The sequence below is a fragment of the Luteimonas gilva genome (genome assembly GCF_005239095.1).
GTDB lineage: Bacteria > Pseudomonadota > Gammaproteobacteria > Xanthomonadales > Xanthomonadaceae > Luteimonas_C > Luteimonas_C gilva.
Genome location: NZ_SZUA01000001.1, coordinates 775502 through 1221741, shown reverse-complemented (window position 1 = coordinate 1221741; position 446240 = coordinate 775502). Strand labels below are relative to the sequence as shown.

Here is a 446240-nt window from a genome sequence, read left to right as displayed (position 1 = left end):
GGGTGATCAAGGTCAACGCCACCGGCGTGCGCACCTACAGCAACACCGTGCCGGTGCTGACCCGCGACGAGAACATCGTCACCGTCTCCTTCAACGTGCAGTACCGGGTCGGCGATCCGCGCCAGTTCCTGTTCGGCACGCGCGACGCCGAGGAAGTGCTGGAGCAAACGGCGCTCAGCACCGTCCGCGAGCAGATCGGCCGCTCCACATTGGATACGGCGCTCAACGCACGCGGCCCGCTGTCCAGCGCCGCGGAAAAAGCGCTGCAAGTGTCTTTGGACGCCTACCGCACCGGTTTGGTGGTCACCGAATTGAACCTGCAGGACGCGCGTCCGCCGGAAGAAGTGAAGCCGGCCTTCGACGAAGTGAACAGCGCCCAGCAGACCAACGAGCGCCTGGTCAACGAAGCGCGCGCCTATGCCGCCAAGATCGTGCCCGAAGCGCGCGGCGAAGCGGCGCGCACCCGCAGCGTGGCCGAAGGCTACAAGACCGCGGTGATCGCCCGCGCCACGGGCGATGCGACCCGCTTCTCGTTGCTGGTCGACGAATACAAAAAATCGCCCGAAGTCACCCGCAAGCGCTTGTGGCTGGATACCGTGCAACAGGTGCTGGCCGACAACCGCAAAGTCATCGGCGGCGACGGTCGCCAACTGATCTACGTGCCGATGTCCGGCGCGACGGGCTCGACCTCCAATCCGCCGCTGTTGCCGCCCGAGACCATCGCGCCGACCGTCAACGCGATCCCGATGTCCACCGAGCCGCGGCCCGAACGCGAACCGCGCCCCACCCGTGACGGAGCCACCCGATGAAGCCCGGTCTGATCGCCGCACTCCTCGCCGTCGTCCTGCTGGGGTTGCTCGGCTCGGTGTTCGTAGTCCGCGAAGGACAAGTCGCCCTGGTCCTGAATCTGGGCCGCGTATCGCGCACCGATATCGGTCCCGGCCTGCATTTCAAGGTGCCGCTGGTCGAAAGCGCGCGCATCTTCGACAAGCGTTTCAGCGCCAACGCCTTCTCGCCCGAACGCTCGCTGACGTCCGAGCGCAAGGACGTCAGCGTCGATTTCGTCGCCATCGGCTACATCGCCGACGTGCGCGCCTTCTACCGCGCCACCGGCGGCGACGAGAAGGTCACCACCGATCGGTTGGAGCCCATCGTCAAGAACTCGCTGCGCAACGAGATCAACGCGCTCACCCTGACCCAGCTGGTGTCGGGCGACCGCAACGCCTTCATCGCCAAGCAGCTGCCGGCGATCAACAAGGCGGCCGAATCGCTGGGCATCCACATCGTGGACATCCGCTTCAAGCAGATCGACCTGCCCACCGACAGCGAAGTGATCGGCCAGGTCTACAACCGCATGCGCGCCGAGCGCCAGCAGGTGGCCAGCCGTTTGCGCGCCGAGGGCGAAGAACAAGCCCGCACGGTGCGCGGCAATGCCGATCGCGACAAGAACGTGATCGACGCCGAGGCCGATCGCGACGCGCAGAAGCTGCGCGGCGAGGGCGACGCCGAAGCGGCCCGCATCTTCAGCGAGGCGGCCAACAAGGATCCGGCGTTCTTCGCCTTCCAGCGCAGCCTGGACGCGTACCGTCGCTCCTTCGCCGACGGCAATGCGGTGATCGTGCTCGACAAGAACGACCCGTTCCTGCAATACCTGCGCGACGACCGCTGAGCCGTGCGGGATCTGCTGTGCGCACTGTGCTTGGTCGCGGTGCTCGAAGGTCTGTGGCTGTTCGCGGCGCCCGGAGCGTGGAAGCGGGCGATATCGCAATTGCTGGCGATGCCGGATCGGCAATTGCGGGCGATCGGCGGGATCGTGCTGATCGTGGGACTGATCTCACTTTATCTGGTCCGGCATTAATGCTTTTTCCTCCCCCCTCGCGGGGGAGGATGCCCGAAGGGCAGGAGAGGGGCGCGAAGCACAGCGAGCGTGCTTTTGATCTTCGCTTGAGGCAATCCGCCAAAGCCGACCCTCTCCCTGGCGCTCCCTCCGCGCCTGTCCCTCTCCCGCAAGGGGAGAGGGTTAACAGGGTGGCCTTCGACCCCGAAAACCCGGATAATGCACAAAAGCCGGACGGGGTCTTCCCTCCGGCTTTTTCCGTGTTTGAAGGAGATGGCCGTGGGTCAGTCGGTAGTGGTGTTGGGCGCTCAGTGGGGCGACGAGGGCAAGGGCAAGATCGTCGACCTGCTGACCAAGGAGATCGGCGCCGTGGTGCGCTTCCAGGGCGGCCACAACGCCGGCCATACGCTGGTGATCGGCGGCAAGAAGACGGTGCTGCACCTGATTCCGTCCGGCATCCTGCGCGACGACGCGCTGTGCCTGATCGGCAACGGCGTGGTGCTGAGTCCCGCCGCGCTGCGCAAGGAAATCGACGAACTGGAAGCCAACGGCGTCGAAGTGCGCAGCCGCCTGAAGATCAGCCCGGCCACGCCGCTGATCATGCCTTACCACATCGCCCTGGATCAGGCCCGCGAAAAGGCCGCCGGCGGCAAGGCCATCGGCACCACCGGCCGCGGCATCGGTCCGGCCTACGAAGACAAAGTCGCGCGCCGCGGCATTCGCGTCGCCGACCTGCATTACCCTGACCAGCTCGGCGAATTGCTGCGCACGGCGCTGGATTACCACAACTTTGTGTTGACCAAATACCTCAACACCGATCCGGTCGATTTCCAGCAGATCTACGACGAAGCGCTGGCGTTCGGCGAATACGTCGAGCCGATGAAGTCCGACGTCGCCGGCATCCTTCACGACCTGCGCAAGCAGGGCAAAAAGGTGCTGTTCGAAGGCGCGCAGGGCTCGCTGCTGGACATCGACCACGGCACTTATCCCTACGTCACCAGCAGCAACACCACGGTCGGCGGCGCGTTGGCCGGCACCGGCGTGGGCGCGGATGCCATCGACTACGTGCTGGGCATCGCCAAGGCTTACGCGACCCGCGTCGGCGGCGGCCCGTTCCCGACTGAGCTGGACAATGAAGTCGGCCAGGCGCTGCGCGACAAGGGCCAGGAATACGGCGCCACCACCGGCCGTCCGCGTCGCTGCGGCTGGATCGACATCGTCGCGCTGAAGCGCGCGGTAGCCATCAACGGCATCACCGGCCTGTGCATCACCAAGCTCGACGTGCTCGACGGCATGGACAAGCTGAAGATGTGCATCGCCTACCGCTACCGCGGCAAGGAAACCGAATACGCACCGCTCGACGCGCAAGGTTGGGCCGAATGCGAACCGGTTTACCTGGAATTCCCGGGCTGGTCCGAGAACACGCACGGCATCACGAACTGGGACGAACTGCCGCCTGCAGCGCGCGCCTATCTGCGCGCGCTGGAAGAATTGGCGGGTTGTCCGCTGGCGATCGTATCGACAGGCCCGGATCGCGACGCGAACATCGTGCTTCAGGATCCTTTCGCCTAACGCCGGCCGGGCGCCGCACGCGGGCGGTCGCCTGAAACGTTGCGGCGATGAAACGCCGGTCACGCGACCGCATCGCCTCGCGTTGCGGTCTTCGCCGCTGGAGTACCCGCAAAACCCAGCCGGCATCACATTTCCTATACGCGGTCGCACTGCAGTTTTCGTCCCTTGGTTATCTTCCAGCGCCGACGGAAGGATTCTGATCAATGGGCGAGGATGGCCGCGTGCCGCTAGGCTCCGCGCGTACCGTGCGAGTCGTGGGATTGGCCCTGGGCCTGGCGCTCACCGCCGGCTTGCTGGTTGCGATCCTGTACGACCGCAGCGCGCGGTTGGACGCCGCCCGGCGCCAAAGCACGACCTTGGCGACCGGCACCGACCGGCTGCTCGGATACGAATTGCGCAACCTCGAGCGCGCTCTGACGGGCATCGCCGCCGACGGCGAAACTTATTTCCGTACCACGCCCGGTCAAGCTGCGGCGCTGTTGTCCGATACCGTCGCCGGTGTGGTATTCCGCCACCCGGAATTGGAGTCGGTCGTGCTGTTCGATCCGGCCGGCAAAGCCCTCAGCGTGGGCGACTCCGATCCCGAATTGCCCCTTTGGATCGCCGGTGCGCCGCGGACGCGGCAACCGCTGATCTTCGGTCCGCTGCGACGCGGATTGCACGAGGGATGGACAGTGCCGATCGCTCTTCGCACCGACAGCGGCAATTGGCTGGTGGCGCGCCTGCGTACTTCGGAATTCCAGCGGATGATCGACGGTCTCGACATCGGCCGCGAGGGCAGCGTGGTCGTGCTCGACCGCCGCGGCGTGGTGCTCGCGCGCAGCAGCGTCGCCCGCGTCTACGTCGGCCGGCGCGTGCCGTTGCCCGATGTGAGCGGCGGCACGCTCACCCGGCATATCGTGAGCGAACTCGACGGCGTGCAGCGCCTGACCAGTTTCAGCGCTAACAGCGGCTACCCCGTATTGGTGGCCGTCGGCATCGGTATGCGCGAAGCGCTGGCGCCGTGGATCGTCTATGCGACCACCGCTACGGCGCTGATCGCGCTGTATTGGTTGGGTCTATGGTTCCTGGTCAGGCGCATGGCGGGAGCGGAGGCGACCCGCGAAGCCATGCTCGAAGAAATCGGCGCGCAGGCCGACTGGCTGCGCCAGGCGCAACTGGCCGCGCGCAGCGGCGTCTGGCGGATCGAGGCCGACGAAGGCCATGTGCGCGCATCGGAACAAGCCGCTGCCCTGTTCGGTTTCGCTCCCGGCGGAGGAACGATACCCATCGAACGCTTTTTCGAACGCATGCACCCGGAAGACCGCCCGCGCGTGGAGCAGGAGTTCGCGCAGGCGCGTCAATTGCGGCAACCGTTCGCGTCCGAATACCGGATCGTGCTGCCGGGCGACCGCATACGCTGGATCAGCGCGCGCGGCGCGTTGGCCACGGACGGGCGCAATCAGGAGCGCATGACCGGCACCATCGTCGACATCACCGAGCGGCGTGAGGCGCTGGCGCGGATTCAACGGGCCGAAACGCAGTTCCGCGAACTGTTCGAACGCAATCCGTTGCCGTTCTGGGTGTTCGACGTGGAAACGTTGCGATTTCTCGCGGTCAACGAAGCCGCGGTCCAGACCTACGGCTACACCCGCGCGCAATTCCTGACGATGAGCATCCTCGATATCCGCCCCGACGAAGACGTGGAATCGGTGCGCGCATCGATGCAGGACGTGAAACCGTACGAGCACGACGGCCGCGTCTGGATCCATCTGACCCGCGACGGGCGGCGGCTTTTCGTGCGCATCCACAGCAGCGGCATCGAATTCGCCGGCCGCTCCGCGAGGCTGGTGCTGGCCGAGGACGTCAGCGAACGGGTCGCGTACGAACGCGATCTGGCCTGGCGCGCGACCCATGATGCCACCACGGGCCTGCTCAACCTGCAGGCGCTGGTCGCCCAGCTCGACGCGTTGCCGCGGCCTGCGACGGGGCCCGCTTACGCCATCGCTTACGTGAGGCTGCGCGATCTGGAGTTGGTCGCGCCGACTTTGGGCCGTTCGGCGAGCGAAGCCATCCTGCGCGCGGCCGCCGAACGCTTCGGGGACGTGGGCCAGGAATTCGGCTTGGCCGCCTACTTGCCCGCGGAAACTTTCGTGATCGCCGCGACGGATCCCGGGCGGCGGGACGCGCTCCTGGCCCGCCTGGCGATGGAAACGTCGACGCCGGTGCGAGGCGAAGGCGATTTGCATCCGATCGAAGCTTGGATCGGCATCGCCGTGGGGCCGCGGGAAGGCGACGATGCCGAACAAACCATCGGCAACGCCGCATTGGCGGCGCTGCAGGCGCGGCGGGAGGGCGTACCGAGCGTGCGCTTCGATGCGGCGATGGCGGCCCGCGCCGCCGAGCGCCTGGCCCTGGCCGCGCGCTTGCGGCTGGCCCTTGAGCGCGGCGAGTTCGAACTGCATTTCCAGCCGATCCGCGATATCGGCGACGGCCGGATCGTTTCGTTGGAAGCGCTCATCCGCTGGTCGCCGGACAACGCAGGCTACGTGCCGCCGTCGCAATTCATTCCGCTGTGCGAGGAATCGGGATTGATCGTGCCCCTCGGCGAATGGGCGCTGGCCGAAGCCGCGCGCTGCCATGGCCTGCTGGCGGAGCGAGGACGCGGCGAGGTGGCGATCGCGGTCAACGTGTCGGCGGTGCAGTTCCTCTCGGAAACGCTGCCGCAATCCCTGCGCGCGCTGCGCGAAACGCACGCGCTGCCGCGCGGCGCGCTGCAGATCGAACTGACGGAAAGCGCCGTGCTGCGCAGCCCGGAATCGGCGCGGACCACGATGAACGAATTGCGCGAGCAAGGCGTTTGCATATCGATCGACGATTTCGGCACGGGTTTCTCGAGCATGGCCTATTTGAAGGACCTGCCGCTGGATTTCCTGAAAGTCGACCGCACCTTCGTCGCCGGAGTGGATAGCGAGGAGCGCAACGCCGCGATTTGCCGGGCATTGATCGAGTTGGGCCACGGCCTGGGCCTGAAGATCATCGCCGAAGGCGTGGAATCGGCCGAACAACTGGATTGGCTGCGCAAGCACGGTTGCGACCAGGCGCAGGGCTATTACTTCGGCGCTCCCGGGCCGCTCGCCGATTTGCTGCGCGCCTGGTGACGGTGGGCCGGCCTAGCCGCGAACGGATTCGATGGCGCGGCGCACGATCAACAACCGCGATCGCGCGATGCTGCGGCTGGCGCTGACGAAGCCGAACACCAAGCCGCCGGGGCCCGTGTTGCCGTATTTGGACAGCGAATGCACTTCCACGCCGTTGCGCGCGCATTCCGCGGCGACGGCGCGATCGTCGAGTCCCGCCAACGCCGGCTTGAACATCGCGGCGACGTGCATTCCGGCGCGGGCCGGGCCGAAGTCCAGCAGATCGTGCAGCGCCTTGGCCTCTTCCAGGAAAGCCACGCGGCGCTCGTCGTAGATCGTCCGCGTCTTGCGGATGTGGCGCGCCAGGTGGCCTTCCTGGATGAACGCGGCCAGCACGCTTTGGGTCAGCAGCGAAGTGAAGCCGTCGGCGGTGTGCTTGGCGTCGACGAAAGGCGCGACCAGCGGTTCGGGAACGATGGCGTACGCGATGCGCAGGCCCGGGAACAGGATCTTGTTGAAGCTGCCCACATAGACGACGCGACCGCCGTCGTCCATGCCTTGCAGCGAGGCGATGGGGCGGCCTTCGTAGCGGTAGTCGCCGTCGTAGTCGTCTTCGATCACATACGCATCGGCTTCCTGCGCCCAGCCCAGCAGCGCGCGGCGGCGCGGCAGCGACATTTCGCAGCCCATCGGGTATTGATGCGCCGGCGTCACGTAGGCCAAGCGCGCGTCCGCGGCGAGTTCGCGTCCGGCCGCGACGTCCAAACCTTCGCCGTCCACCGGCACCGGCACCGTTTCCAAGCCGGCCGCGCGCAGGCAGTGCTGCACGGGCTGGTAGCCCGGCGATTCCACCCAGGCGCGATCGCCCGGATCGCCGACCACTTTCGCCGCCAATTCCACCGCTTGCTGGGTGCCGGTGACCACGATCACTTGCTCGGGCGAACAGCGCGTCGCGCGCATCGCCGACGCGTGCGCGGCGATCGCCTCGCGCAGCGCGGGCAAACCGTTGCTCGCGCCGTAGGCCCAGACGTCGTTGCCGGGGCGCGCGCTTTCGCGCGCCAGCAAGCGGTTCCAAACTTTGCGCGGAAACAATTCCAGCGGCGGCAACGAAGGCGTGAACGGTATCGCGGTCGCCGCGCGGTAGTGGCCTGGGTAAGCGCGCAAGGCCTGCGCGCGTTGCGACAGGCGCCGCTGTTCGGGTTCGCGCTTGGCCGGCGCGGCGCGCGGCGCGATCAGCGGCGGCTCGTCGCGCTCGGGCAGATGCGCGGCGACATAGCTGCCGGCGCCGCGGCGGCGGACGATGTAGCCGTCGGCCACCAATTGGCTGAGCGCCCAATCGACCGTGTTGCGCGCCACGCCCAGATCCTGGGCCAGCGTGCGGCTGGAAGGCAGGCGCGCGTTCGGCGCCAACGCGCCGCTGACGATGGCGGCGCGGATCCGTTCGGAAATACGTGCGTAGGCCGGCTGCCCGGCCAGCGAATCCAAGCCTTCGACATCGACGGAGAAGACGGAACCGGCATGTTTGGCCATGCGGCTATGTTAGCGGGCTTTGCTTTTGTTTTTGTGGGAGCGGCTTCAGCCGCGAGCTTTCTCTCTCAAATTGCTGCAATGCCGCGATTTGAAGGCAAGAACTCGCGGCTAAGCCGTTCCTACAAAAAAGCGGATCAGGCGTCGATGCGGGTATGGTCGACGACCCAGTTGGTTTCCCAGTTCTTCCCGTCCAGCGAAAACGCCTGCTGCCAGCGCGCCTTGCCGGGAGCGAGCCGGGTCCACTTGAACACGACCTTGATCGGCTTGCCCTCGTCGGTGTCGTCGCCGTAGAACTCGCCGTCGTCTCCGACGAAGCCGCCGACCACGGGCGGGAACAATTCGCCGGTCTTGCTGTTGATCCAGTACAGCGACCACTGCTTCTTTTCGATGTTGAACGTGCGCACCGTCATGCCTTCCCAACCCTTGGTCGGGAACACGATCTCGTCGATATTGACCACGCCGCCCATGTGGCTATGGCAATCGACCGTGTTCGGGAACACGTCCCAATCGTCGCTGCCGACCCAACGCCGCTTCAGGCGGCGGTTGACGCTGTTCCACTTGCCGACGAAGAAGTCGAAATCGCGGACGCTGCCGGTCGGCGGTTTGGCGTGGGTGGGCGGCGCGCTTTTCACCGAGTTTGGAAAGCCGTCGCCGGCGAAGGCGTTGGCGAACGGCAGCAAGGTGGCGGCGCCGGCGCCGGCCAGCGCATCGACCAGCAATTGGCGTCGGGACAGCGAAACGGGACGGTTCATAGTGCAGGCTCGCATCGGATTGGCCCCTGCAAGATGCGGTGCGAAGGATCGAATCGGAAAGGGCCATTTACTCGGCCCCATGGATGCCACTCATGGCGGAACGGATTTTTTTGTAGGAGCGGCTTTAGCCGCGAGCTCTTCAATCAGATCGTGCATCTGCCGGAAAGAGCTCGCGGCTAAAGCCGCCCCTGCAAAAGCGGGAACCGGCTAAGCGGCGCGCGCGTAGCGCATCACCCAATTCGTCTCCCAAGTCTTGCCGCCGTCGGGCGAGAACGCTTGTTCCCATTGCAGCGATTTCGGCGCGATCTTCGACCATAGCCCGCGCACTTTGATCGGCTCGTTCTCGAAGGTGTCGTCGGAAAGAAAAGTGCCGACGCCGCCGGCGAAAGTGCCGATGATCGGCACGTCGATCTTGTGCGGATTGCGGCCGTCCAGCCACCAATCCGCCCAGCTTCCGGTCTTGGCGTCGAAAGCGCGCAGGCCGATGCCGCGATAGGCGCCGCCGGGCAGGTTCACCGCGCTGTCGTCGATGTTGGCCAAGCCGCCGAGCAACGAGCGGACGTGGCAAGAACCATCGAATTCTTCCCAATCGTGGTTGTTCGCCAATCGCTTCTTCAAGCGGCGGTGTTTTACCGTCCAGCTGCCGATGAAAAAATCGAAGTCGCGAGCCGCTCCGGTGGCGGGCGCGACGAGGTCCGCGGATTGAGCGAGAAGTTTGCCGATCGGCAGCGCGGCCGAAGCGGCGGCCAGCAGGGACATCTGCATCATTAGGCGGCGATGGGGGTCGTGCGTCATCGGTACCTCGGCCTTGCTTTGTAGGGCGGAGCTTGCTCCGCTGCTTTTCGTCGGGTTACGGGTATTCGGTCGCGGCGTGCTTGCCCTCACCCAACCCTCTCCCGCAAGCGGGAGAGGGCTTCAATCCGCGAGCGGAAGAGGAGGCGCCATCTACGTGATGCGGAAGAAATCGCCCGTCCAATTGGTCTCCCAGGTCTTGCCGCCGTCGGGCGAGAAGGCCTGCTCCCAGCGCCGCGAATCGGCTTTGATGTCTTTCCACAGGAATCGCACCTTGATCGGCTTGCCGTCGAACTTGTCGTCGGCATAGAACGCGCCGCTGCCGTTCTCGAAGCGGCCGATCACCGGCACGTCGATCTTGTGCGGACGATTGCCGTCCAGCCACCAGATCGCCCACGATTTCGTCTGCGGATCGAAAGCGCGCACGGTGACGCCGCGATAGGGTCCGTCCGGCAGCTGGAACAGGTTGTCGGTCATGTTGCCGGCGCCGCCCAGCAACAGGCGGAAATCCTGGACGCCTTCGAATTCGATCCAATCGGTGCTGCCGACGAGTCGCTCTTTGAGGCGCCGCTGTTGCGTGCGCCAGCGGCCGACGAAGATGTCGAAGTCGTGCACGTCGCCGGTCGGCAGCCGGATGCCGTCGCTGCCCGCAGGCGAGGCGAAGGCATCGGCGATCGGGAGCAGGGTCAATGCGCTGGCGCCGGCCAGCGCATCGCGCAGAATCTGGCGGCGCAGAGGCGAAACGGGTGCGTCCATAGTGTTCGTCGGATTCCGGATTCGGTTCGCGGGATGTTTCAAGCGGTGCGGGTGTAATTCATCACCCAATTCGTTTCCCAAGTGCCGCCGCCGTCGGTGGAGAAGGCCTGCTCCCATTGCGCGGAAGCCGGCGCGATCTTGGAGAACATGCCGCGCACCTTGACCGGGGTGCCTTCGTGGGTGTCGTCGGAAAGGAAAGTGCCCACGCCGTTCTCGAAGCGGCCGATGATCGGCACGTCGATCTTGTGCGGCTCCTTCGAACTCAGATTCCAATCGGCCCAGGTGCCGCTTTTCGCGTCGAAGGCGCGCAGGCCCAAGCCGTGCGAAGTGCCGTCGGGCCGGTAGGCGATGCGTTCGTTGACGTTGGCCAAGCCGCCGAGCAGCGACCAGCAGCGGCAAGTGCCGTCGAATTCCTGCCATTCGTGGCTGCCGACCAGGCGCTGTTTCAAGCGCCGGTGCTTGACCGACCAACTGCCGACGAAGAAATCGAAATCGTGCGCATTTCCGGCGGGCGCAGCCGCTTCCGGAACCGCGGCGAGGGCATCGCCGAGCGGCAGCAAGCCGGCGGCCGTGGCCAGCAGCGATAGGTGCATGACCTTGCGGCGTTCTGGGTCGTGTCGCATCGCGTGTTCCCGAAGTTCGCGGTTCAAGAGGTCTTCTCGAACTCGGTGGTCCAGTTCGTTTCCCAGGTCTTGCCGCCGTCGGGCGAGAAGGCCTGTTCCCAATAGCGCGAACGGGCGGTGATCTTCGACCACAGGAAGCGCATCTTGATCGGCTTGCCTTCGAAGGTATCGTCGGCGAGGAAGGTGCCGACGCCGTTTTCGAAACGGCCGATCACCGGCACGTCGATCTTGTGCGGATCGCGTCCGTCGAGCCACCAAATCGCCCAAGTCCGCGTCTTCGGATCGAACGAGCGCAGGCTGACGCCGCGGTAAGGCGCGCCGGGCACGTCGAACACGTTGTCGTCCATATTGCCGGCGCCGCCGAGCATGGGCAGGAACCATTGCGTGCCTTCGAATTCGGACCAGTCGTTACTGCCGGCCAGCCGCTTTTTCAGCTTGCGATGGCGCGCGCGCCAAGTGCCGGGGAACAGGTCGAAATCGTGAAGGCCGTCCGGTTCGGCCGCAGCGGCGGCCGTATTCGCGGCGGTCAAAAGGCTCGCGACGCCGGCGCCGGCGAGCGCGTCGGTCCATAGGCGCCGGCGTGCGAGCGAAAAGGGTGGCTTCATGCGTAACGGCCCGATCGAAGACGGAGCCAAAATGCGCCGGATGCGGAGGACGGCCAAGAGCCATTTACCCGCAGGACGCAAGGCCACCGGCACGCACGCATCGCTTAACGGTTCATGCGTCGGACCGTATGCGTCGCCGCCCGGTCGCAAACAACGAGACGCGCGCAGCGAAAATGGCGCCATGACCCGACGATCCGGAAGCGCCGATCTCCCCTTGCACGGGGGCCGCGTGCCGCGCTGGCTGGCCGACCGCATGACGCGGCTGGGAGCGGTGATCTGCGAGGCGATCGTCCACGAGTATGGCCGCGACGAATTGCTGCGGCGCTTGGCGCACCCGTTCTGGTTCCAATCTTTTGGCGCCGTGATGGGCATGGATTGGCATTCCTCGGGCATCACCACCAGCGTGATAGGCGCTTTGAAACGCGGACTGGCTCCGCTATCGGGCGAACTCGGCCTGCACGTTTGCGGCGGTCGCGGCAGGCATTCGCGAGCCACTCCCGGCGAACTGATCGCGATCGGGCAACGGGTGGGCTTCGACGGCGACGCCTTGGCCCGCGCGAGCAAAATGGTCGCCAAAGTGGACAGTGCCGCGGTGCAGGACGGATTCGAGCTGTACCTGCACGGATTCATCGTCGCCGACGACGGACGCTGGGTCGTGGTGCAGCAGGGCATGAACGAAAGCAACCGCCAAGCGCGGCGCTACCACTGGCTTTCCGAAGGGCTGAAGAGTTTCGTCGACGCGCCGCATGCGGCGATCGAAGGCCGGCAGCGGGGCGAGATCGTCAATCTTGCCGACCGCCGCGCGGAAGCGTCGCGCACGGCGCAAGCCGCGCTTCTGCGCGACATCGGCGCGGAGGGCGTGGCGCGCGAATGGAGCAAGCTGGCCGAACATGCGTCCGCCCGCCGAACGCGCGCACGCCAGCCCGAGGAGCCTTGGCAACCCGGATTGCTGCCGCATTTGATGCTGCCCGACCACCACGACGTCCGTGCGAAAGACGTGGTGACGCGGCGTTTGCACGGCAATCTGGCGGCGGCGGAGGCGTGCGGACCGCGCGATTTCGCCGAGTTGCTGCAGGTGCCCGGCGTGGGCGCGCGCACCGTGCGCGCTTTGGCGTTGGTGGCCGAAGTGCTGCACGGCGCGCCTTGCCGCTTCAACGATCCGGCGCGCTTTTCGCTGGCCCACGGCGGCAAGGACCGGCATCCCTTTCCGGTGCCGACGCGGGTCTACGATCGGACCATCGGCGTGCTGAAGTCGGCGGTGCGCAATGCGAAGTTAGGGCGACAGGAAGAATTGGGCGCGCTGAAGCGCCTGGACGATCAGGCGCGCAGGTTGGAACGCAGCGCCGGAGGTCCTTCCGTGGAAGCGCTGATCGCCGAGGAGTTCGAAAAATCGCACGGCTATGGCGGGCGCAGCGTGTTCGGTTGGGAACCCGAGCATGGGCGTTCCGTCGCGCCTCGCGAAGCCAAGCGCGGTGCGTCGGGATGATCTGGATTATGGAGGTACGGCCGCTTCGCTGACGATCAACAGGACCCGGCTGTCCGCATTCAACGCGTGCGATTCCGCCGATGCCGGATCGGCGGCGACCTGCAGCAAGCCGGCCAAGCCGGCCGTGCCGGAAGGCGTGCTGTCCAAGCCGCCGAAATCGCGCAGGGCGCTGGTGGCGCTGCGCAAGCGCTGGTCGTCGACGCGGATCGCCATGGCTTCGTGGCGCTGCAGGATGTCCACGGCCGAAGCGGAGGCCAAGCCGCAGGCGAGCATTTCCGCCGCGGTGTGCAAGTCGCCCGGCAAGCGCTCGGGACGGCCGGCGTCGAGGGCGCGGGCCACGCAGGCCGCCGTTGCGGGTTCGACCACGACGATGCGCCGCGGTTCGCGCATCGCGTCGCGCAAGCCTTCGGCCATGGCCGCGGCCAAGGTGCCGACGCCGGCCTGGACGAAAAGATGGCTGGGGCGCTCGCGCAACTCGTCGCGAAGCTGCGCGCGGATTTCGCGCGCCATCAATGCATATCCCGCCATCACGTCGGCGACGGCGACGTCGTCGGGATCCGGGCTAGTGTCGGGCACCAGCAAGCCTTCTCCGCGTGCCGCGGCGGCCGCGGCTTCCTCGACCGCTTCGTCGTAGGTGCCGTCGATCCGGACGATCCCGCCGCCGACCGCTTCGATGCGATCTGCGCGCGCGCGGTTGACGCTGGCGGGCAAGTAAATCGAGGCTTGCGCGCCCGCACGTCGCGCCGCGGCGGCGACGGCCAAGCCGTGGTTGCCGTCGCTGGCGGTGATCAACCGCGGCGGTTTCGCGGCGGATGCGCAAGCGGCCTGCAATTCGTCCATCGAAGCCGCGCCGGTCGCGCGCGCGAGCATCCGCAAGCCCGCGAACATGCCGCCGAGGGACTTGAAATTGCCCAATGGCCGCACGCCTTCCCATTTGGCGAAGACGCGGGCTACGCCGGCTAGGCGGCCGAGCGCGGGCAAATCGAGCAGCGGGGTGGGGCGGTAGTCGCTCCACAGCATGGACGGATCGGACAAGAAGTCGTTGTTCATGGCTGCAGTGTGCGCATTCCTGCGTCGTTTTTTGCCGCGTTTGTAGTCTGCGGATCGCGGAAATTACGCTGAAAAGCCGTCATCCCGGCTTTCGCCGGGACGACGGCAGAAAAATCATTCCTCTTCTAGCAAAGGAATCGGCACGCTCAATCCGCGCTTGACCACGCCCAATGCGACGTTGGTGACGAACTTCGACACGTTCGGATTCTCGGCCACCAGCCGGCCCATCAGTGCATCGTAGGTTTCGGTATCCGGCGCGGAAACGACCAGGACGAAATCGGCTTCGCCGGTCACGTAGAAGGCCTGTTGCACGTGCTCCTGCGCCGCCAGCCATTTGCGCAATTGGGTGAGCAGCTCCGGACGCTCGCGTTCCACTTGCAAGGACACGATGAAGAAGGTCGGGCGGCCGATGCGTTGCGGGTCGACGATCGCGGTGTGGCGCACGATCACGCCTTCCTCGCGCATCCGCCGCAGCCGGCGCTGGATGGCCGAAGGCGACAATGCGACGTGCTCGGCCAGTTGCTCGGCGGTGCGGCCGGCGTCTTCCTGGACCAGGTTCAGCAATTGGCGGTCGAAGCGGTCCAGGTTCATGGCTGGGATTCTAAGCCGCCTCGGCGCCGAAAAAACGCGCGATCGCGGCCCGGATCGCGGCCGAACCGCGCCGCCGCGCCGCTAGGATTCGTCCATCCCATTTCGGTGCTCGCAATCCCATGCAACTTCTCTACCAAACCCATTCGCCCTATGCGCGCAAGGCCCTGGTGTTCGCTCACGAAGCGGGTCTGGCCGACCGCGTCGAGGTCGTGCATCACGAAACGAGCCCTACGCTGCGCAACGAAAGCGTCTTCGCCCAGAATCCGCTCGGCAAAGTGCCGGTGCTGATCCGTCCCGGCCAGGCGCCGTTGTTCGATTCGGACGTGATTTGCGCCTATTTCGACACGCTGCACAGCGGCCGTCCGCGGGTCCCGCGCGAAGGCGAGGCGCGTTGGCAGGCCTTGCGCGTGCAGGCCGTCGCGCAGGGACTCGCCGACGCCGGCATCGCGGTGCGATGGGAGACGGTGCGCAGGCCCGAAGCGCTCCGCTATCCGCCCTTGCGCGACGGCTACACCGAAAAACTGGTCGCCGCGTACGATTGGCTGGAACGGGAGCTGGACGTCGATGCGTCCGTCCATGTGGGACACATCGCCGTGGCGACCGCCTTGAGCTGGTTGGCGTTCCGCGAGCTGCCGGACTTCCGCGCAGGCCGTCCGCGTTTGACGGCCTGGTTCGACGCTTTCGAAACGCGCCCTTCGATGCGGGCGACGCCGTTGTCGGGCGAAACCCGCGACACGTAGGGTGGGCCAAGGCCCACCCTACGCCTCGTAGCAACGCACTTCGATGTTGTGCCCGTCGGGGTCGTCGAAGTATAGCGACTCGGCCATGCCTTGCGCGCCGAACGTCTGGCCGGGGCCGTGGCGGCTGCGATCGAACGGGCCGCCGCCGAAGGCCATGCCGGAATCGCACAAGAAACGGTAGACGCGGTCGAACTCCGCGCGCGCCAGGCGGAAGGCCAAGTGCATGCGGTCGTGCGGCGTTTGCCGCATCAAATCCAACGTGAGGGCGGGGCCGACGCGCAGGATCTCGAACGGGCCGGCGCGGCCCTCGTGGGCGAAACCGAGCACGCGGCGGTAGAACGCCGCCGATTCTGCGGGGTCGCGGGTCGGGACGATGAGGTGGTCCAGTTCGGCGGTCATCGGGCTATTGTCCTCGCCTTCGGTTAGCGACGTGTGCTTTTCGGATCGCCGACCGTCCGCTGTCCGCGTCCGCGCATGCGGACACTGGAAAACCAGGCTTTTCGTCCTTCCATCCATGACTTCCGGGGGTGTCTGCGGACCGAAACGGCGCCGCACTATGCCGCTTTATCCTCCGAGGGCAGGCCATGCGCCGCATCCTGGTTTCCGCTATCGCGCTGGCGCTCGCCGCCGCTTCCGCCACCGCCGTCGCCGCAGACGCCCCGCCGGCTTCGGCCGCGCGCCAGGCGACCACCCAGTTGCCGCGCGACGTGCGCCCCACCCATTACGAACTCGCCTTCGTTCCGCATGCGGAATCGCTGAGCTTCGATGGCCAAGCGACCATCACGCTGGATGTGCTGCAGGCGACCGACAAGATCGTGCTGAACGCGGTCGACATGACCTTCAAGTCGGCGAAGCTGACGCCCGCTTCCGGCGCCGCGCTCGAGCCGAAAGTGAGCGTCGACGCGCAGGCGCAAACCGCGACCTTCGCCTTCGCGCAAGCGCTGAAGCCCGGCAGCTACAAATTGGCGCTGGACTACAGCGGCAAGATCGGCACCCAGGCCAACGGCCTGTTCGCGATCGATTACGAGAACAAGGAAGGCAAGAAGCGCGCGCTCTACACCCAGTTCGAGAATTCGGATGCGCGCAAATTCATCCCGTCCTGGGACGAACCCAATTACAAGGCCACCTTCGACCTGACCGCCACCGTGCCGTCCGCGCAGATGGCGGTCAGCAACATGCCCGCCGCGCAGACTTCCGACGCCGGCAACGGCCTGAAACGCGTGCGTTTCGAGCGTTCGCCGAAGATGTCGACGTATCTGCTGTTCTTCGGCCTGGGCGAATTCGACCGCACCACCGACAAGGCCGGCGCGACCGAAGTGGGCGTGGTGACCCAGAAGGGCTTGTCGTCGCAAGCGCAGTTCGCGCTGGAAGCGTCGAAAGTCGTGCTGAACGAATACAACGACTATTTCGGCACGCCGTACCCGCTGCCCAAGCTGGACAACGTCGCTTCGCCCGGACGCAGCCAGTTCTTCGGCGCGATGGAGAACTGGGGCGCGATCTACACCTTCGAATACGCGATGCTGCTCGACCCGTCGATTTCGACCTCGGCCGACAAGCAGTCGGTGTTCTCGATCGCCGCGCACGAAATCGCCCACCAATGGTTCGGCGATCTGGTGACGATGAGCTGGTGGGACGACCTGTGGCTCAACGAAGGCTTCGCCTCGTGGATGGCCGCGCGGACGATGGAGAAGCTGCATCCGGAATGGAACACCAAGCTGTACTCGGTCGGAGCGCGCGAGGCGGCGATGAGCCGCGACGCGGTCGAGACCACGCATCCGGTGGTGCAGCACGTGGAGACGGTGGAGCAGGCCAGCCAAGCTTTCGACGCGATCACGTATTCGAAGGGCGAAGCGGTGATCCGCATGCTGGAAGGCTACGTCGGTCCCGACGCTTGGCGCGAAGGCGTGCGTCGCTATATGAAAGCGCACGCTTACGGCAACACGGTCTCCGACGATCTGTGGCGCGAGATCCAGGCCGCGGCCGGCAAGCCGATCCTCGACATCGCCCACGATTTCACCCTGCAGCCGGGCGTGCCGCTGATCAAGGTCGATTCGGCGCAGTGCGCCGGCGGCAAAACCACGCTCAAGCTGAGCCAGGGCGAATTCACCAAGGACCGCCCGAACAAGCAACCGTTGTCGTGGCGCGTGCCGGTGATCGCGCAGGCCGCCGGCGGCGAGCCGGTGCGCGCGATGGTGACCGGCGGCAAAGCCGAGATGACGGTGCCGGGTTGCGGCGCGGTCGTCGTCAACGCGGGGCAGAGCGGCTACTACCGCACGCTGTACGCGCCGGAGCAGTTCGTCGCGATCCGCGACGGCTTCGCCAAGCTGGCGCCGATCGACCAGCTCGGTTTGATCAACGACACCTGGGCGCTGGGCATGGCCGGCTTGCAGCCCGCGTCCAATTTCCTGGACCTGGCCAAAGCGACGCCGGCCGACGCCGATCCGCAGCTGTGGGCCGACATCGCCGATAGCCTCGGCAGCCTGGACAACTACTATCGCGGCGACAAAGCGCGGCAGGCCGCGTTCCGCAAGTTCGCCATCGCCACGCTGGCGCCGGCGTTCGAGCGGATCGGTTGGGAAGCGCGTCCGAACGAAGGCGACCCGACCACGATCCTGCGCAGCCAACTGATCGGCACGCTCGGCGCGTTGGGCGACGAGAAGGTGCTCGCCGAAGCGCGGCGCCGTTACGCTTCGCTCGAGAAGGATCCGAACGCGGTGCCGGCCGAGCTGAAGAAGACCGTGCTGGGCGTGGTCGCTTCGCACGCCGACGCCGCGACCTGGGACAAGCTGCACGCCGCCGCCAAGGCCGAGAAGACGCCGTTGATCAAGGATCAGCTGTACTCGCTGCTGTCGGCGAGCGACGACGAGGCCTTGGCCAAGCGCGCGCTGGATTTGGCCTTGACCGACGAGCCGGGCGCGACCAACAGCGCCGGCATGATCGCGATCGTGGCTTTCCGCCATCCGGATCAGGCTTTCGATTACGCCGTGGCGCACTTGCCGCAAGTGGACAAGCTGGTCGATTCGACTTCGCGCGCCGGCTGGTATCCGGCTTTGGGCAACTCTTCGTTCGATCCGGCGATGATCGGCAAACTGCGGTCTTTCGCCGACGCCCACATCGCCGCCGGCTCGCGCCGCGCCACCGAAACCTCGATCGCCAACATCCAATACCGGACCAAGGTGCGCGAGCAGCGGTTGCCCGAAATCGACGCCTGGTTGAAGAAGAACGGCGCGTAACGGCCTCTCGAAAGGCGACGCCGATCCGTTGGGGCCGACGGTATTGCCGGCGTCAGGTGGTTCGGCTAGCGTAGCCGCGCTAGGAACGGCAGGGGGGCCGCCTGGATGGGGATGGGGGTCGCGTTGTGGGCCGCGCTGGCGTTCGCCGGCGCGCCCGCGCAAACCGCCGCTGCAGAAGCGGCGCAAACGTCTTCGAGCGTTTCGGCGGATCCGCAAGGCCTGCGCATTCCAGCCGAAACCGTGCTCGTGATCGAAACGCTCGAACCTCTAAGCTCGTCCGCGCTCAAGCGCGGCGACAAGTTCGCATTCCGGCTGGCCGAGCCTTGGCCCGTCGAAGGCGCGCCGGCGCTCGCCGCCGGCACGCAGGGCGTGGGCGAGGTGGTCCATGCGCAAGCCGCGCACGGCGGCGGCGCGCCGGGCGAGCTATTGCTGGCGGCGCGCTATCTCGAAATCGGCGGCCAGCGGATCCCATTGCGCGGGTACAAGCTCGGCGCCACCGGCAAAAGCAATGCAGGACTGGCCTTAGGCGCATCGTTCGCGACCGGGCCGTTCGCGTTGTTCATCCGCGGCCGCGAAATCGAAATTCCCGCGCACACCCGCGGCGAAGCGCGCGTCGCTCAAGACACCGCTTTGGCGTCCGTACCGATCGCCCCGAATTCCCCTGCGTCGACCGACCACGCAACCGCCACCGTCACCTCACCGGAAGAGAGTCCATGAACCGTTCGATTCGCCATGCCGTTTTCGTTTTAAGCCTATTGCCCGCCTTCGCTTTCGCCGGCGATGGGAGCCTGTCCTGGCGCAAGGACAAGGGCGAACTCGATCCCTCCAAGCGCGTCCAAGTCGCCGCCGCGCAGACCGCGTCGCCGCAGTCCGCCGAGGCTCCGGCGCAGCAAGCGCAGCCCGCTCCGGCCGCCGCGTCGGCGCAAGAAGCGCAAGCGGCCGCCGCTGCCGAGCCGTCCGCCGCTCCCGCGTCTGCCGCCGCCAATGGCTTGATCGGCGCGCCGCCGTCGGGCAAGGGGCAGATCGTCTTCTTCCGTCCGTCGAAATTCGCCGGCGCCGCGGTCGGTTTCAAAGTGCGCGAAGGGCAGACCGAACTGGGCAAGCTGCGCAGCGGGAAGTATTTCGTCGCCGCGGTCGACCCTGGCCAGCACCAGTACACGGTGCATTCCGAAGCCGAGGACGTGCTGACGATGGAAATCGAAGCTGGCGAAACCTATTACGTGCAGGGCACGATCAACATGGGCTTCCTGGTCGGCCGGCCGAATTTGTCGCCCTCCGATGCGGCCACCTTCAACGGCATGGCGGCCAAGCTCGAAAAAGCGCAATAAATCCGCAGCTCATGAATAAAAAAAGCCCCGCATTTCGCGGGGCTTTTTTCTTACATCACGTTCGGTTCGCTGAACGCTTCGATCTCGCCGGCGAAGGCTTCGATCGGCACGCAACTGCAGAACACGTTCTTGTCGCCGTAGACGTTGTCCACGCGCGCCACCGGCGGCCAGTACTTCTGCTGCTTGAGCACCGGTAGCGGGAACGCGGCCAGTTCGCGCGGATAGGCGTGGGTCCATTCGCTGGCGGCAACCATAGTCGCGGTATGCGGGGCGTGCTTGAGCGGGTTGTCTTCGCGGTCCAGCTTGCCTTCTTCGACGGCGCGGATCTCGTCGCGGATCTGGATCATCGCGTCGATGAAGCGGTCCAGTTCGTGCAGCGATTCGCTTTCGGTCGGCTCCACCATCAGCGTGCCGGCGACCGGGAAACTCAGGGTCGGGGCGTGGAAGCCGAAATCGATCAGGCGCTTGGCGACGTCCTCGGCGCTGATGCCGGTGGCGTCCTTGATCGGGCGCAGGTCCAAGATGCACTCGTGCGCCACCAAGCCGTTGCGGCCGGTGTACAGCGTCTCGTAATGCGGCGCCAGGCGCTTGGCGATGTAGTTGGCGTTGAGCAGCGCCACCTGCGTCGCCTTGCGCAGGCCGGTGTTGCCCATCATGGCGATGTACATCCAGCTGATCGGCAGGATGCTGGCCGAACCGAAGCTCGCGGCGGACACCATGCCGACATCGCCTTCGCCGCCGAGCGTGCGAGGCAGGAACGGGGCGAGGTGCGATTTCACCGCGCACGGGCCGACGCCCGGACCGCCGCCGCCGTGAGGAATGCAGAAGGTCTTGTGCAGGTTCAGATGCGAGACGTCCGAGCCCCATTTGCCGGGCTTGGCCACGCCGACCAGCGCGTTCATGTTGGCGCCGTCGGTGTACACCTGGCCGCCGTGCTTGTGCACGATTTCGCAGATCTCGACCACGTCCTCTTCGAACACGCCGTGGGTGGACGGGTAGGTCATCATGATCGCGGCCAGGCGATCGCTGTATTTCTCCGCCGCGCGGCGGATGTCGTCCACGTCGACGTTGCCGTTGGCGTCGCACTTGGTGACCACGACCTGCATGCCGCACATCTGCGCCGAAGCCGGATTGGTGCCGTGCGCCGATTCGGGGATGAGGCAGATATCGCGATGGCCTTCGTTGCGCGAACGATGGTAAGCGCGGATCGCCAGCAGGCCGGCGAATTCGCCCTGCGCGCCGGAGTTGGGCTGCAGGCTGACCGCGTCGTAGCCGGTGCATTCCACCAGCATCGCTTCCAGCTCGTCGATCAGCTGCTTGTAGCCGACGGTCTGCTCGGCCGGCGCCAGCGGATGGATGTTGCCGAACTCCGGCCAGGTGACCGGGATCATCTCGGCCGTAGCGTTGAGCTTCATCGTGCACGAACCCAGCGGGATCATGGTGCGATCCATCGCCAGGTCCTTGTCGGCCAGCGAGCGCATGTAACGCAGCAGTTCGTGTTCGCTGTGGTGGGTGTTGAACACCGGGTGCTGCAGGAACGCGGACTTGCGCTGCAATCCGGCGGGCAGGGCGTCGCCGGTGGCCTTGTCGAGCGCGTCGACGTCCGCTTGGGCGCCGAACAGGCCGGCCAGGGCGACGATATCCTCGCGCGTGGCGGTTTCGTCCAGGCTGATGCCGACGCTGCCCGCGTCGATCGCGCGCAGGTTGATCCGCGCCGCCTTCGCTTTGGCGTGCACGGCCGCGGCATCGATGCCGGTGACGTGCAGCGTGTCGAAGAAATCCGGACCGACGTTGACGCCGGCCTTGCCCAGCGCGGCGGCCAGGATCGCAGCCAAGCGATGGGTTCGGCGCGCGATCCGGACCAGGCCTTCGGGGCCGTGGTAGACCGCGTACATGCTGGCCATCACCGCCAACAGCACCTGCGCGGTGCAGATGTTGCTGGTCGCCTTCTCGCGGCGAATGTGCTGTTCGCGCGTCTGCAGCGTGAGGCGGTACGCCTTCTTGCCCTCGGCGTCGATCGACACGCCGATCAGGCGGCCCGGCATCGAACGCTTGAACGCATCGCGGCAGGCCATGAAGCCCGCGTGCGGACCGCCGAAACCGAACGGCACGCCGAAACGCTGCGAATTGCCGACCACCATGTCCGCGCCCCATTCGCCGGGCGAGGCGATCAGGGTCAGCGCCAACAGGTCGCTGGCCACCGCGACCAGCGCGCCGCGCGCGTGGACTTTTTCGGCCAGCGCCTTGTAGTCGTGGATCTGGCCGAAGGTGTCCGGATACTGCAGCAGCACGCCGAAGCTGTCGGCGTCGGCCGCTTCTTCGTCGCCGCCGATCTTCAGTTCGATGTCCAGGCCGTCGGCGCGGGTGCGCAGCACTTCAAGCGTCTGCGGGTGCACGCCGTTGGAAACGAAGAACACGTTCGACTTCGATTTCGCCGAACGCTTGGCCAGGGTCATCGCTTCGGCCGCGGCGGTGGCTTCGTCCAGCAGCGACGCGTTGGCGATTTCCATGCCCGTCAGATCGGCGCACATCGTCTGGAAGTTGATCAGCGCTTCCATGCGGCCTTGCGAGATTTCCGCCTGGTAGGGCGTGTAGGCCGTGTACCAAGCCGGGTTCTCGAGGATGTTGCGCAGGATCACGTTCGGCGTGTGGGTGCCGTAATAGCCCTGGCCGATGAAGCTGCGGAAGACTTGGTTCTTGTCGGCGACGGCGCGGATCTTGGCCAGCGCTTCGACTTCGGTGATCGGATCGGGCAAGGCCAGCGCGGCGGGCGATTTGATCTTGGCGGGAACGATGGCATCGGTCATCGCGTCCAGCGAGGCATGGCCGACCGTGCGCAGCATCTGCGCGATCTCGGCGTCGTTGGGGCCGATGTGGCGTTCGATGAAGGCGGAATGGTGTTCGAGATCGCGAAGCGAAGGCTGGGTCATGTCGGGGCGCCGTGTTGGTCGCATATGCGACGGAACATGTGGGTGAAAGGCGCCCCTCTGTCCTTTTGCCTGAGAGTTTGGCAACGCGGGGGGAGGATCGCGTTGCTTGCCCCTTCGGCGCCGGATTGAACCGGTCTCTCCAGAGTGTGTGCACGCGGCGGTTACGGGGCCTGAGCGATTACGGGCGTTGCGCCTTCGGCAGCGGCCTTGCCGGTGCCGGCCGGCCGCTTCTCCCACCACGTGCTGCGGCGCCATTGTAGCCCGGGTGGAGGCCGCAGGCCGATACCCGGGGCTCTTTCTCCCGGAGATACGCCCTTTTCCGAGGCATGCGGCCCGTTTCGAGGCATGGCGCCCCCCGGGGTATCGGCCTGCGGCCTCCACCCGGGCTACGCATGCGGGCCGGTTAAGATCGCTCGATCGCCTCGTGGAGTCTCCAATGTCCGCCGTGCCCTTCGAAGTCCAGCAGATCGACCACATCGTCTTGCGGGTCAGCGACAGCGCCGCGATGGAGGCGTTCTATCGCGACGTACTGGGCTGCGGCGTCGAGCGCCGCCAGGAGGCGATCGGCATGGTCCAGTTGCGCGCCGGCCGTTCGCTGATCGACCTGGTGGATGTGGACGGCAAGCTCGGCCGCATGGGCGGCGCGGCGCCCGGTGCGGAGGGACGCAACGTCGATCATCTGTGCTTGCGCGTGGAACCGTTCGACCGCGACGCGATCGTCGCCCACCTGCAGACGCACGGCGTCCGCATCGGCGATTTCGGTTCGCGCTACGGCGCGGAGGGGCAGGGACCATCGCAATACCTGTTCGATCCGGAAGGCAATATGGTCGAGTTGAAAGGTCCGCCGGATTAATCGCAGCGCCGATGCCCTTGCTGTTTCCCCTTTGAAAAAGGGGGAGGAACAGCAAAAAGCCGCTATCGCCGTAAGCGGCATGGCTTTATGCTGATGCGGTGAACGACCCGAAACCTCCGCACGACACGGCCTCGGCGACGACGATTTCCCTGCGCGTGCTGGCCTTGCTGCTCGGCGGCCTGGCGATGTTCGGCCCGTTCTCGATCGACACCATCTTCCCGGCGTTCGAGCACATCGGCGCCGAGCTCGGCGCCGACAAGGTGGCGATGCAGCAGACGATCAGCGTCTACCTGCTCGCGTATGCGGCGATGAGCGTGGTGCACGGCCCGCTGTCGGACGCGATCGGCCGGCGCAAGGTGATCCTGGGCGGCCTGGTCGTGTTCGCGTTCGCTTCGGCCGGTTGCGCGCTGGCGCGCGATTTGCCGACTTTGCTCGCCTTCCGCGCGTTGCAGGGCTTGTCGGCGGGCGTCGGCTTGATCGTCGGGCGCGCATTGATCCGCGACGTGCTGCACGGCCACGACGCGCAGCGCTTGATGAGCCAGGTGTCGATGATCTTCGGCATCGCGCCGGCGATCGCGCCGATCATCGGCGGCTGGATCCTCGGCTGGAGCCATTGGTCGGGCATCTTTTGGTTCTTGGTCGGCTTCGCCGTGCTGCTGTTGCTGGCGGTGTGGTTCGCGTTGCCGGAAACGCATCCGCCCGAGGCGCGTTTGTCGCTGGCGCCGCGGCGTTTGCTGCGCGACTACTGGGCGATCTTCGTCAATCCGCGTTTCCAGCGCTTGGCCGCGTCGGGTGCGTTCAATTTCGGCGCGTTGTTCCTCTACATCGCCTCGGCGCCGGCGTTCGTAATGGACCTGCTGAAACTCAACGAGCGCCAGTTCGCCTGGTTCTTCGTGCCGATGATCGGCGGCATGATGCTCGGCGCGTACACCTCCGGGCGCAGCGCCGGCAAGATCAGCGGCGCGCGCCTGGCCAATACGGGCTTCCTGTTCTGCGGGCTCGGCGCTTTGGCGAACGTGCTCTACAACCTGTTCGTGCCGACGCCATCGGTGCCGTGGGCGGTGTTGCCGATGGCGATCGGCTCGTTCGGCATCGCGCTCGTGTTCCCGATCCTGACCCTGGCCGTGCTCGACATGTATCCGCGCCAGCGCGGTTCGGCTTCGTCGTTGCAGGCGTTCACTAGCTTGGTGATGAACGCGATCGTGGCCGGCGTGCTGTCGCCGTTGTTGAGCCATCGCGGCATCCACCTGGCCTTGGGCGGGGCGGCGTTCAGCCTGATCGCATGGTTGTTCTGGCGCTGGGAAAACCGGCCCGGACGCCGCTTGCCAGGCGCGCAGCCCGAAGCGGCCGCGTTGGAGCCCACGCAACTGTAGCCCGGGTAAGCAGCGCACCCGGGAGCCGCCGCGACGTGACCCCGGGGTGCGCTGCGCTTACCCGGGCTACTAATTTCTGAGGAAGCCGAAAAGCAGTCGAGCAAGCTCGACTCTACGGAGCGGCAGCGCGCGCGCGTTGCCGCCAAAGATGCATGATCCAACCGGCGGCCAGCAGCCCGGCGCCCCAGATCAAGGCTTCGCGGCCGGTGCCGACCAGCGCATAGGCCGCGTACAGCAAGGCGAGCGCCGCTACGATCTTGCCGCCTTCGCCGCGCCGCAACCATGCGGCGCTGCTGACCACGAACGGCAGCAACGAGGCGGCGGTCGACAACAGGATCGAGAAGGTGAACAGCTGCACTAAGGAACGCGTGTAGTTCGACACCACCAGCACGCTGGCCAGCAGACTGCTGATCACCACGCCGAACGCCGGCGTGCCGCCGGCGTCCAATTGCGCGAAGCGCGCTGGCAGCACGCCGTCGCGCGCGGCGGCTAGCGGGATCTGGCCGGACAGCAACACCCAGCCGTTCAGCGCGCCGAAGCACGACACCATCGCGACGATCGCCACGCCGATCGCCGCGCCGGACCCCCACAACGCGTGCGCGGCTTCGGCCATCGGCGCGGCCGAATCCTTCAAGCGTTCGGCCGGCAGCAGGCCGAGCACGGCGGTGCAGGTCAGGATCGTGGCGACGCCGGCCAGCAGCGTGCCGATCACGGTCGCGCGCGGGATCGTGCGCTTGGCGTCTTCGATCGATCCCGCCGGGATCGTGGCCGCTTCCAAGCCGAGGAAAGCCCATAGGGTCAAGGCCACGGTCGCCTGGATCGCGCCGGGCAGCGTTTCGTCGGACGCGAGTCGCGGCATCGACAAATGCTGCGCGTCCACGTACCAGATCGCGACGCCGCCGAACAACAGCAGCGGCAGCAATTTGAGCAAAGTGGTTACGATTTGGGTGCGTCCGGCTTCGCGGATGCCGGCCAGGTTGATCGCCGTGCAGGCCCACAGCGCCGCCAGCGCGCAAGCCGCGCCGCGCAGCGGCGTCGAGACCAGCTTCGGGAAGATCGCGCCCAGGCTGCCGGCGAACGCCACCGCGATGGCCGCGGTCGCGCACCAGATCGAAATCCAATAGCTCCAGGCGATCAGGAAGCCGGTGGTTTCGCCGAACGCGTTGCGCGCGAAGGCATACGGGCCGCCGGTTTGCGGCCAATGCGCCGACAGCCGCGCGAAGGTCAGCGCCAGCAACAAGGCGCCGGCCAGGGTGATGCCCCATCCGATCAAACTGATGGCGCCGTACGGCGCCAGCGAGGCGGGCAGCAGGAACACGCCCGAGCCGATCATATTGCCGACGACCAGTGCGGTCGCGGCCAACAGCCCGAGCGGCTTGGCCGGGTTCATGCGCTCGCTTGCGCCTGCCGGTAAGCCCGCCGCAACAGTTCCTGGAAGTGGTGCACCGCGTTTTCGCGCAGCGGGTTCAGCCTTCCCGGCACATACGAGCCGGACGCCAAACCGCGTTGCACGTCTTCGCAGATGCCCAGGTCCTCGTGCTGCACTTCGTCGCTGAATTCCAGGTCGGCCTCGCGCTTGGCGCGCGCTTCGCCGGAATCGTCCTGTGGGTAGTAGAAATCGAATTCCACTCGGCAGCGGTCGACGCCCTTAGGCACCACCCGGTTGGTTTGCAGCCGGCCGGGTAGGATGTTGAGCGTGGTGTTCGGCCACAGCCAGTAGTACAGCGCGTCGCCGTTGCCGTACAAGCCGTCGCTGCTTTCCAGCGGGCTCCATTGCAGCGAATGCCACTGCGCGGTTTCGGTCACGTAGCTGCGGTAGTCGAGCATCCGGTTCAACTTCGGATGCACGTGCGGCACGTGGTAGCCCTCGAGGTAATTGTCGATGTAGACCTTCCAATTGCAGGCCACGTCGTAGCCGACGCGCTGGTGGTGCCCGTAATTTTCCAGTCCGCGTTCGCCGCCGATGCGGGCGTCGATGCCGGCGACCAAGTCGTCGAACGGCATCGGATCCGCGCCGGTGCAGGCGAACAGCAATCCTTGCCAGAGCCGCGTGCGCAACTGCGGCAGGCGCACGTCGGAAACTTCGAAGTTTTCGACGTTGCGCATTTCCGGCGCCGACTTCAGCACGCCGTCCAAGCCGTAGGTCCAGCCGTGGTAGCGGCAGCGCAGCGATTTGGCGGCCAGACCGTCGCATTGCGCGATCGGACCGGCGCGGTGGCGGCACACATTGTGGAAGACGCGGATGCCGCCGTCGGCGCCGCGCACGGCGATCACCGGCAAGCCGGCGAGATCGGCCACCACGTGGTCGCCCGCGTTCTGCAATTGGCAGACGTGCGCGATCAATTGCCAGCTGCGGTCGAAGATCGCATCGCGATCGGCGGCGGCCATCGCCGGATCGGCGTAGAAGCGCGCGGGCAGGGCGGTGGCGGTCGCCAGCGGCTGCGGCGCGGTTTCGGCGTGGGCCCAGGGCGGGTTCATGGCAAAAGTATGCCGCTTTTGCCCAACCCCGTCGCGCGAAAGAAAAGGCCGGCGATGCCGGCCTTTGGGATGCGCGGGCCGCAAACGCCCGTTACTGCACGCGCGCCGCCCCGCCGGGTTTGACGACTACCGACTTGGACGGCTCTTCGGTGCCGTCGGCATGCTTGATCGACACGTCGTAGTACCCCGTCGGCACCCGGCGGACCTGGAATTTGCCGTCTTCATCGATCTTGAGTTCGCGTTTGAAGCCGTTGTCGGTGCCGTAGATGGTTATGGTGTCGCCGATCTTGGCTTCGCCGATGATGGCGCCCGAACTGGACTGCGCGACCGCGCCGGCGGAAAAAAACAAGCCGACGGCCAATGCCGCGGCGGTGGATTTGATGGTCTTGCCCAATGCTCCCCTGTCCATGCGTCCGTCTCTCGTGGTTGACTGAATGCGCAGCGAAAACCGAGTGTAGGCCAGGCCTAAAACCCGGTTATACGTGCCGGAAGTCACGGTGCGACGTTGCCGCCCAAACGGGCCCGGACGGCGGGACGAATCGTAGGAAACGCAGGACGAACGAAGGCTCAGTTTCCCCCACCCGCAGGCTTGTTTTCCGCGGCAACCGTGGACGGCGCGCGCCAGCCGCATTGCTGGCCTTCGTTCTGCTGCTTCAGCCACGTTTGCAGCGGGGCGAAGTATTCGAGCATTGGCGCGGCGTCCATCTTCTGGCTGCCGGAAAGCTCTTGCAGGGTCTTCTGCCAAGGCTGGCCGGCGCCCTTGCCGAGCATGGCCCAGAACTTTTCGCCCGCGGCTTTGTTGCCGTAGAAGCTGCATTCGTACAGCGGGCCCTTGTAGCCCGACGCATCGCACAGCGCCTTGTAGAACTGGAACTGCAGCACATGCGACAAAAAGTAACGCGTGTACGGCGTGTTGCCCGGCACATGGTACTTGGCGCCCGGATCGAAGAACTCTTCGCCGCGCGCAGTCGCCGGCGCCACGCCCTGGTATTTGGCCTTCAGGTCCCACCAGGCCTTGTTGTACTGGTCGGGTTTGATCGATCCATCGAACACGCCCCAGCGCCAGCGGTCGATCATCAGCCCGAACGGGAGGAAGGCCACCTTCGCCAGCGCCATCCGCATCTGAGAATTGATCAGCGCTTCCTGGCTCTGCTGCTGGACGCCGACCAGGCCGATCGAGTTCAGGTATTTCGGCGTCATCGACAGCACGATGGTGTCGCCGATCGCTTCGTGGAAACCGTCGTTGGCGCCGGTCTGGAACAGCGGCGGCAGCTTGTTGTAGGCCAGGTAGTAATAGACGTGGCCCAGCTCGTGGTAGATGGTGGTGAAATCTTCCTCGTTGGGCTTGGTGCACATCTTGGTGCGCACGTCGCCGGCCATGTTCATGTCCCAGGCGCTGGCGTGGCAGACCACGTCGCGGTCGCGCGGTTTGATGAACTGGGTCTTCTGCCAATAGCTTTCCGGCAGCTTGGGCATGCCCAACGAGACGTAGAAGTCCTGGGCGCGTTCGGTCATCTGCTTGGCGATGTCCAGTTGCGCGCCGTGTTCGAGCTCGACTTGCTCTTCCGGTTCGGGTTCGTTCGGGAACTGGCGCTGCCGCTCGCGATAGTCTTCCAGATACTGATTTTGCAGCGCGCCGGTGATGTCCAGGCTGCCCGCTTGCGCTTCGCCGTAGGGCGCCAGCAGATCCCACAGATTGCCCCAGTCCTGCTGCCACAAATTGCCCATCAGATGCGCGGGCAGCAGGCCGCCGGCGACCTCGCCCTTGTCCTTGCCGTATTTCGCATCGAGCTTGGTGCGGGCATAGCAATGCAGCTGTTCGTACAACGGTTTGACCTGGCTCCACAGCCGATCGGTTTCCGCGGCGATCTCGGCCGGCGCCATGTCGTAGCCCGAGCGCCACATCTCGCCGGCGTCGGCGTAGCCCATGTCGCGCGCGCCTTCGTTGGCCAGCTCGGCGAAACGCACGTAATCCTTGCGCATCGGCGCAGCGATCGAATGCCAACCCTGCCAGGCATCGAGTTGTTCGTCGTAGTCGCGGCTCTTGCGCAGCACTTCCTCCAAGTCGCCGATCTGGCGGCAGTTCTTCTCGCCGCCTTCGCCTTTGCAATACGTGCCGGCGCCGTACATGCCTTCCAGCTTCGTGGCGATCTTGGTCAGCTCTTCCAGCTTGGCCGGATCGCGCGGCGGCGGCATCGAAGTCTGCTGTTTCAGCAGCTGGATGGCGCGCGCGGTCTCGGGCGACATCTTCTGGCCTTCGAAGCGCTTGGCTTGCTCGATCCAGCTATTCAGCTGGCTCAACCAGCGTTCGTTGGATTTCGACGCCAGCAGTTGGCTGTCGTCGTTGATATAGGTGTTGGAAAGCCACTGCGCCGCGCTCAATTCCGGGTACGACTTGCGGTACTCGTCGTTGACCCGGGCGATGAACTGGTCGGCCGTCTCGCCTTCCTGTGCGGCTTGCGCGGGCGACGTGCCCGCATCCGTCGCGGGCGACGGCGATTTCTTGCAGGCGGCGAGCGGCAACAGGCAAGCGGCGACGGCCAGCGCGAGCAGGGCTTGGCGATGGTTCACGGCGGTTTTCCCCATGTGACGTGAACGCGCAGGCTAGTGCGCGCGGGGCGGGGCCGCAAGTTTCACCGTGCCGCCACGCGTTGCGAGCGATATTCGGGGCGAAGTCTTCGTCCGCGGCGAAAGCCGATCGGCCGATCGGCGGGGGAGGTCGGCGCGGACGCAGCCATGGCCATCCGCAGAGGAGTCCCCGATGCCCAGCAAGACGACCCGAAAACGCGCTGCGAAAGACAAACGCGAAGGCAAGTCGCCCAGCACCCAAGCGGGCGAATACGTCCATGAGGAAATCGAGCATGTGCGCGAAGGCAAGCACGGCGCGCGCTCGGCCAAGCAGGCGATCGCGATCGGCCTGTCGAAGGCCCGCCGCGCCGGCGTGAAGGTGCCGGCCAAGAAAGGCGCGAAGAAAGCCACCCGCAAGAAAGCGGCGCAGGACAGCGCCGCGGCGAAGAAGCGCAAGGCGCCATCGAAGAAACGCTCGACCGCCACCAAGAAAGCCCTGAAGCGCGAAGGCCGCAGCGCGGCTTCGAAGACGGCGTTGTCGCGGCAGGCGCGCGCCGCGGCGAAAAAGCGCCCGGCCGCCAGCCGTTCGGCCGCCGCCAAGAAAGCCGCACGGACCAAGGGCGCGAAGGCGCGGTCGGCGGCCGCGAAGAAGGCGGCACGCACGCGCAAGCGCAATAGCTGACGGTTGGGCTTTGTGGAGCGAGGCTTGCTCCGCTGCTCTCGCGCATCGGTTTTCGCAACCAGGGGCAGCGGAGCAAGCTCCGCTCTACACAAGCAACGGCCAAAGCAGCGGGGCAAGCCCCGCTCTACAAAGATAAAGCCGCTTCAACGAGGCGCCAGGCGGCGGTCGGCAGTAGCCAAGCCGCGCGCGATCAGCCAGGACCAGGCGGTTTCGGCGTCTTGGCGAACATAAGCGCTGGCGCTGCCGAGGCGGAAGGTGTAACCCCAGACATCCATATCGGCGAGCACGCGTTCGCCGCCGACGCCGGGCAAAGCGTCGCCGAGCAGCGATTGCAATACGCAGACCGCGTCTTCTTCTTCGATCGAATCGGTGGCGTCGGTGTGCACCTGCTCGCGGCGTTCGGGCGGCAGCACGATCAGGTGCGCGGCTTCGTGCAGCAGCGAATGCACCGGCGTGTCGCCGCGGGCGTAGACGGTCGCTCCGATCAGGCCAGCTTCCGGTTCGCCCCAATAGCTGCCGGGGATCGGCGCGCCGTCGGCGACGCGTTCGAGTTTCAGGCCGTAGCGGGCGAGCAGGGCGGCGGCATCGGCGAACGCGATGTCTTGCAGGCGCATGACATCTGTTGCGGGTGCGGCTTTTGTGGGAGCGGCTTCGGCCGCGAGCTTTTCCATGACGACGATGTGCGGACAAGAGCTCGCGGCTGAAGCCGCTCCCACAAGAAAGATCAAGCAGCCGAAGCGCGTTCGTCCGGCAGCGCCACCGAGATGTCGAGGATGTCGTGATCGCCTTCCTTGACCACGTCTACCTTGACCGCTTCGGCGTCGATGCTGACGTATTTGCGGATCACTTCCAACAGCTCCTGGCGCAGCAGCGGCAGGTAGTCGCGGCCGCCGAGCGTGCTGCGTTCCTGCGCGATGATGATGCGCAGGCGGTCCTTGGCGATGGAGGCGGTGTTCTTCTTGGCTTTCAGGAAATCGAAGAGTCCCATGCTCAGCCTCCGAAGAGCTTGCTGAAGAAGCCCTTCTTCTCGAACTGGGTGAAGCGCATGGGTCTGCTTTCGCCCATCAGCCGCGCGACCGCGTCGTCGTAGGCCTGGCCGGCCGGCGATTCCATGTCGAGGATCACCGGTTCGCCCTTGTTGGAGGCGTTGAGCACGTCGGGCGATTCGGGGATCACGCCGACCGTCTTCAGTCCCAGGACTTCCTCGACGTCGGTCACCGACAGCATTTCGCCGCCTTCCACGCGCGCCGGGCTGTAGCGGGTGAGCAGCAGGTGTTCCTTGACGCGCTCGCCGGCTTCGGCGCGGCGGGTCTTGCTCGCCAGCAGGCCGAGGATGCGATCGGAATCGCGCACCGAGGACACTTCGGGATTCACCACGACCACCGCCTGGTCGGCGAAATACATCGCCAGGAACGCGCCCTTTTCGATGCCGGCCGGCGAATCGCAGACGATGTATTCGAAGCCGTCGGCCGCCAAATCGTCGAGCACCTTCTGCACGCCTTCCTTGGTCAGCGCGTCCTTGTCGCGGGTCTGCGACGCGGCCAGCACGTGCAGGTTGTCGAAGCGCTTGTCCTTGATCAGCGCCTGCTTCAGCGTCGCCTCGCCTTGGATCACGTTGACGAAGTCGTACACCACGCGCCGCTCGCAGCCCATGATCAGGTCCAGGTTGCGCAAACCGACGTCGAAGTCGATCACGGCGACCCGCTTGCCGTGCCGCGCCAGGCCGCAGGCCAGGCTGGCGCTGGTCGTGGTCTTGCCGACGCCGCCCTTGCCCGATGTGACTACGATGATTTCGGCCAAAATGATTTCTCCTTTGATGCGCTAGTCGAGCGCGGCGATGTTGAGCTGCTCGTTCTCGAGCCAGATCTGCGCGGGCTTGCCGCGCAATTCCTTGGGAATGTCTTCCAACACCTTGTAGTGGCCGGCGACGGCGACCAGTTCGGCGTGGAATTCGCGGCAGAAAATGCGCGCCTTCTCGTTGCCTTGCGCGCCGGCGAGCGCGCGCCCGCGCAAGGCGCCGTAGATGTGGATCGAACCGTCGGCCAGCACTTCGGCGCCGGCGCCGACGGTGGACAGGACGGTCAGGTCGCGGTTGTCGGCGTAGATCTGCTGGCCCGAGCGCACCGGCGCGGTCTGGATGAGGCCCGGCTGGCCGCCGTGGGCGACGGGCGCTGCGGGAGCCGCTTTTGTGGGAGGGGGGGCTTCAGCCCCGACGACAGGCTCGCTGCGTGCTGTCGGGGCTGAAGCCCCTCCCACAACAGTCGAGCCACCCGCAGGTTCGTACTGGGCGCGGAACTTGGCCAACAGCGGCAATCCGATCTCGACGGCGAGCTTTTCGTTGTCGCTGCTGCCGTAAGCCAAGGCCACGGGAATGACGCCGGCTTCGCGCAGCGCATCGATCAGCGCGCGCGCGGTGGCCGCGTCCGGGGTCTGGGCCAGGCCGCCGAAATCGACGATGACCGCGGCGCGTTCGAACAGTTTGGGCGCGCGCTGCACGCGTTCGCGCATTTCCTGCGCGAGCTGCGCGACGTCGAGCGTGCGCACGCGCAGGTTGGCGATGCCGACCTGGCCGATCTTCAGTTCGCCGGCCTGGGAGTAGTCGATCTGCGCGACCGCCATGTCAGGTGCCCGTCGGCCGTTGTTCGGTGCGGGCGGCGCGGCGCGCGTGGCCGGCCCAGGGCAAGTCGGGCAGGGCGTCGCCGTAGGTGTCGCGCACCCAAGCGTAGCTGCAAAGTTCTTTCATCAGCATGCTGGCGCGCACGTCGACGCCGGGCATGACGTGCTGGCCGACTTCGCGGAAGCCGAAGCTGCCGTGGAAGAGCAGGGCCGGATCGGCGCCGTGGTCCAGGAACACCTCGCAAGCCAATTGCGGGCAACGCAGCTCGGCGTAGCTCTGCACGTCGGCGTACAGCGCGCGGCCGACGCCGCCGCCGCGGCGGCGGCTGGCGACCACGATGCGGTCGATGTAGAAAAACTTCGGAAAACGTTCGCGGAACCAGGCGAAGTTGCTGCTGTCGTGGTCCGCTTCGGAGCCGAAGCCGACCAGGAAACCGGCCAGGTTGCCGTCGCGTTCGGCGACGCGGAAATATTCGGCGGAGTCGTAGAACTGCCGCAGCTTGGCCGCATCGAGCGGCAGGATGGCGGGGCCGGCGGCGTTGTTGAGGGCAAGGACGGAATCCAGCTCGTGCTCGCGCACGTCGCGGACAGCAATCGACATTCCTGACTCCGTTGGTTCTTCGTTCGCGGCCGTCGGACGCAGCCTTGGGCGGATTATCGCATGGGACGCCCCGGCCCGGGGCCTTTCCCCGGTCGCCGGACATGACTTTCGGTGCGTACGGCCGGCATGGCTTGAGCCTAAGATGACGCCATGTTCGGCCGACTCAGCCATACCCGCCTGTTGCGCTACGCCGGCCTATTCACCTGGGCTTTGGTGGGCGTGCCGCTGGCTTACACCTCGTTCGTGCTGGACGGTCGCCCGGACCTCAGCCAGCCGCCCGGCATGACCTGGCAAGGCTGGCTGGCCTACGGCCTGTTCGGCCTGCTGTATTGGTGGCTTACCCGCGCGATGGACGGCCGCCGCATCCGTTCGGCGGACTACCTGCTGCTGGTGCTGCTCACGGGCTCGGCGATCGCGGTGAGCTACTACAGCTTGAGCGGCCTGGGCAGCATCCTGCTGATGGTGGTGGCCTGCGTGCTGCCGTGGCTGCTGCCGCTGTCGCTGGGCATCGCGGCGCTGCTCCTGAGCCAGTTCGCGATCGCGCCGGTGTACGTGATGGGCCAGGATTTCGACCTGGCCGCGGCGCTGATGCAATCGGTGCTCTACGCCGGCTTCTGCGGCTTCATCTTCGTCACCAGCCTGGTCGCGCGCCAGCAGGCGCAGGCCCGCGACGACCAGCGCCGCTTGAACTCCGAATTGCGCGCGACCCGGGCCCTGTTGGCCGAAAGCGCCCGGGTCAACGAGCGCACCCGCATTTCGCGCGAGCTGCACGACCTGCTGGGGCATCACCTGACCGCGCTCAGCCTGAATCTGGAAGTGGCCAGCCACCTGTCCGAAGGCAAGGCCCAGGAACACGTCCGCCAGGCGCATACGCTGGCCCGCTTGCTGCTGACCGACGTGCGCGAAGCGGTCAGCCAGTTGCGCGAGGGCGGATCCATCGACGTCGGCGCCGCGCTGCGGCCGCTGGCCGAGAACGTGCCGGCGCTGGACATCGAGATGCAGATCGACGAGCCGCTGACGATGGACGACCCGGAGCGCGCCCACGTGCTGTTGCGCTGCACCCAGGAAATCATCACCAATACCGTGCGCCACGCCAATGCCGGCAAGCTGTGGATCGGCATCCGCCGCGAGCAGGGGCGGATCTCGATCGAGGCGCGCGACGACGGCGACGGCGTCGAGACCATCCTGCCCGGCAACGGCCTGCGCGGCATGCGCGAGCGCTTGCAGCAGTATCAGGGCACGCTGCAGGTCGAATCGCGCCCGGGCCAGGGCTTCAAACTGCGTCTGTCGTTGCCCGCAAATTCCGTACAGACCATTGCCGAACAAGGAGTTGCCGCATGATCCGTGTCTGCCTGGTCGACGACCAGACCCTGGTGCGCCAGGGCATCCGTTCACTGCTGGCGCTGGCCGACGGCATCGAAGTCGTGGCCGAAGCCGCCGACGGCAAGCAGGCGGTCGAGATGATTCCGCAAATCAAGCCCGACGTCGTGCTGATGGACATGCGCATGCCGACCATGTCCGGCCTGGAAGCGCTGCAAGCCCTGTCGCGCCTCAACGCGCTGCCGCCGACCATCATCCTGACCACGTTCGACGACGATCAGCTGGTGCTGGCGGGGCTCAAGGCCGGCGCCAAGGGCTATCTGCTGAAGGACGTGTCGCTCGAGCAACTGGTCGGCGCGATCCAGACCGTGTCCGAAGGCGGCTCGCTGGTGCAGCCCGCGGTCACCCAGCGCCTGCTATCGGGGCTGGAGCACATGCGCAACGAATTCGTCAGCCTGGACCGCCCGGACCCGCTGACCGACCGCGAGACCGAGATCCTGCGGCTGATGGCCAGCGGCTTCTCCAACAAAGAGATCGCCAATTCGTTGGGCGTGGCCGAAGGCACGATCAAGAACCACGTTTCGAACATCTTGTCGAAACTCGGCGTCCGCGACCGCACCCGTGCCGTGCTCAAGGCTTTCGAGCTGCAGCTGGTCTGATCGCGCCCTGGCCAGGCTTTTTATAGGAGCGGCTTCAGCCGCGAGCTCTTTCCCACATGTCGCGGCGATCTGATGGGAGAGCTCGCGGCTGAAGCCGCTCCTATAGAAAAGCCGAAGCCGGCTGTCGCACAAGTTAAAAATTCGAAAAGCGCAGGGGCCAATCGGCCCCCTTGCGGCACAGGTATGCCGCCGGACCGCTCCGCATCTCGCCGGATCGCGGGTCTGTTTGTTAGGATGCGAAATTCTCGACCCGACCCGCGCCTGGCGCCAGCCAGCTCTGGAGAACCCTGAATGACCCGTGTTATCGAGTTGCTGATTTCGCTGGCGATCGTCGCCGTACTGTTCCTGGTGGTCGGCATCGCGCTGCCGTCCTCGCGCCATTTGGTCGAAAAAGCCGAAACCAACCGCAAGCTGACGATCGTGTTCGACACGATCAACAGCCTGCGCCGCTTCGACGATTGGAACCCGCTGCCGCTGCGCGATCCGCGCGTGCAGCTGAAGCTGTCCGGCCCCGAATCGGGCGTCGGCGCGCGCCTGGATTACGTTTCGCAAGAGAAGGGCATCGGCGAAGGCAGCTGGACCATCACCAAGAGCGTGCCCAAGAAGCTGGTCGAATACGCGGTGACCAATCCGGACCGCGGCGACAACAAGCGCTACACCTTCAAGCTCGACCCCACCGGCCGCAACAACCGCAACGTCGAAATCACCCAGTACTACGACGTCGAATACGGCTGGAACATCCTCGGCCGCTATTTCGGCCTGTACGTCAGCCGCTACATCGGCGACGACATGAAGCTCGGCCTGGGCCGCCTGACCAATATGCTGGCCACCGTGCCCAACGTCGACTACGCCGTGTCGGGCAGCAAGATGGCCGATTTGGGCGTGGTCGAACTGCCGGCGGAAGACATCCTGTTCGTGAACTCGGGCGCGATCGAGCGCAACAACGATGCGATCCAGGGTTCCATGAACGCCAACATGGAGTGGATCAAGCGCACCATGGCGGCGAACGGCCTGCAGCCGGTCGGCCCGATGCGGATCATCACCAACGAGCTGGGCCGCACCACCTACAACTTCGACATCGCCCAGGTCGTGCGCAAGGGCGGTCCGGCGCCGGCCGCCGCCGATGCGGACAAGCCCGATGCCGACGCCGCCGCTGCGGCGCCCGCCCAGCCGGAGGTCGTCGACGCCAGTGGCCAGCCCGAGCTGAAGGTCGCCCTGCAGGGACCGGTGAAGTACGTGCGTACGCCTCCGGGCCGTTTCGCCCACGCCACCTACACCGGCTACATGGCCGAGCTGGAGACGGTGCGCAACGCGATGCGCGCCTGGGCCGTGACCCAAGGCTACGAAATCACCGATCGCGCTTTCGAAAGCTACAAGAGCGGCGTGACCAATTCGTTCACCGAAAACGGCCAGTTCGACGTCTACTGGCGTTTGAAGTAAGCCGTTCCGCCGACGTTTTTCCCGCACGCGCCGCGCTACCGCGGCGCGTTGCGTTTGCGGCCTCCGAAAATATCCGCAGCGATGACCGACCCGAACTCCGCCGTTCGCCCCCGACGTTCTTGGCTCGCCGCCGGCGGCGCCTTGCTCGCCGCCTGCGCGGTCGCGCTGTCCGCTTACGCCGCGCACGGCGCGCAAGGCGAAGACCAGGCGCGATTGCACACCGCCGCCTTCTTCGCCTTCGGACACGGCGTCGCTTTGGCGGCGCTGGCGCCGGCGGCTGCGCGCGGATTGGCCCGTTCCGGATTGGCCCTGCTGCTGCTCGGCGTGCTGTTGTTTTCCGGCAGCCTGGTGTTCAAAGTGCTGGCGCAATGGCCGACGACCTTGGCGCCGTTGGGCGGCACGCTGCTGATCGCCGGTTGGGTGCTGTACGCCATCGATGCGATGAGGAAATGACATGCCGCGCCACGTCCGGGGATTCGATCCGCAAGCCGCGTTCGAGCATCTGAGCAAGCGCGACCGCAAGCTCGGCGCCTGGATGAAGCGGCTGGGTCCGATCGAAGCCGATCCGCGCTGGCGCAAGCGCTTCGATCCGGTCGATGCGCTGGCGCGCGCGATCCTGTACCAACAGCTGAGCGGCAAGGCCGCAGCGACGATCGTCGGCCGGGTCGAAACGGCGATCGGCAGCGACCGTTTCCATTGCGACACGTTGGCGCGCATCGACGACGCAGGGCTGCGCGCTTGCGGCGTGTCCGGCAACAAAACGCTCGCTCTGCGCGACCTGGCGCTGCGCGAATCGCGCGGCGAAATCCCGGATCTGAAGCGGATGTCGACGATGGCCGAGGACGACATCGTCGCCGCCCTGGTGCCGATCCGCGGCATCGGCCGCTGGACGGTGGAAATGATGCTGATGTTCCGGCTGGGCCGGCCGGACGTGCTGCCGGTCGACGATCTGGGCATCCGCAAAGGCGCGCAGAAAGTCGACAAGCTCGACGAGATGCCGACGCCGAAGGAACTGATCGAACGCGGTGAACGCTGGGGACCGTACCGCACCTACGCCAGTATGTATTTGTGGCGGATCGCGGATGCGGCGGTGCAGGCCAAAACGCCGACGAAACGTTCGCAGGATTGATCCTGTTCGATATCGGTTCGCCGCTCGAGCTGCGTCACAGGCTCGACGCGACGGCAGCCAATACGAAGAATCCGGCGATCGCAACCAAGCCCAATGCCAGCCACAACAGTTTGTTGAAATAGGCCAGCGCGAACGCCGGCGCCATCAGCAACAAGGCGGCCGCCACGCCGATGGCGACGTAGGCATAACCCAAGCCTTGTCCGGCCAGATCGCTTCTGGCGCCGCCCAGCTTCAGCCTCGCCACCCCGAGTACCAGCAGCACGGCTTCGATAGCCACCAGCACCATCACCGCATGTCTCATGTGTCCACCTTGCGCCGCATAGCGACGCTCATCTCTTTTTTTCGTGGCCCGATCCGAGCGGCTTAACGGGGCTATCGCCGTCGCCGCCGTCCGGAAACGAAGGTTTGCCGGCAAGCCGCCTCGGCAGGCCGATCAGCGCGTCTCGGCATACTTCGCAGTAGAGTCCGCGCTCTCGATCGTCCAGCCGCGCGCAATCGTGGACGCATGCCGGCAACGGAAAAACTTTTCGTATGCGCGCGATATCCAGATAGGCATTGAAATACACCCATTCGCGGCTGCGTTTCGACCAGGATCGCCCGCGAAAGGTCACGCCGATGCCGCGTTGGACCAGCGCGGTCTCCACGCCGGACAGGTGTTCGCAGACCATGGCAGCGTCCTGCGTTCGAGTTACGAACATAGACGGAAAGCCGGCTGCGCTACGGCCAGGCTTCTCCGGCTTCCGGCGAGGGCTGTCGATCCCTCACGCTTCCGCTGCCTCTGGCATGGCGGCGCCTTCGGCTTCCTCGGCAAGATCGGCCGGCGCCATCTCGAATTTCAGGTCGAAGGCGCCACTGACCTTCGTTCCGTCGACGGCGAATCGAGCCATAACCCGTTTTTCGCATTCGTTCCGCCGGTTCGCCACGGCCGACAAATCGATCCGCAAACACAATTTCGCCTGGCATGGCAAGTTTTCAGGCATATCGAGCCTGAGGTTGCACCCCCAAATCGGGAAGCGCTTTTCGTCCTGCGCCAACGCGATCAGACCGGCGATGATGCTGGCGTCCCCCGCGATGCGGACCAGCAAAGGCATGGTGACGAACGGAATTCCGGAATCGACGTCCACTTCGAACGCGAAGGACGACTCGCTCAGCCGGGCCGCCGACGAGAATTCGTAGCGATCGTCTTTCATCCCCGTTCTCAAGGCCGCGCTGCTCAGGCGGTCGACGCGAGCCAGGTCGATGGATTCCGGAGCCTTCCAATCTTTTTTCGATGCTCCCCACACGTGGGTCGAGAGCGGGGCTTGGGTGACCTCTTTCTCCGCGTTGGCGGCCGCCACGATTTCGCCGTCGCATCGGCGCAAAGCCATGCCTCCGTAGCTGCGGCCGTTGAAACCGTTGCCGAGCGCGGCGCAATACGCGCCGGTGTGTTGTATGAAGATCGGATCCCCGACCTCAAGCGAGGAAACATCCGTATGGGGCAGCAAGATGTCGCCAGAAAAGCACAATGGCCCTCCTAGCGAGCCGTCGCCTTCCATCGGCAACGGCGCGCCGTTGGGTCCGCGCACCTGGTGCCACCATTTGAGCAGCGTGATTTTGGCGAGTTGGTCCGTGCCGACATCCGCGATCGCCCAACGGCGCCCGCGCACGCACTTCTTGGCAACGATGCCCGCCAGCAGTCCGACGGCGTCGCCGATCAGCGCGTGCCCGGGTTCGACCCAATAGCTCGTACCGTGCGCGAAACCGGGCCGGATGGCGCGGCCCAGTGCTTCGATACTCGGGAACCGGTCGTGCGGCGTGAAAGGAATGCCCAGCCCTCCGCCCAGATCCAGGATCTCGACGCGGTGCCGAGTGCGGCGGCCGATGTCTTCCGCTAGTTCCGTTAGCCGCGACATCGTCGCGACGTACGGCTCCACATGGTCCATTTGCGTGCCCACGTGCGTATGCAACCCCGAGACGCGAATGCGTCTGCAGAGTGAAAGCGCTTCGACCACCTCTTCGGCGGGCACGCCGAATTTGCCTGTTTGCTCGGCGTGGGCGGTCAAGTCCTGCCAATCCTTTTTATCCTGGTATGCGATCGGCTTGGAAGGGTTGACGCGAAGCAGCACTCGGCCTCTTTCGGAGCGCGGGCCGCAAGGCAAATGCTCGTCGAGTTTGCGCAGGAACTCGATGGAGTCCGCGATGACGGTTCCGCCCTGCGCGAACAGTTCGCAGGCTGCGACGAGGTCCGGGGCGGGAGTGCCGTAGAGAATCTTGTCCGATGGGAAGCCCGCCAGACGCGCGAGCCGGATCTCGGCGCCGGACGCGCATTCGGCGCGGGCTCCCCAACCGGCGAGCAGTTCCAGCACGACCGGCGAAGGGTTGGCTTTCACCGGATAGCACACGTTCCCGGCGTCGCCCACGACGCCGGCCCAAGCGTTCAAATTGTCGCGGAGCCGGCGCTCGTCTAGCACGTAGGTAGGCGCCGGAAACCGGCGACGCAGGGCGCGCAAATCGATGGCGCCCGACCAGGATTCCAAGCTGGCTGATTCTTTCATGTCCGCACCCCGCCGATGAGTGCTGGAAAGGACGTGAGGCGACGAAAAAGGTGGCCAGCTACGGATTCCCGCAGCTAGCGGTCGCAGCTCAGGGCGGTCGCTACAAGATGCAGCGCCAATGCCACGGCTCGTAAACGATGCCGTGCGGATTGTTGCGGGGATAGCTCATCGCGAAGCCGTGTGTGCCCGCGCGGGCGGCGAGCCAGGCGAACGCGGCGGTGTTTTCGAACGATTCTTCGGCCGGCGGCTCGTCCGGCGCGCCGATGTCCAAGGCGAGGCCGGAATGGTGCTCGGAATAGCCGGGGGCGGCATTGACGCGGATGATTTCGTCGACGGTCTGTCCGCGCGCGAGCTTGCGCTCGAAGATGCCGAGTTGGTAATCGTGGCTGCGATAACCGGAGATCGCTTCCAGCACGATGCCGTCGCGGCTCGCCGCTTCGCACATCGCGTTCCAGCGGCGTGCGGCCAGCGGGCGCAGCCACAAAGGTCTGCGGTAGCGATCGAATCCCGCCAACGCCAGCTGGTCCGGTTCCGCAACCAAGGGCAGGCCGGTGCGTTCGCCGTAGCTTTCGTCCAGACCCAGCGATTCGAGGCGTTCGATCAGCCGCGCTAACGGCAATTCGCCGATCACGTCCAAGCCGGAGCGGCGGCGTTCGGCGATCGCGTCGAGCGCATCCAATGCCTCGTCGATGCCGGGCTCGCGCATCAAGCCCTGCACCAGCGGCAGCAGGCCTTCGGGCAAATCCGCCGCCAGGTAGCGGCCGTCGCGTTTGCGCCGCAGCACGTGCTCGGCGCGGGCGAGGGCGCGCGCGTCGCGATTGGCGCGCGCGCGCAGCAGGCCTGCGGGCCAGATTTCGATGTCCGGCGTATTGATCAGCGATCGGCGGGCGGTGCGCATCCGCGCAGATTAGCGGGCGGGGCGCCGTTCCGCCACGCGTTGCAGCGCATCCAGCAAGGCTTGCGGCCGTTCCAGGCTCAACAGGAGCTTGGCGCCGTTTTTCTCCGGCAACACCAGCACCCGCGAACGACTGCTGAGCAAGAGGAAGGCTTTGCTGCGATCGCGCAGACGGAAATGGCCGGCGTTGTAGCCAGGCAGGCTGCTGCCCATCACCTTGAGTGCGGGTTTCAGGCTTGTGTGTTCGGCCAGATCCACGATGCGGGCGCCGTCCACGTCGATTTCGCCGATGCCGACCCTGCGGGTATTGAAACCGGCGGCGACGGTCAACACGCCGTCTTCCAAGCTCACGCGCCTGCGCCGCAAGATGGAGGTGATCAAGCCCGCGGACAGCAGCATGATGGGGAACACCCAGGCTACTTTCGGATCGCCGCGGTACATGACGACGATCACGCCGGCCGCCGCCGCGACTAGCGCTAAGCCCGGCAGCGCAAACGCATAAGGGCTCACCGGGCGGATCGCGAATTCCTGGCTCATGCGACGGCTCCCGAATGGACCAGCGGCGCCAGCACGTGCAGGATGATATCGGCGCTGAAATGCGCCAGCACCGCCATCTCCAAGCCGCGCTTCCAATACACCCAGCCGAACGCCAGGCCGGCGAGGGCGTTCAATACGACGGTGCGGAACACCACGATGGCGTCCAGGCCCCAAACTTGGTGCGCAGCGGGCAGATGCCCGGCGCCGAACAAGAGCGCGGCGGCGACGATCGCGGCCCAATAGACCGGGTCGGACGGCGCCGTCTTGCGCAATTTCGCGACAAGCCACACCAGCAGCGTCATCAAGAACAAACGCAACTGCAATTCCTCGGCGATACCGCCGTAGAACGAGGCCAGGAAGCCGTTCAGCGCGGACGCCGCGGCGCCGGCTTTCGCTGGAGGATGCAGCATCTTCGGCAGCATCGGATCGAGGAACGCGGACGCGGCGACCACGAGGACGGCCGCGGCCACGCCGATCAGGATCGCCTGCAGCGGCCGCAGCGCGCGCCAGTTGGGCTTGCGCCGAAGATTGATCCAGCCGTGGAGGAGAGGACTGCCGAGTCCGACGCGATGGCCCATGCGCAAGCCGAGCAAGGCCATCAAGCCGATCAGCACCAGCGCTTGCGCGCCTTGAGCGATGGCTACCACCGGTAGCGATACCGGCAAGCGGGCGAATTTTTCCGGCATCAATTGCGCGACGTAAGGAATCAACGCCGCAGCGGCGATGCCCGCAGCCGTGCCCCAGATCGCGGCGAGCTTCATATCCGGCTTGAGCGGGATAAGGGGCGCCGCGGATCCGGCTTTGTCGGCAGGGACAACGCGGCTGTTCACGCCAGGCGCAGCCCCGCGCCGACGAGCAGAGCGAGCAGCGACAACACCATGAACAGCGGCGCGACGCGTCCGGCATGTTGCGGGAAGCGGCGTTCGACCAAACGGACGATGTGCAGCATGGCGATCTCCTCCGGAGTGGGTTTCAGATTTCTTTCTTGAACACCAGTACCGCGGGGTGACCGGTCGAAACGACGATGTTGACCAGTTCCCAGCCCTGCGCGCCGTGTTTGTCCAATTCTTCCTGCATCTTTTGCGGCTTCAGCGCGCCGGTCCAGGAAGCGCTTACCTCCACGGTCAAATATTTCCAGCGTCGGCTCATGGTTCGCTCTCCGGATTTTCGTCGCTTTGCGCCTTCGGCAGGCGGCCCGCCTTGCGCAACGACTCGCGCAGCACGTATTCGATCTGCGCGTTCAAGCTGCGCAATTCATCGTCGGCCCAGCGCTGCGCCGCGGCCAGCACGTCGGCGTTGATGCGCAGCGGATAGGCTTTCTTGTCGGCCACGTCGCGCTTAATACAACGTGCCGGCGTTGACGATGGGTTGCGTGGCGCGTTCGCCGCACAGCACCACCAGCAAGTTGCTGACCATCTGCGCTTTGCGCTCTTCGTCCAGATGCACCACGCCGTTCTTTTGCAGCTCGGCCAGTGCCATCTCGACCATGCCGACCGCGCCGGCCACGATCCGGGTGCGCGCGGCGATGATCGCGTTCGCCTGCTGGCGCTGCAGCATCGCCTGCGCGATTTCGGGCGCGTAGGCGAGGTGGCTGATGCGCGCATCCAGGACCTGCACGCCGGCGTCGGCCAGGCGCTCGGCCAGTTCGTTCTTCAGATGCAGCGAAATCTCGGCCGCGTGGCTGCGCAGGGCGATTTGGCCTTCCTCGTGCTGGTCGTAGGGATAGCTGGTCGCCATCGTGCGCAGCGCGGATTCGGATTGGATGTGGACGAAGCTTTCGTAGTCGTCGACGTTGTACACGGCTTCGGCCGAATCGACGACCTGCCAGACGATGACCGCGGCGATCTCGATGGGACTGCCGTCCAGTTCGTTGACCTTGAGCTTGCCGCTTTCGAAGTTGCGCACGCGCTGGCTGACCTTCTTCTTGCCGTAGAAGGGGTTGTTCCAGCGCAGGCCGTTTTCCTTGACCGTGCCGATGTACTTGCCGAACAGGCTCAGCACCGCGGCCTGATTGGGCTCGACCATGTACAGGCCGAATTGGCAGAACACGGCGACGATGCCGAGGGCGATGCCGAGCACGGCGAACAGCGGCTGCTGCGTCGACGCGCCATGGAATATCAGCCAACCGCAGAACAGGATGACGGCGAGCAGGCCCAGCAGGACCGGGATGCCAGCGGAGGAGCGGATCGGGTTCTCTTTCATGACGCGTTCTCGGCGGTGCGGCCGGATGGCCGTGAGATATTGATATCAAATTGATATCAGACGCGCAAGATGTCTATAAATATCCAATTAAATCAATTAATTGAGCGCAATTGAGTTGCCTTCCGCACGCGTGGCGGCGCGCTGAGTAGCTTGGGGATGCATATCTCGGCGGCGCGGTAGCGCTTCGCTCGACCCGGGCTACGGGCTGAGATAGAGCAGCGGGGCAGGCGAGAACTCGCCGGTGGCGAACAGGTTGCGCCCGTTCTGGGCCCAGTCCAGGGCTTCGGCCTGCGGCAACCAGGGCAGCTCGTGACGGCGCGGGCGCCGAGCGACGCTGCGCGCCCAGGTTTCATCGCCGCGATGCGAATAAAGCAGCAGGTCGTTGTAGGTCATCACCGCCAAGGTCTTGCCGTCGGGCGATAGCGCGGCTGCGGTGACTTGGTTGCGCCGACGCGCCAGCGTTTCGTTCTCGCGCAACTCTTCTGCGCTGGCTTGCGGCACGCCCGCCAGATGGCCGAGCAGGGCGGCGGTCTGCATTTTTTCCGGTCCGGGCCGCAATCGCAGCGCGAACAATTCCGGCGGTTGCCTTTTCTTGCTGATCAGCAGCACTTGGTTGCGGGCCGCATCCACCGCCACCGCCTCGCAATCGCGCGGGCCGTCCGGCCAGCGGAACGCGATGGACCAGGCCGGCCGCACCGCGCCGTCGGCGATCCGCTCGGGCTCTTCGACCACATGCAACTGCAGCGTTTTGCGCAAGCCGCCGTTGTCGCCCGTATCGGCGATCAGCAGGTAGCGGCGGCCGTCCAATTCGAATGCCGCCAAGTCTTCCCAATCGGTCTTGACCACGCCTTCCACCGATAGCGTCGCCAGCTTGCGCCCGCGCTTGCTGACCGCGAACAGGCGGGCCGGATTGCCGCCGTCGTCCAGCAGCCACAACGCGTCGCCGTGGCGGCGCGACGCGGCCAGGCCGCTGACCTCGTCGAGCTGGGAATCGAGCAATAGTCCGGACAGCTGCGCGAACGGCTGCTGCGGGCGCGAGCAGGCGCCCAGCGCGAGCAGCGCTGCGAGCGTCGTGGCCAACGGCAGGGGGCGCAGTCGCGGCTTCACGCTTTCAGGATGGCATGGCGGGCCGAAACGCGACAGTCCGGCGTTGCGTGCGCTTTTGTGGGAGGGGCTTCAGCCCCGACATGGCGGTCGGGGCTGAAGCCCCTCCCACAAGAGCTTAGAATTGGCGCGACTCATTATGGAATCGAAGATGCTTTCCCTCGGCACGCCGCTGTCCCCGCAAGCCACCCGCGTGCTGCTGCTCGGTTCGGGAGAATTGGGCAAGGAAGTGGCGATCGAACTGCAGCGCTTCGGCGTGGAGGTGATCGCCGCCGACCGCTACGCGAACGCGCCGGCCATGCAAGTGGCGCACCGCAGCCACGTCCTGGACATGCTCGACGGCGCCGCGATCCGCGCCCTGATCGAACTGGAAAAGCCGCACTTGATCGTGCCCGAGATCGAAGCGATCCACACCGAGACGCTGGTGCAACTGGAACGCGAATTCGCCGAACAAGGCAGCGCGCCGCGGGTGATCCCGACCGCGCGCGCCGCGCGCTTGACCATGGATCGCGAAGGCATCCGCCGCCTGGTCGCCGAAACGCTGCAATTGCCGACCTCCCCCTACCGTTTCGTCGATACGCACGAGGAATACCGCGCCGCGGTCGCCGAGCTCGGCCTGCCTTGCGTGGTCAAGCCGGTGATGTCGTCCTCGGGCAAGGGCCAGAGTTTGGTGCGCACCCAAGACGATGTCGATGCCGCTTGGGACTACGCGCAGAAGGGCGGCCGCGCGGGTGCGGGGCGCGCCATCGTCGAAGGCTTCATCGATTTCGATTACGAGATCACCTTGTTGACCGTGCGCCACCACGACGGCACCAGTTTCTGCGAGCCGATCGGGCATCTGCAGCGCGACGGCGACTATCGCGAGAGCTGGCAACCGCAACCGATGTCGACGCGCGCGCTGGCGCTGGCACAGGGCATCGCCCGCCAGGTGAGCGACGAGCTCGGCGGTTGGGGCGTGTTCGGCATGGAATTCTTCATCAAGGGCGACGAAGTCTGGTTCAGCGAGGTGTCGCCGCGGCCGCACGACACCGGCCTGGTCACGCTGGTGTCGCAGGACCTGAGCGAATTCGCGCTGCATGCGCGCGCGATCCTGGGCTTGCCGATTCCGCGGATCCACCAGCTCGGCGCATCGGCGTCGTGCGCATTGCTGGCGCACGGCCACGGCGTGCCGGTGTTCGCCGGGCTGGAAGCGGCTTTGCACGCGCCGGACACCGCCTTGCGTCTGTTCGGCAAGCCGCGGGTTGAAGGCCATCGCCGGGTCGGCGTGACCTTGGCCAAGGCCGACGACGTCGAGCAGGCGCGCGCGATCGCGCGCGAAGCCGCGGCCGCGATCTCCATCGAACTGCGCGACTGAACCGGCGCGCAGTACAACTTCCACTGCCAGGATCGGATGCATGAACGGTACCCAGGGCTACGCTGTCTTTTTCTTTCCGCAAGCGTTGGAAGCGTTGGGCGAGGCGATCAAGCCTTATCTGATGCCCGGCGCGGAGCCGTGGGTGCTGTGCAACGAAATCGACACCGGCGGCGCCTTGATCGAGATGACTTTGCGCGGCAAGAACGCGGAAGGCCATCCGGTCGATATCGAATTGATGGTGCCCAGCGGCATGGTCCGGATGATCGTGTCCGCGCACAGCGACGGTTCGTTCGGCTTCGCGCCGCAGACGAACGCCAAGCCGGCGATGCCGCCGATGGAAGCGCCATCGAGCGACAAGCCGAAACCGTGATCTTTTGTGGGAGCGGCTTCAGCCGCGAAGTCTTACGGTTAGCTTGTCGCGAGCTGTAAAAAAGAGCTCGCGGCTGAAGCCGCTCCCACAAGAACAGCAAGCCTCAGCGGGCCACGTCCACCCACACCAAATGATGATCGCTGCCATCGGCGATGGCCGCATCCGTATCGCTTTCTGCGGGCCAGAACACGCCGCTGTCCTGCAGCGCGAAACCGACCGACGGCAGCACGTAATCCAGCCGTAACGTCCCCGCCTTCGGCCCGAAATCGCCGGTAGCGTGCGCGGACGAGCCGCGATGATGGACGCCGGTCGCGGCATAAGCGGCGGCGACCGCCGCGGCGCCTTCGCTGCGGGGCGTGGCGTAGCGCAGCACGCGCGGATGCTCCAGCAGTTCGACGATTGCTTCGTGGCGGCCGTCGCCGTCGACCGGATCGTTGTTCAGATCGCCTGCGATCGCGAACAAGGCATCTCCCGCTAAGCCGCCGCAGCGGCCGCGGTCGTCGCAGAGCCAGGGTTTGTCGCCGGGCGAGACGTATTCGCGCCACAGACGGATCTCGTCCGCGTTGCGCGCGCCGTTGCGATCCTCGGGCCCGTCGAACACGGGCGGAGTAGGGTGCGACGCCAGGAAATGCACGGTGCCCAGCGGCGTGCGCACCGGCACGTCCCAATGCGATTTCGAAGACAGGCGCAGCCGCTTCCAGACCGCATCGGAATAGTGGAAGCGGCGCGACGCCGGGTCGACCGGGCGCGCCGCATCCGGCAGCGCGCTCCACGGCAGTTTTTGGAAAGTGCGCACGGCCTGCGCATCGATGGGATAGCGCGACAGCACCAGCATGCCGTATTGGCCCGGATGCAGCCCGTAGCCCCAGGCGTCGTTGCCGCGCTCGCGTCCCGCGCCGCCGATCTTGCCGTTGCCGTCCAGGTCCAATCCGCTCGGCACGCCGGTATTGACCGGAGCGAGGTAACGATAGGGATATCGCAAAGCTTCGCCGCCGCCGGGTTGCGCGGCTTCGAGATAACGGCGTTGGAACAGATCGGCCGCGCGATGCGCGTCGTCGTAGTCGAATTCGTTCAACAGCACCAGGTCGGGCCGCACTTTTTGCAGCACGGCGGCGATCTTGCGCGCGGCCGGATCGTCGCCGTGCAATCGCCGGATCAGCCCGCCGTCCTCGTCGCTGTACAGCGACGTGTTGTAGGTGGCGATGCGCAAGGAATGCCCGCCTTCAGCGGCCACGGCGGCGGGATCGCCGTGCACGACGACTCGCACGCAGCCCGCGCAAGCCAGCAACGCGGCCACTGCGGCCGCGATCGGGAACTTCATGCATCCTCTCCGGGCTCCATCCGCCGCCATTGGCGGCCGTCGAACGCTTCCAGCGGCTGGAAGCGGCGCTTGTAGTCCATCTTGCGGTGGCCTTCGATCCAATAGCCCAAATACAGATGGCGCAGCCGCTCGCGCTTGGCCCAAGCGATCTGCTGCAGCACGGCCAGCGTGCCTAGGCTGCGCGCGGTTTCTTCCGGATCGTAGAAGGTGTAGACCGCCGACAACGCGTTCTCGACGCGGTCGGTGACCGCGACCGCCAACAACCGTCCGTCCGCACGGAATTCGAGGAAGCGGCCGGTGGCCCAGGCGCCGACCAGGAATTGGTCGTATTCCGCCGCGCCGTGGCCGTCCATGCCGCCGGCCGGATGCCGCATCGCCAGATAGCGCTGATAGAGAGCCAACTGCTCGTCGGTGCGGATCGTCGCGACCACGCGCATTTCGACGTCGGCGTTGCGGCGCAAGCAGCGGCGCTGGCTGCGGTTCGGCGCGAAATCGTTCACCGGCACCCGCACCGCCACGCAGGCGTGGCACGCGCCGCAGTGCGGGCGATAGACGATGTCGCCCGAGCGGCGGAAGCCCCAGCTCAGCGCCAGCGGATAAAGCTGGGCCAAGCGCGGATCGCGCGGGTCCAGCACCAGATCGCGGGCGGTGCGCTCGGGCCAGTAGCCGCAGGGATGCGCACCGGTGTCGAACAGGCGCAGGCCTTCGGTGTCGTGTTGGGGGTCGGTTCCCATCGCTCAAGCATAGCGCCTGCCCATCGCAGCCTTCGCGACTGTCCGCAGCCTGAATACGGCCGCCGGCGTGTCATCCGGACGCCGGGCCGTGCGTTGAACCACGCATGGCGGCGCCGCGCCGCCGGAACCGGAGATACCGATGAACCGCAAGATCCTGTACGCCGCTTTGACCTTGGCGGTGGCCGCCGCCGGCACCGCCTTCGCGCAGCAGAGCGCCGCCCCGGCCGCGCAGGGCGCGCCGCGCGTCAAGCTCGATGCCAACGGCGACGGCGCGATCGACCGCAGCGAAGCAGCCCAATCCGAGCGCTTCGCCGCCCGCTTCGACCAATTGGACAAGAACAAGGACGGCAGGCTCACCGCCGACGAACGCCCGCAGTGGCGCGGCCGCCACGGCAGCCATCGCGGCGGCCGGATGATGCAGGCCGACCAGGACGGCGACGGCCGGATCAGCAAGGCCGAGGCCGCCGCCGATCCGAAATTCGCCGAACGCTTCGACAAGATGGACGTCAACAAGGACGGCTTCGTCGACCGCAGCGACCGCGAGCAGATGGGCCGCGAACGCCGCGAGAAATGGTTCGCCGAGGCCGACGCCAACAGGGACGGCAAGTTGTCCAAGGCCGAAATGGACGCCGCCGACGCCAAGCGCCGCGCCGAATTCCAGAAGAAATGGCAGGCGCGCGGCGCCGAGCGTTTCCAGCGCATGGACAAGAACGGCGACGGCAGCATCAGCCGCGACGAAATGCAGGCGCCGCGCCCGCCGCGGAACTGAAACGACCGCATCCCCTTTCGCCTACGCTAGTTCGTGGGAAGCCCGGCCCCCAAGACCGGGCTTTTTTTTGGCTGCTCCTCCCCCTTCAAAGGGGAAGCAAAGCTTCGCAGCCGTCCTGGGCCGTTCCATCGGCCGATCCCCGGTTTCGTCGTTCGCCGGGCGACGCCGCGCAAGGGCCCGGCTATGCTCCGCGGCAATCTCCGAATGCCGGTGCCGCCGTGATCGCCAGTCTGTTCTTCGTCTTCCGCATCGCCGCGGCCTGGTTCTTCGGCTTCTTCCTGGCGACGCTGCTGATCACCGGATTGTTCGGCGGCATGCAGAACGGCCCGCCTTGGCCTTTCGTGCTGCTGTTCGTGGTCACCATGGCTTTGGTGATCACCGGCGCTTTTTCGCACGTGCGGCGAGTGCGGCTGATCGCCGGCAAGGTCGATGCGACCACGTTGGCCAACCGGCAGCGGCGCCAAGTCGAGATTCCGTTCGAGGCCGGCGAGGCTTTCGATCTGGTCGACGCCGCGGTCCGCGAACTGCCGCGCACCGAGGAAGTCGAAAGCGCGCGCGACAGTTTGCAGATCCGCGCCAAGGTGGGACGCATCGATCCGTACAGCAACAAATCGCCGAGCCGCTACAACCCGCTGGCTTGGCTGGGCAACAAGCGCAACCAGATCCTGGCCACGGTGACGCCGGGCCAAGACGCCGGCAGCTTGCTGCTGATCTGCGAACCGGAAAGTCCGGCTTGGAGCGATTGGTTCAAGGTCGACGACGGCACCAATCTGGAGAACGCCGAAGCGATCACCCGCGCCATCACCCGTCGCGTGGCCGAGCGCCGCCGCAGCGAACAGGCCAAGGCCGAGCAGACCGTCACCGAGAAGGAGCTCACCGTCGCCAAGTTGAGTCTGCTGCATGCGCAGGTCGAGCCGCACTTCCTCTACAACACCTTGGCCAGCGCCCAGTACCTGACCCGCAACGATCCGCAGCGCGCCGACGAGATGCTCGGCAACCTCATCGCCTATCTGCGCCACTCGCTGCCAAGCGCGGAGAATTCGGCGTCCACGCTCGGCGAAGAATTGGAGCGGGCCCGCGCCTATCTCGAAATCCTGAAGATCCGGATGGGCGCGCGCCTCAACACGCAGATCGACGTGCCCGAACGCCTGCAGTCGGTGCCGTTTCCCGCGATGATGCTGCAGACGCTGGTGGAGAACGCGATCAAGCACGGCCTGGAGCCCAAATCCGGCGGCGGCACGGTCTGGATCTTGGCGCGCGACCACGAGCAAGGCGTAGCGGTGACCGTGGCCGACGACGGGCAAGGGTTCAACGTCCAGAGCAGCGGCACCGGCATCGGCTTGAAGAACGTGCGCGAACGTTTGCGCCTGGCTTACGGTTCGTCGGCTTCGTTCGCGATCGTGTCCAATTTCCCCAGCGGCGTCGCGGCGACCATCGTCGTGCCGACCGCGATCGGCGAGGGCCAGGCCCATGCCTAAATGCGTAATCGCCGAAGACGAAGCCTTGCTGCGCCATGCGCTGGTGGCGATGCTGCGCGAAGCCTGGCCGCAGTTGGAAATCGTCGCCGAATGCGAAGACGGCGGCGAAGCGCTGGAAGCCATCGCCGAGCACCGGCCTGACGTGGCCTTCCTCGACATCCGCATGCCCGGCCTGACCGGCCTGGAAGTGGCCGCGGCGATGGCCGAAATCAGCCCGGCGACGCAGGTGGTGTTCGTCACCGCTTACGACCAGTACGCGATCGACGCCTTCGAAACCGGCGCAGTCGACTATCTGCTCAAGCCGGTCGCGCGCGAGCGCCTGGCCGCCGCCGTGCAGCGCCTGCAGACGCGCGCCGTCGCCGGGCAGAACGATGCCGGCGTGATCGCCGCGCTGATCGAAAAATTGGGGCTGCAGCGCAAGAGCGCCGAGCCCCTGGTCTGGATCACCGCCAGCGCCGGCCGCGAAACGCGCCTGATCATGGTCGACGACGTCGCTTATTTCCGCGCCGACAACAAATACACGGTGGTGATGACCGCCGAGGGCGAATCGCTGCTGCGCAAGCCGATTCGCGAACTGCTGGACGCTTTGGACCCGGTTACGTTCAAGCAAATCCACCGTTCCACCATCGTCAATCTGAAGGCGGTCGCATCGGTCTCGCGCGACGACAGCGGCAGGGGCACGCTGCGTTTGAAGAACCGGCCCGAAACCCTGACCGTCAGCCAGCCGTTCATGACCCTGTTCCGCAACATGTGAGGACGCCATGCGCTCGTTTATGCAAGGAAGGTTCGTGCGCCTGCTCATCGGCGTGTTGTCCGTCACCCTGAGCATGCTGGGTTGCGACGGGCGCGAGAAGACCGTAGTGACCACGATGTCGTCGAAAGGGCCGGCCGGATCGAACGCGGTCCGCGTCACCGCCCGCAAAGCCTTGGCGAAATTCCAATGCCTCGAAAGCGTCGCAGGCAGCTGCGAATTCGCCGTATTCCTCGCCGATTGCGATGCGGGCAGCGGCAAGGGCGCTTGCAAGCCGATCCCGGTGACCGATTTCGCGCTGAAGGCCGGCGCGTCTCGGGAGATCGCCGATTTGCCGGAAGGCTTCAAGTTCTGCGCCGGTTACGGCAAGAAGCCCATCGCGCCGGGTTGCCTCAAATAGCCCGGAACCCTCTCCCGCTTGCGGGAGAGGGTTGGGTGAGGGCACGCGCAACCGGAAGATAGCGGCGAACGAACGTTTCTCGCGCTACGAACGAATATCGCATCGTTGTAAGCAAGGGTTTGACGCGGCCTGACAGTCTGCGCGCCCTCACCCCAGCCCTCTCCCGCAAGCGGGAGAGGGAGCGAAACGATACAAGCGTTTCGAGCCTTGGCATGTTGGCCGAAAAACGCTCGATTCCCGGATTAGATCCGCCCCGAAGTGATCAATCCGCCGATCAAGCCGCCGAGTCCGCCGGCGACGCCGAAAAACACGCCGATCCAGCATTTGATCTTTTCGCTGCGGCGATCGCGGGCGGCCTTGGCCGGGTCGCGCGCCGCTTCCAACGCGTGCCGGCGCGCCAGTACGCGCGGCTGCACGACCAGGCTCTGGTAGAAGATGATCCCCATGAACCCGACGGTCGCCAGCACAGCCGGCATCCAGCCCGTGGTGGCGTAAGCGATGACCAGCAACGCGATCACGAAACCGATCGAAGCCAGCGCATTGATCGCGGCGCTGCGGATCAAGCCGCGCCGCTCTTCTTCGTCGATCGCGCCGCGCAATTGGCTGCGCAGGCCCAAGTAGATCGCCGCGAACGAGGCGACGACGGCGAAACCGATGCTGCCCGCCGCGCCGAGCAGGATCTTGCCGAACGTCTTCGCGCCGACCGCCGCGCCGGCGGACAGGATGCCCGCGGCCGCGGCGGGCGGGCTGGCGACGGTCAAGGCGGTGGCGACGATCGCGGTGAAGGCCGCTCCGGGCGCGGTGCTGCGCGCGAGTTCGCCGAAGCGTTTCAGCAGATCCTCGCGCAGGTCCTGGCGCGCGCGCGACAGGCGCTTGCGCACGGCCGCGTCGGACAAGCCGAGCAGCGCGGCGACTTGCTGCGAACTTTGGCCTTCGCGATAGAACAGCAGCAGGATTTCGCGGCTGTCCTCGGGCAGAGCCGAGATCAATTCCGCGGCGGCCCGCTCGCGTTCGTCTTCGATGATCTTCTGTGCGGGCGTCGGCGCCGGATCGGCGGCCAGGGCGATGGCCAATTCGGCGGTTTCGCCGTCCAGCGGCCGCTGGCGGTTGGCGCGCAGATGGTCGCGGGCCAGATTGCGGGTGATCTGGCGCAGCCAGGGCAGGAAACTGGCCGGATTCTGCAGCCGCTTGAGGTGCTGCCAGGCCGACAGGAAGGCTTCCTGGGCGATGTCCTCGCTGGTCGGCACGTCGTGGGTGATCGCCAGCGCGACCGCGGTCACCGTGTTCTGGCAAGCGGCGACGATCCGGCCGTAGGCGTCGCGGTCGCCGCCCGCCGCGGCGGGCAATTCGTGGCGGATCAGCAGATCGATGTTTTCGGCGTTCATGGGGTCCGGCTCGCGGGATCTAGATACCAGGACGCGGCGGGACGGACAATGTGACTGCCGGTTCTTGGTTTTGCAGGCAGGGCTGGCTCAACCCTCTTTACTCGAATTCCTGCCGAAGAAAAAGAAAAGGCTGCCGGCGAATATCGATAACGCAAAGTGACTGAGAAGATTCTTCCCGACATCCTGCCAAGAGGCCACCGAGCCCAGCCGGAGAGGGCGGAACCCTAGTCCGAATTTATCGGCGAGAACCAATATCGCGAAGATCGCCGCGGTGGCGACGAGCCAGCGCTGGAGCTTGACGGCCGTGACGTGATCCATTCAGGCGCGATCCGCGTTCGGTCACGCGGAGACGTGTTTAAGCGTACGCACGATCCGCCACTGCCCGCCGACTTGCTGCACTTCCAGCGTCTTGTAGGTCGCACGCAACCGATGCCGGTACGCGCTGTAGCGGATCTCGGCGGTGTCGGCGGAAGTGCGGCGGAAACCGTCGATGTCGACCAGCACGGCCGGGCTGCGGTTGCTGCGCGAATAGCTGCCGCTGCCTTCGGCGGCCACGCGCACGCAGCTGGATCCCGGCGCGACCGCCAAGTTCGGCCGCGTCAACGCGGGCATCAGCGATTCCGGCGCGTCGCGGCCGTCGATGGTCAAGCACGCGACCTTGGCGTCGCCGGGCTGTATTTCGGCCGCGAAAACGGCCTGCGCCAATGCGACCGGCGTCGCTGCGGGACCGATCGGGCCGCCAACGGAGGCGGGCGCCGACGGTTTGTGCAAGGTCTGGAACATGATCAGGCCGAGGATCGCGACGATCGCCAGCAATATCCCCACCTTCAGCTTGAACACCTTGTTCTGCGGCGTCCGCATCGCCTTCGCGGGTTCGACATCGATGAAGGTCGGCGCCAGATAGCTCTCGCCGGGGCTGCGGGTGCTGTCGATCAAGCCGGCTTCGCGCAGTATCTGGCGCGCGCGCGGCTGGTCTTCGGATTTGACGATCCACACCGCCGGCTGCGGACCGTCGTTGCCGCCGTCGCGGTAGCTGAAATTGCGCCGCACCTTGCCCTTGTACGAGCGGCCATTGGTGATCCGCACCTCGATGCCGTCTTCCTCGAGCATCTGCGCGACTTTTTCCACGTTTTCCAGGCGCGCGCTGCTGAATACCTGTCTCATCGGATCATTCCTTCGCCGGCACCTGGGCCGCTGCCGCCGCATCGCCGACCACGCGGATCAAGCCCTCTTGCGCGGTGCTGGCCACCAGCCGCCCTTGCTGGTCGTAGATCATGCCCCGCGCCAGGCCGCGCGAATTCTGCGCGCTGGGGCTGTCGATCGAATACAGCAGCCAATCGTCGGCGCGGAACGGGCGGTGGAACCACAGCGCATGATCGAGCGAAGCCATCTGCACGTTCGGCTGGTAGTAGCTGATGCCGTGCGGGAAAGTCGCGGTGCCGAGCAGATGGAAGTCGGAAGCGTAAGCGAGCAGGGCGCGATGCAGCTCCGGCGCATCGCCGACCTTTTCCGCCAGCCGGAACCAGACTTGCTGGAACGGCGGGCGCTTGGGCGGATTCAGTTCGTCGCGCGGGTAGACGTGGCGGAATTCGAACGGCCCCATCCGGCTCAGCCAGCGCTGCACCTTGGTCGGCAGCTTGGCCAGCACTTCCGGCGGCACCGCGTGCGCGGGTTCGATGTCGTGCGGCTTGGGCACTTCCGGCATCGACAACTGATGCTCGGCGCCGGGTTCGTTTTCCTGGAACGAGGCCGCGCAGAAGAAAATGACCTTGCCGTGCTGGATCGCGCTGACCCGGCGCACCGAGAAACTGCCGCCGTCTCGCGTGCGGTCGACGTCGTACACGATCGGATGGTCGATGTCGCCGGCGCGCAAAAAATAGGCGTGCAGCGAATGCGCCTCGCGCGGCTGCTGCATCGTCGCCTGCGCCGCCGACAAGGCCTGCCCCAGCACCTGGCCGCCGAACACGTATTTGGTGCCGATGTCGCGGCTCTGCCCGCGGAAGAGGTCGTCCTCCAGGCGCTCGAGCGAGAGCAATTCGATCAGTTCGGAGACGGCGGAGGTCATGGGCGGTCTGGCCTACGGCTGGCCCTCGATTATACGGGCCCGCTCGCTGCGCTTTTGTAGAGTCGAGCCTGCTCGACTGCTCTTGATTTACGGGCCGACCGACAAAAGCAGTCGAGCAGGCTCGACTCTACAAGGGCCGCAAACGCTCCAGCGGGACCGCATCCAAGACGCGCTTCCACGGGAACATCGGCCCCGGATCGCGTTTGCGCCGCACCTTGCGGGTCGGATCGTCGCTGGCTTCGACTTCGGCCGTATCCAAATCTTCGTGGCCCGCGATCGTCGTCAAGCTCGGAATAGCGGCGCGCAGCGAATTCAGCAGGCCGATCAGCGCTTCGATCTGCGCCGGCGCATAGGCCTCGTCCATCGCTTGGTGGCGCGAATCCAGCCAATGCGGATAGCGGCCGGTGTTGACCAATTCGATGCCCACCGAACGCGGGTTGTAGCCGCGCGTGTGGTGCGCGACGCGCTCCGGCGTCACGTAGCGGTGCACGCTGCCGTCGCGGTCGATGTAGAAATGGCCGCTGTTGCCGGTGCCGCCGGCCGCGTCGGGCGCGGGGTACAGCACGCGTTCGCCGTATCGCCGCGCCGTGGCCAAATCCGGCAATTCGGTGCAGTGGATCACCACCAGATCGATCGCCGACAACGGGCGTTCGTCCAGCCTGGATTCGTAGGGCAAAGGGTCGATCGGCACGGGTCGGGCAGGGCGGGAAGCCAGGCGCGATGCTAGCATTCGCGCATGGCCACGCTTTCGCCCGATTCCGAGCTGTACCGGTTGATGTCGCAGTTCCCGCGCGGCGGGCGGGTCGACTGGATCGGCCTGCGGCCGGCCCGCGACGTGGCCATGGAGAGCGTCGCCTCGGTCGAAGCCGTCGCCGGCCAGGGCCTGGTCGGCGACCGCTATATGAAGGCCAGCGGCAGCGGCAAGCGCGGCATCACCTTGATCCAGGCCGAACATTTGCCGGCGATCGCCGCGCTGGCCGGCCGCGACGCCGTGCCGCCCGCATTGCTCCGGCGCAACGTTGTGGTGGCCGGCATTCCGCTGATCGCATTGAAGGGCCGCAAATTCCGCATCGGCGACGTGCTGGTCGAAGGCACCGACAGTTGCGACCCTTGTTCGCGGATGGAAGCCGCGCTGGGCCCCGGCGGCTACAACGCGATGCGCGGCCATGGCGGCCTGTGCGCGCGCATCCTCGAAAGCGGTTCGCTGCGCGTCGGCGACGGGGTGGTGGCGGTTGACGACTGATTCCGCCGCCGGCACGGAGACCCGCTGAACATGCGCGGCCACTGCATACTTTCCCACGGTTTCGAAAGCGGTCCGGACGCGACCAAGGTCGCCGCCTTGGCCGAAGCCGCGCAAGCGCTCGGCTGGACCCACGAGCGGCCCGATTACACCGACTTGGACGCCAAGCGCGAAGTCACCGAACTTGGCGACGTGCCCGCGCGCTTGCGGCGTTTATTGGATTTGGCGCAAGCGGCCGCCGCGCGGGGTCCGCTGGTCTTGGCCGGCTCCAGCCTCGGCGCCTATGTTTCGGGCCTGGTCTCGCTGCAGGTACCGGTCGCCGGCCTGTTCCTGGTGGCGCCGCCGATCCGCATGGGCGAAGCGCCCGAACTCGATGCGGCCATCGTCCCGACAAGCATTCTGCACGGCTGGAACGACGAACTGATTCCCGCGCGACAAGTCGTCGACTGGGCGCATCGCCGCCGCGCGCGGCTGTTGATGGTCGACGATTCGCACCGGCTGTCGGCGAACGTCGAAACTTCGGCGCGGGCCTTCGCCGAACTGCTGCGTTCGCTGTAGCCGATGAAATTCTTCGCCAGCTGCGCCAAAGGCCTGGAATACCTGCTCGCCGACGAGCTGCTCGCGCTCGGCGCCGCGAAGGCGACCGCGGCCGCGGCCGGCGTCAACGCGGAAGGCGAACAAGCCGATGCGTTGCGCGCAGTGTTGTGGTCGCGCTTGGCGAGCCGCGTATTGTGGCCGCTGGCCGAGTTCGATTGCGCGGACGAACACGCGCTCTACGCCGGCGTCGCCGCGATCGATTGGACGCGGCATCTGACGCCGGAGATGACGCTCGCGGTCGACGCGCACGTTTCCGGCACGGCGGTCACCCACGCCCGTTACGCCGCGCAGCGGACCAAGGACGCGGTGGTCGACGTGCTGCGCAGCGCCAGCGGCGCGCGGCCGTCGGTGGATGTCGAAGCGCCGGATTTGCGCTTGAATCTGGTGCTGCGCAAGGGCAGGGCGATCCTGTCGGTCGATCTCGGCGGCGGGCCGCTGCACCGCCGCGGTTGGCGCCAGACGCAGGGCGAAGCGCCGTTGAAAGAAACCTTGGCGGCGGCCGTGTTGATGCGCGGCGGTTGGCCGAAGGCGTATGCGGAAGGCGGCGCGCTGCTGGATCCGATGTGCGGCAGCGGCACGCTGGTCATTGAAGGCGCGCTGATGGCGGCCGACGTCGCGCCGGGGTTGCTGCGGCACGGCGACATCGCGCCGAGTCGGTGGTTAGGTTTCGACGGGGCAGCCTGGAAGAAGCTCGTCGAAGAAGCGCGGCAACGTGAAGCCGACGGCCGCGCGAAGTTGCGTCCGGGGTTTTTCGGCAGCGACTCGGACGCCAAAGCGATCCGCTCCGCAGAACAGAATGCGTGGATGGCGGGCGTATCCGAGTTGGTTCATTGGCAAGCGTCTTCGGTCGATCAGCTCGCCACTCCTGCTTTAGCCGAGGAAACCAACCGCGGCCTGGTCGTCTGCAATCCTCCCTACGACGCCCGCCTCGCGGCGGACGCCGCCTTGTATCGCCGACTCGGCGACGCCTTGAAACGTGCCGTGCCGCATTGGCGCGCAAGCCTTTTATGCGGCGACGCAGAGCTCGCCCACGCCACCGGCCTGCGCGCGCAGAAGAAATACCAAGTGTTCAACGGCGCCTTGGAATGCGCGTTGATCGTCTGCGACCCGATCGCACCGCCCGTGCGCGAAGCCGCGCAACCGCGCGAACTGTCCGAAGGCGCGCAGATGGTGGCCAACCGCTTGCGCAAGAACCTCAGGAATACGAAAAGCTGGCGCGAGCGCGAAGGCGTGAGCTGTTACAGGATCTACGACGCCGACTTGCCCGAATACGCCGCCGCTATCGACGTCTACGCCGAAGCCGACGATCCCGAACGGCGCTGGCTGCACGTGCAGGAATACGCGGCCCCGGCCGAAATCCCGGAAGAAGCCGCGCGCCGGCGTTTCCGCGAACTGCTGGCGGCGGCGCAGGAGGCGTTCGCGTTGCCGCGCGAGCGGATCGCGACCAAGACCCGCGAGCGGGGCAAAGGCGGCAGCAAATACGGCCGTTTCGACCGCCGCGACGAGTGGATCGTCGTGCGCGAAGGCGGCGTGCGCCTGCGTGCGAACCTGTTCGATTATCTCGATACGGGCTTGTTCCTCGATCACCGTCCGCTGCGCCTGCGGATCGCCGAAGAAGCCGAAGACGCGCGCTTCCTCAATCTGTTCGGCTATACCGGCGCGGCCACGGTGCATGCCGCCGCGGGCCGTGCGCGCCAGACGACAACTGTGGACCTGTCGGCGACTTATCTGCAATGGTGCGCGGACAACCTGCGCGAGAACGGCTTCGGCGGCGGCGCCCATCGCCTGGCGCAAGCGGATGCGCTGGCCTGGCTGGAAGCCGATCGCGGCCAATACGATCTGATCTTCTGCGACCCGCCCACGTTCTCGAATTCGGCGCGTGCCGACGATTTCGACATGCAGCGCGAGCACGTGCGCCTATTGCGCGCCGCGGTCGCGCGGCTGGCGCCCGGCGGCGCGCTGTATTTCTCGAACAATTTCCGCCGGTTCCGGCTGGACGCGCAGGCCGTGTCGCAATTCGCCGATTGCGCCGACATCACGGCGCAGACCATTCCGCCGGACTTCGCGCGCAATCCGCGGATCCATCAAGCTTGGCGCATTACCGCTCTTTTGTAGGAGCGGCTTTAGCCGCGAGCTTTTCCGATCGGGTCGCAGCGACTTTGTGGAAAAAGCTCGCGCTAAAGCCGCTCCTACAAAAGCGGGTCAGCGCGAGACCGCGCGCGGATTCACCGTCGGCGCCGAATCGAGCAACGCGTTCGCCGAACGCGAATCGCGGCCGAACACGCTTTCGAAGGTGTTTTCGTCGATGCGGCGGATATTGCCGATGCGGCACGGGATTTCCAGACCGTTGCGCACGCCGCTGACCGGGATCACCGCATCGCCGAGGTCGCCGCAGATGCGGCCGTCGGAGGTGACCGGATCGCTGCCGGTGCCGCGGCGATAGCCCAGGCCCGAGCCCAACCGCGTCGGCCGCAGGCCGTCGCGGAAAGTCAGATAGGGGCGGCGGTTCAAATCGCGGCAACTGTGCGCGAGCTGGATGTCGTAATAGCGCTTGCCCAGGCTTTTGACCACCAGGCGACGGTCGTCGACCACGCCCCAGTCCAATACTTGCCGGGCGACCAGGCAATCGCCGGTGGGCCGGATCGGGGTCCGCGGCGTCGGGCCGGCGGCCGTAGAAACACCGGCACCCAATGCCAGTGCCGAAGCGAGCAAGGCGAGAAGAGGCGTTTTCATGGCGATCACCGCGGCGGCCGGACGGCTGGGTTACGATCCGCCTGCGGCGCTTAACGCAGCCGGAATATCCCAGGCGCCATGATGCAGGTATGAATACCCACCTTAGCGATGTCCTGCCCCCCTGGATGCTGATGCTGCGGCAATGGCTGAAGCATCCGCGCCGCACCGCGGCGATCGCGCCGTCCAGTCCCGAACTGGCCACCGCGATCGTCGCGGAACTGCCGGCGGACGCGCGCCGGGTGATCGAGCTCGGCGGCGGCACCGGCGCCCTGACCAAGGCGCTGCTGGCGCACGGCATCGCGCCGCAGGATCTGCTGGTGCTGGAATTGAACGACGCCATGCACGCGCGCCTGCGCAGGCGCTTCCCGCAAACGCACGTCGTGCACGGCGACGCGCGGCGCCTGCGCGAAATCGCCGCGGCCGAGGGCTTCGCCGGCGAGGGCGCGGCCGACGCCATCGTTTCCGGCTTGGGCGTGCTGTCGATGGAGCGCTGGCTGCAGCGCGATATCTACGCGGCCGCCTTCGATTGCCTGCGTCCGGACGGCCGCTTGATCCAATTCACCTACGGCCCGCAGCCGCCTTTGGCCGATTCGGTGGCGCGCGAACTGCGCCTGGAAGCCGAGCGCGGCGGTTTCGTGCTGCGCAACGTGCCGCCGGCGACGGTCTACGTCTACCGCAAGGCGAGCGGAACCGCGTAACCCTGCGTTCCACCGGCGGCGCTGTTGGCGCGGCCCTGCGGCCGCATTTATCCGGCATTCCGCAACAGGAGCCGCCATGACCGCCGCCACCCAACACCCCGCCCGCATCGCCCGCGTCGTACGCGGCCAGGCCGCTTCCGACGGCGCCGGCGTGAAACTGACCCGCGTGATCGGCGGGCACGTGCTGCCCGATCTGGATCCGTTCCTGCTGCTCGACGAATTCGGCACCGACCGCGCCGAGGACTACATCGCCGGCTTCCCGGAGCATCCGCATCGCGGCTTCGAAACCGTCACCTACATGCTCGACGGCCGCATGCGCCACCGCGACAACCACGGCAACGAAGGCCTGCTGGTGCCGGGCAGCGTGCAGTGGATGACCGCCGGCCGCGGCCTGGTGCACTCGGAAATGCCCGAGCAACAGGAAGGCCGCATGCGCGGCTTCCAGTTGTGGGTGAACTTGCCCGCCAAGGACAAGATGACCGAGCCGCGCTATCAGGAATTCGCGCCTGAGCGCATTCCCGTCGCGACGCCGGCTGCCGGCGTCGCGGTCAAGGTCATCGCCGGCGAAGTCGGCGACGTGCGCGGGCCGATCGAACAGCCGGCGACATCGCCGGTGTACCTCGACATCGGTTTGGCGCCGAACGCGGCGTGGGAGTATGGATTGCCCTCGGGCCACAACGCTTTCGCCTACGTGTTCGAAGGCGCCGCGACGCTGGGGCAGGGCGAAGAAGCGCGTCCGCTCGCCACGCACGAACTCGGCATCCTCGGCGGCGGCGATGCGCTCAGGGTCGAAGCCGGCAGCGAAGGCGCGCGGCTGATTCTCGTCGCCGGCCGGCCGCTGCGCGAGCCGGTGGCGCGTCACGGCCCGTTCGTGATGAACACCCGCCAGGAATTGATGCAGGCCTTCGTCGATTTCCAAGAAGGCCGCTTCTAAGCTCTTGTAGAGTCGAGCCTGCTCGACTGCTTTTTCCGCGCGCGAAGACGTGGCAAGAGCAGTCGGGCAGGCCCGACTCTACGCAGCAAGAGCGAAAGCAGTCGAGCAAGCTCGGCTCTACAAACGGATCAAGCGCGCGGCATCCGCTCGCGCAAGAACTCGACGAAGCGTCTCACCCGCAAAGGCACGTCGCGTCCCGGCGGAAAAACCGCGTGGATCGCGCCGTCGGGCAATTTCCATTCCGGCAGCAAGCGCAGCAATCGGCCTTGGGCCACGTCTTCGGCGATCACCGTGTCCAACAGGATGGTGACGCCGGCGCCGCTGCGCACCAAGGCTTGAAGGGCCTGCGCCGAATTGCAGCGCATCGTTTCGCGCACGCGCACCGTTTGCTGCTGGCCGCCGCGGCGGAAAATCCAGGTCAGCGGCGAGGACAGCAGGCTGATTGCGACCCAGCGATGCTCCGCCAGCGCTGCCGGATCCTTTGGCGCACCGTAACGCGCGACGTAGTCCGGCGCAGCGATCACCCATTGCTCGAAACCGCCCAGACGCGCCGCGCGCAATCGCGAATCGCGCAAGCGGCCGAAGCGGATCGCCAGATCCATGCCCTCGGCGACCAGATCCAATTGTTCTTCGCTGCTGTCCAGATCGAAGCGGATGCCGGGATGTCGCTGCGCGAACTCGGCCACCAGCGGTGCCAGCGTACGCGTGGCGAAATCCGGCGGTGCGGTCAGGCGCAACAATCCGTCCAACCGCTCGCGTTCGCCGCCGAAGCGTTCCAGCGCCGAACCCAAGTCGCGCAGCAGCGGCGCGCATTCGTCGAGCAGGCGCCGTCCTGCCGCGGTGAGCCGCACTTGCCGCGTGGTGCGGGTGAACAAGGCGCCGCCGAGTTCTTCTTCCAGTTTCCGCACTTGTTGGCTGACCAGCGATTTGGTCACCCCCAAGCGCTCGGCGGCGGCGGTGAAACCGCCGGCTTCGGCGACCGCGGCCACGTAGGCGAGGCGATCCACTTTGCTCGGGACGATGCCGGCCATCGATCCATTGTCCATAAAAACTGGACAGTAAATCTAGCATTGGGCGGTTTATGAATCCAATCGCGGAGCGCATGCTGGCGTCATCCATCGAACGGATCAGGAGAACTCCATGAAAATCGCATTGATCGGCGCCAGCGGTTTCGTCGGCGCGCAATTGCTGGAGGAAGCGCTGCGGCGCGGCCACCAGGTCACCGCCATCGTCCGTCATCCTGACAAGCTGCCGCAGCACGCAGCGCTGACGGCAAAAGCCGCGGACGCGTACGAGGCGGGCGAAGTCGCCGACGCGGTCGCGGGCCACGACGTCGTGCTCAGCGCTTTCAACGGCGGCTACGCCGGGCCGGAAGCGCAAGCGCAGCACGTGCGCGGTTCGCGCGCGATCGTCGAGGGCGTGAAGCGGGCGGGCGTGCCGCGCCTGGTCGTCATCGGCGGCGCCGGCAGCTTGTTCGTGGCGCCGGGCGTGCAGTTGGTCGACACGCCGCAGTTTCCGGCCGAATGGAAAGAAGGCGCGCTCGGCGCGCGCCAGGCGCTGCGCGATCTGCAGACCGAACCGGCGCTGGATTGGACGGTCGTATCGCCGTCCGCTTTCCTGGAACCGGGCGAACGCACCGGCAAATACCGCTTAGGCGCGGACGAATTGCTGATGGACGGCGACCATCCGGCGAAGATTTCGGTCGGGGATTTGGCCGTGGCGGTGCTCGACGAGATCGAACGTCCGCAGCATTCGCGGCGGCGGTTCACGGCGGCATCGGCGAATTGACGGGCTCTTGTGGGAGCGGCTTCAGCCGCGAGCTCTTCAACCAGATTACTGCGATCTGAGGGAAAGAGCTCGCGGCTGAAGCCGCTCCCACATTGTTACCGAAGGCTCAGCCCTTTTCGCTGCCGAGCCATTTGTAGACCACGCCGCCGAGCAAGCCGCCGGCGATCGGCGCCAGCCAGAACAGCCACAACTGGCCGAGCGCGCCGCTGCCGGCGAACAAGGCCACGCCGGTCGAACGCGCCGGATTCACCGAGGTGTTGGTGACCGGAATGCTGATCAGATGGATCAGGGTCAGCGCCAGGCCGATCGCGATCGGCGCGAAGCCGGCCGGCGCGCGCGGATGGGTCGCGCCCATGATCACCACCAGGAACATCGCGGTCAGCACCACTTCGCACAGGAACGCGGCCGCGACGGTATACCCGCCCGGCGACAGCGCGCCGTAGCCGTTGCTGGCGAAAGCGCCGGCGGCGTTCGGGTCGATCGCGAATCCGGGGCTGCCGCTGGCGATCTGGAACAGGATCCAGCCGGCCAAGATCGCGCCCAGCACTTGGGCGACGACGTAAGGCACCAGGTCCTTCAGCGGAAAGCGGCCGCCGGCCCAAAGTCCGAAGCTCACCGCCGGATTGAAATGCCCGCCCGAAATGTGCCCGAATGCATAAGCGCCGGTGAGCACCGTCAAGCCGAACGCGAGAGAGACGCCGAGCAGCCCGATGCCGAGCGGATTGCCGTCGCCGCCGAACTTCGCCGCCAACACCGCGCTGCCGCAACCGCCCAACACCAACCAGAACGTGCCGAGAAATTCGGCGCCGAGTCGTTTCAGCATAGTTTCCCTCCGATGGTCGGCCGGCTCCCCCGGCCGTGGGCCACGCTAGAGCAAAGCGGTTAAGCCGATGTGATCATGCGGCCGTCGCCGGCCGCAGGTCACTTGCTGCTGAGTTGGGCGTTGTCGAAGCGCAGGCCCTGGATGACGCCCATGTCCTGGGTCAGCTGGGCTTCCGAATCGGATTGGATCCAGACGTGCGCATTGCTGCCGTTGCTCAGTTCGAACATGGTTTCGCGCACCAGCGCGCCGGGCTTGGTGGCCAATTGGCCTTCGTACCAGTAGACGCTTTGGCCGCCGACCGAGCCGGTATTGCGGCGGTTCGCGCGTTTCAGATCGTAGGGCGCTTCGGGCGTGATCGAGAGGCCGAAGGCCTCGCTGCCGTCCGCGCGCAGGGCGCGGCAGAGCAGGGTGTTGCCGTAGGCGCGTTGTTGCCAGGCAAACTCGGCAGTGGGCAGTTGCGGGCAACCGCCTTTGTCCTGGGCATGCGCGAAGCCCGCCAGGCCGAGCAGGATCGGCAGTGCGATCAGCTGTTTCATGGCTTTTCCCCCGGTTCGCGGTCCCCACCGCTGGCCCGACCATAGAACAGCCGGGCCGCGACCGCAAATCGCGTCTCAGCGCTCCGGGAGAGGAATGAACTCGGCGTCGTCGCCCGGAATCTTGCCGAAACGGCCGTCCAGCCAGTCCTGCTTGGCTTGCTCGATCCGCTCGCGCGAGGACGACACGAAGTTCCACCACACGTGCCGGTGCGCGTCCAGCGGCTCGCCGCCCAGCAGCATGGCCTTGAGCGGCGTCTTGGCGCGCAAACGCGGCCGCGTGCCGCGATCCAGCAGCACCAGGTGCTGCTTCGGGATGTCGGCGCCGTCGAGCTGCGCTTCGCCGTCGAGCACGTACAAGGCGCGTTCGACGTGGCCGTCGTCGATATCGGTCTCAGCGTCGGCTTGCAGATCGAGCGCGACGTTGAAGGTGTCGGCGAACACGCGCACCGGCGATTCCAGGCCGAAGCCGCGTCCGGCGATGATCCGATGCAGCGCGCCGCCGCGCTCGAACTGCGGCAAGGTGGCGCCCGGATGATGGTGGAATTCCGGTGCGGCCTCTTCGTCGGGCTTGGGCAGGGCGACCCATGTCTGCATGCCGTGCGCTTCCGCGCCGCGTTCGCGCGCGGCCTGCGGCGTGCGTTCCGAATGGGCGATGCCGCGTCCGGCGGTCATCCAATTGACGTCGCCGGGATTGATGTCCTGCAGCGAACCGAGCGTGTCGCGATGAGTGATGCTGCCGGCCCACAAAAAGGTGACGGTGGCCAGGCCGATGTGCGGATGCGGACGCACGTCGATGCCGCGGCCGGGTTCGAACACGGCCGGCCCCATGTGGTCGACGAACACGAACGGGCCGACCGAGCGCGCTTGCAAGGTCGGCACCGCGCGGCGGACTTGAAAACCGCCCAGATCGTGGACGCGCGGGGCGATGATCGTGGTCATGGTCGGCTCCTTCGGATTCGCATCGCGGAAGGATGACATCGCCCGCGGCGCGCCGCCATTCGGCTTGCGGAACGCTGCGTCCGCGCATTCCGGCTTGGGATGCGCCATCGCCGCCCGCAAGATCGTTTCGGGCTTACCGGGTTACATGCGGGTAAGCCGGTGCGGCGCCGGATGTGAGACATTGGCGCCGCACAGGACTCGGGGACGACCCCGATGCGCCTTCCCGAACAGGGGACGACCCCGTCAGGTTAAGGAGAAAGGACCATGTCCTGGACCATCCTCGTGCTCGCCGGTTTGCTGGAAATCGGCTGGGCGATCGGCTTGAAATACACCGAAGGCTTCACCCGTTTGTGGCCCACGTTGGGCACCGTCGCGGCGATGGTGAGCAGCATCGTTCTGCTTGGCGTGGCGATGAAATCCTTGCCGGTCGGCACGGCCTACGCGGTTTGGGTCGGCGTCGGCGCGGTCGGCACCGCGATCCTCGGCATGGTGCTGTTGGGCGAGCCTTCCAATCCTGGGCGCTTGATCAGCCTAGGCTTGATCGTCGCCGGCATCATCGGCCTGAAGCTCGCTTCGCATTGAATGCCGCATCAATAATCGGCGGCTGAAACGGTTTCCGCGGCTGCGGTCGCGTACCGTTGCGGCCACGCGTTCGCGATCCTGCAGAACAGCTGCGCCGTGCGTTCGGCGTCGTACACCGCCGAGTGCGCGTATTCCGAATTCCATTCCAGGCCCGCGGCGTGCACGGCGCGGGCCAGTACGGTTTGGCCGTACGCGACGCCGGCCAGCGTGACCGTGTCGAACACGCTGAAAGGATGGAACGGATTGCGCTTGTGGCCGCAGCGCGCCACGGCGGCGTTGAGGAAGTTCAGATCGAAATGCGCGTTGTGGCCGACCAGGATCGCGCGCTGGCAGTTGTGCTTGCGCAGGGCCTCGCGCACGGGCGCGAACACCGCGTCCAAAGCTTCGCGCTCGGATTTGGCGTCGCGGAAAGGATGGTCGATGTCGATGCCGGTCACTTCCAGCGACTTCGGGTCGATTTCGGTGCCGGGCGCGGGCATCACGTGGGCGCTGATGCCGGGTCCGCAGACGTAGCGGCCTTGCTCGTCCAGATCGATCGGCACCGCCGCGATTTCCAGCAAGGCGTGCTTGTTCCAGTCGAAACCGCCGGTCTCCACGTCCACCACCACCGGCAGGAAGCCGCGGAAGCGTTCGATCATCTTGCGGAAAACGGGCGGGGAGGGAAGAACGGCGGATTCGGCTTGGGTCATGCGTCAAGCCTAGCAGACGCGGCCGATCAGGAGCTCTGCGTACCGAGCAAAGAGCCTTCCTCGCGCATCCGCCGGAGCATCGTGGCGCCTTCTACGATGAAAGCATCGATGTCGGACGCGCCGGCTTCTTTCGCGAGCAAGCCCAGGGATTCCCGTCCGGTGCGCGGCGTTTCGCCGCCCAGCAATTCCAAGAGGCGATAGACCAGCGGCGAAATTTCGGCGAAGCGCACGTCGCCGCCGGCATCGCGCCGCACCAGCAGCAAGGTGGGCGCATCCGGCGCTTCGTTGGGCCGGTATTCCGGGCCGATGCGCTGCACCGGCCAGCGATAGGCCAGCGCCCACGCCTGCGGCGAAACCAGCGGACGGCCTTGCAGCAGATCGCCGCCGGGGTCGTGCGCGGGCGCCGGTTCGTCGGAGATCTGCAGCGCCAGTTCGACCCATTCGTAGTGCGCCAACTCCGCCAGCCAGGGCGGATCGTCGGCGCCGGCTTCCTGGCGCGCGTCGAGGAAACGGATGAACTCGCGGCCGATCTCGGTGAACAAGGGCGTGCGGCAGCGGTGTTCGGCGAAGAACGCGCGTACCCGCGCATGCCAATCGGCATCCGAAAGCGTTTTTCGGATGACCGGGAAATTGCCGGCCAGCAGGCTGTCGACGTTGTTGTAGAACAATTCGCGATAGACCGCCAAACGCCGGTCTTCGATGTCCGGCGGCGGAAGGTTCGCTGCCGGGTCGCGCACATGGCGCGCGAGCGCGAATTGCTGCTCGCGTAACGCGATCGGCGCCTCAGCCATGGCTCGCCGCATCCAGGGCCGGTTGCGCCGTGCGTTGCGATTCGCGGATCCGCGCGACTTCGGCGAGCAAAGTTTCCAGCGGCGGGAAATTGAAATCGCGTTCCAGCAGGGTCGGGCGCACCCCGTGCACGCGGTAGGCCTCGGCGAGCAGCGCCCAGACATCGTTCTTGACCGGCGCGCCGTGGGTATCGACTTTCAGGTCGTCGGCTTCGTCGTAATGGCCGGCGATGTGATAGCTGGCGATCCGCGCGCCCGGCATCCGCGCCAGGAATTCGAAAGCGTCGTAGCCGTGGTTGATGCTGTTGACGTAGATGTTGTTCACGTCCAGCAGCAAGTCGCAGTCCGCTTCCTGCAGCACCGCGCCGACGAAATCGGCTTCGGCCATCGCCTGGAAAGGCGCGGCGTAGTAGGAGACGTTCTCGACCGCGATCCGGCGGCCTAGCGCATCCTGCACGCGACGGATGCGCGCCGCGACGTGGCCCACCGCTTCTTCGGTGAACGGAATCGGCAACAGATCGTACAGATGGCCGTCGTCGGCGCTATAGCTGAGGTGTTCGCTGTACAGAGCGACGGCATTGCGGTCGAGGAAGCGGCGCAAGCGTTGCAGGAAAGTCTCGTCCAGCGGTTCGGTGCCGCCGAGCGAGAGCGACAGGCCGTGGCAGGTGAGCGGGCGGCGCGAAGCGAGCTCGGCGAACGCGTCGCCGAGGCGGCCGCCGACGCCGATCCAGTTTTCCGGCGCGCATTCCAGGAAATCGACCGCGTCGGCGTCCGCAGACCGCAACGCGCCCATCAGGGCGCGCCGCAGTCCGAGGCCTGCGCTGGCTTCGGCCAACTTCATGATGAGCGGAGAAGCGAATGCGTCAGACGCTGCCGCCGCACTTGCCCTCGCCGCACTTGCCTTCGCCGGCCTTCTTGTCGCCGCCGCAGCTGCCTTCCTTGTGCGCCTTGCTTTCGGTCGCGTCGATGAAGCCGTCCTTGTTGGCGTCGGCTTTGTCGAACTTGGCTTGCTCGGCCTTGTCGGCGTGCTTGGCGTTGAATTCGGCGCGCGACACCTTGCCGTCCTTGTCGGTGTCCATCACGTCCATGCCGCACTTGCCTTCTTTCGCCTTGTCTTCTTTCATCGCCGCCTTGCCGGCGTCCTGTGCGCTGAGCAGATAGCCTTGCGCCAGCGGCTGCATCGCGAACGCCGAACCGGATAGGACCAGGCCGCCGGCGAGCGCGGTGCCGAGAGCGATGGCGACGGGTTTCTTGTTGGACATGGTATTGCCTCCCTAAATGCGGCTAGGCCGCGTAGATGTATTCGATGGGCTGGCCGGTGGCGGGCACGCTAGCCAGGAAGGGGTTAAGCCGGCATGAGCGGCGCCTCCGGAACCGACAACAATTGCCGGGCCAAGCCGCGGGCGCGGTGCAGACGCGCCTTGGCGGCTTCCAAATGCAGGCCCAGGCGGGCGGCGATCTCGGCCATGCTCAAGCCTTCGTAATCGCGCAGCAGCACGATCTCGCGGTAGTGCGCGGGCATGGCCTGCAAAGTGCGCGCCAGATCGCGGAGCAGGCCGTCCGGAGGCGGATAGTGCGGGCCGTCGATCTCTTCCAGGCTAGGCTGCAGCACCATGCGCCGCAGGCCGCGTTTGAGCCGGTTGCACTCGCGTTTGACGATCCGGAACAGCCACGAGGCATAGGCCTCGATCGCGCGCAGGTGGCCGATCTTGCGCGCTACCAGGAACAGGCTTTCCTGCACCGCGTCTTCGACGTCGTTGATCGAGCAGTGGTATTCGGCGTAGCGGCGCAGGTCTTGGCGCGAATGCGCCAACAGGCTTTCCAACGCGGCGCGATCGCCGCGCTGCGCCGCTTGGAATTCCTCGGGACTCGGGTTGGCCGCCATGGGTTGACCTCGATGCGGAGAATATCCGGATCGTCGGTGGCCGGACCCCTTACCAGAGTCATGGATGGCACCGCGCGGGTGCGCGCGGATTGGCCCTTTTTCGGGCTGTCTTCAGCTGGCGTTTAGCTATCTCGCAGGTCTGGCCTTAGTCCAGACTTTGTAGGAGCGGCTTCAGCCGCGAGTTCTTCCTTCAAATCGCGGCGATGTGCGGGAAAGAGCTCGCGGCCGAAGCCGCTTCTAAGCCCGTTCCATTGCGAAAGGGCTTGGTATCTGCAGCGGATCAGGTCGCGGTGTTGGTGTCGTCGCGCTTCTCGCGCGGCGGCAGCGCGCGATTCTCGCCGTGCACGCGGAACCAGATGTTCTCGGCGATGTTGGTGGCGTGGTCGCCGATCCGCTCCAGGTTCTTGGCCATGAACAGCAGGTGCGTGCACGGGGTGATCGCGCGCGCGTCTTCCATCATGTAGGTCAGCAGTTCGCGGAACAGGCTGGTGTACTGGGTGTCGAGCTCGGCGTCGCGGGCGCGCACGCGCTGGGCGGCGTCCACGTCCAAGTCGCGGTAGGCGGCCAGCACGTCGCGCAACTGCTGCACGGCGAGGCCGCCGAGCGCGCGCAGGCCGTTGGTGTGCGGAATCGGCGGCGCCATGTTCAGCGCCATCGAACGCTTGGCGACGTTGGCCGCGTAGTCGCCTACGCGTTCGATGTCGGCGGCGATGCGCAGCGCGGCGAGGATCACGCGCAGGTCGCTGGCCATCGGTCCGCGCAGCGCCAGGCGCATCACGTCGTGGCTGATCTCCTGCTCGAGGCTGTCGATCGCCTCGTCGTTGGCGATGATCCGCTCGGCGGCTTTGTCGTCGCGGCGCTCGACCACGTCCAGCGCGGCCTCCAGCTGCGCGACCGACATCTCGCCCATGCGCAGGATTTCGTTGTGCAGCCGCTGCTGCTCTTCGTCGTAGCTCTTGACGATGTGGTCGTGGGGCTGGGCCGTGTTCATAGGTTTGATCCCGATACTTGGAGATATTCCGGATTCCCGTCGCTTTTTTCGTTGCCTTCCATGGCGCTGCGGGTTCGGCTTCGGATGCCCCGGCCCGTCCATCCATGGACGAGCGTTCGGTCCGCCTCACGCGCCCTGTGGCGCGCGAAAGCGGCGGCCCTCACCCGAAACGACCGGTGATGTAGTCCTCGGTCTGCTGCTTCGAGGGGTTGGAGAAGATCGTTTCCGTCGTATCGTGCTCGATCAGGTCGCCCAGATACATGAAGGCGGTGAAGTCGGACACGCGCGCGGCCTGCTGCATGTTGTGGGTCACGATCGCGATCGTATAGTTCTGCTTCAGCTCTTCCACCAGCTGCTCGATGCGGCTGGTGGAGATCGGGTCCAGCGCCGAGGTCGGCTCGTCCAGCAACAGGACGTCAGGCTTCAGCGCCACGGCGCGGGCGATGCACAGGCGCTGCTGCTGGCCGCCGGACAGGCCCAGCGCGCTCTGGCCCAGCTTGTCCTTCACCTCGTCCCACAGCGCGCCTTGGCGCAGCGCGTGCTCGACGCGGTCGTTCATGTCGGACTTGGAGAGCTTTTCGTGATGGCGGATGGCGTAGGCGATGTTTTCGTAGATCGTCATCGGGAACGGCACCGGCTTCTGGAACACCATGCCGACTTTGCTGCGCAGCCGGTTCATCGGGTATTTCGGCGAGAGGATGTTCTCCCCGTCCAGCGACACTTCGCCGGTGGCGGTCATCTTCGGGTACAGCGCGTAGATGCGGTTGAAGATGCGCAGCAGGGTGGATTTGCCGCAGCCGGAAGGACCGATCAGCGCGGTCACGCGCTTCTCCGGGATCTCCAGGTTGATGCCCTTCAGCGCGTGGAACTTGTCGTAGTAGAAATCGAGCCCACGCGCGGCGAGCTTGACCGGCGATGCGGCGCTGGCCTCGCGTTGCGGCGTAGCGATGCGGTGCGTGGCCTCGGCGGTGCGGACGTCGTTCATGGCGCTGCCTTTAGAAGATGTGTTCCGGTCGGAATTCGTAAGCATGTCAATCGTTGGCCACGCGGTTGCGCAGCAGGATGGCGCGAGCGCCGAGGCTGACCAGCAGCACGAACAGCGTCAGCACCAGCGCGCCGGCCCAGGCCAGGGTCTGCCAGGTTTCGTAGGGGCTGCCGGCGAACTGGTACATCACCACCGGCACGCTGGCCATCGGCTGCAGCACGTTGCCGTTCCAGTACTGGTTGCCGAAAGCGGTGAACAGCAGCGGCGCGGTCTCGCCGCTGATGCGCGCCAGCGCCAGCAGCACGCCGGTGACGATGCCGGCCGAGGCGCTGCGGTACAGCACCTGCACGATCACCTTCCACTGCGGCACGCCCAGCGACAGCGCGGCTTCGCGCATCTGCGCCGGCACCAGCCGCAGCATCTCGTCGGTGGTGCGCACCACCACCGGCAGCACGATGAAGGCGAGGGCGAAGGAGCCCGCGAGCGCGGAGAAGCCCATCTGCGGGTCGCCTTGCGACACCCACATCGCGTAGATGAACAGGCCCAGCACGATCGACGGCGCCGAAAGCAGGATGTCGTTGACGAAGCGGACTACGGTGCCCGCTTTGCGCGCGTTGCCGTACTCGGCCAGCCAAGTGCCGGCGGCGATGCCGAGCGGGGTGCCGATCAGGATCGCCAAGCCGCACATCACCGCGCTGCCGAAGAAAGCGTTCAGCAATCCGCCTTCTTCCATCGGCGGCGGCGTCATTTGCGAGAATAGCGGCCAATTGACGCCTCGGATGCCCTTGGAGACCAAGGTCCACAGGATCCAGGCCAGGAACAACAGGCCGAACAGCGCCGCTGCGCACGAGAGCAGCAGGGCGAAAGCGTTGAAGACTTTGCGGCGGCGGTACAGGCCGTCGGCGACGGCATGGGCCTTGGCTTGTGCGGCGATCGCGCTCATCAGGTGCCCTCCTTCCTGGCCAACTGCATCAGCATGAAGCGGGCCACCGCCAGCACGCAGAAGGTGACGATGAACAGGACGAAGCCGAGCAGCAGCAGCGCCGAGCGGTAGGTTTCGGTCGCTTCGCCGAAGTCGTTGGCGATCAGCGCCGCGATCGTGGTGCCCGGCTCGAGCAGCGACGCCGACAGCGACACCGAGTTGCCGATCACGAAGGCCACCGCCATGGTTTCGCCGAGCGCGCGGCCCAGGCCCAGGAAGATGCCGCCGACCACCGCCGAACGGGTGTAGGGCAGGACGATGTCCCAGCTCACTTCCCACTTGGTCGAACCCAGCGCGTAGGCCGATTCCTTCAGCCGCGTCGGCACGGTCAGGAACACTTCGCGCATCACCGAGGAGATGAAGGGGATCACCATGATCGCCAGCACGAAGCCGGCGGTGAGCACGCCGATGCCCAGCGGCGGGCCTTGGAACAAGCGGCCGATCAGCGGCAGCGTGCCCAGGTGGTCGTTGATCCAGGGCGTGACGTATTCGGTCATCATCGGCACCAGCACGAACAGGCCCCACATGCCGTAGATGATCGACGGGATCGCGGCCAGCAATTCGATCGCGGTGCCGATCGGCCCGCGCAGCCAGCGCGGCGCGACTTCGGTCAGGAACAGGGCGATGCCGAAGCTGATCGGCACGGCGATCAGCATGGCGATGATGGCGGTGACGATGGTGCCGTAGATCGGCGCGAGCGCGCCGTACTTGTTCTCCACCGGATTCCACTCGGTGGAGAAGAAGAAGTTGATGCCTTCGTGGGCCAGCACTTGGCGGCCGCCCCAGAGCATGGACAGCGCCGCGGTGGCCAGCGCGATCAACACGAAGACCACCGTCGCGACCAAGGCGTAGCGGAACCAGCGGTCGGCGCGGGCGTCGCGCACGTCGCGGCCGGTGGGAGCTACGATGGCTTCGGGAATCGTGGTTGCGTTCATCAGTTTTTACTCGTTCCCGCCCACAGGCAGGATCCCCCGGTTCCCGTCATCCCGGCGAAGCCGGGATCCAGGGCCTGCGTCGTAGTTCTGGATCCCGGCTTGCGCCGGGATGATGTTCCGGCAAAGCCGCGCGCTTCGCGCGCGGGCCGGAACCTCACTTGAACTCCGCCGCCCAATACGCTTCGACTTGCTTCACCAGCTCCGCCGGCAGAGGCACGTAATCCAGCGCCTGCGCCTGCGGCTGTCCGTTTTCGAACGCCCACTTGAAGAAGGCCATCGCATCCTTCGAGCGCTGCGCGTCCTTCGGCTGCTTGTACATCAGGATGAAATTGGTGGCGGTGATCGGCCACGCGTCCGCGCCGGAAGCGTTGGTGATGACCAGGTTGAAATCCTTGGCGTTCGCCCAGTCGGCGGTCGCCGCGGCGGCCTGGAACGATTCGGCGCTGGGTTGCACCCAATTCCCGGAGGCGTTCTGCAGCGAGATGTAGGTCATCTTGTTCTGCAGCGCGTAGGCCAGTTCGACGTAGCCGATCGAGCCCTTGATCTGCTTCACGTACGAAGCCACGCCTTCGTTGCCCTTGCCGCCGACGCCGCCCGGCCACTGCACCGAAGTGCCTTCGCCGACTTTCGACTTCCACTCCGCATTCACCTTCGACAGGTAGTTGGAGAAGTTGAAGGTGGTGCCCGAACCGTCGGAGCGGTGGACGATGTTGATCTTGGTCGAAGGCAGCTTGGCGCCGGGATTGGCGGCGGCGATCGCCGCATCGTTCCAGGCGGTGATCTTGCCGAGGAAGATGTCGCCCAGCAGCGCGCCGGTCAGGCGCAGCTTGCCGGCTTCGACGCCCTCCAGATTGACCACCGGCACCACGCCGCCGATCGCGGACGGGAACTGGCCCAGGCCCGCGGCGGCGAGTTCTTCGCTGGACAGCGGCTTGTCGCTGGAGCCGAAATCTACCGTGCCGGCCTTGATCTGGGCGATGCCGCCGCCGGAGCCGATCGATTGGTAATTCACTTTGTTGCCGGTCTGCTGGTTGTAGTCCGCGGACCAGCGCGACAGCAGCGGATAGATGAAGGTCGCGCCGGCGCCGGTGATCTCGGCGACTTTCTTGTCGCCGGCCGGGGCCGCGGCGGCGTTCGGAGCCTGGTTGCCGGTGCCGGGAGCCGCCGCGTTGTCGCCGCCCTTGCACGCGGCCAGGAGCAGGGTCACTGAACAGGCCAGGACGGCCAGGCGAAGGGGGGTGGCGTTCATGCGGCGCTCCATACGGCGTGTCGGCATAGCCTGCCGACGAGATGCCGCTATGAAATGATGTTTTTGTTACATCCGGATGACATGGACTGTGGGAGCGGCTTTAGCCGCGGGCTTTTGCATCAGATCGCAGCGAGGTGCGGGAAGAGCTCGCGGCTAAAGCCGCTCCCACAAAAGCCCCGGCAAAAAAAGCGCGGGCCGAAGCCCGCGCAAAAGGGGTGTGCTTGGGATCGAGGAAAATCAGTAGCCCATGTTCTGCGCCCAGTAGGCGTCGATCTGCTTGACCAGAGCGTCCGGCAGCGGCACGTAGTCGAGCGCCTTGGCCTGCGCGTCGCCGTTGGCGTAGACCCACTTGAAGAATTCCTTGGCGTTCTTGGCGCCGTCGGCGTTCTTGGGCTGCTTGTACATCAGGATGAAGTTGGTGGCGGTGATCGGCCAGGAGTTCTCGCCCGGCGCGTTGGTCATCACCAGGTAGAAATCCTTGGCGTTGGCCCAGTCGGCGCTGGCGGCCGCGGCGCCGAAGGTTTCGTCGGTCGGCAGCACGTAGTTGCCGGCGGCGTTCTTCATGCGCGAATAGGCCATCTTGTTCTGCAGCGCGTAGGACAGTTCGACGTAGCCGATGCCGCCCTGGATCTGCTTGACGTACGCGGCCACGCCTTCGTTGCCCTTGCCGCCGATGCCGGTCGGCCACTTCACCGACGTGCCTTCGCCGACCTTGGTCTTCCACTCGGCGTTGACCTTGGACAAGTAGTTGACGAAGTTGAAGGTGGTGCCCGAACCGTCCGAGCGGTGCACGACGGTGATCTTCTTGTCGGGCAGGTTGACGCCGCCGTTCATGGCGACGATGGCCGGATCGTTCCACTTGGTGATCTTGCCCAGGAAGATGTTGCCCAGGGTTTCGCCGTCCAGCTTCATCGCGCCGGAAGGCACGCCCGGGACGTTGATCACCGGCACCACGCCGCCGATCACCGAGGGGAATTGGGCCAGGCCGAACTTAGCCAGTTCGTCGGGCTTCATCGGGGCGTCGGAGGAGCCGAAATCGACCGTGCCGGCCTTGATCTGGGCGATGCCGCCGCCGGAACCGATCGACTGATAGTTGACCTTCTTGCCGGTGGCCTTGCTGTAGTCGGCCGACCACTTGGACATGACCGGGTAGATGAAAGAGGCGCCGGCGCCGGTGACGTCGGCGGCGAAGGCGTTGCCTGCGAAGGCGGTCGCGAGCGCGATGGCCGCGACGCGGTAATGGGTCTTGAACACGGGTGCGACTCCTTGGAGGAAAAGTACGGGCCCCAGCCCGTCCGCGCGCATTTCATAACGGTCCCGTGACAATGCGATGACAAGCTCGGCAAAAACGTCATCGAGGGCGCAGCGGGGCGGGCGAGGCGTTCAGGACGGCCGCTCGGGCGGGGCGTGCGGTTCGCGGGCCCGGGTTCTCTGCGCCAAAAAAGAAGGCGCGGCTTTCGCCGCGCCTTCCTGCCCTATCCACGACGGGGGTTGTGGATGCTTGCTTACCAGTAGAACTGCGCGCGCGCTTCGATGATGTTCGGATCGTCGTGCACGTCGCGGCGGAAGCCCACGGCGTTGTTGTACTTCTCTTGCTTCACGGCCACGTAGTTCAGCATGAACTTGAAGTTGGAGCGCCAGTACCAGTTCACGCCCAAGGTCCAGGAGTCCATCTTGCCGCCCAGGACGCCGTTGACGATCGGCGCGCCGGTCGGAGTGAGGGGCGGGGCGATGTTGCCGTCGTTCAGATCGATGGTGTCGTAGCGCAGGCCCAGCTGCCACAGGCCGATGCCGGGTTCTTCCGGCAGGTTGGTGACCGGCGTGCCGGACTTGTAGCCCCAGGTTTCGCCGGTGATGTTCCACAGGCCGGAAACGTAGTAGCCGTCGCCGCTGAAGTTCTTCAGGTTGCCGTAGCGGTCCACGTCGATGTTCATGTACTCGGCCTGCAGCTTGAACGGGCCGGTGACCCACAAGGCTTCCGCGCCGAACAGGCTGACGCGGTCGGTGCGGTTGTTCAGGCTGTTGGCGCTGGTCAGGCTGCTGCCGGTGTCGATGTAGCGCAAGCTGACCATGTCGGCCATCGGACGCGCGCGCAGGCGGATGCCGTCGGCGTCGGTGTCCTTGCTGGTGTAGGAAGCGCCGATGTGGAAGATGCTGCCGGCATCGTTCACCGGCGCCCAATAGCCGCGCAGGCCGTAGCCGCTGCCGTGTTCGCGGTTGCGGGTCAGTTCGCGGCCGAAGTAGCTGGCGGTGAGGCCCCAGTTGACGTCGCCGTAGTTGTACTGCACGCCGAGACGGCGCGCGGTGCCCAGGCTGTTGGTGATCGACGACTTGGAGACGAAGTCGTTGTTCTTGGTCGACGACAGCTCTTCCATCGTCGCGCCCGGCTGCTTGTACTGGCCGACCTGGATGAAGTGGTTCGCGTTGTTGCCGAACTTGTACTTGATGTTGGCGTCGAGGAACTTGTCGTCCTTGGCGTCGTAGCCCAGCACCCATTCGATATTGCCCGGGCCCTTGCCCTTCAGCACCAGCTCGGCGCGGCGCAGTTCCTGCAGGTAATCCTTACCGTCGCAGTCGGTCGAGGTGGAGCAGGGCGGAGCCGAGTCGGCGCCGTAATCGTTCAGATCGGTGTCGAAGCTGTAGAAATCCGCCTGGACCAGGCCTTCGAAGCTGACTTCGGAATTGCCGATCACGTCGATGGCGATTTCGGCGTGCGCGGCCGGTGCGGCCAGCGCCGCAAGCAGCGCGAGGGAAAGGGTGCTCGGGGTGAGTTTCATCGTAGGGCCCTTCGGGCGAGAGGAAAGACGCCGCGCAGGGTAGGGCGTGAATATTTCGTTGCGATGACAGCCTGTCTTAATTCCGGGCTTCGCGGTCTTCCGAGCGGCGCGGCGGAGGATCGCAGGCCGTTTTGTCCGGGTAATGACCGGAATATGACGGTTTAAGGCGCCGGCGTCTTGTCAGGGAACCGACACAAATCGCGGATTACGCATTCGGGGCAGGCCGGCTTGCGCGCCTTGCAGACGTAACGGCCGTGCAGGATCAGCCAGTGGTGCGCGTCCAGGCGGAATTCGGCCGGCACCACTTTCAGCAAACGGTCCTCGACCTCGCGCACGTTGCGCCCGGGCGCGAGGCCGGTGCGGTTGGCGACGCGGAAGATATGCGTGTCGACCGCGATGGTCGGTTCGCCGAAGGCCGTGTTGAGCACCACGTTGGCGGTTTTGCGGCCGACGCCAGGCAAGGCTTCCAAAGCTTCGCGGTCGCGCGGCACCTCGCCGCGATGGCGTTCGATCAGCAAGCGGCTCGTCGCGATCACGTTCGCGGCCTTGGCGTTGTACAGGCCGATGGTCGAGATGTATTTCTTGAGCCCCTCTTCGCCGAGCGCGAGCATCGCCTGCGGCGTGTTCGCCACCGGGAACAAGCGGCGCGTGGCTTTGTTGACGCCGACATCGGTCGCCTGGGCCGAGAGGGTCACCGCCACCAGCAGTTCGTAGGGCGTGCTGTAGACCAGTTCCGTGGTCGGCTTGGGGTTCAATTCCGACAGCCGCACGAACAACTCGCGGATTTCGGCCGGCGACAAGGTTTTGCTGCGCCGCGCGGGCTTGGCGGGAGGCGAAATCGGCTTTTTCGCGGCGCGGGCCGGGGTCTTGGCGGCGGCCTTCTTCATTTCGGTTCGCTTCCAGCGGCTTTAGCCTTCGCCCGCGCCAGCGCAGCCGCGGCGGCGGCGGGCAAAGCGGGCGCCTTGGTTCCGATGTCGACCGCCGGCGTCGCGGCGCGTTTGGCTCGCAACTCTTCGGCGCGGCGTTGCAGGCGCGCGCCGCGGGCGCGATAGCGTTCGCGCGCTTCGAGCGCGCGCCGTCGCGCATCGCGCGCGTCCGTCAGCGCGGCTGCGCATGAGGCGTCGCAAGCCGGGCAAGGTTCCGTTTCGAGCAAGCCCAGATCCATCGCGCGGTCCAGGTCGTCTTCGCGCAAGGCCGCGACGACGGCGTGCGCGGACGCGCCGCGCGCGTCGCGGCATGCGCAGGCCGGGCAGGCTATGGGTGGCATCGGGCTTTCTTCCATCGCGACGAACCGACCGCGCGCGTCAAACGCCCTTGAACGCAGGCTTGCGCTTCTCGAGGAAGGCGCGGGTGCCTTCGCGCATGTCTTCGCTGGAGAAGATCAGGCCGAACTGCGCCGATTCGTATTCCAGGCCTTCTTCCAGGCCGCATTCGGCGCCGACGTTGACGCAGTCGATCATCCCGCGCAGCGCCAGCGGCGCGGCGTTGGCCAATTGCTCGGCCAGCTTCATCGTTTCGGCTTCCAACTCCGCAGCCGGCACGACGCGGTTGACGACGCTCAATTGCAAAGCGCGCGCCGCGTCGATCGGCGCGCCGGTCAAGCACAACTCCAACGCCGCCGCGCGTCCGGCCAAGCGGATCAAGCGCTGCGTTCCGCCGAAGCCCGGGATCAAGCCCAAATTGATTTCCGGCTGCCCTACCTTGGCGGTGTCCGCGGCGATGCGCAGATGGCAGCACATCGCCAGCTCCAAACCGCCGCCGAGGGCGAAACCGTTGACCATCGCGATCACGGGCTTGGGCATCTTCTCCACGCGCCGCATCATGCGCTGGCCGCGCAGCGAAAAATCGCGGCCTTCGACCGCGCTCAAACCGGACATCTGCGCGATGTCGGCGCCGGCGACGAAGGCTTTCGGCCCGGTGCCCGTGAGCACCACCACACGCACGTTCGGATCCTGCGCCGCCTGGTCGAAGGCGGCGTGCAGCGCGTCCAAGGTGGCCGCGTCCAGCGCGTTCAATTTGTCGGGGCGGTTGACCGCGATCGTGCGGACGGCGCCGCGGTCGGTCAGGAGCAGCGGGGATTCGGTCATCGGGGGCTCGCAGTAGGGCGTAAAAACCGTGAAATGGCGCACTCTGAGGAACTTCGCCGGCTCGGGCCGGTCACAGGGCTGCCCCTCAGTGGCAGTTAAGCTGCCGCCCGGGTATCCTACCGCGTTCCAATCGGGGCGGTTTTACCGCCCCGCGCCATTTAAGGCCCAATTCTGGAGGTATCGCTGCATGAAGTTGCGTTTGTTAGCTGCCGCTTTCACGGCCCTGATCCTGACGGCCGGTACCGCCAGCGCCCAGGACACGACGTCCGAAAAAGGCAAATTGAGCTATTACTTCGGTTACGACTTCGGTCGCAGCTTGGCCGAGTCGGGCGAGCAAATCGATGCCGCGACCCTGACCAAGGCGGTCCAGGACGGTCTGGCCAAGAAGCAGCCGGCGATCGCGGTGGATCAGCTGCGTCCGGCGGTCGAGGCCTTCCAGAAGCGCCAGCAGGCCAAGGCCCAGGCGGCCAAGGCCGCGTTCGATAAGGACGCCGCCGCGAACAAGACCAAGAGCGACCAGTTTCTGGCCCAGTACAAGGCCCAGGCCGGCGTGAAGGCGCTGCCCAACGGCACCCAGTACAAGGTGATCGAGAACGGCACCGGCGCCAAGCCGACCACAGCCAGCACGGTCGCGTTGGAAGTCGCCGGCCCGTTCCCGTTCGGCCAGCGTCCGACCGATCCGAACCAAGGCAAGGCCCAGTCGGTGCCCAGCGTGAAGCTGAGCGAAGTCGACATGCAGGCGATGCGCGAAGTGCTGCAGCAGATGCCGGCCGGTTCGAAGTGGGAAGTGGTGCTGCCGCCGGAAAAGGCCTTCGGCGCCGACCCGCGCAGCGGTTTCCCGCCGAACGTGGCGGTCGCTTTCGAGGTCAAGCTCGTCAGCGTGAAGTGATCTTCGGCTAAAGCCGGAATCCGAAGTTGTTCCCCATTACGCCGGCATATGCCGGCGTAATGCTTTCGGCGACCCCGCTTTTTGTGGGAGCGGCTTTAGCCGCGAGCTTTCCCCTCAAATCCTTGCGATATCGCGATTGGGGGAAAGAGCTCGCGGCTAAAGCCGCTCCTACAAAAGCCGAATCGCGAATCGGCGATAATCCGCATTCCATGACGTTCGCATCCACGCCCCCCGTCTACCGCGCCGTGCTCAGTCCCTGCACGGGCGTGTGCACGATCGACACGCGGGGCTTGTGCGGCGGCTGCCATCGCACCCTCGACGAAATCGCGCGCTGGAGCACGATGGGCGACGACGAAAGATTGCGCCTGATGGAAACCGTATTGCCCGAGCGCGAACGCAACGGGCGCAGCGGCGCATGAAATTCCCGCTCGACGAAGCCCGCTTGCGCAAAGCGCTGCATCCGCTCGCGGAAGCGCCGACCGGGCAGGGCTGGAACGCCGCAGAGTTGCGCGATCTGCTGCCGCAAGACGCCGCCACCGTCGAAGCGGCGGTGCTGGTGGGCCTGGTGCCCCGCCCGGAGGCGTTGACGGTGCTGCTGACCCGCCGCACCGACGCGTTGCGCCAGCATGCGGGCCAGGTCAGTTTTCCCGGTGGGCGCATCGAAGCCGGCGACGCGGATCCGGTCGCCGCCGCGTTGCGCGAAGCGCACGAGGAAATCGGATTGCCGCCTTCGTCGGCCTCGCCCTGGGGCTATTTGGACCCGCTGACCACGATCACCGGCTATCGCGTGCTGCCGGTCGTCGCTTGCGTCGATCCTGGTTTCGTCGCCGCGCCCGATCCGAACGAAGTGGCGGCGGTGTTCGAAGTGCCGCTGGATTACTTGATGACGCCTGACAATCTGTTGCGCGTCGACATCGAATACTGCGGCCGCGCCCGCCATGTGCTCGAATACCGCAACTACGAGCACGCTTCCGAACACCGCATCTGGGGCGCGACGGCTTCGATCCTGTTCAACCTGCGGCAAAGGCTGGAGAACGCGGCATGACCGGATGGGACACGCTGGTGCAGGCGGAAGATTTGGCTCGGGCGTTGGGGCGCGACGACGTGGCCGTCGTCGATTGCCGCTTCTCGCTCGCGGACCCGCAGGCGGGCGAACGCGCGTACGCGCAAGCGCACGTGCCCGGCGCCGTGTACGCGCATCTGGATCGCGATCTGTCCGATCACTCGAAGCAAGGTCAGGGCCGCCACCCTTGGCCGGAGGCGGCCGATTTCACCGCGAAATTGGGCGCCTGGGGCATCGGCCCGCAGACCCAGGTCGTAGCCTACGACGATGCCGACGGCGCTTACGCGGCGCGGTTTTGGTTCTTGCTGCAAGCGCTGGGCCATCGGCGCGCCGCCGTGCTCGACGGCGGCTGGGCGCGCTGGAACGCGCTCGGCTTGCCGGTGGAGACGGACATCCGCACGCCGGTGCGCACGGACTACGAAGCCGAATTCGACGCGGACCGGTTGCTGGACGCCGTTCGGGTGCAAGCGCATCTCGATGCCGGCGGTCTGCTCGTCGATGCCCGCGCCGCCGAACGCTTCCGCGGCGAGACCGAGCCGCTGGATCGCGTCGCGGGCCACGTTCTCGGCGCGCGCAATCGGCCTTATGCCTTGAACCTGGCCGACGGTCGCTTCAAGCCCCGCGAACGGTTGGCGCAGGAGTTCCGCGAATTGCTCCGCGATAGCGATCCGCGCGAGATGGTCGCGATGTGCGGCTCGGGCGTCACCGCCTGCCATCATCTATTGGCGATGGCGTATGCGGCCTTGCCCGGCGCGAAGCTGTTCACAGGATCGTGGAGCGGATGGATCAGCGATCCGAAGCGGCCGGTGGCGACGGGGCCTGAATAGTCGCCCCTAGCCGTCATCCCGGCGGAAGCCGGGATCCAGGGCTTCCGACGCATCCGCACATTCGACGGAATTCCTGGATCCCGGCTTGACTCGCGCTGTGCACTCGCCCTTCGGGCCAGCTTCGCTGTTAACTCGCTTCGCTCGTTTCGCCGGGATGACGATCCATTTCAGGCGCATCGATAAGTTTCTTGCGTCAACGGATCAATTTTCAGCGGAAGACTTCTTTTCGAGCCGTTCGATCTGCTGCGTCGCGTGTGTATTGGCAGGATCGAGGGCTAGCGAGCGTCGGTAATGGACGATGCTCTGGCGGATATCGCCGTTGATCGCATAAGCCTCGCCCAAACTATCCTCCGCGTTGCCGCTGCGGGGAAAGAGCGCGACGACGAGCTTCATGATCTCCAGGCCGTCGCGCGGGCGGCCGCTGTGCAGCAATCGGTAACCCCAATCGTTGAGTTCGGCTTCGTTCCAACGCTGCGCGGGATCTTTTTTGGCGATGTTGCCGGCGACCTGCACGGCGCGGTCGTAGCCGGCGTCGTCGAGCGCGATCCGCAGCGCCGGCACGCCCGTGATTCGCAAACCGGGCGCCCAATAGGTGGCGATCCGGTCGATCTCGTCTTCTGGGTAGCTGCCGACGAGATTGGTGAGAATGACGACCGCGACATCATCTTCGGGATACAGGTAAAAGGCCGAACGCGCGCCGCCGGTCATGCCTACCGCACGATGCCCGGCGCCGCGCGGCAGGATCGTCCAGCCCATGCCCCATTGGCCCGGCTTGCCGTCGTTGAACGCGGCCGGAGTCCACATCGTCTCGATCTGCTTGGGCTCGAGCAGCTTCCCTTGTTCGAGCGCGATGATCCAACGCGCCACGTCCTCAGCGGTGCTCGCCAAACCGTTCGACGCACGATGGAAAGGCAGGGACACGGGATAGCGTTGCTCGAGCACGCCTGACGCGGCGGGCGTCGAACGCACGAACTGATAATCGGGTCCCTTGCCGACGATCAGATCGCGCGCGTCGCCGTAGCGCGTGCGGACCATGCCGGCGGCGGCGATCTGCGCCTCGCCGACCATCGCGTCCTCGCTTCTGCCGTAGAGCCGGTTCAGTACGCGCTGGATGAGCGTGTAGTTGGTCTGGCAATAGTGGAAACGCTCGCCCGGCGCGAAGTACACCGGTTGCGCTAGCGTCCAGCGCCAGGCTTCTTCGGCATTGCTGTCGACGGTCGGCGCGCGATTGGTGTCGGGCAGGCCCGACATATGGCTGAGCAATTGACGGATGGTGACGGCGCGCCATGCCTCGGGCAGGCCGTCCAGATAGCGCGAAACCGGCGCGGACAAATCGAGCTTGCCGGCCTCGACCGCCTGCATCGCGGCCAGTCCGGTGAAAGCCTTGGTGATCGAAGCGAGCGTGAACACGTTCTGCTTGGTGGCGGGAACGTCGAGCGCCACGTTCGCCTTGCCGTAAGCGCGAGAGAAGACGATGGCGCCGTCCTTGACTACCGCGACCTGCGCGCCCGGCACCCGGTATTGGGTCACGAAGGCTTGCACGGCACGGTCGGTGCGTTCGGCCGGGGTCTCGGCCTTTTGCGCGAAGGCCGAAAAAGGCAGCAGGGCGGCAAGCAGCAGCGAGATCGGAAAGATTCGGTTCCGGCGGGCGATGCGCATCTCAAAAAACATGGCGGTACCCCTGTTCCACCGGCGGCGATGCCGGTGCGATGCGGGGTGAACGCTCGAGCCTGCGCCGGGTTGACGCAAAAAAAGCTATGGACAGCCGCCAGGCTTGACGACGCACTCGTTGGAAGCGGGGTGGCGCGCCAACGCATCGCCGATGCGGGTCGGGCGCGGCCGCAGTTCGCCGCCGCAATTCGGGCAACGCCCATGCAGCGTGCGCGCATCGCAATCCGCGCAGAACGTGCATTCGAACGAGCAGATCAGCGCGCCGGCGGTATCGGCCGGCAAGTCGCGGCCGCAGCATTCGCAGCACGGGCGCATTTGCAGCATCGTCACTTGCCCAGTTTGGCGACCAGGGCGCGCAGGCCGGCTTGCGTATCGGGTTCGTTCCATGCATCGATGAAGCGGTCGAGCTGGATGAAGTCGGGATGCAGAGCGGCGATCAGATCGGCGCGGGCGAAACCGCGCGTGGTCAGCATCGGCTTGCGCGGCAACTTCAGCAGTTCTTCCAGCCATGCGCGGGCGCGGACGGGGACGTGATCGATGTCGGCGAGTTCGTCGACCAAGCCGATCGCCAGCGCGCGTTCGGCTTCCACCATCTCGCCGGCGACCAGCAAGCGTTCGGCGCGATAAGGGCCGACCACGCGCGCCATCAGCCTCCGGATGCCTTCCGGCGCGGCCAGGCCGACCTGGGTTTCGTTCAGGCCGATCCGGAACGGACCCGAGGCCATGATCCGGTAGTCGCAGCACAAAGCCAGCACGCAACCGCCGGCCGGCGCATGGCCGGCGATGGCCGCCACGACCGGCACCGGGCACGCCGCCAATGCGCGCGCGGCGGCGAAGAAGGTTTCCCAGGCCGCTTTCAAAGCGCCGCGGTCGTCGATCGTCAGCAGATGCGGCACGTCCAGCCCGGCCGAGAACACCTTGGGGCCGCCGCTCAGCACCAGGCCTTGCGCGCCTTGCGCGGCGGCATCGGCGATCGCCGATGCCAGTTCGGCGCACAAGGCCGGATTCAGGGCGTTGACCGGCGCGCGCGCCAGCCGCAATTCCCGGATGCTGCCGTGGTCTTCGATAGCGATGAGCGAGGTCATGGGTTCGGTCGGAAAGGCGGTTGGCCGTTATCATAGGCTCATGAACAGAATTTCCGCCGCCCTGTCGTTTTCGTTGCTGGCCGCGCTGAGCAGCCCGTCCTTCGCCCGCGATTGCTCGCCGCAAGTGCGCGACGCCTGGATCCGCTTGGTTCCCGGCGGCATGCCGATGCAGGCCGGCTTCGGCCGCATCGAAAACCGCTGTCCGGCGCCGGCTACGGTCGTGGCCGCGAGCAGCCCGGCTTACGGCAGCGTCGAGCTCCACGAAACCCGCATCGTCGACGGCGTCAGCAAGATGCGCGCGGTGCCCGAACTGCGCATCGCGCCGGACGGCGCGGCGACGCTGAAGCCGGGCGGATTGCATCTGATGCTGATGCAGCCGCGTTCGGCGTTGAAAGCGGGCAGCAAGGTGGTGGTGGAATTCGAATTGGCCGACGGACGCAAGGTGCTGGGCGAATTCGAAGTGCGCAATCCTTCTGCGCTCTGATTCTCGCTTTGTGGAGCGGCTTTAGCCGCGAGCTCTTGCGCGAAGATCCCAGCGACGTGCAGGAAAGAGCTCGCGGCTAAAGCCGCTCCCACAAAGCCAGAGCAATCGAGCAGGCTCGACTCTACAAAGCCGATGCGCGGCGCACGGGATCGGGCAGGGGCGTGGGCCGGCCGCTGGCGCGCTCGATCCACACCATCACCACATGGCCGTCCGCGTACAGGATCGCTCCGTCCTCGCTAACGATGCGATGGCCCAAGGTCACGCTGGTGTTGCCGACGCGCTCGGCGAACAGTTCGACGGTCACTTCCGAGGGATACGGGATCGGCTGACGGTAGTTCATCTGCACCGCCGCCAGCAGCGGAGCGACTTGGTCGGTCACCCACTCCTCGCCCAGCGAATCGAACCAGCGGATCCGCGCTTCCTCCAGATAGGTGAGGAAGTTGGAATTGTTGACGTGGTTGAACGCGTCCAGATCGCGCCAGCGCAGCGCGATGGGCATGCGGAACAGGGTTTTTTCGTTGTCCAAACCCATAAGCTTAGTAACTAGTGAAATAGGAACGAGAAACGAGTGGCCTGGCGATCTTACTAGTTCCTAATTCCTGTTCACTAGTTCCTGATCTCAAGCCGCGCTCTTGCGCCGCGCCGGCTTCTCCAGCCCCAACGTCTTAGCTAGGAACTGCCCGGTATAAGACTTCGGCATCGCCGCCAATTCTTCCGGCGTGCCGGCGGCGATGATCTCGCCGCCGCGATGGCCGCCTTCCGGACCCAGGTCGATGACCCAGTCGGCGGTCTTGATCACGTCCAGATTGTGTTCGATCACCACGATGGTGTTGCCGTCGTCGCGCAGCTTGTGCAGCACGGTGAGCAGGTGCTCGATGTCGTGGAAGTGCAGGCCCGTGGTCGGCTCGTCCAGGATGTAGAGCGTGCGGCCGGTGTCGCGCCGCGACAGTTCCTTGGACAGCTTCACGCGCTGCGCTTCGCCGCCGGACAGCGTGGTCGCCGGTTGGCCGAGCTTGATATAGCTCAGGCCCACATCCATCAGCGTCTCGAGCTTGCGCGCCAACGCCGGCACCGGCTCGAACAGCTTCAGCGCGTCCTCGACCGTCATCTCCAACACGTCGTGGATGCTGAAGCCCTTGTACAGGATCTCCAGCGTTTCGCGGTTGTAGCGCTTGCCGTGGCAGACATCGCAAGGCACGTACACGTCGGGCAGGAAGTGCATCTCGACCTTGATCAGTCCGTCGCCTTGGCAGGCTTCGCAACGGCCGCCGCGCACGTTGAAGCTGAAGCGGCCCGGCGAATAGCCGCGCGCGCGCGATTCCGGCACCTGCGCGAACAGTTCGCGCAGCGGCGTGAACAGGCCGGTGTAGGTGGCCGGATTCGAACGCGGCGTGCGGCCGATCGGCGACTGGTCTATGTCGACGACTTTGTCGAACAAATCCAGGCCCTTGACGTCGCGGTACGGGGCCGGCTTGTGCGAAGCGCCGTTGATCTCGTTCGCCGCCAGGGCGTACAGGGTGTCGTTGATCAGGGTCGACTTGCCCGAACCGGACACGCCGGTGATGGCGGTGAACAGGCCCGACGGGATTTCCAGGTCCACGTCCTTCAGATTGTTGCCGCTGGCGCCTTGCAGCCTCAGCGTCATCTTCTTGTTCGGCTTGTTGCGCAGCTTGGGGATTTCGATCCGCTTCTTGCCGCTGAGGTATTGGCCGGTGAGCGAACGCGGCGCCTTCAAGACTTGTTCGAACGTGCCCTGGGCGACGATCTCGCCGCCGTGCACGCCCGCGCCCGGGCCGATGTCGACGATATGGTCGGCCAGGCGGATCGCGTCCTCGTCGTGTTCGACCACGATCACCGTGTTGCCCAGATCGCGCAGCCGGGTGAGCGTGCCGAGCAGGCGCTCGTTGTCGCGCTGGTGCAAGCCGATCGACGGCTCGTCCAGCACGTACATCACGCCGACCAGGCCGGCGCCGATCTGCGAAGCCAGGCGGATGCGTTGCGCTTCGCCGCCCGAGAGCGTGTCGGCTTTGCGTTCCAGGGTGAGGTAATCCAGGCCGACGTCGACCAGGAAGCTCAAGCGCTCGCGGATTTCCTTGACGATCTTGGCCGCGATCTCGCCGCGCCAGCCGGGCAATTCCATCTGGCCGAAGAACGACAGCGCCTGGTCGATCGGCAGCACCACGATGTCCTGCATCGGCTTGTCTGCGACGAACACGTTGCGCGCCGAGCGGTTCAGGCGCGCGCCGCCGCATTGCAGGCAGGGCCGGTCGCTGATGTATTTCGCCAATTCCTCGCGCACCGCGGAGGATTCGGTCTCGCGGTAGCGGCGCTCCAGGTTCGGCACGATGCCTTCGAACTTGTGCTTGCGCTGTGTGCGGCCGCCCGAGTCGGTGATGTAGCTGAAGGTGATCACTTCTTTGCCGCTGCCGTACAGCACCGCCTGGCGCGACGCTTCGTCCAATTCCTGCCACGGCGTGTCGACGCTGAACTTGAAGTGCTTGGCCAGCGACTGGATCAGCTGGAAGTAATAGGCGTTGCGCCGGTCCCAGCCGCGCACCGCGCCGGCCGCCAGCGACAGTTCCGGATGCACGACCACGCGCGCCGGATCGAAGAACTGGCTTACGCCCAGGCCGTCGCATTCGGGGCAGGCGCCGACCGGCGAGTTGAACGAGAACAGGCGCGGTTCCAGTTCCGGCAGCGAGTAATCGCACACCGGGCAGCTGTATTTCGACGAGAACAGCAGTTGCGGCGCATTCTCGTCGTCGAGCGACATCACTTGCGCCATGCCGTCGCCGAGCTTAAGCGCGGTCTCGAACGATTCGGCCAAACGCTGCTTGAGGTCTTCGCGCACCTTGAAACGGTCGATGACGGCTTCGATGGTGTGCTTCTGGCGCAGCGCGAGCGTGGGCAGCGCGTCCATTTCGTACAACTGGCCGTCCACGCGCACGCGCACGTAGCCCTGCGCGCGCAGCTGCTCGAAAATCTGCGCATGCTCGCCTTTGCGTTCGCGCACCACGGGCGCGAGCAGCATCCAGCGCTGTTCGGCGGTCTTGGGATCCTTGGCCAGCGCCAACACCTGGTCGACCATCTGGCTGACGGTCTGCGCTTCCAACGGATAGCCGTGGTCAGGGCAGCGCGGCAGGCCGACGCGGGCGTAGAGCAGGCGCAGGTAGTCGTAGATCTCGGTGATGGTGCCGACGGTCGAACGCGGGTTGTGCGAGGTCGATTTCTGTTCGATCGAGATCGCCGGGCTCAGGCCCTCGATATGGTCGACGTCCGGCTTCTCCATCACGCTCAGGAACTGGCGCGCATAGGCCGACAGCGACTCCACGTAGCGGCGCTGGCCTTCCGCGTAGATGGTGTCGAAGGCCAGGGACGACTTGCCCGAGCCCGACAGGCCGGTGATCACGATCAGCCGGTCGCGGGGCAGGTCCAGGTCCAGGTTCTTCAGATTGTGGGTACGGGCTCCGCGGATGCGGATGGTGTCCATCGCCATCGATGAGGGGTCCAGCAACGGGTTGAAGCCCCGGGCGGGGCTTGCGCGGATGCGCGGCCAACAGGGGAGCGTAGCGAGCCGACGATTTGGGGGCAAATCGGCGGAATGCCAGCCTGGCATGGACAGGTCTCAGGAGATGCGACTGAGCGGTTAAGCCCTGGATTTAGCCCCTCTCCCATCGGGAGAGGGGTTGGGGTGAGGGTTCGGCGGAGCTGGGATGGTCCAGATCGCGGGTTTCCGACCGGTCTCCCGATCGGATCCTTCCGCCGCTACGCCGAACCCTCATCCGCCCTCCGGGTACCTTCTCCCGGTGGGAGAAGGGGAAGCTCCGAAGTCGCTCATCCAGTTGACCCTAACTCCCTGAATCCCCTACAATTCCGCTTCTGTCCGCCCTCGATGGCGGCCAGGCTATGAAAATTACAGAAGAACTACAGAAAGGAATATCGATCATGTACGCAGTTCTGGTCACCGGCGGTAAGCAATACCGCGTGATGAAGGGCGAAACGATCCGCGTCGAACTTCTCGACGTCGAAGCCGGCAAAGAGATCAAGTTCGAGCAGATCCTGATGCTGGGCGACGGCGAAGGCGTGAAGCTCGGCGACGCGCTGAAAGGCGCCACCGTTTCCGCCACCGTGAAGGGCCACGGCCGCGCCGACAAGGTGCGCATCGTGAAGTTCCGCCGCCGCAAGCACCATCGCAAGCAGATGGGCCACCGGCAGCATTACACCGAAATCGAGATCACCGGCATCGCCGGTGGCGACAGCAAGTAAGGAGAAGCCGCCATGGCACATAAAAAGGGCGTAGGTTCCACCCGCAACGGCCGCGACTCCAACCCGAAGTACCTGGGCGTGAAGATCTACGGCGGCCAGGCCATCGAGGCCGGCAACATCATCATCCGTCAGCGCGGCACCCAGTTCCATCCGGGCACCGGCGTCGGCTTGGGCCGCGATCACACCTTGTTCGCGCTGGTCGACGGCACGGTCGAGTTCTCGACCAAGGGCCCGAAGAAGCGCCGCACGGTCAGCGTGGTCGCCGGCGAGTAATCCTCGCTTGCGATGCGATTAAGCCCCGCCGCGTGCGGGGCTTTTCGTTTCTTCAAGCCGTCATTCCGCGAAGGCGGGAATCCAGTGACTTAAGCTTCTCCAGAGAAGGGCGCGGCGATCTGACATTCCGCGCGCCCTCACCCAACCCTCTCCCGCAGGCGGGAGAGGGTTAGAGCGCGGCTCCGCCGAACTCCTTCTTCACTTCACCCATCGCTGTCACAATTCCCCTATGAAACTCGTCGACGAAGCCGAAATCCAAGTCATCGCCGGCAACGGCGGCAACGGCTGCATCGGCTTCCGCCGCGAGAAGTTCATCCCGCTCGGCGGGCCGGACGGCGGCGACGGCGGCGACGGCGGCAGCGTATGGCTGGTCGCCGACGAAAACCTCAACACCCTGGTCGATTTCCGCCACCAGAAAGTCTTCCGCGCCCAGCGCGGCGAGAACGGCATGGGCCGGCAGATGTACGGCAAGGCCGGCGAGGACATCGAAATCCGCGTGCCGGTCGGCACCGCGATCACCAACGTCGACACCGACGAAGTGATCGGCGATCTGACCGCGCACGGCGACCGTTTGCTGGTCGCCAAGGGCGGCAAGGGCGGCCTGGGCAATATGCATTTCAAGAGTTCGGTGAACCGCTCGCCGCGCAAGGCGACGCCAGGGGAAGAAGGCGAAGAGCGCACGCTGATGCTGGAGCTGAAGCTGCTGGCCGACGTAGGCCTGCTCGGCTTCCCGAACGCGGGCAAGAGCACCCTGATCCGCGCCGTGTCCGCGGCCACGCCGAAGGTAGCCGACTATCCGTTCACCACGCTGTATCCGAACCTGGGCGTGGTGAGCGTGGAGCCGGGGCGCAGTTTCGTGATCGCCGACATCCCGGGTTTGATCGAAGGCGCGGCGGAAGGCGCCGGTTTGGGCGCGTTGTTCCTGCGCCACATCCAGCGCACGCGGCTGTTGCTGCATCTGGTCGAAGTCGAACCGTTGGACGGCGGCGACGCGGTCGAGCAAGTGCGCACCATCGAAGGCGAACTCGCGCGTTTCGATGCGGCGCTGATGGACAAGCCGCGTTGGCTGCTGCTCAACAAGGCCGACTTGCTGCCGACCGAGGATGCCAAGGCGCTGGCCGAGGACATCGTCGAACGGCTCGGCTGGAAAGCGCCGTGGTTCGTCATCTCCGGCCTCGCCCACGACGGCACGCGCGAGGTGATGCTGAAGGTGCAGTCCTTCCTAGACGAATTGAATTTGGCCGAAGCGGAGCAGCGGGAAGCCGATGGCGTCTGAGTCGCGACGCGGAGCCGGCATTTTTGTAGGTGCGAATTCATTCGCACGCTCTTTCATCGGAACCGAAATGCGTGCGAATGAATTCGCGCCCACGAAAGCCGGGGCAACAAAAAACCCGGCCGAAGCCGGGTTTTTCGGAACGCTCGCTAAGCCGATATCAGGCGGCCAGCGCCTTGATGCGGGCCGACAGGCGGCTCTTATGGCGAGCGGCCTTGTTCTTGTGGATCAGGCCGCGCGCGGCGAAGCGATCGAGGATCGGCTGCGCGGTGGCGAAAGCGGCCTGGGCGCCGGCGGCGTCGTTGGCGTCGAGCGCCTTGAGGACTTTCTTGACGGCGGTGCGCAGCATCGAACGCTGGCTGGCGTTGCGCAGATTGCGCACGACGGCCTGCTTGGCGCGCTTCTTGGCGGACTTGATATTGGCCACGATGGGATCCTGGAAACTGGGGTGAAAAAAGCGGTGTCTGGGACAAACGAGCCGGAAATTATGGGGGATTCAGGTACTTGCGTCAACCTCAGGGCCGGTTTCGGGCGCGGCTTTTGTGGGAGGGGCTTCAGCCCCGACAACTCGTCGGGGCTGAAGCCCCTCCCACAAGGGCAAACGCTCGCGGCTGAAGCCGCTCCCACAAAGAGCCAGGTTGCCCGATGAACGCCCCGGACCCTGCAGCGGCCGTCCCGCCGCCCACCCCCCGCAAGTCCGGCCTGCTGCGCTCCACGGCCGTGTTCAGCGCCATGACCTTCCTGTCCCGGATCTCGGGCCTGGTCCGGGACCAGGTCTACGCGGCCGTGTTCGGGGCCAGCCCGGCCATGGACGCCTTCGTGGTGGCGTTCCGGATCCCCAATTTCATGCGCCGGCTGTCGGCCGAGGGCTCGTTCTCGATGGCCTTCGTCCCGGTCCTGGCCGAGTACAAGGAACGCGGCGACCACGCCGCGGTGAAGGAACTGGTCGACCGGGTCGCCGGCACCTTGACCGCGTTCCTGCTGGTGCTGACCGCAGGCGCGGTGCTGGCCGCGCCCTGGATCATGCCGATCTTCGCCCCCGGTTTCGGCGCCGACACCGAACAGGGCCGGCTGGCCGCGGAGATGCTGCGGATCACCTTCCCGTACGCCTTGTTCATTTCGCTAGCCTCGCTGGCCGGCGGCATCCTCAACAGCTACCAGCGCTTCGCGATTCCCGCCTTGTCGCCGGTGTTGCTGAACTTGGCCATGATCGCCGCGGCGCTGTGCGTGGCGCCCTTCATGCGCGAACCGGTGCTGGCGCTGGCCTGGGGCGTGTTCGCGGCCGGCGTGCTGCAACTGGTGTTCCAACTGCCGTCGTTGGCGAAGATCGGTCTGCTGCCGCGGCCGCGCTGGGGCGTGGCCCATGCCGGCGTGCGCAAGATCATGAAGCTGATGGTGCCGACGTTGTTCGGCTCATCGGTGGCGCAGGTGAACCTGCTGCTCAACACGATCATGGCCTCGTTCCTGATCGGCGGCAGCGTGACTTGGCTGTACTACACCGATCGCCTGCTGGAATTCCCGCTGGGCATGTTCGGCGTGGCGATCGGCACGGTGATCCTGCCGCACCTGTCCAGCCGCCACGCCGCCACCGATCCGCATGGATTTTCGAAGGCGTTGGATTGGGGTTTCAGGCTTTGCCTGCTGATCGGCGTGCCGGCTTGCCTAGGGCTGATCCTGTGCGCGCAGCCGTTGATGGCGGCCTTGTTCCAGCACGGCAATTTCACCGCCGAGGACACCCGGATGAGCGGTCTGAGCCTGATGGCCCAGGCGACGGCCGTCCCGGCGTTCCTGCTGGTCAAAGTATTGGCGCCGGCGTTCTATTCGCGGCAGGACACCAAGACGCCGGTGAAGTCGGCGGTGGTGTCGGTGATCGCGAACGCGGTATTCACGGTGTCGCTCGTGCTGGGCTTGCTGTACTTGACCGATGCCGGGCGCGCCGCGCTGACCGCGACGGGCGGCCGCGTGTTCGAAGCGTTGGGCCGCGTTCCCGGCGCGCACGCCTGCTTGGCTTTGGCGATCGCGTTGGCCGGTTGGCTCAACGCCGTGCAGCTGTGGTGGTATCTGCGCCGTGCCGGCGTCTACGAAAGCCAAGCCGGGTGGGCCCGCTTCCTGCGTCAATTGGCGGTGGCGGCGATCGGCATGACCGCGGTCGTAGTCGCCTTCTTGGCGTACTGGCAGGGCTGGACGGTCTGGCCGTGGTGGGAGCGGATCTGGAAGCTGGCGGTGCTGGTGGGCAGCGGCGCGACGGCCTATGCCGGGCTGTTGTGGCTGCAGGGCATCCGGCCGCGCGATCTGAGGCATTGAGCCGGCCGGTTTGCTGCACCGCAGCTATACTCCGGAATCTACCCGTATGCGGGTAATCGGTATCGCTCTTGTGGGAGGGGCTTCAGCCCCGACATGGTTGTCGGGGCTGAAGCCTCTCCCACAAAGTCCACAACCAGAGAACTGATGAGCAGGCTGTTTCGCGACGTCGATGGCGGATCCCTATATCCGCAGGGAAGCGTGGTCTGCATCGGCGCCTTCGACGGCCTGCATCTGGGCCATCGCGCGCTGGTGCGGCATGCGGCTTCGCGTGCGCGCGCCTTAGGCGTGGCTGCGGTCGCGTTGAGCTTCGAACCGTTGCCGCGCGAGTTCTTCGCCGCCGGCGCTGCGCCGCCGCGGCTCACTCTGCCGCGCGCCAGGATCGAAGGCCTGCGCGATCTCGGCGCCGACGGCATCGGTCTGCTGCGTTTCGACGTGCGCTTGGCGTCGATGAGCGCCGAGAATTTCGTGCGCGACGTGCTCGTCGGCAGGCTGTCCGCACGCGAGGTCTGGGTTGGGCCGGAGTTCCGTTTCGGCCGTAAGCGCGGCGGCGATATGGCCACGTTGCGCCGGTTGGGAACGCACCTGGATTTCGAAGCCGGCGAAATCGAGCCGGTGGCGCTCGACGGCGAGCGTGTCTCCAGCACCCGCATCCGCAACGCGCTCGGCGACGGCGATTTCCGTCTCGCTTCGCGTCTGCTCGGACGCCCGTACGCGATCGCCGGGCACGTCGTGCGCGGCGCGCAGCTCGGCCGCACGCTCGGCTTTCCCACCGCCAATCTGCGTTTCGGCGGCAAGACGCCGGCCTTCACCGGCATCCACGCCGCTTGGGTGCACGGCGTGGGCAAGACGCCGATCGCCGCGGTGACCAGCTTCGGCACGCGGCCGACGGTGGACGGCGTCGAACCTTTGCTCGAAGCGCATCTGTTCGATTTCGACGGCGACCTCTACGGCCGCCGCATCGAAGTGGAATTCGTGGCCAAGCTGCGCGACGAAGAGAAATTCCCCGACCTGCAAAGTCTGGTCGCGCAAATGCACAAGGATGCCGCACAGGCACGTGCCATCCTCCAACAAGCACCCAAACAGGCGTACGCGTGAGCGAGAACGACACCCACCGCTACAAGGCCACGATCCACCTTCCGGCCACCGATTTCCCGATGCGCGGCGACCTGCCCAAGCGCGAGCCGCAGACGCTCGCGCGTTGGGAATCCGAAGGCCTGTACCACCGCATCCGCGAAAAGGTGCAAGGCCGCGAGCGCAAGTTCGTGCTGCACGACGGTCCGCCTTACGCGAACGGCGCGATCCACATTGGCCATGCGGTCAATAAAGTGCTGAAGGACATGGTAGTCAAGTCGAAGTTGATGGCCGGCTTCGACGCGCCCTACGTGCCGGGCTGGGATTGCCACGGCCTGCCGATCGAGCACGCCATCGAGAAGAAGTACGGCAAGGTTGGTGACAAGCTCGACGCCGCCGCGTTCCGGGTCAAATGCCGCGAATACGCCGCCGAGCAGATCGACAGCCAGCGCCGCGATTTCAAGCGACTGGGCGTGATCGGCGATTGGGAAAACCCGTACCGCACCATGGATTTCCGCTACGAGGCGGACATGCTGCGCGCGCTCGCCAAGATCGTCGAGCGCGGCCACGTCGCGCGCGGCTTCAAGCCGGTGCATTGGTGCTTCGATTGCCAGTCGGCGCTGGCCGAGGCAGAGATCGAATATCAGGACAAGCAGTCGCCGGCGGTGGACATCGCTTACGCGGCCAAGCAGCCGCAGGCGCTGGCGTCCGCGTTCGGCGTGCCGCTCGACGGCGACGTCGAATTAGCGCTGCCGATCTGGACCACCACGCCATGGACGATTCCGGCGAGCTTGGCGATCAGCCTCGGCGCCGATCTCGACTACGTGCTGGTCGAAGGCCCGGCCCGCAACGGCCGTCGGCGTTGGCTGGTGCTGGCCGAAGCGTTGGCCGAAAAGGCGCTGAAGCGTTACGGCGTCGAAGAATACGTCGTGCACGGCCGCGCGAAAGGCGTAGAACTCGAAGGCCAGCTGTTCAAGCATCCGTTCTACGCCGAACGCGATATTCCCGTGCTGCTGGGCGACCACGTGTCGGCGGAAGAGGGCACCGGCGCCGTGCACACCGCGCCGGGCCACGGCCAGGAAGACTTCGCGGTCGGCCAACGCTATGGCTTGATCGACCAATATTCGGCCGCCGAACTGAATCCGGTCGACGGCCGCGGCGTCTATCTGCCGACTACGCCGCCCGCGGGCGACGTCGTGCTCGCCGGCTTGCATATCTGGAAAGCGAACGACGCCATCGTCGCCAAGCTGCGCGAAGACGGTTCGCTGCTCGCCCATTTCGTTCTCAACCACAGTTATCCGCACTGCTGGCGGCACAAGACGCCGGTGGCGTTCCGCGCCACGCCGCAATGGTTCATTTCGATGGAGCAGGCCGGACTGCGCCGCGACGCGCTGGCCGCGATCGGCCAAGTGAAGTGGGTGCCGGAATGGGGCGAGGCCCGCATCTACGGCATGGTCGAAGGCCGCCCGGATTGGACCATTTCGCGCCAGCGTTATTGGGGCGTGCCGATCGCGCTTTTCTACGATCGCGAAACCGGCGAGCCGCATCCGGATTCGGCCGCGCTGATGCGCAAAGTGGCCGAACGCGTCGAAACCGAAGGCGTCGACGCTTGGTACGCGCTGCAGCCTGAAGAATTGCTCGCCGCCGATGCGTCGCGTTACGAAAAAGTCACCGACATCCTGGACGTCTGGTTCGATTCCGGCGCCAGCCACGAATGCGTGCTCGCCCAGCGCCCGCAAGACGGCTTGCACAAGCCGGCCGAGCTGTATCTGGAAGGCTCGGACCAGCACCGCGGCTGGTTCCAGTCGGCGTTGCTCACCGGCGTGGCGATGGACGGCGCCGCGCCTTACCGGCAAGTGTTGACCCATGGATTCGCCGTCGACGCCGACGGCCGCAAGATGTCCAAGTCGCTCGGCAACGTCGTCGAGCCGCAAAAGGTGATCGATGCGATGGGCGCGGACGTGCTGCGCCTGTGGATCGCTGCGACCGACTACCGCAACGAAATGTCGGTCTCCGATGAGATCCTCAAACGCAGCGGCGACGCCTACCGCCGTATCCGCAATACCGCGCGCTTCCTGCTGGGCAACCTGCAGGGCTTCGATCCGGCGGCGCACCTGCGTCCGCTCGGCGACATGGTCGCGCTGGACCGCTGGATCGTGCACCGCGCTTTCGAATTGCAGGAAAAGATCGCCGACGCTTACGCCCGATACGACTTCGCCGAAGTGGTGCAATCGCTGTCGAACTTCTGCAGCGTCGACCTCGGCTCGCTGTACCTGGACGTCACCAAGGACCGCCTGTACACGATGGCCGAGGACTCGCGCGGCCGCCGTTCGGCTCAGAGCGCGATGTACCGCATCGCCGAGGCTTTCGTGCGCTGGATCGCGCCGATCCTGGCGTACACCGCCGAAGAGATGTGGGGCTATCTGCCGGGCGAGCGCGAGGAGAACGTGCTGTTCGCCACTTGGTACGACGGCTTGGCGCCGTTGGAAGCCGACGCGCCGCTGTCCGCGCACGATTTCGAGCGTTTGCTGGAACTGCGCGAACAAGTGGCCAAGGTGCTGGAGCCGATGCGCGCCGAAGGCAAGATCGGCGCGGCGCTGGAAGCCGAGATCGCGCTGCGTTGCGGCGTCGCCGACCAGAACGCGCTGGCGCCGCTGTCCGACGAGTTGCGTTTCCTGTTCATCAGCGGCGACGTGTCGGTGGTGGCCGACGACGCGGCCAAGGAACTCGTGGTCGAAGCCGCGCCCACCGAGAAGCGGAAGTGCGTGCGCTGCTGGCAATATCGCGGCGACATCGGCCTGGCCGAAGCGCATCCGCAACTGTGCGGACGCTGCGTGTCCAACATCGAAGGCCCGGGCGAGGATCGCCAGTGGTTCTGATTTCCCGATCGGCCTTTTGTGGGAGCGGCTTCAGCCGCGAGTTCTCCCCGCAGATCGCCGCGACCTGAAATGAAAAAGCTCGCGGCTGAAGCCGCTCCCACATGACCGAATCGCACCCCAAACCCAATGCCCTGATCTGGCTGCTGCTGTCGGTGGCGATCGTCGCCCTCGACCAGCTGACCAAGTACTGGGTGCTCACCAGCCTGCCCGAATACACCGCGATCCCGGTGATCGACGGTTTCTGGAACTGGTACCGCACCTACAACACCGGCGCCGCATTCAGCTTCCTCAGCGATGCCGGCGGCTGGCAGCAGTATCTGTTCGCCGCTTTCGCCATCGTGATCACTTTGGTGCTGTCGTTCTGGCTCAGTCGCACCCGCCGCGGCGACTGGAAGACGGCGCTGCCGTTCGCGCTGGTGATCGGCGGCGCGCTGGGCAACGTGATCGACCGCCTGCAGCACGGCCACGTGGTCGATTTCGTGCAGTGGTACTGGCGCGACCATTATTGGCCGGCCTTCAACCTGGCCGATTCGGCCATCGTCTGCGGTGCGGTGGGCATCGCCTTGTTCGGCCTGATCGGCGGCAGCGACCGCGGCCGGAAAGCGCGATAATAGGCCCTATGAACGTCGTCCTGGCCAATCCCCGCGGTTTCTGCGCCGGCGTCGATCGCGCGATCGAGATCGTCAAGCGCGCGCTGGAGACGCTGGGCGCGCCGATCTACGTTCGCCACGAGGTGGTGCACAACCGTTTCGTGGTCGAAGACTTGAAGCATCGCGGCGCGGTCTTCGTCGAAGAGTTAGACGAAGTGCCCGACGGCGCCACGGTGATCTTCAGCGCGCACGGCGTGTCGCAAGCGGTGCGCAGCGAAGCCGATCGCCGCGGGCTGAAAGTGTTCGACGCCACCTGTCCGCTGGTGACCAAGGTGCATTTGGAAGTCGCCCGGCAATGCCGCGCGGGCCGCGACATGGTGCTGATCGGCCACGCCGGGCATCCGGAAGTGGAGGGCACGATGGGGCAGTGGAGCGCGCAGGCCGGCGTCGGGCGCATTTATCTGGTCGAGGACATCGGCGACGTGGCGACGCTGCAGGTCGACCAGCCGGACAACCTGTCCTACACCACTCAGACCACGCTGTCGGTGGACGACACGCGCGGCATCATCGAGGCGTTGAAGGCGCGCTTCCCCTTGATCCAAGGGCCCAAGAACGACGACATCTGCTACGCCACGCAAAATCGACAGGATGCGGTGCGCGAGCTGGCCCAGCATTGCGATCTGGTGCTGGTGGTGGGCTCGCCGAACAGCTCCAACTCCAACCGTTTGCGCGAACTGGCCGAGCGCGAGGGCGTCGAGGCCCATCTGATCGACGGCGCGGTCGAAATCGACCCGCATTGGGTCCACGGCCGCCAGCACATCGGCGTCACCGCCGGCGCCTCAGCCCCGGAGATCCTGGTGCAGGGCGTGCTGGAGCGCCTGCACGAACTGGGCGCCCATTCGGTCCGCGAACTGCACGGCGAACCCGAGGACATGGTCTTCGCCCTGCCCAAGGAGCTGCGGCTGCGCCTGGTCGATTGACCCTAAAGCCCGTAGAAACAAGCGCGGGCTTTTGTATTTTCGGGGTTCCATCCGATACGGACGGTTCCGCTTCTAGGCGCCTATTCGCGATGCTGAGAGGATGGTGGCTTATCGATGGCTTCAGCCGGGCTGCTTTCGACCCGAAGCGGACATTGCGCGTCGTGCAGTAGTAGCGGTAGAGATTATGCCGACCGGCTAGACGCATTGGAGGGGCCGGTATAGCTTTCCTTGCTGATGAATTGGGAGGAGTCGATGCAAAACGGCTCGCACTACGGGCCGCGACTCTCGCTAATTACCACATCTTCACAATCCATCTACGTATTCCAATGCCAGCTGAAGGCGAGTCATGACTCCGGCAAAAAGGCCGCTATATTCCATTTCCGACACACCAGACGAGGAGGATTGGAATGCTTATGACCAAGCAACATCTGGCGAAGCTCGGCGTGGCGATCGTCGTCACCTTGGGCCTTGGCGCCTGCGCCACCTATAAAGAAGAATTTGCGGGGATCAACTCGCGCCTCGATCAACTCGACACGAAGGTGCAGGGCGCGGCCCAGAGCGCGGAATCCGCCAATCAGTCCGCGCAGCAGGCCAACCAACGGCTGGATCAAATAGAAAGCCGCGTTCAGAAGCTCGAAGCGGCGCCGCGCCGCGCGCCGCGCGGTTAGTCGCTCTTGCACCATTCGCGAGAACGGCCTGAACCGGGACCGGTGGCCTTCTGGCCACCGGTCTCTTTAGCTTCACCCGAGTCTTCGTTCTAAGGAACCGTCTCATCCGTACGTACACATACCCTGCGATCCGGGCCGTTTTGGGTGCGCTGGCGCTGGCGTTCGCGAGCTTCGGCGTGGCCAACGCCGCGCAACCGGTCGCCGGCGTCGACCAGCTTCCGCGAGGCCAAGATGTCTCCGGCACGGTGATCGAGCTTGCGGGCTGGGTTGTCGCAACCAAGGATAGCCAAGGCTATCCGTTCGCGGTCATAGACAAGGCCGCCGCACAGATCTTGGTATTCGGCGGCGACGGCCGGCTTCGCGGCGCCGCACCTGGGCTCTTTGGCTCGGCGATCGGCGATCACACGGCACCCGGCATCGCCGGTCTCGCGCTGCGCGAGATTCCGGGCCGGGATCGCACGACGCCTGCGGGTCGCTTTGTGGGCGGTTTCGGTCCGTCCATCGACGCTGGGCGCGTGCTGTGGGTGGACTACGATTCCTCGGTCTCCATCCACCCTACGGCTACTGGCGTCCCGGCCGAGAGACGCGTCGAACGACTGGCATCGCCTTCGCCGGACGACAACCGCGTCACTCATGGCTGCATCAACGTCTCGCCCGAGTTTTACGAGCGGATCATCCGTCCGACGTTCGAGCGGGGCGGGGTGTTCTACATCTTGCCGGATGCGGCGCCGATGGCGGAGACCTTCCCGGAGTTCGCGCAAAGTCGCCAGACTACGCAACGCAACGATGGACGACGCGCACGGCACGCCCGCCGGTGAGGGGCCCCATTCGGTCCGGAATTGCATGGCGAGCCCGAGGACATGGTCTTCGCCCCCAAGGAACTGCGGCTGCGCCCGGTCGATTGACCCTAAAGCCCTGAGAAACCTACAATTGCCGGCCCGGAACGGCCGGTTCGGCCGGATCCCGAGAAAAACACGCCGGAATAGCTCAGTCGGTAGAGCGGCGCATTCGTAATGCGTAGGTCGTAGGTTCGATTCCTATTTCCGGCACCATCTCCATAAAGACTTTTAGAATCAAAGAATTAAAAGTAATTCTCTGGATTCCAGGTCGCCGTATCCACTTTGCCGGGCCGTCGAAGCGTACTTGGGACGCCCGCCGAACGAAGAGATACCCTCCAGTGCGCCGCTAGCCACAATGGATCCAGGCCGCCGCTTGCGCGACCTGAACAGATGAGGCGTATGGTGCCGCGATGATGCACGAATTCCTTACGTCGCATCGGGACGAGTTGATCACCCGTTGCAGGATAAAGGTCGCCCAACGGGCGCCGCCGGGCGTGCCGGAGAAAGAATTGGAGCATGGGATCACCGTGTTCCTCGAACAGCTCATCAAGACGCTCAAGGTTGAGCAGACGTCCGACCCGATGCAGAGCCGCAAGATTTCCGGCGCGTCGGGCGGCGGCCAGTCGGCTTTGTCGGAGATCAGCGAATCGGCCGCGCTTCACGGCCGGGAACTGTTGCAGCATGGATTTACGGTCGATGAAGTCGTCCACGACTACGGCGATCTTTGCCAAGCCATCACCGACTTGGCTTTCGAAGAAGGGGTCGTCATCGACATCGATGAGTTCAGGACCCTCAACCGTTGCCTAGACAATGCCATCGCGACCGCCGTCACCGAATTCGGCTATCAGCACGATTTCGTCGTAGCCGGCCAGCAGGCCGACGCGTTGAACGAACGCTTGGGGTTCTTCGCCCATGAATTGCGGAACCTGCTCTGTACCGCCACGCTCGCGCTTTCGATCATCAAGGAAGGCAATGTCGGTTTGACCGGCGCCACGGGCGGCGTGCTCGACCGCGCCTTGGTCGGCTTGGGCAACCTGATAGACCGCTCCTTGGCCGAGGTTCGGATGACGGCCGGGATGCCCATCCAGCATCGGCTGTTCTCTCTTGCCGACTTCATCGCCGAGATCAAGCTTTCGGCAACGCTCGAAGCGCAGGTCAAGGGTTGCATGTTGACCGTTTCGAACGTCGATCCACTGCTGGGCGTGGATGCGGATCGGGATCTGCTCTTGTCCGCCGTGGGAAACCTGCTGCAGAACGCTTTCAAGTACACGCACGCCCACAGCGAGGTCAGCCTCAACGCTTATGCCGTGGCCGACCGTATTTTGATCGATGTCGAGGACCGCTGCGGCGGCCTGCGGGCGGGCGACGCCGAAAGAATGTTCCTTCCGTTCACGCAGGTAGGCGTGGACTCCAGCGGCCTGGGGCTCGGCCTGTCCATTTCCCGGCGCAGCGTCAAAGCGAACGGGGGCATTCTCAGCGTCCGCAATCTTCCCGGCACCGGATGCGTTTTCACCGTCGACTTGCCTCGCCATTCGTTGCCCGAGGCGAGCGTCGTCGCTAGCGCTCCCGTCTTGGTCGGCTGATTCGAAACGGGCATCCTGCGCGATTCGATCGGATAGCGAAAACTGCACGGATCCGCGGGCAACCGGAGTGCGGTGGTGGTCTGTCGGATTTACCCGACCATGGATCTCATCGCGCCCTTGGCGCCGTTCTTGGCTTGCGCCGCTCGGACGGCGGTCAGGCCGGCAGGCGATTCCTTCCACGCTTCGTAGGCCGCGTCCATCTCCGCGCGCTCGGCGGGAGTGAACATCTTCCGCGCCATCTTGAACATGGTCTTCTCTTCTTCGTCGGCGTGGTGCTCGATCATTTCGCCGAAGACCTTCACGCGTCCGGCGAATTCCGGCGACTCGATGTCCGCGGCACGCACGTCCGGCATCACCGTATCTTCGACGGCCTTGTGCTCTTCCACCGCTTCGGCGTGCGTCTGCAAGCCGTCGCGGTCTGCGCGTTCCTTGAAGGCCGGGTAGAAGACGGTCTCTTCCCATTTTGCGTGTGGAAGGAGATTGTTTTCGATCTTAGCGAGCAGATCGCCGCGTTTCTTCTTCGCGCGATCCGTGGTGCCCTTGATCTCGTCGAAAAGCGAACGCACGAGATCGTGCTCTTCTTGCAGCGTTTTCAGTATGTCGCGAGGCATTTCCGATCCTTTGGCGATGGCGCTATGGCTAGCGGTTGGGTCTTAAACAATGGCCCCGCGCTACCGGGGCCGCTGCTTCGCATCGGATTAGCGGTTCTGGCCGCCGCTCGTCTGCTTCTTGTCGTCGCCCTGACCCGGCTGACGGCCTTCCTGGCCGCCCTGATCCTTGCGGTTCGGATCCTGGCCCTTGTCGTCCTGGCCGGGGTTGGGCTTGGTGTCGTTTTGGTTCGTCATGATGTTATTGCTCCTGATAAGGACGTGGAGAATCCACTTCCTGCATGCAGGCTGCGCTCTACTCATGTACGGGAGCGTGAACTCAGACAACCCACGATGAACGCTTCAGTTCGAACGCAACAAAGCAACCGAAAGTTATCGCATCGTGTTCAAGAGAGACGCGATCGATCGAGAGAGGGTTGCATGATTTTTCGTTCGTGCGCAGATCGCCATCGATCAATTTCGCGACGGGTCGGCGGCTTGCTCGACGCGCATGTAGGGGTCCCAGTAGCCCGGAGCGGATTCGGTTTGCTGCACTACATCCACCCACAATCCCGACGGATCGACCACACCGAACCGACGCTGGCCCCAGGGCTCGTCCGCGACCGGATAAGCGACGGCGACGCCGGCTTTGCGCAGCCTTTCGAATTCCTTCGCGGCATCGTCGACCTGCAGGGTCAGGAACAATCCCTTGCCGTCGAATTTTTCCGGTCCCGGCGGACGCGAAGGGTGATCGGGCGTCATGAACGCGATCGCGTACGGCTGCCCGCCGCCGGCGCTCAGGTACACGAACCAGCTGGCTTCGAACGCGACTTCGAAACCGAAGTGGCGCACGTAGAAGTCGCGGCATTCGGCCATCTTGTCGGTGACGACCACGGGGTAGGCGGATTGCAATCGCATCGTCGGGGTATTCCTGGTCGGTGCGTCGTTGGCGACGGCGGGAGCGGCAGCGAAAGAGGCGGCGATCATGACGGCGAAGGCCATCTTCATGCTCGATCCTCGCGCAGCGGCACGCAGATCGCGGTACGCCATTGCGAAGGGGGCAGCGCGCGCGGATCGTTGAGGTATTCCTCGACGACGGGCGCGTCCGCGGCCTCTTCGCCGCTGTTGGGCAGCCATTCGCCGTATAGCCAGCGGTACGGCCGTTCCAGTTCCGCGTAAGGTCCGGTGTGGATCAGCACGGCGTAGCGGCCGCCGGCGATGGTGAGGCGTTGCGGTCCGCCGCTCTCCAGCGCCAAGGCCTCGGGAATTTCGATGCAAGCGTCGGCGTTCAGCTCGTCCGCCGGTTTGCTTTCCGGATCGTCGTAATACACGCCGAACGAACGGTTTTCCGCCAGTCCACGGCCGCCGGCCCAGGCGCCGAGACGTTCGAAAGCGGTGCCGATCTCGTGATAGGCGCCGCGATGGCGCAGAGCCGCGACGACGACCGGATCGCGTTGGATGATGTCGACCGAATACATGGTGGGGTCCTCGTTCGTATCTTGCGTGGGGCGCGGCGCGAGGATCGCGTCCGCACCGCGGCGGCGACGGAATTCGCCCGGCGGGCAGCCGTAGGTCTGGGCGAAGGCGCGGTTGAAGGCGGCGGTGCTGCCGTAGCCGCACAGACGTGCGATCGCGGCCAGCGTTCGCGTGCCGTGGATCAGTTCCACCGCCGCCCGGTGCAAGCGCATGCGCCGCAAAGAGTCGGCCACGGTTTCGCCCATCATTCCGCGGTAGATCCGGTGGAAGTGGTAGGGCGAGAAATGGCCGACGGCCGCCAACGCTTCCAAGGTCAGGGGCTGGTCCAGGCGTTCGCCGAGATGGGCGACGACCTTTTCGATCCGGCGGCCGTAGTTGCGTTGGGTATCCGTGCGAAGCATCGGGCTCTCCGTCGTTTCCGCCAGGCCATGTTGGGGCGGAGCGATTGATCCAGGTTGCGGATTTTGCGACGGCGGCAGGTTCCACGATGCGGCGGCCATGGGCAACCGTCTGTGCGCGCCATGACCATGGACACCCGGGCGACAGGCACATGAGCGCTTCATGGGGCGGCGGCATGATTCGCACGGACGGGGGTCGGTCGTTCCGGCGCACGCCGCGATTTTCGGCGAGGATAAACTCGCATCCGAACCGGTATGGGCGAGGGGAAAGATATGGCGGCAGCGAAAAAAGCGGCCTTGGCCGATACCCGGATCGATGTGAAGCTCAAGCTCGCGGCCGCATGGGCGAGCCTAATGTTTTGCTACGTCTACGGGGATTATTTCGGCTTCTACAGGCCCGGCAAGCTCGACGACATGCTGCACGGACGAATGGGGCCGCTGGGCGAAGTCACCCAAGGCGTGCTGTTGGGGACGTCGATCATGATGGCGATCCCGGCGCTCATGGTTTTTCTGTGCGTGGTCGTGAAGCCGGCCGTGAGCCGCTGGCTGAATATTTTCCTGGGGCTGGCTTACGCGGCGATCATGGTGCTCACGATGCGCGGCGGTGCGTGGAATTTCTATCTGTTCTTCGGCGTCGTCGAAATCGCCTTGTGCCTGCTCATCGCCTGGCAGGCGTGGAAGTGGCCGAGGATCGCGGCATGAACGCGAATGCGAAGCTCGCCCGCACCGCGGGCCTGCTGTATCTGATCGTCGTCGCGGCCGGCATCTTCAGCCTGGCCTACGTGCCCGCGCATACGGTCGTGCCGGGCGATGCGGCGGCGACCTGGGCCAAGATCGCATCGTCGGAAACCTTGTTCCGGCTCGGCATCGTCGCGAGCTGCGTCTGCTACGTCGCCTTCCTGCTGTTGCCGCTGGCCTTGCACCGGCTGCTGAGTCCGGTGAACAGAAATGCCGCGGCTTTGATGGTCGCCTTCGTGGCGGTCAGCGTGCCGCTCTCGTTCGCCAACTTGTCCCACAAGTTCGAAGTGCTTTCGCTGCTGAGCGGCGCGGATTATTTGCGCGCGTTCGGCGCCGAGCAGTTGCAAGCGCAGGCGATGCTGTCGCTGGATGCGTACAACAAGGGCATTTTGGTTTCCAAGATCTTCTGGGGCCTATGGCTGCTGCCGTTCGGCTATCTGGTCTTCAAATCCGGAATCCTGCCCAGAATCCTCGGCGTCCTGCTGATGGCGGGCTGCTTCGGCTACCTGATCGATTTCCTCGGTCGCGCCTTGTTTGCGGATTATCCGGAGATGGCGATCGCCCGATTCGTCGTTTTGCCCGCTACCGTCGGCGAAATCGGCACCTGCTTGTGGCTGCTGATCATGGGAGCCCGGGAATCGAAGCGAATCGCCGCCTCGGTTTGATGCGATTCCCGCCGCGGCCGAGTCGTGCCATGCTGGCGACAGGAGGCAGGCATGCGGCGCATACGGAAACGCGACATCGGCGCAATCGGTTTGTTGGCGGCGTTCGCGCTGACCGCTTCGGCCGCGCCGCCGGCACGGGATGCCTACGCCGCCCCGCAAGGCACCTGCGACGGCTATCCGCGCTTGAATATCGGCATGGCGAAGGGTTTTTGCGCCGGGCTGGTGCTCGGTCCCACGGCGGGCGATAGGACGCGCAAGCTGCTGTTGCCGCGATCGCTGGCGCAGTTGGACGAAACGACTTGGCTGGTCACCGATCTGGGCGGATGGGGCACGAAGCGCGGCGCGGTTTGGAAACTGCGCAGCCGTCCCGGCGCGCCGGCCGAACTGACGCGGCTGCTCGGCGGCCTGAATCTGCCACACGCATTGGCGATCGGCCCGGACGGCTTGGCCTACCTCGGCGAGATGAGCAAGATCTTCCGCTTCGATCCGCGCGCCGCCGATCCGGCCAAGACCGTCGAAACGGTGATCGCGGACCTACCCGACAATCGCCTGCACGAAAACCGACACCCCTTGTCCAAATTCGCGTTCGCCGCCGACGGCGCCTTGCTGGTGAACATCGGCGCGCCTTCCGATCAATGCCTGGACGCGAACGGCAAGCCGCTCGGCAAGGCTTGTCCGCAATCCGACACCGGCGAGCGAGCCGCCGGCATCCGCCGATACGCCTTGCTCGCGCCCGGGCGCTGGAGCGGCGAATACACGGTCTATGCGAAGGGCTTGCGCAATTCCGTCGCGCTCGCGGTGCATCCGTCGGGCACCGTGCTGCAAGGCGAAAACAGCTACGACTTCGCCGCGCGCTGGTCGCCGTTCGACGAAATCAATCGGATCGAAGCGGGCAAGCATTACGGCTGGCCTTATTGCGCCGACGCCGCAACGCCGACGCCCGGCTGGAAATCGGTCAGGGCGATGGCCTGCGGCTCGTCGGCGCACACCGCGCCGGCGCTGCTGTTGCCGCCGCACGCGGCGCCGCTGGACATGCTGTGGTACGACGGCGCGATGTTCCCTCAGCTGCAAGGCAAGCTGCTGATGACTTGGCACGGATATCGTTCGGTCGGCGGGCGCATCGCCGCCTTCGCCACGGATGCGAAAGGAGTGCCGATCGCGGACAAGGACGCTCGGTATCCGAGTTACGGCGGTGCGCCACGGGCTTACGGCATTGGGCCGGCGGCGAACGCGCAGATCCTGACGCCGGGTTGGGATCGCGTCGCCGGAAAACGGCCGCAAGGTTCGCCGGTCGGATTGGCGGTGGCGAAGGACGGCGCGATTTGGACCACCGACGACCGCGCGGGGCTGGTTATCCGCATCGCCGCGGATCGTCCCTAACCGGCGCGTCTCGCACCAAGAGACGGCGGGCGGCTACAGTAGCGCCTGATCGGCATCGAGCGCATCCGTGGCCAAACTGCAAGGCAAATCCCGCACCGCTTACGTTTGCGCCGAATGCGGCGCCGAACACAACAAATGGCAGGGCCAATGCGCTGAATGCGGCGCTTGGAATTCCTTGAGCGAATTCGTGGTCGAATCCGCCGCGGCCGCGAAATCGCCGGCGGCGCGGCGTTCGGGCTGGGCGGGCAAGGTCGACGCGCCCAGGGTCACCGCGCTGAAGGACGTGCGCCATAGCGAAGATGCGCGGGTGTCCACCGGCATCGGCGAATTCGACCGCGTGCTCGGCGGAGGCCTGGTCGAAGGCGCGGTGGTGCTGGTCGGCGGCGATCCGGGCATCGGCAAATCGACCTTGCTGCTGCAGGCGCTGGCGCAGATGGCGCCGTCGCTGCCGGGCCTGTACGTGACCGGCGAGGAATCGCTGGGCCAAGTCGCCGGCCGCGCATCGCGGCTGGGCTTGCCGCTGGACGGGTTGAACGCGCTGGCCGAAACCGGCGTGGAGCGCATCCTCGAACACGCCGTCGCGCTGCAACCCAAACTGATCGTCGCCGATTCGGTGCAGACCTTGTGGACCGAGCAGCTCACCGCTGCGCCCGGTTCGGTCAGCCAAGTGCGCGAAAGCGCCGCAAGGCTGGTGCGTTATGCGAAGGAGACCGGTGCGGCCGTCTTCCTGGTCGGCCACGTCACCAAGGAAGGCGGCATCGCCGGCCCGCGCGTGCTCGAGCACATGGTCGACGCGGTGCTGTATTTCGAAGGCGATTCCGGCTCGCGCTTCCGCGTGCTGCGCGCGTTCAAGAACCGCTTCGGCGCGGTGAACGAACTGGGCGTGTTCGCGATGGGCGATAAAGGCCTGCGCGAAGTGCCGAATCCGTCGGCGATCTTCCTCTCCGGCGGCAGCGCGCAGCAGCCCGGCAGCTGTGTGATGGTCACTCGCGAAGGCACCCGGCCGCTGCTGGTGGAAGTGCAGGCGCTGGTCGATTCCTCGCCGTTGTCCAATCCGCGCCGCGTCGCCGTCGGTTTGGAGCAGAACCGCTTGGCGATGCTGCTCGCGGTGCTGCACCGGCACGGCGGCGTCGTGGTCGGCGACCAGGACGTGTTCGTCAACGTCGTCGGCGGCATCCGCGTGCAGGAAACCGCGGCCGACTTGCCGGTGCTGCTGGCCGTGCTGTCGTCGTTGCGTGACAAGCCGCTGCCGGAAAAGACCGTGGCTTTCGGCGAAGTCGGGTTGTCCGGCGAAATCCGGCCGGTGCCCAATGGCGAAGAGCGTTTGAAGGAAGCGGCCACGCACGGTTTCAAACGCGCGATCGTGGCCAAGGCGAATGCGCCGAAAGCCGGCAGCTACAAGGGGATGGAAGTCGTCGCCGTCGAGCGCCTTTCCGACGCGCTGTCCGCCGCCGAATAACCGCTTGTGTAGAGTCGAGCCTTGCTCGACTGCTTCTCGCTCCCAGCCGACAGAAAAGCATTCGAGCAGGCTCGACTCTACGTAAAGCGGTACGCCGTCAGCGGACGCTACCCCCGCACTGGTGCAAGCAGGTGTTGTAGATCTGCTGGCATTTGTACAGCGGCAAAGTACCGCTTTCGATGCAGTTCACGTACTGCGTGTGGCATTGCTGCTGGCAGGTGTAGGCGTATGCGCTCAGCGACAGCGCCGCGCCGACGACGAGCAGGCCGATCGCCGCGAACGCGCTGGGTTTATTCTTTTTGGCAGACATCGTTGTCCTCCTTGCGCCCACCATGGGCGGGACAACCTATATCGCCGGAACGGGGCGGTTGCCGTGATGGGCCTCACGCATCGGATGTAGCCCGGGTGGAGCGCAGCGATACCCGGGAAACACGCCGCGACTCGGCCCCGGGTATCGCGCTGCGCTCCACCCGGGCTACGGATCAATGCCCGCCGGAAGCGGCCGGACCGACCTTGGCGGTGAACGGCGGCTTGGCCATCCATACGAACAGGATCACCACCAGGAAGATGATGCCCAGCAGGTGGAAAATCTCGTTGAAGCCGATTTGCGCGGCTTGGTTGGAGATCAGGCGCTCCAGCATCGCCGCGCCGCGCTGCAAGTCGCCGCCGCCCATCTGGGTGACCGTGGCCACCGTGTTCGGATCGTAGGCCGACAGCTTTTCGGTCATGTGGGCGTGATGCACCGCGCCGCGCTCGGTCCAGGCGTAAGTGGTGAGCGATGCGGCGAAACTGCCGCCCAGGGTGCGCATGAACGTCGCCAGGCCAGAGCCGGCCGCGATCTCGTGCGGCTGCAGATCGGACAGCAATATCTGCAGCACCGGCATGAAGAACAGCGCCACGCCGAAGCCCTGGAACAACTGCACCATCGCGATGTGGTTGAAGTCCACGTCCAGATTGAAGCCGGCGCGGGCGAAACTGGTGAGCGACATCGCGATGAACGCCAGCGTGGCCAGCCATCGCAAATCGAACTTGTGCGCGTAGCGGCCCACGAAGGGCGTCAGCAGCACCGGCAATATGCCGATCGGCGCGGTGGCGAAACCGGCCCAGATCGCAGTGAAGCCCAGATTGCGTTGCAGCCACAGCGGCACCAGGATGCCGACGCTGAAGAACGCCGCGTAGGCCACCACCATCGCCGCGGTGCCGGCGCTGAAATTGCGGTGCCGGAACAGGCGCAGGTTGACGATCGGATCCTTGTCCGTCAGCTCCCAGATCACGAACACCGCCAGCGCGATCGCCGAAATTATCGACAGCGCGACGATCAAATTCGAACGGAACCAATCTTCGTCGTTGCCCAGGTCGAGCAGGATCTGCAGCGCGCCGACGCCGATCACCAGCGTGATCAGGCCGACGTAGTCCATCTTCGGCTTTTCCAGCTTCTCCGGCCGGCCGCGCAATTGGCTGCCGACCACCAGGCTGGCGAAGATGCCGATCGGCACGTTGATGAAGAAGATCCACTCCCAGCTGTAGTTGTCGGTGATCCAGCCGCCCAGGATCGGGCCGGCGATCGGCGCGACCACCGTCACCATCGCCAACAAGGCGATGGCTTGGCCGCGTTTTTGCGGCGGATAGATCGAAATCAGCAGCGCTTGGGTGATCGGATACATCGGCCCGGCAACGAAACCCTGCAAAGCGCGAGCGGCGACCAGCAAGCCCATGCTGTTGGCCAAGCCGCAGAGCAGCGAGGCGATCACGAACAAGAACGTCGCCCAGACGAACAATTTGCGCTCGCCGAAATGGCGCGTGAGCCAGCCGGTGAGCGGCAACGCGATCGCGTTGCTCACCGCGAACGAAGTGATGACCCAGGTGGCCTGGTTCGCGCTGCCGCCCAAGTTGCCGGAGATCGTCGGCAGCGAGACGTTGGCGATGGTCAGGTCCAACACCTGCATGAACGACGCCAGCGCCAAGCCGAGCGTCGTCAGCGGGATGTTGCGCGGTCGGAAGCCGGCCTGGGGCGCCGGCGCGGCGCCGGCAGTGGCGGTTGCGGACATGGGCGATGCCTAAAAGTGAGGCGTGCGATGAGTTGCGCGCATCGGAAGAGTTGTCCGGACGCGGTGCGGGGCCCGCGTCCGGACGGGGGATCAGCTGCGGCGGGCCAGGTTTTCGCGGATCACTTTCTGGATCAGCGCTTCGGCGTCGGCCAATTGCTTGGCATAAGCCTCGGTCGTCAGCACCGGCTTGGTGGGCGGCACGGCGGCGAGCACCGGACCGTTCTGGTCGCGCAGACCGACATCGACGCTCATGCTCAAGCCCAGGCGCAAGGGATGCTCGGCCACTTGCTTGGGATCGAGTTCGATGCGCACCGGCACGCGCTGCACAATCTTGATCCAGTTGCCGCTGGCATTCTGCGCCGGCAACAGGGCGAACGCGCTGCCGGTGCCCAGGCCCAGGCTGGCGATCTTGCCGGTGTAGGTCACGTCCTTGCCGTACAAGTCCGAATGCAGTTCGACCGGCTGGCCGATGCGCATCTTGTGCAGCTGCGTCTCTTTGAAGTTCGCGTCCACCCAGACTTGTTCCAACGGCACGATCGTCATCAGCGCCGTGCCCGGCTGCACGCGCTGGCCGAGCTGCACGTTGCGCTTGGCGACGTAACCGGAGACCGGCGCGACGATGGCCGCGCGCTGCAGGTTCAAATAAGCCTGGCGCAACTGCGCGGCGGCGGCTTGCACTTGCGGCTGGTCGGCGACCGTGGTCGCATCGACCAGGGCGCGGTTGCGCGACAACTGGCCGCTCGACGAGGACAGCGAAGCTTCGGCGGCGGCGAGCATGTCGCGGGCGTGCGCCAGTTCTTCGGCCGACACCGCGCCAGAGGCGACCAAGCCTTCGCGGCGCTTCACGTCGGCGCGCGCTTGCTTCACGGCCACTTGCCGGGCAGCGAGGTCCGCTTGGCCGGCATCGACCGCGCTGTACAAGCCGCGCACTTGGCGCACCGTGCTGGCGAGGTTGGCGACGGCCTGTTCGTAAGCGACTTTGGCGTCGTTCGGATCCAGTTGCACCAGCACCTGTCCGGCGTTCACCTTCATACCGTCGTCGGCGCCGATGCTGACCACGGTGCCGATGGTCTGCGGCGTGATGCTGACCACGTTGCCTTGGACGTAGGCGTCGTCGGTATCTTCGTGCCAGCGCGCGACCAGGAAGTAGTAGAACGTCCAGGCGATCGCGGCGACGACGACGACGGCCGCCAGAATGATCAATGCCTTACGGCGCTTGCCGTTCTTGGGCGCGACGGCCGGAGCGGCCGCGGCTTGCGGGTTGATTTCGGTGGTCATGGCGTGGGGGCCTTCGAAACGTTGTTATCGGAAAGGTTTTGCGCGGAAGGGGAGGCGAGGGTCAGCCCGCCGCCGAGTGCGCGGTCCAGGTCGACCGTCGCGGCCAAGCGTTGCGCGCGCAGCGCGGCGACTTGCTGTTCCAGTTGCAGCAGCGGGCGCTGCGCGGACAGCACGTCGAGCTGCGTGCCCAGGCCGGCGCGGTAGCGCGTATCGGCGAGTTTCAGCGCGGCCTGCGCGGCGTCGCGGGCTTGCGTCGCCGACGCGACCTGCGCATCCAGCGAGCGCGCGGCCTGCAGCGCGTCGGTGACCTCGTGCAATGCGGTCACCAGCGTCTGGTTGTAGTTGGCGACGGCCAGGTCGTAATCGGCGTCGCTTTTTTCCAGATTGCTGCGCAAGCGGCTGCCGTTGAAGATCGGCAAGCTCAACGCCGGACCGCCGAAGCCGAGCAGGGCGTCGTTGCTGAAAAGATCGGACAGGCCGGACGAGGCCAAGCCGACCAGCGCGCTCAAGTTGACACTGGGCTTGAACGCGGCTTTGCTCGCGTCGATGCCGCGGCTCGCGGCTTCCACGCGCCAGCGTGCGGCGACCACGTCGGCGCGATGGCCCAGCAACTCGCTCGGCAGCACGTCCGGAACGCCCGGCGCGGGCGCGGCCAGCAGTCGCGGCGGAGCGATGTCCAAACCGCGGTCCGGGCCTTTGCCCATCAGTGCGGCGAGCGCATTGCGCAGCGCCTCGATCTGCTGCTGCGCGGCCTGCGCTTGCTGCTTCGCGCTGGCGATGGCGCTTTCCGACTGCCGCAGTTGCAATTGGTTGTCCAAGCCTGCCTTCACCCGCTGTGCGCTGAGTTGGGACAAGTGGGACGAACGTTTCTGTTCGTTGTTGGCGACATCGAGCGACGCATACGCTTGCGAGAGCGACACGTAGGCGCGGGCTATGTTGGCCGACAAGGTCAGGCGCGCGGCCTGCGCGTCGACTTCCGCCGCGCGGGCTTGGCCCACGGCGGCTTCGTACTTGGCGCGCTGTCCGCCCCACAGGTCGGGCGTCCATTTGAAGTTGAGCATCAGCACCGTGCTGGCCTGCAGATCGCCGCCGATCGGCGGCGGCACCAGCGTTTCCGGCAACTGCACGCCGGTGTATTGCGCGCTGAGGCTGGTTTCCGGCTTGCGCGCGTCGTTGGCCATGTTCGCCTGGGCTTGCGCCTGGCGCAGGCGCGCGTCGGCGGCCGCGAGCGAGGGGTTGCCTTGCAGCGCTTCGCGGATCAGCGCGTCGAGTTGCGGATCGCCGAGCGCGTTCCACCAATCCTGTTTCGGAAAGGCGGCGTCGCTGAGCTTGTAGTCGCCGAAGCTGCGCGCGGTCTGCAGCGTATCGGCGTCGGTCGCGCGGCCTTCGGGTGCGAGGCCGTGCGTGCTGGCGCAGCCGGCCAGGGCCAGTGCGGAAGCGAGCAGGGCCATCGCGGGATAGCTGCGACGGGAAAGGGAAGAGGACATGGTTCAGTCTTCCGTCAAAGTGAGGTTGTCGCGGACGCGTTCGAGCAAGCGCGTCAGGAATTCGCGTTCGGAATCGCTCATGCCCGACATCGCGCGCTCGCGCACGCGGGCGCCGCATTGGTCGACGTCGCGCCAGATCGCCATACCCGCCTCGGTCAGGTGGATGTGCAAGGCGCGGCGGTCGCTGGGATCGGCGACGCGGGCCACCAGGCCTCTGGCTTCCAGCTTATCCAGCAATCGGGTCATCGCGCCGGGGTTCAGTTCGGCGGCGCGGGCCAGATCGGTCACGCTGGCGGTGCCGCCGGCGAGCTTCTTGATGGCGATGTACTGGCTGAAGGTGAGGTCGTGGCCGACCTGGGCGAGCTCGCGCTCCATCTGGGCCCAAATGCCGTCACGGACCTGGCGGATCAGCAGGCCGAGCGTGGAACCGCTGCAGGCTGCGAGGGGCGGGGTCGTTTTCATGGCGCGGAATATTGGTACCGCGCGCAATATTTGTCAATGCAAATATTGTTTTAGCAATAGAACACCGAGTTTTGGCGAGCTGAATGGGTGCGGAGGCCGTGTAAGGCGTCTATTCGTGCGATTAACCCTTCCGCCGGGTGCGTCCATACTCTTGCGAGAGAAGCTCCCCAACAGCTTGTCGCGCCCAACCCTCCCACAAAGCACGCCATCAAGCCGGGGAGCCGAACCAAGCGGTCAGTGCATCGACGAGCCCCGCATCGGTGCCCGTTCCTATCCAGGCCACGTATCCGTCGGGGCGGATCAACACGGCGGCGGGAGCAGGGACGATTCCGATGACCGGCAACTCCCACTCACGGCCGTACTCGGCGTCGATCGAGCGCAACTGGTCCGCCCAGCGCCCGATGGCCGGGTTGTGCGGCACACTGAGATTAAGGAACACCGGCCGAGCCTCATGAAGCAGTGAGAAGACGCGCAGCGGAACGCCATCGGCGATCAAGTCGAGATCCGGCATGCGGCGTCCGAGCAACGGGTGCCCGTCGCCGAGTTCGTAATGGACATCCAGTCCGGACAGCTCCGCGGCGATGCGTTGGCGCGGTTCGTCCATCGCGAGGAATTCGGAAAGCACGTCACCCAGCGCCTTGGTGCGATCGTCGGTGCGGCGCATGGCGGAACCTGCCATCGTATTGCGCAGCACGCGGGCGCCGATCGGATGGCGTTCGGCGTGATAGGTATCGAGCAATCCGTCCGGCGAGATGCGTTTGATCACCTGCGCCAGCTTCCATCCCAGGTTCGCGGCATCCTGCACGCCGATGTTGAGGCCCTGTCCGCCGAGCGGGGGATGCACATGGGCGGCGTCGCCGGCCAACAGTACGCGTCGGTCGCGGTACGCGGCGGCCTGGCGCGTCATGTCGGTGAATCGCGAGATCCAGGTGGGGTTGCGCACGCCGAAATCGGTGCCGTACGCGGCGATCAGCGCTTCGCTGACGTCTTCCAGCGTAGGCTCGGTAGCGGCTCCGACCTGACGTTCGGTCAACACGATCCGCGCCTGCCCGGGATTGTCGCCGCGGCCTATCGCATGCTTGCCGGACGCGTCTTCGTGGAATCCCCACTTCGGCTCCTGGACCGTTTCGACTTCCGCGATCAGCCAACTGGTGGTGGCGTCCGATCCTGGGAATCCGATGCCGGCGGCTTTGCGGATCAGACTGCGGCCGCCGTCGCAGCCGACCAGATATTCCGCGCGCAGCGATCGGCCATCGGAAAGCGCGACATCGACGCCTGCGTCGTCCTGCACGAAGCCCGTCGCTTCGAGTCCTCGATAGATCGGCACCCCCAACTCGCCGACCCATTCGGCCAGGATGCGTTCGGTGTGGCCCTGCCACAGTCCGAGCACGTAGTTGTGCCGGGTGGGGAGATCGCCGATGTCCAGCGGCACGTGGAAATGCACGGCCGGATGCAACTGCCCTTGCGACAGGAAGCGATCGACGACGCCGCGCTGGTCGAGCGTTTCCAGGGTGCGCGATTGCAGGCCGCCCGCGCGCGAGCCGTCGAGTTTCTGGCTCGCGCGCCGCTCGACGATGGCGACGTCGACTCCGGCCAACGCCAATTCCGCGGCCAGCATCAATCCGGTGGGGCCGCCGCCCGCGATCAGCACGGCATGCGCGTCCGCAGCCGCGTTGCGATGGGAATCCGCTTGCGATTCGCGCGTCGATGACGACATAGGCATGGTTCGGCTCCGTTCTTGCGATAAGGCGGGCCGGCGATGCTGCAATACGCCGAGGGGCTTGCCGCAAGCCCTATGGAGTTATATAAATTGTGAGTGGGAAGGAGCGTGTAGCCTCCTTTTTTCATCTTCGTCTGCGTCCCCACGGATGATCCTCGCGAAAAACAGCGGCCTGCGGCATGGCGAACGTCGTCGCCCGCCTCTGCGAGTTGGCGCTCGGACTTAATGGGCGGCTAGCGCGGCCGCCAGCGCTTTGGCTTTCGCGGCGGGCTCGACGTTCGTCATGAGCAACGGAACGTCCGGAGCGATGCCGTCTATCTCGTTGGTGCCGTCATCGAGGAACCGCGCGCAATTGGGCATCCAGATATCGACGGGCGCTACGCTCAGGCGGGTCGGCTTGCCGCCATCGACATAGCCGCAGCCTGCGCCTGCGGTTTTTTCGCCGATCACGATCGCTATTCCGTTCTGTTGCAGCCAGGCGACGAAGTCTTCGGCCGCCGAACCGGTGCCGCTATCCGCGAGGATCAAAAGCGGGCCGCGCCATTCGCCCGTACCCTGCAACGAGATCCGATCCGCGCTCGTCCCGGCGAATACGGAGCAGGGCGCGCGAGCGCCGCGCCAAACGTCGCTGCGGTCGCAGGCCGGGCCGACGCGCAGCGCGCCTCGGCGCCCGAGCTCGTGATCGGTCATCAAGGCGACGACCTCGTTCACCCATTCGGTGCCGCCGCCGTTGCCGGACACGTCCACCAGCAAGCGGCGCGCGCCGTTCTTGCGCAGTTCGGCGATAGCGGCGCGCAGTTGCGCTTGCTGGCGCGCGCGCACGGCCAGCTTCAGCGCGTATCGGCCGATGCCGGTTTCGAACACGGCCTGGCAGGCGGACAAATACTGATCCTCGCCGAATTGCGCGATGCGCAGCACGCCCGTGCCGCCGATCGTGCCGCTCGGGAAGTCGCCCTTGCGCAACGGTTTCCAGCCCTGGATCCGTTCGAACGGAAAGCGGAAACCATGATCGCCTTCTTCGTAGCCCGCCGCGGCGCAATCCTTGCCGGCGGGCGGGTCGATGTCCTGGGTGCCGTGCGCATCGGCGCCCGCTTGCGCACGCGCCGGACGCTCGCCGGCCTTCATCCGCAGATGCGGATCGCCGAAGCCGCGTACGAAACCGCGCAAAGCCACGAACGCGCGCACGTTCGAATGCGCATTGCGCAAGGCCGCGGTTGTGCGGCGATCGAGCGCGGGCAGATCGGCGCCGCGTTTTTCGACCATCCAGTCCAGGTTCGCGTATCCCTGCGCCATGTCCCGCTTCAAGCGGCCGTAATCTTCCAGCCAAGCGTCGGCGTCGTAACTGGCGACGTCCCAGCCGACGGCCAGGACAAGCAGCGCCAGAACGGTCAGCGAAGCGTATTTGAAGTATCTCTTGGCGCGCTCGAAGCGCGTGCCGGGATCGATGCGTTTCACGTCGCTGCGCTCCAAGGGAGTGCGTGGACGGTAACGGGCTTCAGCGGCGGCCGGGCCGGAGTTGCGATGAAACCGGGAATGGGCCGACGAACCGGCTTCTGGCGACCGTAGAGTCGAGCCTGCTCGACTGCTTTTCGTCCAGTCGCGAGAAGATCAAGAACAGTCGAGCAGGCTCGACTCTACAAAAGCGATCAGGAACGTTCGAAAACGGTCAGACGCGCTTGAGCAGCAGTTCCAGCACGAACTTGCTGCCGAAGAAAGCCAACACCAGCAGCGCCATCGCCGCCAACGTCCAGCGCACCGCAATCGCGCCGCGCCAGCCGTAGCGCCAGCGGCCCAGCAGCAGCGCGCCGAAGGCCAGCCAAGACAGCACGCTGAGCACGGTCTTGTGGATCAAGTGCTGCGCGAACAGGTTTTCGACGAACAGCGCGCCGGTCAGCAGGGTTGCGGTCAGCAGCACGAAACCGACCGCGATGGTGCGGAACAGCAGCGATTCCAATTCGGTCAGCGGCGGCAGCGCGCGCAGCCAGCCGCGGAATTCGCGCCGGCGCAGCGCGCGCTCCTGTGCCCACAGCATGATCGCCAGCAGCGCGGCGATCGCCAGCGTCGCGTACGCGAGCAGGGCGCACCAGGCGTGCAATTGCAGGCGCCAATCCAAGGCTTCGCCCGCGACGTGGCCGTAGAGCGCGTAGCCGAGCAGCATCGCCGCCGCCACCGGAAATACGACCACGCCCAGAGCCGCCATCCTGCCGCCGGCGCCGAACAGCGTCGTCAAAGCCGCCATGCCCAGCCCGACCAGCGACAGCGCGGCGAAGAAATGCATGTCCGCGCCGCCGCTCTGGCGCCAGCCCAGCACGTGATCGGCGGCGTGCAGCGCGACGGCCGCCAGTGCCGGCCACAGCCAGGCTTTGGACGCCGTTGCATCGTCGCGCGCCAGCCCGCGCACCAGCAGCCCGGCGGCGGCCAGATAGAGCAAGACGGCGATGAGAACGATTGTCATCGGCGCAGTGTCGCACAAGCTCGGATTTTGGGAAGGCCCCGCAAACCGGGAGCCGAGGGCCGGATCGGTATAATTCGCGTTCCTTTACGCCATTTCCCTCACTCATGTTCGAATCGCTCACCCAACGCTTGTCCGGCACCATCGAACGCCTGCGCGGACGCGGCCGGCTGACCGAGGAGAACATCCGCGAAGCGACCCGCGAAGTGCGCATCGCCTTACTGGAGGCCGACGTCGCCCTGCCGGTGGTGCAAGCGCTGATCGAGCGGATCAAGGTGCGCGCGGTCGGCCAGGAAGTGCTGAAGAGCCTCACCCCCGGCCAAGCGCTGATCAAGGTCGTGCGCGACGAGCTGACCGTGGTGATGGGATCGGCCGCCAGCGATCTGAACCTCAATGTGCCGGCGCCGGCGGTGATCCTGATGGCCGGCCTGCAGGGCGCGGGCAAGACCACCACCGTCGCCAAGCTCGCCAAGCACCTGAAGGAAAAGCGCAAGAAGAAGGTGATGGTGGTGTCGGCCGACGTGTACCGTCCGGCCGCGATCGAACAGTTGAAGACGCTGGCGCAGCAGGTGGACGTGCTGTTCTTCCCGTCCGAGGCCTCGCAGAAGCCCGAAGCCATCGTCCGTGCCGCGATCGACGATGCGCGCAAATCCTTCGCCGACGTGCTGATCGTCGACACCGCCGGCCGCCTGGCGATCGACGAAGCGATGATGGCCGAGATCAAGGTCTTGCATGCAGCGGTAAATCCGGTCGAAACCCTGTTCGTGGTCGATTCGATGACCGGCCAGGACGCCGCCAACACCGCCAAGGCTTTCAGCGAAGCGCTGCCGCTGACCGGCGTGGTGCTGACCAAGACCGATGGCGACGCGCGCGGCGGCGCGGCCTTGTCGGTGCGTTACGTCACCGGCCGGCCGATCAAATTCATCGGCGTGGGCGAAAAGCCCGATGGCTTGGACGTATTCCATCCCGACCGCGTCGCCGGCCGCATCCTGGACATGGGCGACGTGCTGTCGCTGGTAGAACAGGTCGAACAGCAAGTCGACAAGGACAAGGCCGCGAAACTCGCGGAGAAGGTCGCCAAAGGCAAGAAGTTCGATTTGAACGACATGCGCGACCAATTGGAGCAGATGCAGAACATGGGCGGCCTGTCCGGGCTGATGGACAAGCTGCCCGGCATCGGTCAGGTGCCCGATACGGTGAAGGCCCAGGTCACCGGCAAGGAAATGCCGCGGATGATCGCCATCATCAACTCGATGACCAAGAAGGAGCGGCGCAACCCGCACTTGCTCAACGGCTCGCGCCGCGCGCGCGTCGCGAAGGGTTCGGGCACCACGCCGGCCGACGTGAACCGTCTGCTGAAGCAATACCAGCAGATGGAAAAGATGATGGGTAAGCTGGGTCGCGGCGGCCTGAAGGGCATGATGCGCGGCATGCGCGGGATGATGGGCGGCGGCGGGATGCCGTTCCGCTGATCCGACCGCAGGGCGGGCGGCGCTGCTTTTGTGGGAGGGGCTTCAGCCCCGACTGCTTCGCAGCGATCCCGTCGGGGCTGAAGCCCCTCCCACAAGAGCGGGATCAAGGAGGCGGAGATTGATGGTCCGCGAACGCGCCGAAACCTTCTGCACGAAATACGGCCTGCGCTTGCCGATCCTGCTCGCGCCGATGGCCGGCGCTTGTCCGGTCGGACTCTCGATCGAAGTCGGCAAAGCCGGCGGCATGGGCGCACTGGGCGCGCTGATGTCCACGCCCGACGAAATCGGCGCTTGGATGTCCGATTACCGCGCGCAGACCGATGCGCCGGTGCAGATCAATCTGTGGATTCCCGAACCTTCGCCGCCGCAACGCGATGCCGAACGCGAAGGCCGCATGCGCGAATTCCTGTCCGCGTGGGGACCCGCCGTCGACGCGGCCGCGGGCGACGCGAGACCCTACGACTTCGAATCCCAATTCGATGCGCTGATCCGGGCGCGTCCGCAGGCCGCATCGTCGATCATGGGACTGTTCTCCGCCGCTCACGTCGCGCGCTTGCGCGAAGCCGGCATCGCATGGTTCGCGACCGCGACCACCTTACGCGAAGCGCGCGCCGCGCAGGCCGCGGGCGCGGATGCGATCCTCGCGCAAAGCTTCGAAGCCGGCGGCCATCGCGGCGCGTTCGAGCGCGATTCGGCCGAACGCCAATCGGTAGGTTTGTTCGCCTTGCTGCCGAGACTGGCCGACCAGCTCGAGATCCCCATCGTCGCCTGCGGCGCCATCGCGGACGGCCGCGGCATCGCCGCTGCGCTGACGCTCGGCGCCAGCGCGGTGCAGATCGGCACCGCGTTCCTGCGCTGCCCCGAGGCCGGCATCGCACCGAGCTGGGCGCGGGCGCTGGCCGGGGCCGAACCGGAAGACACCCAACCGACCCGGGCTTTTTCGGGCCGGCTGGGCCGATCGCTGGCTACCGATTTCGTCCGCGCCATGGCCGAGCCCGGCGCGCCCAGCCCGGCGGACTACCCCGTGCAGCGCGGGCTGACTGCGGCGATGCGCAAGCGGGGCGGGCAGGGCGACGATCTGGCCCGGATCCAGGCCTGGGCCGGCCAATCGGCCTGGCTGGCGCCTGCCGAACCGGCCGCCGACTGCGTCGCGAGGTGGTGGGGACAGGCTCGGGCCCTGATCTGAGCTTTCAAGCCGTCATCCGGCGCCGAACCGGCTCGGCGGCCCGCGCGGAGTTTCCTCGGCCGCTTCAATGGCTTACAATCGCCGGCTTACCTCGCCGCTCCCTGGCGACTGGGCAACACAGGAAATACCGTTCATGGTCAAGATCCGCCTCACCCGTGGCGGCGCGAAGAAGCGCCCCTTCTACCACATCATCGTCACCGACCAGCGCGCCGCGCGCGATGGCCGCAACATCGAGCGCCTGGGTTATTTCAACCCGATCGCCTCCGGCAACGAGAAGCGCGTCGAGCTCGACACCGCTCGCGTCGAACACTGGATCGGCAAGGGCGCGCAGATGACCGACAAGGTCCGCAACCTGTACAAGGAAGCGGCCAAGGTCCAGGCTTCGGCCTGATCCTCGCGGCCGTGCTTCGCGCGGCCGACGCCTCATGAGCGAAACCGAGCGCCGCGTCCTGTTGGGCAGGATCGTCGGCGCTTTCGGCGTGCGCGGCGAGCTCAAGCTCGAATCGTTCACCGAGCCGAAAGCGGCGATCTTCCGATACCAGCCGTGGACCTTGCGCGATGCGCAGGGCCGCGAACGCGCGCTGCAGGGCGCGCGCGGCCGCGAGACGCCGAAGGGCGTAGTGATGACGCTGCCCGAGGTCGCCGATCGCGACGTCGCCGAGGCGCTGCGCGGCACCGAAGTCTGGGTGCCGCGCTCGGCGCTGCCGCCGCCGAAGGACGGCGAGTACTACTGGATCGACTTGGAAGGCCTGCGCGTGGTCAACGCCGACGGCATCGAGTTCGGCCGCGTTTCGCATTTGTTTTCCACCGGCGCGAACGACGTGTTGGTGGTGCAGGGCGAACGCGAGCGGATGATCCCTTTCTTGATGCCCGATTACGTCGTCTCGATCGATTTCGATGCCGGCCTGGTCGTCGTCGATTGGGACCCCGATTTCTGACCGCTTGTGTGGGAGCGGCTTCCGCCGCGAGCTCTTCCCGCAGATCGCCGCGATATACCGGAAGAGCTCGCGGCTGAAGCCGCTCCCACAAGAGCAAACCCATGCGCATCGACATCGTCAGCCTGTTCCCCGAATTCGTGGCCCAGATCGCCGGCCACGGCGTCGTCGGCCGCGCCCAGGAGCGCGGGCTGATCGCGCTGCAAGGCTGGAACCCGCGCGATTACGCCGAGGGCAACTATCGTCGCGTCGACGACCGCCCGTTCGGCGGCGGTCCCGGCATGGTGATGCTGATCGACCCGCTGCGCGCCTGTATCGCCGCCGCGCGCGCGGCCGATCCGGCATCGGCCAAAGTCGTCTACCTCAGCCCGCAAGGCGCGCCCTTGAACCAGGCCAAGGTCCGCGCGCTCGCCGACGAGCCGCGCTTGATCCTGCTGTGCGGCCGCTACGAGGGCGTCGACGAGCGCCTGATCGCGGCCGAAGTGGACGAGGAGCTCTCGATCGGCGACTACGTCTTGTCCGGCGGCGAACTGGCGGCGGCGGTGGTGATTGACGCCGTCGCCCGGCTCCAGGACGGCGCCCTTAACGACGCCGAATCGGCCGCTCAGGACAGCTTCGATGCCGACGGCGGCCTGCTCGATTGCCCGCACTACACCCGGCCGGTCGAACACGAACTGGGGACCGTCCCGGAGGTGCTGATGTCCGGCAACCACGCCGAAATCGCCCGCTGGCGCCGGCAGCAGGCCCTGGGCCGGACCTGGCTGCGGCGTCCGGACTTGCTGGATGAGGCCGGATTGTCCAAAGCCGATCGGGAGCTGCTAGAGGCCTTCAAGGCCGAAAACCCGAAGGCCTGAGCCTGGTTGTGGGAGCGGCTTCAGCCGCGAGCTCTTCAGGCGGGGCCAAAGCTCGCGGCTGAAGCCGCCCACAAAAGCCCTCCAGGCGGGAACGGACTGCATAAACCCTAGCCACATAAGGAAAAAGCCCGCTATAATGCGCGGCTTCGCTCCACCGCCAGGCCTCCGGGCCGGGCAACCACAATAACGACAGAACCCCAAGATCAAGCAGGCCGCGCCATGAACAAGCCCTCGTTGAACACGCTGTTGCAGGAATTCGAAGCCGCCCAGACGCAGCGCAAGCTGCCCGACTTCGGCCCGGGCGACACCGTCGTCGTCAACGTCAAAGTGAAGGAAGGCAACCGCGAGCGCGTCCAGGCCTACGAAGGCGTGGTCATCGGCAAGAAGAACGCCGGCCTCAATTCCGCTTTCACCGTGCGCAAGATCTCGCACGGCTACGGCGTCGAGCGCGTGTTCCAGACCCACAGCGCCAGCATCGATTCGGTGCAAGTCAAGCGCCGCGGCGACGTGCGTTCGGGCAAGCTGTACTACTTGCGCGGCCTGGAAGGCAAGAAGGCGCGCATCAAGGAAGACCTGGCCGCCCACGCCAAGGCCAAGAACGCGGCGACTGCCGAATAAGCCTTCGCATCATTCGAATACGAACGGCCGCCTTCGGGCGGCCGTTTGCTTTTCCCTTCTCCCGGTGGGAGAAGGAAGGCGGGATTATGCGCGATTGGCCGAAAACACCGGCCGAAAGAACGACCGCTCCCAGCTCACGATGCAGCGCGTGCGCTCGGCCAACGCCCAGGCTTCCTGGCATTCGGCATCGTGCATGCTCGCTTCGCGGTAGCGCTCGTATTCGGCGAAGCTCGGAAAGGTGAACATCGCCAGCGCCACGTTGTTGGTGCCTTCGGACGGCATGAAATAGCCGTGATGGTCGCCGCCGAACTTCTTCACTAACCGGATCCACATCCGGCCGTAGGTTTCGAAATCGTCCAGCTTGTAGGGATCGACGACGTAACGCAGGAAGCAGGTGACGATCATGGCGGCTCCGGTGCGAATCGCAGGGTGGCCCGCAACATATCACCGCGGTACGCTGGTGGGAGCGGCTTCAGCCGCGAGCTTTTTGCGGCCTCAGCCCTGATTCCATTTAAGGCTTTTCGTAGGAGCGGCTTTAGCCGCGAGCTTTTCTCTCAAAATCGCCGCAATGTCGCGATTTGAAGGAAAAAGCTCGCGGCTAAAGCCGCTCCCACGAAAAGCAAATATCGCTAGATGCCGAACCAGCCTCGCTGCCGAGCTTCCTGCAACCGCGCATCGATATGCCGCCACAGAGCGGGGCACCCCGCTTCGATCGGCGCGCGCACCCGCGCGACCACGCGTTCGTAACCGATGCCGTTCTCGCGCCAGCTCTGGCCGTCGTTCGCCAAATTGAGCAGCACCGGCATGGCGCGGTCGACGGCGTTGGCGAAGCGCGCTTCGGCGGTCGTTCCATCTTCGAATTCCCGCCACAAGGCCAGCAACTCCGCGGCCTGCGCTTGCGGCAACAAACCGAAGATCCGCTTCACGGCGGCCTGCTCAGCGGCTTTGCGTTCTTCCCAGCCGCCTTCGACGAAAGCCATCGTGTCGCCGGTGTCGATTTCGCCGATGTCGTGCACCAGCAGCATCTTGATCGTACGGTCGAGATCGATGCCAGAATCCGCATGCGGCGCCAGCGAAAACGCCAGCAACGCCAGTTGCCAGCTGTGTTCGGCGGAATTCTCGTAGCGTTCCAAGCCGAGCGGCTTGATCTTGCGGGTCACGCCTTTGAGCTTGTCGAGCTCCAGAACGAAATCGATGACGGTCTGCATCGCTTCAGAGCGCGTGCGCGGCGGCGACCAGCAAACCGCCGACGATGGCCATGTTCGACTGCCAGCCCTTGATGGCGTTGCCGCGGGCTTCGCCTTGCAAACCCCAGAAATTGAGGAAGATCGCCGAGGCGATCAAGGTGAATACAACGAGCCCGATCGCGGCCCAGAACGCCTGATAGCCGACGATCAGCGCCAGCCCTGCGAGCGCCTGGAAAACGCTGCCCACGATCAGCACGAACTTCGCCGCGGGCACGCCGCGCGAGGCCATGAATTGCGTCAGCCCGCCCAAGCCGAAGAAATGATGGATGCCGCCCACTACGAACAAACCGCCGAGCAAAAAGCGGCCGACGAGCCAAAGAACGGATTCGAGATCGGTGGCCATGCGGATTCCCTGTCCGGTTCGAAGAGCGAAAGCCTAGGTCAAGCGCGAACGGATGTCACCGTGACGTCCGGCACCCACACCTGCCGCCAGCGTGCGACCTTCTCTTCGGCGCTCAAGCGTTGCGGCGAAGCGGGCACGGACTCGCCGAATCCGGGGTGGCCCTCCAAGCAGCGCGCGTTGACGGCGCCGTAACGACGGCCTTCGTGCTCGAATACGACGGCGATCAACACGCCGCAGTGCCCGCAAACCTGAAAACGCGCGGTTTCCGAGCCCTGCCGGTATTCGCGGCGGCTATCCGCTGCGTTTTCGCGGATGGACAAGCGGCCCTCCGGATCGGAGACGTAAGCCGCGCCGTGTTTGCAGCAGAACGAACAATCGCAAGCGCGCGGATGGAAATCCGCCGCGGGCATGCGCGTGGAGAATTCCAGGCTTAGCCGTCCGCAATGGCAGCTGCCGCGGAAGGTTTCGGTTTCGGTCATGGCGCGCGACGGTACTGGAGATGAAGTTGCAAGAAGAAATAGTGGATCGCGATGTTGGCGAAATGCGCGGGGGCCATGTCCTGTTCGCCTCGGGCTATTGAGCGGCTTTGTTGCGGCGCTTGACGGGAGGCTTGCGGCCGTCGCCGCCGCCTTCGCGCTTGTTCTCTTTGACTTCGTCCGCGATTCCGGCCGCGGCGCCCAGCAAGGAGCCGACGACGAGTCCCGCGCCGGTGATCGCGCCCACCGCGCCGAACACCGGCAGCGCCGTCACCACGGCGACCCCGGCGGCCGCGCCGGCGGCGACTTTGGCCAAGCCTCTGACGAAACCCATCGTGGATCCTATCGTTCGTTGCCTCGCCCGGATTCTATCCGGAGGTCAACCCGGCGAAGGCGGTTTCGGTCGATCCCATCGCGCGCTCGGGGCGGTTCCCGGGATTCGTACAGGCCGAAGACATCGTCGCCGTCCACGCCGGGATCGCCGAGGGCGTAGAGCGTGCCGAACACGGCTTCGTAGGCGGTCGAGCTATTGATCAGGCGCAAGTCCTCCGGCGCGATGCCGGCCGCCAGATGCGCTCGATCGCCGGGCCCACCTCCGCGAAGGAGGTGTCGGGGAAGCGCTTGCAGTGCTCGAAGATGCGGGCGAGCGTGACCGGATCGCGCAGCGGGTTGATGAGGGTTTGCCAGAGGTGGTCTGCGAATTCTTCTCTAGTCGGAATAAACGCTTGCAATATGGGACAAGCTTATGGCACCGAGGTCCGCCTAGGAATTCTGCCTCGTCGATTGTTGTCGAAAATATGAGGGCAAGAAGCGTCCAGAAGCAAAGACGGAACCGGCGATAAGTAGCAATGCAATAACCGAGAGCATGTCCGTGCCCGGGAAAAGCACGGCGAGGCTCGGGTCAGGCGGATAATAGGCGACGGTCATGCCACTACGGTCGAAGTTAGACGAGGGGGCGCCGAGAGGTAAGCAGAAGCACACCCGAGTGCCGGAGAAAGTAGCGCCGTCGACGGTGTGCTGATAATTCGCGACCTCGACATTCAGCGGCGTGTTGCGAGCGTGACGAGTTCCATAGCTTTGCATGACGACCGATTCTGTTCGGTGGGAGGCAACGATGGCCATTGCACGAGGCCACGTCGTAGATGCAACTCCTAGAATCAGCAAAACGACTGCAGCAGTGGCGAACAGGCCAGAAACAAAATCCGTCGCTAACGACAATTTCATCGCAAGATTCCGATTCTGCTGAAAGGCTAGGAAATACAGCTCCGGCTTCAGACTTTCGTCCCCTGATCCGCCACCGGCGACGGCGGCTGCGCCGGCACTTCGGCCGGTATGGCCACTTCTTCCGCATGCGGGGCCAGCATGCGCGCTTTCCGCCAGCCGCCCCACTTGTAATACGCCAGCGACATCAGCATGGCGCAGACCGAGCTGACGGGGAAGCTCCACCAGATCGCATCCGCGCCCAAGGACGGTTGCAGGAATTCGGCGAACGGGATGCGGATGCCCCATAAGGCCATGGCCAAGATCAGCAACGGCGGCAGCACCGCGCCGGTGGCGCGGACCACGCCGGAGATCACGAAGGTCACGCCGAAGAACAGGAACGACCACACCGCGATGTGGTTCAGGTGCCGCGCGTGTTCCAGCGCCGCGCTGCCCTCGGGCAGGAACAGCGACAGCGTGCTGCGATCGAACGCGATGGTCGGCAGGATCAGCACGCCGGTCAGCAGGAAATTGAACAGGATGCCGGTGCGTGCGGCGGCGCTCACCCGGTCCCAGCGTTTCGCGCCGACGTTCTGCGCAGCCATCGACGAACAGGCCGCGCCGATCGCCATCGCCGGCATTTGGATGTAGGCCCATAGCTGCATCGCGGCGCCGTAGGCCGAGGTCGTGTCCACGCCGTAACCGTTGACCATGCTGATCATCATGATCATGGCCAGGGAGATCACGATCATCTGCAAGCCCATCGGCACGCCCTTGACGATCAGCGCGCGCAGGATGCCCCAGTCCGGTTTGTACACTCGGTTCTCATGACGGCTGATCCACAGCGGATGACGCTTGTGCCGCAGCCACAGGATCATCGCGGCCAAGCTAACGGAGTTGGCGATGAGCATGGCGGTCGCCGAACCGGCGATGCCCATCTCCGGGAACGGGCCGATGCCGAAGATGAACAACGGATTGAACGCGATATCCAACCCGACGCCCATCAACAGAAAGACGAAAGGCGTGCGCGTGTCGCCCGCGCCACGCAAGGTCGCTTGCAGCATCGCGAACACGTAGATGAAGGGCACCGCCATGAACACGATGCGCAAATAGGCCTCGGCCAGAGGCAGCGCTTCGGCAGGCGTGCTCATCCAGACCAGGATGCGGTGCGACAACAACATGCCGACCAAGGCGATCGTCAGCGATATCGCCACGAAGAAAGTGAAGCTGGTGCCGATCACCCGCTTGGCCTGGACCATGTCCTTTGCGCCGATCGATTGGCCGACCAGGATCGTCGACGCCATGCCGATGCCGAACACCGCGCCGACGAGGAAGAACATGATGTTGTTGGCGTTGGCCGTGGCGGTCAGCGCTTGCTCGCCGAGGAAGCGGCCGACCCAGACGGCATTGACCGAGCCGTTGAGCGATTGCAATACGCCGCCGGCCAGGATCGGCAAAAGAAAGGCGAGCAGGGTGGGGCCGATGGGGCCCTGGGTGAGGTCGCGGGATGTCTTCATGCGCGGCATCTTGCCAGGGCCTAGTCGCGGCTAGGGTGCGACGGCCCTGGTATATAATGTGCGCAAAGGGACAGTGCTTTTTTCGTTTCGGCAAGAAACCAGCGCCGATCTCAAGCCACTTCTTCGCGCCGCAAGATAGCCCGCCCGGATGCGTGATCGACCGGCGCCGAGGTGTGTTCGTGGAACACCTTCCACGCATCGCCGGTCCGCTTCAGCCCCAGGGTAATCCGATTGTCCAGCGAGCGAATGGCTTTTCCGTCGGGCGAGTAGGCGGTGTAGGTCAGGATCGCGCGACCGACGACCAAATCTTCCGAGCGGGTGGAACGCGCTTCGTCGATATCGACCACGACGTATTCGTCCCCGAGCGAGCCGAACCATTCTTCGGCCATCTCCCGCCGGGCCGCCAGCCCCTGCTGAGACCATTCGCTCCATAGATCGAAAACCTCCAAGCTTTCGTCGTAGATCGCCAGGAAGGCGTCGACGTCCTTGGCGCGAACCGCCGCGCGGTAGGCGTCGAGCGCGTGCAGGAAAGGATCGGCAATTTCGCTCATTCAAGCCTCTTGGGTCGGCAAGGTCGTACGGCTCGCATCGTTGCGGTGCGATGATGCCAGAGCTTCACCGCGACTCGGCTAAAATAGTGCCGATGGCCCACCTGCACGGCGAAACCCCTCCACCCGAAGCCCTACCGGCCGTCCGCCTGGATCTTTGGCTCTGGGCCGCCCGCTTTTTCAAGACCCGCAGCCTGGCCAAACAGGCCATCGAAACCGGCAAAGTCGAAATCGGCGGACAGCGCGCCAAGCCTTCGCGCAGCGTACATGCGGGCGACGCGCTGGCGATCGTGCGCGGCGAGGAAATATTCCGCATCGAAGTCCTGGGCCTGAGCCATACGCGCGGGCCGGCCAAAATCGCGCAGGCGCTTTATCGCGAATCCGAAGCGTCGAAGATCGCGCGCGAAGCCAAGCGCGCCGAGGCGAGCGCGGCGCGGGCCGGTTACCAACCGCCGGAAACCAAGCCCGATAAACGCGCGCGCCGCTTGATCCGCGCTTTAGGGGACATCGATGCCACCTGAGCGGGCGGCAGCATGAAATCCGGCCGCCTGCTGCCGCTGATCGTGGCCTGCGCCTTGTTCATCGAGAACATGGATTCGACCGTGATCTCGACCTCGCTGCCGGCCATCGCCAACGATCTGCAGACCGATCCCATCGCGCTGAAGCTGGCGCTGACCACCTACATGCTGGCGCTGGCGGTATTCATTCCGATCAGCGGCTGGGTCGCCGACCGCTTCGGCGCGCGGCCCACCTTCATGAGCGCGATCGGCGTGTTCTTGCTCGGCTCGGTCGCGTGCGCGGCCAGCGTGTCGCTGGAAACCATGGTCGCCGCGCGCTTCCTGCAGGGCATGGGCGGCGCATTGATGGTGCCGGTCGGCCGTCTGGTGTTGCTGCGCACCGTGCCGAAAAGCGAGCTGGTGCAAGCCTTGAGCTGGCTGACGATTCCGGCGCTGATCGGGCCCGTGGTCGGGCCGCCGCTGGGCGGTTTCATCACCACTTATTTCGACTGGCGCTGGATCTTCCTGATCAATCTGCCGATCGGTTTGCTCGGCATCGCGCTGGCCAAGCGATTCATTCCCGACATACGCGAAACCGCAGTGCCGCTGGATTGGCTAGGCTTTCTGCTCACCGGCCTGGGCCTGGCGCTGGCGATGTTCGGCTTTTCGACGATGGGCCGGCACCTGGTGTCCGCGCCGTTATCGCTGGGCGCATTGATCTTCGGCGTCGCGGCATTGATCGCTTATGCATGGCATGCGCGCCGGCATCCGCATCCGCTGCTCGACCTGGGCCTGTTCCGCTTGGCGACCTATCGCGCCGGCGTGCTCGGCGGCTCGCTGTTCCGGATCGGCGTCGGCGCTACGCCCTTCCTGCTGCCGCTGATGCTGCAGTTGGGATTCGGATTGACGCCGGTGGAGTCGGGCATGCTGACTTTCGTGTCGGCGGTCGGCGCGATGTTCATGAAGACCCTCGCGGCCAACGTGCTGAAGCGTTTCGGCTTCCGCAACGTGCTGGTGTTCAACGCTCTGCTCGCGTCGGCGATGCTGTGCGGCTTCGGCCTGTTCCGGCCGACGACGCCGCATGTCTTCATCGTCTGCACGCTGCTGGTCAGCGGCTGCTTCCGCTCGCTGCAGTTCACCAGCTTGAACGCGATCAGCTATGCGGAAGTCGACACGCCGAAGATGGGGCAGGCCAGCAGTTTGGCCGGCATGATGCAGCAGCTGTCGCTCAGCATGGGCGTGGCGGTGGCCGGTTACGTGCTGGAGCTCGTTGGCTTGATCGCGCATCGGCCTTCGACCGACGTGCACAATTTCTATATCGCCTTCGTCGTCGTAGGCCTGTTGTCGGCCAGTTCGGCCTGGATGATGTGGCGGTTGCCGCGCAATGCCGGCGCGGAGATGGCCGGGCATGCGGAAACCGGTAAAGAGATCGCCGAGCCCAAGGTCGAGCAGCGCCCCGCGACTTGATCGGCTTTGTAGAGCGGGGCTTGCCCCGCTGTTTGGCTTGTGTAGAGCGGAGCTTGCTCCGCTGCTTTTCTTGCGTGGGCACGAAGGTAAATCAGCGAGGCAAGCCTCGCTCTACAAAGAAAGGAGCAAAAGCAGCGGAGCAAGCTCCGCTCTACACAAGCCAAAAAAGACGCCGGCATGGCCGGCGTCTTGCTTTGCATCGATACGAACAGGTCATTTCTTCAAATCGAAGCGATCCAGCTCCATCACCTTGTTCCAGGCCTTCACGAAATCCTTCACGAATTTCTCCTTCGCGTCCGAGGCGGCGTACACCTCGGCCAGCGCGCGCAGCTGCGAATGCGAGCCGAAGATCAGGTCCGCGCGAGTGGCGGTCCACTTCGTCTTGTCCGTCTTGCGGTCGCGGCCTTCGAACACGCCTTCGCGGCCGTCCACGCCTCTCCACTTCGTGCCCATGTCGAGCAGGTTGACGAAGTAGTCGTTGGTGAGTTTGCCGGGTTGCGAGGTGAGCACGCCGTGCTCGGGCTGGCCTACGCCCAGCACGCGCAAGCCGCCGACCAGGACGGTCATTTCCGGCGCCGAAAGCGTGAGCAGTTGCGCGCGGTCCACCAGCCTTTCCTCGGGCGTCGCCCGCTTTGCCGCTTTCGCGCTCAGGTAGTTGCGGAAACCATCGGCTTGCGGCTCGAGGTAATCGAACGACTCGATTTCGGTTTGCTCCTGCGAAGCATCCATGCGGCCCGGGTTGAACGGCACCTGGATGTCGTGGCCGGCGTCCTTCGCTGCTTTTTCGACTGCGGCCGCGCCGCCGAGCACGATCAGATCGGCTAGCGACACTTTCTTGCCGCCCTTGGCCGAGGCGTTGAACTCCTTTTGGATTCCTTCGAGCTTGGCCAGCACCTTCGCCAGTTCGGCCGGGTTGTTGGCTTCCCAGTTCTTCTGCGGCTCGAGACGGATGCGCGCACCGTTGGCGCCGCCGCGCTTGTCGGAGCCGCGGAACGTTGAAGCCGAAGCCCAGGCCGTGGAGGCGAGCTGCGATACGCTCAGGCCGGAGGCGAGGATTTTCTGCTTCAGTTCGGCGATGTCGCCGGTGTCGATCAGCGGATGATCGACCGCGGGAATCGGATCCTGCCAGATCAAGGGTTCCTTGGGCGACAGCTTGCCGCGATGGAGCGACAACGGGCCCATGTCGCGATGCAGTAGCTTGTACCAGGCTTTGGCGAAGGCCTCGGCGAACTTATCGAAGTTCTGGTGGTAATCGCGCGAAATCTTCTCGTAGATCGGGTCGACGCGCAGCGCGAGGTCGGTGGTGAGCATCATCGGCGCGTGCCGCTTCGACGGATCGTGCGCGTCGGGCACCGTATCGGTGCCGGCGCCGCCTTTCGGTTTCCACTGGTGGGCGCCGGCGGGGCTCTTGGTCAACTCCCACTCGAACCCGAATAGGGTGTCGAAGAAATCGTTGTCCCACGTGGTCGGCGTCGGCGTCCACGCGCCTTCCAGGCCGCTGGTGATGGTGTGGCCGGCCATGCCGGTTTCGAAGCTGCTCGCCCAACCCAGGCCTTGATGTTCGATGTCGGCGCCTTCGGGTTCTTTGCCCACATGGCTGGCCGGGCCGGCGCCATGCGCTTTGCCGAAGGTGTGGCCGCCGGCGATCAGCGCGACGGTCTCTTCGTCGTTCATGGCCATGCGCGCGAAGGTGTGGCGGATGTCGATCGCGGCTTTGGCCGGATCGGGATTGCCGTTCGGGCCTTCCGGATTGACGTAGATCAAGCCCATCTGCACGGCGGCGAGGTGGCCGTCGAGTTCGCGATTGTCGTTGGCGTAACGTTCGTCGCCCAGCCAGGTTTTTTCCTGGCCCCAATCGATATGGTTCTCCGGCTCCCACGAATCTTCGCGGCCGCCGCCGAAGCCCCACGTCTTGAAGCCCATCGATTCGAGCGCGACGTTGCCGGTGAGGACCAGCAAGTCGGCCCAAGAAATCTTGCGGCCGTACTTCTGTTTGATCGGCCACAGCAAACGGCGCGCTTTGTCCAGATTGCCGTTGTCCGGCCAGCTGTTGAGCGGCGCGAAACGCTGCTGGCCGGTGCCGCCGCCGCCGCGGCCGTCGCCGACGCGGTAGGTGCCCGCGGCGTGCCAGGTCATGCGGATGAAGAACGGGCCGTAGTGGCCGAAGTCGGCGGGCCACCATTCCTGCGAATCGGTCATCAGCGCGCGCAAGTCGGCGACGACCGCATCGAGGTCGAGGCTGTCGAATTCCTTCGCGTAGTCGAAATCCGCGCCCATCGGATTGGCTTCGGGCGTGTTCTGGTGCAGCACGCTGATGTCGACCTGGTTGGGCCACCACTCGCGATTGGACGTGCGCCCGGCATGGAAGGGGCACTTCGGTTGTGCAGTCTCTGGCTTGTTCATGGCTGGCGGCTCTGCGGGGTGGGAGGGATGGAGGGAGGGTACGTCCCGGCCGGATGTTTATGAAATTGAATGAAGCGAAGTTATCGATAGGCAGGGGCTATTGAGGGATGCGCAAGAGACACATATCGACGAGTCGGCGTCCCTGTAGGCTGGGTTGAGCGTAGCGAACCCAGCATCGCGCGCTCGCTTACGCGGGGCGCTCAGGGCATGCGAATCGGTGATTCGCAAGCAATGCCCCTTCACCCCATAAAGGGAGAGGGGCAAAGCGGGTCAGGCGCGGGGCAGGCCGCCGAGGACGGATTGGCCGACTTTCATCAGGTCGGACAGATCGACGTCGCCGTCGCCGTCCTTATCGAGCACGGCGCCCAGCACGCCGCCGCCCAGGCCGCCGGCTTGTTGGCCGATCTGTTGGCGTTCTTGGCCGAGGATCTGTCCCAGCACATCCGGTGAGGCATCGTTGCCGCTGGATGCGGCGCCGGCTTGGCGGTTATCGAACATGCGCTTGGCGAGGTAGGCCATCACGATCGGCGCAAGCCAACGCAGCAGCATATTGACCTTGTCGTTGCCCAGGCCGGTCGCCTGGCTCACGGCCTGTTGCGCGCGCGGTTCGCTGGCGCCGAGGACATGGCCGAGGATCTGCTGGCCCTGTCCGCCGCCGCCGAGCACCGAACCCAGCACGCTGCCGATATCCAGGCCGGAATGGTCGCGCTGCAGCGCGCCGAACAAAGCTTCGGCGCCCTGCGGCTGGCTGGCGTTGCGGCCCAGCGCGCCCATCAGCAACGGCAGCGCCGCGCCGATGGCGTTGTTGGCCTGGGATGGGTCGACGCCCAGCTGCTGGGCGATCTGCTGCAGCGGCGGGCCTTGCAACTGCGAAGCGAGGTCCTGGGTGAGGGAAGTCTGGGCGTTCATCGTGCGGTCCTCGCTGGCGTGGTCGAAACCGACACGTTAGGCGGGGAATTGTTACGAAACCGCCAAGGCCGGCCCCTTGTCCACGGCCGCCGCGCGTTTGAACAACCACGCGACGAGCAAGCCGTTGATCAGGAACACCAGGACCAGGTACAGGGTGAAGTTGTCTAGAAAATCGAACCAGTCCAGGCCGGTGTAATTGCCCAGCAGCCGACCCAAAGTGCGCACCGCATTGATGGTGAAGGCGATCGAGGCCAAGCGCATCCAACCGGAGCCGGCTTTCCAGGTGGCGATCGCGAAGCAGGTCCAGGCGATCAGTCCCGACAACATCAGCGGGAAATAGATCGCGCTGGTGAACGCGCCCCAGAACTCGTGCCGCTCGGCGAGGACGCCGCGCAGCGCCGGCTCGGCCGCGTACGCATTGGCCCATTGCTGGCTGACCATCACGAAATCCAGGCCGCGGTGCAGGAATTCGAAGACGACGAAAAACATGCAGAAAGTGAAAGCGAGCAGCGAAGCCAGCGGCGCCTTGGCGAAGCGATCCAGCGCGAACACCGCATAGGTGACCGCCAGTCCGGCGATGCCGAACAGTACGGCCAGTGCGCGCGTGCGGTCGAGCCAGCCGGCGCGCACGGCGAAATCTTCCGCTGCCGCCTGGGTTTCGGGAAACCAGAAGATGAAGCACAGGGCTTGGAAGATCTGCACGGCGACGAATAGGCACAGGCAGGCGCCGGCCACGCGGAAATGTTTGGCGGTCAGTGGCATCGATTGCTTCTCCCGTCGTATGCAGATGGATGGACGGGAGAGGTCTTGCGGATGGTTTATCCGCGAAAAGCCGAACCCTCTCCCTGGCGCTGCGCGCCTTTCCCTCTCCCGTAAAAGGAGAGGGCAAGCTAGCCGACGCAAAGTCTGCGGCCCGGCGACGCGATAAGAACACGATCCGTCTTCGGATGTTCTTCGCTTCGTCGCGCATAGGGAACGTTTGGGCGCGCGAGGATATCGGGATGGCGTGGATCAGGAGCGGGACAGCGCCTTCAACCGATACATCGCTTCCAAAGCCTGCTTGGGCGACAGATCGTCGGGTTCGATCGCGGTCAACGCGTCGAGCGCGGCGGAAGCCGGCGCGAACAGCCCGATCTGCTGCGGCGCGTCGAGCGCGGCCGGCGCCATCGACGGTTGCGGCGTATCGCCGCGCCGTTCCAGTTCGGCCAAGCGGCCGCGCGCTTGCTGCACTACCGATTTGGGCAAGCCGGCGAGCGCGGCCACCTGCAGGCCGAAGCTGCGGTCGGCGGGGCCGTCTTTCACTGCGTGCATGAACACCAGCGTGTCGCCGCCGTGCTTGTCGTGGTGCTCGACGGCATCCAGGTGCACGTTGGCGATGCCGCTGCCCGGTTCGGCCAAGGCGGTCAATTCGAAATAGTGCGTGGCGAACAAGGTGTAGCAGCGGTTGACCGAGGCCAGATGCCGCGCCACCGCGTCGGCCAGGGCCAAGCCGTCGTAAGTCGACGTGCCGCGGCCGATCTCGTCCATCAGCACCAGCGACTGCGCAGTGGCGTGATGCAGGATGTAGCTGGTCTCGGCCATTTCCACCATGAAGGTGGATTGGCCGCGGGCGAGGTCGTCGCCGGCGCCGATGCGGGTCAGGATGCGGTCGATGGGCCCGATCGTCGCGCTCGCCGCCGGCACGAAGCTGCCGATGTGCGCGAGCAGCACGATCAGCGCGTTCTGGCGCATGTAAGTCGATTTGCCGCCCATGTTCGGGCCGGTGATCACCAGCATCCGGCGCTCGCCGTCGAAGCTGAGATCGTTGGGCGTGAACGGTTCTTCGCGCACCGCTTCCACCACGGGATGGCGGCCGTTTTCGATGCGCAGGCCGGGTTCGTCGACCAGTCGCGGCGCGGACCAGTCCAAGGCTTGCGCGCGTTCGGCGAAGCAGGCCAGCGCGTCGAGTTCGCTCAAGGCCGCGGCGCAGCGCTTGAGCGGTTCCAGGCGTTCGTTCAAGGCGTCGAGCAGGCCGTCGTACAGCAATTTCTCGCGCGCCAGCGAACGTTCGCGCGCGGACAGCACCTTGTCTTCGAAGGCCTTCAATTCTTCGGTGATGTAGCGTTCGGCGCCGGTCAGCGTCTGCCGCCGCGTGTAGTGCGTCGGCGCGCGCGCCGCCTGGCCTTTGCTGATTTCGATGTAATAGCCGTGGACGCGGTTGTAGCCGACCTTCAACGTCGGGATGCCGCTGGTCTCGCGTTCGCGCTGCTCCAAGTCCACGAGGAATTGGTCGGCGTTCGTCGATAGTTCGCGCAATTCGTCCAGCTCGGCGTCGTAGCCTTTGGCGAACACGCCGCCGTCGCGGGCCAACACCGGCGGCTGTTCGACCAAGGCCTGCGCGAGCAGGGCGGCTTCGGCCGCGTGTTCGCCGAGTTCGTCCGACAACGCGCGCAGCCGGGGCGAATCGAGCGGGCCGAGCAGGACGCGCAGATCCGGCAGCATCGCCAGGCCGTCGCGCAGCGTGCTCAGGTCGCGCGGCCGCGCCGAACGCAGCGCGATGCGCGAGAGGATGCGCTCCAGGTCGCCGAGCCCGCGGAAGCGTTCGCGCAGCGGCCGTTCGATGCCTTGTTCGATCAGCGTCGCCACCGCCTGGTGGCGCTCGCCGAGCGTGCGGCGGTCGCGCAGCGGCCGGTGCAGCCAGCGCCGCAGCAGGCGTCCGCCCATCGGCGTGATCGTGGCGTCGAGCACGCCGAGCAAGGTGTTGCGGGTGTCGCCGTCGACGCGCGTGTCGAGTTCCAGGTGCCGGCGCGTGGCGGCGTTCATCGCGATCGCGCCGTCGCTGGCTTCGATCGCGATCGACGTCAGATGCGGCAGACGCTGCTTCTGCGTTTCCTCGACATAGCCGAGCAAGGCGTTGGCGGCGGCGACCGCGAGCGGCTTGTCCTCGAGCCCGAAGCCGCTCAGATCGTGCAGGCCGAAGAATTGCAGCAATTGGCGGCGGCCGGTGTCGGCGTCGAACAGCCACGGCGCGCGCCGGCGCAGGCCGCTGCGCGCGGCCACGAAATCCGGCCAGCCTTCTTCGTCGGGCAGCAGCAGCTCGGCCGGTTCCAGCCGCGACAGTTCGGCTTCCAGCGCGTCGTCGCTGAAGACTTCGTTGGCGAGGAAGCGGCCGCCGGCCAAGTCGGCCCACGCCAAACCGTAGCCTTGCTTGCTGCGCGACAAGGCCAGCAGCAGGGTGTCGCGGCGTTCGCTGAGCAACGCTTCGTCGGTGACCGTGCCCGGCGTGACGATCCGTACCACCTTGCGTTCGACCAAGCCTTTGCTCGCGGCCGGGTCGCCGATCTGTTCGCAGATCGCCACCGATTCGCCCAGCGCCACCAGCCGCGCCAGATAGCCTTCGGCCGAATGGTGCGGCACGCCGGCCATCGGGATCGGTTGGCCGGCGGAATTGCCGCGCTGGGTCAGAGTGATGTCGAGCAGCTTCGCCGCTTTGCGCGCGTCGTCGTAGAACAGCTCGTAGAAATCGCCCATGCGGAAGAACAGCAGCACGTCCGGATGCTCCGCCTTCGCGGCGAAGAACTGCTTCATCAGGGGCGTGTGCTGGTCGGCGGTCTTGGGGCCGGTCGCGTTCTTGGAATCGGCGGACATTCGATCGACGGGAATTCTGACGGCTCGCCCGCGAGAGGGCAGTCCGAAGCCAGTGCTGCGGGGAAGAAGGTATGTTCCCACAGAATCGGCGCGCCCCAGCCGAATTCGGGGGGGATACCCGGTTTCGGGGATTGACGTAAGGCTTGGTCGAAGAGATCCTCCCGGTGGGGCGCGCAGCGATGCGCGGAAGCAGGGATATGGCGGGCGCGGCGATGCGTCGGTCGGGGGGTCCAGATGAATCGTTTCGCTGAGAAGGCGGCGCTTTCGCGCGCGGCTGGTTCTGTAACGGCCGTGCCGGCCAAATCTTCGTCCCGCGCAGCGTGGCTCCTGACCGGAGCGCTGCTGGTCCTGCCTGGCTTAGCCTGGATGGGGCCGGCGCAAGCGCAGAGCTGCGCGGTCGGCGAAACGCCAGTGGCGTTCGGTTTCACCGGCGGCGACCAGACGCTGGTGGTGCCGGCAGGCACCTTTTCGGCAACGGTTTATCTGAGCGGCGCGCAGGGCGGCGCGGGCCGCAGCGGCGCAGGCACGATCGGCGGCAGCCCGATGTCGCCGGGCGGCGCCGGCGGTCTCGGCGGACGGGTCCGCGGCACGTTGGCGGTGACGCCGGGCGCGGTCCTGACGATCGGCGTAGGCGGGCAAGGCTCGCAAGCGGTCAATCCCGGCGGCGTCGGCCAAGGCGTCGACGGCATCGGCGGCGGCGGCACCGATCTGCGCCTGGGCGCAACGCGGGTCGGCATCGCCGGCGGCGGCGGGGGCGGCGGCAACGCCGGTTGGAGCACGACGAGCGTGATCGCGGGCGGCGCCGGCGGCGTAGGCGGCGGCGGAACAGGTAGCGCGGGCACGGATGTTCCCGGCGGGCCGGGTCCCTATGGCGGCGGCGGCGGTGCGGTCGGCACGGGCGGTGCGGGCGGCGGCGGTTGCGGCTCTTTCCCGGCGACGGCGGGCAATGCGGCCAACGGCGACGGCGGCGATTCCTTCAATTTCAGTGGATCCTTCAGCGGCGCCGGCTACGGCGGCGGCGGCGGCGGCGGTGCGACCGTCGGCGCGGGCGGCGGCGGCGCAGGCGTGGGCACGACCTCTTGCCAACAAAACTGGAACGGCGGCGGTGGCGGCGGCGCAGGCGGCTCGTCCGGCGCGACCGGCCTGAGCGCGGTAACGATCAACAACGGCGTGCAAGCCGGCAACGGCGCCGCGCTGATCTGCCTAGCGACGCCGCAGTATTCGGTCGGCGGCGGCGCGAGCGGCCAAACCGGCGCGGTGACGCTGCAACTCACTAGCACCAATCCGGCCGGCTCGCAGCAAGTGACGGTGGCCGCGGCCGCGGCCAGCTTCGTGTTTCCGACGCGTCTGCCCGGCGGCGCGAATTGGAACGTCAGCGTGCTTACGCCCCCCAGCGGCCAGATTTGCAGCGTCAATCCGGCCAGCGGCACGGTGGTGAGCAGCGACGTGACGAACTTAGCGCTGACGTGCGAGACCGTAATCGTCGATGTCGCGCCCGCCACGCTTCCCAACGCGACCTACAACGCGACCTACAGTACGACGATCACCGCCAGCAGCGGCAACGGCGGTGTGGCGCCGTACACGTTCGCCATCGATGCCGGTGCGCTGCCGGCGGGCATGGCCTTGGCCGGCAATGGCGCGTTGACGGGTACGCCGACGGCTGCGGGAACCTACAACTTCACCGTCGGCGCGACGTCCAACAACGGATTTTCCGGCAGCCGGCCCTATACGCTGGTGGTCGCGCAAGCGGCGCAGAGCATCACTGCGTTCGCGGCGAATCCGGCCGCGCCGGTGTATGCGCCGGGAGGCAGTTTCAGCGTTTCGGCCACGGGCGGCGCATCGGGCAATCCGGTCGTGTTCGGCAGCGCATCGCCGGCCGTGTGTACGGTCAGCGGCAGCACGGTGAGCATGCTGGGCGCGGGCAACTGCGCGTTGACCGCGGATCAGGCGGGCAATAGCAACTACACGCCCGCACCGCAGGCGACGCTCAATGTCGCGATCGGCGCCGGCACGCAGGCGATCACGAATTTCGCGGCCAATCCGGCGTCGCCCACCTATGCGCCGGGCGGCACGTTCGCGGTTTCGGCCACGCCCGGTCCTTCGACGAGTCCTGTCGTGTTCGGCAGCGCATCGCCGAGCGTGTGCACGGTGAGCGGCAGTACCGTTTCGATGCTGACCTCGGGCGCCTGTTCGCTGACCGCCGATCAGGCGGGCGACGCCAATTACCAAGCTGCGGCGCAGGTCGCACTGAACGTGACTATTCAGTCCGCGACGCAGGCCATCACCGGGTTCAGCGCCAATCCGGCAGCGCCCGTCTACGCGCCGAACGGCACCTTCGCCGTTTCGGCGAGCGGCGGCGCTTCGGGCAACCCGGTGGTGTTCGCCAGCACGACGGCTTCGGTCTGCACAGTCGCCGGCGCCACGGTGACGATGCATGCCGCCGGCAATTGCGGGCTCACGGCCAATCAGGCGGGGGGTAACGGTTATCTGGCCGCCCCCGAAGTCGCGCTGGATGTCGAAATCGGTTTGGCGACGCCGCATTTGAATTGGATCGCGCCGCTGGTGAAGACCGTCGGTGAAGGCAGCTTCGATCTGCCCGATCCGACCAGCCCCAGCAGCGGCGGCTACACCTTCACCAGCAGCAACGCCTCGGTCGCTACCGTCAGCGGAAGGCGCGTGGCCCTGGTCGGCAGCGGCGTCGCCACGCTCGTCGCCACTCAAGCCGCCGCAGGCAACTACACGCAAGCGACGGTGAGTACGACGCTCACGGTGGACGCGCGTCCGGATCCGACCCGCGATCCGAGCGTGGTCGGCGGCATCCAGGCGCAAGTCGATGCCAGCGTGCGCTTCGCCGCCGCGCAACAGGCGAACATCCGCGATCGCCTGCGCCAGCAGCGCCATGCGCAGGACAACCGTTCGAGCAACGGCCTGAGTCTGAACGTCGGCGGTGGTTCGGGCGCATCGTTCTCGCTGCCCGCGAATCAGTTCATGTCCGACGATGCGCTCGTCATGCCTAAGGGCTGGGGATGGTGGACGGGCGGTACGGTGACTACCGGCGAACGCGCGTTCCGCGGCGCCAGCCAAGGGTTCGGTTACCGCAGCGACGGCATCACCGCGGGCGTCGACTGGTGGCTGGGCGGCCGCGTGCTGGTCGGCGTGGCCGGCGGTTGGGGTTGGAACGACACCGACTTCGACCGTTCCCGCTCGCGTTTGGATGCCGAGCAGCGCTCGCTGTCCGTCTACGGCTTGTGGCGCCATGGCGATCACGTCTTCGTCGACGGCACGTTCGGCTGGGGCCGTTTGGATTTCGACATCCGCCGTGCGAGCGACATCGCCGGCGCGACCGCGCTCGCCAAGCGCGAGGGCGATCAGAACTTCGCATCGCTCACCGTCGGCTACGAGCGCGGCGGCGCCGGCATGAACCTCACGGGCTACGGCCGCCTGGATGCCAGCCGCACCCGCTTGGACCCGTATCGCGAACGGGGGCTCGGCATCTACGACTTGGCTTACGGCAAGCAGACCGTCGAAAGCAGCGGCCTGGCGGTGGGGTTGGAGGGCAGCTATTCGATGGCGCAGTCGAAGGTGCGGCCGTACTGGATGCTGGAGTACCGCGAAGCCTTCGAAAACCGCAGCGACGTGGCGTTGAACTACGTGGTCTCGCCCGTGTCGACCGATTACAAGCTCGCGCTGCGCAGCTACGGCGACAATATGCTGTCCTACGGTGCGGGATTGGATTGGAGCATCGCACCGGCCTGGAACTTGTCGCTGCTGTTCCGCCGCGAGCATGCCAGCGATCAGCAGACCGCTTCGAGCTTCGGCTTGATGTTGTCCTTCAGTCCGCAGGCTCAAGTGGCTGCGCCTGCTTCGCTGGCCGCTGCGAATGCGGATGCTTTGCCGCCCGCGGACACGGCTACGACAGCGACCGGCCGCTAAACCGGCGCGAGCGTCTTCGGCCCGTCCCGCAGGAGGGGCGGGCCTGCCGCGGAACCTTCCGATGGGCGCTCGCGCATCTCGCACGATGCGCGGCGCGCCGGTTCTCTTGCGGCTCGGGCTCGATTCGTGCAGCGCCGAGACGCGCCCTCCACCGTGCATCGAATGTGCTAACGTTTGCGCCGCCGCAGTTCCGCTGAAGAACCACGCCGGGCGCCCCCACCGACCGACGGGTTTCGAGCTGCGATTGGCGCCGGCCGTTGGTCGGCGCGTTTGTCGTCTTACGTGCGAGCCAAACCAAACCTCGAGGGGGCGATTCCATGACAGCGTCGAGTAAGCAGCGGAACCTGTTGTCGCTTGCGGTCGTTGCCGTACTGGTTCAATTCCCGTCGTTCGCGTTCGCGCAGGAAGCGCAACAGGCCCCTGGTCAGGCGACCGGCAACGCCGACGAAGACCAGCCCAAGACGTTGGGCGCGATCACGGTCACCGCGCAAAAGCGCGAAGAGCAATTGCAGGACGTGCCGATCGCGATCACCACGCTGTCGCAGCAGCAGCTGCAGGACACCGGCGTGCGCGACGTCAAGGACATGCAGATGCTGGTGCCGGGCCTGACCGTGACCAGCACCCAGAGCGAGGCGCAGACCACCGCGCGCATCCGCGGCATCGGCACGGTCGGCGACAATGCCGGCCTGGAATCGTCGGTGGGCGTGGTGATCGACGGCGTGTACCGGCCGCGCAACGGCGTCGGCTTCGGCGACCTAGGCGAGATCGAGCGCATCGAAGTGCTGAAAGGCCCGCAGGGCACCGTGTTCGGCAAGAACACCTCGGCCGGCGTCATCAATGTGATTACCCGTCGCCCGAACCACGAGACCAGCGCCGAGGCCGAGCTTACGGTCGGCAACTACGGCGCGATAGGCGTGAGCGGCGCGTTCAACTCGCCGCTCGGCGAGAAGGCCGCTTTCCGCATCTTCGGCACCCAGCGCAAGCGCGACGGCTTCATCGACGTCCACACCGGCGCCGGCCCGCGCCGCGAGACCGACGATTTCGACCAGAACTACCACTCGCTGCGCGGCCAGTTGCTGATCGAGCCGACCGACGATCTGAACATCAACTTCATCGCCGACTACACCAGCCGCGAAGAGAACTGCTGCGTCGGCGTGACCACCACGCGCGGCCGCACCGGCGACATCGTCAATGTGCTGTCGCCCGACGAGGGCGTCGCGCCGATGGCGCGTCCGTTCCGGCGCGAAGCCTGGAGCAACCGCAGCACCGAGCAGGACATCAAGGACAAAGGCCTGTCGGCCGAAGTGAACTGGAATACGCCGTGGTTCGGCGGCGCCACGCTGACTTCGATCACCGCCTGGCGCGATTGGGGTTCGATCAACGGCCTGGACTTCGATTTCAGCAGCGCCGACATCCTGTACCGGAATGCGCAGAAGGACGAATCCTTCACCGGCTTCAAGACTTTCACCCAGGAATTCCGCCTGACCGGCGCGACCGACAAGGTCGACTGGATGTTCGGCGCGTTCTATTCGGACGAGGACTTGACGCGCAACGAGACCTACCGGATCGGCAACGCCTACGAGCCTTATCTGTCGATCGCGCTGCTGTCGCTGATCAATCCGGCGCTCGGCGGTTCGCCGACCGCGCCGCGCTTCCTGGCCGACGTCACCGGCCGCCCGCAGGGCACGGTGTTCGCCGGGCTCGGCGCGCTGGACCGTTACAAGCAGAATTCGAAGAGCTTCGCGTTGTTCACCAACAACACTTGGCACGCCACCGAAGCCTTCGACCTGACCGTCGGCCTGCGCTACACCGCCGAGGACAAGGAACTGGATTCGCGCTACAGCAATCCGAACGGCAGCCCCGGCTGCGCCAGCTATTTCGGCGCGAACGGGCAGATCAGCCCGGCGGCGATCGGCCGCATCGGCGCGGCGCTGACTTCGCGCGGCGTGCCGTTCGCGTCGTTGCCGGCGGCCCAGCAGCAGACTCTGATTCGCCAGATCGTCGGCTACAGCTGCCTGCCGTGGGCCAACTTCGCCCACAACGGCCGCGCGACCCATCAGGAACGCGACGAGAAAGAATGGTCCGGCACGATCAAGGCCGCCTACCGTTGGAACGACAACGTGATGGGCTACGCCTCGGTCGCACGCGGCTACAAGGCCGGCGGCTTCAACCTCGACCGCGTGCAATCGAATAACGGCTTGTCCGGCGGCACCGACGGCATGATTCCGGTCAACGACACCTCGTTCCCGGGCGAGTTCGTCGACAGCTACGAGTTGGGAACCAAGACGACCTGGCTCGGCGGCAACCTGCTGTTGAACGGTTCGCTGTTCTACCAAAAGTACGAGGACTTCCAGCTCAACAGCTTCCTCGGCACCAGCTTCGTCGTGCGCTCGATCCCGGAAGTGATCTCCAAGGGCGTGGACACCGAAATCCTGTGGCAACCCACCAAGGGCCTGCTGTTGCAGGGCGGCCTGATGTACGCCGACACGCGCTACGGCGACGAAAGGCCGACGGCCGATTTCGTGGCGCCGGCCGGCAACCTGTACAAGCTGCCGGGCAGCCAAGTCAGCTTCGCGCCGTACTGGTCGGGCACCGCGGCGGTCACCTACGAGCATCCGTTCGGCAATAACTTGGTCGCACGCTTCAACATCGGCGCCAAGTACATGTCCGAGTACAACACCGGCTCGGACCTGGATCCGGAGAAGCGGCAGGGCGACTACACCGTAGTCAACGCCCGGATCGGTTTCGGCCGCGCCGACAAGCGCTGGATGGTGGAGCTGTGGGCGTTGAACGCGACCGATGCCGAATACGCCCAGGTCGGTTTCGACGCGCCGCTGCAGAACGTCTCGCCGGCGCCGGGCAATCCGTTCAATTCCTACAACGCGTTCCTCGGTGCGCCGCGCACTTACGGCGTCACCTTCCGCTTCGGCTACTGAGTTTCGACGCTTCGAAAGGGCGGCCCGCTTCGGCGGGCCGTCTTTTTTGCTTTTGTAGGAGCGGCTTTAGCCGCGAGCTCTTTCCTTGCGAGGATTTTGAGAGAAAGAGTTCGCGGCCAAAGCCGCTCCTACGGAGAGCGAACCCGCCCGTTGGCGACAGACGACGGTTTCCGTAGCAAAATCCGCGTTCCTCCGCCGGAACGCGCCCGTGACGAATTACTCCGACGCCGACTTGCGCGCGCTGGCCGAATCGCTCGGCCAGCGCCTGCGCGCGAACCACGATCATCTGGTCACCGCCGAAAGCTGCACCGGCGGTTGGATCGCCAAAACCGTTACCGACATCGCCGGCAGTTCCGATTGGTTCGACTGCGGCATGGCCGCCTACAGCTACGAAGCCAAGCAGGCGCTGCTCGGCGTACGTCCGCAGACGCTGGAAACCCATGGCGCGGTGAGCCGCGAAACCGCCATCGAAATGGTCTCAGGCGCTTTGGTGAACTCGGGCGCCAGCGTGGCCGTAGCGGTCACGGGCATCGCCGGGCCGGGCGGCGGTACCGAAGACAAGCCGGTCGGTACGGTGTGGATCGCCTGGAAGCGCCGAGGCGGCTACCCGAAGGCGGAGCTGTTCCATTTCGACGGCGACCGCGAGGCTGTGCGGCGGCAGACAGTCGCGGCGTCCCTGCAGGGCCTGATGACCGCGTAGCCCGGGTGGAGCGAAGCGGTACCCGGGGCTTTGCTTCGTTCCACCGGATTGAGCTTATTGCCGAGCGATGGCGTCCCGGGATCGCTTCGCTTCATCCGGGCAACGGTTGACGGGTTCGATTATTAGTAGTATTACTACTAACATGGACCTGACCGACACCCAGCAAGCCATCCTCGCGCTGATCGCCGAACGTATCGAAGCCGGCGAAGGCCCGCCCTCGCAGACGGAAATCGCTAAGGCCTTCGGCTTCAAGGGCGTGCGCGCGGCCCAGTATCACTTGGACGCATTGGAGCAGGCTGGAGTAATCAAGCGGATCCCCGGCCAGGCCCGCAGCATTCGGCTGGTTAAGCCGGAAATGGGGTCCAATGACGACCTGATCGCCGATAATGCCGTCCGTTTGCCTATCCTGGGTCAGGTCGCTGCAGGCGCGCCCATCGGCGCCGACATCGGCTCGGACGACTATGCGTTGCTGGATCGCAACTTTTTCTCGCCCTCGCCTGACTACCTGCTCCGGGTCAAGGGCGACTCGATGCGCGATGAGGGCATCTTCCATGGCGATCTGATCGGCGTGCACCGCACTCGCGACGCCCGTTCCGGCCAGATCGTGGTGGCCCGCATCGACGACGAGATCACGGTCAAGCTGCTGAAGATCGGCAAGGACAAGATCCGCCTGCTGCCGCGCAATCCCGATTACGAACCGATCGAGGTCCTGCCGGACCAGGACTTCGCCATCGAAGGCCTGTACTGCGGCCTGGTGAGGCCTAACCGGTGACGCTTCGTTGCCGCGCAACCCCTCGCGGCGCCCGCGCCGGATTTCTTCGCCTCGCGACGGCGGCGTTTTCCGACTCCGCTTTGCGTCAACCGTCGATGCTCGCTCCGAGCCTCGGAGAATATTTTTTCGATAGCGGCCGCGAGGTCTCAGCCTCTGCGACCGCGGCCGCTTAGATTGCCTTCAACCCGATTCGACACCTCCGAGGACACCACGATGGACGAGAACAAAAAGCGCGCCCTTTCCGCCGCCTTGACCCAGATCGAAAAGCAGTTCGGCAAAGGCTCGGTGATGCGCATGGGCGACCGCGTGGTCGAAGCCACCGAGGTGATCGGCACCGGCTCGCTCATGCTCGACATCGCGCTCGGCATCGGCGGCTTGCCTAAGGGGCGCGTCGTCGAAATCTACGGTCCGGAGTCTTCGGGCAAGACCACCTTGACGCTGCAGGCCATCGCCGAATGCCAGAAGACCGGCGGCACCGCGGCCTTCATCGACGCCGAGCACGCGCTGGATCCGATCTACGCCGCCAAGCTCGGCGTCAACGTCGACGAACTGCTGTTGTCGCAGCCGGACACCGGCGAGCAGGCCTTGGAAATCGCCGACATGCTGGTCCGCTCCGGCTCGGTCGACATCGTGGTCATCGACTCGGTCGCGGCGCTGACGCCCAAGGCCGAAATCGAAGGCGAGATGGGCGACCAGCTGCCCGGCCTGCAGGCCCGTCTGATGAGCCAGGCGCTGCGCAAGCTGACCGGCAACATCAAGCGCTCCAACACCCTGGTGGTGTTCATCAACCAGCTGCGCATGAAGATCGGCGTGATGATGCCGGGCCAGAGCCCGGAAACCACCACCGGCGGCAACGCGTTGAAGTTCTACGCCTCGGTGCGCCTGGATATCCGCCGCATCGGCGCGATCAAGAAGGGCGAGGAAATCATCGGCAACCAAACCAAGATCAAGGTGGTCAAGAACAAGATGGCGCCGCCCTTCAAGCAGGTCGTCACCGAGATCCTGTACGGCGAAGGCATCAGCCGCGAAGGCGAATTGATCGAGATGGGCGTGGAAGCCCGCTTGGTCGATAAGGCCGGTTCGTGGTTCAGCTACGACGACGAGCGGATCGGGCAGGGCAAGGAAAACGCCCGCCAGTTCCTGAAGGACAACCCGCAGATCGCCACCAAGCTGGAAGCCGCATTGCGCGAAAAGCTGAAGCCGACGGTGGTCGTTTCCGGCGGCGCCGAGGCTGTCGAGGAAGAAGCCGAAGATTGAAACGCGTCAGTGGACTTTGCCTCCCCCAGGGACGGGAGAGGCGGGTCCTTCTCTTGAACTCTCCCGCTTGCGGAGAGGATCGGGATGAGCGAGGAAGTATTGTTTTGCCGCAATTCCGCGAGCATACCCATGCTCGCCTTATTCGGAACCATCGCCCTTGACGGAATCCGCCGACAACTCGAGGAAGCCGCAACGCCCTCGTCGTCCGCGACCCGAGCCCACGCCGCTCCAGCGCGCATTGGGCCTGCTGACCCGCCGCGAGCATTCGCGCAAAGAACTCACCCGCAAGTTGGCGGTACGCGGCGTGGATCGCGCTGAAGCCGAGGCCGCTATTTCCCGTCTCACCGCGGAAGGCTGGCAGGACGACGTCCGTTTCGCCGAAAGCCTGGTGCGCAGCCGCGCCGGTAGCGGCTATGGTCCGATCCGGATCCGCGCCGAACTCGGCACCCATGGGCTGGACCGGGAAGCCGTCGCGGCCGCGCTGGATACGTTCGACGGCGATTGGGCCGAGCTGGCCCGCGACATGATTCGCCGCCGTTTCGGCGCGGCGGCAGCCGAGGATCGCGGCATGCAGCGCAAGGCGGCCGATTTCCTGTTCCGCCGCGGCTTCGCCGCCGACCACATCCGCACCGCCACCCGCTTCGATCCGGACGATCCGTTCTGAACTGCCGGTTTTTGGTGGGAGCGGCTTTAGCCGCGGGATCTTTCCGTCAGGTCATAGCCGCATGCGAAAAAAGCTCGCGGCTAAAGCCGCTCCCACAAACCCCGCTCGCGCTAAAGCCGCTGCCATAAGCCGCTTCCGCAATGCGGGTCGGCCGCTTTGGGAGGTTTCGACGCCTCTGTGCAGCGCAGAGGGGCTAAAGACGGCCGCCGGCCTGCTAACCTAGCCCGATTGGGTTGTCTGCTCGACCCCGCGCCCGCATCTTGAGGGCATCGCGGGGCCGGCACGGCGCCCGCCCGCCATCCGTAAGCCTTATGAAGACCACTTCCGAAATCCGCCGCGATTTCCTCGATTTCTTTCGCGAGAAAGGCCACACCGTCGTCCCGTCGGCGCCGCTGGTGCCGGGCAATGATCCGACCCTGCTGTTCACCAACTCCGGCATGGTCCAGTTCAAGGACGTATTCCTGGGCGCGGAGAAGCGCAGCTACGTGCGCGCGGCCGACGTGCAGCGCTGCCTGCGCGCGGGCGGCAAGCACAACGACCTGGATTCGGTCGGCTACACCGCGCGCCACCACACCTTCTTCGAGATGCTGGGCAACTGGTCGTTCGGCGATTACTTCAAGAAGGAAGCGATCGCCTGGGCCTGGGAGCTGCTGACCGAAGTTTGGAGGCTGCCGAAAGAGCGGCTGTTGGTCACCGTCTACCACACCGACGACGAAGCCTTCGATCTCTGGCACAAGGTCATCGGCCTGCCGGTCGACCGCATCGTCCGCATCGGCGACAACAAGGGCGCGCCCTACGCCTCGGACAATTTTTGGCAGATGGCCGACACCGGCCCCTGCGGCCCGTGCACGGAAATCTTCTACGACCACGGCGACCACATCGCCGGCGGTCCGCCGGGCTCGCCGGACGAGGACGGCGACCGCTTCATCGAAATCTGGAACCTAGTGTTCATGCAGTTCGACCGCCAGGCCGACGGTTCGCTGCAGCCGCTGCCCGCGCCTTGCGTCGATACCGGCATGGGCCTGGAGCGGCTTACCGCCGTGCTGCAGCACGTGCACAGCAACTACGAAATCGACCTGTTCCAAACCTTGATCAAGAAGGCCGCCGAACTCTCCGGCACCGCCGATCTGGAAAACAAGTCGCTGCGCGTGATCGCCGACCACATCCGCGCCTGTTCGTTCCTGATCGTCGACGGCGTACTGCCGTCCAACGAAGGCCGCGGCTACGTGCTGCGCCGGATCATCCGCCGCGCGCTGCGCCACGGCTGGATGCTCGGTGTGCGCGAACCGTTCTTCCATAAGCTGGTCCGGACGCTCGATGCGACGATGGGCGAGGCGTATCCGGAACTCACCGCCAAGCGCGAGCTGGTCGAGAGGGCCTTGAAGGCCGAGGAAGAACGCTTCGCCGAAACCCTGGATTCGGGCATGCGCATCTTCGAGGACGTCGCCGCGCGCAACGCCGCCGGCAAGGCGATCCCCGGCGCCGACGCCTTCCGCCTGTACGACACCTACGGCTTCCCGGTCGACCTCACTGCCGACATGGCCCGCGAACGCGGCCTCACCGTCGACATGGCCGGCTTCGACGCGGCGATGGCGCAGCAGCGCGAAACCGCGCGCGCGGCCGGCAAGTTCGGCGGCGGCACCCAACTGCCGGCCGAGCTGGTCGCGCAGTTGCAGCCCACCCAGTTCCTCGGCTACGACGGCTTGACCGCCGGCGGCCTGGAAGTGGTCGCGCTGTTGAAGAACGGCCGTGCGGTCGATGCGATCGAAGCGGGCGACGAAGCCATCGTCATCCTCGACCGCACCCCGTTCTACGCCGAAAGCGGCGGCCAGGTCGGCGACACCGGCGAACTGGACGAGAAAGGCGTGCGTTTCGTCGTCGCCGACACGCTGAAGCTGGCGGGCCAGTTCCACGGCCACGTCGGCCGGCTCGAAGCCGGCACTTTGCGTCGCGGCGACCATTTGCTCGGCTCGGTCGACGCCGCGCGTCGCGCTGCGACGGTGTTGAACCATTCGGCCACGCATCTGCTGCACGCCGCACTGCGCGGTGTGCTGGGCACCCACGTGACTCAGAAAGGCTCGCTGGTGGCGCCGGATAGGCTGCGCTTCGACTTCTCGCACTTCCAGCCGGTGACCGCGCAGGAACTGGCCGAGATCGAACGCCGCGTCAACGCCGAAGTCCGCGCCAACCACGAAGGCGAGGTGCGCCACATGGCCATGCAGGAGGCGCTGGATTTCGGCGCGATGGCGCTGTTCGGCGAAAAATACGGCGAACGCGTGCGCGTGCTGCGCTTCGGCCCCACCTCGACCGAACTGTGCGGCGGCACCCACGTTGGCCGCACCGGCGACATCGGTCTGTTCAAGATCGTGTCCGAGGGCGGCGTCTCCGCGGGCGTACGGCGTATCGAAGCGGTGACGGGGCAGGGCGCGCTGGACTACGTCGACGACGAAGAACGCCGTTTGGACGAAGCCGCGCGGCTTTTGGGCGGCAGCGCCCAAGACGTGGTCGACAAGATCCGCCAGATCACCGAGCGCCAAAAGAAATTGGAGCGCGAGCTGGAGGCGCTGAAGGCGAAAGCCGCTTCCGGCGCGACTTCGGACTTGGCCGGATCGGCCGTGGATGTCGACGGCGTAAGCGTCCTGGCCACGCGCCTGGAGGGTTTCGACGCCAAGGCCTTGCGCGACACGGTCGATCGCCTCAAACAGCAGCTGGGCGACGCGGTGATCGTGCTGGCCGGCGCTAGCGACGGCAAGGCGGCGCTGGTGGCCGGCGTCAGCGGCAGCGCGGCCGGCAAGGTCAAGGCGGGGGAACTCCTATCGCACGTCGCCGGTCAGATCGGCGGCAAAGGCGGCGGCCGCCCGGACCTCGCCCAAGGCGGCGGAGACGACGTTCCCGCCCTGCTGCCCGCCCTGGCGGGGGTGCGCGAATGGGTCGCCCAGCGCCTGCGCTGAATCGCCCATGACTTTAGCCCTTGTTGCACGTGAAGGCCGGTTTGTATGATGCTTCACGTTTTTAAACGGTTGTAAGCGTTTTCGACCAGTTCAAATAATTAAGCGAAAACGTCCGCCTGCGGACTTGGCTGCAGGCTTACGGAGATTTCCTCTTATGTTGATTTTGACCCGCCGTGTTGGCGAAACCCTGATGATCGGCGATTCGGTGACCGTCACCGTCCTCGGCGTCAAGGGCAATCAGGTGCGCATCGGGATCACTGCGCCCAAGGACGTCGCGGTCCACCGCGAAGAGATCTACCAGCGTATCCAGCGCGGCGAAGAAGCCGGCAAACCCGACCAGGGCAACGAACCGCAATCCCTGCAAGGTTTACCGCAGGCGGGCTGACCGGTATCCTTGCGCCCTTCGCGAACCGGGCGCAATCCGGTTCGCGCGATACCCGGAGACTTGCCCGAGAGGCCGAAGGGGCTCCCCTGCTAAGGGAGTATGGGGTCAAAAGCTCCATCGAGGGTTCGAATCCCTCAGTCTCCGCCAGTTTTACCGCGCCCGGCGCTTGGCGGAAGCACAAGCTTGCGGATTGCGAGCATTCCCGCCTTGCCCCTCAGCCTCCGCCGGTTCTCCCGATCTCTTGATTTTCATGGATCGCAGGGGAAGCGAATAGCCGGATGGCGTTGGACGCCCCATGCGCCTGTCGCATCGTCTCGTCCACCATGCCGCGGCCATCATCCCACCTCAGCCCGATACTCCTCGCGGCTCCGCGAGCAGCTGCGGCGCCTGGCCATCAAGCGCTCCGTCACTTGCGACCCGCATGGCCGTGTCGGCTGCGCTCGCGTTGTCTGCTCCCCGAGGACACCGGCCCAAACCGCAAGATCGGTCGAGCGCATTGCCGCCCTCGGCACCAAGATGGCGTGGCCACAAAGGAACGACCGATGAAGCCGGCGCTTGAAAATTATCATGCCCGGATGCTGAGGGTGCTGGACCATATCGATCGGCATCTAGGCGACGATTTGGATCTGGAAACGGTGAGCCGGATCGCCGCCTTCTCGAAGTTTCATTTCCACCGGCAGTTTACGGCGACCTTCGGGTTGTCCGTCCACCGTTATGTGCAGCTTGCTCGTATGAAGCGCGCTTCGCACCGGCTGGCCTCGAACGACGCCCAAAGCGTCACGGACATAGCGATGGATGCCGGTTACGACGCACCGGATGCCTTCGCCCGCGCCTTTCGGCAAAGGTTCGGGCAATCGCCTTCGTTGTTCCGAAAGTCTCCCGACTGGGGAGCGTGGCTTGCGGCCTTTGGGCCTCTCGACAACGCGAGGAATAAGCTCATGCGAATAACTTTTAGCAACGACGACGTAACGATCCGCGATGTGTCTCCCACGCCTGTGGCGATCATCGAGCATCGCGGCGACCGGAAAACCATCGGCGATACTCGCCAGCGGCTGATGGATTGGCGTAACGCTGCCGGCCTGCCGCCCGAAATAAGCCCCACCTTCATGGTCTTTCGATCCGAGCGAAACCCCGCCAATCCGGCGGAATATCGCATGGACCTGTGCGTGGCGACCGACCGGCCGATCGAAGCCAACGACATGCAGGTGAAAGCGGGGGTGATTCCGGGCGGGCGCCGCGCGGTGTTGCGCTACCCAGGCAATACCACCAATCTCGAACCCGCCGCGCTCTACCTCTATCGCGACTGGCTTCCGGCGAGCGGTGAAGAAGCCGGCGAGTTTCCGATCTACTGCCAACGCCGGCTCTCCCTCATTCCGGAATCGCCGGCGCATGAAGTCGTCTTGGAACTGTTTCTCCCGCTGAAATAAGGCGCGATACGCGTCGGCCTGGTCGCGATGGGCGCGCGTGCGCCCATCGCCTTCGACATCGATCAGCAGCCATGCTTGGGCGTGCATCTATCTTCCGACCATACCGCGAAGGAATTTCAGTCCCGCGCCAAAGCGACGACAGGATCGAGCCGGGCGGCGCTGCGCGCCGGGAGGAATCCGAACAGAATGCCGATCGCCGTCGAACAGGCGAAGGCGAGAAAGAACGAAGGCAGACTGAAGATCATCTGAAATTCTGTCGAGAGAAGAGCGACGACAAGGCCCAGCGCAAGCGCGAGGGCCAAGCCGATGATCCCCCCGGTCAGGCAGACCAGCACGGCCTCGATCATGAATTGCTGGAGGATATCGCTCTGACGGGCGCCGGCCGCCATGCGAATGCCGATCTCACGGGTGCGCTCGTTGACCGACACCATCATGATGTTCATGACGCCGATGCCGCCCACCACCAGTGCGATCACCGCGATCGCCGACCCCAAAAGCGTCAGCGTCGCGTTGGCTTGGGTCATCGCGCGACGGAACTGGTCGGGATTGTGGATGTAAAAGTCCTTGATTCGATGGCGCTGAACGAGAAGCCGCTCCACTGCCTGTTCCGCAGCGGCGCTCGGAACGTCGGCGGCGACGCGCACGATGATGTTTTCCAGGTGGCTCTTGCCGACCAAACGCGTGGCGGCGGTCCGATAAGGCAGATAAATACCCGGGGTGGGGCCGCTGAAACCCCCGGTTTCCGGCTGCAGGACACCGACCACCCGCACCGGCACCGCGCCCAGCAGGATGGTTTCACCGATCGGGCTTCTTTCGTCGGGGAATAGGGCCTTTCTCGCCTTCTCGTCCAATACGGCCGCCTGCCTCATCTCTCTATCGGCGGATTCGTCGAACAGCGCCCCCTGTGCGACACGCAGGCCACGTGCGCGGAAGTACCCAGGTCCCACGCCTCTTGCCTGCGCGTCGGCGGTTCGGTTGCGATAGCGTGCCGTTAGGTCGGTCGAGAGATTGGCCGAGACGCTGTCGACATAGGCTTGACCGGCCAGCGCGCGGGCGTCGGCTTCGACCAGCGTTTGTATCTGCGCGGCGCGCGAGTCCCCGAACCACGAGCCGGGAAAAACATCCATGGTGATGGTGCCCAGCTCGCCGATTTGCGCCATCACCCGCGCCTGGGCGCCCTTGCCGAGCGCCACGACGGACACGACCGACGAAATGCCGATAATGATGCCGAGCATGGTCAGGAAGGTTCTGAGCCGATGCGCCGCCATCGCCAGGAGCGCCATGCGTAGGGCCTCGCCGAAACGCGCGACCGACGCACGCAGGCGCGAATGGGCGACTTGCGGCGAAGCAGGCTGATGCGATGAAGCGCGCCGGCTCCGGCTGCTGTTCCGGCGATCGGCGACGATTGCGCCGTCGCTGATCTCGACGATTCGCTGCGCATGGGCGGCAACGCTCATATCGTGGGTCACGATAATGACCGTGTGGCCTTCCGCGTTGAGCTCCCGAAGGATGCGCATCACCTCCTCGCCGCTCGCTGCGTCGAGCGCGCCGGTCGGCTCGTCCGCGAGAATGACCCCACCGCCGTTCATCAACGCCCGCGCGATGGCCACGCGCTGCTGCTGGCCGCCCGAGAGCTGGCTGGGACGATGGTGCAGACGGTCGGCGAGGCCCAGGCGTTCGAGCAAAGCGCGGGCGCGTTTATGGCGTGCCGTCGGCGCATGGCCCGAATAGATGGCGGGCAGGCTCGTGTTTTCGATCGCGGTGAGATCGGCAAGCAGGTGGTAGCGCTGAAAGACGAACCCGAAATGTTCGCGACGCAACGCCGCGAGGTCGTTCGCTTCCAGCGCGCCGACATCGCGTCCGGCGAATAGGTATCGCCCCTCGGTCGGCCGGTCGAGGCAGCCGAGGATGTTCATGAGCGTCGACTTGCCCGAGCCGGAAGCCCCGACGATCGCTACGAGTTCGCCGGCATCGATCCGAAGATCGATGTTGCGGAGGGCCGCTATCGTTCCCTCTCCGGCCGGAAATTCACGGCGCAGGTCCGTCAGTTGCAGCAGCGGCGAGTCCATGGTCAGCCGCCTACGTTCGCGCCGCTGTCGCCGTCGGTATCCGGCGCCGCTTGGGCGATCACCACTTTTTCGCCGAGCCTCAGTCCCGAAAGCACGACGATGTTGCTGTCGTCGGATGCGCCGGTCCTGATTCGGCGTTCGACAGGCCGGCCATGCGCATCGAGCACGCGCACCTTGCCGCGGTCCGGGCCATCGCCTCGCTGAAGCGCGGCTACCGGAATGATCAATGCATCGTGCACTTGGGCGAGCAGGACCGATACCTGAGCGGTCATCGAAGGCCGGAGGCGGCCGTCGGCATTGGGAACGTCGAACAGGGCGTTGTAGTAGACCGCCTTCGGCGTGCTCGCGCTCGCTGCCGATGCGGTGGAGTCGGTGTCCGCAACGATCGATTCCGGAGCGGGCTCTATCCAATCGAGTCGCGCTTGACGGCGCTGATCCGGCGCGCCGAGGGTCGTGAACCAAACCGTCTGGCCAGGCTTGATCTTCTCGACATCGGCTTCGGAAATTTCGGCGCGGATGGTCATGACGTCCAATCGCGCGAGCATGACGATGGTAGGCGTGTCCTGCAGCGCGTTGACGGTTTGGCCCTGTTTGGTCACGACCGCGACGACCACGCCGTCCATCGGCGCGACGATCCGCGTATAACCGAGATTGATGCGAGCCGTGTCGACCTGTGCCTGCGCTTGGACGATTTGCGCGTCGAACGAGCGCAACTCGCTTTTGAGCGATGTCAAGGAGGCGCGTGCCGCTTCGTAGTCGACGCGCGCCGTCACGCCTTTGGCCAGCATGAGCCGTTGGCGCTCGAAGGCGAGTGCGGCTTGTTCCTGGACCGCCGCCCGCGCTGCGCGCTGCGCGCGCAGGGTCTCGACAGCGGCCTGCGCATCGCGCAACGCCAGTTCTTGGGGCCTGGGATCGATTTCGGCGATCTGCTGTCCGGCGCGCACCTGCTGGCCTAGCGATACGTCGATGCGTCTGACCTGGCCCGAAACCTGCGCGCCCACGCTGACCAGTTCCTTGGGGCGGATCTTCCCGGTCGCTACCACCGTCTGCTCGATATCGCCGATCCTGACTTCCGTGGTGGCCACCGTCGGGGCGGGCGGGGGCTGCAGAAGGAAGTAGCCGCCGATCGCGAGCGCCAATCCGGCGACGGCGGTCGCGAGTATGGCCGCCTTCCGCCGCCTCGACGGCTCCCTGCGTCCTGGCGCCGCGTTTTGCCGGTGCGTATCGGAGATCATGCCGCCATTAAGACCGCCCCGATGTTGCCGGGCCGTATGCTTTTTTCGATACGGAAACGATATGTTGGTCTCGTACAATGACGGTGTATGCGCGTATTGATCGTCGAGGACGAGCCTTATCTTGCGGAGGCCATTCGCGACGGCCTGCGGCTGGAAGCGATCAGTGCGGACATCGCCGGCGACGGGCATGCCGCCTTGGAACTGCTGAGCATCAATACCTACGATGTCGCCGTCCTCGACCGCGATATTCCCGGCCCTTCGGGCGACGAGATCGCCAAGACCATCGTCGCCTCGAACCGCGGGATGCCGATCCTGATGCTGACCGCCGCCGACCGGCTCGACGACAAGGCATCGGGATTCGAACTGGGCGCCGACGACTATCTCACCAAGCCCTTTGCGCTTCGAGAACTCGTGCTCCGGCTCAGAGCGCTCGACCGGCGACGCGCACGCGCGAGGCCGCCGGTGCGTGAGATCGCGGGTCTTCGCTTAGATCCGTTTCGCCGGCAGGTTTATCGTGACGGCCGTTATGTGGCGCTGACCCGGAAGCAGTTCGCTGTGCTGGAAGTGCTCGTCGCCGCCGAAGGCGGCGTCGTCAGCGCCGAAGAGCTTTTGGAGCGCGCATGGGACGAAAACGCGGACCCGTTCACCAATGCCGTGCGCATCACGCTCTCGGCCCTGCGCAAACGCCTGGGCCATCCCTGGCTCATCGCCACGGTGCCCGGTGTCGGCTACCGCATCGACACGAAAGGCGAGAGCGCGGATGAATAGAGCGCCCGGTTTAAGCGTTCGCCTCAAACTCGCCCTCAGCTATGCCGGCTTTTTGATGCTCGCAGGCGCCTTGCTGCTCACCGCGGTGTGGGTGTTCCTGCTGCGAGATCGCCCGATAAGCAGTCTCGTGCCCAGACTCGACAACGTCCTGCGCGTATTCGATCCGACCAACTTCGGGCCGAGCGTCTTCGGCACAGCGGCAGCCGTGGTGCTCGGGTTTCTATTGGCATTCGGACTGGTGGGAGGGTGGTTCCTCGCTGGCCGGATGCTCGCCCCTTTGACCCGCATCACGGACGCCACCCGGATGGCCGCCAATGGCTTGCTCTCCCACCAGATCCGCATGGAAGGGCGCAACGACGAGTTCCGCGAACTCGCCGATGCCTTCGACGGCATGTTGACGCGGCTGGCCGCGCACGTCGCCGAACAGAAGAGGTTCGCAGCCAACGCTTCCCACGAGCTTCGCACGCCGCTGGCGATCACGCAGGCGCTTCTCGATGTCGCGGACAGCGATCCGGACCACGAACGTGTCCAGCTGATCGAACGCTTGCGCATCGTCAATGCCCGAGCCATCGCCCTTACCGAAGCATTGCTCCTGCTTAGCCGCTCGGATCAGCGTTCTTTCGCCAGAGAGCGGGTCGACCTCTCTCTTCTGGCGGAAGAGGCCGCCGAAACGCTCCTGCCTCTCGCGGAAAAGCATGGCATCGGCCTCGAGGTCTCCTGCGAGGCGGCCCTGGCCATCGGCTCGCCTACGCTGCTGTTGCAGTTGGCCACGAACCTCGTTCACAACGCGATCGTTCACAACTTGCCTGAGCGAGGGTCGGTCTGGATCACCACTCAATCGGGCCCGACGAGCGTGGCGCTCAGCGTGGAAAATACCGGCGAGAAGCTCGGTCCGGAGCTCGTCTCCACGCTCGTCGAGCCGTTTCAGCGGGGCACCGAACGGACACGCGACGGCCACGCAGGCGTCGGCCTTGGCCTAGCCATCGCCGAAAGCATCGCTCGCGCGCATGAAGGTACGCTCACCCTCGTACCCCGTTCCGCCGGTGGGCTTCGCGTCACCGTAGAACTGCCCCGAGCTATTGGACCCCAAGGAGTCCCGCGCCCAATGCCTAGCCCGGGGTTTGGCAGCAAATGACCCTCCACGGTCTGCCCGCCCGGCCGGAATCCTCTGGGCGGCACTTTCGCAAAGGGTAATCGGTCTAGGGGTGCAAGGGCTTCCGCGGAGGGCGTGGCAAACGGTATGATTGCGCTTGGATATCCCTTGGACGACTGTGCCAAGCGGTCCAGCAGCATCAAAGGCTTACGAGGCCGAGGGCTAGGTTAGACGACGTAACTCCCTCTGTTTCCGTCAGTTCGAAGTCGCGGAAATTCCGCCTTCCGAACGAGCGGCCGGCCGGCCGATCCGGCAAAAAAGATGCAAATCGAATTGACCGATGCTGGTCATATTCGGCACAATTCCGCTTCTGCGCCCGTAGCTCAGCTGGATAGAGCACCAGGCTACGAACTTGGGGGTCGGGAGTTCGAATCTCTCCGGGCGCGCCATCCAAAGAAAAAAGCCAGCGAGCGATCGCTGGCTTTTTTCTTTCCCGCTTTTGTAGAGGCGGCTGAGGCCGCTCCTACAAAGCGAAAGGCGCACTTGTAGAGTCGAGCCTGCTCGACTGCTTTTCGCAACGAGACCTAACGCTTCGTTTCGTGGACGAAGAGCAGTCGAGCAGGCTCGGCTCCACGAAAGCCGACCGCTAGCGGTTGCGGGTCAGCGGCAGCACATCCCGCACTAGCGCCAGCATGAAGCGCCCCGGTTCCTCTTCGAAGACCATGTGGCCCGAATAGTCGAACCACACCATTTTCTTCGAAGGCGCCTGGATCCTTTCGAACCAGCGTCCGGCCAGTTCGGCGGAAGTATTCAGATCGTGGCGGCCGTGGAAGAGCACGAGCGGGCAATCGAATCGCGTCGCGGCTTGGAAATTCAGCGCTACGATTTCCGGCCAGAGGGTTTCCAGGCTGAAACCCAAGCCCTTGGCCCATGCGGTCTTGTCCTCGGGCGAATACTCGGGGCTGAGGCCGACGATGTCGCCATAGTGGTCGTCCGTGCGTCGCCACAGGTAGCCGCCGGCCTGGGTCAGCCATTTGCGCTGCAGGTCGAGGATCTCGAGTTGCCGCGCCACCGACATCTTCGTGGGATCGGGCGGGTAAGGCGCGATGCTTTCCAGCTCGCGCACGGCCTGCGCATTGCCTTGCGACCGTGCCCAACGCAGCACCGCTTCGTAACCGAGCCGTTCGTTCTCCTGCACATCGACCGCTTGGCCGACGCCCACGTAGGCGTAGAACCAATCCGGATGCTTCTGCGCGAGCCGGGTGCCGAGCACCGTGCCCCAGGAATGGCCCAGCAGCACGATCTTGTCCTTGCGATAGCGCTTGCGCAGATAGGCGGCGAGTTCCTCGGCATCGGCCGCCATCCGCTCCACGCTCATCGTCGGCCCGATTTTTTCGGGATCGTTCGCCGCATAAGTCTTGCCGGCGCCGCGCTGGTCCCATTGCACGACCGTGAAGAATTCCTCCAGCGGCCGCAGGTATTGGTGGGCGACGGGCATCATCGGCAAGCCGGGGCCGCCGTGCAGCACCAGCAAGAGGGGATTGTCGCGATGGCGCCCGCGTACGTTGATCGTCTGCGGAATGCCGCCCAGTTCGACCTGTTCGGTCGTCTCGATGCCGTCCTCGCCGAGGATTTTCTGGGCCTCGCCGACGATCCGCGCCGCTTCGCGCAAGCCGTCGTCGTTCGCGGCCGCCGCTGCGCCGCCCCATGTCAGCGCCGCGGCGAGTGCCGCCGCGCGGATCCATTCGACCATCGTTCATCTCCTCGGGTTCGTCTCCGACAGGAGATACGTCCTACGTCGATGCGGTTGCGCGGATCTGCGGCGTCCTTCGTTTATTCCGGAACCCAGACGAATCCGCCGCCGCGGCGCTCGATCTTGCCCACGCCCGGGAACGGGAAATGCACGGCATAGATGCGCTGCCCGCTGTCGGCGCTGCGAGCGAGCAACTCCTCGCGGCTGGCTTGCGCAGCGGGGGCGTCGGAATCGAATGCGATGGTCCAGTCCGGTTTCTGCACCGACACGATGGCGTGGTGCATCGCATCGCCGATGTAGAGCAGCGAATCCTGGTTCGAAACGATCAGGTAGCCGGAATGCCCCGGCGTGTGGCCCTTGATCTGGACGGCCTTGATGACGCCGGGAATGATGTCCGCGCCGGGTGCGAACGCGGCGACCTTGGGCTTCATCGCGGCCACCAAGGCGGGATGCGCGGCGATCGCCACATGCGACGCCGTTTCCGCGTCCATCCCGGCGAGGAAGGCCCACTCCGGCGAAGAGATGTGGATCGTGGCGTTGGGGAAAGCCAGCGCGCCGTCGGCGCCGACCAGGCCGCCGACGTGATCGCCGTGGGCGTGCGAAATGAAAACGTCGGTGACGCTGGCGGGATCGACGCCCGCGGCCGCCAGAGAGGCGGGCAGCTTGCCGCCGCTCGCGCCCATGTTCGTGCCGGCGCCGGTATCGAACAGCAGCACTTTGTCCGCGGTTTTCACCAGCAGCGGTTGCAGGCTCAAGTCCAATTTATCCGTCGGCAGGCCGGCGCCGGTCAGAAGCGCGGCGACTTCCTCGGGCTTATGGCCGACGCCGAAGGTTTTGCCGTCGTTGGCGAATTCCAACGCGCCGTCGCGCAGGGCGATGGCCGAATAAGCGCCGAGGGCGAAAGTCTTCGCATCGCTGTTATCGGAAACGGGGGCCGATGCGGCGGGCGCCGTCGCCGGAGGCGTTTCGGGCGCGGGCGCTTCCGCTTGGCGCGAACAGGCGGTCAACGCCGATGCGATGGTGAGGGCAGCGAGCAAGACGAGGGTTTTCATCGATCTCTCCGGTAGGTATCGCCAGTCATCGCGATGAGTAGGCGGCGAATATCGTTGTAACTGCGAAACAACGTTGAACTACCGCCTTATGCGACCGCATTACCCGGCGAATTTCGCCGCCAGGACATCCGGCTTCTTCATCCAGGCGAAATGATCGGCCCGCGCGGCCAGCGCGGACGCGTCGACGATCTCGACCTCGGCTTGCGACTCCGGCAGCTTGGACAGCAGGAAGCGCAGCGAAGCGGCCGGGCCCAGCCAATCGTCCGCCATGACCAAGGCGTGCACCGGAAGCCGGATCTGCGACATGCCCGCTTCCATGTCGGCGGCGATGCCTTCCGCGCGATAGATCCCGCTCAAGCCGCTGCGCGCCCAATCGCGGATGACGCCGCGCGCCTCGTTGCCGCCGAAACCGATCAGGCGTCCCGGCAGCGCGCCGCGCCATCGCGCCAGCCAAGGCAGGAAGCGATAGGCCAGCGGCAACCAAAGCCGGTTCGGAGCAGGGAACGTGCGCCAATACGGCGAGCCGCTGGCCACCAGCCACAGGCCTTGCGCGATGCCCGGCGCCAATCCCAAGCGGCAGCAAGCCAGCTGCCCGCCCAAGCTGTGGCCGCCGATGAGGCGGGGATTGCCGGCCGCCGCCTGCGCGACGGCGGCTTCGCTGGCCGGCAAATCCTGCAGCAGCAATTCGCGATAGCCCCAATCGTGCGCGCGATCCGCGCGCACATCGCTCGAACCGTTGCCGCGCCATTCGTGCAGGAACACCGCGACGCCCCGTTGCGCCAAGGATTCGGCGAAGGGAATGTAGTGTTTCGCCGCCACGCCGAGCGCCGGCAGCCACAGCAGCGATGCGCGCGATCGTTCGGGAATGCGCGCAAGCAGCGTCCAGCGATGGCCGTCGTCGGCGACGACGGGGTATTCGTGGGCTCGAGTCGTCATTGCGTCCGTGCGGCGCCGAAATGATCGAGCACGACTATATCGCTTCGGCCGGGCCGATAGCCCTGCCGCAAGGCGCGATGCACGTAATCGGTCGCGGCTGCGCAGGCGTCGGCGACGGACAGGCCCAAGCAGAGATTCGCGGCGATCGCCGAAGCGAGCGTGCAGCCGGTGCCGTGGGCTTCGATGCGCAGGCGCGGGTGGGCGATCTCGCGCAGCCCACCGGCGTCGGCGTAGATGTCGACGACGTCGCCTTCGTCGATCAGATGCCCGCCCTTCAGCAACACGGCGCGGGCGCCGAGATCGAGCAATTCGGAAGCCGCCGTGCGCATCCCGTCGCGGTCGGCGATCGGATGCCCGAGCAGCAGTTCGGCTTCGGGCAGGTTCGGCGTGGCGACCGAAGCCGACGGCAGCAGCCGCTCGCGCAATGCCTGCAGCGCTTCAGGTTCGAGCAGGCGTGCGCCGGAGGTGGCCACCATCACCGGATCGAGCACCACGAACGGCGGTTCATGCGCGCGCAGCGCATCGGCCACGGCGCCGATCACGCTGGCATTGGCCAGCATGCCCAGTTTGACCGCACCGATCTCGAAATCCTCGAAGCAGGCGTCTATCTGAGCGAGCAGGAAATCGATCGGCGGCACGTGCACCGCGGTCACGCCGCGGGTGTGCTGCGCGGTCAGCGCGGCGATCGCGCTCAAGCCGTGCACGCCGTGCGCGGCGAAGGTCTTGAGATCGGCTTGGATGCCGGCGCCGCCGCCGGAATCGGAGCCGGCGACGGTGAGGGCAGAAGGCGGGAGGCGGTCGGTCATGCGCTCATTTTGCGGCAGCTGATTCCTGTTGGATCAGCCGCCCGAATTCGCGCACGGCGGGCGTCGGTTCGTCCTCGCCATAGATCAGGAGCGTGTCGAGGTCCGGCAAGGGCGGAAGGCCGTAGTTCCCGTCGAGGATCTTCATTCCGGGTTGCATGTTCTGCGGCGAAAGCGCCGCGATGGCCAGGCCGGTCAGCGCCGCGGCGCGCAGGTCGGCCAAGCTGGGCGAGGTGAACACGGAATGCCAGTGCAGCGTGGTGGCGTTCAAGGCTTCCAGGGTCAGCAGGCGGCAGATGCAGGGCGGTGCGGAAAAGGCGATCGGCAGCGAGGCCTCGCGCGGCAATTCGAAGTTCTCGGTCGCGACCCAGTGCAGCGGCGCGCGCTGCAGCAGGATGCCCTCCATCGCGCCGGCCACCACCGGTACGACCGCGAGATCGAGTTCTCCCGTCTGCACCATGCGATGCAGATCCAGGTTCACCGCCACGCTCGCTTCCAGCCGTACATCGGGGAAGGCGCGACGGAACTGGCAGAGCACCTGCGGCAGGCGCTCGCCCATGTAGCTTTCCGGCACGCCGAAGCGCACGGAGCCGGAGATCGGCGAGGTGCGGAAGCGCTGGGCGAGGGCGTCGAAGGAATGCAGGATCTGTTCGGCGTGGCGCAGGAATTCCTCGCCGTCCTCGGTCAGGGCCAGGCGCCGCGTCGTGCGGTGGAGCAGGGGGCGGCCGACCTGTTCCTCCAGACGGCGGATCTGGTGGCTGACCGCCGATTGGGTAAGGTGCAACCGCGCCGCCGCCTTGGTGAATCCCTTGGATTCCTGTACCGCGACGAAGGTGCGCAGCAGGGTGGGATCGAAGTTCATGGCGGCATATTAATTAATATTATCGATTAATAAAATGAAATTTATTCGTTTGAATCATGTTGCGGGGCTACCGAGAATGGGCCGCAACCTCCCGTTGGCCCTGATCGATGCCCGCCGCGCCTTCCAGCCGCTCAAACACCATCGCCCTGATCGCCATCTGCCTGGCCGGTTTGATGTTCGGCCTGGAGATCTCCAGCGTGCCGATCATCCTGCCGGACCTGGAGAAGGTCCTCGGCGCCGATTTCAAGGCGCTGCAGTGGATCATGAATGCCTACACCATCGCCTGCACCACGGTGCTGATGGCCACCGGGACGCTGGCCGATCGCTTCGGCCGCAGGCGTGTGTTCGTCGTCAGCACCGTCGCGTTCGGCCTCACCTCGCTGCTGTGCGGGCTGGCGCCCGACACGCATTGGCTGATCGTCGGCCGTTTCCTGCAGGGCATGGCGGGCGGCGCGATCTTGATCTGCTCGATCGCCGTGCTGTCGCACCAATTTCCGGAGGGAAAGGCCCGCGGCCATGCGTTCGCGATCTGGGGCGTCGTTTCCGGCATCGGCCTGGGCTTCGGTCCGGCGATCGGTGGCGCCATGCTCGCCGTGCTCGACTGGCGCTGGATTTTCCTGGCGCACGTGCCGTTGGCGGCGCTCGGCATCGTGCTGACCTATGGCGCCGTGCAGGAGTCGCGGGATCCGCATGCAGGGAAGCTGGACTTGCTCGGCATCCTGACGCTGACCGCGGCGGTGCTCGGCCTCACTTACGCCATCACGCAGGGCGCGGATCTCGGTTTCTCCAATTGGATCATCCTCGGCGTCGCCGCCGCGACGCTGGTGAGTCTCGTCGCCTTCGTGCTGGTGGAGAAATTCCACCCGCATCCGATGTTCGATTTCTCGGTGTTCAAGATCCGCGATTTCTCCGGCGCGATCCTCGGCTGCGTGGGCATGAATTTGAGCTACTGGCCTTTCATGATCTATCTGCCGCTGTATTTCTCCGCGGCGCTCGGCTACGACAACACTGCGACGGGTTTGTTGTTGCTCGCTTACACACTGCCGTATCTGGTGATGCCGCCGATCGCGCAATACCTGCTCATGCGTTATCAGGCGAGCATTGTGATTCCCGCCGGATTGTTAGCGATCGGCCTGGGCTTCCTGCTGATGAAGCTCGGAAGCGGTTTCGGGCAGGGCAGCGGATTGGCCGTGCTGCCGGGCGCGCTCGTGGCGGGCATCGGCCTGGGTCTGACCACCACGCCGGCGACCAACATGACCACGGGCTCGGTGCCGGCGAATCGCGCCGGCATGGCGTCCGGCATGGACATCAGCGCCAGGCTGATCACGCTGGCGATCAACATCGCCGTAATGGGCGCGATCCTGGTGGCGGGAATCCATGCCTCCCTGCGCGGAGCCTTCGGCGCCGCGTTCGACGCGACGCAGTTGCGCGCCATCGCCGAACGGCTCGCGGGCGGAAACCTCGTGGCCGTGCGGCAGGAATTTCCGCAACTGGCGGCGCTGGATGCTTCCGGCGACGTCGTCCGCGCCGCGCTCACCGACGGGTTCGGCAATGTGATGCTCTACGGCGGCATCGGCGTCTGGGCTATCGCCGCGCTCAGCGCCGCGATTTTTTCGCGCGGGCGGGCCGTTGTCGAAGCACCGGCTTGCGCTTCGGAAGGCGGCGGATGAAAACTTCTCCCACAAGCGGGAGAGCGGCCGTCGATCAATCGCGTCCTAATCTGCGACGATGGACTCCGCCAATTGCAGCGCCCGTGGATAATCGGGGACGAAGTGCAGGCCCTCGCGTTCGTCCAGATGCATGTCCGCGATCACCCGGCGCGGCTGCGGCTGCAGCCCCGAAATGATGAGGACGATGCCGCGACGCCGGCAACGCTCCGCGAGCGTCTTCAGCGCATGCACGCCGCTGGCGTCGACGATCGGCACCAACCGCATGCGCAAGATGAAGGCCTTGGGCGGCGAGATGAACTGGTCGAGCAGATTGTCCAGCCGGTTGGATGCGCCGAAGAACAGGGGCCCGTTGATCTGGAATACCTCCACACCCCTGGGCAGCGACGCGCGTTGGTCGTCGTCGGCGGCTTGGGGATCTTCTTCCGCGCCGTTCTCGTCCAGCAGGCGTACGCCCGAACTCACTTCGACCGCTTCGGCCATGCGGAACATGAAGACGAAAGCGGCGACGACCATGCCGGCTTCGATCGCCACGGTCAGGTCGAAGAACACCGTCAAGAAGAAGGTCAGCAGCAGCACCAGCCGATCGCCTTTCGGCGCCGACATCGTGTGGCGGAAATGCTGGTATTCGCTCATGTTCCAGGCCACGACCAGCAGCACGGCGGCCAGAGCCGCCAACGGCACGTAGCGCATCAGCGGCGCGAGCAAGAGCATGAACAGCAGCAAGAATGCGGCGTGCAACATGCCCGCGACCGGCGAACGCGCGCCGGCGCGCACGTTGGTCGCAGTGCGCGCGATCGCGCCGGTCGCCGGCAGGCCGCCGAACAGCGCCGAGCCGACGTTGGCCACGCCTTGCGCGACCAACTCGCCGTTCGAACGATGCCGTCCGCCGATCATGCCGTCCGCGACCACCGCCGACAGCAGCGATTCGACTCCGGCGAGGAAGGCGATGGTGAAGGAACTGGGCAGCAGTTCGAAGGTCCGCTCGAATGGAATGCGCGGAAAATCGAAATCCGGCAAGGCCGTAGGCAGCGCGCCAAAGCGGCTGCCGATGGTTTCGGCCGGCATCGCGAATGCGACGCAGACCGCCGTGCAGGCCAGCAGCGCGATCAGAAAAGCCGGCCAACCCGGCCTCCAGCGGCGCAAGGCCAGGATCGCGGCCATACCGAGCGCAGCCAACGCGATCGCCGCCGGCTGCGCGGTGCCCAGATGCTTCGCGTATGCGCTCCAGCGCGCGATGAATTCGGCCGGCACGGCGTCCATGCGCAAGCCGAGCAGATCCTTCACCTGGCTGGAGAAGATGCTGACCGCGATGCCGGCGGTGAAGCCGGTGATCACCGGTTGCGGCATGTACTTCATCAGCGTGCCCAGGCCCATCAATCCGGCTGCGATGAGCATCAAGCCGGCCAGCAAGGTGCACAAGACCAAGCCGCCGAAGCCGAACTTCTGGATCACCACGAACACTACCGGAATGAAGGCTGCGGTCGGTCCGCCTATCTGCACGCGCGAGCCACCGAGCGCAGAGATCAAGAAGCCGGCGACGATGGCCGTGTACAGACCTTTCTCCGGGGTGGTGCCGCTGGCGATCGCCAAAGCCATCGCCAAAGGCAGCGCGACGACAGCGACGGTGAATCCGGCGACGGCGTCCGCGCGCAGATCGCTCCAACCGTAGCCCTGGCGCAGCACGGTATATAGCTTGGGCACGAACATGCCCGCGTACCGGGAAAATTTCACAGGCGTCACGACGGTTCCTTGAACCGCACGCCGCGGCCGCGGGCTTGGCTGGGCTGTTCATTGCCGATCAACTCGATGCCCGCGGCATCCAAGGCTTCGACGATTTTGGTCAGCGTCTCGACCGTGCCGCGCACGTTGCCGCGGCTGGCTTCCATGCGTTGGATGGTGGGCAAGGAAACGCCGGCCACCTGCGCCAGCGTACGCTGGTCGATGCCGAGCAAGGCGCGTGCGGCGCGCATCTGGGCTGCAGAGATCATGGGCATGCCTCCGAAGCCGATTATTGGGCTTCAGATATGCCTATGCAAATTCAAAGCATGCATTGTGATGCAAAAAACATCACCGCATAACAGCCCGTGTCAGGATTTCGTTTCGCTTCCAGACTGCCGCTGCGAACCGCGCAACGCTTCGCGCATCAATCGCTTGGCGCTGTCGCCGATCTGATCGGCCGGGAGACCGGTGTTGTTGAGGATGACGACGCAGGCGCCGGTTACCGGTTCGTAGGCGATGACGGCCCGGTAGGCGCCGGTTTCCCCGGGTTCCCACAGGATCTTCGTGGCTTCGCCCTCGGTGAGGTCGATCACGCGACCGCCCAACGCGTAGGCTTGGTCCGGGACCGCCACGGTGGCCAATTCGCGCAAAGAAGCAGGCGACAGGTAACCGTCGCGGTAAACGCCGTCCATCAGCGCGCGCAGGTCGTCGACGGTGCTGTAGACCGTGCCAGATGCCGCGGCATAGGGCGGTATTCGATTCGTCTTGCGGACCGGCGCCGGTTGCAGCGCGGCATAGCCCGCCGCGGCGTCCTCGAGTTCGAAGGCCATCCCGGGTATTCCGCTGTGGGCGATGCCCAACGGAGCGAACACTTCTTCGTGCATGACCTGTTCGAAAGGCAGGCCCGAGGCTTGCTCCGCGATCGCCCTCACCAGGACCCAATTGGTGAGCGAATAATCCCATTGCGTTCCCGGCTCGGACGTCAGCGCATCGCTTCCGAACAATCGCGAGGCCTCCGCTGCGGGGATGTCCCGCTCCACCTTGCTCCGATCGGTCTTGTAGACGGCCATCACCCCGTTGGGGATGCCGCTTCTATTGGTGAGCAGGTGCCGAAGCGTCACCGAAGTTTTGGTTTTGTACGGCAAGTCTTTCAGCCAGGTGCCGATCGGCGCGTCCAGCGCGATTTTTCCCTTGTCCGCGAGCCGGAGCATCGTCACGGCGGTCAGGAATTTGGACGCCGATCCGATCTGGTACTTGGTCGTCCTGGAAGCGCTGCGGCCGGCTTCCGCATCGGCGATGCCGTAAGTCATCACCTGCGGCGCTTCGCCTCTGCCTCTGGCGACGAGAACGACGCCGTTGAAACCTTCGGGAGGCGAGAAGCCGATCGCCGGGGCCGATTCGCGCCTGGCATGGGAACAAGCTGCGCTGGCGGCGATGCAGGCTGCCGCGAATACCGCCACGACCGATTTGATGCGCGACATGGATTGTTCCCGTATTCGAAAAGGGCCAAGAAAATACAAGGCGCTGCGAACCGGCTTACAGCACTTCCGAAGCGTAATCCGCCAAGCGCGAACGCTCGCCGCGGCGCAAGGTGACGTGTGCGCTGTGCGCCCAGCCCTTGAAGCGGTCGACGGCGTAGGTGAGGCCGGAAGTGGTTTCGGTCAGGTAAGGCGTGTCGATCTGTTCGACGTTGCCCAGGCAGACGATCTTGGTGCCCGGACCGGCGCGGGTGATCAGCGTCTTCATCTGCTTGGGCGTGAGGTTCTGCGCCTCGTCCAGGATCAGCCAGCGATTGAGAAAAGTGCGGCCGCGCATGAAGTTCAGCGAGCGGATCTTGATGCGGGACGCGAGCAGATCGTTGGTGGCCGCGCGGCCCCAACTGCCGCCTTCCTGGTTGTGGGTCAGCACTTCCAGGTTGTCGGTCAGCGCGCCCATCCACGGCGTCATCTTTTCCTCTTCGGTGCCGGGCAGGAAGCCGATGTCCTCGCCGACGCTGACCGTGGCGCGGGTCATGATGATCTCGCGGTAGCGCTGCTGGTCCATCGTCTGCGCGAGCCCTGCGGCCAAAGCGAGCAAGGTCTTGCCGGTGCCGGCGGTGCCGAGCAGGGTAACGAAGTCGATTTCCGGGTCCATCAGCGCGTTCAGCGCGAAGTTCTGCTCGCGGTTGCGCGCGGTGATGCCCCACACCGCATGCTGGTTGCCGCGGTAGTCGTCGACGATCTGCAGCGTGGCCTTGCTCTCGTCGACCTTGACGACGCGCATTTCCGCTTCGTCGTCGCCGGGCAGGTACAGGTACTGGTTCGGGAACCAGTCGTCGTTCTCGTCCGGCTTCACTTCGTAATAGGTGCGGCCCTTCTCGGTCCAGGACTTCAGGTCCTTGCCGTGGCGCTGCCAGAAATCCTCCGGCAGCGCGTTGGCGCCGGTGTAGAGCAGGCTGAAATCGTCGAGCGCGCGGTCGTTCTCGTAATCTTCCGAAGCGATGCCGGCGATCGCCGCCTTGATGCGCAGGTTGATGTCCTTCGAAACGAACACCACCGGCACGCCCGGATCGGCGTGCTTGAGCGCGACGATGGCGCTGAGGATGTCGTTGTCGGGAATCTTGTCGTCGCCGCGCTTTCGCGTTTCCAGCGCGCCGGTCTGGAATTGCAGGCGGCCGATGCTTTCGGCGGCGCGCAATTGCAGACCGTTCGGGCGAGACAAGGTCAGGCCGGAGGAGATCTTGTCGGTGCCCTGGGTTTCGATCAGCTCGTTGATGAAGCGGCTGACCTGGCGCGCGTTGCGGCTGGCTTCGGAGGTGCCTTTCTTGCCGTTGTCCAACTCCTCGATGACCTGCATCGGCAGGAACACGTCGTGCTCCTCGAATTTGAACAGCGCGGTCGGGTCGTGCATCAGTACGTTGGTGTCGAGCACGTAGATGCGCTTGCCTTTGGTCATCGGGCTTTCCTGCGGAGTGGAAACGGTTTTGTCGATTTTGTGGGAGGGCCTTCAGGCCCGACTGTCGGGCCTGAAGGCCCTCCCACAAGAGCGGTGCGGAGCGAGCGGCCGCTGCTCACTGGTCTTGGGCCGCCTTCAGCGCGTCGAGCACGGCGAAAGCGTGGCCGGGCACCTTGACGTTGCGCCAGGCCTGGGCGATGCGGCCTTTCGGATCGATCAGGAAAGTGCTGCGCACCACGCCGATGTACTTGCGGCCGTACAGCTGCTTTTCCTGGATGACGCCGAACGCGTTGCATAAAGTTTCGTCGGGATCGCTGACCAGGTCGAACTTGAAGCCCTGCTTGGCGCAGAAGTTGGCGTGCGACTTCAGCGAATCGCGCGACACGCCCAGCACGGTCGCGTCCAGCTTCTTGAACTTCGGCAGCAGCGCGTTGAACTCCAGGCCCTCGGTGGTGCAGCCGGGCGTGGAATCCTTGGGGTAGAAGTACAGCACCAGCCAGTGGCCGGCGTGATCGGAGATCTTGGTCGTCAGGCCGCTGGACAGCGCGAGGGGCGGAAGCTTGGGGACCTTGTCGCCTACATCGATCATCGCGCTGGCCATCGTGGCGTTCCTGTCGTTGCGGATGAAGCGGGAGCCTGCACGCGTTCCTCAGAACTTCATCGGGTCCATGATCGCGTCCAGGTTCAGATGGTCGCAGAACTCGAGGAAATCGTCGCGCAGCGCGGCGATGTGCATGTCGGCCGGCACGCCGATGGTCAGCTGCGCCGAGAACATGTCCGCGCCGGTCTGCATCGCGCGGTAGCGCGAGCAGTGCAGGCTTTCGATGGTGATGCCCTGGCGGTCGAAGAAATCGGCCAGCTGGAACAGGATGCCGGGCTTGTCCGAGGCCACCACTTCGACCACGTAAGGCAACAAATTGGACTGCACCGGCTTGGGCCCGGTGCGGTACCAGACCAGTTTCAGGCCTTCCTCGCGCTCGAGCCGGGTCAGCATGGCTTCGAGCTTGGCCACCGAATCCCAGGAGCCCACCGCCAGCGCCGTGACCGAAACGTCCCGCCCGACCGTGCTCAGGCGCGTGTCGACGAGATTGCAGCCGCTGTCGGCGATGCGCCGCGTCACGCCCAGCAAGGGGGACTGCGGGTGCGTCGTATAGGCGTTGATCAGCAGGTAATTCTCGTTCGGCGAGGGCCGGGGAGCGGTATCGGAATCGGTCAAGGCGGCGTCCGCGGCAGCGTAGTGATATGAACGGCAGCCCGGGTTCGGGCCGGAGGCCGCTGCCAGCATACTTGCCCCTGCTTTCAAGCCGCAAGTAACATGTGAAAAACCTCGGTCACCACGCCTGCGCGGCCTTGCGCGGGCCACCACGAAGAGCATTCCGCTTGCGACTTTCGGGCAGCATCACCGCGCTGGCGACGCCTTTCACCGCGTCGGGCGAAATCGACCTGGACGCCTGGCGCCGCCTGCTGCAGGCGCAGCTGGACGGCGGCACCCAGGCCGTCGTGGTCGCCGGTTCCACCGGCGAAGCCGCTGCGCTCTACGATGCGGAATACGACGCGTTGCTGCGGGCGGCGGTGGAGCAGATCGCCGGACGCATCCCGGTGCTGGCCGGCACCGGCCACTCCAATACCGCCAAGACGATCGAGCAAACCCGCCGCGCCGCCGCTTCCGGCGCGGACTTCGCGCTGGTGGTGACGCCGCCGTACGTGCGTCCCACCCAGGCCGGATTGGAAGCCCACTTCCGCGCGATCGCCGACGACGGCGCGCTGCCGGTGGTGATGTACAACGTGCCCGGCCGCACCGGCTGCGATCTGCAGCCGCAAAGCGTCGCCGGCCTGCTGGCGCACGAACGCATCGTCGGCATCAAGGAAGCGCGCGGCGAACCCGAGCGCATGGCCGAATGGCTGGCGCTGCGCGAAGAAGGTTTCGCCGTGCTCAGCGGCGACGACCCGACCGCTTGCCGCGCGATCCTGGCCGGCGCCGACGGCGTGATCTCGGTGGCCTCGAACGTGCTGCCGCGCGCTTTCCGGCGCCTGTGCGACTTGGCCCGCGCCGGCGACGCCGCCGCGCAGGACTGGGATGCGCGGATGCGCGCCGTCTACGACTTCCTCGGCGTGGAGCCGAATCCGATTCCGCTGAAAGCACTGCTGCAGCGGCTGGGCATCGGCCATGGCCTGCGCCTGCCGCTGTTGCCCTTGTCCGCAACGCACACGGCAGCCGCCGAGCGCTGCGCCGCCGCCGTCCTCGAACTAGAAAACGCCTGCCGCGATCCGCTCGCGGCCTGACCTGGAGAAAGTCCGAATGCGCTACACCACCGCTTCATTCCGTTACCTCGCCGTGGCTTTGCTCGCGGTGGCGGTCGTCGGCGCTTCCGGTTGCCGTTGGTTCCGCAAGGACAACGAAGCCTACAAGCTCAGCGCCGAAGAACGTCCGCTGGAGATTCCGCCGGGCCTGGACCGCCCTAGCAGCGAAACCGCGATGAACTTGCCGGCCAGCGTGACCGCTTCGCAGGTGGCCGCGCAGCGCGGCAATCCGAACGCGCCGTCGCCGGTCGGCTTCAGCACCACCGGCGCCCGCGACGACGTCTTCGCCAAGGTCGGCGAAGTGCTCGCCGCGACCAGCGGCGTCACCGTCGCCAGCAAAGCGCAGATCCTGGGCACTTACGACGTCGACTACGAAGGCAGCAAGTTTCTGGTGCGCATCACCCAGGTCAGCGGCGGCACCTACGTTTCCGCGGTCGATCCGCGCGGCCTTCCGGCCACGGGCGAAGCGCCGGCTAAGCTGATGGCGGCGCTCAAGAACGGTTTGGGCAACTGAGCGGACCGAGCCAAGCCCCATGACGCACGTCCCCGGCAAGCGCGAAGCGCGCGCGACCCGGGGCGGCGCGTGGTCGGCCGCGATCGCGGCGGCTTTTCTGCTGGCCGCTTGCAACGGCCCGCGCAAGGAAACGCCGCCGCCGGCCGTCGTGCCGCCGCCCGTGCCGGCCGAATTCGTCGTCGCCGACAACGCCAACGACACCTGGAACACGGTCGGCCAGATCCTGGTCCGCACGCCCGGCGTGGAATACGAAAGCCGCGCGCAGATGATGGGCCTGTACACGGTCCGCTACCGCGGCCAAGCGCTACTGATCCGCGCTCAGCCGGTCGTGCTGGAGAAGCCCGGCGATGTCGTCCGCACCCGCGTTTTCGCGCTATTGCCTGACGGCAAGCCGGATACCGGCGCGCCCGCGCACGAATTGCTGGCGATGCTCGAGCAGCGCGTGCCGTTGGAGATCGAAAAATACCGGGTGCCGGTGAAGCTGAAGCCGGAGAAGAAGGCCAAACCCAAGGCCAAAAAGAAGCCGAAGAAGCGTTAGCGCTCCAGCAGCGGCAGCTTGTCCGGCTTGCCTTCCCAATCCTTGGCGTCGGGCAATCCGTCCTTGCGCGTGGTGATCACCGGCCAGGCTTTCGACAGCTCCGCATTCAAGGCCACGAACTGTTCTTGCCCCGCCGGCACGTCGTCCTCGGGATAGATCGCGTTGATCGGGCACTCCGGCTCGCACAGCGTGCAGTCGATGCACTCGTCCGGATCGATCACCAGGAAATTCGGCCCCTCGTGGAAACAATCGACCGGACACACCTCCACGCAGTCGGTGTATTTGCACTTGATGCAGTTTTCGGTGACGACGAAGGGCATGGCGGGATCGTTCTGCTAGCCGGAACGCTTAGTTTAGCCTCCACCGCCGAGCTGTCATCCCAAGTCCAACAAAAAAGCCCAAGCATCGCTGCCTAGGCTTTTTTAGATCCGACCGAGCCGGGCTCTTCCCGCGGAAGGGTCCGCGTAGTGGCGCTCCCTACGGGATTCGAACCCGTGTTTTAGCCTTGAGAGGGCCACGTCCTAGGCCTCTAGACGAAGGGAGCGGAGGAATCACCGGCTGGACGGCCGGCGCGCCCGGGAATGCAGCGCAGCTTGCTAGTATAGCAAGCTAACGGATGCCGACCAGGGCAGCCGGCCGGATCGAAACCCCAGCGCCTGATGCCCAATTCCGCCGACACCGTCCCCACTTCCTTGCGGATCATCCCCCGCGATCAGCACGCCATTTCGCGCAAGGACATCAGTCCCAACGCCCTGCGCGTGCTGTACCGCCTGCGCGACGCCGGCTTCCAGGCGTATCTGGTCGGCGGCGCGGTCCGCGATCTGCTGGTCGGCGGCCATCCCAAGGATTTCGACGTGGCCACCGACGCCACGCCCGAGCAGGTCAAGCAGCAGTTCCGCAATTGCCGCCTGATCGGCCGGCGCTTCCGCCTGGCCCACGTCGTGTTCGGCCGCGAGATCATCGAAGTGGCGACCTTCCGCGCCAACAGCGACGACGGCAGCGGCGACCGCCAAATGGACGACGGCCGCCTGGTGCGCGACAACGTCTACGGCAGCATCGAAGACGATGCGGTCCGCCGCGACTTCACCGCCAACGCCTTGTACTACGCCATCGAGGATTTCTCGGTGCGAGATTACGTCGGCGGCTACCAGGACGTCGAAGCGCGCGTGCTGAAGCTGATCGGCGACCCGGAAGAACGCTATCGCGAGGATCCGGTGCGGATGCTGCGGGCGATCCGCCTGGTGGCGAAACTCGATTTCAGCATCGACGTGGCCACGGCTGCGCCGATTCCCGAGCTGGCTCCGTTGCTGGGGCAGGCCGCGCCGGCGCGCTTGTTCGAGGAATGCCTGAAATTGTTCCTGTCCGGCCACGCCGCCGCCGGCTTCGAAGGCTTGGAGCGGCACGGCCTGCTGCCGTCGTTGCTGCCGGAAACCGCCGCGGCGTTGGCCGCCAACCGCAGCGGCGCGTTGCGGCGGATGCTGCTGCAAGGCTTGCGCGCGACCGATGCGCGCGTCGCCAACGACGAGCCGGTGTCGCCGGCCTTCCTGTTCGCGGTGCTGCTGTGGCCGGCCTATTGCCGCGCGCTGATCGCGCTGCAGAACCAAGGCGTGCACCCGGCCGAAGCGCAGCGCCGCGCCGCCGACCGCGTCACCTTGCACCAGGCGACCACGATCGCGTTGCCGCGCCGCTTCTCGCAGCCGATGCAGGAAATCTGGCTGCTGCAGTCGCGCTTCTCGCAACGCAAGCGCGTGGCGCGATTGCTGGGCCATCCGCAGTTCCGCGCCGCCTACGATTTCCTGGTGCTGCGCCTGAGCGCTTCGGAAGAGCACGCCGATGACGTGGCGTTCTGGCGCGACGCGCAACTCCAGTCCGGCGAGAACGAATCCGGCTCGTCCGACGAGCATTTGTTCGAAGGGGAAGGCGAAGCGACGCCGCGCCGCCGCCGCCGCAGGCGCCGGCGCAGCCCGTCCGCGAACGCGTGAATCCGGTCGTCGCTTTCGTCGGCCTCGGCGGCAACGTCGGCGACGCCGCCGCGACGCTGCGCGCCGCGTTCGGCGAACTCGAGGCCTTGCCGAGCACCCGCTTGTTGCGCGCCTCGCGGCTGTACCGCACGCCGGCCTGGGGCCTGGAAGACCAGCCCGATTTCGTGAATGCAGCGGCGATGCTGGAGACGGCGCTGCCCGCGCGGGAGTTGCTCGCGCACCTGCTGGCGATCGAGCGCGCGCACGGACGCGAACGCGACGCGGACCGGCGCTGGGGCCCGCGCACGCTGGATCTGGATTTGCTGCTGTACGGCGACGCCGTGCTCGACGAAGCCGGCCTGCATCTGCCGCATCCGCGTTTGCATGAACGCGCGTTCGCATTGATGCCGTTGGCCGAGATCGCGCCGAAAGCGACTATTCCCGGCGTCGGGCCCGTCGCGGAGGCTTTGGCGAAATTGCCGACCGACAGCATCTCCGTCTTGGACTGACCCGGCTTCGCTCTTTGTAGGAGCGGCTTTAGCCGCGAGCTTTTCCCCCGAACTCGCTGCGCTGTCGCGATTTGAAGGAAAAAGCTCGCGGCTAAAGCCGCTCCTACAAAAACCCGCACCCTCGTTCGGTGCCGATGAGCGCCGCTAGCGGGGCCAAGGCGCTATGCTTCGCGCATCCCCACCGCATTCGCCGACATGGCCATCCACGACGACAAACCCTGGACCATCCCGGATCTGGCCGCGGCCAAGCGCGCCGGGCACAAGCTGGCGATGCTCACCGCCTACGACGCCGGCTTCGCGCGCGTGTTCGACGCCGCGGGCGCGGATTTGATCCTGGTCGGCGATTCGCTGGGCATGGTCGCGCAAGGCCACAACTCGACTTTGCCGGTGACGGTCGACGACATCGCTTATCACACCGCCAGCGTCGCGCGCGGGCTAAAGCGGGCGCTGCTGGTCGCAGATCTGCCGTTCCAGTCCGACGCGACGCCCGAGCGTGCGCTCGAAGCGTCCACGCGCCTGCTGCAAGCCGGCGCGCAAATGGTCAAGTTGGAAGGCGCGGGGCATAAATTGGAGACGATCCGCTTCCTGGTCGAACGCGAGATTCCGGTCTGCGGACATCTCGGCTTGACCCCGCAATCGGTGCTGCGCTTCGGTGGTTACAAAGTGCAGGGTAGGGAAGAAGCCGCGGCCAAGAAATTGCGGGCGGACGCCGCCGCCATCGCCGACGCCGGCGCGCAATTGCTCGTCTTCGAATGCGTGCCTTCGGCGCTGGCCGAAACGATCACGCGGGAAATTCCCGTCCCCACCATCGGCATCGGCGCCGGCCCCGGCTGCGACGGCCAAGTGCTGGTGCTGCACGATTTCCTGGGCCTGGACAGCGGCCACCGGCGCCCGCGCTTCGTCAAGGATTTCCTGGCGCAGGGCGGTTCCATCGACGGCGCCGTCCGCGCTTATGTCGCCGCGGTGCGCGACGGCAGTTTTCCCGATGCCGAGCATTCCTACGCTTGAGGCTCTTGTGGGAGGGGCTTCAGCCCCGACATGCTTAGCCGGATTCCTGTCGGGGCTGAAGCCCCTCCCACAAAGGCCGCAAGTCCATGATCGCCACACTCAGCCGGCTCGATGAATTGCGCGCGCGGATCGGCGAATGGAAGCGCGCCGGCCTGCGCGTCGGTTTCGTGCCGACCATGGGCAATCTGCACGCCGGCCACCATTCGCTGGTGAAGCTCGCCCGCGAACACGCCGACCGCGTCGTCGCCAGCGTGTTCGTCAATCCGACCCAGTTCGGCCCCAGCGAGGACTTTTCGCGCTATCCGCGCACGCCGGAGGCCGACGCCGCTGGACTGGAAGCCAGCGGTTGCGACGCACTGTGGCTGCCGTCGGTGGAAACGATGTATCCGTTCGGCGCCGCGAACGCGGTGTCGATGCATGTTCCCGGCGTGACCGACACTTTGGAAGGCGCGCATCGCCCAGGCCATTTCGACGGCGTCGCGACCGTGGTCGCGCGGCTGTTCAACCAGGCGCAACCGGACGTCGCGGTGTTCGGCCGCAAGGACTACCAGCAATTGGCGGTGGTCCGCTACATGGTCCGCGATCTGGCGTTTCCGATCGAGTTGATCGCCGCGCCGACGTTGCGCGAAGCCGACGGCTTGGCGATGAGTTCGCGCAACCAGTATTTGTCGGCGGAAGAACGGCCGGTGGCGGCGACGATCCATCGCACGCTGCTGGCGATGCGGGAGGGCCTGCGCAGCGGACGTTCGCGCGATGCCGTCGAGCAGGAGGCTGCGTCCCAGTTGCGCGATGCGGGGTTCGCGGTGGACTACGCCGTCGTGCGGACGCTTGAGCTCGGTGCGCCGAAAGACGAATCGGCGGGTCCGCTCGTAGCGTTGATTGCGGCCAAGTTAGGCCGAACAAGGTTGATCGATAATTTGGAATTCGAAATCTAGCCGTTCCGGTAGCGCGCGCGAAAGTTTGCCCTTTCCTCTCCCCTGTGGGTTGAAGACGCATGCATGCGAAGCATTGCTTCGCATGCCTCTGAACGCCTCGCACAAGCGAGGCCGGGGCGCGTAGCGGATGCCGGGGGGCAGGAGAGGGCGCGAGCGAAGCGCTTTGTAGTTGCCCGAAAAGCAGAACCCTCCCTGGCGCTTCGCGCCGGTCCCTCTCCCGTAAAGGGAGAGGCAAGAGGGACCGCGCTGGCCTGGGCTGAATCCGGGGCAAATGCTATGTTGCAGTGCGGAAATTCGCCCCTATACTCCGCGCATCGGGCTGACCGCCCGGCCGACCACGGCCCAGACGCCATGCAACTGACCCTGCTGAAAGCCAAGATCCACCGCGCCACCGTCACCCACGCCGAGCTGCATTACGAAGGCTCCTGCGCCATCGACGGCCGCTTGCTCGACATCGCCGGCATCCGCGAATACGAGCGCGTGGAGATCTACAACATCAACAACGGCGAGCGCTTCGCCACCTACGCCATCCGCGGCGAGGAAGGCAGCGGCATGATCTCGGTGAACGGCGCCGCCGCGCACAAGGCGCGTCCCGGCGATCTGGTCATCATCTGCGCGTACGGCGCTTGCGACGAAGCCGAAGCGGCCAAGTTCAAGCCGACCCTGGTCTACGTCGACCGCGACAACCGGCTGACGCATACCAACACCTCCATCCCCGCGCAGGCGGCCTGAGGCGTGGTCGGCGGCGATTTCGACCGTCTCCGCGCGCATGCCGCGCGCGTGCAGGCCAAGCCGCTGCCGCAATTGATCGCCGAGGATCCGGCGCGCGCGCGCGACTTCGCGCTGCGCACCGGGCCCCTGTACGCCAACTTCGCCCGCCAGCGCTACGACCGCGAAGCTTTGGACGCGCTGTTCGCGTTGGCGGACGCGGCCGGCGTCGAATCCGCACTGAAGCGATTGTTCGCCGGCGAGGCGGTCAATCCGACCGAAGGCCGCGCCGCGCTGCATACCGCCTTGCGCGGCGACTTGGCGGACAGCGCCGTCGCGCACGACGCCTACGCGCAAGCGGCGGCCGTGCGTACGCGCATGCGCGGACTGATCGCCAGCCTGGAAGCTTCCGAAGTCACCGACATCGTCAGCGTCGGCATCGGCGGTTCGGATCTCGGCCCGCGCCTCGTGGTCGACGCCCTGTCCGGTCCGGCGCCGGGCCGCTTCCGCGTCCATTTCCTGTCCAACGTCGACGGCAGCGCCGCGCAGCGCGCGCTGGCCGGGCTGGATCCGGCGCGCACTGCGGCGATCCTGATCTCGAAGACCTTCGGCACCCAGGAAACGCTGCTCAACGGCCGGATCCTGCGCGATTGGCTCGGCAACGACGAACGCGTCTACGCGGTCAGCGCCAACGTCCAGCGCGCGGGCGAGTTCGGCATCGCGCCGGAACGGATCCTACCGATGTGGGATTGGGTCGGCGGCCGCTATTCGCTGTGGTCGGCGGTCGGCTTCCCGATCGCATTGGCGATCGGCATGGATGCGTTCGAAGCGCTTCTGGGCGGCGCCGCGGCGATGGACGCGCATGCGCTGTCCTCGCCTTCCAAACAGAACATCGCGGTCTGGCACGCGCTCACCGCAGTTTGGAACCGCAATGCGCTCGGCGCCGCCACGCAAGCGGTGCTGCCTTACGACGAACGCCTGAAATTGCTGCCGAACTATCTGCAGCAGTTGGTGATGGAAAGCCTGGGCAAGAGCGCGCGCCTGGACGGCGCACCATTGAGCGACCCAACCGTGCCGGTGTGGTGGGGCGGCGCCGGCACCGACACCCAGCACAGCTTCTTCCAGGCCCTGCACCAGGGCACCCAGATCGTGCCGGCCGATTTCGTGGGCGTCGTCCACGGCGACGATCCGTACGCGGACAACCGCCAAGCTTTGCTCGCCAATCTGCTGGCGCAAACCGAAGCGCTGGCCAACGGCTCGCGCAACGACGACCCCCATCGCGCCTACGCAGGCAACCGGCCGAGTACCCTGATCCTGCTGGACGCGCTGACGCCGCATTCGCTGGGCATGCTGATCGCGATGTACGAGCACAGCGTGTACGTGCAGTCGGTGCTGTGGGGCATCAACGCCTTCGACCAGTTCGGCGTCGAATTGGGCAAGCAGGTCGCCAATCGCTTGCTGCCGGCCTTGAAGGGCGAGGCCGAGGCGGACGATCCGGTCACCCGGGAACTGTTGGGGCAGATCAAAAGCGTTTAGACGCGGATAAGATCCGATAGATCGGATAAGGCTTTCCATTGGGATCGCTTCATCCGTGTCCATCGGACTTAATCCGTGTCTAAAAAATAATCTCCGACCGCGCCATGCCTGGCCAATGCCCAGGCGACGTGCTCGCGCACGACCGGCGAAGGATGCTCGCTGCGCGAACGCAGCGCCGCCACGGTTTCCGGCGTAGTCGGCGCATTGCCCAGCGCCACCGCGATATTGCGCAACCAGCGTTCGTGGCCGCTGCGGCGGATCGCCGAGCCTTCGGTGCGGCGCAGGAATTCGTCTTCGTCCCAGGCGAACAGCTGCGCCAGCGTCGCCTTGTCCAGATCGTTGCGGGCGCGGAAATCCGGCTCGTCGGTGCGCTGGGCGAATTTGTTCCAGGGACAGACCAGCTGGCAGTCGTCGCAGCCGAAGATGCGGTTGCCGATCGGAGCGCGCAGTTCTTCCGGAATCGAGCCTTCGTGCTCGATGGTGAGATAAGCGATGCAGCGCCGCGCGTCCAGCCGATGCGGCGCGACGATCGCCTGCGTCGGGCACACGTCGATGCAGCGCACGCAGGTGCCGCAGTGCGCGCTCGCCGCTTCGTCGACGGGCAAGGGCAGGTCGACGTAGATCTCGCCGAGGAAGAACCAGGAGCCGCCGTCCTTGTCGATCAGGCAGGTGTTCTTGCCGATCCAGCCCAGGCCCGCGTTGCGCGCCAGCGCGCGCTCCAGCACCGGCGCCGAATCGACGAACACGCGATGCCCGAAAGGTCCGACTTCTTCCGCGATGCGGTCCGCCAGCGCTTGCAGCCGGTTGCGCATCAGCTTGTGGTAGTCGCGTCCCAGCGCGTAGCGGGCGACGTAAGCGCGTTCGCCTTCGGCCAGGTTGCGCCATGCCGCTTCGTCGTCGCCGCGGCCGTAGTCCAGGCCCACCGATACCACGCGCAGGGTGCCGGGGATCAGTTCGTCCGGGCGCGAACGCTTGTCGCCGTGCCGGGCCATCCAATCCATCGAGCCGTACAGGCCGTTGGCCAGCCACTCGCGCAGATAGGCTTCGTCGGCGCCGAGGTCGATGTCGCTGATGCCGCAGCGCTGGAAGCCGAGTTCGCGCGACAGCCGCTTGATGCGCTGCGCGAGCAGGATGTAATCGGGTCGGGCGGGCGCGGTTTCCACGGCGCCAAGTATAGAATCCGGGCATGAACTACGGCCTCGCGCTCTACGGTATCGACGCTTTGCGCCAAGCGGAGGCGCAGGCGATCGCCGCGCAAGGCGGCGACGGCTTCGGCCTGATGCGCCGCGCCGGGGAGGCCGCTTGGCGCTATTTGCTGGAACATTGGCCGCAGGCGCAGCGGATCCTGGTGGTTTGCGGGCCGGGCAACAACGGCGGCGACGGCTATGTGCTGGCCCGGCACGCGCTGCTGTCCGGTCGCGACGTGCGCGTGCTGCATCTGGACGCGCACGCGCCTCACAGCGCGCTATGCCGGCGCGCCAGCGACGAATACGCGGGTGCCGGCGGGCAAGCGGCGGTGTTCGCGCGCGCTTTGCCCGCATGCGATCTGATCGTCGATGCGATGTTCGGCATCGGTTTGTCGCGGGAACCGGATCCGGATGCCGCGGCTTTGATCGCGGCGATCGCCCATCGTGGCGCGCCTGTGTTGGCGTTGGACGCGCCGAGCGGCGTCGATGCCGACCGCGGCAGCGCGCCGGGCGCGACCGTCGTCGCGACGCGCACGCTGCAGTTCATCGCCGCGCATGCCGGCTTGTATACCGGCGCCGCGCTGGACGTCGGGGGCGAAATCGACCTCGACGATCTCGACGTCGATGCGCGTGCCTTCGCCGACGCCGAACCGAAAGCGCGCTTGGTATCGCGCGAGGATTTGCGGCATTGGCTGCCGCCGCGCCCGCGCGACAGTCACAAGGGTCGCCACGGGCACGTATTGTGCATTGGCGGCGACGAGGGCATGGGCGGTGCGATCGCGTTGTGCGCGGAAGGCGCTTTGCGCTGCGGCGCCGGCTTGGTCAGCGTGGCGACGCGCGCGGCGAACGCCGACGCGCTGCGTGCGCGCAGGCCCGAAGCGATGGCGCATGGAATCGCATCCGCGCAAGCGCTTGCAGCGTTATTGGACCGCGCGAGCGTCGTCGCGCTCGGTCCCGGCCTCGGCACGGGCGAGTGGGGCGCAGGCTTGTATGCAGCGGCGATCGGCGACGCGAAGCCGTGCGTCATCGATGCGGACGCCTTGAATCTGCTCGCGTCAGCGCCGCGCGCATTGCCGCAGGCGGTACTCACGCCGCATCCGGGCGAGGCCGCGCGTTTGCTCGGCGCTACGACGCAAGCGGTGCAACAAGATCGTTTCGCGGCTGCCGAAGCCTTGGCGAAAAAATACGATTGCAGCGTCGTGCTCAAGGGCGCGGGCAGCATCGTCGCCGCGCCAGGGAAGACGACGCACGTCGTCGGCGCGGGCAATCCGGGTATGGCTTCGGGCGGGATGGGCGATGTGCTGACCGGTGCGATCGCCGCGCTGCTCGCGCAAGGCCTGTCCGCTTTCGATGCCGCCGTCTGCGGCGCATTGCTGCATGCCGCCGCCGGCGACGAAGCCGCGCGCGACGGCCAACGCGGCTTGCTGGCTTCCGATCTGTTCGCGCACTTGCGTAAGCTGGCCAATCCTTGAGCGAGCGCGACGCGATGCAACTGTTCCTGGCCGATGCCGATGCGACCGAAATGCTGGGCCGCGCCTTGGCGGCGACGCAGCCCGGCGACGCCGTCGTGCATCTGCACGGCGATCTCGGCGCCGGCAAATCCACGCTGGCGCGGGCGTTGCTGCGCGGCCTCGGCGTGGAAGGCGCGATCCGCAGTCCGACCTACACCCTGGTCGAACGCTATCCGCTGGCCGACGGCCGCGAAGCCCTGCATCTAGACCTGTACCGCATCGCCGATGCGGGCGAGCTCGAATTCCTGGGCCTGGACGGCGCCGGCATCGGCCTTTGGCTGATCGAATGGCCGGAACGGGGCGCAGGCGGGCTGCCGAAAGCCGATTTGCGGGTCGATCTGGACATCGCCGGTACCGGCCGCAACGTCTCTCTGACTCCGGAGACCGAGATGGGCGGCCGCTGGCTCGAGGGTCTCGCGTTTATGGCCCAGTTGCGGTTGATAGTTGCCGCAAGCTGACAGGAAGGTAACCCAGGTGCCGGATTTGTAAGGGAAATCCTATTGCATTCCGGCGGTCTTGGTGCTTGAATCGCGGCCATGAGGGTCAGGGGAATCACACTCCAGCAAGTCCTACTCGGCGCAGCCTTGCTGGCGGCGTTGTGCTGGAACTTGGCCCAAGCCAGCGAAATCAAAGGCTTACAGCTGGATACCGGCGCCACCGGCACCCGTGCCGAGCTCGAGCTCGCCGGCCAGGCCGAGTACAAGGTGATCTCGCTGGCCAACCCGGACCGGTTGGTCCTGGACGTCGCCGACTCGGATCTCGCCCGCGGCTTCCGCCTGCCGGCGGCGGTCGGCATCGTCAAAGCCGTGCGCACCGGCCATCCGCAGCCCGGCACCACGCGCATCGTATTCGACCTGGCCGCGCCGGTCGTGGTCTTGAAGCCGCGTCTGGAAGCGGCGGGCAAGGGCGCGCGGCTGGTGTTGGAATGGCCCGGCGACGCGAGCGAACCTGCGGCGGTCGCGAATTCCGGCGCGGACGATGCTCCGACTGCACCCCCGGCTGACGCGGTCCCCGCCAAACCCGAAGTCGATCCCGCCGTCGCTTCGGCGGCGGCCACTGCGCGTCTGATCGCGGATTTGCCTGCGTCGCAACCGGCGCCTCCCGCGCCGCCGCCGGCCGAACAAGTCAAAACCACGGTCGCGACCGGCGTGCCGACCCGCATCGCTACCGGTGTGCCGGCGCCTGCGCCGGGCGCGTCGCCGTTGGATGCGATGACCGCGCCGCAGGCGCCGGCTGCGGATCAGCCGCCGGTGAAGACTTTGCAGCAGGTGATGCGCGGCCGCGGCATGCGTCCGCTGATCGTCGCGATCGATCCCGGCCACGGCGGCCAGGATCCGGGCGCGATCGGCATGAACGGCAAGCGCGAAAAGGACGTGACCTTGGCGATCGGGCGCGAACTCGCGCGCCAGATCAACGCCACGCCCGGTTTGAAGGCCTACATGACGCGCGACAGCGACGTCTTCATTCCCTTGAACCGGCGCGCGCAGCTGGCGCGCTCGAACAAGGCCGACATCTTCGTTTCGATCCACGCCGACGCCGCCGAAAACCGCAGTGCGGCCGGGGCGTCGGTGTACGTGCTGTCGCTGAAGGGCGCTTCCTCGCAACGCGCGCGCTGGCTCGCCGACAAGGAAAACGCCTCCGATCTGATCGGCGGCGTGCGCGTGAGCAACAACAACATGCTCGCTTCGGTGCTGCTCGATTTGACCCAGAGCGGGCATATGAAGGCTTCCGAAGACGCGGCCGGACACGTGCTCGACAGCCTCGGCCGGGTAGGCAGCGCGCGCCGCGTCGAGCGCGCCAACTTCGCCGTGCTGCGCACGTCCGACATGCCGGCGATGCTGGTCGAAACGGCCTACATCTCCAATCCGGAAGAAGAGCGCCGGCTCACCGACCCGGGCTATCAGCGCAAGGTGGCCGGAGCGGTGCTGGACGGCATCAACGCCTACTTCACCCGGCAGCCGCCGCCGGGCACGTTGTACGCCGCGCGCGCGGCCGCCGCTTCGTCCGGCGGCGCTGCCGTCGGCGGCGGCAGCCCGTAAAGTCTCGAGAAGGCTTTCCAAGGGCCTGCGAACGCCGCGGCCTGCGAAACGGATCGCAAAAAACGGGAAGCGGCCCTCCAGGCTACCGGCTATGATCACGGCTGTTCCTCGTCAACCTCGCCGCGAACGGCGAGGAGCCGCCCTCAGTGCCGATTCGCCCGCTTCCCGACACTCTCGTCAATCAGATCGCCGCAGGCGAGGTGGTGGAGCGGCCGGCGTCGGTGGTCAAGGAATTGGTGGAGAACGCGCTCGACGCCGGCGCCACCCGCATCGATATCGATCTGGAAGAAGGCGGCGTGCGCCTGATCCGGATCCGCGACGACGGCGGCGGCATCGCGCCGGAAGAATTGCCGCTGGCGGTGGCGCGGCACGCGACCAGCAAAATCGCTTCGCTCGACGACTTGGAAGGCGTGACCACGCTCGGTTTCCGCGGCGAGGCCTTGCCGTCGATCGCTTCGGTCAGCCGCTTCGCGCTGACTTCGCGCCGCAACGGCGACGAGCGCGGCGCCACTTTGCCGGTGGACGGCGGCCGGCTGGGCGACGTCGCGCCGAAAGCGCATCCGCAAGGCACCACGGTCGAAGTGCGCGACCTGTTCTACAACGTGCCGGCGCGGCGCAAATTCCTGCGCGCCGAACGCACCGAACTGGGCCACATCGAAGAATGGCTGCGCACGCTGGCGTTGGCGCGGCCGGACGTGGAATTGCGCCTATCCCACAACGGCAAGGCTTCGCGCCGTTACCGCGGCGACGCCGGCGCGGAAACCGCCGAACGCATCGCCGAAACTTTGGGCGACGAATTCTCCAAGCACGCGCTGCGGATCGAACACGCCGCGGCCGGCTTGGCCTTGCATGGCTGGATCGCGCAGCCCGCGTATTCGCGCGCCAGCGCCGACCAGCAGTACCTGTACGTCAACGGCCGTTCGGTGCGCGATCGCAGCGTCGCGCACGCGGTCAAGCAGGCGTACGCGGACGTGCTGTTCCACGGCCGTCAGCCGGCTTACGTGCTGTTCCTGGAATTGGATCCGCGCCGGGTCGACGTGAACGTGCATCCGGCCAAGCACGAAGTCCGCTTCCGCGACGCGCGCCTGATCCACGATTTCGTCTACCGCACCCTGCACGATGCGTTGGCGCAGACCCGCGCCGGCGGGGCGCCGGATGCGCTGCCGTCGCAGGCCGCCGCTTCCGCATCGGCCAATTCCGATTACGCAGCGCAGGCCTGGCCTTCGCAGCAGCGACAATCGCCGTTGGCGTTCCGCGTGGACGAAGCGCGCGCGGATTACGCCGCACTGTACGGTCAGCCCGCGCCGGTCGCCCAATTCCAAGCCCTGCCGCAGGCCAACGACGGCGAGACGCCGCCGCTGGGCTACGCGATCGCGCAGCTGCACGGCATCTTCATCCTCAGCGAGACCGCCGACGGACTGATCGTGGTCGACATGCACGCCGCGCACGAGCGGATCGGCTACGAAAAACTCAAAGCCGCGCACGACGGCTCCGGACTCAGCACGCAGCCGCTGCTGGTGCCGCAATCGGTGGCCGTGTCCGAGCGCGAAGCCGACGTGGCCGAACGCGAAACCGCGACCTTGGCCGAGTTGGGCTTCGAAATCACCCGCAGCGGCCCCCAGACGCTGACTTTGCGCAGCGTGCCGGCCTTGCTCGCGCACGGCGACACCGAAGCGCTGCTGCGCGACGTGCTGGCCGATTTGCGCGAGCACGGCGAGAGCCGGCGCATCGCCGCGGCGCGCGACGAACTGCTGTCGACGATGGCCTGCCACGGCGCCGTGCGCGCGCATCGGCGCTTGAGCATTCCGGAAATGAACGCTTTGCTGCGCGAGATGGAAGCCACCGAACGTTCCGGCCAATGCAACCATGGCCGGCCGACGTGGGCGCGCTTCTCGCTGGCCGAGATCGATCGCTGGTTCCTGCGGGGACGTTGACGTAAGGGGAAAGTGGCATGGGGAAGATCGCTATCCGTTGCATCGCGCTGTCGCTGACGGCCTGCTTGTTCGCTTGCCAGGACGAGGCGCCGCATGCGGATGCCGCGGGCCTGTCCGCGGCGCAAACGCCGGCGGCGCCGGCCGATCCCGCGTTCGCGCAAGCGCAGCAAGCCTGGCGCGATCAGCGCCGCGAGAACCTGCTCAAGCCCGACGGCTGGACCAGCCTGATCGGCCTGCATTGGATCGAACCCGGCCCGCACTATTTCGGCAGCGCGGCCGACAACGGCATCCGCTTGGCGATGGGTCCGGGCCATTTCGGCATGCTCGATCTGCGCCCGGGCGGCAAGATCCGCTTCGTGCCCGAACGCGGCGTGGCTTTGACGGTGGACGACCAGCCGCTGAAAGGCGCGGTCGCGCTGGTCAGCGATGCGGAAGCCGGCGAAGGCGCCGGCCCCAGCCGCTTGGGTTTCGACGACGGCAAAGGTTTGGCGACGGTGATCAAGCGCGGCGACCGCTACGCGCTGCGCGTCAAGCACGCCGACGCGCCGACGCGCACCGGATTCGCCGGCCTGCAGTATTGGCCGGCCGATCCTTCGTGGAAGATCGAAGGCAAATTCGTGCCGCATCCGCCGGGCAAGACCATCGAGATCGCCGACATCATCGGCACGCTCAACGCGGTGCCCAATCCCGGCGCGGTCGAATTCCAGCGCGACGGCAGGACCTATCGTCTGGAAGCCTTGGACGAGGGCGAAGAGGAGTTGTTCCTGGTGTTCGCCGACCGCACCAACGGCCACGACAGCTACGGCGCCGGCCGCTTCCTGTACGCGCCGAAACCGGACGCGCAGAACCGCGTCGTGCTGGATTTCAACCGCAGCTACAATCCGCCGTGCGCATTCACGCCGTTCGCCACGTGCCCGTTGCCGCCGCCGGAGAACCGGCTGGATCTGGCGGTGCTGTCCGGCGAGAAGGCCTACGCCAAGTCCGCCCACCGGTAATCTCCGCATGAAGACCTTCAAGCCGCTGTTGCTCTCGCTGTGCTGCGCCGCGATCGCATCGATCGCTCTGGCGCGCGCCGACGGCGGCGCGAAAACCCCGCCGGCGTCGCCGGCGAAGGCGCAGATCCCGCTGCTGTGGAAAGTGTCCGATGCGGACAACGCGGTGTATCTGCTCGGCTCGTTCCATCTGTTGAAGCCCGACGACTATCCCTTGTCCAAGGACATCGACACGGCCTTCGACGACGCCAAGACGGTGGTTTTCGAAGTCGAACCCGCCAGCCTGGGCGCGCCGGAAACCGCGGAGAAATTCAGGCAGGCGGCCGGCTATGCGGACGGCCGCACGCTGAGCCAAGTCTTGCCGAAAGCCACGCTGGAGCGGTTGCAAAAGCTGTTGGCCGTGAGCGGCGGCTCCGTGGCCCAGGTCGAGCAAGTCGAACCTTGGGCGGTGAATCTGTCCTTGATCCTGGGCATGACGCAGGCGATGGGCTTCCGTCAGGATCAAGGCCTGGACGCGAACCTGATGCAGCGCGCCGCGGCGGCGCAGAAAACGGTCGCCGGCCTGGAGACGGTCGACGATCAGATCGGCGCCCTCGATGCCATGCCGATGGACGAGCAAGTGTCCAGCCTGGACGAGCTGCTGCAGGACCCGCAGGAAACTCTGGGCGAAATGCTGGAGATGCACGATTGGTGGAAGCGCGGCGACATCAAGAACCTGGACCAGAAGCTGCGGGTCGAGATGCAGCAGAAGACGCCGGTGTCGTACCGCATGATCAACGTCCAGCGCAACGATCAATGGGTGCCCAAGATCGAGCAGCGCCTGGCCGAGCCGGGCACCGACAACACCTTGGTGGTCGTCGGCGCGATGCATTTGCTCGGCAAGGACGGCTTGGTCGACAAGCTGCGCGCCAAGGGCTACGCCGTCGAGCGGATCTGCACGGCCTGCAAATAAGCAGGGTTTTTCGTAGGAGCGGCTTAGCCGCGAGCTCTCTCCTTAAAATCGCGACATTGTCGCGATTTCAGAGAGAAAGCTCGCGGCTAAAGCCGCTCTACAAAAACGGGTCACTCGCGGACGGGCAGCATCACGATGCAATCGACCGGGCAGGCCGGCACGCACAGCTCGCAGCCGGTGCACAGCGGTTCGATCACGGCATGCATGTATTTCGAGGCGCCGACGATGGCGTCGACCGGGCAAGCCTGGATGCATTTGGTGCAGCCGATGCAGTCGGCTTCGACGACGACCGCGACTTCGGCGGATTTGTGCGCGCCGCGGCTGCGGTCGTAAGGCTTCGGCGCAACCCCCAGCAGTTTGGCCAAAACGCGCGCGCCCGCATCGCCGCCGGGCGGGCAGCGGTCGATGTCCGCACCGCCGCGGGCCATCGCTTCGGCGTACGGCCGGCAGCCGTCGTAACCGCACTGGCCGCATTGGGTTTGCGGGAGGAGGCGGTCGAGGCGTTCGACGAGGTCGGAAGCGGGGAGCATCGCTCCGCAGTCACTTCACCGGCATGCCCGGCTCGGCGCCGTCGTCGACGTCCAGCAACGACAAACCGCCGCCGTCGAACCCGGCCGACAGGATCATGCCTTCGCTCACGCCGAAGCGCATTTTGCGCGGCGCCAGGTTGGCGATGAACACGACCTTGCGGCCGACCAGCTTTTCCGGCTCGGCGTAGCTGCCGCGAATGCCGGAGAAGATCTGGCGCTTGCCCAATTCGCCCGCGTCCAGCTCGAAGCGCAGCAGCTTGTCCGAGCCTTCGACGAATCCGCAGGCGATCACTCGGCCGATGCGCAGGTCGAGTTTGGCGAAGTCGTCGATGCCGATGTAGCCGTCGGCGTCAGCGGCGGCCCCTTTTGTGGGAGCGGCTTTAGCCGCGACGCTTTCTTGCGCTTTGCTGCGATCTTGTGTCGGGGCTGAAGCCTCTCCCACAGGCGCGGGCGCGAGCGTGTCCTTGCTGGCTTCGGTCATCGCTTCGATCTGTTTCGGGTCGATACGGGTGAATAGCGCGGCATAGGGTTTGATGTCGCGGCCGAGCAGGGGAGCGTCCAGATCGCCCCAAGCGTCGATCGGCGCGTCCAGAAACACCTCCACTTGGCCGACGGTCTGCGGCAACACCGGCTTCAACGCGGCGGCGATCGTACGGAACAGGTTCAAGCCCTGCGTGCACACCGCCTGCAGTTCGGCGTCGGCGCCTTCCTGCTTGGCGATCACCCAAGGCTTGCGCTCGTCGATGTAGCGGTTGGCTTCGTCGGCCAACGCCATCGCCTGGCGCAGCACGCTGGCCGGGTCGTTGCGTTCGTAGGCTTCGCGGATCGGCGCCAACGCGGCGACGAAGCGCGCATAGGTTTCCGCGTCCGGCAAACGCTCCGCCAAACGTCCGTCGAAGCGTTTTTCGATGAAGCCGGCGCAGCGGCTGGCCAGGTTGACGAACTTGCCGACCAGGTCCGCGTTCACGCGGGCGATGAAATCGGACAGGTTGAGGTCGAGGTCGTCGACGCCGCCGGAGGATTTCGCCGCGAAGTAGTAGCGCAACGCTTCCGGATTCAAGCCGGCGTCGATATAAGTCCGCGCCATCACGAAGGTGCCGCGCGATTTCGACATCTTGGCGCCGTCCACCGTCAGATAGCCGTTCACGTGCAAGCGCGTCGGCGCGCGCATGCCCGCGCCGTGCAGCACCGCCGGCCAGAACAGGCCGTGGAAATTGACGATGTCCTTGCCGATGAAATGGTGCAGCTCGGCCGTGCTGTCGTGGGCGAGATAGTCGAACAGGCTGAAGCCTTCGCGCTCGCCCAATTCCTGCAGCGCGGCCAGGTAGCCGATCGGCGCATCCAGCCAAACGTAGAGGTATTTGCCCGGATGGCCCGGGATCTGGAATCCGAAGTAGGGCGCGTCGCGCGAAATGTCCCAAGCGCGCAGGCCGCCTTCGCCGTCCAGCCATTCCTGCAGCTTGGCTTTGACGCCGGGCACGGCGACGTCGCCGGCCAGCCATTCGCGCAGGAACGCGTCGAAATGGCCGACTTCGAAGAAGAAATGCTCCGACTCGCGCAGCTCGGGCGTGGCGCCGCTCAGCACCGATCGCGGCTCCTTCAAATCGGTCGGCGCGTAGGTCGCGCCGCAATTCTCGCAGTTGTCGCCGTATTGGTCGGGCGTGCCGCAGTTCGGGCAGATGCCCTTGATGTAGCGGTCGGGCAAGAACATGCCCTTGGCCGGATCGTAGAACTGCGCCACCGAACGCCGGGCGATGTGGCCGCTGTTGTCGAGCTTGGCGTAGATCGCTTCGGTCAGCGCGCGGTTGTGCGAGGAATGGGTCGAGCCGTAATGGTCGAAATCCACGCCGAAGGCCGCGAAGTCGCGTTCGTGGTCGGCTTGGATGCCGGCGATGAAGGCTTCCGGCGTGGAGCCGGCCTTCTCCGCGGCCAGCATGATCGGGGTGCCGTGGGTGTCGTCCGCGCAGACGAAGCGGACCGTGTCGCCCGCCATTCGCCGTGCGCGCGTCCAGATGTCGCCTTGGATGTAGCCGACGAGGTGGCCGAGATGGAGCTGCCCGTTGGCATAGGGCAAGGCGCAGGAGACGGCGATATTGCGGGGCATGGCGGGGTCGCGGGAAACGGGCCGCGATTATCGCATGCGTGCGAGGTCTGCTTTTTCCCTTCTCCCGCTGGGAGAAGGTGCCCGAAGGGCGGATGAGGGTTCGGCGAAGGGATGATGCTCGAACTTGCGAGAGTGATTTTGCTCCGAGCGTTCGGCTTCGTCGTTATGCCGAACCCTCACCCAACCCCTCTCCCGGCGGGAGAGGGGCTTTAAACGGTTATTCGCGCACCCACACCTGCTCGCGGCAGATGAAGGCGATGCAGCCGGACATGCCGAGCTTCTTGCCGCCGTCGATCAGCTTGACCTTGGACTTGTAGGTCTTGCCCTTGGCCGGATCGAGCACGGTGCCGCCGCTCCACTGGTTGCCGTCCTTCTTCAGGCCCCAGAGGATGGTCATGCCTTTCACCGGCTTGTTCTTGTTGGCGCCCTCGCACTTGTCGCAGACCGGATTCGGGCCGCGGTCGGAGTGCAGGATCTCGACGACCTTGCCCTGCAGCGTGCCGTTGACCTCGGTGACCTCCACGATCGACTTCACCTTGCCAGTCTCGTCGTCGATGGTTTTCCAGCGGCCCACGGGCGAGTTTTGCGCGAAGGCGGCCACGGGCAGCAGCGCCAGAGCCAGAGCGAACAGTCGGATACGCATGGTTTCCCCTCCAGGAATTCCGTTGCCGGGCGGCGGATGCCTTCCGGATGCGTCGATTTATACCCGATCCGCCGGCGTATGGAAGCAAGCCCGTTGCGGGGATTCAGCTTGCGTCGAAGCCACCCCGGACGCGGCCCGGGCCCGGAGCGTAAACTGTGCGCATGCAGCAAAATCCATCGAAACCCCGCATCCATGCGCATGCGGTGCAGCCCAACGTGTCCCCTTCGCCCCGCATCCGCAACGTGATCGCCGTGGCCTCCGGCAAAGGCGGGGTCGGCAAGTCGACCACCGCGGTCAATCTGGCCCTGGCCTTACAGTTGGAGGGCGCCCGCGTCGGCATCCTGGATGCCGACATCTACGGCCCCAGCGTCCCGGCCATGCTCGGCCTGTCCGGGCGGCCCGACAGCCCGGACGGCAAGTCGATCGAGCCGATGCGCGCCCATGGCGTCGAAGCGATGTCGATCGGCCTGCTGGTCGACCAGGACACGCCGATGATCTGGCGCGGACCGATGGCGACTTCGGCCCTGACGCAGTTGTTCGGCGAGACCTTGTGGGGCGATCTGGACTATCTGATCGTCGATCTGCCGCCGGGCACCGGCGACATCCAGTTGACCTTGTCGCAGAAGATTCCGGTGGCCGGCGCGGTGATCGTGACCACGCCCCAGGACATCGCCACCCTCGACGCCAAGAAGGCGCTGAAGATGTTCGAGAAGGTGCAGGTGCCGGTGTTGGGCCTGATCGAGAACATGGCCGTGCATGTGTGTTCGAACTGCGGCCATGCCGAGCACATCTTCGGTTCCGGCGGCGGCGAGAAGATGGCCGCGCAGTACGGCGTGCCGCTGCTGGGTTCGTTGCCGCTGGAAATCGCGATCCGCGAACAGGGCGACGCCGGGACCCCGATCGTGGTCGCGGCGCCGGATTCGGCGGCGGCCCAGGCCTACCGGCAAACCGCGCGGCGGTTGGCCGAAGTATTGGAAGCCAGGCCGCGGGCGCCGATGCCGATTTCGGCGTCGCTGCTTTAAAGCCCTCTCCCGCTTGCGGGAGAGGGTTGGGTGAGGGCGCGCAGACGCGAAGGTCGCGACGAACAATCGCCATCCGATGCCCTAGATCCCGACTCCAGTTTTGTTCGACGCTATCGATCATGCCGCGCGCCCTCACCCCAGCCCTCTCCCGCAAGCGGGAGAGGGGGCATGAAAACCCGTCGGCCGACGTGAAGCGCCGCGATACAATGACCCGCCCACGGCCGCCCGGCCTTCAGGAACCCCGCATGAGCATCAAGAGCGACCGCTGGATACGGCGGATGGTGGAACAGCAGAGCATGATCGAGCCGTTCGAGCCCGGCCAGGTCAAGCACGCCGCCGACGGCCACCGCATCGTCAGCTACGGCACGTCCAGCTACGGCTACGACGTGCGCTGCTCGCGCGAGTTCAAGGTGTTCACCAACATCAACTCGACCATCGTCGATCCCAAGCACTTCGACAGCGGCAGCTTCGTCGACATCGAATCGGACGTGTGCATCATCCCGCCGAATTCGTTCGCGCTGGCGCGCACGGTCGAATACTTCCGCATTCCGCGCGACGTGCTGGTGGTGTGCCTGGGCAAGAGCACCTACGCCCGCTGCGGCATCATCGTCAATGTGACGCCGCTCGAGCCGGAATGGGAAGGCCACGTGACCCTGGAATTCAGCAACACCACGCCGCTGCCAGCCCGCATCTACGCCAACGAAGGCGTGGCGCAGATGCTGTTCTTCCAATCCGACGAAGTCTGCGAGACCTCGTACAAGGATCGCGGCGGCAAATACCAGGGGCAGACCGGGGTCACCTTGCCGCGCACTTGAGGCGTTCGTCCCGGTGCGGTTTCGAGCTTAGCGGAACTGTGCCAGACTCCGGCCAGGGGCGCGGCCGGTAGGGGAAAGCCGCCGCGGACCTGATCATCCACACCGAAACTCCCGGGAGGGGAAACGACGATGGAAGAGCAGAATCCGTACCGCAGTCCGAATGCGGCGATCGTAGAGACGGCGGGCGAAGAATTGGCCGGCCGTGGGGTGCGCTTGGGCGCGGCCATCATCGACGGCGTCATCATGTTGGTGATCTTGCTGCCGATCATGTATTTCGGCGGCTACTGGCAAGCGGCCACGGCGGCCGCGGCCGCGGGTCAGCAAGTGGGCTTGGGCACGACGCTGATGTGGGCCGCGATCGGCTTCATCGTGTTCCTGGTGGTGCAGGGCGTGCCGCTCAACGCGACCGGCCAGACTTGGGGCAAGCGCATCACCGGCATCAAGATCGTCGACCTGGCCGGCAACAAGCCGCCGATCGGCAAGCTGATCGGTTTGCGCTATCTGCCGGTCGGTGTCGCCAGCAACATCCCGTTCATCGGCCCGATCATTTCTATCGTCAACGTGCTGCTGATCTTCCGCGCCGATCGCCGCTGCGGCCACGATCTGATCGCGGGCACCCGGGTCGTGCAGGCGAAGTAAGCCTTCACCTTTCGCCGTTCATTCCGCGGGGCCGATTCGGCCCCGCGGTCGTTTCTGCGCTTCGTCATCCGGCGCCAACGGAATCCGGGCCGACTCAGCAGCGAGCCGTCTCAGCCCGCCAACGCTGCGCGCAATCGCTGGATGCGCTCGATCAGCGCCTCTTCGGCATAAGGCCGCGCCGCCGCCATGCCCCAAACGGGCCGCGGCCAAGCCGGGTCGTCGCGGTAGCGCGCGACCACATGCACGTGCAGCTGCGGCACCAGATTGCCCAACGCGGCGACGTTGAGCTTGTCCGGCCGGAACGCCGCGCGCAGGAGCCGGCCGGCGCGGTCGATCTCGTCGGTCAGCGCATGCCGTTGCGCGGCGTCCAGATCGATCAGTTCGACCGCGTCGACTATGCGCGGCACCAGCACCAGCCAGGGATAGTTGGCGTCGTCCATCAGCCGCAGCTCGCACAGCCCGAACGTCGCCAGCGGGTGGGTGTCCTCCGCCAGTTGCGGATGCAGTTGCCAAAGGTTTTTCACGACAGATGCTCGGCGAAGAAAGCGAGAGTGCGTTCCTGCGCCAACGCGGCGCTTTCGGCGTGGTAGGCGTGGGTGTCGACGTCGCGGTTGAAGGCATGCCCGGCGCCGGCATAGACGTAAACCGCCGCATCCGGCTGCTTTTCGCGGTGCTTGGCGATGTCTTCGGCCGGAATGGCGCCGTCCTTCTCGCCGAAATGGAACATCATCGGCGCGCGCAACGTTTCGTCGAGCAAGGCGGCGGTGCGCGCGCCGTAGTAACTCACCGCGGGCAGGCCGAGCCGGGTATTGGCGAGATAGGCGACGGTGCCGCCCCAGCAATAGCCGACGGCGCTGACCGGGCGGCCTTCGCGCTTCAGCGATTGCGCGGCCGCGGCGACGATGTCCACCGCGCGGTCCAGGCCGAGCGCGTTGACCAGCTCGCGGCCCTTGGCGAAGCCTTCCTGGCCGTAGTCCAGTTCCACGCCGGCTTCGATCGGGTCGAAGAACGCCGGCGCCAGCGCGACGTAGCCTGCGGCGGCGAAGCGGTCGACGACGCTGCGCATGTGGGCGTTGACGCCGAAGATCTCCTGGATCACCACCAGCGCGCCGCGCGCCGCGCCCTGCGGATCCGCGCGCCAGGCGCCGATATCGCCGTGCGCGGTGTCGAGGACGATGCCGTGGCCCATGGCGGCGATCCTTGCGGAAAGGGGGGCGATTCTAGCCCGGCGGGTATAATCGCGGCGTTTACGCGGCCCGCAGCGGCCAGCGCTTCTTTCCCGGATAGCCAATGTCACTCGCCAACCCCAAGGTCGGTTTCGTCAGCCTCGGCTGCCCCAAAGCGCTGGTCGATTCCGAGCGCATCCTCACCCAGCTGCGGGTCGAGGGCTACGACATCGTGCAGAGCTACGACGCGGCCGACGTGGTCGTGGTCAACACCTGCGGCTTCATCGATTCGGCGGTGGCCGAATCCTTGGAGGCCATCGGCGAGGCGCTGGCGGAAAACGGCAAGGTCATCGTCACCGGCTGCCTGGGCAAGCGTCCCGAGCAGATCCGCGAGGCGCATCCGGACGTGCTGTCGATCAGCGGTCCACAGGATTACGGCACGGTCATGGAGGCGGTGCACAAGGCGCTGCCGCCCAAGCACGATCCGTTCTTGGATTTGGTGCCCGATGCAGGCATCAAGCTCACGCCCAAGCATTACGCCTATCTGAAGATTTCCGAAGGCTGCAACCACCGCTGCAGCTTCTGCATCATCCCGTCGATGCGCGGCGATTTGGTGTCGCGCCCGGTCGACGATGTGCTGCGCGAAGCCGAAAAGCTGGTGCGCGGCGGCGTGCAGGAACTGCTGGTGATCTCGCAGGACACTTCCGCTTACGGCGTGGACGTGAAATACGCCGAACGGGAATGGCGCGGCAAGCCGTACCAGACGCGGATGAAGGCGCTGTGCGAAGGCTTGTCCGAGCTCGGCGTTTGGACGCGCCTGCATTATGTGTACCCCTATCCGCACGTCGACGACATCATCCCGCTGATGGCCGACGGCAAGCTGTTGCCGTATCTGGACATCCCGTTCCAGCACGCCAGTCCGCGCGTACTGAAGCTGATGAAGCGGCCGGGTGCGGTCGACAAAACCTTGGAGCGCATCCAGCGTTGGCGCAGGGTCTGTCCTGAGATCGCCATCCGGAGCACCTTCATCGTCGGCTTCCCGGGCGAAACCGAAGCCGAGTTCGAAGAGCTGCTCGACTTCCTGGACGAAGCGCAGCTGGACCGCGTCGGCGCGTTCGCTTATTCGCCGGTGGAAGGCGCCAAGGCCAACGATCTGCCCGATCCGGTGCCGGACGAAGTCAAGCAGGAGCGGCTGGCGCGCTTCATGGAACGGCAGGCGGACATTTCCGCCGCCAAGTTGGAAGCCAAGATCGGCACGATGCAGCGCTGCCTGGTGGACGCCATCGACGGCGACCTGGCGATCGCGCGCTCGATGGCCGACGCGCCCGAGATCGACGGCCTGGTCCAGATCCAGAACGGCCGCGAGGCTGGCCTGAAGCCGGGCGATTTCGCGTCTGTGGAGATCATGGGGAGCGACGAGCACGACCTGTACGGCGAGGCCGTCTGATCCCTCCTACCGCAGCAGGGGGCGTTATGAGGCAATGCTTGGTTTCGATCGCGTTGGCGGCCGTCGCGCTGCCGGCGTTCGCGCAGCGCGTGCCGGTGATGTCGGCCGAGGAAATGCAAGGCCTGATGCCGGACGGGGCGAAGATGGAAACGCGCGTCGACGGCGATTTCAACGGCGACGGCGAAACCGACACCGCCTTCGTCTGGCGCAGCGAAAAGGCCGGCGAAGAACAACGTGGATTGATGGTGGGCGTCGCCTACCGCAACGAGTTCGACATGGGCCATGATCCGGCCGGCGAGTTGAGTCTGGACCCGTTTCCCTTGGGCCCCGCGTCGTTGTCGGTCCGCAAAGGCGTGCTGATCGTCGAAGACCTGACCGGCGGCACCACGGCCACGCAGTCCACGCGCCGTTATCGTTACGACGCCAAGCAGAAGAAGATGCGCTTGATCGGCATCGATGCGGAACGCTACAGCCGCACCAACAGCCACGGCACGGTCAAGATCAGCTGGAACCTGCTCGACGGCACCCACATCGTGGAGCGCGGCGAGCCGAACACCGACCCGAAGAGCGACGCGGCCTTGGTCTATGCCAAGCCCGAGCGCACCGCGCGCAAATCGCTGCCGGTCTGGATGGAAGGGTCGACGGACCCGGACAGCTTGATCGACGCGGAAGTCGTGCCGGACGCCGAGGACCGCGATTAGCCTGCTTTCGTAGAGTCGGGCCTGCTCGACTGCTTTCCATCGGCCGGAACGGAAATCAGAGGCAAAAACAGTCGAGCAGGCTCGACTCTACGGTTCGCGGCGGACAATGAACCGCGTCCGGCGCAACTTTTCCGCCTCCACCTGCCTCCATACGGCACGAACGTCCGTAAAGGTAAGCTGAGACCCTGGAGGCGCCGCGATGTCGTCCGAGCCCATACCGCTGCCATCCGTCGAAAACGCCGCCTGGCGCACCGTGCTGCGCCATCGCTGGCCGCTGCGCTGGATGCACTGGATCAATCTGGCCTGCATGCTGGCTTTGGTCGGCAGCGGCCTGCAGATCTTCAACGCGCATCCGGCCCTGTACTGGGGCGAGGCTTCGCATTTCGCCACACCGGTATTCGCGGCCCAGGCGATGAAACGCGGTTCGACCGGAGAGTTGTACGGCGTCACGCAGATCGGTCCGGCGCGGTTCGAGACCACCGGCGTGCTCGGCGTGTCGGAAAACCCGCAGGGCAAGGTCACGGCGAAAGGCTTTCCGGACTGGAGTACGATCCCGGGCTCGCGCAACCTAGCGCTGGGCCGGCGTTGGCATTTCTTCTTCGCCTGGTTGTGGGTGATCAACGGCGTTTGCTACCTCGCCTGGTCGCTGGCCAGCCGCCATCTGCGCCGCGATCTGGCCATGGAGAAGCGCGATTGGCGCGGCATCCCGCGTTCGATCGCCGATCACCTGCGCTTCCGCCACCCGCACGGCGACGAAGCGCTGCGCTACAACCCGTTGCAGAAACTGGCTTATCTGGCGGTGATTTTCGTGGTCGCGCCGGTCGCGATCCTGACCGGCCTGTCGATGTCGCCGCAGATGGATACGCTGCTCGGCGGTTTCGTCGATCTGATCGGCGGCCGACAGGCGGCGCGCACGATCCATTTCGTCGCGATGTCGCTGTTCGTGCTGTTCGCGATCGTGCACGTGCTGATGGTCGTCTATGCCGGTCCGCTCAACGAGATGCGTTCGATGATCACCGGCCGCTTCCGGGTGCGTTATCCGGCGGCGAAGGAGGGCGGCCATGACTGATCTCGAACGTCCCTCGCGGCGGCGCCTGCTGCGCGCGGCGCTCGCGGGTACGGGCGTGGGCCTGCTTTCAGGCTGCGACGCCTTGTCGCGCAAGCCCGGCTTCGTCGATGCGTTGGAGCTGGCCGAACCGCTGAACCGTCGCGTCCAGCGCTTGCTGACCGGCGACCGGCTTGCGCGCGAATTCCCGGCGTCGATGATTTCGCCGGTATTCCGCCCGAACGGTTCGACCGATCCGCAGACGCCCGAATACCTGGCCTTGAAAGCCGACGGCTTCGTCGGTTACCGATTGCAACTGCGCGGCCTGGTGGACAAGCCGTTGGATTTCTCGCTGGACGCGATCCGCGCGATGCCGGCGCGCACCCAGATCACCCGCCACGATTGCGTCGAAGGCTGGAGCGTGATCGGGCAGTGGGCCGGCGTGCCGCTCGGCGCGCTGCTCGACAAGGCCGGCGTCAAACCCGGCGCGCGCTACGTGGTTTTTCACTGCTTCGACGACTACGGCAAGGACGGCAGCCGTTACTACGAAAGCATCGATCTGCTCGACGCCTATCACCCGCAAACGCTCGTGGCGCACTCGCTGAACGGTTCACCCGTGCCGATCGCCAACGGCGCGCCGCTGCGGATGCGGATCGAACGCAAGCTCGGCTACAAGCAGCCCAAATACCTGCGCATGATCGAAGTGGTCGACAGCTACGCGCACCTGCAAGGCGGCAAGGGCGGGTTCTGGGAAGACCGGGATTACGATTGGTACGGTGGGATCTGACATTCATGCCTGCTCTTGTGGGAGGGGCTTCAGCCCCGACACGCGTCGCGAAGGCCTGTCGGGGCTGAAGCCCTTCCCGCCAGAGCGGCGTCGTGACGCCGCTTTCGCACGCTCTCCGCACAATGCGGAGAATGTCGGAAGAGGTGGTGTCATGACGAACAAGAACAGCGGGTTCACCCGCATGGCGAAGGCGGCGTCGCGCTTCACCGGCCGGCCGCTGTGTTTCGGCTTGGCGGTCGCGGTGGTGCTGGTCTGGATCGTCAGCGGTCCGATCTTCAAGTTCAGCGACACCTGGCAACTGGTGATCAACACCGGCACCACCATCGTCACCTTCCTGATGGTGTTCCTGATCCAGAACACCCAGAACCGCGACACCCAGGCCCTGCAGATCAAGCTGGACGAGCTGATCCGCGCCACCCAAGGCGCGCACAACGCGTTGCTGGACCTGGAAGAACTGGAGGAGAAGGAACTGCAGGAATTCCAGGATCGCTACGAAGCCTTGGCCGAAAAGGCGCGCAACTGCGGGCCTGAGGACGAAGACGATTCCGGCACGCCCGAAGTGGACGCCGATCAGAGGCCGAAGCCGGCCCCGTAACGCACCTCGACGATCGCGAAACGCGTCGTGCCGCTAGGGAGCGACGCTTCGAATTCGTCGTCGACGCGCTTCTTCAGCATCGCCCGCGCCAGCGGCGAGTCGATGCTGATGAAGCCGCGCTTGGCGTCGGTCTCGTCGGGGCCGACGATCCGGTAACGCTGCAGCTCGCCCGTCGCCGCGTTCTCCAATTCGACCCAAGCGCCGAAGAACACCGCCTCGGGATCGGTAGGCGCGGCATCGACCACGCGCAATTGCTCCAAGCGTTTGGAGAGATAGCGCACGCGGCGGTCGATCTCGCCCAATTGCTTCTTGCGATAGGTGTATTCCGCGTTCTCGGAACGATCGCCCTCGGCCGCGGCGGCGGCGAGGGCTTTGACCACTTCCGGACGCTTGATCCGCCACAGCTCGTCCAGCTCGGCTTTGAGCCGGGCGTGCCCCTCGCGGGTGATCAGCGCGGTGCTCTTCTCCGCGGGCGGCCGCCAACGGCCCACGGCTATGGCGCGGCGACGCGCTTGAGGCCGGAGTTCTGCGCGCCTTGGAGGGGATTGCCGTCCTTGTCCATTAGCCGGATGTCGTTCCGGCCGACGACTTCGAACAGGCGGTCCTGCTCGCTCTTGCTATTGGGGTCCAGACGCAAGCGATGGCCGTTGTCTTCGGCGGTCCAAGTGCCGTCGCTCTTCACCGGCTCGGCCGATTTGCCTCGGTAGGTTTCGGCCGAAGCATAGGTGCCGTCGCCCGCCAGCGAAATTTTGGTGTCGATGCCGGCGCAATCCGCGCAGGGCAGGGTGCCGGCGAATTCGCCGGCGAAGGCGCGCATGTCGAAATCGACGACCGGATTCGCCGCGGCCGCGAGCGCGGGATCGGCGGCGGGCGCCGTTGCGGTGGGCGCTGCGGCGGGCGATGCCGGTTCGACGGCGGGTTCTTTCTTGCAGGCGGACAAGCCCAATACGGACAAGGCCACGATGGCGGCTGCGAACGATGTGCGCTTCATGCGATGTTTTCCTCGGGGGAAGGAACGAATGCGGAGCTCAGCGGCGACCGCCGCCGAAGATGCCGCCCAGTACGCCGCGCAGGATCTGACGGCCGATCTGGCTGCCGACGGTGCGCGCGGTCTGCTTGGCCATCGTTTCGACCATGCCTTGGCGGCGTTTGGTGCCGAACACCGCGTCCTTCACCGCCTGGCCGAAACCGCCTTCTTCCGCTTCGTCTTGCTCGCGCGTGCGCGCGGGCGGCGCCTTGGCCTGCGCGGAAGCGGTCTCGACTTTCTTGGCCAAGGTTTCCGCCGCCGATTCGCGGTTCACGCGCTGGTCGTATTTCTGCCCGACCGGGCTGCCGGCGCGCACCTGCGCGCGTTCGGCTTCGGTGATGGCGCCCATCCGGCAGCGCGGCGGCGCGATCAGGGTGCGTTCGACCGGCATCGGCACGCCCTTGTCCTGCAGCGTCGACACCAGCGCTTCGCCGGTGCCGAGCTTGGAGATGGTTTGGGCGACATCCAGTTTCGGATTCGGCACGAAGGTTTCTGCCGCGGTGCGCACCGCCTTCTGGTCGCGCGGCGTGAACGCGCGCAGCGCATGCTGCACGCGGTTGCCGAGCTGGCCGAGGATGTTGTCGGGCACGTCATCGGGGAACTGCGAGCAGAAGTAGACGCCCACGCCTTTCGAACGGATCAAGCGCACGACCTGTTCGACGCGCTGCTGCAGCGCCGGCGGCGAGTCGTCGAACAGCAGATGCGCCTCGTCGAACACGAACACCAGCTTGGGCTTGTCCAGATCCCCGACTTCGGGCAGGTTCTCGAACAATTCCGACAGCAGCCACAACAAAAAGCTCGAATACAGTCGCGGTTTCAGGATCAGCTGGTCGGCGGCCAGGATGTTGACCACGCCGCGTCCGTCGGTGTTCGTGCGCATCAGGTCGGCCAGTTCCAGCGCCGGTTCGCCGAAGAACTGGTCGCCGCCTTCCTGTTCCAGGCGCAGCAGCGAGCGCTGGATCGCGCCGATCGACTGCGCGCTGACCAAGCCGTACGAGGTGGAGATGTCCTTGCGCTCGTCGGCGACCAGGCCGAGCAGGGCGCGCAGGTCTTCCAGGTCGAGCAGCAGCAGGCCGCGGTCGTCGGCGAGCTTGAAGACGATGTCGAGCACGCCGCTTTGGGTGTCGTTCAGTTCCAGGATGCGCGCGAGCAGGGTCGGGCCCATTTCGCTGACCGTGGTCCGCACCGGATGGCCGAGTTTGCCGAACAGGTCCCAGAACACGACCGGATTGGCCTGCGGCGCATAGCCTGTCATGCCGATTTCGCCGATCCGCGCCTGCAATTTCTCGTTCAGCTCGCCGGCGACGGCCAGACCGGCCACGTCGCCCTTCACATCGGCCAGGAACACCGGCACGCCCAGGCGCGAGAAACCCTCGGCCAGCGTCATCAGCGTGACCGTCTTGCCGGTGCCGGTGGCACCGGCCACCAATCCGTGGCGATTGCCGTATTTAGGCTGCAGGAAGACCTGCCCGCTGTCCGGAGTGGTGACGGCTTTGCCTACGAGAATCGGGTCCATGGCGGGTCCTTGCGGGGCGTGGGCCGATTCTAATTGGTTGCTGCGTCCTTACGGCAATGCGTGGAGCACGAAACCGCCCCGGCTGTTTCTCCCCCTTTGAAAAAGGGGGATCAAGGGGGATTTGCTTTTGCAGTTTTTGGCTGTGCGCTCGAAAACAAGAGCAAAAGCAAATCCCCCTTAGTCCCCCTTTTTCAAAGGGGGAAACAGCGGGGCGTCGGTTGCCCGCGATCCGCTTCAGCGGCTACCCTTCCAAAACCTTGCCTCATTTGCAGTCCATGCCTTCCTTTGCCCTGGTTTCCTACCGTTCCTTTCCGATCGCCGCCGCGCTGGCGCTGATCTTCATCGTTCCCGACGCATCGGCCGCCTCCAAGCGCGAGGCCGTCGCCGCGCTCAACGCGCGCATGGCCGCGGCGGAGAAACGCTATCGCGACGCCTTGGTCAAGATCGGAAACAACGATCAGACCGGCGTGTCCGAAAGCAATGCCGCGCTGGAGGACATGGAGGACGTGGTCGACGCCTGCGGCAAGCAGAAAGGCTGCCAGACGACCGACTTGATGGCGGTCTACAAGCGCCTGCTGAAATCCAATGCCGACGCGCAAGGCCCGGCCGCGGACGAAGACGAGGATCCCAACGAGCCCGATCCCGATCATGCCGGGGACGTCGGCATCGCCGCCGACGTGCCCGAAGCCGCTAAAGCCGCGAGCCTGCTCGACGACAAGCGCCATCGCTTCGATCAGATGGTGCAGTACAACCCGGCCGTGCAGGCCGGCATCCGGCGCTGGCTGACCGATCTGCGCGGCCCGCTGATGGACAGCTACGAGAACTACCAGTACATGCGCCAGCAGATGTGGCCGTCGTACGAACGCGCCGGTCTGCCGGAAGCGCTGCTGTTCGGGATCATGGCCAAGGAATCCAACGGCAAGGTCCATGTCACTTCGCGCGCCGGCGCCGCCGGGCCGATGCAATTCATGTACGCCACCGGCCTGCGCTTCGGCCTGGGCCAGGACGGCACCGGCTTCGATACGCGCTACGACCCGCATGCGGTCGCCGAAGCCAGCGCCGCTTATCTCAACGAGCGCATGGGCGAGTTGAACCGCAGCATCGAAATGGCGTTGGCCGCCTATAACGGCGGCGAAGGCCGCGCGCTGCGTATCTATAACGGCAGCGAAGGGCGCGGTTTCTGGGATGCGTCGGTGTACAACCAGTTCCCGGCCGAAACCCGCGATTACGTGCCGATGGTGATCGCCGCGGCGTGGCTGTTCCTGCATCCGAAGAAATACGGCATCACTTTCCCGAAAGTGGAATCGAAGCCGGCGCCGCTGCGCCTGTCGCAGCCGACCTCGATCTACGAACTGACCATCTGCCTGGGCAACGGCGGCACCCGCGACGGCTTCATGCGCGCGCTGCGCAACCTCAACCCGCGCTACCAGCCGGAAAGCTATCTGCCGGCAGGCGCGAGCCTCAATGCGACGACGCAAATCGTCGGCCTGTACAACCGCCATTGCGCACAGGGCCCGCGCGCGGCGCTGGCCAAGCAGCTGGTGCTGAGCGATCCGAATTCGGCCATCGTGCGTACTGGACCGATGCAGACGCTGCCGCCTTCGGACGGGGTCGTCCCCGCGCCGCTCACCGGCGCTGCTGCGCCGACCGATCCGGTCGCGATCAAGCCGAAGAAGAAGCCCGGTACGCACAAGGTCGCCAAGAGCGAAACGCTGGTGTCGATCGCGCAGAAGTACCAGTGCGACACCAAATCGCTGGCCAAGGCGAACGGCTTGAAGGCGCCGCGGTATGCGCTGAAGGCCGGGCAGCGTTTGAAGCTGGAAGGCTGCCAGTAGCCGCTCGAAGCGGGCGAGCGCAGTGCGCCCGCCCGCCGTCGGCGATCAGCAATTGGGTATGACGGCGCCGTTATTGTCGCGCGCTTCGTCGTTGCCCCATCGGCTCAGGTAGTAGGCCGACACCCATGCGCCGGCCGGTCCGACATCCAGATCCGTCTTCAGCCAGTAGTGGTTGTAGCTGGTGGCGTTGCCCACGCGTTCGCCCCAGGCCTTGCAGTACACGTAATTCGTGCCCTGGTAGAGCGTGCCGACCGGGGTGAGCGTCGAAGGCCACTTGTAGCCCGTCGCGTTCGCGAACGTGTCGACCCAATACTTGATGCTTGGGTTGGGCGGATTGGGGTTGGAGCCGCCGTTGATCAGGTTGTAGTACGACGCCCACGGGAAATATTTGCCTGGATCGTAGCGGTTGCTGTTTTGGGTGAGCATGCCGTGGCCCTTCACCCGTACGCTGTCCGGCACCACGTACCAATAGTCGTAGCCCGGGCCTTGCCAGGCGGATGCGCAATTCACGCCGCGCCGCGCGCAGATGCTGGCCGTCAACCGCGCCGAAGCGTTGACCATAGCGGCGGACCAATTGCCCGGATCGGACGCGTAACCGTCGTGTTCGATGCCGATGGTGTAGTTGTTGTGGTACTTGGCGTGGTAAGCGGTGTGGTACTCGCGCACCATCTGGGTGATCTGGCCGTCCGATTTGCGGATCAGATAGTGCGCGGAGACTACGGCGTTGGGGTTCTGGAACCAGGCGATCGAGCCCGCGTACGAGCCTTCCATGGTGTGCATGATGACCGCCGTCATGGCGTTGGCGGCGGTGCTGTAGTTGCCGGAGTAGGCGGGCACCCACAGCGCTTCGCCGAAATCGACGGCGAGCGTCGCGCTCGGGGCGGCGCCCGGTATGCGAACTTCGTCCCGGACGGCATCGACGTTCAACAAGGGGGCGCGCAATTTTGCGAGTTGGGTCGGAGTGAAGGCGCGTTCCATGCCGACGGCGCGTCTGGGGATCTTCACGCCGTTCGCGTCCACGCCGCGATCCAGCGTCGAAAGCACCGCGTAGGCGAAACTTTGCCGCGCGTACGTCCGGATCTCGCCCGTGCCGTCGCCGTAGCCGGCGTAGCGCGCGAGCACCGCGCCCATCGTGCTCGGATCTTCGGCGCGGGCGTAGGGTTCGCCGCGCGCCTTATTGGTTTTAGATGCGCGATCCAACAACGCGGCGGCGGCCAAGATGTTGGTTTCGGGGTCGCGCATGACCAGCGTCGGCGACAGGCCGAGCAGTTTGGCGCCTTCCGCCACTTGGTCGGCGAAGCCTTCGCCGTGGTAAAGGCCCATCACGCCGTAGGCCGGGGGCATGTGGCGCTCGTGGTCGCCGTTCGAAGCGCTGGGTTCCACATTCCGCCAGCCGGTTTCGGAATACGCGAGCGCTTCTAGCACGCCGCGCGGCAAATCCGGATAGCGGGCGTAAGCGCGCGCGAAATACTCGGGATAGCGGACGCGCGCGGCCGCGAGCGGACGCTCGGCCAGCGCACGTTCGGCATCCGGGGTGAGAGGAGCGCGCTTGGTGCCGATGGCGGCGCACAGCGCAGGCGCGAAGAGAATGGCGGCCAGGCCGGCGGCCAGTAGCAAACGGTGTGGAATGGGCATCGGACGCTCCCTGCGGTCGAAAGGAACGGATCCCCGAGAACAAGCTAGAGGCGGCCCGGGCGCGGCGACAGCTGGTGTCGGCCCTAGGTCATCGCAACGCCGTCACAATTCGCGCAATGCGCAAGTCCGTTTATGGTGCTGGCGTTGCGCGCAGCGTCGCCAAGCGTTCGCCCAAACGGACCGCCGTCTCCGCCTGCAGCGACGAGGCCAATGCCGCCACGCCCGGCGGCAACAACACGATCACGGTCGATCCGTAATTGAATCGCGCCATCTCGGCGAAGCGTTGCAACGTAATTCCGCGGCCGCGATAGTCCTTCTTCGCGATCCGATCGCCGTAACGCGGAATTTCGACGCCGCCCCACACCGTTTCGACGCCGGAAACGAGCAGCGCGCCGACCATCACCATCGCCATCGGCCCGAAATCGGTGTCGAACAAGCAAGCCAGCCGCTCGTTGCGCGCGAACAGGCGCGGCACGTGGCGCACCGCCGCCGGGCCCACGCTGAACAGGCGGCCGGGCACGTGCACGGTTTCGCGCAGCGTCCCGGTCCAGGGCATGTGCACGCGGTGGTAGTCCTTCGGCGACAAGTAGACGGTGGCGAATACGCCGTTCGCGAACGGTTCGGCCGCTTGCGCGTCGCCGAGCAGTTCGGCCGCGGTGAAGGACTGGCCTTTGGCCTGGAAAATACGGCCGTTTTCGATGGCGCCGCATTGGCTGATGCGGCCGTCGGCCGGCATCAGCAACGCGTTCGGGTCGGGATCGGGCACGCGCGCGCCGGACTTCAGCGCGCGGGTGAAGAACGCATTGAAGGTTCCGTACGAGCGCGGATCGGGATTGGCCGCTTCGTTCAAATCGACGCCGAACTTGCGGGTAACCGTGTCGATCAGCCAGCGGCTGACGGCGCCGTTGTTCGAATAGGCGAGCGAGCGCGCCAGCGAGGACAGCAGCCGGTGCGGCAGGACGTAGGTGAGGGCGGTGACGAAATCCATACTTATTTGGACGAAGCCTGCGTCAAAGCGGCCATGTCTTCCGCGATCGCCTTCGGCTGCAACGGCGGCTGGATCACGCCGGCCATGCGGCCGTGCGGATCGAGCACCGCGATCGCCGCCGAATGGTCCACTGTGTATTGATCTGCAGGAACGCCTTCCGGCGCCGGCACCTTCATGAACACCAGCGATAGCGATTTGGCGAAGGATTCCAGCGCCGGCAGGTCGGCGGTGGCCGCCAACGTGTCGCGATGGAACGCGTGCGCGTAGCCGCCGATCTTCATCGGCGTGTCGCGCTCCGGATCGACCGAAACGAACAGCACCCGCGGCCGGCGCGCATCGGGCAGCGGCTCCCAGCGCTTCTGCGCCTGGGCGAGTTCGGCCAGCGTGGTCGGGCAGACGTCGGGGCAGTGGGTGAAGCCGAGGAAGACCAGGGTCCAATGGCCCTTCAATTCGCCCGTAATCAGCTGGGTGCCGTCCGACTGGCGCAGCGCGAAGGCGGGCAGCTCGCGCGGATGGTCGAACAAGCGCACGGTCTGCAGCTCCGGGCGCTTTTCCCCGGCGGGGCCGAAATGGCCGCGCGCGGCCCACAAGCCGAGCCCGGCGGCGAGCGCGGCGATCAGGACGATGAGCGTGGTGCGGTTGAACATACGGCGTACCGGCAGTCGTAACCGCGTCATGATACCGGGCGGCCGCTATAATTCCCGATCCTAAGCGCGCGCCGGACCTCGTGGCCATCGAACTGCAGACCATCATCGACCTGATCCGCTACGGCGCCAGCCGCTTCAACGCGGCCGGGCTGACCTATGGCCACAGCTACGACAACGCCTTGGACGAGGCCACCCAGCTGACGCTGCACGCGCTGCACCTGCCGCACGACCTGTCTCCGGTCTATGGCCAGGCGCGGATCACCGAGGCCGAGAAGGAAGAGGTGCTGGCGCTGTTCCTGCGCCGGATCGAGGAGCGCATCCCGGCCGCCTACCTGACCGGCGAGGCCTGGTTCGCCGGCCTGTCGTTCAAGTCGGACCCGCGCGCGCTGGTGCCGCGTTCGCCGATCGCCGAGTTAGTCGAAGCCGGTTTCGAACCCTGGCTGGGCGGCCGCGAAGTGCGCCGCGCGCTGGACCTGTGCACCGGTTCGGGCTGCATCGCCATCGCGATGGCGCACTACAACCCCGATTGGCACGTCGACGGCATCGATCTGAGCGACGAGGCCCTATCGCTGGCGCGCGAGAACGAAAAGCGGCTGTTGGTGAAGAATCTGCGGCTGCTGAAATCCGATTTGTTCTCTAATTTGCAGGGCGAACATTACGACCTGATCGTCACCAACCCGCCGTACGTCACCAACGACGAAACCGACGCGCTGCCGCAAGAGTATGCGCACGAGCCCGATTTGGGCCTGCGCGCCGGCGACGACGGTCTGGACCTGGCGCTGCGCATCCTGCGCGACGCGCCGTTGCATCTGACCGAAGACGGTTTGCTGATCTGCGAAGTCGGCGAGGCCGAGCAAGCGCTGGTCAAGCTGCTGCCGGAGCTGCCGCTGGCCTGGGTCGAATTCAAAGTAGGGCAGATGGGGATCTTCGTGGTCGAGCGCCACGACCTGGTCGCGCATCACGCGCGCATCCGCCAGCTCGCGGATGCGCGCGAGCCGAAGGCCGCCGCTGCGACAGGAAACCTGTTTTGACTCAGATCGCCGCGAACATGCTGTTTCCCCCTTTGAAAAAGGGGGGCAGGGGGGATTTGCTTTTGCTCTTGACGTTGCTCTACTTCAAGCAACAAAGGCAAAAGCAAATCGTTGCACGATTCCCGGCCCTCGCTCGCGCGAGGGCGCTCACGCGTCCGCAAACCTTCGGTTCGCAAACGGACGCGCTCGCCCCCCCTGCCCCCCTTTTTCAAAGGGGGGAACCGCAAAGGCGGTCGGCGTGAATACTTTCGGTCAACTATTCCGCGTCACCACCTTCGGCGAGTCGCACGGGCCGGCGATCGGCTGCGTGATCGACGGCTGCCCGCCGGGCATCGCCATCGCCGCGGAAGACTTCGCCCACGACCTGGCGCGCCGCGCCACGGGCAAGACCCGCCACACCTCGGCGCGGCGCGAAGCCGACGAGGTCGAAATCCTCAGCGGCGTATACGAAGGCAAGACCACCGGCACCCCGATCGCTCTGCTGATCCGCAATACCGACGCGCGCAGCAAGGATTACGACAAGATCGTCGAGCAGTTCCGCCCGGGGCACGCCGACTACACCTATTGGCAGAAGTACGGCATCCGCGACCCGCGCGGCGGCGGGCGTTCCTCGGCGCGCGAAACCACGATGCGGGTCGCCGCGGCCGTGATCGCCAAGAAATGGCTGGTCGAAAAATACGGCGTGAGCGTGCGCGGCCATCTCGCGCAAATCGGCGGCATCATTCCGAAGTCGTTCGACTGGAACGCGGTCGAAGCCAATCCGTTCTTCTGGCCGGACGCCGCGCAAATCGATGAGCTGGAAAGCTACATGGACGCGCTGCGCAAATCCGGCGATTCGGTCGGCGCGCTCGTCACCGTGGTCGCCGACGGCGTGCCGCCGGGCTGGGGCGAGCCGATCTACGGCAAGCTCGACGGCGAGATCGCCGCGGCGATGATGTCGATCAATGCGGTCAAAGGCGTGGAAATCGGCGACGGCTTCGCGTCGGTCGCGCAGAAGGGCAGCGAACATCGCGACGAAGCCGCCCGCGACGGTTTTTTGTCCAACCACGCCGGCGGCATCCTCGGCGGCATCAGCAGCGGCCAGCCGGTCGTCGTGTCGGTGGCGTTCAAGCCGACTTCGAGCCTGCGCTTGCCGGCGCGCAGCCTGGACGTGCACGGCAACGAAGTCGAAGTCGTCACCACCGGCCGCCACGATCCCTGCGTCGGCATCCGCGCCACGCCGATCTGCGAGGCCATGCTGGCGCTGGTGCTGATGGACCAGGCGCTGCGCCATCGCGCCCAATGCGGCGACGTCGGCGACGTTTCGCCGCGGATTCCGGGGTGAGCCTTAAAAGCTTTAGACACAGATCAGATCGGATCGAGGCGGATAAAGCCTTTCAATAAAAATGCTTTTATCCGCTTTAGTCCGATCTGATCCGTGTCTAAAAAAGCCTTAACTGAAGAAAAGCAGATGCCGATATGAGCACGAACATCGAATCGCGACCCCGCGTCTGGGTCTCGCAGCCGCTGTTCGACGACATCATCACCCGGCTGGAACCCTATTTCGAAGTCGACGCGGCCCGCGAAGTCGCCGATCACGCGCCGTCGCGCATCGCCGAAGCGCTGCGCGAGGCCGACGGCGCCCTGGTCACGCTCAACGATCCCATCGGCGCGGCGGAAGTCGCGCAGGCCCCGCGTTTGCGCGCGATCGCCAACGTCGGCGTCGGCTACAACAACCTCGACATCGCGGCGCTGCAGGCCCGGGGCATCGTCGTGACCAACACGCCCGACGTATTGACCGAGACCACCGCCGACTTCGGCTTCGCGCTGATGATGGCCGCCGCGCGCCGCATCACCGAAGCCGAACGCTGGCTGCGCGACGGCCAGTGGCAAGGCTGGGCGTTCAAGAGCCTGCTCGGCGCCGACATCCACGGCGCCACGCTCGGCATCCTGGGCATGGGGCGGATCGGGCAGGGCATCGCCAAACGCGCCGCCGGCTTCGGCATGCGCGTGCTGTACCACAACCGCCATCGCTTGCCGGAGGCGGTCGAGCGCGAGTGCCGGGCGAGCTACGTCGATTACGAAAAGTTATTTGCGCAATCCGACCATGTCGTGCTGGTATTGCCGTATTCCGCGCAGAGCCATCACCTCGTCGATGCCGCGACGCTGGCCCGCATGAAACCCACCGCCACGCTCACCAACATCGCCCGCGGCGGGCTGATCGACGAAGCCGCCTTGGCCGATGCGCTCGCCGGCGGACGCTTGGCGGCGGCGGGGTTGGATGTGTTCGAAGGCGAGCCGAGGGTCGATCCGCGTTTGCTGGCTTTGAGCAACGTGGTGCTGACGCCGCACATCGCCAGCGGCAGCCTGGCCACGCGGCGTGCGATGGTGGCGCTGGCGGTGGATAATCTGATCGCGGCGCTGGGTTTCGGCCCGGAGGCGGGTAAACCGCGGAATCCGGTGCCTGCGGCGAAACCGCTTTAGCTGTTCTCCCCCTTTGAAAAAGGAGGATTGGGGGGATTTGCTTTTCGCGGTTTCCTTCAAGGCAAGATCAAAAGCAAATCCCCCTGTGTCCCCCTTTTTCAAAGGGGGAGAAAGCAAGAGCAACCCCTAGAGAAGACAGATGAGCAAGCAGTACAAGGTAGCGGTGGTCGGCGCGACGGGCGCGGTCGGCGAGGTGATGCTGTCGATCCTGGCCGAACGCAAATTCCCGGTCGGCGAATTGGTCGCGCTGGCGAGCGAGCGTTCGGCGGGCGAGGAAGTGAAATTCGGCGGCCGCGACGTGGTGGTGCAGGATCTGGCGACCTTCGACCCCACCGGCGTCGACATCGCCCTGTTCTCGGCCGGCGGCTCCATCTCCAAGGAATACGCGCCCAAATTCGCCGCCGCCGGCGCAGTGGTGATCGACAACAGTTCCGCGTTCCGCTACGACGCCGACGTGCCGCTGGTGGTCAGCGAGGTCAATCCGGATCAGGTCGCGAACCGGCCGCGCGGCATCATCGCCAATCCGAACTGTTCGACCATGCAGATGCTGGTCGCGCTCGGCCCGATCCACCGCAAGGTCGGCATCGAGCGGATCAACGTGGCAACCTACCAGTCGGTGTCCGGCGCAGGCCGCTCGGGACTGGAGGAACTCGGCCGCCAGACCGGCGCGCTGCTCAACTTCCAGCAAGCCGAGCCGGAACGTTTCCAGGTGCAGATCGCGTTCAACCTGATCCCGCACATCGACGAGTTCATGGACAACGGCTTCACCAAGGAAGAGATGAAGCTGATCTGGGAGACGCGCAAGATCCTGGGCGACGACAGCATCCAGGTGAATCCGACCGCGGTGCGGGTGCCGGTGTTCTTCGGCCATTCCGAAGCGGTGAACGTCGAAACCAAGGTCAAGATCACGCCCGAAGAAGCGCGCGAGTTGTTGAAGACCGCGCCGGGCGTGGAAGTGGTCGACGAGCGCAAGCCCGGCGGCTATCCCACGCCGGTGACGCACGCCTCGGGCAAGGACGCGGTCTACGTCGGCCGGATCCGCGACGACTTGTCGCATCCGCGCGGGCTGAACCTGTGGATCGTGTCCGACAACATCCGCAAAGGCGCCGCGCTGAACGCGGTCCAGATCGCCGAGCTGGTGGTGGCGGAGCGTTGACCGCGTCTATAGTGGCGGCGATGGCTTAGGCCAGGAAGCCGAGGGGCGGGCGATGGCGAGAGGGATGGTCCGGTTCGTGTGCGCGTTGCTGCTGGCGCTGGCCTGCGGGCAGGCGCTGGCGTTGGGCTTGGGCCAGATCCAGGTCAAGTCCAAGCCCAATCAGCCGCTGTTGGCCGAAATCCCGATCATTTCCAACGACCCGGCCGAGCTGGAGCAGCTCCAGGCGCGGCTGGCCTCGCCGGAAACCTTCGCCCGGATCGGCCTGGATCCGCCGCAAGGCCTAGTCGCAGACCTGCACTTCGAGGTCGTCCGCGACAGCAGCGGCGGCCTGGCGGTGCGGGTCACCAGCACCAAGCCGATCGACCAGCCGATGCTGACCTTCCTGGTCGAAGTCGAGTGGGGCCAGGGCAAGCTGGTGCGCGAATACTCGGCCCTGGTCGACACGCCGCGCGATGCGCCTTCGCCGAGCGCGCCGATGATCGAAGCGCCGCAGACCGCGCAGACGGATACGGTGGTGCGTCCGCCGGCAACGCAAGCGCCGATCGAAGCGGCGCCGACCGAAGCCGCGCCGACGCCGACCGAGCCCGGCGCCATCGCTCAGCAGCCGGCCGCCGAATCGCCGCCGCCGACGGCGATCGCACCGGCGCCTGCGCCCGTGCCGGCGGCTCCGCGGGCGGACGAAGCCGCGGCTGCGGTCGCTTCGCCGAACGAATACGGACCGGTGCGCGCCGGCCAGACCTTGTCCGAGATCGCCGGCGGCGTGAAGCCGGGCGGCTACACCCTCGACCAGACCATGCTGGCGTTGTTGCGCACCAATCCGGATGCGTTCATCGGCAACGACATCAACAAGCTCAAGCGCGGCGCGGTGCTGCGCGTGCCCGGCGAGAACGAAATCGCCAGCCTCGGCGCGGCCGAGGCTGCGGTGATCGTGCGCGATCAGATCGAACAATGGCGCCGCGATAGGCGCGCCCGGGCGCAGGCCATCGCCGCGACCGCGGAAACTTCCGCCACGGCGCAAGCGACTTCGGCGGCGGCGTCCGCGAGCGGCGGCCGCGTGGCCGGCGCGAGGCTTGAAATCGTTCCGCCGTCGGCCGATCGCGCCGCACAGGCGGGCACTAGATCCGGCGCCAGCGCCGGAGGCGAGGGCGAGATGGTGCGACAGGAATTGCAAACGACCAAAGAAACCCTGGCGGCGCGCGACGCCGAAGTGCAGGAGCTGAAGTCCCGCCTGGCCGAGCTGGAAAAACTGCAGCAGCAACAGCAGCAGTTGATCACGCTGAAGGACACCGAACTGGCCGCCGCGCAGCAGCGCCTGGCGCAGTCGAACCAGCAAGCCGCGGCCAAGTCCGCGACCGCGCAGGCGCAACCGGCGGCGCCGGCCGCCGAGCAGGCCGGTTCGGGCACGGTTTTGTGGCTGGGCGGCGGTTTGGTCTTGGTGCTGCTCGGCTTGATCGGTTGGTGGCTGGCCCGCCGCAATTCGCGATCGGCCGTCGCGGCCAAGCCCGCGGCACGCCCCCGCGTCGGCACGGCCGAATTGGCGGCCAGCGTGCCGAACGCCAAGCCTGCGGAACCCGAAGTTTCCTTCGCCCATATTCCGCCGGCCAAGGCCGAAACGCGCGCCAGCGGCAACGGCGCCGCTGCGCCGACGGCCGCGCCGAGTTGGAGTGGAACCTCGGCCGTTTCCCCGACCTGGCATGCCGACGGTAGCGAGCGCAGCGATCGCGGCGAGCGCGGCGAATTGCGCGTCGGCCACGAACGCCTGGAATTGGCGCGCGCCTATCTGGACCTGGGCGACAACGACACCGCACGCGGCCTGCTGCAGGAAATCGTCCAGGTCGGCGATCCCGACGCCCGCGCCGAAGCGGTGCGCCTGCTGCAAGACTTGCCGCGATGACCGATCGCGTTCGGCGGCCGTGACCCGCTACGCGCTGGGCATCGAGTACGACGGCGGCGAATTCCTCGGCTGGCAGCGGCTCAGCAAGCCGGGGGAACCCGATCCGGGCAGCCTGCAAGCGGCGTTGGAACATGCGCTGTCCTTCGTCGCCGATGCGCCGATCGACACCGTCTGCGCCGGCCGCACCGATGCCGGCGTGCATGCCGCCTGCCAGGTCGTGCACTTCGACAGCGACGCCGCGCGCGAACCGCGCGGCTGGATGCTGGGCGTCACCAGCCGCTTGCCGCCGGCGATGTGCGTGCGCTGGTGCTTGCCGGTGGCGGACGATTTCCATGCCCGTTTTTCGGCGCGCGCCCGGCGCTATCGCTATCGGCTATTGAACCGCCCGGTGCGGCCGGCGCTGGAACGCCAATACCTGTCGTGGGAACGGCGCCCGCTGGATGCGGCGGCGATGCACCGCGCCGCGCAAGCCTTGCTCGGCGAACAGGATTTTTCCGCGTTCCGCACCGTGCATTGCCAGGCGCCGCATGCGCGCCGCGACATGCAGGCGATCGCGGTGCGCCGCGAGGGCGAGCAGGTCGTGTTCGAGCTGCAGGCCAATGCCTTCCTCCATCACATGGTCCGCAATATCGTGGGCAGCTTGCTGGAAGTGGGCGCCGGCGAACGTCCGGAAGCGTGGATCGGCGAAGTACTGCGCGGCCGCGACCGCACGCTGGCCGGGCCGACGGCCCCGCCGGAGGGTCTCACGTTCTTGGGACCCCGGTATGGGCCAGAATGGGGTTTGCCCGCCGAGGTCCTGCTATGAACAAGGTCGCGCCGTGAACAAACTGCTATTCCGCACTCGCATCAAATTCTGCGGTTTCACCCGCGCCGGCGACGTGCGCCTGGCCAGCGAACTGGGCGTGGACGCGGTCGGCTTCATCTTCTCCCCCGACAGCCCGCGCCGCGTCCACCCGACCGAAGCGCGGGCGATGCGCAACGCGATGGCGCCGCTGGTCGATGCGGTCGCCTTGTTCAGGAACAACGGCGTCGAGGAAGTGCGCGATGTGGTCAAGCAAGTGCGTCCGACCTTGCTGCAGTTCCATGGCGACGAGGACGACGCCTTCTGCCGCGGCTTCGGCGTGCCCTATATGAAAGCCATCCCGATGCGCGCCGACGCCGACCCGCTCGACGCGCGCGCCTTGCAGACCCGCTATCCCGGCGCTTCGGCCTTCCTGTTCGACAGCTACGGACCCACCGGCGGCGGGACCGGCCGTACCTTCGACTGGAGCCGGATCCCGGCCGGCCTGAACAAGCCCATCGTCGTCGCCGGCGGGCTGAACCCGGACAACGCCTTCGACGCGGTCCTGGCCACCTTGCCTTGGGGCGTGGACGCGGCCTCGGGCATCGAAAGCGAGCCCGGAATCAAGGATGGCGATAAGATGCGGCGTTTCGTTCTAGAAGTCAGACGTGCCGATTGCCACGAATCCTAGCCGGCGCCCGATGCCGCCGGCCGAAGGCGGAAATCCCATCGATTACCACGCCTTGCCCGATGCCGGCGGCCATTTCGGCCGCTACGGCGGGCGTTTCGTCGCCGAAACCCTGATCGGCCCGGTCGAGGAGCTGGCCGCGGCCTACGACGCCGCGCGGGTCGACCCGGCCTTCGTCGCCGCCTTCGAAAAGGACCTAGCGCACTACGTCGGCCGGCCCAGCCCGATTTATCACGCCGAGCGTTTGAGCGATCAGGTCGGCGGCGCGCGCATCCTGCTCAAGCGCGAAGACCTGAACCACACCGGCGCGCACAAGATCAACAACACCATCGGCCAGGCCCTGCTCGCCAGCCGCATGGGCAAGACCCGGATCATCGCCGAGACCGGCGCCGGCCAGCACGGCGTGGCCAGCGCCACCGTCGCCGCACGGCTGGGCCTGGAATGCGTGGTCTACATGGGCGCCACCGACATCGAGCGCCAGAAGATCAACGTCTACCGGATGAAGCTGCTCGGCGCGACCGTGGTGCCGGTGACCAGCGGCTCGCAGACGCTGAAGGACGCGCTGAACGAAGCGATGCGCGACTGGGTGACCAACGTCCGCGACACGTTCTACATCATCGGCACCGTCGCCGGCCCCGATCCGTATCCGCGGATGGTGCGCGATTTCAACGCCGTGGTCGGCCGCGAAGCGCGCGCGCAGATGATGGCCGAGTACGGGCGTTTGCCCGATGCGATCACCGCTTGCGTCGGCGGCGGCAGCAATGCCATCGGCTTGTTCCACGCCTTCCTCAACGATGCGGACGTGCGCATTGTCGGCGCCGAAGCGGCGGGCGAGGGCATCGCCAGCGGACATCACGCGGCGTCGCTGGCGGCCGGGCGCCCCGGCGTGCTGCACGGCAACCGCACCTACGTGTTGTGCGACGACGACGGCCAGATCATCGAAACCCATTCGGTGTCGGCCGGCCTGGACTATCCCGGCGTCGGCCCCGAGCACGCCTTCCTGAAGGACAGCGGCCGCGCCGAATACGTCGGCGTGACCGACGACGAAGCCCTGGCCGCCTTCCATTTGCTGGCCAAGACCGAAGGCATCCTGGCGGCGCTGGAATCCAGCCACGCCATCGCGCAAGCCATCAAACTGGCGTGCGAAATGCCGCAGGACGCGCTGGTGCTGTGCAATTTGTCAGGCCGCGGCGACAAGGACGTGCATACCATCGCCGCGCGCGAAGGGATTTTGTTATGAGCTTTTTAGACAAGGATCAGATCCGATAAACGCGGATAAAGCTTTTATATTGTTTCGCTTTTATCCGTGTTGATCAGATTCGATCCGCGTCTAAAAAAAGACCACACGAAACACGCAATGGAGCAAGAGCAATGAGCGATGAAAACCAGACCCAGGCCCAGAATCCGCAGCAGAACCAGCTGGATCCGGCGTTCTTCACCTGCGTCAACGAATACCTGGAGCTGACCAACAAGCAGTCCCAGCAGCAGGGCCTGAAGCGGATCAGCATGGCCAGCATGTACGCGGCTTCGCGTTTCAATGCGCACGTGTACCTGGCCAACGTCAGCGACCCGGCGGGCGAGCGCAAGGAATTCCTGGACTACATGACCACCATGTACCGGCGCATGCTCAACGAGAACCTGGACGGCCTGGGCGCCGAGCGCGGCGTCAACGTCGGCGAGTCGGAATTGGCGGCGGAGTACGCCGCGGCCGGGGTGAAGCTCGACACCGGCGTGGCGACCTTCGAGGAGCCGAGCAAGGGATGAGCCGATTGACGGCGCGTTTCGGCGCGCTGCGCGAATCGGGCCGCAAGGCGCTGGTGCCGTTCGTCACCGCCGGCGATCCGTCGCTGCAGGCCACGGTGCCGGTGCTGCACGCGCTGGCGCACGCGGGCGCGGACGCGATCGAGCTCGGCGTGCCGTTTTCCGATCCGATGGCCGAAGGCCCGACCATCCAGCGCAGCTCCGAGCGCGCGCTGGCGCGCGGCGCGGGCCTGGCGTACGTGCTCGAATGCGTGCGCGCTTTCCGCGAACGCGATCGCGACACGCCGCTGGTATTGATGGGCTATCTGAATCCCATCGAAGTCCGCGGCTACGCCCGTTTCGCCGCAGAAGCGGCCGCGGCCGGCGTGGACGGTCTGCTATTGGTCGACCTGCCGCCCGAAGAAGCGGGCGAATGCCGCGCCGCTTTGGCCGAACACGGTCTGGTGCTGATCCAGCTCGCCTCGCCGACCACGCCGGAAGCGCGCTTGCGCAAACTTTGCGCGGACGCCGAGGGCTATCTGTACTACGTCAGTTTCGCCGGCGTGACCGGCGCCGACCGGCTCGACGTCGCGGCGGCGTCAGAACGCCTGCGCACGGTGCGCGCCTTGAGCGCGGCGCCGGTGCTGGCCGGCTTCGGCATCAAGGACGCGGCCAGCGCGGCGGCGATGGCGCAGGCGGCCGACGGCGCCATCGTGGGCAGCGCCCTGGTGTCGGCTTTGGCCGAAGCCGCGGATGCCGACGATGCCGCGGCCCGCGCCCGGGCCTTCCTAGCGCCGTTGCGCGCTGCATTGGACGCGCTTTGAGGGCGCCCGCGGGCGCTGCGCTAGACTGAGCAACCGACGAGGACCCGGCCGCGGCCGGCTTCCTCGAACCGAACCCAGAAGGTGAGTGCCGCTTGAGCTGGCTGAAGAAATTGATGCCTTCCCGGATCCGCACCGACAGCGGCGCCGGCAGGAAACGCAGCGTCCCCGAAGGCCTGTGGGAGAAATGCGAGCGCTGCGGCTCGGTGCTGTACCGGCCCGAGCTGGAAGAGAACCTGGAGGTCTGCCCGAAGTGCGGCTTCCACATGCCAATCCGCGCCCGCGCGCGGCTGGCTTCGTTCTTGGACGGCGGTGCCGGCGAGGAAATCGGCGCCGCGCTCGGCCCGACCGACGTCCTCAAGTTCAAGGACCAGAAAAAATATTCCGACCGGATCAAGGCCGCGCAGAAAGCCACCGGCGAGCGCGACGCGCTGATCGCGATGCAGGGCACGCTGAAGCGGCGCCCGATCGTCGCCAGCGCTTTCGATTTCGCCTACATGGGCGGTTCGATGGGCTCGGTGGTCGGCGAACGCTTCGCGCTGGCGGCCGAACGCGCGCTGGAGATCGGCAGTCCCTACGTCAGCTTCTCCGCCAGCGGCGGTGCGCGCATGCAGGAAAGCCTGTTCTCGCTGATGCAGATGGCCAAGACTTCGGCGGCATTGGGCCGATTGCGCGCGGCGGGATTGCCTTACGTTTCGGTGATGACCCACCCGACCACCGGCGGCGTGTCGGCTTCGTTCGCGATGCTCGGCGACATCAACCTGGCCGAGCCGGAGGCGCTGATCGGCTTCGCCGGGCCGCGCGTGATCGAACAGACCGTGCGCGAGACGCTGCCCGAAGGCTTCCAGCGTTCCGAATTCCTGCTCGACCACGGCGCGATCGACCAGATCTGCGACCGCCGCGAACTGCGCGACCGCATCGCGCACCTGTTGGCCCTGCTGACGAAGCAGCCGGCGCCGGAAGACGACGCGGAGGCGGCATGAGCCGCAAGTACTTCGGTACCGACGGCATCCGCGGCCGCGTCGGCGAAGGCGCGATCTCGGCCGATTTCGTGCTGCGCCTGGGCAACGCCTACGGCCATGCGCTGAAGAAATCGGAGTGGCGCAACCCGCAGGTGATCATCGGCAAGGACACCCGCATTTCGAACTACATGTTCGAAGCCGCGCTGGAAGCCGGCCTGGTCGCCGCCGGCGTGGACGTGCAGCTGATGGGGCCGATGCCGACCCCGGCGGTGGCGCATCTCACCCGCTCGCTGCGCGCCGACGGCGGCATCGTCATATCCGCTTCGCACAATCCGCATTACGACAACGGCATCAAGTTCTTCTCGGCCGACGGCGAAAAGCTGGACGACGCGACCGAATCGGCGATCGAAGCCGCGTTGGAACAACCGTTCCGCACCGTGTCGTCGGAGCATCTGGGGCGCGCGGTGCGCACGCGCGATGCGATCGGCCGCTATGTCGAGCATTGCAAGAACTCGGTGCCCAAGGGTTTCGACCTGAGCGGCATGCGGATCGTGGTCGATTGCGCCAACGGCGCGACCTACCAGATCGGCCCGCTGGTGCTGCGCGAGCTCGGCGCGCGGGTGGAGGCGATCGGCGTCGAGCCGAACGGCTTGAACATCAACGATCGCGTCGGCTCCACCCATCCGGAGGCCCTGGCCGCGCGGGTGCTGGAAACCGGCGCGGAACTCGGCATCGCCTTCGACGGCGACGGCGACCGCGTGCTGTTCGTCGACGGCGGCGGCACGGTATGCGACGGCGACGATCTGCTGTACGCGCTGGCCTGCGACTGGCAGGACAGCGGCCGCCTGCAAGGCCCCGTGGTCGGCACGCTGATGACCAATTACGGCTTCGAGCGCGCGCTGGCCGAACGCGGCATCGGCTTCGTCCGCGCCAAGGTCGGCGACCGTTACGTGCACCAGGCCATGGTCGAGCATGGCAGCGTGCTCGGCGGCGAAGCTTCCGGCCATCTGCTGTGCCTGGACCGCGCCAGCACCGGCGACGGCATCGTCAGCGCGCTGCAGGTGCTGGAAGTGCTGCGCCGCCGCGCCGTCTCGCTGCGCGATGCGCTGAAGGGCCTGAGCAAGGTTCCACAGAAGACCGTCAACGTGCGTTACGGCAACGGCGCGAAACCGGCGGAAGCCGAGAGCGTCAAAGCCGCGCTGGCCGAAGCGCAGGCGGCAGTGCAGGGGCGCGGCCGCGCTTTCCTGCGGCCGTCGGGTACCGAACCGGTGGTCCGGGTGACGGTCGAGGCCGACGACGATGCGTTGATGCAGCGCACATTGGACAAGTTGGCGGGAGCGGTACAGTCCGCAGCGAAACACTAACTTCTACCCTCTCCCTTGTTACGGGAGAGGGATAGGCCGAAGGCCAGGGAGAGGGTTCGGCTTTTCGCGCAGGACCGCGTCACACTTACAGATCAAGAACTAAAGTCACTGGATTCCCGCTTTCGCGGGAATGACAGCTAAGGGCAAGAGCAAAGCCATGAGTTCACGCATTCCCACCCTCGACATCCGCCGCTTCGAAACGGACCGCGAAACCTTCGTCGCCGAACTCGGCGCGGCCTACCGCGAATGGGGCTTCGCCGGCATCAGCGGCCACGGCATCCCGCAAGCGCAGATCGACGCGTCCTACGACGTGTTCAAGCGCTTCTTCGCGCTGCCGGAAGACACCAAGAAGAAGTACCACGTGCCCGGCGGCGGCGGCGCGCGCGGCTACACGCCGTTCGGCGTGGAGACGGCCAAGGGCGCCAAGTACTCCGACCTGAAGGAGTTCTGGCACATCGGCCGCGAAATTCCGCGCGATTCCCAATACGCCGACGTGATGCCGCCGAACCTGTGGCCGGAGGAAGTCCCCGATTTCAAGGACGTCGGCTACGGCTTGTACCAGACCCTCGACCAGCTCGGTTCGCGCGTGCTGTCGGCGTTGGCGCTGCACATCGGCCTGCCCGAGGATTACTTCGTCGACAAGACCAATTTCGGCAATTCGATCCTGCGCCCCATCCACTATCCGCCGATCACCGCCGACGACATTCCGAACGTGCGCGCCGGTGCGCACGAGGACATCAACCTGATCACCTTGCTGGTCGGCGCCAGCGCCGCCGGCCTGGAAGTGAAGTCGCGCAAGGGCGAGTGGGTGCCGTTCACCGCCGAGGCCGACACCATCGTGGTCAACATCGGCGACATGCTGCAGCGGCTGACCAACCACGTGTATCCGTCGACCACGCACCGCGTGGTCAATCCGCCGGGCGAAGAAGCGCGCAAGCCGCGCTATTCGACGCCGTTCTTCCTGCACCCGAATCCGGATTTCCTGATCGACGTGCTGCCGTCCACGGTCACCGCCGACAATCCCAGTCGCTACCCCGAGCCGATCACCGCGCAGGGCTATCTGGAAGAGCGGCTGAAGGAAATCAAGCTCAAATAACCGCTATCCGTAGAGTCGAGCCTGCTCGACCGCTTTTTGATCGCCGCGACCGCCGGGAAAAGCAGTCGAGCAGGCTCGACTCTACGAAAAGCGTTCGCAGAGGGCAGGACATGATCCGCAAGACGGCGCTGTTGTCCTTGTTGTTGACCGCATCGGCGGTCGACGCGGCCGAAAAAAGCGGCGGAGCCGCTTATCCCTTGCTCGACGGCGCCTGCGGCGAATATCCGGCGCTGGCGCATTCCAAGCATCGCATCGCCGACGAGGTCGACCTTTACCTGTTCCAGGACCGCGATTACGTGTGGCTCTGCTACACGCTGCCGGCCGACAGCTTCGGCATGGCGGATTTGACGGTCGCCGCGCCTGGCCTGGACAGGCCGCTGAACCTGCACGTCTCCGCGCAACTGGGCGAATGGCCCGCGGATAAGCCGGACGCCGCGCCGGCCAGTCCCGATAGTCCGAAGTGGTGGAACCATCGCGGCTGGTCCGGCACCACCGTGCCCTTCAACGGCGCGACCGCGTCGCTGGACGAAGCCGGCAAGCCTAAGGCGGACTACAACTTCCGCCGCACGCGGGCGCGGGAAATGCAGTTGTCGAAAGCGCGCTTCGGCCGCGGCGAATGGCGTTGGCATATCGACATCCGCAACGTCGCCGACGGCAAGGGCGGCCAGCGCGCGTTCCGTTTTCCCGAAACGGGCGAACAAGCCCTAAAGGCAGACTGACCCGCCTTCGTAGAGTCGAGCCTGCTCGACTGCCTTTCGATCACATCGCGTGAACGTGCAATAGCAGTCGAGCGGGCTCGACTCTACAAAAACGGCGCGACGTTGGACAACAGGCTGCCCGCCATCCAGAAGAACACGGCCGCCATCCGCTTTTCCATCAGCGTCTGACCCCAATACGCGGTGGCGCTGTGGATCAGGTTGGCGCGGTACAGCAGCAGGCGGTTGTAGCGGTGCGGCACGCGCACGTCCTCGGCGAAAGCGTCCGGGGCCACGAAGCGCGTGCCCAGCGCATCGACCATGTTGTTGTGCGGCGGCATCACCGTGTTGCCGCCCAATTGCCCGCCGGGCAGGCGTTGCCGGTAGAACGCGGTGCCGCAATGGTCGGGCACGTTCGGGTTGAGATAGAGCACCGCGGCGTAGCGGCATAGATCGCGCGAATCGGTATGCGGCCGCGGCTCGCATTCGTCGATGCCGACCACCTGGATGCAATTGTGGTTGAGCCGCTTGCCGTCGGGCGCGGTTTGTTCCCAGAGTTGCTTGGCGCCGGTGACCTGTTTGACCCAGGCCTCGATGGGTTCCAGTTCTTGCGGCTGCAGGCCCGGAGTCGTGCGCAGGCCCGGCCAGCTTTCGGGCTTGTACGGATAGCCCTCGGTCCAGTCGGTCTTGGCCAGGCAGCGCGCCCGGATCGCGTCTGCGTCGGCGACGGCATCGTCCAGCAGCCAGTAATCGCGGCCCAATGTCGGCTTGCGGTACGGCAGGATGGGGAGTCGGGCAGGGCGGGGGCGATTCGGCGGCATCAGGTTCTCCTGATCTTCGAGGAGTTGCGCGCCATCAACTTCAGCGCCCAAGCGTCGGGCAGATGGCGGACCAGGCAATACAGCGTCTTGTAGAACAGCCCGGGCACGACGATCGTCTTGCCGCGCTCGACGCCGTCGATGCCGGCGCGCGCCACGTCGTCGGCCTGCAGCCACATCCGTTTCGGCAACCGGTTCATCATGTCGCGGGTGCCGGTGACGTCGTGGAATTCGGACCAGGTGAAACCGGGGCACAAGGCTGTCGCATGCACGCCGCGGTCGGCGTTCTCCAGCGACAAGGCCTCGCTGAATCTCACCAGAAAAGCCTTCACCGGCGCGTACAGCGTTTGCCCGTCCGCGGCCGGCATCAACGCGGCGAACGAGGACACGTTGAGGATGCGGCCGTCGCCTTGCGCTCGGATCGAAGGCAGCAAGCGCCAAGTCAGCTCGCTCACCGCGCCGATCATCACCTGCAGGAAATCGGCGTGCGTTTTCCAATCGTTCTTCAGATAGCGGCCCGGCACGCCGTAGCCCGCGTTGTTGACCAGGATCCGCACGGCCAATCCGCGCCGTTCGATTTCCTCGCACAGCGCCTTGGGCGCATCGGGCGAAGAGAGGTCGGCGGCGATCACGTCGACTTCGATCTGCCCACGCAGTTCCTGCGCCAGCGCTTCGAGCCGGTCGACTCGGCGCGCGCTCAGGATCAGCGGCACGCCGCGGCGCGCGTATTCGCGGGCGATGGCGGCGCCGATGCCGCTGGACGCGCCGGTGACCAGCGCGCGCCCGCTCATCCGGCGCGCTCCGCGCCGCGGAAGCGGCGGCGGGCGATGCCGCCCAGCAACCTCCGGAACGCGCCCACCCGCCATTGTTGCGCCGCCGATTTTTCGCCTGGCCGGCGCGGCGCGGGAATGCGCTGCACCGGTACGGCGGCGTTGCGCTCGGCGAGTCCTTCGGGTGCGGCCGGGCGCGCGAGGATCAGGTACTGGAAATCGAGCAGTCCGTCGTCCTTCGCCAAGCTTTCCACCGCGGCGATCGATTCGGCGGTCAGGTTCATTCCGTATTCGCGCGATGCGGTTTCGATCGGCATCAACACCGCATGCAGTTTCTCGATGCGCAATCCAGCGCCGGCCAACAAATCGAGCATGCCTTGGTACGAGAAGAAACGCAGGTGGGTGCGGTCCAGCAGGCCGTAGTCTGCGTAGTCCCAGCGCCCTTCGAGCAGCATCGCGCGGATGCTGCCGTGGGCCACGCAAGGCAACGAGATCGCGAGCGCCCCCTCCGGCGTCAGGCGCGAGGCGCAGCGCGCGAGCGTGGCGCCGGGCTCGGCCATGTGCTCGAGCACGTCGCCGAGCAGGATCGCGTCGAAGCGGCGGTCGGGATGGGCGCGGAAGAACGCGTCGGCGTCGCCGGTGAACACTTCCTGCAGCGCGGAGCGGGCCGCTTCGGCGGCTTCGGGATCCAGCTCGACGCCGGTGACCCGGTGGCCCTTGGCGACGAGGGTCGCGCCCACGTAACCGCTGGAGCAGCCGATTTCCAGCACCTCCATCGCCGGCTTGCCCGAGCTCACGGCGAGTTGGTGGATCAGGCTGTGGCCGTTGTTGGGGTCGGCGAGATCGACGTCGAATTGGTATTTGATCGTCATCGGCAAAGCTTAACGCGCTGGAGGCCCATGCTTGCTTCTCCCGATGAGAGAAGGAGAAGCAGGGGCGTCGTCGCCTCTGTTTCGAAGGCGCATTTGGGACATCGATCGCAATCGCGGCCTTTTCGCGCTTGTCTCCGCGTTGACACGGATGAAGGTCATCGTTGGACGCGAATGACCCAATGCGGCAAGTCTCGACTCGCCGAACGCCGGTTAAGGCGCCGATCGCGCATTCAGCCGGTGGCACAGGGCTTGCTTCGGATAGAGCGGGGGGAGACGGAGTGGCGCCGGCAACGGCGCCGGTCGGGGAAGGGAATAGGGATGCACGGTTCGGACAACAAACAGAAGATCTCGTACACGCAATGGGGCCTGCAGCTGCTGCTGGTCCTGGCCGTGGTGATGGCGCTCTGGAAGTGATGCGGGGGTCGCCTCGGCCCCTGTGACGGGCCGAGCGCGGATGCGGCGCTGGGGAGGCGCCGCTATCCTATCCGCCGTTTTCATGAGCGGCGGAGCCGGAATGCGACCCAGGATCGTGGCGGGCAACTGGAAACTGCACGGGGACCGCGCCTTCGCGCGCGCCCTGATCGACGAATTGGTCGCCGGCCGGCCGGCCGCGGGCGCCGAGCTCGTGGTCCTGCCGCCGATGCCTTATCTGGCCGAGTTGATCGACCTCTACGCCGCCCGCGGCATCGGTTTCGGCGCCCAGGACGTCAGCGCCAACGACAAGGGCGCCTATACCGGCGAGGTATCCGCCGCCATGCTCAAGGAAATCGGCTGCCGCTACGGCTTGGTCGGCCATTCCGAGCGCCGCCAGTACCACGGCGAGACCAGCGAGGCGGTCGCCGCCAAGTTCTTCGCCGCCAAGCGGGCCGGTCTGGCCCCGATCCTGTGCGTCGGCGAGACCCTGGAAGAACGGGAAGGGGACCGCACCGAGTGGCGGATCCGCGAACAGCTGGCCCCGGTCCTGGCCCAGGGCGGCGCGGAAGCCTTCGCCAGCGCCGTGGTGGCCTACGAGCCGGTCTGGGCGATCGGCACCGGCAAGACCGCCACGCCCGAGCAGGCGCAGGCCGTGCACGCCTTCATTCGTGGCGAGATCGCGGCACTGGATGCTAAAATCGCCGATTCGCTGCCGATCCTGTACGGAGGCAGCTGCAAGCCCGACAACGCCTCCGCGCTGTTCTCGCAGCCCGACGTCGACGGAGGGTTGGTGGGCGGCGCCTCGCTGGTCGCCCGTGATTTCCTCGCTATCGCCGCGGCGATGGCCTAAACGATAGCCAAGGTTCCTGATGCTCCTGCTCGTCCTCAACGTAATCTACGTGTTGCTCGCGATCGCCATGATCGCGCTGATCCTCATGCAGCGGGGCGCGGGTGCGCAGGCCGGTTCCGGCTTCGGCGCGGGCGCTTCGGCCACCGTGTTCGGCGCGCGCGGCGCGTCGAACTTCCTGTCCAAGAGCACCAAATGGCTGGCGATCACGTTCTTCGCGATCAGCCTGTTCATGGCCTGGTACCACACCCGCAACACCGGCGCCGTGCCCGCGCAGCAGGACCTGGGCGTGATGGCGCAGCAGCCCGCCGGCAACGGCGCGCAACCGCCGGCCGCGATCCCGTCCGCGCCGTCCAATGCGCCCGCGGCCATTCCGCAGGCGCCGGCTTCGCAAGGTGCGCAACCGCAACCTCAGCAGTCCGCGCCCGCGCAAACGCCGCAGCAGACTCCGGCGCAGCCTGCGCAAACGCCGCCAGCCACTCCGCAAGGCGGTTGATAACGCTTACAATGAGCGACTGACGCCAGCGCATCGGCGTCGCGTTTCAGCCCAGGTGGCGGAATTGGTAGACGCACTACCTTGAGGTGGTAGCGGCTTAGGTCGTGGGGGTTCGAGTCCCCCCTTGGGCACCAAACACAAGCGCTCCCCCGCGCGCGGCACGCACGAGCTGTGCGGTTTCACGCAGGAGAGCATCGCGATGTCCGGCGCGAGCCGGCGTCGAGCAACGGCCGCGGCGACGCGGCTAGTAGCCGAGAGAGATAGCGAGTGCTGGCCGAATACCTGCCGACCCTGCTGTTTTTGATCGTGGCGACCGGCATCGGCGTCGCATTGCTCATCATCGGCAATCTGCTCGGGCCCAAGCGCCCCAGCGCCGAAAAACTCTCCGCGTACGAATGCGGCTTCGTCCCGTTCGAGGACGCGCGCATGCAGTTCGACGTGCGCTATTACCTGATCGCCATCCAGTTCATCATTTTCGATCTGGAAATCATCTTCATCGTGCCGTGGACGCAGGTGTTCCACGATCTCGGCGCGCGCGGACTGGTCACCATGGGCCTGTTCGTCGGCATGTTGTTCCTGGGCTTCGTCTACGTCTGGAAGAAGGGCGCGCTGGAATGGGAGTGATCCAAACCGTTTCGGGCTTGATGCACAACCCGCTGCCGGAAGGGCGGCTGGACGACATCCTGCGGCCCGAGGGCGACAATCCGCTGCTGGAACAGGGCTTCGTCACCACCAGCTTCGACGCGTTGTGGAACTGGGCGCGGACGGGATCGATGTGGCCGATGACCTTCGGCCTGGCCTGTTGCGCGGTCGAAATGATGCACGCCGGCGCCGCGCGCCTGGACTTGGACCGCTTCGGCGTCGTGTTTCGCCCGTCGCCGCGCCAGTCCGACGTGATGATCGTGGCCGGCACCCTGGTCAACAAGATGGCCCCGGCGCTGCGCAAGGTCTACGACCAGATGCCTGACCCGAAATGGGTCATTTCGATGGGCAGCTGCGCCAACGGCGGCGGCTATTACCACTACAGCTACGCGGTGGTGCGCGGTTGCGACCGGATCGTGCCGGTCGACATCTACGTGCCCGGTTGCCCGCCGACCGCCGAGGCGCTGATCTACGGCATCCTGCAGCTGCAGAAGAAGATCCGCCGCAGCGAAGGCAATCCGTTCATGGGCAAGCGCGGCGCGCCCGCCGAAGGCGCCGTCGCATGAGCGAGACCGCGACCGCTTTCGCCGATCGCCTGCGCGCCCGCTTTCCTGAGGCCCATGTCGACGTCGCGCTGCCGCGCGGCGAGGTGACGATCGAAGTCCCGTCGGCCGGCTGGCTCGCCGCCGCGCAGGCGCTGCGCGACGAATTCGGTTTCGAGCAGTGCGTCGACGTCTGCGGCGTCGACTACCTCGGCTACGGCAGCGACGAGTGGGACACCGACGTGTCCTCCGAAGGCTTCAGCCGCGGCGTGGAAGGCCGCAACGTCGGCCGCTTCAAATTCGGCGAAACGCCGAGCCAGCAGGTGCCCGAGCCGCAGGGCGAGAGCGCGATGCCGCTGCCGAAGCAGCGCTTCGCCGCCGTCGCGCACCTGTTGTCGCTGCAGCACAACCGCCGCTTGCGCCTGCGCGCGTTCTGCGAGAACGACGATCTGCCGGTGGTGGATTCGCTGCACGGCGTGTGGGTCGGCGTCGATTGGTTCGAGCGCGAAGCCTTCGATCTGGTCGGCATCATCTTCCGCGGCCACCCCGACTTGCGCCGCATCCTGACCGACTACGGTTTCGTCGGCCATCCGTTCCGCAAGGATTTTCCGCTGATCGGCAACGTCGAAGTGCGCTACGACGCCGAGAAACAGCGCGTGGTGTACGAGCCGGTCACCTCGGTCGAACCGCGCGTCGGCGTGCCGCGCGTGATCCGCGACGACGCCCGCTACCAGACCGCGGCCGGCGAAGCTGCGGCGGAGAAAGCCAAATGAGCGCGGTAGAACTCCCCAAGCCGCGCCAAGCCAGCGAAGGCTTCGCCAGCAACGGCGCCGAAGCGAAACAAGAGATCCGCAACTACACGCTGAACTTCGGCCCGCAGCATCCGGCCGCGCACGGCGTGCTGCGCCTGATCCTGGAAATGGACGGCGAAGTGGTGCAACGCGCCGATCCGCATGTGGGCCTGCTCCACCGCGGCACCGAGAAGCTGGCCGAATCCAAGCCGTTCAACCAGTCGATCGGCTACATGGATCGCCTGGATTACGTGTCGATGATGTGCAACGAGCACGCCTACGTGCGCGCCATCGAAACCCTGATGGGGATCGAAGCGCCCGAGCGCGCCCAGTACATCCGCACGATGTTCGACGAGATCACCCGCATCCTGAACCACCTGATGTGGATCGGATCGAACGCGCTCGACCTGGGCGCGATGGCGGTGTTCCTGTACGCGTTCCGCGAGCGCGAAGAGCTGATGGACTGCTACGAAGCGGTCAGCGGCGCGCGCATGCACGCGACCTATTACCGTCCGGGCGGCGTCTACCGCGATCTGCCCGATCGCATGCCGCAGTACAAGGAATCGCCCTGGCGCAAGGGAGCGAACCTGAAGCGCTTCAATTCCTGGCGCGAAGGCTCGTTGCTGGATTACCTGGAATATTTCGCCCAGGACTTCCCCAAGCGCGTCGACGAATACGAAACCCTGCTCACCGACAACCGCATCTGGAAGCAGCGCACGGTCGGTATCGGCGTGGTGACGCCGGAGCAAGCGCTGGCCTGGGGCATGACCGGCCCGATGCTGCGCGGCTCGGGCATCGCCTGGGACCTGCGCAAGAAGCAGCCTTACGCGAAGTACGACGTTGTGGATTTCGACATCCCCGTCGGCGTGCAGGGCGACTGCTACGACCGTTACCTGGTGCGCGTGGCCGAGATGCGCCAGTCCACGCGCATCATCGAGCAATGCGTGAAGTGGCTGAAGGCCAATCCCGGCCCGGTCATGCTGCACAACTACAAAGTGTCGCCCCCGTCCCGCGAGGAGATGAAGGACGACATGGAAGCCCTGATCCACCACTTCAAGCTGTTCACCGAGGGCTATTGCGTGCCCGCCGGCGAAACCTACAGCGCGGTGGAGGCGCCGAAGGGCGAATTCGGCGTGTACCTGGTAAGCGACGGCGCCAACAAGCCGTTCCGCTGCAAGCTGCGCGCGCCGGGCTTCGCCCACCTGTCGTCGATGGACGCGATCGTCAAGGGCCACATGCTGGCCGACGTGGTGGCCATGATCGGCACCTACGACATCGTGTTCGGCGAGATCGACCGTTAAGGGCTCGCGAAGAATGAAAGCTACCGGCAATTTCGAAACCGCGCGCAACGTCGACCCGCTGGTCGTGCTGAGCGACAAGACCCGCGCCCACATCGACCACTGGTTGAGCAAGTTCCCGCCCGACCGCAAGCGTTCGGCCGTGCTGCAAGGCTTGCACGCCGCACAGGAACAGAACGGCGGCTGGCTGACCGACGACTTGATCGCCGGCGTGGCCAAGTACCTGGATCTGCCGCCGGTCTGGGCCTACGAGGTCGCGACCTTCTATTCGATGTTCGAGACGCACCAGGTGGGCCGCAACAACGTCGCCTTCTGCACCAACATCAGCTGCTGGCTCAACGGCGCCGAAGGTCTGGTCGCGCACGCCGAGAAGAAGCTCGGCTGCAAGCTGGGCGAATCCACCGCCGACGGTCGCGTCTTCCTCAAGCGCGAGGAAGAGTGCCTGGCCGCGTGCTGCGGCGCGCCGGTGATGGTGATCAACGGGCATTATCACGAGAAGCTCACCCCCGCGAAGGTGGACGAGCTGCTGGACGGGCTGGAGTAGGGCATGGCGCACCACGGCACTCACACTGGCCCCGTCGGACCGGCTCCGAAAGAGCACCAGGTCGTCTACACCACGCTGCATTTCGACAAGCCGTGGTCGTACGAGAACTATTTGAAGACCGGCGGCTACAGCGCGCTGCGCAAGATCATCGAACAGAAGATCGCGCCGGCCGACGTGGTCGAGATGGTCAAGCAGTCCGGCCTGCGCGGCCGCGGCGGCGCGGGCTTCCCCACCGGCCTGAAGTGGAGCTTCATGCCCAAGGGCGACATGCAGAAGTACATCCTCTGCAACTCGGACGAATCCGAGCCGGGCACGGCCAAGGACCGCGACATCCTGCGCTACAACCCGCATGCGGTGATCGAGGGCATGGCGATCGCCTGCTACGCCACCGGCAGCACCGTGGCCTACAACTATCTGCGCGGCGAGTTCCACCACGAGCCGTTCGAGCATCTCGAGGAAGCCACGCGCGAGGCTTACGCGAACGGCTGGCTGGGCAAGAACATCCTCGGCAGCGGCATCGACATCGACATCTACAACGCGCTCGGCGCCGGCGCCTATATTTGCGGCGAAGAGACCGCGCTGATGGAATCGCTGGAAGGCAAGAAGGGCCAGCCGCGCTTCAAGCCGCCGTTCCCGGCCAATTTCGGCCTGTACGGCAAGCCGACCACGATCAACAACACCGAGACCTACGCCTCGGTACCGGCGATCATCCGCAACGGCGCCGAGTGGTTCCTGAATCTGGGCAAGCCGAACAACGGCGGCCCGAAGATCTTCTCGGTGTCGGGCCACGTCAACAATCCGGGCAATTTCGAAATCCGCCTCGGCACGCCGTTCTCCGAATTGCTGGAAATGGCCGGCGGCGTGCGCAACGGGCATAAGTTGAAGGGCGTGATTCCCGGCGGTTCGTCGATGCCGGTGCTGCCGGCCGAGACGATGATGGGCCTGACGATGGATTACGACGCCATCCAGAAAGCCGGTTCGGGCCTGGGTTCGGGCGCGGTGATCGTGATGGACGAAACCACTTGCATGGTCCGCGCCTGCCAGCGCATCGCGCGGTTCTACTACGCAGAATCCTGCGGCCAGTGCACGCCCTGCCGCGAAGGCACGGGCTGGATGTACCGCATGCTGACGCGCATCGTCGACGGCAAGGCCACGCTCGACGACCTGAACGTTCTGAAGGCCGCTGCGGGCCAGATCGAAGGCCACACCATCTGCGCCTTCGGCGAAGCCGCCGCCTGGCCGGTGCAAGGCTTCCTGCGCCACTACTGGGACGAGTTCGAATACTTCATCCGTAACGGTCATTCGATCGTCGACGCGAAGCTGGGAGTTGCCGCATGAGCGCGCAACCCATTAATCCGAATCTGCCGCCCGACCACGTCACCGTCTTCATCGACGGCAAGGAGCTCGCCGCGCCGAAGGGCTCGATGATCATCCAGGCCGCCGACAAGGCCGGCATCCCGATTCCGCGCTTCTGCTACCACGACAAGCTGGCGATCGCGGCCAACTGCCGCATGTGCCTCGTCGAAGTCGAGAAGATGCCCAAGCCCGCGCCGGCCTGCGCCACGCCGGTGATGGACGGCATGAAGATCTCCACGCGCAGCGACAAGGCGCTGAAGTCGCAGCGCAACGTGATGGAATTCCTGCTGATCAACCATCCGCTCGACTGCCCGATCTGCGATCAGGGCGGCGAATGCGAACTGCAGGATCTGTCGCTGGGCTACGGCCGTTCGGTCAGCCGCTTCCAGGAGCGCAAGCGCGTGGTCGCCGACGAGGACCTGGGTCCGCTGGTAGCCACCGAGATGACCCGCTGCATCCAGTGCACCCGTTGCGTGCGCTTCACCGCGGACGTGGCCGGCACCTACGAGCTGGGCGGCATGCAGCGCGGCGAAAACCTGGAAATCGGCACCTACGACGGCAAGCCGCTGACCACCGAGCTGTCCGGCAACGTCATCGACGTGTGCCCGGTCGGCGCGCTGACCAACAAGGTGTTCCGCTTCCGCGCCCGGCCGTGGGAATTGATCGCCAAGGATTCGCTGGGCTTCCACGACGCGCTCGGCAGCAATTTGTTCTTCCATTCGCGCCGCGGCGACGTGATGCGCGCGGTGCCGCGCGACAACGAAGCGGTCAACGAATGCTGGTTGTCCGATCGCGACCGCTATTCGCACCAGGGCCTGTATGCCGAAGACCGCGCCAAGCGGCCGATGGTGAAGGACAACGGCGAGTGGCGCGACGTATCGTGGGATGAGGCTTTGCTGCGCGCCGCGAAGATCCTGAAAGACAACGCCGCCGACGACCTCGGCATGCTGGTCCATCCGGCGACTTCGAACGAAGAAGGCGCCTTGCTCGCGCGTCTGGCCGAAGCGCTGGGCACCGGCAATCTCGATCACCGCATCGCGCAGCACGACTTGTCCGACGGCGCCGTCGCCGAGGCGTTCGGCATGCCGGTCGCCGAGTTGGAAAAAGCTTCGGTGGTGCTGATCGTCGGCAGCAATATCCGCCACGAAGTGCCGCTGCTGCACGCGCGCCTGCGCAAGGCCTGGCGCAACGGCGCCAAGATCCATGCGGTGAATCCGGTCGATTTCGACTTCGCTTTCGATCTGGCCGGCAAGCGCATCGTGCGCCCGTCGCAGATCGCCGGCGCGCTCGGCGACGCGGGTTTGTCGAAGCTATTGTCCGAGGCGAACGGCAATGCCGCGATCCTCGTCGGCGGCGTCGCCGAGAACGGCCCGCATGCGGCCGCGATCCGCGCCGCTGCGCGCTCGCTCGCGCAGGCGACCGGCGCCAAGCTGTGCCGCATTCCGCAGGGCGCGAACGCGGTCGGCTTGGCCAAGCACGGCGTGCTACCGGTATCGCGCGACGCCAAAGCGATGTTCGAACAGCCGCGCAGCGCCTACGTCATCTACGGCATCGAGCCGGGCCTGGATTTCGCCGACCAGGCGGTCGCGATGAAGACGCTGAGCGATGCGCAAGTCGTCGCGTTCAGCCATTTCGCCTGCAAGTCCACCCGCGCGGTCGCGGACGTGATCCTGCCGATCGGCTCGCTGCCCGAAATCGACGCGACGCTGACCAATCTCGGCGGCTTCGACCAAATTGCGGTCCCTGCCGGCAAGCTGCCGGACGAGTCGCGTCCGGGCTGGCGCGTGCTGCGCGCGCTGGGCGCGCAACTGGCCGCGCCCGGCTTCGAATTCACCGATATCGCAGGCCTGCGTGCCGGCCTTGCGCCGCGTAAGGTCGATGCGGCGGCTTCGAAGGCGCCGACGCAAACGGGCGAGGGCCTCGAAATCGCCGCTTCGCAAGCGATTTACCGCATCGACGGCATCACCCGCCGCGCCGAAGCGCTGCAGGCGCATCCGTTGAACGCCGGTCCGCGCGTCACCTTGCATCCCGACGACGCCCGCGTCGCAGGATTGGAAGAGGGCGCGATGGCCAAGCTCGACAACGGTCGCGGCATCGCCACGCTGCAGGTCTTCGTCAGCGACAAGGTCGCTTCCGGCAGCGCTTGGATCGAAACCGGCTACGGCGCGACCGCGCCGCTGGCCAACGGCGCCAAGGTCAAGGTGGCTCGCGCATGATCTCGACGATGCTCATCGACCCGTTCCGCGACTGGCTGCTGTCTTTCGGCGCCATCGGCGCGCTGATCTGGATCGTTTTGAAGATCCTCGCCATTTCCGTGCCCGTGATCGTCGCGGTCGCGTTCTACGTGGTGTGGGAACGCAAGCTGATCGGCTGGATGCACGTGCGCCGCGGTCCGATGTACGTGGGCATGGGCGTGCTGCAGGCTTTCGCCGACGTGTTCAAGCTGCTGTTCAAGGAAGTGATCCAGCCCAGCAGCGCGCAGAAGGCGCTGTACGTCCTGGCGCCGCTGATCACGCTCGCGCCGGCCTTCGCCGCGTGGGCGGTGGTGCCGTTCGACGCGCAAGTGGTGCTGTCCAACGCCAACGCCGGCTTGCTGTACCTGCTGGCGATGACCTCGCTGGGCGTGTACGGCATCATTCTCGCCGGTTGGGCGTCGAACTCGAAGTACGCCTTCCTCGGCGCGATGCGTTCGGCCGCGCAAGTGGTGTCCTACGAAATCGCGATGGGCTTCGCCCTGGTCGGCGTGATGATGCTCGCCGGCAGCCTGAACCTGAGCGGCATCGTGATGGCGCAAGCCGGCGACTTGGGCTTCCTGGAGTGGTTCTGGCTGCCGCTGCTGCCGATGTTCGTCGTCTACTTCGTGTCCGGCGTGGCCGAGACCAACCGCGCGCCGTTCGACGTGGTGGAAGGCGAGTCGGAAATCGTCGCCGGCCACATGGTCGAATACTCCGGTTCGGCGTTCGCGCTGTTCTTCCTGGCCGAATACGCCAACATGATCCTGGTCAGCTTCCTGACCTCGATCTTCTTCCTCGGCGGCTGGCTGTCGCCGTTCCACGGCTGGGGCGTTCCGTTCCTGTCGGTGGACGGTTGGTGGTGGCTGTTCGCGAAGGTGTTCTTCTTCGCCAGCGCCTTCATCTGGTTCCGCGCTTCTTTCCCGCGCTACCGTTACGACCAGATCATGCGCCTGGGCTGGAAAGTGTTCATTCCCATCACCATCGCCTGGATCGCGGTAGCCGCGCTGCTGGCTTACTTCGGCGTGGTCGAGGCGGGCCGCTGACATGGGCAAGATAACCTCCTACTTCAAGAGCCTGCTGCTGATCGAACTGATCGGCGGCCTCGGCCTGACCCTGAAATACCTGTTCAAGCCGAAGTACACGCTGATGTACCCGATGGAGAAAACGCCGCAGTCGCCGCGTTTCCGCGGCGTGCACGCGCTGCGCCGCTATCCGAACGGGGAAGAGCGCTGCATCGCCTGCAAGCTGTGCGAGGCGGTGTGCCCGGCGCTGGCGATCACCATCGATTCGGAGCAGCGCGCGGACGGCACCCGCCGCACCACGCGCTACGATATCGACCTGTTCAAGTGCATCTATTGCGGGTTCTGCGAGGAAAGCTGCCCGGTCGACTCGATCGTGGAGACCCACATCCACGAATACCACTTCGACAAGCGCGGCCAGAACATCGTGAACAAGCAACAGCTGCTGGCGATCGGCGACCGGCTCGAGGCCGAGATCGCCGAACGCCGCGCCGCAGACAGCGCCTTCCGCTGAGGACGAACGAATGGACCTTGCCTCGCTCGCCTTCTACGTCTTCGCCGCCGCCACCGTGATGTCCGGCGTGGCGGTGATCAGCGTCAAGAACCCGGTACACGCCGCATTGTTCCTGGTGCTGACCTTCTTCACCGTGGCCTGCACCTGGATCCTGGCCGGCGCCGAATTCCTCGGCGTGGTCCTGATTCTGGTGTACGTCGGCGCGGTGATGGTGCTGTTCTTGTTCGTGGTGATGATGCTGGACGTGGATACTTCGCCGTTGCGGGAAGGCTTCGTCCGATATCTGCCGATCGGCTTGTTGGTGGCGATCGCGATGCTGGTCGAGATCGTCGTGCTGATCGGCGTGAGGGCGCGTTCGGTGCCGTTCAAGCCGCAGAACGCCGAAGCGGCCGATATCCCCAACACCACCTGGCTGGCGCAAAAGCTGTTCACCGAATTCATGCTGCCGTTCGAGACCGCGGCGGTGATCCTGACCGTGGCGGTGATCGCGGCGGTGATGCTGACCTTGCGCCGCCGCCAGGGCGTGCGCCACCAGAATCCGTCCGATCAGGCGCGGGTGCGCGCCGCCGACCGCTTCCGCATGGTCAGCATGCCGGCCGAGAAGCACGTCGACGAGCCGGCGGCGGGCGAGGAGAAGCAGCCATGATGGGTTTGACGATCGGTCTGGGCCATTACCTGGCGCTGGGCGCGGCGCTGTTCTGCATCAGCGTCGCGGGCATCTTCCTCAACCGCAAGAACGTGATCGTGCTGCTGATGTGCATCGAGCTGATGCTGCTGGCGGTGAACATCAACTTCGTCGCGTTCTCGCGCGAGCTGGGCGATGCGGCGGGGCAGGTGTTCGTGTTCTTCATCCTGACCGTGGCCGCGGCCGAGGCCGCGATCGGCCTGGCGATCCTGGTCACGCTGTTCCGCAACCGGCGCACGATCGACGTGGCCGAAATCGACACACTCAAGGGTTGATCCGATGACGGGTGCCGAACACGCGATCTCCAAGTCCATCCTGCTGGCCATAGTGCTGGCGCCGCTGATCGGCGCGATCCTCGCTGGCCTGTTCGGCCGCCGCATCGGCCGGGCGGGGGCGCACAGCGTCACCATCCTGGGCGTGGCGGTCAGCTGCGCGCTGTCGTGCTACGTTTTGTGGCAACTGCTGCAGGGCGCGGCGCCGTTCAACGAGAACGTCTACACCTGGTTCCAGGTCGGCAGCGTCGAGGCCCACGTCGGCTTCATGATCGACAAGCTGACCGCGATGATGATGGTGGTGGTCACCTTCGTCTCGCTGCTGGTGCATATCTACACCATCGGCTACATGGCCGACGACGACGGCTACCAGCGCTTTTTCAGCTACATCAGCCTGTTCACCTTCAGCATGCTGATGCTGGTGATGAGCAACAACTTCCTGCAGCTGTTCTTCGGCTGGGAAGCGGTGGGCCTGGTGTCGTACCTGCTGATCGGCTTCTGGTTCAAGCGGCCGACGGCGATCTTCGCCAACCTGAAGGCCTTCCTGGTCAACCGCGTCGGCGATTTCGGTTTCCTGCTCGGCATCGCCGCGCTGCTGTACTACTTCAACACGCTCGACTACGCCACGATCTTCGCCAACGCGCCGCTCATGGCGGGCGCGCAGATGACGTTGATGGACGGACATCCTTGGTCGGTGGCCACGGTGATCTGCATCTGCTTGTTCATCGGCGCGATGGGCAAGTCGGCGCAGGTACCGCTGCACGTCTGGCTGCCGGATTCGATGGAAGGCCCGACCCCGATCTCGGCGCTGATCCACGCCGCGACCATGGTGACCGCCGGCATCTTCATGGTGGCGCGCATGTCGCCGCTGTTCGAGATGAGCGAGACCGCGCTGAACTTCGTGCTGTTCATCGGCGCGACCACGGCCTTCTTCACCGGCCTGATCGGCATCGTCCAGAACGACATCAAGCGCGTGGTCGCGTACTCCACGCTGTCGCAGCTCGGCTACATGACCGTGGCGCTGGGCGTGTCCGCGTATTCGGCCGCCGTCTACCACCTGATGACCCACGCCTTCTTCAAGGCGCTGCTGTTCCTGGCGGCCGGCTCGGTGATCATCGGCATGCACCACGAGCAGGACATGCGCAAGATGGGCGGCCTGCGCAAATACATGCCGGTCACTTTCTGGACCAGCGTGATCGGCACCCTGGCCCTGGTCGGCACGCCGTTCTTCAGCGGGTTTTATTCGAAGGACACGATCATCGAAGCGGCGGCCGCGCACGCTCACGAGGCGCCTAGCTGGATCGCCACTTATGGCTATTGGGCCGTGCTGCTCGGCGCGTTCGTCACCTCGTTCTACAGCTTCCGCCTGCTGTATATGACCTTCTTCGGCAAGGAACGCTTCCGCGATGCGCATGCCGATCACGGTCATGGCCATCACGCCGATGCGCACGACGACCATGGCCATCATGGCCCGGTCGAACCGCACGAGTCGCCCTGGGTGGTGACGCTGCCGCTGATACTGTTGGCGATCCCGTCGGTCATCGTCGGCTACTTCACCGTCGGCCCGATGCTGTTCGGCACGGACTGGACCGGGCATCACGCGCAGCTGCCGTACTTCCTAGGCTCGATCGACGTGGCCGAGATCCGCGACACCGTGCTCAAGGTCAAGGAAGAGCACTGGCACGGGCCGAACACGATGGGCTGGCATGGCTTCTATGCGCCGCCGTTCCTGCTGGTGTTGGCTGGCTTCATCCTGGCGACCATCATGTATTGGTGGAAGCCCGACTTGCCTGCGAAGGCCGCGCGCATCTTCGCGCTGCCCAAGCGCATCCTCGAAGACAAGTACGGCATGGACGCGCTGTGGATCAAGGGCTTCGCCGCCGGCGGCGTCCTGCTCGGCAGGCTGTCGCGCAAGAACGACGAAAAGGTGATCGACGGCGCGTTCGTCAACGGCAGCGCAAAACTGGTCGACTTCGGCGCGAACCTGCTGCGCCGCACCCAGTCCGGCTATCTGTACCACTACGCTTTCGCGATGATCCTCGGCCTGATCGTCGCGCTGGGCGTAGTCATCAAATTCTGGCTTTGAGACAAGGACCCGCGACGTGAGCCCCGAGCCCTTGCAAACCGCCGCTATCGCAACGAGTGCGTTTCCGTTGCTGAGCGCGCTGATCTGGCTGCCGATCCTCGGCGGCGCCGCCGTGCTCGCGCTCGGCAACAACCGCGCCAACGCCGCGCGCTGGCTGGCGCTGGCCGTCGCCGTCGCCAGCGTCGCGCTGAGCGTGCCGCTGTTCACCGGTTTCGATTTCGCCAACGCCGGCATGCAGTTCGTCGAGCAGAAGGCGTGGATCCCGGCCTACGACATCCAGTACCACCTCGGCGCCGACGGCATCTCGGTCGCGCTGATCGGGCTGACCACGCTGGTGACCGCGCTGGTGCTGATCGGCGCCTGGGGTTCGATCGACAAGCGCGTCAGCCAGTACTACGCCGCGTTCCTGGTGCTCGAAGGCCTGATGATCGGCGTGTTCAGCGCGCTCGATTCGATCCTGTTCTACGTGTTCTTCGAAGGCATGCTGATTCCGATGTTCATCATCATCGGCATCTGGGGCGGCCCGCGGCGCGTGTACGCGTCGGTGAAGTTCTTTCTGTACACCTTCCTCGGCTCGGTGTTCATGCTGGTCGGGCTGATCTACCTGTACCTGAAGGGCGGCAGCTGGCAGCTGGCCGACCTGTACCAGTTGCAGCTGTCGGCGAGCGAGCAGACCTGGTTGTTCTTCGCCTTCCTCATCGCTTTCGCGGTGAAGGTGCCGATGTTCCCGGTCCACACCTGGTTGCCGGACGCGCACGTCGAGGCGCCGACCGGCGGTTCGGTGATCCTGGCCGCGATCATGCTGAAGATCGGCGGTTACGGCTTCCTGCGCTTCAGCCTGCCGATCGTGCCCGACGCCGGCCACGAATACGCCTGGGTCGTGATCGCGCTGTCGCTGATCGCGGTGGTCTACGTCGGCCTGGTGGCGCTGGTCCAGGACGACATGAAGAAGCTGATCGCCTATTCGTCGATCTCGCACATGGGCTTCGTGACCCTGGGCACCTTCATCGCCTTCGGCTTGGTGCGCGATTACGCCAACGTCGACGCCGCGCGCCTGGGCCTGCAAGGCGCGATGGTGCAGATGATTTCGCACGGCTTCATCTCGGGCGCGATGTTCTCCTGCGTCGGCGTGCTGTACGACCGCGTGCACAGCCGCATGATCAAGGACTACGGCGGCGTCGCGAATACGATGCCCTGGTTCGCCGCGTTGTTCGTGCTGTTCGGCATGGCCAACTCCGGCCTGCCGGGCACCAGCGGTTTCGTCGGCGAGTTCATGGTGATCCTGGCCAGCTTCCAGAAGCATCCGCTGATCGCCTTCGCAGCGGCGACAACGCTGATCCTCGGCGCGGCCTACACGCTGTGGCTGATCAAGCGCGTGGTGTACGGCGAAGTCGCCAATACGCACGTGGCCGAGCTGGAAGACATCAATCCGCGCGAGGCGCTGGTGTTGGGCGTGTTCGCCGTCGGCACTTTGTTCATCGGCCTGTGGCCCAAGCCGCTGACCGACCTGATGGAGCCGTCGATCGCGCAGCTCGCGACCCAGCTGGCGGCCACCAAACTCACCGGACTGTGACGATGACGCTCCCGATCCCGCCCGCCACCGAATTGCTGCCGCTGATTCCCGAATTGGCGCTGGTCGCGGCCACGTTCGCGTTGCTGATGATCGACCTGTTCGTCGACGAGACCAAGCGCGTCGTCACCCATCTGCTGGCGGTGCTGATCCTGCTGGTCACGGCTGGGTTGATCGTTGCGGGGGTAGGGGGGCACGGCGTCGTGCTCAACGGCATGTTCGTCCGCGACGGCGCGGCCGACGTGATGAAGATCGCCATTTGCGTGGTCAGCGCGGCCTCGCTGGTGTACGCGTGGTCGTACTTGCGCGAGCGCGGCCTGTACAAGGGCGAAGTGCCGGTGCTGATGCTGTTCGCGGTGGCGGGCATGATGCTGCTGGTCTCGGCCGGCAGCCTGGTCACCGTATATTTGGGCCTGGAAATGCTGGCGCTGAGTTCGTACGCGCTGGTGGCGGTGGACCGCGACAGTCCGGTCGCTTCCGAAGCGGCGATCAAGTATTTCGTGCTGGGTTCGCTGGCCTCGGGCATCCTGCTCTACGGCCTGTCGCTGATCTATGGCGCCACCGGCACGCTGGATCTGGCGCAGATCCGTTCGGTGTCCGACGTTTCGTCCAATCCCGATTTGATGCTCACCGGCCTGGTGTTCGTGGTCGCCGGCATCGCCTTCAAATTCGGCGCCGCGCCGTTCCACATGTGGCTGCCCGACGTCTACCACGGTGCGCCGACGCCGATCACGATCTTCATCGGCGCCGCGCCCAAGCTGGCGATCTTCGGCATGGCCTACCGCTTGCTCGAATCCGGTTTGGGGCCGCTGGACGGGCGCTGGCAGGTGCTGGTCGCAGGGCTGGCGGCGATTTCGCTGGTGCTCGGCAATCTGATCGCGCTGGCGCAGACCAATTTGAAGCGCATGCTGGCCTATTCGACCATTTCGCACGTCGGCTTCCTGTTTCTGGGCCTGGCCGGCGGCGGCGCGCAGGGCTATGCGGCGGCGATGTTCTACGCGATCAGCTACGCGATCATGTCGGCCGCGGCGTTCGGCGCGATCGTGGTGCTGTCGCGCGCCGGTTTCGAAGCCGACAAAATCGACGACTTCAAAGGCCTCAACGCGCGCAGTCCTTGGCTGGCCGGCTTGGTCTTGTGCGTGATGGCATCGTTGGCCGGCGTACCGCCGTTCCTCGGCTTCTGGGCCAAGCTGGCGGTGCTGCGCGCGGCTTTGCAGGGCGGCCTGATGTGGCTGGCGATCGTCGGCATCGTATGTGCGGTGATCGGCGCGTTCTACTACTTGCGCGTAATCAAGGCCATGTATTTCGACGAGCCGGCGGGCGATGCCCCGGCCCCGCGCGCGGATCGGCCTTTGCGCGTGGTTTTCGGCGTCAATGCCCTGGCCTTGTTGGCCCTGGGACTGTTCTGGAATCCGATCATGGCTTGGTGCCAGCAGGCCTTCCCGGCGTGACGAATGGTTCGATCCGCGGGATGGCCGTACCGGCCAGTAAGGGGCCAATTCGGTTTCATCCGAAACCATTGATTTTCCTGCTGTAACCCTATTGTTAAAAAAATGTGCAAGCCCTAAAGTCGACTTGCTCGGCTGGGGGCCGGGTACGTGGGTGGTCGTTTTGCCACCTTTCTTGGGGATTACTGCAGTGACTCAGAAAACTTACGCCAAGGGCCTGAAAAGGAAGGCTCTGACGGTAGCTTTGGGCGTGTGCTTCGCGGGATCGATCCACGCTCAGTCGAACATCACCGGCACCATCTTCGGTCAAGTCCCGGCGGGGGCAGGCAACACCGTACTCGTCGAAAACCTCGACACCGGCCTCAAGCGCACCATCGCCATCGACAGCTCGGGCCGCTACCAGGCCAGCTCGCTGCCGAACGGCCGCTATAAAGTGACCCTGCAGAAAGACGGCGCGCCGGTCAGCGTGCGCGACAACATCACGGTCAACATCGCCAGCGGCACCGACGTTTCGTTCGCGACGGCCGGCGGCGGCGACGCCACCAATCTCGACAGCGTGGTCGTGCGCGGCGGCATCATTCCGGTCATCGATATTTCGCAGACCGACACCCGCACCGTGCTGACCGCGGAACAGCTCCAGAAGATTTCGATCGGCCGCACCATCGCCGATGTCGCGATGCTGGCCCCGAGCGTGGTCAAGAACGACAGCTACAGCGCCAACGGCACCACCGTGCCGAGCTTCGGCGGTTCGGCGTCGTCCGAGAACGCGTACTTCATCAACGGCTACAACGTGACCAACCCGCTGACTTCGCTGGGTTACAGCACGCTGCCGTTCGACTCGATCGGCGAGCAGCAGATCCTCACCGGCGGCTACGGCGCGGAATTCGGCCGTTCCACCGGCGGCGTGATCAACCTCGTCACCAAGCGCGGCACCAACGAGTGGAAGAGCGGTGTGTACGCGATCTGGGCACCGGAGTTCAGCCGGGCTTCTCCGCGCGACATCTACTATCCCGACACCGGCTTCTATCCGGCGAACGGCACCGCGAACGGCACCGACGGGCAGATCAACATCTGGCGCCAGCAGAACAAGTCGTGGAGCTTCAATCCCGGCTTCTACTTCAGCGGTCCGTTGATCAAGGATAGGCTGTTCGTCTATTTCAACGCCGAGACGACCAAGCGCGAGGGCAGCGAAGTGCTGTCGGGCCGCTTCGATCTGCAGAACTCGGCCGCCGCGCAAACGGGCTGGCGCGAATACCGTTTCAATCAACCGCGTTGGACGACCAAGATCGACTGGAACATCACCGACGATCACCTGCTGGAGTTCACCGGCATCCAGGATCGCACCACCAGCGAAGCCGGCCGTTCGGATTTCTACTACCCGACGCTTACCCACAACACCAAGCCGCGTACCATCACCACGACGGACGACAACGCGCGTCTGTACGTGGCCAAGTACACGGGTTATCTCACCGACGCTCTGACGGTGTCCGCGCTCTACGGCCGTCAGAAGATCACGCACAACAATTCGCTGCCGACCGGCTATGACCCGACCTGTCCGCGAATTTCCGTACCGAGCACGGCTTTCCACCGCGCGCCGGGCTTCGTCTACAACACCTGTCAGGTTTCGGCCAGCAACACGCTGCCCGTCACCCAGAACGAAGAGAGCACCAAGGGTTGGCGCCTGGACGTGTCTTACGTCCTCGGCGACCATGAACTGCGCATCGGTTACGAAAAGCAAACCGCAGAAGCTGCGCAACACACTCGTATCGCCGGCGGCGAGCTTTGGACCTATTCGCGTACGGGCAACGCGAATACCAACACGCCCAACCCCAATGCCAATATCAGTACGGTCGTCGGTTCTCCCGCTTCCGGCGGCGGTCTAGGTGCGCAGGGTTACTATGTGACTCGCACCGTGGTCGCAGCCAACTCCGACCCGGGCGTGGAGCAGACTTCGCAGTACATCGAAGACCGTTGGCAGGTGACCGACAACTTCCTGTTGAGCCTGGGCCTGCGCAACGAGCAGTTCACCAACTTCGATGGTCTGGGCCGTCCGTACATTTCGCAGCGCAACCAGCTGGCGCCGCGTATCGGCTTCTCTTGGGACATGAAGGGCGATGCCAGCTGGAAGCTGTTCGGCAACGTCGGCCGCTACTACCTGGCGACCCCGAACCAGGCAGCCATCCGCGGCGCATCCGCTTCGCTGAACACGACCGAGTACTTCACGTACACGGGCGTGGATCCGCGTACCGGCGCGCCGACCGGTCTGAACCGGATTCCGCTGATCAGCGCTTCGACCACGATCTGCCCGGGCACCCAGGCGATCTCGTCGAACGCCGAGTGCGGCTCCGCGCCGGATCCGAAGACCACCACGGCGAAGGACATCAAGTCGCACTACCAGGATGAGTACATCATCGGCGTCGAGAACGCGTTCTCGGATTCGTTCGCCTGGGGCGCCAAGTTCACCTACCGCGATTTGAAGAGCGCCATCGACGACATCTGCGGCGACCTGCTGCGCAGCAAGTGCTTGAACGCAAACCCGGGCGAGACCAACACCTTCGTGTTCCGCGAAGCGAACGGCACCTACACCGAGATCACGGTGACCGCCGAGCAGATGGGCTTCCCGAAGCTCAAGCGCAAGTACTACGCCCTGGACCTGTTCGCCGAACACCCCTTCAGCAACAAGTGGTACGGCAAGGTGGAATACACCTTCTCGAAGAACTGGGGTAACACGGAAGGCCAGCTGGCCTCGGATCTGGACACCGGCGCCGGCGGCCAGGCCGACGTGGGCCGTACCCAGGACTGGGACTTGTGGCAGTTGATGGTCGGTTCGAACGGTCTGTTGCCGAACCACCGCAAGCATCAGCTGAAGGCGTTCGGTTACTACGAGTGGTCGCAGCAGTGGCGCACCGGCGCGACGCTGATCGCCGCCTCGGGCCGTCCGCGCAACTGCACCAGCCACTTCCCGGTGGACAGCGCCGCTCTGTACAACGGCGCCGCTTACTGGTTCTGCGGCCGCTCGGGTTCGGGCACGGCTCCGGGTACTCCGGGCTATGTCGCTCCCTCCGCGGACTACCGCATCTCGCCTCGCGGTTCTTACGGCGAGGCGCCGTGGAGCGTGCAGTTGAACCTCAATGTGGCGTACACCCCGAACTGGGCTGACGGCAAGCTGACCTTGCAGGCGGACATCATCAACGTCCTCAATCGTCAGACCGCCGGCACGTACAACCCGCGTTACGAGAACGGCGCAGCGGCGGATCGGCGCAACACCCCGAACCGCTTCTTCGGCCAGGAGCTGCAGATTTCCGAACCGCGCTACCTGCGTTTGACCGCGCGTTACGATTTCTGATCCAAGCTTTACGTTTCAGTCGTACGAAGTCGCCGGCGCAAGCCGGCGACTTTTTTTATTGAGGCAAGGGTGGATGAAACGCAATCGAAAATTAGTTGCACTTGCTCTTATTCTGATTGCTTGTGCGGGAGGTCGTTGGGCCTAAGCGTTGGAATTCACTCCAAGCTATTGCGCTAGGCGGATGATTGATCGGATGTCGGAAGATGAGGACGAGATGGAAACTCTTAGATGCTTTTGGTTCAAATTTAGAAACCCGCCGACTCATTCGCCATTAGGGCTGGGATGCGGCATAACGGCCTACGATCATTCGGACGCCTTGTCTATTTTCGAAGAAAAAGTGCAGTCCATTTATCCGCAGTTGCAGATAACCGAAGCCATTGAGGATGTCGATATCCGATCCCTGGATGCAGGGCATGTCCTTCCGAACATGGGGCTTGTGACGAATCGGGGGATATGGTTCCCGCTGGCGTTTTGATTTGTCGCGTCGCTGACTGTCGCCGCCGGCAGCAGTGCCGTACCGCCGGTGCGGGCAAGCGGTTTTCGAACGGACGCGCGCGCCCACATTCAGGGCAGCCGAAAAAAGCGCCGATCCCATGCCCAAGCCGGTTCTCAACCCCGGCCTTGCAATCGGTCCTCCAGATCACCATAATTGCGAGTCTGCTGCGGGGTGGAGCAGTCTGGCAGCTCGTCGGGCTCATAACCCGAAGGTCGTAGGTTCAAATCCTACCCCCGCTACCAGCTTTTCGCGGTCGACGGAAAGCCTCCATGGAGGCTTTTTTTGATGGCGGGAAGTCGGGCTTTGCCGAAGCGTGCTGCTCACGCTTCGGCGCCGAAATCCAGCGGTATCGGACAAGGGGCCCATCGGGCCCCTTGTTGTTTTCCGGGTATGGAAATCCTGAGGCGATCTACGAACCACGCATGACCGATAAAGCGGCCGACATCGCCAAGCTCCTGGCCCCGACGATCCAATCGTTGGGCCTGGAACTGCTCGGCGCCGAGTACCTGCCCGCGCCGGGCAGCGCTACGCTGCGCCTGTACATCGACGTGCCGGCGGGCGCGACCGGCGCCGACGGCGAGCCGCGCGCGGTCACGATCGAGGATTGCGAAGCGGTCAGCCGCGAAGTGTCAGCCCAGCTCGACGTCGAGGATCCGATCAGCGGCCAATACACGCTGGAAGTGTCTTCGCCCGGCGTCGATCGTCCGCTGTTCGCGCCGGACCAGTTCGCGCGCTTCGCCGGCGAGAAGGCCAAGGTCGGCCTGAAGCTGCCGCAGGAAGGCCGGCGCAAGCTGCAGGGCACGATCCTGCGGGTGGAGGGCGACAGCATCGTCTTCGCCGTGGACGCCGTGGGCGAACTCGCGGTGGCCTTCGACAATATCGACAAGGCGCGACTGGTCCCGGACTGGGCCGCGCTGGGCTTCGGCCCCGCCAAGGACGCGTCCGGACGCGACGAGCGGCCGGGCAAGAAGAAAACCAACGGCAGCGGCAAGGCGCCGCGGGCCAAGAACCGAGATTAACCAACCGAGCGAGTCGCCGAAGCCAGTATTTTTTAGCCCCTTGAGTCAAGGGGCGACCAAGCCGAAGGCTTGGTGGGGTTATGGAGGTATTCCCTTCATTGGCCGAAGCGATGAACTTCAAGATTTTAGAGGCTTTCAAAATGAGTAAGGAACTGCTGCTGGTTGTGGACGCGGTCGCCAACGAAAAGGGCGTGCCGCAGGAAGTGATCCTCGAGGCCATCGAAGCCGCGCTGGCTTCGGCCGCGAAGAAGCGCTATCCCGACCAGGACGTGTCCGTGCGCGTGCAGATCGACCCGAAGGACGGCAGCTACGAAACCTTCCGCCGCTGGGAAGTGGTGGCCGACGACGTGGTGATGGAATCGCCCGACCGCCAGATCCGCCTGATGGACGCGGTCGACGAGAGCGAAGGCGCCGAAGTGGGCGACTACATCGAAGAGCAGATCGAAAATCCCGATTTCGGCCGCATCGCCGCCCAGGCCGCCAAGCAGGTGATCGTGCAGCGCGTGCGCGAAGCCGAGCGCGCGCAGGTCGTGGACGCGTGGAAGGATCGCGTCGGCGAGCTGGTCACCGGCACCGTCAAGCGCGCCGAACGCGGCAACATCTACGTGGACCTGGGCGGCAACGCCGAGGCCTTCATCCCCAAGGACAAGGGCATCCCGCGCGACGTGCTGCGCGCCGGAGACCGCGTCCGCGGCTACCTGTACGACGTGCGCAGCGAGCCGCGCGGCCCGCAGCTGTTCATCAGCCGCGCCGCGCCCGAATTCATGATGGAGCTGTTCAAGCTGGAAGTGCCCGAAGTCGGTCAGGACCTGGTCGAGATCAAGGCTTGCGCCCGCGATCCGGGCGACCGCGCCAAGATCGCCGTGCTCGCCCACGACGCGCGCACCGATCCCATCGGCGCCTGCATCGGCATGCGCGGTTCGCGCGTGCAGGCGGTGAGCAACGAGCTCAACGGCGAGCGCGTGGACATCATCCTGTGGAGCGACAACGCCGCCCAGTTCGTGATCAACGCGATGGCGCCGGCCGAAGTGCAGTCGATCATCGTCGACGAAGAAAAGCACTCGATGGATCTGGCCGTGGCCGAAGACCGCCTCGCTCAGGCGATCGGCAAGGGCGGCCAGAACGTGCGCTTGGCGAGCCGCCTGACCGGTTGGCAGCTCAACGTGATGACCCAGGACCAAGTCGCGGCGAAGTCGGAGGCCGAACAGGCCGCCGCGCGCCAGTTGTTCGTCGACAAGCTGGAAGTGGACGACGAGATCGCCGGCATCCTGGTCGCCGAAGGCTTCAGCACGGTGGAGGAAATCGCCTACGTGCCGGTCGGCGAATTGCTGGCGGTGGAAGGCTTCGACGAGGACATCGTCGAAGAGCTCCGCGCCCGTGCCCGCGACGCGCTGCTCAACGAAGCGCTGGCCGTCGAAGAACAACTCGACGAACAGCAGCCTTCCGAAGACCTGTTGACGCTGGAAGGCATGGACGAGGCGACCGCCTACGTCCTGGCTTCGCGCGGCGTGCGCACCCGCGACGACCTGGCCGATTTGGCGGTGGACGAGATCACCGACATCGAGGACATGGACGCCGAGCGCGCCGCCGCCCTGATCATGGCCGCCCGTGCGGACATGATCGCCCGGCTGGAGAAGGAAGGCTAAGAGCGGAGCGTTTGGGCACGGATCAGATCGGATCAATACGGATAAAAGCAAAAAACAGTTTTAAATCCGCGTTTTCCGGACTTTATCCGCGTCGAAAGAAGCTTTTGATTTAAAGATTTACAATCGTTCCATCACGCGCCGGCCTAGGGTCGGCGCCAAGGACACGGAAACCGAATGTCGCAGCAAACCACCATCCGCAAGCTGGCCGAACTGGTGAACACGCCGGTCGAGAAACTGCTGGAGCAGCTGGCCGAGGCCGGCATGAGCTTCAGCGGTCCCGACCAGGTCGTGACCAGCATCGAGAAAGTCAAGCTGCTCGGCTTCCTCAAGCGCGCCCACGGCAAGGCCGAAAAGCCCGCCGAAACGACGGCCGCGCCGAAGAAGATCACCCTGAACCGGCGCAAGGTGCAGGAAATCACCGTCGCCGCGGGCCGCAGCAAGACCACGGTCAACGTCGAAGTGCGGCAGAAGCGCACCTACGTGAAGGCCGGCGAAGTCGAAGTGCCGCAGAACGACGAGCGCGACGAGGCCTTGCGCAAGCTCGAGGAGTCGCGCCGCCGCAACCTCAGCGAACAGCAGCGCCTGGCCGAGGACGACAAGCGCCGCGCCGAAGAGATCGCCGCGAAGAAGCAGCAGGAAGAAGAGGCCGCCAAGCTCGCCGCCGCCGAAGCCGCGGCCGCAGCGGCCGCCGCCGCTGCCGTCGCCGAAGGCGCCACCGAAGAAGAAGTCGGCCGCGCCGCCAAGCCCTCCAGCCACCACGGCAAGTCCGCGTCGCGCAACGACGTGGCGCCGCGCAACGACGACCGCAACGCGCACAAGCACAAGACGCGCGGCTCGCACGTCATGGTCGCCGGCGTCGAGGACGACGACAATGCGGCCCGTTTCGCCGGCCAGCTGCACTTGAGCGCCAGCGAGCGCGCGCGCCGCACCACCGCGCGCGGCAAGCCCAAGGCCAAGCGCCAGGTCGAACAGGCCCGCAGCGGCAGCTCCGCGCACGGCTTCTCGCGGCCGACCGCGCCGATCGTGCGCGAAGTCGCCATCGGCGAAGCGATCACCGTGGCCGATCTGGCGCAGAAGCTGGCGCTGAAGGGCGGCGACGTGGTCAAGGCGCTGTTCAAGATGGGCGTGATGGCCACCATCACCCAGTCGATCGATCACGATACCGCAGTGCTGGTCACCGAAGAGCTCGGCCACAAGGCCGTGCGCGTCAGCGACGACACCGCCGAAGAGGCGCTGCTGGCTCACACCGAAGAAGCGCAGGGCGACAAGGCGCCGCGTCCGCCGGTGGTCACCATCATGGGCCACGTCGACCACGGCAAGACTTCGCTGCTGGACTACATCCGCCGCACCAAGGTCGCCTCGGGCGAAGCGGGCGGCATCACCCAGCACATCGGCGCTTACCACGTCGAAACGCCGAAGGGCGTGATCAGCTTCCTCGACACGCCCGGCCACGCCGCGTTCACTTCGATGCGCGCGCGCGGCGCCAAGCTCACCGACATCGTGGTGCTGGTGGTGGCCGCGGACGACGGCGTGATGCCGCAAACCAAGGAAGCCGTGCAGCACGCGAAGGCCGCCGGCGTTCCTTTGATCGTGGCGATCAACAAGATCGACAAATCCGACGCCGATCCGCTGCGGGTCAAGAACGAACTGCTGGCCGAGCAAGTGGTCGCCGAAGATTTCGGCGGCGACACGCAGATGGTGGAGCTGTCGGCCAAGACCGGGCAGGGCGTGGATACGCTGCTCGATGCGATCACGCTGCAGGCCGAAGTGCTGGAACTGAGCGCCGCGCCGGACGGCCGAGCCTCCGGCGTGGTGATCGAATCCGCGCTCGACAAGGGCCGCGGCCCGGTCGCCACGGTGCTGGTCCAGCAGGGCAAGCTCGAAAAGGGCGACTACCTGGTCTGCGGCGTGCAGTACGGCCGCGTCCGCGCGCTGTTCGACGAGAACGGCAAGCAGGTGCAGAGCGCGGGCCCGTCGATTCCGGTGCAGGTGCTGGGCTTGTCGGGCGTGCCCGACGCGGGCGACGACTTCGTGGTCGTGGCCGACGAGCGCCTGGCCAAGGACGTGGCCCAGCAGCGCGACACCAAGCGCCGCGAATCGCGCCTGGTCGCCGCTCCGGGCAACCGCATGGAAGACATCATGGCGCAGATGGGCCAGGCCGAAGGCCAGCTCAGCCTGCCGCTGATCGTCAAGGCCGACGTGCAGGGTTCGGTGCAGGCCTTGCGCGAGGCGCTGACGGCGTTGTCGACGCCGGCGATCCGGATCAACGTGATCAATGCGGGCGTGGGCGGCATCACCGAGTCCGATGCGAATTCGGCGGTCACGTCGAAAGCCACCATCATCGGCTTCAACGTCCGCGCCGACGCCTCGGCGCGCAAGGTGATCGAAGCCAACGGCGTGGATCTGCGCTACTTCTCGATCATTTACGACGTGATCGACCAGGTGAAGCAGGTCGCGTCCGGCATTTTGGGCGTGGAGATCCGCGAAGAGATCATCGGCACCGCCGAGGTCCGCGACGTGTTCCGCAGTTCGAAGTTCGGCGCGGTGGCCGGCTGCATGGTCATCGAAGGCGTGGTCAAGCGCCACAAGCCGATCCGCGTGCTGCGCGACAACACCGTGATCTTCGAGGGCGAGCTGGAATCGCTGCGCCGCTTCAAGGAGAACGTCGACGAAGTGCGCAACGGCACCGAGTGCGGCATCGGCGTGAAGCAGTACAACGACGTGCAGCCGGGCGACCAGATCGAATGCTTCGAGCGCATCGAAGTGCAGCGTACGCTGTGAGGCGGGAACGAGGGTGGAGCTAGGAACTAGTGTTCTCTCGAGTCGTCATCTCTAGTTTCTGATTCCTATTCACTAGTTTCTAAGGCGCCATGCCCCAGAAGAAGTCCTTCCACCGCACCGACCGCGTCTCCGCCCAGCTCCGCCGCGAGTTGGGCACGCTGGTGCGCACGGCCGTGGACGAGTACGGCCTGCCGTCGGTCAGCGTGTCGGACGTGGAAGTGACCCGCGACATGGCCCATGCCAAGGTGTTCGTGGTCGCGCTCCAGGCCGACCGCGCGATGGAGGCGGTGAAGGGGCTGAAGGAACACGCGAAGGAATTGCGTTACGAGCTGGCCCACATCATGAAGCTGCGCCACGTGCCGGAACTGCATTTCCACTACGACGATTCGGTGGACCGCGGCGAGCGGATCGACAACCTGCTGCGCGATCTGCCGCCGCCTTCCGAATCGGAATAAATCCGCACTCCTGCTGTTCCTCCCCCTTTGAAAAGAGGGATCGAGGGGATTTGCTTTTGCAGCGATGCGTAGGGTGGGCTTCAACCCGCCTTCCGGTCGACAGGTAAATCTTCCCATCGCCCATGACGGCGGGTTGAAACCCGCCCTACAATCCCGCCCAATGACCCACAAGCCGCGCACGCCTGCCGTGAAGGTCAAGTTCCGCAAGCTCGACGGCATCCTGCTGCTCGACAAGCCGAGCGGCCTCAGCTCCAACCAGGCGCTGCAACGCGTGCGGCATCTGTTCCGGGCCGAGAAGGGCGGCCACACCGGCAGCCTCGACCCGCTGGCCACCGGGCTGCTGCCGGTTTGCTTCGGCGAAGCGACCAAGATCGCCGGCGGCCTGCTCGGTTCGCGCAAGGCCTACGACACGGTCGCGCGATTGGGCACGACCACCGATACCGACGACGCCGAAGGCCAGCCGTTGCGCGAGCGGCCGGTGCCCGCGCTGGACATCGCCACCATCGACGCCGCGCTGCGCTCGCTCACCGGCCGCATCCGCCAGCGGCCGCCGATCTACTCCGCGCTCAAGCGCGGCGGCGAGCCGCTGTACGCCAAGGCGCGCCGCGGCGAGGACGTGGAGGTCGAGGAGCGCGAAGTCGACGTCCACGCCTTCGAACTGCAGTCCGCCGCCGATCTGCTCGACGCCGGCGCGCCGCTGCTGCGCCTGCACGTGGAATGCGGATCGGGCACCTACGTGCGCAGTCTGGTGCGCGACTTGGGCGAAGCCTTGGGTTGCGGCGCGCACGTGGCCGAATTGCGGCGTCTATGGGTGGACCCGTTCCGCGAGCCGCGGATGTGGACCCTGGAAGCCTTGCAGGCCTTGGCTGCGCGCGGCGAAAGCAGCCTGGAAGCCTGCCTACTGCCGATCGAGGCCGGGATGACGGCTTGGCCCGAAATCCGGGTCGATGCCGCCCAGGCGCGCCGCTTGGCCCAGGGGCAAAGTTTGTCCGGCGACTTCCGTCCGGCCGGCGAGGTGGCCGTTTACGGCGAGCAAGGCCGGGTCCTGGGCCTGGGCCACGTCGATCCGGAGGGCAGGCTGCGCCCGCAGCGCCTTTTCGCCTGGGCCGCGCAATCCGGCCCGCAACCGGATCCGCCGCAGTAAAGCCTTGTTTCCAAAGGGCCCGGCGGCTACAATTTCGCGGCCGTTTTTCGGCTCATCCATTACCTTAGTTCACGGCGAACCAGGCGGTGCGCCCCTCCGGCATTCCCGGCGGCGCGTTCCTGCAGGTTTCGCATCTACCCAGAGGCAAGCATGTCCATCGACACCAGCAAGATCATCGAAGACAACAAGCGCGGCGCCGCCGACACCGGTTCCCCCGAAGTCCAGGTCGCCCTGCTCACCGCACGCATCGAACAGCTCACCGGCCACTTCAAGACCCACAAGCAGGACCACCACAGCCGTCGCGGCCTGCTCAAGATGGTCAACCGCCGCCGCAGCCTGCTCGACTATCTGCACAAGAAAGACGCCGAGCGCTACAAAGCCCTGATCCAGAAGCTAGGCCTGCGTCGCTAAACAACACCGACCGCGGCGCAGCGATGCGCCGCGGTCTCTTTTTTGGACAGTCCGGGCAGGATGGCCGGGTTCTTGCGGAGGGATCCGCAAATGCGAAGGTCGCGCGATGCGGCCGCCCGGCGGGGCAAGGGTCCCGTCCGGTCCAGATGAAGATTTCCAAGGAAAACAACGTGGCAAAAATCACCAAGACGTTCCAGTACGGCAAGCACCAGGTCACGCTGGAAACCGGCGAAGTCGCCCGCCAGGCCGGCGGCGCGGTCCTCGTCAAGATCGACGGCACCGTAGTGCTGGTCAGCGCGGTCGCCGCCAAGTCGGCGCGCGAAGGCCAGGACTTCTTCCCGCTCACCGTCGACTATCAGGAAAAGTTCTACGCCGGCGGCCGCATCCCGGGCGGCTTCTTCAAGCGCGAAGGCCGTCCGACCGAGAAGGAAACCCTGATCAGCCGTCTGATCGACCGTCCGATCCGCCCGCTGTTCCCCGAGGACTACAAGAACGAAGTCCAGATCATCGCCACCCTGATGTCGTTGAATCCGGAAGTGGAAGGCGACCTTCCGGCGCTGATCGGCGCCTCCGCCGCGCTGGCGCTGTGCGGCACGCCGTTCCAGGGCCCGATCGGCGCGGCCAAGGTCGGCTACAAGAACGGCGAGTACATCCTGAATCCGTCGGTCACCGAACTTAAGGATTCCGAACTCGAACTCGTCGTCGCCGGCACCTCGAACGCCGTGCTGATGGTCGAATCCGAAGCCAAGGAATTGTCGGAAGACGTGATGCTGGGCGCGGTGATGTTCGGCCATCGCGAAATGCAGAAGGTCATCAACGCGATCAACGACCTGACCGTCGAAGCCAACGCCGCCGCTTCGTCCTGGCAGGCTCCGGAGAAGAACGCCGGCATGATCGGCGCGCTGAAGGAAGCCGTCGGCGACCGTCTGGGCCAGGCCTTCCAGGTCCGCGACAAGCTGCAGCGCCGCGACGCGATCGCCGCGATCAAGAAGGACGTGATGCAATCGCTGGCCGGCCGCGCCGAAGCCGAAGGCTGGGCCGCGGGCGACATGAGCAAGGAATTCGGCGAACTCGAATACCAGACCATGCGCGGTTCGGTGCTGTCGACCAAGATCCGCATCGACGGCCGCAAGCTGGACGACATCCGCGCCATCAACTGCCAGGTCGGCGTGCTGCCGCGCGTGCACGGCTCGGCGCTGTTCACCCGCGGCGAAACCCAGGCGCTGGTCGTGACCACGCTGGGCACCGCGCGCGACGGCCAGATCATCGACGACGTCGCCGGCGAGTGGAAGGAACACTTCCTGTTCCACTACAACTTCCCGCCGTACTCGGTGGGCGAGACCGGCCGCTTCGGCGCGCCCAAGCGCCGCGAGATCGGCCACGGCCGCCTGGCCAAGCGCGGCGTGCTGGCGATGATGCCGTCGATGGAAGCCTTCCCGTACACCGTGCGCGTGGTGTCCGAAATCACCGAGTCGAACGGTTCCTCGTCGATGGCTTCGGTCTGCGGCTCCTCGCTGGCGCTGATGGATGCGGGCGTGCCGGTGAAGTCGCCGGTCGCGGGCATCGCGATGGGCCTGGTGAAGGAAGGCAACGACTACGTCGTGCTGAGCGACATCCTGGGCGACGAAGACCACCTCGGCGACATGGACTTCAAGGTCGCCGGCAGCGAGAACGGCGTCACTGCGCTGCAGATGGACATCAAGATCCAGGGCATCACCGAAGAGATCATGAAGGTCGCGCTGGCCCAGGCCAAGCAGGGCCGCCTGCACATCCTCGGCGAGATGGCCAAGGCGCTGACCGCGCCGCGCGGCGAGCTGAGCGAGTACGCGCCGCGCCTGCTCACCATCAAGATCCATCCGGACAAGATCCGCGAAGTGATCGGCAAGGGCGGCTCGACCATCCAGGCCATCACCAAGGAAACCGGCACCCAGATCGACATCCAGGACGACGGCACCATCGTCATCGCCTCGGTCAACGCCGCCGCCGCGCAAGCCGCGAAGGCGCGCATCGAGCAGATCACGTCCGACGTCGAGCCGGGCCGCATCTACGAAGGCAAGGTCGTCAAGCTGATGGACTTCGGCGCTTTCGTGACCATCCTGCCGGGCAAGGACGGTCTGGTGCACGTTTCGCAGATCTCCAACGAGCGCGTCGAGAAGGTCAGCGACAAGCTGAAGGAAGGCGACGTGGTCAAGGTGAAGGTGCTGGAAGTCGACAAGCAGGGCCGCATCCGCCTGTCGATGAAGGCCGTGGAAGAAGGCGAAGGCGTCACCGCCGAATAAGCCGCGGTTTCATCGCAGCGAACGCGAAAAAGCGGGCTTCGGCCCGCTTTTTCGTTGCCGAGCGGCTCAAACGTCCGCTGCGGGCATGGTTTTCTTCTTGCGCGTCCGCGCGGCGGGCGTCCGCTTCTTCGGACTCGCGACGCGAACGCCCGGCGGGCGCAACCGCTGCAGCGCACGAACCGCGACTTCGGAGACCGCCACCGATTTATCGGCGCCCAGCTTGAGCAAATGCGGCAGCGCCGCGTCGCGATCGATCCGGTCCAACGCGATCGCCACCTGCCGGCGCAGCATCGCATCGGAGGCGTTGACCGCGGCGGCCAGCGATTCGATCGCCGCGGGCTCGCCGATGCGGCCCAGGGCGTTGGCGGCGTAGGTGCGGGTGATCGCGCGCTCGTCGCCGTCGGTCAGCAGCGCGCCGAGCGGCGCGATGCCGCGATTGATCGCCAGTTGCCCCACCGTGGCGATGACCCGGTGCAGCAGAGCTTCTTGCGCATGCACCACCGGATCGTCCAGCAGGTCCACCAGCATCGCCCGCGCTTCTTGGCCGAGCGATTCCCAAGCATCGCTGGGCGCGGCTTCTTTGCGCATCAGCAATTGTTCGACGCGAAGGCGCAGATCGGCCTTGCCCTCGCCCAAGCGGAAAGCGGTGCGCGGCAGGCGGTCCTGCGCGCTGCGCGGTTCGGGCTCGTTGTAGCGGGTCGGGCCCGATTCGCGGTCGGGCAGCGAAGGCAGTTTCACCGGGAGCTTGCGGCCCTTGATCGTCCTTTTCTTCATGGCGGATCCTCCTTAAGGCGTCATCGACCGGACCAGGCCGTGCTGCCGCATCTTGTTGATCTGGCCCCCGGTGATTGCGGTGCTGTCGCGCAGCGAGCTGGAGAAGATGAAATTCTCCGAGATCGTCGGCGAGGCGGGATCGGTGTCCGCCAAACCGTCGTTCTCGTCGGCGTGCTCCAGGCCCAGGTGGTGGCCGGCTTCGTGGGCGAAGGTTTGCCCCAGGTTGACCGTGTCCGAATCGCGGCGGATCACCATGCCGCTGCGGTCGCCTTGTTTGTCGACGGGCGCATTCACATAGGACGCGCCGAACGCGCCGTCCCAGCGGCCTTCGACGAAGAATACGTCGATGTACCAATTGTCCACGCTGTACTTGGCGCTGATTTCGTTCTGCTCGGCGTCGCTGTCGATGAACCGGTAGCGGTCGCGGTCGGCGTCCATCTCGCGCGTGCCTTCGATCCGGTACAGCTCGACGCCGTACACGGTCATGTCGCGCGAGCGGAAGATGCCCGACGCGACTTCCGCTGCGGCGCGGCGGTATTCGTTGCGCTCGGCGGCGGTGAAATCGCCGACCCGGATGATGTTGTAGCCGATCGTCCGCATCGTCCGCCAAACCATCGACCGGGCGGGGTTGTGGCCCGAGCCGTTCATCGAATAGCGGAACGTCAAGTCGCCCTTGGCGCTGAATTCGTCGAAGACGCCGCCGCTGCCGTGGAAGGTGTAGAGGTTGCCGTACACGGTGGACATCGCCGGAATGACGATGTCGCCGGACAGGTCGAAGGAAAAATCGGCCACTGTGCCGATCCCGGCGTCGGTCACGTGCACGTCGACCCGGCGTCCGAGATTCACGGCGCGCGGTTCCCCGTTGACCCAGCGCACGTCGGCGTAGCAATACCAGCGGTTCTCGCCGAAATTGTATTTGGGCGCGCCGGCGCTGCCGGATTGGGTGGAGAACTGCGGAGCGACGAACATCTGCACCGGGTTGCGGGTGAAGACGCCGAACATCGCACTGAGGCGCGAAACGCGGCCCGCGTCGTCGCGCAGCGTCGCCAGCACGTACAGCTCGCCGGATTCGCCCGAAGCGAAGCCGGGCAGTGCGATGCCGCCCGCGGCGATGTGCTCTTTCGCCAACCGCACGTGGAACGCGGAAGTGCGGCCGGAGGGATAGCGTATCTGCACCGACAGGATGACCGGCTTGGACATCGATGCGCCAAGCCAGTCGAAGCGCAGCGCGAAGGCTTCGTCCACGTACAAATGTTCGCCTTCGATGCCGATCGCGGTCATCAACGGCCGGATCGGCGTGGCGCCGTAGCTGCACGCCTCCAGAAAGCGCAGGCGTTTGCGGTCTATCGCGCCGGCATGGAACAGGTCCGCGGGCGTGGCGATGCGCGTGCCTTTTCGCAAGCGGGAGACCTGCGCGGCCAAAGATTTTCCGACCAGAGGATGGGCCGCCAGGGACGGCAGCCGCGTCTTGTTGAGGTCCACCGGCGGGGAGATCTGCGGACCGAAAGTCGCCCGGATCCGTTGGCGTTCGTCGTTCGAATGCATGCGGCCAGCGCCGCCCGTTGTCTTGGCCATTTCGCACCTCCTAGTGCGCAGTCCTTTGAGCCGACACCGGATACCAACGCACGAACTGCGCGCGACCAGCCACCTTTCGTCGGTTCGCGCCGCAAGCCCCGATAGGCGCACGCAACTGCGCCCAAGGCGCCGCTTGCGAATCGTTTGCGCCGGCTCGGCGCGAGCGTCGCGAAACGGTTCTATGCCGGTCGATCGATGGAAGTTTCGAGCCGGCTGGCCTGTGCGCCGAGGTAATCGCGTTCGGGGACGCTGGTCGTGCGCATCGCGGCGGCGCGATAGCGCGCGATCGCCGCCGCTTTGTCGCCCGCCATTTCCAGCAAGTGCGCGCGAACGGCGTCGAGACGGTGGTTGTTCGCCATCCGTTTGTCCTTGTCGAGCGCCTCGAGCAAGTCCAGCCCGGCGCGCGGCCCGCGCACCATCGCCGCGGCGACGGCGTGGTTCAAAGCCACCATCGGATTGTCCGACATGCGCTTGAGCAATTCGTACAGCGCCAGGATTCGCGGCCAGTCGGTGTCTTCGGCGCGATCCGCTTCGTCGTGCACGGCCGCGATGGCGGCTTGCAATTGGTAAGGACCCACGGCGCCCCTGGGCAGGACGATGCCGAGCAATGCCGTGCCTTCGGCGATCGCGAGCCTGTCCCATAACGAGCGGTCCTGGCGATCGAGCGGAATCGGTTCGCCGCCGGGTCCGGTGCGCGCCGCGCGCCGGGCATCGGTCAGCAACATCAGCGCGAGCAGGCCGGCGGCTTCGGTGTTTTCCGGCAGCAGCTGGTGGAGGATGCGTGCCAGGCGGATCGCTTCGTCGGCCAGGTCGCCGCGCTGCAGCTCCGTGCCCACGCTGCTGGCGTAGCCTTCGTTGAAGATCAGGTACAGCACGTGCAGCACCGACGGCAGGCGCTCGGCTTGTTCGGCGGGATCGGGCGTATGGAAGCGCCCGCCGGCCTCTTGCACGCTCTGCTTGGCGCGGCTGATCCGTTGCGCCATGGTCGCTTCCGGCACCAGGAAGGCGTTGGCGATTTCGGCGGTGGTCAAGCCGCCGACGGCGCGCAACGTCAGCGCGATCGCCGACGCCGGCGTCAACGCGGAATGGCAGCACAAGAACAACAGCCGCAAGGCGTCGTCGCCCGCGTTCTCCAGCGTTTCGTCCGCGGCCGGCGCGAGCAGCTCTTCGGGCGGGGTTTGTTCGAACGACTCGGTTTCGCGCCGCCGCCGCGCGATCTCGCTGCGCAGATGGTCGGTCATCCGTCGCGCGGCGACTTGGATCAGCCAGCCGCGCGGATTGTCCGGGACGCCTTGCGCCGGCCATTGCGTGGCGGCCGCCAGCAACGCTTCCTGCACGGCGTCTTCCGAAGCGGAGAAATCGCCGAAGCGGCGGATCACCGCGCCGAGCGCCTGCGGCGCGAGGTCGCGCAACAGGCGCTCGGTGGCGATTCGCGGATCGGCCGGGCTCACTTCTTGGGCGAGCCGTGCATCAGCGGCCGCACTTCCACCGGCAAGTTCAGCGGCTTGCCGCCCGGGCCGGGGCCGGCGGACCAGCGTGCGGCGATTTCATGCGCTCGCTCGGGGCTGTCCACGTCCACGATCAGCCAGCCGGCCAGGAATTCCTTGGACTCGGCGAACGGGCCGTCGGTGACCGCCGGCGTGCCGTCGTGCCGGGCATGCACGAAGACCGCAGTTTCCGGGCCGGCCAGGCCCTGCACGTCCACGCGTTCGCCGGCTTCCTGCAGGTCCTGGTTCATCCGGGTCAGGTACGCCATGTGGTTTTGCCGGTCCTGCTCCGGCCAAAGCTCCATGCGGGAGGTTTTCCAGGCGCTGTTCGGGAAGTTCATCATCAGGATGTATTTCATGTCGGTCTCCGTTGGGCCATCCACGCCCGGATGGGCGCTTCGGGAGTAAGTCGGAGCACGCCATGGATTCTCTACATGCCCGCCGAAAGATTTTAGGCGAGGGCAGGCGAGGCCCGGCCCGCCTCAACCCGCCGCTTTCTTCACCAGCGCGGCGATCTTCGCTTCCGCGGCCGAGGTCAGTTCCTTCAGCGCGAAGGCGGTCGGCCACATCGCGCCGTCGTCGAGCTTGGCCACGTCGTTGAAGCCGAAGGTCGCGTACCTCGACTTGAACTTGGCCGCGCTCTGGAAGAAGCAGAGGACCTTGCCGTCTTTGCCGGTGGTGTAGGCGGGCATGCCGTACCAGGTCTTCGGCCATAAGGCCGGCGCGCTGGCCGAAACGATCTCGTGCAGCCGCTTGGCCATGGCGCGATCCGAGGCGGGCATCGCGGCGATCGCGGCGAGCAAGGTTTTTTCGCCCTCGGCCCGGCTTGCGTTCGCCTTCGCTTCGGCCTTCAGTTCCTGGGCGCGTTCTTTCATCGCCGCTTTTTCGTCCGAGGTGAATCCTTTGGATCCCTTGTCGGCCGCGGCGCTCTTGGCGGGCTTCTGCGCGGCTTTCTTCGCCGCGGGCTTGGCGGCTTTTTTGGCGGTCTTGGCCATGTGCGTTCCTATCGTTGGATCGGTGGGTTTCGAATTTCGTGCGTGCCGCGGCCGCGCGCACGAACGCTTTGCGTCAGATTTCGCCCGCTGCACGCGCTCCGCCGCGCCACTTAAGTACGTACGGCAGCGCGAACAGATACAAGCCGGTGATCAGCAGAAGGGCGAGCGGGAACAGTGGCACGTAGGAGATCCAAACCACGGGATTTTCCTGCGCCAAAGCGATGAACGTGACGATGACCGTCAAGGTGAAGGCGATGGCGACCCAACGGTGAAACTGCCTGATCCATTTGTTCCAGTTCATGGGACCTCCTATGAAGACAGGCTGCACAGGGCCCGGCGGTTCGCCGGGTGCGGACGTACGGACGTTTAGGCGCGGGACGGCGATCGCGAGCGGCTCGCCTCACTTCGCTTCGTTGATGCGGACGTGGTTGCCGGAGGGGTCGCGGAAGGCGCAGTCGCGAATCCCGTACGGCTGTTCGGTCGGCTCGTGGATGACTTCGGCGCCGCCGGCCTCCAGCTTCGCGAAGGTGGCGTCGAGATCGGCGGTGGCCAGGATGATCATGGCGTAGGTGCCCTTGGCCATCATCTCGGCGATGGTGCGGCGCTCGTCGTCGGTGATGCCGGGCGTGGCGGCCGGCGGGTGCAGCACGATGTTCGTGTCGGGCTGGCCGGCGGGGCCGACCGTGATCCAGCGCAGGCCCTTGTAGCCGACGTCCTTGCGCACCTCGAAGCCGAGGGCGTCGCGGTAGAAGGCCAACGTGGCCTCCGGATCGTTGTGCGGGAGAAAGCTGGAGTGGATGGTGAGGTTCATGGCGGTCGTCCTGTCGGGTGGAGACGTCATGCTAGGTCCGGCTCGGTGGCCGGCGCTTCTCGATTCCTGACCGGTTTGGTGACTTGCTTGGCCACGCAGGCGGGGATGCCCTCGGTGGCGCGCGTTTGCTCGGCCTTGTAGACGCTGGGCGGCATGCCCACCAGTTCGGCGAAGCGGGTGCTGAAGGTGCCCAGGGAGGAACACCCGACCGCGAAGCAGACTTCGGTGACGCTGAGTTCGCCGTGGCGCAGCAGCGCCATCGCGCGCTCGATGCGCCGCGTCATGAGGTAGCTGTACGGCGACTCGCCGAAGGCTTGCTTGAATTCGCGGCTGAGGTGCCCCGCCGACATGTGCGCGCCGCGGGCGAGCGCCTCGACGTCCAGCGGTTGCGCGTATTCGCGGTCGATCCGGTCGCGGACGCGACGCAGCCGCACCAGGTCGCGAAGATGCTGAGCAGCGGGAGGCGGGCTGGCCATCCGGACGATCCTGCCACGCTGCGCCGGGGCGCTCAAGCGCCATTTACCGCAGGAAAGGCTCTTTGTAGGAGCGGCTTCAGCCGCGAGCTTTTTCTCAGAAATCGCCGCAATGTCGCGATTTGAAGGAAAGAGCTCGCGGCTGAAGCCACTCCTACAAGAACCAAGCCGGGCTCAGGACTTGCCGTCGAACAGTTCGCGTCCGATCAGCATCCGCCGGATCTCGTTGGTGCCGGCGCCGATCGCGTACAGCTTGGCGTCGCGCAAGAGGCGGCCGGTGGGATATTCGTTGATGTAGCCGTTGCCGCCCAGCGTCTGGATCGCCTCCAGCGCCACCTGCACGCAGGCTTCCGACGCGTGCAGCAGGCAGCTGGCCGCGTCGATCCGCGATTTGCGGCCTTCGTCGTAGTCGCGCGCCACTTGGTAGGCGTAGGCGCGCGAGGACTGCAACGCTGTGTACATGTCGGCGATCTTGCCCTGCATCAGGCCGAAGGTGCCGATCGGCGAATCGAACTGTTTGCGTTCGCGCACGTAGGGCAGGGCGGCGTCCAGCGCCGCTTGCATCAAACCCAGCGGGCCGCCGGTGATGACCAAGCGCTCGGTGTTCAGGCCGTTCATCAGCACCTTCACGCCGAGGTTCGCTTCGCCCAGCACGTTCGCGGCCGGGATCTCGCAATCCTCGAACACCAATTCGGACGTGTTCGAGCCGCGCATGCCCAGCTTGTCCAGCTTCTGCGCGGCGCGGAAACCCTTCATGCCTTTTTCGACAATGAAGGCGGTCATGCACTTCGAGCCCGCGTCCTTGCCGGCGGTGCGCATATAGACCACGGCGACATCGGCTTCCGGACCGTTGGTGATCCACATCTTACTGCCGTTGGCGACCCACGCGTCGCCGCGCTTCTCGGCGCGGCACTGCATCGAGCCGACCACGTCCGAACCGGCGCCCGGTTCGCTCATCGCCAGCGCGCCCTTCCACTCGCCGCTGCACAGCTTGGGCAGATACTTATTGCGCTGCTCTTCGTTGCCGTTGGCGTACAGGTTGGACACGCACAGATTCGAATGCGCGACGTAAGACAAGCCGACCGAGCCGGAGGCGCGCGAGATTTCCTCCATCGCCACCATATGCGCCAGGAAGCCCATGCCGCTGCCGCCGTATTCGCCCGGCACGGTCATGCCCAGCAGGCCCATCTCGCCCAGCTTGGGCCACAGGTCGGCGGGGAAGACGTTGTCGTGGTCGATCTGCGCCGCGCGCGGCGCGATCTCGGCTTCGGCGAAGCGGCGGACCGCATCGCGCAGCGCATCGATTTCTTCGCCCAACGAAAAAGCTCGCATTTCTACTCCTGAAGCGTGAGGCGGCCTCCGATGCCGGCCGAACAGCATGACGGGGCCGAAGCCCCGTCATCGATCTTACTCAGTGTCCGCGGATGCGTCCCTGGAACCGTGGCGCCGCGCGGCCCAGCGGCAGCTTGAGCTTGCCGATCGCGCTGATCCGCTCTTCGGCCAGGCGGTCGGCGGCCTGGTAGGTCGGGATGCCGTCGCGCTCGGAGATCTCGTAGATCCGCGCCAGGTTGTGGTAGATGGTGCGCATCATGCGCATCGCTCGTTCGCGGTTGTAGCCGTCCAGTTCCAGCGCCACGTTCATCACGCCGCCCGCGTTGACCGCGTAGTCCGGCGCGTACACGATGCCGCGCTTTTCCACTTCGTCGCCGATCGCGTTGTTGGCCAGCTGGTTGTTGGCCGCGCCGCAGATGATCTTGGCCTTCAAGCGGGGCAGGGTCTGCTCGTTGACGGTGCCGCCCAGCGCGCACGGCGAATAGACGTCGCAGTTGACGTCGTAGATCTCGTCCAGGCCCACCGCTTCGGCGCCGTACTCGGACACGGCCTTGTCGACCAGGCCTTTGTTGATGTCGGTTACGAAGATCTTGGCGCCGCGTTCCTTCAGCAGCTTCACGTATTCCATGCCGACGTGGCCCAGGCCCTGCACGGCGTAGGAATACTTGCCGACTTCCTCGTCGCCGTACTTCTTGTTGAGCGTGGCCATCAGGCCCTGCAGCGTGCCGTAGGCGGTGAACGGCGAGGGATCGCCCGAACCGCCGTGCACCTGGTGCACGCCGGTGACGTATTCGGTTTCGCGGTACACGTATTCCATGTCGTTGACGTCGATGCCGACGTCTTCGGCGGTGATGTAGCGCCCGCCCAGCGATTCGACGAACTGGCCGAACGCGCGGAACAGCGCTTCGGACTTGTCGGCGGCCGGATCGCCGATGATCACCGCCTTGCCGCCGCCGATGTTCAGGCCCGCCACCGCGTTCTTGTAGGTCATGCCGCGCGACAGGCGCAGCACGTCGTTCAGCGCGTCCTGCTCGGTCTTGTACGGCCACATGCGCGTGCCGCCCAGCGCGGGGCCGAGCACCGTGTTGTGGATCGCGATGATGGCCTTCAGGCCCGCGTCCTTGTTGTGGCAGAAAACGACCTGCTCGTGGCCGAAGGTGTCGAGCGTTTCGAAAATCATCGTGAACTCCAAGCGCCGACGCCGGATCTGCGCATCGTGCGGGACGTTAAGGGTGTGGATTAAGATATTGAAATGCCTGCATTTCCCGGCGTTCGTAAACGGCCGCCGGGACCTGGCAGGCGCAATATTCTAAGTCAGTTCCCGGCGCAAAGCCGCATACGCGGCCGGATGGGGAAACCCTGGTTCAGAAGCCGCGTGGTTCAGAAACTGCCGGCTTCAGAAGCTGCGGAAGCGGCGGCGCCGGAAGCGCAGGGTGGCCAGCCATTTATGCGCGCCTGCGGTCGAAGGCCTCGCCGGCGCGTCGTCGACCGGCGCTATGCCGTCCACGATCACCGCGCGCCCGGCTGCCGCGGCGATCGGCCCGCTCGCATCGAACGCGATGCCGCCGCCGCCTTCGACCGTATTCAGGAACACGTGGATCGTGCGCAAGCGTTCGTCCGGATCGTCGGGCGCCGCCTCGCCCGCGCCGGGGAGATAAGGCTGCGCGGCGCCGAAGCGCGACAGCAGCAGCGGCTCGGCCTGGGCCAGCTCCATCCGCGCCGAGCGCGCCATGCGCACTTCGATCAAGCGCACCGCCAGATCCTCGCCGGCGATGTCGATGCTGCGTTCGTTCGCATCGCCGCCGCCGGCTTGTGCGGTCGCGATCAGGAACCGGCATTCGTCCGCCGACAACAAGCCGTCGATCTGCAACACCCGCGGCGTTTCGGACAGCGTCCGCGCCGATTGCGCGTGCAGGATGTCCTCCAAGGCGATCGTGCCAGGCGGCATCTCCTTGGTTTCGCGTTCCGCGGCCGGAATGGCGATATCGGGCAGGGCGGGCACGCCCAGTTCGCTCAAGCGCCGCTGGATGCGATGCGCCGCTTCGGCGTCGACGGGGCAACCTTCGCCGCGCATCGAACGCTCGGCCAGCAATTGCGCCGCGATCGCGTCGCCGTAGTTCGCCGCGCGTTCCAGCAAACGCACGCAGGCGCTTTGGTCGACTTCGTGGCGCTTGCGTCCGAAATGGATCGCGGCCGCGCGCAACGCCAGCGGAAAATCGCCCTGCACGGCCGCCAGCACGCGTTCGTTGATGCGGCCGTCGCGCGGCATCGCCACGCCGCCGAGCGAAACGAAGGCCAAGTGGTAGCTGGCCTCGGCGTCGCCGGTCGCTTCGGCGCGGCGCAGCCAATACACCGCGGTGCGCGGATCGGGCAGGCAGCCTTCGCCGCGCAACAGCATGCGCCCCAGCGCGGTCTGCGCCGGCGCATGGCCTTCGATCGCCGCGCGCTTGCGCATGGCGAAGGCTTGTTCGGTCTCGCCGCGCTGCGCCAGCGCCGATGCCAGCCGCAGCATCGCTTCCGGATCGCCGCCGTCGATCGCGATGCGCAGCGCGGCCAAGTCGCGGTCGGCGGTCGGGCTCATCGCCGTCCGCGCCCCGGGCTCACAATTGCGATTCGATCGGCAGCCAGCCGATCGCGCGGGTGACGGCGCGCTTCATCGCGCCGGTGTCGGGTTCGTGCTCGATCATCAACGGCGGCTTCTGCGCGCGGTCCAGCCAGCGCACGTCGCCGTCGCGGTCCAGATACACCCAATAGCTGAGCTCGGGCGAAGAAAGCCGCAGGTATTCGTTGCGCAGCGCCACGGCCAGGCCGCGATCCTCGAACAGCACGCCCATTTCGGTGTTCAAGTCGACCGAACGCGGATCCAGGTTGAACGATCCGATGAAGCCGCGCGCGTCGTCCACCACGAAGGCCTTGGTGTGCAGGCTGGCGCCGCTGCTGCCGAACAGGCTGGCCGCGCCCGGCCGCGCCTGCGAACGCATTTCGTACAGGCGCACGTCGCCGCGCAGCAGGTCGGGACGGTACCGGCTGTAGCCGCTGTGCACCGCGAACACGTCGTTGGCGGCCAGCGAGTTGGTGACCACGCCCACGGCCACGCCGTCGCGCGCCAATTTGCGCAGGTGCGCGGACACGCCGTCGCCGGGCACGAAGTAGGGCGAGATCACCAGCGCCTTGCGCTTCGCATCGCCCAGCTCGCCCTGGATGCGTTGCGCCAGCCAGCCTTCGCGATCGTCGTTCTTCCATTTCAAAGGCGGATCGGCCACGACGCGGATCCGGTCGCTCCAGAACGGCTCCAACTGTTGGGCCATGTATTTGCGCACGTTCGACGAACCTTCGACGCGGCTCAGGTAACGCTTGGCCTGGTCGCTTTCGGCTTCGATCTTCACTTGATCGATCAGGAACTTCAGCTCGCGCGGATATTTCTTGGACAACGCCGACAGCGGCACCGCCGCCTCGCTGTTCCAGTACTGGTCGAAGATGCCGCTGGCGTCCTTCACCGCCGGGCCGAACAGCAGCAGGTCCAGGTCGCGGAAATTGACGTCCTTGCCCGCGCCGAAATACTCCTCGCCGATGTTGCGCCCGCCCACCACTGCGACGCGGCCGTCGGCGATCCAGGCTTTGTTGTGCATACGGTGGTTGACGCTGAAGATGCGCTGCACCATTTCCAACACGCGCCACAGGCCGCGCCGGTTGCGGAACGGGTTGTAGACGCGGATCTCGACGTTCGGATGCTGGTCCAGCGCGAGCAGCTTGGAATCCAGCCCTTCCGCGTTCATGTCGTCGATCAGCATGCGCACGCGCACGCCGCGCTCGGCCGCCCGATAGGCCTCGCGGCCGAGCAGGCGGCCGGTGAGGTCGTCGTGCCAGATGTAGTACTGCAGATCCAGGCTGCGTCCGGCGCTGCGCGCCGACATCGCGCGCGCGGCGAAGGCGTCCACGCCGTCGGTCAGCATCAATGCGCCGGTTTGGCCGGGATGGCGGGCCAGCAGCGGCACCAGTTCGCGGTCCAGCGCCGTCTGCGCCGCTCGCACCGGCAAGGCCCGGCTGGGTTCGCCGGTGGCTTGCGGGGTCAGGTAATCGGCCAGGAAATAGCCGCTGACCAGCGACAACGCCGTGGCGAGAGCGCCCCAGGCCAGGATGCGTTGGACGCGCGTCATTCGTGATTCCCCAGAGCCGTCGTACGGGCCATTCGCCGCAGTATCGGCGGGGCGGCGCAAAGCGACAAGCGGAGCGGGAGGGCAGTCGCGGTTTGGGAGACGCGGCTTTCGTACGATTCCTCATCCGCAGATGCAGCCGCTTTTGTGGGAGGGGCTTCAGCCCCGACAGCGCCAGTCGGGGCTGAAGCCCCTCCCACAAAAGCGGCGCCCATGAAGGAAGGCAGATGGCTACCCGCAAGAAAACACCCCGCAAAACGGCCCCCGCATCGCGTCTGTTCGACGCGCGCCCCGACACCGCCGATTTCCGCGACCGCATGTTCGAACCGACCCTGGTCGACGTGCCGACCTCGGTGCCGCTGTCGCGCCACCTGCGCCTGGGCGTGCCGGTGCTGGACCAAGGCGACGACGGCGCTTGCACCGCCTTCGCCCTCGCGACCGTCGCGCACACCTTGCTGCGCACCCGCAGCTCCGGCCCGGTGCGCACCCAGGTCAGCACGCGCATGCTCTACGACATGGCGCGGCGCTACGACGAATGGCGCGGCGAAAGCTATTCCGGCTCCAGTTGCCGCGGCGCGATGAAGGGCTGGCACCGCCACGGCGTGTGTTCGGAAAAACGCTGGCCGTACACGCCGGGCATGCAGATGGAGCCCTACACCGAAGAACGCGCGCGCGAGGCCTTGAACTATCCGCTCGGCGCCTATCTGCGCGTCAACCACAAGGATCTGGTGGCGATGCACGCGGCCTTCGCCGAAGTCGGCGTGCTGTACGCGTCCTGCGGCGTGCACGACGGCTGGCTCGATCCGCCCAAAAACGGCCGGCTGGTTTGGAACGAACAGCGCGAAGCGGGCTACCACGCCTTCGCCATCGTCGGCTACGACGCCGATGGCTTCTGGTTCCAGAATTCCTGGGGCCGCGATTGGGGCCGCGGCGGCTTCGGCCATGTGAGCTACGACGAATGGCTGCAGCGCGGCACCGACGTTTGGGTCGCGCGCTTGGCGGTGCCGGTGCACCTGCGCCGCGCGCAGGCGGCGGCGGTGAGCAACTCGGCCTTGGCGCCTCAGTCCACCGGTTACGCGCAGGCCGATCTGCGCCCGCACCTCGTCAGCCTGGGCAACAACGGCCAACTGCGCGACAGCGGCCGCTTCGGCACCACGGTCGAGGACGTGCGCAACCTGATCCGCAAGGACATGCGCGACGCCATGCGCACTTGGAAAAAGAAGCGCGTGATGCTGTACGCGCACGGCGGCCTGGTGCCCGAGCAGGCGGCGACCCAGCGCGTAGCCGATTACCGCGAAGCCATGCTGAAGGAGGAAATCTACCCGCTGTGCTTCGTCTGGAAGACCGACTTGTGGAGCACGCTCGGCAACGTACTGCGCGACTGCGCCAAGCCGCGCAGCGAAGGCCTGATGGACAAAGCCAAGGAACTGCTGCTCGATCGCCTGGACGACACCATCGAGCCGCTGGCGCGCGCCGCAGGCGGCAAGGCGCTGTGGGACGAAATGAAGGAGAACGCCGTCCTCGCCACCACCGCCGTGGTGCGCACCGCGGACGGTCTGCAGGAAGCCGGCGGCGCGGCCTTGGTCGCGCGGCTCCTGCACGAATGGCAACAGCAGGATCCGTCGGTGGAGATCCACGTCGCCGCGCACAGCGGCGGCAGCGTGCTGATGGCGCCGCTGGTGCAGTTGTTGACTACTTCCGGGCAGATCGTCGGCGGCCCGGCGCACGGCATGTCCGGGTTGGGCGGCAAGATCGAAAGCGTCAATCTGTGGGCGCCGGCGATGACGATGGACTCTTTCTTGATGAGCTTCGTGCCGGCCATCGAGAACAAGCGCATCGAACGCGCCGCGGTGTTCACCCTCACCGACAAAGCCGAGAACGACGACCACTGCGCCGGCGTCTACCACAAGTCGCTGCTGTACCTGATCGCGCACGCTTTCGAAAAACAGGCCCGCAGCTGGATCGACCGGCGCCTGAGCCAAGGCACGCCGCTGGCCGGCATGGCCCGCTTCATCGAAGCGAAAACGCCGGCCGACCAGGCGTACGGCTACGAACGCGTGCACCAACTGCTGCACGAGGGCCGTTTGACCTGGATCCTCTCGCCCACGCCGGCGCCGCCGCCGGACAGCGCCAACGCCACCGCGCACGGCGGCTTCGACGACGACCGCGCCACGCTCGAAGCCACCATCGCCCGCATCCTGGGCCGGCGCAGCACCAGCGAGACGGGTTTCGACATGCACCGTTCGGAAGCCGGATTGGACGATCGGCGCAGCGTGCTTTGTCGAGCCTTGGATATCTAGGCGAGGCTGCTTTGTAGAGCGGGGCTTGCCCGCTGCCTGTGCTTTTGTGGGAGCAGCTTCAGCCGCGAGCTCTCGATTGTCGCTTTGAATGGGAAGAGCTCGCGGCTGAAGCCGCTCCCGCATACCGAACCTCTAACGACGCCGCACCCAATAACCGTCGTGGAACCGCCACTGATGGCGATAAGGTTCCCAACGCGCCGGCACGTACGCATAACCGCGCCGCGCCGGCGCGTAATAGCCGCCGACCCAGACATGGCGGCGGCCGTTCCAGCGCCAATAACCCGGCGCCCAGACGTAACCCGGACGCACCACCACGCGCTCGTAACGCGGAGGCGGTGGCGCGATGCCGACATTGATGCTGACGTAGCCGCGCGCCTGTGCGGCTTCGGAATGCAAGGCCGCCAGCGGCAAGGCCGCGATCGCGGCGGCGAGGAGGAGGGGACGCAGGTTCATACGGGACTCCAGGTGGAATGACGGATCGCCGTCGCTCCCGACAACGCTCCCATGCCGGCTCCGATGACGCGCGCCGAATTCCGGTTCAGCCCCTGTCGAGCTTCGCTCTCTGTGGGAGCGGCTTTAGCCGCGAGCTTTTTCTATCAAATCGCGGCGTCCGCAACGATTTGGGGGAAAGAGCTCGCGGCTAAAGCCGCTCCCACAAAAAAGCCGGGTCAGCGCCCTTCGCAGCCCCGAAAAGCCAAGGCGCTACAATACGGACACCCCAGTTTCCGTACAGACGGCCCATGAGCACTCCCGCCGCCAGCCTCCCCCAGACCGACGCCGACCGCAGCCCGCTGCGTTTCGTCACCGCCGCCAGCCTGTTCGACGGCCACGACGCGGCGATCAACATCATGCGCCGGCTGATCCAGTCGCAAGGCGCCGAGGTCATCCACCTGGGCCACAACCGCTCGGTCGAGGACGTGGTCCGCGCCGCGCTGCAGGAAGACGCCGACGCCATCGCCCTGTCCAGCTACCAGGGCGGCCACGTCGAATACTTCAAATACATGGTCGACATGCTGAAGGAACGCGGCGCTTCGCACATCCGCGTGTTCGGCGGCGGCGGCGGGACGATCACGCCCGAAGAGATCCGCGAACTGGAAGCCTACGGCGTCGAACGCATCTACCACCCCAACGACGGCATGAAGATGGGCTTGGTGGAAATGATCGAAGACGTGGTTGTGCGCGCCAAAAAAGCCCGTGAAGACGTAGGGCGGGCTTCAGCCCGCCGTAACCCGGACGATGCTAATTCGCCAGAGGCCGCAAAAGGTGGGCTGAAGCCCACCCTACAAGACGAAATCTCGATCGGTCGAGTCATGTCCGCCATCGAAGACGGCGACTACACCGAAGCCGAACTCTCCAAGCTGCGCAAGGAATGGCAACTGGCCGGCGGCAAGACGCCGGTGGTCGGCATCACCGGCACCGGCGGCGCCGGCAAGTCGTCGGTCACCGACGAACTGCTTAACCGCTTCCTGGCCAGCTTCCCGCAGATGAAGATCGCGGTGATCTCGGTCGACCCGACCCGCCGCCGCACCGGCGGCGCGCTGCTCGGCGACCGCATCCGCATGAACTCGCTGCGCAGCCATCGCGTCTACATGCGTTCGATGGCCACCCGCCGCCAGAACGTGGCCACCAACGCCGTGCTGAAGGATTGCATCGCGTTCCTGAAGGGCCTGGGCTACGACCTGGTGATCGTGGAAACCGCCGGCATCGGCCAATCCGATTCGGAAATCGTCGACCTGGTCGATTTCCCCATGTATGTGATGACCAGCGACTACGGCGCGGCCAGCCAGCTTGAGAAGATCGACATGATCGACTACGCCGAGCTGATCGTGCTGAACAAGTACGACAAGCGCGGCGCCGAAGACGCCTTGCGCGACATCCGTAAGCAGTGGAAGCGCAACCGCACCGCGTTCAAGACCAAGGACGAAGACGTCCCGGTCTATCCGACCATCGCCAGCCAGTTCAACGACCCCGGCGTCAGCTGGATGTTCGTCAACCTGGCGCGACTGCTGCGCGAGAAATTGCATCTGCCGGCGGAAACTTGGACGCCGAAGCTCGACACCTCGCTGAAAGAACCGCGCGCCACCGTGCTGATCCCCGGCGCCCGCGTCCGCTATCTGGCCGAAATCGCCGAACAGGGCAGGGCGATCAACGCCTCCATCGAGAAGCAGGCCGAAGCCGCGGATCGCGCGCAGGCGTTCTGGCAGGCGTTGCACGAACTCGGCGACGAGCAATTGCCTAAGCAACTCGATCTTTACGGCGCCGACGCACTCCAAACCTCTCCCGCGAGCGGGAGAGGTCGCGCCGAAAGCGCGGGTGAGGGCAGCCAGGTCGCGGCGCACCCTCACCCCAACCCTCTCCCGCAGGCGGGAGAGGGGGCTCAAGCGGTCGACCGCTCGCTGCTGACTTTGCGCCAACGCTACAACGACGCCGTCCAATCCCTCACCAGCGAAAACCTGAAGCTGCTGCGCGACTGGCCGCAACGCCTGAAGTCCATCACCGACGAATTCACCGAATACGAAGTCCGCGGCAAGGCGATCAAGGTCGAAAACTACCGCGAATCGCTCAGCCACCAGAAAGTGCCGAAGATCGCCGCGCCCACCTACAAGAGCTGGGGCGAGCTGCTGACCTTCCTGGGCAAGGAAAACCTGCCGGGCAGCTATCCCTACACCGGCGGCGTGTATCCCTACCGCCGCACCGGCGAAGATCCCATCCGCATGTTCGCCGGCGAAGGCACGCCCGAGCGCACCAACCGCCGCTTCCATTACCTCAGCGTCGGCCAGCCCGCCGCGCGCCTGTCCACCGCTTTTGACAGCGTTACGCTGTACGGCGAAGACCCGGCGCCGCGCCCGGACATCTACGGCAAGATCGGCAACTCCGGCGTCAACATCCCCACGCTGGACGACATGAAGAAGCTGTACTCCGGCTTCGACCTGTGCGCGCCGACCACGTCCGTTTCGATGACCATCAACGGCCCGGCGCCGATGATCCTGGCGATGTTCATGAACACCGCCATCGACCAGCAAGTCGAAAAGTATTTGAAGGAAGATCCGCAGCGCTGGGCGGAAGCGGAGAAGAAGCTGGCGAAATTGTTCGAAGGCCGCGCGCGTCCGCAGTACCACGGCGAGTTGCCGCCCACCAACAACGGCTTGGGTTTGGGTTTGCTGGGCGTGTCCGGCGACCAGATGGTCGACGCCGACACCTACGCCAGGATCAAGGCCGAAACCCTGGCCACCGTGCGCGGCACGGTGCAGGCCGACATCCTGAAGGAAGACCAGGCGCAGAACACCTGCATCTTCAGCACCGAATTCGCGCTGCGGATGATGGGCGACATCCAGCAGTACTTCGTCGACCAGAAGGTGCGCAACTTCTATTCGGTGTCGATCTCCGGCTACCACATCGCCGAAGCGGGCGCGAACCCGATCAGCCAGCTCGCTTTCACCCTGAGTAACGGCTTCACCATCGTCGAGTACTACCTGGCGCGCGGCATGAAGATCGACGACTTCGCGCCCAACCTGTCGTTCTTCTTCAGCAACGGCATGGATCCGGAATACACGGTCATCGGCCGCGTCGCGCGACGCATCTGGGCCCGCGCCATGCGCGAGCGCTACGGCGCGAACGAGCGCTCGCAGATGATGAAGTACCACATCCAGACCAGCGGCCGCAGCCTGCACGCGCAGGAAATCCAGTTCAACGACATCCGCACCACGCTGCAGGCGCTGTACGCGCTGTTCGACAATTGCAACAGCCTGCACACCAACGCCTACGACGAGGCGATCACCACGCCCACCGAAGAATCGGTGCGCCGCGCGGTGGCGATCCAGATGATCATCAACAAGGAACTGGGCCTCAACTTCAACGAGAACCCGTGGCAGGGCAGCTTCGCGGTGGAATACCTCACCGACGTGGTGGAAGAGGCGGTGTACAAGGAATTCGAAGCGATCAGCGAACGCGGCGGCGTGCTCGGTGCGATGGACACCATGTACCAGCGCGGCAAGATCCAGGAAGAGAGCCTGTACTACGAGCACAAGAAGCACGACGGCAGCCTGCCGCTGGTGGGCGTGAATACCTTCCTGCCCAAGGAACACGGCGGCGAGATCGCTACCGAGATCGAACTGATCCGCTCGACCGAGGAAGAGAAAGGCCAGCAGATCGCCAACGTCGCCAACTGGCAGCAATCCCGCAACGCCCTGGCCCCGTCCGGCGAGACCTCACACGGTCATCTGGCCGGCTCGGACGAGGAGCAGAATTTCGTCCACGACGGCCACGGCCTGGCCTACCTGCAGAACACCGCCCGCGACCGCAAGAACGTGTTCGCGGCGTTGATGGAGGCGGTTAAGACGCATTCGTTGGGGCAGATTAGTCATGCCCTTTATGACGTGGGTGGGGAGTATCGGCGGAATATGTAACCTGCTATGTCCAAAGCCATCATCCGCTTGCGGAAGATGGGATCGGGTGAGGGCAAGACCTCGGGACTCTGCTTTTAAGAATTTTCTCAAGCCGCCTACAGGGCGGCTTGTTTGCATCCGTTCGCCTTTCGTCCTACCTTCCGGCCGGAATCTCAGAGAATTACACTGCATTCGACGGATATCGAAGGCAATTGCGGCATTGGTCGGGGGGCTGGAGCGCAATGAGTACAACTGGGGTTATAAGCGATATTGCATGGGGATGTGATCACTGCGAATTGCCTGCCTTGGCAGTCGACAATATTCGTGCCTGCAGGGTTTCCGTATCCGATGTAGGTAAGCTCGCGCATGAACTTACCCAGATTGTGGTTGACACCTCCTGGATGGCGCACCTAGACAAGGGGGCGCGACGCGCGTACGAAAAGACCGTAGCGGAGACAGCGGCGCTATTAATCGATATTTTCAAAGCTGCATCCTTGATACCGCCGAGTGACATCCAAGAAGAGTTTGGCGAACTAATGGTATCGATGGGGGCTGCTAGGGCGCTAAATCAGGTATTTAGTCACTATGAAGTTCCGTTGGCGGAATTGTGGAAACCACAAGCTAAGCAGAATGAGGGTTTCGACTTTCATACAGTTTGCCCTGCTGAACGAGTCCATTTCGGCGAAGCAAAATATTCATCGCAGAAGAGTCCTCACGGTGCGGCAATCAGTCAGATTTCCAGTTTCCTAGAAGCAGAAAAGCATTTCAGAGATCGCACGCACCTTGAAAAGCTAGTTCCATTAAAGGCGATACAAAACCTTGATAACGAAGATTTCGGGGTTGTGGCTGCATTTTCTATCAATGCTGCCAATCCGGATATTGTTATCAAGAACGCTATAACGAAAGCCAAAGCTTTGGCCGGCACCCACAAAATAAGCCAGATTTATTTGGTCGGTGTCGTCTATGACGCTTAGAGAAATTATGGCCGACAATATGCCGTCCACGACCTTGGCGGAATTGTTGGCGCGGCTTCATACGCATGGCCCAGATACGCAGCGGCTTCTGGAGACACTCAGCCTTTATAAGGTATTTCATAGTGAGGCCTTTGAGCAATTGGAGGAAAAAATCCTTGCTGCAATGGGGCTCTTTTACAAGGTCGCGTCGCCAAACAGTCTTTACGCATTTCTTATCCGCCAGATGGGTGAGGCGCACCGGTTAGAGAGTGGGGTCGTATTGACGCCAGTGCAGGCAAGCGTGCGGCGAGCTCTCGGCGAGAATCAATTTATTTCAATATCCGCCCCAACAAGCGCGGGGAAGTCCTATTCGATTCGCGACTTTATTGCCAGTGAGAATGGTGATGCCGTCGTAGTTGTGCCGTCTCGCGCGCTAATTGCCGAGTATTTGTCTGTCATGCGACTGGCATTTGCGAGCGACAAGAATGTGATGATTATGCCGTTTGTCGATCACGTTTTTACTCAGCGACCACTCCGAAGAATATTTGTTCTGACCCCGGAGCGGGCGCGAGATTTATTCGAAATGCGTGAGCAGCTTGCAGTGACGACGTTTTTCTTCGACGAAGCCCAAATATCAGAGGAGGCGGAACGGGGTGTGGTGTTCGACGTTCTGATTCGTCGCGTTAACGGCGCATTTCCTAATGCGAAGTTGGTTTTTGCGCATCCATTTGTCGATAACCCAGAAGCACAATTTTCGAAGCACCATCTGCCAGAAAACCGTGCTTTTGCAAGAACATATCCTTATGGCGCTGTCGGGAAAGTCTTCGTTTTTGGTCACTCGAACGGCAGTGATTATTACTTTTCGCCATATGAGGAGGGTGGCCATCTACTAAAAAACTGCCTTACGTTCGAGGGGGATTTTGCAGAATTTGCTTTAAGTTCGGGGCACTCAGTTCTCGTTTATGTAACAAAGAATTCGATCTATAACCAGTCCTTCTTGGAAGGGTTCAGTGAATTTATCAATCGATTTGATGAGGTCGCGCATCCAAAGGCAATCGAAATCGTTTCTGCCATAGAGCATCTCTTAGGTGCGGACCAGCGTGGGCATTATTCGAAAATGGTGGAGCTGCTTAGAAAGGGTGTTGTTATTCACCACGGCTCTGTTCCATTAGAAGTTCGTTTCCTAATCGAGGAATTTGTTCGCCAGGGGCATGCGCGAATCTGTTTTGCAACTAGTACATTAGTGCAAGGCGTCAACATGCCATTCGATGTGGTTTGGTTGGATACTTCGCGGTTATTAGGTAAGGATGATTCTGCAAAATCACTAGCGTTCAAGAATCTAATCGGCCGAGCAGGCCGGCTAACTGACGCTCAGAAATTTGATTTCGGTTATGTCTACACGAAGAATCCACAAATGCTTGCTGAAAGGTTGGAGCATAGCTTTGTTCTATCTGAAGCTTCCTTGATCGATGCTGATGAGCTTCCGGCTGACTTTGATATGAGTGAACTGCTTGAGGCGATCCGTGAAGGTACTTTCGACGAACAATTGCACATCCCGCAATCTAAAGCAGAGCGTCTCGAACGTCTAGAAGTACGCAGCGCGGCAAGCGCGGTACTCGATATTGTTTACGCAAATGGCTACGAATTATCGCGGTCTTTGAGGGGTGGTTCGAACCGGCGTGCTCGTTTGAAAGTCGAAGAGAATCTTCGGGTCATTTACGAAGCGTCGTTGGATAGGCACCTTAGGCCTGGCGAGCAGGCGATATTCCATACGGCAATAGGTCTAATGATCCAGACATTTCAAGGCCGATCGTTTAGTGAGATTGTTGGTCTTCGCTTCAGCCGAATTGCGCGTCGCGACCAGCGTCACGCCGGAGAAGCTATGTTCGCGCAGAAAGCTAATGCATTGCCAGACGCCAGTTTAGAAAATTTATTTCCGCTTTTTCCTAAGGGGACGCTCGCGAAAAACGTTAATTATGACGCGGTGGTCTTTGACACATATGATTACCTGGACCAGGTGATTTCGTTTGGATTGAACGACGTATTTACCGCGGCTTTCAAGATCTATTATGCATTTAGTAACGATATTAGAGCTTTAAAGTTAATCGAACTAATGCGGTTCGGTACAAACGATGCCATGCAGGTTTTATTAATGAGGTACGGGTTTCTGCCGGAAGACGTTGCAGAGCTCCTGCCATACATCCAAACAATCAGCGAAAAGGAAATTGTCTTTAAGCCGTCCGTCTCCGATGCCAGTCAACATATAAGAGATTTAACTGAGTGGTATCGCTAATGTGCTGGTCATGCAGGAGGAGCTGATATGAGAGGAGGTGCGCAAAGGTGGTTGTTAAATCGCTTGTTTGAGCTGGACCAGCCAGCGCCACATTTCGCATTTTACGGTACTGTGAATTGGATGAGAGCTCTCGCTCTGCTCGTTGACGATAAGAGCTTTGAGGCTGCGACATTGCATAGTTTCTACTCCAATGTTGCGCGGAGACCAGTAGATAGTGCTGCAGACACAGCCGTGTTCGAGAACGTTTTTCTTGCTTTTAATCATTTGGCGGGGCTCATAACAATAACCAACTCGGAGAATGGGTACGATGTGTGTCGGCCAGCAATTTCTACGTGGTACCACTGTATCCATTCCGCTGCCGCTGCTATGGTCGCAGCAGCGAGTGGCCGGCGCGTAGATGGGATAGAGGTGTTAGCTTATGCGTGGCAGGAAGATATTGTTGCGCACAATCTTATCTTTCCACCTTTTTCGCCGTTTATATCGACGCTTGTAAAAACCGACTCAGAGCAAGAGATCGAGCGGTATCGAAAAAATAATTTACATGATTTAAGTCGAACGCCATCTAGTGCGTCGGAGGCGTGGGGTGGGCTGGTTTCGTACTTGCACGGTACGGTTAAGTTCGAGCGGGAGCGTGCGGAACATACAGTGCGCGAAACACCTGAATTTCTTGCTTTAGGCGTTCATGATTTCAGAACTAGACGTGCGCGCGAACTTCGCGACCGCTATCTGGACACGCAGCAGGTGAATTTTTTGGTTGAGGCTGCAAGATATGTAGGTAAGGCAAGTTTTCGGGATTCTATTTTTCTATCGTACGGCGAGAGTCACCAGTCTGAGATCGATCAGTTTCTGATCGATCTAGGGGATGTCGCGACATCGTTTATATCGATGGCATGCTCATATTGTTCTAGGCGGACTGAGCAGGGTACATGGAGGGATTTTGTGGACGATGTCGAGACGAATTCTATGTTGTCGCTTGGGGTCGACGTCTTAAGAGTTTAGCTCGTAGGTTGGGGTGAAACCCCAACATCACCATCTGTCACGAGCTGCGCCATGTCCGGAGCCCTGCTTTCCTGTCGAGATCGTCGCTGATGTGAGCGTGCGACGTTGGGGTTTCACCCCGGCAGAACGGGGTCAGGGACCGTTATTAGTAATGGTCTCTGACCCCGTTTTTCACTAGCTGACATCGCTGTTAATGTGCGATAGATGTGGCCTTTTATGGGGCGCTGAAAATGACTGCTGAGAACGATCTGGCGGGAATCGAATATCACGGCCTTTCTGGTATTACTCAAGCATGTGTCATTGCGATCATCAGGCTTATTCAGTGCGACGCTTGGATTACTGGGGCTACTTTGTTGACCTGCGGGCATCAGCATTCTTTCCTGTTGCGGTTGGATGAGACCGACTACATAGCGATCAAGGACGGATTTACTTCTGGGTATTCTGGCGAGGGACCAAGGGGGCTCGCGGCTGCTCTTCTGGCTCTGCATGAATTCGGGGTCGCTGTAGAAGAGGTCGATGTTTCTAGAGGCATCCTTGACCGCCTTGGCAGGAGCGCCATGACTAATAAGGACATCCAGATCATCGAAGAGTCTAAAGCGATCAGGCCGACTCGATGGTACGACTATATATACGATGTGACAGACGCTATAGAGAAAAAATCGAGCGCTAACGAGTTCTTCCCGCCATTAATTCCATTCCGTCTTATTGACAGCAGAATTATGGATCTTGCGATTAGATTTCAGAAAGAGCCGGATGCTGCAATCATGACCGGATATCGTCGATTGGAACAAATTTTGGCTTCTAAGTGCGGACTTGTTGGAGCCGTTGGTTCGAAGCTATTTGCAAAGGCATTTCAAGTTGATGGTTCGCTGCTCTTTTGGGAGGGTGTCGATGAGGGTGAGGCGAAAGGTCGGGCTTCGCTTTTTATAGGTGCCTATTCCGCATTTAGAAATCGCAGGGCGCATGCGGAGCTATCGCATAGGTTGGAAGACGACATCAGGGAGTTCTTGTTGTTGAATCAGTTGTATGTATTGGAGGCGTCCTCTGCTGTTAGGTAAAGCCCGTAGGTTGGGTAAAACCCCAACATCACGCCCTTTCACCCGCTGCGAATGTTCCGGAGAAGCCGTCTCAGAACTCGTAGGTCGAACTTGCGACACGGCATCGGCGGAATCGCCTGCGGCGGTTCCGCCCTACGGTTAGGCGCCCGCCGCCCGATTGCTCCCGGCCGGGAGTGCCCCCCTATACTGCGCCTCCTTGCCCAACCCAACCGGACCCGTCCCATGCTCGGCATGTCCCTGATCCTGGTCGCCATCGTCGCCGCGGCCGCCATCGTCGGCGCCATTATGTTCTTCTGGGCCCTGGCCCTGCGCCGGGTCGTGCCGGTCAACGAAGTCCATATCGTCCAGACCCGCAAGAACACCGTGTCCTACGGCAAGGGCTTCGACAGCAACACCTACTACGAATGGCCGTCGCGCTTCCCGCTGATCGGCCTGACCCGCGTCACCTTGCCCGTGTCGAACTTCGCCATCGACCTGCCGGACTACGCCGCCTACGACAAGGAACGCGTCCCGTTCCTGGTCCACGTGATGGCCTTCTTCCGCATCAGCGATTCCAACACCGCCGCGCAGCGCGTGGCCTCGTTCGACGAGTTGAAGGAACAGTTGACCGCCATCGTTCAGGGCGCCGTGCGCACCGTGCTGGCCGGGCACGAGATCGACCAGATCATGCTCGACCGCAGCCGCTTCGGCGAGGCCTTCACCAAGGAAGTGCAGCCGCAGCTGAGCGGGTGGGGCGTGGAGGCGATCAAGAACATCGAGTTGATGGATATCCGCGACGCGAAGGAAAGCGACGTGATCCAGAACATCATGGCCAAGCGCACGTCGGGCATAGAGCGCGAATCGCGCCTGGTGGTGGCCGACAACACCCGCCAGGCCGAAATGGCCGAGATCGCCGCCAAGCGCGAAATCGAAATGTCGCGCCAGCTGGCCGCCGAGCAGGTGGGCCTGCGTACCGCCGAGAAGGACAAGAACGTCGGCGTGGCCAACGAACAAGCCGCGCAGCAAGTGAAGGTGCAGCAGCGCGAAACCGCGGCCAAGGACATGGACGTGCTGCAGGTGAAAACCGTGCGCGGCGCGGAGATCAACCGCGAGGCCGCCGTCATCGCCGCGGCGCAGGCCAAGGACGTCGCCATCGTGCAGGCCGAGGCGAACCGGCAGGTCGCGGTGGTGTCGGCCGAGGCCAACAAGCAGGTGTCGATCGTGTCGGCCGAAGGCGACAAGCAGCAGACCGTGCTCACCGCCGAAGGCAAACTGGAAGCCGCCAAGCGCAACGCCGAAGGCATCGCCGCCGAAGGCAACGCGAAGGGCCAGGCCGAAACCGCGATCCTGATGGCGCCGGTGGATGCGCAGATCAAACTAGCCGAGAAGATCGGCAGCGATCAGGGGTACCAGAATTACTTGCTCGGCATCCGCAACATCGAAGCCGCGCAGGCCGTCGGCATGGCCCAGGCGGAAGCGCTGAAGTCCGCCGACGTCAAAGTGATTTCCAACGCCGGCACGCCGGGTAAAGGCATTTCCAGCGTGATGGATTTGTTCTCCGCCGACGGCGGCACCGCGATCGCCAGCATGCTCGAAGGCTTGGCGCAGTCGCCGGAAGGCAAGAAGCTGCTGCGCAAGTTCGTCGACAAATCGGAAGAAACTGCGCCGGAGTGAGCGTCGAGCGGAATCCGCCAAGCGGATTCCGCCGTGTGAATTGAGTTTTCCGGCCGCCATCGGCGGAATCGCCTGCGGCGGTTCCGCCCTACGGCTTCGCCGGGCCTGGCTTGCCGGGTTTGCGTTTGGCCACGGCCATGTTGTCGATAAGGTTCGGATAGCGCCGCCCGGCCGCTTCGGCGCGCGCTTGGCCTCTTGCTTCTGCGCGGGCGTCAGCGGCGTGCGCGCCGATTTCTTCAGCGGATTGGGTTTCTTCCAGGGCGGCGTCTTGGGCGCGGCCATCGGCGTCAGCCCCGCTGCGCGGCTTCGAGCGTGGCGATATCGATCTTCTGCATCTTCATCATCGCATCGAACACGCGCTTGGCCCGCTTGCGGTCCGGGTCGGCCATCGATTCGATCAGCAAGCGCGGGGTGATCTGCCAGGACACGCCCCACTTGTCCTTGCACCAGCCACAGTCGCTTTCCTTGCCGCCGTTGCCGACGATGGCGTTCCACAGGCGGTCGGTTTCGGCCTGGTCTTCGGTGGCCACCTGGAACGAGAACGCCTCGGTTTGCTTGAACGCCGTTCCGCCGTTCAGGCCGATGCAGGGAATGCCCATTACGGTGAAATCGACGGTGAGGACGTCGCCTTCCTTGCCGTCGGGGTAGTCGCCGGGCGCGTGGTGGACGGCGTTGACGGCGCTGTCGGGGAAGGTTTTGGCGTAGAACGTCGCGGCGTCGAGCGCGTCGTTGTTGTACCACAGGCAAACCGTGTTCTTGCTGATCATGCGTTCTCTCCGTAACTAGGCGGATCGGTAGGGCGGTGGGCTCATGTCGTCGCGAATGTATAGGGCCGGCAGTAACGGCGCGTTAGGGCGGGGTGAAACCGACGGTTCCATACCGCTCAATGGTTTTGCACACTATATTTATAGGGCCAATTAGACTCGGCCAGCCGCCCCTATCGGAGTTCGCATGTCCCAGCGTTTGCGCGCGGCCTTCGTCGCCGCGTTCTGTATCGGATCGATTGGCTGCGCCGCCACCGGCGGGGCTTCGCTCCAGGCGGGCAGCCAAATCGCGATCGAAGGCGCCATCGCCTCCATCGACACCGCGCCCTGGGCCTACGACGGCAATGCCGTCGTGCAGGTCGACACGTCCGATCGCGGCCGCGTGGCGGTGCAACTGCCGGCGCGCTGGAACCTGTGCAAAGCGCCGCCCGTGAATATGGAAGCGTTGGCCGTGGGCATGCGGGTTCGCGCGGTCGGCGCCGCGGGCGCCGAAGGCGAGGTGATGGTATGCCAAGACGAATCCCATCGCCTGGCGCCGGCGGATAGCGGCCGCTAAGCTGCATCGCACAAGCCATCGCTCGAGGAGGTCGTCGTGAAAGCGCCGTTCGCTATTTTGCTGGCCCTGGCAGTGCTGAGCGGCTCGCCGTCGCCTGCGAAATCTGTCAAGCCGTCGCCCTTGGTCGGCGCCTGGGCCGTGGACGTGTCGCGCTTGCCGATGCCGCCCGAAGCCCGGCCCAAGAGCGTCACTATCACGTTCGGTTACGCGAGCGCGGACAAGTGGTCGACCCAAGTCGAGATCGTCGACGCCAAGGGCGGCAAGACCCACGCGGAAGGCGTCGTTCCGCTCGACGGCACGCCGACGCCGGTCGAAGGCAATCTGGAAGCCGACCTCTCCGCCGTGAAGATGCCCACGCCGGACGTGTTGGTCATGCAGCTCGCCAAAGGCGGCGTTCCCGCGTCGACGCGCATCTATGCCGTCTCCGGCAGCGGCAAGACGATGGTCGAAACCGTCGCCTATTTCGGGCAGGACGGCAAACCGGTGATGCGCACGAACTATTTCACGCGCATCCGCTGACCCGCAAAAAACAAGCGAACGTAGGGCGGGCTTCAGCCCGCCGAATGCATGGCCCTGCGGACTTGTCGCATCCTTCGTGACGCTACTCGCAAAGACCGGTAAACGGCGGGCTGAAGCCCGCCCTACAAACCTGTGGCGATACGTCGAACGGCGATATGGTTTACATGACCGACGCCACATGGCCGTCCGACGGCGCGCGTTTATGGTCTGGCCGTACATCACGCAAGAGGCCCGGCCATGTTCGCTACGAAATGGAAGTCGCTGGCGGGAGCCGCGCTGATCGCATTCCTCCCGCTCTCGGCGCTCGCCGTCGAACCGCGGCTGGAGACGAAAGGGCATGAAGTGCGTTCGTTCGAGCCGCCTGCCGTCGTCTCCGTACCCAAAGACGCGCTCTATCTCGGCAACAAGCGCTGGGTGCTGTACGGCTACGCCGATTGCGATCTGCACCTGTTCGCCGAAAGGGACGCCGACGGTGTCGTGACCCGGCTGTATTGGGTGCAGTCGGAAGGTTACATCGACAGCCGGCCGGAGCTGAGCCATGCCGGCGGTTACGACAAGTCGCGCAAGATGGAACTCGGCGGCCTGGACATCCATCTGGACACCTGGACCCGCAACCGCAAGGACGCGGCGCCTGCGGACTCCGATCTCGAACAGGTCGAGCGGCTCATCGCCGAGAACAAGTTGACCTTGCCTGCGGACATGGCATTCGTACGCTGGGTCCACTTGCCGGACAAAGCGCAGCGCAAGGAGCTCATGGTCATCTACGCCGAACGCGTGGCGGCTCCCGAAGATTCTTCCGCTCAAGAAGAAAAAGCCTTGGCCAACGCGAAAACGCGGATTCATATCCTTAAGAAATAAGCGCGCGCCCGATGTAACGCGATGTAATCCGCGCTGGCCCGAAGCTAAGCGTGCTCGCGACGGCCGCCGATCACAGTTTCACGCGCCGCTTACCCGATTTTCACGGTCGCCTCCCCATCGCATGGTCGAATGAATCGTTCGACCCCATCGGAGAGGATCATGAAAAAGCAGTTCGCCGTAGCGCTAGCGCTCCTGTTGCCCATCGGCTCGGCCCTGGCGGCCGTGGTGTACGTCAGCGGCAGCGCGACGAGTTACGACCCCGGCATCGCCCTGGAGAACGCCCGCGCCGACGCCGTCGCCAAATGCCAGGCGCAAGCGGGAACGCCGATCGAAGAGGTGTACAACCACGTCAGCCGGAACAATTACTGGTCCGCGTCTTCGATCTGGACTTGCGAAGTGCCCTGAAGATCGAAGCCGATTCTCCTGTCGGCAAAGGCGCCCGAATGGGCGCCTTTTGTTTTAACCCCTCTCCCGCAAGCGGGAGAGGGGTCGCCGCCGCGGCCGCGATGTTAAAGTGCGGCTTTCCAACGAAGTCGAAGCGGCAAGATGACGAATCCAGCGTTTTATCCCATCGGCACTCCGGGGCAGGCTTGGAACGCCGCCGACAAGGCCGAATGGCTCGCCCGGCAAAAGCGCCAACGCAGCTACGCCTCCGACGTGCTCGCCGCCGTCGACGGCTTGCGCTCGCGTTTCGACGTCGCCGAATACGGCCGCTTGGAATACGCCTCGGGCTCTTTTCCGCTGTTCGCGATCAAAAGCCGCGACTGGAACGACACGCTTCCGACCATGCTGGTCACCGGCGGCGTGCACGGGTACGAAACCAGCGGCGTGCATGGCGCCTTGCGGTTCGTCGACCGGCACGCGTCCGATTATGTTGGGCGCGCGAACCTGCTGATCGCGCCCTGCGTCAGCCCCTGGGCGTACGAGCACATCCTGCGCTGGAATCCGGACGCCATCGACCCGAACCGCTCGTTCCGCGAAAACAGCCCGGCGCAGGAATCCGCCGCGCTGATGCGCCTGGTCGCGCCGCTGCGCGATCGCATCGCGATGCACATCGATCTGCACGAAACCACCGACACCGACGAATCCGAATTCCGGCCGGCGCTGGCTGCCCGCGACGGCAAGCCGTTCGAGCCCGGCGTCATTCCCGACGGTTTCTATCTGGTCGGCGATACGGAAAACCCGCAGCCGGAATTCCAGCGGGCGATCATCGCCGCGGTAGAGCAGGTCACGCATATTGCGCCGGCCGACGCCAAGGGCGAGATCATCGGTTCGCCTGTCGTGGCGCCCGGCATCATCAACTATCCGCTGGAGCAGCTCGGCCTGTGCCCCAGCATCACGAATGCGCCGTACAAGACGACGACCGAGGTCTATCCGGACAGTCCGCGTGCCACGCCCGAGCAATGCAACGCGGCGCAGGTGGCGGCGGTGCGGGCGGCGATCGATTTCGTGCTTGAGGACCGTTAGAACCAATTTAGTTTTTCTGCGATCGCGACGATGCATCGGTTGAGCGATTGGCTCTTCCCACGCGTGATTTTTATCGGATCGTGATCGGATCGCCGTTTTTTTATGGCGGCGTTGGTGCAGAGTGCCCGGGCCAAGGAGGGGCCCGAAACCGCGGTCCCGATGTTCGACTAAAGGGGATCCGGAGTGATCGATTATCAGCGCCTGCCGCTTTCGCGTATCGCCAAAGCGGCCAAGATCTTGGGTGTTTCGTTCTTCGTTTTAGTTGCGGGGATAGTCTCGCCCAGCGCCGCGCCGCGCCAGGGCGCGGTGCGGTCGACAGAAGCCGTCCTGCAGTGGCCGTCCGAACCGCCGGCGCGGATCTGCGGAAACGCCGCCTTGCTCAGCGGGCCCGAAACGCCGCCCGAAGGCGCGGTGATCGTGCCCGCCGGCAGTAACGCCGGGTTCGACTTCAATCGTCCCGGAGCCACGTTTTGGTTCGCGCCGGGCACGCACACGCTGGGCGAGGACGTCTACGGCCAGATCATCGCCCGCGACAATGCCATCTATGTCGGCGCGCCGGGCGCGGTGATCGACGGGCGCAACCTGAATCTCTACGCTTTCACCGGCACGGCGACCAACGTCACGATCCGCTACCTGACGATCCGCAATTTCGGCCGCGGCCTGGACAACAACAACGAGGGCGTGGTCAACCACGACGCCGGCGACGGCTGGCTCATGGAGTACAACACGGTCTCCGACAACGACGGCGCCGGCGTCTTCCTGGGCAGCGGCAACGTGGTGCGCTACAACTGCCTGAAGGACAACGGCCAATACGGCTTCAGCATGTTCAAGATGCCGGTGGAGGGCGATTCGGCGATCAAGAACATCGTGCTGGACCGCAACGAGATCGCCGGCAACAACACGGACGACTGGGAAACCCGCGAGCCGGGCTGCGGCTGCACCGGCGGCGGCAAGTTCTGGGACGTGCAGGGCGCGAAGGTCACTAACAACTGGGTGCACGACAACAAGAGCGTCGGCTTGTGGGCCGACACCAACAACATCGATTTCTTGTTCGAAGGCAACTACATCGCCGACAACGACGACGAAGGCATCTGGTACGAGATCAGCTACAACGCCACCATCCGCGGCAACACGCTGATCAACAACGCCTGGGTGAAGGGCCAACGCAACCAGGGATCGCGGCGCCGGCGATCTACCTGTCCGAATCGGGCGGCGATGCGCGTTTGGCGAGCGCCGTTTCCGGCGCCGCCAAAATCCGCATTTACGACAATTATTTCGAGAACAATTTCTCCGGCGTGTCGATCTACGAGAACGCTAACCGCTTCTGCAACTCCAACGGCAACACCAGCAAGGGCTATTGCACGCCATTCGTGCATCCCACCCTTATCCCCGGGCCGCACGATTACGATTACGTCGATCCGATCAACGCCAGCCATCCCTGCTACACGCAGGTCTCCAGCGAGCCGTACCGTACCGATTGCCGCTGGCATTCGCGCAACATCGAGGTCACCGCGAACGAATTCTATTTCGATCCGGATGTCGTTCCCTGCGCCGGCGCCGACTACTGCGGTGTGCAGGCGCTGATCGCCACCGGCGCCGACAATTTACCCTGGTCGCCGTACACGGTTGCGGGCATCCAGGACGAAGTCATGTTCGATGCCGGAAACAAGTTCTCCGGCAACCACTATTACGGCCCATGGAAGTTCGCCAAACGCTGGGGCGAACGCATCGGTTTCGCCGCTTGGCAGGCCGCGCCCTATCTGCAGGATATGGGCAGCACCAGCGATCAAGGGGGAAGCGATCCCGGCCCGACCGGCAATCTGGTCGACGCGGACACGGCCACGCTCGAGAACGGCATCGGCCTATGGAATCCCTGGTACGGCGTAGCGGTCTCGCGCAGCGCGGAACAGGCGCACGGCGGCAGCCGCAGCTTGCGCATGGACCTGGAGGGCGGCAACTGGGGCGTGGAAGTGGCCAACTATCCCGGCTATATCGCATCGCCCGGTCCCAAGGCGGTCAACGTATGGGCGCGGGCGGGCGTAGGGTTGCCCAACAATCCGCGCTTGGTGCTGGAATGGCGCGACGACAGCGGTGGCGTTTTGCAGACCGATGTAGTGCCGTTGCCTGTGTCGGGCGCCGTTTGGCAGCAGGCGACCGCGTCGGTGACGGCGCCGGCGGGCACGGGCACGGTGCTGGTGACGATGGTCGGATCCGGCAGCGCGGGCGTGTCGTTCTATCTGGACGATTTGAGCATCGAAACCCCCTAGACCGTAAGGCGAACGCTTTCGGCGGGAATTCACGGCACCACGAAAGTCCGCGTACTCCCGATCATGGTCCCGGTGCGCAACCAGGTTTGGAACAAAGTCCGCAAACGCGCCACGCCGCTCTCGGCGCCCGGCGCGATGCCGTTGATCGCCAATTCCACCCAAGGCGCATCCTGTCCATCGGTTTTGCGATAGAGGCCGATGAAGGCCGTGTTGCTATCGGCCTTGCCGCAACGCCGGTCGCCGCCGGCGGCCGCACCGGCTTCCATCGCGCGCATCACGGCGCGGGCCATGGCCAGGTCGTCCGGCCACTCGGCCCGGCCCAAGGCGGCCGCCGTCTTCGCGACCACCGCATCGGACGCCATGGTGTTGGCCTGCACGCTGAAGCGATCGCCGACGACGCTGCCTTTCGCGCCGGGCGCGGCCGCGCCGGTGTAAGTGAGCGGGCGCGCGCCGGCGGCGAGAGAGAGCAGGGCGTATTGCTGGCGTTCCGGGGCGTAGCCGGAGGCGGGGTCCGAGATCTTGGCGAGGATGGCGTCCAAAGGCGTGCCGTCCCGCAGCATTTCGACGGCCGCTTCCCGCGCGTCGTTATTGCTCGCGGCCTGCACGATCGCCGCGCCCTTGCCCGGCAGCACGGTTTGGATCCCGTAAACCCCGCCCGAGCAGGAAGCCGCGGCGACGGCGATGGTGCCGGTGCGCGGATTGGCGGCGACGATCGACCAGGTGGCGTGCGCGTCCGATATGGCGCAAGCGGCGAGCAGGCCGATCGCGAGGCGGCAGGCGGCGAGGGGTCCGGTCATCGACGTTTCCTTGGGGAAGAATCTTGGATGTGCGGAGGGCTACGATAGTTGAAAAGCGTTCCGGCGGAGATTCCGTTTTCGCACTGACGTGCATGCAAGCCGATGACGGGCGCACCGCTTGAAAGCCGCCACCGAAAGCGGATGATGCGGTTCCGACCGACGTTTCGGAGCCTCCCATGAAAGGCCTGGTCTTCGCCGCCCTGCTGTCCGCTCTGGTTCTGTTTCCGCAAACGGCGCCGGCGCAGGGCGCGCCGGCCAAACCTCCCTACGACGCGGCACTGGCCAAGCGCCTGGGCGCCGACAAGAACGGGATGCGCCAATACGTGCTGGTGATCCTGAAGACCGGGCCCAAGCGCGTGCCGGACGGGCCCGAGCGCAAGGCGATGTTCGCCGGGCATTTCGCGAACATGGAGCGGCTGGCGAAAGAGGGCAAACTGGCCGTGGCCGGCCCGTTCGGCGAAGACCCGGACGGCTGGCGCGGCTTGTTCGTGTTCGCGGTGTCCGACATCGAGGAAGCCAAGCGCTTGACCGCGACCGATCCGGCGATCGTCGAAGGCGAGATGGTGGCCGAATACCACCGCTGGTACGGCTCGGCCGCGGTGATGGTCGTTCCGGAAACCCACGATAGATTGGCGCCCGCTTCCGAGGACTGAAAATCTCGATCTTCGGCCACCGGCGACAAGGAGTCTGGTCATGCGAAAGGCTGCACGAAGCATAGGGATGGCCGCAGCGCTTGCATTCGTTCCCGGTGCCGTTCTTTCGCAGACCGGCCGGCCGCTGTTGGATCACTTGAAGGCCATGACGTTGGCCTTCGAGGCATTGAATTCCAAGTTCGGACGGGACGATTACGGCGCCGGCGGCGCGGATTTCGACGAAACCCGGCGCGAATGGCGCGTCGAAATCGACCGCGGCGAAGGCAAGGCGCCACGGCGGCTGGTCGTATCGATCAGCGAAATCAGCGGAGCAATCTGCGCCCATGCGCCGGCGCAAGACGGTTGCGTGGCCAGCGGGGACGCGAGCGCCCTGCTCGAAGCCGAGCGCGGCAGGCGCAAGGCGTTGGCGGAAGCGGCGAGAAATCCGCCGCCGGATCTGCAGGGCGCAATGGCGGCTTTGATCCGTTACCAGGCCAAGCCCGGCGGTTTCCTGAGCGGCGGGAACCTGGCGTCCATATATGTGTCGATGCACTGGCCCGACGCTCGCGAATCTCTCGATCTATCGAGCGATGCCATCCGCTCGTTGCGGGATTTGCGCATCCGGATCTTACCGGGCAGCCAATGGATACCGCCCGCCGGCAACAAGCATGTCGGCGAGAATGCTTCGGTAAATATCGGTTTGCCTGCGCGGCGCGCCGACGGAACTTTCGAAGTGCGTTACGGCTATTGGTGCGGTTCGCTCTGCGCCGCCACCTGTGTGGCCGTCATGCGGCACGACGCGGCCGGCTGGCATGTGGTTTCTTCCGAAGTGGAATCGATGTCCTGAGGTGCCGGCCAGTGGCCGTCGGTCGGAGGAGATTGACTCCGCTCAATTATCTGACTAAAGTCAGATAATGGACGAAACCCAAATCCAGCAGGTCCGACGCTTCAACCGCACCGTCACCCGCCGGATCGGGGTGCTGACCGACGATTACCTGGGCCGCGGCCGGCCGCTGAGCGAGTCGCGGCTGTTGTTCGAAATCGGCCGCGAAGGCGCCGACCTGCGCGATCTGCGCGAGCGTCTGTCGCTGGACTCCGGCTATCTGAGCCGCTTGCTGCGTTCGCTGGAGGGGCAGGGGCTCGTGACGTCGCAACGCGCGGCCGGCGATGCCCGGGTACGGCGCGCCGCCTTGACCAAGAAGGGCTTGCGCGAGTTCGATGCGCTCGACAAGCATTCGCAGGATTTCGCCGAATCGCTGTTGAGCGCGCTGAGCGACAAGCAGCGCGAACGTATGCTCGCCGCGATGGCGGAAGTGGAACGCTTGATGCGCGCGTCCGCGGTGACGGTCGAACCCGCCGATCCCGCCGGCGCGGAAGCGCGCGCTTGCCTCGACGCCTACTTCCGGGAATTGCAGGTACGTTTCGACGCGGGCTTCGATCCGTCGCGCACGGTGTCGGCCGATCCGGAAGAGCTGGTGCCGCCCGCGGGAATTTTCGTAATCGCGCGGCTGGACGGGCAAGCCGTCGGCTGCGGCGCTTTGAAGGTGCGCGGACGCAAGCTCGGCGAAATCAAGCGCATGTGGGTGGCGCCGGCCGCGCGCGGCCTGGGCATCGCCCAGCGTTTGCTGGATGCGTTGGAGCATCAGGCCGCCGGCATGGGTTTGAACACGCTACAACTGGATACCAACCGCGCGCTGAAAGAAGCGCAGGCCCTGTACCTGCGCAACGGCTACCGCGAGATACCGCGCTATAACGACAATCCCTACGCGCACCATTGGTTCGAGAAGAAGGGCTTGCCCAAGCCGTAGCGAGCCCGGGACGCCGGATCGGCGTCTTTCCGGCATCCATGACCTGCGAGGTCATTGCCTCCGGCGCGAGAGCCTGGAACGTTAGGGTCCGCAACTTCCCTCTCGCCGATACCATGGAGTACGCACGGTGCGATCGCTCGTTCTGTCATCCCTCATCGCGGCCTTGTGCTTCATGCCGCCCACCGTTGCCGCCGTCACTGCTGAACCCACCGCAGGCACGAACGCCATCGACCATGTGCTGTTGTGGGGGCGAGATATCGACCAGACGACGGGCATCCTGGCGGCTAAGCTCGGATTCCAGGTCAGGCCGGGGCGCAATCCCGGCGGCGTGCCCAATCGCTACGTGCGCATGACCGACCGCAGCTATATCGAACTGCTGGCCATCGCGCGGCCGGATGCGGATATGGATCCGGGCATGCAGGCCGACCAGGCTTCGCTGAAAGGCGGGCCGGGCGTGCGCACGTTCGGATTGCGTTCGTCCGCGCTCGAACAAGCGCGCGATTTCCTGAAAGCGCAGGGCTATGCGGCGACCGACATCTTCAACGCTTCGCCCAACGATCCCGACGGCGCGGGTCCGTCGCATCCGCCGCGCTGGCGTTTGTTCGCTTTCGAGAAGCCGCCGTTGTCGAGCAATCTGTTCTACATCGATTACGCGCCCGACTTGGTGCCGCGCATCCGACCCGACGAGCATCCCAACGGCGCGCGCGAAGTGTCGGCGATCTGGCTGCTTTCGGCCGATGCCGAAGCCGATCGAAAACAGTTGGAACGCATGGGCCTGGCCGGCGCGACGCCGGTGCATTTGCCGCAGATCGGCGCGCGCGGGTTTTGCGTGCCGGTGGGCGGCAAGGGTCTGCTGGCTTTGCAGCCCGACGGTGCGGGCGTCGCGGCCGACGCTTTGCGCAACGGCGGGCCGCAGGTGCTGGGCGTCGGCGTCGGCGTGGCCGACATCGCTGCCGCGAAGAAACGCGTCGAGCGCGGATACGAATCGATGTTGGCGAGTTATCGCGGGTCTCTGGGCGAGGCCTTCCTCGCGCCGACGCAGCAAGATCTGGGCCTGCTGATCGAATTCCACGCCATGCCCGCGAACGGGCCGGCGAAAGTCTGCGGTCCGATGCCGGCAGCCGGCTAAGATCGCAGCTTCGCCCATCCGCGACCCCCGACTTTCGCCATAGGCCGAGCCGGGCAGGAAGGTGTAAGAGTGCGGCTCCAGCCGTTGGGAGCCGCACGCATGACCACCCGCCGCGATCTGCTTAAATTCAGCGCCTTGGCCGCCGCCGCGGCCGCCTTGCCGCCGTTGGCCTTCGCGCAAGGCGGCAAATCCGTCGGCAAGGCCGCCAAGCCGCTGAGCATCCTGATCTTGGGCGGCACCGGCTTCACCGGTCCGTTCCAGGTGAACTACGCGCTGGCCCGCGGCCACAAGGTCACGCTGTTCAATCGCGGCAAGCGGCCTTCGCCGGAATGGCCGGGCGAAGTGGAGCAGTTGCACGGCGACCGCAACACCGGCGATTTGAAATCGCTGGAAGGCCGCAAATGGGACGTGTGCATCGACAACCCCACCAGCTTGCCGTTCTGGGTGCGCGACGCGGGCAAGGTGCTGAAGGGCAACGTCGGCCACTACCTTTTCATCTCGACCATTTCGGTGTACGCCGACGGCAGCAAGCCCGGCATCACCGAGGACGCGCCGCTCGCCGTGTACAAGGGCAAGGACGCGATGGCCGAAACGCAGGAGAACCTGCGCGCCGATATCGAAAACCTGTACGGCCCGCTCAAGGCGCTGAGCGAAGCCGAAGCGCGCAAGCAGTTCGGCGAGCGCGTCACCATCGTCCGTCCCGGCTACATCGTCGGCCCGCGCGACGAAACCGATCGCTTCACCTATTGGCCGCACCGCGTCGCCCAGGGCGGAGACATGCTGGTGCCGGGCGACGGCTCCGATCCGGTGCAGATCATTGACGGCCGCGACTTGGGCGAATGGATGATCCGGCTCGCCGAAGCCGGCACCACCGGCAATTTCAATGCCGTCGGCCCGGAAAAGCCGTTGAGCACGAAGTCGATGCTGGAAGGCTGCCAGCGCGTCACCGGCGGCAAACCGAAGTACACGCACGTCAGCGCGCAGTTCTTGGAAGAGAAAAAGATCGAGCTGCCGATCTGGGTGTCCGACGACGCCGGCCCGTACGCCGGCTACGGTGCGGTCAGCAATGCGCGCGCGATCGCGGCCGGGCTGACGTTCCGCCCGTACGACACGACGGTAAAGGATCTGATGGCCTGGTTCCACAGCCTTCCCGCCGACCGCCAGGCGAAATTGCGCGCGGGCATCACGCGCGAACAAGAAGCCGAATTGCTGAAGGAATGGCGCGCCCGCAAGGGCGCGTAAGGCGCAGACCAACGCGTTCCATCGCGCGAAGAAAACCGGGGCCTGAAAGAAGGCCCCGATAACGCCCGCCGTTCGTGGGCAAGCGCGGAACTATTCGATCGTCAGGTAATAAGTGAATGTATTGACGTTGCCGGTGGGGCCGGTGCTGCTGCGGACGAGCACGTGCTGGCCGCGCGACAGCGGGCGGAACAGGAAGAAGACGCCGTTCGAAACCGCGGGCTGCCAATCGCCGGTGATGCAGGGATCGAACGGCGCCTGCAGGCTGAGGTCGCCTTTCAGCGAGAACAGGTTTTCGGAGATGTACCGGTAGCTCAACGCATCGCGCACCGGCCGGCCGTCGAGCTTGATGGTCAGCGCGGCGGCGGTAGGATAGGTCTTGCTGTCGGCGACCAGGAAATCGTAAAGCGATTGCCCAGGCTGCGGCTTGAAGTTCGGATCGGGGCAGGGATAGGTATCGCTGAGATCCATCGCCATCAGCAGGATGGCTTTGTCGTGCGGAATCGTGCATGCGCGGGTGTAGTTGCCGGGCGCCATCGAAGCGATCGGCGCCAAGAACCAAACCGGACCGTGCTGGTCGACCGCGCAATTGGCCCCGGTCGCATCGAAGAACGGATTGTGGTCGAAGGGCTGCGCGTACATCCATTGCACCGACCGGTCGGCCCAGCCGGAAATGCTCTTGCCGTAAGCGAAGGCGTCTTTCTGGAATAGCCGGGGGTCGCCTCCTTGACCCCAGTGGTTGGAAACCGGTTCGGCCGCGCTGACGGCGGCGACGGTGCAGCAGGCGGCGAGCAAAGCGCACATTGCCTTGGACATAAATCCTCCATTTCGAGTGGGCCGACGGTCGTGAGCGGGCCCAGCTTCCATCGGCGTTCGCGCCGCCGCTTCCACAAACTTGCGCGCCGGAATCCCGGGCCGGCAGGAGCCAAAGGGCTACGAAGCCGGCGCGAGCTCCGGGGCCGCGCTCCGCCGGAATCCGGGCGTATGATCGGCGCAACGGGTGCCGCGCCGGAGCGTGCCGATGATCGTGGATACCGTGCTGCAGTCCGCGCAGTTCAGCGTCGTCACCCACGTCTGCCAGCACCCGCGCACGAATTGCGGCGGCGCCGGCATGCAAGGCGGCGAACCGGCACGGCTGCTCTTCACCCGCTGCGGCTCGTTCGGGATACGCGTCGGCAAGAAAACGAGCTTCGCCCGGCCCGGGCAAGCCGTTTTGGTGCTCAAAGACGTCGATTATCTCGTCACCCATCCCGATGCCGGCGGTTACGACTGCTGCACCGACGTATTGATCGACGACGAAGCCTTGGAGACGCTGGAGATCGGCGGTCGCGGCTCCCAACCCTGCCAGGAACTGGTCCACGACCTGCAGTTCCAGAAAACGCACGTCGAGATGCTGCTCGGTTTGCAGCGCTGCGGCAAAGACGAGCAGGGCGCCCAGGAAGTCTTGCTCGACACGCTCGAATACCTGCTGACTTCGCATGCGACCGCGCGTCCGCGGCCGCGCAATCCGGCGATGAGCCGGCAAGTCGCGCGCGTGGAGGAAGCGATCCTCGGCCACACCGAGGAAAACGTGGGCATCCAAGCGCTGGCCGAGCTCGCGAACTGCTCGCCTTTCCATCTGTGCCGGATTTTCCGCAGCAGCACCGGCCGCTCCTTGCGCCAGTTCAGGATGCATCACCGCTTGGGCACCGCGCTCGGACGTTTGGGCGAAGGGCAGCGGGATTTGGCCGCGCTCGCCTGCGAAACCGGCTTCAGCAGCCACAGCCACATGACCGACGCGTTCCGCGAAGTGCTGGGCGTTTCGCCGAGCGAGGTGCGCGACGATTTGAAGCGCAGCGACTTGCGTTCGCTCAAGCTGCGTTTGCGCCATCTGCGCGCGCGCAAATCGGCCTAAGCGCTCCCGCCCGCAGCCCGCCGCTCCTACGAAAAGCCGAAGCCGCCAGCATGACCAATGGCGATTGCGGTTCGCGAACCCGCCGTGGGAGCCTGCGGCGTCCAAACGGAACAGGGCGGGGAAGCATGCGCAGTACGATCTGGCTACGGGCCGCATCGGGCTTGCTTTGCGCGCTCGCGTGGGCGGCGCCCGCGTTCGCGGACTCCGGCGCGCCCGCCGCCAACGAACGCTGGATAGGCGCCTGGAGCGCTTCGCCGAGTTCGCCCGGCCCTTCATTCGAGAAGCAGAGCCTGCGCCAGATCGTCCGCGCCAGCATCGGAGGATCGCAAGTCCGCTTGCGTTTTTCCAACCTATACGGCGAGGGGCCGGTGACGATCGGGCCGGTTCGGGTGGCCAAGCATGCGCAAGCATCGGCCGTCGAGCCCGGCAGCGCACGCGCCGTCACCTTCGGCGGCAAGGCCAGCATCGCCGTGGGCAAGGGCGAATCGATCCTGAGCGATCCGGTCGCGATGTCCGTATCGGCCTTCGAACGGCTCGCGGTGAGCCTGTACGTACCGGTGCGCAGCGGGGCTTCGACGGTGCACGATCTGGCGATCCAGACGGCCTACATCGCGCCCGGCGACGCGACGGCGGCGGATGTTTTCCCGGCCGGCGAAACCGACACCAGCCGCTTTTTCCTGACCGACGTGGAAGTGGCGACCGAGCCCGGCGCACGCGCCGTCGTGGCGGTCGGCGATTCCATCACCGACGGCGTGGGTTCCACTTTGGATGCGAATAGGCGCTGGCCGGATGCGCTCGCGGCGCGCCTGCGGGCCGATCCGAAATTCGCTTCGATCGCCGTGCTCAACGCCGGCATCGCCGGCAACCGCATCCTCAACGATGCCGCGGCCCCGTACCTGGGACCGAAGATCCTGTCGCGTTTCGATCGCGACGCGCTCGACAAGCCCGGCGTGCGCTGGGTAGTGCTGCTGTCGGGCAGCAACGACATCAGCGCGGCCGAGCGCCTGAAGACGCCGGAAGCGAACGTGTCGGCCGAACAGATCATCGAAGGCATGCAGACGCTGATCGCGCGCGCCCACGCGAAGGGCGTCAAAATCGTCGGCGCCACGCTGGTGCCGAAAGGCAGCCCCGACGAGCCGCTGACGCCGACGGCGAAAGCCAAGCGTCAGGCGCTCAACGATTGGATCCGCAACGGCGGCGCCTTCGATGCGGTGGTGGATTTCGAAAGCGCGCTGCGCGACCCCGCGCATCCCGAGTACATGCTGCCGGCCTACGACAGCGGCGATCACGTCCATCCCAACGACGCCGGCTACAAGACGATGGCGGCCGCGTTCGATTTGAACTTGTTCGCGGCCGAATAGCGCCCGTTTTTTTGTAGGAGCGGCTTCAGCCGCGAGCTCTTTTCTCAGATCGCAGCGAGCGGAAGCGCTCGCGGCTGAAGCCGCTCCCGCAAAGAAGCCGGCTTAGTCGTCTAAATAAGGCCGGATCTTGCGTTTCAGCTCCGCGGCCAATTCGGGCGTCATGTCGCCCAACATGCCGCGCCGCTCCGGCGGCAGATGCGGCGCCGGCGAATCCTCGGAGAAAACGTAGTGGTCCAGCACCGTCCGCCAGGCCGCGCGCTGCGCCGGCGGCAGGTTGCGGAAGGTCAGCAAGCAATGCATCAAGCAACCGAGCGCGGTGTCCGGCACGTAACGGTCGCGCGGGTTCGGCCGCCACCAATAATTCACCAGCGCGTTGAGCGGAAGCAGCGATTCGACGTGGTGCCACCACAGCGGCGGCATGTAGATCGCATCGCCGGGTTCCAATTCGGCTTGCTGCGCATGCGCCAGCGCTTCGCGCAGGCGCGGGAAGCGCGGGTCGTCGGGCCGGTCGAGGCGGGCGATGCCGATCGCGGCGCCGGTCGGAGCGAAATCGGGCGAGCCGATGTAGAGATTGCCGATCTGCTCGATCGGGAACAGGGTGAAGCGGCGGCGGCCGGCGACCGTTACCGCGATGTTGTGGTATTCGTCGAAATGCGCGGGCGTGGTGACCCGGTTGCCGATCCACAGCCGCGGCTGCACCGACGGTTCTAGCAAAGGCAACGGATGCGCTTGCGCGAAGCCGGGCAAGCAAGCCGGGATCGAAGCGCTTTGCAAAGCGATGCCGGGCGGACGGGCCTCGCGGCTGGCCGCCGCGAGCCGCTGCAACACCTGCGTCACGGTCACGCGATAGTGGTCGTAGTTGAAGGCGGTGAAATTTTCGTTGTAGCCGATCACGCCTTCGGCTTCGGGCGCCATGCGCAGCGTGTCGACCGGCGCACCGTTGTCGTAAGCGGCCAAGGCTTGGGCGAAGGCCGTATCGGATTCGCGCGCGGCGGCGACGATGGGCCAGCCGCGGCACAATCCGCGCAGCACCAGCGGCCGGTCGGCGCCGATCAGGTCTTCGAGCGCGACGGTGCGTTCGGATGCGCGGATCTCTTCGATGGCGCGGGGCATGCGGGCCGGCTGGAAAGGGCGATACGGGATCGTAGCCCGGGCGGCTCGGCGGCGGTACCGGGCCTCGATTCGGGGCGAAAAAATTTGCCTGCTAGTTGTCGATCCGCTCGCCGTCCGTTCGTTGCCCTAGCGAGAGCGGGGTTTCAGGCGCCGGATCCACCGGCCGCTCGGCTCTATCACCCAACCAACCAGGAGAACCATGATGCGATTCCTTTCGATGATCCGGGTCCAAGAGAATGGCCAAGTCCCGAGCGAGCGGCTGATGACCGAGATGGGCAAGCTGATCCAGGAATGGACCGCGGCCGGCGTCCTGCTGGAAACGGCCGGCTTGCAGCCCACCGCCAAGGGCAAGCGCGTGCGCCTGCGCAGCGGCAAGATCAGCACGGTCGACGGCCCCTTCACCGAGACCAAGGAAGTGATCGGCGGCTATGCGATCCTCAAGGCCGATTCGATGGCCGAGGCGGTGAAGTTGACCGAGCGCTTCCTGGAAGTCCACGGCGACGAATGGGAGCTGGATTGCGAAGTGCGCCAGATCGAAGAGCACGATTTAGGCTGATCGATCCTGCCATGCCGCAAACCGGGACCCCGGACTCGATCCGGGGGCTCCCGGAAACGGACTGCGATCCCTCCCATTGGCGGGTACGCGCGCTGCGCTCCCTGTGCCAAAGTGGCGCATTCGAACCGCGAGCGACGCCATGACGCCGAATCCCGCCTATCTGCAAGCCGTGCAGGACCACGTCCGCGGCGCGCCGTATCCGCATCTGATCGGCATGACGATCGCATCGCTGGAGCTCGACGCCTGCCGGATCGTGCTGGAAGTCGGCGAACGGCATCTGCAGCCGTTCGGCATCGTCCATGGCGGCGTGCTTGCGACGCTGATCGACACCGCCACGTTCTGGGCGGGTTTCGTGCGCCTGCCCGACGATGCGGGGTTGGTGAACGTCGATCTGAAATTGAACTATCTGAAATCCGTCTCGCGCGGGCGCCTGCGCGCGGACGGCCGTTGCCTGCGTGCAGGCCGGCAGATCAGCTATGCCGAAGCCGGCGTGTACGACGAAAACGACGAGCTGGTCGCGCACGGCACGTCCACGCTGATGGCCTTGCCGGGCAAGGGATTGAAGGTCGGCGTGCCGAAATTCCTGGAGGACTGAGCCCATGAACGATCCGTCCCGCGTGGTCTATGCGCGCGAACAGACGCTACCGGCGGAAGAATTCAGGCAGGTGCTGGTGGAGTCCGGCCTGGGCGCCACCCGGCCCGTCGACGACGAAGCGCGATTGCGGGCGATGCTGTCGGGTTCGAACCTGATCGTGACCGCGCGATTGGACGCGCCCGCTGGCCCGCTGGTGGGCGTGGCGCGCTGCACGACCGATTTTTCCTGGAACTGCTATCTGTCCGAGTTGGCCGTGTCGGCCAAGGCGCAGAAATTGGGCATCGGGAAAGGATTGTTGGACGAAACGCGCCGCCTACTGGGGCCGAGCGTCAGCCTGATCCTGGCGTCGGTGCCCGATGCCGTCGGCTTCTATCGGCGCGTCGGCATGGCGCCGTTGCCGGATGCGTTTTGGTTCAAGCGCGAATATTGATGCTGCTGTTCCTCCCCCCTTCGAAAAGGGGGGCGAGGGGATTTACGCGGATCGGCAAAATCGCGACGAAAAGCAAACCCCCTGTGTCCCCCAAAAACATCAGCCGTCCCGATCGTCTTCTTCCACCAGCATGCGCAAACGGTCGAGCGCGACGTCCCACTGCGCGGAAATCATGTCGAGATAACGCCGCACTTCGGCCAAGCGCCGTGGCTGCAATTCCCAGACGCGCTCACGTCCGCTGCGTTCGCTTTTCACCAAACCCGCATCCGACAACGCGTTGAGGTGCTTGGTGATGGCTTGGCGGGTGAGTCGCGTGCCTTCGGTCAGGCGCACGATGGGCAACGGCCCGCCTTGGCCGAGGCGGGCCACGATATGCAGCCGCGTCGGATCGCCGAGCGCGGCGAAGATCGGCGCGGCGTCGGCGAGCTTGGCGGCGCGCGGGCGAGGTCTGGGCATGGATGTGCGGGGCGCTAGGCCGTTCGCTCCAAATATTTCGCGATGAGCATCGTTTGCGCTTCCCAGCCGCCTTCGTTGGCCGCGAACGCTTCGGCACGGCGGGCGAGGGGAATGGCGTCGAAGCCGGATTCGGTGATGGTCAGGCGGGTGCCGCCGGCTTCGTCTTTCAGCTCGAACACGATCAGGGTCATCGGCTCCTGCGAATAATCCGTATCGGGATCGACGGCGTAGGGATGCCAGCGGAACGAGAACACGTCCATCGGCTCGATCCGGTCGATGATGAAATCGAACGCCATGCCGGCGTAGGGCTCTTGCGATTTGGCGGCTTCGGCGTCGACCTGGGTGGGCACGATCTTGCCGGTGATCTTGGCGCCGGGCGCGAAAGGCGCGTCGAACGCCATTCCGAACCAGGCGCCGAATTGCTTGGCGTCGCTCACTGCGCGCCAGACGCGTTCGCGCGGGGCTTTCAGCAGGATTTGTTTGACGATGCGATCGGTGTCGGACATAAGGGCAACCTCCTGGTTGCGCTTACCTTATCCGGAGCGCATCGGAAATGCAACCGTAAAGTTGCGTTAATTTTTCTTTGTAGAGTCGAGCCTGCTCGACTGCTTTAGCTCAGCATTAGGAAAGGGCGTAAGCAAGAGCAGTCGAGCAGGCTCGACTCTATGGGTCGCCGGTCAACGGGCCAGGCGTAACGCTACGGACGCGGCGAAGGGCGGTTTTGGTGCGAACGTAGCGATCCTCGGGCGAGCTTTGCTTTTGTAGGAGCGGCTTTAGTCGCGAGCTTTCTCTCTGAAATCGCCACGATGTCGCGATTTGATGGAAAAAGCTCGCGGCTAAAGCCGCTCCTACAAAAGCGCTTATAGCCGCAGTCCGCCTCGTTCGCGATGCAGGCGGCGCAGCCGCTCGCCGAGCAGTTCGATATTGGCCTCGGCATCGCTCAGCGCCTGTCGCCGCGACGGCGGCAGCCAGCGCCGCGCTTCGGCGCGCAAATCCTCGCCGCGCTGGCGCCATTCCGACGCATAGCCGGCGCTCGCTTGCGCCAAGGCTTCGCGTTCCTGCGCCTGCGGCAAGCCGTAACCATCGCCCGGCACCAGCGCGGCGGGACGGCTCAGCAGGCCTTCCAGCCGCAACAGGTCTTGCAGTCCCGCCACCGCGTCCTCGCTTTCCGGCGCCGAGCGATCGCCGAGGAAACGGCGTTTCAGCTCGTCCCGCGCCGCCAATTCCTGCCGGCGCAGCGACGCTTCTTCCAGCAGCAACAGCGCGGCGCTGGCGCGCAGATCGGCGCGTTGCAGCCAGGGGCGGCGTTCGCTCGGCGCCGAGTCGAGCCAGGCCTGCGCATCGGCCTGCGGCAGTCGCAGCGCCTGTCGGGCGACCGCGTACATGGCTTCGTAACGCGCGCTCATCGGTTCGAAGTAATAGCCGAGCCGGCGCGCTTCTTGCGGGTCGTCCAATACCGAGGCGTCGGCGATCCGCGCGCGCTGCAGCCGTTTAAGCAGGCCGGTCGGCGTGATGCTGGCCAAGCCCGCATCGGCCAGCCGCGGCACGCCGTCGTGGAGCAGCTTGAAGGTTTCCACCGCGCAGTTGTTGCCGAGGAAGTAATAGCGCCCGTCGTAGCTCCAATGCAGGCGCGCGGCGCGTTCGAGCAAGGCGGCGATTTCGTCCTGCCGCAACCGCAACGGCAGCGAGCGCAAGCCGCGCAGTTCGACTTTGGTGTATTCGTCGACGACTTGGTCCAAGGGCAGCACGAACAGCCGCGACGGATACGAACCGGTCAAGCCGCGCCAGCTGGAAATCTGCACGTCGTCGACGAAGGCGCGGAACGAGAGCACGCGGTGGTATTGCAAATCCAGGCGGCAATCCGGACCGGGCGGCCGGTCCGGCGCGCAAACGACCAATCGCAGCATGCTGTGGCCCCAGCGGCTCATCGCCTGCGCGTTGTCCTCGGCGAACAGATAGTCGACCGCGTAGACCCGCTTAGGATCCAAGGCTTGCAAAGGCGCGCCGCTCGCATCGGCTTGCAGGAAAGGCAGGCCGGGCGCGCAGGCGGCGGACGGCGGCGTCGTCGAGAAGCGTTCGGCGAAGTAACGGTACAAGTCCGGCCGGCGGCAGGCGTAATCCGCATCCAGCAGAAAATGCTCCAGATTGACCGCGACGAATTCGGCCGGGCTGTGCAGCTCGTACGGATCGGGGCTGCGATCGCTGAAGCCGTTGCGCGAACCGCGCAGGCCGAATCGGATCGGACTGACTTGCCAGCCGGCGAGGTCGAGCAGGCGCGGGTCGCGCGACACGCGTCCCTGCGCGCTGCGGTCGTACACGTGCGCGAGTTCGTGGATCGTCGCGGCCAACGCCGCGCGGGTCGCGGTGCCGTCGTCGCCGGCGGGGCGCGCGATCCAGGCGTCGAGCAAGGCCCGATCGAGCAGGATCCGATGCGACCGCGCGCGACCATGGACTTGCGCGGGCAGATCGCGCCACAAGACGTCGATGCGGCGATCTAAGGCCTGGATCGCCGGCGGCAGGCGCCGCATCGCATCGTCCAGCAGCCGTTCCGTGGCGGCCGCTTCGGCGGGCGTCAGCCCCGCGACATCCGGCTGCAGCTGCAATTCGGCCTGTGCCGATCCGGCGCAGGCCAATAAACAAGAGGCCGCCCACAGAGCGGCCGGGCGCGGCTTGCGCCGCAGGTTCACTGCGCCAGGATGGCCTGCGCGAGCTGCAGGTCGCTGGCCTCGCGCGCGGCCGGGTGGCGTTCGCGCAATTGGCGCAGCGCGGCTTCCAATTGCGCGCCGCGGATTCGGCCTTCGCTGGCGACGAAGCTGGCGGCGTCGTCGCGCGCTTGCAGCACGATCTTGTCGTCGTCCGAGGTGCTGCCCGACGAGGCCGACGAGCCCGCGGACGATGCGCCGGCCGACGTGCCGGCGAAACTACCGGCCCAGGCCGGAGCGGAAAGGGCGAGCAGAGCGCAGATCAGGAGGGTCCGAGGCATCGGAGGGATTCCGCTTTGGGTCGACTCGCTAAGACTACAGGCGTGCAGGCGCGCTTGGGAAACGGCGCCTTCTCCGCGGACAGAATCAATTAAGCCTTGCGCGGCGATGCCTTTGCGACAGATTCATCGCAGCGGAGCTATCCTTGCAGCCTAGAACAAGGAACGGAGGCGAATATGGCCACCGGTTGGGCGGGCGACGGCGCGGTGCAGGACCAGATCGACGCGACCGTGAAGGACGCCATCAAGAAAGCGCGCAGCCAGCTCGGCCACGGGCCCGGCTTGGAACGCTGCGAAGAATGCGATTCGCCGATTCCCGAAGCGCGGCGCAAGGCCGTGCCCGGCGTGCGTTTGTGCGTGAGCTGCCAGGAAGCGCACGATCGCGAACAGGGCGCCGCCAGCGGCTACAACCGCCGCGGCAGCAAGGACAGCCAGTTGCGCTGATCCGCGGTCACGGCGCGTTGATCGCGCCTCTCCCATTCTGGCGGCCCGTTCGCATCAGGAGCCGGCATGACTCCCGCCGCCATGAAGCGCAAGGTCGCGCATTTCTTCCGCCGGTACGCCGAACGTTTCCAGCGCTCGCTCGACGATCCTTCCGACGTGGACACCGACGGCGTGATCGGTTCGTTCGCCGAATACTTCGTCGAATCCAGCCCGGCGGGCGTCCAGGGCGGCAAGAACGGATTGAGGTTCAGGTTCGCGCCCGGTCGCGGCTTCGCTTACTACCGCAAGATCGGCACCGTCTCGATGAAGATCGCCAAGCTCGAGGTCACGCCGCTGGACGCCACGCACGCGATGGCCAAGGTGACTTGGGATTCGCGATACCGGCGCCGCAAGGACGGCGCGCCGGTGAGAATCGTATTCGCCAACCGGTATTTCCTGGCGCTGCGCAAAGGCGTGCCGAAGATCTTCGCCTACGTTACCGGCGACGAGCAGGCGTTGTTGAAGAAACACCGCCTGGTTTGATCGTTCTCAGGACAGCGCCGCGGCTCCGGCAGCGGCAGGCGTCGCCGGTTCGGGACGGAAACGCTTCAACGCCAACAAGCAGAGTGCGACGAAAACCAGCAGCACGGCGCCTTGCGCGATCAGAAACGGCGGCTCCTTCTGGGTCGGCGCCAAGGCCTTCAAGGCCGGCACTTTCAGGAACAGCTGCACCACCAGCACGAACACGTTGAGATAGAGCGAGAGCACCGCGCTCACGACGTATGCGCGGCGCCAGCCGCCGGCCAGGCGGAATTTGTACAGCGCGGGAATGGCGACGGCGAGCGCGATCATCGAAAGGACGCCGGTCGCGTGCGAAGGCAGGAAGCGCGTCGCCGGCAGGATGAAACCGCTCAGGCTGGTGGCCACGGTCGACCACAAGAACAGCGAGGTCCAACCGGGCAATCTGCGCGAAGCCAGCAACCCGTGGAACAGCACGATCAACCCGGAGAAAATTCCCACGAGACTGATCGCGACGTGAAGCAGGACGAGCGGACCCATTCCCAAGACCATGTCGTTCCCCGGCGGTGAGGTCGCCGCGCAATATGCCCCCAAGCCGACGCGCGCACAAGGCGGCGCCGGCTTCAAGAATCGCGCCAACCGGCCTAAGGTTCGGACGTCCGCAGCTTGGCCTTCATCCGGTCGATTTCGGCCTGCTGCCCGGCGACGATGGCGTCGCACAGCGCGCGGTTGTCCGGGTCGCTCAATGCCGCGCGCTTGCACATCAGCACCGCGCCGGTGTGGTGGGGAATCATCGATTTGAGCAGTTGGCGATCGCCGATCCCGGCTTGCTCGCGGATGCCGAACCAGAACGCGAGCATGGCCGCGAGGCTCACCGCGACCAGGATCGCGTTCGCCTTGCTGTTCGGATACATGCCGCGCATCACGATCAGCTCGAAGATCGCCATCGGCGCCGCCATCAGGCCGGCCATGTAGAACTGGTTGAGATTGGGCAGGACGTTGCCGATGCGGTCGACCATCGCGTACATCAGGGCGTACATCGTCAGGAAGGACAGCAGGACCATCGCGTGCAGGCGAAGATAAGGCGCGCTGCGTTTTTGTTGCGTCGTGTGCTCCATGTCGGGCTCCGGCCGCAAAGCGGATCGGCGGGCCTTCGAGGCTAACCGAAGCCGTGTCGCGGCGAGGTGGAGCCCTTTGCAGCGGCCATCACGGCGCCGGCAGCGTGTATTCGAAGTCGTAGTAATGCTTGCCGTCGACGATGTCGATCCGCATTTTTCCGGCCAATCCCTGCAACTGCCCGGTTCCCGAATCCGGCACCACGGTCACCGACCAATCTTGCGGCGCGCCTTGCCGCATGGTCGCGCTGTGGAGCAGGAAGAAGCTGCCTTTGCGGCCCTGCAGCGCGCCGTCGATCTTTTCGAGCGCGACGTACGCACTGGATTGCCCGCCGCCGGCCGCGAGCATTTCGCCTTGGCTGACGGCTTCCAGCGCGCCCGCGAAGCGCTTGTCCAGCGAAATACGGGCCAATTGCGCGGCCTCGGCTTGCGGATTGTCGGGTTTCTGCGGCTGCATCTTGATATCGAAACTGCCTTTGGCGTGCATGGCGATAGGCTCCTGCGGCGAAGGGGCGGCCGCGTGCGCTAGAGAAGCGGCCGCGCAGAGGGCGAGGGCGAAAGCGGGGGCGGTGCGCGATTTCATGGCAGACTCCGATGTCCTTCCTTGCGCGCATTCGAACAAAACCGTGCAGGCGGATATTGGAAAAACGCGACAGGCGGATTCCTCGCCCGAAACGGCGGATTCCGTACGCGCGCCCGGCAAGGCGCGCGGAATCCTGCGCCATGCGCCAGGACCGGGCGTTTTCCACCACGCCCGGATCGCGCCGGCGCCTCCCTTGGCGGGAGTGGTGCAGCACTTCTGGATCGTGCGCTGGGATCTGGAAGGTTCGCCGCCGCAAGTGCGCGAGACCCTGCCGCATCCGAACGTGCATTGGGTGTTCGAACCCGGCCTCACCCGCATCCAGGGCGTGCATACCGGCCGCTTCACCCGCGTGCTTGAAGGGCGGGGCGGCGTGTTCGGGGTGAAATTCCGGCCCGGCGGTTTCCGCGCCTATCTGGACAAGCCGCTATCCGCGCTGCGCGACGCTTCGCTGGACGGCGCAGCGGTGTTCGGTGCCGAAGCCGCGGTTTTGGAAGCGGAGCTGTTCGCGGCGCGAAGCGATGCGGAACAAGTCGCCGCTGCGGAGCGCTTCTTTCTCGCGCGTCTGCCGCCTGCCGATCCCGAGGCGCTGCGCGCCGGCGAAATCGTCGATGCCATCGCTTCGGACTTGAGCATAGGCCGCGTCGAACAGGCGAGCGAGCGCTGGCGCATCGGTGCGCGCAGCCTGCAGCGCTTATTCAACGAATACGTCGGCGTCGGTCCGAAATGGGTGATCAACCGTTATCGGTTGCACGAGGCTTTGGAGCGCCTTGCCGAAGGCATCGAAGTGGATTGGGCGCAGTTGGCGCTGGATTTGGGCTATTTCGATCAAGCCCACTTCATCCGCGACTTCAAGGCGCTGGTCGGCCGCCCGCCCGCCGATTACGCGCGCCGCGGCTAGAAATTGACCTGCCTGGCCACGGCGCCGGCGCGCCGCCGCCGTTCTTCGTTCTTGGCTTGCAGCGCACGCCGTTCGTTCTCTTGTTTCAGCACGTCCGCCCTCGCCAAAGCGCGTTCGGCGCGCGCGGCGTCTCCCAAGCCTTGGTAGGCGCGGGCGAGGCCGAGGTGGAACGCGGGCTCGTCGCGATACAGGCGGATCGCGCGCCGGTAGTAGCCCACCGCCGCCGCGTAATCGCCGCGGCGCTCGCTGTCGGTAGCCATCATGAACTGGTGGAACGGGTCGGCGGACTGCACCTGGTTGAGCCGTTTCAGGTATTTGGCGGCGAGCGCGCGGTTGTCGAGACGCTGGTACAAGGCGACGATGTTGGTCAAGGTCGCATCGTGCCGGGAATCCAGCTTCAAGGCTTCTTGATAAGCGTGTTCGGCCGAGGCGGTGTCGCCGACGCGCATTTCGAGCACGCCCAGATTGCTCCAGCCGGAAGGTTCGTCGGGCGCCAATTTCAACGATTGCTCCATATGCCGCCGCGCGCCGACCAGATCGCCCTGCGCCATCAGTTCAACGCCGCGATTGTTGTAGAAGAACGATAGCGCGCGTTGGTCGGTGATGATTTTCGGCTTATAGCGCGAGATCAGCATATTGCGGCCGACGTCCACGGTTTGCCGCAACGGCCCCGCTTCCACTTTCGCGTTGACGTGGCTGGAGTTGTAGACCAAACCGTCCTGCAAATACCAGAACAGCACTTCTTCGTATTCCTGGATATGGGTCTTCAGCCCGGCCTCGCGCGCGAGCGCGACGAACAACAGGGTGAACGACAGGCAGTTCGCCTGGCGGGTGCGATAGGTTTCGGCGACGGTGCGCGTGGTTTCGTTGTCGTAGACCAGACCCAAGCCCGGCTCGTTGAGCACGAAATCGATCAACAGGCGCAGGCGCTCGGGCTTGGATTCGGTCTTGTCGATCACTTGCCGGCGGAACTGCGTTTCCAGTTCGGGCGGCACGGCCAGGACTTGGTTTTCGCTGGGCAAAGGAGCCGGACCAGGCCCCAGTGCGGAGGCCGCCAGCAACGCCGCAGTCGCCCAAACCGTCATGCGAAAACCCTCCGCGGCCCGGCCGCGAGGATGGCGCTGGAGACGAGTCTATTCCTTTCCGGAGCCAGTGGAACACCCCCGGAAGTGGCCCCTTCCGATCGAACGAAAGCGGCTCCGGACGGGAGGCCAAAAGGGGGTTTTAAGGCCCCCCGCGCCGGCAGAAGGGCGGTCGGACTCGCTAGATTTTCATGGCCGAAGCGGCTCTCGGTTCGGCGTAGGCATCGATGGCCAGGACGGACTCACGGCGGCTCGCGACCAGCGCTCGCGGCGCGCTGCGACGGAATCGAATCCGAATGCATCCAGTCGATGAACGGCTATGGCCGCTTTTCGAAGAGGAACGATCGATGGTTCGCAAAGGTTTCTTGACTGCATTGGCTTTCCTTCCGTTCGCCGCTGCGGCGGCGACAGCGCCGCAAGCCGTCTACAAGCTGGAGCCGTATCGCAAGACCGTCGCGTTGCGCGCGCAGGTCGGCGATCGACAAGGGTTGTTCACGTTCGATACGGCGGGCGGCATCACGCTGCTGTCGCCGTCCTTCGCCGCCAAGATCGGTTGCAAGCCCTGGGGCCGTTTGAGCGGCCACCGGATGATGGGCGACCGCCTCGATATGCCGCGTTGCGACGACGTGCCCTTGCGCCTCGGCGCGCAGACCTATCGTGTGCCGGTCGCCGGCGTGTTCGATATCGTCTCGCTGCTGCCCAAGGACGCCGCGCCGTTGGACGGATCGATCGCGCTGGACGCGTTCGCCGGGCGCGCGATCACCATCGATTTTCCGGCCATGCGCCTGATCGTCGAATCGCCCGGAAGCCTGCGCGAACGCACCGCGCAAGCGCGCAGTCTGCCGGTGAGCCTGTCGCGCGAACTGCAGGGCAGGGCGCTGGCCGCATCCGTCGGCATCCCGACGCGCAGCGGCATGGCGTGGATGGAGCTGGATACGGGCAACGGCGGCACGATCCTGGTCGCCAAGCCGTATGCGGCGCTGTTGGGGCTGGATCCCGAAGAAAAGGGGCCGCAGCAAGCGGACTTCGCCGTTTCCGGCGCGCTGCGCGCGCAGGGCACGGCCTTCGCGCCGGACATGATCCTGGACGGCAACCTAGGCATGCCGTTCTTGAAGGACAAGGTCGTTACGCTGGATTTGGCCGCCGGCGAGTTGTGGATCGCCGCGCCGTCGTCCGGGCGCTGAAAGCGCATCGAGGATCGCGCGCGCTGCGCGGCTGTATCACAATCCGTTCGTGCCGCCGTGGGCGGCCGCATCGGAACGGAGCGCCATGGTCACGATCGTCGGATTCTCGGGCAGCCTGCGCAAAGGCTCGTACAACACGGCCTTGCTGCGCGCCGCGGCGGAGATGATGCCGGCCGGCAGCTCCCTGGAGACCGTTTCGATCCGCTCATTCCCGCTGTACAACGCGGACGACGAGGCCGCGCACGGCATTCCCGCCGAAGTGGCCGCGATGAAGGACGCGATCGCGACCGCGGACGGCCTGTTGCTCGCTACGCCCGAATACAACAACAGCATTCCGGGCGTAGCCAAGAATGCGGTCGATTGGCTGTCGCGGCCTTCGTCCGACATCCCGCGCGTGTTCGGCGGCAAGCCGGTGGCGATCGTCGGCGCTTCGCCGGGCGGTTTCGGCACCATCCTGTCGCAGGACGCCTGGCTGCCGGTGATGCGCACGCTGCGCGCGCAGCTGTGGGCCGGGGGGAGGGTGATGGTGTCGCGCGCCGGCAGCGTGTTCGACGGCGAAGGCCGCATCGTCGACGAGCGCGTCGCAACGGCTTTGCGCGACTACATGGCCGGCTTCGTCGCCTACGTCAGCGGTTGCAAGGCCGTAACCGGGCCGCAGGCGTTGCCGCGTACGTCCCTCGCGGAGCCGGCGCCGGTCCGCAAGAGCGAGTAATGCGGCGCATGGATCGCGACGCCTCGCAGAGCGGACAGTTGGGCCTCGGTTTCGGCGATACGAAGCCGAGCGATCGGCTGTTTTTCGCTTTGTTTCCGGATGCGGCCGCGGTCGCCAAGATCGAAGAGCTCGTCGACCGATTGCGTCGCGAACATGGGCTGCGCGCGAAGGCGCTGCGCGCGGACCATTTTCACGTGACCCTACATTTCCTCGGCGACTATCCGCAGGATCTGTGGCGGCCGATCGCCGAGCGCGCGGCGCAGGCGGCTTCCAAAGTACGAACGAGCCCTTTCGACGTGCGTTTCGATCACGTCTCCAGTTTCGCCAGCCGCAGGCAGGATGCGCCGCTGGTCTTGCGCACCGAAGCCGGCGAAGCCTTGCGCGAATTGCATGCGACGCTGGGCGAGGCCTTGCGCGGATTGGGGAGCGTGGTCCGCGTCTCGCACGGGTTCGAACCGCACCTGACCCTGATGTACGACGAGCGCTCGCTCGCGCCGCGGCCCATAAACCCGATTTCCTGGCGCGCCGACGAATTCGTGCTGGTCCGCAGCCCGATCGGAAAAGGCGAGTACGAGCCGCTCGGGCGCTGGCCGCTGCGCGGCTGAGCCGCCCGGACCCAACTAAAGTCATAGTAGACAAAAAGTTCTAGACAAAGAGTTCTAGAGGGTCTAGGGTGCGTTCCAGGTTCCCGAGACCTTGCTGCATGGCTAAGAAGAAAGCCCCGCCCAAACCCACTCCGGCCGAGTTGAATTTGCTCCGCGTGCTATGGCCGCTGGGCGAAGCGACCGTGAAGCAGGTGCACGAAGCCGCGCAGAAAGAACGTCCGGACATGGCTTACGCCACGGTGCTGCGCCTGATGCAGATCATGCACGGCAAAGGCCTATTGGTGCGCGACGAAAGCGAACGCTCGCACGTGTACGCGCCGGCCCAAGCGCAGGATTCGCTGCGCACCAATCTACTGAAGGAACTGATCCATAAAGCCTTCGCCGGCTCCGGCAAGGAGTTGGTGATGGCCGCGCTGCGCGGGCACGTGACCGAGAAGGAACGCAAGGAAATCCAACGCTTCCTGCATGGAGAAGACTCATGAGCGATCCCGCGTTCGTTGCCGCCTTGGGTTGGGCCTTGATCGATTTCCTTTGGCAAGGCTTGGCGGTCGGTTTCGCCGCCGCTTTGACCCTCGCTCTGCTGCGCAACGCGCGGCCGCAGGCGCGGTACACGGTAGCCTGCGCGGCGCTCGCGCTGTGCGCCGCGCTGCCGCTGATCGGTCTGATGCGGGGATTGCAGACCGAGGCGGCCGTAGCGGTTCCGCGCACGTTGGCGACGATGGCGCCGCCGCCGGCCGCCGGCACGGAAGTTTTCGCCGCGCCGTTGGAGTCGTGGCGTTCGGCCTTGCAGTTGAGATTGCCTTGGATCGTCGCGCTCTGGTCGCTCGGCGCGGCTTTGCTGGCCTCGCGCATGGCGATGGGCATGGCGTGGGTGAGCAGGATGCGGCGCGCGCATGCCGGCGCCGTCGATCCGCGCTGGCAAGCCAGGCTCGACCGTCTCGCGGGATTGATGGGTTTGCGCCGCGCGATCGCATTGCGCATCGCCGAGGATCTGGACAGCCCGGTCGCGGCCGGTTGGTGGCGGCCGTTGGTGCTGGTGCCTGCGGCGCTGATCGCGCGCATGCCGGCCGATTTGCTCGAGGCGCTGCTGGCTCACGAATTGGCCCATATCAAACGCTACGACTACCTGGTCAACCTGGTGCAGAGCGCGATCGAGGCGCTGCTGTTCTACCACCCGGTGGTGTGGTGGCTTTCCAAGCGGATCCGCGCCGAGCGCGAGCGGATCGCCGACGAACTGGCGGCGCAAGCCTTGGGCGATCCCAAACGCCTGGCGCTCGCGTTGCAGCAACTGGACCTGATCGGCGCTAAGGACGGATTCGCGCAACCCCATCTCGCGCCTGCGGCGCACGGAGGAAATCTCATGTCACGCATCCAGCATCTGGTCCGACCGGACCGGCATGCGCTCAGTTGGAAAATCGCATTGCCGATCCTCGGCTTGAGCGCGATCTGCCTCACCGTTTTCGCGCAAGGCCAAGCGCCGACCGCCAAGGTCGCGGCTACCGCCAGCGCCAAACCTGCGGCCATCGCCCAAGCCAAGGCCGCGCCGGCCGCCCGATCCGCGCCATCGGCGTCGGGGCGCACTACCGGAAGCATCCAAGTCGGCGGACGCGGTCCCCGCGAAGCCTATGCGCTGGTTCGCGCCGACAAAGATGCGATGACCGTGTCCGGCAACGTCAACGACATCCGCGAAGCCGAAAAGGCGCGGCGCAGCATCCAGGGCGAATTCCTCTGGTTCCGCCGCGGCAGCGAATCGTACGTGCTGCAGGATCCGGCCATGCTCGCCCGGGTCGACGAAGCCTGGAAACCCACCGAAGCGCTCGGCGTTCGGATGGAAGCTTTGAGCGACAAGATGTCCGGGCACAGCAAGGTGATGGAAGGCTACGGCCGCCAGATGGAAGCGCTGAGCGCGAAGCATCAGGCGCCCAGCGCCGAGATGGAGCGGACCGGCAAAGAAATGGAAGCGGTGTCCGAGCAACAGCAAGTGCTTGCGGACAAGATGCGGCGGCTCAGCGCCGAAATGGCGCGTGCGGATAGCGATCAACAGCGCGAGGCGCTCGATGGCCAGATGGAAGCCCTGCAAACGCGTATGCAGCCCCTATCGGACCGCATGGAAGCCTTGAGCGAAAAAATGAACGCGCATTCGGCGCGCATCGAGGCATCGCAGAGGCCGATGGAAGAATTGAGTCGCCAAATGGAGCAAGCCAGCAAGCCCATGGAAGCCCTAGGCAAGCAGATGGACGCGCTCGGCAAGCAGCAGGAACAGCTCAGCCGCCAGGCCGACGGGGTGGTGCGGTCGATCATCGATCAGGCCTTGTCCAGCGGCAAAGCCCTGCCGATGTCCAAGCTCAACTGACTGGGCCAGCGTTGCGGCACAAAGGCGCGGCCATGCCGCGCCTTTTTTCTATGCGGTCCGATCGTCGGTTGCGGCGATCACGCGTTGACGGTGGCCATGCCCGCTTCGGGATACCGCATCCCGGCGATTTCGTGGCTGGCCAGCACGCCGTCGATACGCCGCAATTCTTCTTCGCTCAAGCGGATCGACGCCGCGCCCGCGTTCTCGTCCAGGCGCGAAATCTTGCGCGTGCCCGGGATCGGCACGATATCCGGCCCGCGATGCAGCAGCCAGGCCAGCGCGAGTTGCGCGGGCGTGGCGCGACGCGCGGCGGCCAGTCCGGTCACCGCTTCGACCAGTTCGCGGTTGCGGTCGATGTTGCCGTCCTGGAAGCGCGGATTTTGCCGGCGCCAGTCGTTCGCGGCCAAATCGTCGGTTTTCTGGATCGCTCCGGTCAAAAAGCCGCGGCCGAGCGGGCTATACGGCACGAAGCCGATGCCCAGTTCGCGGCAGGCGAGCAGCGCATCGTTCTCGACGTCGCGCGTCCACAACGAGTATTCGCTTTGCAACGCCGCGATCGGATGCACCGCCGCGGCGCGGCGCACGGTCGCACCGGAAGCTTCCGATAGGCCCAGATAACGCACCTTGCCGGCTTCGACCAAGCGCGCCATCGCGCCCACCGTTTCTTCGATAGGCACGTTCGGATCGACACGGTGCTGGTAGTACAGATCGATTTCGTACACACCCAGCCGCTTCAGGCTGGCGTCGCAAGCCGCGGCCACGTACTTCGGGCTGCCGTCGATTCGCAGGAGAGCGCCGTCGGCCGCGCGCACGTTGCCGAATTTTGTGGCCAGCACCACTTCGTTGCGGCGCGAGGAAAGCGCTTCGGAGAGCAGACGCTCGTTCTCGCCCACGCCGTACATGTCGGCGGTGTCGAGGAAATTCACGCCGATGTCGATGGCATGGTGGAGTACGGCGAGGTTCGAGGCCCGTTCGCTGGGGCCGTAGAAATCGGACATGCCCATGCAGCCCAGGCCGATCGCGGAAACGGTCAAGCCCTGCCGGCCGAGCGTGCGGCGAGGAAAATCGTGATGCGCAGCGCTGTTCATGGGGTTCTCCAAGAGGATGGGGGAGTGCCCGCAGAGACTAGGCCTGGAGATGGGAATCGCGTTAGCCCATTGCTCGTGGAAACTTGCACGATCCTCCAGATCGCCCGCGATCGCGCAAAAACTCCGCCGCTTGCGGGCGCATAATCGCCGCACGCCCCCTTTCGCCGCTTCCCTATGAACGACAAGGCTTCCAATGTAGTGCCGGCGCGGCTCGGACTCGAGGCGCAGCAGGCCGAGCTCGCCGACCGGATTGCACGAAACGTGCCCGGCGACGGGCTGCATCCGTCCGCGATCCCGGCGCTGTCGCTGATCCGCGCCAGCGAGCCGTCGCAACCGTTGCCGACCGTCTACCACGCCAGCCTGTGCGTGGTGGTGCAGGGCCGCAAGCGCGCTTTGCTGGGCGACGAAGTCTTCCATTACGACCCGCTGAACTATCTGGTGGTGTCGATGACCTTGCCCATGACCGGCCAGATCACCGAAGCCTCGCCCGAGCATCCCTATCTCTGCTTGCGCATCGATATCGATCCGGCCCTGGTGGGCGAATTGCTCACCCACGCAGGCCCGCCGGAGCCGGCGCGGGCGAGCCAGGAGCGCGCGGTGTACGCCGCGCGCACCAGCGCGCCGCTGCTCGATGCGGTGCTGCGGTTGGTGCGCTTGCTGGACACGCCCGACGAGGCGGCGGTGCTGTCGCCGTTGGCGATGCGCGAAATCCACTATCGGGTGCTGACGGGCGAGTTGGGCCAGCGCCTGCGCGAATTGTGCGAAGTCGACGGTTCCGCACGGCGGATCGCGCGCGCCATCGAACTGCTCAAGGCCCGTTATGCCGAACCGTTGCGGATCGAAGAATTGGCCGCGGCGGCGCATATGAGCGCCTCGTCCTTGCATCAGCGCTTCAAAGCGGCGACCGCGATGTCGCCGTTGCAGTTCCAGAAGCAGTTGCGCTTGCAGGAGGCGCGGCGGTTGATGCTGATGGACGGCCTGGAGGCCGCTTCGGCCGGCCATCGCGTGGGCTATGAAAGCCCTTCGCAGTTCAGCCGCGAATACCGGCGCTTGTTCGGCGCTCCGCCGAGGCGCGAAGTGGAGGCGATCCGCGCCGCGGGCGGGTGAAGGCTGCCTTCACGCGAAGGAGTAAGCTCGCGGGTGGGATATCCAGGGAGGGTGCGATGGCGTACTTCGCTTCCTTGCGAGTGCCGGTTTTGCTCGCGACCTTGACGTTGAGCGCGTGCGCCAGCAACGGTGAGGTGGCGGCACCTGCATCCGCCGAGCAAGGCAAAGTGAACGTCGCCGGGACCGTGCTTTATCGCGAACGCATCGCTTTGCCGCCAGGCAGCACGGTGACGGTGCGGCTGGAGGATGCGGCGTTGATGGATGCGCCGGCGAAATTATTGGCCGAGCAGACCATCAAGCCGGAAGGCCAAGTGCCGGTTCCTTTCCAGTTGCAAGTCTCACGGGGCTCGGTCGATCCGCATGCGCGGCCTTCGTTGCGCGCCACCATCACCGGTCCCGACGGGCAGATGCTTTTCACTACTATGACGCACGAAGCGGTGGACTTGTCGCAGGACACGGTCGATCGGATGTTGGTATTGCAACGGGTTGGACCGAACGCAGCCAAGTAGCGTTGCGCCATGCGGATCAGCACAGGATTTCAGCATCGTCCGCACTGTGCCGCGAATAACACTTTCGCGCATCCGAAGCCGTTCGCGTGGGGCAATACTTGACAAAAATTCACTATTTAGGTTTATAAATCACACCGATTGCTTGAAGCCGATGCGTTTTCACGGGGGCGCGGCTTCATCGGATCCTGCTGATCCGCGCGGCAGAGCGAACGCCGCGCAGGCAGGTCGACGAATCGATCCAGGAGGCCCCCATGCCGGTTCCGAAACGCCGCCCGCTCGCGCTACGCATCGCCGCTTTGCTGCGATCCGGCTATGTCCTCGGCAGCTTCGCATTGTTGGCGCCGTTCGCGGCGCAGGCCGTTTGCGACAACCAAACGCCCGCGACGGGGCAGACCGCCACTTGCGATGCGAACGCGCCGAGCCCGGACCCGGATCCCGTCGTCGCCGCCGTCGGCAGCACCAACGTGATCGTCAACGTGCTGGCCGGAGGCGGCGTCGGCACGATCAATGCCGATGCCGTGGTCGTCCGCGATCAAAGCCAAGTCAACAACGCCGGCAGCATCGCCGCCACCGGCGCGTTCAATGGCATCACTTCGACCGGCGCCGGTAATACCATCACCAACTCGGCGGGCGCATCGATCTCCAGCCAAGGCGGCAACGGCGTCTCCCTGCTGGCCGGCGGCACGCTCGTCAACGACGGCACGATCACCGCCCAGACGGGCAACGGCGTATTGTTCGGCGGCACCGCTGCGGGCCTGCTCATCAACCGCGGCACGATCACCGGATCGGCCGCCGGGGTGAGCTTCGGCGCGGGCAACGATCGGCTCGAAATGCTCGGCGGCGCGATCAACGGCGCCGTCCACCAAGGCGCGGGCGGCGATACCTTGATCTTGAACGGCGGCCAGCTCGGCATCGTCAACCAAGGCGACGGCAACGACGTCATGCAAGTCGGCGGCGGCACCGCGACCGGCAACGTCCAGCAGGGTAGCGGCACCGACGATTTTTCGATGACGGCCGGCCAGATCCAATCGCTGTCGCAGGGCGACAACATCGACAATTTCAACATGTCGGGCGGCCGCATCGTCGGCTTCTTCGAGGACGGCGACATCGCCCGCATGAGCGGCGGCCGCATCGGCCGCGTCGACATGAAGCTGGACAACAACCTGTTCGACATGTCCGGCGGCACCATCGACGGCAACCTGGTCACCGGTTTCGGCAACGACACCATCATCCTGTCGAACGGCTACATCGGCGGCAACGTCAGCGTCAGCGGCGGGCAGGACAGCGTCACCGTCACAGGCGGCACGATCGGCGGCGAAGTGCGGGTCAGCACCGGCGACGACACCTTCGCTTGGAACGGCGGCGGCATCATCTACGGCGCGATCGATTTGGGCGACGGCGCCGACACCGCCACGTTGCGCGATTTGACCGCCGCCAATTTGGGCGCGACGCCATCGCTCAGCGGCGGGCTAGGCGCGGACAGCCTCAGCTTCAACAACGTCACCAGCGCAGGCGTCGCCCGGTTCCAGAATTGGGAAACGGTGAGCGCCACCAACGACACCGAACTGACTTTCGACGGCAATCTGACTTTGGGCGATAGCGGCAGCGGCACCGGAACGCTGTCGATCGATGCGACCAGCACGCTGTTCGCAGGCGGCCTGGATGCCGCCATCCTCGCGGCGGGCGGCGGCTTGGTGAGCGTGACCAATGCGGGCCGGATCGATTTGACCAACGGCGCCGCGGGCGCGAACGCTTTCACTATCGCCGGCAACTACATCGGCAACGGCGGCACCGTGTTCCTGCAAACGGTGCTCGGCGGCGACGGTTCGCCTTCGGACAAACTCGTCATCTCCGGCGGCAACGCCAGCGGCACGACCGGTTTGGGCATCGTCAATCTCGGCGGCGCCGGCGCGGCGACGACGCAAGACGGCATTCTGGTCGTGCAAACGATCAACGGCGGCACCACGGCGGCGAACGCGTTCGCGCTGGACGGCGCAGTGGCCGCCGGCGCCTACGAATATTTCCTGTTCCATGGCGGCGCCAGCGCGGGAACCCAAAACAACTGGTATCTGCGTTCGACCCTGGGCGCGTTGCCTGCGCCGAGCGACGACGGCGAGCCGCCGGCACCGACACCACCCGAACCTCCCGCGCCGCCGCCGCCGCCGTTGGATCACCCGCCGCCGGGACCCGACGTGCCCGAACCGCCGGTTCCGCCCGAACCCGCGCCGCCGCCGCCGGCTCCGCCCGAGGCGCCGCCGCCGAGCCCGCCGCCGGCCGTGGATCCGCCGACGCAACCGGCGCCGATCCCCGGTCCAAATTCGACGCCGCCCACGCCGGGCGCCGTGGCCGCGACCGGCGACGTGATCCCGCTGTTCCGCATCGAAACGCCGACTTACGCGGTGGTGCCGCCGGCCGCGCACGAACTCGCGCTCGCCACGCTGGGCACTTTCCACGAACGGCAAGGCGAGCAGCCGCTGCTGCAAGGCGAAGGCGGCTTGCCGTCCGCTTGGGCACGTGTCGTAGGGCAAGACATCGAGCGCGATTGGTCCGGCACCGTGTCGCCCACGTTCGATGGCAGCTTGTGGGGCGTGCAGATCGGCGCCGCGCTGTATGCGCGTCAAGGCGACGACGGGCGCCGCGACGATTTCGGCCTGTTCGTCGGCCGCACCCGCATGGACGGCGACGTGCGCGGCTTCGCGCTCGGCTGGAACAATCTCACCGTCGGCAAGACCGAGTTGGACGACACCCACCTCGGCTTGTACTGGACGCACATCGCGCCCAACGGCGCTTACTTGGATGCCGTATTGATCGGTAGCCGTTACGACGGCGATGCGACCTCCAGCCGCGGCTTGGGCGTGGACATCGACGGCGACGGCACCACGGTTTCGCTGGAAGGCGGTTATCCCTTCGCGCTGGGCGAGCGCTGGTCGCTGGAGCCGCAGGCGCAGGTGATCTGGCAAACGCTGTCGTTCGACGACAAGCGCGATGCGTTCTCCTTGGTTTCGTTCGATGCCGAAGATGCGGTCGCCGCGCGGGTGGGATTGCGCTTGATCGGCAAAGACCGAAGCGCGCGTTGGCGTCCGTACCTGAAGGCCAATCTCTGGCACGGCTTCGGCGGCCGCGATCGCGTGTCGTTCGGCGCCGACCGGATCGAAAGCGAACAGAAATTCGACGCCTTCGAATTCGGCGGCGGCCTCATCGCCAGGATCAACGACAAGGCCAGCTTCTTCGCCACGATCGACTACACCGTGGATGCCGGCGACGACGAGGAGCGCAAGATATTCGAAGGCAATCTGGGCCTGCGTATCGCCTGGTAGCGTGCTTTTATCCCTCTCCCTTTACGGGAGAGGGATAGGCCCGGAGGGCCAGGGAGAGGGTTCGGCTTTTTATGGTCGTCCCCAGCTCCGACGACACCATGCAGTAGAGTGCAGCCTCAGCCGTTCCCACCCACGAAAATGTCCAAGCTCCTCATGAACCTCCGCCACGTCCCCGAAGACGAGGCGGACGAAGTGCGCGCCCTGCTGGACGAGCACGCGATCGACTACTACGAAACCAAGCCCAGCCGTTGGGGCATATCCTCCGGAGGCATCTGGATCGCCGAAGAATCCGAAGTCGCGCGCGCCAAGCGGTTGTTCGCCGATTACCAGACGCAACGCCAACAGCGCGTGCGCGCCGAGCACGAAACCGCCAAGCGCGAGGGCAGGGCGGAGACTTTCGGCTCGATCCTGCGCGAACAGCCGTTGCGCGTGTTGTTGACCCTGCTGGCGATCCTGTTCCTGCTGGGATTGGTCGCGCTGCCTGCCGTGCTCCTGTCGCGCTGAGCGCGTACTACGGATCGATCTCTTTTGCTTTGCAGAGCGGAGCTTGCTCCGCTGTTTCGTTTCTCGGGAGAAAATAGCTGCGGAGCAAGCTCCGCTCTACAAAGCCCGGTTTCCGATATAGTTGACTTTAGTCAAGTATATCGGATAGCTTGCGCGTATTGACCGGAGCCCTTCGATGCCGCAGGTCGACCAACGCGAAATAGCCGCGCTGCGCGAGTTCAACCGCTTCTACACCCGCAAGCTGGGCGCGCTGAACGAAGGGCTGCTCGACAGCCCGTTCTCGTTGGCCGAAGTGCGGGTGATGTACGAGCTCTGCGCGCGCGGGCGGGCCACGCCCTCGGAACTGGCGCAGGCGATGGAGATGGACCGCGGCTATCTGAGCCGCCTGCTGGCGCGTTTGGACGGCCAAGGCTTGTTGAAATCCGAACCGTCGCAAGCCGACCGGCGCAGCCGCACACTCGCGCTCAGCCGCAAAGGCAAGACGACGTTCGCCAAACTCGACGCCAAATCGCAGGCGCAGGCGGCGGAACTGATCGCCCCCTTGGACGCCGGCATGCGGCGCAGGCTGATGTCGGACCTGTTGCAGATGCGCCGCCGGCTCGGCGACGAATCCGCGGCCGCCGGCCCGATCGTATTGCGCGAATTGCGCGCCGGCGACATCGGCATGGTCGCCCAGCGCCACGGCGAGCTGTATTCGCGCGAATACGGCTGGGGCGTCCGTTTCGAAGCGCTCGTCGCGGGCGTGCTGTCGCAATACGTCGAACATTTGCGCCCCCGGCGCGAGCACGCGTGGATCGCCGAGCGCGACGGCGAATTCCTGGGCTGCATCTTCGTGATGGAAAAGGACGCCGACACCGCGCAATTGCGCCTGCTATTGGTCGAGCCCGCGGCGCGCGGCGCCGGCCTGGGCCGGCGCCTGGTGAACGCATGCCTGGATTTCGCCCGAGGCGCGGGCTACCGCAGGATCGTGCTGTGGACCAACAACCGCTTGGACGCCGCGCGGAAGATCTACGAATCCTGCGGTTTCCGCCTGGTCCGCGAAGAGCCGCACGCGAGCTTCGAGGACGGTTCGCTTGGCCAGTACTGGGAATTGGAGCTGCAAACGCCGCGGCCGACATAAATCCGTCATCGGGCCGACATAGTCTGCCGACCATGGACATCCTCATGCTGTCGGACGTGTACTTCCCACGGGTCAACGGCGTGTCGTCGTCGATCCGCACCTATGCGCGGGCCCTGGCGGCGATGGGCCACCGGGTCACGCTGATGGCGCCGGACTACGGACCGGACAGCGGCCAGGAGGGCCACGACGGCGAATTCGAGGTGATCCGCCTGCCTTCGCGGGTGATCTTCTTCGATCCCGAGGACCGGCTGATCCGGCAATCGGCGCTGGACGCTCTGCTGCCGCAACTGGCGGCCAGGCACTGGGATGCGATCCACATTCACACGCCGTTCCGCGCGCACAAATTCGGCGTGAAGTTGGCCAAGCGCACCGGCCGGCCGACGGTGGAGACCTACCACACCTATTTCGAAGAATACGTGGCGCATTACTTGCCGTGGTTGCCGTCCGCGCTCACCCGGCTGATCGCGCGCCGCGCCTCGCGCAAGCTGTGCGGCGACGTCGACCATTTGATCGTGCCGAGCCAGCAAATGGTGGAGGTGCTGCAGCGCTACGGCGTGGACACGCCGACGACCGTGTTGCCGACCGGGCTGGCTTTGGAGGAATTCGCCCGCGGCGACGGCGCGCGCTTCCGGCGCGAGCACGGCATCGGCGCTGCGCAGCCGACTTTGGTCACGGTCAGCCGGCTGGCGCTGGAGAAGAACATCGGTTTCCTGCTGCAGGTGGCGCGCAGATTGGTGGACGAGTTCCCCGATCTGCTGTTCATCGTCGCCGGCGAAGGGCCGGATGCGGAACGGTTGAAGAAGCTCGCCGCGTCGCTGGGTTTGCAGTCGAATGTCCGCTTCTTCGGCAATCTGGACCGGCGTACGACGTTACTGGATTGCTACCGCGCCGGCGACGTATTCGTGTTCGCTTCGCCGACCGAGACCCAGGGCCTGGTGCTGATCGAAGCGATGGCCCTGGGCGTACCGATCGTCTCCACCGCGGTGATGGGCACCGCGACGGTGTTGCGCGATGCGCGCAGCGCGGTGGTCAGCCGCGAGGACGAAGGCGAGTTCACCGCCTGCATCGCGCAACTCTTGCGTTCCCCCGGGCGGCGCGCGGAATTGTCCGCGGCCGGGCCCATCGACGCGCAGGCTTGGAGCGCCGACGGGCTGATGCGCAAAGCGGTCGCGTTGTACGCCGAGTTGGCGGCCGGCAAGGTCGCGGTCCCTCTAGCCAAAAATCCATCCCGCAGCCCGGGTTGAACCGCCGGCGACGCGTTACCATTCCGGCATGGAAGAAACCTCGCCGCGCCCGATGGCGCAAATTCGTCCGGCGGCAGCCGGTGCTTTAATCGGAATCGCGTTGTTCTGCGCGATCGGCATCGCCGTCCAGTTCTTGCGTCCGGATCTGGATTGGCTGCAGGCGCCGATGAGTTTCTACCTGCGGGGCGCGTACGGTTATTGGCTGCAGGCCGGATACTTCGCTTTGGCTTGCGCGATGGTCGCGCTCGCCTACGCCTACTACGGCGCGCTGACGCCGCGGGCGCGCAGCGGCGCGCCCGCGTTGATGTTCGCGCTGGCGGCCATCGGGCTATGCGTGACCGCCGCCGCCCACGGCAATCCGCCGCAACGCGCACCGACCCTGGAAGGCTGGGTGCACGGCACTTCCGCGCAAGCGGCGTTCTTGTTCGTCACCACGGCGATGCTGCTGCAGGCATGGCGGCTGCGCGGCGATCCGGCTTGGCGCGCGCGCTTCGCGCTCGCCTTCGGCTGGGCGGCGCTTTGCTTCGCTGCCGTATGGGCGTTGTCGTTCTGGCGGGACGTGCCGCGGGGGCTGGCGCAGAAGATCGTGATCGCGCTGATCGTGGGCTGGCTGGCGTTGTCGGCGGCATGGTTGCGCCGCGCCTCCCCGCGCCGAGGGTGAGGCGGGTGGTACTTTTTTGCCGCGGCAGCCGCCATAATTCCCTACGGGGCGGGTCCGGCTAACGATTGTTGAACAATCGATCTTTATGATCGTGCGTCGCACGCCTGCCTAGGGAATACCGTTTTGCTTCCAAACCGTAATCTCCGTCTTGCCGTCGTTCCCTTCGTTTTGTTGGTCATGACCGCCGTGGGTTGCGATCGCTCGCAGCCGCCGGCCGCAGAGAACCAAGCCGCGCCAGCCCCGGCTACGACCGCTTCGGCGCCGCCTCCGCCCGAGGTCCCCAGCTCCGATCCGAGCGCCCAGACCACCCAGCGCGCTGCGCCGCCGATGCCCCCGGCCGTGGCCTTGGGCGAATTCGCGCCCGCGGACCCCGGCGCCGAAGCCGCCACGGGCAAGCTGACGATCGAGGACATGGCGATCCGCGGCGCGAACGGCGCGGCTTTCGTCACCGAGCGCGCGGCCATCGTCCGCGGCAACGACCAGTACAACGCCGAGGCGCGCTACGCCGACTCGATGCTGATCGTGCCGGAGCAGACGGTCGAACTGCGCCGCGTGGTCGAGCGTACGCTGCCGGAAAAATCGAATGCCGATCCGTTCTGCGGCGCAGGCAAGACCGGCTACCTGGCGGTGAGCAAGGTTCGCGAAGGCGATACCGACGTGGTCAAGCTGATGGCCCTGCAAGGCGAGGCGCTGCCCGCCGCCTCGGCGCCGGGCGTGACGTTGTGCAAGGTGTTCAGCTATTCCTCGCCGGCGAAATAGCTTTCCGCTTTTTTTGCAGGCGCGGCTTTAGCCGCGAACTCTTCCCATCGAATCGCGACATCTTCAGGATTTAATAGAAACAGCTCGCGGCTAAAGCCGCTCCTACGAAGAGCGAAAGCGATGAAAGACGCCGCGCCGATCGAGTTGCCCGCCGAAGCCTTCGCGGAGCTGGAGACTTTCTACGCCACGCCGCCGCGCGCCTATCACAACTTCGCGCACGTGCAGGAAGTGCTGAAGCATTATTTCGCGGCGGGCGAGGGCGCGGGCTGGGATCGCCCGGTCGAGCCTTATCTCGCTGTGCTCTACCACGACGCCATCTACGAAGCCGGGCGCAGCGACAACGAAGCGCGTTCGGCCGAGTTGGCGCTCGACCGGATCGCGCGCTGGCTCCCCGACCGGAAGGTCGATGCCGCGCGCGTGGCCGAGTTGATCGATCTCACCGCGCGCCACGGCCAATTGCGCGCCGACCAAGTGGATCGCGATGCGGCCTTGTTCCTGGATTGCGACATGGCCATCCTCGGCGCGGAGCCGGCCGTCTTCGACGCCTACGACCGCGGCATCGCCGCCGAATACCGGCACGTGCCCGGTTGGCTGTTCAAGCTCAATCGGCGCCGTTTCCTGAAGGCCTTGCTGGAGAAGGAGCGGATCTTCCTCAGCGATTTCTTCCATGCCAGCTACGACGCGCAGGCGCGGGCGAATTTGCGGCGCGCGATCAACACCAAGCGCTGACCGTGTTTAGAGTCGAGCCTGCTCGACTGCTCTGTGCGATTCGGGACAAAAGCAGTCGAGCAGGGCTCGACTCTACGAAAAGCCGACTGGGATATCTTTCCGCAGCCACTCCACCGCGCCGCGCCCGGCCCGATAGCCGCTGGCGAAACACGCGGTCAGCAGATAGCCGCCGGTCGGCGCTTCCCAGTCCAGCATTTCGCCGGCGCAGAACGTGCCGGGCATGGTTTCGAGCATCGATGCGTCGTTCAAGGCTTCCAATCTCACGCCGCCGGCGCTGCTGATGGCTTCCTCGATCGGGCGCGGACGCAGCAGGGTCAAGGGAAGGCGCTTGATCGCATCGGCGACGGCGTCGGGATCGGCGATGCGTTCTGCGCCCAGCGTTTCGCGCACTAGCGCCGCTTTCGCGCCGCCCAGGCCGGTCTGGCGCCGCAAGCGTTCGCTGAAACTGCGCCGGCTCGGTTGCGCGAGCGCATCGCGCAAGGCTTCGCGTTCCCGGCCCGGAGCAAGGTCGAGCCGGAGCGTCGTGCTGCCGTCCCGCGCGATCGCTTCGCGCAGCTCGGCCGAAAGGGCATAAATCAAGCTGCCTTCGATGCCGGTTCCGGTGAGCACGCACTCGCCTTGCAGCGAACGTTCGCGTCCATGCGCGTCGCGCCAATGAGCGACGATCGGTTTCAGCGGCGCGCCGGCATGGCGCTGGGCGAAATGCGCGCTCCAATCGATATCGAAGCCGCAGTTGGACGGTTGCAGCGGCGCAACGTCGATGCCGCGTTCGTGCAATGCGCTTTGCCATGCGCCATCGGAGCCGAGCTCCGGCCAACTGCCGCCGCCCAGGGCGAGCACGGTGGCGCCGGCCTCCAGGCTGCGTTCGCCGTCGGGCGTGGCGAAACGCAGTGCGCCGGCATCGTCCCATCCTAGCCAGCGGTGATGGACGTGAAAGCGCACGCCCTGGTCGCGCAATCGCCGCACCCAGCCGCGTAGTAAGGGCGCCGCTTTCAGATCGAGCGGAAACACGCGTCCCGAACTGCCGACGAAAGTCTCCACGCCCAAGCCGCGCGCCCAGTCGCGCAGCGATTGCGGCCCGAAATCGCGCAGCCATGCCGCGACTTCGGCTTCCCGCTCGCGGTAGCGCGCGGCGAAACCCGGCATCGGTTCGGAATGGGTGAGGTTCAGGCCGCCTTTGCCGGCGATGAGGAATTTGCGGCCGACCGAGCCCTTGGCCTCGTACAGGTCGACTTCGAGTCCCGCCGCGCGCGCGACTTCGGCGGCCATCAGCCCGGCGGGGCCGCCACCGACGATAGCCAACGTGCTCGCTTCGCTTTGGGTCAACCGAGTACTCGCCGTACGTGAAAGCATCAGTGTAACGGTGCGGCGCGCATGACTTCAGGCCAGTAGCCCCGGGCTCTGCGATATGACATCTTGGCCGGCGCACCCGGCCGGCGCGTCGGGCGACCACTGCCAGGGATCTCCGATGAAGACCAGCCGCATCGCACTCGCCGCCTGTATTTTCCTCGCCGCCGGTTCGGCTGCGTACGCGCAGGCCCAAAAGCAGCCGAAATTGACCGAATTCACCCTGGCTACCGGCGCGCCGCGCGCGCCGGAGCAGTTGGCGGTCGTGTTCGAGAAGGCCGATCTGCAGTTCAAGGTCGATCCGGCCAAGCGCAGCTTGAGCGGCGATGCGGCGTTGACGTTCCGCGCGACCGCGCCCATTTCGCGCCTATCGGTGGAGCTGGATCGCAACTACGCGATCGAATCGGTCAGCGTCGATAGCCGCAAGTCGCCTAAGACTGCTTACCGCAACCCCGAAGGCCGCTTGACCGTGGATCTGCCCCAGCCGCTATCCGTCGGCGAACGCGCCGTGCTGCGCATCGTCTACGCCGGAAAACCGCACGTAGCCGACCGCGCGCCCTGGGACGGCGGTTTCGTGTGGGCCAAGGCGCCGACCGGCGAGCCGTGGATCGCCTCGGCGGTGCAAGGCGAAGGCTGCGATCTGTTCTGGCCCTGCATCGACCATCCGCAGGGCGAGCCTTTGGAAGTGACCCAGCACATCACCGTGCCCGCGCCGCTGGTGGCCGCCGGTAACGGCGTGGCGCTGGGCATGGACGAGAAGGGCGGCTGGCGCACCTATCACTGGCGCGCCCGCGACCCGGACACCTACGCGATCTCGCTCAATATCGGCCCATTCGAAGTGCTGGAAGGCGAGTACAAGAGCCGCTACGGCAACACCATCCCGCTGCGCTACTGGTATCTGAAAGGCAACCAGGCCAAGGCGCGCGAGCTGTTCGCCGAATTTCCGACGATGCTGGACTTCTTCGAGGGCTACATCGGCCCGTATCCGTTTGGCGACGAGAAGATGGGCGTGGTGCAAACGCCGCATCTGGGCATGGAACACCAGACCGTCAACGCGTACGGCAACGACTACAAGAAGAGCGAATACGGCTACGACTGGCTGCTGCAGCACGAGTTCGCCCACGAATGGTTCGGCAACCAATTGACCAACAGCGATTGGGACGATATGTGGCTGCACGAAGGCTACGGCACCTATATGCAGCCGCTGTACCTGCAGTGGCTGCGCGGCGACATGGAGTACTACGCCAACCTGATGAAGCACCGCACGGACTTGATCAACAAGTTCCCGGTGGTGTCCGGGCATACGCAGACCGGCAGCCAGGTCTACGACGAGGCCACCGGCCCGGGGCACGATCTGTACTACAAGGGTTCGCTGGTCCTGCACACGCTGCGCAACCTGATCGGCGACCGCGATTTCTTCGCCGTCACCCGACAAGCGGTGTACGGCACCGACAAGCCGACGCCCGGGAATTTCAAGCCGCGCTATCTCAGCACGCCGCAGTACATCGACATCGTCAACAAGGTGACCGGCAACGACTACCGCTGGTTCTTCGACGTGTATCTGTACCAAGCGGCGCTGCCGGAACTGATCGCCGAACGCGACGCCAAAGGCTTGTCCTTGCGTTGGAAAACCCAGAGCGGAAAGCCGTTCCCGATGCCGGTGGAAGTGCGCGTCGACGGCCGCGAACGGGTGGTGGCGATGAAGGGCGGCAGCGGCCGCGTCGACATGCCGGCGGGCGCCGTGTATACGATCGACCCGCATTCGAAGGTGTTGCGCGAGCTGCCGTACATGGGCCAGTTCAAGGCCGACAAGGCCGCGCGCGACAAAGCGGCGCAAGCCGCGAAGGCAACCGCGAATTCGGCCAAGAAATAGCGCTTGCAAGCCGCGCGCCGCGCTTACACCATGGGCGGATCGGGGAGGGCGACATGCGCATGCTGACTTTGGAGGATTTCGCCGGCTTGGTGAACGAGACGTTCGCCGCGTCGCTGCAGGACGTCGAAGTGCCGTTCGTGCTGGTCGAGGCGCGTCCGCTTCCGGCGCAGCCGGGTTTGGCGATACGGCCGCCTTTCTCGCTGCTGTTCCGCAATGCCGCTTCTTTCCTGCTGCCGCAGCAGATCTATCCGATGCGGCATCCGCGCTTGGGCGAAGTGGGCATCTTCCTGGTGGCGATCGCGCGCGAGCGCGACGGTTTTCTTTACCAGGCCATCTTCAACTGAAGGCTTAGGCCGACCAGATCATCCGCAGATGGGTCGGCGCGTCTCCCGCCGTCGGTACGAAGCCGTGGCGTTCGTATAGGCGCCGCGCCGCCAGGTTCTGCTGGTTCACGTGCAGCACGACGCCGCAGCCGTGCTTGCGCGCGTCCGTTTGCGTCGCCTCGATCAGCGCGCTCGCCACGCCGTGCCCGCGCGCGGCGGCATCCAGGCTGATATCGACGATCACGTAGTCGGGGCGGGCGCGCTGCAAGTAGTAGCGGCCGATGGGCTTGCCGCCGCTTTCGACCATCAGGAAGTCGGCGTCGCCGTAGTAGCTCAGGTAGTGCCGGTGCTGCAGCGAGAATTGATCGTGCAGGAAAACCTGTTTGGCCGCCTGCGGCCAAGGCGCGTGGGCCAGTTCGTCGGCGCGGGTGGTTGCATAGAGTTCGCCGAGATAGGGGAGATCGGCGTCCGCGGCCGGACGCAGGAAAATGCCGCGTTCGGCCAAGGTCGGCGGCGCGCGAAAATGGTCTTCGCGCGCGGCGGGGAATCGCGGCAGCTTCCTTATCTGCCTGGCTTCCATCGTCTCATCCGAAGCTGGGGAAGATGCCTTGCAGCGCGATGCAGAAATTCACCGCCAGATATGGCTGCCGGTTCTCGTGGGGCTGGCTGCCCCCGGCGGAGCTGCAGGCGGTCGGCGCGAACGGCGCGTTCGGCTGCGCGCCGGGTGCGAACGGCACGCTGGCGGTAGGCACGGTCAGGGCCACGCCGGCGACCGGCGTACCGGTACGCTTGGTGGAGTCGCTTTGGTTGTAAAGATTTAGGCTGTGATTGTGCGACGGCATCTGTTGCTGGGTCAGGGTCACCGAGGCATCGCCGAAGGTTTCGCCGATGGTGCGCGCGGTCAGTCCGGGCCCTTGCCCCTGGTTGCACGCCGCGCGTGCGCTGAAGTTCGGCAACTGGAAGGTGGTCGTGCCGTTGCCGCCGTACTGGGTGCCCAGCAGCGCGAACAGCGCGGTGTTTTGCTGGATGGCCAGCGTGGCGCCGTTGCAGAACGCCCAGCCGCGCGGCGCGAAATTGAAGCCGTACATCTGGATCTGGCCGATGAAGGGTTCAGTCATGGGAATGCGCTCCGATCTGCGTTCGTCGCGTTCGGCGATCAGCTTTGCGACGGGTAGATGCCGGCATAAGCGATGCAGAACTGCACCGTCAGCGTCGGCATCGTGTTTTCGTGCGGTTGGTTGCCGCCGCTCAGCGACACCGATTGCGGCGACAGCGCGATCGGGCCAAGCCCGGTGATGTCGGTCGCGTACATGGTGTCGGCGGCGACCGTGCCGAGCAGATTGACGCCGTTGCCCACCGCGGTCGCGGTCGAAGTTGCGGACGTGACGTACATCGTGTGCGAATGCGCCGGCATTTGGCCCTGGATGAGGGTCACGTTCTCCGAGCCGCCGGCTTCGCCGGGGGTGCGGGGCGTCAAGCCCGGGCCGTTGCCCCAGTGCAACGGCACTTGGCCGCGCAGATCGGGCATGGCGAAGGTGACTTGGCCGTCGCCGCCGTAAGTCGTGCCGATCAGATTGAACAGCACGTCGTAATTGGATATCGGCTGCAAGCTGCCGTCGCAGGGCAGCCAGCCGTTGGGCAGGCGCGAGAAACCGAATAGCCGGATCTCGCCGACGTAAGGCTCACTCATGGCTTGAACTCCGGTAGGGCGCTCAGTTGCGCGACGGGAAGATGCCGACCAACGCGATGCAGGACGAGATCGTGCGGTAGGGCTGCATGTTCGGATGCGGCTGGGTGTTGCCCGACGGGCCCAACGTCGACGGATTCGTCGGAACCATCAGACCGCTGGCGGCGGCGTAGATGTTGGCGCTATTGGTGCCGTAGAGCGTGCCGGTCGGGTTGCGTTGCGAACCCGCGGTGCTGGTGCCGCTGATGGTGTGGTTGTGCTGCGGCAATTGTGTGCTGATCAGGGTCACGTTCTCGACCCCGCCGACTTCGCCGAGCGAATAGGGAGACGGCTGCCACGCAGGATCGGCCGAGTTGCCGAAGGCCGTGGGCGTGCGTCCGCGCAAGTCGGGCAGGGCGAAGGTGGTCGTGCCGTTGCCGCCGTAGGTCGTTCCCAGCAGCGAGAACAGGGCTTGGTTCTGCGCGATGGACAGGATCCCGCCGTTGCACAGCGCGAATCCCTTAGGAGCGAAAGCGAAACCAGTCAGCAGGATCTGACCGATATAGACCTCAGACATCTTCATCCCCCCCGGAATCAGATTGGCCGGCACTCTCACCGATCGTCGTTACGGTGGCAAGGGCCGGGACGTGTGTCTTTTCGGAAGTGTGAGAGTAGTACACTTTTCGGGTCCGACGCCAGGGTGCAATATCGGGATCGGATGCAAGGGGCCGGGCCAGTCGAAAGGCCTGCAAATAAAGCTCGGAACCGCATGGATGCAAGCCTGCGGAGCCGTTGATCGGGGGGCAGGGCATGGAACTGCAGGCAGCGCTGAGCATGCGCGCGTCGTGGATTTCGCGCGTAGGAATTTTCTCAAAGTTGTTAAAGCGCCGGGCTTGGATCGCATTGACGATGCTCGGTCTTGCCTTGGGCGCGATCGCGCCCGCGCACGCGGCATGCACTTCGCCGCAGACCGCATCGATTCCCTCCGGCGGTTCGGCCACTTTCACTTGCGCGGATTTCGGCTTCATCAGTCCGGCCGTGTCGGGTCCTTCGCACGGCACGTTGACCTGGGGCACGCCGAGCAACGTCAATGCGCTCGTCTACACCAACAACGGCGACGGCGTGTTGAGCGACACGTTCGTCGTCAGAGACGATTTCAACGTACCCATCACTTTCAACGTCACGGTCGGACCGGCCACTTCGCCGATCGTGGTTTCGCCCGCGAACTTGCCGGCTCCGGCGGTGGGCGTGGCGTACAGCCAAACGCTGTCGTCCAGCGGCGGCGTCGCTCCCTATAGCTACGCTCTGACCGGCGGCAGCTTGCCCCCGGGCATCACGATGTCGGGCAACACCATTTCGGGCACGTCCACCGGATCGGGCCCGTACAACTTCACCGTGACCGTGACCGATTCGACGGCGCCGACGGCGCTCACCGCGGTGAAAAGCTATGGGTTCACCATCGCCGCGCCGATCCTCGACTTGGTGCAAGACACGCCGCCTGCGGCGACCATCTCCATTCCCTACAGCCTGCAGTTCACCACCGTGGGCGGCACCGCGCCGTACACCTACTCGATCGAGCCGGGCCCCGGTTTGCCGCCCGGGCTGAGCATGTCTTCGACGGGCCTGGTGTCCGGCACGCCGACGTCGGCGGGTTCGTTCCCGTTTACGCTCAGGTACGACGACAGCACCACCATCTCCACCGGCGGCGACCATTTCGGCGTGCAAAGCGTCACCATCGTGGTGAACGCTGCGCCGACGATCGTGGTCAACCCAGCTACGGTGCCGAATCCCACCGTGGGCGTCGCGTACAGCCAGACGTTCACCGGCAGCGGCGGCACGGCGCCTTATACGTTCCAAATTACCGCCGGTGCGTTGCCGGCCGGGTTGACCTTGAGCAGCACAGGCGCGCTGACCGGCACCGCCACCGCCGGCGGCACGTTCAATTTCACGGTCGAAGCCAAGGACGCCAACAATTTCACGGGCACCCGGGCGTACTCGATCACGACGAACCCGCCGACGATCACGCTGTCGCCGACGACCGTGCCCAACGCCACGATGGGCACGGCTTACAGCCAGACGCTCACCGCATCCGGCGGCACGATGGGCATCGGCTACATATTCAACGTCACCGCCGGCGCTTTGCCGCCCGGTCTCGCGCTTTCGAGCAGTACCGGCGCGATCAGCGGCACGCCGACCGCCAGCGGCACCTTCAACTTCACCGTCACCGCCACCGACCGCAGCACCGGCACCGGCGCGCCGTATACCGGTTCGCAGGCTTATACGCTGGTGGTCATACAGATTCCGCCCGTCGCCAATGCGGTTTCGGCGACGGTGGGCTTCAACAGCGGCGCAACGCCGATCACGCTCAACATCACCGGCGGTCCGCCGAGTTCGGTCGCGATCGGCACGGCGCCGGCGAACGGCACGGCGATCGCGTCGGGCCTTTCCATCACCTATCAGCCGAACGCCGGCTTCGCCGGAACGGACACGTTCACCTACACCGCGACCAACGGCGCCGGAACTTCCGCGCCGGCGACGGTGACGATGACCGTCGGCGCGCCGACGATCACGATCACGACGTCGGCGCCGTTGAACGGGCAAGTGGGTGCGGCTTTCAGCCAAACCTTCACTTTCGCGGGCGGCACCGCGCCTTATCACGATTACGCGGTGACCGGTTTGCCTGCGGGCGTAACCGTCACCGGTTCGACGACGAACAGCGTCACGATCTCCGGCACGCCGACCGCGGCGGGCAGCTTCGCCATCGACGTCGAAGGTATCGACAGCACCGGCGGCAGCGGGCCGTTCACGGGCAATCAGACTTTCACACACATCATTGGCGCGCCGACGCTGACGATGTCGCCCGCCGCCGGCACTTTGAGCCTGCCGTATGGGACGCCTTACAGCCAGACGTTCGCGGGCGGCGGGGGCACCGGGCCTTACAGCTTCTCGTTGGTGTCGGGTTCGCTGCCCGTCGGCGTCAGTTTCAGTTCGGCCGGTGTGTTGTCCGGTACGCCCACCGTGCCGGGCAGCTATGCCTTGACCATCGCCGCCACCGATACCGGCAGCACCGGCACCGGCGCGCCGTTCTCCATCCAGCAGAACTACGTGCTGCAGGTGGGCGCGCCGACGATAGTCATAGCTCCGCCGACCCTTCCCGGCGGCACGGCCGGCACGGCGTATTCGCAGACGCTCAGCGCCAGCGGCGGCGTGGCGCCGTACAGCTATTCCTTGCTCGCCGGCGCATTGCCGGTGGGCATGTCGTTCAGTTCCGGCGGTGTCTTCTCCGGCACTCCCACGACAGCAGGCACGTTCAACCTTACCGTGCGGGCGACCGACAGCCATGGCCAGACGGGCGATCAGGCTTACAACATCGTCATCGCCGCGCCGACGATCACGATCTCGCCGTCGACGATACCGGGCGGCACGGCGGGCACGCCGTATTCGGCGACGCTGACCGCCAGCGGCGGCACGGCGCCGTACTCGTTCTCGATCGTCAGCGGCACCTTGCCGGTCGGCGTATCGTTCAATTCGGCGGGCACGTATTCGGGAACGCCGACCACGGCCGGCACCTACACCGCAACGATCCGCGCGACCGATAACAACGGGTTCACTGCCGACCAGGCGTACAGCATCGTCATCGCCGCGCCGACGATCGTGATTTCGCCGGCCAGCCTGCCGGGCGGGGTGGTCGGCGTTCCGTACAGCCAAAGCCTGAGCAGCAGCGGCGGCGCCGCCCCCTACAGCTATTCGATCGTCTCGGGCAGCCTGCCGGTCGGCGTGAGCTTCAGCTCGGCGGGCGTATACAGCGGCACGCCCACCACGACGGGCAGCTATACCGCGAATATCCGTTCGACCGACAACAACGGCTTCAACACCACGGTCGCCTATACGATCGCGATCGCCGACGCCGTGCCGGTCGCGGTGGCCGACAGTGCGACGACGCTGGCCGGAACCGCAGTCACCGTCCCGGTCACGGCCAACGACACCGGCCTCATCACGAGCGTCGCAGTGGCCACGGCGCCTGCGCACGGCACGGCTGCGATCAGCGGCTTGAACGTGGTCTACACGCCGGCCGCGGGCTACTCCGGCAGTGACACCTTCACGTACACCGCGATCGGGCCCGGCGGCACCTCGGCGCCGGCGACGGTCACGATCACCGTGAATCCGGTGCCGGTCGCCGTGTCGAGCCATGTCGAAACCGCGGCCGCCACTCCCGTGCACGTCAACCTGACGGCGGGCGCCACCGGCGGTCCGTTCACCGCAGCGACGCTGGTGTCGCTGTCGCCGGCGTCTTCCGGCACGGCGACGATCGCGGGCAGCGGCGGAAGCTATGAATTGACCTTCGTCCCGGCCACGAGTTTCGCCGGCCTGGCCACGGTCACGTTCACGCTGAGCAATGCGTACGCGGTGTCGGCGCCGGCGACGGTCGAGATCCAAGTGGCCGGCCGCAGCGATCCGTCGAAAGATCCGGAAGTGCTCGGCCTGCTCGAATCGCAGGCGTCGGCGGCGCGCCGGTTCGCGAACTCGCAAATCGGCAACTTCCAGCAGCGCATGGAGAACATGCACGGCGGATCCGAAGGCCGCGGCGGCTTCCAGAACGGCATCAGCTTCGCCGGCGAGCGGCATTGCAGCCCCAACACGCGCCGCGCCTACGAAGATCCGGAATGCGCGCAAACCGCGCTGCGCGACGAAGATGCGCCGATGGCCGCTCCGGCGCCGATGCAAAGCGGCGAGAGCGGACGCACCCCGTTCGGATTCTGGGCCGGCGGTTCGGTGAGCCGCGGCGACCGCGATCCGCGCACCGGCGTCAGCGGTTTCGATTTCGAGACCAGCGGCGTCAGCGCGGGCGGCGACTATCGCTTGAGCCCGTCCTTCGTCCTCGGCGGCGGCGTCGGTTACGGCCGCGACGATACCGATATCGGCAGATCCGGCACGCGCAGCGAATCGAACGCCTACACGGTGGCGATGTACGCCAGCTATCACCCCGGCGAGCGTTTCTATCTCGACGCGCTGCTCGGCTACCAGTGGCTATCGTTCGACAACCGCCGCTTCGTCACCGACACCGGCGGCCTGGTGCGCGGCGAACGCGACGGCAAGCAGTGGCTGGCTTCGTTAGCGGCCGGCATGGACTACCGGAGCGACCGCCTGACGTTCTCGCCGTACGCCCGCCTGGATCTGGCCCGCGCACGCTTGGATGGCTACACGGAGCAGGGCGATCCGACCCATGCGCTGGCGTTCCAACGGCAGGACGTGGATACCGCCACCGCCAACCTGGGCTTGCGCATGGACTACCGCCACGATCTGTCGTGGGGCACGTTCTCGCCGCAGCTGCGGCTGGAGTTCCAGCACGACTTCGAGGACGACGGCAGCGCGACCATGCGCTACGCCGACCTCCCGGCCGGGCCGCTGTACCGCGCGCTGGTGCGGAGCCTGGATAGCAATCGGACGATCTTCGGCCTGGGCTTCGCGCTGCAGACCGAGCACGATCTGCGATTCCGCGTCGAATTCCGCACCCTGTTCGACGGCGACGGCGAGACCGACAACGGCTTCCTGCTGAATATCGAAAAGAAGTACTGATCGGTCCGGTTCGGATGCGATTCGCGCGACCCCTCTCCTGAACGGAGAGGGGTTTCGTTTTTTGCGGCTCGGAAAAGATGGCGGGCGCCGTTTCCTTCTCCCACCGGGAGAAGGTGGCGCGCAGCGTCGGATGAGGGTTCGGTGGAGCGATGCGCGTCAGATCGCAGGAAGACAAGCCCACTCGTGCATCCTCACCCTGGTGGGAGAGGGGCTTTCGTTGCCCCGCGGGCTAGAATGGCGGCATGGTGCTCAATCTCGCCGCCTACCATTTCGTGCCGATCCCGGACCCGGATGCGCTCGCATCGCGCGTCCGCGTCCGGGCCGAGCAGGACGGATTGCTCGGCACCGTTCTGGTGGCGGGCGAGGGCATCAACCTCTTCCTGGCCGGCTCCGCCGCCCGCATCCGCGGCTTCCTCGAATGGTTGCGCGAAGATCCGCGTTTCGTCGAGATCCGGGTCAAGCTGAGCGAGAGCCAATCGCAGCCGTTCGCCCGGCTCAAGGTCAAGGTCAAACCCGAGATCGTCAGCTTCCGTCGCGACCGCGCTTCGCCGCTGGGCGAACGCGCGCCCACGGTGGCGCCCGCCGAACTCGCGCGCTGGATAGCGCAAGGCCACGACGATGCCGGCAAGCCGCTGGTGCTGCTGGACACCCGCAATCGCGAGGAAGTCGGCTACGGCACCTTCGCCGGCGCGCTGACCTTGCCGATCGACAACTTCGTCGATCTGCCCGAAGCCCTGGCGCCGCATCGCGAAGCGCTGGCCGGCGCGACCGTGGTCAGCTTCTGCACCGGCGGCATCCGTTGCGAGAAGGCCGCATTGTGGATGCGCGCCGAAGGCATGGACAATGTGCTGCAGTTGGACGGCGGCATCCTGGGTTATTTCGAAGAGGTCGGCGGCATGCATTACGAGGGGCGTTGTTTCGTGTTCGACGAGAGGATCGCGCTAGACGCGAAAATGCGGCCGCTGGCCGACGCAACGGAGGCGCGCGCATGGGCACCGTGATCGGCATCGTCCTGCTGCTGGTGCTGCTGTATTTCGCGATCAAAGTGGTCGGATTCGCGTTGAAGCTGGGCCTTTGGGCGCTGCTGCTGTTCGGGGCCTATTGGGTCCTCGCGCCGTACCTGGACTTGCCCAGGCCGTTCTGAGCGGTCGGGACTTGCGATCCGTCGTCGTCGCCCGAATGTTGCGGGTATGCGGGCGCTGACTTTCGACAACCGTTTCGTGCGCGAGCTGCCGGGCGACCCGGAAGCCGGGCCGCGGTTGCGCCAAGTGACGGGCGCGCTCTGGTCGCGGGTCGAGCCCACGCCGGTGGCCGCGCCGCGCTTGATCGCCCATTCGCGCGAGATGGCCGCAGCGCTCGGCATCGATGAGGCCGAGATCGCTACTCCTGAGTTCGCCGCGATCTTCGCCGGCAATTCCTTGTCTACCGGCATGTTTCCATACGCATCGAACTATGGCGGCCACCAGTTCGGGCATTGGGCGGGCCAGTTGGGCGACGGTCGCGCGATTTCGCTGGGCGAGGCGATCGGCGCGGACGGCAAACGCTGGGAATTGCAGTTGAAGGGCGCGGGCCCGACGCCTTATTCGCGGATGGGCGACGGCCGCGCCGTCTTGAGATCGTCGATCCGCGAGTTCCTGTGCAGCGAGGCGATGCACCATCTCGGCGTGCCGACCACGCGCGCGCTATGCTTGGTCGGCACCGGCGAGGCGGTGGTCCGCGATATGTTCTACGACGGCCATCCGCAAGCCGAACCCGGCGCCGTCGTTTGCCGCGCGGCGCCTTCTTTTCTTCGCTTCGGCCATTTCGAATTGCCGGCCTCGCGCGGCGACATCGATTTGCTGCGCCGCCTGGCCGATTTCGCCATCGCCCGCGATTTTCCCGAGATTGAAGGCGCTGGCGAGGCTTTGTACGCCGCCTGGTTCGTCGAGATCTGCGAACGCACCGCACGGATGGTCGCGGAGTGGATGCGGGTGGGCTTCGTGCACGGCGTGCTCAACACCGACAACATGTCCATTCTCGGCCTGACCATCGACTACGGCCCTTACGGCTGGATCGACGATTACGATCCGGACTGGACCCCCAACACCACCGACGCGCACGGCCGCCGCTACCGTTTCGGCTGGCAGCCGAAGATCGCGCATTGGAACCTCGCGCGGCTGGCGCAGGCCTTGGCGCCGTTGTTTTCGTCGGCCGAACCGTTGCAGGCGGGATTGGATCGCTACGCCGCGGCTTATACCGAAGCGGATCGCGGCAACGTCGCCCGCAAGCTCGGGTTGGCGGAATGCCGCGAAGAGGACATCGGATCGATCCGCGATCTGCACGTGCTGATGCACGACGGCGAGGTCGACATGACGATCTTCTTCCGGGCCTTGGCCGAAGTCGATCCCGAATCGCCGAGCTTGGCGCCGCTGATCGGAGCCTTCTACGACGAAGAAAAGCGCATGCGCACCGAGCCGTCCTTCATGGAATGGCTGTCGCGGTACGCGGCGCGCCTGCGCCACGATCCGCTGTCGGCGACGGAACGGCGAGCGCGCATGCACGCCGCCAATCCCAAATACGTGCTGCGCAACTATTTGGCGCAACAAGCGATCGATCGGGCCGAGCAGGGCGACGGGAGCGGCATCGCCGAGCTGTTGGACGCGATGCGCAACCCCTACGACGAGCAGCCGGGGCGCGAAGCGTTCGCGGAGAAGCGGCCCGATTGGGCCCGGGACCGGCCCGGGTGCTCGATGCTGTCCTGCAGTTCCTAGCTGCGCTTTTTTTGTGGGAGCGGCTTCAGCCGCGAGCTCTTTCCATCAGACGATAGCGACTCGTTACAAGAGCTCGCGGCTGAAGCCGCTCCCACAAAAAGCCCGATAGCACGATGAAAAAAAGCCGGCTCAACGGCCGGCTTTTTTCTCCTTCTTGGCTGCGCGCTTTTCCTTCAGCGTCTTCTCGGGTTTCTTCTTGTCTTCTTTTTTCTTGTCCAAGCCTTTGGCCATGGCCGCGCTCCGGTGGTGGTCGATCCGCGCTTAGCGTACTGCGGGCCGCGGCGGGCCGCTAGACTATGCGCCATGCCCCTGATCTCTCTGAATGGCGTCGATTACGGCGTCGGCGGCCCGCTGTTGCTGGACCGGGTCGACCTGGCCATCGAATCCGGCGAACGGATCGCCCTGATCGGCCGCAACGGCGCCGGCAAATCGACTTTGCTGCGCCTGCTGGCCGGCGAATTGATGCCGGACGACGGCGAGGTGCGCCGCGAAAGCGGACGCCGGGTCGCGCGCCTGGAACAAGAAGTGCCGGCCGACGCCGGCGGCAGCGTGTTCGACGTGGTCGCCGCCGGCCTGGGCGAGTCGGGCGCGTTGCTGGCGCAATATCACCACCTCATCCATGCCGACACGGTCGATACCCAGGCGCTGGCCGAGGTGCAGGGCCGGATCGAGGCTGCGCACGGCTGGTCGCTGGACCGCCGGGTGGAGGAAACGCTCACTCGGCTCGGGCTGGACGGCGACGCCGGCTTCGCCGCGCTGTCGGGCGGCATGAAGCGCCGCGTACTGCTGGCGCGGGCGCTGGCCTCCGCGCCGGATCTGTTGCTGCTGGACGAGCCCACCAACCACCTGGACATCGAAGCGATCGATTGGCTGGAAGGCCTGCTGAAGGCTTGGCCCGGCGCCTTGGTCTTCGTCACCCACGACCGCCGCTTCCTGCGCGCGCTGGCGACCTGCATCGTCGAGATCGACCGCGGCCAAGTCACCAGCTGGCCCGGGGATTGGGAAAACTACCAGCGCCGACGCGAGGAGCGGCAGAACGCGGAGGCGCAGGAGAACGCGCGTTTCGACAAATTGCTCGCCCAGGAAGAAGCCTGGATCCGCCAGGGCATCAAGGCGCGCCGCACCCGCGACGAAGGCCGGGTCCGCCGCCTGCAGGCGATGCGGCGCGAACGCGCGGACCGCCGCGAGGCCGTCGGCAACGTGCGCCTGCAGACCGCGCAGGCGAGCGCGTCGGGCCGCAAGGTGATCGAGGCGCGCGAGGTGTCGTTCGGCTACGGCGACCGGGCCATCGTTCGCGATTTTTCGACCACGATCCTGCGCGGCGACCGGATCGGCCTGATCGGCCCCAACGGCAGCGGCAAGACCACGCTGCTCAAGCTGCTGTTGGGCGAACTGGCGCCGCAGGCGGGCGAGGTCAAGATCGGTACCCAGCTGCAAATCGCCTATTTCGACCAGTACCGCGCCGCTTTGCGCGAGGATTGGAACGCGCTGGACAACGTCGCCGAGGGACGCGAATTCGTCGACGTCGGCGGCGGCAGCAAGCACGTGCTCGGTTATCTGCAGGATTTCCTGTTCACGCCCGAACGCGCGCGCGCGCCGATCACGCGCCTGTCCGGCGGCGAACGCAACCGCCTGCTGCTGGCCAAGCTGTTCGCGCAGCCGTCGAACCTGTTGGTGATGGACGAGCCGACCAACGATCTGGACGTGGAAACCCTGGAATTGCTGGAAGAGTTGCTCGCGGACTATCCGGGCACGCTGCTGCTGGTCAGCCACGACCGCGACTTCCTGGACAACGTGGTGACTTCGACCCTGGTCATGGAAGGCGACGGGCGGGTCGGCGAATACGTCGGCGGCTATAGCGATTGGCTGCGGCAGAGGCCCGTGGTCTCGGCGCCTGCGGCCGTCTCCGCGCCGGCTAAGCCGCAACCGGCGGCGGCTCCGCCGTCGGCCAAGCGCAAACTCAGCTACAAGGACGCGCGCGAGCTGGAGGCCTTGCCCGCCAAGATCGAAGCGCTCGAAGCCCGCGTCGCCGCCTTGGCCGATGCGATGAACGACCCCGGCTTCTACCAGCGCGACGGCGCCGCCATCGTCGCCCACAACGACGCGCTGGCCGCCGCGCAGGCCGAACTCGATGCGGCCTATGCGCGCTGGTCGGAATTGGAGGAATCGCTTTGATCGTCGTCCATCATCTGAACAATTCGCGCTCGCAGCGGGTGCTGTGGCTGCTGGAAGAGTTGGGGTTGGATTACGGCATCGTCCGCTACCAGCGCGATCCGAAGACGATGCTGGCTCCGCCCGAACTGCGCGCCGTGCATCCGCTGGGCAAATCGCCGGTGGTGGTCGACGGCGACGACGTGCTGATCGAATCCGGCGCCGTGCTGGAGACCTTGCTCGAACGCCACGACAGCGGCCATCGATTGTCGCCGCCGCCGGGAACGCCCGAACATCTGGCCTACCGCAAATGGATGCATTACGCCGAAGGTTCGGCGATGCCGCCGCTGCTGCTCAGCTTGGTGTTCCGGCGGATCAAATCGGCGCCGATGCCGTTCTTCGCCAAGCCCGTCGCGCGGGGCATCGCCGACAAGGCCTTGGCGGGCTTCGTCGGCCCGCAGCTGAAACTGCATTTCGATTACATGGAAAGCGAGCTTGCCCGGCACGGCTGGTTCGCCGGCCCGCAATTCAGCGCGGCCGACATCCAGATGAGTTTTCCGGTCGAAGCCGGCGCGGCGCGGGTGGGATACGCCAAGTACCCGCATTTGGCGGCGTTCGTGCAGCGCATCCGTGCGCGGCCGGCGTACCAGCGGGCGCTGCAAAAGGGCGGCTCTTATGATTTGTTGTCCTGACCGCGCATTTTTGTAGAGTCGAGCCTCGCTCGACTGCTCTTGATCTTCGCTGTGCCGGAAAAAGCAGTCGAGCAAGGCTCGACTCTACGAAAGCGGTACGTTGCGGTTAGACGGCGGCTTCGAAGGCGTCGTCGGGCAGCGCGACGAAAGCCCAGAACGGCACGTCCTGTTCGGCCCAGGCGCGCGAGGCCTCGGCCAGGATGTCGACCAAAGTGTCGAAAGCGCCCGCATCGGCCGCACGCAAGTCGGTGGCGCCCTCCAGGAACAGCGCATAGCCGCCGGCCGGGCGCCAGCTCAAGTCGCGCAGCGCGTCGGACAGCGCGTCCCAGTTGCGGCCGAAGGTGCCCGGGAATTCCATGGTCGTGGCGAAACGCAGCAACAGCGTCGCCTTGTTGCGGCATTCGCCCAGATCGATGCGCCAAGTACGCAATCCGTCGTCGCGGGCGAGCGCGTCCAGCGTGGTCAGATCGTCGGCCGCGACCAGGAACACGCCGGCGCGTTGCGGATCCGACAAGCCGAGATCGAAGCCGGATTCGCTCATCGCCGCATGCCTTGGCCCGGATCGAAGGCTCGGAAACTGTCGTAGTGATCGTCGCTGTAGTACCAGATCTCGGGCGGATCGCCGCCGGTGACGATGCGGCGCGCGCCGCGGTGGCTCAGGCCGGGCGTGTCGACGGTGTATTCGCGGTAGTAGCCGCGCGGCTTGCGCGGCAGCCGGTTCTCGCGGTTGCCGAAGACGCTGCCGTCCTGGCGGTGCGGAAACGGGCCGCCGCGTTGGATCAGGCGGATCGTGTCGTAGGCTTCGCGCGGCAGACTTTCGGGAAGCGTCGTCGCGGGCGGGGCGGGCAGGTCGCCGGGAAGCGGCGCGGCGACGGGCGCCGGTTGCGAGGTCGCCGTTCCGCTGGCCGTGGCCGGCACGTCCGGCGAGCGCGTCAGCCGCGGCCACAGCAAGATGGCGGCGATCAGCAGCAGGGCTAAGACGAGCAGACCGGGCTTGCGCATGGACTGAGTTTATCGGCCCGGGCCGTCTGGCGGTAAAGTGCGCGCAGCCCCGATCAGGAAGGGTTATGGAAAGGCAGGGTATGGCAAGCCGCGATCCGCGCATCGACGCCTATATCGCCAAGTCGGCCGAGTTCGCCCGGCCCATCCTCGAACGCGCGCGGGAGGTCGTGCACGAGGCCTGCCCGCAGGTCGAAGAGGCGATCAAATGGGGCATGCCGACCTTCCTCTACGACGGCGCGATCCTATGCGGCATGGCCGCGTTCAAGCAGCACGCCTCGTTCGGTTTCTGGAAGCACGCGCGGGTGATGGGCGAGGACAATCCGCGCGACGGCATGGGTAGCTACGGCAAGATCACCCGGCTCTCGGATCTGCCGCCGAAGCGGCAACTCGTCGCCGACATCAAGAAAGCGGTGCGCTTGCAGAAGGAAGGCGCCAAGACGCCGGGCCCGCGCAAGACCTCCGCGCCCAAGCCTCCGCCCGAGACGCCGCCGGATTTGGCCGCGGCGCTGAAGAAGAACGCCAAGGCGCGGGCGACGTTCGAAGGCTTCGCGCCCAGCCATAAGCGCGAATACATCGAATGGATCACCGAGGCCAAGCGCGAGGAGACGCGCGCGCGGCGCCTGGCGCAGGCCGTCGAATGGTTGGCCGAGGGCCGGCAGCGGCATTGGAAGTACCAGAACGGGTGACGGCCGTCACGTTGCGCGATCGCGGCGGCGCGGCGGCGTTGCGCTGCGGCGCTCGCTGAGCTCGAATCTTTCATCGCGGCGTCGAGGAGCGGTTTCTGGGTCTGACTAGCACCAAGGCGGCACTGGCCGACGACCTCGCGCCCGAATCGCGGGCGCGCGACCTGCGTTTCGTGTCGCGCATCCACCGCATGCGCGCGCTGGGCTTGGGGCTCGGCGTGCTGCCGATCGCCGCGGTGCTGTACGAGCGGGCGACGCCGTGGCCGTTCTGGGCGATGCTGTTCCTCAACGGCTACGTTTGGCCGCATGTGGCCTATTGGCTGTCGAACCGCTCGCGCGATCCCTCGCGGACCGAGTTCCGCAACCTGACCGCCGATTCCGCGCTGGGCGGAATGTGGATCGCGGTGATGCAGTTCAACCTGCTGCCGAGCGCGCTGCTGGCGGCGATGCTGTCGATGGACAAGATCGGCGTGGCCGGTTGGCGTTTCCTGGGCCGCACAGCGATGGCGCAAGCGGTCGCTTGCGCCGTCGCTTGGGCGGCGCTGGGCTTCCCGGTGCAGATCTACACCAGCATGTTCGTGATCGCCGCTTGCTTACCGTTCCTGTTCGCTTATCCCATGGCGATCAGCACCGCAGCCTGGGGCTTGGGGCGCAAAGTCCTGATCCAAAACCAGATGCTGCAGTATTTGAACCGGATCGACGACATTACCGGGTTGTACAACCGCAAGCATTGGGAAGAAGCGGCGGAACGCGAACTCGCGCGCTACCAGCGCACCCGCCGGCCGGCGGTGGTGATGATGGTCGACCTGGACGATTTCAAATCGATCAACGATGGCCACGGCCACGTCGCGGGGGACGCGATGCTGCGCGCGGTTTCCGAAGTGCTGAGGTCGTGCCTGCGCGAAATCGATACTCCGGCGCGGTTCGGCGGCGACGAATTCTGCGTGCTGCTGGCCGAGACCAGCGCCGACGGCGCGCGCGAAGTCGCCGAGCGCATCCGTTTCGCGGTGGAAAAAGTCGAGATATCCGAGGCGCCGGGCAGGCGTTGCACGGTCAGCATCGGCATGGCCGAAGCCAATCGCCTGCTGGTCAGCGTGCAGGATTGGGTGAATCTGGCCGACAGCGCGATGTACCGGGCCAAGAACAAGGGGCGCAACCGCGCCGAAGCGTGAATCAGGCGAGCTTGCGGCACTCCAGCAACAGCGTATCGACACCGTCGCTGTCGATCAGGCCGGGCGCGGGCGACAGAGGCGGCTGCGCGCCCAGCGCGAAACGCATGAACACCCGGTTGTACCACCACATCGCGCGTTCGCGCTGGTGGGTCAGGAACCACATGCCCAGTTTGAGCAACCAAGTCGATTTGGGTTGCATGCCGTGCGCCGCGCTGCGCCGCAGCTCGAAACCGTGGCGGCGCAGCAGGGCGAGCAAGGCGGCCGGTTCGTAACGGCGGTAATGGCCGACGAAATCGTCGAAGGGCGTCCAGGCGGCCATATGGATCGGCACCGACAACAGCAGCGCGGCGCCCGGCGCGGCGACGCGCGCCAGCTCCGCGACCGCGGCTTCGTCGGCTTCGATGTGTTCGATGATGTCGAAGGCGCAGACCAGGTCGAACGCGGCGTCCGGGAACGGCAGCGCATCGGCCAGCGCCTGCACGCATAGCCCGCCTTGCGATCCGAGTTGGCGCAGCGCCGGCGGGCTGACGTCGGCGAACGCGGTGCCCGCGACCGGCAGGCGCGGCCGCAAGCCAGGCGCCACTTCCAAGCGCCGCGGCGCTTGCGCCGCCAGCGCATCCACCAAAGGCCAGGTGTTGAAGCGCTGCGGTGCGATCAGCACCGCGTCGCGCCATAGCGCGTCATAGAAACGGCGGTTGACGTCCAGCAGATTGGGGGACGAGGCCGTGGTCATCGGGCGTCGAGATACGCGCCGCAGCCGCGATAGGTCTTATTCCCGACGGTCAGTTCGGCGCGTTGTTCGAAGCGCTCCCCGTTCATCGCATCGCTGCAGGCTTCCTGCCAGGTGCGCAGCACAACGGCGGTGCCGTCGTCCAGCTGTCCGCCGTAGCCGTGCGTGCTGCTGATGCCCTGGGTTTTGGCGACGTCGATCTTGCGCTCGCCATAATCGAGTTCCGCGTGCAGCGGCGGCGAATCGCCGCTGCCGATCTCCACCCACCAGCCCGGTTCCTGGCCGATGCCGCGGAATATGGCGCCGCGGGCTTTCGCGGCTTCCCAAGGCGATATGTCCTGCGTCGCCGTGCAGTCGCGCTTTTCTTCGCCGGCCAGGACGAGCGTGCCTTCGCCGCCCTTGGTCCAGAATTCGTTGCCGCTTTCGTCCGCGTATCGCGCGCCCGAAGCGGACTTGGCGAGCGGCAATGTCATTTTGCGGCCGGAGAAGAAGAGCTCGGCATGTCTGTCCGCGTAGGCCGCCGATACGAGCAGTTCCCCGCAGCGCCAGCGGGACGGTCCCGCAGCTGGCGCCGGCTGGGACGGCGCCGCGGGTTGCGGCGCGGGTGCGGTGGACGCCGCGGACGCTTGTTCGCGCGGCCCGCAAGCCGAAATCAGAACAAGCGCGGGCAACAATGCGACGCTCGACACAACTTTCACGGCGACCGCTCCGGGGGAATGCGGAACTGCAGTATGGCCTTAATCGGCGCTGCGCGCAGGCGGGGGCAAGCGGAGACGCACTGCTACGCCGTAGTGATCGGATGGCCAATGGCCTTCGCTATCCGGGCGATTCAGGATGACGGTGGCCGACTCGGGAACCAGAACGCCCCGCTGCAGGAAAACGTGATCGATCCGCTTGGGCGGGTAATAGGACAGGTTGAGCGTGCTGTTGGCTTTCGGATCGGCCGCTTCGTTAGGGTGCAAAGCGCCGTACGCGTCCGCAAAACCCTCGGTCAGCGCTTTCAACTCGGGCGCAGCTGCGACCGCGTTGAAATCGCCGGCCACCAGCGAAGGCGCGCCGTCGGCGGTGTCGGCGATGAAGCGCATCAAGTCCGCGACTTGGCGCTGCCGGATCGCGCCGCCGCCGTCAGTCCAATGCAAGTGCGTGGTGTAGACGTTGAGCGTGCGGTCGCCGACCGCGATCCGCAAGTGCAGGGCGGTGCGCGAATCGTCCAGCGGCTCGAGCCGGGTCCAATGCTGCGCCAGGATCGGGCGGCGAGTCAGGATCGCGTTGCCGTAGCGTTGCGGCTGGCTTTCCGGATCGACCGATGAAAACGCGTATTCGTAGCCGAGCTCGTCGGCCAGCGTTTGCGCCTGGTTGCGCAGGTTTTCGCGGCCGATTACTTCCTGCAGCGTAATGACATCCGGGTTGAGCCGGCGCAGCTCGGCCAGGATCAGAGGCAGGCGCTTGGGCCAGTCCGCTTTGTCGTGATAGAGGTTGAGGGTGACGAGCGATATTTCGGGGCCGCGTACCGGTTTCTTGGCGATCGCCGCAAGCGGGATCAGGGCCAATGCTATTAGGCAAAATGTTCGGCGGATTCCGAAGATTGCTCGCATTCCGGTTTCCAGAATAAGTGCGTCGGCGGAATTCTATCGCCGCCGGACGAGATGAGCGGTGTTACATATCGTTACATGCGAAGAGAAAGCCGCTGGATACCGCTTTCGCGAAAATGGCGGCTAAAGCTCCGATAAAAAGCCCTCTCCCGCATGCGGAAGAGGGCTGGGCGATGGCGAGTGTCGCAGCGAAAACTCAGCGCGCTTCCGATGTCACTTAGGCATCAACACCTTGTCGACGACATGAATCACGCCGTTCGATTGCAGCACATCGCCGATCGACACCCGCGCGCGGCCGCCTTTGGCGTCGACCACCCACAGCGTCTTGCCGGATTGGGTCGCGGTCAGCGGTTCGCCTTCGACCGTGGTCAGCGACGCTTTGCCGCCGCCCTTCTTGATCGCGGCCATCAGATCGCCGGCGGTCATCCGGCCGGCCACCACGTGGTAGGTCAGCACCTTGGTCAGCGTGCCCTTGTTCTCGGGCTTGAGCAGCGTATCGACCGTACCCGCGGGCAGCGCCGCGAACGCAGCGTTGGTCGGCGCGAACACGGTGAACGGGCCGGGGCCGGACAGCGTGTCCACCAAGCCCGCCGCTTTCACCGCGGCGACCAAAGTGGTGTGGTCCTTCGAATTGACCGCGTTCTGGACGATGTTCTTGGACGGGTACATCGGCGCGCCGCCGACGGTGACGGTGCGTTCCTTGGACATGCCGTCGGCGGCGAAAGCGGGCGCGGCTACGGCGGCGAACGCCAACGACAGTGCGGTGCAGGCGAGGAACAGGCGATTGCGGATCGGGTTCATGGCTAGGCTCTCCATTGAGTGGGAACCCCTGATCGGCAGGGGCAATGGAGTTACGGCGGCCGGCGCCGTTCGGATGCAGCGATCGTCGATCAAATCCGGACGATGCGGCCCTGGGCCATCACCGGGCCGGTGGGCGAACCGGTGGGCGATCCGCCGGGCGGTTCCATCGATACCGCCAACATCGCGCCGTCCGCCATGTCGCGCAATGGGGCGGGCAAGTGCATCGTCATCGCTCCGTCGCGCTTGATCACGCCGAGCGAGCGCGGCTTGCCGTCGGCGGGAATCAGCCAGAGTTCGGGAACGCGGGAAGCGTCCACGGATCCGTCGCCCAGCGGCATCACCACCATCATGCCGCGCTGCATGTCGAGCGTAGCGCTGTAGGCGGCGCTGCCGTCGTCGCGGCGGATCGCCGCCACGTACGGTGCGCCGGAAACCGTTTCGGGCGGACGTTGCACCGCGATATAGACCATCGCGGCGGCGGCGAAGGCGAATCCGGTCGCGCCGGCGAGGCGCCAGAACGGCAGGCTTTGCCACAGCGATGCGCGCGGCGCGCTTTTTTTCTCGTTCGCGTCGTGCCCAAGCGTCGCCCGTATGCGCGGCCACACGCGCTCGGGCGGCGCGACGGGTTCCGCCTCGTCCAGCATCGTCGCCAGGCGCGCTTCCCAGGCGGCGACTTCGGCGGCGAAAGCGGGATCCTCCGCGATCCGCCGCTCGGCTTCGCGCCGCGCCTGCGCATCAAGCACGCCCAGCGCGTACTCGGCCGCGAGCATCGCGTGCTCGGGCGGGTCGTGCGGAGGCGTGGCGGGGCCGTTGCTGTTCATCGTTCCAGGCAAGCCTTCAGTCTGAGTAGTCCGCGGCGGATCCAGCTCTTGACGGTGCCGAGCGGATGGCCGCTGCGGGCGGCGAGTTCCTCATAAGTGCAGCCTTCGAAAAAAGCGGTGCGGACCGCATTGCGTTGTTCGTTGGGCAACTCGTCGATGCAGCGGCGCAAGCGCCTGCCTTCCGCATCGGCTTCGGCGAGCGCCGCGGCGTTCGGATTTTCGTCGGCGAGTTCGGCCTGCAGGTCGATCGCCGTCGACGCGCGGCCGACGCGGTCGGCGCGCAAGCGGTCGATCGCTTTGTTGCGCGCGACCATCGCCAGCCAGGTGATCGGGCTGGCGAGCGCGGCATCGAAACGCTCGGCCTTGCGCCAGACGGCGAGATAAGCATCCTGGAGCGCCTCTTCCGCTTCGCCGGGTTGTCCCAAGATACGCAGGCAGACGCCGAAAAGTTTCGCCGAAGTGCGGGCGTACAGCGCCTCGAACGCGACCCGGTCGCCGGCGGCGGTGGCCCGCAGCAGGGCGCTGAGCTGGTCGCTGTCGGTAGACGTCGGCATGGCGCCGAGTATGCCAAAGAGCGGCTCAGGGGCGTTTTACGGCGCTTTCCGGCGACAGGAAGGCTGCGATTCCGGCGATCAGCCGCTCGCGGCCGCGTTCCGGGCGGTCGAGATGGACCAGGTGGGTGGAATCGGGCAAGTCGAGCCGTTCGACCTGTGCGCTGCGCACGGCCTCGCGCGCGAGCGTGGCGGCGTCTTCGGGACGGCTCCAGAAATCGCGGCCGGAGCGCACGATCAGGATGCGCGCGGTGATGGACGAGGCGTCGAACAGGCGGCGCCCGGTGCCTTGATAGAAGCTGTCTTCCATCGCGCCCATCGGTGCGCGGAAGGCGGGCGGGTCGTGCGAACCCGAAGCGGGGTCGCTGGCCAGCGCCGCCGCCGCATACGCCTGGGCGATGGCCGGATCGCGCCATGCGGTTTTGTCTTCCGCCGGTATCGAGCGGTCCCAAACGCCGAACAAGGAAGTCGCGGGATATTCGGCATAACCGCCGATGTCGGGAATCAGCCGGTCGGGATGTTGCGGATCGCTCAGCGACGAACCTTTTCCGAGCATGGCGTGTTCGGACGAGCCGCCGTAAAGCGCGTTCAAGGTAATCAGATCGCCTACTTTTTCCGGATGCAGCGAGGCGTAGAACGCGGCCCACATGCCGCCGGTGGCCCAGCCGAGCAAGGCGACCTTGGCGCGCTTGCCGCGCACCGCATCGACGACGGCGTCGATGTCGCGCACGACTTCGAAAGCGCGGGAAAGCGGTTTGGATTCCGCGGCGGGTTTGCCCATCGCCGCGGGCCGGTCGGAACCGCCGTAGCCGCGCGCGTCCATCACATAGACCTTGCGGCCGGTGCGTTGGGCGAGGTCGGCGGCGAGCGAGCCGTTCGCGACGGGCAGGTCGAAGGAGCCGACGCCGGGGACGCGCGCGCCGTGGATGAGGATCAAGGGTTCGGCTTGGGCTTTCGAACCGTTGGCGGCGACTTCGCGGACGTGCAGGCGGATGCCGTCGGAAGTGGTGACGTGGAAGTCGCGGCGGGCGATGTCGGCGGCGTTCGCGCCAAAAGCCGACGAAAGGAAACCGGTCATGATCAGAGAAGCGAACCAGAAGAGGATGCGCATGACGGGTGATCCTTGGGTGCGTCGCGGCTTGCCCTCACCCAACCCTCTCCCGCAAGCGGGAGAGGGCTAACTGCAGCGAGAGAGAGCTAACTGCAGCGAGAGAGAGCTAACTGCAGCGGAAGAGGGCAGTTGATTACTTCGGTGCCGTAGCGACGCGCAGCACGGGATACAGGTTGTAGCGGTCGTCCCACGAGGAATGCCGCCGGGCGAAGAATTCCAAACGCGCCTGCGGATCGCGGGCGAAGGCCAGGTCGTTCTTCAAGCGCAACTCGAACTCCTGCTTCAGCTTCGCATCCTTGGCCAGCATTTCGCGCGCCACGTCTTCGGCCACGTACGCTTCCATGTATTCCTTGCGCTCGAAAGCGTTGTTGAACTCGCCCCATTCGACGTAGGCGTCGGGCGCCATCGGTTCCAGCAGGCCCATCGCCAGCCGCGCCTTGGGCTGGGCGATCGGCACGAACAGGCTGCCGGCCGCGACGTCGCGGGTTTCCGGTTTCCATTCGCCTTGCAGAGTCAGGCGCTGGTGGCCTTCGACCGAACCGGCGGCGAATTTGGTTTGGGCGGCGCGGAAGGCTTCGACTTTGGCTTTCGCCAGGCCCGCGCCCAGGGTGCGGTATTCGATGCCGTGGACCTTCAGCTTTTCCGCGATTTGCGCCGCGAACGCGGCCGGAACGATGTAGCCGCCCTTGGGCGCGGCGACGGTGACCGACGGCAGCACTTCATCGCGCAGCGGCAATTTCCAGATTTGCGGCTTGGTCTCGTCGTAATGCGTCATCGGCGCGCCGGAGATGTCCGAAGGCGTGCGGGTGTATTCATAGCCGCGGAAGTCGACCGTGCGCACTTTGTCGGTGGCGGCGTAATCCAGCGGCACCAGCTTGCCGCCGAGCTTTTCCGCGCGCGCATCGGCTTCGTGCGCCGTCTTTACCCAGCCGGCGCCGTCGCGCGCCGCCAGTTCGAGCACGTCGACGATGGTGTTGCGGGTGATCCGCACGCGGGTCGGGTAGTCCTTCCACGAATGCGTTTCGACCAGCATGCCGTAGCGGTTGCGCAGCTGGAAATAGCCATGCGAGAAGCGCGGCGTGGGGACGCCGTCGACGAAGCCGGAGGTCGGCACGTCGTTCTCGACGAAGGACGGGTAGTAGGCCAGCGGCAGCGAGCCCTGCGCGGTCAGCTTTTCGATGGTGCCGTCGCGCAGCGCGCGGCCGGACTTGCGCATCTCGGCGTCGCCGGAGTTGACCGGTTCGACCTGGATCGAGATGTCATGCTCGAACTTGGCGCCGTCGGTCACGTGCAGGTCGACCATCGCGATCGGGTCCCAGGTCTGGACCAGGCCCAACATCGCGCGCATTTCCGGTGCGTCGGCCTTCATGTAATCGCGGTTGAGGTTGTAGTTCTGCGCGGTGGTGCGCCAGCCCATTTCCTCGGGGCCGCGTTGGTTAGGCCGGTTCCAGCGGCCGAAGCGCTCATGGCCGTCGACGTTGAACACCGGCACGAAGACCCAGACCAGTTTGTCGAGCGCGCCCGGCGCCGCTTCGCCGTCCAGGATCTGGCGCAAAGCCAGGAAGCCGGCGTCCTTGCCGTCGATTTCGCCGGCGTGGATGCCGCCTTGGATCAGCACCACGGGCAGTCCGCGTTCGCGCGCGGCCTGCGGCGTCAGCGCGCCGCTGCGCGAAACCACCAGCGCCTTCATCGGCCGGCCTTCGGGCGTGGTGCCGAAGTCGGTGCAACGCACCGCGTCCGGATAGCGTTGGGCGAATGCGGCGCACAAGGCGATCGCTTCGTCGTAGCGGCCGGTCTTCAAGAAGCCGCTGCGTTCGGAGACGGTGGTGAGCGCCGGGTCCGCCGCGAAGGCGGGCAGGGCGAGGGCGGTCAACAAGGCGAGCAAGGACAAACGTGGCATCGGTCGCATCCCCATCGAAGAAGCGCCCGATGTTAGCCGACGCGGCGCGCGAATGCGGCTGCCGGTGGTCATCGCCGACAACGACTCCGGCCACAATAACGGCTCGTCGGGCTCCTGCGAAGATCGGCGCACGGGCATAATTGACCCTTTAGAACAAGGTGGGTTTCCGCATGCACGTCCTTTACTACTCTCCTGGTTCGGCCAGCTTGGTCGTGCATTGGCTCCTGCTGGAACTCGGCGTTCCGCACGAACTGCGCTTGGTCGATACCGCCGCGCGCCAGCAGAAGAGCCCGGAATACTTGGCGCTGAATCCGAACGGCGTGGTGCCGACGCTGGTGATCGAAAGCAAGCCTTCGTACGAAGCGGCCGCGCTGCTGCTGGACTTAGCCGATACGCATCCGCAAGCCGGCTTCGCGCCGGCGCCGGGCACGCGCGAGCGTCGCGATCTTTACCAGTGGATGTTCAACCTGGCGAACATGGTGCAGCCGTTGTTCCGGCAGTGGTGGTATCCGGGCGAACCGGCCGGCGCCGAGCGGGCCGACGAGGTCCGCGCACACGTGAGCAAGCGGATCGAAGCCGAGTGGGACCGGATCGACGCCCATCTCGCGCAGCGAGGCCCTTATCTGCTGGGCGAGACGCTCACCGTCGCCGATTTCTACCTGACCATGCTGATGCGCTGGTCGCGCAACATGCCGCGCACGGCGACCGATTGGCCGCATCTGGCCGCCTTGGCGCAGCGGATGAAGGCGCGGCCGACGTTCAAAACCCTGTACGAGCGCGAAAGCCTGACCGAATGGGCCTGATGCGTTCGGCGCGCGGTCCGGCTAGGCTAGGGCGATTCCCGACCGCCGCCGGATCCGCCGCATGACGACGATCGCCGCAGAAGCCAAGCCCGCCCACTCGCCGTTGCCGCGGCAGATCCCCTACATCATCGGCAACGAAGCCTGCGAGCGGTTCAGCTTCTACGGCATGCGCAACATCCTGGTGCAGTTCCTGGCCAGCAGCGTGCTGCTGGCCTATCTGCCCGAAGCCGACCGGCAGGGCGCCGCCAAGGACGTCTTCCACACCTTCGTCATCGGCGTGTACTTCTTCCCGTTGCTCGGGGGTTGGCTGGCCGACCGCTTCTTCGGCAAATACAACACGGTGCTGTGGTTCTCGCTGATCTACTGCGCAGGCCACGCTTGCCTGGCGATGTTCGAGGACAACCGCAACGGTTTCTATACCGGCCTGTTCCTGATCGCGCTCGGCTCGGGCGGAATCAAGCCGCTGGTGGTGTCGTTCTGCGGCGACCAGTTCGACCAGAGCAACAAGCATCGCGCCAAAGTCGTGTTCGATGCGTTCTATTGGACGATCAACTTCGGCTCGTTCTTCGCATCGCTGCTGATGCCGCTGTTCCTGCGGGAGCTGGGGCCGGCGATCGCGTTCGGCATTCCGGGCGCATTGATGTTCGTCGCCACCCTCATCTTCTGGGCGGGTCGCAGGAGGTACGTGCGCGTGCCGCCGGCCACTTCCGATCCTCATTCCTTCCTGCACGTGGCGCGCACTGCGCTGACGGCCAGGGCGCCCGGGCAGGGCAGGCCCGGGTTAGCGATGGCGGCGCTCGGCGGCGCGCTCGCGGTGGGCGCGCTTTTCCTGATCCCGAAATTGGGTTTCGTGATCTGCGCCTGCTTGGCTTTGGGCTTGATTATCGCTTTCGGCGGCATCGGGACTTCGATGCAGCTCGAACGCGCCCACGGCGCGCACCCGCCGGAGGCGGTCGACGGCGTGCGTTCGGTGCTGCGCATCCTGATCATCTTCGCCTTGACCACGCCCTTCTGGTCGCTGTTCGACCAGAAGGCCTCGACCTGGGTGCTGCAGGGCAACCAGATGGCGATCCCGCACGACCAATGGTGGTGGCCCAGTTTTCTGGTCAAGGACGCGGCGCAGATGCAGGCGCTGAATCCGGCGCTGGTGATGCTGCTGATCCCGTTCAACAACCTGGTGTTGTACCCGGCGCTGCGCAAGATGGGCTTCGAACCGACGGCGCTGCGCAAGATGGGCGCCGGCATCGCGTTCTCGGGCATCGCCTGGATCTTCGCCGGGCTGATCCAACTGGCGATCGACGGCGGCGATCCGGTTTCGCTGGCCTGGCAGGCGCTGCCGTACGCGCTGCTGACCTTCGGCGAGATATTGGTGTCGGCGACCGCGCTGGAATTCGCGTACAGCCAGGCGACCGCTTCGATGAAGGGCGTGATCATGGCGTTCTGGTACCTGGCCAGCACCTTCGGCAGCCTCTGGGTGCTGCTCACCAACGCCGGCGTCCGCAACGAAGCGGTGATTTCGCACATCGCCGGCACCGGGCTTAGCGAGAACGCGTTCTTGATGTTCTTCTTCGCCGGTTTCGCCTTCCTGGCCGCGCTGGCGTTCGCGCTGTACGCGCGCCGCTATCCGATGCAGGACAACTACCGGGCCGCATGATGGACATTTCGATGAATCTGGTCATCGTCGGCGTCACCTGCCTGGTGTCGTGGCTGGCGTTCAACAACCCGCGCTTGGCCGAGAGGCTGATCCTGTGGCCGCCGGCGATCGACCGCGGCAAGCAATACGACCGTCTGGTCACCCACGGCTTCATCCATGCCGATTGGATGCACTTGCTGTTCAACATGGTCACGCTGTGGTCGTTCGGCGGCGTAATGGAGCGCTTCTACACGCAATACATCGGCGCGATCGGCTACGTCGCGTTTTACCTGTCGGCGATCGTGGTCGCGATCCTGCCCACCTACATGCGCCATCGTCACGATCCTAGCTATCGCAGCTTGGGCGCGTCCGGCGCGGTGTCGGCGGTGCTGTTCGCGTACATCCTGCTCGACCCGTGGTCAGGCATCTATCTGTTCCTGATCCCGATTCCGATCCCGGCCTTCCTGTTCGCCGCGCTCTACGTCGGCTACAGCATCTGGATGGACAAGCGGGGCGGAGACAACGTCAACCACAGCGCGCACCTGTACGGTGCGGCTTATGGTCTGATGTTCACGCTGATCATGGAGCCGCGCGCGGCGGCCGTGTTCGTGCAGAAGCTGGCGAACCCGACGTTCGGGTGATCGCGGTGCGGGCTCAGGCGGCCCGCACCAGCTTCATGACCGGCTGCTTGCCGTCGTAGTTCTGCTGCAGGCGCTGGCTGATGGTCGCGTCGAGCTGGGCCAGTTCGTTGCTGTCGAGCTGGCCGTTGGCGACCAATTCGAACAGGCGCGAGAGCAGCATGTCGTCGCTCAACGAAGGGTCGGCGGCTTGGTGGTTGTCCGACATAGTCTTTCCCCCTACAAAAAAGATCCCCTGAGTGCTGCTTAAGTACGCAGCATCCATGCCAACGGAATCAGGGGCTTAGGCCGGCCTCTTGGTGACGTTTCGCGTCACACAGCGACCGTATGGTGAAAGCGGTTGACGTTCGCCGGCCGTCGGCCCGGGCCCGCCGCTCACCCCTCGTGAATGCCGGCAGTGCTATCACCGGCCCGAACTCCCGCCCCAGCCGACTCCGGAGGAACCATGGCGACTGCCCGCGCCCGCAAGTCCGCTTCCGCCAAGAAGACCGCCAAAAAAGCCGCCAAAAAGAAGGCCCCGGCTGCGAAGAAGGCCGCCAAAAGCCAACCGGCCGTCAAGAAGAAGGTCGTTGCACGGAAGGCGCCGGTGAAGCGGAAGGTGGCTGCGAAGAAGGTGGCCAAGAAAGCCGTGGCCCCACGGCCGGCAACGGCTAAGAAGGCGGCGCCGAAAAAGGCGGTCGCCAAGAAAGTCGCTAAGAAACCGGTCGCCGATAAAGTCGTGGGCAAGAAGGCTGCGGAGGTCGTGAAGATTCCGGCCAAAGCGGCTTCGGCCCCGGCCAGGTCCGCAGCCCCGGTCCGGAAACCGGCCCCGCCGCGCGAACGCCCCACGGCCGATAGCGGGCCGGTCGCCGAACCGGCGAAGATCTCGCCTGAGCAGGCCCTGGCCAATACCCGGGCCTTGCTGGAAGCCAAGAAACAGCACGACCGGGAGCCGCAGGCCTGGCATGCGCTGGACCGCGAGCAAACCCACACGCCCCAGCCCGGTCCGCAGTCGCCGGAGGCGGCGGCCAAGGCCGAGGAATTGCACCAGGCCGAAAGCCGGGTCCAGGCCATCCAGGGGAGCATCAGCACCCAGGACAGGCACAATCAGGGCAAACGCGACAGCCGCGACTCCGGAGAATCATGAGCGACATCGTCCACGACCTGGTCCGCCACCGTTTCACCCTGCAAGCCGACGGCCACGAGGCCGAGCTGGTCTACACGCTCGAACCGGGCCGGATCGCCATCGTGCATACCGGCGTGCCGCCGGAGATCGGCGGCCGCGGCATCGCCGCCGAACTGGTCAAGACGGCGCTGGAATACGCCCGCGCCCAGGGCGTGAAAGTCGTGCCGCGCTGTTCCTATGCCGAGGCGTTCTTCAAGAGGCACCACGAATACGACGATTTGCTCGCTTGAGCCCCTCTCCCATCGGGAGAGGGGTTGGGGTGAGGGTTCGGCGAAGCGATGTTCTCCACGATAGCGATGACGGTCTCGTGCCGGAACTCTTGCCGCTTCGCCGAACCCTCATCCGGCGCTCCGCGCCACCTTCTCTCGGCGGGAGAAGTAGAATGCCCGCCCCATGCGCCTCAACAAACACATCAGCGACACCGGCTTCTGCTCGCGTCGCGAAGCCGATCGGCTGATTTCCGAAGGCCGGGTCACGGTCAACGGCCTGCGCGCCCGCGTCGGCGCCGAAGTGGGCGAGGAAGACGACGTCCGCATCGACGGCGAAAAACTGCGCCTGCGCACCGCCGCCAAGGGCAAGCGCCGCCACATCTACATCGCTTTCAACAAGCCGCCGGGCGTGACCACCACCACCGAATCGGCGGTGAAGGACAACATCGTCGACTTCATCGGCCACCAGGAACGGATCTTCCCGATCGGCCGGCTGGACAAGGATTCCGAAGGCCTGATCCTGCTCACCAGCAACGGCGACATCGTCAACGAGATCTTGCGCGCCGAGAACAAGCTGGAGAAGGAATACCTGGTGGCGATCAACCACCCGGTGACCGACGAATTCCTGCGCGGCATGAGCCGCGGCGTGCCGGTCCACGGCCAGACGACCTTGCCGTGCAAGACCGGCAAATTGGGCCGTTTCGGTTTCCGGATCGTGCTGGTGCAGGGCTTGAACCGGCAGATCCGATTGATGGCCGCCCACTTCGGCCACCGGGTGAAGCAGCTGCTGCGGGTGCGGATCGGCAACGTGAAACTGGGGCATTTGAAGCCCGGGCAGTGGCGGAATCTGACCGATGCCGAGTTGCGCGGGTTGATGCCGCAGCGGTCGGATTGGTAGGTAGCGCTAAGCACCGGGTTCGGCGAAGCGACGCTGCCCCCGACGGCAGTTGAACCGTAAAGCCGACGATTTCCGCACCGGTTCAGGCCATCGCGCTTCGCCGAACCCTCACCCCAACCCCTCTCCCACGGGGAGAGGGGCTTAAAGGCCTCGAGCTGGGGTTTACCCGTATTCACACAAACCCGTGAAAGTAGGGTATGGTGCGCGCACTGTTCAAAGCCGGGATCACGGTACATCGTGGCTCCGATGCGGTAGATCACCCGTTTAAGGCCCGGCCACCCGGCCGGTCTGGACGATCCGCTCCATCGCTCTCGCGTTACCCCTTGCTCGACAGTCGCGGTTTTGCGTGTCGCAGACCGTGTTTCCAATCAAAACTGTTCCAAGGAGTAACAAAAATGTCCGATCGTCAGACCGGCACCGTCAAGTGGTTCAACGACGCCAAGGGCTTCGGCTTCATCACCCCGGAAAGCGGCCAGGACCTGTTCGTCCACTTCCGCTCGATCCAGGGCAGCGGCTTCAAGTCGCTGCAGGAAGGCCAGAAGGTCTCGTTCAAGGTCGTGCAGGGCCAGAAGGGCCTGCAGGCCGACGAAGTGCAGGCGCTGTAAGCCTCGCCTCGTTGCGGAACCCGGCCCCGGGCGGAAACGCCCGGGGCTTTTTATTTTTTGGTCGGACGTGGATGCCGGCATCACGCGCCAAGCGATAATTTGCTCCGATAGACGCCAAGGACTGCGCCATGAGGATCGCTTTCGTATCGGTATTGCTGTTGGCCGCGAGCCTGGCCGCCTGTAAGCGCGAGGCTGGACCGGCCGCGCCCGCCGCCGCCCCTTCGGCGCCCGCCGCCGAACAGGCCGCGCCGCCGGTGCCCGTGGCCGATCTGAAGGACGTCATCGAAACCAACGAACGCTACGTCGTCGGCATCAGCTACCCGCCGTCGGCGAAAAAGTATCCGGGTCTGGCCGCGCACCTGAAGCAGTACGCCGATGCCGCGCGCGCGGACTTGCTGGAAGCGGTCGGCGGCCTGGGCAACGACAAGCCGACCGCGCCTTACGATCTGACCTTGAGCTTCACCGACGTGCTCGACACGCCGCAATTGGTCGCCGTCGCCGCCGACGGCAACAGCTATACCGGCGGCGCCCACGGCTCGCCGTTGATCGCACGCTTCGTCTGGCTGCCGCAGCAGAACAAGCTGCTGACCGCGAAAGAACTGGTGCCGCAGGCCGCGGGTTGGAAAGCCATTTCCGACTACGTCCGCGAGCAACTGCATACGCAGCTTTCCGAACGCGTCGACGCCGACGATCTGCCGCCGGCCGAACGCGCCGAGATGATCCGCGAGGCCGGCAAGATGATCGACGAAGGCAGCGAAGCCGAAGCCGACAATTTCTCGCAATTCGAACCGGTGGTCGGCAGCGACGGCAAATTGAGCGCGCTGCGCTTCGTGTTCCCGCCTTACCAGGTGGGTCCGTACGCGGACGGCGTGCAGACCGTGGACGTGCCGGCGAACGTGCTGTTGCCGCAGGTGGCGCCGGCTTATCGTGGTTATTTCGCGGGCGGCTGATATTGGGCGACCAGGGCAAGGAGCCCGTAAAGACAGTAACCAGTAAAGGCAGGAACTAGAAACTAGAAGAGCCGGATACTAGTTTCTAGTTCCTGTCTTTACTGGTTCCTATCCCGCCACACAGCGTCCTGCCGAGAACGCTGTCGCTGCCGCGGAGTTACGATAACCTGGGTGACTAGTAAGAAGCGGGGTTGGGCTGATGAAAGCCGATGTCGCGATACATCCTTTCCAGGATCGCTTGCAGTCGCTGTTGGACGATGCCGACGTGCGCATCGGCGGCGACCGCGCCTGGGACCTGCGGGTCCACGATTCGCGCTTCGCCGCGCGGACGATGGCCCAAGGCTCGCTCGCCCTGGGCGAGTCGTACATGGACGGTTGGTGGGACGCCGAATCCCTGGACGGTTTCCTGTTCCACCTGCTCGACGCGCGCGTGGACCGGCGCGCGCACGGCATCGCCGAGCTCTGGGACGCGTTGCGCGCGCAATTCTTCAACCTGCAGAAGGGCCGCCGCAGCTTCGAAGTGGGCGAGCGCCATTACGACCTCGGCAACGACCTGTACAAGGCCATGCTCGGCAAGCGCCTGGTCTACAGCTGCGGCTACTGGCGCGAAGCCGACAACCTGGACGATGCCCAGGAAGCGAAACTCGACTTGATCTGCCGCAAGCTCGGCCTGAAGCCGGGCATGCGCGTGCTGGATATCGGTTGCGGCTGGGGCGAGGCGCTGAAATACGCGGCCGAACGCTACGGCGTCAGCGGCGTGGGCGTGACCATCTCGCGCGAGCAGGCCGCTCTCGCGCAGGAACTGTGCGCCGGCCTGCCGATCGAAATCCGGGTGCAGGATTACCGCGAACTGGACGAGCCGTTCGACCGGATACTGTCGGTGGGCATGTTCGAGCACGTCGGCGTCAAGAACTACCGGACCTATTTCGAAGTCGCCAAGCGCTGCCTGCGCGAGGATGCGGCCGACGGCGGTCTGTTCCTGCTGCACACCATCGGCGGCAACCAGTCAGTGACCCATACCGATCCGTGGATCGGCAAATACATCTTCCCCAATTCGATGCTGCCCTCGGCCGCGCAGATCGCCGCAGTTACCGAAGATGTATTCGTGATCGAGGACTGGCACAACTTCGGCACCGACTACGACCGCACGTTGCAGGCTTGGCGCGCGAACGTCGAAAGCGCTTGGGATCGGCTGCCGCCGCGCTACGACGAGCGCTTCCGGCGCATGTGGCGCTATTACCTGGCCGCATCGATGGCCAGTTTCCGCGCGAGACGGATCCAGCTGTGGCAATTAGTCCTTTCGCCGCGCGGCGTGAAAGGCGGTTACGTCGCCCCGCGCTGATGCTAAGCCCTCTCCCGCAAGCGGGAGAGGGAACAGAGGCGTCTCGCTTCGGCGCCGCTCATGCCTCACTATTGGCGCCTTCGTCCGCCAGACATGAGGCCGTTATGCAGGCATGGCTCCGCCGCAAGGATATCGACCGGGTCACGGTCCACGAAGAAGGGCGGCGTCTGGTTCCGACCCTGAGCTGGCCGCACCTGATCGCCCTGGGCATCGGCGCCATCGTCGGCACCGGCATCTACACCTTGATCGGCGTCGGCGCCAACCTGGCGGGTCCGGCGGTGCTGATCTCCTTCCTGGTCGCCGGCATCGTCTGCGCTTGCGCGGCGCTCGCCTATGCCGAAATGGCCACGCTGATGCCCGCAGCGGGCAGCGCCTACACCTATAGCTACACCATCCTGGGCGAAGGCATCGCATGGGTGGTCGGCTGGAGCCTGATCCTCGAATACTCGCTGGTGGTCAGCGCGGTGGCGGTGGGCTGGTCCGGTTCGGTGCTGGAATTCCTCAACGGGCTCGGCGTGCATATCCCGCAAGCCTTGGCCGCCGGTCCGCATGCCGGCGGCGTGATCAACCTGCCGGCCGTGCTGATCGTGTTCGTGGTCGCCGGTCTGCTGATCGTCGGCACGCGCGAGAGCGCCACGCTCAATGCGGTGCTGGTGATCGTCAAGGTGTTGGCGCTGGGCGTATTCGTGGCGATCGCGATGCCGCATTTCGACGCCAAGAACCTGGAACCGTTTATGCCCTACGGCTTCGCCAAGCAGATGGGCGCCGACGGCGTGGAGCGGGGCGTGATGGCGGCCGCCGCGATCATCTTCTTCGCCTTCTACGGCTTCGATGCGATTTCCACCGCCGCGGAAGAGACTAAGAACCCCAAGCGCGACCTGTCGATCGGCATCATCGGTTCGATGGTCGGCTGCACGCTGATCTACATCGTCGTCGCGCTCGCCGCCGTAGGCGCGCTCAGCTACACGGTGTTCGGTCAAAGCCCGGCGCCGTTGGCGCTGATCATGCGCGAGCTGGGGCAGGGCACGGCCGCCAAGATCGTCGCCGGCGCGGCGGTGGTGGCGCTGCCTACGGTGCTGCTCGCGTTCTTCTACGGCCAAAGCCGCATTTTCTTCGTGATGTCGCGCGACGGCTTGCTGCCGCGCGGTTTGTCGAAAGTGAATCCGCGCACCGGCACGCCGGTGGCGATCACCTTGTTCACCGCCGTGCTGGTGGCGGCGTTGGCGGGCGTGGCGCGCTTGGATGAAATCGCGGCGCTGGCCAATGCCGGCACCCTGGCCGCGTTCACCGCGGTGGCGGTCTGCCTGCTGGTGTTGCGCAAGCGCGATCCGGCCCGGCCGCGCGTGTTCCGCACGCCGCTGGCTTGGCTGGTCGGGCCGGTGGCGATCCTCGGCTGCCTGTACTTGTTCTGGAGCCTGCCGCAGCGCACCCAGCTTTGGTTCCTGGCCTGGAATGCGGTCGGCGTGGTCGTGTACTTCGCGTATAGCCGGCGCACCAGCTTGCTCGCGCGCGGCCAGGACGCCTGAGCCGCCTGCTTATGTGGGAGCGGCTTTAGCCGCGAGCTTTTCGGTCACAACGACCTGCATGGAAGAGCTCGCGGCTAAAGCCGCTCCCAACAAAGATTCGAATTCATAGAAGCGCCGCGGTCAAAGCGGTGCCGGCTTCCGCATCGATCTTCAGCGAGGCCAGATCGTCGGCCCGGGTGCGGCCGCGATTGACGATGGCGATCGGCAATCCGGCTTCGTGCGCCGCGCGCACGAAACGGTAGCCGGAATACACCATCAGCGACGAACCGACCACGAGCACGGCATCGGAATCGCGCAACGCTTGTTGCGCCTGCAGGTAACGCGGCCGCGGCACGTTCTCGCCGAAGAACACCACATCGGGCTTCAGCATGCCTGCGCATTCCGGGCAGGCGGGTACGCGGAAGCTCGAGAAATCGCGGCCTTCCAAATCGGCGTCGCCGTCGGGCGCGGTCGCCGCTTCCAGACTTGTCCATTCCGGATTGCGTTCGGCGATCCAGGCCTGCAGCTCGGCGCGCGGCCGCGTCGAGGAACACGACAGGCAAACGACCGCATCGAGCCGGCCGTGCAGATCGATCACCGCTTCGCTGCCCGCGCGCTGGTGCAAACCGTCGACGTTCTGGGTCACCAACGCGGAAACGATGCCGCGTTCCTGCAGGTGGGCGAGGGCGAAATGCGCCCGGCTCGGCTGCGCCTGCGCCACGCGCGGCCAGCCGACGAAACTGCGCGCCCAGTAGCGCGCGTTCGCCGCCGGATCGCCGACGAAAGCCTGATAAGTCACCGGCTGCGCGCGTTTCCATTGTCCGTCGCCGTCGCGATAGTCCGGAATGCCCGACTGCGTGCTGCAACCGGCTCCGGTCAGCACGAAGACGCGGCGCAGCGGCGTCAGCCATTCGCGCAGATCGGTGGCGATTTCGGATTCGGCGACAGAGGTCACTCCGTTATCGTAGCCTGGGTGGAGCGAAGCGATACCCGGGTACACGTCGCGGCTTGCTCCCGGGCATCGCTTCGCTCCACCCGGGCTACATCGTGAACGGTTCACGGGCGCTGCGGCGCCGTCTCAAACCGCGAGACGGCCAGGGCACAGGATCGCGCGAACTTCGGTTGATTTCGGCCGATCCGGCCCGATTTCCAGGATTCCCATGCTCGACACCGTCCGGCGCGATAATCTGCCGATGCCGCTGCAGGCCTTCCATCCCGCGGTCGCCCACTGGTTCCAGGCCGCCTTCCCGAGCCCCACGCCGGCCCAGGCCGCCGCTTGGCCGGCGATCCGCAGCGGCCGCAACACCTTGGTCGCCGCGCCGACCGGCTCGGGCAAGACCCTCACCGCGTTCATGACCGCGATCGACGAATTGATCCGGCGCGGACTGTCGGAAGAAACCCGCGATCTGCTCGGCGGCCAGGCCGCGCTGCCGGACGAGACGGTCGTCGTTTACGTCTCGCCGCTCAAAGCGCTGTCCAACGACATCCGCATCAACCTGGAAGCGCCGCTGGCCGGGATCCGCGCCGAGCTCGAAAAACTGGGCTTGCCCGACGTCGAAATCCGCACCGCCGTGCGCACCGGCGACACGCCGCAAGCCGAGCGCGCGTTGGCCCGACGCAAGCCGCCGCACATCTTGGTGACCACGCCCGAATCGCTGTACGTGCTGCTCGGCTCCGATTCGGGGCGCGCAATGCTCGGCACCGTGCGCACCGTGATCGTCGACGAAATCCACGCGGTCGCCGGCAGCAAGCGCGGCAGCCATTTGGCCTTGTCGTTGGAACGTCTGGAAGCGCTATGCGGCGGAAAACTGACGCGGGTCGGCTTGTCCGCCACGCAAAAGCCCATCGACGAAGTGGCGCGCTTCCTGGTCGGCGCCTCCGCGGTGTCGAAAGACGGCGTGCCCGATTGCGAAATCGTCGACATCGGCTACACGAAGGAGCGCGATCTCGCCCTGGAATTGCCGCCCACGCCGCTGAGCATCGTCATGTCCGGCGACCAGTGGGAACAGGTGTTCGGCCGCATCTCCGAACTCGTGCAGCAACACCGCACCACGCTGGTGTTCGTCAACACCCGCCGCATGGCCGAACGCGCCGCGCGCCAGCTGGGCGAACTGCTGGGCATGGAGCACGTGGCCGCGCACCACGGCAGCCTGGCCAAGGAGCTGCGCCTGGACGCCGAGCAGCGCTTGAAGCGCGGCGAATTGAAAGTGTTGATCGCGACCGCATCGCTGGAGCTGGGCATCGACATCGGCGACGTCGACCTGGTCTGCCAGCTCGGCTCGCCGCGCTCGATCGCCGCTTTCCTGCAGCGTGTCGGCCGCTCCGGCCACCATGTCGGCGGCGTGCCGAAGGGCCGGCTGTTCCCGCAGACCCGCGACGAGCTGATCGAATCCGCGGCCTTGCTCGACGGCATCCGCCGCGGCGAACTCGACGCGCTGGTCATGCCGCAGGCGCCGCTGGACGTGTTGGCCCAGCAGATCGTCGCCGAAGTGTCCTGCCGAGAATGGGACGAGGACGCCTTGTACGATTGGCTGCGCCGCGCCTGGCCGTACGCGCGGCTGGAGCGCAAGGATTACGACGCCATCGTGCGGATGCTGGCCGAAGGCTTCACCACGCGCCGCGGCCCGCGCGCCGGTTATCTGCATCGCGACGCGGTCAACCGCAAGCTGCGCGGCCGCAAGGGCGGCCGCACCACCGCGCTGATGTCCGGCGGCACGATTCCCGACACCGGCGATTATTCGGTGATCCTGGAGCCGCAAGCGCAACAGATCGGCACCGTCAACGAGGATTTCGCGGTCGAGAGCATGGCCGGCGACATCTTCCAGTTGGGCAACACCAGTTACCGGATCATCCGCGTGGAGCCGGGCCGGGTGCGCGTGGAGGACGCGGACGGCGCGCCGCCCAGCATCCCGTTCTGGCTGGGCGAGGCGCCCGGCCGCACCGACGAGCTTTCCTTCGCCGTTTCGCGGCTGCGCGAGGAAATCGCCGAGCGCATCGCAGAACAGGGCGCGCCTGCCGCTCTGGCGTGGTTGCGCGACGAGCTGGGCCTGCCGGAAGAAGCCGCGCAACAAGTCGTCGATTATCTCGGCGCCACACTCGCCGCACTCGGCGCGATGCCCAGCCAGGACAACATCGTCCTGGAACGCTTCTTCGACGAGTCCGGCGGCACCCAGCTGGTGATCCATACGCCCTACGGCAGCCGCATCAATCGAGCTTGGGGCCTGGCGCTGCGCAAGCGCTTCTGCCGCAAGTTCAATTTCGAATTGCAGGCGGCGGCGACCGAAGACGCGATCGTGCTGTCGCTGTCCACCAGCCACAGTTTCCCGTTGATCGAAGTCGCCAGCTACTTGCATTCGGCGTCCGCCGAGCACGTGCTGATCCAGGCCTTGCTGGACGCACCGCTGTTCGCCGTGCGCTGGCGCTGGAACGCGACCACGGCGCTGGCCTTGCCGCGTTTCGTCGGCGGCAAGAAAGTGCCGCCGCAATTGCAGCGCATGAAGTCGGAAGACTTGTTGGCGACGGTGTTCCCCGATCAGGTCGCCTGCCTGGAAAACATCGTCGGCGAGCGCCAAGTGCCGGACCATCCGCTGGTCGCGCAGACTTTGCACGACTGCCTGCACGAGGCGATGGACGTCGACGGCTGGCTGGGTCTGCTGCGCTCGCTCGAAGCCGGGCAGGTGCAGGTGACGGCGCGCGACCTGACCGCGCCGTCGCCGTTCGCCGCCGAAGCCTTGAATGCGCGACCTTATGCCTTCCTCGACGACGCGCCGCTGGAAGAACGCCGCACCCAGGCGGTGCAGACGCGCCGCTACGCCGATCCGCAAAGCGCGGACGACCTGGGCCGGCTGGACATCGACGCCATCGACGCGGTGCGCGAAGAAGCCTGGCCGCAAGCGCGGGACATCGACGAGATGCACGAGGCCTTGATGGGCTTGGGCGTCGTCACCGAAGAAGAAACCCGGGCGCATCCTGGCTGGGCCGAATGGCTGCAGCGCCTGGCCAAAGGCCATCGCGCAACCCTAGTCATGCCTGCTGTTGTGGGAGAGGCTTCAGCCCCGACGGGCAGTATGCCGGGGCTAAAGCCCCTCCCACAAAAACTATGGATCGCCGCAGAGAGGCTGCCGCAACTGCGAGCCCTGCATCCCGATGCGCCACTGCAGCCTCCGATCGAAGCCCCGGCCGAGTACGCGCAACAAGCCTGGACGCGCGAAGACGCCGCGATGGAATTGTTGCGCTCGCGCCTGACCGGCCTGGGCCCCACGCCGATCGCCGAACTCGCCGCGGCGCTTTCGATACCCGCCGCCGAAGCCGAAATGGCGCTGTTGCGCTTGCAAGGCGAGGGCTATGCGATGCAGGGCCGCTTCACGCCCGGCATCGGCATCGACGAGTGGTGCGAACGCCACCTGCTGGCGCGCATCCATCGTTACACCTTGAAGCGCCTGCGCCGCGAGATCGAGCCGGTCGAGCCGCGCGACTTCATGCGCTTCCTGTTCGATTGGCAACGCGTGGGCCGCGACGCGCGAGTCAGCGGGCCGGAAGCGCTGGCCGGCGTGCTGGCGCAATTGGAAGGATTCGAAGCGCCCGCCGCAGCCTGGGAAGCGGAACTGCTGCCGGCGCGGGTGAAGGACTATTCGATTTCCTGGCTGGACGATCTGTGCACCGCCGGCCGCATGCAGTGGACCCGCTTGCGCGCCAGTGCCGGCGACACCAGCGGTACCCGTGGCAGCACGCCCGTGCGTGCCACGCCGATCGTGCTGCTGCCGCGGCGCAATGCGGCTTCATGGACCAAGCTCGCGCCGGAAGCGGCCGCCGACGACACGCTGTCTTCGCGTGCGCAGCGCGTCGCCGATTATCTGGGGGAGCATGGCGCCTCGTTCTTCGACGAACTCGTGGTCGGCGCCAACTTGTTGCGCACGGAATTGGAAGACGCACTGGCCGAGTTAGTCGCTCGCGGCCGCGTGCATTGCGACAGTTACGCCGGCTTGCGCGCGCTGCTGGTGCCCGCTTCGAAGCGGCCGAGCGCCCATTCGCGGCATCGCCGCCGCGCCGCCTTGTTCGGCATCGAAGACGCCGGGCGTTGGGCGCTGATCCGCCGCGGTGCGGCGACGCCGGGCAGCCGGCCGGACGCGGACGCCGTCGAACACATCGCTCGCGTGCTGCTGCGTCGCTACGGCGTGGTCTGCTGGCGCCTGCTCGACCGCGAAGCGTCCTGGCTGCCGCCCTGGCGCGAATTGCTGCGCGTCTACCACCGGCTGGAAGCGCGCGGCGAAATCCGCGGCGGCCGTTTCATCGCCGGCTTGTCGGGCGAGCAGTTCGCGTTGCCGGAAGCGATCGGACTGATGCGCCAAGTGCGCCAGCGCAAGCACGACGGCGCCTTGGTCTGCGTGTCCGCCGCCGATCCGTTGAATTTGATCGGCAGCGTATTGCCCGGCGACAAGGTCCCGCGCGTCACCGGTTCGCGGGTGCTGTATCGCGACGGACTGCCGTTGGGCGCGCTGTCCGGCGGCGAGATCGGCTGGTATGCCCAGCTATCTCCGTCGGAAGAAACGGCGGCACGCAGGGCGCTGTTGCGCGAACCGGAGCTGGTTCCCGTCCCTGTCGATGTTTCGTAACGTCTTGCGAGGGTTCCTTCTCGCCGCCAGAGAAGGCGGGCGCGAAGCGTCGGATGAGGCTCGACGAAGTAGGGCAGTTCGGCTCCCCGAGTCCTTCAACGCTTGTTGACCCGGTCTCGCGCATGATGACGTTCCCGTGCGACGGAGATTCCGTTGGCCGCCAAGAAGGGAAAAAAGAAAGCGGCGACTAAAACGCCCAAGAAAAGCGCGAAGAAACCGCGCGAGCGCATTGTCCGCGCAGGCGAAGCGCCCGAACCGGAAGACGACAGCCTCGCCGCCTTGCGCGCGGCCGCCGCCGGCTGCCGGCGTTGTCCGCTGTGGAAGCCGGCGACCCAGACCGTGTTCGGCGAAGGACCGGAAGACGCCCGCGTGCTGGTGGTGGGCGAGCAGCCCGGCGACGCCGAGGATCTCAGCGGCCGTCCCTTCGTGGGGCCGGCCGGAAAGCTGTTCGACCGCGCACTGGAAGAACTCGGGCTGGACCGTTCCCGTTTCTACGTCACCAATGCGGTCAAGCATTTCAAGTTCGAGCGTCGCGGCAAGTTCCGAATGCACCGCAGTCCGGACCCTTCCGAACGCGCGGCCTGCCGGATATGGCTGGATCGCGAACTGGAGACGATCCGGCCCGACGTCGTCGTCTGCCTGGGAGCGATCGCGGCGAAAGCCGTGTTCGGCGGCAAATTCAGGTTGATGGAAGACCGCGGCCTTTGGCGCAAGCTGGCGGACGGGACCCGCGCTTTCGCCACCGTGCATCCCTCCTACGTGCTGCGGCAGCGCGACGACGACTCGCGGCACGAGGCCTACGCGAACTTCGTCGACGATCTTTCCTTGCTCAAGCGCATACGGCTAACGCGAAAATAACGGCGTGACGGTCGCATCACGCGGCCGTGCCGATACTGGCGCGCATCTCGGCACTCGGAGTTTCCGCCATGGCGCGTCCCATCTGGAGCGGCACCATATCGTTCGGGCTGCTCAATATTCCGGTCCAGCTGATGTCGGGGGAAAGGCGCACGGACATCCAGTTCCGGATGCTCGACTCGCGCGACAACTCGCCGATCCGCTACGAGCGGGTCAATGCCGATACAGGCGAGGAAGTGGCCTGGAAGGATGTAGTCAAGGCCTACGAATACGACAAGGGCAGCTACGTGGTCCTGGAGCAGGACGACATCCGCTCCGCAGCGCCCGAAAGCCACGATTCCATCGATGTGGAGGCCTTCGTCGACGCCGAAGCGATCGGCCCCCAATATTTCGAAAAACCCTATGTGCTCGTGCCGGCGAAGCGCGCCGAGAAAGGCTATGTGCTGCTGCGCGACGCGCTAGCCAGCACCGGCAGGATCGGCGTGGCGCGGGTCGTGATCCGCACCCGCGAACACCTCTGCGCCTTGCTGCCGCAGGGCGATGCGTTGCTGCTGCTGATGATGCGCTACCCGCAGGAATTGGTGGACGTGGAGGACTACAACATCCCCGAGGGCAAGCCGTCGGACTACCGGATAACGCCCAAGGAGAAACAGTTCTCCGAACAGCTGATCGAATCCATGTCGGCGGACTGGAAACCGGACCAGTACAAGGACGAATTCCGGGCCAAGCTGCACCAGGTCATCAAGAAGCGCATGAAGAGCAAGGGCGTGGTGAAGAAAGAAGAGGAAGAGCCCGAGGTCGCCGAGCACGCGGCCACCAACGTGGTCGATTTCATGTCGCTGTTGCAGCAGAGCATCGACCGCAACAAGCGCACTCCGGCGAAGAAGCGCGCCGCCCCGGCCAAGAAGGCGCCGCGCAAGGCGGCTAAGAAGGCCGCCAAAGCCCGAAAAGCCCCGGCGCGGAAGCGCAAGACGGCCTGAGCGCGGCTTGATCCATGAGCCTGCGCGAATACGCCCGCAAACGTCGCTTCGGCCAGACGCCAGAACCTGCCGACGACGCCGGCGTCGGCCGGCGCGGGCATCGCCCGACCTTCGTCGTGCAGCTGCACCACGCCCGCGCACGCCACTACGATTTCCGCTTGGAGGTGGACGGAACGCTCAAGAGTTGGGCGGTACCGAAAGGCCCCTCGTTCCGGGTCGGCGAGAAACGTTTGGCGGTGGAAGTGGAAGACCATCCGCTCAGCTACGCCGCTTTCGAAGGCGATATACCCGAAGGCCATTACGGCGCAGGCCACGTGGACCGTTTCGACCATGGCGTGTGGAGCGCGGACGGCGATCCCTTGGCTTCCCTGGCCGCGGGGAAACTCGATTTCGTCCTGCACGGCGAAAAATTGAACGGCGGCTGGAAATTGGTCCGCACCGCCAAGCGAGCGCGCCAGCCGCAATGGCTGCTGATCAAGCGGCAGGACGAATACGCCCACGACGGCGAATCCGACGATCTGCTGGACGCCAAGGGCAAGCCGCTGCCGGCCAAGGCGCCGGCGGTGAAGCGCGCCGTCAAGAAGAAAGCGGCGACCAAGCGCGCCAAAGCCGGCCGGAGTTCGCGCAAGACCGATTGGCGCGCCGAAGCCGCGGCGCTGGAAGGCGCGCGTCCGTTGCGCGACGGATCCTTGCCGGCGCCGCAGTTGGCCAAGCTCGTGTCCGATCCGCCCCAAGGCGATGATTGGCTGCACGAACTGAAATGGGACGGCTACCGCTTGCTGGCCCGCATCGAGCGCGGCAAGGCGAAGCTGCGCTCGCGCAAGAATCTGGATTGGACCGGCGACTACCCCGAGATCGTCGCCGCGCTGGAGGCGCTGGGCGTCGGGCAAGGCGACTTCGACGGCGAACTGATTGCGCTGGACGCGAAAGGACGCGACGATTTTTCCGCTTTGCAGCGCACGATCGAGGGCTCGGCCGACGCGACCCTGCGCTATGTGCTGTTCGATCTGCCTTCGTTGGAGGGTGTCGATCTGAGCGGCACCCGCTTGATCGAGCGCAAAGAACTGCTGGCGCGTTTGCTCGAAGGCGCCGACCCGATCCTGGCCTTCAGCCAGCACGTCGTCGGCCATGGCGAAGAAGTGTTCGCGGCCAGTGCGAAGCAGGGCATGGAAGGCATCATCAGCAAGCACGTCGGCGGCCGCTACTACAGCAGCCGATCGGCTTCGTGGCTGAAAGTGAAGCACGCGCAGAGCGACGAGTTCGTCGTCGTCGGATTCACCGCGCCGCGCAAGTCGCGCACCGGCTTCGGTTCGTTGCTGCTCGCCACCCGGGATCGCGGCAAGCTGCGTTACGTCGGCCGGGTGGGAACGGGCTTCGACGAGAACATGCTGCGCAGCATGAACAAGACCTTGCGCGCGCTGGCGCGCAAGCAGGCGACGGTGGAACTGCCCGAGCATATCCCGCTCTCGCTCGGCCGGGTGACCTGGGTCGAGCCGAAACTGATCGTCGAAATCCAATTCCGCGGCTGGGCCAAGGAAGGTTTGCTGCGCCAAGGCAGCTTCGTCAGGCTGCGGGAGGACAAGGCCATGAAAGACATCGGAGGCGACACGCAACCGCGGATCAGCAGCCCGGACAAGAAAGTGTTCCCGGAAAGCGATATCACCAAGCAGGAAGTGGCCGATTACTACGCGGCGATCGCGCCGCGCATCTTGCCCGAGCTGGCGCGGCGCCCGCTCTCGCTGCTGCGCTGTCCGGACGGCATCGCCAAGCAATGCTTTTTCCAGAAACATCATGCCGGCACCTTGGGCGCCGATGTGCACGCGATCCCGATCAAGGAAAAAGACGGCGGCAAGGACGATTATCTCTACATCGAGGATGCCGAAGGCCTGCTCGATCTGGTACAGATGAACACCTTGGAAATGCATCCCTGGGGTTCGCGGATCGACGATGTGGAGCATCCGGATACGCTGGTATTCGACTTGGATCCGGGGCCGGGCGTGAAGTGGAGTGCGGTAGCCGCCGCGGCGCGCGACGTGCGCGCGCGATTGAAGGAAATCGGCATGGAGAGTTTCCTGCGGACCTCCGGCGGCAAAGGCCTGCATGTGGTCCTGCCGATCCGGCCGGGGCCGGGCTGGGACGAGGCCAAGGATTTCTGCGAAGCGTTCGCGGCGGCCATGGCGACCCAGTCCCCGGACAAATACGTATCCACGGCCAGCAAGGCCAAGCGCAAAGGCGTGATCTTCATCGATTGGCTGCGCAACGGCCGCGGCGCGACCAGCGTGGCGAGCTGGTCGCTGCGCGCCAGGCCCGGCGCGCCGGTGGCGATGCCGCTGCGCTGGGACGAGCTGTCCAAGATCAAGTCAGGCGCCGATTTCGACATCAAAAAAGCCCTGGCGCGCTCGGCGCGCCTGCGCAAACCGATCTGGGAAGGCTGGGGCAAAGCGGCCAAGCAGAAACTCATCGCATTGCGTTGACGGTTTTGCGACCGATTCGGCATTCCGTCCCGCAATCGTCAACTGCGCGCAACCTGGATCGCCGATTCTGATCGGGCCGGCTGCAGGGGAGTCGGCATTCCCCGACTTCCCGAAGAGGTTCGCCGCATGAGACCGCTTTGCACCAAGCTCGCCATGACGCTCGGCGCCGCCGCGCTGATCGCATTCGGCGCCGCCTGCGCCCAAGATGGCGCCATGGCCCGAGAACCCACCCGCCACGACCGCGACGACCATCATGGCCTGATCGTGATCGGCCACCGCGGCGCCAGCGGTTACCGCCCGGAGCACACGCTCGAATCCTATCGGCTCGCGATACGCCAAGGCGCGGATTTCATCGAACCGGATCTGGTCGCGACCAAGGACGGCGTACTCGTCGCCCGCCACGAAAACGAGATTTCCGGCACGACCGATGTCGCCCATCATCCCGAGTTCGCCAATCGCAAGGCGACCAAAACCGTCGACGGCATCGCGTTGACCGGCTGGTTCACCGAAGATTTCACGCTCGCCGAACTCAAGACGCTGCGCGCCAAGGAACGCATCCCCGACATCCGTCCGGGCAACACCCGTTACGACGGCTTGTATCCAGTGCCGACTTTCGCCGAAGTCATCCAGCTCGCCAAACGCGAGAGCCGCGGCAACCGCAAAATCGGCATCTATCCCGAAACCAAGCATCCGACTTATTTCGCCCGCGAAGGCCGGCGCCTGGACGGCAGCCTCATCGCCACCTCGCTCGGCGCGAAGCTGATCGAAACGCTGGTCGCGCAAGGTTTCACCGATCCCAAACGCATCTACATCCAGAGCTTCGAGGTCGAAAACCTGATCGAACTGAAGAAGAAGCTCATGCCGATGGCCGGCGTGAACTTGCCGCTGACCCAGTTGTACGACGACATCGCAGCGGCCAAGCCCTACGACTTCGTCTACAACGTGGCCCGCGGCAACGATTTGAACGCGATCTACGGTGCCTTGTACCAGAAGATCGAGGGCGGCATCGGTCCGGATACCGGCTATAGCGCGTTGACGGCGCAGCCGGTGCTGGATTGGATGAAGGCCAACTACGCGGCCGGCATCGGCCCGTGGAAGGTGAATCTGTTGCCGCGCGTCGCGTTGGATCCGAAAATCGACGCGAACGGCGACGGCAAGGCCGAATTGGGCACGCGCAATACCGGCATCGTGCATCCGCTGTTAGGCCGCGCGTTGAAAGCGGGGTTGCAGGTGCACCCGTACACGTTGCGCGCGGAAGAGAATTTCCTGACCCAGACGCCGACCGGGATATCGCAGACGGCTTTGGCCGAAGCGGTGCAGCTCTACAGCATGGGCGTGCAGGGATTCTTCATCGACCAGCCCGACGTGGGCGTGGCGGCGCGGGAGATCTTCCTGGATTTGAATCGCCAGGGTCGCGGCGATTGACTTGCTTTGAAGCCCCTCTCCCGCCGGGAGAGGGGTTGGGGTGAGGGTTCGGCGAAGTAAAGGTCGCGCGGATCGCGGAGGTACTCGTCGGCTGACGTCTTCTGCCGCAGCTGAGAATTATGTCGCTCCGCCGAACCCTCAACCGGCGCTTCGCGCCACCTTCTCCCGGAGGGAGAAGGGGCAATGTGCCGGATTACTTCGACGACGCCGTCAACCCGCGTTTCTCCAGCAACGGCTCGATCTTCGGATCGTGCCCGGCGAAATCGCGGAACAGTTGCAACGCATCCTTGCTGCCGCCCTGCGACAACAGCGTCTTGCGGAAATGGTCGCCGTTGGCGCGGCTCAGGCCGCCGTGCTGCTTCATCCATTCCACGCTGTTCGCGTCCAGCACTTCCGACCAGATGTAGGCGTAGTAGCCGGCCGCGTAGCCGCCCATGATGTGGCTGAAGTAGGGCGTGCGGTAGCGCGGCGGCACCGGCGGATAGTCGACGCCGTCCTTCTTCAGCGCCGCGGCTTCGAAGGCCATCACGCCTTTCGCGTCCGGAATCTGCGCCGGATCGGCGAACTGGTGCCAGTTCTGGTCCAGCATCGCCGCGCCGAGATATTCGGTGGTGGCGAAGCCCTGGTTGAACTTGCTGCTGGCCAGCACCTTGTCCAGCAGTTCCTTCGGCATCGGCGCGCCGGTCTGGTAGTGCTTGGCGTAGTTGGCCAGGATCGCCGGCCAGTCGGCCCACATCTCGTTGACTTGCGACGGGTACTCGACGAAGTCGCGCGGCACGTTGGTGCCGGAGAAATAGGGGTATTTCACGTTCGAGAACATGCCGTGCAGGGCATGGCCGAACTCGTGGAACATGGTGGTGACCTCGTCCCAGGTCAGCAGCGTCGGCTGGCCCGCCGGCGGCTTGGGGATGTTGAGGTGGTTGGCGACCACCGGCTTGGTGCCGAACACTTCGTTCTGGTCGACGTAGGAGTTCATCCAGGCGCCGCCGCGCTTGGACGGACGCGCGTACATGTCGGCGATGAAGATCGCCAGCTGCTTGCCGTCGGCGTCGAACACGTCGTAGACCAGCACGTCGTCGTGGTAGACGGGCAGGTCGGTGCGCTGCTTGAAAGTCAGGCCGTAGAGCTGATTGGCGGCGAAGAACACGCCGTTCTCCAGCACGTTCTTCATCTCCAGATACGGCTTCAACTGCGATTCGTCGAAGTCGTACTTTTCCTTGCGCACCTTCTCGGTGTAGAACGACCAATCCCAAGGCTGCAACTGGAAGGCCGGCTCGCCCTTGGCGGCCTGTTCCTTGTCGATCATCGCTTGCAGATCCGCGGCTTCTTTCTTGGCGTTGGCCACCGCGGCCGGCGCCAGCTGGCCGAGCATCTTGTTGACGGCTTCCGGCGTCTTCGCGGTCTCGTCCTCGAGCACGAACGCGGCGTAGTTCGGATAGCCCATCATCTTCGCGCGCTCGGTGCGCAGCTTGACGACCTTGGCGACGATGGCGGTGTTGTCGAACTTGTTGCCGCGGCTGCCGCGCGCGACCGAGGCCTTGTGCACCTTCTCGCGCGTAGCGCGGACGGTGAGCTGCGCTTCGGGCGGCTGGCCGGTGGTGTTGAGTAGGGTCAGCACGTACTTGCCGTCGAGCTTACGCTTCTTGGCTTCCTCGGCGGCCGACGCGATCTGTTCGTCGGTCAAGCCGGCGAGTTCTTCCTTCGTGTCGACGACCACCGCCGAATCGTTGACCTCGGCCAGCACGTTCTGGCTGAACTGGGTGCCCAGCGTCGCCAGTTCGGCGTTCATCGCCTTCAGCTTGGTCTTGTCGGCTTCGGACAGCTTGGCGCCGGCGCGGACGAAGTCGCTGTAGTAGCGCTCGACCAAGCGCACGCCTTGCGCGTCCAGACCGAGCGCCGTGCGGCTGTCGTACAGGGCCTGGATGCGCGCGAACAATTTCGGATTGAGCCGGATCGCGTCGCGGTGCGCGGCGAATTTCGGCGCGTAATCGGCGTCCAGCTTGTCGCGGACGTCGTTGGTGTCGGCGCCGACCAGGTTGTCGAACACGACGCGGGCGCGGTAGAGGATGCGGCCGGACTTCTCCATCGCCAGGATGGTGTTGTCGAAGGTCGGTTTTTCCGGGTTGTCGGCGATCGCCTCGACTTCCTTCAGCTCGTCGGCCATGCCGCGGTCGAAGGCGGGCGCGAAATCGCTGTCCTTGATCTTGTCGAAGGCGGGGTACTGCAGCGGCAGGCTGCTTTCGGCGAAGAAGGGATTGCTTTCGGCGGCGGGGGCGGGAGCGGCGGCGGGTGCGTTCACGGGGGCTTCGGTCTTGCTGCAGGCGGGGGCGGCGACGGCCAGGGCGGCGGTCAGGGCTAGGGCGAGCGGGTGTTTCATAGGCGATCCGGTCCGGAATGTGCGGGCCAGCCTAGCTTAAGCCGCCGCATGCTTCCCGTGACTTTCGGCATAGACGGCGGGCGCCCTGCATTCGTGCTTGTGTAGAGCGGAGCAAGCTCCGCTGCCGTTGCTTTGTAGAGCGGGGCTTGCCCCGCTGTCTTGGCTTTCTAGCCGCGCAGATCGAAGAGCAGCGGAGCGAGCCCCGCTCTACAAAGCCAAATGAAGCAAGAAGAGCAGCGGAGCGAGCTCCGCTCTACACAAGCGGATCAAAGCGTCTCGAACTGGCGCACGATCCAGGACAGCTGATAGACCAGGCTCGCGACTGCGAAGAAAGCGTGGAAACGGCGACTGTCGGTGGCGATTGCGATGAAGCACATCGCCACATAAACCAGGCTGCGCAATTCGAGTTCCGGGCCGAAACTGGCGAAATATTCGCGGCCCTTGATCCAAGTGTCGCCGAGATCCGCCACATAGGCCAACGCCAGCAGGCCAAAGAACCATTTCCGGCGCGAGTAGAAATATTCCTCGTACCCGGCATAGCCTTCCAGGCTGTCGGGAAAGATGATCGCGCACAGCAGGTACAGCAGCAGCGCGTACAGCGCCACGTACAGGTAGAGCATGAAGGTCCAGTGCACCGTGCCGGCCAGGCGGAATTCCCACCACCAGAAATGCAGCAGATACAGGAACATCGACACCGCCCACACCAGATGCACCCAATAAGCGCGTTCGCGCACCGGCCGGTCGATGATGCGGGCGAAATGCCGGATCAGATGGGTCAGCCCCAGGCCCACCACCATGCCCAGCAGCACCCGCACGTGCAGGAACAGGCTGGCGAGCGTATCCGGGTGGGGTGCGGCGTCCATCGCCGGATTGTCGTCAGTGCCCCGGACGGCCGCAAGCCGGCGGCCAGCGGCCGCCGGCGGAAGGTGGCGCGTCAGCGCACCTTGAACGAGAGCAGATAGCCGGGGATCAGGTCCGTGCCGGCCGGGCAGGGGCTATCCAGCGGCACCTGCTGGCGTGCGGTGTTGTCCGCGTTGACGCAGACGTCGAACTGCTCGCCGGCGCCGGTTTGGGTGACGCTGTAGTCGTTGTCGCTGCCGACCAGCGCCGTGCGCCCGCCGAAGATCAAGCGCGGACCGATGGCCAGGCCCTCGAGCTTCTCGGGTATGTCCGAGCCGACCGAATGCAATGCGGCGAGCAGATCCACCTCGGGCCGCTTGGATACCGGCACGATGCCCGCCGGCAAATCGTTGCTGCCCGCGAACGACACGTTCTGGACGTCGCTGGCGCCGCGCAGATCGATCCGGTAGATGCGCTTGTGCAACGGCGTTCCGGTGACTTCGACGCCGACGCCGCGGTTGTCGCGCTCCAGCACCAGGAATTCGGTGTCGCTGAGCGCGGTTATCGCGCTCAAGCCGATGCTGCGACCTTGGTTGGTCGCGGAAAAGTCGTCGGCCGTGTCCGGATCGATGGCGTTCAAGGCGGCGATGCTTTCCAGCGGATAGGCGTACTGGGCGGTGCTCTTGCCGGTGGCCGGATCGAATTCGACGATGCGCACCCAGCGGCTGCGGCGGCCGTCGTTGTTGGCGCCCTCGTTTACCAGCGGATCCTGCATCACGCCGTACAGGCGAGTGCCGGAAGCGTTGAAAGTCAGGCCTTCGAAGCCGCGGTTGTCCTGGCGGCCGTTGACGATGGTCGGGCGCCCGTCGTTGTAGTTCGCCTGGCCGTCGGCCTGACGCGGACGCAAGTTCTCGGGAATCGCGAACGCGCGGATGAAGCGGCCGCGGCGGTCGAATTCGTACAGGCTGGGGCCGTATTCGTCGGCGACATAAAGATGGCCGTTGCGGCCTAGCGCCAGGCCTTCGGGATCGAAGCTGTTGCCCAGCGTGGCCGGATTGCCGTTGAGCAGGGCGGGATTCAAGCCGTTGAACGGCTGGCCGTTCTTGTCGGTGAACAGGATCGTACGCAGCACGACCGGCTTGCCGAGCAATTGTCCATTGAACGGGTTGATCGGGACGATCATCTGCTGCACGCGCGTCGCGTAGCCGATCACGCCGCCGCCCGGGCCGCGGTCGGACAATGCGTACCAGGTGCGCGACGAAGCGTCGTAAGTCAGGTCGGAGAAGAAGCCCAGGCGATTGACGTTCGCCGCGGGCGTGCGCGAATGCACGCGGTCGACGCTGCGCGCCGAGATCGGCAGCACGTCGGCCAGGGTCCAATCCGCGGCGACGGCTTGGGACGAAACGGCGATAGCGAGACAGCAGGCAAGGGTGCGCAGCATGGGCGGTTCCGGGGGAGGAGGCACCCGGCAAGTTAGGCGCGGCGTATTGCGTATTTGTGACCGGGCTCCACGGCTGAAGTAGACTTCGTTGCATCTCGCACCCTCACCCGACCCTCTCACGCAAGCGTGAGAGGGCTTCAATCGGAGCCGTTGCCATGACCACCGCTTACGATTTCAGCGCGAAAGACATCGACGGCCAGCCGCGGGCCTTGGCCGACTATCGCGGCAAGGTGCTGCTGATCGTCAACGTGGCTTCCCAATGCGGCTTCACGCCGCAGTACGCGGGGCTGGAAAAACTGTGGCGCGATTACCGGGATCGCGGCCTGGTGGTGCTCGGTTTTCCCTGCGATCAGTTCGGCCATCAAGAGCCGGGCGACGAGGCGGAGATCAAGGAATTCTGCTCGCTGACCTACGACGTGGATTTTCCGATGTTCGCCAAGATCGACGTCAACGGCGGGGACGCCCATCCTTTGTGGAAGTGGCTGAAGGACGAGAAGGGCGGCTTGCTGGGGATCGATGCGATCAAGTGGAACTTCACCAAGTTCCTGGTCGGTCGGGACGGCAAGGTGCTGAAGCGGTATGCGCCGACCGACAAGCCGGAATCGCTGGCCAAGGACATCGAAGCCGCTTTGGCTTGATGGTGGCTTGTGTAGAGCGGAGCTTGCTCCGCTGCTTCGGCTTTTCGTAGGAGCGGCTTTAGCCGCGAGCTTTTTTTCTAAAATCGCAGCAATGCCGCGATATGAAGGAAAGAGCTCGCGGCTAAAGCCGCTCCTACGAAGAGCCAAGGCCGGAGCAGCGGAGCAAGCTCCGCTCTACACGGACCGAAGCTACTTCTCGACGAACGCGCGCTCGAACACGTACTGGCCCGGCACGCCGATGCGCGGCGCGGCGCCGAAGCCGCGGGCGTCCAGGATGGCGCGGAAGTCGGTGAGCATCTGCGGGCTGCCGCAAATCATCGCGCGGTCGTGTTCGGCGTCCAAAGCCTCGAGCCCGAGCTGCTCCTGCATGCGGCCGCTATCGAGCAGCTCGGTCAGGCGGCCGCGTCGGCTGTGGCCGTCGAACGCGAAATCCTCGCGTGTCGCCGCCGGGTAGTACTTCAGCTTCGCGGCGATCTGCTCGCCCAAGAATTCGTGCCGCGGCAGTTCGTTGAGGATGTAGTCGCGGTAAGCCAAGTCGCCCGCGCTGCGCACGCCGTGGGCAAGCACGATCTTGTCGAAGCGCTCGTAGGTTTCGGGATCCTTGATCACCGCCAGCCAAGGCGCCAAGCCGGTGCCGGTGCCCAGCAGATAAAGATTGCGTCCGGGGTGCAGATCGTGGATCAGCAAGGTGCCGGTGGGTTTGCGTCCTATCAGCACGCTGTCGCCGGGCTTGATCTCCTTCAGGCGCGACGTCAGCGGGCCGTTCGGCACCTTGATGCTGAAGAACTCGAGCTGCTCTTCCCAATTCGCGCTGGCGATCGAATAGGCGCGCAGCAGCGGCCGGCCGTCCACTTCCAGGCCGATCATCACGAACTGGCCGTTCTCGAAGCGGAAACCGTCGTCGCGGGTGGTGGTGAAGCTGAAGTAATCGTCCGTCCAGTGACGGACATCCAGCACCGTTTCGGTGCCAAACGCGGAAGACATGCAGGGGATGGCAATGGGAGAGCTGCGGCCATTGTACCCGAAGGATGAGATCGGTTCTCATCTTCTGAGCCGCGCCCGGTCTAACCTCGACCCATGGACACCATTTGGACCATCGGCCATTCCACCCGCGATTGGGGCGTTTTCGTCGGCATGCTGCAGGAAGCGCGGATCGCGGTATTGGCCGACGTCAGGCGCTTCGCCGGGTCGCGGCGGCATCCGCAGTTTTCCGGACAAGCGATGGGACCAGCGCTGGCCGAGGCCGGCATCCGCTATTGGCCGTTGCCGGAATTAGGCGGTCGACGGCCGGCGCGGCCGGATTCGCCTAATACGGCCTGGCGCAACGACGGGTTCCGCGGTTACGCGGACTACATGATGACCGCCGAGTACGCGGCGGCGCGGGAAAGGCTGGAAGCGACGGCGCGCCGCGAGCGCACGGCGGCGATGTGCGCCGAGGCGGTGTGGTGGCAGTGCCATCGCGGTTTGATCGCGGACGATTTCAAGTCGCGCGGATGGGAGGTAATCCACCTGATGGCGCCGGGGCGCGAAGAGCCGCATCCGTATACGTCGGCGGCACGGATCGTGGAGGGACGGCTCGAATATTCGTTGCCCGCCAGCCAATCCGATCTCTTCTGACGCGGCTCGTGTAGAGCGGAGCTTGCTCCGCTGCTTTGCCCTTGCTTTGTAGAGCGGGGCTTGCCCCGCTGCTTTCTCGCGCAGAGCAGCGGAGCAAGCTCCGCTCTACAAATGCGGGTCAGCGATACCCCGCCGCCTGCAATTCGAACAACTCCGCATACCGCCCGCCTTGCGCCATCAGCTGCGCATGCGTGCCGGACGCCTCCAGCCGGCCTTCGGCCAGCACCAGGATGCGGTCCGCCATGCGCACGCTGGAAAAGCGGTGCGAAATCAGCACCGCGGTGCGTTCGTCGCTGAGTTCCTTGAATCTCTGGAACACTTCGAATTCGCTGCGCGCGTCCAATGCGGCGGTCGGTTCGTCCAAAATCATCACCTGCGCGTCGCGCATGTAGGCGCGGGCGATGGCGATTTTCTGCCATTGGCCGCCGGACAGATCCACGCCGTTTTTGAAGCGGCGGCCGATCGGCTGGTCGTAGCCGTTCGGCAGGCCGGCGATCACCTCGTCGGCCATCGCGCGGCGCGCGGCTGCTTCGATGCGCGCGCGGTCGTCCATCGCATCGACCTGGCCCACGCCGATGTTCTCGCCGGCGCTCAGGTGGTAGCGGACGAAATCCTGGAAGATCACGCCGATGTTGGCGCGCAGATCGTCCAGGTCGTATTCGCGCAGGTCGCGCCCGTCGAGCTGGATGCGGCCTTCGTCCGGGTCGTACAGCCGCGCTAGCAACTTCACCAGCGTGGTCTTGCCGGCACCGTTCTCGCCGACCAAGGCCAGCACTTCGCCGGCGCGCAGTTCGAAATCCAATCCGCGCAGCGCCCAGCGTTCGGCGTCGGGGTAGCGGAAGCCGACGTTCTCGAACACGAAGCCGCGCGTAATCGGCCGCGGCACCGGCAGGGCATTCGGGGGCGAAGCGATTTCCGGTTCGATGTCGAAGAACGAGAACAAGTCGTCCAGATACAGCGCTTGCCCGGCCACTTGCGAGAAGCCGATCAGCAGGCTTTCCAGCAATTGGCGCAAGCGGCGGAAGCTGCCGGCCAGGAAGGTGAGGTCGCCGATGGTGAAATCGCCGCGCACCGTGCGCCAGGCGATGTAGGCGTAGGCGATGTAGTAGCCGAACGTGCCGAGCGCGGCGAGCAGCGTGCCCCAGAACGCACGCCGGCGGGCCAGCGCGCGACTGGCCTTGAAGAATTTTTCGGAAAGCGTGCGATAGCGTTCGACCAAGAAGGTGTGGAGATTGAAGATCTTCACTTCTTTCGCCGTTTCCACGCTGGCGCCCATCTGGCGCAGGTATTCCAACTGGCGCCGCTCCGGCGTCCACTGGAAGTTCAGCGAATAGTTCATGGCGTTGAAATGCGCTTCGCCGACGAAGGCCGGAATCAGCGCCACCGCCAGCAACAGGATCAGCCACGGCGCGTAGACCAGCAGGCCCGCGGCGAAACTGATCACGGTGATCGTGTCCTGGGCCTGGTTGAACAACTGGCTCATCAGGCCCATCCGGCCCATGGTCTGGCGGCGGGCGCGGTCGAGCTTGTCCTGCAGGTCGGGATCTTCGAAATCCTCCAGATCCAGCGTCGCCGCGTGCTCCATCAAACGCACGCTGGTGGCGTTGGTGAACAGTTCGGAGAGCAGCCCATCGGCGTACGCGACCATCCGGCCGGACAGGTCGGAGGCGATCGCCAAACCGAATTCCAGCGCCAACAGCGTCAGCAAATGGCTCAGCTGGCCGCTTTGCCATGCCGTGGACAGGCTTTCGAAAGTCACGCCGGCGCCGACCAGGCGCACGACTTCGTCGATGATCAATTTGCCGATGTACAGCGTGACCACCGGCATCAGCGCGCGGATCAGGCGCAGACCCAGGCTGGCCAGGGTCAACGCGGGGCTGGTCGCCCAGATCTGCTTGAGGAACGGCGGCAAGTTGCGCATCGCATCGAAGCGCTCGCGCAGGCTCGGGTGTTCGCGCGAGCGCTTGGGCGCGGCGGCGGGCGGGGCGGGCGTGTCGACCATCGCCGGATTGTGCACGATGACGGCCGCGATCCGCCTTCACGAGCCTGCGATCCGTGCCAAGCCGCGAATGCGCCGAATTGGTACTGGCGCTGGATCTATTCTTTGCGCAAGGTATACGGCGAATCTTGTGAGCAGGGACGATGAGCAACAGTCTCGCGCTTTTCGCCAAGGCGACGCGATGCGGCCGGTTCGCCATGCTGGCCGGCAGCATCGCATGGGCGTCGACGGCTTGTCAGATGCCGAGGGCCGATACGCCCGCCAGGGCGACGCCTGTCGAGGGGCTGCACTTGGATCGCACCGCTTCCGGACAAGCCGGCGTCACGCGTGTGCGAGCGGTCGCCAAGGCGGGCCCGGCCTTCGATTTATATTTCGATGCGGCATCCGAGCGGCATGCGCTTACGTCCGCGCCGCGCTTGGCGAGCATGTATGCGGATATCGCCGTTGCAGCGGCGGCGCCTGTTGCAAACATCCGTTGGCATCCGGTCCTGTTCGCGCGAGATCCAGAAGGACGGCTCGCAGCGGCATTGGGTTCGAAGGAGATCGTGTGGACCGTCCCGATGCAGGCCGACGGCCGCCCGGCGACGTCGCCGATCGGCCCGCTCGACGGGCATTTCGCGCTGGACGTTTTGATCCCGCACGAACAAGTCCACGCACTGCAGCATTCCATGTACGGATCGCACCGCGAGCTGCCGCGCTGGTTCGTGGAAGGCCAAGCCGAGTGGCTCGGCATGCGCATCAGCGAGCGTTACGCGCCCGCGGCAGCGCGGCGGGCGCGCGCGAATCGCGCCGACAATCTCGCTCAGGCCGACGGCTCGATCGATCTTCGCCGGTGGCGCATGCGCGCCGACCCAGCCGCTAACGTCGGCCGAGGCACGCAAGCGCCGATATTGTCGGTATCCGAGTCCGAACAAGAAGCCGAGGCGCAGGGGCTGGCCGAAGCCGCGAGTTACGCGGCCGCGGACGCGCTATTCCAACGGGTCTCGCGCGAAGCCGGCGACGATGCGATGCGCCGTTGGTTCGCCGCCGTCGCCGCCACCCGCGGCGATCTGGATTCGGCCGCGATGGCTGCCCTGGTCAAGCGCGAAACCGGCGTCGACATCGACGCCGATCTCGCGAACCGTTCGAAGACCCGGCTTTAGGGGAGGCAAAGAATCCGCTGCGGACCGCAAGCGCGATTCAGCGCGCCTCGAGCTTCTTCAGATGCTCGACGGCGTTCTGGTTCTTCGGATCGAGTTCGAGCGATTTCTTGTAGTTGGCGATCGCGCGCGGCTTGTCGCCCAGCTTTTCGTAGGCTTCGGCCAGGCTGTCGAAGGCGTTCCAGCTCTTGGGCCATCGTTCGGCGTTGTAGCGGAACAGGCCGCCGGCCTGTTGGACTTTGTTTTCGCCGAGCAGCCGGTAGCCCCAGGCGTTGACGTAGTCTTCGGTCAGATGCAGTTCGGGGTGCTTGCGCTTCACCTCGGCGACGACCCGCGCGGCGTTGCGGTAGCCGTCCGCTTGCAATCCTTTCTCGAGCGTCGCCAGCGCAGGCGGCTTGCCCCAGATTTCCTCCAGCGCCTTGTTCGCCAGGTCCTGCATTTCGTTCTGGGTTTCGCCCGGCCGGTTGGCGAGCAGGACGATGCCGTAGTCCATGTCTGGATACATTTCGATGTAGCTCGAGCAGCCGAACGTGCTGCCTGACATGCGCAGGCGCGGCTTGCCGTCGACGGTCTTGCTCAAGGTCCAATTCAAACCGACCGCGAAATCGTCCGGATCGCCCCAGGCCGGTTGCTGGCTGAGGCGGATCGCGGGGTCGGCCGCAGCCAATTCCGCGGCCAGGAACTTCGCCATGTCCGCCGTGCTGTAACGCAATCCGCCCGCCATGAGGAATGCGCGGTCGTATATGCGCGGCATGGCCACTTGCCGTTTGTTGTAGCCGTCCACTTCATCGGCCGCGCGGCCGCGGCCGGTGCCGGAGGCCATGCCGAAAGGCTTTTCGATATAGCGCGCGACCAGCGTTTCGTAAGGCTCGCCGTAAATTTTTTCGAGGATCCGTCCTAGCAGGTCCGCGGCCAGATTCGAATGCTGCGGCTTCGTACCGGGCTTGGCGCTGAGCTTGGCGGTCTTCAGTTCTTCGTAGACCTGATCCTGCTTGAAGCCCTTCATCGCTTCCAGCGCGATGAAGGGCGCCTTGTCGGGATCGACTTTGCCTTGCGGAAAGGGATTGGGCAGATTGTCGGGCAGGGCCGACGTCGTATTCGCTAAATCGACGATGCGGACGGGGGTGCCTTCGTAGGCGAGATCGGGATATTCGCCGGGCAAATAGCGGCGGATGTCGTCCTGCAGGCCGATCTTGCCTTCGTTGACCGCGTGCGCCAACAGCAGCGAGGTGAAGATCTTGCTGATCGAACCGATTTCGTAGACGGAACGCTCGGTGGGGGCCTGCGTCTTTTTGCGCGTCGTCGAGCCGAAATTGTAGAAGTGGGCTTTGCCGTCCTTGACCACCGCGATCGACATCCCGTCCGTGCGGCCGTTTTTGATGAACTCGGCGCCCAGGCGCTGGAAGGTGCGGTCCATGACCGCCTGGGTGGAATCGGCGGTGTTCGGCGATTCGGCGGCGATGGCCGAACCGGCGCTACAGATCAGCAGCGCCACGATGGCGATCAGATGTCGCATGAAGCCTCCGGCGGAGTGAAGTATTTCGCTATGGATGCCGCCGGAGGCGTTCGGGTCGCGTCAGTTCAGATCGAGGCGGCCGGTGCCGGAAAAGGTCTCGATGCGGATCTCGCCGTTGCCGCCGCCGTAGCGCTGTTCGAAGTCCGAACCGGGGCCGTACTTGGCACGGTTGACGTGCGCGCCGGGAGCGCTGAGGTCGCCGCTGAAGCTTTCGCCGCTGACCTTAGCCGACAGCGATTTCGGCATCGCGATCTCGATGTTGCCGCTGACCGATTCGGTGCTGATCTTGCCGCCGTCGGCCAGGGCGCCGCGGATGCCGATGTTGCCGGACACGCTGCTGGCGCTGAGGCTGCGCAGGCGTTCGCCGCGGGTATCCACTCGCAGGTCGCCGGAGACGGTTTCGGCTTCGACGCTGCCGTTCAAGCGGCCGCGCAAGTCGACGTTGCCGCTGACCGACTGCACGCTGACTTCGCTGCTGTTGAGCGTGACCCGGACTTCGCCGCTGACGCTTTCGATGTCGGCGCGGCGCGGCGCGCCGGCCACGGTCACGCTGCCGCTGACGCTGTCGACGTTGAGCTCGGCGCCGGCGGTGCCGACGACGTCGATATCGACCGCGACGCCGTCGATGTCCAGGCTGGCCAGGGTCGGCACCTGCAGCACCAGATTCGTGGGTTCGCTGTTGCGGCTGTTGTTCGGATACTTCACTTCGATGTCGAGGCGGTCGCCGCTGCCGTCGATTTCGAACTGCTCGACGCCGTCGCCCAGGCTGCCGCCGATGTGCACCTGCGGCTTGTCCCAGACCCGCACTTCGATGCGGCCCTTCACGTTCTCGACGCTGACCGTGCCGCGCGGGTTCAGCGAGCGGGTTTCGTCGATGGGCTTGGCCGCCCAGGCCGGAGCGGCGATGCCGACAAGCAGGGCCAGGGTGAGCAGATGCAGTTTCATGGTGTTTCTCCGGGTAATGCTCGATTTCAACTCAAAGCGAGGCGTTGGGTCAGCGCGAGCCGCTGCGCGTAAAGCTTCTGCAGCCGCTCGAGCAGGAAACGGGCGTCGGGGTTCTGGGCGAGGGCGCTGCGCACTTCCGCGGCGCTGCGGTCCAGCTGGCGCAGGGCGGCGGCGTTGGCGATCGGGCGGTTATGGGCGTCGATCTCGCGCAAGGCGGCCTTGTATTCCCAAGTCATGGCCGAAGCCTCGCGCGAAATCAGGATCGCGGTGGTGGGATCGGCATGCGGTGCGGCGCTGGCGAAGGATTCGGATTGGGAAACGGCTTCGGTTCCGGCCGGCCGCAGTTGCCATACCAGGCCGACCGCCAAGGCGACCGAAGCCGCCATCGCCAGCCAGCCAAGATTGCGCCGCGGCGAGGGCAGGGCGACCGCATGCGCCGGCGCAGTTTGCGCGGCGACGGGTTCCGCAGCGATGCGGGCGGAGATGCCGGCCCACAGATCGCGCTCCGGCATCGCCTCGCGGCGCAGGCCGCGCAGCTGCCAGCGCAGCGCGTCGGGCAGGCCGTCGGGGTCTTGCGGCATCGCGTTGTAGTCGTGCGTGGTCATGCTTCACCTCCGAGCCGGGTCCGCAACAGCATGCGTGCCCGGTGCAACTGCGCTTTCGAACTGCCCACCGCCATGTCCAGCTCGGCGGCGATTTCTTCGTGCTTCCAGCCTTCCACATCGTGCAGCACCAGGACAGCGCGCGCACGCGGCGGCAAGCTGGCCACCACTTTTTCCAGATCCGCCGACAGGGCCGTGGTATACCCGGCCGAATCGACGCTGCCCAGGCCATCGTAGCCGTCGTCGGCGTCCATCAGCGGCTGGCTGCGGCGCGAACGCAATTCCATCAGCGCCGTGTTGGCCGCCAGCCGATACAGCCAAGTGCCGAAGGCGCTTTCGAAACGGTACGACGGCAGCGCCTGCCATGCCCTCACGAAAGCTTCCTGGGTCAGGTCTTCGGCCCGGCCGTTCTGGCCGCCCACCAGGCGCAGGATCACGCCATGGACCCGGCCCAGGTGCCGGCGGTAGAGCGCCTCGAAAGCGCCCATATCGCCCGCGCTGGACGCGCGCACCAGCGCTTCGTCGGTGTCCTGCGCGGGCGCGGCCATCGCGGTGGCGGGCATCAGCTCGGTCATCGTGGCCATCAGCATACTCATTCAGATGCCCGACCACGGTGGAAGGTTTAAGGCCGGAGATGTCCGGCGGGCGCGCTAAAATAATCGGCTCAGCCCGCTTTCAGCCCGCCGACCCACCGTGACCAGCCTCCCCAGCCGCGCCATCCGCCAGGACGACCTCATCCAGAGCGTCGCCGACGCCCTGCAGTACATCAGCTATTACCACCCGGTCGACTACATCCGGAACCTCGCCGCCGCCTACGAGCGCGAAGAGTCGCCGGCCGCCAAGGACGCGATGGCCCAGATCCTGATCAATTCGCGGATGTGCGCCGAAGGCCACCGCCCGATCTGCCAGGACACCGGCATCGTCACCGTGTTCCTGAAGATCGGCATGGACGTGCGCTGGGCGGACGCCACGATGGGCGTGGAGGACATGGTCAACGAAGGCGTGCGCCGCGCCTACAACCATCCCGACAACAAATTGCGAGCCAGCGTGCTGCGCGACCCGGCCGGCGGCCGCAAGAACACCGGCGACAACACGCCGGCGGTGGTCAACGTGTCGGTGGTGCCGGGCGACACGGTGGACGTGATCGTCGCCGCGAAGGGCGGCGGCTCGGAAGCCAAATCCAAATTCGCGATGCTCAACCCGTCCGATTCTATCGTCGACTGGGTGCTGAAGACCGTGCCGACGATGGGCGCCGGCTGGTGCCCGCCGGGCATGCTCGGCATCGGCATCGGCGGCACCGCGGAGAAGGCCATGCTGCTGGCCAAAGAAGCGCTGATGGAGCCGATCGACATCGTCGATTTGCAGGCCCGCGGCCCGTCCAACCGGCTGGAAGAGCTGCGCCTGGAGATCTACGACAAGGTCAACGCGCTCGGCATCGGCGCGCAGGGCCTGGGCGGCCTGACCACGGTGCTCGACATCAAGATCAAGGATTATCCGACCCACGCCGCGAACCTGCCGATCGCGATGATCCCGAACTGCGCGGCGACCCGCCACGCGCATTTCGTCCTCGACGGCAGTGGCCCGGTGATGCTGGATCCGCCTTCGTTGGAAGATTGGCCGAAGCTGGCTTACGACTCGTCGAAGGGGCGTCGTGTGAACTTGGACACGGTGACTCGCGAGGAAGTCGCATCGTGGAAACCCGGCGAAGTGTTGCTGCTCAACGGCAAGCTGCTCACCGGTCGCGACGCGGCGCACAAGCGCATGGTCGACATGCTCAACAAAGGCGAAAAGCTGCCGGTCGATTTCGCGGGGCGCTTCATCTATTACGTCGGTCCGGTCGATCCGGTGCGCGACGAGGCGGTGGGCCCGGCCGGCCCGACCACAGCCACGCGCATGGACAAGTTCACCGAACAAGTGCTCAGCGAAACCGGTTTGTTGGGCATGGTCGGCAAAGCCGAACGCGGCCCGGCGGCGATCGAAGCGATCCGCAAGCACCGGTCGGTGTACCTGATGGCGGTCGGCGGCGCGGCTTATCTGGTTTCGAAAGCGATCAAGGCCGCGCGCGTGGTCGCGTTCGAGGATCTGGGCATGGAGGCGATCTACGAATTCACGGTGCAGGACATGCCGGTGACGGTCGCGGTCGATTCGGCCGGCGAGTCGGTGCATAAGACCGGCCCGCGCGAATGGCAGGCGCGGATCGGCAAGATACCCGTCGTGATCGAGGCGGCCTGATGCGCGGTTCGCTGATCCAGAACCATCGCGACATCGATCGTTTGCTGGCGCAGACGCGGCGGATCGCCGTGCTGGGCATCAAGCCGGAAGACCGCATGCCGGCGCCGGCGCACATGATTCCGGCGTATATGAATCGCGCCGGCTACGAGATCGTGCCGGTACCGGTCTACTACCCGGACGTGTCCGACATCCTCGGCAAGCCGGTGCATCGCAGCGTCGCCGACGTTCCGGGCCGGGTGGACGTGGTGACCGTTTTCCGCAAGCCCGAAGATCTGGAACCGCATCTGGACGATCTGCTCAAAGCCCGGCCGCGTGCGGTGTGGCTGCAGACCGGCATCCGTCACGACGCTTTCGCGGAACGCCTCTTGGCGGCTGGGATCGATGTCGTCCAAGACCAATGCATGATGGTCGAGCATCGGCGCTGGCGCAGCGGGGCATAACGATCCGACGGAAGTGTTTTGCATCCTTCTCCCATCGGGAGAAGGTGCCCGAAGGGCGGATGAGGGTACGGAGAAACGGCGTAAGCTGAAACTCCCGCAACTTCTCCGAACCCTCACCCCAACCCCTCCCCCGATGGGAGAGGGGCTTCGGCTCAGTACCACTCCAACAGCGAAATACCCAGGCCGATGTACGTCGCGCGGTGGTTGTAGTCGATCAGACTCTCGCCGTACCCATCGAAAATCTGCAGATGCCCGCGCAGCAGGTTGTTGATCGGGAATCCCCAATCGAATTGCACTGCGCCGTGCGAGCGGTCGCCGCTGCGCAAGGAATGGCGCGCCATCAACGCGACTTCGTGGCCGCCTTTGTTGTAGACCAGGGTAGCGTCCATGCGTCCGACGTAATCTTCGATATCGGCGTTGTTGTCGTCTTTGCGCTCTTCCGGAATGCGGTACCACGGGCGGATGCTCAATGCCCAGTTCTCGCGGTCTAGGCCGAAATTCAGGATCGCCCGGTTCCAGCTGCGCGATAACGGATCGCTGCGGCCGTTGGATTGGTGGGTCAGTTGGATGCCGGTCATCCGCCCCTTCCAACCGCCGATGCTGTAATTGTTGCGGAACACCAGCATCACTTCCGGCTCGTAATCGGTCTCGCGGAAAGGCCGCGAAATCTCGGCGTTGTAGACCTGCCAGCGCGAGCTTTGGGTGTAGCCGCCCCACAGGTCGCCGTTGTCGCCGAACAGGTTCTCGGCCAGCTTGGTCTTGAAGCTGATCTGGAATTTGGCTTCCAGCGGCTTCAGCGGCTCGGGCTCGGCGACGGTGTTGTTCGGGTTGGGCGAATGCGGCGCTTCGTTCTTGTCGCTGGTCCAGAATACGGGGAACAAGTAGACCGGTTTGTAGGCGCGCAATTGGAACGGACCGAGTTTGGAGTCCTTGGCCAATTCCCAACGCCGGTCGAGCAAAGAACCTTTGCCGGAATTGGCTAGCGCCGCGTCGTCGCTGCTGACCATGTCGCGGCCGAACAGGCCGTCGACCGCGCGCCGGGCGCGTTCTTTCGCAGTAAGCGTCCCGTCCGCTTGTTGCTCCTGCTTGGCGACCTTGAGTTCGGCCGCCGCCGCCGCGGCCGCCGCATCCGCTTGTTGCGTCCGCGGCGCTTGCCGCTGCAAGGCGGTGTCGTAACAAGCCAGGCGTTCCGCGTCGGCCGCGATCGCGGTGCAGGCTTCGGGCGTGCCCGGCTGGTAGCTTTGGGCCTGGACGGCGGCGCTGCCGAACAGCGAAGCCGAGCCCAACGCGCAGAACGCGATGCGACGTGCCGTCATGGCTTGGTTTCTCCCGAATCCAGCAGGTTCTTGTCTTCGGCGCGCTGCGCGGCCGCCAGTTGCGTGTCGATGTCGCGGTTGACCGAAGTGTCGGCCTGCGCGCCGCGGGTGGATTCGTTTTCCTTCGGCGGCGCCGTTTCCTCGGCGCTGGCGCGCTTGCTGACGATGTTGTAGGTCGTCTGCGGCTGATCGATGCCGGCCGTGGCGAAGGCGGCCTTGACCAGGCGGATGGCTTCGCCACGGGTCTTGCCCAAATCGGACTCGCGCTGGTCCACCCAGCCGAAGAACTGCAGCACGATGCCGGTCGGCGCGAAATCCTTGACCACGGACGAAGGCGCGGGGTCGTTCAGCACGCCCGGCACCTTGGCGATTTGCTCCAGCGCCAAGGCGCTCGACTTGGAGATCGATTCGGTGGCGTCGATCGAAACGGTGAAGTCGAACCGGCGCTTGGGATTGCGCGAGTAGTTCAGCATGATCGACTTGAACACCATCGCGTTCGGGATCAGCAATTCGTTGCCGTCCATCGTCATCAGCACCGTCGCGCGCGAACTCAGCGCCACTATTTTGCCTTCGCGGGTGTCGATCACCACGTGGTCGCCCGGCGAGAACGGCCGGCGCAGGCTGAGCAGCACGCCGGACACGTAGTTCTCGGCGATGTCGCGGAAGGCGAAGCCGACCACCAGGCCGACCACGCCCGCCGAACCGAGCACGGCGCCGACCAGCGAGGTCGCGCCCAACAGATCCAATGCGACCAGCACGCCGATCAGCACCGCTACGCTTTGCACGACGCGCTTGAGCAGCCCGTCCATGTACGGGTTGCTGCTTTTGATCCGCAGCCAATTCAAACGGCGGGCGAAGAAGCCGCCCAGCCACGAGGCCAGCAGCACGATCGCCACGGCCACGAGCAGCAGCGGCGTCGCCGCCACCAGTTGGATCAGCTTGGCGACCATCAAGTCGAACGCGGCGCGCAAGCGCGTGCCCAGGCCGGTATGCACTTCGACCCGGTTCTCGACTTTGACCACGCCCGGCGTTTGCGCCGCGATCGCCGCCGCCGTCTTGCGCCGGGCTTCGTCGCGGACCAGACCGTCGAGCGTGGCCACGCCGTTGCTGACGCTCGGGACGACGGCCTGCAGGCCGTCCGCCGTGCGCAGCCGCAGCGCCAGTTTGTCGCGGGTATCGCGGTCGGCCGCCGGGTCGGTCGTCGGCGAAGACGCGGCGGGCTTGGCGAGCAGCGCCGCCGGCACCGACCACGCCGCGCCGCTGGCGCAGGCGATCAGCAGGCAGAGCAGCCAAACGAGGGGTTTGCCGGAGAAAGTGCGGGGCTTGCGGTCGACGATAGGCATCAGGACGAGGGTCGCGAGTTAGGGAGCAGTGTAAGCATTCGCGCTTAAGGCCGCGTCGACGCGCTCACAACCACCAGGCCAGCACGAACAGGCCGATCATCGCGAACGCGATGCCCAGCTTCAGCACTACGCCGAGGACGATGCCGAACCAAGTGCCGAAGCCGACTTTCGCCGCGTGGCCCAAGCTCTCCCGATCCACGTTGCGACGGTGCAGCAGTTCGCCGGCGAGCGCACCGGCGAAGGGCCCGACGAACAGCCCGAACGGCGGAAATACGAAGAGGCCGGCGAAGGTGCCGATCACCGCTCCGACCAAGGCCTTGCGGCTGGCGCCGACCCGTTTGGCGCCGTGGGCGGTGGCCCAGAAATCCACCGCCAGGGAGATCAAGGTCAGCAGCGCCAGCACGACGACGGTCGGGATCCCGATCTTCTCGAAATCGCCCGTCCAAGCCGCCAGCAGCATGCCGGCGAACACCAGCGGCAGGCCCGGCAGCGCCGGCAGCACGGTGCCGGCTACGCCGACCACGACCAGGACCGCGGCGATCGCATAATAAATAGTGTTCGGATCCATCGGATTTCCTTCCAAAAATGGGACGTTCGTCGGCTTTTCGGCCATACGCCATCGGATTGCATTTTCACAGATGCCGGGGTAAGTTTCGCTGGCTGAGTTTCAAGGGTCACCGTGAACCGTGGCCTGATGGGTAGATCCTGTTTCCGATCCGCTACATCGTTGCACCTCGTTGCCTCCTTGCAACCAGCACCGTCGCGAGCCCGAACGAAAAAGGGTGAGTCGCGGCGCATATCAACCGCTTCGAGGAGCAAGACCGATGTCGAACCGTGAAACAGGTACCGTCAAGTGGTTCAACGACGCCAAGGGTTTCGGCTTCATCAGCCGCGAGAATGGCGAAGACGTGTTCGTGCACTTCCGTGCGATCCAGTCGCAGGGCTTCAAGAGCTTGAAGGAAGGCCAGAAGGTCAGCTTCACCGTCGTCCAGGGTCAGAAGGGTCTGCAGGCGGACGCCGTAGAGCCGATGTGATCCGCTCGGTTTGAGCCGAAAAAGAAACCCCCGGCAGCGATGCCGGGGGTTTTTTCTTGGACGGAACGGACGGTCAGTTCTGCGACGGCGTGTTCTCCGCGAAGTACTCGTGGTTGTCGGCGTTGTTGAGCGCGCCGTTCGGATCGCTCAGCGCCAGGTTCTTCGCGCCCGCTTGGCCGTAGACGATGTCGTCGGTGCCGGCGACCACGGTGAAGTGGCTGGTTTCGTGGATCAGGGTGCCGGCCTTGGAATCGGTGCCCACCAGCGGCGCGCTCCAGAAGGCGCGGCAGACGAAGATCTCGTACGGCCGGTTCGGATACACGTAGGCGTAGTAGCTCTGGTTGCAGCCGCAGTTGATGGTGATCTGGCCGTTGTTCTGGTCCAGGGCGGTGTCGATCGAGGCGAAATGCTGGCGCGCCGTCGAATAGCGGCTCGACGTGTAGGCGCCGAACCAAGTGGTGTAGCGCGGTCCGGTCGTTCCCGCGTTCAAGTAGCCTTTGCCGTTCTCGGCGTAGTTGCGCGCGGCGTTCACCGCTTGGCCGGCGGTATCGATGCGCGAGGTGGTGCAGCCCTTGTAGGTGACTCCGTTCACCACCACGCCGCTGGCGTCGGGCTTGGGAGGCTTGGCTTGCTGCACGGCGCCCAGCTGATCCTTGCCGTCCACCCAGAGGTTCAGCGGCGCGGTTTGCAGCAGCATCGGCAAGCCGCGGATGTCCTTCAGCATTTCGCCGCCCGAGGTCGAAGCGTGCTGCAGCGGCGAGATCAGGGTGACGACGTAGCGGCCGCTTTGGGTCATATCGTAGGCCGCCGTCAAATCGACCGTGGCGCGGTAGCTTTCGCCGGCGCGCAGGATCGCGAAATCTTCGGCGCCGGGCAGGCCGCGCTTGATCATCGGTCCTTCGTATTGCACCGGCGCGCCGTCGCGGGTGACTTGGAACAGCTTCGCTTCAAGGAACTCGTTCGGTAATTCCCACTTCGGCACGCGCACCGTGCGGTTGCCGGTGTTGGTGATCACGACTTCTACCGCGCCCAGGAAACCGCCCGAATCGGCCGTCGCCGCGGTCAGGCTGACCCGCAAGGGATTGAACTTGGCCGAAGGCTGCGCGGCGCCGGCGGCGGCGATCGCCGCGGCGAGCAGGGTGGTACCCAGGGTAACGCCGAGTAACGTGGACTTCATCGCATGTTCCCTCATGTCGGAAGTGACGTGGTCCGCGGGGGCGGACGGCCCACCTTACTCCTGGCGCGGCGGACGCATTTTTGCGTCGCATCACGAAGCGCGAAAAAAGCGGCCCGCTTTCGCGGGCCGCCGGTGATTCGCAGGCTTAAACGCGCGGCTTACTGCGGCCAAACGTGATTGTTGTACACGCGGACGTAGGCGCCCATGCGGATGCCGGCCATGTCGACCTGGCGCACGGTCACGGTGCGGCCGTCGTTCAAGCGCACGGTGATGTCGTTTTCGGCGTTGCTGACGCGGTTCTGGATGGCGTTGCCGGCCAGTGCGCCCGCGGCGGCGCCGGCGATGGTGGCCGTGTTCTTGCGGCCCTTGCTATCGGTGTGGTCGTCGGCGATCTCGCGTCCGGCGGCCGCGCCGACGATGCCGCCCAGGATCGCGCCGGTCGCGCGCGGCGCGCCGGAACCGGCGACGCGCTGGATGCCGACCACCTGGCCGCAGTCGTAGCAATTGCTGTTATTGCCGTAGGACGGCGGGGGCGGATTGTTGTAGCCGCCGTTGTTGTTGTAACCACCGCCGCCGCCGTAATAGCCCGGCGAGGTGGCGCAACCGGCCAGCGCCAACGAGGCGAGGGCGGCCAGACTGATCAGACGGATGTTCATGCGGCTCTCCTGTGTGAGCGGGCGTTGGATTCGCCTGCTTGCGGGCAAGAAATTAGAACCGCGACCATGAACGGACCGTCAACCCTCGACGGTCCGTCAAGCGCCAATTCAGTTGCGGAAGTCCTGATGGCAGGCCTTGCACGCCTGGCCCACCTTGTCGACGGCCGCGGTCACGCCCGGGCAATTCATGGGCGGCGAGGCGAGGGCGCCGTCGAGCGCCGCGCGCATGCCGCTGGCGTGGCGGGCGAAGCGTTCGTCCTCGCGCAGGTCCGGGAAGGCGGGTTCCAAGTCGTTGGCCATCGTGCGCAGCGCCTGCAGATGCGGCAGCGTGTCGGTGGCTCCGCAGCGGTTCTGTTCGACGCTGGCCTTCAGTTGCGCCAGATGCCATCCCTGCACATGCATCACCGAATCGGGGAAATGATCTTTGCGCGCATCGATGGCCCGCAAGGCCATCACCGTGGCGACGATGCCGATCACCAGACCGAGCAGGAACAGGAACAAATAGCGGCCGGCGGCGGAAGGCTTCTTCGGGGCGGACGCGTTCGGGGCTGGCGAGGACATGGCGGGCTCCGTTGGATTCGCCGCGAACATAACATGCCGCCGCGGGCCCTCGTCCACGCAGCGGAGCGGGCTCCGCATTGCGCAAGCGCTAAGATGGCGGGATGCGCGAAGGATGGAAAGAACGTTTCGCCGGCATCGACCGCCTGTACGGACGCGGCGCGCTCGCGCGCCTGGGCGAATGCCGGGTGGCGGTGGTGGGCGTGGGCGGCGTCGGCTCGTGGGCGGCGGAAGCGCTGGCGCGTTCGGGCATCGGCCATCTTAGTCTGATCGACGCCGACGACCTGTGCCTGTCGAACACCAACCGGCAATTGCCCGCGTTGGAAGGCCAGTACGGGCGCAACAAGGCCGAGGCTTTGGCCGAACGTTGTCGCGCGATCAATCCGGGAATGTCGATCGACGCCGTACCGGCCTTCGTCACGCCTTCCACCCTGGAGGCTTTGCTGGGCGGCGGCTTCGACCTGGTGCTGGACGCTTGCGACAGCTTCCGCGCCAAGGTCGAGATGATCGCCTGGTGCCGCCGCCGTAAGCAGCCGGTGATCGCCGTCGGTTCCGCGGGCGGGCGTACCGATCCGACTTTGGTGCGGGTCCGCGACCTGTCGCGCACCGAACACGACGCGATGCTGGCCTTGATCCGCAAAAAATTGCGCGCCGAATTCAATTTTCCGAAAAGCCCGCAACGCTATTTCGGCGTGCCGGCGGTCTATTCGCTGGAGAACGTCCGCTATCCCCAAGCCGACGGCAGCGTGTCCGGCCTGCGTCCGAAATTGGGCGCCGACGCCGCGCTGAAATTGGATTGCGGCGCCGGCTTGGGCGCGGCGACGCACATCACCGGCGCGTTCGCGTTCGCCGCGGTGGGCAAGGCGATCGAGATGCTGCTCAAACCGAAAGCGTCGGACGCTTGAAGCCCTCTCCCGCTTGCGGGAGAGGGTGGGTGAGGGCGTGAGCCGCAGGGCTGTCGCGGCTGAAGTCGCTCCCACAAGAACAGAACTACAAGCGGAAGAGCCTGCGCGCATTGTCGCTGGTCCCCGCAGCGATTTCCTGCGGCGAGGCACCGCGCAGCGCGGCGATCGTTTCGCACACTCGGACCAATCGCGCGGGTTCGTTGCGCTGCCCGCGAATGCCGGCATCGGGCTGGTCCGGCGAATCGGTTTCCAGCAATAGGAATTCCAGCGGCATCTCCGCGGCCAGCTTGCGCAACCGGTTCGCGCGTTCGTACGTCACAGGACCGCCCAGGCCGATCATGAAATCCAGATTCCACAACTGCCGCGCTTGTTCGGGGCTGCCGGAAAAGCTGTGCACCACGCCGCGCAATCCGCCGATGCGTTTGATCGAAGCGATCGCCGCATCGACCGCGCGCCGCGCGTGCACGATCACCGGCAAGCCGAACTCGCGCGCCAGAGCCAACTGGCCGTCGAAATAGGTTCGCTGCTCTTCCGGATCCAATCCTTCGACGAAATAATCCAAGCCGCATTCGCCGACCGCGACCGGGCGTTCGCGCTCGATCCACTCGCGCAGTTCGTCGAGATGTTCGGGCCGATGTTCGGCCAAATACATCGGATGCAAGCCGTAGGCCGCATGCAGCCCCGGCGCCATCGCGCAGACCTCGCGCAGTTTCGGCCAGCTGGCGGCGGCGATCGCAGGCACGATCTGCGCGGTTACGCCGGCACCCGCGGCGCGGGCGATCGCTTGCGCACGGTCGGCATCGAACTCCGGCGCATCCAAATGGCAATGGCTGTCGATCAGCACGGATCAACGCTTTCCGGTTTCGCCCTCGATCGGCGCGGCAGGATCCAGCTTGCGGTTCTTGAAGTTGGCCAACAGCAGAGTGCCCAAGCCCAGCAGCAATTCGTCGACGAACGGGATGAAATCCGGCACCAGGGTATCGGCCACGAACAGCGCCGCGGTCAGCAGGAACAGGTGCGGAAAGCGCAGCCGGCCGAACCAGCGCAGCACGGGCGCGAGCAGGGGGTTGGCCATCGCCGGATCCTCAATTGGGAATGCGGTCACGCTACCACGCCCGGTCAGGTTTGGCAGGCGCGTGGCAGTTCATGTTCCCGACAGCTTGCCACGAAATTTTCACCTTTCGGTTCAGGCTGGGCATGCTGCAATCCCCATCGAGGGAAACAACACCAGCACCGCCTCGGGAGGCAGCTAATGAAGAACAATACTTTGGCAATCGCACTGGCTTCGCTGCTGGTAGGCGGCGTCGCGGTGGCGGCGTTCCAGAACAATCGCGACAAGCAGCCCGATTACACGTCGGCTTCTCAGCTGCAGCCCGGTCCGTTGAACGACGTAGCCCAAAACAACGGCATTCCCGCCGGCGGCCGCGTCGAATACGCGCAGGTGATCGACGCTCGTCCGATCACCGAGAAGGAAAAGCTGTACGCAACCGTGATCGGCACCGAGCCGGTGCGCGAAACCGTCACCACTTCCAATCCGCGCGAAGTCTGCAACGATGTCGTGGTCCAGGAACGCCTGCCTGAGCGCGACGGCAACGTCGGCGGCACGGTGGCCGGCGCGGTGATCGGCGGCTTGATCGGCAACCAAGTCGGCGGCGGCAATGGCCGCAAGCTCGCCACGGTGGCCGGCGCGGTCGGCGGCGGCTTCGCGGGTCGTGAAATCGACCGTCGCCATGTCGGCGGCCAGGTCGTGAACCGGACCCAGCGCCAGTGCCACACCGTTTCCGGCACCTCGACCTCGTCCAAGACGGTCGCCTACAACGTGACCTACCGCAATCCGGACGGCACCACCGGCACCATGCGCACCGGCAGCAAGCCGGGCGAGCGCATTCTGCTCGGCGACGAGGACGTGACCACCGGTTACGACGTCACCTACCGCTATCAGGGCCAGGAGCGCACCGTGCGCATGGACCAGAAGCCGGGCGACCGCCTGCCGGTGATCGACGGCCAGGTCGTGACCCAGGTGGCCTCGGCTTCGGGCGATGAGGCTCCGCGCCAGTAAGCTTCTCCAGTAAGCGCTTCCACGGGCCCGGCATCGCCGGGCCCGTTTCGTTTCGGCCATTGCAGATGAGCTCTTGTGGGAGGGGCTTCAGCCCCGACAGCCCGCCGCGAGCTTGTTGTCGGGGCTGAAGCCCCTCCCACAAAAGCCGCGGGGTGCCGCGCTGCAACACGGCCCGATACAATGCCGGTTTCCCGTTCGCCGAAACCGCCATGGCCCTGCATCCCTACGATCTGTACGACGTCCGCTCCCTGCTCAGCGAAGAGGAGCGCGCCGTGCAGGAAACCGTGGCCCGTTTCACCGACGAACGTGTGCTGCCGATCATCGGCGACTGCTTCGACCAGGCCCGTTTCCCCAAAGAACTGATCCCGGAAATGGCCGAACTGGGCTTGCTGGGTGCCTCCTTGCCCGAGGAATACGGCTGCGCCGGCCTCAACGCGGTCAGCTACGGCCTGATCTGTCAGGAACTGGAACGCGGCGACAGCGGCATCCGCAGCTTCGCCAGCGTGCAGTCCTCGCTATGCATGTATCCGATCTACGCCTACGGCACCGAAGAGCAGCGCAAACGCTGGCTGCCCGACATGGCCGCCGGCAAGGTCATCGGCTGCTTCGGCCTGACCGAGCCGCAGGGCGGCTCGGACCCGGCGAATATGAAAACCAACGCCAAGAAGGACGGCGCCGACTGGATCCTCAACGGTTCCAAGATGTGGATCACTAACGGCAATCTGGCCGATATCGCCATCGTCTGGGCGCAGACCGACGAGGGCATCCAGGGCTTCGTAGTGGAGAAGGGCTTCGCCGGCTTCACCGCGCAGGAGATCAAGCACAAGATGAGCCTGCGCGCGTCGGTGACCAGCGCGCTGTTCTTCGACAACGTGCGCGTGCCCGAAGCCAACCGTCTGCCGAACGTGAAAGGCCTGAAAGGCCCGCTCGGCTGCCTGACCCAGGCTCGCTACGGCATCACTTGGGGTCCGATCGGCGCGGCCATCGCTTGCCTGGACGAAGCGTTGAACTATTCCAAGGAACGCATCCTGTTCGACCGTCCGGTGGCTGCGACGCAAAGCGCGCAGCTGAAGATGGCCGATTGGGCGCGCCGCATCACCAGCGCGCAGTTGCTGTCGCTGCAACTGGGCCGTTTGAAGGACGCCGGCAAGATGCAGCCGACCCAGGTCTCGTTGGCCAAGTGGAACAACTGCCGCATGGCCATCGACATCGCCCGCGAAGCGCGCGACCTGCTCGGCGGCGCCGGCATCACCACCGAGCATTGCCCGATCCGGCACGGTTTGAATCTGGAATCGGTGATCACTTACGAAGGCACCGAGACGGTGCACCAGTTGGTGGTCGGGCGCGAGCTGACGGGCATCAACGCGTTTTGATCTCGCACCCTTCTCCCGCCGGGAGAAGGTGGCGCGCAGCGCCGGATGAGGGTTCGGCGTAGCGATAGTGGATCGGGTCGCCAGGGAAATGGTTGCCGCATCGCAGCGATTCTGGAGCGACGTAGCTTCTCCGAACCCTCACCCCAACCCACTCCCGATGGGAGAGGCAGCTTCAGGAGCAGGGCTTGCAAACCGACGACATCCGCATCGAAACCGAACGCTTGGTCCTGCGCCTGCCGCATATCGACGACTTCGGCCGCTACGCCGAACTGCACGCCGATGAGGGCGCGATGAAATTCCTCGGCGGCCCGCTCAAGCGCGCCGAGGCCTGGCGCAAGTTTCTGCAGATGCCCGGCGCATGGCAGCTGCAAGGCTTCGCGATGTTCTCGATCGTCGAAAAAGAAACCGGCCTCTGGCTGGGCCAACTCGGCCCCTGGCGCCCCGAAGGCTGGCCGGGCAACGAACTCGGTTGGGCTTTCCATCCCGACGCGCAAGGCAAGGGTTACGCCACCGAAGCCGGCAAGGCCGCGATGGATTGGGCGTTCGAAAACCTGGGCTGGAAAGACGTGATCCACTGCATCGATCCGGACAACGTGCCGTCGCAACGCGTGGCCGAGCGTCTGGGCTCGCGCAACAAAGGCCCGGGCAAACTCCCGCCGCCGAGCGAAGACCACCCGATCGACATCTGGGGGCAGAGCCGCGACGAATGGCAGGCGAGGCGCTCGGCATGAAAACGGCCGCGCTCGGCCCGGTGCTGGAAACCGAACGCCTGATCTTGAGGCCGCCGGCGCGCGAGGATCTCGACGCCTGGGCCGATTTCATGGCCGACGGAGAACACGTGCGCTTCATCGGCGGCGCGCAGTCGCGGCCGATCGCATGGCGCGGCCTGATGTCGGTGATCGGCTCCTGGACCGCGTACGGCTTCGGTTTCTTTTCGGTCATCGAGAAAAGCAGCGGACGCTGGGTCGGTCGCCTCGGACCTTGGCAACCGGAAGGCTGGCCGGGAACGGAAGTGGGTTGGGGCGTCGCGATCGATGCCGGCGGCAAGGGTTATGCGACCGAAGGCGCGGCCGCGGCGATGGATTGGGCCTTCGAACATCTGGGGTGGGACGAAATCATCCACACCATCGATTTCGACAATGCGCCCTCGCGCAGCGTCGCCGCCAAGCTCGGTTCGAAAAAACTGCGCAACGGACGCTTGCCCGAGCCTTACCACGAGAAAGAACTGGAAGTCTGGGGACAGACCCGCGAAGAGTGGGCCAGAAACCGGGCGCAACTGCGGGTGTCGCCATGATCACGGTCTACGGCTATTCGGTTTCCGGCAATTGCCATAAACTGCGGCTACTGCTGGAACAGCTCGGCCGCGAATATCGCTGGGTCGAAATCGACAGCTCGAAAGGCGAATCGCGCACGCCGGAGTATCTGGCCAAGAACCCGAACGGCCGCGTGCCGATCATCGAATTGGAAGACGGCCGCGTGCTGGCCGAATCGAACGCGATCCTCTGCTATCTGGCCGAGGGCACGCCGTTCTTGCCGGCAGACAAATGGCAACGCGCGCAAGCGCTGGGCTGGATGTTCTTCGAACAATACAGCCATGAGCCTTACGTGGCCGTCGCGCGCTTCATCCGCGGCTGGACACCGATCGATTCGCCGCGCCGTGCCGCCGAATTGCCGCGCTGCATGGAACGCGGTAATCAAGCTTTGGCGGTGATGGAAAAACATCTCTCCGAGCATGCCTGGTTCACCGGACCGGACTACGGCATCGCCGACATCGCGCTGTTCGCCTATACCGACGTCGCCCATCACGGCGGTTTCGACTTGACGCTTTATCCGAAAGTGAGCGACTGGCTGGCGCGCGTGCGCGCGACGCCTGGTTTCGTCGCCATGCCCGATCCGGCGCCGGAAAATGCGGCCCTGCTCGCAGCGTCGAGCGCATAATTCACCTACTGCCGTCCCGAGCGGGCCGCCGAAAACAAGAACGCCATGACCGTCGCCATCCCGAATCCGATTCCCGCCCGCATGAAAGGCGTCAACCGCGCCGAAATCTGCGACGCCAACTTCAGCGAATTCGTGCGCGCTTGGAATGGCCGCGCCGACGCCAAGCCGGCGCCGGGCGAGGCGATCCTGGACGGCAGCGCGCTCGATGCGCGCGGCTTCCGGGAGTTGTTCGAATCGCAGCTGATTTCGCGCCATCTGGACCTGATGGCGCGCGTGCTGCGGGTGCAGAACAAGGTCTTCTACACCATCGGTTCCAGCGGCCACGAAGGCAATGCGATGGTGGCGCGGCTCACCCGGCATACCGATCCCGCTTTCCTGCATTACCGCAGCGGCGGCTTCATGGCCGAACGCTTCCGCAAGCTGCCGGGCATGGATCCGATCATGGATTCGGCGCTGAGCTTCGCGGCCAGCAAGGACGACCCGGCGTCGGGCGGCCGCCACAAAGTGTGGGGCAGCAAACCGTTGTGGGTGCTGCCGCAGACTTCGACGATCGCTTCGCATTTGCCCAAGGCGTTCGGCACCGCGGTGGCGATCGAACAGGCGCGGCGCATCGGCCATAAGCTGCCGATCCCCGACGACAGCATCGCCATCTGCTCGTTCGGCGACGCGTCCAGCAACCACGCCACCGCGCAGACCGCGTTCAACGCCGCGGCCTGGACGGCTTACCAGAAGCTCCCGGCGCCGGTGCTGTTCGTGTGCGAAGACAACGGCATCGGCATCTCGGTGAAGACGCCGGACGGCTGGGTGGGCCGCAATTTCCGCGATCGCGCGGATCTCGACTATTTCTCCGCCGACGGCTTGGACCTGGCCTCCGGCTATGGCGACGTGCAGCGCGCCGTCGAGCATTGCCGACGCACGCGGCGCCCGACCTTCCTGCATTTGCGCACGACCCGGATCATGGGCCACGCCGGCACGGATTTCGAGATCGAGTGGCGCAGCATCGAGGAACTGTGCGCGGTCGAGGCGACCGATCCGCTGCTGCGCAGCGCCGCGATCGCGCTGGAATCGGGCCTGATGTCGAAGGACGACATCCTCGTCCTGTACGAAGAGACCCGCAAGAAATGCTTCGCCGCGGCCGAAGACGCCGACCGCCGGCCGCGCCTGTCTTCGCTGCAGGAAGTGATGGCGCCGCTGGCGCCGTACACGCCGGACAAAGTCAAAGCCGAAGCCGAACGTTTCGATTTCGCCGACAAGCGCGCCGCGGCCTTCGGCGGCGAGGCGAAGCTGCCGGAAAAGCAGGCGCCCAAGCATCTGGCGATCCAGATCAACGCGGCGCTGCACGATCTGTTCTGCAAATATCCCGAAGCGCTGCTGTTCGGCGAGGACGTGGCGCAGAAAGGCGGCGTCTACACCGTCACCAAGGGCCTGCACAAAGCGTTCGGCAACAAGCGAGTGTTCAATACGCTGCTGGACGAAACCGTGATCCTGGGCCTGGCCCAGGGCTACGCGAACATGGGCATGCTGCCGCTGCCGGAAATCCAGTATCTGGCCTATTTCCACAACGCTTGCGACCAGATCCGCGGCGAAGCGGCGAGCCTGCAGTTCTTCAGCAACGGCCAGTACCGCAATCCGATGCTGATGCGGATAGCCTCGCTCGGCTACCAGCGCGGCTTCGGCGGGCATTTCCACAACGACAATTCGATCACCGCGCTGCGCGACATTCCCGGGTTGGTGGTCGGCTGTCCGAGCCGCGGCGACGACGCCGCGACGATGTTGCGCACGCTGGCCGCGCTGGCCAAGGTCGACGGGCGCGTTTGCGCGTTCTTGGAACCGATCGCGCTGTACATGACCAAGGATCTGTACGAAGCGGGCGACGGCCAGTGGCTGACCGAGTATCCCGCTCCGGATCAGGCGATGAAGCTCGGCGAAGGCCGCGCGTATGGCGAAGGCGACGATCTGGTGATCTTCACCTTCGGCAATGGCGTGCCGATGAGCCTGCGCGCCGCCCGCGTCGTCGAAAAGAAGCACGGTTGGAAGACCCGCGTCGTCGATTTGCGCTGGCTGGTGCCGCTCAACGAGGCGTACATCGTCGAACAGGCGCGCAACGCCAAGCGCATCTTGGTGGTCGACGAAGGCCGACATAGCGCTGGCGTGGGCGAGGGCATCGTCACCGCCATCGCCGAAGGCGGCTACGGCGCCCGGCCGTTCAAGCGGGTGGTCGGCGCGGATACGTTCACGCCCTTGGCGGGCGCGGCTTTTCTCGTCATTCCGTCGGACGATGAGATCGTCGCCGCGGCCGATTCGTTGGCCTGACGTTCGGATTGCCGACATCGGCGGGACGGTCTCTTCCACGGAGCCGTCATCCCGGTACAAGCCCGGATCCAGGGCATCCGACGCATGCGGCAATCTCGCGAGATGGCCTGGATCCCGGCATTCGCCGGGATGACGAGCGAATGCCGGGATGACGAGCGAATGCCGATCGGACGTCCGCCGCATTGCTACCACGGGCGAGACGATCCCTTCCGCACTTGACGCTTCGCAGGCGAACGCCGGCCGATAGTCTGTGCGCTTCTTCGCCACCGGAGCATCGCCATGAGCAAAACCAAAGTCGCCGTTTTCGTCGGCAGCCTGCGCAAGGATTCGATCAACAAGAAGCTGGCCAAAGCGGTCGAGAAACTGATGCCGGCCGGCTACGAATTCGAATACGTCGATATCGGCGAGCTGCCGCTCTACAACCAGGATTACGACGCCGATTATCCCGCGCCTTACCGTCGCCTCAAGCAACAGATCGAAGGCGCCGACGCGCTGCTGTTCGTCACCCCCGAATACAACCGCTCGGTGCCGGGCGTGCTGAAGAACGCCATCGACATCGGCTCGCGGCCTTGGGGCAAGAACTCCTTCGCCGGCAAGCCCGCGGCCGTGATCGGCGCGTCGATCGGCACCATCGGCACCGCCATCGCCCAGCAGCACGTACGCGGTTCGCTGGCGTTCGTCGACGCGCCCACGCTGGCCCAGCCCGAAGTGTTCATCCATTTCAAGGAAGGCCTGTTCGACGACGAAGGCAATATCGGCTCGGACGAGACCCGGAAGTTCCTGCAGGCTTTCGTCGGCAAATACGTGGATTGGGTCGCCAAGCATCGCAGCTGATCTTGGTTTTTAGCAGCGGGGATCGCCCCGCTGCCTTTGTTTTTGTAGGAGCGGCTAAAGCCGCTCCTACAAAGAGCAAGCGGAGCAAGCTCCGCTCTACACAAGCGAAAAGCGAAGGGTACGCCTTATCGCGATTCGCGAGTAATCCGGCCGCGGCCGCGTTCGGTGAGCACGGCCACATCGAGCTCGCCGCGCTTTTCGACCCGGATCCATCCTGGCCCGGCTTCGCCGCCGATCGCGTCCTCGCCCAGCCAAGCCAGTTCGCGCATCAGCACGCTCATGCGTACGCCCAAGCGCTTGCAAAGGCGCGGAAGCGAGACGCCGTCCGGCTCGCGCGCGAGTTCGGCGAGCAAGGTCTCAGCGAACGACGGCGACGGGGATGTCACGCGGCGCTTCCGGGGCGGCGTCCTGCGCGTGCGGCAGCACGACGACCGGAATCGACTTCGAAGTCGGCGTGCGCGCTTCGTCGGCGAAACTCGACAGCGGCACCAGCGCGTTCGTTTCCGGATAGTAGGCCGCCAGGCAGCCGCGCGGGATCGCGTATTCGACCAGCATGAAGCGCGCGGCGCGGCGGCGCCGCCCGTCGTCGCCAAGGCTTTCCAGATCGACCCAATCGCCCGCTTTCATCCCCAGAGCGGCGATGTCCTCGGCATGGGCGAACAGCACGCGGCGTTCGCCGAACACGCCGCGGTAGCGGTCGTCCAGGCCGTAGATGGTGGTGTTGTACTGGTCGTGCGAGCGCACCGTAGTCAGCGTGAACACCGGCGAACCCGCAGCGGCGCGGGCGCGATGCACCGGCAGGTCGGTGGGCACGGCGTGCGCGACGAACATCGCCTTGCCTGACGGCGTGCTCCACTGCCGCTGCGCGGCGGTGTTGCTCAACCGGAATCCGCCCGGCACCGCCACGCGCCGGTTGAAATCGCGGAAATCGTCGAACACTTCGGCGATCTTGTCGCGGATCCGGCCATAGTCGCCGACCAGCCAACGCCACGGCGTCTTGCTGCGCGAGCCCAAGGCCGCTTCGGCCAGGCGCGCGACGATGGCAGGCTCGGACAGCAGTTCCGAAGACGCCGGCGCGTTGATGCCCGCGGACAGGTGGACCATGCTCATCGAGTCTTCGACGGTCACCGCCTGCGGGCCGGTTTCCTGCACGTCGATCTCGGTGCGGCCCAGACACGGCAGGATCAGCGCCTCGCGCCCGTGGACGAGATGGCTGCGGTTAAGCTTGGTCGCGACGTGCACGGTCAAATCGCAGTTGCGCAGCGCGCGATGAGTGGCTTCGGTGTCCGGCGTGGCGGTGGCGAAATTGCCGCCCATCGCGAAGAACACCTTGCCGCGGCCGTCGAGCATGGCCTCGATGGCGCCGATGGTGTCGAGGCCGTGCTCGCGAGGCGGATCGAAGCCGAACACCGCGCCCAACCGGTCGAGGAAGGCGGGCGAGGGCTTTTCGTAGATGCCCATCGTGCGGTCGCCCTGCACATTGCTGTGGCCGCGCACCGGGCAGGCGCCGGCGCCGGGCTTGCCCAGATTGCCGCGTAACAGCAGCAGGTTCACGATCATGTGGATGGTCGCGACCGAATGTTTGTGCTGGGTGACGCCCATGCCCCAGCAACAAATGACGCTTTCCGCTTTCAGATAGATGTCGCCGGCGCGGCGGATTTGCGCTTCGGTCAAACCCGATTCGGCCTCGATCGTCGTCCAGTTTTCCGTGGCCGCATCGGCGGCGAAAGCTTCGAATCCGGCGGTATGTTCCGCGATGAAGGCGGTGTCGATCGCGCGCGGCCGTCCTTCGCGCTGGGCCAGCGCGTCGGCTTCCAACACGTGCTTGATCACGCCCTTGATCGCGGCCAAATCGCCGCCGATCTTCAGCTGGAAATAATCGGACGAAATCCGGGTCGAACCGCCGCTGAGCATTTCCAGCTTGTCTTGCGGATCGGCGAAGCGCTCCAGCCCGCGCTCGCGCAACGGATTGAACGACACGATGGCCGCGCCGCGCTTGGAAGCTTTGCGCAGCTCGCCGAGCATGCGCGGATGGTTGGTGCCCGGATTCTGGCCGAAGATGAAGATCGCATCGGCCAATTCGAAATCGTGCAGCGATACGGTGCCCTTGCCGACGCCGATCTGAGGCGTCATCGCGGTGCCGGAGGGCTCGTGGCACATGTTCGAGCAGTCGGGGAAATTGTTGGTGCCGAATTCGCGTACGAACAATTGGTACAGGAAGGCGGCTTCGTTGCTGGTGCGGCCGGAGGTGTAGAAGATCGCGCGGTCGGGCGAGTCGAGCGCGTTCAAATGCGCGGCGATCAGGGCGAACGCTTCGTCCCAGCCGATCGGCAGATAACGGTCGCTGGCCGCATCCCAGCGCATGGGATGGGTCAGGCGGCCTTGGTCTTCCAGCCAATGGTCGCTATAGCGCGAGAGCTCGGCGACGGTGTATTTCGCGAACAATTCGGGCGTGGCGCGATGCTTGGTCGCTTCCGCGGCCACCGCTTTGGCGCCGTTCTCGCAGAATTCGAAAGTGGAAGTGTGGTCGCGGTCGGGCCAGGCGCAGCCGGGGCAGTCGAAACCGTCGGGCTGGTTGGCCGAGAGCAGCGTGCGTGCGCCCAGCACCGGAATATCCTGCTCGAACAGATGCTTGGCCGAGCTGCGCAACGCGTCCCAACCGCCGGCCGGGCGGTCGTAATGGCGGACGATTTTCTTCTCGCTCATGCCGCCGCTTCCGAAGCGGAGGCCGACAGGCGATGCGGGTGCGAATACACCACGCAACCGTCGTCGCGGGCGAAGCCGATCAAGGTCAATCCGGCCGAATCGGCCAGCGCGATCGCCAACGCCGTCGGCGCCGAGATCGCGGCCAGCATCGCGATGCCGGCCTGCGCCGCTTTCATCGCCATTTCGTAGCTGGCGCGGCTGGTGACGACCGCGAATCCGGCGCCGAAATCCACGCCTTCGCGGGCCAGCGCACCGATCAGCTTGTCCAGCGCGTTGTGGCGGCCGACGTCCTCGCGTACGCACACGAGCGCGCCTTGCGCATCCGCCCATGCGGCGGCGTGCGTGGCGCCGGTGAGCGCGTTCAACGGCTGCAACGCGCGCAATTCGCCCAATGCGCGCTCGAGCGCGGCGACGGTCGTGGGCGCGCCCGCGCCGACCGGCGGAGGCGGGCGCAGCACGGCTTCGATCGATTCGGTGCCGCAAATCCCGCAGCCGCTGCGGCCTTGCAGATTGCGGCGGCGTTCGGCGAGCGCGGCGGCTGCGGTCTCGGGGATCGACAGGCGGATCGAGATGCCTTCCAGCGACGGTTCCACCGCGATCACGCAAACATCGTCCGCAGCAGCGATGCCTTCGCTCAAAGTGAAGCCCAGCGCGAAATCCTCGAGCCTATCGGGCGTGGCCATCATCACCGCGAAAGGTTCGCCGTTGTAGGACAACGCGATCGGGACTTCGGCCGCGACCAGATCCGCGGCCGGCTCCATGCGGCCGTTGCGGCGCCGTTGGACGCGTTTTTCGACGGCGCCCGACGGCGGTGGAGGTTGGCGTCCGGTGCGCTTCATTCGAGCGGATTATCGCGGAAACGCCGTGAGTTTTCCGGAAAGGAAAACCCGGCGCGAGGCCGGGTTTCTGGCGCTGTTCGGGCGCCGGAAAAAATGGCGGACCGAAGTCCCTTACGGATTGACGATCTTGATTTCGACGCGACGGTTGGGCGCCAAGCAGGCGATCAGCGCCGGGCGGTCCTTGTCGTCGCATTCGACCACCGGTTCGACGCTGCCGCGGCCGACCGCGGTGATCTTGTCCGCGGGAACGCCCTGCTGCACCAGATAAGCGCGCACGGCGGCGGCGCGGCGGGTCGACAGGTCGAGATTGGCCTTGTCGTTGCCGATGCGGTCGCTGTGGCCGATCACATGCACCACTTCGTACGGACGCGAATTCAAGCCCGCGGCGAGCGCATCCAGTTCGCGGCGGCCTTCGTCGCTGAGATCGGCCAGGCTGGATTTGCCGAAAGCGAACAGGCTGTCGGAAGACAATTTCTGATTGGCGGCCAGCGGCGGAGCGGGCGCAGGCTTGGTCTGCTGGGCGGTGCAGCCGGCGGCCAATGCGGCGGCCAGCGCGATGGATATCGAGTATGCGGTTCGTTTCATTGCGTATCCCTTCCTTAGTGCGCGTGAAGAACGACGGGGACACGGCAGCGCCGGCCTCGACAGGCCGTCCGGCTACCTAAATTCCCCGCGCCGAGCATAACAAGCGCTGGATGTCTTTGCCGCCGCTCGGCGGCCTAACGGGCGAGCCCTTCGGACAAGGCTAAGGCGCGAAGGGCCGCGCCGTCCGCGTGAAGGGCCGCCGTTGGCGCATCCAGCGGCAGCACGGCCAGCGCCAGCGTCCTCGATTCGGCCTGGACGGCGCTGACGATGCTGCCCAGCGCTTTGCCCTCGTGCTCGACTTGCGCGCCCGGCGCGAGCGGCCGTTCGCTCTCGAGCAAAACCAGACCGCGTTTGGCCTGACCGAGGAAATGCGTGCGGGCGACGATTTCCTGGCCGGGGTAGCAGCCTTTCTTCACGCTGTAGGCGCGCAACCGGTCCAGCGACAATTGCTGCGGCGTCCATTGTTCCGATTGCGACGCGGGCAAGCGCGGCAAGCCGTGGGCGAGATCGAACGCCGTCCAACGGGCGAGGGCCTCCGCATCGGCGTCGGGAATCGTCGCCGATGCGCTCAATCGCAGCGTGCGCGCGCCTGCTGCGCCGCTCATGTCGAGTTCGACCTCGTCCGCATCGATGGCCAAGGCTGCGCCGCGGGCCGCACCCGTCGCGAACGAACCGATCGCATGCAGATCCTCGCGCACCGCGATCGCGGTCTTGCTGCGGAACAGGAATTTCCGGAGCCGGGCCGCGAATTCGGCCGGATCGGCGTCCTGCAGCAGCAGCCAGACGTTTTCTTCGTCGATCTTCAATAGCGCGAACAGCGCGATGACGCGGCCTTTCGGCGTCAGCCAACCGCTCCATTGCCAGTGGCCCGCGACGAGGGCCTTCGCATCGCTCATGAACTGCGCTTGCGCGAAATTCGTCGCATCGCGGCCGCTCAAGGCGATGGCGCGATGGTCGGGCAGGGCGAGTCCCGAATTTCGTCCGGGTAAGGCGGAGAAGGCTTCCAAAGGGCGCTGCTTGTCCGAAAAGGGGGCGGGAATTAAACTTGGCGAGTTGCGAGACCCGGAAATGATAGGCGAAACCGTTCCCCAGCCCGAACCCGAGCAGACCGAACAGTCCGTCCCGGAAACGGCGCCCGCCAAGGAAATCGGCGGCCGCGAAGGCCCCGAGCCGACGCGTTACGGCGATTGGGAAAAGAACGGACGCTGCATCGATTTCTGAGCTTCGGGCCGCGATGTCCGGGTCAGCCCGGCGACGCGCCACAGCCACGCGGCGATGCCGCCCAGCGAGAGAACGAGCGCCCGATGGCCCAACGCGAACGTCCTTTGTCGCCGCATCTGCAGGTCTACCGCTGGCAGATCACGATGACGATGTCGATCCTGCACCGCGTCACGGGCTGCGCCCTGGCCGTCGGCGCGTTCGGATTGGCTTGGTGGCTGCTGGCGATCGCCGCCGGTGGCGACCACTACGCGAACTTCGCGCAATGCCTGGCTTCGCCGCTCGGCAAGTTCGTGCTGTTCGGCTTCACGGCTTCGCTGGTCTATCACTTGTTCAACGGCATCCGCCATCTGCTGTGGGATGCGGGTTTCGGCTTCGATATTCCGGCCATCTACAAATCCGGCTACACCGTCGTCGCACTGACCGTGATCGTCACGGCGGCGATCTGGTTCTTCGCACTGCGGGGTGGCGCATGAGCGGTTCTCCCGTTCGCGATTTCCGGACGCCGCTGGCGCGCGCCCGCGGCCTGGGCTCGGCCAAATCCGGCGTCGGCCATTTCTGGTGGCAGCGCGTCACGGCGATCGTGCTGGCGCTGCTGACTCCCTGGTTGGTCTGGCTGCTGGTGTCCCTGTCCGGCGCCGATCTGGCGACGGCGCACGCCGCGATCGCCAAGCCTTGGAACGCGATTTTGCTTTCCATCTTCGTCGTCGCCCTGTTCTGGCACGCCAAGCTCGGCGTGCAGGTGGTGATCGAAGACTACGTCCATACGCGCGCGCTGGAAGTGGCGTCGCAACTCCTCGTCACTCTGGCCTGCGTGGGCGGCGCTTTTGCGTCGCTGTACGCGATCGGCCGCATCGCGCTGATGGCCTGACCGCATGAAGAACGCCTACCCGATTACCGAACACAAGTACGACATGATCGTCGTCGGCGCCGGCGGCGCCGGCTTGCGCGCCACCTTCGGCCTGGCGCAGAAGGGCCTGCAGACGGCGTGCCTGACGAAAGTGTTCCCGACCCGTTCGCACACGGTCGCCGCGCAGGGCGGCATCTCGGCCGCGCTCGGCAACATGGGCGAGGACGACTGGCGCTTCCATTTCTACGACACGATCAAGGGTTCGGACTGGCTGGGCGACCAGGACGCGATCGAATACATGTGCAAGGAAGCGATTCCGGCCATCATCGAACTCGAACACCAGGGCGTTCCCTTCAGCCGCACCGAAGACGGCCGCATATACCAGCGCCCGTTCGGCGGCATGACCACGCATTACGGCAAGGGCACCGCGCAGCGCACTTGCGCCGCCGCGGACCGCACCGGTCACGCGATCCTGCACACGCTGTACCAGCAATCGCTGAAGCACGACGCGCGCTTCTTCATCGAATACTTCGCGCTCGACCTGATCATGGACGAGCACGGCGCCTGCCGCGGCGTGCTGGCCTTGGACATGGCCGAAGGCACGCTGCATCTGTTCCGCGCCCACGGCGTGGTGCTGGCCACCGGCGGCTACGGCCGCGCCTACTTCTCGGCGACTTCGGCGCACACCTGCACCGGCGACGGCGGCGGCATGGCGTTGCGCGCCGGTCTGGGCCTGCAGGACATGGAGTTCGTGCAGTTCCATCCCACCGGCATCTACGGCGCCGGCGTGCTGATCACCGAAGGCGTGCGCGGCGAAGGCGGCATCCTGCGCAACGACAAGGGCGAGCGCTTCATGGAACGCTACGCGCCGAACGCGAAGGATCTGGCTTCGCGCGACGTGGTGTCCCGTTCGATGACCATCGAGATCCGCGAAGGGCGCGGCGTGGGCCCGAAGAAGGACCATATCCATCTGGATCTGAGCCACCTCGACCCGAAGGACATCCACGAGAAGCTGCCCGGCATTTCCGAGAGCGCGCGGATCTTCGCCAACGTCGACGTGACCAAGCAGCCGATCCCGGTGATCCCGACCGTGCACTACAACATGGGCGGCATTCCGACCAACTACCACGGCGAAGTGGTGCAGCTGAAGAACGGCGATCCCGACGCGGTGGTGCCGGGCCTGTACGCGATCGGCGAAGCGGCCTGCGTGTCGGTGCACGGCGCCAATCGGCTGGGTTCGAACTCGCTGCTCGATCTGGTCGTGTTCGGCCGCGCGGTGGCCAACCGCTGCGCCGAGACGATCAAGCCGGGTCAGGGCCATTCGAAACTGTCCGACGACGCTTGCGACAAGGCCGTCGCCAATCTCGACAAGCTGCGCAACGCGAACGGCGGCACGCCGACCGCGGTCATCCGCGACGAGATGCAGCACACGATGCAGGCCGACGCCGCCGTGTTCCGCACCGGCGAAACGCTGGGACAGGGCGTCAAGAAGATCCGCGAGATCCACGCCTCGTTCGCCGACGTCAAGGTCAGCGACCGTTCGCTGATCTGGAATTCGGACCTGATCGAGACCTACGAGCTGCAAAACCTGCTGGGCCAGGCGCTGGCGACGATCGTGTCGGCCGAAAACCGCACCGAGTCGCGCGGCGCCCACGCGCGCGAGGACTTCCCCGAACGCGACGACCAGAACTGGCAAAAGCACACGCTGTGCTGGGTCGGCGACGACGGCAAGACCGATATCGACTATCGCCCGGTGCACATGTACACGCTCACCGACGAGGTGGCCGTGGTGCCGCCGAAGCCCCGCGTGTACTGACGGATCCGAGCCATGGCCGAATTCACTCTTCCCAAGAACTCGAAGGTCCAGAAGGGCAAGCATTTCGCGAGCCCCGGCGCGAAGCAGCCGCGCACCTTCAAGGTGTACCGCTGGAGCCCGGACGACGACGCCAATCCGCGCATGGACACCTACGAGGTGGACATGGCCGCGTGCGGCCCGATGGTCCTGGACGCGCTGATCAAGATCAAGAACGAGATCGATCCCACGCTCACGTTCCGCCGTTCCTGCCGCGAAGGCATCTGCGGCAGCTGCGCGATGAACATCGACGGCACCAATACGCTGGCCTGCACCAAGTCGATCGACGACTGCGGCAAAAGCGAAGTGCCGATCTATCCGCTGCCGCACATGGAAGTGGTCAAGGACCTGGTGCCGGACCTGACCCATTTCTACGCGCAGTACGCTTCCATCCAGCCCTGGATCCGCACCCAGAGCGCGCCGCCGCCGGACCGCGAAAGGCTGCAATCGAAGGAAGACCGCGCCAAGCTCGACGGCCTGTACGAATGCATCCTGTGCGCTTGCTGTTCGACCAGTTGCCCGAGCTATTGGTGGAACGGCGACCGCTACCTCGGCCCGGCGATCCTGCTGCAAGCCTACCGCTGGATCGTCGACAGCCGCGACGAGGACACCGGCGCGCGCCTGGACGACTTGGAAGACCCGTTCAAGCTGTACCGCTGCCACACGATCATGAATTGCGCGCGGACTTGCCCGAAGGGATTGAATCCCGCCAAGGCGATCGGCGAGATCAAGCAGTTGATGCTGGCGCGCAGGGGCTGAGCCGGCATGTCGGGCACGGCGATGCTGTGGCCGGTATTCGCTTTGGTGGGCCTGACCTTCGCGGTTTGGTGCCGCATGTTCGTGGTGCGCATCGGCCAGATGAAGCGCGAGCGCATCCATCCGCAATCGGTCGCGACCTCGGCGCAGGCCGCGGCGCGGCTCACCGACAGCCGGGTCGCGGACAATCTGCGCAACTTGTTCGAGCTGCCCGTCCTGTTCTACGCGGCGGCGCTGGTCGCTCTGTTCGCCGGATTGGCGACGCCGGCGCTGTTGTCGCTGGCATGGCTGTTCGTAGCGCTGCGCTTCGCGCATAGCGCCATACACTGCACCTACAACAAAGTCATGCACCGGTTCGTCGCGTATCTGGCCGGCGGCGTCGTGCTGTGGCTGTTATGGGCCTATTTGGCCTTCCTGCTGCTGACGTGAGCGACGAAGCCGAACTCAAGCGCCTGCGCTGGCGCTGCCGGCGCGGCATGCGCGAACTCGATCAATTGATGCTGCGCTATCTGGACCGCGCCTGGCCGCAGGATTCCGAAGCGCGTCGCGGCGTCTTCCTACGATTGTTGGATTGCGAGGACGATAAGCTCTGGCGCTGGTTCATGGGCCACGACGTTCCCGAAGATGCCGAAATCGCCGCGTTGGTCGAACGGATCCGTCAGCTGCCGGCTTGATTGGCGCCCATCCCGTTGGGCGATCGGCGCGATCCTGCTGCTGGGCGTTTTCGCCGCGTTCGCCGTGATGGCTTCGGAAATGCCGCGCGCATGGGCGTGGCCGCTGGCGGCGGGGGCCGCGATTTACGCCGTTCGGCGCGCGCGAGCGGAGGCGCGCAAACCGCTGCAGGCCTGGTTTTGGCCAGGCAACGACAGGCAAGCGACGGTCGACGGGTCGCCCGCATGGGAAGCGACGGTCGCGTGGCGCGGTCCGCTGGCGTTCGTACGCTGGCGCGATGCGGATGGGCGCCGCCGGTACGCGATCTGGTGGCCGGATACCCTGCCGCCGGCGCGCCGACGTGAACTGCGTCTGGCCGCGGCTTCGGCGCGGACTTCGCCGTCCGCGGCTTCGATGGCACCATAGCGCCAGCCCGGGCACGGCCCGGCCTCAAGGAAACCCGCTTTAGGGAAAAGATGTTCAAACCCATCCCCGTCGCCATCGGCCTGCGCTACCTGCGCGCGAAACGCCGCAACGGCTTCATCTCCTTCATTTCGCTGGCGTCGATCCTCGGCATCGCCTTGGGCGTAGCCGCGTTGATCACGACTTTGGCGGTGATGAGCGGTTTCCAGCGCGAAATCCGCGACCGCATGCTGCAAATGGTGGCCCACGCGACGGTCAGCGCCGACGGCGGCGACATGATGCAAGGTTGGCCGCACGCGGTCGCCTTGGCGATGCAGGACAAGCGCGTGGAAGGCGCCGCGCCGTACATCGAGACCCAGGGCCTGATCACCGCCGAGCGCCGCGAGCCGGCCTTGATCCGCGGCGTGCTGCCGGCCGAAGAAGGCAAGGTGTCGGTGATCGCCGACAAGATGGTGCAGGGCCGGTTCGACGAACTGCGCCCGGGCAGCTTCAACATCGTCCTAGGCAAGGAGTTGGCGCTGTGGCTGGGCGCGCGCGTGGGCGACAAGGTCGTGGTGCTCACCGACATGCGCGCCACGCCGATGGGCGCGATGCCGCAATTGAAGCGCTTCACCGTCAGCGGCATCTTCGAAGCCGGCTACCAGGAATACGACCGCAATCTGGCGGTCGTCAACATGATCGACGCGCAGAAGCTGTCGCGCTCCGGCGACGGCGTGACCGGCGTGCGGCTCAAGCTGCACGATCGCGACCAATCCTGGAACGTGGCCCGCGATCTGGCGATACGCCTCGGCGGCGGTTACCGCGTCAGCGATTGGAGCAGCGAGAACGCCAACATGTTCCGCGCGCTGAAGCTGGAAAAGACCATGATGGCGATCCTGTTGTCGCTGATCGTGGCGATGGGCGCCTTCAACCTGGTGTCGTCGCAGGTGATGCTGGTCACCGACAAGCAGGCCGACATCGCGATCCTGCGCACTTTGGGCTTGGCGCCGAAAGGGGTGATGCAGATTTTCATGGTGCAGGGCACCTTGATCGGCGTGATCGGCACCGTGATGGGCGTGGTCGGCGGCATCGTGCTGACCTTGAATCTGGAGCACATCCTGCGCGGCATCGAGCGCCTGTTCGGCGTGCAGTTGATGCCCGAGGACGTGTACTACATCACCGGCCTGCCGACCGAATTGCAGACCAGCGACGTGGTGACGATCGCCATCGTCGCCTTGGTCATGAGCTTCCTGGCCACGATCTATCCCGCCTGGCGCGCTTCGCGCACGGCGCCGGCGGAGGCTTTGCGCTATGAGTAGCCTGAAATCGACCGTGCTCCATGCCGAAGCGCTGGCCAAGACCTACGCCGAAGGCAAGCTGCGCACGCCCGTGTTCGACGGTTTGGAGCTGAGCGTTTCCGCCGGGGAAACGGTGGCGATCGTCGGCGCTTCCGGCGCGGGCAAGAGCACGCTGCTGCATCTGCTCGGCGGGTTGGATACGCCGACCGCGGGCGAGGTTTATGTCGCGGGCAAGAAGATGTCGGCTTTGTCCGATGCCGCGCGCGGCAAGCTGCGCAACGAGGCCTTGGGCTTCATCTACCAGTTCCACCATCTGCTGCCGGAATTCACCGCGCTGGAGAACGTGATGCTGCCGGTGCTGTTGAACGGCACCACGGTCCCGGACGCGACGTCGCGGGCGAAAGCGTTGCTGGAAGCGGTGGGCCTGGGCCAGCGCCTGGAACACAAGCCCGGCGAGCTCTCCGGCGGCGAACGCCAGCGCGCGGCGGTGGCGCGCGCGCTGGTGAACCGTCCCGCTTGCGTGCTGGGCGATGAGCCGACCGGCAACCTGGACGAGAAGACCGCTGCCCACGTCTTCGAACTGATGCTCGATTTGAACCGTGCGCATAAGACCAGCCTGGTGATGGTCACCCACGATCGCCGCCTGGCGCGCAGGCTGGACCGGGTGCTGGAGCTGCACGAAGGCAAATTGCGCGAGTTGGCGCCCGAAGAAGTCTGATCTTCGGCTTTCGCCTCGCTTTGTGGGAGCGGCTTCAGCCGCGTGCTCTTCCCGTCACAGGGCCGCTAATCGAAGAAAGAGCTCGCGGCTGAAGCCGCTCCCACAATTCGCATTCATTGGCGACCGACGTCGGTACCTTCGAACGCGATCTTGGCTTGGCGGATGTCGAGCAGCGGCCCCAGCTCATACACGTTTTCGTAGCCGTAGCTGTGCAGTACGTTATAGGTGTAGATGTTCAACGAAGCGGTGATGGCCTTCGAAGGGAAGGCGCTCGGCGCGTTGAGGAAGTTGTTGTTGCAGTAGATCAGGATCCGGGTCGATTTGTCCGGGATGATCTTTTCCAGCTCTTCGGCGGTGACGTCGGGAAAGCTGAGGTTCTTCGCGCCTTTGACGTGCAGCTGCGCGTACTTCTCGGCGCTGCGGGCATCCAGGATCACCGTGCCCGGCTCGCGTGCCATGCGGATGAACTCGTCCTCGGTGACGCGGTGGCGCTGCCGCGCCTCGCCGACGCGGGCGACTTGCGCGGCGAAGCCGTCGTAATCGATGTAGCGGTTGGGGATTTCCTGGGCGGCGGCGGAGCCGGCCGCGACGGACAAAAAGAACACCGCCATCGTCCGGATGCGCATGCCGTTCCCCCTGTCGTGTGCGACCCGATGGCCTGGCGAAGATTCAAAGCCAGCACCGGTTAACCACGGCTAAATCCGACCAGGTATTTCCGACAGCCGGCCGCGTGCGGCGCCGATGTCCGGACGAACGGCGCAGCGGGACAGTGGCGGCATGGCATCCATCCTCGACGAGACGCCGCCGCGGCCGCTGTTCGGTCCCGCGGCGGCATTGGCGGTTCTCGCCGGCATCGGCGCGTGCTTGTCGTTGCCGGCGCTGCCGCCATGGCCTTGCCTAGCTTTCGCTTTCGCCTGCGGTTTCGGCGCTTGGCTGCATGGCGACCGTTTGGCCGGCGCTTTCTCGCTGGGTTTAGGACTGGCAGGTCTGCATGCCGCCGCCGGCTTGGCGCAGCAGTTGCCGCAGGCGCTCGAGAATCAAGAGCGGATGCTGAGCGGCCGCATCGTCGGCTTGCCGCAAAGCGAGCCGCGGCGCACGCGCTTCCGGATGCGGGTCGACGCCGGCGCGGAAATGCCGCCGGCGTTGCGCGGCAAGGAAGTGCAGCTGTCGTGTTACGACGATTTCGATGCCGCCGAGCCGGGGCCGCGCACCGCGCTCGCCGCCGGCGCGCGCTGGCGCATTCGGGCCAGGCTGCGCGCGCCGCGCGGGCTGCGCAATCCGGGCGGTTTCGACAGCGAGGCTTATGCCTTGGCGCAACGCATCGCTGCGACGGGGTACGTCCGCGAGCCCGGACTCGCGCGGCCGTTGTCGCCGCCTGCCGGGATCGATGCCTGGCGCGAACGTTTGTCCCGGCGGATCGCCGCGCAAGTGCCGCAGGCGTCGTCGAAATTCGTGCGCGCCTTGGCCTTGGGCGATACGCAGGCGCTAGCCGATCGGGATTGGGAAGTCCTGCGTGCGAACGGGTTGACTCATCTGATCGCGATCTCAGGTTTTCACGTAGGCCTGGTCGCTGGTTTTTTCGCGCTGATCGCAGGCGCGATCTGGCGTCTGCATCCCGCTTGGGCGCGCTGTCTGCCGCGCCAGGATGCGGCCGGCGCCGCGGCGGTGGCCGGTGCTTTGACGTACGCGGCGGTCGCCGGTTTTGCGCTGCCGACGATGCGCACGGCGCTGATGATCGCGGTGGTGGCCGCGGCGCGATGGTCGCGCCGGCCGCAACGCGGCGTTGAATCGCTGGCCTTAGCGGCGATGGCGTTGCTCTTCGCCGATCCGCTGGCGGTGCTGGCGCCGGGTTTCTGGTTGAGCTTCGCCGGCGTGGCTTGGTTGTTGTGGTGCTTGCCGCCCAATCCCGGAGCGGTTCGCCGTCCAGTCCGCGATTTCTTCGGCGCGCAAGCCATCGCTACGCTCGGCTTGTTGCCGTTGTCCGCGACGCTGTTCGGACAGGCGTCGTTGGCCGGCCCCTTGGCCAACCTGGCGGCGGTGCCGTGGTGGAGCTTGGTGGTCGTGCCCTTATCGCTGCTGGGCCTGGGCGCGGAATCGCTGTGCGAAGGTACGGGCGCTTTTTTCTGGCGTTGGGCTGCGCGCGCGTTCGACGCGACTTGGCCCTGGTTCGAAGCGCTGGCCGACACGGGCGTGGCGGCTTATGGATTGCCGGAGGCGGCTTGGTATGCCTTGCCGCTGGCATGCCTGGGCGCGTTTTGGCTGTTGCTGCCGCGCGGCACGCCGGCCAAGCCGCTGGCGCTGCTGCTGTGGTTGCCGCTGCTGTGGCCGCAACGCGGTCTGCCGAAATCCGGAGAAGCGGAACTGACCACGATCGACGTCGGCCAAGGCTTGTCGGTGCTGGTGCGCACCTCGGAGCATGCGTTGCTGTACGACATGGGGCCGGCGGTGCGCGACGGCTACGACGCGGGAGAACGCGCGGTGCTGCCCACGTTGCGCGCGTTGGGCGTGCGCAGGCTCGATCGGATCGTCGTCAGCCATGCCGACAACGATCACGCCGGCGGATGGGAGGCGGTGCGGCGTTCGCTGCCGATCGCCGACGCGCTGGCGCCGCAGGGCTCGCGCGTGGCGCAAACCCGGCCGTGCCTGGCCGGCACGGAATGGCGCTGGGACGGCGTGCGTTTCCGCATCCTGCATCCGCCGCCGGATTTTCCGTATCTCGGCAACGAGGCCAGCTGCGTGCTGCGGATCGAAACCGCGCACGGCGCCGCGCTGCTCACCGGCGATATCGGCGAAGTGATCGAGCGCCGCTTGCTGCGGCAGGCGCGCGCGGACGTGCGCGCCGACGTGGTCTGGGTGGCGCATCACGGCAGCCGCGGTTCGTCCGATCCGGCCTTCGTCGCGGCGACGGGCGCGCGCTACGCGCTGGTGTCGGCCGGCTACAGCAACCGCTTCGGGCATCCGAATCCGGGAGTGGTGGAGCGCTGGCAGGAAGCCGGCGCCGGAGTGCCGACGACCTTCGAAAGCGGCGCTCTGCGGGTCCGCCTGACTGCGGACGGCATCACGCTGGCGGCTCGCCGCAGGCAGGTCCCCAGGCTTTGGGACGCGGTCCGGCGGCGCGAGCGGGTATCCTATCGCCAGGAATCGACGCGGCCCCTAGTGCCGGAAGGTTGAGCGTGCTGGAACTGGTCAAAGCGGGCGGATGGCCGATGATCCCGCTGTTGCTGCTGACGGTGGTGGGTTTGGCGATCATCGTCGAGCGTTTCTGGAGTCTGCGCCGCAAGGCCGTGCTGCCGCCTGGACTGGGCGACGAGGTGCGGGCTTGGGCTGCTCGCGGGCGCTTGGACCCGGCCCATATCGACTCGTTGCGGCGTACCTCGCCGCTGGGCACGTTGCTGGCGGCCGCCCTGGACGTCAGGCACAGGCCGCGCGAAGAGATCCGCGAGCGGGTCGAGGACGTGGGCCGGCATCTGGTCCACCGGATGGAGCGCTTTCTGAACACCTTGGGCACGATCGCGGCCGCAGGCCCGCTGTTGGGCCTGTTCGGCACGGTCGTCGGCATGATCCAGATGTTCCTGGGCATCCTCGACCACGGCGTGGGCGACGTGAACCAGCTCGCCGGCGGCATCGGCAAGGCCCTGGTCTGCACCGCCACCGGCATGATCGTCGCGGTGCCGGCGCTGATGTTCCATCGCTATTTCCGCGGCCGCATCGCCGAATACATCGTGGCGATGGAGCACGAAGCGATCGGCTTGATGGACACGCTGGATACGCGCCAGATCGCCGTGCCCGCCGAACTGCAGCCGACCGCGTCCGCGCCGCAGCCCGCCGCGCACGCCGGCCTGTCCTGACCGGGGCCGCTCAGGGATGCGCATCCGCGACCACCGCGCCGACGACGAGCCCGAGATCAACTTGGTGCCGTTGATCGACGTCATCCTGGTGTTGATCATCTTCTTCGTGATCACCACCACCTTCGACACGCGTTCGGTGCTGCGCCTGCAACTGCCGCAGGCCAAGGGCGAGCCGCCCAAGACCCAGCCGAACACATTGAGCGTGCTGGTCAACGCCGACGGCCGCTATTTCGTCGAGGACCGCGAAGCGCTGCGTACCGATGTCGAATCGCTCAAGCGCACCATCGTGGACGTCGCCGGCAACGACCGCGACCGGCCGGTGCTGCTGCGCGCCGACGGCCGCACCCCGCACCAAGCGGTGGTGACGGCGTACGACGCGCTGGGCCAGCTCGGCTTTCGCCAAATCATGATCGCGACCGCGCCGGAGACCCGCCGGTGAACGACAAGGTCGGCCCCTGGCCCACCTACAAGCGGCTGCTGGCGTACGCGCAGCCGTACCGTCCGTTGCTGCTGATGGCGCTGCTGGGCATGATCATCGAAGCGGCGGCGGGCGGCTATTTCACTGCGTTGATGAAACCGATCATCGACGAAACCTTCAACGTGAAGAACGTCGACCTCAGCTGGCGCCTGCCGCTGATCATCGTCGGCCTGTTCGTCGCGCGCGGCGTGGCCGGTTTCGTCACCGACTATTGCATGGCCCGCGCCGGCCGCAGCGTGTCGCGCGATTTGCGCAACCTGCTGCTGGGCAAGTATCTGCGCATGCCCGGCACGCGTTTCGACTCGGAAACGGTGCCTTCGATGCTCACCCGCCTGGGCGGCGACACCGAACAAGTCGCGCAAGCGGCCGTGGACGCGATGAAAGTGATGGTCAGCCAAGGCCTGCAGGCCGCGGCGATGCTGGCCGTGATGCTCTACACCAGTGCGCGGGTCACCGTGGCGATCCTGATCTTGGGTCCGGTCCTGGCCTTCGTGATGGACAAGGTCGGGCGTCGCTACCGCAACATCAACCACCGCATCCAGGAGGGGGCGGCGCGGATGATGCAGAGCGCGGCCGAGGCGCTGACCGGGCAGCAGGAAGTCAAGATCTACGGCGCGCAGAAAGTCGAGCTGGAACGCTACCGCACGCTCACCCAGAAGAACCTGCAGCTCAGCTTGAAGGTGGAGACCACGCGCTCCTCGGCTTCGGTGCTGGTGCAATTGATGGGTGCGATCGGGTTGGCGGTGCTGTTGCTGGTCGCCGGCCACGAAGCGGTCAAAGGGCGCCTGACGGCCGGCGATTTCGTCAGTTTGATGGTCGCGATGATGGCGATCATCCCGTCGCTGCGGCAGCTCACCAACGTGCAGAGCATGCTGCAGCGGGGCGTGTCTTCCGCAGACCGCTTGTTCAGCGTGCTGGACACGCCCGACGAAGCCGACATCGGCACGCGCAAGCTGGAGCAGGCGCAAGGTTTGATCGAATTCCGCGACGTGACCGCGCGCTACGTCGGCCAGATCGAGCCCGCATTGGACAAGATCAGCTTCACCGCGCGGCCGGGTACGGTCACTGCCATCGTGGGACGCTCCGGCAGCGGCAAGACCACGTTGGTCAAGCTGATCCCGCGGTTCTATCCGCCGGAAAGCGGCCAGATCCTGCTCGACGGGCACCCGGTCGAAGACTATCCCTTGGCCGACCTGCGCCGGCAGATCGCCTTGGTCAGCCAGAACGTGATGTTGTTCGACGAGAGCATCGCCGCCAACGTGGCCTACGGCGAAATGGCCGGCGCGACGCCGGAAGCTTTGGCCCAGGCCATCCGCGGCGCGAACGCGATGGAGTTCGTCGAGAAATTGCCGGACGGCGTCGATTCGTCCATCGGCGAGAACGGCGGCCGCTTGTCGGGTGGGCAGCGGCAACGCTTGGCCATCGCCCGGGCGATGCTGAAGGACGCGCCGATCCTGATCTTGGACGAGGCCACCGCCGCGCTCGACAACGAATCCGAACGCCTGGTGCAGGACGCGCTGCAGCGCCTGATGCCCGACCGCACGACGCTGGTGATCGCGCACCGCTTGTCGACCATCGAGCACGCCGACCAGGTGCTGGTGCTCGACCGCGGCCGCTTGGTGGAGCAGGGCACGCACGCCGAACTGATCGCGCGCGACGGCTTGTACGCGCACTTGCACCGCATGCAGTTCCGCGAACCCGCGCACGCCGCGGACACGGGCGAGGCATGAGCGGAAGCGGCCGACAGCCGCCGGTCTGGTGGTACGACGGCGGCGCGCCGCCCTGGCACGCAAAACTCGCCTCGGGCCTGTTCGGCGTCTTGGCTTCGGCGCGGCGCGGGCTGTATCGGAAAGGCTGGTTGCGTCGCGTCCGCGTCGGCGTGCCGGTCGTGGTGATCGGCAATATCACCGCGGGCGGCACCGGCAAGACGCCGCTGACCATCGCATTGGTGGAAAGGCTGCTCGCCGCCGGGCGCAAACCCGGCGTGGTCAGCCGCGGATACGGCCGGCAGGATGCGGGCCGCGCGCTGTGGGTGGAGCGCGACACCGACGCCTCGGCGGCAGGCGACGAACCTGTGCTCATCGCACGCCGTTGCGGCGTCAAAGTGCGGGTCGACCGCGATCGTGCCGCCGGCGCGCGCGCGCTGGCGGCCGCCGGTTGCGACGTGATCGTCTGCGACGACGGCTTGCAGCACTATCGTTTGGCGCGCGATGTCGAAATCGAAGTGATCGACGGCGCGCGCCGCTACGGCAACGGGCGCCTGTTGCCGGCAGGTCCGCTGCGCGAACCGCCCGAACGCGGCGCCGAGTGCGATTTCAGGGTGGTCAACGGCGGCGAAACGGGCTTCGGCGAATGGTCGATGCGGCTGCATTCGGACCAAGCGCAGCCGCTGCTCGGCGGGCGCGCGCGGGCGTTGGCGGGATTCGCCGGACAGCGCGTGCATGCGGTCGCCGGCATCGGCAATCCGGAGCGTTTCTTCGCCATGCTGCGCGGCCATGGCATCGCCGTGGTGCCGCACGCTTTTCCCGACCATCACGCGTACCGGGCCGAGGATTTCGCCTTCGGCAGCGACTTGCCGGTGTTGATGACGGAAAAGGACGCGGTGAAATGCGCGCCCTTCGCCACCGAACGCTATTTCCGCGTGCCGACCGATGCGGAACTGCCCGAGGCGTTCTGGATCGCCTTGCTCGACAAAATCTTTCGGCCGTCTCCAAGCCGATAGCCGCTTTGCTTTTCTTGCTCGTGTAGAGCGGAGCTTGCTCCGCTGCTCTTGTTTTCCCAGTGGATGTCGCGAAAAGCAGCGGAGCAAGCTCCGCTCTACACAAGCGCGATGGCTGGGCGCAGCGGAAACTTGCCCTCGGACCCGGCGGCGTGCAAAGTCCCTTTATGACGGTCCATCGCCCATGAACCCGAACCAAGCTGCCGATTTCATCGTCGCCATTCCCGCGCGCTACGCCGCCAGCCGCTTGCCGGGCAAGCCGCTGCGCCTGCTCGGCGGAGTGCCGCTGATCGCGCACGTCGCGCGCCGCGCTCTTGCTGCGGGCGCGCGCGAAGTGTGGGTCGCGGCGGACGACGAACGCATCGCCCGCGCGCTGGAAGGCGAGGGCGTGCGCATCGCCATGACCGCGCCCGAACTGGCCTCGGGCACCGATCGTTTGGCCGAATGCGCGCGCATCGCCGGCTGGGAAGAGCGGACGATCGTGGTCAACCTGCAGGGCGACGAACCGTTCGCGCCGGCCGAAGGCATCCGCGCCGTGGCCGCGTTGCTGCGATCCTCGCAAGCCGAGATGGCCACGCTCGCCGCGGAAATCGCGCAAGCCGACGTTTTGTTCGATCCGAACGCGGTGAAAGTGGTGCGCGCCGCGAACGGCGACGCCCTGTATTTCAGCCGCGCGCCGGTGCCGTGGGCGCGCGACGCGTTCGCGGCCGACCGCAGCCGCCTGCCGTCTCCCTCGGCATGGTGGCGCCACATCGGCATCTACGCTTACCGGGCCGGCGATCTGCGCCGGTTCGCGGCGATGCCGCCGGGACGATTGGAAACGATCGAATCGCTGGAACAATTGCGCGCCCTGGAGGCCGGTTGGCGGATCGCGGTCGCACCGACGCCGGTACCTTTCCCACCGGGCGTGGACACGCCGGAAGACTTGGCGCGGGCGGAGGCTCGGCTGGCGGAGGCGGGCTGAATGCGATTGCTGGTGGTGTGCCTGGGCAATATCTGTCGCTCGCCGATGGCCGAAGGCTGGCTGAGCGCGCGGATCGCGCAGACGCCGGACTTGGCGGGCCGCATCGAAGTCGATTCGGCGGGCCTGGGCCGATGGCATGTCGGCGATCCGCCCGATCCGCGCGCGATCGCCACGGCCGCCGCGCACGGCATCGACATCTCGGGTCAGCGCGCTCGCCAGCTGCGCGCGGAAGATTTCACGGCCGATAGCTTGATCCTCTGCGCCGACGTCGGCGTCCTGCAACAGGCTTACCGGCGCGGGCCGGCGACGTCGGTCGCCGGCCTGCATCGCATGCTCGAGTGGGCGGGTCTGCCGGCGCCGTGGGACTTGCCCGATCCTTACCAAGGCGGACCGGCGGACTTCGAAGCGGTCTGGAATCGGATCGACGAGGCCGGCGAGCGGATGATCGGCCGCCTGAAACGCGAGCTTGGCGCATAATCCCGCCATGCCCGGCAATGGACCGATGAACGCGACGATGACCACCGCTGCCCCGGAACTGAGCGACCGCCTCGCCTGGCCGGGTCGCGCGCAGGCGCTGCGCATGGCCGATTTGCGCGGTGCGCCGACCGTGCTCTTGTTCGGCTGCGCCAGCTCCGCCTGGACCCGGCAGCGCTTGGACGACATGAGCCGCTTGCTGCGCCGCCACGGCGATGTCCTGCAAGCGGTTGCTTTGCTGGTTCCGCGTTTCGATGCGGAGCGCGATCCGCGCCATCTCCAGCAATTGCAGTCCGAGCACGCCCTGGGTTTCCCGCTGGCCTTGGATGCGGATTGGACGGCCTGGCAGCAGTTCGGGATCGAATCCTGGCCGACCCTGTTGTTGCTCGATGCGGAAGGCCGCGAACGCCGCCGTCTGGTCGGAGCGGGCCCGGTCGGCGAACTCGCCGAGTTGGTGCAGGCCTTGGTCGCCGAGGCGCCCGAGGCGGCGCAAAAGGACAAGACCGCGCTCAACGGCAACAAGCGCGGCGCCATGCCGGATTTGCCCTTGTCGTTCCCGACCGCGATCGCGATTGGGCAGGGCAAGCTGTATCTCGCCGATACCGGCCACCACCGGATCCTGGAGTGCGACTTCAACGGGCGCATCCTGCGCCAGTTCGGCAGCGGGGCCTACGATTATCTGGACGGCAACGCCAGCGTCGCCGCGTTCCGCCGACCGCAGGGCTTGGCGCTGCAGCGCGAGACTCTGTTCGTGGCCGATACCGGCAACCATGCCCTGCGTCGCATCGACTTGCGCAGCGGCGAAGTCCACACGCTGTGCGGCAACGGCGACGGACCTTCGCAGGCCGGCACCGCGACCATCGATCAGCCTTGCGGCTTGCAAGCCTCCAGCTCGCACTTGTACGTGGCGATGGCCGGCGACAATCGCATCTGCGCTTACGACCTCTCCAAGGGCGTGCTGGAAACCGTCGCCGGTTCCGGCTTCTTCGCGATCAACGACGGCAACGGCCTGTTCGCCGCGTTCGCGCAGCCCACCGGCCTGGCCCTGCGCCAGGACGTGCTGTATGTGTGCGATGCGGCGGGCTCGTCGATCCGCGCCGTTTATCTGCGCGATCAGCGCGTGCAGACCCTGGTCGGCCAGGGGCCTTACGATTTCGGCAACATCGACGGGCCGCGCAGCATCGCCCGCCTGCAATGGCCGCGCGCGATCGCGCTCGATCCGCACGATCCTTTGTTGTGGATCGCCGACGCCGGCAACGACCGCATCTGCACGCTGCGCCTGGGCGGCGGCGTGGTGAGCGGCTACAGCCTGCCGCAACGCCTGCACAATCCCGGCGGCATCGCCTGCGGCGACGACGCGTTGTGGATCGCCGACACCGGCGCGCACGCCCTGCTCAGACTCGACGGTCGCGACGGCACTCTGCGTCACGTACCGGTAGGCGAATGACCCGAGCGAAAGAAACCGGCTTCGACGGCAAGGCCTTCGTGCGCCAGCTGAGCAGGTCTCCCGGCGTTTATCGGATGTACGCGCAGGACGACAGCGTGCTGTACGTCGGCAAGGCGGGCGTACTGCGCAACCGCGTCGCCAGCTATTTCAATTCGGCGCCGAAAACCGCGCGGACTACGGCGATGCTGGCCCAGGTCGCGCGGATGGAAGTCACCGCGACCCGCACCGAGGGCGAAGCGCTGCTGCTGGAGAACCAGCTGATCAAATCGCTGCGCCCGCGCTACAACGTGCAGTTGCGCGACGACAAAAGCTATCCCTACGTGCTGCTGACCCAGGAGGAGTGGCCGCGCCTGGCCTTCCACCGCGGTCCGCGCAATCTGCCGGGACGCTATTTCGGGCCGTATCCCAGCGCCGGCGCCGTGCGCGAGACGCTCGGCACCATGCACAAATTGTTCAAGCTGCGCAGTTGCGAGGACAGCGTGTTCCGCAACCGTTCGCGGCCTTGCCTGCAATACCAGATCGGCCGCTGCAGCGCGCCTTGCGTCGGCTTGGTCGAAACCGGCGATTACGCCGACGCGGTCCGCCGCGCCGCGCTGTTCCTCGACGGCCGCAGCGACGAGCTCGCCGACGAACTCACCCGGACGATGGAAGCCGCCAGCGAACGCCTCGATTTCGAACAGGCCGCGCGCATGCGCGATCTGGTCACGACCTTGCGCAAACTGCAGGCGCGGCAATACGTCGACGGCAAGGCGGCCGAGCTGGACGTGCTGGCCTGCGCCATGCGCGGCAGCGCGGCCTGCGTGCTGCTGCTCGCCTTCCGCGACGGACGCAACTTGGGCACGCGCGCCTTCTTCCCGAAAACCAACGGCGTCGACAGCGCCGAAGAAGTGCTGTCGGCGTTCGTCTCGCAGTACTACGCCGAGCAACCGGCGCCGCGGGAGATCGTGCTCGATCGCGACATTCCCGATCGCGAACTGATCGAGCACGCCCTAGGAGCGGAAGGCGGCCGCAAGGTGCAGATCAAGACCAGCGTGCGCGGCGAACGCGCCGGCTACTTGGATTTGGCCAAGCGCAATGCCGAACTGTCGCTGGCCACCGAGATATCCAGCCAAGCCGCGCAGGGCGCGCGCCTGGAGGCGTTGCGCGAATTGCTGCAGTTGGAAGCCGCGCCGCAACGGATCGAATGCTTCGACATCAGCCACACCATGGGCGAGGCCACGGTCGCGTCCTGCGTCGTGTTCAACGAACAAGGGCCGTTGCGCAGCCAATACCGGCGCTACAACATCGCCGGCATCGAGCCCGGCGACGACTACGCGGCCATGCATCAGGCGTTGGAGCGGCGTTTCCGGCGCGCGGTGGAAGAGGGCGGGGTGCTGCCCGATCTGCTGCTGATCGACGGCGGCGCGGGCCAGCTCGCCCAGGCGCGCGGGGTGCTGGCCGACCTGGGGGTGGACGGCGTCCGCCTGGTTGGCGTGTCCAAGGGCGAGGGCCGCCGCGCCGGCCACGAGACCCTGGTGCTGCCCGACGGGCGCGAATTGCGTCCGGGCCCGGACTCGCTGGGCCTGCAGCTGATCCAGCAGGTCCGCGACGAGGCCCACCGTTTCGCCATCACCGGCCATCGCGGCCGCCGCCAGAAGGCTCGCAGCAGCAGCCGTTTGGAGGACATCGCGGGCATCGGGCCGCGCAGACGCGCTAATCTGTTGCGGCATTTCGGCGGTTTGGCGGGCCTGAAGGCCGCGGGCGTTGAGGAGATCGCTCGGGTCGAGGGAGTGAACGCCGCGCTGGCCGAACGCATCTACGCCGCGCTGCACGGGCTTCCCGACCCCCAACAGGAACCAGGCCAGGGATGAAGTTGACGGTACCGACCATGCTGACCCTGCTGCGGATCGTGATGATCCCGGTGCTGGTCCTGGTCTTTTACTTGCCCTACAAGTGGACGAACTTCGCTTCCGCCGCCGTGTTCGGCTTGGCGGCGCTGACCGATTGGCTGGATGGCTGGATCGCCCGCCGCTACCACCAGTATTCGGCGTTCGGCGCCTTCCTGGACCCGGTCGCGGACAAGCTGATGGTGGCTACCGCGCTGTTCCTGATCGTGCAGGGCCACCCGACCCCGTGGATGGCGTTCTGGGCGGCGGTGATCGTCGGCCGCGAGATCGCGGTCTCGGCGCTGCGCGAGTGGATGGCCGAACTGGGCCAGCGCGCCAAGGTCGGCGTGGCGGCGATCGGCAAGATCAAGACCGTGGTGCAGATGGTGGCGCTGCTGTGCCTGCTGTATTCGGTGACGCCGGAAAAACCGCCGCGTCCTGCGGCCTGGATGGGCGATCCCATTTTCAAGATCGGCGACTGGTTGCTGGCCGTGGCCGCCTTGTTGACGCTGTGGTCCGGATACGCCTATCTGCGCGCCGCATGGCCGGTTTTGCGCGCGGGCGAAGGCGTAGCTGTTGACAGGCCCGCCCGAGACGTTAAAATTCCGCCTCTTCCGCGGGAATAGCTCAGTTGGTAGAGCGCAACCTTGCCAAGGTTGAGGTCGCGAGTTCGAGTCTCGTTTCCCGCTCCAGATCCAGCAACCCCGGCTTGCCGGGGTTTCGTTTTATCGGGGCACGGGTTTCCGGCGCATCCGTGCAATCTCAGCGCCCAGGCCATAAGCTTGCGCTGAACGAGTCACCGGCCTGGTGGCAGAGTGGTTATGCAGCGGACTGCAAATCCGCGTACGCCGGTTCAATTCCGACCCAGGCCTCCAATTCTTCAGCATCTTGCGACAGTGGCCGCTCCGCAAAATCAGGCTTCGCTCCGCAAATTACTCAGTCCGGATAAACCCGCCAGGTGCGGGTTTTTTGTTGCGCGCTTAACATGCGTATCGCCTTGGCCGTCAAAGCGCCCGGGCCGCCCGCGCCCGGGTGGCGAAACTGGTATACGCAAGGGACTTAAAATCCCTCGGCCGCAAGGCCATGCGGGTTCGACCCCCGCCCCGGGCACCAATTAGGCGAACGAATTCAGCCACGAGTGAGTTGTTTCAGCCACTTCAAGCTGTGCGGATGCCCCGTGATGCCGATGAGCCAATATCGGCACGGCTGGTACAACTGTTCGACGGAATAGGCGGGAAACGCGTTTGCGAGATCTTTGCGCACGAAGAAGGCGTTTACGCCGCTCATGTTGCAGCATACGAGGGTGTAGTCGGTCAGCCTGTCGACCCAGGACTGCAACGATGCGCCGTAATAGTCGTCATAGGCCCAGCCATGATCGGGCGCATAGTCCATCTCGAGCCTTGTCGGCGGGGGAAATTTGCCGTTGTATTCGACGCAGACGAGCTTGGGCGCTATCGTCCGCAGCGCTTCGCGAACGAGATGGATGTCGTTCCCATCGGTATCGAACGAAAAGAAGTCGATGTCTCCGGTACCCAGGTAATCCCGGAATTCGGACATCAGGGCGGAGACGTTTTCGAGCGTGACGAAAGAATGCTGCGCCCAAAGGGATTTGCTTTTCAGGGTCTCCAGCTCTTTTTCGATGTGCCGGATATTGGTGGGATCCCCGTCTACCCAGCAGCCCCGATAGCCGTCGAGGGCGAGTTGGTGGGTATTGTTCTCCAGGCCATTGCCGCAACCGATTTCGACGAAGGTCTTCGAAAGCGAGACCGACGACGAGATGAGGCGCAGGCATTCCCGAATGATGCCGTCCTCGTCGCATTGCGAATAGGAATTCCAGCCGCAAAGGGCAGGGTTGCCTGGAGTGGTGGCTGCGATTTCGGCCCGCCATAGCTCGATTTCGTGGATCGATTGTGGTCTCAAGAGCTTTCCTAAATAAACGGTATGCGAAGTATTCGTGCCGAACGGCCTCGCGACCCGTTGGAACGGGGCGCAAGGGTCGGGCGGCAGAATAGAGCATGCTTCGGAACCGGTCGAGGCGCGCGCCGGATCCGACCGCGCTCGGATGGCGAAACGGGTATACACAAGGGACTTAAAATCCCTCGGCCGCAAGGCCATGCGGGACCCCGCCCCGGGCACCTCTGCCGAGTATGAATTCGTTGTTGGGCTTTGCTTTCAGGCTACCCAAAGCCCTCTCTTCTTCTCCACCACCCAGCCGTTGGGCGTGCGTTGCAGATAGAGCAGAGTGCCTGTCCCGCATAAGCCATCGCAGCGATGCTCCAGATAGACGAGCGCATGGGATTTGTCCGGAGTGAGTACGGGCAGAGAGGCTTCAACCCATCCCGCAGTGTTTGGGTAGCGATCGTAGAACGCTTTCCAGGAACGATAGTGGGTGAGTTTGATAGTCTCGGAGGCATTTACGACCCGGACTCTCGGTAAGCCTGCAAGATCGATTGGGCGGCGCGAAGCGTTTGCGCGCAAAAGATCGTCGCGGAGCTTTTTTGAAACGAAGTTACCGATCCTGGGCGTTTCTAAAGCATCCAAAGGCGCGCACTCGCTCACTTCGGCCGCGCTTTGGACTCCGAAGCAAAGGCTTGTGGAAGAAACCAGAATATCCCGTGGCGCTTGCGGTCTCACCGCCTCGCTTCGGTCCGGTGGCGGCGGCGGAACTCCTCGGTAGTTCATCTCCGCGAGCGATGCGGCGATGATTGCCCTGGCCTCCGGTCCGGTCGCGACGGATGAGCGCGTCGTTTCGATGCCCGAGCTGCAACCTCCGGCGGCAAGGTATGCGGCTATGACGAGTGGCGCTATGAATGTTCGCATGATCCCTTCCTCCGGGCGCTTGGATGATAACGCCCCCATCGATGGAGGGTTGCTGGGTCGCGCGCGAGCCAATTTCTTCGTTGACACATGCGGGGGGCGACGAGCCACAATCGCGCTGAATCGGCAGGAGAATGCCGGCTACCCGGTCGGATAGGCCATTCGCATAGGACCCGCATGCGCGACATCGACAACGTCCGTATCGCCATCGTCGGCCTGGGTTATGTGGGCCTGCCGCTGGCAGTGGAATTCGGCAAGCGCCGGGAGGTGGTCGGATTCGACATCGACGCGCAACGCGTGGCCGAATTGCGGGAAGGGCGGGACCGCACCCTCGAGACCGACACGCCGGAGCTGCAAGCGGCCTCGCGAGTCCGCTATGCCGATAACGTAGAAGCTTTGCGCCGCTGCGACATTTATATCGTTACCGTCCCAACACCGATCGACGCCGAACAGCATCCGGATTTGCGTCCATTGCAGCGCGCCAGCGAAATGCTCGCGTCCGTGCTCAAACGCGGCGACATCGTGATCTACGAATCCACCGTTTACCCGGGCACGACCGAGGAAGTGTGCGTGCCCATCCTCGAGCAGGGCTCGGGCCTGAAGTTCAACGAGGATTTCTTCTGCGGCTACAGCCCGGAGCGCATCAATCCCGGCGACCGCAAGCGGCCGTTGACTTCGATCGTCAAGGTGACCTCGGGCTCCACTCCCGAAGTCGCCGACTTCGTCGACAAGCTCTACGCCTCGATCATCACCGCCGGCACCTATCGCGCGCCGTCGATCCGAGTGGCCGAAGCCGCCAAGGTGATCGAGAACGTGCAGCGCGACGTCAACATCGCTTTGATCAACGAACTGGCGCTGATCTTCGACAAACTCGGCATCGACACGATGGATGTGCTGGAGGCCGCCGGCACCAAATGGAATTTCCTGCCGTTCCGGCCGGGCTTGGTCGGCGGGCATTGCATCGGCGTCGATCCGTACTACTTGATGCACAAGTCCGAATCGGTCGGCTATCACCCGGATTTGATCGAAACCGCGCGCTCCGTCAACAACAAGGTCGAACGGCACGTCGCCGACCGCATCCTGACCCTGCTGCGCGAACGCGGCGTCGAACCGGAGCGGGCGAGGGCGCTGGTGCTGGGGCTGAGCTTCAAGGAAAACACGCCGGATCTGCGCAACAGCCGGGTGGCGAACGTGATCGCCGCGCTGAGCGAAGCGGGCGTCGCCGTCGACGTGTGGGATCCCTGGGCCGACGCCGATGAAGCCGAGCGCGAATTCGGGCTGCGCCCGGTCGAGGCGCCCGATCGCGGCGCGTACGACGCGGTCGTGCTGGGCGTAGCCCACCGCCAGTTCGCGCAAATGACCGCGGAAGAGATTCGGAGCCTCGGCAAAGCCGGCGCGGCGGTGTACGACGTCAAGTCGGTCTGGCCGCGCGACGCGGTGGACGATAGGCTGTAGCCATGCGCTACGCCGCCTACTTCGCCAGCCTGCTGCTGTTCGCCGTGTCGTTGGCCTTGGCGGCGACGCACCCTGGCGGGTGGTGGGGCGTCGCGGTCTTCGGCCCGCTCTCGTTGCTGGGCACCTGGGACTTGCTGCAGAAACGCAGCACCTTGCGCCGCAACTATCCGATCCTGGCGCATTTCCGCTACGGGTTGGAGTCGATCGGCCCGGAAATCCGCCAATATTTCATCGAAAGCGATCTGCAGGAATCGCCGTTCTCGCGCGAGCAGCGCGCGCTCGTCTACCAGCGCGCGAAGCGGGCGCTGGACGTGGTGCCGTTCGGCACCGAGCGCGACGTGTACAGCGTCGACTACGAATGGATCAACCATTCGATGGTTCCGACCAAGATCGCCTCGCACGATTTCCGCATCCGCATCGGCGAGAACGCGGCCCAGCCTTACGACGCCAGCGTGTTCAACATCTCGGCGATGAGCTTCGGCTCTTTGTCGGCGAACGCGATCCGCGCGCTGAACGCCGGCGCCAAGCGCGGCGGGTTCTATCACGACACCGGCGAGGGTTCGATCTCTCCGTACCATCGCGAGAACGGCGGCGACCTCGTTTGGGAAATCGGTTCGGGTTATTTCGGTTGTCGCGACGAGGGCGGCCGCTTCGACGAAGCGCGCTTCGCCAAGAACGCGCACGACCCGCAAGTGAAGATGATCGAAATCAAGCTCTCGCAAGGCGCCAAGCCGGGCCATGGCGGCGTATTGCCCGCGGCCAAGGTCAGCGCCGAGATCGCGGCCACGCGCGGCGTGCCCGAAGGCGTGGAGTGCGTGTCGCCCGCGCAGCACAGCGCGTTCTCGACGCCGGTGGGCTTGCTGCAATTCGTCGCCCGGCTGCGCGAGCTTTCCGGCGGCAAGCCGACCGGGTTCAAGTTGGCGATCGGACATCCGTGGGAATGGTTCGGCATCGCTAAGGCGATGGCCGAAACCGGCGTGCTGCCTGATTTCATCGTGGTCGACGGCGCCGAGGGCGGTACCGGCGCGGCGCCGGCGGAGTTCATCGAGCACGTCGGCGTGCCGATGCGCGAAGCCTTGGTGCTGGTGCACAACACCTTGGTCGGCCTGGATTTGCGCGACAAGATCCGGATCGGCGCGGCCGGCAAGATCACCGGCGCTTTCGAAATCGCGCGCATCCTGGCGCTGGGCGCGGACTGGTGCAACGCCGCGCGCGGCTTCATGTTCGCGCTAGGCTGCATCCAGTCGCAGAGTTGCCATACCGACAAATGCCCGACCGGCGTGGCGACTCAGGACCCGGCGCGCTGGAAGAAGCTGGACGTGCCGGACAAGGCTACCCGCGTCTTCAACTATCACGAGAATACGCTGAAGGCGTTGCGCGATCTGTTGTGCGCAGCAGGCTTGGAGCACCCGTCGCAATTGGGGCCCGAACACATCCTGCGTCGCGTATCGGCCGTTGAAATCCAGTCGTTGGGGACGCTGTACAACTTCCTGCGGCCCGGCGAACTGCTCGCCGGCATTCCCGACCACGCCGTGTTCAAGCATTTCTGGGCGGTGGCGCGCAGCGACAGCTTCGCCGCGCCGGAACGGGTGAGCGCATTGCGGATCGGCAAAGCGGTCTGAATCCTTCAGCCGGGGCGTAGACAACGCCTTCACGGGCCGCCATTCAGCCTGCCCCATTCATCAGGGGCGTTCGATGTCAGCGTTGCCTATCGCCACACCGGCCACCATTCCGCTCACCGACGACGAACAGCAGTTCCGGCTGTTGGTCCAAAGCATCACCGATTATGCGATCTATATGCTGGATCCGTACGGGTATATCCGCAATTGGAATCCCGGCGGCCAGCGGATCAAGGGCTACACTCGCGAAGAGATCGTCGGCGAGCATTTCTCACGCTTCTATACCGAGGAAGACCGTCTTGCGGGCGAGCCCGAGTACGGCCTGCGCATGGCGCGCGAACACGGCCGTTACGAGAAGGAAGGTTGGCGGATGCGCAAAGACGGCACGCGCTTCCGGGCCAGCATCGTCCTGGATCCTATTTGGCGGGACGGCGAGCTGATCGGCTACGCCAAGATCACTCGCGACGTCACCGACCGCTACGAGGCGCAGAGGCGTTTGGAACACGCCCAGCAGGCCCTGATTCAATCGCAGAAAATCGAGGCGATCGGCAAGCTGACCTTCGGCTTGGCGCACGATTTCAACAATCTGCTCACCGTGATCGTCAACAGCCTGGATTTGATCAAGGCGCATCACGACGACGCGGGCAGAGTCGAGCGGCTGGCGGACGGGGCGATGCGCGCCGCCGACCGCGGCGCGCTGCTGACCCGGCAATTGCTGGCGTTCGCCCGAGGCCAGAGCCTCGCGCCCGAAGCGCACGACATCAATGATCTGTTGCGGCGTTCAGAAGCGCTTTACCGCCGCGCTTGCGATACTGCGATCACGATCGTCTTCGATCTCGCCAGCGATCTGCCGCAGGCGCTGGTCGACGCCACCCAATTCGAAGCCGCCGTCCTCAACCTCGTCATCAACGCGCGCGATGCCATGCCCGACGGCGGCAGGATCTCCATCGCCACCCATTTGCGGCGTACCGCTCCGCCGGACCGGCCGGAAGCCGCCGCTTCCGATTACGTCTGCGTCGCCGTCAGCGATACCGGCGTGGGCATGAGCGAGGCGCTGCTGCAACGCGCCGTCGAGCCTTTTTTCACCACCAAGGAAATCGGCAAGGGCAGCGGCCTGGGCTTGAGCCAGGTTTTCGGTTTCGCTTCGCAATCCGGCGGCTTCGCTGAGCTGCGCAGCGAGGAAGGCGAGGGCAGCCGCGTATCGATTTGTTTGCCGGCAAGCGCGCCATGAGCCGTTCGGTGCTGTTCGTGGACGACGAACAATCGCTGCGCGACGTGGTCGTCGAAGCGTTGCAGGACAGCGGTTACGAGGTGCTCGTCGCCGTCGACGGCCCCGGCGCCCTCGAAATATTGCGCGGTCCGGCGCGGATCGACGCGATCTTCAGCGACGTCAGCATGCCGAACGGCATGTCCGGAATTGATCTCGCCGCTGAAGCGGCTAAGATCCGGCCTGGGATCGGGGTCGTCCTGGCTTCCGGTTTCGCCAAGGGCCAGCTGCCCGAAATTCCCAAGGATGTGGCCTTTCTCTCCAAGCCTTATCGCATCGGCCAATTGCTGGAGCGATTGGAGCAAACGATTTCGGCCCGGGGCGGATCGCACAATTGAAATTACGGCCGCTGCGGCCGCTCATACGAAGGGTCCGCATGAAGATCGCCTTGCTGATCGTCCCTTTCGCGTTCGCCGCCGGCAGCGCGCATTCGCAGGTCTCCAAAGAACCCATGATCGTCGCGCCGCTCGAAGCGGCCAAGTTCGTGCCCTCGAATCCGGCCGCGCCCAACGGCACCCAGGTCGCGGTGTTGCGCGGCGATCCGGAGAAAGGGCCTTCGACGATGCTGATGCGGATGAAGCTCAACAAAGGCCGCAACGTCATGCACGTGCATTCGTCGGATTACCAGTTGGTGGTGATCAGCGGGCGGATGAAGCATTGGAGCAAGGCGCAATCGGAAGAAAAGGCCGAGGCCATGGGCCCGGGCGGCTACTGGTTCCAGCCCGGCGGCCGTGCGCACACCGACGCCTGCCTGAGCGATGAATGCTTGATGTATATCGTTTGGTCAGGGAAGCGGGACGGGTGGATCGCTACCGACAAAGATGGCTGAGCGAGGTAGGTTGGGCGAACCCCAACACGCTATCTTTCGGATGGCGTCGCCGTCGCGGATGTGGGGCGTTGTTGGAGTTTCACCCCAATCTATGGGTTATAGGCGTTGCTTGTAGGCCGCCGTCAGCTGTTCGTTGAGCTCGATTAGCGTGCTGATCGAATGCGCCATCTCGCGCACGCTCCTGCGGGAAGGAGGCTGGTCTTCGCCCTCGGCGCCCAGCCCGGCCAGCGTGTCCATCGCCAATTCCTGTTGGCGCTGATACAAGGCTTGCAGTTCGTAGGTGCGCGCGACGGGAATGCTCCACTCCGATTCGAGCCGCCGCGCCGATTCCGCGGACTGCGCGGTATTCCATGCCGCGGCGGACAGCAGGGAAAGCTGCAGGTTGAATTCCAGCGAGCGCGTCTTTTCGGCGTTTTCCGGCTTCAGGTAGTTCCTAGCGGTGTCCAGGTTCTTCTGCAGCATGGGCCGCGCGCTTTCCAGTTCCGCCAGGTTGCCGCGCATTTCCGCCGCCACGGCTTGCTTGCGCTGCGCCGCATCGCGGTCGAGCTCGCGATTGTCCCGCCACTCGCTCGCCCACAGCGCGAGCACGACCGCCAACGCGACCGAACAGGCTTCGATCAATATTTCCGGCAGTTTTTCGCGGAGGCGGTCGCCGAAGCTGGGGCGGTCGGTGGGGTCGGCGTTTTCCATGCGCGCAGCATAGCCTGGCTATCGATACGATGGCGCCTGTCGGCCGCTGCGATATGCGGCGGCCGGGGCGGATAGCGGATTATTACTTTCGCGGCGGAGGCGGCGAGTCCGTGCTGATGGCTTCGGCGGCCACCAACCAACGGCCATTGCGCTTCTCCCATGTCACCAAATGCTTACCGACCGATCGGGCGGTGCTTCCGTCGGCCGCTTGCGCCGAGGCTGCGAAAGTGCCGAGTTCGTAGGCCATGTCGCCTGCCGACGAAACGACGATTTTGGTGGGGGCGAAGGTGGCGGTGTAACCGGGAGTCGCGATTCTGGCTTTGAACCAGTCGCGGATCTTTTCCTTGCCGACGATGATCGGCTGGTTGGGTACGAGGAACGCGGCGTCCTCCGCGTAGTTCTCCATCACCGCATCCAGGTTCTTCGATTGCAGGTTTTTGGACCAGGCAGCGTCGACATGCCGGATCGCTTGTTCTTCGGCGGCGGTATCGACTTCTTTTGCGATCGAGGGGGAAGTCGCCAAGGCGGTTAGGCAGGCCAGCGCAAAGGCGAAGTAAGGACGATGGTTGCGCAAGTCACGGGCTCCGGTGGATTCGTATCGGGCGACAGCGGAACGCGCCTGCCGCGGCGGGTACTGCTTCTCAACTACGGCTTGCGGTCGCTGGCCGTTTTTTCTTGCCATCCTTTGCGGTGTTGCGAGCGTCTTCGAGACGTGCGGCGAAGCTCTTTTCCTCCAAAACCTGCAAGGCTTTTCTCAGGACGACCTCGAGCGGCTGGCCGATGTCGTCGTTCAAGCTCGCGGCGGCCATTGCGGTAATCTCCCATTGCCTTTCCAGCGCCGCCATTCGCGAGACGGCATATCGGGTCAGATGGACGATGCGTTCGCGGCCGTCCGCGCCCGCCTTGAGTTCGACCCATTTTGCCGCAGCCAGCGCGCTCACCGTTTGACTCACGGCTGAATGGCTCAAGCCGCTGCCTTGCGCGATGTCCTTGATGCGCATCGGTCCATGCCGCGCCAAAGCGCGGACTATCGGGGTATATCGCGGCTTGTAATCCAAACCGGCGGCGGCGTAGGCGTCGGCTACGGCCGGGTCCAACGCGTCCAGCAAGGATCGCAGCAGAGTCCCCAATGTGGCGTGTTGCATTGTCATGGTCCGGAATATATATTAGTGCTTATATATATTTCAAGCGTCGAAAAGAGGAGGTGTCCATGAGCGGTGAAGTCCTGCTGGCGGCGCTGTTGGCCGCTTGTCCCCAACAGGCTGAAGTGCTGGATGGCGTAGCGAAGGCCGTCGAGCAGACGTACGTCGCCGAGGCCGAAGCCGGCCTGATCGCCGAGAGCGTTCGTGATTGGTCCAAGCGCCATCGGTACGCCGATGCCTGCGGCGACTGGGCCGCGTTCGCCGAACGGTTGAATCGCGACCTGGACGCTTACGACGGCCATTTCTTCGTGGAGCGAATCGCAAGCGGACCCGAGTCCAAGCCCGAGGCCGACTGGCTTATGGCATGGCGCGCCGAGGCCGGTCCGAGCAACGCAGGCGTGAGGGAGGTGAAGGTTTTCGAGGGCAACGTCGGCTACCTCCGCCTCACCACCTTCTATCCCTGGGATTTGGCGAAAACGAAATTGAGCAATGCATTCGCTTTGCTCAAGGACACCGAAGGCATGATCCTCGATTTGCGCCAAAACGGCGGCGGCGATGCCGACACCGCCGCGCAATTGGTGCGCGCCTTCCTTGGCGACGGAATAAAAGCCGTGCAGCGGATCGAAAGCCGGAAAGGGACCAAAACCGAAGATTTGCCCGCGCGCGACATGGCGGGTTATAGCCGCGGCTTGGTAGTCCTGGTCGATCGCCGATCCGGTTCCGCGGCCGAGTACGTCGCCTATTCGCTGCAAGCCGAGGGAAGGGCTTCGGTGATCGGCTCCCGGAGCGGCGGCGTGGCTAATTTGATGGATGAGCCGCAGCCTCTGCCGCATGGATTCAAGATCACCATTCCCAACGCCAAGCCCGTCAATATGCGTACGGGCAAAAATTGGGAAGGCAGCGGCGTGACGCCCGACATGAAAGGAGGCGACGACCCGATATACGCGGCCCGTCAGTTCCTGAGCGGACGATCGGCGCCTGCGCCGCGCTGAAAACTATGCGGAGCGGACAAATCGAGTCGCTGCATCGCGCGGCTCAAACTAAAAAGCCACTCTGGAGAGAGTGGCTTTTCGTAGGAACCGTCTTGGTGGGCGGTGCAGGGTTCGAACCTGCGACCCTTGCCGTGTGAAGGCAATGCTCTACCGCTGAGCTAACCGCCCGGGGCCGCATAGTTTAACGATTGGGGGCGGGGCGGGACAAGTCTTGGGTCGGATTGGGAGGGTATCGGCGGCTGGGAGGCCCTCACCCAACCCCACCGTGTCCCTGCCAACGCGCATAGCGCGTTGGCGTTCGGCGCCCTGCGAGCCAGTGGGTCGCAAGCAGGGCTCCTCACCCCGCGAGCGGGAGAGGGCTAAACCGCGAGCAGGAGAGGATGCGGGCGCTACTCCAACTGCTCTTTGGCATAAGCCGCATCCAGCGCTTCCATCGCATCCTGCGGCTTCAGCTTGGCGGCCTTCTCGTAAGCGGCGGCGGCCGCGTCTTCCTTCTTGTCGCCGTACAGCAGCATCAGCACGTTGCCGTGTTCGATGTGGGCGATGGGCGAGTCCGGGGTCAGCTTGAGCGCGGTCTTGATGTGCGATTCGGCCTCGGCCGCTTTCGCGCCGTAGGTCAGGCCGCCGATCATGGCGCCGATCTTGCCGATGATCTCGGCGTGGTACAGCGCCAGCGCGGTATGCGCTTCGGCGTGCTTGGGCGCCAGCTCCAGCGCAGCGTCCAGCGATTCGCGCACCTTGCCGGCGATGCCTTGCTTGAGCGCTTTGGCGATGCTCAGGCCCTGGCTGTAGCGACCCAGCGCGAACGCGTGGCGGTAGTGGCTGTTCGCGTCGTCCGGCAGCGCCTTGATCGCGGCCTCGGCCAGTTTCGCGCCCTGTTCGAAACGCTTGAGCTTTTCGCCTTCGTCGTCGACCAGATAGGTCGCATGGATCCCGATCGCCTTCACCGCGACCGAAGCGCCGAACGGACCCAACGCCGAACCCGCATCGAAGGCCGCTTTGAAATCGCCGCGGTGGAAAGCGCGCCACGCGTCCTGCAGTTCGGTGGCCAGCGCATCGGCCTTCGCCGCCTTGGCGGCCTTGCCCGCTGCATCGATCAAAGCCTGCGCGCGCTTGGCGTCCGGGAACGGTTCGGCATCCCCCGCGTGCAGCTTCGGCCAGGCTTTCTTCAGCGCATCGCCGGCATAGGCGAAGGCTTTGGCGTCGTACGGGAATGCGGCCCATCCGGATTTGGCGGCCATGCTCGGTCCTTCATGATTGGCGTTACGGCAAGCATCACGCGATGAACGGCGGCTGGCAAGGGTAGTGTGATTGCTCCACGGGCCCGGTCCAGGCTAAGCGGGTCGAAGCCGGCATCGCGCCGGCGATCCGGAGCCTGAAGATGGTGGCCAAGAAGCAGTCCCGTAACGCCAAGGAAACCACGCTGCGCCATGTGTGGCTGGCCGCGCTCGGCGCGGCGGTCGTGGCGCGTCGCGAAGTCCGCAACGCCGGCGACATCGCGGTCGAAGAAGCCGGCAAGCTGCGCGCTCGCGCGATCCGTTTCGCGGCCGATGCCGCAGCCGTCGCGCGCGGCGGCCTGCTGACCGTGGCCGAGCAGGTCGAGCCGAAGATCCAGCAGGTGGGCGGCGAGATCGAATCGCGCCTGGCGCCCGTGCTGGCCAAGCTGGGCCTGACGCCGAAGACCCGCCGTCCAGCGCGTAAATCGCGTCGTCCCGCCGCGAAAGCTACCCGTCGCGCCGCGCGTCCGGCGGCCAAGCGCGCACGCGCCGTTCGCCGCTGATCCGTCCTGCGGATCGAAGAGCGCCCCGCGATCGCGGGGCGTTCTCGTTTCGGTCAGGCAGCCGTCTCGGCGCGCATCGCGATCGTGTCGATGATGACGATCTTCTGCCAGATCTTGGCGGACAAACCGCCGGTCAGGGTCTGGATGTCGTTCACCGAATTGAGCACCTGCGCATCGTCCAGGTGCTGCAGATAAAGCGCGGCCAATTTGCTGGTGATCGACAATAGCTCCGAGCAATAGTCCAGATAGCGGGCCAATTCGAATCGCGTCATCGTGCGCTGCGGCGAGGAGGGCGTGGCCATCGCCGGCGACAGCAACCGCTCGGGATCCTTGGTCAGCTGGTGCATGTCGATCACGTGGGCCACGCTGCGCAGCCGGTGCAGCGAGCGCAGCGCCGCGCGCCGCTTGATCCGCCTTTCCAGTGTCAGCAGGAAATAGACGGCGATGCCGATGAAGACGATGTCGTTGACCGCGGATTCGACGGCCTGAAGCAATTCGAACAGGCGGAAGTTCGGATCGATGCCGCGAATCGACGCCGCCAGGCCGAGCGCCGCGGCGATCACCACCAGCGCCATCACCGCCACGCCGATGCGCACCGGCCAATTCGGCTTGCGCAAACGCTCCAGATCGAAGATCGATTCGCGCGCTAGCAGCAGCAATTCGGCGCCCACCTTGCTCAGCCCGGAGCCGGGGAAGCGTTCGGAGATGCGCGCGCCCAAGCGCTCGCAGGTGCTCAGGATGGCTTCCGGCTCGAGCGCGCGGTACACGGCGCTATTCCTGATAGGCCTGCGTCAGCCGGTTCAGATGCACCCGCTCGGCATCGCGCAGGAACGGCGCCAGCAGCATCATCACCTGCACGATGCCGGTGCGGATCGCGGCCTGTTCGTCCTTTTCGCCGCGCACCGAAGCGTAGTTCAGCCAGAACGTGGCGATCACCAGGATGTTGGTCGCGGCGGCGTCCAATTCCGCGGCCGAGGCGCGCATCACCCCGGCCTGGCTGAGGCCGCGCATCACCTGGTGGGCGCTGTCGTCCGCGCGCTTGAGGATGCGCGCGAAACGGATGCGCAGGCGCCGGTTGCGGCTGAGGATGTCGACCAGGTCGCGGTACAGGAAGCGGTAGTCCCAGATGCATTCGAACACCAAGTGCAATTGCAGCCAGATGTCCTCCAGTTCGGGCAAGCGTCCGGCAGGCGGGGTGAGCGCAGCATCGACGCGCTGTTCGTAGCTGCCGAACAACTGCTCGATGATGTCGTCCTTGTTGCGGAAGTGGTAGTACAGATTGCCCGGGCTGATCTCCAGCTCGTCGGCGATGTGGTTGGTGGTGACGTTGGGCTCGCCCTGCGCGTTGAACATCGCGAGCGAGCAATCGAGGATGCGTTGGCGGGTTTCGCGAGCCATGCGGTCGTCAGCGCGGGAATGGGGTGGGCGGTGCCGGGATGCCGGCGGTGCGTCGCGTCGGGTTTGCCCTCACCCCAGCCATCTCCCGCAAACGGGAGAGGGAGCTTCGCTTCGGATCAGCTCGTCAGCTTCTTGACGAGGTCGACGTACTTCTTCTTCGCATCGTCCTGCGCCGTGCCCTTCAGTTTGGCCCAAGCCTCGTATTTGGCGGTGCCGACGAAATCGAAGAACCCCGGCTTGTCGCCGCTCACGTCGCCTTCCGAGCCCTGTTTGTAGAGGGCGTACAGGCGCAGCAGGGTGTCGTTGTCGGGGCGGTCGGGCAGGGCTTGGACATCCTTGGTGGCTTGCTCGAAACGCTTCTGAAGATCGGACATGGTCAACCCTCCCGGCGATGGTGGGCATGACAGCACGCACCGGCAGGGTGGTCAATACGCCCGGGAATTGTCGGCGGCGCTGGGCTCTGGCAACGTAGGCTCCGACGGCCGCGCTGCGGCCCTGGTTCCGATCGGGAGAGGTCATGAGTTATTTCGTCACCGGCGCCACCGGATTCCTCGGCCGCTACCTGGTCGGCAACCTGCTCAAGCGCAAGGGTCCGATCCATGTGCTGGTGCGCAAGGATTCGCAGAAGAAGTTCGAGGCCATCGCCAAGAAGATGGGCTGGGACCTGCGCCGCATCGTCGTCGTCCACGGCGACATGACCGCGCCCAAGTGCGGGCTCACCGCGGCGCAGATCAAGGGCCTGAACGGCAAGGTGAAACATTTCTTCCATCTGGCCGCCATCTACGACTTGGCCGCCGATGCGGAAAGCCAGCGCGCCGCCAATGTGGAGGGCACCCAGCACGCCCTGGACCTGGCCGCCGCGATCGGCGCCGGTTGCTTCCACCACACCAGTTCGATCGCTGCCGCCGGCCTGTATCCGGGCGTGTTCCGCGAGGACATGTTCGACGAAGCCGAAGGCCTGGACGATCCCTACCTGCGTACCAAGCACGATTCCGAAGGCCTGGTCCGCGAAGAAAAGCGGATTAAATGGCGGATCTACCGCCCCGGCATGGTCGTCGGCCATTCGCAGACCGGCGAAATGGATAAGATCGACGGCCCGTACTATTTCTTCACTTTCATCAAGAAGCTGCGCGAAATGCTGCCGCAGTGGATGCCGACCCTGGGCATCGAAGGCGGCCGCATCAACATCGTGCCGGTCGATTTCGTAGTCGACGCGATGGACCACATCGCGCACAAGCCCAAGCTCGACGGCCATACCTTCCACCTGACGGATCCGGAACCGATGCGTGTGGGCGAGGTGCTCAACGCCTTCGCCCGCGCGGGCCACGCGCCGGAAATGACGATGCGGATCGATGCGCGCATGTTCGCCTTCGTGCCGCCGAGCATCCGCGGCGCGGTCGGCAGCCTGCCGCCGGTGCGGCGCTTCATCGGCATGTTGCTGAAGGATTTCCGCATCCCGAAGCAGACGTTGAAGTTCATCACCTATCCGACCCGCTTCGACAATCGAGAGACCGAACGCGCGCTGCGCGGCAGCGGCATCGCGGTGCCGCGCCTGGACGATTACGCCTGGCGTTTGTGGGACTACTGGGAACGGCATCTGGATCCGGATCTGTTCGTCGACCGCACGCTGAAGGGCAAGGTGCGCAACAAGGTGGTGGTGATCACCGGCGGCTCGTCGGGCATCGGCCTGTCGACCGCGCAGCGCGTGGCCGAGGCGGGCGCGGTGACGGTGATCGTCGCGCGCGGGCAGGAGGAATTGTTCAAAGCCCGCGACGAGATGAAGGCCAAGGGCGGCAAGGTGTTCGCCTATACCGCGGACCTGGCGGACATGACCAGCTGCGACAAGCTGGTCGAGAAGATTTTGAAGGAACACGGCCACGTCGACATCCTGATCAACAACGCCGGCCGCTCGATCCGCCGTTCGATCGAACTCAGCTACGACCGCTTCCACGATTTCGAGCGGACCATGCAGCTGAACTATTTCGGCAGCCTGCGTTTGATCATGGGCTTCATGCCGACCATGACCCACCGCCGCAAAGGCCACATCATCAACATCAGCTCGATCGGCGTGCTGGCCAATTCGCCGCGCTTTTCCGCCTATGTCGCCTCGAAAGCGGCGCTGGACGCGTTCAGCCGCTGCGCGCAGGGCGAGCTGTCGGGCAAAGGCATCTCCTTCACCACGATCAACATGCCGCTGGTGAAGACGCCGATGATCGCGCCGACCAAGATGTACGACAGCGTGCCGACGCTGAGCCCGGACGAGGCAGCGGATTTGCTGGTGCGGGCGATCATCGAGAAGCCGAGCCGCATCGCCACGCGCCTGGGCATCTTCGCCGCATTGCTGAACGCGGTGGCGCCCAAGGCCTACGAGGTGGTGATGAATACCGCCTTCGAACTGTTCCCGGATTCGGCCGCGGCCAAGGGCGACAAGAAAGCGCTGAAGGGCGAAACGCAGCCCAGCGGCGAGCAGATCGCGTTCGCCGCGCTGATGCGCGGCGTGCATTGGTAGTGTAGGTGTTGTGGGAGCGGCTTCAGCCGCGAGCTCTTTCGATCAGGTCACTGCGCCATGAAAGCTCGCGACTGAAGCCGCTCCTACAAAGTCGGGTCAGTAGGTATGGCACTGCCGGAACCGCACCGGCGCGCCGCTGCCCGGCGGCGGGTTGATCTGCACGCGGGTCGCGCGCAATTCCTCGTAGCGATCCAGGATGCCGCAGACGCCTTTCCACAGGTCCGGACGTTCGTTGCCGATATCGAGCGCGAGCGTGGACTGGGTCGACCAGATCGCGCGTTCGACGCCGGGCAGAGCGGCGATGGCGCCGGCCACGTCCGAGCGCCTTTGTTCGGATTGCTCCGCAGTGGGGATGGCCGCAGAAACGGGTGCGGCAGGCGAAGGCGAGGACTCGGCTTTGGCCGCGGACGGCGCAGGCGCGGCCGTTTCGGCGGCAACGGCAGGCGCTTCGTTGTCTCCGGCGCGCGGCACCAGCAAGGCGACCGCGATGCCGGCGACCAAGGCTGCCGCCAATCCCAAACCCAAGCCGCGCTTGGCGCGGGCGGCGGCATAGTTGCGCACCTGCGACTGCACGGCTTCCGACATCAGCGGCGCGGCTTCCGGCCAGATGGCCTTGCCGTCGATCAATTCGATCCGCTGCGGCTTGGCGTGCGGATAGGCGTCGGGCGCGAAAACGCCGGGGGTGACCAGCAATCCGCCGGCGGCGTCGTTCATGCGCAAGGCATTGGCCAATTCGTCGACCGCCTGAGCGCCGAGCCGATAGGCCGAGCCGTGCTTGCACGAGAGCACGTACAGCACGCCGTCGCGTTTGAGCAGGATGTCGGATTGGTCGCCGCTGCCCAGCGGATGCGCTTCGGCCGCGAGATAACCGCGGCGCAGCATCATCTCCAGGACGACGCCGGCGAATTCGCGCCAGCGCATCGCATTGAGGCTGCGCACGCCTTCGATGGATTCGTCCTGGCGCCTGCGCAGCACCCAGAAATAGAAGGCGGCGGCGATCGCCACGATCAGCGCGCACAGCAATCCCAGCACGACCGGCGTCATCCCTATCCCCCATTTGCCCGTCGCACACTATAACGCGGGGCAGGTGACGGGCCGGACAAATGAGAAGCCCGCCAGTCCGAAGTCGTGAGGGGGAGGGGAGCCTCGAACTTCGTGTGGACTGGCGGGCTGAAGCGTGCGGCGGATAGGCCCGCCGCGGCCGTTACGCCTGCTTGCGCGCAGGCGACTTGCGGGGAGTCTTGCGCGGCGCCGCCTTCTTCGCGCTGGCCTTGCGCGGAGCGGACGAACCGTTGACCTTGCGCAATTCCGCGTTGAGCGCATCGACGCGGTCGATCAAAGCGTTCAGATCGTCGCGGCCCGGCACGCCAAGCTTGGTCAGCGCGCGCTGGACGCGGTCTTCGAACACTTTTTCCAGTTTGTCCCAGGTATCGGCGGCGCGTTCGCGCGCTTGGCCGACGCGGTTCTCGACCGCATCGCGGACGGCGTCGGCGCGGCCGCCGGCGAACTTGCGCGCGGTCTGCTCGAGCGACAGGCCTTCCTTCACCAGCCCTTCGAACAGCTTGGTGCCTTCGGCCTGGGCGCGGCCGAAAGCGCCGACGCCGGCCAGCCAGATTTGCTGCGCCGATTCGCTGAGGGTGCTGGACAGGCGTTCGGCCTGCGCCTGGGCGCTGGCGCCGCCGCTGCCGGCTTTCTTCTTCGACGCTTTCTTGAACTTGGCCATGGGATCCGAGGCGCGTTGATGGAGTGCCCCGCAGTCTCGCCGCGCTGTCTAGAGCATTCACACCAAGGCCATCTTTTTTGTGGGAGCGGCTTAGCCGCGAGCTTTTTGCTTCAGGCCGCGGCGCGCGGTAAGAGCTCGCGGCTGAAGCCGCTCCCACAGGGGCGTCAGCGCGCGCGGCGGCGGGCGCGTTCGGTCGCGACGATCTGGTCCACGTCGTCCAGCGCGCGACGCAGGCGCGCGGTGGTTTCGGTCATGCGCGGCGGCACGTCCAGGCCGTCCAGGATCGAGCGGCGCGGGTCGTCCAGGATCTCGTCGCGCAAGCGGATGCCGTGCGCGGCCAGCAGCGGGCGCAGCGTGTCCGCGCGTTGGCGCAGGTCGGCCAGCGTGTTGCGGTAGGCCAGCTGGCACACCCGGTGCCGCGATGAGAAGCTGAAGAGATTGGTGAAGAACAATTCGCTGTCGTCGGCGTTCGGTTCGAACACCAATTGGTCGACGTCCGGATATTGCTGCGCGTACTTGGCCAGGCCGATTTCCATGCGCGACTGAAGCATGGTGCGGAAGGTCTGCGACAGCACCGCGGGCAAGCCGCCGCTGGCCAATCCCAGCGGATCGCGCTCGCCGCCGGCCGGGCGCGCGCGGCTGGCGTCGAAAGGCACCAGCGGGTTGATCCCCAGCATCAGGTCGACGCCGCGCTCGAGCAAGACCGATGCGTGCATCGTCCGGCGCAGCGCGCCGTCGACGAAATGGCGGCCGCGCACTTCCACCGGCGGATACAAGCCGGGCAGGGCGGCGCTGGCCTGCACGGCGTGCGAGATCGGCACGTCGTCCCAGCCCGGTCCGCCGAAACGCACCGCTTCGCCGCTGTCCAAGTCCACGGCGACCACGTACAGCGGCCGTCCGAGTTCGCGGAAATCGTTGCTGCGGCCGCGGCGTTCGAACACTTCGCGCAGAAAGCGCTCGACCTCGCTGTTGTCGAACAAACCGGTGGGGACCAGGCCGCCGAAGCGGGTGATCAGATCGGCCCAGCGCGCTTCGCCGGGCGAAAACAGCAGTTCGCGCCACCATTCGGCGACCAGGCGCGGCAGGTTGGAGGCGCGGCGCAGGTATTCCAGGATCGCCGGGCGCAGAAAAGTTTCGGGCCGGAATTCGACGTCGTCGCTGTTGCCGGTGATGAAGATCCGGCACATCTCGGCCGTGCTCATCCGGTTCGCCAGCCCGGCGGCGAGGAAGGCGCCGGAACTGACGCCGACATAGCAATCCAGCCGGGTCAGGTCCAGCCCGTCCAGGGCTTCGTCCAACGCGCGCAGCGCGCCCAGCTCGTACATGCCGCCGATCGGGCCGCCGCCGGCGATGGCCAGGCCGATCTTCGGCGCAGCGCGGGAAGGCTTGGGCCGTTTGCGGGCCGTGTGGAGGAGCAGCATCGAAGATCGCGCGGCGGAGTTGCGGCGAGTTTAGCCGATCGTCCGCCGCCGACACTGTCTGCCTGGCCGATCCGCTAAAGTCCGCCGATGTCCCGGCCACGCTCCGTCGTCCCGCGCCTGCAGCGCCGGCTCGCTTGCCATCAGGCCCTGCACGATCCGCGGCGCGAACCGCGCAACCGTTCGCGCTGGCTGCCCGAAGTGCGGCGCTGGCAGGCGCAGCGGCTGGAGGACAGCTTCGCCAGTTTCCTCGACGACCCGCGCAGCGCGCCGGCGGCGCATTTCTTCCTCAACGACGTCTACGGCGAGCACGATTTCAGCCGTCGCGACGCCGACATCGCCAAGGTGCTGCCGATGATGCAGCGCCTGCTGCCCGGCGCTTTGCTGCAGACGGTGGCGGACGGGATCGAGCTGGGCGCGCTCACCCACGCCTTCGATTTGCGCCTGGCCGAAGCGCTGGAA

At 65.6% G+C, this 446240-nt stretch carries 433 protein-coding genes, 11 tRNA genes, 5 pseudogenes and 1 riboswitch (2 of these 450 running past the window's edge); of the genes and pseudogenes, 252 read left to right on the top strand and 197 right to left on the bottom strand.

Annotated features, from left to right (window positions below; translation table 11 throughout):
- From hflK to FCE95_RS05720, 5 genes are all read left to right on the top strand, one after another.
- A protein-coding gene (gene hflK / locus FCE95_RS05740) for an FtsH protease activity modulator HflK (RefSeq protein ID WP_137265984.1) crosses the window boundary here: on the top strand, positions 1-809 show its 3' portion. 310 nt of this gene lie to the left of the window's left edge; only the last 809 of its 1119 coding nucleotides appear in the window; its start codon lies beyond the left edge, outside the window; it ends in the stop codon at positions 807-809.
- Positions 806-1669 carry a protease modulator HflC gene (hflC, locus tag FCE95_RS05735; RefSeq protein WP_137265983.1) on the top strand — a complete coding sequence of 288 codons (864 nt, stop codon included), beginning with the start codon at positions 806-808 and terminating at the stop codon, positions 1667-1669. Before hflK ends, hflC begins: the two co-directional genes overlap by 4 nt.
- Positions 1670-1672: 3 nt before the next feature.
- Positions 1673-1858: a DUF2065 domain-containing protein gene (locus FCE95_RS05730; RefSeq protein WP_137265982.1), complete on the top strand. Its 186-nt coding sequence runs from the start codon at positions 1673-1675 to the stop codon at positions 1856-1858.
- 258 nt (positions 1859-2116) lie between these two features.
- Positions 2117-3409: an adenylosuccinate synthase gene (locus FCE95_RS05725; protein ID WP_137265981.1), complete on the top strand. Its 1293-nt coding sequence runs from the start codon at positions 2117-2119 to the stop codon at positions 3407-3409.
- Between the two features lie 203 nt (positions 3410-3612).
- Positions 3613-6549 (top strand): bifunctional diguanylate cyclase/phosphodiesterase, encoded by a 2937-nt coding sequence (locus tag FCE95_RS05720; protein WP_137265980.1) that lies wholly within the window; start codon positions 3613-3615, stop codon positions 6547-6549.
- A gap of 12 nt (positions 6550-6561) precedes the next feature.
- Here the strand turns inward: FCE95_RS05720 and pdxR are convergent, their stop codons facing one another.
- The 6 genes from pdxR to FCE95_RS05690 form a co-directional block, all read right to left on the bottom strand.
- Positions 6562-8058, bottom strand: a complete 1497-nt coding sequence (pdxR, locus tag FCE95_RS05715; protein ID WP_137265979.1) for a MocR-like pyridoxine biosynthesis transcription factor PdxR — start codon at positions 8056-8058, stop codon at positions 6562-6564.
- Between the two features lie 134 nt (positions 8059-8192).
- Positions 8193-8810 carry a hypothetical protein gene (locus tag FCE95_RS05710; RefSeq protein ID WP_223266789.1) on the bottom strand — a complete coding sequence of 206 codons (618 nt, stop codon included), beginning with the start codon at positions 8808-8810 and terminating at the stop codon, positions 8193-8195.
- A 207-nt stretch (positions 8811-9017) separates the two neighbouring features.
- Positions 9018-9605 carry a DUF1579 domain-containing protein gene (locus FCE95_RS05705; RefSeq protein ID WP_223266788.1) on the bottom strand — a complete coding sequence of 196 codons (588 nt, stop codon included), beginning with the start codon at positions 9603-9605 and terminating at the stop codon, positions 9018-9020.
- 150 nt (positions 9606-9755) lie between these two features.
- The gene (locus tag FCE95_RS05700) at positions 9756-10358 is read right to left on the bottom strand and encodes a hypothetical protein (RefSeq protein ID WP_223266787.1); all 603 of its coding nucleotides are present in this window, start codon (positions 10356-10358) and stop codon (positions 9756-9758) included.
- Between the two features lie 38 nt (positions 10359-10396).
- Entirely contained in the window at positions 10397-10981 is a 585-nt protein-coding gene (locus FCE95_RS05695; protein WP_223266786.1) for a hypothetical protein, read from the bottom strand.
- Positions 10982-11004: 23 nt separating this feature from the next.
- Positions 11005-11586, bottom strand: a complete 582-nt coding sequence (locus FCE95_RS05690; protein ID WP_223266785.1) for a hypothetical protein — start codon at positions 11584-11586, stop codon at positions 11005-11007.
- Between the two features lie 181 nt (positions 11587-11767).
- Between FCE95_RS05690 and FCE95_RS05685 the strand changes: the two genes are divergently transcribed.
- On the top strand, positions 11768-13072 hold the full coding sequence (locus FCE95_RS05685) for a DUF763 domain-containing protein (RefSeq protein WP_137265978.1): 1305 nt from the start codon (positions 11768-11770) through the stop codon (positions 13070-13072).
- 6 nt (positions 13073-13078) lie between these two features.
- On the opposite strand, the gene FCE95_RS05680 is transcribed toward FCE95_RS05685, so the two are convergent.
- A complete protein-coding gene (locus FCE95_RS05680) occupies positions 13079-14122 on the bottom strand; it encodes a pyridoxal-phosphate dependent enzyme (protein WP_137265977.1) in 1044 nt (347 codons plus the stop codon).
- Between the two features lie 114 nt (positions 14123-14236).
- The gene (locus FCE95_RS05675) at positions 14237-14713 is read right to left on the bottom strand and encodes an Lrp/AsnC family transcriptional regulator (protein WP_137265976.1); all 477 of its coding nucleotides are present in this window, start codon (positions 14711-14713) and stop codon (positions 14237-14239) included.
- A gap of 119 nt (positions 14714-14832) precedes the next feature.
- On the opposite strand from FCE95_RS05675, the gene FCE95_RS05670 reads away from it, so the two are divergent.
- Positions 14833-15453 carry a glutathione S-transferase gene (locus tag FCE95_RS05670; protein ID WP_137265975.1) on the top strand — a complete coding sequence of 207 codons (621 nt, stop codon included), beginning with the start codon at positions 14833-14835 and terminating at the stop codon, positions 15451-15453.
- Positions 15454-15471: 18 nt separating this feature from the next.
- Here FCE95_RS05670 and FCE95_RS05665 read toward each other — a convergent pair whose 3' ends face one another.
- On the bottom strand, positions 15472-15852 hold the full coding sequence (locus tag FCE95_RS05665; RefSeq protein ID WP_189644642.1) for a VOC family protein: 381 nt from the start codon (positions 15850-15852) through the stop codon (positions 15472-15474).
- A gap of 185 nt (positions 15853-16037) precedes the next feature.
- Between FCE95_RS05665 and FCE95_RS05660 the strand changes: the two genes are divergently transcribed.
- From FCE95_RS05660 to FCE95_RS05650, 3 genes are all read left to right on the top strand, one after another.
- On the top strand, positions 16038-18686 hold the full coding sequence (locus FCE95_RS05660) for a M1 family metallopeptidase (protein WP_137265973.1): 2649 nt from the start codon (positions 16038-16040) through the stop codon (positions 18684-18686).
- Positions 18687-18797: 111 nt separating this feature from the next.
- Positions 18798-19403 carry a hypothetical protein gene (locus tag FCE95_RS05655; RefSeq protein ID WP_137265972.1) on the top strand — a complete coding sequence of 202 codons (606 nt, stop codon included), beginning with the start codon at positions 18798-18800 and terminating at the stop codon, positions 19401-19403.
- Positions 19400-20014 carry a DUF2846 domain-containing protein gene (locus FCE95_RS05650; RefSeq protein WP_137265971.1) on the top strand — a complete coding sequence of 205 codons (615 nt, stop codon included), beginning with the start codon at positions 19400-19402 and terminating at the stop codon, positions 20012-20014. Before FCE95_RS05655 ends, FCE95_RS05650 begins: the two co-directional genes overlap by 4 nt.
- A gap of 50 nt (positions 20015-20064) precedes the next feature.
- Here FCE95_RS05650 and gcvP read toward each other — a convergent pair whose 3' ends face one another.
- Entirely contained in the window at positions 20065-22944 is a 2880-nt protein-coding gene (gene gcvP, locus FCE95_RS05645; RefSeq protein ID WP_137265970.1) for an aminomethyl-transferring glycine dehydrogenase, read from the bottom strand.
- A 47-nt stretch (positions 22945-22991) separates the two neighbouring features.
- Positions 22992-23097: riboswitch (glycine riboswitch) on the bottom strand.
- 283 nt (positions 23098-23380) lie between these two features.
- Here gcvP and FCE95_RS05640 point away from each other — a divergent pair.
- Both FCE95_RS05640 and FCE95_RS05635 read left to right on the top strand, forming a co-directional pair.
- Positions 23381-23797 carry a VOC family protein gene (locus FCE95_RS05640; RefSeq protein ID WP_137265969.1) on the top strand — a complete coding sequence of 139 codons (417 nt, stop codon included), beginning with the start codon at positions 23381-23383 and terminating at the stop codon, positions 23795-23797.
- A 158-nt stretch (positions 23798-23955) separates the two neighbouring features.
- Positions 23956-25170, top strand: a complete 1215-nt coding sequence (locus FCE95_RS05635) for a multidrug effflux MFS transporter (RefSeq protein WP_189644676.1) — start codon at positions 23956-23958, stop codon at positions 25168-25170.
- A gap of 112 nt (positions 25171-25282) precedes the next feature.
- Here FCE95_RS05635 and FCE95_RS05630 read toward each other — a convergent pair whose 3' ends face one another.
- The 4 genes from FCE95_RS05630 to FCE95_RS05615 form a co-directional block, all read right to left on the bottom strand.
- Positions 25283-26560, bottom strand: coding sequence for an amino acid permease (locus FCE95_RS05630; RefSeq protein WP_137265968.1), 1278 nt, complete (start codon positions 26558-26560; stop codon positions 25283-25285).
- The gene (locus FCE95_RS05625; RefSeq protein WP_137265967.1) at positions 26557-27648 is read right to left on the bottom strand and encodes an aromatic ring-hydroxylating oxygenase subunit alpha; all 1092 of its coding nucleotides are present in this window, start codon (positions 27646-27648) and stop codon (positions 26557-26559) included. Before FCE95_RS05625 ends, FCE95_RS05630 begins: the two co-directional genes overlap by 4 nt.
- 91 nt (positions 27649-27739) lie before the next feature.
- Positions 27740-28057, bottom strand: a complete 318-nt coding sequence (locus tag FCE95_RS05620; RefSeq protein WP_137265966.1) for a carboxypeptidase-like regulatory domain-containing protein — start codon at positions 28055-28057, stop codon at positions 27740-27742.
- Positions 28058-28215: 158 nt separating this feature from the next.
- Positions 28216-30219 (bottom strand): M2 family metallopeptidase, encoded by a 2004-nt coding sequence (locus tag FCE95_RS05615; RefSeq protein WP_137265965.1) that lies wholly within the window; start codon positions 30217-30219, stop codon positions 28216-28218.
- 190 nt (positions 30220-30409) lie between these two features.
- On the opposite strand from FCE95_RS05615, the gene FCE95_RS05610 reads away from it, so the two are divergent.
- A complete protein-coding gene (locus FCE95_RS05610) occupies positions 30410-30898 on the top strand; it encodes a DUF6496 domain-containing protein (protein WP_137265964.1) in 489 nt (162 codons plus the stop codon).
- 143 nt (positions 30899-31041) lie between these two features.
- On the opposite strand, the gene FCE95_RS05605 is transcribed toward FCE95_RS05610, so the two are convergent.
- From FCE95_RS05605 to FCE95_RS05585, 5 genes are all read right to left on the bottom strand, one after another.
- On the bottom strand, positions 31042-31512 hold the full coding sequence (locus FCE95_RS05605; RefSeq protein ID WP_425481283.1) for a hypothetical protein: 471 nt from the start codon (positions 31510-31512) through the stop codon (positions 31042-31044).
- Between the two features lie 110 nt (positions 31513-31622).
- Positions 31623-31886 (bottom strand): cell division topological specificity factor MinE, encoded by a 264-nt coding sequence (gene minE / locus FCE95_RS05600; protein ID WP_137265962.1) that lies wholly within the window; start codon positions 31884-31886, stop codon positions 31623-31625.
- Between the two features lie 2 nt (positions 31887-31888).
- Positions 31889-32698, bottom strand: coding sequence for a septum site-determining protein MinD (minD, locus tag FCE95_RS05595; RefSeq protein WP_137265961.1), 810 nt, complete (start codon positions 32696-32698; stop codon positions 31889-31891).
- A 21-nt stretch (positions 32699-32719) separates the two neighbouring features.
- On the bottom strand, positions 32720-33517 hold the full coding sequence (minC, locus tag FCE95_RS05590) for a septum site-determining protein MinC (protein WP_137265960.1): 798 nt from the start codon (positions 33515-33517) through the stop codon (positions 32720-32722).
- Between the two features lies 1 nt (position 33518).
- Entirely contained in the window at positions 33519-34115 is a 597-nt protein-coding gene (locus FCE95_RS05585; RefSeq protein WP_137265959.1) for a GNAT family N-acetyltransferase, read from the bottom strand.
- A 150-nt stretch (positions 34116-34265) separates the two neighbouring features.
- Between FCE95_RS05585 and FCE95_RS05580 the strand changes: the two genes are divergently transcribed.
- The 5 genes from FCE95_RS05580 to FCE95_RS05560 all read left to right on the top strand — a co-directional run bounded on the left by FCE95_RS05580 (position 34266) and on the right by FCE95_RS05560 (position 38663).
- The gene (locus FCE95_RS05580) at positions 34266-35456 is read left to right on the top strand and encodes a sensor histidine kinase (RefSeq protein ID WP_137265958.1); all 1191 of its coding nucleotides are present in this window, start codon (positions 34266-34268) and stop codon (positions 35454-35456) included.
- Positions 35453-36094 carry a response regulator gene (locus tag FCE95_RS05575; RefSeq protein ID WP_137265957.1) on the top strand — a complete coding sequence of 214 codons (642 nt, stop codon included), beginning with the start codon at positions 35453-35455 and terminating at the stop codon, positions 36092-36094. The genes FCE95_RS05580 and FCE95_RS05575 overlap by 4 nt, the downstream gene beginning before the upstream one ends.
- A 291-nt stretch (positions 36095-36385) precedes the next feature.
- A complete protein-coding gene (locus FCE95_RS05570; protein ID WP_137265956.1) occupies positions 36386-37534 on the top strand; it encodes a polyketide cyclase in 1149 nt (382 codons plus the stop codon).
- Positions 37535-37615: 81 nt separating this feature from the next.
- Positions 37616-37987: a DUF423 domain-containing protein gene (locus FCE95_RS05565; protein ID WP_137265955.1), complete on the top strand. Its 372-nt coding sequence runs from the start codon at positions 37616-37618 to the stop codon at positions 37985-37987.
- 1 nt (position 37988) lies between these two features.
- A complete protein-coding gene (locus FCE95_RS05560) occupies positions 37989-38663 on the top strand; it encodes a DNA-3-methyladenine glycosylase family protein (RefSeq protein WP_137265954.1) in 675 nt (224 codons plus the stop codon).
- Between the two features lie 34 nt (positions 38664-38697).
- On the opposite strand, the gene FCE95_RS05555 is transcribed toward FCE95_RS05560, so the two are convergent.
- The 11 genes from FCE95_RS05555 to FCE95_RS05510 all read right to left on the bottom strand — a co-directional run bounded on the left by FCE95_RS05555 (position 38698) and on the right by FCE95_RS05510 (position 45938).
- The gene (locus tag FCE95_RS05555; RefSeq protein WP_137265953.1) at positions 38698-38964 is read right to left on the bottom strand and encodes a hypothetical protein; all 267 of its coding nucleotides are present in this window, start codon (positions 38962-38964) and stop codon (positions 38698-38700) included.
- A gap of 28 nt (positions 38965-38992) precedes the next feature.
- Positions 38993-39307 carry a hypothetical protein gene (locus FCE95_RS05550; RefSeq protein WP_137265952.1) on the bottom strand — a complete coding sequence of 105 codons (315 nt, stop codon included), beginning with the start codon at positions 39305-39307 and terminating at the stop codon, positions 38993-38995.
- Between the two features lie 117 nt (positions 39308-39424).
- Positions 39425-41197: a diaminopimelate decarboxylase family protein gene (locus FCE95_RS05545; protein ID WP_137265951.1), complete on the bottom strand. Its 1773-nt coding sequence runs from the start codon at positions 41195-41197 to the stop codon at positions 39425-39427.
- Positions 41198-41297: 100 nt separating this feature from the next.
- Positions 41298-42095, bottom strand: a complete 798-nt coding sequence (locus FCE95_RS05540; protein ID WP_137265950.1) for a M15 family metallopeptidase — start codon at positions 42093-42095, stop codon at positions 41298-41300.
- A 9-nt stretch (positions 42096-42104) separates the two neighbouring features.
- Complete coding sequence (locus FCE95_RS05535) at positions 42105-42629, bottom strand: PH domain-containing protein (RefSeq protein ID WP_137265949.1); 525 nt, start codon at positions 42627-42629, stop codon at positions 42105-42107.
- The gene (locus tag FCE95_RS05530; RefSeq protein WP_137265948.1) at positions 42626-43390 is read right to left on the bottom strand and encodes a CPBP family intramembrane glutamic endopeptidase; all 765 of its coding nucleotides are present in this window, start codon (positions 43388-43390) and stop codon (positions 42626-42628) included. The genes FCE95_RS05535 and FCE95_RS05530 overlap by 4 nt, the downstream gene beginning before the upstream one ends.
- A gap of 65 nt (positions 43391-43455) precedes the next feature.
- On the bottom strand, positions 43456-43578 hold the full coding sequence (locus tag FCE95_RS17370) for a hypothetical protein (protein WP_262982795.1): 123 nt from the start codon (positions 43576-43578) through the stop codon (positions 43456-43458).
- A gap of 23 nt (positions 43579-43601) precedes the next feature.
- Positions 43602-43778 (bottom strand): DUF4177 domain-containing protein, encoded by a 177-nt coding sequence (locus FCE95_RS05525; RefSeq protein WP_137265947.1) that lies wholly within the window; start codon positions 43776-43778, stop codon positions 43602-43604.
- The gene (locus FCE95_RS05520; RefSeq protein ID WP_137265946.1) at positions 43775-43960 is read right to left on the bottom strand and encodes a type II toxin-antitoxin system antitoxin; all 186 of its coding nucleotides are present in this window, start codon (positions 43958-43960) and stop codon (positions 43775-43777) included. Before FCE95_RS05520 ends, FCE95_RS05525 begins: the two co-directional genes overlap by 4 nt.
- 7 nt (positions 43961-43967) lie before the next feature.
- Complete coding sequence (locus FCE95_RS05515) at positions 43968-44831, bottom strand: SPFH domain-containing protein (RefSeq protein ID WP_137265945.1); 864 nt, start codon at positions 44829-44831, stop codon at positions 43968-43970.
- 198 nt (positions 44832-45029) lie between these two features.
- A complete protein-coding gene (locus tag FCE95_RS05510) occupies positions 45030-45938 on the bottom strand; it encodes a hypothetical protein (RefSeq protein WP_137265944.1) in 909 nt (302 codons plus the stop codon).
- A gap of 148 nt (positions 45939-46086) precedes the next feature.
- Here FCE95_RS05510 and purT point away from each other — a divergent pair, with 148 nt between their 5' ends.
- Positions 46087-47289: a formate-dependent phosphoribosylglycinamide formyltransferase gene (purT, locus tag FCE95_RS05505; protein WP_137265943.1), complete on the top strand. Its 1203-nt coding sequence runs from the start codon at positions 46087-46089 to the stop codon at positions 47287-47289.
- A 40-nt stretch (positions 47290-47329) separates the two neighbouring features.
- Complete coding sequence (locus FCE95_RS05500) at positions 47330-47659, top strand: hypothetical protein (RefSeq protein WP_137265942.1); 330 nt, start codon at positions 47330-47332, stop codon at positions 47657-47659.
- Between the two features lie 103 nt (positions 47660-47762).
- On the opposite strand, the gene FCE95_RS05495 is transcribed toward FCE95_RS05500, so the two are convergent.
- Both FCE95_RS05495 and FCE95_RS05490 read right to left on the bottom strand, forming a co-directional pair.
- Positions 47763-48980 (bottom strand): endonuclease/exonuclease/phosphatase family protein, encoded by a 1218-nt coding sequence (locus FCE95_RS05495; RefSeq protein ID WP_137265941.1) that lies wholly within the window; start codon positions 48978-48980, stop codon positions 47763-47765.
- Positions 48977-49714 (bottom strand): arginyltransferase, encoded by a 738-nt coding sequence (locus tag FCE95_RS05490; protein WP_137265940.1) that lies wholly within the window; start codon positions 49712-49714, stop codon positions 48977-48979. Before FCE95_RS05490 ends, FCE95_RS05495 begins: the two co-directional genes overlap by 4 nt.
- A gap of 139 nt (positions 49715-49853) precedes the next feature.
- Here FCE95_RS05490 and FCE95_RS05485 point away from each other — a divergent pair, with 139 nt between their 5' ends.
- The 4 genes from FCE95_RS05485 to FCE95_RS05470 all read left to right on the top strand — a co-directional run bounded on the left by FCE95_RS05485 (position 49854) and on the right by FCE95_RS05470 (position 53112).
- Complete coding sequence (locus FCE95_RS05485; RefSeq protein WP_137265939.1) at positions 49854-50483, top strand: EF-hand domain-containing protein; 630 nt, start codon at positions 49854-49856, stop codon at positions 50481-50483.
- A gap of 218 nt (positions 50484-50701) precedes the next feature.
- Positions 50702-51961, top strand: a complete 1260-nt coding sequence (locus tag FCE95_RS05480; protein WP_223266783.1) for a sensor histidine kinase — start codon at positions 50702-50704, stop codon at positions 51959-51961.
- Complete coding sequence (locus FCE95_RS05475; RefSeq protein WP_137265937.1) at positions 51954-52715, top strand: LytR/AlgR family response regulator transcription factor; 762 nt, start codon at positions 51954-51956, stop codon at positions 52713-52715. Before FCE95_RS05480 ends, FCE95_RS05475 begins: the two co-directional genes overlap by 8 nt.
- Before the next feature lie 34 nt (positions 52716-52749).
- The gene (locus FCE95_RS05470) at positions 52750-53112 is read left to right on the top strand and encodes a hypothetical protein (protein ID WP_137265936.1); all 363 of its coding nucleotides are present in this window, start codon (positions 52750-52752) and stop codon (positions 53110-53112) included.
- Between the two features lie 608 nt (positions 53113-53720).
- On the opposite strand, the pseudogene FCE95_RS05465 reads toward FCE95_RS05470, so the two are convergent.
- From FCE95_RS05465 to FCE95_RS05445, 5 genes and pseudogenes are all read right to left on the bottom strand, one after another.
- Positions 53721-54497 (bottom strand): annotated as a pseudogene (locus tag FCE95_RS05465) (RNA polymerase sigma factor); the annotation flags it as partial.
- An 87-nt stretch (positions 54498-54584) separates the two neighbouring features.
- Positions 54585-54815, bottom strand: coding sequence for a hypothetical protein (locus FCE95_RS05460; RefSeq protein ID WP_137265934.1), 231 nt, complete (start codon positions 54813-54815; stop codon positions 54585-54587).
- A gap of 21 nt (positions 54816-54836) precedes the next feature.
- Positions 54837-55661: a putative signal transducing protein gene (locus FCE95_RS05455; RefSeq protein WP_137265933.1), complete on the bottom strand. Its 825-nt coding sequence runs from the start codon at positions 55659-55661 to the stop codon at positions 54837-54839.
- Positions 55662-55665: 4 nt separating this feature from the next.
- Positions 55666-56562 carry an acyl-CoA thioesterase II gene (gene tesB, locus FCE95_RS05450; RefSeq protein WP_137265932.1) on the bottom strand — a complete coding sequence of 299 codons (897 nt, stop codon included), beginning with the start codon at positions 56560-56562 and terminating at the stop codon, positions 55666-55668.
- A 127-nt stretch (positions 56563-56689) separates the two neighbouring features.
- The gene (locus tag FCE95_RS05445; RefSeq protein ID WP_137265931.1) at positions 56690-57292 is read right to left on the bottom strand and encodes an N-acetylmuramoyl-L-alanine amidase; all 603 of its coding nucleotides are present in this window, start codon (positions 57290-57292) and stop codon (positions 56690-56692) included.
- Positions 57293-57298: 6 nt separating this feature from the next.
- Between FCE95_RS05445 and FCE95_RS05440 the strand changes: the two genes are divergently transcribed.
- From FCE95_RS05440 to rlmKL, 3 genes are read left to right on the top strand one after another with little or no spacing between them, the layout of a single operon-like run.
- A complete protein-coding gene (locus FCE95_RS05440) occupies positions 57299-57805 on the top strand; it encodes an MOSC domain-containing protein (RefSeq protein ID WP_137265930.1) in 507 nt (168 codons plus the stop codon).
- A gap of 30 nt (positions 57806-57835) precedes the next feature.
- Positions 57836-58360, top strand: a complete 525-nt coding sequence (locus FCE95_RS05435; RefSeq protein ID WP_137265929.1) for an alpha/beta hydrolase — start codon at positions 57836-57838, stop codon at positions 58358-58360.
- Between the two features lie 3 nt (positions 58361-58363).
- A complete protein-coding gene (gene rlmKL / locus FCE95_RS05430) occupies positions 58364-60514 on the top strand; it encodes a bifunctional 23S rRNA (guanine(2069)-N(7))-methyltransferase RlmK/23S rRNA (guanine(2445)-N(2))-methyltransferase RlmL (RefSeq protein ID WP_137265928.1) in 2151 nt (716 codons plus the stop codon).
- 87 nt (positions 60515-60601) lie between these two features.
- Here rlmKL and FCE95_RS05425 read toward each other — a convergent pair whose 3' ends face one another.
- Positions 60602-61132, bottom strand: a complete 531-nt coding sequence (locus tag FCE95_RS05425) for a hypothetical protein (protein WP_137265927.1) — start codon at positions 61130-61132, stop codon at positions 60602-60604.
- A gap of 89 nt (positions 61133-61221) precedes the next feature.
- On the opposite strand from FCE95_RS05425, the gene FCE95_RS05420 reads away from it, so the two are divergent.
- Together FCE95_RS05420 and FCE95_RS05415 are read left to right on the top strand one after the other, a co-directional pair.
- Positions 61222-61830, top strand: a complete 609-nt coding sequence (locus FCE95_RS05420; RefSeq protein ID WP_189644641.1) for a class I SAM-dependent methyltransferase — start codon at positions 61222-61224, stop codon at positions 61828-61830.
- A 76-nt stretch (positions 61831-61906) separates the two neighbouring features.
- On the top strand, positions 61907-62764 hold the full coding sequence (locus FCE95_RS05415; protein WP_137265925.1) for a pirin family protein: 858 nt from the start codon (positions 61907-61909) through the stop codon (positions 62762-62764).
- A gap of 128 nt (positions 62765-62892) precedes the next feature.
- Here FCE95_RS05415 and FCE95_RS05410 read toward each other — a convergent pair whose 3' ends face one another.
- Positions 62893-63795 (bottom strand): LysR family transcriptional regulator, encoded by a 903-nt coding sequence (locus tag FCE95_RS05410; protein WP_137265924.1) that lies wholly within the window; start codon positions 63793-63795, stop codon positions 62893-62895.
- A gap of 109 nt (positions 63796-63904) precedes the next feature.
- Between FCE95_RS05410 and FCE95_RS05405 the strand changes: the two genes are divergently transcribed.
- Positions 63905-64552: an NAD(P)-dependent oxidoreductase gene (locus tag FCE95_RS05405; protein ID WP_137265923.1), complete on the top strand. Its 648-nt coding sequence runs from the start codon at positions 63905-63907 to the stop codon at positions 64550-64552.
- Positions 64553-64658: 106 nt separating this feature from the next.
- Here the strand turns inward: FCE95_RS05405 and aqpZ are convergent, their stop codons facing one another.
- From aqpZ to FCE95_RS05390, 3 genes are all read right to left on the bottom strand, one after another.
- Positions 64659-65375, bottom strand: a complete 717-nt coding sequence (gene aqpZ / locus FCE95_RS05400; RefSeq protein ID WP_137265922.1) for an aquaporin Z — start codon at positions 65373-65375, stop codon at positions 64659-64661.
- 98 nt (positions 65376-65473) lie between these two features.
- Positions 65474-65911 (bottom strand): hypothetical protein, encoded by a 438-nt coding sequence (locus tag FCE95_RS05395; RefSeq protein WP_137265921.1) that lies wholly within the window; start codon positions 65909-65911, stop codon positions 65474-65476.
- 75 nt (positions 65912-65986) lie between these two features.
- On the bottom strand, positions 65987-66850 hold the full coding sequence (locus tag FCE95_RS05390) for a pirin family protein (RefSeq protein WP_137265920.1): 864 nt from the start codon (positions 66848-66850) through the stop codon (positions 65987-65989).
- Positions 66851-67114: 264 nt separating this feature from the next.
- Between FCE95_RS05390 and sugE the strand changes: the two genes are divergently transcribed.
- On the top strand, positions 67115-67432 hold the full coding sequence (sugE, locus tag FCE95_RS05385) for a quaternary ammonium compound efflux SMR transporter SugE (protein ID WP_137265919.1): 318 nt from the start codon (positions 67115-67117) through the stop codon (positions 67430-67432).
- 8 nt (positions 67433-67440) lie between these two features.
- On the opposite strand, the gene rnt is transcribed toward sugE, so the two are convergent.
- From rnt to FCE95_RS05310, 15 genes are all read right to left on the bottom strand, one after another.
- Positions 67441-68121: a ribonuclease T gene (rnt, locus tag FCE95_RS05380; protein ID WP_137265918.1), complete on the bottom strand. Its 681-nt coding sequence runs from the start codon at positions 68119-68121 to the stop codon at positions 67441-67443.
- 26 nt (positions 68122-68147) lie between these two features.
- Positions 68148-68912, bottom strand: a complete 765-nt coding sequence (locus FCE95_RS05375) for an HvfC family RiPP maturation protein (RefSeq protein ID WP_137265917.1) — start codon at positions 68910-68912, stop codon at positions 68148-68150.
- Positions 68905-69750, bottom strand: a complete 846-nt coding sequence (locus FCE95_RS05370; protein ID WP_137265916.1) for an HvfB family MNIO-type RiPP peptide maturase — start codon at positions 69748-69750, stop codon at positions 68905-68907. Before FCE95_RS05370 ends, FCE95_RS05375 begins: the two co-directional genes overlap by 8 nt.
- A 22-nt stretch (positions 69751-69772) precedes the next feature.
- Positions 69773-70171 carry an HvfA family oxazolone/thioamide-modified RiPP metallophore gene (locus tag FCE95_RS05365; RefSeq protein WP_137265915.1) on the bottom strand — a complete coding sequence of 133 codons (399 nt, stop codon included), beginning with the start codon at positions 70169-70171 and terminating at the stop codon, positions 69773-69775.
- Between the two features lie 83 nt (positions 70172-70254).
- A complete protein-coding gene (locus FCE95_RS05360; RefSeq protein ID WP_137265914.1) occupies positions 70255-70794 on the bottom strand; it encodes an RNA polymerase sigma factor in 540 nt (179 codons plus the stop codon).
- Between the two features lie 280 nt (positions 70795-71074).
- Entirely contained in the window at positions 71075-71785 is a 711-nt protein-coding gene (gene phoU / locus FCE95_RS05355; protein ID WP_137265913.1) for a phosphate signaling complex protein PhoU, read from the bottom strand.
- A 160-nt stretch (positions 71786-71945) separates the two neighbouring features.
- Positions 71946-72770: a phosphate ABC transporter ATP-binding protein PstB gene (pstB, locus tag FCE95_RS05350; protein ID WP_137265912.1), complete on the bottom strand. Its 825-nt coding sequence runs from the start codon at positions 72768-72770 to the stop codon at positions 71946-71948.
- A 46-nt stretch (positions 72771-72816) separates the two neighbouring features.
- A complete protein-coding gene (gene pstA / locus FCE95_RS05345) occupies positions 72817-73713 on the bottom strand; it encodes a phosphate ABC transporter permease PstA (RefSeq protein WP_137265911.1) in 897 nt (298 codons plus the stop codon).
- Positions 73713-74687 carry a phosphate ABC transporter permease subunit PstC gene (gene pstC, locus FCE95_RS05340; protein WP_137265910.1) on the bottom strand — a complete coding sequence of 325 codons (975 nt, stop codon included), beginning with the start codon at positions 74685-74687 and terminating at the stop codon, positions 73713-73715. Before pstC ends, pstA begins: the two co-directional genes overlap by 1 nt.
- A 154-nt stretch (positions 74688-74841) precedes the next feature.
- Entirely contained in the window at positions 74842-75936 is a 1095-nt protein-coding gene (gene pstS / locus FCE95_RS05335) for a phosphate ABC transporter substrate-binding protein PstS (RefSeq protein WP_137265909.1), read from the bottom strand.
- A gap of 237 nt (positions 75937-76173) precedes the next feature.
- The gene (gene pstS, locus FCE95_RS05330) at positions 76174-77190 is read right to left on the bottom strand and encodes a phosphate ABC transporter substrate-binding protein PstS (protein ID WP_425481282.1); all 1017 of its coding nucleotides are present in this window, start codon (positions 77188-77190) and stop codon (positions 76174-76176) included.
- Positions 77191-77441: 251 nt separating this feature from the next.
- Complete coding sequence (locus FCE95_RS05325; protein WP_137265907.1) at positions 77442-78713, bottom strand: OprO/OprP family phosphate-selective porin; 1272 nt, start codon at positions 78711-78713, stop codon at positions 77442-77444.
- 161 nt (positions 78714-78874) lie between these two features.
- Positions 78875-79600: an endonuclease III gene (gene nth / locus FCE95_RS05320; protein WP_137265906.1), complete on the bottom strand. Its 726-nt coding sequence runs from the start codon at positions 79598-79600 to the stop codon at positions 78875-78877.
- Positions 79597-79980: a hypothetical protein gene (locus tag FCE95_RS05315; RefSeq protein ID WP_223266782.1), complete on the bottom strand. Its 384-nt coding sequence runs from the start codon at positions 79978-79980 to the stop codon at positions 79597-79599. Before FCE95_RS05315 ends, nth begins: the two co-directional genes overlap by 4 nt.
- Positions 79981-80017: 37 nt before the next feature.
- Positions 80018-80800 (bottom strand): enoyl-CoA hydratase/isomerase family protein, encoded by a 783-nt coding sequence (locus FCE95_RS05310; RefSeq protein ID WP_137265905.1) that lies wholly within the window; start codon positions 80798-80800, stop codon positions 80018-80020.
- A 187-nt stretch (positions 80801-80987) separates the two neighbouring features.
- On the opposite strand from FCE95_RS05310, the gene FCE95_RS05305 reads away from it, so the two are divergent.
- The 3 genes and pseudogenes from FCE95_RS05305 to FCE95_RS05295 all read left to right on the top strand — a co-directional run bounded on the left by FCE95_RS05305 (position 80988) and on the right by FCE95_RS05295 (position 83579).
- Positions 80988-81689: an FKBP-type peptidyl-prolyl cis-trans isomerase N-terminal domain-containing protein gene (locus FCE95_RS05305; protein ID WP_137265904.1), complete on the top strand. Its 702-nt coding sequence runs from the start codon at positions 80988-80990 to the stop codon at positions 81687-81689.
- A 209-nt stretch (positions 81690-81898) separates the two neighbouring features.
- A pseudogene (locus FCE95_RS05300) lies at positions 81899-82734 on the top strand (CoA pyrophosphatase).
- Positions 82731-83579 carry a sulfurtransferase gene (locus FCE95_RS05295; RefSeq protein ID WP_137265903.1) on the top strand — a complete coding sequence of 283 codons (849 nt, stop codon included), beginning with the start codon at positions 82731-82733 and terminating at the stop codon, positions 83577-83579. Before FCE95_RS05300 ends, FCE95_RS05295 begins: the two are co-directional and overlap by 4 nt.
- Positions 83580-83780: 201 nt before the next feature.
- On the opposite strand, the gene FCE95_RS05290 is transcribed toward FCE95_RS05295, so the two are convergent.
- The 3 genes from FCE95_RS05290 to FCE95_RS05280 form a co-directional block, all read right to left on the bottom strand.
- Entirely contained in the window at positions 83781-85238 is a 1458-nt protein-coding gene (locus FCE95_RS05290) for a serine hydrolase (RefSeq protein WP_137265902.1), read from the bottom strand.
- A 96-nt stretch (positions 85239-85334) separates the two neighbouring features.
- Positions 85335-85574 carry a DUF1272 domain-containing protein gene (locus FCE95_RS05285; protein ID WP_137266462.1) on the bottom strand — a complete coding sequence of 80 codons (240 nt, stop codon included), beginning with the start codon at positions 85572-85574 and terminating at the stop codon, positions 85335-85337.
- Positions 85575-85576: 2 nt separating this feature from the next.
- Entirely contained in the window at positions 85577-86335 is a 759-nt protein-coding gene (locus FCE95_RS05280; protein WP_137265901.1) for an enoyl-CoA hydratase/isomerase family protein, read from the bottom strand.
- A 40-nt stretch (positions 86336-86375) separates the two neighbouring features.
- On the opposite strand from FCE95_RS05280, the gene FCE95_RS05275 reads away from it, so the two are divergent.
- Complete coding sequence (locus FCE95_RS05275; RefSeq protein ID WP_137265900.1) at positions 86376-86819, top strand: copper chaperone PCu(A)C; 444 nt, start codon at positions 86376-86378, stop codon at positions 86817-86819.
- 121 nt (positions 86820-86940) lie between these two features.
- Here the strand turns inward: FCE95_RS05275 and FCE95_RS05270 are convergent, their stop codons facing one another.
- Both FCE95_RS05270 and uvrA read right to left on the bottom strand, forming a co-directional pair.
- A complete protein-coding gene (locus FCE95_RS05270; protein WP_137266461.1) occupies positions 86941-87345 on the bottom strand; it encodes an acyl-CoA thioesterase in 405 nt (134 codons plus the stop codon).
- A gap of 132 nt (positions 87346-87477) precedes the next feature.
- Positions 87478-90315 (bottom strand): annotated as a pseudogene (uvrA, locus tag FCE95_RS05265) (excinuclease ABC subunit UvrA); the annotation flags it as partial.
- Between the two features lie 449 nt (positions 90316-90764).
- Between uvrA and rplU the strand changes: the two are divergent.
- From rplU to cgtA, 3 genes are all read left to right on the top strand, one after another.
- Positions 90765-91085, top strand: coding sequence for a 50S ribosomal protein L21 (gene rplU, locus FCE95_RS05260; protein ID WP_137265898.1), 321 nt, complete (start codon positions 90765-90767; stop codon positions 91083-91085).
- A 12-nt stretch (positions 91086-91097) separates the two neighbouring features.
- Positions 91098-91358 carry a 50S ribosomal protein L27 gene (gene rpmA, locus FCE95_RS05255; RefSeq protein ID WP_137265897.1) on the top strand — a complete coding sequence of 87 codons (261 nt, stop codon included), beginning with the start codon at positions 91098-91100 and terminating at the stop codon, positions 91356-91358.
- A gap of 229 nt (positions 91359-91587) precedes the next feature.
- Complete coding sequence (cgtA, locus tag FCE95_RS05250; protein WP_137265896.1) at positions 91588-92634, top strand: Obg family GTPase CgtA; 1047 nt, start codon at positions 91588-91590, stop codon at positions 92632-92634.
- 157 nt (positions 92635-92791) lie between these two features.
- Here the strand turns inward: cgtA and rpsT are convergent, their stop codons facing one another.
- Positions 92792-93058, bottom strand: coding sequence for a 30S ribosomal protein S20 (rpsT, locus tag FCE95_RS05245; protein WP_137265895.1), 267 nt, complete (start codon positions 93056-93058; stop codon positions 92792-92794).
- Between the two features lie 218 nt (positions 93059-93276).
- On the opposite strand from rpsT, the gene murJ reads away from it, so the two are divergent.
- The 9 genes from murJ to FCE95_RS05200 all read left to right on the top strand — a co-directional run bounded on the left by murJ (position 93277) and on the right by FCE95_RS05200 (position 103545).
- Positions 93277-94935, top strand: a complete 1659-nt coding sequence (murJ, locus tag FCE95_RS05240; protein ID WP_137265894.1) for a murein biosynthesis integral membrane protein MurJ — start codon at positions 93277-93279, stop codon at positions 94933-94935.
- Between the two features lie 144 nt (positions 94936-95079).
- On the top strand, positions 95080-96030 hold the full coding sequence (locus FCE95_RS05235) for a bifunctional riboflavin kinase/FAD synthetase (protein WP_137265893.1): 951 nt from the start codon (positions 95080-95082) through the stop codon (positions 96028-96030).
- Between the two features lie 59 nt (positions 96031-96089).
- Positions 96090-98885 carry an isoleucine--tRNA ligase gene (gene ileS, locus FCE95_RS05230; protein WP_223266823.1) on the top strand — a complete coding sequence of 932 codons (2796 nt, stop codon included), beginning with the start codon at positions 96090-96092 and terminating at the stop codon, positions 98883-98885.
- 101 nt (positions 98886-98986) lie between these two features.
- A complete protein-coding gene (lspA, locus tag FCE95_RS05225) occupies positions 98987-99496 on the top strand; it encodes a signal peptidase II (RefSeq protein ID WP_137265891.1) in 510 nt (169 codons plus the stop codon).
- Between the two features lie 8 nt (positions 99497-99504).
- Positions 99505-100455 carry a 4-hydroxy-3-methylbut-2-enyl diphosphate reductase gene (ispH, locus tag FCE95_RS05220; protein WP_137265890.1) on the top strand — a complete coding sequence of 317 codons (951 nt, stop codon included), beginning with the start codon at positions 99505-99507 and terminating at the stop codon, positions 100453-100455.
- Between the two features lie 407 nt (positions 100456-100862).
- A complete protein-coding gene (locus FCE95_RS05215) occupies positions 100863-101123 on the top strand; it encodes a hypothetical protein (protein WP_137265889.1) in 261 nt (86 codons plus the stop codon).
- A gap of 149 nt (positions 101124-101272) precedes the next feature.
- Positions 101273-101941 (top strand): L,D-transpeptidase, encoded by a 669-nt coding sequence (locus FCE95_RS05210; RefSeq protein WP_137266460.1) that lies wholly within the window; start codon positions 101273-101275, stop codon positions 101939-101941.
- Between the two features lie 158 nt (positions 101942-102099).
- A tRNA-Thr gene (locus tag FCE95_RS05205) sits at positions 102100-102175 on the top strand.
- A gap of 197 nt (positions 102176-102372) precedes the next feature.
- A complete protein-coding gene (locus FCE95_RS05200; protein ID WP_189644640.1) occupies positions 102373-103545 on the top strand; it encodes a sensor histidine kinase in 1173 nt (390 codons plus the stop codon).
- A gap of 89 nt (positions 103546-103634) precedes the next feature.
- Here the strand turns inward: FCE95_RS05200 and FCE95_RS05195 are convergent, their stop codons facing one another.
- The 4 genes from FCE95_RS05195 to FCE95_RS05185 all read right to left on the bottom strand — a co-directional run bounded on the left by FCE95_RS05195 (position 103635) and on the right by FCE95_RS05185 (position 106009).
- Positions 103635-104156: a hemerythrin domain-containing protein gene (locus FCE95_RS05195; protein WP_137265888.1), complete on the bottom strand. Its 522-nt coding sequence runs from the start codon at positions 104154-104156 to the stop codon at positions 103635-103637.
- An 87-nt stretch (positions 104157-104243) separates the two neighbouring features.
- Positions 104244-104390, bottom strand: coding sequence for a hypothetical protein (locus FCE95_RS17040; protein WP_189644639.1), 147 nt, complete (start codon positions 104388-104390; stop codon positions 104244-104246).
- 216 nt (positions 104391-104606) lie between these two features.
- The gene (locus FCE95_RS05190; RefSeq protein WP_223266781.1) at positions 104607-105140 is read right to left on the bottom strand and encodes a VOC family protein; all 534 of its coding nucleotides are present in this window, start codon (positions 105138-105140) and stop codon (positions 104607-104609) included.
- On the bottom strand, positions 105137-106009 hold the full coding sequence (locus FCE95_RS05185) for an AraC family transcriptional regulator (RefSeq protein ID WP_137265887.1): 873 nt from the start codon (positions 106007-106009) through the stop codon (positions 105137-105139). The genes FCE95_RS05190 and FCE95_RS05185 overlap by 4 nt, the downstream gene beginning before the upstream one ends.
- A 270-nt stretch (positions 106010-106279) precedes the next feature.
- On the opposite strand from FCE95_RS05185, the gene FCE95_RS05180 reads away from it, so the two are divergent.
- The 4 genes from FCE95_RS05180 (at position 106280) to radA (ending at position 110248) form a co-directional block, all read left to right on the top strand.
- Positions 106280-106708, top strand: coding sequence for a DUF6326 family protein (locus tag FCE95_RS05180; RefSeq protein WP_137265886.1), 429 nt, complete (start codon positions 106280-106282; stop codon positions 106706-106708).
- On the top strand, positions 106705-107409 hold the full coding sequence (locus FCE95_RS05175) for a DUF4386 domain-containing protein (protein WP_137265885.1): 705 nt from the start codon (positions 106705-106707) through the stop codon (positions 107407-107409). Before FCE95_RS05180 ends, FCE95_RS05175 begins: the two co-directional genes overlap by 4 nt.
- Before the next feature lie 51 nt (positions 107410-107460).
- Entirely contained in the window at positions 107461-108789 is a 1329-nt protein-coding gene (locus tag FCE95_RS05170; protein ID WP_137265884.1) for a PQQ-dependent sugar dehydrogenase, read from the top strand.
- A gap of 76 nt (positions 108790-108865) precedes the next feature.
- Complete coding sequence (gene radA, locus FCE95_RS05165) at positions 108866-110248, top strand: DNA repair protein RadA (protein ID WP_137266457.1); 1383 nt, start codon at positions 108866-108868, stop codon at positions 110246-110248.
- Between the two features lie 97 nt (positions 110249-110345).
- Here radA and FCE95_RS05160 read toward each other — a convergent pair whose 3' ends face one another.
- From FCE95_RS05160 to FCE95_RS05125, 8 genes are all read right to left on the bottom strand, one after another.
- On the bottom strand, positions 110346-110558 hold the full coding sequence (locus FCE95_RS05160) for a hypothetical protein (protein WP_137265883.1): 213 nt from the start codon (positions 110556-110558) through the stop codon (positions 110346-110348).
- Positions 110559-110730: 172 nt separating this feature from the next.
- Positions 110731-112296, bottom strand: a complete 1566-nt coding sequence (locus FCE95_RS05155; protein ID WP_137265882.1) for a DHA2 family efflux MFS transporter permease subunit — start codon at positions 112294-112296, stop codon at positions 110731-110733.
- A gap of 90 nt (positions 112297-112386) precedes the next feature.
- A complete protein-coding gene (locus tag FCE95_RS05150; protein ID WP_137265881.1) occupies positions 112387-113574 on the bottom strand; it encodes an HlyD/EmrA/EmrK family protein in 1188 nt (395 codons plus the stop codon).
- The gene (locus tag FCE95_RS05145) at positions 113571-115061 is read right to left on the bottom strand and encodes an efflux transporter outer membrane subunit (protein WP_137265880.1); all 1491 of its coding nucleotides are present in this window, start codon (positions 115059-115061) and stop codon (positions 113571-113573) included. The genes FCE95_RS05150 and FCE95_RS05145 overlap by 4 nt, the downstream gene beginning before the upstream one ends.
- A gap of 3 nt (positions 115062-115064) precedes the next feature.
- Positions 115065-115523 carry a MarR family winged helix-turn-helix transcriptional regulator gene (locus FCE95_RS05140; protein WP_137265879.1) on the bottom strand — a complete coding sequence of 153 codons (459 nt, stop codon included), beginning with the start codon at positions 115521-115523 and terminating at the stop codon, positions 115065-115067.
- 208 nt (positions 115524-115731) lie between these two features.
- On the bottom strand, positions 115732-117246 hold the full coding sequence (locus tag FCE95_RS05135) for an FAD-dependent monooxygenase (protein WP_223266780.1): 1515 nt from the start codon (positions 117244-117246) through the stop codon (positions 115732-115734).
- Between the two features lie 219 nt (positions 117247-117465).
- The gene (locus FCE95_RS05130; protein WP_137265878.1) at positions 117466-118698 is read right to left on the bottom strand and encodes a S41 family peptidase; all 1233 of its coding nucleotides are present in this window, start codon (positions 118696-118698) and stop codon (positions 117466-117468) included.
- 211 nt (positions 118699-118909) lie between these two features.
- Positions 118910-119698: a cytochrome C assembly family protein gene (locus tag FCE95_RS05125; RefSeq protein WP_137265877.1), complete on the bottom strand. Its 789-nt coding sequence runs from the start codon at positions 119696-119698 to the stop codon at positions 118910-118912.
- A gap of 104 nt (positions 119699-119802) precedes the next feature.
- On the opposite strand from FCE95_RS05125, the gene ffh reads away from it, so the two are divergent.
- The 6 genes from ffh (at position 119803) to rplS (ending at position 124760) form a co-directional block, all read left to right on the top strand.
- Positions 119803-121167, top strand: a complete 1365-nt coding sequence (gene ffh / locus FCE95_RS05120; RefSeq protein WP_137265876.1) for a signal recognition particle protein — start codon at positions 119803-119805, stop codon at positions 121165-121167.
- 121 nt (positions 121168-121288) lie between these two features.
- Positions 121289-122353, top strand: a complete 1065-nt coding sequence (locus FCE95_RS05115; RefSeq protein WP_137265875.1) for an NAD(P)H-dependent flavin oxidoreductase — start codon at positions 121289-121291, stop codon at positions 122351-122353.
- Between the two features lie 133 nt (positions 122354-122486).
- Entirely contained in the window at positions 122487-122744 is a 258-nt protein-coding gene (gene rpsP / locus FCE95_RS05110) for a 30S ribosomal protein S16 (RefSeq protein ID WP_137265874.1), read from the top strand.
- Between the two features lie 34 nt (positions 122745-122778).
- Positions 122779-123291, top strand: coding sequence for a ribosome maturation factor RimM (rimM, locus tag FCE95_RS05105; RefSeq protein WP_137265873.1), 513 nt, complete (start codon positions 122779-122781; stop codon positions 123289-123291).
- Positions 123292-123392: 101 nt separating this feature from the next.
- Positions 123393-124142 carry a tRNA (guanosine(37)-N1)-methyltransferase TrmD gene (gene trmD / locus FCE95_RS05100; protein ID WP_137265872.1) on the top strand — a complete coding sequence of 250 codons (750 nt, stop codon included), beginning with the start codon at positions 123393-123395 and terminating at the stop codon, positions 124140-124142.
- 219 nt (positions 124143-124361) lie between these two features.
- On the top strand, positions 124362-124760 hold the full coding sequence (gene rplS, locus FCE95_RS05095; protein WP_137265871.1) for a 50S ribosomal protein L19: 399 nt from the start codon (positions 124362-124364) through the stop codon (positions 124758-124760).
- Between the two features lie 84 nt (positions 124761-124844).
- Here the strand turns inward: rplS and FCE95_RS05090 are convergent, their stop codons facing one another.
- The 8 genes from FCE95_RS05090 to FCE95_RS05055 form a co-directional block, all read right to left on the bottom strand.
- Positions 124845-125165: an NIPSNAP family protein gene (locus tag FCE95_RS05090; RefSeq protein ID WP_223266779.1), complete on the bottom strand. Its 321-nt coding sequence runs from the start codon at positions 125163-125165 to the stop codon at positions 124845-124847.
- Positions 125166-125389: 224 nt separating this feature from the next.
- The gene (locus tag FCE95_RS05085; protein WP_137265870.1) at positions 125390-125968 is read right to left on the bottom strand and encodes an HD domain-containing protein; all 579 of its coding nucleotides are present in this window, start codon (positions 125966-125968) and stop codon (positions 125390-125392) included.
- 4 nt (positions 125969-125972) lie between these two features.
- Positions 125973-126350: a DoxX family protein gene (locus FCE95_RS05080; protein WP_137265869.1), complete on the bottom strand. Its 378-nt coding sequence runs from the start codon at positions 126348-126350 to the stop codon at positions 125973-125975.
- Positions 126351-126388: 38 nt separating this feature from the next.
- Entirely contained in the window at positions 126389-126829 is a 441-nt protein-coding gene (locus FCE95_RS05075; protein WP_137265868.1) for a GFA family protein, read from the bottom strand.
- A 94-nt stretch (positions 126830-126923) separates the two neighbouring features.
- Positions 126924-127160, bottom strand: coding sequence for a hypothetical protein (locus tag FCE95_RS05070; RefSeq protein ID WP_137265867.1), 237 nt, complete (start codon positions 127158-127160; stop codon positions 126924-126926).
- Positions 127161-127588: 428 nt separating this feature from the next.
- The gene (locus tag FCE95_RS05065; protein WP_137265866.1) at positions 127589-128050 is read right to left on the bottom strand and encodes a hypothetical protein; all 462 of its coding nucleotides are present in this window, start codon (positions 128048-128050) and stop codon (positions 127589-127591) included.
- A gap of 47 nt (positions 128051-128097) precedes the next feature.
- A complete protein-coding gene (locus FCE95_RS05060; RefSeq protein ID WP_137265865.1) occupies positions 128098-129543 on the bottom strand; it encodes an MATE family efflux transporter in 1446 nt (481 codons plus the stop codon).
- Between the two features lie 110 nt (positions 129544-129653).
- Entirely contained in the window at positions 129654-130094 is a 441-nt protein-coding gene (locus FCE95_RS05055; protein WP_137265864.1) for a YybH family protein, read from the bottom strand.
- 92 nt (positions 130095-130186) lie between these two features.
- On the opposite strand from FCE95_RS05055, the gene FCE95_RS05050 reads away from it, so the two are divergent.
- Both FCE95_RS05050 and FCE95_RS05045 read left to right on the top strand, forming a co-directional pair.
- Entirely contained in the window at positions 130187-130612 is a 426-nt protein-coding gene (locus tag FCE95_RS05050) for an RNA-binding S4 domain-containing protein (RefSeq protein WP_137265863.1), read from the top strand.
- A 12-nt stretch (positions 130613-130624) separates the two neighbouring features.
- Positions 130625-132055, top strand: coding sequence for a DHA2 family efflux MFS transporter permease subunit (locus FCE95_RS05045; protein WP_137265862.1), 1431 nt, complete (start codon positions 130625-130627; stop codon positions 132053-132055).
- A gap of 213 nt (positions 132056-132268) precedes the next feature.
- Here FCE95_RS05045 and katG read toward each other — a convergent pair whose 3' ends face one another.
- The 4 genes from katG to mutS form a co-directional block, all read right to left on the bottom strand.
- Entirely contained in the window at positions 132269-134458 is a 2190-nt protein-coding gene (katG, locus tag FCE95_RS05040) for a catalase/peroxidase HPI (RefSeq protein ID WP_137265861.1), read from the bottom strand.
- A 270-nt stretch (positions 134459-134728) separates the two neighbouring features.
- Positions 134729-135367: a DUF937 domain-containing protein gene (locus tag FCE95_RS05035; RefSeq protein WP_137265860.1), complete on the bottom strand. Its 639-nt coding sequence runs from the start codon at positions 135365-135367 to the stop codon at positions 134729-134731.
- Between the two features lie 51 nt (positions 135368-135418).
- The gene (locus tag FCE95_RS05030; RefSeq protein WP_137265859.1) at positions 135419-136129 is read right to left on the bottom strand and encodes a hypothetical protein; all 711 of its coding nucleotides are present in this window, start codon (positions 136127-136129) and stop codon (positions 135419-135421) included.
- Positions 136130-136378: 249 nt separating this feature from the next.
- A complete protein-coding gene (mutS, locus tag FCE95_RS05025) occupies positions 136379-138994 on the bottom strand; it encodes a DNA mismatch repair protein MutS (RefSeq protein ID WP_137265858.1) in 2616 nt (871 codons plus the stop codon).
- Positions 138995-139360: 366 nt separating this feature from the next.
- Between mutS and FCE95_RS05010 the strand changes: the two genes are divergently transcribed.
- The 10 genes from FCE95_RS05010 (at position 139361) to FCE95_RS04965 (ending at position 154019) form a co-directional block, all read left to right on the top strand.
- The gene (locus tag FCE95_RS05010; RefSeq protein ID WP_189644638.1) at positions 139361-142927 is read left to right on the top strand and encodes an autotransporter domain-containing protein; all 3567 of its coding nucleotides are present in this window, start codon (positions 139361-139363) and stop codon (positions 142925-142927) included.
- A gap of 317 nt (positions 142928-143244) precedes the next feature.
- A complete protein-coding gene (locus FCE95_RS05005; protein WP_137265855.1) occupies positions 143245-145863 on the top strand; it encodes a TonB-dependent receptor in 2619 nt (872 codons plus the stop codon).
- Between the two features lie 208 nt (positions 145864-146071).
- Positions 146072-146563, top strand: coding sequence for a CinA family protein (locus tag FCE95_RS05000; protein WP_137265854.1), 492 nt, complete (start codon positions 146072-146074; stop codon positions 146561-146563).
- Between the two features lie 142 nt (positions 146564-146705).
- Complete coding sequence (gene lexA / locus FCE95_RS04995; protein ID WP_137265853.1) at positions 146706-147335, top strand: transcriptional repressor LexA; 630 nt, start codon at positions 146706-146708, stop codon at positions 147333-147335.
- A gap of 213 nt (positions 147336-147548) precedes the next feature.
- Positions 147549-148592 (top strand): recombinase RecA, encoded by a 1044-nt coding sequence (recA, locus tag FCE95_RS04990; RefSeq protein WP_137265852.1) that lies wholly within the window; start codon positions 147549-147551, stop codon positions 148590-148592.
- A 157-nt stretch (positions 148593-148749) separates the two neighbouring features.
- Positions 148750-149256, top strand: coding sequence for a recombination regulator RecX (recX, locus tag FCE95_RS04985; protein WP_137265851.1), 507 nt, complete (start codon positions 148750-148752; stop codon positions 149254-149256).
- 311 nt (positions 149257-149567) lie between these two features.
- The gene (gene alaS / locus FCE95_RS04980; protein ID WP_137265850.1) at positions 149568-152207 is read left to right on the top strand and encodes an alanine--tRNA ligase; all 2640 of its coding nucleotides are present in this window, start codon (positions 149568-149570) and stop codon (positions 152205-152207) included.
- A gap of 154 nt (positions 152208-152361) precedes the next feature.
- The gene (gene csrA / locus FCE95_RS04975) at positions 152362-152592 is read left to right on the top strand and encodes a carbon storage regulator CsrA (protein WP_137265849.1); all 231 of its coding nucleotides are present in this window, start codon (positions 152362-152364) and stop codon (positions 152590-152592) included.
- Between the two features lie 54 nt (positions 152593-152646).
- Positions 152647-152739, top strand: a tRNA-Ser gene (locus tag FCE95_RS04970).
- A 395-nt stretch (positions 152740-153134) separates the two neighbouring features.
- Positions 153135-154019 (top strand): AraC family transcriptional regulator, encoded by an 885-nt coding sequence (locus FCE95_RS04965; protein ID WP_137265848.1) that lies wholly within the window; start codon positions 153135-153137, stop codon positions 154017-154019.
- Positions 154020-154135: 116 nt separating this feature from the next.
- Here FCE95_RS04965 and FCE95_RS04960 read toward each other — a convergent pair whose 3' ends face one another.
- Both FCE95_RS04960 and FCE95_RS04955 read right to left on the bottom strand, forming a co-directional pair.
- Positions 154136-156088 carry a MacB family efflux pump subunit gene (locus FCE95_RS04960; RefSeq protein WP_137265847.1) on the bottom strand — a complete coding sequence of 651 codons (1953 nt, stop codon included), beginning with the start codon at positions 156086-156088 and terminating at the stop codon, positions 154136-154138.
- A 2-nt stretch (positions 156089-156090) separates the two neighbouring features.
- Positions 156091-157323, bottom strand: coding sequence for an efflux RND transporter periplasmic adaptor subunit (locus FCE95_RS04955; RefSeq protein WP_137266454.1), 1233 nt, complete (start codon positions 157321-157323; stop codon positions 156091-156093).
- 87 nt (positions 157324-157410) lie between these two features.
- Between FCE95_RS04955 and FCE95_RS04950 the strand changes: the two genes are divergently transcribed.
- The 3 genes from FCE95_RS04950 to FCE95_RS04940 all read left to right on the top strand — a co-directional run bounded on the left by FCE95_RS04950 (position 157411) and on the right by FCE95_RS04940 (position 159633).
- The gene (locus FCE95_RS04950; RefSeq protein ID WP_137265846.1) at positions 157411-158091 is read left to right on the top strand and encodes a response regulator transcription factor; all 681 of its coding nucleotides are present in this window, start codon (positions 157411-157413) and stop codon (positions 158089-158091) included.
- Positions 158084-159226: a sensor histidine kinase gene (locus tag FCE95_RS04945; protein WP_137265845.1), complete on the top strand. Its 1143-nt coding sequence runs from the start codon at positions 158084-158086 to the stop codon at positions 159224-159226. Before FCE95_RS04950 ends, FCE95_RS04945 begins: the two co-directional genes overlap by 8 nt.
- A 330-nt stretch (positions 159227-159556) precedes the next feature.
- Positions 159557-159633 (top strand) — tRNA-Arg (locus FCE95_RS04940).
- Between the two features lie 197 nt (positions 159634-159830).
- Here the strand turns inward: FCE95_RS04940 and FCE95_RS04935 are convergent.
- The 5 genes from FCE95_RS04935 to FCE95_RS04915 all read right to left on the bottom strand — a co-directional run bounded on the left by FCE95_RS04935 (position 159831) and on the right by FCE95_RS04915 (position 164590).
- Positions 159831-160937, bottom strand: coding sequence for an alpha/beta fold hydrolase (locus tag FCE95_RS04935; RefSeq protein WP_137265844.1), 1107 nt, complete (start codon positions 160935-160937; stop codon positions 159831-159833).
- Positions 160938-161017: 80 nt separating this feature from the next.
- Entirely contained in the window at positions 161018-161989 is a 972-nt protein-coding gene (locus FCE95_RS04930; RefSeq protein ID WP_137265843.1) for an MBL fold metallo-hydrolase, read from the bottom strand.
- A gap of 99 nt (positions 161990-162088) precedes the next feature.
- Positions 162089-162925 carry an alpha/beta hydrolase family protein gene (locus tag FCE95_RS04925; RefSeq protein WP_137265842.1) on the bottom strand — a complete coding sequence of 279 codons (837 nt, stop codon included), beginning with the start codon at positions 162923-162925 and terminating at the stop codon, positions 162089-162091.
- Positions 162922-163731, bottom strand: a complete 810-nt coding sequence (gene thiD, locus FCE95_RS04920; protein ID WP_137265841.1) for a bifunctional hydroxymethylpyrimidine kinase/phosphomethylpyrimidine kinase — start codon at positions 163729-163731, stop codon at positions 162922-162924. Before thiD ends, FCE95_RS04925 begins: the two co-directional genes overlap by 4 nt.
- 4 nt (positions 163732-163735) lie before the next feature.
- Positions 163736-164590 (bottom strand): LysR family transcriptional regulator, encoded by an 855-nt coding sequence (locus tag FCE95_RS04915; RefSeq protein ID WP_137265840.1) that lies wholly within the window; start codon positions 164588-164590, stop codon positions 163736-163738.
- Positions 164591-164697: 107 nt separating this feature from the next.
- On the opposite strand from FCE95_RS04915, the gene FCE95_RS04910 reads away from it, so the two are divergent.
- Entirely contained in the window at positions 164698-166260 is a 1563-nt protein-coding gene (locus FCE95_RS04910; protein WP_137265839.1) for an MFS transporter, read from the top strand.
- Positions 166261-166305: 45 nt separating this feature from the next.
- Here FCE95_RS04910 and FCE95_RS04905 read toward each other — a convergent pair whose 3' ends face one another.
- The 6 genes from FCE95_RS04905 to FCE95_RS04880 all read right to left on the bottom strand — a co-directional run bounded on the left by FCE95_RS04905 (position 166306) and on the right by FCE95_RS04880 (position 172198).
- Positions 166306-168000: a SulP family inorganic anion transporter gene (locus FCE95_RS04905; protein WP_223266776.1), complete on the bottom strand. Its 1695-nt coding sequence runs from the start codon at positions 167998-168000 to the stop codon at positions 166306-166308.
- The gene (locus FCE95_RS04900) at positions 167997-168248 is read right to left on the bottom strand and encodes a helix-turn-helix domain-containing protein (protein WP_137265838.1); all 252 of its coding nucleotides are present in this window, start codon (positions 168246-168248) and stop codon (positions 167997-167999) included. Before FCE95_RS04900 ends, FCE95_RS04905 begins: the two co-directional genes overlap by 4 nt.
- 99 nt (positions 168249-168347) lie before the next feature.
- Entirely contained in the window at positions 168348-169460 is a 1113-nt protein-coding gene (locus FCE95_RS04895; RefSeq protein WP_137265837.1) for a serine hydrolase domain-containing protein, read from the bottom strand.
- Positions 169461-169515: 55 nt separating this feature from the next.
- Complete coding sequence (locus tag FCE95_RS04890) at positions 169516-170913, bottom strand: PhoH family protein (protein ID WP_137265836.1); 1398 nt, start codon at positions 170911-170913, stop codon at positions 169516-169518.
- 115 nt (positions 170914-171028) lie between these two features.
- Positions 171029-171502 (bottom strand): peroxiredoxin, encoded by a 474-nt coding sequence (locus tag FCE95_RS04885; RefSeq protein ID WP_137266452.1) that lies wholly within the window; start codon positions 171500-171502, stop codon positions 171029-171031.
- A gap of 60 nt (positions 171503-171562) precedes the next feature.
- Positions 171563-172198, bottom strand: a complete 636-nt coding sequence (locus tag FCE95_RS04880) for a glycine cleavage system transcriptional repressor (protein ID WP_137265835.1) — start codon at positions 172196-172198, stop codon at positions 171563-171565.
- 95 nt (positions 172199-172293) lie between these two features.
- On the opposite strand from FCE95_RS04880, the gene dapA reads away from it, so the two are divergent.
- The 3 genes from dapA to FCE95_RS04865 are packed head-to-tail and all read left to right on the top strand — an operon-like array spanning position 172294 to position 174266.
- Positions 172294-173196 (top strand): 4-hydroxy-tetrahydrodipicolinate synthase, encoded by a 903-nt coding sequence (gene dapA / locus FCE95_RS04875; RefSeq protein WP_137265834.1) that lies wholly within the window; start codon positions 172294-172296, stop codon positions 173194-173196.
- Positions 173197-173212: 16 nt separating this feature from the next.
- On the top strand, positions 173213-173728 hold the full coding sequence (locus FCE95_RS04870) for a hypothetical protein (protein ID WP_137265833.1): 516 nt from the start codon (positions 173213-173215) through the stop codon (positions 173726-173728).
- 19 nt (positions 173729-173747) lie between these two features.
- Positions 173748-174266: a hypothetical protein gene (locus tag FCE95_RS04865; protein ID WP_137265832.1), complete on the top strand. Its 519-nt coding sequence runs from the start codon at positions 173748-173750 to the stop codon at positions 174264-174266.
- On the opposite strand, the gene fdxA is transcribed toward FCE95_RS04865, so the two are convergent.
- Entirely contained in the window at positions 174263-174586 is a 324-nt protein-coding gene (fdxA, locus tag FCE95_RS04860) for a ferredoxin FdxA (protein ID WP_137265831.1), read from the bottom strand. The genes FCE95_RS04865 and fdxA overlap by 4 nt on opposite strands.
- A 148-nt stretch (positions 174587-174734) precedes the next feature.
- Positions 174735-174810, bottom strand: a tRNA-Glu gene (locus tag FCE95_RS04855).
- Positions 174811-174925: 115 nt separating this feature from the next.
- Between FCE95_RS04855 and pcnB the strand changes: the two genes are divergently transcribed.
- From pcnB to pgi, 6 genes are all read left to right on the top strand, one after another.
- Entirely contained in the window at positions 174926-176248 is a 1323-nt protein-coding gene (pcnB, locus tag FCE95_RS04850) for a polynucleotide adenylyltransferase PcnB (protein ID WP_137265830.1), read from the top strand.
- Complete coding sequence (gene folK / locus FCE95_RS04845) at positions 176245-176736, top strand: 2-amino-4-hydroxy-6-hydroxymethyldihydropteridine diphosphokinase (RefSeq protein WP_137265829.1); 492 nt, start codon at positions 176245-176247, stop codon at positions 176734-176736. Before pcnB ends, folK begins: the two co-directional genes overlap by 4 nt.
- Before the next feature lie 195 nt (positions 176737-176931).
- Entirely contained in the window at positions 176932-177744 is an 813-nt protein-coding gene (gene panB, locus FCE95_RS04840) for a 3-methyl-2-oxobutanoate hydroxymethyltransferase (RefSeq protein ID WP_137265828.1), read from the top strand.
- Positions 177745-177830: 86 nt separating this feature from the next.
- Positions 177831-178679 carry a pantoate--beta-alanine ligase gene (gene panC / locus FCE95_RS04835; protein WP_137265827.1) on the top strand — a complete coding sequence of 283 codons (849 nt, stop codon included), beginning with the start codon at positions 177831-177833 and terminating at the stop codon, positions 178677-178679.
- Positions 178680-179030: 351 nt separating this feature from the next.
- On the top strand, positions 179031-179411 hold the full coding sequence (gene panD / locus FCE95_RS04830) for an aspartate 1-decarboxylase (RefSeq protein ID WP_137265826.1): 381 nt from the start codon (positions 179031-179033) through the stop codon (positions 179409-179411).
- 3 nt (positions 179412-179414) lie between these two features.
- Positions 179415-180923: a glucose-6-phosphate isomerase gene (pgi, locus tag FCE95_RS04825; RefSeq protein ID WP_137265825.1), complete on the top strand. Its 1509-nt coding sequence runs from the start codon at positions 179415-179417 to the stop codon at positions 180921-180923.
- Between the two features lie 68 nt (positions 180924-180991).
- Here pgi and queG read toward each other — a convergent pair whose 3' ends face one another.
- Positions 180992-182086: a tRNA epoxyqueuosine(34) reductase QueG gene (queG, locus tag FCE95_RS04820; protein ID WP_137265824.1), complete on the bottom strand. Its 1095-nt coding sequence runs from the start codon at positions 182084-182086 to the stop codon at positions 180992-180994.
- 23 nt (positions 182087-182109) lie between these two features.
- On the opposite strand from queG, the gene FCE95_RS04815 reads away from it, so the two are divergent.
- From FCE95_RS04815 to FCE95_RS04790, 6 genes are all read left to right on the top strand, one after another.
- Positions 182110-183582, top strand: a complete 1473-nt coding sequence (locus FCE95_RS04815; protein WP_137265823.1) for an NAD(P)H-hydrate dehydratase — start codon at positions 182110-182112, stop codon at positions 183580-183582.
- A gap of 14 nt (positions 183583-183596) precedes the next feature.
- Positions 183597-184079 carry a tRNA (adenosine(37)-N6)-threonylcarbamoyltransferase complex ATPase subunit type 1 TsaE gene (gene tsaE, locus FCE95_RS04810; protein WP_137266451.1) on the top strand — a complete coding sequence of 161 codons (483 nt, stop codon included), beginning with the start codon at positions 183597-183599 and terminating at the stop codon, positions 184077-184079.
- Between the two features lie 78 nt (positions 184080-184157).
- On the top strand, positions 184158-185660 hold the full coding sequence (locus tag FCE95_RS04805; protein WP_137265822.1) for an N-acetylmuramoyl-L-alanine amidase: 1503 nt from the start codon (positions 184158-184160) through the stop codon (positions 185658-185660).
- A gap of 146 nt (positions 185661-185806) precedes the next feature.
- On the top strand, positions 185807-187594 hold the full coding sequence (gene mutL / locus FCE95_RS04800; RefSeq protein WP_137265821.1) for a DNA mismatch repair endonuclease MutL: 1788 nt from the start codon (positions 185807-185809) through the stop codon (positions 187592-187594).
- A 17-nt stretch (positions 187595-187611) separates the two neighbouring features.
- Positions 187612-188589 (top strand): DUF1684 domain-containing protein, encoded by a 978-nt coding sequence (locus FCE95_RS04795; RefSeq protein ID WP_137265820.1) that lies wholly within the window; start codon positions 187612-187614, stop codon positions 188587-188589.
- A 7-nt stretch (positions 188590-188596) separates the two neighbouring features.
- Positions 188597-189538: a TraB/GumN family protein gene (locus tag FCE95_RS04790; protein WP_137265819.1), complete on the top strand. Its 942-nt coding sequence runs from the start codon at positions 188597-188599 to the stop codon at positions 189536-189538.
- Positions 189539-189648: 110 nt separating this feature from the next.
- On the opposite strand, the gene rnfB is transcribed toward FCE95_RS04790, so the two are convergent.
- The 3 genes from rnfB to FCE95_RS04775 form a co-directional block, all read right to left on the bottom strand.
- The gene (gene rnfB, locus FCE95_RS04785) at positions 189649-190068 is read right to left on the bottom strand and encodes an Rnf electron transport complex subunit RnfB (RefSeq protein ID WP_137265818.1); all 420 of its coding nucleotides are present in this window, start codon (positions 190066-190068) and stop codon (positions 189649-189651) included.
- A 10-nt stretch (positions 190069-190078) separates the two neighbouring features.
- Positions 190079-192172 carry a methionine--tRNA ligase gene (metG, locus tag FCE95_RS04780; protein ID WP_137265817.1) on the bottom strand — a complete coding sequence of 698 codons (2094 nt, stop codon included), beginning with the start codon at positions 192170-192172 and terminating at the stop codon, positions 190079-190081.
- Positions 192173-192389: 217 nt separating this feature from the next.
- Positions 192390-192815, bottom strand: a complete 426-nt coding sequence (locus FCE95_RS04775) for a DUF2147 domain-containing protein (protein WP_137265816.1) — start codon at positions 192813-192815, stop codon at positions 192390-192392.
- A 161-nt stretch (positions 192816-192976) separates the two neighbouring features.
- On the opposite strand from FCE95_RS04775, the gene apbC reads away from it, so the two are divergent.
- The 3 genes from apbC (at position 192977) to FCE95_RS04760 (ending at position 195291) form a co-directional block, all read left to right on the top strand.
- Positions 192977-193837 (top strand): iron-sulfur cluster carrier protein ApbC, encoded by an 861-nt coding sequence (gene apbC, locus FCE95_RS04770; protein WP_137265815.1) that lies wholly within the window; start codon positions 192977-192979, stop codon positions 193835-193837.
- 245 nt (positions 193838-194082) lie between these two features.
- Positions 194083-194652, top strand: a complete 570-nt coding sequence (dcd, locus tag FCE95_RS04765) for a dCTP deaminase (protein WP_137265814.1) — start codon at positions 194083-194085, stop codon at positions 194650-194652.
- A gap of 129 nt (positions 194653-194781) precedes the next feature.
- Entirely contained in the window at positions 194782-195291 is a 510-nt protein-coding gene (locus tag FCE95_RS04760; RefSeq protein WP_137265813.1) for an RDD family protein, read from the top strand.
- A 110-nt stretch (positions 195292-195401) separates the two neighbouring features.
- Here FCE95_RS04760 and FCE95_RS04755 read toward each other — a convergent pair whose 3' ends face one another.
- Together FCE95_RS04755 and FCE95_RS04750 are read right to left on the bottom strand one after the other, a co-directional pair.
- Positions 195402-195815, bottom strand: coding sequence for an HIT family protein (locus FCE95_RS04755; protein ID WP_137265812.1), 414 nt, complete (start codon positions 195813-195815; stop codon positions 195402-195404).
- The gene (locus FCE95_RS04750) at positions 195812-196480 is read right to left on the bottom strand and encodes a dienelactone hydrolase family protein (RefSeq protein WP_137265811.1); all 669 of its coding nucleotides are present in this window, start codon (positions 196478-196480) and stop codon (positions 195812-195814) included. Before FCE95_RS04750 ends, FCE95_RS04755 begins: the two co-directional genes overlap by 4 nt.
- A 101-nt stretch (positions 196481-196581) precedes the next feature.
- On the opposite strand from FCE95_RS04750, the gene rimO reads away from it, so the two are divergent.
- From rimO to FCE95_RS04725, 5 genes are all read left to right on the top strand, one after another.
- Positions 196582-197904, top strand: a complete 1323-nt coding sequence (gene rimO / locus FCE95_RS04745) for a 30S ribosomal protein S12 methylthiotransferase RimO (RefSeq protein WP_137265810.1) — start codon at positions 196582-196584, stop codon at positions 197902-197904.
- A gap of 26 nt (positions 197905-197930) precedes the next feature.
- On the top strand, positions 197931-198605 hold the full coding sequence (locus tag FCE95_RS04740; protein WP_137265809.1) for a hypothetical protein: 675 nt from the start codon (positions 197931-197933) through the stop codon (positions 198603-198605).
- Positions 198606-198804: 199 nt separating this feature from the next.
- Complete coding sequence (locus tag FCE95_RS04735) at positions 198805-199674, top strand: cytochrome b/b6 domain-containing protein (protein ID WP_137265808.1); 870 nt, start codon at positions 198805-198807, stop codon at positions 199672-199674.
- Entirely contained in the window at positions 199667-200437 is a 771-nt protein-coding gene (locus FCE95_RS04730) for a molybdopterin-dependent oxidoreductase (protein ID WP_137265807.1), read from the top strand. Before FCE95_RS04735 ends, FCE95_RS04730 begins: the two co-directional genes overlap by 8 nt.
- Before the next feature lie 151 nt (positions 200438-200588).
- Positions 200589-201032 (top strand): low affinity iron permease family protein, encoded by a 444-nt coding sequence (locus FCE95_RS04725; RefSeq protein ID WP_137265806.1) that lies wholly within the window; start codon positions 200589-200591, stop codon positions 201030-201032.
- Here the strand turns inward: FCE95_RS04725 and greB are convergent.
- Genes greB through FCE95_RS04710 form a run of 3 tightly spaced genes read right to left on the bottom strand, consistent with a single transcriptional unit; the run spans position 201008 to position 203575 of the window.
- A complete protein-coding gene (greB, locus tag FCE95_RS04720) occupies positions 201008-201523 on the bottom strand; it encodes a transcription elongation factor GreB (RefSeq protein ID WP_137265805.1) in 516 nt (171 codons plus the stop codon). The genes FCE95_RS04725 and greB overlap by 25 nt on opposite strands.
- Positions 201524-201525: 2 nt before the next feature.
- On the bottom strand, positions 201526-202023 hold the full coding sequence (locus FCE95_RS04715; protein WP_137265804.1) for a copper resistance protein NlpE: 498 nt from the start codon (positions 202021-202023) through the stop codon (positions 201526-201528).
- A 37-nt stretch (positions 202024-202060) separates the two neighbouring features.
- Positions 202061-203575, bottom strand: a complete 1515-nt coding sequence (locus tag FCE95_RS04710) for a helicase HerA-like domain-containing protein (RefSeq protein ID WP_137265803.1) — start codon at positions 203573-203575, stop codon at positions 202061-202063.
- 275 nt (positions 203576-203850) lie between these two features.
- Here FCE95_RS04710 and FCE95_RS04705 point away from each other — a divergent pair, with 275 nt between their 5' ends.
- Positions 203851-205410 carry a transglycosylase SLT domain-containing protein gene (locus tag FCE95_RS04705; protein WP_137265802.1) on the top strand — a complete coding sequence of 520 codons (1560 nt, stop codon included), beginning with the start codon at positions 203851-203853 and terminating at the stop codon, positions 205408-205410.
- Between the two features lie 45 nt (positions 205411-205455).
- Here the strand turns inward: FCE95_RS04705 and FCE95_RS04700 are convergent, their stop codons facing one another.
- From FCE95_RS04700 to FCE95_RS04690, 3 genes are all read right to left on the bottom strand, one after another.
- Entirely contained in the window at positions 205456-207045 is a 1590-nt protein-coding gene (locus FCE95_RS04700) for an N-acetylmuramoyl-L-alanine amidase (RefSeq protein WP_137265801.1), read from the bottom strand.
- A gap of 130 nt (positions 207046-207175) precedes the next feature.
- Positions 207176-208033, bottom strand: coding sequence for an archaetidylserine decarboxylase (gene asd, locus FCE95_RS04695; RefSeq protein ID WP_137265800.1), 858 nt, complete (start codon positions 208031-208033; stop codon positions 207176-207178).
- A 2-nt stretch (positions 208034-208035) separates the two neighbouring features.
- Positions 208036-208680 (bottom strand): SCO family protein, encoded by a 645-nt coding sequence (locus FCE95_RS04690; RefSeq protein WP_137266450.1) that lies wholly within the window; start codon positions 208678-208680, stop codon positions 208036-208038.
- 80 nt (positions 208681-208760) lie between these two features.
- On the opposite strand from FCE95_RS04690, the gene prmB reads away from it, so the two are divergent.
- From prmB to FCE95_RS04620, 14 genes are all read left to right on the top strand, one after another.
- Complete coding sequence (gene prmB / locus FCE95_RS04685) at positions 208761-209711, top strand: 50S ribosomal protein L3 N(5)-glutamine methyltransferase (protein WP_137265799.1); 951 nt, start codon at positions 208761-208763, stop codon at positions 209709-209711.
- Between the two features lie 238 nt (positions 209712-209949).
- The gene (gene aroC / locus FCE95_RS04680) at positions 209950-211035 is read left to right on the top strand and encodes a chorismate synthase (RefSeq protein ID WP_137265798.1); all 1086 of its coding nucleotides are present in this window, start codon (positions 209950-209952) and stop codon (positions 211033-211035) included.
- Between the two features lie 134 nt (positions 211036-211169).
- Entirely contained in the window at positions 211170-212174 is a 1005-nt protein-coding gene (locus FCE95_RS04675) for a 2-hydroxyacid dehydrogenase (protein WP_137265797.1), read from the top strand.
- Between the two features lie 139 nt (positions 212175-212313).
- Positions 212314-213330 carry an aspartate-semialdehyde dehydrogenase gene (locus FCE95_RS04670; RefSeq protein WP_137265796.1) on the top strand — a complete coding sequence of 339 codons (1017 nt, stop codon included), beginning with the start codon at positions 212314-212316 and terminating at the stop codon, positions 213328-213330.
- A 64-nt stretch (positions 213331-213394) separates the two neighbouring features.
- Positions 213395-215224, top strand: a complete 1830-nt coding sequence (locus FCE95_RS04665) for a motility hub landmark protein FimV (protein WP_223266775.1) — start codon at positions 213395-213397, stop codon at positions 215222-215224.
- Between the two features lie 19 nt (positions 215225-215243).
- Positions 215244-216029, top strand: coding sequence for a tRNA pseudouridine(38-40) synthase TruA (truA, locus tag FCE95_RS04660; protein WP_137265795.1), 786 nt, complete (start codon positions 215244-215246; stop codon positions 216027-216029).
- A 13-nt stretch (positions 216030-216042) separates the two neighbouring features.
- Positions 216043-216696, top strand: a complete 654-nt coding sequence (locus FCE95_RS04655) for a phosphoribosylanthranilate isomerase (RefSeq protein WP_137265794.1) — start codon at positions 216043-216045, stop codon at positions 216694-216696.
- 10 nt (positions 216697-216706) lie between these two features.
- Positions 216707-217933 (top strand): tryptophan synthase subunit beta, encoded by a 1227-nt coding sequence (gene trpB / locus FCE95_RS04650; RefSeq protein ID WP_137266448.1) that lies wholly within the window; start codon positions 216707-216709, stop codon positions 217931-217933.
- Between the two features lie 131 nt (positions 217934-218064).
- On the top strand, positions 218065-218457 hold the full coding sequence (locus FCE95_RS04645) for a DUF3144 domain-containing protein (protein ID WP_137265793.1): 393 nt from the start codon (positions 218065-218067) through the stop codon (positions 218455-218457).
- Positions 218454-219257 (top strand): tryptophan synthase subunit alpha, encoded by an 804-nt coding sequence (gene trpA, locus FCE95_RS04640; RefSeq protein ID WP_137265792.1) that lies wholly within the window; start codon positions 218454-218456, stop codon positions 219255-219257. The genes FCE95_RS04645 and trpA overlap by 4 nt, the downstream gene beginning before the upstream one ends.
- A gap of 92 nt (positions 219258-219349) precedes the next feature.
- The gene (accD, locus tag FCE95_RS04635) at positions 219350-220237 is read left to right on the top strand and encodes an acetyl-CoA carboxylase, carboxyltransferase subunit beta (RefSeq protein WP_137265791.1); all 888 of its coding nucleotides are present in this window, start codon (positions 219350-219352) and stop codon (positions 220235-220237) included.
- Complete coding sequence (gene glmM, locus FCE95_RS04630) at positions 220234-221580, top strand: phosphoglucosamine mutase (RefSeq protein ID WP_137265790.1); 1347 nt, start codon at positions 220234-220236, stop codon at positions 221578-221580. Before accD ends, glmM begins: the two co-directional genes overlap by 4 nt.
- 157 nt (positions 221581-221737) lie before the next feature.
- A complete protein-coding gene (locus tag FCE95_RS04625) occupies positions 221738-222676 on the top strand; it encodes an isopenicillin N synthase family dioxygenase (RefSeq protein WP_137265789.1) in 939 nt (312 codons plus the stop codon).
- Between the two features lie 110 nt (positions 222677-222786).
- Positions 222787-223395 carry a hypothetical protein gene (locus FCE95_RS04620; RefSeq protein WP_137265788.1) on the top strand — a complete coding sequence of 203 codons (609 nt, stop codon included), beginning with the start codon at positions 222787-222789 and terminating at the stop codon, positions 223393-223395.
- 83 nt (positions 223396-223478) lie between these two features.
- Here FCE95_RS04620 and FCE95_RS04615 read toward each other — a convergent pair whose 3' ends face one another.
- From FCE95_RS04615 to FCE95_RS04605, 3 genes are read right to left on the bottom strand one after another with little or no spacing between them, the layout of a single operon-like run.
- Complete coding sequence (locus FCE95_RS04615) at positions 223479-224192, bottom strand: DUF6445 family protein (protein ID WP_137265787.1); 714 nt, start codon at positions 224190-224192, stop codon at positions 223479-223481.
- Entirely contained in the window at positions 224192-224980 is a 789-nt protein-coding gene (locus FCE95_RS04610) for an SDR family NAD(P)-dependent oxidoreductase (protein WP_137265786.1), read from the bottom strand. The genes FCE95_RS04615 and FCE95_RS04610 overlap by 1 nt, the downstream gene beginning before the upstream one ends.
- On the bottom strand, positions 224977-225831 hold the full coding sequence (locus FCE95_RS04605) for a class I SAM-dependent methyltransferase (protein ID WP_137265785.1): 855 nt from the start codon (positions 225829-225831) through the stop codon (positions 224977-224979). Before FCE95_RS04605 ends, FCE95_RS04610 begins: the two co-directional genes overlap by 4 nt.
- A gap of 514 nt (positions 225832-226345) precedes the next feature.
- Here FCE95_RS04605 and tpiA point away from each other — a divergent pair.
- From tpiA to pnp, 28 genes and pseudogenes are all read left to right on the top strand, one after another.
- Positions 226346-227095 carry a triose-phosphate isomerase gene (gene tpiA / locus FCE95_RS04600; protein WP_137265784.1) on the top strand — a complete coding sequence of 250 codons (750 nt, stop codon included), beginning with the start codon at positions 226346-226348 and terminating at the stop codon, positions 227093-227095.
- A 19-nt stretch (positions 227096-227114) separates the two neighbouring features.
- Positions 227115-227588: a preprotein translocase subunit SecG gene (gene secG, locus FCE95_RS04595; protein ID WP_137265783.1), complete on the top strand. Its 474-nt coding sequence runs from the start codon at positions 227115-227117 to the stop codon at positions 227586-227588.
- A gap of 49 nt (positions 227589-227637) precedes the next feature.
- A tRNA-Leu gene (locus FCE95_RS04590) sits at positions 227638-227722 on the top strand.
- Positions 227723-227855: 133 nt separating this feature from the next.
- Positions 227856-228212, top strand: coding sequence for an NADH-quinone oxidoreductase subunit A (locus FCE95_RS04585; RefSeq protein WP_137265782.1), 357 nt, complete (start codon positions 227856-227858; stop codon positions 228210-228212).
- Entirely contained in the window at positions 228203-228796 is a 594-nt protein-coding gene (locus tag FCE95_RS04580) for a NuoB/complex I 20 kDa subunit family protein (RefSeq protein WP_137265781.1), read from the top strand. The genes FCE95_RS04585 and FCE95_RS04580 overlap by 10 nt, the downstream gene beginning before the upstream one ends.
- Positions 228793-229545 (top strand): NADH-quinone oxidoreductase subunit C, encoded by a 753-nt coding sequence (locus FCE95_RS04575; protein WP_137265780.1) that lies wholly within the window; start codon positions 228793-228795, stop codon positions 229543-229545. The genes FCE95_RS04580 and FCE95_RS04575 overlap by 4 nt, the downstream gene beginning before the upstream one ends.
- Positions 229542-230864 (top strand): NADH-quinone oxidoreductase subunit D, encoded by a 1323-nt coding sequence (locus FCE95_RS04570; RefSeq protein WP_137265779.1) that lies wholly within the window; start codon positions 229542-229544, stop codon positions 230862-230864. Before FCE95_RS04575 ends, FCE95_RS04570 begins: the two co-directional genes overlap by 4 nt.
- A 13-nt stretch (positions 230865-230877) precedes the next feature.
- Positions 230878-231405 (top strand): NADH-quinone oxidoreductase subunit NuoE, encoded by a 528-nt coding sequence (nuoE, locus tag FCE95_RS04565; protein ID WP_137265778.1) that lies wholly within the window; start codon positions 230878-230880, stop codon positions 231403-231405.
- Between the two features lie 3 nt (positions 231406-231408).
- Positions 231409-232743 (top strand): NADH-quinone oxidoreductase subunit NuoF, encoded by a 1335-nt coding sequence (nuoF, locus tag FCE95_RS04560; RefSeq protein WP_137265777.1) that lies wholly within the window; start codon positions 231409-231411, stop codon positions 232741-232743.
- Positions 232740-234977, top strand: a complete 2238-nt coding sequence (gene nuoG, locus FCE95_RS04555) for an NADH-quinone oxidoreductase subunit NuoG (RefSeq protein WP_137265776.1) — start codon at positions 232740-232742, stop codon at positions 234975-234977. The genes nuoF and nuoG overlap by 4 nt, the downstream gene beginning before the upstream one ends.
- The gene (gene nuoH / locus FCE95_RS04550; RefSeq protein WP_137265775.1) at positions 234974-236038 is read left to right on the top strand and encodes an NADH-quinone oxidoreductase subunit NuoH; all 1065 of its coding nucleotides are present in this window, start codon (positions 234974-234976) and stop codon (positions 236036-236038) included. The genes nuoG and nuoH overlap by 4 nt, the downstream gene beginning before the upstream one ends.
- Before the next feature lies 1 nt (position 236039).
- Positions 236040-236528 (top strand): NADH-quinone oxidoreductase subunit NuoI, encoded by a 489-nt coding sequence (gene nuoI, locus FCE95_RS04545; RefSeq protein ID WP_137265774.1) that lies wholly within the window; start codon positions 236040-236042, stop codon positions 236526-236528.
- A 10-nt stretch (positions 236529-236538) separates the two neighbouring features.
- A complete protein-coding gene (locus tag FCE95_RS04540; protein WP_137265773.1) occupies positions 236539-237174 on the top strand; it encodes an NADH-quinone oxidoreductase subunit J in 636 nt (211 codons plus the stop codon).
- Positions 237174-237488, top strand: coding sequence for an NADH-quinone oxidoreductase subunit NuoK (gene nuoK, locus FCE95_RS04535; protein WP_137266447.1), 315 nt, complete (start codon positions 237174-237176; stop codon positions 237486-237488). The genes FCE95_RS04540 and nuoK overlap by 1 nt, the downstream gene beginning before the upstream one ends.
- Positions 237489-237492: 4 nt before the next feature.
- A complete protein-coding gene (gene nuoL / locus FCE95_RS04530) occupies positions 237493-239571 on the top strand; it encodes an NADH-quinone oxidoreductase subunit L (protein WP_137265772.1) in 2079 nt (692 codons plus the stop codon).
- A 46-nt stretch (positions 239572-239617) separates the two neighbouring features.
- Positions 239618-241144, top strand: coding sequence for an NADH-quinone oxidoreductase subunit M (locus tag FCE95_RS04525; RefSeq protein WP_137266446.1), 1527 nt, complete (start codon positions 239618-239620; stop codon positions 241142-241144).
- A 2-nt stretch (positions 241145-241146) separates the two neighbouring features.
- Positions 241147-242592, top strand: coding sequence for an NADH-quinone oxidoreductase subunit NuoN (gene nuoN, locus FCE95_RS04520; protein WP_137265771.1), 1446 nt, complete (start codon positions 241147-241149; stop codon positions 242590-242592).
- A gap of 151 nt (positions 242593-242743) precedes the next feature.
- Positions 242744-243484: pseudogene (locus FCE95_RS17455) on the top strand (carboxypeptidase-like regulatory domain-containing protein); the annotation flags it as partial.
- A 9-nt stretch (positions 243485-243493) separates the two neighbouring features.
- Positions 243494-245935, top strand: coding sequence for a TonB-dependent receptor domain-containing protein (locus tag FCE95_RS04515; protein WP_425481293.1), 2442 nt, complete (start codon positions 243494-243496; stop codon positions 245933-245935).
- A 193-nt stretch (positions 245936-246128) separates the two neighbouring features.
- On the top strand, positions 246129-246410 hold the full coding sequence (locus FCE95_RS04510; RefSeq protein ID WP_137265769.1) for a hypothetical protein: 282 nt from the start codon (positions 246129-246131) through the stop codon (positions 246408-246410).
- A 186-nt stretch (positions 246411-246596) separates the two neighbouring features.
- Positions 246597-246673: transfer RNA gene (locus FCE95_RS04505), tRNA-Met, on the top strand.
- A 180-nt stretch (positions 246674-246853) separates the two neighbouring features.
- Entirely contained in the window at positions 246854-247450 is a 597-nt protein-coding gene (locus FCE95_RS04500; protein ID WP_137265768.1) for a ribosome maturation factor RimP, read from the top strand.
- Positions 247451-247590: 140 nt separating this feature from the next.
- The gene (gene nusA, locus FCE95_RS04495) at positions 247591-249096 is read left to right on the top strand and encodes a transcription termination factor NusA (RefSeq protein ID WP_137265767.1); all 1506 of its coding nucleotides are present in this window, start codon (positions 247591-247593) and stop codon (positions 249094-249096) included.
- 174 nt (positions 249097-249270) lie between these two features.
- Positions 249271-251877 (top strand): translation initiation factor IF-2, encoded by a 2607-nt coding sequence (gene infB / locus FCE95_RS04490; RefSeq protein ID WP_137265766.1) that lies wholly within the window; start codon positions 249271-249273, stop codon positions 251875-251877.
- 89 nt (positions 251878-251966) lie between these two features.
- A complete protein-coding gene (gene rbfA, locus FCE95_RS04485) occupies positions 251967-252332 on the top strand; it encodes a 30S ribosome-binding factor RbfA (RefSeq protein ID WP_137265765.1) in 366 nt (121 codons plus the stop codon).
- A 160-nt stretch (positions 252333-252492) separates the two neighbouring features.
- Positions 252493-253476: a tRNA pseudouridine(55) synthase TruB gene (gene truB / locus FCE95_RS04480; protein WP_137265764.1), complete on the top strand. Its 984-nt coding sequence runs from the start codon at positions 252493-252495 to the stop codon at positions 253474-253476.
- Positions 253477-253626: 150 nt separating this feature from the next.
- Complete coding sequence (gene rpsO, locus FCE95_RS04475) at positions 253627-253887, top strand: 30S ribosomal protein S15 (protein ID WP_137265763.1); 261 nt, start codon at positions 253627-253629, stop codon at positions 253885-253887.
- Between the two features lie 170 nt (positions 253888-254057).
- On the top strand, positions 254058-256166 hold the full coding sequence (gene pnp, locus FCE95_RS04470; RefSeq protein WP_137265762.1) for a polyribonucleotide nucleotidyltransferase: 2109 nt from the start codon (positions 254058-254060) through the stop codon (positions 256164-256166).
- Between the two features lie 66 nt (positions 256167-256232).
- Here the strand turns inward: pnp and FCE95_RS04465 are convergent, their stop codons facing one another.
- The 12 genes from FCE95_RS04465 to FCE95_RS04410 form a co-directional block, all read right to left on the bottom strand.
- Positions 256233-256940, bottom strand: a complete 708-nt coding sequence (locus FCE95_RS04465) for a HEAT repeat domain-containing protein (RefSeq protein ID WP_137265761.1) — start codon at positions 256938-256940, stop codon at positions 256233-256235.
- A 12-nt stretch (positions 256941-256952) separates the two neighbouring features.
- The gene (locus FCE95_RS04460) at positions 256953-258515 is read right to left on the bottom strand and encodes a zinc-dependent metalloprotease family protein (RefSeq protein WP_137265760.1); all 1563 of its coding nucleotides are present in this window, start codon (positions 258513-258515) and stop codon (positions 256953-256955) included.
- A gap of 179 nt (positions 258516-258694) precedes the next feature.
- On the bottom strand, positions 258695-259966 hold the full coding sequence (locus FCE95_RS04455; RefSeq protein ID WP_137265759.1) for an RNA polymerase sigma factor: 1272 nt from the start codon (positions 259964-259966) through the stop codon (positions 258695-258697).
- A complete protein-coding gene (locus FCE95_RS04450) occupies positions 259963-260361 on the bottom strand; it encodes a YciI family protein (protein ID WP_137265758.1) in 399 nt (132 codons plus the stop codon). Before FCE95_RS04450 ends, FCE95_RS04455 begins: the two co-directional genes overlap by 4 nt.
- A gap of 123 nt (positions 260362-260484) precedes the next feature.
- A complete protein-coding gene (locus tag FCE95_RS04445) occupies positions 260485-260997 on the bottom strand; it encodes an iron chaperone (RefSeq protein WP_137265757.1) in 513 nt (170 codons plus the stop codon).
- Between the two features lie 73 nt (positions 260998-261070).
- The gene (locus tag FCE95_RS04440; RefSeq protein ID WP_137265756.1) at positions 261071-261298 is read right to left on the bottom strand and encodes a hypothetical protein; all 228 of its coding nucleotides are present in this window, start codon (positions 261296-261298) and stop codon (positions 261071-261073) included.
- 99 nt (positions 261299-261397) lie between these two features.
- Positions 261398-261808: a VOC family protein gene (locus FCE95_RS04435; protein ID WP_137265755.1), complete on the bottom strand. Its 411-nt coding sequence runs from the start codon at positions 261806-261808 to the stop codon at positions 261398-261400.
- A gap of 26 nt (positions 261809-261834) precedes the next feature.
- A complete protein-coding gene (locus FCE95_RS04430) occupies positions 261835-262284 on the bottom strand; it encodes a helix-turn-helix transcriptional regulator (protein WP_137265754.1) in 450 nt (149 codons plus the stop codon).
- Positions 262285-262455: 171 nt separating this feature from the next.
- Positions 262456-263613, bottom strand: coding sequence for an isovaleryl-CoA dehydrogenase (locus FCE95_RS04425; protein ID WP_137265753.1), 1158 nt, complete (start codon positions 263611-263613; stop codon positions 262456-262458).
- A 79-nt stretch (positions 263614-263692) separates the two neighbouring features.
- Positions 263693-264793, bottom strand: a complete 1101-nt coding sequence (locus FCE95_RS04420; protein WP_137265752.1) for a Glu/Leu/Phe/Val dehydrogenase dimerization domain-containing protein — start codon at positions 264791-264793, stop codon at positions 263693-263695.
- A gap of 216 nt (positions 264794-265009) precedes the next feature.
- Entirely contained in the window at positions 265010-266194 is a 1185-nt protein-coding gene (locus FCE95_RS04415) for a tetratricopeptide repeat protein (RefSeq protein WP_137265751.1), read from the bottom strand.
- Between the two features lie 19 nt (positions 266195-266213).
- Positions 266214-267770 (bottom strand): phospholipase D family protein, encoded by a 1557-nt coding sequence (locus tag FCE95_RS04410; protein ID WP_137265750.1) that lies wholly within the window; start codon positions 267768-267770, stop codon positions 266214-266216.
- Between the two features lie 224 nt (positions 267771-267994).
- Here FCE95_RS04410 and FCE95_RS04405 point away from each other — a divergent pair, with 224 nt between their 5' ends.
- Complete coding sequence (locus FCE95_RS04405; RefSeq protein WP_137265749.1) at positions 267995-270067, top strand: C1 family peptidase; 2073 nt, start codon at positions 267995-267997, stop codon at positions 270065-270067.
- 132 nt (positions 270068-270199) lie between these two features.
- Here the strand turns inward: FCE95_RS04405 and FCE95_RS04400 are convergent, their stop codons facing one another.
- Positions 270200-270520: a YXWGXW repeat-containing protein gene (locus FCE95_RS04400; RefSeq protein ID WP_137265748.1), complete on the bottom strand. Its 321-nt coding sequence runs from the start codon at positions 270518-270520 to the stop codon at positions 270200-270202.
- A 287-nt stretch (positions 270521-270807) separates the two neighbouring features.
- Between FCE95_RS04400 and FCE95_RS04395 the strand changes: the two genes are divergently transcribed.
- From FCE95_RS04395 to FCE95_RS04370, 6 genes are all read left to right on the top strand, one after another.
- The gene (locus FCE95_RS04395; protein ID WP_137265747.1) at positions 270808-274473 is read left to right on the top strand and encodes a methylmalonyl-CoA mutase family protein; all 3666 of its coding nucleotides are present in this window, start codon (positions 270808-270810) and stop codon (positions 274471-274473) included.
- Positions 274474-274757: 284 nt separating this feature from the next.
- Positions 274758-275426, top strand: a complete 669-nt coding sequence (locus FCE95_RS04390) for a hypothetical protein (RefSeq protein WP_223266774.1) — start codon at positions 274758-274760, stop codon at positions 275424-275426.
- 7 nt (positions 275427-275433) lie between these two features.
- Complete coding sequence (locus FCE95_RS04385; RefSeq protein ID WP_223266773.1) at positions 275434-277698, top strand: DEAD/DEAH box helicase; 2265 nt, start codon at positions 275434-275436, stop codon at positions 277696-277698.
- A gap of 27 nt (positions 277699-277725) precedes the next feature.
- The gene (locus tag FCE95_RS04380) at positions 277726-278697 is read left to right on the top strand and encodes a hypothetical protein (RefSeq protein WP_137265744.1); all 972 of its coding nucleotides are present in this window, start codon (positions 277726-277728) and stop codon (positions 278695-278697) included.
- A 230-nt stretch (positions 278698-278927) separates the two neighbouring features.
- Positions 278928-279755 carry a TIGR02391 family protein gene (locus tag FCE95_RS04375; RefSeq protein WP_137265743.1) on the top strand — a complete coding sequence of 276 codons (828 nt, stop codon included), beginning with the start codon at positions 278928-278930 and terminating at the stop codon, positions 279753-279755.
- 231 nt (positions 279756-279986) lie between these two features.
- Positions 279987-281408 (top strand): SPFH domain-containing protein, encoded by a 1422-nt coding sequence (locus FCE95_RS04370; RefSeq protein WP_223266772.1) that lies wholly within the window; start codon positions 279987-279989, stop codon positions 281406-281408.
- Positions 281409-281496: 88 nt separating this feature from the next.
- Here the strand turns inward: FCE95_RS04370 and FCE95_RS17200 are convergent.
- Together FCE95_RS17200 and FCE95_RS04360 are read right to left on the bottom strand one after the other, a co-directional pair.
- A pseudogene (locus FCE95_RS17200) lies at positions 281497-281690 on the bottom strand (hypothetical protein).
- A 5-nt stretch (positions 281691-281695) separates the two neighbouring features.
- Positions 281696-282175: a VOC family protein gene (locus tag FCE95_RS04360; protein WP_137265741.1), complete on the bottom strand. Its 480-nt coding sequence runs from the start codon at positions 282173-282175 to the stop codon at positions 281696-281698.
- A 184-nt stretch (positions 282176-282359) separates the two neighbouring features.
- Between FCE95_RS04360 and FCE95_RS17035 the strand changes: the two genes are divergently transcribed.
- From FCE95_RS17035 to FCE95_RS17030, 7 genes are all read left to right on the top strand, one after another.
- Positions 282360-282728 carry a hypothetical protein gene (locus FCE95_RS17035; protein ID WP_189644637.1) on the top strand — a complete coding sequence of 123 codons (369 nt, stop codon included), beginning with the start codon at positions 282360-282362 and terminating at the stop codon, positions 282726-282728.
- A gap of 36 nt (positions 282729-282764) precedes the next feature.
- On the top strand, positions 282765-283247 hold the full coding sequence (locus tag FCE95_RS04350; RefSeq protein WP_425481281.1) for a hypothetical protein: 483 nt from the start codon (positions 282765-282767) through the stop codon (positions 283245-283247).
- 237 nt (positions 283248-283484) lie between these two features.
- Complete coding sequence (locus FCE95_RS04345) at positions 283485-284105, top strand: hypothetical protein (protein ID WP_137265740.1); 621 nt, start codon at positions 283485-283487, stop codon at positions 284103-284105.
- A 159-nt stretch (positions 284106-284264) separates the two neighbouring features.
- The gene (locus tag FCE95_RS04340) at positions 284265-284510 is read left to right on the top strand and encodes a hypothetical protein (protein WP_137265739.1); all 246 of its coding nucleotides are present in this window, start codon (positions 284265-284267) and stop codon (positions 284508-284510) included.
- Positions 284511-284651: 141 nt separating this feature from the next.
- Positions 284652-285572 carry a M14 family metallopeptidase gene (locus FCE95_RS04335; protein ID WP_137265738.1) on the top strand — a complete coding sequence of 307 codons (921 nt, stop codon included), beginning with the start codon at positions 284652-284654 and terminating at the stop codon, positions 285570-285572.
- A gap of 183 nt (positions 285573-285755) precedes the next feature.
- Positions 285756-287156: a right-handed parallel beta-helix repeat-containing protein gene (locus FCE95_RS04330; protein ID WP_137265737.1), complete on the top strand. Its 1401-nt coding sequence runs from the start codon at positions 285756-285758 to the stop codon at positions 287154-287156.
- The gene (locus FCE95_RS17030; RefSeq protein ID WP_189644636.1) at positions 287144-287839 is read left to right on the top strand and encodes a hypothetical protein; all 696 of its coding nucleotides are present in this window, start codon (positions 287144-287146) and stop codon (positions 287837-287839) included. The genes FCE95_RS04330 and FCE95_RS17030 overlap by 13 nt, the downstream gene beginning before the upstream one ends.
- 29 nt (positions 287840-287868) lie before the next feature.
- On the opposite strand, the gene FCE95_RS04325 is transcribed toward FCE95_RS17030, so the two are convergent.
- On the bottom strand, positions 287869-288636 hold the full coding sequence (locus tag FCE95_RS04325; protein WP_137265736.1) for a DUF1028 domain-containing protein: 768 nt from the start codon (positions 288634-288636) through the stop codon (positions 287869-287871).
- Positions 288637-288812: 176 nt separating this feature from the next.
- Here FCE95_RS04325 and FCE95_RS04320 point away from each other — a divergent pair, with 176 nt between their 5' ends.
- From FCE95_RS04320 to FCE95_RS04300, 5 genes are all read left to right on the top strand, one after another.
- On the top strand, positions 288813-289289 hold the full coding sequence (locus FCE95_RS04320; protein WP_137265735.1) for a YciI family protein: 477 nt from the start codon (positions 288813-288815) through the stop codon (positions 289287-289289).
- A 67-nt stretch (positions 289290-289356) separates the two neighbouring features.
- Positions 289357-290115 (top strand): hypothetical protein, encoded by a 759-nt coding sequence (locus FCE95_RS04315; RefSeq protein ID WP_137265734.1) that lies wholly within the window; start codon positions 289357-289359, stop codon positions 290113-290115.
- 67 nt (positions 290116-290182) lie between these two features.
- On the top strand, positions 290183-291076 hold the full coding sequence (locus FCE95_RS04310) for a bifunctional helix-turn-helix transcriptional regulator/GNAT family N-acetyltransferase (protein ID WP_137265733.1): 894 nt from the start codon (positions 290183-290185) through the stop codon (positions 291074-291076).
- Between the two features lie 127 nt (positions 291077-291203).
- Complete coding sequence (locus tag FCE95_RS04305) at positions 291204-292205, top strand: VOC family protein (protein WP_223266771.1); 1002 nt, start codon at positions 291204-291206, stop codon at positions 292203-292205.
- Positions 292206-292304: 99 nt separating this feature from the next.
- On the top strand, positions 292305-293447 hold the full coding sequence (locus FCE95_RS04300; protein WP_137265732.1) for an NAD-dependent epimerase/dehydratase family protein: 1143 nt from the start codon (positions 292305-292307) through the stop codon (positions 293445-293447).
- 90 nt (positions 293448-293537) lie between these two features.
- Here the strand turns inward: FCE95_RS04300 and FCE95_RS04295 are convergent, their stop codons facing one another.
- Positions 293538-294260, bottom strand: coding sequence for a hypothetical protein (locus tag FCE95_RS04295; protein ID WP_137265731.1), 723 nt, complete (start codon positions 294258-294260; stop codon positions 293538-293540).
- Positions 294261-294465: 205 nt separating this feature from the next.
- Between FCE95_RS04295 and FCE95_RS04290 the strand changes: the two genes are divergently transcribed.
- Positions 294466-295338: a helix-turn-helix transcriptional regulator gene (locus tag FCE95_RS04290; protein WP_137265730.1), complete on the top strand. Its 873-nt coding sequence runs from the start codon at positions 294466-294468 to the stop codon at positions 295336-295338.
- Between the two features lie 125 nt (positions 295339-295463).
- Positions 295464-296699: an SGNH/GDSL hydrolase family protein gene (locus tag FCE95_RS04285; RefSeq protein ID WP_189644635.1), complete on the top strand. Its 1236-nt coding sequence runs from the start codon at positions 295464-295466 to the stop codon at positions 296697-296699.
- A gap of 102 nt (positions 296700-296801) precedes the next feature.
- Here the strand turns inward: FCE95_RS04285 and FCE95_RS04280 are convergent, their stop codons facing one another.
- Positions 296802-297812: a cupin-like domain-containing protein gene (locus FCE95_RS04280; protein ID WP_137265728.1), complete on the bottom strand. Its 1011-nt coding sequence runs from the start codon at positions 297810-297812 to the stop codon at positions 296802-296804.
- Positions 297813-298014: 202 nt separating this feature from the next.
- Between FCE95_RS04280 and FCE95_RS04275 the strand changes: the two genes are divergently transcribed.
- From FCE95_RS04275 to FCE95_RS04265, 3 genes are all read left to right on the top strand, one after another.
- Positions 298015-298368, top strand: coding sequence for a YciI family protein (locus FCE95_RS04275; protein ID WP_223266770.1), 354 nt, complete (start codon positions 298015-298017; stop codon positions 298366-298368).
- Between the two features lie 139 nt (positions 298369-298507).
- Positions 298508-298963, top strand: a complete 456-nt coding sequence (locus FCE95_RS04270; RefSeq protein ID WP_137265726.1) for a PaaI family thioesterase — start codon at positions 298508-298510, stop codon at positions 298961-298963.
- 4 nt (positions 298964-298967) lie between these two features.
- The gene (locus FCE95_RS04265; RefSeq protein WP_137265725.1) at positions 298968-299393 is read left to right on the top strand and encodes a GNAT family N-acetyltransferase; all 426 of its coding nucleotides are present in this window, start codon (positions 298968-298970) and stop codon (positions 299391-299393) included.
- 99 nt (positions 299394-299492) lie between these two features.
- On the opposite strand, the gene FCE95_RS04260 is transcribed toward FCE95_RS04265, so the two are convergent.
- The 4 genes from FCE95_RS04260 to FCE95_RS04245 form a co-directional block, all read right to left on the bottom strand.
- Positions 299493-299849, bottom strand: coding sequence for an ArsR/SmtB family transcription factor (locus FCE95_RS04260; protein WP_137265724.1), 357 nt, complete (start codon positions 299847-299849; stop codon positions 299493-299495).
- A 14-nt stretch (positions 299850-299863) separates the two neighbouring features.
- Positions 299864-300355 carry an SRPBCC family protein gene (locus tag FCE95_RS04255; protein ID WP_137265723.1) on the bottom strand — a complete coding sequence of 164 codons (492 nt, stop codon included), beginning with the start codon at positions 300353-300355 and terminating at the stop codon, positions 299864-299866.
- 354 nt (positions 300356-300709) lie between these two features.
- The gene (locus tag FCE95_RS04250; RefSeq protein WP_425481280.1) at positions 300710-302536 is read right to left on the bottom strand and encodes a DUF7844 domain-containing protein; all 1827 of its coding nucleotides are present in this window, start codon (positions 302534-302536) and stop codon (positions 300710-300712) included.
- Complete coding sequence (locus FCE95_RS04245) at positions 302533-302832, bottom strand: DUF2388 domain-containing protein (RefSeq protein ID WP_137265722.1); 300 nt, start codon at positions 302830-302832, stop codon at positions 302533-302535. Before FCE95_RS04245 ends, FCE95_RS04250 begins: the two co-directional genes overlap by 4 nt.
- 174 nt (positions 302833-303006) lie before the next feature.
- On the opposite strand from FCE95_RS04245, the gene FCE95_RS04240 reads away from it, so the two are divergent.
- Together FCE95_RS04240 and FCE95_RS04235 are read left to right on the top strand one after the other, a co-directional pair.
- On the top strand, positions 303007-303273 hold the full coding sequence (locus tag FCE95_RS04240) for a DksA/TraR family C4-type zinc finger protein (RefSeq protein WP_137265721.1): 267 nt from the start codon (positions 303007-303009) through the stop codon (positions 303271-303273).
- 66 nt (positions 303274-303339) lie between these two features.
- Positions 303340-303795 (top strand): nuclear transport factor 2 family protein, encoded by a 456-nt coding sequence (locus FCE95_RS04235; RefSeq protein ID WP_137265720.1) that lies wholly within the window; start codon positions 303340-303342, stop codon positions 303793-303795.
- Between the two features lie 6 nt (positions 303796-303801).
- On the opposite strand, the gene FCE95_RS04230 is transcribed toward FCE95_RS04235, so the two are convergent.
- From FCE95_RS04230 to FCE95_RS04220, 3 genes are all read right to left on the bottom strand, one after another.
- Entirely contained in the window at positions 303802-304311 is a 510-nt protein-coding gene (locus FCE95_RS04230) for a hypothetical protein (RefSeq protein ID WP_223266769.1), read from the bottom strand.
- Positions 304312-304415: 104 nt separating this feature from the next.
- Entirely contained in the window at positions 304416-304889 is a 474-nt protein-coding gene (locus tag FCE95_RS04225; protein ID WP_189644634.1) for a DUF305 domain-containing protein, read from the bottom strand.
- A gap of 88 nt (positions 304890-304977) precedes the next feature.
- Positions 304978-305373 (bottom strand): DUF3224 domain-containing protein, encoded by a 396-nt coding sequence (locus tag FCE95_RS04220; protein ID WP_137266441.1) that lies wholly within the window; start codon positions 305371-305373, stop codon positions 304978-304980.
- A 139-nt stretch (positions 305374-305512) separates the two neighbouring features.
- On the opposite strand from FCE95_RS04220, the gene FCE95_RS04215 reads away from it, so the two are divergent.
- Complete coding sequence (locus FCE95_RS04215; RefSeq protein ID WP_223266768.1) at positions 305513-306367, top strand: helix-turn-helix domain-containing protein; 855 nt, start codon at positions 305513-305515, stop codon at positions 306365-306367.
- Here the strand turns inward: FCE95_RS04215 and FCE95_RS04210 are convergent.
- Entirely contained in the window at positions 306364-307452 is a 1089-nt protein-coding gene (locus FCE95_RS04210; protein WP_137265717.1) for a transglutaminase-like domain-containing protein, read from the bottom strand. The genes FCE95_RS04215 and FCE95_RS04210 overlap by 4 nt on opposite strands.
- 344 nt (positions 307453-307796) lie before the next feature.
- Here FCE95_RS04210 and FCE95_RS04205 point away from each other — a divergent pair, with 344 nt between their 5' ends.
- The 5 genes from FCE95_RS04205 to FCE95_RS04185 all read left to right on the top strand — a co-directional run bounded on the left by FCE95_RS04205 (position 307797) and on the right by FCE95_RS04185 (position 312303).
- A complete protein-coding gene (locus FCE95_RS04205; protein ID WP_137265716.1) occupies positions 307797-308633 on the top strand; it encodes a hypothetical protein in 837 nt (278 codons plus the stop codon).
- Between the two features lie 85 nt (positions 308634-308718).
- Entirely contained in the window at positions 308719-309345 is a 627-nt protein-coding gene (locus FCE95_RS04200; RefSeq protein WP_137265715.1) for an NADPH-dependent FMN reductase, read from the top strand.
- A gap of 8 nt (positions 309346-309353) precedes the next feature.
- The gene (gene thpR, locus FCE95_RS04195) at positions 309354-309950 is read left to right on the top strand and encodes an RNA 2',3'-cyclic phosphodiesterase (RefSeq protein ID WP_189644633.1); all 597 of its coding nucleotides are present in this window, start codon (positions 309354-309356) and stop codon (positions 309948-309950) included.
- A 98-nt stretch (positions 309951-310048) separates the two neighbouring features.
- A complete protein-coding gene (locus FCE95_RS04190) occupies positions 310049-310432 on the top strand; it encodes a BlaI/MecI/CopY family transcriptional regulator (protein ID WP_137265713.1) in 384 nt (127 codons plus the stop codon).
- Positions 310429-312303, top strand: coding sequence for a M56 family metallopeptidase (locus tag FCE95_RS04185; protein ID WP_137265712.1), 1875 nt, complete (start codon positions 310429-310431; stop codon positions 312301-312303). The genes FCE95_RS04190 and FCE95_RS04185 overlap by 4 nt, the downstream gene beginning before the upstream one ends.
- A gap of 77 nt (positions 312304-312380) precedes the next feature.
- Here FCE95_RS04185 and FCE95_RS04180 read toward each other — a convergent pair whose 3' ends face one another.
- Complete coding sequence (locus FCE95_RS04180; protein ID WP_137265711.1) at positions 312381-313391, bottom strand: aldo/keto reductase; 1011 nt, start codon at positions 313389-313391, stop codon at positions 312381-312383.
- A 174-nt stretch (positions 313392-313565) separates the two neighbouring features.
- Between FCE95_RS04180 and FCE95_RS04175 the strand changes: the two genes are divergently transcribed.
- From FCE95_RS04175 to FCE95_RS04135, 9 genes are all read left to right on the top strand, one after another.
- A complete protein-coding gene (locus tag FCE95_RS04175) occupies positions 313566-314498 on the top strand; it encodes an AraC family transcriptional regulator (protein ID WP_137265710.1) in 933 nt (310 codons plus the stop codon).
- Between the two features lie 89 nt (positions 314499-314587).
- On the top strand, positions 314588-315007 hold the full coding sequence (locus FCE95_RS04170) for a YbaY family lipoprotein (protein WP_223266767.1): 420 nt from the start codon (positions 314588-314590) through the stop codon (positions 315005-315007).
- 251 nt (positions 315008-315258) lie between these two features.
- Complete coding sequence (locus FCE95_RS04165; protein ID WP_137265708.1) at positions 315259-318324, top strand: autotransporter family protein; 3066 nt, start codon at positions 315259-315261, stop codon at positions 318322-318324.
- Between the two features lie 138 nt (positions 318325-318462).
- Positions 318463-318828 (top strand): DUF6164 family protein, encoded by a 366-nt coding sequence (locus FCE95_RS04160; protein ID WP_137265707.1) that lies wholly within the window; start codon positions 318463-318465, stop codon positions 318826-318828.
- 175 nt (positions 318829-319003) lie between these two features.
- Positions 319004-319948, top strand: a complete 945-nt coding sequence (locus FCE95_RS04155) for a bifunctional helix-turn-helix transcriptional regulator/GNAT family N-acetyltransferase (protein ID WP_137265706.1) — start codon at positions 319004-319006, stop codon at positions 319946-319948.
- Between the two features lie 32 nt (positions 319949-319980).
- Positions 319981-321192 (top strand): glycosyltransferase, encoded by a 1212-nt coding sequence (locus FCE95_RS04150; RefSeq protein WP_137265705.1) that lies wholly within the window; start codon positions 319981-319983, stop codon positions 321190-321192.
- A 28-nt stretch (positions 321193-321220) separates the two neighbouring features.
- Positions 321221-321853, top strand: coding sequence for a DUF998 domain-containing protein (locus FCE95_RS04145; protein ID WP_223266766.1), 633 nt, complete (start codon positions 321221-321223; stop codon positions 321851-321853).
- A 327-nt stretch (positions 321854-322180) separates the two neighbouring features.
- Positions 322181-322612: a hypothetical protein gene (locus FCE95_RS04140; protein WP_137265704.1), complete on the top strand. Its 432-nt coding sequence runs from the start codon at positions 322181-322183 to the stop codon at positions 322610-322612.
- Positions 322613-322732: 120 nt separating this feature from the next.
- Positions 322733-323341 (top strand): HD domain-containing protein, encoded by a 609-nt coding sequence (locus FCE95_RS04135; protein ID WP_137265703.1) that lies wholly within the window; start codon positions 322733-322735, stop codon positions 323339-323341.
- Positions 323342-323413: 72 nt separating this feature from the next.
- Here the strand turns inward: FCE95_RS04135 and FCE95_RS04130 are convergent, their stop codons facing one another.
- Positions 323414-324667: a TIGR03862 family flavoprotein gene (locus FCE95_RS04130; protein ID WP_262982792.1), complete on the bottom strand. Its 1254-nt coding sequence runs from the start codon at positions 324665-324667 to the stop codon at positions 323414-323416.
- A 142-nt stretch (positions 324668-324809) separates the two neighbouring features.
- Here FCE95_RS04130 and FCE95_RS04125 point away from each other — a divergent pair, with 142 nt between their 5' ends.
- Both FCE95_RS04125 and FCE95_RS04120 read left to right on the top strand, forming a co-directional pair.
- Positions 324810-326561: a M1 family metallopeptidase gene (locus tag FCE95_RS04125; protein WP_137265701.1), complete on the top strand. Its 1752-nt coding sequence runs from the start codon at positions 324810-324812 to the stop codon at positions 326559-326561.
- A 53-nt stretch (positions 326562-326614) separates the two neighbouring features.
- Positions 326615-326905 (top strand): DUF6916 family protein, encoded by a 291-nt coding sequence (locus FCE95_RS04120; RefSeq protein WP_137265700.1) that lies wholly within the window; start codon positions 326615-326617, stop codon positions 326903-326905.
- A gap of 4 nt (positions 326906-326909) precedes the next feature.
- On the opposite strand, the gene FCE95_RS04115 is transcribed toward FCE95_RS04120, so the two are convergent.
- Genes FCE95_RS04115 through FCE95_RS04100 form a run of 4 tightly spaced genes read right to left on the bottom strand, consistent with a single transcriptional unit; the run spans position 326910 to position 329127 of the window.
- Positions 326910-327464 carry a GNAT family N-acetyltransferase gene (locus tag FCE95_RS04115; RefSeq protein ID WP_137265699.1) on the bottom strand — a complete coding sequence of 185 codons (555 nt, stop codon included), beginning with the start codon at positions 327462-327464 and terminating at the stop codon, positions 326910-326912.
- Positions 327465-327468: 4 nt separating this feature from the next.
- Positions 327469-328002 (bottom strand): phage tail protein, encoded by a 534-nt coding sequence (locus FCE95_RS04110; protein ID WP_137265698.1) that lies wholly within the window; start codon positions 328000-328002, stop codon positions 327469-327471.
- A 38-nt stretch (positions 328003-328040) separates the two neighbouring features.
- Positions 328041-328574 carry a phage tail protein gene (locus FCE95_RS04105; protein ID WP_137265697.1) on the bottom strand — a complete coding sequence of 178 codons (534 nt, stop codon included), beginning with the start codon at positions 328572-328574 and terminating at the stop codon, positions 328041-328043.
- A 22-nt stretch (positions 328575-328596) separates the two neighbouring features.
- Positions 328597-329127, bottom strand: a complete 531-nt coding sequence (locus tag FCE95_RS04100; RefSeq protein ID WP_137265696.1) for a phage tail protein — start codon at positions 329125-329127, stop codon at positions 328597-328599.
- Between the two features lie 332 nt (positions 329128-329459).
- Between FCE95_RS04100 and FCE95_RS04095 the strand changes: the two genes are divergently transcribed.
- The 6 genes from FCE95_RS04095 to FCE95_RS04075 all read left to right on the top strand — a co-directional run bounded on the left by FCE95_RS04095 (position 329460) and on the right by FCE95_RS04075 (position 339720).
- A complete protein-coding gene (locus FCE95_RS04095) occupies positions 329460-334127 on the top strand; it encodes a putative Ig domain-containing protein (RefSeq protein WP_189644632.1) in 4668 nt (1555 codons plus the stop codon).
- A gap of 242 nt (positions 334128-334369) precedes the next feature.
- Complete coding sequence (locus FCE95_RS04090) at positions 334370-335128, top strand: sulfurtransferase (protein WP_137265694.1); 759 nt, start codon at positions 334370-334372, stop codon at positions 335126-335128.
- Positions 335116-335271 carry a hypothetical protein gene (locus tag FCE95_RS17025; RefSeq protein ID WP_189644631.1) on the top strand — a complete coding sequence of 52 codons (156 nt, stop codon included), beginning with the start codon at positions 335116-335118 and terminating at the stop codon, positions 335269-335271. The genes FCE95_RS04090 and FCE95_RS17025 overlap by 13 nt, the downstream gene beginning before the upstream one ends.
- 46 nt (positions 335272-335317) lie before the next feature.
- Positions 335318-336877 carry a protein adenylyltransferase SelO gene (locus FCE95_RS04085; protein WP_137265693.1) on the top strand — a complete coding sequence of 520 codons (1560 nt, stop codon included), beginning with the start codon at positions 335318-335320 and terminating at the stop codon, positions 336875-336877.
- A gap of 303 nt (positions 336878-337180) precedes the next feature.
- A complete protein-coding gene (locus FCE95_RS04080) occupies positions 337181-339052 on the top strand; it encodes an ATP-binding cassette domain-containing protein (RefSeq protein ID WP_137265692.1) in 1872 nt (623 codons plus the stop codon).
- Positions 339049-339720, top strand: coding sequence for a glutathione S-transferase (locus FCE95_RS04075; protein ID WP_137265691.1), 672 nt, complete (start codon positions 339049-339051; stop codon positions 339718-339720). The genes FCE95_RS04080 and FCE95_RS04075 overlap by 4 nt, the downstream gene beginning before the upstream one ends.
- Before the next feature lie 106 nt (positions 339721-339826).
- On the opposite strand, the gene FCE95_RS04070 is transcribed toward FCE95_RS04075, so the two are convergent.
- The gene (locus FCE95_RS04070) at positions 339827-340261 is read right to left on the bottom strand and encodes a barstar family protein (protein ID WP_137265690.1); all 435 of its coding nucleotides are present in this window, start codon (positions 340259-340261) and stop codon (positions 339827-339829) included.
- Positions 340258-340722, bottom strand: a complete 465-nt coding sequence (locus FCE95_RS04065) for a guanyl-specific ribonuclease (protein ID WP_137265689.1) — start codon at positions 340720-340722, stop codon at positions 340258-340260. The genes FCE95_RS04070 and FCE95_RS04065 overlap by 4 nt, the downstream gene beginning before the upstream one ends.
- Positions 340723-340787: 65 nt before the next feature.
- On the opposite strand from FCE95_RS04065, the gene FCE95_RS04060 reads away from it, so the two are divergent.
- Positions 340788-341408, top strand: a complete 621-nt coding sequence (locus FCE95_RS04060) for a YdeI/OmpD-associated family protein (protein ID WP_223266765.1) — start codon at positions 340788-340790, stop codon at positions 341406-341408.
- Between the two features lie 170 nt (positions 341409-341578).
- Positions 341579-342577, top strand: a complete 999-nt coding sequence (locus tag FCE95_RS04055; protein ID WP_137265688.1) for a diguanylate cyclase — start codon at positions 341579-341581, stop codon at positions 342575-342577.
- 1 nt (position 342578) lies between these two features.
- Here FCE95_RS04055 and FCE95_RS04050 read toward each other — a convergent pair whose 3' ends face one another.
- From FCE95_RS04050 to FCE95_RS04015, 8 genes are all read right to left on the bottom strand, one after another.
- A complete protein-coding gene (locus tag FCE95_RS04050; RefSeq protein ID WP_137265687.1) occupies positions 342579-343310 on the bottom strand; it encodes a class I SAM-dependent methyltransferase in 732 nt (243 codons plus the stop codon).
- Positions 343307-343996: an MliC family protein gene (locus FCE95_RS04045; RefSeq protein ID WP_223266820.1), complete on the bottom strand. Its 690-nt coding sequence runs from the start codon at positions 343994-343996 to the stop codon at positions 343307-343309. Before FCE95_RS04045 ends, FCE95_RS04050 begins: the two co-directional genes overlap by 4 nt.
- A 48-nt stretch (positions 343997-344044) precedes the next feature.
- Entirely contained in the window at positions 344045-344857 is an 813-nt protein-coding gene (locus FCE95_RS04040) for an endonuclease/exonuclease/phosphatase family protein (protein WP_223266764.1), read from the bottom strand.
- 255 nt (positions 344858-345112) lie between these two features.
- Positions 345113-345700: a fasciclin domain-containing protein gene (locus FCE95_RS04035; RefSeq protein WP_137265684.1), complete on the bottom strand. Its 588-nt coding sequence runs from the start codon at positions 345698-345700 to the stop codon at positions 345113-345115.
- A gap of 89 nt (positions 345701-345789) precedes the next feature.
- Positions 345790-346521, bottom strand: coding sequence for an anti-sigma factor (locus FCE95_RS04030; protein ID WP_137265683.1), 732 nt, complete (start codon positions 346519-346521; stop codon positions 345790-345792).
- Positions 346518-347075 (bottom strand): sigma-70 family RNA polymerase sigma factor, encoded by a 558-nt coding sequence (locus tag FCE95_RS04025; RefSeq protein ID WP_137265682.1) that lies wholly within the window; start codon positions 347073-347075, stop codon positions 346518-346520. The genes FCE95_RS04030 and FCE95_RS04025 overlap by 4 nt, the downstream gene beginning before the upstream one ends.
- Before the next feature lie 25 nt (positions 347076-347100).
- The gene (locus FCE95_RS04020) at positions 347101-348183 is read right to left on the bottom strand and encodes an alpha/beta fold hydrolase (RefSeq protein ID WP_223266763.1); all 1083 of its coding nucleotides are present in this window, start codon (positions 348181-348183) and stop codon (positions 347101-347103) included.
- 133 nt (positions 348184-348316) lie between these two features.
- On the bottom strand, positions 348317-350083 hold the full coding sequence (locus FCE95_RS04015) for a M14 family metallopeptidase (RefSeq protein WP_137265681.1): 1767 nt from the start codon (positions 350081-350083) through the stop codon (positions 348317-348319).
- A 170-nt stretch (positions 350084-350253) separates the two neighbouring features.
- Between FCE95_RS04015 and FCE95_RS04010 the strand changes: the two genes are divergently transcribed.
- The 3 genes from FCE95_RS04010 (at position 350254) to FCE95_RS04000 (ending at position 353160) form a co-directional block, all read left to right on the top strand.
- Complete coding sequence (locus FCE95_RS04010) at positions 350254-350886, top strand: glutathione S-transferase family protein (protein WP_137265680.1); 633 nt, start codon at positions 350254-350256, stop codon at positions 350884-350886.
- 61 nt (positions 350887-350947) lie between these two features.
- Positions 350948-352540: a POT-type proton-dependent oligopeptide transporter gene (locus tag FCE95_RS04005; RefSeq protein WP_137265679.1), complete on the top strand. Its 1593-nt coding sequence runs from the start codon at positions 350948-350950 to the stop codon at positions 352538-352540.
- Between the two features lie 11 nt (positions 352541-352551).
- A complete protein-coding gene (locus FCE95_RS04000) occupies positions 352552-353160 on the top strand; it encodes a rhomboid family intramembrane serine protease (protein WP_425481279.1) in 609 nt (202 codons plus the stop codon).
- A gap of 13 nt (positions 353161-353173) precedes the next feature.
- On the opposite strand, the gene FCE95_RS03995 is transcribed toward FCE95_RS04000, so the two are convergent.
- On the bottom strand, positions 353174-353365 hold the full coding sequence (locus tag FCE95_RS03995) for a hypothetical protein (RefSeq protein ID WP_137265677.1): 192 nt from the start codon (positions 353363-353365) through the stop codon (positions 353174-353176).
- 237 nt (positions 353366-353602) lie between these two features.
- On the opposite strand from FCE95_RS03995, the gene FCE95_RS17020 reads away from it, so the two are divergent.
- The 7 genes from FCE95_RS17020 (at position 353603) to FCE95_RS03960 (ending at position 359852) form a co-directional block, all read left to right on the top strand.
- Complete coding sequence (locus FCE95_RS17020; protein WP_189644630.1) at positions 353603-354283, top strand: histone; 681 nt, start codon at positions 353603-353605, stop codon at positions 354281-354283.
- Positions 354280-354552, top strand: coding sequence for a GNAT family N-acetyltransferase (locus FCE95_RS03985; protein ID WP_137265676.1), 273 nt, complete (start codon positions 354280-354282; stop codon positions 354550-354552). The genes FCE95_RS17020 and FCE95_RS03985 overlap by 4 nt, the downstream gene beginning before the upstream one ends.
- 163 nt (positions 354553-354715) lie before the next feature.
- Complete coding sequence (locus FCE95_RS03980; RefSeq protein ID WP_137265675.1) at positions 354716-355429, top strand: pseudouridine synthase; 714 nt, start codon at positions 354716-354718, stop codon at positions 355427-355429.
- Between the two features lie 395 nt (positions 355430-355824).
- Positions 355825-356034, top strand: coding sequence for a cold-shock protein (locus FCE95_RS03975; RefSeq protein WP_137265674.1), 210 nt, complete (start codon positions 355825-355827; stop codon positions 356032-356034).
- Between the two features lie 128 nt (positions 356035-356162).
- Entirely contained in the window at positions 356163-356984 is an 822-nt protein-coding gene (locus FCE95_RS03970; RefSeq protein WP_189644629.1) for a DUF3298 and DUF4163 domain-containing protein, read from the top strand.
- Positions 356985-357183: 199 nt separating this feature from the next.
- Positions 357184-358326 carry a cyclopropane fatty acyl phospholipid synthase gene (gene cfa / locus FCE95_RS03965; RefSeq protein ID WP_137265673.1) on the top strand — a complete coding sequence of 381 codons (1143 nt, stop codon included), beginning with the start codon at positions 357184-357186 and terminating at the stop codon, positions 358324-358326.
- A 104-nt stretch (positions 358327-358430) separates the two neighbouring features.
- Complete coding sequence (locus FCE95_RS03960) at positions 358431-359852, top strand: amino acid permease (RefSeq protein WP_137265672.1); 1422 nt, start codon at positions 358431-358433, stop codon at positions 359850-359852.
- A gap of 103 nt (positions 359853-359955) precedes the next feature.
- On the opposite strand, the gene FCE95_RS03955 is transcribed toward FCE95_RS03960, so the two are convergent.
- Positions 359956-360786 (bottom strand): NAD-dependent protein deacetylase, encoded by an 831-nt coding sequence (locus FCE95_RS03955; RefSeq protein WP_262982790.1) that lies wholly within the window; start codon positions 360784-360786, stop codon positions 359956-359958.
- Positions 360787-361018: 232 nt separating this feature from the next.
- Here FCE95_RS03955 and FCE95_RS03950 point away from each other — a divergent pair, with 232 nt between their 5' ends.
- The 5 genes from FCE95_RS03950 (at position 361019) to FCE95_RS03930 (ending at position 371177) form a co-directional block, all read left to right on the top strand.
- Positions 361019-365443, top strand: coding sequence for a DEAD/DEAH box helicase (locus tag FCE95_RS03950; RefSeq protein ID WP_189644673.1), 4425 nt, complete (start codon positions 361019-361021; stop codon positions 365441-365443).
- A 147-nt stretch (positions 365444-365590) separates the two neighbouring features.
- Entirely contained in the window at positions 365591-366301 is a 711-nt protein-coding gene (locus FCE95_RS03945) for a UdgX family uracil-DNA binding protein (protein ID WP_137265671.1), read from the top strand.
- A gap of 68 nt (positions 366302-366369) precedes the next feature.
- Positions 366370-367278 (top strand): non-homologous end joining protein Ku, encoded by a 909-nt coding sequence (gene ku / locus FCE95_RS03940; RefSeq protein ID WP_137265670.1) that lies wholly within the window; start codon positions 366370-366372, stop codon positions 367276-367278.
- Between the two features lie 14 nt (positions 367279-367292).
- Positions 367293-369752 (top strand): DNA ligase D, encoded by a 2460-nt coding sequence (gene ligD / locus FCE95_RS03935; protein WP_137265669.1) that lies wholly within the window; start codon positions 367293-367295, stop codon positions 369750-369752.
- Between the two features lie 126 nt (positions 369753-369878).
- Positions 369879-371177: a glycerophosphodiester phosphodiesterase family protein gene (locus FCE95_RS03930; protein ID WP_223266761.1), complete on the top strand. Its 1299-nt coding sequence runs from the start codon at positions 369879-369881 to the stop codon at positions 371175-371177.
- Positions 371178-371370: 193 nt separating this feature from the next.
- Here FCE95_RS03930 and FCE95_RS03925 read toward each other — a convergent pair whose 3' ends face one another.
- From FCE95_RS03925 to FCE95_RS03915, 3 genes are all read right to left on the bottom strand, one after another.
- The gene (locus tag FCE95_RS03925; RefSeq protein WP_137265668.1) at positions 371371-373554 is read right to left on the bottom strand and encodes a M3 family metallopeptidase; all 2184 of its coding nucleotides are present in this window, start codon (positions 373552-373554) and stop codon (positions 371371-371373) included.
- 266 nt (positions 373555-373820) lie between these two features.
- Positions 373821-374417, bottom strand: coding sequence for a hypothetical protein (locus FCE95_RS03920; protein WP_137265667.1), 597 nt, complete (start codon positions 374415-374417; stop codon positions 373821-373823).
- Positions 374418-374488: 71 nt separating this feature from the next.
- A complete protein-coding gene (locus FCE95_RS03915) occupies positions 374489-375835 on the bottom strand; it encodes an esterase-like activity of phytase family protein (RefSeq protein WP_137265666.1) in 1347 nt (448 codons plus the stop codon).
- Positions 375836-375990: 155 nt separating this feature from the next.
- Between FCE95_RS03915 and FCE95_RS03910 the strand changes: the two genes are divergently transcribed.
- Positions 375991-376473, top strand: a complete 483-nt coding sequence (locus tag FCE95_RS03910; RefSeq protein ID WP_137265665.1) for a glutathione peroxidase — start codon at positions 375991-375993, stop codon at positions 376471-376473.
- A gap of 189 nt (positions 376474-376662) precedes the next feature.
- Here FCE95_RS03910 and FCE95_RS03905 read toward each other — a convergent pair whose 3' ends face one another.
- Entirely contained in the window at positions 376663-377457 is a 795-nt protein-coding gene (locus FCE95_RS03905; RefSeq protein ID WP_137265664.1) for a ferredoxin--NADP reductase, read from the bottom strand.
- A 93-nt stretch (positions 377458-377550) separates the two neighbouring features.
- On the opposite strand from FCE95_RS03905, the gene FCE95_RS03900 reads away from it, so the two are divergent.
- Entirely contained in the window at positions 377551-378090 is a 540-nt protein-coding gene (locus tag FCE95_RS03900) for a DUF488 domain-containing protein (RefSeq protein ID WP_137265663.1), read from the top strand.
- A gap of 118 nt (positions 378091-378208) precedes the next feature.
- Here the strand turns inward: FCE95_RS03900 and FCE95_RS03895 are convergent, their stop codons facing one another.
- Positions 378209-380092, bottom strand: coding sequence for an ABC transporter ATP-binding protein (locus FCE95_RS03895; RefSeq protein WP_137265662.1), 1884 nt, complete (start codon positions 380090-380092; stop codon positions 378209-378211).
- Between the two features lie 140 nt (positions 380093-380232).
- On the opposite strand from FCE95_RS03895, the gene FCE95_RS03890 reads away from it, so the two are divergent.
- A complete protein-coding gene (locus FCE95_RS03890; RefSeq protein ID WP_137265661.1) occupies positions 380233-381231 on the top strand; it encodes a hypothetical protein in 999 nt (332 codons plus the stop codon).
- A 37-nt stretch (positions 381232-381268) separates the two neighbouring features.
- Here the strand turns inward: FCE95_RS03890 and FCE95_RS03885 are convergent, their stop codons facing one another.
- Genes FCE95_RS03885 through FCE95_RS03870 form a run of 4 tightly spaced genes read right to left on the bottom strand, consistent with a single transcriptional unit; the run spans position 381269 to position 384875 of the window.
- Positions 381269-382744 (bottom strand): serine hydrolase, encoded by a 1476-nt coding sequence (locus tag FCE95_RS03885; protein WP_137265660.1) that lies wholly within the window; start codon positions 382742-382744, stop codon positions 381269-381271.
- A gap of 60 nt (positions 382745-382804) precedes the next feature.
- Complete coding sequence (locus FCE95_RS03880) at positions 382805-383689, bottom strand: DUF4097 family beta strand repeat-containing protein (RefSeq protein ID WP_137265659.1); 885 nt, start codon at positions 383687-383689, stop codon at positions 382805-382807.
- Positions 383690-383715: 26 nt separating this feature from the next.
- A complete protein-coding gene (locus FCE95_RS03875) occupies positions 383716-384294 on the bottom strand; it encodes a DUF3379 domain-containing protein (RefSeq protein ID WP_137265658.1) in 579 nt (192 codons plus the stop codon).
- Positions 384291-384875, bottom strand: a complete 585-nt coding sequence (locus tag FCE95_RS03870; protein WP_223266760.1) for an RNA polymerase sigma factor — start codon at positions 384873-384875, stop codon at positions 384291-384293. Before FCE95_RS03870 ends, FCE95_RS03875 begins: the two co-directional genes overlap by 4 nt.
- Before the next feature lie 109 nt (positions 384876-384984).
- Between FCE95_RS03870 and FCE95_RS03865 the strand changes: the two genes are divergently transcribed.
- Both FCE95_RS03865 and FCE95_RS03860 read left to right on the top strand, forming a co-directional pair.
- Positions 384985-386523, top strand: a complete 1539-nt coding sequence (locus FCE95_RS03865) for a fumarate hydratase (protein WP_137265657.1) — start codon at positions 384985-384987, stop codon at positions 386521-386523.
- Positions 386523-386963, top strand: a complete 441-nt coding sequence (locus tag FCE95_RS03860) for a CoA-binding protein (RefSeq protein WP_137265656.1) — start codon at positions 386523-386525, stop codon at positions 386961-386963. Before FCE95_RS03865 ends, FCE95_RS03860 begins: the two co-directional genes overlap by 1 nt.
- A gap of 152 nt (positions 386964-387115) precedes the next feature.
- Here the strand turns inward: FCE95_RS03860 and FCE95_RS03855 are convergent, their stop codons facing one another.
- From FCE95_RS03855 to FCE95_RS03845, 3 genes are all read right to left on the bottom strand, one after another.
- Entirely contained in the window at positions 387116-388279 is a 1164-nt protein-coding gene (locus FCE95_RS03855) for a phospholipase A (protein WP_137265655.1), read from the bottom strand.
- On the bottom strand, positions 388276-389622 hold the full coding sequence (locus FCE95_RS03850) for a mechanosensitive ion channel family protein (protein WP_137265654.1): 1347 nt from the start codon (positions 389620-389622) through the stop codon (positions 388276-388278). The genes FCE95_RS03855 and FCE95_RS03850 overlap by 4 nt, the downstream gene beginning before the upstream one ends.
- Positions 389623-389686: 64 nt before the next feature.
- Positions 389687-390190, bottom strand: a complete 504-nt coding sequence (locus FCE95_RS03845; protein ID WP_137265653.1) for a DUF456 domain-containing protein — start codon at positions 390188-390190, stop codon at positions 389687-389689.
- A gap of 256 nt (positions 390191-390446) precedes the next feature.
- Here FCE95_RS03845 and FCE95_RS03840 point away from each other — a divergent pair, with 256 nt between their 5' ends.
- Complete coding sequence (locus FCE95_RS03840; RefSeq protein ID WP_137265652.1) at positions 390447-390656, top strand: cold-shock protein; 210 nt, start codon at positions 390447-390449, stop codon at positions 390654-390656.
- Between the two features lie 73 nt (positions 390657-390729).
- Here FCE95_RS03840 and FCE95_RS03835 read toward each other — a convergent pair whose 3' ends face one another.
- The 3 genes from FCE95_RS03835 to FCE95_RS03825 form a co-directional block, all read right to left on the bottom strand.
- Positions 390730-391833 (bottom strand): M35 family metalloendopeptidase, encoded by a 1104-nt coding sequence (locus FCE95_RS03835; RefSeq protein WP_137265651.1) that lies wholly within the window; start codon positions 391831-391833, stop codon positions 390730-390732.
- Between the two features lie 158 nt (positions 391834-391991).
- Entirely contained in the window at positions 391992-392489 is a 498-nt protein-coding gene (locus FCE95_RS03830; RefSeq protein ID WP_137265650.1) for a glycine zipper 2TM domain-containing protein, read from the bottom strand.
- 108 nt (positions 392490-392597) lie between these two features.
- Positions 392598-393050 (bottom strand): cytochrome c, encoded by a 453-nt coding sequence (locus FCE95_RS03825; protein ID WP_137265649.1) that lies wholly within the window; start codon positions 393048-393050, stop codon positions 392598-392600.
- 101 nt (positions 393051-393151) lie between these two features.
- On the opposite strand from FCE95_RS03825, the gene FCE95_RS03820 reads away from it, so the two are divergent.
- Positions 393152-393952: a tRNA threonylcarbamoyladenosine dehydratase gene (locus FCE95_RS03820; RefSeq protein WP_137265648.1), complete on the top strand. Its 801-nt coding sequence runs from the start codon at positions 393152-393154 to the stop codon at positions 393950-393952.
- Between the two features lie 85 nt (positions 393953-394037).
- Here the strand turns inward: FCE95_RS03820 and FCE95_RS03815 are convergent, their stop codons facing one another.
- The gene (locus tag FCE95_RS03815; RefSeq protein ID WP_137266432.1) at positions 394038-394793 is read right to left on the bottom strand and encodes a TatD family hydrolase; all 756 of its coding nucleotides are present in this window, start codon (positions 394791-394793) and stop codon (positions 394038-394040) included.
- Positions 394794-394799: 6 nt separating this feature from the next.
- The gene (locus FCE95_RS03810; protein ID WP_137265647.1) at positions 394800-395027 is read right to left on the bottom strand and encodes a DUF6116 family protein; all 228 of its coding nucleotides are present in this window, start codon (positions 395025-395027) and stop codon (positions 394800-394802) included.
- A 177-nt stretch (positions 395028-395204) separates the two neighbouring features.
- Here FCE95_RS03810 and FCE95_RS03805 point away from each other — a divergent pair, with 177 nt between their 5' ends.
- The 7 genes from FCE95_RS03805 to FCE95_RS03775 all read left to right on the top strand — a co-directional run bounded on the left by FCE95_RS03805 (position 395205) and on the right by FCE95_RS03775 (position 402469).
- Positions 395205-396011: a glycine zipper 2TM domain-containing protein gene (locus FCE95_RS03805; protein ID WP_137265646.1), complete on the top strand. Its 807-nt coding sequence runs from the start codon at positions 395205-395207 to the stop codon at positions 396009-396011.
- Positions 396012-396220: 209 nt separating this feature from the next.
- Positions 396221-397384, top strand: coding sequence for an acyl-CoA dehydrogenase family protein (locus FCE95_RS03800; RefSeq protein ID WP_137265645.1), 1164 nt, complete (start codon positions 396221-396223; stop codon positions 397382-397384).
- Between the two features lie 185 nt (positions 397385-397569).
- The gene (locus FCE95_RS03795) at positions 397570-398115 is read left to right on the top strand and encodes a GNAT family N-acetyltransferase (RefSeq protein ID WP_137265644.1); all 546 of its coding nucleotides are present in this window, start codon (positions 397570-397572) and stop codon (positions 398113-398115) included.
- Positions 398112-398678 carry a GNAT family N-acetyltransferase gene (locus FCE95_RS03790; RefSeq protein ID WP_137265643.1) on the top strand — a complete coding sequence of 189 codons (567 nt, stop codon included), beginning with the start codon at positions 398112-398114 and terminating at the stop codon, positions 398676-398678. The genes FCE95_RS03795 and FCE95_RS03790 overlap by 4 nt, the downstream gene beginning before the upstream one ends.
- Positions 398675-399322 (top strand): glutathione S-transferase family protein, encoded by a 648-nt coding sequence (locus FCE95_RS03785; protein WP_137265642.1) that lies wholly within the window; start codon positions 398675-398677, stop codon positions 399320-399322. Before FCE95_RS03790 ends, FCE95_RS03785 begins: the two co-directional genes overlap by 4 nt.
- Positions 399323-399367: 45 nt before the next feature.
- Positions 399368-401635, top strand: a complete 2268-nt coding sequence (locus FCE95_RS03780; protein ID WP_137265641.1) for a thiamine pyrophosphate-dependent enzyme — start codon at positions 399368-399370, stop codon at positions 401633-401635.
- A 279-nt stretch (positions 401636-401914) separates the two neighbouring features.
- The gene (locus tag FCE95_RS03775) at positions 401915-402469 is read left to right on the top strand and encodes an NADPH-dependent FMN reductase (protein ID WP_137265640.1); all 555 of its coding nucleotides are present in this window, start codon (positions 401915-401917) and stop codon (positions 402467-402469) included.
- A gap of 125 nt (positions 402470-402594) precedes the next feature.
- Here FCE95_RS03775 and FCE95_RS03770 read toward each other — a convergent pair whose 3' ends face one another.
- From FCE95_RS03770 to ygfZ, 5 genes are all read right to left on the bottom strand, one after another.
- Positions 402595-402855, bottom strand: a complete 261-nt coding sequence (locus FCE95_RS03770) for a hypothetical protein (protein WP_137265639.1) — start codon at positions 402853-402855, stop codon at positions 402595-402597.
- Positions 402827-405175: an FdhF/YdeP family oxidoreductase gene (locus FCE95_RS03765; protein WP_137265638.1), complete on the bottom strand. Its 2349-nt coding sequence runs from the start codon at positions 405173-405175 to the stop codon at positions 402827-402829. The genes FCE95_RS03770 and FCE95_RS03765 overlap by 29 nt, the downstream gene beginning before the upstream one ends.
- Positions 405172-406014, bottom strand: a complete 843-nt coding sequence (gene fdhD, locus FCE95_RS03760) for a formate dehydrogenase accessory sulfurtransferase FdhD (RefSeq protein ID WP_137265637.1) — start codon at positions 406012-406014, stop codon at positions 405172-405174. Before fdhD ends, FCE95_RS03765 begins: the two co-directional genes overlap by 4 nt.
- Before the next feature lie 111 nt (positions 406015-406125).
- Complete coding sequence (locus FCE95_RS03755) at positions 406126-406599, bottom strand: OmpA family protein (RefSeq protein ID WP_137265636.1); 474 nt, start codon at positions 406597-406599, stop codon at positions 406126-406128.
- 134 nt (positions 406600-406733) lie between these two features.
- A complete protein-coding gene (ygfZ, locus tag FCE95_RS03750; RefSeq protein WP_223266759.1) occupies positions 406734-407606 on the bottom strand; it encodes a CAF17-like 4Fe-4S cluster assembly/insertion protein YgfZ in 873 nt (290 codons plus the stop codon).
- A gap of 61 nt (positions 407607-407667) precedes the next feature.
- Here ygfZ and FCE95_RS03745 point away from each other — a divergent pair, with 61 nt between their 5' ends.
- The 10 genes from FCE95_RS03745 to lolD all read left to right on the top strand — a co-directional run bounded on the left by FCE95_RS03745 (position 407668) and on the right by lolD (position 414344).
- Positions 407668-407820, top strand: a complete 153-nt coding sequence (locus tag FCE95_RS03745) for a DUF1674 domain-containing protein (RefSeq protein WP_137265635.1) — start codon at positions 407668-407670, stop codon at positions 407818-407820.
- An 83-nt stretch (positions 407821-407903) separates the two neighbouring features.
- The gene (gene sdhC / locus FCE95_RS03740; protein ID WP_137265634.1) at positions 407904-408293 is read left to right on the top strand and encodes a succinate dehydrogenase, cytochrome b556 subunit; all 390 of its coding nucleotides are present in this window, start codon (positions 407904-407906) and stop codon (positions 408291-408293) included.
- Positions 408290-408688 carry a succinate dehydrogenase, hydrophobic membrane anchor protein gene (sdhD, locus tag FCE95_RS03735; RefSeq protein WP_137265633.1) on the top strand — a complete coding sequence of 133 codons (399 nt, stop codon included), beginning with the start codon at positions 408290-408292 and terminating at the stop codon, positions 408686-408688. Before sdhC ends, sdhD begins: the two co-directional genes overlap by 4 nt.
- 4 nt (positions 408689-408692) lie before the next feature.
- On the top strand, positions 408693-410483 hold the full coding sequence (sdhA, locus tag FCE95_RS03730; RefSeq protein ID WP_137265632.1) for a succinate dehydrogenase flavoprotein subunit: 1791 nt from the start codon (positions 408693-408695) through the stop codon (positions 410481-410483).
- 12 nt (positions 410484-410495) lie between these two features.
- Positions 410496-411278, top strand: coding sequence for a succinate dehydrogenase iron-sulfur subunit (locus FCE95_RS03725; RefSeq protein WP_137265631.1), 783 nt, complete (start codon positions 410496-410498; stop codon positions 411276-411278).
- A 6-nt stretch (positions 411279-411284) separates the two neighbouring features.
- A complete protein-coding gene (locus FCE95_RS03720) occupies positions 411285-411704 on the top strand; it encodes an MAPEG family protein (protein ID WP_137265630.1) in 420 nt (139 codons plus the stop codon).
- Positions 411671-411949 (top strand): FAD assembly factor SdhE, encoded by a 279-nt coding sequence (locus FCE95_RS03715; protein ID WP_137265629.1) that lies wholly within the window; start codon positions 411671-411673, stop codon positions 411947-411949. The genes FCE95_RS03720 and FCE95_RS03715 overlap by 34 nt, the downstream gene beginning before the upstream one ends.
- Complete coding sequence (locus tag FCE95_RS03710) at positions 411900-412352, top strand: hypothetical protein (RefSeq protein ID WP_137265628.1); 453 nt, start codon at positions 411900-411902, stop codon at positions 412350-412352. The genes FCE95_RS03715 and FCE95_RS03710 overlap by 50 nt, the downstream gene beginning before the upstream one ends.
- Positions 412353-412402: 50 nt before the next feature.
- A complete protein-coding gene (locus tag FCE95_RS03705) occupies positions 412403-413647 on the top strand; it encodes a lipoprotein-releasing ABC transporter permease subunit (protein WP_137265627.1) in 1245 nt (414 codons plus the stop codon).
- Entirely contained in the window at positions 413640-414344 is a 705-nt protein-coding gene (gene lolD, locus FCE95_RS03700) for a lipoprotein-releasing ABC transporter ATP-binding protein LolD (RefSeq protein WP_137265626.1), read from the top strand. Before FCE95_RS03705 ends, lolD begins: the two co-directional genes overlap by 8 nt.
- Before the next feature lie 113 nt (positions 414345-414457).
- Here the strand turns inward: lolD and FCE95_RS03695 are convergent, their stop codons facing one another.
- The gene (locus tag FCE95_RS03695) at positions 414458-414970 is read right to left on the bottom strand and encodes a rhodanese-like domain-containing protein (protein WP_137265625.1); all 513 of its coding nucleotides are present in this window, start codon (positions 414968-414970) and stop codon (positions 414458-414460) included.
- 151 nt (positions 414971-415121) lie between these two features.
- Between FCE95_RS03695 and FCE95_RS03690 the strand changes: the two genes are divergently transcribed.
- The 13 genes from FCE95_RS03690 to FCE95_RS03630 all read left to right on the top strand — a co-directional run bounded on the left by FCE95_RS03690 (position 415122) and on the right by FCE95_RS03630 (position 427252).
- Positions 415122-417515: a DNA internalization-related competence protein ComEC/Rec2 gene (locus FCE95_RS03690; RefSeq protein WP_189644627.1), complete on the top strand. Its 2394-nt coding sequence runs from the start codon at positions 415122-415124 to the stop codon at positions 417513-417515.
- A gap of 2 nt (positions 417516-417517) precedes the next feature.
- Positions 417518-418192, top strand: a complete 675-nt coding sequence (locus FCE95_RS03685; protein WP_137265623.1) for a MotA/TolQ/ExbB proton channel family protein — start codon at positions 417518-417520, stop codon at positions 418190-418192.
- A 16-nt stretch (positions 418193-418208) separates the two neighbouring features.
- Positions 418209-418631, top strand: coding sequence for an ExbD/TolR family protein (locus FCE95_RS03680; protein ID WP_137265622.1), 423 nt, complete (start codon positions 418209-418211; stop codon positions 418629-418631).
- Positions 418628-420400, top strand: a complete 1773-nt coding sequence (gene msbA, locus FCE95_RS03675) for a lipid A export permease/ATP-binding protein MsbA (RefSeq protein WP_223266758.1) — start codon at positions 418628-418630, stop codon at positions 420398-420400. Before FCE95_RS03680 ends, msbA begins: the two co-directional genes overlap by 4 nt.
- Complete coding sequence (lpxK, locus tag FCE95_RS03670) at positions 420397-421392, top strand: tetraacyldisaccharide 4'-kinase (protein WP_137265621.1); 996 nt, start codon at positions 420397-420399, stop codon at positions 421390-421392. The genes msbA and lpxK overlap by 4 nt, the downstream gene beginning before the upstream one ends.
- Before the next feature lie 181 nt (positions 421393-421573).
- Entirely contained in the window at positions 421574-422353 is a 780-nt protein-coding gene (gene kdsB, locus FCE95_RS03665; RefSeq protein ID WP_137265620.1) for a 3-deoxy-manno-octulosonate cytidylyltransferase, read from the top strand.
- Positions 422354-422830 carry a low molecular weight protein-tyrosine-phosphatase gene (locus FCE95_RS03660; RefSeq protein WP_137265619.1) on the top strand — a complete coding sequence of 159 codons (477 nt, stop codon included), beginning with the start codon at positions 422354-422356 and terminating at the stop codon, positions 422828-422830.
- Between the two features lie 25 nt (positions 422831-422855).
- Positions 422856-424274 (top strand): hypothetical protein, encoded by a 1419-nt coding sequence (locus FCE95_RS03655; protein WP_137266429.1) that lies wholly within the window; start codon positions 422856-422858, stop codon positions 424272-424274.
- Entirely contained in the window at positions 424271-426124 is a 1854-nt protein-coding gene (gene uvrC / locus FCE95_RS03650) for an excinuclease ABC subunit UvrC (RefSeq protein ID WP_137265618.1), read from the top strand. Before FCE95_RS03655 ends, uvrC begins: the two co-directional genes overlap by 4 nt.
- Positions 426121-426765 carry a CDP-diacylglycerol--glycerol-3-phosphate 3-phosphatidyltransferase gene (gene pgsA / locus FCE95_RS03645; RefSeq protein ID WP_137265617.1) on the top strand — a complete coding sequence of 215 codons (645 nt, stop codon included), beginning with the start codon at positions 426121-426123 and terminating at the stop codon, positions 426763-426765. Before uvrC ends, pgsA begins: the two co-directional genes overlap by 4 nt.
- Positions 426756-426831, top strand: a tRNA-Gly gene (locus FCE95_RS03640). The genes pgsA and FCE95_RS03640 overlap by 10 nt, the downstream gene beginning before the upstream one ends.
- 109 nt (positions 426832-426940) lie before the next feature.
- Positions 426941-427014 (top strand) — tRNA-Cys (locus FCE95_RS03635).
- Positions 427015-427165: 151 nt separating this feature from the next.
- Positions 427166-427252 (top strand) — tRNA-Leu (locus tag FCE95_RS03630).
- 15 nt (positions 427253-427267) lie between these two features.
- Here FCE95_RS03630 and FCE95_RS03625 read toward each other — a convergent pair.
- Positions 427268-428059: a hypothetical protein gene (locus FCE95_RS03625; protein WP_137265616.1), complete on the bottom strand. Its 792-nt coding sequence runs from the start codon at positions 428057-428059 to the stop codon at positions 427268-427270.
- A gap of 136 nt (positions 428060-428195) precedes the next feature.
- Here FCE95_RS03625 and FCE95_RS17000 point away from each other — a divergent pair.
- Positions 428196-428274, top strand: a tRNA-Leu gene (locus tag FCE95_RS17000).
- A gap of 37 nt (positions 428275-428311) precedes the next feature.
- Here the strand turns inward: FCE95_RS17000 and FCE95_RS03620 are convergent.
- Positions 428312-428959, bottom strand: coding sequence for a hypothetical protein (locus tag FCE95_RS03620; protein ID WP_137265615.1), 648 nt, complete (start codon positions 428957-428959; stop codon positions 428312-428314).
- 174 nt (positions 428960-429133) lie between these two features.
- Here FCE95_RS03620 and FCE95_RS03615 point away from each other — a divergent pair, with 174 nt between their 5' ends.
- From FCE95_RS03615 to FCE95_RS03595, 5 genes are all read left to right on the top strand, one after another.
- Positions 429134-430411 carry a nucleotide sugar dehydrogenase gene (locus FCE95_RS03615; protein ID WP_137265614.1) on the top strand — a complete coding sequence of 426 codons (1278 nt, stop codon included), beginning with the start codon at positions 429134-429136 and terminating at the stop codon, positions 430409-430411.
- Between the two features lie 2 nt (positions 430412-430413).
- Positions 430414-432033 carry an FMN-binding glutamate synthase family protein gene (locus tag FCE95_RS03610; protein ID WP_137265613.1) on the top strand — a complete coding sequence of 540 codons (1620 nt, stop codon included), beginning with the start codon at positions 430414-430416 and terminating at the stop codon, positions 432031-432033.
- A gap of 73 nt (positions 432034-432106) precedes the next feature.
- The gene (locus FCE95_RS03605; protein ID WP_137265612.1) at positions 432107-433261 is read left to right on the top strand and encodes a PAS domain-containing sensor histidine kinase; all 1155 of its coding nucleotides are present in this window, start codon (positions 432107-432109) and stop codon (positions 433259-433261) included.
- A complete protein-coding gene (locus tag FCE95_RS03600; RefSeq protein ID WP_137265611.1) occupies positions 433258-433635 on the top strand; it encodes a response regulator in 378 nt (125 codons plus the stop codon). The genes FCE95_RS03605 and FCE95_RS03600 overlap by 4 nt, the downstream gene beginning before the upstream one ends.
- A 38-nt stretch (positions 433636-433673) precedes the next feature.
- Complete coding sequence (locus tag FCE95_RS03595) at positions 433674-434126, top strand: cupin domain-containing protein (protein WP_137265610.1); 453 nt, start codon at positions 433674-433676, stop codon at positions 434124-434126.
- A gap of 96 nt (positions 434127-434222) precedes the next feature.
- On the opposite strand, the gene FCE95_RS03590 is transcribed toward FCE95_RS03595, so the two are convergent.
- The 3 genes from FCE95_RS03590 to FCE95_RS03580 all read right to left on the bottom strand — a co-directional run bounded on the left by FCE95_RS03590 (position 434223) and on the right by FCE95_RS03580 (position 435925).
- On the bottom strand, positions 434223-434816 hold the full coding sequence (locus FCE95_RS03590) for a hypothetical protein (protein WP_137265609.1): 594 nt from the start codon (positions 434814-434816) through the stop codon (positions 434223-434225).
- 82 nt (positions 434817-434898) lie between these two features.
- Entirely contained in the window at positions 434899-435390 is a 492-nt protein-coding gene (locus FCE95_RS03585) for a YybH family protein (RefSeq protein ID WP_189644626.1), read from the bottom strand.
- A 67-nt stretch (positions 435391-435457) separates the two neighbouring features.
- Positions 435458-435925 (bottom strand): MarR family transcriptional regulator, encoded by a 468-nt coding sequence (locus FCE95_RS03580; protein ID WP_317616468.1) that lies wholly within the window; start codon positions 435923-435925, stop codon positions 435458-435460.
- Between the two features lie 20 nt (positions 435926-435945).
- Between FCE95_RS03580 and FCE95_RS03575 the strand changes: the two genes are divergently transcribed.
- Complete coding sequence (locus FCE95_RS03575) at positions 435946-436950, top strand: S41 family peptidase (protein WP_317616467.1); 1005 nt, start codon at positions 435946-435948, stop codon at positions 436948-436950.
- A 93-nt stretch (positions 436951-437043) separates the two neighbouring features.
- Here the strand turns inward: FCE95_RS03575 and FCE95_RS03570 are convergent.
- Positions 437044-437118: transfer RNA gene (locus tag FCE95_RS03570), tRNA-Val, on the bottom strand.
- 221 nt (positions 437119-437339) lie between these two features.
- On the bottom strand, positions 437340-438191 hold the full coding sequence (locus tag FCE95_RS03565; protein ID WP_137265606.1) for a hypothetical protein: 852 nt from the start codon (positions 438189-438191) through the stop codon (positions 437340-437342).
- 140 nt (positions 438192-438331) lie between these two features.
- On the opposite strand from FCE95_RS03565, the gene FCE95_RS03560 reads away from it, so the two are divergent.
- Entirely contained in the window at positions 438332-438730 is a 399-nt protein-coding gene (locus FCE95_RS03560; protein ID WP_137265605.1) for a hypothetical protein, read from the top strand.
- A 53-nt stretch (positions 438731-438783) separates the two neighbouring features.
- On the opposite strand, the gene FCE95_RS03555 is transcribed toward FCE95_RS03560, so the two are convergent.
- The 3 genes from FCE95_RS03555 to FCE95_RS03545 all read right to left on the bottom strand — a co-directional run bounded on the left by FCE95_RS03555 (position 438784) and on the right by FCE95_RS03545 (position 440502).
- Positions 438784-439497 carry a hypothetical protein gene (locus FCE95_RS03555; protein WP_137265604.1) on the bottom strand — a complete coding sequence of 238 codons (714 nt, stop codon included), beginning with the start codon at positions 439495-439497 and terminating at the stop codon, positions 438784-438786.
- Positions 439498-439501: 4 nt separating this feature from the next.
- Positions 439502-440128, bottom strand: a complete 627-nt coding sequence (locus FCE95_RS03550; RefSeq protein ID WP_137265603.1) for a TetR/AcrR family transcriptional regulator — start codon at positions 440126-440128, stop codon at positions 439502-439504.
- A 116-nt stretch (positions 440129-440244) separates the two neighbouring features.
- Positions 440245-440502, bottom strand: a complete 258-nt coding sequence (locus FCE95_RS03545; protein ID WP_137265602.1) for an acyl-CoA-binding protein — start codon at positions 440500-440502, stop codon at positions 440245-440247.
- A 143-nt stretch (positions 440503-440645) separates the two neighbouring features.
- Between FCE95_RS03545 and FCE95_RS03540 the strand changes: the two genes are divergently transcribed.
- The gene (locus FCE95_RS03540) at positions 440646-442637 is read left to right on the top strand and encodes an SDR family oxidoreductase (RefSeq protein ID WP_137265601.1); all 1992 of its coding nucleotides are present in this window, start codon (positions 440646-440648) and stop codon (positions 442635-442637) included.
- Positions 442638-442733: 96 nt separating this feature from the next.
- On the opposite strand, the gene FCE95_RS03535 is transcribed toward FCE95_RS03540, so the two are convergent.
- The 3 genes from FCE95_RS03535 to FCE95_RS03525 form a co-directional block, all read right to left on the bottom strand.
- Positions 442734-443681 carry a restriction endonuclease gene (locus FCE95_RS03535; RefSeq protein ID WP_137265600.1) on the bottom strand — a complete coding sequence of 316 codons (948 nt, stop codon included), beginning with the start codon at positions 443679-443681 and terminating at the stop codon, positions 442734-442736.
- A gap of 160 nt (positions 443682-443841) precedes the next feature.
- Positions 443842-444360 carry a phasin family protein gene (locus FCE95_RS03530; RefSeq protein ID WP_137265599.1) on the bottom strand — a complete coding sequence of 173 codons (519 nt, stop codon included), beginning with the start codon at positions 444358-444360 and terminating at the stop codon, positions 443842-443844.
- Between the two features lie 164 nt (positions 444361-444524).
- Positions 444525-445781 carry a patatin-like phospholipase family protein gene (locus FCE95_RS03525; protein ID WP_137265598.1) on the bottom strand — a complete coding sequence of 419 codons (1257 nt, stop codon included), beginning with the start codon at positions 445779-445781 and terminating at the stop codon, positions 444525-444527.
- Positions 445782-445868: 87 nt separating this feature from the next.
- Between FCE95_RS03525 and FCE95_RS03520 the strand changes: the two genes are divergently transcribed.
- Positions 445869-446240 carry the 5' portion of a DUF8198 family protein gene (locus tag FCE95_RS03520; RefSeq protein WP_137265597.1) on the top strand. The gene runs 345 nt beyond the window's last position, so only the first 372 of its 717 coding nucleotides appear in the window; its start codon is at positions 445869-445871; the stop codon falls past the right edge of the window.

Excerpts from the sequence above, each read along its gene's own strand:
- hflC (WP_137265983.1), top strand. The coding sequence starts at position 806 with ATGAAGCCCGGTCTGATCGCCGCACTCCTCGCCGTCGTCCTGCTGGGG.
- FCE95_RS05720 (WP_137265980.1), top strand. The coding sequence starts at position 3,613 with ATGGGCGAGGATGGCCGCGTGCCGCTAGGCTCCGCGCGTACCGTGCGA.
- pdxR (WP_137265979.1), bottom strand. The coding sequence starts at position 8,058 with ATGGCCAAACATGCCGGTTCCGTCTTCTCCGTCGATGTCGAAGGCTTG.
- FCE95_RS05710 (WP_223266789.1), bottom strand. The coding sequence starts at position 8,810 with ATGAACCGTCCCGTTTCGCTGTCCCGACGCCAATTGCTGGTCGATGCG.
- FCE95_RS05705 (WP_223266788.1), bottom strand. The coding sequence starts at position 9,605 with ATGACGCACGACCCCCATCGCCGCCTAATGATGCAGATGTCCCTGCTG.
- FCE95_RS05700 (WP_223266787.1), bottom strand. The coding sequence starts at position 10,358 with ATGGACGCACCCGTTTCGCCTCTGCGCCGCCAGATTCTGCGCGATGCG.
- FCE95_RS05695 (WP_223266786.1), bottom strand. The coding sequence starts at position 10,981 with ATGCGACACGACCCAGAACGCCGCAAGGTCATGCACCTATCGCTGCTG.
- FCE95_RS05690 (WP_223266785.1), bottom strand. The coding sequence starts at position 11,586 with ATGAAGCCACCCTTTTCGCTCGCACGCCGGCGCCTATGGACCGACGCG.
- FCE95_RS05685 (WP_137265978.1), top strand. The coding sequence starts at position 11,768 with ATGACCCGACGATCCGGAAGCGCCGATCTCCCCTTGCACGGGGGCCGC.
- FCE95_RS05680 (WP_137265977.1), bottom strand. The coding sequence starts at position 14,122 with ATGAACAACGACTTCTTGTCCGATCCGTCCATGCTGTGGAGCGACTAC.
- FCE95_RS05675 (WP_137265976.1), bottom strand. The coding sequence starts at position 14,713 with ATGAACCTGGACCGCTTCGACCGCCAATTGCTGAACCTGGTCCAGGAA.
- FCE95_RS05670 (WP_137265975.1), top strand. The coding sequence starts at position 14,833 with ATGCAACTTCTCTACCAAACCCATTCGCCCTATGCGCGCAAGGCCCTG.
- FCE95_RS05665 (WP_189644642.1), bottom strand. The coding sequence starts at position 15,852 with ATGACCGCCGAACTGGACCACCTCATCGTCCCGACCCGCGACCCCGCA.
- FCE95_RS05660 (WP_137265973.1), top strand. The coding sequence starts at position 16,038 with ATGCGCCGCATCCTGGTTTCCGCTATCGCGCTGGCGCTCGCCGCCGCT.
- FCE95_RS05655 (WP_137265972.1), top strand. The coding sequence starts at position 18,798 with ATGGGGGTCGCGTTGTGGGCCGCGCTGGCGTTCGCCGGCGCGCCCGCG.
- FCE95_RS05650 (WP_137265971.1), top strand. The coding sequence starts at position 19,400 with ATGAACCGTTCGATTCGCCATGCCGTTTTCGTTTTAAGCCTATTGCCC.
- gcvP (WP_137265970.1), bottom strand. The coding sequence starts at position 22,944 with ATGACCCAGCCTTCGCTTCGCGATCTCGAACACCATTCCGCCTTCATC.
- FCE95_RS05640 (WP_137265969.1), top strand. The coding sequence starts at position 23,381 with ATGTCCGCCGTGCCCTTCGAAGTCCAGCAGATCGACCACATCGTCTTG.
- FCE95_RS05630 (WP_137265968.1), bottom strand. The coding sequence starts at position 26,560 with ATGAACCCGGCCAAGCCGCTCGGGCTGTTGGCCGCGACCGCACTGGTC.
- FCE95_RS05625 (WP_137265967.1), bottom strand. The coding sequence starts at position 27,648 with ATGAACCCGCCCTGGGCCCACGCCGAAACCGCGCCGCAGCCGCTGGCG.
- FCE95_RS05620 (WP_137265966.1), bottom strand. The coding sequence starts at position 28,057 with ATGGACAGGGGAGCATTGGGCAAGACCATCAAATCCACCGCCGCGGCA.
- FCE95_RS05610 (WP_137265964.1), top strand. The coding sequence starts at position 30,410 with ATGCCCAGCAAGACGACCCGAAAACGCGCTGCGAAAGACAAACGCGAA.
- FCE95_RS05605 (WP_425481283.1), bottom strand. The coding sequence starts at position 31,512 with ATGCGCCTGCAAGACATCGCGTTCGCCGATGCCGCCGCCCTGCTCGCC.
- minE (WP_137265962.1), bottom strand. The coding sequence starts at position 31,886 with ATGGGACTCTTCGATTTCCTGAAAGCCAAGAAGAACACCGCCTCCATC.
- minC (WP_137265960.1), bottom strand. The coding sequence starts at position 33,517 with ATGGCGGTCGCGCAGATCGACTACTCCCAGGCCGGCGAACTGAAGATC.
- FCE95_RS05585 (WP_137265959.1), bottom strand. The coding sequence starts at position 34,115 with ATGTCGATTGCTGTCCGCGACGTGCGCGAGCACGAGCTGGATTCCGTC.
- FCE95_RS05580 (WP_137265958.1), top strand. The coding sequence starts at position 34,266 with ATGTTCGGCCGACTCAGCCATACCCGCCTGTTGCGCTACGCCGGCCTA.
- FCE95_RS05575 (WP_137265957.1), top strand. The coding sequence starts at position 35,453 with ATGATCCGTGTCTGCCTGGTCGACGACCAGACCCTGGTGCGCCAGGGC.
- FCE95_RS05570 (WP_137265956.1), top strand. The coding sequence starts at position 36,386 with ATGACCCGTGTTATCGAGTTGCTGATTTCGCTGGCGATCGTCGCCGTA.
- FCE95_RS05565 (WP_137265955.1), top strand. The coding sequence starts at position 37,616 with ATGACCGACCCGAACTCCGCCGTTCGCCCCCGACGTTCTTGGCTCGCC.
- FCE95_RS05560 (WP_137265954.1), top strand. The coding sequence starts at position 37,989 with ATGCCGCGCCACGTCCGGGGATTCGATCCGCAAGCCGCGTTCGAGCAT.
- FCE95_RS05555 (WP_137265953.1), bottom strand. The coding sequence starts at position 38,964 with ATGAGACATGCGGTGATGGTGCTGGTGGCTATCGAAGCCGTGCTGCTG.
- FCE95_RS05545 (WP_137265951.1), bottom strand. The coding sequence starts at position 41,197 with ATGAAAGAATCAGCCAGCTTGGAATCCTGGTCGGGCGCCATCGATTTG.
- FCE95_RS05540 (WP_137265950.1), bottom strand. The coding sequence starts at position 42,095 with ATGCGCACCGCCCGCCGATCGCTGATCAATACGCCGGACATCGAAATC.
- FCE95_RS05535 (WP_137265949.1), bottom strand. The coding sequence starts at position 42,629 with ATGAGCCAGGAATTCGCGATCCGCCCGGTGAGCCCTTATGCGTTTGCG.
- FCE95_RS05530 (WP_137265948.1), bottom strand. The coding sequence starts at position 43,390 with ATGAAGCTCGCCGCGATCTGGGGCACGGCTGCGGGCATCGCCGCTGCG.
- FCE95_RS17370 (WP_262982795.1), bottom strand. The coding sequence starts at position 43,578 with ATGCTGCACATCGTCCGTTTGGTCGAACGCCGCTTCCCGCAACATGCC.
- FCE95_RS05525 (WP_137265947.1), bottom strand. The coding sequence starts at position 43,778 with ATGAGCCGACGCTGGAAATATTTGACCGTGGAGGTAAGCGCTTCCTGG.
- FCE95_RS05515 (WP_137265945.1), bottom strand. The coding sequence starts at position 44,831 with ATGAAAGAGAACCCGATCCGCTCCTCCGCTGGCATCCCGGTCCTGCTG.
- purT (WP_137265943.1), top strand. The coding sequence starts at position 46,087 with ATGCTTTCCCTCGGCACGCCGCTGTCCCCGCAAGCCACCCGCGTGCTG.
- FCE95_RS05500 (WP_137265942.1), top strand. The coding sequence starts at position 47,330 with ATGAACGGTACCCAGGGCTACGCTGTCTTTTTCTTTCCGCAAGCGTTG.
- FCE95_RS05495 (WP_137265941.1), bottom strand. The coding sequence starts at position 48,980 with ATGAAGTTCCCGATCGCGGCCGCAGTGGCCGCGTTGCTGGCTTGCGCG.
- FCE95_RS05490 (WP_137265940.1), bottom strand. The coding sequence starts at position 49,714 with ATGGGAACCGACCCCCAACACGACACCGAAGGCCTGCGCCTGTTCGAC.
- FCE95_RS05485 (WP_137265939.1), top strand. The coding sequence starts at position 49,854 with ATGAACCGCAAGATCCTGTACGCCGCTTTGACCTTGGCGGTGGCCGCC.
- FCE95_RS05475 (WP_137265937.1), top strand. The coding sequence starts at position 51,954 with ATGCCTAAATGCGTAATCGCCGAAGACGAAGCCTTGCTGCGCCATGCG.
- FCE95_RS05460 (WP_137265934.1), bottom strand. The coding sequence starts at position 54,815 with ATGGATCACGTCACGGCCGTCAAGCTCCAGCGCTGGCTCGTCGCCACC.
- FCE95_RS05455 (WP_137265933.1), bottom strand. The coding sequence starts at position 55,661 with ATGAGACAGGTATTCAGCAGCGCGCGCCTGGAAAACGTGGAAAAAGTC.
- tesB (WP_137265932.1), bottom strand. The coding sequence starts at position 56,562 with ATGACCTCCGCCGTCTCCGAACTGATCGAATTGCTCTCGCTCGAGCGC.
- FCE95_RS05445 (WP_137265931.1), bottom strand. The coding sequence starts at position 57,292 with ATGCTAGCATCGCGCCTGGCTTCCCGCCCTGCCCGACCCGTGCCGATC.
- FCE95_RS05440 (WP_137265930.1), top strand. The coding sequence starts at position 57,299 with ATGGCCACGCTTTCGCCCGATTCCGAGCTGTACCGGTTGATGTCGCAG.
- FCE95_RS05435 (WP_137265929.1), top strand. The coding sequence starts at position 57,836 with ATGCGCGGCCACTGCATACTTTCCCACGGTTTCGAAAGCGGTCCGGAC.
- rlmKL (WP_137265928.1), top strand. The coding sequence starts at position 58,364 with ATGAAATTCTTCGCCAGCTGCGCCAAAGGCCTGGAATACCTGCTCGCC.
- FCE95_RS05425 (WP_137265927.1), bottom strand. The coding sequence starts at position 61,132 with ATGAAAACGCCTCTTCTCGCCTTGCTCGCTTCGGCACTGGCATTGGGT.
- FCE95_RS05420 (WP_189644641.1), top strand. The coding sequence starts at position 61,222 with ATGAATACCCACCTTAGCGATGTCCTGCCCCCCTGGATGCTGATGCTG.
- FCE95_RS05415 (WP_137265925.1), top strand. The coding sequence starts at position 61,907 with ATGACCGCCGCCACCCAACACCCCGCCCGCATCGCCCGCGTCGTACGC.
- FCE95_RS05410 (WP_137265924.1), bottom strand. The coding sequence starts at position 63,795 with ATGGCCGGCATCGTCCCGAGCAAAGTGGATCGCCTCGCCTACGTGGCC.
- FCE95_RS05405 (WP_137265923.1), top strand. The coding sequence starts at position 63,905 with ATGAAAATCGCATTGATCGGCGCCAGCGGTTTCGTCGGCGCGCAATTG.
- aqpZ (WP_137265922.1), bottom strand. The coding sequence starts at position 65,375 with ATGCTGAAACGACTCGGCGCCGAATTTCTCGGCACGTTCTGGTTGGTG.
- FCE95_RS05395 (WP_137265921.1), bottom strand. The coding sequence starts at position 65,911 with ATGAAACAGCTGATCGCACTGCCGATCCTGCTCGGCCTGGCGGGCTTC.
- FCE95_RS05390 (WP_137265920.1), bottom strand. The coding sequence starts at position 66,850 with ATGACCACGATCATCGCCCCGCGCGTCCACGATCTGGGCGGTTTTCAA.
- sugE (WP_137265919.1), top strand. The coding sequence starts at position 67,115 with ATGTCCTGGACCATCCTCGTGCTCGCCGGTTTGCTGGAAATCGGCTGG.
- rnt (WP_137265918.1), bottom strand. The coding sequence starts at position 68,121 with ATGACCCAAGCCGAATCCGCCGTTCTTCCCTCCCCGCCCGTTTTCCGC.
- FCE95_RS05375 (WP_137265917.1), bottom strand. The coding sequence starts at position 68,912 with ATGGCTGAGGCGCCGATCGCGTTACGCGAGCAGCAATTCGCGCTCGCG.
- FCE95_RS05370 (WP_137265916.1), bottom strand. The coding sequence starts at position 69,750 with ATGAAGTTGGCCGAAGCCAGCGCAGGCCTCGGACTGCGGCGCGCCCTG.
- FCE95_RS05365 (WP_137265915.1), bottom strand. The coding sequence starts at position 70,171 with ATGTCCAACAAGAAACCCGTCGCCATCGCTCTCGGCACCGCGCTCGCC.
- FCE95_RS05360 (WP_137265914.1), bottom strand. The coding sequence starts at position 70,794 with ATGGCGGCCAACCCGAGTCCCGAGGAATTCCAAGCGGCGCAGCGCGGC.
- phoU (WP_137265913.1), bottom strand. The coding sequence starts at position 71,785 with ATGAACACGGCCCAGCCCCACGACCACATCGTCAAGAGCTACGACGAA.
- pstB (WP_137265912.1), bottom strand. The coding sequence starts at position 72,770 with ATGAACGACGTCCGCACCGCCGAGGCCACGCACCGCATCGCTACGCCG.
- pstA (WP_137265911.1), bottom strand. The coding sequence starts at position 73,713 with ATGAGCGCGATCGCCGCACAAGCCAAGGCCCATGCCGTCGCCGACGGC.
- pstC (WP_137265910.1), bottom strand. The coding sequence starts at position 74,687 with ATGAACGCAACCACGATTCCCGAAGCCATCGTAGCTCCCACCGGCCGC.
- pstS (WP_137265909.1), bottom strand. The coding sequence starts at position 75,936 with ATGAACGCCACCCCCCTTCGCCTGGCCGTCCTGGCCTGTTCAGTGACC.
- FCE95_RS05325 (WP_137265907.1), bottom strand. The coding sequence starts at position 78,713 with ATGAAACTCACCCCGAGCACCCTTTCCCTCGCGCTGCTTGCGGCGCTG.
- nth (WP_137265906.1), bottom strand. The coding sequence starts at position 79,600 with ATGAAGAAGGCCGCCGCCAAGACCCCGGCCCGCGCCGCGAAAAAGCCG.
- FCE95_RS05315 (WP_223266782.1), bottom strand. The coding sequence starts at position 79,980 with ATGCCACCCATAGCCTGCCCGGCCTGCGCATGCCGCGACGCGCGCGGC.
- FCE95_RS05310 (WP_137265905.1), bottom strand. The coding sequence starts at position 80,800 with ATGACCGAATCCCCGCTGCTCCTGACCGACCGCGGCGCCGTCCGCACG.
- FCE95_RS05305 (WP_137265904.1), top strand. The coding sequence starts at position 80,988 with ATGAAGTTGCGTTTGTTAGCTGCCGCTTTCACGGCCCTGATCCTGACG.
- FCE95_RS05295 (WP_137265903.1), top strand. The coding sequence starts at position 82,731 with ATGACCGGATGGGACACGCTGGTGCAGGCGGAAGATTTGGCTCGGGCG.
- FCE95_RS05290 (WP_137265902.1), bottom strand. The coding sequence starts at position 85,238 with ATGCGCATCGCCCGCCGGAACCGAATCTTTCCGATCTCGCTGCTGCTT.
- FCE95_RS05285 (WP_137266462.1), bottom strand. The coding sequence starts at position 85,574 with ATGCTGCAAATGCGCCCGTGCTGCGAATGCTGCGGCCGCGACTTGCCG.
- FCE95_RS05280 (WP_137265901.1), bottom strand. The coding sequence starts at position 86,335 with ATGACCTCGCTCATCGCTATCGAAGACCACGGCAGCATCCGGGAATTG.
- FCE95_RS05275 (WP_137265900.1), top strand. The coding sequence starts at position 86,376 with ATGAACAGAATTTCCGCCGCCCTGTCGTTTTCGTTGCTGGCCGCGCTG.
- rplU (WP_137265898.1), top strand. The coding sequence starts at position 90,765 with ATGTACGCAGTTCTGGTCACCGGCGGTAAGCAATACCGCGTGATGAAG.
- rpmA (WP_137265897.1), top strand. The coding sequence starts at position 91,098 with ATGGCACATAAAAAGGGCGTAGGTTCCACCCGCAACGGCCGCGACTCC.
- cgtA (WP_137265896.1), top strand. The coding sequence starts at position 91,588 with ATGAAACTCGTCGACGAAGCCGAAATCCAAGTCATCGCCGGCAACGGC.
- murJ (WP_137265894.1), top strand. The coding sequence starts at position 93,277 with ATGAACGCCCCGGACCCTGCAGCGGCCGTCCCGCCGCCCACCCCCCGC.
- FCE95_RS05235 (WP_137265893.1), top strand. The coding sequence starts at position 95,080 with ATGAGCAGGCTGTTTCGCGACGTCGATGGCGGATCCCTATATCCGCAG.
- ileS (WP_223266823.1), top strand. The coding sequence starts at position 96,090 with ATGCGCGGCGACCTGCCCAAGCGCGAGCCGCAGACGCTCGCGCGTTGG.
- lspA (WP_137265891.1), top strand. The coding sequence starts at position 98,987 with ATGACCGAATCGCACCCCAAACCCAATGCCCTGATCTGGCTGCTGCTG.
- ispH (WP_137265890.1), top strand. The coding sequence starts at position 99,505 with ATGAACGTCGTCCTGGCCAATCCCCGCGGTTTCTGCGCCGGCGTCGAT.
- FCE95_RS05215 (WP_137265889.1), top strand. The coding sequence starts at position 100,863 with ATGCTTATGACCAAGCAACATCTGGCGAAGCTCGGCGTGGCGATCGTC.
- FCE95_RS05200 (WP_189644640.1), top strand. The coding sequence starts at position 102,373 with ATGATGCACGAATTCCTTACGTCGCATCGGGACGAGTTGATCACCCGT.
- FCE95_RS05195 (WP_137265888.1), bottom strand. The coding sequence starts at position 104,156 with ATGCCTCGCGACATACTGAAAACGCTGCAAGAAGAGCACGATCTCGTG.
- FCE95_RS17040 (WP_189644639.1), bottom strand. The coding sequence starts at position 104,390 with ATGACGAACCAAAACGACACCAAGCCCAACCCCGGCCAGGACGACAAG.
- FCE95_RS05190 (WP_223266781.1), bottom strand. The coding sequence starts at position 105,140 with ATGAAGATGGCCTTCGCCGTCATGATCGCCGCCTCTTTCGCTGCCGCT.
- FCE95_RS05185 (WP_137265887.1), bottom strand. The coding sequence starts at position 106,009 with ATGCTTCGCACGGATACCCAACGCAACTACGGCCGCCGGATCGAAAAG.
- FCE95_RS05180 (WP_137265886.1), top strand. The coding sequence starts at position 106,280 with ATGGCGGCAGCGAAAAAAGCGGCCTTGGCCGATACCCGGATCGATGTG.
- FCE95_RS05175 (WP_137265885.1), top strand. The coding sequence starts at position 106,705 with ATGAACGCGAATGCGAAGCTCGCCCGCACCGCGGGCCTGCTGTATCTG.
- FCE95_RS05170 (WP_137265884.1), top strand. The coding sequence starts at position 107,461 with ATGCGGCGCATACGGAAACGCGACATCGGCGCAATCGGTTTGTTGGCG.
- FCE95_RS05160 (WP_137265883.1), bottom strand. The coding sequence starts at position 110,558 with ATGTCTGCCAAAAAGAATAAACCCAGCGCGTTCGCGGCGATCGGCCTG.
- FCE95_RS05155 (WP_137265882.1), bottom strand. The coding sequence starts at position 112,296 with ATGTCCGCAACCGCCACTGCCGGCGCCGCGCCGGCGCCCCAGGCCGGC.
- FCE95_RS05150 (WP_137265881.1), bottom strand. The coding sequence starts at position 113,574 with ATGACCACCGAAATCAACCCGCAAGCCGCGGCCGCTCCGGCCGTCGCG.
- FCE95_RS05145 (WP_137265880.1), bottom strand. The coding sequence starts at position 115,061 with ATGTCCTCTTCCCTTTCCCGTCGCAGCTATCCCGCGATGGCCCTGCTC.
- FCE95_RS05140 (WP_137265879.1), bottom strand. The coding sequence starts at position 115,523 with ATGAAAACGACCCCGCCCCTCGCAGCCTGCAGCGGTTCCACGCTCGGC.
- FCE95_RS05135 (WP_223266780.1), bottom strand. The coding sequence starts at position 117,246 with ATGCCTATGTCGTCATCGACGCGCGAATCGCAAGCGGATTCCCATCGC.
- FCE95_RS05125 (WP_137265877.1), bottom strand. The coding sequence starts at position 119,698 with ATGACAATCGTTCTCATCGCCGTCTTGCTCTATCTGGCCGCCGCCGGG.
- ffh (WP_137265876.1), top strand. The coding sequence starts at position 119,803 with ATGTTCGAATCGCTCACCCAACGCTTGTCCGGCACCATCGAACGCCTG.
- FCE95_RS05115 (WP_137265875.1), top strand. The coding sequence starts at position 121,289 with ATGGTCCGCGAACGCGCCGAAACCTTCTGCACGAAATACGGCCTGCGC.
- rpsP (WP_137265874.1), top strand. The coding sequence starts at position 122,487 with ATGGTCAAGATCCGCCTCACCCGTGGCGGCGCGAAGAAGCGCCCCTTC.
- rimM (WP_137265873.1), top strand. The coding sequence starts at position 122,779 with ATGAGCGAAACCGAGCGCCGCGTCCTGTTGGGCAGGATCGTCGGCGCT.
- trmD (WP_137265872.1), top strand. The coding sequence starts at position 123,393 with ATGCGCATCGACATCGTCAGCCTGTTCCCCGAATTCGTGGCCCAGATC.
- rplS (WP_137265871.1), top strand. The coding sequence starts at position 124,362 with ATGAACAAGCCCTCGTTGAACACGCTGTTGCAGGAATTCGAAGCCGCC.
- FCE95_RS05090 (WP_223266779.1), bottom strand. The coding sequence starts at position 125,165 with ATGATCGTCACCTGCTTCCTGCGTTACGTCGTCGATCCCTACAAGCTG.
- FCE95_RS05085 (WP_137265870.1), bottom strand. The coding sequence starts at position 125,968 with ATGCAGACCGTCATCGATTTCGTTCTGGAGCTCGACAAGCTCAAAGGC.
- FCE95_RS05080 (WP_137265869.1), bottom strand. The coding sequence starts at position 126,350 with ATGGCCACCGATCTCGAATCCGTTCTTTGGCTCGTCGGCCGCTTTTTG.
- FCE95_RS05075 (WP_137265868.1), bottom strand. The coding sequence starts at position 126,829 with ATGACCGAAACCGAAACCTTCCGCGGCAGCTGCCATTGCGGACGGCTA.
- FCE95_RS05070 (WP_137265867.1), bottom strand. The coding sequence starts at position 127,160 with ATGGGTTTCGTCAGAGGCTTGGCCAAAGTCGCCGCCGGCGCGGCCGCC.
- FCE95_RS05065 (WP_137265866.1), bottom strand. The coding sequence starts at position 128,050 with ATGAAATTGTCGTTAGCGACGGATTTTGTTTCTGGCCTGTTCGCCACT.
- FCE95_RS05060 (WP_137265865.1), bottom strand. The coding sequence starts at position 129,543 with ATGAAGACATCCCGCGACCTCACCCAGGGCCCCATCGGCCCCACCCTG.
- FCE95_RS05055 (WP_137265864.1), bottom strand. The coding sequence starts at position 130,094 with ATGAGCGAAATTGCCGATCCTTTCCTGCACGCGCTCGACGCCTACCGC.
- FCE95_RS05050 (WP_137265863.1), top strand. The coding sequence starts at position 130,187 with ATGGCCCACCTGCACGGCGAAACCCCTCCACCCGAAGCCCTACCGGCC.
- FCE95_RS05045 (WP_137265862.1), top strand. The coding sequence starts at position 130,625 with ATGAAATCCGGCCGCCTGCTGCCGCTGATCGTGGCCTGCGCCTTGTTC.
- katG (WP_137265861.1), bottom strand. The coding sequence starts at position 134,458 with ATGAACAAGCCAGAGACTGCACAACCGAAGTGCCCCTTCCATGCCGGG.
- FCE95_RS05035 (WP_137265860.1), bottom strand. The coding sequence starts at position 135,367 with ATGAACGCCCAGACTTCCCTCACCCAGGACCTCGCTTCGCAGTTGCAA.
- FCE95_RS05030 (WP_137265859.1), bottom strand. The coding sequence starts at position 136,129 with ATGCCACTGACCGCCAAACATTTCCGCGTGGCCGGCGCCTGCCTGTGC.
- mutS (WP_137265858.1), bottom strand. The coding sequence starts at position 138,994 with ATGTCCGCCGATTCCAAGAACGCGACCGGCCCCAAGACCGCCGACCAG.
- FCE95_RS05010 (WP_189644638.1), top strand. The coding sequence starts at position 139,361 with ATGGGGCCGGCGCAAGCGCAGAGCTGCGCGGTCGGCGAAACGCCAGTG.
- FCE95_RS05005 (WP_137265855.1), top strand. The coding sequence starts at position 143,245 with ATGACAGCGTCGAGTAAGCAGCGGAACCTGTTGTCGCTTGCGGTCGTT.
- lexA (WP_137265853.1), top strand. The coding sequence starts at position 146,706 with ATGGACCTGACCGACACCCAGCAAGCCATCCTCGCGCTGATCGCCGAA.
- recA (WP_137265852.1), top strand. The coding sequence starts at position 147,549 with ATGGACGAGAACAAAAAGCGCGCCCTTTCCGCCGCCTTGACCCAGATC.
- alaS (WP_137265850.1), top strand. The coding sequence starts at position 149,568 with ATGAAGACCACTTCCGAAATCCGCCGCGATTTCCTCGATTTCTTTCGC.
- csrA (WP_137265849.1), top strand. The coding sequence starts at position 152,362 with ATGTTGATTTTGACCCGCCGTGTTGGCGAAACCCTGATGATCGGCGAT.
- FCE95_RS04965 (WP_137265848.1), top strand. The coding sequence starts at position 153,135 with ATGAAGCCGGCGCTTGAAAATTATCATGCCCGGATGCTGAGGGTGCTG.
- FCE95_RS04960 (WP_137265847.1), bottom strand. The coding sequence starts at position 156,088 with ATGGACTCGCCGCTGCTGCAACTGACGGACCTGCGCCGTGAATTTCCG.
- FCE95_RS04955 (WP_137266454.1), bottom strand. The coding sequence starts at position 157,323 with ATGATCTCCGATACGCACCGGCAAAACGCGGCGCCAGGACGCAGGGAG.
- FCE95_RS04950 (WP_137265846.1), top strand. The coding sequence starts at position 157,411 with ATGCGCGTATTGATCGTCGAGGACGAGCCTTATCTTGCGGAGGCCATT.
- FCE95_RS04945 (WP_137265845.1), top strand. The coding sequence starts at position 158,084 with ATGAATAGAGCGCCCGGTTTAAGCGTTCGCCTCAAACTCGCCCTCAGC.
- FCE95_RS04935 (WP_137265844.1), bottom strand. The coding sequence starts at position 160,937 with ATGGTCGAATGGATCCGCGCGGCGGCACTCGCCGCGGCGCTGACATGG.
- FCE95_RS04930 (WP_137265843.1), bottom strand. The coding sequence starts at position 161,989 with ATGAAAACCCTCGTCTTGCTCGCTGCCCTCACCATCGCATCGGCGTTG.
- FCE95_RS04925 (WP_137265842.1), bottom strand. The coding sequence starts at position 162,925 with ATGACGACTCGAGCCCACGAATACCCCGTCGTCGCCGACGACGGCCAT.
- thiD (WP_137265841.1), bottom strand. The coding sequence starts at position 163,731 with ATGACCGACCGCCTCCCGCCTTCTGCCCTCACCGTCGCCGGCTCCGAT.
- FCE95_RS04915 (WP_137265840.1), bottom strand. The coding sequence starts at position 164,590 with ATGAACTTCGATCCCACCCTGCTGCGCACCTTCGTCGCGGTACAGGAA.
- FCE95_RS04910 (WP_137265839.1), top strand. The coding sequence starts at position 164,698 with ATGCCCGCCGCGCCTTCCAGCCGCTCAAACACCATCGCCCTGATCGCC.
- FCE95_RS04900 (WP_137265838.1), bottom strand. The coding sequence starts at position 168,248 with ATGATCTCTGCAGCCCAGATGCGCGCCGCACGCGCCTTGCTCGGCATC.
- FCE95_RS04895 (WP_137265837.1), bottom strand. The coding sequence starts at position 169,460 with ATGTCGCGCATCAAATCGGTCGTGGCGGTATTCGCGGCAGCCTGCATC.
- FCE95_RS04890 (WP_137265836.1), bottom strand. The coding sequence starts at position 170,913 with ATGACCAAAGGCAAGCGCATCTACGTGCTCGACACCAACGTACTGATG.
- FCE95_RS04885 (WP_137266452.1), bottom strand. The coding sequence starts at position 171,502 with ATGATCGATGTAGGCGACAAGGTCCCCAAGCTTCCGCCCCTCGCGCTG.
- FCE95_RS04880 (WP_137265835.1), bottom strand. The coding sequence starts at position 172,198 with ATGCTGGCAGCGGCCTCCGGCCCGAACCCGGGCTGCCGTTCATATCAC.
- FCE95_RS04870 (WP_137265833.1), top strand. The coding sequence starts at position 173,213 with ATGCGCTACACCACCGCTTCATTCCGTTACCTCGCCGTGGCTTTGCTC.
- FCE95_RS04865 (WP_137265832.1), top strand. The coding sequence starts at position 173,748 with ATGACGCACGTCCCCGGCAAGCGCGAAGCGCGCGCGACCCGGGGCGGC.
- fdxA (WP_137265831.1), bottom strand. The coding sequence starts at position 174,586 with ATGCCCTTCGTCGTCACCGAAAACTGCATCAAGTGCAAATACACCGAC.
- pcnB (WP_137265830.1), top strand. The coding sequence starts at position 174,926 with ATGCCCAATTCCGCCGACACCGTCCCCACTTCCTTGCGGATCATCCCC.
- panB (WP_137265828.1), top strand. The coding sequence starts at position 176,932 with ATGGCCATCCACGACGACAAACCCTGGACCATCCCGGATCTGGCCGCG.
- panC (WP_137265827.1), top strand. The coding sequence starts at position 177,831 with ATGATCGCCACACTCAGCCGGCTCGATGAATTGCGCGCGCGGATCGGC.
- panD (WP_137265826.1), top strand. The coding sequence starts at position 179,031 with ATGCAACTGACCCTGCTGAAAGCCAAGATCCACCGCGCCACCGTCACC.
- FCE95_RS04815 (WP_137265823.1), top strand. The coding sequence starts at position 182,110 with ATGAACTACGGCCTCGCGCTCTACGGTATCGACGCTTTGCGCCAAGCG.
- tsaE (WP_137266451.1), top strand. The coding sequence starts at position 183,597 with ATGCAACTGTTCCTGGCCGATGCCGATGCGACCGAAATGCTGGGCCGC.
- FCE95_RS04805 (WP_137265822.1), top strand. The coding sequence starts at position 184,158 with ATGAGGGTCAGGGGAATCACACTCCAGCAAGTCCTACTCGGCGCAGCC.
- FCE95_RS04795 (WP_137265820.1), top strand. The coding sequence starts at position 187,612 with ATGGGGAAGATCGCTATCCGTTGCATCGCGCTGTCGCTGACGGCCTGC.
- FCE95_RS04790 (WP_137265819.1), top strand. The coding sequence starts at position 188,597 with ATGAAGACCTTCAAGCCGCTGTTGCTCTCGCTGTGCTGCGCCGCGATC.
- rnfB (WP_137265818.1), bottom strand. The coding sequence starts at position 190,068 with ATGCTCCCCGCTTCCGACCTCGTCGAACGCCTCGACCGCCTCCTCCCG.
- metG (WP_137265817.1), bottom strand. The coding sequence starts at position 192,172 with ATGCCCCGCAATATCGCCGTCTCCTGCGCCTTGCCCTATGCCAACGGG.
- FCE95_RS04775 (WP_137265816.1), bottom strand. The coding sequence starts at position 192,815 with ATGCGTATCCGACTGTTCGCTCTGGCTCTGGCGCTGCTGCCCGTGGCC.
- apbC (WP_137265815.1), top strand. The coding sequence starts at position 192,977 with ATGCAGCAAAATCCATCGAAACCCCGCATCCATGCGCATGCGGTGCAG.
- dcd (WP_137265814.1), top strand. The coding sequence starts at position 194,083 with ATGAGCATCAAGAGCGACCGCTGGATACGGCGGATGGTGGAACAGCAG.
- FCE95_RS04760 (WP_137265813.1), top strand. The coding sequence starts at position 194,782 with ATGGAAGAGCAGAATCCGTACCGCAGTCCGAATGCGGCGATCGTAGAG.
- FCE95_RS04750 (WP_137265811.1), bottom strand. The coding sequence starts at position 196,480 with ATGGGCCACGGCATCGTCCTCGACACCGCGCACGGCGATATCGGCGCC.
- rimO (WP_137265810.1), top strand. The coding sequence starts at position 196,582 with ATGTCACTCGCCAACCCCAAGGTCGGTTTCGTCAGCCTCGGCTGCCCC.
- FCE95_RS04740 (WP_137265809.1), top strand. The coding sequence starts at position 197,931 with ATGAGGCAATGCTTGGTTTCGATCGCGTTGGCGGCCGTCGCGCTGCCG.
- FCE95_RS04735 (WP_137265808.1), top strand. The coding sequence starts at position 198,805 with ATGTCGTCCGAGCCCATACCGCTGCCATCCGTCGAAAACGCCGCCTGG.
- FCE95_RS04730 (WP_137265807.1), top strand. The coding sequence starts at position 199,667 with ATGACTGATCTCGAACGTCCCTCGCGGCGGCGCCTGCTGCGCGCGGCG.
- FCE95_RS04725 (WP_137265806.1), top strand. The coding sequence starts at position 200,589 with ATGACGAACAAGAACAGCGGGTTCACCCGCATGGCGAAGGCGGCGTCG.
- FCE95_RS04715 (WP_137265804.1), bottom strand. The coding sequence starts at position 202,023 with ATGAAGCGCACATCGTTCGCAGCCGCCATCGTGGCCTTGTCCGTATTG.
- FCE95_RS04710 (WP_137265803.1), bottom strand. The coding sequence starts at position 203,575 with ATGGACCCGATTCTCGTAGGCAAAGCCGTCACCACTCCGGACAGCGGG.
- FCE95_RS04705 (WP_137265802.1), top strand. The coding sequence starts at position 203,851 with ATGCCTTCCTTTGCCCTGGTTTCCTACCGTTCCTTTCCGATCGCCGCC.
- FCE95_RS04700 (WP_137265801.1), bottom strand. The coding sequence starts at position 207,045 with ATGCCCATTCCACACCGTTTGCTACTGGCCGCCGGCCTGGCCGCCATT.
- asd (WP_137265800.1), bottom strand. The coding sequence starts at position 208,033 with ATGGATTTCGTCACCGCCCTCACCTACGTCCTGCCGCACCGGCTGCTG.
- FCE95_RS04690 (WP_137266450.1), bottom strand. The coding sequence starts at position 208,680 with ATGTTCAACCGCACCACGCTCATCGTCCTGATCGCCGCGCTCGCCGCC.
- FCE95_RS04675 (WP_137265797.1), top strand. The coding sequence starts at position 211,170 with ATGAGCACGAACATCGAATCGCGACCCCGCGTCTGGGTCTCGCAGCCG.
- FCE95_RS04670 (WP_137265796.1), top strand. The coding sequence starts at position 212,314 with ATGAGCAAGCAGTACAAGGTAGCGGTGGTCGGCGCGACGGGCGCGGTC.
- FCE95_RS04665 (WP_223266775.1), top strand. The coding sequence starts at position 213,395 with ATGGTCCGGTTCGTGTGCGCGTTGCTGCTGGCGCTGGCCTGCGGGCAG.
- trpB (WP_137266448.1), top strand. The coding sequence starts at position 216,707 with ATGCCGCCGGCCGAAGGCGGAAATCCCATCGATTACCACGCCTTGCCC.
- FCE95_RS04645 (WP_137265793.1), top strand. The coding sequence starts at position 218,065 with ATGAGCGATGAAAACCAGACCCAGGCCCAGAATCCGCAGCAGAACCAG.
- trpA (WP_137265792.1), top strand. The coding sequence starts at position 218,454 with ATGAGCCGATTGACGGCGCGTTTCGGCGCGCTGCGCGAATCGGGCCGC.
- glmM (WP_137265790.1), top strand. The coding sequence starts at position 220,234 with ATGAGCCGCAAGTACTTCGGTACCGACGGCATCCGCGGCCGCGTCGGC.
- FCE95_RS04625 (WP_137265789.1), top strand. The coding sequence starts at position 221,738 with ATGAGTTCACGCATTCCCACCCTCGACATCCGCCGCTTCGAAACGGAC.
- FCE95_RS04620 (WP_137265788.1), top strand. The coding sequence starts at position 222,787 with ATGATCCGCAAGACGGCGCTGTTGTCCTTGTTGTTGACCGCATCGGCG.
- FCE95_RS04615 (WP_137265787.1), bottom strand. The coding sequence starts at position 224,192 with ATGCCGCCGAATCGCCCCCGCCCTGCCCGACTCCCCATCCTGCCGTAC.
- FCE95_RS04610 (WP_137265786.1), bottom strand. The coding sequence starts at position 224,980 with ATGAGCGGGCGCGCGCTGGTCACCGGCGCGTCCAGCGGCATCGGCGCC.
- FCE95_RS04605 (WP_137265785.1), bottom strand. The coding sequence starts at position 225,831 with ATGACGATCAAATACCAATTCGACGTCGATCTCGCCGACCCCAACAAC.
- tpiA (WP_137265784.1), top strand. The coding sequence starts at position 226,346 with ATGCGACCCAGGATCGTGGCGGGCAACTGGAAACTGCACGGGGACCGC.
- secG (WP_137265783.1), top strand. The coding sequence starts at position 227,115 with ATGCTCCTGCTCGTCCTCAACGTAATCTACGTGTTGCTCGCGATCGCC.
- FCE95_RS04580 (WP_137265781.1), top strand. The coding sequence starts at position 228,203 with ATGGGAGTGATCCAAACCGTTTCGGGCTTGATGCACAACCCGCTGCCG.
- FCE95_RS04575 (WP_137265780.1), top strand. The coding sequence starts at position 228,793 with ATGAGCGAGACCGCGACCGCTTTCGCCGATCGCCTGCGCGCCCGCTTT.
- FCE95_RS04570 (WP_137265779.1), top strand. The coding sequence starts at position 229,542 with ATGAGCGCGGTAGAACTCCCCAAGCCGCGCCAAGCCAGCGAAGGCTTC.
- nuoE (WP_137265778.1), top strand. The coding sequence starts at position 230,878 with ATGAAAGCTACCGGCAATTTCGAAACCGCGCGCAACGTCGACCCGCTG.
- nuoF (WP_137265777.1), top strand. The coding sequence starts at position 231,409 with ATGGCGCACCACGGCACTCACACTGGCCCCGTCGGACCGGCTCCGAAA.
- nuoG (WP_137265776.1), top strand. The coding sequence starts at position 232,740 with ATGAGCGCGCAACCCATTAATCCGAATCTGCCGCCCGACCACGTCACC.
- nuoH (WP_137265775.1), top strand. The coding sequence starts at position 234,974 with ATGATCTCGACGATGCTCATCGACCCGTTCCGCGACTGGCTGCTGTCT.
- nuoI (WP_137265774.1), top strand. The coding sequence starts at position 236,040 with ATGGGCAAGATAACCTCCTACTTCAAGAGCCTGCTGCTGATCGAACTG.
- FCE95_RS04540 (WP_137265773.1), top strand. The coding sequence starts at position 236,539 with ATGGACCTTGCCTCGCTCGCCTTCTACGTCTTCGCCGCCGCCACCGTG.
- nuoK (WP_137266447.1), top strand. The coding sequence starts at position 237,174 with ATGGGTTTGACGATCGGTCTGGGCCATTACCTGGCGCTGGGCGCGGCG.
- nuoL (WP_137265772.1), top strand. The coding sequence starts at position 237,493 with ATGACGGGTGCCGAACACGCGATCTCCAAGTCCATCCTGCTGGCCATA.
- nuoN (WP_137265771.1), top strand. The coding sequence starts at position 241,147 with ATGACGCTCCCGATCCCGCCCGCCACCGAATTGCTGCCGCTGATTCCC.
- FCE95_RS04510 (WP_137265769.1), top strand. The coding sequence starts at position 246,129 with ATGTCGGAAGATGAGGACGAGATGGAAACTCTTAGATGCTTTTGGTTC.
- FCE95_RS04500 (WP_137265768.1), top strand. The coding sequence starts at position 246,854 with ATGACCGATAAAGCGGCCGACATCGCCAAGCTCCTGGCCCCGACGATC.
- nusA (WP_137265767.1), top strand. The coding sequence starts at position 247,591 with ATGAGTAAGGAACTGCTGCTGGTTGTGGACGCGGTCGCCAACGAAAAG.
- infB (WP_137265766.1), top strand. The coding sequence starts at position 249,271 with ATGTCGCAGCAAACCACCATCCGCAAGCTGGCCGAACTGGTGAACACG.
- rbfA (WP_137265765.1), top strand. The coding sequence starts at position 251,967 with ATGCCCCAGAAGAAGTCCTTCCACCGCACCGACCGCGTCTCCGCCCAG.
- truB (WP_137265764.1), top strand. The coding sequence starts at position 252,493 with ATGACCCACAAGCCGCGCACGCCTGCCGTGAAGGTCAAGTTCCGCAAG.
- rpsO (WP_137265763.1), top strand. The coding sequence starts at position 253,627 with ATGTCCATCGACACCAGCAAGATCATCGAAGACAACAAGCGCGGCGCC.
- FCE95_RS04465 (WP_137265761.1), bottom strand. The coding sequence starts at position 256,940 with ATGAAGAAAAGGACGATCAAGGGCCGCAAGCTCCCGGTGAAACTGCCT.
- FCE95_RS04460 (WP_137265760.1), bottom strand. The coding sequence starts at position 258,515 with ATGGCCAAGACAACGGGCGGCGCTGGCCGCATGCATTCGAACGACGAA.
- FCE95_RS04450 (WP_137265758.1), bottom strand. The coding sequence starts at position 260,361 with ATGAAATACATCCTGATGATGAACTTCCCGAACAGCGCCTGGAAAACC.
- FCE95_RS04445 (WP_137265757.1), bottom strand. The coding sequence starts at position 260,997 with ATGGCCAAGACCGCCAAAAAAGCCGCCAAGCCCGCGGCGAAGAAAGCC.
- FCE95_RS04440 (WP_137265756.1), bottom strand. The coding sequence starts at position 261,298 with ATGAACTGGAACAAATGGATCAGGCAGTTTCACCGTTGGGTCGCCATC.
- FCE95_RS04435 (WP_137265755.1), bottom strand. The coding sequence starts at position 261,808 with ATGAACCTCACCATCCACTCCAGCTTTCTCCCGCACAACGATCCGGAG.
- FCE95_RS04430 (WP_137265754.1), bottom strand. The coding sequence starts at position 262,284 with ATGGCCAGCCCGCCTCCCGCTGCTCAGCATCTTCGCGACCTGGTGCGG.
- FCE95_RS04425 (WP_137265753.1), bottom strand. The coding sequence starts at position 263,613 with ATGCGAGCTTTTTCGTTGGGCGAAGAAATCGATGCGCTGCGCGATGCG.
- FCE95_RS04420 (WP_137265752.1), bottom strand. The coding sequence starts at position 264,793 with ATGATTTTCGAAACGCTCGACACCTTCGGCCACGAGCAGGTCGTTTTC.
- FCE95_RS04415 (WP_137265751.1), bottom strand. The coding sequence starts at position 266,194 with ATGAGCCCGACCGCCGACCGCGACTTGGCCGCGCTGCGCATCGCGATC.
- FCE95_RS04410 (WP_137265750.1), bottom strand. The coding sequence starts at position 267,770 with ATGACGCGCGTCCAACGCATCCTGGCCTGGGGCGCTCTCGCCACGGCG.
- FCE95_RS04405 (WP_137265749.1), top strand. The coding sequence starts at position 267,995 with ATGGCTACCCGCAAGAAAACACCCCGCAAAACGGCCCCCGCATCGCGT.
- FCE95_RS04400 (WP_137265748.1), bottom strand. The coding sequence starts at position 270,520 with ATGAACCTGCGTCCCCTCCTCCTCGCCGCCGCGATCGCGGCCTTGCCG.
- FCE95_RS04395 (WP_137265747.1), top strand. The coding sequence starts at position 270,808 with ATGAGCACTCCCGCCGCCAGCCTCCCCCAGACCGACGCCGACCGCAGC.
- FCE95_RS04385 (WP_223266773.1), top strand. The coding sequence starts at position 275,434 with ATGGCCGACAATATGCCGTCCACGACCTTGGCGGAATTGTTGGCGCGG.
- FCE95_RS04380 (WP_137265744.1), top strand. The coding sequence starts at position 277,726 with ATGAGAGGAGGTGCGCAAAGGTGGTTGTTAAATCGCTTGTTTGAGCTG.
- FCE95_RS04375 (WP_137265743.1), top strand. The coding sequence starts at position 278,928 with ATGACTGCTGAGAACGATCTGGCGGGAATCGAATATCACGGCCTTTCT.
- FCE95_RS04370 (WP_223266772.1), top strand. The coding sequence starts at position 279,987 with ATGTCCCTGATCCTGGTCGCCATCGTCGCCGCGGCCGCCATCGTCGGC.
- FCE95_RS04360 (WP_137265741.1), bottom strand. The coding sequence starts at position 282,175 with ATGATCAGCAAGAACACGGTTTGCCTGTGGTACAACAACGACGCGCTC.
- FCE95_RS17035 (WP_189644637.1), top strand. The coding sequence starts at position 282,360 with ATGTCCCAGCGTTTGCGCGCGGCCTTCGTCGCCGCGTTCTGTATCGGA.
- FCE95_RS04345 (WP_137265740.1), top strand. The coding sequence starts at position 283,485 with ATGTTCGCTACGAAATGGAAGTCGCTGGCGGGAGCCGCGCTGATCGCA.
- FCE95_RS04340 (WP_137265739.1), top strand. The coding sequence starts at position 284,265 with ATGAAAAAGCAGTTCGCCGTAGCGCTAGCGCTCCTGTTGCCCATCGGC.
- FCE95_RS04335 (WP_137265738.1), top strand. The coding sequence starts at position 284,652 with ATGACGAATCCAGCGTTTTATCCCATCGGCACTCCGGGGCAGGCTTGG.
- FCE95_RS04325 (WP_137265736.1), bottom strand. The coding sequence starts at position 288,636 with ATGACCGGACCCCTCGCCGCCTGCCGCCTCGCGATCGGCCTGCTCGCC.
- FCE95_RS04320 (WP_137265735.1), top strand. The coding sequence starts at position 288,813 with ATGAAAGGCCTGGTCTTCGCCGCCCTGCTGTCCGCTCTGGTTCTGTTT.
- FCE95_RS04315 (WP_137265734.1), top strand. The coding sequence starts at position 289,357 with ATGGCCGCAGCGCTTGCATTCGTTCCCGGTGCCGTTCTTTCGCAGACC.
- FCE95_RS04310 (WP_137265733.1), top strand. The coding sequence starts at position 290,183 with ATGGACGAAACCCAAATCCAGCAGGTCCGACGCTTCAACCGCACCGTC.
- FCE95_RS04300 (WP_137265732.1), top strand. The coding sequence starts at position 292,305 with ATGACCACCCGCCGCGATCTGCTTAAATTCAGCGCCTTGGCCGCCGCC.
- FCE95_RS04295 (WP_137265731.1), bottom strand. The coding sequence starts at position 294,260 with ATGTCCAAGGCAATGTGCGCTTTGCTCGCCGCCTGCTGCACCGTCGCC.
- FCE95_RS04290 (WP_137265730.1), top strand. The coding sequence starts at position 294,466 with ATGATCGTGGATACCGTGCTGCAGTCCGCGCAGTTCAGCGTCGTCACC.
- FCE95_RS04285 (WP_189644635.1), top strand. The coding sequence starts at position 295,464 with ATGCGCAGTACGATCTGGCTACGGGCCGCATCGGGCTTGCTTTGCGCG.
- FCE95_RS04280 (WP_137265728.1), bottom strand. The coding sequence starts at position 297,812 with ATGCCCCGCGCCATCGAAGAGATCCGCGCATCCGAACGCACCGTCGCG.
- FCE95_RS04275 (WP_223266770.1), top strand. The coding sequence starts at position 298,015 with ATGCGATTCCTTTCGATGATCCGGGTCCAAGAGAATGGCCAAGTCCCG.
- FCE95_RS04270 (WP_137265726.1), top strand. The coding sequence starts at position 298,508 with ATGACGCCGAATCCCGCCTATCTGCAAGCCGTGCAGGACCACGTCCGC.
- FCE95_RS04265 (WP_137265725.1), top strand. The coding sequence starts at position 298,968 with ATGAACGATCCGTCCCGCGTGGTCTATGCGCGCGAACAGACGCTACCG.
- FCE95_RS04260 (WP_137265724.1), bottom strand. The coding sequence starts at position 299,849 with ATGCCCAGACCTCGCCCGCGCGCCGCCAAGCTCGCCGACGCCGCGCCG.
- FCE95_RS04255 (WP_137265723.1), bottom strand. The coding sequence starts at position 300,355 with ATGTCCGACACCGATCGCATCGTCAAACAAATCCTGCTGAAAGCCCCG.
- FCE95_RS04245 (WP_137265722.1), bottom strand. The coding sequence starts at position 302,832 with ATGCCTCGGACCCTCCTGATCTGCGCTCTGCTCGCCCTTTCCGCTCCG.
- FCE95_RS04240 (WP_137265721.1), top strand. The coding sequence starts at position 303,007 with ATGGCCACCGGTTGGGCGGGCGACGGCGCGGTGCAGGACCAGATCGAC.
- FCE95_RS04235 (WP_137265720.1), top strand. The coding sequence starts at position 303,340 with ATGACTCCCGCCGCCATGAAGCGCAAGGTCGCGCATTTCTTCCGCCGG.
- FCE95_RS04230 (WP_223266769.1), bottom strand. The coding sequence starts at position 304,311 with ATGGGTCCGCTCGTCCTGCTTCACGTCGCGATCAGTCTCGTGGGAATT.
- FCE95_RS04225 (WP_189644634.1), bottom strand. The coding sequence starts at position 304,889 with ATGGAGCACACGACGCAACAAAAACGCAGCGCGCCTTATCTTCGCCTG.
- FCE95_RS04220 (WP_137266441.1), bottom strand. The coding sequence starts at position 305,373 with ATGCACGCCAAAGGCAGTTTCGATATCAAGATGCAGCCGCAGAAACCC.
- FCE95_RS04210 (WP_137265717.1), bottom strand. The coding sequence starts at position 307,452 with ATGACGGTTTGGGCGACTGCGGCGTTGCTGGCGGCCTCCGCACTGGGG.
- FCE95_RS04205 (WP_137265716.1), top strand. The coding sequence starts at position 307,797 with ATGGTTCGCAAAGGTTTCTTGACTGCATTGGCTTTCCTTCCGTTCGCC.
- FCE95_RS04200 (WP_137265715.1), top strand. The coding sequence starts at position 308,719 with ATGGTCACGATCGTCGGATTCTCGGGCAGCCTGCGCAAAGGCTCGTAC.
- thpR (WP_189644633.1), top strand. The coding sequence starts at position 309,354 with ATGGATCGCGACGCCTCGCAGAGCGGACAGTTGGGCCTCGGTTTCGGC.
- FCE95_RS04190 (WP_137265713.1), top strand. The coding sequence starts at position 310,049 with ATGGCTAAGAAGAAAGCCCCGCCCAAACCCACTCCGGCCGAGTTGAAT.
- FCE95_RS04185 (WP_137265712.1), top strand. The coding sequence starts at position 310,429 with ATGAGCGATCCCGCGTTCGTTGCCGCCTTGGGTTGGGCCTTGATCGAT.
- FCE95_RS04180 (WP_137265711.1), bottom strand. The coding sequence starts at position 313,391 with ATGAACAGCGCTGCGCATCACGATTTTCCTCGCCGCACGCTCGGCCGG.
- FCE95_RS04175 (WP_137265710.1), top strand. The coding sequence starts at position 313,566 with ATGAACGACAAGGCTTCCAATGTAGTGCCGGCGCGGCTCGGACTCGAG.
- FCE95_RS04165 (WP_137265708.1), top strand. The coding sequence starts at position 315,259 with ATGCCGGTTCCGAAACGCCGCCCGCTCGCGCTACGCATCGCCGCTTTG.
- FCE95_RS04160 (WP_137265707.1), top strand. The coding sequence starts at position 318,463 with ATGTCCAAGCTCCTCATGAACCTCCGCCACGTCCCCGAAGACGAGGCG.
- FCE95_RS04155 (WP_137265706.1), top strand. The coding sequence starts at position 319,004 with ATGCCGCAGGTCGACCAACGCGAAATAGCCGCGCTGCGCGAGTTCAAC.
- FCE95_RS04150 (WP_137265705.1), top strand. The coding sequence starts at position 319,981 with ATGGACATCCTCATGCTGTCGGACGTGTACTTCCCACGGGTCAACGGC.
- FCE95_RS04145 (WP_223266766.1), top strand. The coding sequence starts at position 321,221 with ATGGAAGAAACCTCGCCGCGCCCGATGGCGCAAATTCGTCCGGCGGCA.
- FCE95_RS04140 (WP_137265704.1), top strand. The coding sequence starts at position 322,181 with ATGCCCCCGGCCGTGGCCTTGGGCGAATTCGCGCCCGCGGACCCCGGC.
- FCE95_RS04135 (WP_137265703.1), top strand. The coding sequence starts at position 322,733 with ATGAAAGACGCCGCGCCGATCGAGTTGCCCGCCGAAGCCTTCGCGGAG.
- FCE95_RS04125 (WP_137265701.1), top strand. The coding sequence starts at position 324,810 with ATGAAGACCAGCCGCATCGCACTCGCCGCCTGTATTTTCCTCGCCGCC.
- FCE95_RS04120 (WP_137265700.1), top strand. The coding sequence starts at position 326,615 with ATGCGCATGCTGACTTTGGAGGATTTCGCCGGCTTGGTGAACGAGACG.
- FCE95_RS04115 (WP_137265699.1), bottom strand. The coding sequence starts at position 327,464 with ATGGAAGCCAGGCAGATAAGGAAGCTGCCGCGATTCCCCGCCGCGCGC.
- FCE95_RS04110 (WP_137265698.1), bottom strand. The coding sequence starts at position 328,002 with ATGACTGAACCCTTCATCGGCCAGATCCAGATGTACGGCTTCAATTTC.
- FCE95_RS04105 (WP_137265697.1), bottom strand. The coding sequence starts at position 328,574 with ATGAGTGAGCCTTACGTCGGCGAGATCCGGCTATTCGGTTTCTCGCGC.
- FCE95_RS04100 (WP_137265696.1), bottom strand. The coding sequence starts at position 329,127 with ATGTCTGAGGTCTATATCGGTCAGATCCTGCTGACTGGTTTCGCTTTC.
- FCE95_RS04095 (WP_189644632.1), top strand. The coding sequence starts at position 329,460 with ATGCTCGGTCTTGCCTTGGGCGCGATCGCGCCCGCGCACGCGGCATGC.
- FCE95_RS04090 (WP_137265694.1), top strand. The coding sequence starts at position 334,370 with ATGGTGCTCAATCTCGCCGCCTACCATTTCGTGCCGATCCCGGACCCG.
- FCE95_RS17025 (WP_189644631.1), top strand. The coding sequence starts at position 335,116 with ATGGGCACCGTGATCGGCATCGTCCTGCTGCTGGTGCTGCTGTATTTC.
- FCE95_RS04085 (WP_137265693.1), top strand. The coding sequence starts at position 335,318 with ATGCGGGCGCTGACTTTCGACAACCGTTTCGTGCGCGAGCTGCCGGGC.
- FCE95_RS04080 (WP_137265692.1), top strand. The coding sequence starts at position 337,181 with ATGCCCCTGATCTCTCTGAATGGCGTCGATTACGGCGTCGGCGGCCCG.
- FCE95_RS04070 (WP_137265690.1), bottom strand. The coding sequence starts at position 340,261 with ATGAGCGAATCCGGCTTCGATCTCGGCTTGTCGGATCCGCAACGCGCC.
- FCE95_RS04065 (WP_137265689.1), bottom strand. The coding sequence starts at position 340,722 with ATGCGCAAGCCCGGTCTGCTCGTCTTAGCCCTGCTGCTGATCGCCGCC.
- FCE95_RS04060 (WP_223266765.1), top strand. The coding sequence starts at position 340,788 with ATGGAAAGGCAGGGTATGGCAAGCCGCGATCCGCGCATCGACGCCTAT.
- FCE95_RS04050 (WP_137265687.1), bottom strand. The coding sequence starts at position 343,310 with ATGACCACGGCCTCGTCCCCCAATCTGCTGGACGTCAACCGCCGTTTC.
- FCE95_RS04035 (WP_137265684.1), bottom strand. The coding sequence starts at position 345,700 with ATGAACCCGATCCGCAATCGCCTGTTCCTCGCCTGCACCGCACTGTCG.
- FCE95_RS04030 (WP_137265683.1), bottom strand. The coding sequence starts at position 346,521 with ATGAACAGCAACGGCCCCGCCACGCCTCCGCACGACCCGCCCGAGCAC.
- FCE95_RS04025 (WP_137265682.1), bottom strand. The coding sequence starts at position 347,075 with ATGCCGACGTCTACCGACAGCGACCAGCTCAGCGCCCTGCTGCGGGCC.
- FCE95_RS04020 (WP_223266763.1), bottom strand. The coding sequence starts at position 348,183 with ATGCGCATCCTCTTCTGGTTCGCTTCTCTGATCATGACCGGTTTCCTT.
- FCE95_RS04015 (WP_137265681.1), bottom strand. The coding sequence starts at position 350,083 with ATGCCACGTTTGTCCTTGCTCGCCTTGTTGACCGCCCTCGCCCTGCCC.
- FCE95_RS04010 (WP_137265680.1), top strand. The coding sequence starts at position 350,254 with ATGCACGTCCTTTACTACTCTCCTGGTTCGGCCAGCTTGGTCGTGCAT.
- FCE95_RS04005 (WP_137265679.1), top strand. The coding sequence starts at position 350,948 with ATGACGACGATCGCCGCAGAAGCCAAGCCCGCCCACTCGCCGTTGCCG.
- FCE95_RS04000 (WP_425481279.1), top strand. The coding sequence starts at position 352,552 with ATGAATCTGGTCATCGTCGGCGTCACCTGCCTGGTGTCGTGGCTGGCG.
- FCE95_RS03995 (WP_137265677.1), bottom strand. The coding sequence starts at position 353,365 with ATGTCGGACAACCACCAAGCCGCCGACCCTTCGTTGAGCGACGACATG.
- FCE95_RS17020 (WP_189644630.1), top strand. The coding sequence starts at position 353,603 with ATGGCGACTGCCCGCGCCCGCAAGTCCGCTTCCGCCAAGAAGACCGCC.
- FCE95_RS03985 (WP_137265676.1), top strand. The coding sequence starts at position 354,280 with ATGAGCGACATCGTCCACGACCTGGTCCGCCACCGTTTCACCCTGCAA.
- FCE95_RS03980 (WP_137265675.1), top strand. The coding sequence starts at position 354,716 with ATGCGCCTCAACAAACACATCAGCGACACCGGCTTCTGCTCGCGTCGC.
- FCE95_RS03975 (WP_137265674.1), top strand. The coding sequence starts at position 355,825 with ATGTCCGATCGTCAGACCGGCACCGTCAAGTGGTTCAACGACGCCAAG.
- FCE95_RS03970 (WP_189644629.1), top strand. The coding sequence starts at position 356,163 with ATGAGGATCGCTTTCGTATCGGTATTGCTGTTGGCCGCGAGCCTGGCC.
- cfa (WP_137265673.1), top strand. The coding sequence starts at position 357,184 with ATGAAAGCCGATGTCGCGATACATCCTTTCCAGGATCGCTTGCAGTCG.
- FCE95_RS03960 (WP_137265672.1), top strand. The coding sequence starts at position 358,431 with ATGCAGGCATGGCTCCGCCGCAAGGATATCGACCGGGTCACGGTCCAC.
- ku (WP_137265670.1), top strand. The coding sequence starts at position 366,370 with ATGGCGCGTCCCATCTGGAGCGGCACCATATCGTTCGGGCTGCTCAAT.
- ligD (WP_137265669.1), top strand. The coding sequence starts at position 367,293 with ATGAGCCTGCGCGAATACGCCCGCAAACGTCGCTTCGGCCAGACGCCA.
- FCE95_RS03930 (WP_223266761.1), top strand. The coding sequence starts at position 369,879 with ATGAGACCGCTTTGCACCAAGCTCGCCATGACGCTCGGCGCCGCCGCG.
- FCE95_RS03925 (WP_137265668.1), bottom strand. The coding sequence starts at position 373,554 with ATGAAACACCCGCTCGCCCTAGCCCTGACCGCCGCCCTGGCCGTCGCC.
- FCE95_RS03920 (WP_137265667.1), bottom strand. The coding sequence starts at position 374,417 with ATGGACGCCGCACCCCACCCGGATACGCTCGCCAGCCTGTTCCTGCAC.
- FCE95_RS03915 (WP_137265666.1), bottom strand. The coding sequence starts at position 375,835 with ATGCTGCGCACCCTTGCCTGCTGTCTCGCTATCGCCGTTTCGTCCCAA.
- FCE95_RS03910 (WP_137265665.1), top strand. The coding sequence starts at position 375,991 with ATGACCACCGCTTACGATTTCAGCGCGAAAGACATCGACGGCCAGCCG.
- FCE95_RS03905 (WP_137265664.1), bottom strand. The coding sequence starts at position 377,457 with ATGTCTTCCGCGTTTGGCACCGAAACGGTGCTGGATGTCCGTCACTGG.
- FCE95_RS03900 (WP_137265663.1), top strand. The coding sequence starts at position 377,551 with ATGGACACCATTTGGACCATCGGCCATTCCACCCGCGATTGGGGCGTT.
- FCE95_RS03895 (WP_137265662.1), bottom strand. The coding sequence starts at position 380,092 with ATGGTCGACACGCCCGCCCCGCCCGCCGCCGCGCCCAAGCGCTCGCGC.
- FCE95_RS03890 (WP_137265661.1), top strand. The coding sequence starts at position 380,233 with ATGAGCAACAGTCTCGCGCTTTTCGCCAAGGCGACGCGATGCGGCCGG.
- FCE95_RS03885 (WP_137265660.1), bottom strand. The coding sequence starts at position 382,744 with ATGCGACATCTGATCGCCATCGTGGCGCTGCTGATCTGTAGCGCCGGT.
- FCE95_RS03880 (WP_137265659.1), bottom strand. The coding sequence starts at position 383,689 with ATGAAACTGCATCTGCTCACCCTGGCCCTGCTTGTCGGCATCGCCGCT.
- FCE95_RS03875 (WP_137265658.1), bottom strand. The coding sequence starts at position 384,294 with ATGACCACGCACGACTACAACGCGATGCCGCAAGACCCCGACGGCCTG.
- FCE95_RS03870 (WP_223266760.1), bottom strand. The coding sequence starts at position 384,875 with ATGGCCACGATGACCGAGCTGATGCCCGCCACCGCGATGGCCGCGCCC.
- FCE95_RS03860 (WP_137265656.1), top strand. The coding sequence starts at position 386,523 with ATGCGCGGTTCGCTGATCCAGAACCATCGCGACATCGATCGTTTGCTG.
- FCE95_RS03855 (WP_137265655.1), bottom strand. The coding sequence starts at position 388,279 with ATGACGGCACGTCGCATCGCGTTCTGCGCGTTGGGCTCGGCTTCGCTG.
- FCE95_RS03850 (WP_137265654.1), bottom strand. The coding sequence starts at position 389,622 with ATGCCTATCGTCGACCGCAAGCCCCGCACTTTCTCCGGCAAACCCCTC.
- FCE95_RS03845 (WP_137265653.1), bottom strand. The coding sequence starts at position 390,190 with ATGGATCCGAACACTATTTATTATGCGATCGCCGCGGTCCTGGTCGTG.
- FCE95_RS03840 (WP_137265652.1), top strand. The coding sequence starts at position 390,447 with ATGTCGAACCGTGAAACAGGTACCGTCAAGTGGTTCAACGACGCCAAG.
- FCE95_RS03835 (WP_137265651.1), bottom strand. The coding sequence starts at position 391,833 with ATGAAGTCCACGTTACTCGGCGTTACCCTGGGTACCACCCTGCTCGCC.
- FCE95_RS03830 (WP_137265650.1), bottom strand. The coding sequence starts at position 392,489 with ATGAACATCCGTCTGATCAGTCTGGCCGCCCTCGCCTCGTTGGCGCTG.
- FCE95_RS03825 (WP_137265649.1), bottom strand. The coding sequence starts at position 393,050 with ATGTCCTCGCCAGCCCCGAACGCGTCCGCCCCGAAGAAGCCTTCCGCC.
- FCE95_RS03820 (WP_137265648.1), top strand. The coding sequence starts at position 393,152 with ATGCGCGAAGGATGGAAAGAACGTTTCGCCGGCATCGACCGCCTGTAC.
- FCE95_RS03810 (WP_137265647.1), bottom strand. The coding sequence starts at position 395,027 with ATGGCCAACCCCCTGCTCGCGCCCGTGCTGCGCTGGTTCGGCCGGCTG.
- FCE95_RS03805 (WP_137265646.1), top strand. The coding sequence starts at position 395,205 with ATGAAGAACAATACTTTGGCAATCGCACTGGCTTCGCTGCTGGTAGGC.
- FCE95_RS03800 (WP_137265645.1), top strand. The coding sequence starts at position 396,221 with ATGGCCCTGCATCCCTACGATCTGTACGACGTCCGCTCCCTGCTCAGC.
- FCE95_RS03790 (WP_137265643.1), top strand. The coding sequence starts at position 398,112 with ATGAAAACGGCCGCGCTCGGCCCGGTGCTGGAAACCGAACGCCTGATC.
- FCE95_RS03785 (WP_137265642.1), top strand. The coding sequence starts at position 398,675 with ATGATCACGGTCTACGGCTATTCGGTTTCCGGCAATTGCCATAAACTG.
- FCE95_RS03780 (WP_137265641.1), top strand. The coding sequence starts at position 399,368 with ATGACCGTCGCCATCCCGAATCCGATTCCCGCCCGCATGAAAGGCGTC.
- FCE95_RS03775 (WP_137265640.1), top strand. The coding sequence starts at position 401,915 with ATGAGCAAAACCAAAGTCGCCGTTTTCGTCGGCAGCCTGCGCAAGGAT.
- FCE95_RS03765 (WP_137265638.1), bottom strand. The coding sequence starts at position 405,175 with ATGAGCGAGAAGAAAATCGTCCGCCATTACGACCGCCCGGCCGGCGGT.
- fdhD (WP_137265637.1), bottom strand. The coding sequence starts at position 406,014 with ATGAAGCGCACCGGACGCCAACCTCCACCGCCGTCGGGCGCCGTCGAA.
- FCE95_RS03755 (WP_137265636.1), bottom strand. The coding sequence starts at position 406,599 with ATGAAACGAACCGCATACTCGATATCCATCGCGCTGGCCGCCGCATTG.
- FCE95_RS03745 (WP_137265635.1), top strand. The coding sequence starts at position 407,668 with ATGATAGGCGAAACCGTTCCCCAGCCCGAACCCGAGCAGACCGAACAG.
- sdhC (WP_137265634.1), top strand. The coding sequence starts at position 407,904 with ATGGCCCAACGCGAACGTCCTTTGTCGCCGCATCTGCAGGTCTACCGC.
- sdhD (WP_137265633.1), top strand. The coding sequence starts at position 408,290 with ATGAGCGGTTCTCCCGTTCGCGATTTCCGGACGCCGCTGGCGCGCGCC.
- sdhA (WP_137265632.1), top strand. The coding sequence starts at position 408,693 with ATGAAGAACGCCTACCCGATTACCGAACACAAGTACGACATGATCGTC.
- FCE95_RS03725 (WP_137265631.1), top strand. The coding sequence starts at position 410,496 with ATGGCCGAATTCACTCTTCCCAAGAACTCGAAGGTCCAGAAGGGCAAG.
- FCE95_RS03720 (WP_137265630.1), top strand. The coding sequence starts at position 411,285 with ATGTCGGGCACGGCGATGCTGTGGCCGGTATTCGCTTTGGTGGGCCTG.
- FCE95_RS03715 (WP_137265629.1), top strand. The coding sequence starts at position 411,671 with ATGGGCCTATTTGGCCTTCCTGCTGCTGACGTGAGCGACGAAGCCGAA.
- FCE95_RS03710 (WP_137265628.1), top strand. The coding sequence starts at position 411,900 with ATGCCGAAATCGCCGCGTTGGTCGAACGGATCCGTCAGCTGCCGGCTT.
- FCE95_RS03705 (WP_137265627.1), top strand. The coding sequence starts at position 412,403 with ATGTTCAAACCCATCCCCGTCGCCATCGGCCTGCGCTACCTGCGCGCG.
- lolD (WP_137265626.1), top strand. The coding sequence starts at position 413,640 with ATGAGTAGCCTGAAATCGACCGTGCTCCATGCCGAAGCGCTGGCCAAG.
- FCE95_RS03695 (WP_137265625.1), bottom strand. The coding sequence starts at position 414,970 with ATGCGCATCCGGACGATGGCGGTGTTCTTTTTGTCCGTCGCGGCCGGC.
- FCE95_RS03690 (WP_189644627.1), top strand. The coding sequence starts at position 415,122 with ATGGCATCCATCCTCGACGAGACGCCGCCGCGGCCGCTGTTCGGTCCC.
- FCE95_RS03680 (WP_137265622.1), top strand. The coding sequence starts at position 418,209 with ATGCGCATCCGCGACCACCGCGCCGACGACGAGCCCGAGATCAACTTG.
- lpxK (WP_137265621.1), top strand. The coding sequence starts at position 420,397 with ATGAGCGGAAGCGGCCGACAGCCGCCGGTCTGGTGGTACGACGGCGGC.
- kdsB (WP_137265620.1), top strand. The coding sequence starts at position 421,574 with ATGAACCCGAACCAAGCTGCCGATTTCATCGTCGCCATTCCCGCGCGC.
- FCE95_RS03660 (WP_137265619.1), top strand. The coding sequence starts at position 422,354 with ATGCGATTGCTGGTGGTGTGCCTGGGCAATATCTGTCGCTCGCCGATG.
- FCE95_RS03655 (WP_137266429.1), top strand. The coding sequence starts at position 422,856 with ATGAACGCGACGATGACCACCGCTGCCCCGGAACTGAGCGACCGCCTC.
- uvrC (WP_137265618.1), top strand. The coding sequence starts at position 424,271 with ATGACCCGAGCGAAAGAAACCGGCTTCGACGGCAAGGCCTTCGTGCGC.
- pgsA (WP_137265617.1), top strand. The coding sequence starts at position 426,121 with ATGAAGTTGACGGTACCGACCATGCTGACCCTGCTGCGGATCGTGATG.
- FCE95_RS03620 (WP_137265615.1), bottom strand. The coding sequence starts at position 428,959 with ATGCGAACATTCATAGCGCCACTCGTCATAGCCGCATACCTTGCCGCC.
- FCE95_RS03615 (WP_137265614.1), top strand. The coding sequence starts at position 429,134 with ATGCGCGACATCGACAACGTCCGTATCGCCATCGTCGGCCTGGGTTAT.
- FCE95_RS03610 (WP_137265613.1), top strand. The coding sequence starts at position 430,414 with ATGCGCTACGCCGCCTACTTCGCCAGCCTGCTGCTGTTCGCCGTGTCG.
- FCE95_RS03605 (WP_137265612.1), top strand. The coding sequence starts at position 432,107 with ATGTCAGCGTTGCCTATCGCCACACCGGCCACCATTCCGCTCACCGAC.
- FCE95_RS03600 (WP_137265611.1), top strand. The coding sequence starts at position 433,258 with ATGAGCCGTTCGGTGCTGTTCGTGGACGACGAACAATCGCTGCGCGAC.
- FCE95_RS03595 (WP_137265610.1), top strand. The coding sequence starts at position 433,674 with ATGAAGATCGCCTTGCTGATCGTCCCTTTCGCGTTCGCCGCCGGCAGC.
- FCE95_RS03590 (WP_137265609.1), bottom strand. The coding sequence starts at position 434,816 with ATGGAAAACGCCGACCCCACCGACCGCCCCAGCTTCGGCGACCGCCTC.
- FCE95_RS03575 (WP_317616467.1), top strand. The coding sequence starts at position 435,946 with ATGTGGCGTGTTGCATTGTCATGGTCCGGAATATATATTAGTGCTTAT.
- FCE95_RS03565 (WP_137265606.1), bottom strand. The coding sequence starts at position 438,191 with ATGGCCGCCAAATCCGGATGGGCCGCATTCCCGTACGACGCCAAAGCC.
- FCE95_RS03560 (WP_137265605.1), top strand. The coding sequence starts at position 438,332 with ATGGTGGCCAAGAAGCAGTCCCGTAACGCCAAGGAAACCACGCTGCGC.
- FCE95_RS03550 (WP_137265603.1), bottom strand. The coding sequence starts at position 440,128 with ATGGCTCGCGAAACCCGCCAACGCATCCTCGATTGCTCGCTCGCGATG.
- FCE95_RS03545 (WP_137265602.1), bottom strand. The coding sequence starts at position 440,502 with ATGTCCGATCTTCAGAAGCGTTTCGAGCAAGCCACCAAGGATGTCCAA.
- FCE95_RS03540 (WP_137265601.1), top strand. The coding sequence starts at position 440,646 with ATGAGTTATTTCGTCACCGGCGCCACCGGATTCCTCGGCCGCTACCTG.
- FCE95_RS03535 (WP_137265600.1), bottom strand. The coding sequence starts at position 443,681 with ATGACGCCGGTCGTGCTGGGATTGCTGTGCGCGCTGATCGTGGCGATC.
- FCE95_RS03530 (WP_137265599.1), bottom strand. The coding sequence starts at position 444,360 with ATGGCCAAGTTCAAGAAAGCGTCGAAGAAGAAAGCCGGCAGCGGCGGC.
- FCE95_RS03525 (WP_137265598.1), bottom strand. The coding sequence starts at position 445,781 with ATGCTGCTCCTCCACACGGCCCGCAAACGGCCCAAGCCTTCCCGCGCT.